Below are 461373 nucleotides of genomic sequence, written 5' to 3'. Positions count from 1 at the left end.
CTGTTTTCGGCATGGCGCAATGCGGCAAGTTCGATCGTGACCGCATCGCTTTCGACCGATGCCATCATGGGGTCAACCGCGCCGCTGGTTGATGAAATCCACACATTGCGGGGCCATCCGGGCCAGATCAATGTGGCGCGCGCCATGCGCGATTTGATGGATGGATCGGAAATCCGCGAAAGTCACCGCGAAGGCGACACCCGCGTTCAGGACCCATATTGCATCCGCTGTCAGCCACAAGTCACCGGGGCGGCGATGGATTTGCTGCGCTTTGCCGGGCAGACATTGGAAATCGAAGCCAATGCGGTGACCGATAATCCGCTGGTGCTTAAAGAAGATGGTCGGATTGTATCGGGCGGTAATTTCCATGCCGAGCCGGTTGCCTTTGCCGCCGATCAGATCGCCCTTGCAGTCGCCGAAATCGGGGCCATTGCGCAACGCCGCGTGGCTTTGATGGTTGATCCAACACTTTCGCATGATTTGCCACCATTCTTAACGCCGGAGCCGGGCCTTAATTCTGGTCTGATGATTGCCGAGGTCACAACGGCGGCCCTGATGAGTGAAAACAAACATCTTGCCAACCCGTGTTCGACCGATAGCACCCCGACCAGTGCCAATCAGGAAGACCATGTGTCGATGGCGGCCCACGGGGCGCGCCGCCTGGCACGGATGAATGCAAACCTGTCTTATATTCTGGGTGTTGAGCTGATTTGTGCGGCGCAAGGCGTTGAGTTTAGAGCCCCGCTTAAAACCAGTGCCGGGTTGCAGGATGTTTTAAACACCATCCGCACCGATATCCCGACCGTGAAGCAAGACCGTTATATGGCACCTGATCTGGCCAAGGCCGGTGAACTGGTGACCAACGGAACACTTGTTAACACTGCCGAGCTTTCGGGCTTTGTTGTCGGGCAGGAGGCATAAGTGACCGATCCAGTTGAAGTCAAACAGGGCGATAGCCCGATTGTTTTGGGTCTGCCCCATACCGGGACATACGTGCCCGATGATATTGCCGCCAAACTAAATGATCGCGGCCGGGAATTGGCCGATACCGATTGGCATATTCATACCCTGTATGATGGGGTTTTGGACGGTGCGACGACAGTGCGCGCGACATTCCATCGGTATGTCATTGATGCCAACCGCGATCCGGCGGGGGTAAGTTTATATCCCGGTCAAAACACCACAACATTGGTGCCGTTGACCGATTTTGATGGCGAAAACATCTGGGACGAAGCACCGACCGAGGATGATATCGCCGATCGCGCCAAGCGGTTCCACGCGCCCTATCACGCGGCCCTTTGGGCGGAGCTTGAACGTGTACGCGCAAAGCATGGCATTGCGATTTTGTATGATTGCCATTCCATCCGTTCCCACATCCCGTTTTTGTTCGACGGTACCCTGCCTGATTTTAATATCGGCACCAATATGGGGGCGACCTGTGATCACACGATTGAAACCCTGACCCAGGATATTTGTGCGCAGGCCGAAGGATATACATCCGTGTTGAATGGCCGTTTCAAAGGCGGCTGGACCACGCGCCATTATGGCCGCCCGGATATCAATCAGCACGCCATCCAGATGGAACTTGCCCAATCCACCTATCTTGAGGCCGAGGCAGCACCTTGGACCTATGACGCTGTGCGGGCGGCAAAGCTGCGCACGCATCTTTCTGAAATTCTTCAAACATTGGCCGCATTGGCCCCAGCGCTACGAGGTAAGTCATGACCAATCAAAGCAACAATCCACGTCATAATCAGCGCGATATTTACCCGGCAACCGGGACCGACATCACCGCGAAAAGCTGGCTGACCGAAGCACCAATGCGCATGTTGATGAATAACCTTCATCCTGATGTTGCCGAAAATCCGCATGAATTGGTGGTCTATGGCGGGATTGGCCGTGCGGCCCGCACGTGGAAAGATTTCGATCAGATCGTTGCCAGCCTTAAAGAACTGGAAGATGACCAGACGCTTTTGGTGCAGTCGGGCAAGCCGGTTGGTGTTTTCCAAACCCACAAAGATGCACCGCGCGTTTTGATTGCCAATTCCAATCTTGTGCCCCATTGGGCCAATTGGGATCACTTTAACGAACTCGATAAAAAAGGTCTGGCGATGTATGGCCAGATGACCGCTGGGTCATGGATTTATATCGGGTCACAGGGCATCGTGCAGGGCACTTACGAAACCTTTGTCGAGGCCGGGCGTCAGCATTATGACGGCGACCTTAAAGGGCGCTGGATTTTGACCGGCGGTTTGGGCGGCATGGGCGGTGCTCAGCCGTTGGCCGCTGTTATGGCCGGTGCGTGTTGCTTGGCAGTGGAATGCGATGAAACCCGTGCGGATTTCCGTCTGCGTACCCGGTATGTCGATGAGAAAACCCATTCGCTTGACGAAGCATTGGAAATGATTGATCGCTGGACCAAGGCGGGTGAAGCCAAATCGGTTGCCCTGATTGGCAATGCCGCCGATGTGTTCCCGGAATTGGTCAAGCGTGGTGTCCGCCCGGACATCGTCACCGATCAGACATCCGCCCATGATCCGGTGCATGGATATTTGCCGCAAAACTGGACGGTTGCGCAGTGGCGCGAAAAACAGGAATCCGATCCGAAATCGGTCGAGAAAGCCGCACGTGCATCGATGCGTGTTCAGGTCGAAGCCATGGTTGCCTTCCACGATGCCGGTATTCCGACCGTCGATTACGGCAACAACATCCGTCAGGTCGCGCTGGAAGAAGGGCTTGATAACGCCTTTGCGTTCCCCGGCTTTGTCCCGGCCTATATCCGCCCGCTGTTCTGCAAGGGGATTGGTCCGTTCCGTTGGGCGGCCCTTTCGGGTGATCCGGAAGACATTTACAAGACCGATCAGAAGGTCAAAGAACTGATCCCCGATGATGAACATCTGCATAACTGGCTGGATATGGCGCGTGATCGCATTTCCTTCCAGGGTTTGCCAGCACGTATTTGTTGGGTCGGTTTGGGACAGCGTCATCGTTTGGGGCTGGCCTTTAACGAGATGGTTAAAAATGGCGAGCTGAAAGCCCCGGTGGTGATTGGCCGTGACCATCTTGATAGTGGTTCGGTCGCAAGTCCGAACCGCGAAACCGAAGCCATGAAAGATGGCTCGGACGCGGTCAGTGACTGGCCGCTTTTGAATGCGTTGCTTAATACCGCATCGGGTGCGACATGGGTTTCGTTGCACCATGGTGGGGGTGTTGGCATGGGCTTTTCACAGCACTCGGGCATGGTGATTTGCTGTGATGGCTCCGACGATGCTGCGCGTCGTATTGGTCGTGTGCTTTGGAATGATCCGGCAACTGGTGTGATGCGTCACGCCGATGCGGGCTATGACATCGCACTGGATTGCGCGCGGGAAAACGGACTGAACTTGCCCGGTATTTTAAATAAATAACGAACGATCTTTACCGATCCGCGTTGGTTGTGTTTTATCACCGCGGATCGGAAAAAAGGGTTTAATCAAGGAGGCTTACAAATGAAAAGACGTGATTTCCTGACCGCTGGTGTTGCCGGTATTGGTGCCGCCGCAGCGGCTGCGACTTTCGCCACCCCGGCAATTGCACAAGACAAACGCCAGTGGAACATGGTCACCGCATGGCCGAAAAATTTGCCTGGGCCGGGCGTTGCCGCGCAGAAACTTGCGGATCGTATTACGACCCTTTCGGGTGGTCGTCTTGAGGTTAAATTGCATGCGGCGGGCGAACTTGTTCCGGGCAATGGCGTGTTTGACGCAGTCGCCGAAGGAACGGCCGACATTTACCACGCTGTTCCGGCCTATTGGGGATCAAAATCCAAAGGCATTCTGTTGTTCGGGTCGCAGCCATTTGGTCTGCGTGCGGATGAACAGGCCGGTTGGCTGGCACATGGCGGTGGTCAGGAACTGTATGACGAAATGTATGGCCAGTTTGGCCTGAAACCGTTCCTGTGTGGCAACTCTGGCCCGCAGTGGGCCGGTTGGTTCCGCAACGAGATAAAATCGGTTGATGACCTTAAGGGCCTTAAATTCCGTACCACCGGTCTGGCATCGGAAATGTGTGCCAAGCTTGGCATGGCAGTTCAGGCCATGGGCGGTCGTGACATGTTCCAGGCGTTGCAGTCTGGTGCGTTGGATGCGGGCGAGTTCATTGGTCCGTGGTCGGATAGTGCGCTTGGTTTCTATCAGGTTGCTAAAAACTACTACTGGCCGGGTGTTGGCGAGCCGTCCTCGGCTGAGGAATGCGCGGTGAATGCCAAGGCATATGACGCACTTCCTGATGACTTGAAAGCCGTGGTCAAATTTGCGTGTGACAGTCTTTATAACGAAGTCTGGACCGAGTATGAGACCAAGCATGCGATGGCATTGAAAAAACTGGTCGCCGAGCAGGACGTTAAAGTCCGCAAGCTGCCAGACGAAGTCATCACCGCCATGGGCAAAGCCGCAGGCGAAGTGATTGGCGAATTGCGCGAAAGCGACGATGCGTTGACGCGCAAAGTCACCGAAAGCTTTGTGTCTTATCGGGACCTGATCGGCGGGTACATGACCTATGCCGACAATGGTCAGATGAATGCACGCGCCAAGGTACTTGGCTTCTGATAAAGATGCAGACCGGCGCAAGGATTTAACCTTGCGCCGGTTTTTTGCTTTCGGGGGAATTTGATGCAACGCCTTGCTGACCGGCTTGATCTTGTGAACCACTGGACCGGAATGACGGTGCGCTGGTTTGCGCTGTTGATGGTTCTTTTGCAATTTGGCGTGGTTTTGCTGCGCTATGTTTTCGGGTTCAGTTTTATTGCGCTTAATGAAAGCGTTTTGTACCTGCATTCCGGGCTTTTTATGCTGGGTGCGGGTTATACGCTTTTGGTGGATCGGCATGTGCGGGTGGATATTTTCTATGCCGCGGCCAAGGACACCACCAAGGCCCGCATTGATGCATTTGGTTATGCGGTGCTGGCGATCCCGTCCATGGCAGCGTTGCTGTATTGGACATGGCCGTCGGTGGTTAATTCCGTGTCCATGATGGAAGGGGCGATTTCGGTTGGGGGTATTCCTGCCGTGTGGCTTTTGAAATCGCTGATCCCGGCATTTTGTCTTCTTTTGATTATTCAGTCTGTGGCCTGTTTGCTCCGGCAAATTATTATTTTGCGCGGCGGTGCTGAGGACAGGGGTGCGCAAAGCTAATGGAATATCTTGATTTATTGATGTTTGCCGCCCTGATGGGCTGCATCCTTTTGGGTTTCCCGGTGTCGTTTTCCATTGCCGGTGTTGCGGTGATTTTCGGCTATATCGGCTGGGTCACCGGTGCGATGAATATCGGCCTGATGGGCGCATTCGGGCAGCGCGTTTTTGGCACCCTGACCAATGACGTTCTGATCGCCATTCCGCTGTTTGTGTTGATGGGCGTTGTGCTGGAACGGTCGCGCATTGCCGAAGATTTGCTACATACCATGGGGCGGTTGTTTGGCCAGTTGCGCGGTGGGCTTGGCATTTCGGTGGTGCTGGTTGGCGCGCTTTTGGCGGCATCGACCGGCATTGTTGGCGCGACGGTGATTGCCATGGGCATGATCGCACTGCCGACCATGTTGCGCACCGGATATAACCCGAAACTGGCATCCGGGCTTGTTTGTACGGCCGGGACTTTGGGGCAGATTATTCCGCCTTCGACGCTTTTGATTATTTTGTCGGATGTGATGTCGTCGGCCTATCAGCAGGCGCAGTACGAACAGGGCAAATTCACGATTGAAACCATTTCCGTCGGCCAGATTTTTGCCGGTGCCTTGATCCCCGGCCTGACACTTGTTGGGATTTACATTCTGTATATTTTGCTCCGCGGTTATTTCCGCCCGCAAGACATGCCGCCGGTACAAAGCGACGACGGGCGGCCGGGTATGGGCGAAGTATTCCGTGCGGTGTTGCCACCGGTCTTGCTGATTATTGCGGTTTTGGGCGCGATTTTGGGCGGCATTGCCACCCCGACCGAGGCAGCATCGGTTGGCGCGATTGGCGCGATCTTGATGGCCGGTGTCCGTCAGGGAGCTAATCGGAATTTGGTTCTGTTGGGGACCTTGGCCCTGTTGATTTTGGCAATCATGGCGGGTGTTGCGCCGGTGCGGTTGCAGCGCAGTGACCTGACCGGCTTTGATTATGCGCTTGGCGTTGGTTACGTCGTGTTGTCGATTGCCGGGATTGTCTCGATCGCGGCGTGCCTTAAACAGGCATGGAAGGCGGATGTTTTAAAATCCGCACTGACATCGACGATGACGGTTACCTCGATGATTTTTGCCACCATCCTGACCGCCAGCATGTTTTCGCTGGTGTTTATCGGATTGGGCGGCGAGGACCATGTGGCGGAAATCCTTGAATCCATGCCCGGTGGCCCGACAGGGGCGCTGTTCTTCTGCATGGCGGTGATTTTCGTTCTGGGCTTCTTCCTTGATTTCGTTGAAATCACGGTGATCTTGCTGCCGCTGATTGCGCCCGGTTTGATTATGATGGGCCATGATCCGGTGTGGTTGGCGATCCTGATTGCGATCAACCTGCAAACATCGTTCTTAACCCCACCATTTGGGTTCTCGCTGTTTTACCTGCGCAGTGCGGCCCCACCCGAAATTACCACGGGCCAGATTTACAAAGGTGTGGTGCCGTTCATCGCGCTTCAGGTGTTTGGCATCTTTGTCATCTGGCTTTGGCCATCCTTGGCGAACTGGTTGCCGAGTGTGGTGTTCTGATCTGATCTTGTTTGATCTGATCCGGTGGGACTTGATCCTGTTTAAAACGCCCTCGCGATATTGCGGGGGCGTTTTGTTTTGCGCGTTATTTTGCGGCAAGGATGCCGGGTTGGTTGATCTTCATGGGGTAATGACGCGGATCGGTTCGCCCTTTTGCCATGCCAAAATGGCCTCGACCGTTTCGCCGTAAAACACATCCCACGTCTTACGCGTGACATAGCCAAGATGCGGGGTCAGCAAAAGCCCATCGCACAGGCGCAGTGGGTGGGTGGCTGGCAGGGGTTCGTGGTCATAGACGTCCAATCCGGCGCCTGCGATTTCGCCGTGATTAACCGCGTCAATCAGGGCGGCATCATCGACAATGGGCCCGCGGGACGTGTTGATGAGGAACGCCGAATTCTTCATCTGTTTGAATTCATGGGTGCTTATCATGCCGACGGTGCGATCCGACAGGCGTTGATGAATGGTGACGAAATCCGCATCGGCCAAAAGGGCGTCCTTGGTCGGCATATGTTCGACACCAAGTTCTGCGCAGCGTTCTTTGGTAAGGTTCGTACTCCAGGCGGTGACGCGCATGCCAAAGGCCTTGGCGATGGTGGCGACCTTTGCGCCCAAACGCCCCAACCCGATGATGCCAAGGGTCGATCCCGCCAAATCTTGCCCAAGGCCGATTTGCCAGCCCCCATTGCGCATCGATGTGTTTTCAGGAACGATCCCACGTGCCAGCCCCAAAATAAGGGCAAAGGTCAGTTCGGGTGTGGCAGTGGCGGGCGAATTTGTGCCGCAAACAGTGATGCCACGCGCATTGGCACAGGCGACATCAATTGCATCATTGCGTTTGCCCGTCGTGACAATGAGTTTGAGGTTGGCAAGTTGGCTCAGCAAGGATGCGGGCAAGGGGGTGCGTTCGCGCATCACGCACAGCACATCAAATGGGGTCAACCGTTCGACCAAGGCCGCTTCATCAACAAGGGTATCGTTGAAAACCGTGATATCGCCATGGGTTTGGACTGGTGACCAATCGGCAGATTGCAGGGCAAGGTTTTGGTAGTCATCAAGAATGGCGATGCGCATTTACGGGCTCCGTTTCCAAACGATATCCAATTGCGTTGTCCAGCATCGCCGATCAGTGTCTTGCGATCTATAGCAGCGTGAAAATCAGCGATGTGTTGATGCCGCCAAAGGCGAAATTGTTGCTCATCATGAATTCGGCGGACATGCTGCGCGGGGTGTCTTGAATGTAATCAAGCTCCGCACAGGTTGGGTCCGGGTTTTTCAGATTTGCGGTCGGAATGAATTTTCCTTCGCGCATCATTTCAAGGCCCAGCCATGCCTCAACCGCGCCGCACGCGCCCAGTGTATGGCCAAAATGACCCTTAAGGGTATGGATCGGGATGGCGCGATCAAAGACCGCACGGGTGGCTTTGCTTTCGGCAAGGTCGCCGTGATCGGTTGCGGTGCCATGCCCGTTGACGATATCGATATCGGCGGGGCTTAGATTGGCATCCGCAAGCGATTTGCGCAGCGCAATTTCCATTTTATCGGCTTGTGGTTGGGTAATGTGCGCGCCATCGGAATTGGATGCGAACCCAACGATTTCGCCGTAAATGGTCGCACCGCGCGCCTTGGCATGTTCGTATTCTTCAAGGATCAGCGTCCCGGCGCCTTCGCCAATGACCAATCCATCACGATCCGCGTCATAGGGGCGCGGGGTGATTTCGGGGTGATCGTTATTGTCGCTGGTTGCAAACAGGGTATCAAACACCGCGACCATGGTCGGGCAGAGTTCCTCGGCCCCGCCGGCAATCATCACATCCTGCATGCCGTATTTAATCGCCTCATAGGCATAGCCGATGCCCATGCTGCCCGATGTGCAGGCGGTGGATGTCGGGATGATGCGCCCGGAAATGCCATACAGAACGCCAATATTCACCGCCGAGGTGTGGCTCATCATCTGGATATAGCTTGTCGCGGTGATGCCGTTGCTATCGCCAGTTTGGATCAGTTTGGTAAAGCCCAAAACCGGTGGGGTGCTGCCAAATGACGACCCATAGGCAATGCCAAGACGTCCGCCTTGTAATGTTGCGGTATCTTCACGAAGCCCGGCCATTTCAAGGGCCTTGTCGGTGGCCGCAACAGACATTTGGGCAACACGGCCCATGCTGCGCAGTTGTTTGCGGCTAAATTTCCCCTTTAAGCTGAAATCTTCGACCGGGCCGGCAAGGCGGGTACGCAGATCGTATTGACCATCCCAGTCATGCATGCGCCGAATACCGGTTTCGCCCGCATACATGCGCGATGAAATGGTGGCCCAATCATCGCCAAGTGCGGTAATTCCGGCCATGCCCGTGACAACAACGCGCCGCATCATAGCATCCCCCCATTCACGCTGATGACTTGGCGGGTGATATAGGACGCGTCCGATCCACACAAAAATGCAATGGTGGCGGCAACTTCATCGGCCGTGCCATAGCGACGCATGGGGATCATTTTTTTGACCTCGTCGGCGGGCAATTCATCGGTCATCTGGGTTTCGATCACACCGGGGGCGACCGCATTTACCGTGATTTTGCGTTTGGCGAGTTCAAGTGCTAGGGACTTTACCGCGCCAATGATCCCGGCCTTGGACGCGGAATAGTTTACCTGCCCGCGATTGCCCGCGATCCCGGCGATAGAGGTCAGTGCGACAATGCGCCCGCCCTTGCGGCGCTGGATCATTGGCATGACCAGCGGCTTTATGACGTTGTAAAATCCATCTAGATTGGTGTGCAGGACTTTATCCCAATCATCATCTTCAAGCGCCGGGAAGGCCGCATCACGGGTGAGGCCGGCATTTAGCACCACCCCAAACGGCGCGCCATGTTCGGCAATGTCGGCTTCAAGGGCCGTACGGACACCGTCGCGATCCGCAATGTCAAAGGTGATCAAACGCCCAGAACGGCCAAGGGCGGTCACGTCATCAAGGACCTTTTGCGCGCCGTCGCGGTCGGAATGGTAATGAATGATCACATCATATCCGTCGCGCGCAAGGCGTCTGGCGGTGGCGGCCCCGATGCCCTTGCTGGCGCCTGTTACCAAAATGCTATCTGTCATGGCGTTGCCGTTTCTTTGTCGTTGGTTTCTTGGAACGTCGCTGTTGTGGTTTCTGCTGTTGCTGCTGTCTCTTTGCCGGCAGCGTCACCCGGTTGATAGACATTGATCTGTGCGGACACGATTAATGCGCTGTCCTCGTTATTTCCATCCGCGTTCTGGTCGCCATTCACGACGGAAACTTCGCCCTTGAAAACCCCCATTTCGCCGTCTTCAAAGATGTTTTCCACATATACATGCAACCGGCTTCCGGTTTCAAACCAGTCACGGGTCAGGGTCATTTTCCGCGTGCCCAGTAGATAGCCAATGGCCGGGGCTGTATCGGGGGCGGATTGTTTGCCGCGCCATCCGGCATAGGCCGCGACGGCTTGCGCGATATATTCAATCCCGACATAGGTCGGCACACCCCGGTCCTTTTCATAAAACATCACTGTTTTATCAATTTTGACTTCGGCCAGAAGGTGATTTGGCCCGGCATCACATACCCGATCAATCAGCAACATCGGGGCGGCATGCGGGACAAGGTCGGCGACCGCGGGCATGGCAATGTTGGTTGCGGTGTGATCCGTGTCCGCTTCGCGGCCGGTATGTGTATCAGGTGACATGGCGCGTGCTGTTTGGGTCATGATGCTGTCTGTCCTTGGCCAAATCGCTTGCCCAGAATGACGGAAACATTGCTGCCGCCAAAGGCGAAGGAATTGCTCATCATTGCGATTTGGTTTTCGGGCTGTCTGGCCGGATCGCTGCGTTGGCCATCTTGGGTGACGACATTTAACGGGGCCAAATCCGGATCAATTTCACCGTCCCAGTGATGGCGGGCAAGCGGCGCGCCGTCATCGGCGTGATGCAAGGAAAGCCACAAAATGGCGGCTTCGATGGCGGCTGCCGCGCCAAGGGTATGGCCGGTCAGTGGCTTGGTCGAGCTGACCGCGACTGACGCGCCAAATATTTGCGAAATGGCGGTGCTTTCCATGCTGTCATTTAGCTCGGTCGCGGTGCCATGCATGTTGATATAGCAAATCTGATCGGGGGTAAGATCGGCCTGATTAAGGGCGGATTTCATCGCGGCAATCGCGCCGATCCCATCAGGGTGCGGGGCGTTTGGATGATGCGCATCGGATGTTTCCCCAACCCCCATCAGGGCAATGTCGCCCGCATCACGGCGAAGGGTGAAAACAGCGCAGCCTTCGCCAATATTAATCCCGTCGCGATTTTTACTGAGCGGATTGCAAACCCCGTCCGAGACGGAATTCAGCGCGTTAAACCCGCGCACGGTGAGGCGACATAAACTATCAACACCGCCAACAATCACCGCATCACACATGCCCGCGTCCATCAAACGCCGGGCAGCAGAAAAGGCCTTGCCACTTGATGAGCAGGCGGTTGAAATCACATAAGCCGGGCCAGACGTGCCAAGGGCGGCACGCAGAAATTCGGCGGGGGATCCGATTTCCTGATGCGAATAGCGAAAATCGTCCGGCCACGCATTGGTATTTAGCATCACCTGATAATCGTTGGTGCCTTCTTCGATGCCCGATGTGCTGGTCCCAAGAATGATGGCAACGCGGTCCGGGCCAAAGGTCGTGATCATGTCGTCAATTTCAGACCGAATTTGACAAACCGCCGTCCACAGCAACCGGTTATTGCGTGTGTCATAGTCGCGCACGTTTTCGGGTAACGACAGGATGGGGCCGGTGACCGTACCCAAAATGGTGGTATCGTCGATCAGGAAATCGTCATGGGCAATCATATCCGCCGGGCGGTTGCCAAATAGGGTGCGCGATGTTTCGTCAACGCCCTGTCCAAGGGCGGACACAATGCCAAGGGCCGACAGGAATGATGGGGTTACGGACGCCATCAGTTTTCCAGTCTTTGCGATTTGATGGTCAAGCCATAGCCGAGTTTTTGATTGCGCACTGTTGCAAGACCCTGCCACGGATCGCGGATGGGGCGTTCGATCACAGCAAAGACAAAGCCATCCTTTTTGGTGCGAAGGGTGCGCTGGCCCATGGTGTCTTCGACAACCATGTCATCACTAACCGCATCGCGCACAACATCGGCAGGCCAATAGGTCATGACCATGTCGGCAAGCAGACGCGTCGGATCAAGGGCATCGGGCACCCAATCGGCCTTAACGATGGTAAGGGCATCGCGGGTCCAATCGATGGCAAGGGCACGTCGACCAAGATCATCAATCACGACAATTTTCACCGTACCTTTGTGCGCCGAAATGCGGGCAAGGAAGGTTGCGCTGGTGCGATCGGTGTTGGGCGCGCCAGTGTTTGTGTGCGCGGGTTGCCATTCTGCGGTGACCTGTTGGGTTGCCTCAAGCGTCTGATCGTCGTTCCACGGGTTTCGCGGCAGCGTGATGCTGTTGCCGGAAACCGGATCGAGAACGATCTTTTGTGATGGGCTGGTCGCAAACGGGTTGCTTACCGACAGGCCGGAAGAATCCATGCTGCACGCGGTAACGGAGAAGGCCAACATTATGGGGATCAGGATGGATCGCATAAATCGTGCAACATTTCTAAATAACGGTCGGTTTTACTTACCAGCGGATTTTCAAGGTTCCAAGCGTAGCCTGCCAAGATTGAAACAACCATACGTTTGAGTTTGTTGTCCTCGTCAGGTTGGTTGAAAATAATCGTTTGCAGACGTCCGTCATACCACGCATCGACATACGCGCGGAAGGTTTCAACCCCCTTATTTAGCGGGATGGCATAATCGGCATTCCAATCAACGGGTTGGCCGTTGCTGCGCGCGATCAGTGCCGTTGCGGCCAACTCAGCCGACTGCATGGCAATGGTCACACCCGATGAAAATACCGGATCAAGGAACCCGGCCGAATTGCCCAGCAAAACATATCCGTCGCCATGAAGGGTATCTGATTGTGCGCCGTATCCGGCAATCGTACCCAGCGGTCGGATGGGGTCGGCATCGGCAAGTAACGATCCAAGATGGGTGTCGTTAATCAACCGATCAAAGATGGTTTGATCATCCAGCCCGTCAAATTCGGGATCCTGATCGGGGTAAATGACCCCAACCGATGCCGTGCCGTCCGAAAACGGGATCAGCCAATACCAAATTTCAGATCGCACTGGGTGCACCGTAATCAGGATTTTTTCCCGGTCGTAAGACGGACCGGATATGTGATCGCGCATATGGGTGAAAACAGCACGCCGTTTGATCGATTGGCCCGGACCGTCATCTGGTTTGGCCGTGCCCAACATGCGGGGCAACACCCGGCCATAGCCACTGGCGTCGATGACGAATGTCGACCGTATTTGCCCGGTTTCGCCCGCCTCATTTTCAAAATCCAGCGTGCAGTCGCCATCGCGCAGAACCGCGTGGGTTACCTTGTGCCCAAACCGGATATCGGCCCCGGCATTTTGGGTTTCCTGTGCCAAAATCTGGTCAAACCGGCTGCGTTGAACCTGAAAGGTGGTGCCCCATCCGGTATCTTCGAAGTTTTCACGAAAATCGATGGATTGATGTTGTGCACCACGGGCAAAGACCGCCCCGTTTTTATATTGGAAACCAGCATCTTGTATCGCACCGAGCAAGCCGGCCCGTTCAAGAACGTTCATGCATTGCGGCAAAAGACTTTCGCCGATGACAAAACGCGGGAAGGTTTGTGTTTCGAGGACAATCACGCTTAACCCGGCATCGCGCAGGAATTTGGCGGCAACCGTGCCCGACGGACCTGCGCCAATAATCGCGATGTCGCAATCGTAATGGGCATCGGCGGTGCGGTTCGCGGTGTTTTGACTGTCAGGCATTTGATGATGGGGCACGTCATTACGGGGCATGGGCGTCAACTATTGTATCGGCGTTTGAAGATGATGGGCACATCACATAGGACAGGACCCAAGCGCTAAGAAGACCAATCGCCATAACCGTGCCAATGGCACTGACCACGGGAACAGAGCTGCTGGCAAGAAGGCCAAAGGCCAAAATACTACTGATCAGGGATAAAAACACCGCCAAACGGGTTTCGTCCTGTTGGCCGTGCTTTTGGCTTTCGGAAAAGAAGATCACGTAATCCGCCCCAATGGCAAAGACCAAAAACAGCGCCATGATGGTAAAGAAATTAATCGTCACCCCCATCACCGCCGCGCCAAACAGGGCCATTAACATCGCCCCCGCTGGGGTGCCCAAAACACAAATCCCCGCAACAACCCCATATCGGACGATGGCAAGAACGCCAGCAAACAGCAAGGCAATTGCAAGACCCGCCATGGCCCAACCGCGGTAATCGGCAAATTGCGCAGTGATGGTCGCGCGCGGATTAACCAAGCGCGCGGTATTGATGGGCGCAATGGCGCGGGCAACAGCATCGGCATCGGTCACCGCTGTCAGGCGGATGATGTCGGTCGTGCCATCGTGCAAATTGGCCAGTTCGGGCAAATGATCAAAGGCATTTGCATCGGCCAGCACATAGGGGGCTTTGGGATCAGGGGCGTCAAACGGGACGGGCAGAAGTGCGCGCAGTTTTTCGGCATAGGGGGCGTAAAGCTGATCGCGGATCAAAGCGCGATTTTCGTCCTGACGTTTGATCGATGGGATCATATCAGACAAACCGAATGCCGATCCGACGATGCCGGTTTCAATCAGCGGGGCGAGGGCATCTTGGACGGCCTCGCCGGTTTGAAGGCGGGCTTCGTTGTCTGGGGCATCAATGCGGATGAAGATCGGGTTGCCGCCCATCCCCATGGTTTCCCCGATCAGGCGGGCCTGCTGGGTCAGCGTATCGTTTCCCCGTCCAAGATGGCGAATATCGTCATCGGTTGGAATAAACGCCATGCACAGGCCAAACCCGATAAGAATGCAAGCTGCACAGATCACCCGCACCATTTGGGGTAATTGCACATGGCGCAAAACCCCATCAAGGTGCTGATAGATCCATGGAATAAAAGACCGGCGTTGAACCGCACGGGCGGGCAAAAGCGGCAGAAGGAAAAGCACGGTCAAATAGGCCGCAATCAACCCCGCGATGGAATAGACCGCAATTTGTGCCAGCAAGATCGTCGGACTGACCGCCAAGACCGAAAAGCCCAGAACCGATGTCAAAAGGCCAAGGCTGAGCCCCGCGCGGATTGTTTTAATCCGTGATTTTGGTGATGAACCGTCGGCGGGCAATACCAGATAATGCAGCGCATAATCGACCGAAATGCCAATCAGGCTGGCGCCAAACACCAGCGCAATCGCATGGATGCTGTCAAAAATCAGGGTGACGGCGGCAATACCAACGATCAAGCCACTGCCAACCGTCATCAATGCGCCGATCAACGGCAGCGGCGAGAAAAACACACTAAGCACCATCACAAACACCCCAAGGGTCGCGATGATGGCGATGCGCTGAACATCTGATTTTGCCGCAGTTGCCTCGGCCACGGCGAAAAAGATCTGCCCGGTTTTGGCGATGCCAAACCCGTCTGATTGATTGGCCGGGTTGGATTGGGCATTTGCAATGGCGGCGTTGATTGCATCCACCCATGCACTGTCCTTGCCCGTGTGGCGAAGGTCCGGGGAAAGGGTGATGATTATCGGGGTGTGGAAGGCATCGCTGGCCGCAGATTGGATAATCCCGGTATGGCCAAATTTACGGCCAAGGTCAGATAAAAAGCCGGGCAACAGGGAAAATGGATCAGCGCGGAGCGATTTTGCACTGATCAGTGCCGCCGGGGCATATAGGGTTTTGACCGCGTTTTGAAACACCGGTTCGCCATTGCCGTCGCGCAAAAGCGCACGGTCGCGGTCCGACAAAAGGCTTTGCGCATGCGGCAGATAGAAATCGGAAAACCGGGCAAGATTGCCGGTATCATATCCGGGCAGCGAAACCGATTTTGTGCCGGGAATATTGGCAATATCGGATGCCAATTGGCGGGTCATGGTTTCAAGCATATCTTGCTGGTCATGGGACAGCATGACGATGGCTTGATTGGCATCTTGCGCCAAAAGATCACGGACGGTTTCGATATCGGATTTTTGCCCGCCATCGCCTGATTGTTCCATCCCGATCAGCGACAGGACGTCGCCATCAATCGGGCTTTTGCCCGATGTGATTTGCCACAGGCCAAGTCCGGCCATGATCAGCAAAATCATGCCCCAAAAGCCTGCCCCAATGCCAGTGCCAATCCCCCCGCGTTCTGTCATTATGGATGCGGCCCAGAAAAGCGTTTTGCAAGATCATCTGGCATTGGCAAATCATGCCGTTCCTGATCCGTCAGGGTGATTTCATCGCGGTCGCCGGATGGTTTGTGCAACGTAACGTGGGTGACGAATTTCGCGCCCATAACGGTAATCTGGCTGATTTGTTCGGACAGGCCGTTGGTGTTTTTAGGCTTCAGCGTTATTTGCCAATCAGGGCTGTTTGCATCCGCACCGGTCTGATCAGACGCGGTTTGTTTGTCCGTGACGGTGAATTGGTTTGAAAGGGGTTCCCAATTGCCCGCAAGCACGGCGGAAATCAGTGCGATGAATTGGTGAAACTGTGCGCCGGACGCAATGGTTTCATACGTGCCGTCGTCGCGTTTACGCGCAATCCCCTGATCGGTCATGATTGTTGTATCGGGAAAGGGTTCCAGATTTTGCCAAACCAAACCTTTGCTGGGCGACAGGATAAATTCCCCGCGCGATGCCAAGGGCATCTCAAACCCGGCAAGGTGACGATCAAGTGCGAATGACCCCGTCAGATATTGCTGATCACTGATCGCGGTTGGCATCTGAATGGCGGTGGGCCGTGTGCTTTGCGCGCGCGCGATGCCAGAAACGTTTGGTAAAATGGCCGTGCCAAGGAACGCGATAATTGCCAAGGTTTTCGGCCAGCGATGGGTCATCACACCAGCGCCTCTATCTTTTGGGTCAGGACATCGGGGCTGCAAAACTGCATCTCGCCGCTGCTTTTTTCGACGGCAACCTGAATGGTGAAGCCCTTGGTCAATTTCCGGCCGGTTTTTGCATCGGTAATCAGATAATCGATTTTAAGCCGGTTTTCATATTCACGCAGGGTGGCGGTGATTTTGATTTCCTGACCAAAGGTGCAGGGACCGACATATTTCACCCGCATATCGACAATCGGCCAGACATAGCCCGACGCATCCATTTGTGGATAGTTATAGTCAATTTTATCAAGCAACGCGCAGCGGGCATTTTCAAAGAACTGCACGTAATTGCCGTGCCAGACGACATTCATTGGATCAAGGTGATAAAACTGGATCGTTTCGGTAATGGATGCACTGATCATGATGGGATGTCTTCATCATAAAGCGCCCAGTGGCGATTTTGAATGCGCGATACCAGAAGACGCAAGGTGCCTTCAAGCGGCTGGTCTTCGGCGATGAATGGAATGTCGGTTTTCAGGCTGTCGATAAAGGACGATACATCTGGACCAAGTTGCTTGGCGTGAATTTCACCAGATTTCTGACGCAGGGCAATTGCCTGACAGACCGCCAAAAGGTTGGCGGCAACAACCTGTTCGGTCAGTTGCAGCACCCGCAGGCAATCGCGCGCCGCAATCGTGCCCATGCTGACCTTGTCTTGGTTATGACATTCGGTGGAACGTGAAAAGACACTGGCGGGCATGGTTTGTTTTAATGCCTCAGCCGTCCAGGCGGACGCACCGATTTGAACCGCCTTAAGGCCGTGATTAATCGATGCGCGGTCTGGTTCTGCGCCCGAAAGGTTCGATGCCAGCCCATGGTTAAATTTGGTATCGACCAAAAGCGCCATTTGCCGATCCATCAAATCTGCCAGATTGGCGACCAGCGTTTTCATGCCATCGGCGACAAAGGCCACATGCCCGCCATAGAAATGGCCGCCATGCAAAATGGTGTTTTCGCTGACATCCAAAAGCGGATTGTCATTGGCGCTATTAAGCTCAATCTCAAGTGTTTTGCGGAAGGTGGGCATCATATCGGCCAACACGCCAATCACATGCGGCGCACAGCGCAACGAATACCGATCTTGCAGGCGGGCCGACTGATAATCAGCGCCAAGTGAGGACAAATCACTTTCGATCCATGCCGCAACTTGGGCCTGCCCCGGATGGGGTTTGGCGGCAAAAAGACGTTTGTCAAAATGGGCCGGATTACCCAGCAAGCCGATGCTGGCAAGGGCCGTGATGCGGCTGGTGAGCTTGCAGAGATAATCCGCACGCATAAAGGCCTGACACATCAGCGCGGTCATGACCGCCGTGCCATTCATAATCGCAAGGGCTTCTTTGGGGCGCAGTGTCAGCGGATTTAATCCGGCCTGTTGCAAGGCGGCCTCGGCGGATGTTTTTTCCCCGCGATACAGGACATCGCGTTCACCAATTAACACCGCCGCCACGTATGAAAGCGGGGTAAGATCGCCACTGGCACCAACTGATCCTTCTTCGGGGATCAGGGGGGTGATGTCATGGGCCAAAAGGTTGGCCAACTGATCCAGTAAATCAAAACTGACACCCGAATAGCCCGAACAAAGGGATGCCAATCGCACGGCCAAAACCGCACGCGCCTGATCCGGGGCAAGGATATCGCCCAAGCCACAGCCGTGAAAACGGCTAAGATGCAGGGGCAGTTCGCTGACCAATTCCGGCGGAACCCGGCGCGATACAGAATCGCCATATCCGGTGGTTACACCGTATATATGGCCCTGTTCGCGCAGTTCCTGATCCAGGAAGTCCGCTCCCTTTTGGATGCGGGCGCGAAAATCGCCGTCGGCGGATAGGACCGGCTGGGCACGTTGCTCAGACAGGGCAACGATATCTTCGATTGTCAGGTCATCTTCGCCAAAGATTACATTGATGCGGCTATTGGTCATCTTCGGCCTTTTTCTTTGCCCAGAAGTCATAGAAATTGAACCACTGCAGCGGTTCACGAACAACAATATTTTCCAACCACTGCGCATATTGCGCGGCATATTGGGTGATGGCCTCGGTCCTGTTGGCGCGTGGCAGGATCAGTTGATCGGTCAGTTTGTGCCAGACGATCTTAAACGTTTTTCCCGTGCGCCAAGCGGCCGACATATAGACCGGGCATTGTAACAGATAGGCAAGGATAAAGGGACCTTGCGGGAACTGTGCGTCTTCGCCAAAGAACGGCACGGAAATGGTTTTATCGCGCGCGCCAATCGCAACGCGGTCAGCGGCAATTACAATCCATTCGCCGCGTTCGACCCGTTCGCGCAACATGATCGCGGTATCGGGGCCGATATCGGTGACTTCGATCAGGTTAACCTGACTTTCCGGGGCCAGTTTTTGCAACACCCGGCCAAAGCGCGCGGCGTTTTTTTGATGCAGCAACACATTGACCCGGAAATTGCGATCGCGGCTGGCGATGGCGCGGACCAGTTCCATATTGCCAAAATGCGATACCAGCAACACGGCTGCCTGATTGCGCGGCATATAGTCAAACAGGCCCTCGGCATCTTTGGGAAGCTCAAGATCGCTTTCTTTCATTTCGCCGGACCAGGCGGCGACTTTATCAAGTGCGCTTTCGCCAAACCGCAGGAAATGACGGAAACTGTTCCAGCGGGTCGGCGCAACACCGCCGCCATGCTGTTCAGATCGTCGCAAGAAATCATGTGATGCACGCCGTGCGATACGCCCGGTCAGAAAGAAATAAAGAATAATCGGTAACATCACCACAAGGCAGACATGCCGCCCGGCAAACCGATAGACCGTGCCCAAAAAACGCATGCCAAAATAAATGCCGCGTTCGTCAATTTCGGCCCAATGATGCGATGCGTCCTCGTCTTGGGCATTTTGGTTATTTTGGTCGCGGCCCGCATTATCGCCATCTGCGGTCGTTTGGGGTTTGGCAAATTTTCCGCCGCGCAGCAGATAGCCGGGCAGGCGGGCCAGCATGCCAAACACCAGCCGGGTATGCATCCAACTGATCAGGACATTATCGGCCCACATGCGGAAGTTTGAAATATTGCCCTGCGGATAGGTGACCTTTGTGGGCACATGAAGGATCGGCACCCCGCGCCAATACAGGCGCACCATCAGTTCGGTGTCGAAATCCATTTTGTTGCCGGCACCTTCTTCGTGCCAGACCGCAAGGCTTTCTTTAACCGGATAAACCCGAAAACCGCACATGCTATCGCGGATGTCGGTCGACAGGGTTTCAATCCAGACCCAAACATGGGTGACCCAACGGCCAATTTTGCGCCCCGTTGGGATGCTTTCATCGTAAATCGGAAGGCCGGTGATCAGGGCCGATGGATTTTCACGCGCCCGATCGAGCATGTCGGACAGTCGATCAAGGTCGTGTTGACCATCGGCATCAATTTGAACCGCGTGGCTAAAGCCAGCGGCGCTGGCATATGCCATGCCTTGCATCACGGCGACACCCTTGCCCCCGTTTTCGGGCAGCCGATAACAGGTCACACCGTTTTCTGGATCATGCAGGGCTTGGACTTTTTGCTCTGTCGTGACGTTTGATCCGTCATCAATGATAATCACCGGCAAATCATGTTCACGGACACGCGCGACGACATCGCCAAGGACTTCGTGATGGTTATGGGTCGGGATCAGGGCGCAAATTTTCATCTGACTCGATCCCCATTTGGATCAGCAGAGTGATCTGGTGCCACATCCGATGCCAGTTCCGGGTTGCGAAACTTGACCGTGCCGGAGCTATGAACGCCGTTGGTCTCGGAATGATAGCGAAACTTCACCTTGGGGGTGCTGGGATCAAAATCCAGATCCAATTTCACGTCGTCATCTGGCGTGATGGGATGGCGGAATTTTAACTGGCTGACTTCGCCAACCCCCTTGGCGCAGCCAAACAGGTTTGACGCAATTTGGGCAACCCAGTGTAATTGCACCACGCCCGGAAGGATCGGCTGCCCGGGGAAATGCCCCTGAAAACAGGTCATGTCGGACCGCAAGGTTAAGCCAATCACCGCCTTGCCGCCGTCGCGGGTTTGGTGATGAATGACCGGTTCGATATCGGTCTTTTTGGCAAACAACGCACGCAACAGATGAAGCGGGCGTTTGCCCTGACTATCGGTCGGCAGTTGATCGACAAAGCGCCACCGTTGGGGCAGGGCAGCATCGTCTTCGAACTTGGCAACTTCACGCCGAAGCAACCGGCCCATACGGAACGGACCGTGTGCCTGAAGTTCGTCATTCCCTGTGTGTGTCAGAACGGCGACAACTGCCAAACGGCGATCATTTTCATCGGCCAAAAGCGCAACCGCATCGCTTACCAGATCGCTTTGGCGTAAATGCTGCTCAACCGCGCCCAGTGAAATGCGTTTGCCTTCGACCTTTACCACCCGGTCTGCTCGGCCCTTAAGGGTAAAGCAGCCGGTATCTTGATCAATCGTTGCGCGGTCTTGGGTTTGATACCAGTCATCCCCGGCAATGTGTTTGGCGCAGACGCGCAGGCAGCCGTTTTCGTTCAGATTGGTTTTAAGATCGGGCAGCGGATGCCACGGCGTATCGGCAGCGGACTGTTGACGCCACGCAATGCCACCGGTTTCCGTGCTGCCATAAATTTCGGTTGGGCAGACACCAAAAACACGGGTGGCTTCCTGTGCGGTGGCCAGATCAAGCGGCCCGCCGGATGACAGCACCATCGATGGGCGTGGCGCATCTGCCAGATCAGGATGAAGGTTTTTAAGCTGTGCCGGACTGGTGATCAGCACATCACCCGCGGCAATATCATGCAGGACCATGTCCCAAAACGGGGCGGGGTCGGCAGTGAATATTTGCTTGGTCATCACCGGCCAGATGATGCGAAAAATCAGGCCGTAAATATGTTGGTGCGATACCAACCCAACCATGCGTGCACCCGCCGGGATGATCGACTGCCACAATGGGCGCTGGATGGCGATTTCGTCTTCGATCTGGGCAAGAGTTTTGATGATCGGTTTGGGCGTGCCGCTTGAGCCAGAGGTAAAGAAGATTGCTTGGCAATCGGTACTTCTTTTGGCCACGCTGCCCTCGGTTGCGGCCGCAATGGTGGCGGGGGCATTACTGTCGCGGTTTAGCCGCGCATCAATCGCATCGTCATTCAGGTGTAGATCAAATTGCTGGTCGATTTCTTCAAGGTAACCGGGCTTATCGGTTGCCGGTAAAATGGCGGTGCTGCCGCTTTGCCATACGGCGGCAAGCGCGATCAGGAAGCGACGCGCCGACTGGCAATAAATTGCAACCCGTTGTCCGTTGCCAAGTCCGGCAGCAACATAATCAATGTCGCGCGCGATATCGCCCACGTGATAGGGCACGCCGTTTTCAAGACATAGCGGTGTGTTGGCGTTTTCATCGTCATACAGATTTTCGAAAAAAACGCTCATACCGGCTCCTGATCGGTGCGGGGATTTTGGCTTTTGACTTTTTGGTCATGGCGGGCGCGCGTCCATTTGCGCACCGGCCATTCGCCAACAAACAATATACCAACCAAAATATAGGATATCAGACCGTTATACAGCGTCCATGTTTCCAGGCTGGCATAAAGCGCGGTCCAGGCGGCAATCACCCCGTTGACGATGAAAAATCCGATCCAGACCTTGGTCAGATTACGGGTGTAGTTTTGCGCATAATCATCAAGATCGTCTTCGCGCAGGCGGGCAAACCGTTCAATGATCGGCATGCCGGAAAACAACGACACGGTAAAAATCGCCGCCAAAGTTGCCGCGACTATCACCGGGTAAAAGCGGATCGCGACGATTTCGCTGGCGATCCCTGCCGACCCGACAATGATGGCAACCAACAAGGCCATTGCGGCTTGCAGGTATTTTTTGCTGGCAACAAACAGGGCCGCGCGGACGATAATGACCGCCAGAAGCAGCAAAAGGATATAGCGCGGCGCATAGGACGACAGGCCGAAATAAACCAGAACCGGATACAGAATACCCAGCATCGCAACAACAATGGCTGTGATGCGCCTAGGAATTGACCAGGACATAGATCTTCTCGACCACGTCATCCACGGTCCGGACCGATTTAAATTCCGTGGCCGGGATTTTCTTGCCCGTAAGTTCCTGGAATTTCACAATCAGGTCGACGGCATCGATGCTATCAAGGTCAAGATCATCCATCAGATGTGCATCTGGTGTGATGTCTTCTTCTGGGACTTCAAACAAATCAACAAGATAGTTGTGCAACTGATCGTAGACTTCTTGGCGGCTGTGCATGACTAAACCTGTTTCCCCGATGCCTGAATAAAGTTTGCAAGATTGCGTACGGACGCAAAATGGGTTTTGACGTTTTCGTCTTTGGCATCAATGCGCACATCATACTTTTTCTGAAGTGCGACACCCAGTTCCAGCGCATCAATTGAATCAAGCCCCAGCCCGTCAACGAACAGGGCTTCTTCGCTGTCAATGTCGCTTACCTCGATATCTTCAAGGTTCAGCGTTTCGATGATAAAGGCTTTAAGTTCGGTTTCCAGCGAAGTCATTATTTAATCTGTCCAGAATGTAATCTTTGATGAGCCGAGTGATCGCGCGGGCCTGCTTGGCGCGCGGCAAATTCGGATCAGTTATGTCATTAAACAATAGCGGATAACCGACTTCCAACCGGTAGCAAATTTTCGACGGCGGAATGCGATACCACGGAACCCCTTTTTTCAAGGTCTCGTGATTACAATGCACAACCACGGGAATCAAGTCAGCTTGTGTTTCGATGGCAATATTAGCAACCCCGCGTTGCAATTTTCCCATTGTCTGATTGATTGGCGTGCGGGTGCCTTCGGGGAAAATCATAATGTTTGCCCCCGACCGCAGATGACGGCGGGCCTCGACGATCAGGTTTTCCGGATTGTCGTCATTGCGAATGAACCCCGCGGCACGCACAACGCCAAACAGGAACGGATTGCGAAACAGTTGGTGTTTGACGACGCACTGACAATGATTAAGCTGTGCGACAATTACCACAACATCGATCAAGGTCGGATGATTGGCGACAATCAAACATCCCTTGGCATCGCGCAGTCGCTGAATGTCCTGGGTCTCGACGTTGGCCACCCCCAAACGCCTTAGCATCCAAACAAACAGGCGAAACCCCCGGCAAATCACCAGTTGGGCATATTTTCGGCGTTTGGCCCGGTCGCGCAAAACAAGCATCATGGCCGGAAAAATCGTAATCGCCATGAACAGGCCGCCAATCCCAAACGTGCAAAACGCCAAGCCCGTCGCAAAAAGGCGCCAGTACCAGTTCAGGTTTTTGCGCGGTGTTTGCGGCGGATGTACCTGCACCCGATCCTGATTCTGGGGGGATTTAGTCATGGCGTGAAACGGTCCATGCGGTGCAGGCGCCAGAAAGTGTTACCTGTTGTTCCGTTTCCGTCGCCAGAAAGTTGGTCAGCAGTTTGACGTGATCGTAGGCGGATGTGTTTGCCGAGTTCGCATTGTTTGCAGATTCCACCGACGGGTGCGATGAAAATGCGAGGCCTTTTTTATCGCTGCTTTGGGGCTCAAACCGTGCGGCGAAGGCGGTGCCAACTTCTGGTCCGCCAACCTGCTTGGCATAGACATCGGGCAGGGGCAAATCGACATAGCACAGGATCACCGGGCTTTGCGTTGCCATCACCTGGCATAAGGTTTCGGTCAGTCCAGCAATCACGCTGTCATGGCCCGCGGCAATTGCCGTGTGGCTTTGGGTGATTGCCCAATTGATCGAGGCAACCCCGACAAAGGCATTGTGAACCGACATGCTAAAATCCGCCGGTGACAGGGCATCATTCGTTGCCACCTGATGAAGGAGCTTAACCGTGCGGTTAATGTTGCCGTGCTGCGAACAGAAAACGATATGCGGATTATCCGTCTGTTCGTCTGTTGCGGGCAAAAGGACTTTGTCGAGGGTTTCGGCGGCCGCACGGCCAAACAGATCAAGTCTGCGTCGCCATGCGGGTTTTATGCTGCGCGCCAGATCGGCCTCGACCGTGGGATGAGTGACAGCCGAATGGTGTTCGCCTGTCTGCAAGGTCAGGCTGGCCTGACCGTTGGTATCTTCCCACAAAGCCCAACGTGACAGTCGGGCGCACAGCAAAGTCATCTGGTGTCCTAGTTGGCAAGTGCCGCACGGGCCGAAACCGCGCGCAGGATATCCTGTTTAAGCGTGTTGACCCAGCGGTTGTAGTTCCGGTGGATCGTTTTACCATTATATTGAAGATTAGTACTATCGGCGTAAACGATTGAGAACTGTTTTTGATCAAAATAAATCGTAACCGTGGCGCTGTGGGTGCGCGGGGCATAGGTTGCGGTAAGGTGACCTTGACCTTCGCGCTGAACAATCCATTCGCGGCTTGTTGCTGTTTCGACGATGGTTTCTTCAATTTCGGCCAAGCTCAGTTTGGAAGCGTTGGCAGGGAACGGTTCTTTCGATACGTTTTGAACACCTGCCGCGCAAGCTGAAAGCACAGCAACAACGAGGAAAACAGAAGCAAGTTTTAAGCTACGCATTTTGATCTGCCTTGGTTAATAAAAGAAAGTTTTCTCAAATAAAGCTGGTATCGGACATCTTTGCCAAACGCAAGTTTGCCTGCCGAAATTTTGCCAACAATTAGTTGGTATTCGATGCGTGCGCGGCTTTATTAAAATAACAAAATGTATGGTGCGGCCCAAACGACTTTGGTCTCGCGATAATGGATTTTACCGATGGCCGAAAACCCCAATACAGCAAAACAAAACCTGCCAGATATGCAGCGCTTTTCTTATTCTAACGGCAAGGTCATCGGTGCTGTTTGTGTCCTGAATGATGCGCCAGTCACCCGCAAATCTGCGCGGCACGGGGCATCTGTAAAGGCGCATGAAATGCTTCGTACCTTGATGGCCGAAATTGCGGATGGCAACGAAAGCACATTGATCAAAGACGCCCAAGGACGCCCGTGGGCAGAGATTTCTGGGGGGCGCCATGGTACAAGTATCAGTCACAGCCGGAATGTCGTCGCTGTCGCGCTGGCGATTAAACCGGGGATAGAGGTTGGCGTTGATTTGGAATATTGCGACCCAACCCGGTCCATTGCCGAAATGGCGCCGCTTTTGGGGATGCCGTCTGATATATCGGTTGCGGATTTTTATGATGCCTGGTGCCGGTACGAAGCCGTCTTTAAGGCAACCGGCGAAGTTGATCCGTTAGCCCAACGCGACAAAACAGAGATACCGTCAGTCACGCTTACCCTACCCGAAAACTTTGCCAGCTGCTTGGTTGCGATAGATGGTGCTTAGCGCGAAGCATAGACCGCCTATTTGTCGGGTAAGGTGACGTTGTGCTGACCCCGAAATCGGATCGGCACGTCGGTTGTAAGGCTTAACCCGGTAACCGTCTGGCGATTGTGAGGAATTTCACAAAACTTTTAAGATTCATCGCGCGGTAGCAGCTGTGCATATCCTGGTTAGTTCTCGTCCCCGTATAAAACTCTGAAATTAAAGGGTAAATCAGAATTTATTCGTGTGAATATGCACGGAATTTTTACAGGTTTTAAGCGGGAACAGGATGAGAAACAGGGCGGCGCATCGGCAATTTTTAGTCGTAAGACTTGCGGTGACGCGAATTTGGAACATTTTTTGTTTTCTTAAGAACCATTTAGGCGTAAAGCTTTTACCTATTATTGACCAGTGGTCACTACCATCGATTGTGCAAGGAAGATGATTTTCATGTTGAAGGATCATTTTCCCCATATCAGGCACGATAAGATGTCAGGTGATCAATAGATTTCCATCACGGCAAAGACCATGGTGTTTGCCGATGTAAAGGGAACCGGTTCGATGGATCAGGAAGACGAAGCGACGTCAGGGAATACAGAGTTTTCTGAAGTAAGATTGGATCAGAATATGGACGCCAATTGTTGTTTTGCTGATATCTATGTCCGTAATGCCCCCGTTTACCTTAAGGGATTTACCGGCGAGCCCGATGGTTCGGTAAAGGCGGAACTGCGCGACAGTAACAAGGGCCTTCTTGCGTTTGATCAGGGTGTTTGTGAAATCACCGCAAGTTCCTCGTTCCTGACCGTTGCCATGTCCGCATCCGATGACGATCAGCTTGATCAAATCCGCGACTATTTCGAGCAGACCTTGCGCAATATGTCGGTGGAAAAAGCCATCGAAATCGAATGGCGCAATCAGTGACCCAAAGTCACCTGTTTGGGCAGATTTTGCTTTCTCTGTCTTACTAAGGCAGGCGGTCGATTAGCGATCCGCCCCCAAAGCGCCCCCGATAACGCGACGAAAAGCCAAAGAAAACAGGCGCAAGGACATTGGTCTTTGCGCCTGTTTTTTATGTTCCGCATGATGGATGTGGCGATAGGGGTTTTAACGGGATTTACGCCACGACAAACCGGTCGCGTGCTGCGCGCACCACACGGGTAATATGTTCGGCGACGGCGGCGACACTGCGGGTGTCTTTGGTGTCGGGATGTTGCAGCATCCAATAGTTCCGGGTGAAGCGGATTTCGGGCAGCAACCGGATCAAATCGGGAATGCCGTCCGTGGCGTAATCATGCATGATCCCAATGCCGTGCCCGTTGCGCACGGCCTCCATCTGGGCGACGACACTGCCGCATTCAAAACGCCGTTTCATCAGCTTGCCAAGGCGGGCCGCATAATCAAGTGCGCGGCTGTAAATCAGGTCTTCGATATGGGTGACAAACAGCCGGTCCGTCAGGTCCGCCTCTGTTTCGACCGCACCAAAATTGTCGATATAGCTTTGCGTGGCATAGACACTAAGCGTGTAATCAGTCAGCTTTTTGATCACCAACCGGCCCTGTTTGGGGCGATCTAATGTGATGGCAATGTCGGCTTCGCGTTGCGACAGAGAAAATGTTCGGGGCAGTGGCACAATCTGAATAACCAGATCGGCATGTTGGGCGGCAAAACCGGCAAGCTCGCTTGCTAGGAAATAGTTACCAAGCCCATCAGGAACGCCAACACGCACCGTGCCACTGATGGTTTCGGTTTGGTTGGATACCGCCGTTCCGGCACGCAAAAACGCAGATTCAGCGGCCTCAGCCGCGATCATAAGTTCCCGACCGGCCTTGGTTAAATCCGATCCGGTGGTGCGCCGTTCAATCAGCTTGGTCCCAAGATCATCTTCAAGGGCGGTTAGCTGCCGACCAACTGTCGCATGGTTTAGGCCCAGCTGACGCGCCGCGGCAAGGATTTGTCCCTGTCGGGCGACGGCAAGGAAAATGCGAAACCGGTCCCAATCCATGGGGAATGTCCTTTGTGTCGGGTGACTTTAAATTTTGCACATCGAATTTGCATAAATGATAATTGATGTGCATCTCTGTGCATACTCATAATGTCGCCACTTTGCCGATCCTAAGATCAGGCAATCCAAATTCAGGTTTATCGGGAGGAACCCCCATGTCCAACCAGCTTACCCACTATATTGGCGGCAAACGCGTTGCCGGAAAATCGGGCCGTTCGGCGGCTGTTTTTAATCCGGCCACTGGCGCACAAAGTGCCACGGTTGATCTTGCATCGAAATCCGAAGTGCGGGCAGCGGTTGAATCTGCGGCTGCTGTGCGCGACGAATGGGCCAATACCACCCCGCTTCGCCGTGCGCGTATCTTGAACAAGTTTCTTGGTATCCTTGAAGAGCGCGCCGAAGAGTTGGCCGCGGCAATTACCGCCGAGCATGGCAAGGTATTGTCCGATGCGCTGGGCGAAGTCACCCGCGGTATTGAGGTTGTTGAGTTCGCCACCGGCGCGCCGCAGCTTTTGAAAGGTGAATTCACCGAAAATGTCGGCACCAAAGTCGATAGCCATTCGGTGCGTCAGCCGTTGGGCATTGTTGCGGGCATCACCCCGTTTAACTTCCCGGCCATGGTGCCGATGTGGATGTTCCCGGTCGCCCTTGCATGTGGCAACTGCTTTATCCTTAAACCGTCCGAGCGTGATCCGTCTGCGTCGCTTCTTTTGGCTGAATGGCTGACCGAGGCAGGTCTGCCAGATGGCGTCTTTAACGTGGTTCAGGGCGACAAAGAAGCCGTCGATGCGTTGCTGTTTGACCCGGATGTCACGGCAATCAGCTTTGTCGGCTCGACCCCGATTGCGAAATACATCTATGAAACCGCGACCGCGCAGGGCAAACGTTGCCAGGCCCTTGGTGGTGCGAAAAACCACATGATCATTATGCCAGATGCCGATATGGATCAGGCGGTTGATGCCCTGATGGGGGCGGCTTACGGGTCGGCCGGCGAACGTTGCATGGCCATTTCGGTTGCTGTTCCGGTTGGCAAGGAAACCGCCGACACCCTGATTGAAAAACTGGTGCCGCGCATCAATGAACTGCATGTTGCGCCGGGCACGGATCCAAAGGCCGAAATGGGCCCGCTTGTGACCGCCGCCCATCGCGATAAAGTTCTGGGCTTGATCGACAAGGGTGTCGAAGAAGGGGCCAAACTGGTTGTTGATGGCCGTGGCATCAAACTTCAGGGCTATGAAGAAGGGTACTTTGTCGGCGGCACCCTGTTTGATGATGTGACCCCGGATATGAGCATCTACAAAGAAGAAATCTTTGGCCCGGTTCTGTCAGTTGTGCGCACCGAAGATTACGAAACCGCTGCCAACTTGGTCGACAGCCACGAATATGGCAACGGGACTGCGATCTTTACCCGTGATGGTGACACCGCGCGTGAATTTGCGGCCCGCACCCAGACCGGCATGGTTGGCATTAACGTGCCGATCCCGGTCCCGATGGCCTTCCATTCGTTTGGCGGTTGGAAAGCATCCTTGTTTGGCGATCACCACATGCACGGCCCAGAGGGTGTTCGGTTCTACACCAAACTGAAAACCATCACCTCGCGCTGGCCGACCGGTATTCGTAAGGGTGCTGAATTCGTCATGCCGACGATGAAATAAGCTTTGCGGTTTCGGCAAAAAGCAAAGGCGCGCAAGATACCTTGCGCGCCGTTTTGTTTGTCATGACGGTCCGGCGGCAAGATGACCACCCGGTTTACCAGATTAGGTCGAGGCCCTTAAGCCGACCCCAGCACTGGCGATTCCAGTAATTTTCCGGTCTCGACATCGCTAATCCCGCGGTCGGTTTGGTGTGGCCCGGCGTTGCAGGCAAGGGTGGCACCAAAAAGCGCCTTAAACACCAAATAGGGCGGCTGCCAATCAACAATGGCGTCGGTGGCTTCGCGGATGTGGGTGAATTGTTCGGCAACCTGTTCCATCGGTGCATCTGACACCAAACCACACAGCGGCAGGGGCAGGATCGCATCAAGTTTGCCGTTTGACGCCACTGCCATTCCACCACCGGCCTTAATCACCGCATTGGCGGCAATTGCCATGTCTTCGGGATTGCCGCCAAACAGGGTCAGGTTATGGCTGTCGTGCGAAACGGTGGTGCAAACCGCACCGCGCCATGTGCCCCAACCTTCAAGCAGGCCGACCCGTGGTTTGGAATCAACTTTGCCATGACGATGGGCAACCGCGATATAGGTTGTGCCTTTGGGCGGGACGACAAAGCCGTCTTTGACATCCGCCTCAACCGATCCCCATTGGGTAAAGCGCGGGCGATCAATGGTCGCAACCCGGACTTTGTCGGCATTGGTGATGTCGGCGGGAACTTTGATGCGAAAATCATCAACCGCCAAGGGCGCGATTTTCATCGTGTCAAAAAGCGGGGCCGGGTCAAGCACGACCGGGGGATGGTTCAGTTCGCCCGACGTTGCAACAACGTTGCCATTGGCAATCACAGTGCGGGCTTCAAAGTCGCTAAGGTCATTGAAAATAACGATATCAGCACGCCGACCGGTCGCCAAAAGGCCCAGATCATTGCGCCCCAACCGCATGGCGGCATTTAAGGTCGCCGCACGTAATGCCCATTCGGGTTTCATGCCATAGCGCACCAAACGGCGCACCACATCATCAAGCCCGCCTGCATGTTCCAGATCATCAGGGAAGACATCATCGGTGCACAGCGTCACCGTTTGCGGCAAAAAGCCAAGATCATTCAAGGTTTGCACAAAGCCCGGCAGCAAATGATCATGCGATCCCCGCATTTCAATGGTCAGCCCGGCGCGCAATTTAGCCATCAGGTCATCGTTGGACACCAATTCATGGTCCGATCCGATGCCCGCCGCGATAAAGGCGCTAAGATCGCGTCCCTCAAGACCGCGCGCATGGCCGCAGATCATTTTTTGTGACGTTAAACCGGCTTGGACGATGTTTGTCATGCGGGGATCGCGGTCAATGACGCCGCGCATATTCATGACTTCGGCGACGCCGTGAATGTCGGGCCATGACAATATTTCCGCCATCGCATCGCCGTCAAAATCAGCCCCGGATACTTCGTAACCGGGGGCGGCCGGCACACAAGACGGCGCAAGGGTCAGAACACGTAACGGTAAATCGCGCACCGCCTGGGTTGCCCAGCGTACCCCATCAAGCCCCAACACATTGCCAAATTCATGCGGGTCCCAAACCGTGGTGGTCACACCCCGCGGTACGACAGTTGCGGCATAGTTGGCCGGGGTGGTCATTGAGCTTTCGACATGCATGTGCGTATCGATCAAACCCGGTGTCACGAATGCACCGCGCGCATTGATCAGGGTGCGGGCGTCGCTACGGGTGGCCGGTTCATGCACACTTGCGATCATTTTGCCAATGATGCCGACATCGGCAAACCGGATTTCGCCGGTGACCATATCAACGATCTGACCGCCGACAATCAGGATATCAAACGGCGCATCGCCGCGTGCCGCGGCAACCGCGCGGCCGCGCAAGGCATCATCATCAAGATCAAGCGGTTCTGAATTTCTGTCTGTCATTTTGCGGCTTCTGCCTTTAGCGCGTCAAAGATTATGTTGCGTGCCCGATCGGCATCAACGCCCAGCCCAAATTGGCCATTGCGTTTGGCGGTGCCGGGCTCAACGCGTTCAATATGGGTTTGCCCGCGCGCGACACCGTTGCTGGTATCGACCGCAATATGGGCATCGGCAAATGTCACAACATCGCGATCAACCAGTGTTGCTGCCGCCAGCGGGTCAAAGATCGCCATGCCACTGCGTCCGCGCGATATGCCGATATTGATGTAACCCGCGGTCAAATCGGCCAGAAGTTCGGCGTTCTTGCCCCCGGCATTTCGGATGGCGTGAACATCACTGGGTACGGCCAAAACGCTGCGGCATAGATCAAGTTCAACCATCCGAATGGGAACGTTATGGGCGAGAAGTATCGCCAAGGCTTCCGGGTCGGCAAAGGCGTTATATTCCGCCAAGGCCGTATGATTGCCGCGCCCAGCAGCCCCCCCCATCCAAGTGACTTGATCGATTTTGCCTGCAAGATCAGGACGCGCGAGTACAAGGGCTGCCAAGTTGCCAAGCGGGCCCAACGCCAGGATGTGTTTGTCATCACCATCCGTGCTGGATGCGTCAAGCCACGTGCACAACGCATCAAATGCACTGTTTTCCGCGATGGGTGCACAATCGGGCAAATGTTTGCCGGAACTGAGCATCCCCTTGGGGCCAAGGATCCGTTCGGCGGTTTCAAGCCCGCCCATGACGGCATGTTCACGCCCGGTATAAATCGGGAAATCCCAGCCAAACGTCTTGGCGGCGCTGGCCGCATTGGCGCGCACGGTCGAAAGCGGGCTGTTGCCCGCAATCAACGACATGCCATCGATGGGTTTTTGGGCGTTTGTCAGAACCAGCACGGCGGCCAGATCGTCAAACCCCATATCCGTGTCGATCCACAAACCCATTACAGGCTCCCGGTGCGGGCAAGTTGGGCGGCCTTATGAACCGGAAGATCAAATTTAAGCACGGCACCAAAATCATGCGCCGGAAGCGACGCATCACATTCGGCCTTGATCTGACCAAGCGGGGTATCAAGCAGATATTCGCGTGTGCCCCCGGCAAAGGATGTGCCGCGCACGGTGCCTTCAAACGGGCCATCGCCAAGGGTGACCATGGATGGACGCCATGCAAGGCCCTTGGTCGCATCATCAATGTCGCCAGCAATCGCAACGTCGCCATTGGCGGTTTTGATGGTGTTGCCAACCCGCTCAAACACGTTTTCGAACCCAACAAAGTCGGCTACGAAATCAGATACCGGATGGTTATAGATATCTTCGGGGGTGCCGATCTGTTCGATATGCCCATCAAGCATCACAATGATGCGGTCGGCCATGGCAAGGGCTTCGACCTGATCATGGGTCACGAAAATCATCGTCACACCGCTTTCTTTTTGGACACGCTGTAATTCGGTGCGCATTTCAAGACGCAGACGCGCATCAAGGTTTGAAAGCGGTTCATCAAGCAGCAAGACCTTTGGTTCCATCACCATGGAACGCGCAAGCGACACACGCTGTTGCTGCCCACCGGAAAGTTCGGCGGGTTTGCGTGTGGCATATTGCGACAGCCCAACGGTTTTAAGGCCGTCGATCACGCGCTTGTCCAGCTCGCTTCCTTTGACGCCCATTAATTTCAGGCCAAAGGCAACGTTTTCATAAACGTTAAGATGCGGGAACAACGCATAGGATTGAAACACCAAGCCAACCGGGCGTTTGTTTGCCGGAACGCGGGTGATGTCCGTGCCATCGAGCACGATTTTCCCGGATGCGGGTTCCATCAAACCGGCAATGGCGCGCATGGTGGTGGTTTTGCCACAGCCCGACGGGCCCAAAAGCGCCACAAGTTCGCCCTTGCCGATATCAAGATCCATGTCGGGTACGGCAACGTTTTTGCCATACGACAGGGTCATTTTTTCAAGACACAGAAAACGGGAATCAGACATAGCGAGAAAATCCTAGGAAACGTTCGGCCAGAAAGACAATGCCCAGCGACATGAAAGCCAGCAGCGCCGAAAGGGCTGCGACCGACGGGTCATAGGTGATTTCCATGTAGGAAAGCATGTCGATCGGAAGGGTGCGCACACCCGGACCAGATAGAAACAGCGATACAGGCACCTGATTAAAACTGGTAACAAATCCCAGAATGAAGGCAGCCAGAATACCGCCGCGAATGTTGGGCATGACCACCCGGAAAAAGGCCCCCACGCGCGAACATCCCAAAAGCACGGCGGCTTCTTCGATGTCGGAACGAAGGTTGGTCAGGCTGGCCGATACCACGCGCACCGCATAAGGCAGGATAAGGGCGGTATGGGCCAAAAACAGCGCAAACAAGATGCCGAAATTAAACGGCACGACAAAGTATCGCAGCAATGCCAGGCCGACGATGATGCCCGGTACAATGATTGGCGAAGAAACGATTGTGCGGATGGTTTCGGCACCGGGCACTTTATAGCGCGACAGTGCGTAGCTTGCAGGGATGCCCAAAATCAGGGCGAAAATCGTCCCGCCAATGGCCAGAAACATCGACACGCCAAAACTTGCGCGGAAGCTTTCGACTTCAAAAACCTTGATCACCCAACGCAGCGACAATCCCTGTGGTGGGAAAGAAAGCGTTTCACCGGCCGACAATGACGCGGCAATGATGATGATGAACGGGCCGATCAAAAACGTTAACACCAGCAACAGGATGATCGGGGCATAGAGTTTGTTGCTCATCGCTTGTTCCTCGCAGTTGCCAGTCGTTTAAGCAAAAGGTTGGCCGCAAACGCCATAACAATCAGGATCAGCGCAATCACCGAGGCCGATACAAAATCATTGGCCATTGTCACGCGTTGATACAAAAGGGTTTCCAGCATCAGGACCTTTGACCCGCCAAGGATCGCCGGCGTGATATAGGCGGTCATGGAACCGGTGAAGACAAGCGTTCCCCCAATCACCAGACCTTCCTTGGTCAGCGGCAAGATGACCTTGGTAAATACCTGAAGCCAGTTCGCGCCCAGCACCCGGGCGGCGGGCACCGCATCGCGCGGCATGTTTTCAAGCGCACTGATCAGCGAAATGATCATCAACGGCAAGAACAGCTGCAACAGACCGATAAAGACGGCGGTTTCGGTAAACAGGAACCGGATCGGTTCGTCACTTAAGCCAACCGCAACCAGCGCCTGATTGACGATCCCGGTACGGCCCAGAATGACAATCCATGCATAGGTGCGTGCCACAGGTGAAATCATCAATGGCAAGACGATCAGACCGGTCACACGGCCTTTGCCCTTGGGCGGTAAATTCACAATGGCAAATGCCGCGGCATAGCCAATAACGGCCGATGCCGCCGTAACCATTGCGGCCAGTTTCAGGGTGCGCAGAAACACCGCCTGATTAAGCGATTGGGAAAAGAAGTCGATATAGGCTTGTATCGTCCAGCTATCAGCAGATCGGAATCCTTCGGACAGAAGGATCAGCACAGGCACCAGGAAAATGGCACCGGCAAAGATCGCGGCAGGCAGGACCAGCGCAAAGGCCTCGGCCCGGTTCTGAAACATCTCAGCAACCTTGTCGTCGATAAGTTAAGTAAAGGGTGGCGCGATGGGGCGTCGCAGTAACATCCGCCGGGGCCAACAAAACTGCCGACCCCGGCGTGTCATAAATCGGCTTATTGACCGACCTTGTTGTTCCACTGCGACAACCATTTTTCACGGTTATCAAGGGCAACTTCGGACGGGATCAGGTTAAGGTTTTCAACCGTTTCCGCACCATAGGTCAGGTTGTCTGCAACATCGTCAGACACGACAACTTCTTTGTTGGCCGGGCTATCAACAAGGTTCTGTGCCAGTTCGGTCTGAACTTCGGTCGACAACCAGAAATCCATGAACTCAAGTGCCAGATCGCGGTTTTTGCTGCCTTTGGTCAGAACCATCACGTTCATGCCACCAGACTGGCCTTCTTTTGGCGTCGCCCATTTGATCGGCATGTCCATTTTGGAAAAACCGGCCCATGCGAAACGGCCAATCGGTGCGGCCCAGATTTCTTCTTGCTGCATCAACTGAACCAGCTGCGAAGAACGGACATAGAAGGTGACGATATCGTCTTTTTTCTCGCCGACTTTGGTGATCGGGGTTTTCAGCGACGGATCTTCATCACCCAGTGCCTTGCCCAGCATATAGAGCATCAGCGGACCTTGCGTCGTGGTGACATTTGGCAGGGCAACACGGCCCGCCAAATCATCGGACAGCAAATCGGCCCAGCTATCGATGGTGACTTTGTCCGAACGATACGCGATCGAGCTTGCATAGAAGGTGTAGCCAACGCTCATGCCATCGCCATTGGGGTCTTTGGCAATGTCATAAAGCTTGTCAAAATTGCTCAGCTTGCTGGTGTCGACTTTGTCGGTCAGCCCGTTGCGTGCCGCAGAAAGCGCATCGCGCATGGAAATCACCGCCAGATCAATGACCGGGTTTTCCTTGTTGGCTTCGATTTTGGCCAGACGCTCGACCGAGTTGCCGGTTTCAACAACCAGCTCACAACCACATTTTTCTTCGAACGGCTCGTACAGATACTCTTTGAAGGCATCCTGTGCGAAACCATAAACGGAAATGGTCAGGGTCTTGTCGTCGGCTTTGGCGGCGCCAACGCTTAGCATCAGCGCGGCAGATGCCATCATCAGTTTTTTAATCGCCATTATAGAGTTTCTCCATTCGGGCTTGTGTATCGGGTGAAGCTGCCGGGCCGCTTGACGCGCGCACCATTAGCTTCATGGAAACCTTGGACGTGTCGGCTTTGACGGTTTGTTGGACCGTTGCACCGTTCTTGTGATCGATTTCGGGAGTGTCGATTTCGCCGGTGTTGGTCACCGTCGTTGTTCTTGGGCCTTCGATTTCTTTGGTCAGGGCCGCAATCGCGATTTGCGCGATGCGTGTCATATCCATATGCACCGTCGTCAGGGACGGGGTGACAACCGGGGCAAAGACCAGATCATCAAACCCGGTGACACTGACCTGTTCGGGGACTTTGATGCCGGCAGTTTGCAATTCGGTCAAAACGCGAAGCGCATGTAAATCCGACACTGCGGCAATTGCGGTCACGCCGGATGTAACGTGACCCAGCAGGCCAAGCGATGCGTCATCGCCTTGGCGGCGCAGCATCGGTTCGATCCAGATTGTTTCATGGCTAACATCATTGCCAAGGGCCGATTTCATGCCGCCAATACGGTCGTTTTGCACATTCGATGCCCGGTCATGACCGACAAACAGAAACTTACGATGGCCCAAATCCAACAGGTGCCGGGCCAATTGCGCCCCGCCTTCCCAATGGTCGGCTGAAACCGTATTGCCCGGTGTGGACGGGGTATCGACCATGGCAACCGGGCAGCTAACCGATCCGATGCGCGTGCCGCGACGTGGAATAACCACCAGCCCATCAACACCACGTTCAATCAGGCGCGCAATTGCCTGTGTCTGGGTGGTGACATCACCGCGTGAATCCGCAATCAAAACGCCATATCCGGCATCTGAGGCCGCCGATTCCATGGCTTGGGCTATTTGCGGGAAAAGCGGGTTGGAAATATCTGGCAGGACAAGGCCCAAAACATTGGATCGCCCGGTACGAAGGGCACGCCCCGCACTGCTGGGCACATAGCCAAGTTCGGCTGCTTTTGCGCGGATTTTTTCAACCAGTTCCGGGGAAACGCGGCCCTTACCTGATAGCGCATTGGACACGGTTGCCGACGACACACCAACAGCCTTGGCGATCTGGGTCATGTTCGGTCCGGTACGCGATGCAGCCAACGGGGCCTCCACCTGAAACGTGAAACAGTTTCAAATCAAATGACGTGATTAATCGTTTAATCAGTGTTCAAGTGATAATTGAACCCATCCCGGGAGTCGAGACAAAATTTCGCCAAAATTGGGGCGGGACTGGATGGAGGCAGGCGGGGTTGGCGGAGATTTTACCGCAAGAGTTTGGAAAACCGTTATAAATCTTCGCTGATATTCATCGCCAAAAAAAGCGCAGGTTGGCTGTGTCGAAAAGGTTCTTATTTAAAGTTTGGCATAACCGGATCGCCTCATCAGCGTGATCACCCGGATTAGCTTGATGGTGCAGTGCCGGTGGCGGGACCAAGTTGCGGCCCCTGAACTGTATCCTTTTCGGGAACGGTTGCAGCGCCCAGAACCTGACCGGGGATAAAGACGCGGAAAGTGGCACCTTGGCCGGGCGGGCTTTCGGCCCATATTTTGCCCTGACAATGCTCGACAACATGTTTGGCAATCGCCAATCCAAGCCCCGATCCGGATGGCTTTGGCTTATCGTCGGCATATTTCCCCCCGCGTGAGAATTTATCAAAAATGATCTCAAGCTCGTTGGGGGCGATACCATTGCCGTTATCGGTGATCGATACCAGATAACCGCCATCAATTGCCTCGCCGCGCACAGACACACTGGGATATTCCGGGTCTGAAAACTTGGCCGCATTCGACAGCAAATTGATAAAGACCTGCGTTAAGCGATCCCGGTCCACATGCAACATCACGGTTTGTTTGGCCAAATCGGTACTTAACGTCACGCCTTTACGATCCAGCAACCCTTTGACCGCCTCGACACTTTCATCAAGGACCGTGCGCGGATCAACATCAATGGCGCGCCAATCGGAATGGCCGGCTTCAAGGCGGGCCAGATCAAGATGGTCATCAATCAGGCGGGTTAAACGTTCGCTTTCGCGGACAATGATACTAAGGAAATGTTCGGCCCGTTCATGATCAAGGGTCGGGGTATCGACCAGAATTTCCGAAAACGACCGGATCGAGGTCAGCGGGGTTCTAAATTCATGGCTGACCATGGTCAGGAATTCATCCTTTAACCGGTCAAGTTCTTGCAGGCGTTCATTGGCAGCGCGCAGTTCGGCAGCAGCTTTTTCCAGCTCATTTGATTTTTGTTCAAGGCGCTGAGAATATTCAATGACGTGCGATGTTTCTTCGAGGATTTCCAGCACTTCTTCAAGGCTGACCATTTCACCCTTGGCGACCGAGGATACCATCACGCGTGCCGATGCTGCCCCAATCGACCCGGCCAAAAGCCGTTCGGTAAACGCAATCATATCGGCATTGGCTTCGCCCTTGCCGCGCCACGGCGTGTCCTTTTCCCAGCCAAATTCCCGGAACGAGTGAAAGGCCCGTTCGCGGCCCAAAAACCGTTCAACCAATTCATACAGATCATCGACCGATGCCGATGATCGCCAAATCACGGTATCCTGGCCTTTGCGCGAAAAGGCATCGACAAACAAGGTCGCCTGAATACGTTCCAGCGCGCTTGGCGATGTAAACAAGCTGATCAGGACATAGGCCGCGGTATTGAGCGACATTGACCAAATCAACGCATGGGTCAGCGGTTCAAAGTCCGACAGGCCAAACAAACTTTCAGGCCGCAGCCACGGATGCCCAAACGCGCCATTTAAGATCAAGTCAGGGTCCATCCAGCCACTATCGGCCAAGGACGGCAGTAGCAGCGTATAGCCCCAAAGCACGAAGCCGACCAAAAGCCCGACCTGTGCACCGGTTTTGGTCGCGCCCTTCCAATACAGCCCGCCAATCATGATCGGGATGAATTGGGCGGTGGCAGCAAAGGATATCAGCCCGATTTCGGCCAAGGCATCGCTGGCGCCCGCCGACCGGTAATAGGCAAACCCCATAAACACGACGGCCAAGATCGATGCCCGGCGGATGAAAATCAAAAGCCCGGTCAAATCATCGCGTTCGGTCAGACGAAGGGGGCGAATGCGCAGCAAGGCGGGGACAATCAGGTCATTACACACCATGGTCGAAAGCGCGATGGTGGCGACAATCACCATACTGGTGCTGGCCGAAAGCCCGCCGACATAGGCCAACAGGGCCAACATCGACTGGCCTTCAAATAGCGGCACGGAAATCACGAAAAAGTCCGGGTCCGACCATGCCGGAAGCGCACCGAGCCCGGCCAAGGCAATTGGCAAAACAAACAGGTTCATGCCCAGCAAATAAAGCGGAAAGGCCCAGCTTGCCGTCGGCAAATGGCGTTCATCGACATTTTCAACAATGATCACCTGAAACTGGCGCGGCAAACACAAAATAGCGGCCATGGACAGCATCATTAATGTCATCCAGCGCGCACTGCCATTTTCAGGTAATTGCAAAAGTTTGGCCGTGTCGGGGTTGTTGGTCGCCTGCGCAAATAAATGATCGATGCCATCATACATCACAAAGCAGACGAATATCCCGACCGCCAAAAGCGCAAACATTTTAACCAAGGATTCAAAGGCAATGGCGGCAACCATGCCTTCGTGATGTTCATCGGCATCAATGAAACGTGTGCCAAATAAAATGCCAAAAAGGGCCAAGCCAACCGCGGCCCAAAACCCACTATCGGCAAAGATGCTGATGGTTTCGCGCACCGGGGCGACCATACCGTTTTCCCAGCCGGTCAAAACCGTATAGCTGGTGGCAATTGCTTTAAGCTGAAGCGCAATATAGGGCGTTGTGCCAATCACCGCGATCAGGGTGACAAGCACGGAAAGCTGCGTGCTTTTGCCATAGCGCGATGAAATAAAGTCGGCAATTGATGTGATGCGATGCGCCTTGGAAATGCGCAGCATCTTACGCAGCAAGAACCACCAGCCCAGAAAAATCACCGTCGGGCCAAGATAAATCGTCAGATATTCCAACCCGTTGCGGGCGGCGGTGCCAACCGCGCCATAAAACGTCCAAGATGTGCAATAGACCGCAATCGACAGGGTATAGACCGTTGGATTGCGCACCCATGATCGTCCGTCACGCGCGCGTTTATCCCCCCACCAGGCGATGGCATACAGTAACCCGACATAGCCAAGCGATACCAAGATCACCAGTTCGGAGGACAGCATCGTGTTTACGGCCCCTCTGACTGTGCGACTTTACGCAGTGACCGGGTCAATATCGCGCACAGCGCAATCAAAACCGCCCATCCGGCAAAGAAATAAACAAACAGGATCGGCAGGCCAAAGATTTGCCCATCAAGGGAAAACACCCCGACCAAGGGCGGAATCCACATGAAAAACGCCGCCAGCACCAAAACAAAGGCCCGTTCTGTTAATCTGCGTGGGGGTGCCATGGGGGATCTCCTGCGTGTCTGGCTCTAGCATTCCGTTCGTTCAAGCAGGGCCTTTACCCGCGAAACAACGTCGCGGGTGGAAAAGGGCTTGGTCACGAAATCATCAACGCCAAGTTCCAATCCCTTGCGTCGGTCGACTTCGCGGGTTTTCGCGGTCAGCATCATGATCGGGATCGATTTTGTGCGTGGATCGGCACGCACCGCACGCACCACTTCGAACCCGTCACAGCCGGGCATCATCACATCAAGTAAAACCATGTCGGGGGTGTCGCGCGCGATCATGTTAATCGCGGTTTGGCCATCTGTGGCCACGCTCACGTCATAGCCTTCCTTGTCCATCAGAAAGCTAAGGGATTCGACAATGGTTTCCTCGTCTTCGGCAATCAGGACCTTGGGTCGCTGGTTCAAAGGACGTTCTCCCCGATTATTCGGATTTTATAAAACAATCCTAACCGGTAATTGATCGAAATATAATGCTACTTTGGGGTGGTATACTTCATCCATCTAGTTGGGCTTCGGCCGTTGCCGTATTTAGGCCGCGCCAGCGGTAATCCACCGGGCCAGCCCCCCCCCGGCGGGCAAAGCATGTGCGCGGTCGATCTTGTTGGCGCATCTTTAAAGATAAAGCCCAGATCGCCGCACACATGCTTGGTGGTCATTTCATGCCTTTAACTGGGATTATACGCCCAATTTTTTGGCGGCTCTTTGAATGGCCTGCGATGCTTTTTCGATCTTGGGGCCGCGAATGGTCAGGATGTCCTTGACGTTTTCGGGTGTCGCCGTTTCAGGTGTGCCGCCTTTGAAAGGTGGCTCTGGCGCGTATTCAAGGGTGAGCATCATTTTCTTGACCCACTCATCCCCCTTGATGCGTGCCGCGATGGTTAGCCCAAAATCCAAACCCGCTGTTGCACCGGCGCCGGTAATGATGTTGCCGTCTTCGACAACGCGCTGGCTTGTGGGGATAGCCCCAAAATACGATAGAAGGTCGCGTGTGTACCAATGCGATGTTGCGCGCTTGCCGTTCAGGAAACCGGCTGCGCCCAATACCATCGAACCGGTGCAAACAGATGTTACATATTTGGCCGATTTTGCCTGTTCGCGCAGGAAATCAAGCGTTTCATCATCTTCGACCAATGCCGTCGATCCGGTAAGTCCACCCGGTACAAACAAAACATCTGCATCGCCCGGACAGTTGGCAAAGGTATGGGTTGCACTCACCGGGACGCCCACATCCGTCGGCACGGGGTTTGTGTCCTTCCAAACAAGGCGGACGTCGCCCATGGTCAATTTGAATGCCGTCATTGGCGCGACAAGGTCCAGCAAGATCATGTTTGGGTGAACCAGCATGTTATAGGTCGGTCGCTTAGTGGGCGTCGCATCTGAGTGTTTGTGTTCCAAGGCTTTTGACGGGTCAGATGCTGATGCCGTGCCTGATGCGCTGGCATTCTGCGCAAGAAGGGCACCGCTCATGGCGGAAAGAAGGCCTATATTGAAATCTCTGCGTTTCATGATGTTTTCTTCCTAAGGGTCAAGGATGATTGGTTTTCTGTGAATGTGGTCTAGAAATTCATTGAAGCTGTCAGCAGGAAGGTGCGCGGTGCGCCGCGGCTCAGGCCCGAAATTCGCCCGGTCGATGCGCTGGACCAATAATTAAGGCCAAGGACATTTTCGATGTTTGCGCGAAGCACGACGGGCTGCCTGTCACCCCGGTTGACGGTGTAGCTTGCGCCAAGGTCAAGGCGCGTCCAGTCATCAAGCTTTTGGGTGTTGGCGGCATCGGCAAATTGCGAACCGGTGTGAATGACCCGCCCGGATAGAGAAAGGTCTTGGACAAAAGGTGTCTGCCAGTCAGCACCGACAACCGCGCGCCATTTTGGGATGCCGACAGGGTCGTTGCCATCATTTGTGCCGCCCGATGTGTTTTTGAGTTCGGCATCCATGATGCTCAGGCTGCCAAGGACACGCAGGCTGTCAAAGACACGACCATGAAGGTTGATTTCGGCGCCGCGATTGCGCTGTTCGCCATCAACAGCATAGATGTTTGTTACGGGATCGGTGATGCCGGTTGGTTGGGTGATTTCAAACAGACTGATCGACCCGCCCCAGTTTTCACGTTCCAGTTTCAGGCCCGTCTCGACTTGGGTGCTGATGGATGGGGCAAACGTTTCCCCGGCGTTGGCCGTGCCGCGCGATGCGGTCGGACCTTGTTGCAGGGCTTCGACCCGATTGGCATAAATCGACAGGTCGGACGTGGCTTTCCAGACGATGCCAAGTGCTGGGGATAACTCGGTTTTATTGTATGACGTTGTTTTGTTGCCGGTCGTGCTTGCGTAATTGCGTGACTTCATGCGTTGGCCACGTGCCCCGACTGTGACAAGCAGTCGGTCATCAAACATTCCCAACGTATCGGCAGCATTCAGGCTGGAAAAACGATGCCGCGCTGTAACCGGAAGATCCGCGACCGTAAGGGGCGCACTGGCCGATGCCGCAGAAATAGACGACGGTGCGTAAAGGTTGGAGTTTCCGGTGACCCCCAAGCTTTTAAAGCCCGAGCGCAAATCCATTGCCCAAATAGAACCGGCAACGACAAGATTGTGGCTGATCGGGCCGGTTTCAAACTGTGTCCGAACCCCTGTCTCGGCATAACGATGTCGCCCGCCTGACGGAAAAGAGTTTGCCGCGACTGTGAAGTTTCCCGATCCGTCGAGATTGGTGGGAAACGCAATGATGCCGTCGGTTTTTGTCTCGGCGTAGCCAAGCTTTGCGTAGCTGGTGATATGATCTGTGATGTCAAATTCACCCGTCAGGGTCACCGAGGTATCCTTGCTTTCGAAGTTTGCCCAGTCTTGCGACAGGTTGGTGGTTCCGTCCGGGGCGTCAGGAACGGCCGCGCCATTTGCCAATCCAAAAACCCAGTCTTGAGAGTCATATTCGGCACGCTGATAGCTTATGTCGCTGGCAAGACGCACACGTTCGCCGTCGTAATCAAGACCAAGTGCGAAGGAGCCAAGCTCCTCTTCCTGATCATCGACCGGCAATTCACCCTTACGGAAAGTGAGGTTGGTGCGAACGCCAAATTGCTCCTCCGCGCCAAAGCGTTGGCCCAGATCAAGGTGAATGGAGGGTTGCGCGGTTGATGTATAGCCAAGGCTAAGGCTTCTGGTGGGGGTATGTTCTGCGCGCTTTGGGACCGCATTAACGGTGCCGCCAATTGCGCCATTCAACGCCATGCCATTTAAAAAGGTGCTTGGCCCCTTAAGAAGTTCGATCCGTTCAAAGTTTTGCGGAACCGTGCGTTGCTTTGGCGCCATGCCGGGCATGCCATTGAAGTACATATCGTAGTTGGAATAGGCAAAGCCGCGGATCGTAAAAACATCCCGATAGCTGTTGCGCGGGAAAACCGTGTTGACCGAGGCATCATTGATCAAAACGTCACTGACGCTGCGCGCTTGCTGTTCTTCGCTGAGGCGCGCGGTAAAGCTTTTAAGGCTAAACGGGGCATCGTTGGCGGAAACGTTTCCCAGAAACCCTAATCCGCCGCCATTGGCAAGCTGCCCGCCAGCGTGTTCGCCTGTCAGTATTGTCGCGCTATTGGGATCCGACGATGCATCCGATTGGATAAGAACCGGCGGCGTGATCGTGGTTTCTTGCGGTGGTATTGTTTCCTGGGATGCAGCAGATGACGCCCCGGCGCAAATGATCAAAACGGAAAGTGCCAATTTGGATCGCACTTGGCGGTGGGGCGTTTGTTTTTGGCTATGTGGCATTGGATTTCTCATCAGACGACAACCCCGTCTACCCGTTACGGGTATTACAGAAAGGACGCGCGGGTAGGGCGGGTTGTTTCGGGGCAGCAAAACGCATGCAGTTCCCATGCACAGAACACGTACAAAGGATGCATTGATCGTTTTTGCGCGAAGGAGCCGGGCAGGTTGCGCCAGCTTTTACCTATGCCTGATGAGGAGGTCCGCGTGCGGCCGGTGCAAGAACAGCCAGTCGAAGATAGACCTGTTCAAATTTGCTGGTCAGGTCGGCCGGGGTTTCAACACGGGAAAGTTCCGCCAAAATGGCGAAAGACTGGGCAACCAATAAGCTGTTATGCGGCGCCCAATCACACATCTTTGTGTGTTTTTCGGATGATTTATGATCGTGATTATTTTGGCTGTCTTGCGTGTAGCTGCCATCTTCATTGACCTGAATCGCCAATGGGCCACTGCCAGTACAAATCACGATACGCATCTGCCCTTGATCCACGGGAACGGTCATGGTCCCGGATGGAATAAGAGACAGCAACAGGAAGGGCATAAGCAGGATGAATTGGAAAACGCGCAGGATGGGCACCGTTTGCGCCGCAGATTTGACGCGCGCAGGCACTGTCGTCTGCTGTGCGCGCATATCTTGACGCAAATTCCCCATAAGGCGTTTTTTCCCTGCTACTTTAACGCGATACTATGGGCGACCCTTCATATAAGCAAGCCTGCATCCGTCATTTCAATATTCTTTGCGCCAACAGATTGCGGTGCTGAATTGGGTTTGTTGCCGATCAAGTCAGGGTCGCATCGGCCATTTCATAGGCGCGCTGGGCGCAATTGTCGCGTGGACATTGCCGACACGATACGCCGACCGGAATGGCGGACTCAGACCGCCCCAAAGGCAACCCATCGGCATAAACCACATCATTGGCAAAGGCCGTATCACAGCCGATCATCACCGAATACACCGATTGCGGCACGCCATAGCCACCCGCACCTGTGCGCAATGCGCGCGCGACAAACAAATATTCGCTGGCATCGGGCAGGCGGACATATTGCGGGATCACCCGTTCAGGCGTCAGATAGGCTTCGTGCACTGCCCAACGGGGGCACGCCCCGCCATAACGCGGCAGCTGAAGCCCTGATGCGGAAAACCGTTTGGAAATATTGCCAGCAATATCGGTCCGGATCAGGTGGAACGGAATGCCTTCTGAACCGGTGCGGCGCAAGGTTGTCAGGCGGTGGCACACCTGTTCCCAACTGGCGGCATAGCGTTGTTGCAGCAATTCAATATCATGGCGGAATGTGCGTGCATCGGTCAAAAACTGTTCATACGGGAATAAAAGGGCGGCGGCACTGTAGGATACCAATGCCTCTGTCGCGCGCAGGCGGGCGGCGTCACTGCTGATCGATGCATTGTCCAAAACGCTGTTGATTGCGTCCATCGCCTCTATCCGGCAAATGGTGCGCGCGGCCTGAAAACGGGCAGATGTAATCGGAAGGGCACGTGACACCCGCAAGATTTTTGTGTCTGGCACCCATGCAAAGCCGCCAGTTGGGAAATCTTCGGGGGGCAGGCGTTCAACACTGATCGCGTGGCGGCTTTCAAGATAGTTGATCAAATCGGTCAAAAACAATCCGCCGTCCGGGTCAATGGCCGGGCGCATGGTGGCTGCTTGATCCTCAAGTGCGGGGAAGTAGTTGGCATTGTCATAAAGCAAATCATCAACTTCCTCGGCCGGGCTGGTGGCCGGGCGCCCGGCATCCCCGCGTTCAAGGAAGCTGAAAATTTCGGTCGCGGATTCTGCCAGTCGTTGGGATTCCCGTACCAAAGTCGCATTAAATCGCGCACGCTGTTCATTGGGCAGATCGTCGTAATCGTTGAAAATCTCGGCCACGGTTCGGATCGATGTGATCCGCGTCAGGATCGAATGGCTGGCTTCGGTCAAAAACGGATCGTGGCTTAGCCGTTCAGACAGTGCGTCAACATTATCAAGCCCGCTGCGATAGGCCCGGTACAGTGACAAAAACGCCGAAATCATCCCCGGTGCCGCGGCAATCATCGCGGCGAACTCGCGGCTTTCAATTGGTGTGGTTCGAAAAACCGGGTCGGATGCGGCTTCGCTCAGGTCCGATAAAAGGCGGCTTTCTTCGGACCCGGACAAAGTATGGGGTTGAATATCAAGCGCTTCGGCGATGCGCATCAAAAGCCCGCCGCCGATCGAGCGCCGATTATGTTCAATCAGGTTCAGGTAAGACGGCGAAATCCCGGCGGTTTTCGCCAAGGCATTTTGGGTCATTCCGATGTCTTTGCGGCGACCGCGAATGCGATGTCCGATTGGGGCCTGACGGTTCATACTAAAGTCTCATTTTTGACAAAATTTACAAATTTTCACACCGACTATCCATATATTTACAAAAAAACTGTTCTATATCAACTAGGTGTTGATTCATTTTCAACGTGACCCCATTGTTTTGTCAGGTCGTGAAAAAAACCAACCAGAAAACAGGCCTCAGATTTTTCTGAAACAAATCCCAAGACATTGGGGAGGAAAACCATGTCGGATACCAAGAAAATCCTGAATGTATCGCGTCGTACGGTCCTTAAAGGTTCTGCGGCAACCACGGGTGCGGCCATTATTGGCGGGACCTTCCCGATGCATTTCATCAAAGACGCACATGCCCAGACGTTCCGGGGTGATCCGGGCAATTCCAGCAGTGTAAAGCTTGGCTTTAACGTTCCGCAGTCGGGCCCTTATGCCGATGAAGGTGCGGATGAACTTCGTGCCTATCAACTTGCTGTTAAGCATCTGAACGGCGAGGGCGACGGTGGTATGATGAATACCATTAAGCCGCTGAACCTTAAGGGCAACGGCATTCTGGGCAAAAAGGTCGAGTTCGTAACGGGTGATACCCAGACCAAATCCGATGCGGCACGTGCATCGGCAAAACGTATGATCGAAAAAGACAATGTCGCGATGATTACCGGTGGCTCATCATCGGGCGTTGCGGTCGCGGTTCAGGGTCTTTGCCAGGAAATGGGCGTGATCTTTATGGCCGGTCTGACCCACTCGAACGATACCACGGGTAAAGACAAAAAACGGTATGGCTTCCGCCATTTCTTTAACGCCTACATGTCTGGTCAGGCGATTGCACCGGTTCTTCTTGATGAATATGGCGCAGAACGCCGTGCCTATCACCTGACAGCCGATTACACCTGGGGCTGGACGCAGGAAGAATCGATCAAAGCCGCAACCGAAAACATCGGTTGGGAAACGGTCAACACCGTCCGTACCCCGGTTGGTGCGGGTGACTTCTCGCAATATATCACCCCGGTTCTGAACTCTGGCGCGGATGTCCTGATCCTCAACCACTATGGCAAGGACATGGTCAACTCGTTGACCCAGGCCGTTCAGTTTGGTCTGCGCGATAAGCAGGTCAACGGCAAAAACTTCGAAATCGTTGTGCCGCTCTATTCACGTCTGATGGCACAGGGTGCTGGCGATGCCGCAAAAGGCATTCTGGGGACCACCAACTGGCACTGGTCGCTGCAGGACGAAGGTTCACAGGCCTTCGTGAAATCCTTCGGTCAGGAATACGGCTTCCCGCCGTCTCAGGCTGCGCACACATGCTATGTCCAGACGTTGCTGTATGCCAACGCCTGCGAAATGGCCGGTACGTTCGCACCTTGGGAAGTCATCAAGCAGCTTGAAGGTTTCGAGTTCGATGGCGCGGGCAATGGTCCGACCCTTTACCGTGCGGCCGATCACCAGTGCTTCAAAGATGTTCTGGTTGTGCGCGGTAAACAAAACCCGCAGTCCAACTTTGACCTTCTTGAAGTCGTCAAGGAAGTGCCGCGGTCACAGGTTGAGTATCCGGCCGACATGTTCGGCGGGGAACTTGGACCGTACAAGGTCTGATCCGTCCACATCATGCAAACCGGGCCGACCATTTTCGAATGGTCGGCCCATTTGCCCACCCGTTTGCCAGACCATTTGCTCACGTGCAGATCTTTTCGGTCTTTTCATTAAGTCCTTTACGAATACGCGGCGGATAACTCATGGACGCTATATTCCTTCAAATTCTCAATGGGTTGGACAAGGGCGGCGCCTATGCGCTGATTGCGCTTGGCCTGACTTTGGTGTTCGGTACGCTTGGCGTGGTGAACTTTGCCCACGGTGCCATCTTCATGATGGGCGCCTTTTGTGCGGTTACGGTCGAAAAGATCCTGACCTTGTCAGTGCGGGTCAAAGATGAGTCGGTGACCTTCTTTGATGCCTATAAGGAAACGCCTTATCTCGAAGTTTGGTTTGGCGATACCGGGGCTGCGATCATTGATTGGTCCGTGCCGCTTTCGATTATTTTGGCAATTCCGGTGATGCTGTTGATTGGCATCGTCATGGAACGCAGTCTGATCCGCTATTTTTATAAACGTCCACATGCCGATCAGATCCTTGTGACCTTTGGTCTGGCGATTGTGTTGCAGGAACTGGTTAAGGCGTTCTTTGGCGCCAATCCAATTCCGCAAGGTGCGCCGGATGTTGTTGCCGGTTCTGCGGCGATTGGGGCGGTATTTGGTCTGGGCGAAGCCGTTGTTTATCCTTGGTGGCGTTTGATTTATCTGGCGTTCTCGCTTGTGACCATCGGGCTTGTTTTCTCGTTCTTGCATTTCACCACCTATGGGATGGTTGTGCGTGCCGGGATGGCCGACCGCGAAACAGTCGAGCTTCTTGGGATTAATATCGAACGACGCTTTACGATTGTGTTTGGCATGGCCGCGGTGGTCGCGGGCCTTGCAGGCGTGATGTATACGCCGGTTCTTCCCCCGGATTACCATTTGGGGATGGATTTCCTTGTGCTGTCATTTGTCGTGGTGGTTGTCGGGGGGATGGGCTCTTTGCCCGGTGCCGTACTCGCAGGGTTCCTGCTGGGTATCTTGCAGTCCTTCTCGTCCATGACCGAGGTAAAAGATATCTTCCCGGGCATTGACCAAGTCATCATTTACCTTGTTGCCGTCGTTATTCTGCTGACCCGCCCGCGCGGTCTGATGGGTCGTCGCGGTGTGATGGAGAGCTAAAATGACACATACAAAAATCGCCTCCCCCAAGCAGGATATCCTTTACATGGCCATCTTGTCGGCTGTGGTGCTGACCATGCCGATCTGGTTGCAGCCTTTCGGGGCGGCCTATCCTGACTTGATGCAAAAATTCATGATCTTTGGCATCTTTGCCATTGGCTACAACATTCTGTTTGGCTTGACCGGGTATCTTTCCTTTGGCCATGCCGCCTTTTTGGGGGTGGGGTCCTATACCGCGGTCTGGTCGTTCAAACTTCTGTCGATGAACGTCATTCCGGCATTGATTTTCGGAACCGTTTTGTCGGGCCTGTTCGCGCTGGCCATCGGGTTTGTCTCATTGCGCCGGTCGGGGATTTATTTCTCGATCCTGACACTGGCCTTTGCGCAGATGTCTTATAACCTGGCCTATTCGGTGTTGACCCCGATCACCAATGGTGAAACCGGGTTGCAGTTAACCCAGGGCGATGCACGTGTTCTTGATCGGATGGCCGGTATTCAGGCCGATGCATCGCTTCCGACCCCGAATCTGTTTGGAATCGAAGGCATCGGTTATTCCGGGTTCTATATCTGTGCGGCCTTGATGTTGATTTCGTTCTTCATCTACTTGCGCATCTTCCGGTCCCCATTTGGCTTGAAGTTACGTGCAATCAAATCGAACCAAAACCGTATGGGCTATACCGGGTACAATACGCGCCCGTACTTGATGACCGCGTTTGTCATTTCGGGCATGTATGCCGGTTTGGCAGGGTCCCTTTTGGCGGTGACCGATCCGCTGGCCGGGGCGGAACGCATGCAATGGACCGCATCGGGCGAGGTGGTTTTGATCACCATCCTTGGCGGTGTTGGTACCTTGATTGGTCCGCTTTTGGGCGCTGGGATTATCAAGTATTTCGAAAACATCCTGTCGGCGTTTAACGATTCAGTTCTTCAAAATGCATTCTCGTTCCTGCCCGATTGGTTGGCGCACGGGCTCGCATCGGTTCTGGGGCTGTTTGTGGGCGATGGTTGGCATCTGACACTTGGTCTTGTGTTTATGCTGATCGTGATCTTCCTGCCCGGTGGCATCATGGAAGGTATCAGTCGCCTGTGGCGTCTGGTCAGTAGCAGCGCATCATCGACCGATGACAAAGAAAAAGAACAACCTTCGACGAAGGAGGCCTGATTGATGTCTGAGTACATTCTTGATGTAACCGATGTGGACAAGAATTTTGGCGGTTTGCGCGCCCTGTCTGACATCAACCTTCGGGTTAAGGAAGGCACAGTTCACGCCATTATCGGCCCGAACGGGGCGGGTAAATCGACATTGCTGAACGTGATTGTCGGGCGTCTTACCCCAAACCGCGGGCGGGTTTTGCTGGGCGATCAGGTTCTGACCGGCAAGCACCCCTACGAGATTAACCAGCTTGGGGTGGCGCGTGTTTTCCAGACACCGGAAATCTTTCCGGAATTGTCGCTTTTGCAAAATGTGATGGTCCCGGCCTTTGCCAAGCGGGACGGCGAATTCAAAATGGGCTTTTTGAAAAGTTTGTTTGCGGAAAAGGAAATCCGCGAACAGGCCGAGCACCTTTTGGAAGATGTCGGTTTGATCGAACATCAGGATCAAATCGCAAGTTCGATGTCGCGTGGGGATAAACGTCGTTTGGAATTGGCGATGTGTTTGGGTCAACATCCCAAACTGTTCCTGCTTGATGAGCCAACAGCAGGCATGTCACGCCATGACACCAACCGCACCATTGAATTGCTGCAACGGATCAAGGAACGCGGCATGACCAAGGTGATCATTGAACATGACATGCATGTGGTGTTCAGCCTAGCCGACCGCATTAGCGTTCTGGCGCAAGGGGCGATCATTTGTGAGGGTACGCCAGAAGAAGTGCGCAATGACCCACGGGTCAAAGAGGCCTATCTCGGAGGGGAAGCGGTATGAACGCAGTGCAAAGACAGGAACCGGTACGTAAAAAAGGCGGTGATCCTGCGTTTTTCTCGGTCTATGACCTGCATGCTTATTACGGCGAAAGCTATATCGTGCAAGGCGTTTCCTTTGACATTCGCGAAGGTGAAATCTTGGCCCTTTTGGGCCGTAATGGGGCCGGGAAAACATCGACCTTGCGCGCGTTGGCGCGGATGGCAGACCCGGAACTTAAACATGGTGAAATCTGGCTTGATCATAAGCCACTGCACACCATGAAAGCCTGGCAGGCCGCCCAGCTTGGCTTGCAGCTCGTGCCTGAAGATCGCCGGATCATTCCGGGCATGACGGTGCATCAGAACCTTGAACTGGCCCAAATTGCCGAGCCAATTGGTTGGTCGATTGAACGCATCTATGAGCTGTTCCCACGTCTTGGCGAACGTGCCGAACAAGAAGCCATCACCCTTTCCGGGGGCGAGCAACAAATGCTGGCGATTGGCCGTGCGTTGGCCCGCGATATCAAGATTTTGTTGCTTGATGAACCATACGAAGGTTTGGCACCGGTGATTGTCCAGGAAATTGAAAAGACGCTGCAAAACGTCAAAAAACTGGGCATCACCACGATCATTGTCGAACAAAATGCCATTGCCGCACTTAAGCTTGCGGATCGTGCGATCATTATGGATAGCGGCGAAATCGTCTTTGATGGCACCGCGCAGGCGGTTCTTGATGATGATGAACTGCGTGACCAGTATCTTGCGATCTGACATCAGTTAGGGGAGGGCGAAATACCGCCATGCGCGGTGTTTCGATGCGGAAAGGCCGTGCCTTTGGGTGCGGTCTTTTTGCGTTTGGCCTGCGGTTTTTGGCTGTTTTTGGGACTTGAGAAAGGGGTGGTAGCTTAGCCTTGCGGCCCGATTGCCACCCCTTCGAAATCCTTCAGCACATTTAACACAATCGATGTTTTGACATGCTGCACGGAATCATGGGGCAGCAGCACCTCATTGACGAAATGCGAAAGTGCGGCAAGATCGCGGGTCGCGACCTTAAGGTGGTAATCCATCTCCCCCGTTAGCGAGAATGCTTCAAGCACTTCGGGCAAATCGGCCAAAAGGCTGGCGAACCGTTTGGCGTTGTCGCGGTTATGGGTGGCAAGGGTCACCGAAATCACCACCAGCAATCCCAATCCCATTTTCTGTCGGTCGATATCGGCCCGGTAACCACGAATGACTTTGTCTTCTTCCAGCCGTGCACGTCGGCGCGAACATTGCGATGCCGACAGGCCAATACGTTCGGACAGATCATTGTTGGTCAGGCGGCCGTCCTTTTGCAGTTCGGCCAGCAATTTCAGATCAAGTTTATCAAGTTGCATGACAACCGCACCATTTTGACTGATGATGCATGATGTGTGCATTGCGTGCCCGAAATCAACCATAAATGCATGCACTTTGCGCGCAATTTGGCGCACGATTGGACCTAATAAGAAATTAAATAATTCCAGTCAGAGGAGACTTCATATGGGCCCGTTCCCACATGACGCACCGCGCGCCACGATTTCGGACCAAAACCCCGCCGGGACCGACGGATTTGAATTTGTCGAATTCGCCCACGAAGATGCGACAACGCTGGAAGCTTTGTTTGATCGCATGGGCTATTGCCCGGTTGCCAAGCACAAAACCAAAAACATCACGGTCTGGCGCCAAGGCGACATCAATTACATCCTGAATGCCGAGCCCGGCTCGCACGCGATGAAGTTCGTTGAAAAACATGGTCCGTGTGCACCGTCGATGGCATGGCGTGTGGTTGATGCCAAACATGCCTTTGATCATGCGGTGTCCAAGGGGGCCGAACCTTATCTTGGTGATGACAAAACCCTTGATGTGCCTGCGATCAACGGGATCGGTGGATCTATCATTTATTTCATCGATGCATATGGTGAAACCGGATCGGCCTATGACGCGGAATTTGACTGGCTTGGCGAACGCGATCCAAAACCAGAAGGTGTCGGGTTCTACTATCTCGACCATCTGACCCATAACGTTTATCGCGGCAATATGGACAAATGGTGGGATTTCTATCGCGATCTGTTTGGGTTTAGCCAAATCCACTTCTTTGACATTGCCGGTAAAATCACCGGGCTGGTCAGCCGGGCGATCACGTCGCCCTGTGGGAAAATCCGCATTCCGCTGAATGAATCGACCGATGATAAAAGCCAGATCGAAGAATATCTGAAAAAATACAAAGGCGAAGGCATCCAGCATATCGCGGTGGGTACTGATGGTATTTACGATGCCACGGACAAACTTGCCGCCAATGACCTTAAATTCATGCCCGGCCCGCCGGAAACCTATTACGAAAAGTCCCACGAACGTGTGCACGGCCATGACGAGCCGATTGACCGCATGAAACAGCACGGCATCCTGATTGACGGCGAAGGCGTGATTGATGGCGGGATGACCAAAATCCTGCTTCAGATTTTCTCCAAAACCGTGATCGGCCCGATCTTCTTTGAATTCATTCAGCGCAAAGGCGACGAAGGCTTTGGCGAGGGCAACTTCCGCGCCCTGTTTGAAAGCATCGAAGAAGATCAAATTCGCCGTGGTGTCCTGAAAGTCGACGCCGCCGAATAATCGGCGATGGGGGAGAAGACATAAAAAAACGGCCCGAAACAAGGTATGCTGTTTCGGGCCGTTTTCTTATTCGGTTTGATGTGGCTCTGGCTCTGGCTCTGGCTGTTTTATCAGTAGGCGCCAAACCCCAAAAGATGCGGCAGCCAAAGAATAAGCCCAGGCACAGCAACCATCAGGATCACGCGAATAACGTCGGCGGCCAAAAATGGCAGGATACCGCGTGATAACGTGGTGATGGTCATGTCCGATGATACGCCCTGAATGATAAACAGGTTCATGCCAATCGGCGGGGTGATTAGGCCGATTTCAACAACCGAAACCAACAAAACCCCAAACCACACCGGGTCATAGCCAACCCCGCTAATCACGTTAAAGGCCGGGACCACGGTCAAAAGGATCATCGACAGGCTGTCCATGAAACACCCCAGAACCACATAAAACACCAACAAACAGATCAAAACCGCCAGCGGTGAATAGCCCTGTGTCGTGATCCAATCGACCAATGTTTGGGTCAGGCCGCTTGTTTCAATAAAGAAATTAAAAAGTGCGGCACCGATCAGGATCATAAAGATCATGCCGGTCATGCCCGCCGTTTCGCGAATGCCCGACCGCAAGGTGGTCCAGTTCAGCTTTTTACGAATGGCGGCAAATAAAAGTGCCCCGCCCGCGCCAACCGCGGCGGCCTCGGTTGGGGAAAATAGCCCGGCGTAAATCCCGCCAATCACCAAAACGATCAGTAAAATCGCATCCCACATCTGAAGCAACGCCCCCCAGCGTTTCGACCACGGCACATAATCACTGACCGGGGCCAAGGACGGGTTGCGCATTACTTGGAGGCGGATCGACGCAATATAAAGAACCGTCGCCAAAAGACCGGGGATCATGGCGCCCGCAAACAGCGCGCCAATCGATTGTTCGGTCATCAGCGCATAAATCACCAACAGGATCGATGGCGGGATCAAAACGCCCAGCGTCCCGCCGGCGGCGATTGATGCCCCGGCAAGGCTTTTGGCGTATCCGCGTTTTTGCATTTCGGGTAATGCCACCCGGCCCATGGTCGCACAGGTCGCAAGCGAGGATCCGCAAATCGCGCCAAAAACCGCACTGGCGCCAACACTCGATGCCGCCAACCCGCCGGGGCGATGCCCGGAAAAGGCCGTGATGCCGCGAAACAGATTGCCCGATAATCCCGAATGGGATGCAAACACCCCCATGAAAATAAACAACGGCACAACCGACAGCCCATAAGGGAAAATGGCTTCAAACGGTAAACTTGCCATCACATAGCTTGCCGACATCCAGTCGGTCAAAATCAGTGTGCCGCCAATACCAACAACCGCCATCGCAATCGCGACCGGAACGCGCAACAGTGCCAGTACCAAGGCAACAACAAAGCCGATTAGTCCTGCCCATTCGGTGGCCATCAGATATTCTCGTTGGTTAAAAGCGTTTTTAGAAAATGCACCAGACACACCAGTGTCGATATGGCGATGCCGCTGAGCAAAAAGAACCAAAACAGGATCATCGGGATCGCAAGGTTTTGCGATACATCGCCGTAATCCCATTGTTCCATCGCCCGTCCCCAGGACAGGTACAGCAAAAAGGCCATCAATCCGGCGCATAAAAGCGGGATCAAGGTGTCGATGGTGTTGAAAATAAACCGAAGTTGGTTGGGCCCAATCAGATCAACCGTGACATGGGCGCGCGCACTAAACGCATAGGGGATGGCCCAGGATGCCGCCGCCATGACGCAAAACTGAGTCAAATCAACCGCGCCAACCATTGATTGCCCGCCGATGCGCCGCCAGACAATATCAACAATCACAATGCCAATTGCCCCGATCAGGGCGGACATGCCGACAAAGGCCAGAATATCGGTCAGGCGGTTCATAAAGCGATCAAGCTGGTGGATCGCGGCATAAAGCCGCGATCCACCCGATTTGTCAGCGCGTTGCGTCATTTGTCGTCCGCGTGATATTTGGCGTCAAATTCCGCGACCAATTCCTGTGCGCGTTTGTAAACGGCTTGGGGATCGGCAACGCCTTTTTCTTTCAGACCTTCAAGGTAATCCTTGATCATCGGCTGCACCGATTCCTGCCACTCGGCACGGGTGGCATCATCGATTGTGATGATTTCATCACCGCGTTTTTCGGCGTCGGCTTTGCCCGCGGCTTCCCATTTATCCCACCAGCCGCCAAACTTGCCGACCAGTGCATCGCCGGAAATTTCGTCAATCGCGGCCTGAACGTCTTTGGGCAGGCTGTCGTATTTTTTCTTGTTCATGACGAAATAGAACCCGGCGGTATAGGCCGCCGCATCGGTATGATATTTCAAAAGTTCATTGGCCTTAACGGCGTTGACCAAATCCCACGTCGTTACCAAACCTTCGATATTGCCCTTTTGCAGGTTTTCGTAAATTGCCGAAGGCGGCAGGCCAACCGGGGATGCGCCAAATGCTTCTAGCATTGCCGAAACCGCCGGGCTTGGCGTGCGAAGACGCAAACCTTTCAGGTCGTCAAGCGACCGCACCGGCGTATCAAGGGTGTGGATCAAGCCGCCTTCGTGGGTGAAAAGGGCAAGAACCTTAAAGTTCTCATAGTCGCTGCCAAGAAGGCCTTCTTTATACAGATTCCAAAGCGTTTCCGAACCGGAATCGGCATATTTCACCAGAAACGGCATTTCGATGATCGATGCGGACGGATAACGATCGCGCGGAATACCATTCAGGCCAACAGCCATATCCATCACACCGGCACGGACCTGATCGGCCTGACGGTCGATTTTGCCAAAGGCGGATGTGGCGTCATAAATTTTGACGTCGACTTTGCCGTTGGTTTTTTCCGAAAGCTGCGTGGCCCAGCTTTCAAGAAAATCAACCTGGAAGCCGTGACTTGGCGGCAGATAGTGGCTGACTTTTAAGGTGATATCAGCAGCCTGCGCCATTCCAGCCCCGGCAAGCATGCTTGCGCCGGTCAAAAGGCTCATCAGCGTTTTGCGTACATTCATCGCTTTCAATTTCCTCTCCCTGTTTTGGGTCGTTTTGAATTTGTTGTTGGTTTTGTTTTTTGGTTGGCAGTCACATGGGCGTGGTCTTGGTCATCGGCTTGGGCGTGGCGTCAGCATTCCGTTGGCGTTGGCATTTCCGGTCTTATGGCGTCTTGCCGGTTTGGGCTTGCCCATCCCATCCATCAAATTTGATCCAGCGCCGAATGCGATTTCCGCTTTGCATTGGAATTATGATATATATAATGAATTACGCAATATGAAATTTTCAAAGGTATTTTTTTGTCCATGCCCCGCGCAAATGACCTTTTGACCGACCCGGTTGATTTGGATGAAGCCGTTTTGCCAGATGCATCAAATGAGTCTGCTTCATCTGACGCCGCCGATACCCGTAAGGGGATCCAATCGGTCGAAGTCAGCGGTGTGATCATTTCCGCATTGTGTGATTTCAAATTCCCGGTCGCGTTAAAGGATCTGGCAGCCGCGGTGGATATGTCACCGGCCAAGGTGCATCGGTATCTGGCAAGTTTGGTACGCATCGGTTTGGCGTGGCAGGATGACCAAACCGGCCTTTATGGCCTTGGCCCTATGGCGCTTCGCATGGGGGTTTCGGCCATTGAACGTAATGACGTTGTCATGCGTGCCGGGCGGTTGCTGCGCAAACTTGCGATTGAACTTCGATCATCCGGGCATTTGGCAATTTGGGGTGAACGCGGTCCGGTCTTGATCCGCACCGAACATGGCGGCCCGCCGATCATATCGACCATGGGGCTGGGCACGGTGATGCCGCTGTTGCGGTCGGCCACCGGCCAGGCCTTTTTGGCCAGCATGCCGCGCAGTGCCATCGAACACGTTATTCACGCCGAACAGGATATCCTGCATTGGGATGATGCGACGGTGGATCAATTGATCGCCAATACCCGTGCGCGCGGTGCCGCCGTGATCGAAGGTGACATCGTCCCGGGGTTATCGGCAATCAGTGCGCCGGTTTATAACCTTGATGGGGCGGTTGCATGCTGCGTGACGTTGATGAATCCCAAGGTCGATTATTTCCAACCGGGCCATCCGGCCTTTGATGTCTTTTTACGCGAAATTTCGTACTTCACCCAAAGCTGGGGCGGTGCACCGCGTGCCGAAGACCGGGCATTGGATGCTGCCGAGGTCAGTCAGGACAGCGCAATCAAAGCCAGCTCCGTCAAAGCCACTACAGTCAAAGATCGTTAAGTTTTATCAGGAGGTCGGACAACCGGGCAAAATCATCATCGCCCAGAAATTCACGGACTTTGCGGTTATAGGCAACACCCGCCTCGCACAAAGACGTAAAGGCCGAAATACCCTGGGCGGTTAATTCAAGGCGCTGAACGCGACGGTCCTTTTCATCCTGGCGACGTTTTAACCAGCGGCGCTTTTCGATGGAAAACACAGCGCGCGACACCTTGGTTTTATGAAGCCCTGTATGGGTAACGATTTCAGTCGCGGTCAACGCGCCATATTGGCCCAACGTGGCCAAAACGCGCCATTCGGATCGGGTCATGCGGTAACGGTCGCGATAAATATCGCGAAATCCCAAACTGACCTTCTCGCTGGCGTGATGCATTAAAAACGGCAGAAAGCTTTGCAAATCGAACTGGGATTTCATGGCATAAAAAGGCCGTTTGATAGTTACAAAAACAACAGTTACGAATGTAACTATATGAAATACTGTTAGGGAAAAGGCAATGACCGATCATATCGCGACGATAAAAACCGCTAAAACCGGTGCAAATGGCGATTTGTCCTACATGCCCGGTTTTGGCAATGACTTTGAAACGGAATGTCTGCCCGGCGCCTTGCCGCAGGGGCAAAACAGCCCGCAAAAATGCCCCTATGGCCTGTATGCCGAACAACTTTCCGGGTCGCCCTTTACCGCACCGCGCGGCACCAATGAACGGTCATGGCTTTATCGGATGCGCCCCAGTGTGCGCCATAATGGCCGGTTTAAATCCCTGTCCCTGCCAGATTGGAAAACCGCACCTTGCGTAAGTGATCATAGCTTGGCCCTTGGGCAGTTGCGTTGGGACCCGGTCCCGATGCCGTCCGAACCAACCGATTTCATGACCGGCATGCACACGGTGACAACCGCCGGCGATGCGATGACGTTAAGCGGCATGGCAAGCCACGTTTATGCCTGTAACACCGATATGGTGGATGACTATTTTTTCAATGCCGACGGTGAAATGTTGATCGTGCCCGAAAGTGGCACACTGCGCATTTTTACCGAACTTGGCATCATGGATGTTGAGCCGCTTGAAATCGCCCTGATCCCGCGCGGCATGCTGTTTAAGGTGTCCATCATTAAGGCCGGGATTGATGGCGGTGCACGTGGGTATGTCTGTGAAAACTATGGTGCGAAATTCACCCTGCCCGAACGCGGGCCGATTGGTGCCAACTGCCTTGCCAATCCGCGTGATTTCAAAACACCCGTTGCCGCGTATGAAGATAAAGAAACCCCGTGCCGGATCATGATCAAATGGTGCGGCCAGTTCCACCAAACTGACATTGGCCATTCGCCACTTGATGTCGTGGCATGGCATGGCAACTACACGCCGTTTAAATATGACCTTCGGACCTTTTCGCCGGTCGGGGCCATTTTGTTTGACCATCCTGATCCGTCGATCTTTACCGTTCTGACCGCCCCATCGGGCGAGCCCGGAACAGCCAATATCGATTTTGTCATCTTCCCGCCGCGTTGGATGGTGGCCGAAAATACCTTCCGCCCGCCATGGTATCACCGCAACATCATGTCCGAATTCATGGGCCTGATTTGCGGCCAATATGACGCCAAGGAAAAGGGCTTTGTGCCCGGCGGCATGAGCTTGCACAACATGATGCTGGCCCATGGGCCCGATACGTTCGGCTTTGAAAAGGCATCCAACAGCAATCTTGGCCCGGAAAAACTCGATGGCACCATGGCGTTTATGTTCGAAACGCAATTCCCCCAGCAACTGACCAAATTTGCCGCCGAACTTGAAACCCTCCAGGACGATTATCTTGAGTGTTGGGAAGGGCTGGAACGCAAATTTGACGGCACCCCGCAAGGTCGCCCTTAAAGGGCAGCCGATAAAAAGACGACTTTCTGGACTTAACGACAAGAAAATGCCGGAGGCATAAAACCAATGAAACTTGCAACTCTTAAAAACGGGACGCGTGACGGCCAGCTTATTTTGGTGACCCGTGATCTTTCGCATTATGTTGATGCCAGCGCGATTGCACCGACCCTGCAGGCGGCCCTTGATGATTGGGCGATTGTCGCCCCGCGCCTGACAGAACTGGCTGATGAAATCGAAGCCGGATCATCGATTGCCAAACGCGAAGCCCTTGATCCCACCCAGTTGCATTCGCCTTTGCCGCGTGCGTTTCAATGGGCAGATGGCTCTGCCTATGTCAATCATGTCGAATTGGTCCGAAAGGCGCGTGGGGCGGAAATGCCCGACTCATTCTGGACCAATCCGCTGATGTATCAGGGCGGTTCGGACAATTTCCTGGGCCCACGTGATGACATCAAAATGGCCGATACGGCCTGGGGCATTGATCTGGAGGGCGAAATTGCCGTCATCACCGATGATGTGCCGATGGGGGCCAGCCTTGATCAGGCACGCGATGCCATTCGGTTGATCATGCTGGTCAATGATGTGTCGCTGCGCGGCTTGATCCCGGGCGAACTGGCCAAGGGATTTGGCTTTTTCCAGTCCAAACCATCGTCGGCCTTTTCACCCGTTGCCGTGACGCCAGACGAATTGGGCGATGCATGGGATGGCGGCAAGGTGCATTTGCCGCTGAATGTTGACCTAAATGGTGCGCCGTTTGGCCGGGCTAATGCCGGGGTCGATATGACCTTTGATTTTGCCCAACTAATCGCCCATGCCGCACGCACACGCCCCCTTGTTGCGGGCAGCATCATCGGATCGGGCACGGTTTCAAACAAACTGGATGGTGAACCGGGCAAACCGGTCGCAGAAGGCGGGGCAGGTTATTCCTGCATTGCTGAAATCCGCATGATTGAAACCATCAATAACGGCGAGGCCAAAACCCCGTTCTTGCAGTTTGGCGATAACGTTAAAATCGAAATGCTGGGCAAAGACGGCAAATCGATCTTTGGCGCAATTGATCAGACCGTCGCGGAATATAAAGGTTAAGGCAACCGATCATGGCTGAGGTCGTTTTACATGACTATTGGCGATCCTCAGCCAGTTATCGGCTGCGGATTGCCTTGCGACTTTTGGGGATTGAATATCGCACGGTGCCGGTGGATTTGCTGACACAGGGCCATAAAAACCCGGAATTCCTGAAATACAATCCGCAAGGATTGGTGCCTGCGCTTGAAATCGACGGGCTGATACTAACTCAGTCGGTGGCGATTTTGGAATATCTTGATGAAACCCGTCCGGGATATGGCCTGTTGCCGTCTGACAGCATCGGCCGGCATCGGGTGCGGGCTCTGTCGCATGTTATTGCGATGGATATTCACCCCATCTGTAACCTTGGCGTGGTGCGCAATATCATGGATATCGCCACCACCCACGGCGAAGACGCCAATGTGGCGCGGTCCGAATGGATGGCAAAATATATCGGGTCGGGCTTGGCCGGTTTCGAAGCCATGCTTGCCCAGACACCCACCGGCGATTTTTGCCATGGGGATCGGCCCGGCATGGCCGATATTTGCCTGATCCCGCAGCTCTATAACGCGGATCGTTGGGGGGTGGATACCAGTGGTTTTCACAAGATCAACGTCATTGCCGAGCGCTGCTCTGCGCTCGCGGCATTTGAAAACGCCCATCCCGATAAGTGCCCGCAATAACCGGGAAACGGTAACGTCTCATCATTTACGCGCGGTGGGGCTAAACCCCAATGGCCCTGCCGTCGCTACGCGGATCATGCGCGCCATCGACAAAGCCGTCATCGTCGATGCGGATGATCCCTGCTTGCCCGGCCAGCGCACTTTGGGCTTCGATTTCGCGCAGGATATGGCCGCGTTGGGCCAGCGCATCAAACACATCCGCCCCGGCGTCGGCTTCCAGTTTCAGACTGTCATTGGCATCTGAAAACGTCTTGCCCAATAAAAAGCGCGGCTTTGCCAGCGCTTCGGCGGGGGATAAGCCAAAATCAAACACACGGCTTAGCAACATCGCCAAGGTTTGCGGCTGTCCATCGGCCCCCTGCGTCCCGTACAGCAAATGCGGCCTGCCGTTCTTAAGCGCCAAGCCGGGGTTCAGGGTGTAAAAAGGTCGCTTGCCGGGTTTCAGTTCATTGGGGTGGCCGGGTTCGGTGCTAAAGGCGGCACCACGGTTTTGCCAGATAATGCCCGTATCGCCGGCGACAACACCGCTTCCCCAATCAAAGTAAGTACTTTGCAGCACACTGGCACAATTGCCTTGGGCATCGGTTGCAGCCAAAAATACCGTATCGCCGTGGCGAAATGGATGGGGCCAATCAAGGGCGCTGGTGGTTGAAATATCGGCCGCTGCTGCTTTTAACGTTTCGGGGCCCAGCATTTCATCGATATCATCCAGATTGAAATCCGGATCGGCAATCCGATCGCGGGCCAGAAACGCGCGTTTAATTGCCTCAACCACCAAATGGTAATGGCCCGCATCGCCTTCGGCCCATTGCTTTGCCCCCAGTTCGCGCAAAATCCCCATGGTCATCAAGGTCGCAAATCCTTGGGTCGGGGCGGGTGGGGCATAAAGGGTGACATCGCCATATTGGAGTGACGGGGCCTTAACCGTGCGGGTGCGGGTTTTGGCAAGGTCGTTTAACGTGATCGGCGATCCGGTTTGGGTCAAACCATCGACAATGCGTTGTGCCAATTCGCCTTCGTAAAATTCACGCGCCCCGTTGGCGGCGATCCTTTTTAGGCTTCTGGCAAGATCGGGCTGTTTAAACAGCTCCCCCGGTTTTGGCATCCGGCCATTGGGCGCGAAAATAGCGGCAAAGCCCGGCCATTTTTCAAATTCGTCTTTACGGAAATCAAGCCAGAAGCATTGTGAACCACTCATCGCAAAGCCGTTTTCGGCAAGATCAATCGATGGGGTCATCAGCGACGACAATGTTCGGGTGCCACCCCAATGACGGGCCGAATGATCAAGTGCGTGTTGCCACGAATCAATCGTGCAGGCGGTGGTTAATGTCGATCCCGGCCCGCGCAACGCAATCGGTGTACCCGGTGTGATGGTGTCACAGGCATTTTCGCCAGCCTGACCGATGCCCAAAAACGATTTCACCGTGCCAGTTTTGTCCGACACCATCCAAACCGCATCCCCGCCAATGCCGCAGAAATGCGGGTATGTGACCGCTAACATTGCGGCGGTGGCGACAACGGCCTCAATCGCGGTGCCGCCCTCACGCAGGACCTGTGCCCCGGCTTCGCTGGCGGCTGTGCTGGGGCTTGTCACCATGGCACGAAAAGGCGTTGTGTCGGTGGGATGTGTCATGGTGCGGTTTCTTTCGATCAATCCAGAACGGGTATCTTTGGTGGCGAAATTGTATGCAATCAATTATACAAAAGGTATTAGGCTAAGGGTCTATGGACCACGCATCCAGCCACGCAAAATCGGCATTAACATAACGGATCGGCATGAAGGCATCTAATAAGGCAAAACACCGGACGGACATGATCAGTGCGGCCCTGCGATCGGCCATTCTGGAACGGGTTTTGATGCCGGGTATGAAACTGCCCGAAGATTCGCTTGGTGAGCGTTTTGGCGTCAGCCGCACGCTTATCCGCCAATCGCTTGAACGCCTCGCCGCCGAAGGCCTGATTGAACTTCGCCGCAACAAGGGCGCGATGGTTGCCAAGCCCAGCCTTGAAGAAGCCCGCGATTTGTTTGAATTGCGTACCCAGATCGAAGACCTTGTGATCAGCCGGGTGATCAAAAACATGACGCCCGACATCATCACCGAACTTGAAGCCCACCTTGCCAAGGAAGTCGAGGCCGAACATGCGGCCGAGCCAAAATCGATCCGGCTGGCGACCGAGTTCCATATCCTGCTGGCAAAACTGGCTGGAAGCCCGGTTTTGCTGCGCTACGTCGAAGAAATCGGCTATCGCTGTGGCTTGACGCTGTCGCTGTATGCTAGGCCCCATTCCACCGATTGCGGCATTGCCGAACACCGCCAGATTATCGAGGCCTTGGCAAAAGGCGATGCCGACACCGCACGTGACCTGATGCGCCATCACTTGAATGCGGTGGCCGATCGCGCGCTTTTCACATCCGATGAAGGTGGCCCGCTTTTGTATCTTGATGCGCTTGAGCCCTACGCCAAAAAGGTCCGCGACGGCGGCGCGTAAGGTATCTGCGCTGTCCTGCCCATCATCATCAGCGAAACTTGACGCCAGAGACGCATAGCGGAATGGTTTGGGGGCGATTTGCATCGATCGGCGCATATCGCAGGGACTTACGCCTGAATGCCTTTGCGCACCAAAATGCGTTCGGCACTTTCATTCCAGACATCCATTTTGACGATCTTGCCGTCTTTGATCACGAACCGATCAACGTAACGGTTGCCGTCAAACGCGGTGCCATCGGGCCATTCGCCGTACAGCCAGCCGATGCTGTAAACCACGGTCTCGCCGTCATATTTAACAACGTCAAACTGACCGAACTTCTTTTTCACCCATTTATAGCGCGCCGCATTAAATGCGGTGGTGCCCGACGGATGATCGTATTTCTGACCATCGGTAAAGGTGATGACAACATCATCGGACATGAATGTCGCGGCCAGATCCGGATCGGGTTTCATCGACGCATCCAGAAAATCACGCACGGTTTGTGCTTCTGGCGGCAGGCTATCAAGCACGGTTTGCGCTGATGTCTCGTTCATTTCGAAATCCTCATTCACGGCATTTGATCTGCGATGAGCATAATACGTAGGCAGAAAATTTGCATGCACTAATTTTATGCAATAATTGCATGCAATCTGCGTATGCATAAGGCAATGCACAGATTTCACGCAGCTAAAAATCTCCTAACAAACTGATTTTATTGCATTGTTATTTTTGGCACGTCCCTTGCTGCGGTGCGAAGGTTCTTTGGCGCGCACTGTGAAACTGCGACGACCAACAGCAAAAGTCATATAATCAGGGAGTCTCACATGCCTATTTCCTCGCATATCCCGAAACTCACGCGCCGTGCCGCCCTTTTGGGTGCTGCGGCGGCACTGATGTTTTCCGCCGTCTTGCCCGCCCATAACGCCCGTGCCGAAGATACCGTCAAGCTTGGTCTTGTTGCTGCGCTAAGTGGTCAGTCGGCCAAATCGGGTGAGGCGATTACGCGTGGTATCATGCTTGCGATTGACAAGATCAACGCCGACGGTGGCGTTCTTGGCAAACCGATTGAACTTGTATCGCGTGATGATGAAGCCAACCCGGGAAAAGGTCTGGTTGCGGCACGTGAACTTGCGCAACGCGAAGGCGTTGCTGCGATCATTGGGGGGCTTGATACGCCTGTTTCCTTTGCCATTGTACCGTTCGTTAATCAGCAGAAAATTCCGTTCATCGGTCCGTGGGCGGCTGGCACCGGGATCACCAAAAACGGTGCGGATGAAAACTATGTCTTCCGTGTTTCGGCGGTGGATGAATATGTCGACGAAGCGATCACTGAATATCTGATTGCCAATTACGGTGCCAAAAAGCCGGGCATGATCCTGATTAACAACCCGTGGGGCGAGTCCAATGAAAAGGGTTTGCTGAAAGCGCTTGATAAACGCGGCATGGAACATGCCGGGATTGAAAAGTTTGAATCAAACGACGTTGACGTTGTCCCGCAGCTGACCCGCTTAAAAGAAAACGGTGCAGATTCCCTGTTTGTCGTGGCCAACGTTGCCCCAACCGCACAGGTGATCAAATCGCTAGATCGTATGGGGTGGGATGTGCCGATCTCATCGCATTGGGGGCCGGCCGGTGGTCGTTTCACCGAACTTGCGGGTAAATCTGGGGAAAAGGTCCATTTCATTCAGACCTATCTGTTTACTGATGCGGCCGACCCGATGTTTGTCAAGCTTCAGGAAAAGTTCCCTGAAATCAAAACGCTTGCCGATGTTACCCCGGCAACCGGCATTGCCAATGCCTATGACGCGACCCTGTTGACTGCTGCCGCGATTGAAAAGGCTGGCTCGACAGACGGTGCGGCCATTCGCCAAGCCATGTACGAGATTTCTGGCATCAAAGGCATGATCAAAACCTACGACACGCCCTTCACCCCGGACGACCAGGACGCGCTTGGTCCCGAAGATTACACCTTCGCGCATTTCGTCGACGGTCAGATTATTCCGATCAAATAATCAATCTTTTCAACCCTTGCGGCGCTTTGTGCCGCAAGGGTTTTTATCCCTTTGAACGCAGCACCCATGTGCAATCGACAAGCAGGTAACCGGCAATGACACTCTTAATCGCAGCCCTGATTACCGGCATCGGTCTAGGCAGTATGTACGGACTGGTCGCACTCGGATTTCAGATCACTTATTCGGTGTCCTCAAAAGTCAATTTCGCGCAAGGCAGCATGGTGATGCTGGGTGCCGTATTGGGGTTTGTGTTTTGTGAACAATACGGTTTTCCGGTCATTCTGGGCTATCCGCTGGCGATTCTGTGCTGTGGTGTTGCGGGTATTCTGGTCGAGTTTTTCCTTGTCCGCCCATTTGCCATTCGCAATTCCGAAGCCTGGCTAATGGCAACGGTTGCGGGCGGTATTCTGCTTGATAACGTGGTTTTGTTCACCTTTGGCAATGAGCCGCGCACGTTACCGTCAAACCTTGTCAGTGAAAGCTGGAATGTATTTGGCACCGGGGTGTATCCGCAGCAAATCCTGATCCCGATTGCCGCCATTGGTGTCGCATTGGCCTTGAACGCGCTGTTTCGTCATACTCGGCAGGGGCGAGCGCTTTTGGCTGTGGTGCAAAACCTTCAGGCCGCCAAGCTGATGGGCATTAACACCACCGTTATGGTGACCGGCTCATTTGCCATTTCATCAATGTTGGCGGGCTGTGCCGGGCTTTTGATTGCCCCGCTGTTTTCCGTACATTCGGATATGGGTACCTTGTTTGGTCTGAAGGCCTTTGCCGTCGCCATTCTGGGCGGGATGACATCGGCCTATGCGGTGATGCTGGCCGGATTTATCTATGGGCTGGTTGAGGCCGGTGTGACCACTTATCTCGGCTCGTCCTATACCTTCATTGTCGTGTTTGCCTTGGTGATCGCGGTTCTGACCATCAAACCAAGTGGCCTGTTTGGCCGTGCTGCGATCAAAAAGGTCTGATGATGAAAAGCCTTCGCAAATTCAAAAATCCCATCCCGAAATTGAACAAACCTGTTGCACTCGATTGCACGATTATTCTTGCCGTGATCGGTGGTTTGATCGGCGTTTCGATCACTGGCGGATATACCCAGTTCGTCATTGGCCTTGTCGCCATCACCACGGTTTTATGTGTGGGGCTGAATGTTCTGTATGGGCTGACTGGGCTTGTATCACTAGGGCAGGTCGGGTTCTTTGCCATTGGTGCCTATGCCAGTGTGATCCTGACATTGGCCGGGTTGAATTTCTGGTTGTCGCTGGTGGCGGCAACGCTTATTGCCGCGATTGCGGGCTGTGTGCTGGCCATATCGGCAGTTCGGATGGCCGGGCCGTTTTTGGCGATGGTGACCATTGCCTTTGCCTTTATTGTCGAACATGGCGCGATTGAATGGCGGTCTTTGACTGGTGGGCAAAATGGCCTGATGGGCTTTCCGATGCCGCAAATCGGATCTTACGTTTTTGCAGAGCGTGATCTTGTGATGCTGTGCGTGATTGTTGGCGGTATTGGCTTGCTAGCGTTCCGGCGTTTGGCCGTGAGTGGCTGGGGCATGGCGATGACCAGCATGCGCGATGCCGAAATTGCTGCAAGTTCGCTGGGCTACAATGCCTTTGCGGTCAAGGCATCGGGCTTTGCCATTGCGGCCGCTGTGGCCGGCCTGGCGGGTGCGTTGTACGCACCTCTGATGATGTTTATCGCACCTTCGAACTTCCCGATCAGCCAGTCGATCTTGTATCTGTTTGCCGTCATTTTGGGCGGTGCGGGAACGGTTCTGGGGCCGTTTGTCGGGGCGTCTGTGTCGGTTCTGTTGCCCGAACTCCTGTCTGATTTTGCCGAATACCGCTTGCTGATTTTCGGTGCTCTTTTGATTGTGGTGCTTCTGATTGCACCGCGCGGATTGGTTGGTATGGCGGAGCGCTTCATCCCGATTGCCAAACGCGGTGTGAAGGCCATTCCCCCCGCCGAGATTGAGGCGGGTCTCAAAGCATACCCAAAATCCGATGGGTTAACCGTCGATAATGTGTCGATTTCTTTTGGCGGGGTAAAGGCTGTCAACAGCGTCTCCTTTGCCGCCAAACCGGGGCAGGTAACATCGATCATTGGTCCAAACGGGGCCGGGAAAACCACCCTTTTGAACATCATCAGCGGCTTTTACAAACCAACCGAAGGGGCGGTGCGCATTGGCGATCAAGATATCGCCGGGCGTCCAACCGACTTTGCCGCACGCAGTGGCATTGCGCGCACCTATCAGGCGACCCGTCTGTTTGAAAACATGTCCGTAATCGACAATGTGATCGCGGGCCTTCCGGTCGGCCGGTTTGGCGCACCGTTTTCGGTGATTGCATCCGACAAAAACCGCAGCCACGCGGCGGGGCTGTTGGCATTTTGTGGCTACCTTGGTGATATTGATGCCCGGGCCGGTGATTTGCCGCATGTGGATCGCCGATTGGTCGAAATTGCTCGGTCACTTGCCACCAAGCCCGGCGTGTTGTTGCTCGATGAACCTGCTGCTGGCTTGATGCATGCTGATAAGGTGTCGCTGGCCAAATTATTGCGTCAGTTGGCCGATGCTGGGATCACTGTGGTGTTGGTCGAACATGACATGGAAATGGTCATGGGCATTTCCGACCATATCCTGGCGGTTGATGCGGGAACGCCGATCATTTTCGGATCGCCGCAGGCAGTTCAAAACGATCCACAGGTGATCGCGGCCTATCTTGGCGACGGCGAAATGACGGCCCGCCCGCGTCCCATCCCGTTCGAAGTCGGGGCCTCCCCGGTGATTGAAACCCTGCGACTGACAGCGGGATATGGTGCCGCACCGGTCCTACAATCGGTTGATCTGAAAGTCCAACAGGGCGAAATGGTCGCCCTGCTGGGGGCAAACGGGGCGGGTAAATCTACCTTCCTGACCGCCCTTGCCGGTCTGTTGCGCCCGGTCAAAGGCAGCATCGTTTTGAACAACGAATATATCCATACGCTGGCCCCCCATCAGATCGTGGAGCAGGGCCTGATCCTTGTTCCCGAAGGACGGCAGGTCTTCCCCGAACTGACCGTGCGCGAAAACATTGAACTTGGTGCCTATAAACAACCAAAACCGGTTAGTAAGGACGAACTCGAAGCGATCCTGAAGCGCTTCCCGCGCCTTCGTGATCGCATCAACAGCCTGGCCGGGCATTTGTCGGGTGGGGAACAGCAAATGATGGCGATTGCGCGTGGATTGGTGGCAAAGCCAAAGGCACTTTTGCTGGATGAGCCATCCCTTGGTCTGGCCCCGGCCATGACCGAAGAGCTTTATGCCATTCTGGGTGAGCTACGTGATGAAGGGGTGACGATCCTTTTGGTCGATCAGATGGCAACTATGGCGCTTTCGGTGGCCGATTACGCCTATGTCCTTGAACAGGGACAGGTCGTTGCCCAAGGAAAGGCGTCCGAACTTCGCCGTGATGAACGCCTGATTGCCGCCTATCTTGGCGGCGCCGAACAAACCACAAAAGAACCCAAAAAGGTTGCACAGTAAGATGCTTGATTATTTGGTGAGGAACGCCTGCCTGCCCGGTGAAAACACGTTGGTTGATATTGCTGTTGGCCAAGGAAAGATTATCAAGATTGCCAGGTCACTAACCGGTGATGTCCCGGTCTTTGACGCCGAAGGCCAATTGGTTAGCACCGGCTTTGTTGAAAGCCATCTGCATCTGGATAAGGCATGTATTCTTGATCGGGCCAAAAACAAAACTGGGACGCTGCAGGGTGCAATCAGCGCGGTGGCCAACGCCAAAAGTGGCTTTACCGAAGACGACATTTATGCCCGTGGCGCGCGTGTGCTTGAAAAGGCAGTTACCGAGGGCACAAATGCAGTGCGCACCCAAGTTGAAATTGATCCGGGCATTGGCTTGGCGGGCTTTAACGCGATTAAACGCCTAAAGGCGGATTACGCGTGGGCGATTGATCTGGAAATTTGTGTTTTCCCGCAAGAAGGCCTGTTTAACTATCCCGGCACCGAAGAATTGCTAAGCGAAGCCTTGGATAATGGCGCGGATTTGCTGGGCGGTTGCCCCTATATGGATACCGATCCCGAAGGACAGATTTTGCGCCTGTTTGAAATGGCGCGCGACTATGACGTCGATCTCGATTTCCATCTTGATTTTGACCTTGATGCCAGTTGGCGGCATTTGGATGCGGTTGCCAAACAGGCCATCGCCTTTGGCTGGCAAGGCCGGGTGATGATTGGCCATGTGACCAAATTATCGGTTCTGCCCAAGGCCGAGCTTGATGAAACGATTGCGATTATGCGGGATGCGGGCATTGGCTTGACCGTCTTGCCGGCAACGGATCTTTTCCTGACCGGGCGCGATCATGAACATACCGTGCCGTGCGGTGTGGCACCGGCGCATAAGCTGACCCAGCATGGGGTTTGTTGCACGATTGCGACCAATAATGTGCTGAACCCCTTTACGCCCTATGGGGATTGTTCGCTGTCGCGGATGGCAAACCTGTATGCCAATGTCAGCCAACTTTCGACCGAGGCGGAATTGGAAAACTGCTTTGCCATGGTGTCGGATGCCCCGGCAAAATTGCTTGGAAAGCCAACGAAAATTGCGGTGAATGAAGCGGCCAGTTTCATTGTGCTGCCTGCCCAAAGCCGCGCACAAGTCATCTCAGAAATCAGCCGCCCGATCTGGGGCATGAAAGATGGCCGCGTGACGTTTGAGCATCCGGTGGCGAAATTGATCCGCCCTTAAATCATTTTGGGCAATGCGGTGAGGCGTCATGTGCGCGTTGCCTTGCCCCGTGATGTTGGCGCCGGTCTTCGCAGCGTGCGGAGGCCATTGCGCCGTTGGGTTGGGCTTAGTGTCGTGCTGGCGTTGAGTAGACGACGGCGTTGTGAAGGCTGCTCCCTTACTCTGGCCCAAGCCCCAGCCCCAGCCCCAGCCCCAGCCCCAGCCCCAGTCCCAGCCCTTCACGCGCAGCGTGAACCTAAGCCTGCGCCATGACCTTCACGCCCCCTAAGCACTCGCAAACACTGCTGATGACCAACGCTGCCTGTTGCAAAGCACGTGCGGTGGCGCCTCGTTTGAATTCAGAGATCGGTCGGTGGTTTGCGGTTGGATGCTGCCAATTGCGTCGTGCAGGCCGTTGGAGGCGCTGGCATCGGCCAAAACCGGGGCTTAGGAACTGGACGGGGAGAGGATGTTGAGATCGTCTTGGGTGTCGATGTCATGCGCGGCATTTGGCAGATCGACGCCAATCACATCGTGGTCTGGGCCATTGAGGATCCTGCGCGCGCCCTGTTGTCCGGACAGGGTTTCAAGGGTTTTGAACAGATGGGCCGGGAATATCGCAGGCACACCGTATCCGCCATCATAACGGGTGGCGACAATGGTGGAGCCATCAAATTGGGAGATCAATTTTTGATAGTCCGCCGTGCAAAGGCGTACTTGATCACAGAGCGCAATCAAAACACCATCAAAAGCCCCATGACGGCCAATTTCGGCCATCCCCGTCGCAATCGAGCTTCCCATGCCTAACGCCCAGTTTTCATTGAGGATGATATTGTGGACAGGGTCAATTTCTGGGGCGATTTCATCATGAAATGCGCCCAAAACCACGAATAAACCCGATGGTGACAGGGGGCTTAGGGTATTGATGGCATGGCGCAGCATGGGTTTGCCATCAATATCAGCAAGCTGTTTGCGCCCGCCAAAACGCGCACTTTCCCCAGCGGCCAGAAGTAACACCGCCAGATGGGGGATGGGTTTGTCGATGGAATGGGTCATGCGCGTGACGATATCACATTTTAGGGTGTTTTCGACCGGTATTAAGACTGGCAGGACAATAGATGTCAAATTGGCAGGTCCCAATATCAATGCATTGCTGGGCTGGGAGCCTTTGGCTACCTTGATAAAAGAAAAGCCTGCCGGGTGGGGTGCACCGGCAGGCCTTTGATTTCATTGGCAAACAGGGGGATTGTTTGCCGGAACGGTCAACGATATCGGTTTGGGAGATGACCGTGTTGGCAGGCGAATGCCACGTCGCGGCGGGCAACGCCGATATCATCCAGAACTTCGCGGGGGGCGGATTTTAGCATTTGGGTATCGCGCGCAATTTTATAGGCATGCGCCCATTTGCGCGGCAAAAGAACGAGCCAGCGCCAGACAGAAGCGCCCGAAATCGGCGCAACGTTGGTGGTGGCGGCGAGGGGTTCGGTCGTAATATGTGCTGGCATGATGCTGGCTCGTGAGTTTGTTTTGCTAATAAGGGGACAAAGTTTCCTTTGAACCCGCAGTTAATTTACGCCCGCGAATTGTTATTTGGCGCGCAAACTTCGCAAATCCTTGCGAGATTTTCGCAAAGAATGTGCAAAAACGATTTTCTTTCGCAGGCGGCTTGGGTCATGTTTGGGGCGGGGTGCAGCATGATGATGAACCGGGAACATGAACCGTGGCGGAGCTTGATAAATTTGACTATCGCCTGCTTGAATTATTGCAGGAAAACAGCCGGTTAACCGGTGGTGCGCTTGCCGAAAAGGTCGGGCTATCCTCGGCTGCGTGCCTTCGGCGGGTGCAGCGTTTGCGCGAAACCGGGGTGATTGAACGCGATGTTGCGGTCGTTTCTCCCAAGGTGTTTGGCAAGCGGATGATGGTCATTGTGCTTCTGACCATGGAGCGTGACCGCCCGGATCGGTATATTTTGATGCGTGACGCCTTTGCCAAAATGCCAGAAGTCGTTCAATGTCATCATGTTACGGGCGCGCATGACTTTGTATTGCGCATTCAGGTCAGCGACATGGAAGAATATAGCGCCTTTGTCGAGCGCGTTTTTCATGAGCCTTATATCAAGCGCTATGAAAGTTTGGCGGTTCTGGGATCGCTGAAATAGCGACGGGTGCACGCCCGAAAATAGCCCCATACGCGGCGATTTCATTATTCATAATAAGTGAATAATGCATCCGATTATTCATTTTAGGTGAAATGCCAGATGGCGGGTGAGACGCGCGCCATGTGTCGCCGGTTTTCGCGCATTTTAATTGTATGAGGATTAAAATGCGACATGGATATGTGAGAACCGTCCGACGGGCCTGGCTGCGATAATTGTCATATCGGGAGCAGTTGCACCAGGCGGTCGGATAAATGCGCCGTCGTTAGTCAAGGCGTCGGGTTGAGTCCCGAAGGGCAGGGTAAAGGGGCACGCGCAGCATATGCACATTTGCCCGGTCACAGGGGAGGCTTTCCTTGTCGAAGGTGGCACGAAGGATCGCATCGCCCAGAACATCGATCTTTGCCCCCCAACTGGTCAGGCGATAGGCGGGCCAGCTTCCCATCGGGTGATCGTCAATGCCGACCACGGCGAGCTGATCAGGGATGGAGATACCCAGAACGCGTGCGGCGTCGATGACACCCAGCGCCATGGCATCGTTGGAGGCGAAAATTGCATCGGGCGGGTCCATGGTATTGAGCATCGCCATTGCGGCCTGAAACCCGCTGTCATGCCCATAATCCCCTTCGCCATAGCAATGGAAATGCATCCCGTATTCGGCGAGAACCGCGCTGGCGGCATCATGGCGTTCGCGGTCGGAAAAGGCGCGGTGGCGGGTGCCGATATAGCCAATTTTGCGATGACCACCCCGGATCAGAAGCCGCGTTGCCGCATCGGCACTGGTTGGGTTGTCATAGATGACGCAGCTGGTCCCGGCTTCGCCGATATAGCGGCCAAACAAGGTCAGATGGGTGCCAATGCGCGTACAGCGTTCGGCGGCCGCGGCCCCGACGGTGCCGGCAAAAACAATTGCGGCTTCGACCTGATAGGAGAGGGCTTGTAGCAATCCCTCGTCGGCCAAGCCGCCGGTGGGGATCGGCACCAGAAGAGCGCGTTTGCCCTTTTCGCCCAGCAGGCGGGTGACGACTTCGATCAATGGGGCGTCCTGTGGCGAGGTCATCGGACCGATGATCAGCGCGACAAGCCCCGATGAACCCGCGATCAGACCGCGCGCAAGGATATTGGGCAGATAGCCCAGTTCCTTGGCCGCCCCCAAAACGCGCGTGCGCACATTGTCCGAGACATAGCTGCCGGGGGTAAAGCTGCGCGATACGGCGGAGCGCGACACCCCGGCCAGATCGGCGACATCCTGCGAGGTGATCTTGCGTTTGGTGGTCATTTTCCCGGCTTTCTGCATGTTTGTGCATATTATATGAAATCGAGTGCAGGTCGGTTCAACTCTGAGCGCTACATCAGGGTATTTATTGTAAGTATTCCTTATTTTTCAGCGGTTCAACAGCATAAATCTTTTGGGATACAGCTTTCATCAATCGTTTCGATTGCTGTCATGAATGTGTCACCTGTGCAGGTTATCTTGCAATCGTGTGCAGATTGCTGCGAACCTGTTTTGACGAAAGCTGAACCATGGCCACAGACGCAATATTGTCCGTAAGGGACCTTTCGGTTGCCTATGGGCAAACCCGCATTCTTGACGGGATTTCTCTTGATCTTGAGCAGGGAGAATTTCTGGCGTTGCTGGGGCGGTCAGGGTGCGGCAAGACGACGCTTCTTCGTACGATTGGCGGTTTTATGCGCCCCGAACACGGGCAGGTGCGGATTGACGGGGTTGATGTGACCCGCCTGTCGCCCGAAGCCCGCCCGACGGCGATGGTGTTTCAGTCCTATGCCCTTTGGCCGCATATGACGGTGTTTGGCAATATTGCCTATGGGTTGAAGCTGCGCGGGGTACCAAAGCCCGAAATCACGCGCCGCATTGACGAGGTTCTTGCGCTTTTGCGTCTGGATGGGCTGGCGGATCGAAAGGTCACCGCCCTTTCGGGGGGGCAGCGCCAACGTGTCGCCCTTGGCCGTGCGCTTGCCGTGGCGCCGCGTTTGTTGCTGCTTGATGAGCCGCTTTCAAATCTGGATGCGCGCATCCGTCTCGATTTGCGCCATGAAATTCGTGATTTGCTTAAACGGTTGGGGGTTACGGCGGTCCATGTGACCCATGATCGCGAAGAAGCGATGGTGATGGCCGATCGGCTTGCGCTGATGAATGGTGGCCAGATTGTCCAGCAAGGCGCCCCGGCAGAACTTTATGATCGCCCTGCGAGCAGCTTTGTTGCTGATTTCATGGGGGCGAGCAACATCATCACCCTTGATGTCCGTCACGCGGATGATGGCCTGATTGTCGAGGGACCGGGCATCGCACCGGCGCGCATTTCAGCCGCTGCCGGTTCATGCACGGTCGGTGACAACTGTGCGCGGGCCGACATTCATTTCCGTTCCGCCCAGGCGCGGATCGAGGCGAGCGGCGCGGCGGTGGACGATGAATTGTCACTGCCCGGCGTGATCTTGCAGGCGACCTATCCCGGCGACAGTTACCGATATGCCGTTCAGGTCGGACATGACCGATTTCTGGTCGATGACATTCGTAAATTCTCGGAAGGCGAAGCGGTCAGGATTGTCCTGCCTGCTGGTGCCATTCACCTGTTTCCACATGTCGACGCACAATCTGCGGCGTAGGCACCGACGCGCATACCTTCCTTTTTCGCACTATCCGACAACCCGGAGGATTAAAGATGAAGTTCAAAACTCTTGGCTTTGCGACGACCCTTGCCATGGCGCTATCTGGCCATGCACAGGCTGAAACCATTCTGAATGTGGCGACTGCTGGTTCGGAAAATATGGTTGAATATGTCAATCAGTATCTGGCACCGAAATTTCGCGAATTGCACCCGGATGTGACCGTTCGCGTGATCGGCACCGGCCCCGGTGATGCGGGATCGAATGCGATTATGGAACGCCTGTCGGCACAGAAAGATGCCGGTGCCAGCGCGGATATCGACGTTGCCGTGGTCCATGAAAAGCCGGTTGGCAAGATGGTAACCGACGGTTTGCTGGCGAAATATGCCGCATCTGCCGATACCGCATCGCTTGTCAGTTCGGACAAGGCGAAAAATGCGCTTGGCGTTGATGTCGATGGCTATGTCATGCCGATGTTCCAGAGCCAGACGGCATGGGCCTATCATCCGGCACTGGTGTCGAACCCGCCAAAATCCTATGCGGAGCTCGGCGATTGGGTCAAAGAAAATCCGGGCGTGTTTGGCTATAACGGCATCCGCAACGGCATGTCGGGTGTCAGCTTTGTCAATGGCTGGATGTATGCCTTTACCGGCGAAGCCGACAAGATGATGAAAGGTCCGTTCGACCCGTCGCTGGTGGGCAGCGAAAAGTGGAACGCCGCCCTTGCCGACCTGAAAGAATTCAACAAGAACGTCACGTTCACGCCGGGCAATGCCGGGACGCTTGATATGCTTAATCGTGGCGAAATCGGTATCGGTCCGGTCTGGGTCGACATGTTTTATAGCTGGCAGGCGGATGGCCGTGTCAATCCGGAGATCAAGCTGATGTTGCCAGAACCGGGTATGCCGGGCCAGCCGATGCATTATGTCATCCCCGAAACCAGCAAGCAGCGCGATCTGGCGGTTGATTTTATCGAACTTGCCACCAGCCCCGCCGTTCAGGCGCACGGTATTGTCGAGCAGTTCAACTGGTATCCGGGCATTGATGCCAAATATCTGGAAAGCGAACTTTCCGCTGATGTCTGGGACAAGCTGTTTGCCGATATCACGCCCGAAGATCTGGCGACCAAAAGCCTGTCTTTCCCGCTGGTCGGTTATTTCGATGCGATCCTGACCTCCTATGAACGGGACGTCGAATAATTAACAGAGGCATCGTTTCGGTTGCCTGCGTCAGATGGCGCAGGCAACCGCATTTTATCGTACTGGTTTGATCATGAATGCCTCGCGTTTTTCCGGCTTGTTGCTTGTGGCACCGGCTGTGCTGTTTATCGCCGGATTATTTGTTTATCCGCTTTCTTATTCTTTTATCGATGCTTTTACCGTCGCGGGTGACGCGGGAACCCGGTTTTCGTTGGCAAATTTTGTGCTGGCGTTCGAGCTGTATGGCGACGACATCGTTTTTACCGTTCTGATTGTCGGTTTGTCAGCAGTTCTGATTGCCAGCGGGGCGATCCTGATTGGCGGATATATTACGCTGGGCACCAACCGGTTTTTGGTCAATGCGGTACGTATTTTGTATCGCTGGCCGCTGTTTATTCCCTTTATCGTTGCCGCCCAATGCATGCGGACCTTTTTGGCCAAGAACGGCCTGATGAACGGGGTTCTGATCGAAATGGGGATGCTGACGCCACTTGAAACCACCGGGTTTCTTGATTGGCGGGGGATTGTGATCACCTTTGTTTGGAAACAGTTGCCGTTTGTCGCCTTGTTGGTGACGGGGGCGATGGCATCGCTTGATCGGGCGGGGATCGAGGCAGCGCGCGATCTGGGTGCTGGACGGTTGCGCATCCTTTGGCAGATTGTCGTGCCCCAGGTAATGCCGACCCTGATCGTGGCACTGGTCTTGTCGATTGTCACGATGATGTCGGTTTTATCGGTGCCGGTGATGATCAGTGGCCACAGCCCGACCATGATGACAGTGCAGATGGCGTTTCGCGTTAATGCCTATCACGATTATGGCACAGCCAATGCCCTTGGCGTGATTTCCTATCTGATAACCGGACTGGTGGCGTGGATCTATCTGCGGCGTGGCGTGGCGGGCAAAGGGGGTGAAAAATAATGACACAGGCAAGTTTTTGGCAAAACCAAGCCCAAGCCCCAAAGCAGACCCTTGCGGCGCGCATCGGCGATCTTGCCGGCGGCGGGGTTGTGGGGGCGTTGGCGGTTGGATTTTGCATCCTTTTGCTGGCGATTGCGATATTCGGGCCGTTGACGAATTTGCTGCTGTGGACGGTGGCGGAGCAATGGTATTTCCCGCACACTTTCCCTGCCCGATACGGGTTTGATTTCTGGGCGCGGGTGTTTCACCCGGACGGGAATGCGTTTGTGTCGCTGCGCTATAGTTTAGTGATTGCGGTGCTGACGGTGATTTTCTGTCTATCGCTGGCGATCCCGGCGGGTTATGCGCTGGCACGGTTGGCGCTTCCGGCGCGTGCGTTGATCCTTTTGGTGTTTCTGGTGCCACAAGCCTTTCCGAACATTCCGGTGCATATCAATATCGCGCGCGTGTTTTATCAGCTTGATCTGCATGGCACGGTGGGGGCTGTGGTGCTGGTTCATACCCTGCATGGCATGGTCTATGCCGTGTGGATTGCCACGGCGGCGTTCGGCGCGGTGGACAAAACCCTTGAGGAGGCGGCGCGCGATATTGGGGCCGGTCCGATCCGAACCTTTTTTACCATCACGCTGCCATCGGCGATGCCGGGCATTATTGCCAGTGCGATTTTTGTATTTCTTGAATCGCTTGATGAATTTACCGGCACCTATTTCGTCGGTGCGCCGGAAATCACCACCTTGCCGATGCTGATGTTCCGCGCCGGTATGGAGGGCAATTATCAGGTTGCCTCGATCACTGCGCTGGTGCTGTTGGTGCCATCGGTTTTGTTCATGATTGTGGTTGAGCGGTTCTTGCGTGCTGACGTTCTTGCCGCGGTCGGAAGATAAATATATGCGCCTGACATTGATCGGCACCGGATCGGCGCACGATCCGGACTTGCCAAACGCGTCCGCACTGGTCGAGGGGGCGGACAAAACCATCCTGATTGATTGCGGATTTAGCGCGGTGCGTGGCATCAATCGCCATGTGACCGATCCTGACCGCGTCGATTTGATTGTGGTGACGCACCATCATCCGGACCATGTCTTTGGCTTTGTGCCGTTGATTGATCACTGGTCCGATAGCGGCCGGACCAAGGCGCTAAAGATTGCGACCACGCAGTGGGGTAGATCGCAGCTTGAAAGCCTGATAACGCTGGCGTTCGGACCGTTATGGCGCCCGAAATTCAACCTTGTCTGGCATGTTGTGCCCGATGAGATGCAGGTCGGGGATATCCGGATACGGTTTGCGCCAACCCTGCATAGTGTTCCCAATCATGCGATCCGGTTTGATGTTTGTGGGAAGTCGCTTGCCTATAGCGGGGATGGTGCGCCAACCGCGTCCTCGCGCGCCCTGTTTGTTGGGGCGGATTTCCTGATGCATGAATGTTATGTCGCCGATGACCGGGACGCGCCGGGGCATTGCAATTTGCCGACCTGTCTTGACGTGATGCGTGAGTGTGCGGTCGGGCGTCTTGGCCTTTATCATATCCATCCCGATCACAAGGATCCCATGAAGGCGGCCATCGCAGATCACGCGCAGGTCTGTATTCCCCAGCCGGACGAGATGTTCGACCTGTGAGAAAAACCAAAGGGGCCGGGATTGATCCCGGCCCCTTTTTTGGGGGCGCTGATAAATGCCGCCTTCGCGCACCTATGTCCCAGCATAAATTGCGGTGGTTTGCGTGATATTATGCCGGGATGGTTTTTTCCTCGGCGTTGAAGAGGTGGACGTTTTCGGAGGCGAAGATTAAGCCGACGGTGTCGCCGACTTGGGCGTCCGAGTGACCCACGACCCGCACGGTGAACAGGCCGACATCGGGGACATTGACATAGGCAAAGCTATCCGAACCGAGATGTTCCATGACATCGATCTGGCCGGAGAGGATGCCGTCGGCAGCATCACAAAGCGACATGTGTTCGGGGCGGATGCCCATTTTTGTCGCGCCCTCGGCATTGCGGGCAATGTCGGAGGTGTTGCGATTGCCAAATGTCAGGGTGGTGCCAACACCGGTGCAATCCACCACATTCATTTTCGGCGAGCTAATAAACTGTGCGACGAACAGATTGCCGGGATTGCGATAAAGATCAAGCGGGGAGCCGATCTGTTCGATCTGGCCGGCTTGCAGCACAACGATTTTGTCGGCCAAGGTCATGGCTTCGACCTGATCGTGGGTGACATAGACCATGGTCGCGCCGAGTTTGCGATGCAGGCGGGCAATTTCCAGACGCATTTCAACACGCAACGCCGCATCCAAGTTTGACAGCGGTTCATCAAACAGGAAGGCACGCGGTTCACGGACAATGGCGCGGCCAATCGCAACACGTTGGCGTTGCCCGCCCGAAAGGGCCTTTGGTTTGCGGTCGAGATAGTCTTCGAGTTTGAGGGTTGCGGCGGCCTCATCGACCTTGGCGGTGATGTCGGATTTGGGCATGCCCGCAACGGTCAGGGCAAAGCCCATATTTTCGCGCACGGATTTGTGCGGATACAGCGCGTAGGACTGAAACACCATGGACAGTTCGCGTTCGGCCGGTGGTTTGCCTGTCACGTCATCACCATCGATCAGGATTTGACCGTCAGATGCCTCGACCAGCCCGGAAATCAAGCGCAGCAAGGTCGATTTGCCGCAGCCCGACGGGCCAACGAAAATAACCAGTTCGCCCTCGTTAATTTCAAGATTGATGCCCTTGATGACTTCGACGCCAGCAAATGATTTACGGATGTCTTTTAATTCGATCTGACCCATTTTATTTGGCCTCCTGATCAATGGCGGTGGGCGTTTTTTCTGTGGATGGGCTGGTTTGTTCACCGGTTTGTTTAAACGGCAAACCGGCATTTTGGTACATCAGTAATTGGGGCATCATCCCTTGACACTCCCCGCTGTGAGGCCCTGAACAAGGAAGCGTTCAAACCATAGGAAAATTGCAAGGATCGGCACCGTGGCAATCACCGCACCGGCCATCAGGTGTTGGCGCGGAACTTCCGATGAGTTCAACGAGACAACCCCGCGTGACAGGGTGAAAATGCCCGGATCATCGAGGAACATGAAGGCAAACAGAAACTCGTTCCACGCGATCATGAAGACATAAAGCGACACCGATGCCAGGGCGGGCAGGGCAAGCGGCAGGGTGATTTTCCAGATCACGCCAAGGCGCGACAGACCATCCATCAAACCGGCTTCTTCGAGTTCGGCGGGAATGCCACGAAAATATCCCTGAAGCATGTAAAGGGCGACGGGAACCGTGGTGGCCGGATAGACAATCAAAAGCCCAATCAGCGAGTTGCGCAGGCCAAGCTGGCTAAACACCGCATAAAGCGGGATCACCAGAACGATCATCGGCACAAGGTAAATCAGCAAGATCGAGCTTGAAAGCACGGCTTGGCCGGGGAATTTCAACCGGGCGACCGCATAGGCACCCGGAATGGAAAAGGCCAGCGTCACGAGCACGGTCGAGACAGAGACAATGGTCGATGTCAGAAGGAAACTGCCGAAATTAAATTGGGTAAACAGTTCCACATAGCTGTCGACCAGACTGCCAACGCCCTGCGTGAGATCAATCGAGAGATCAAGCGGGTTCAAGAACAGGTCTTGCTGGTTTTTCAGGCTGGTCATCACCATCACGTAGAAGGGCAGGATGACAATCACGCTGAAGAAGACAAAGCCAAGCCCCTTAAGCACGCGGACAATCACAAGATCAAAGCTGTAGCGTTTGAGCATCCCCGCATGGGCGTCAATCAGGCACATCCGGTTGGCAAAGGTGATGGCCATGGCAATCAGGCCAACACCAAATGCCTGAATGGCGGAGCTTTGGGAAAAGGACAGGCTGAACGGCATGCCAAAGGACACCAGCATCATCGCAATCACCACGGCGGCAAAGGCGACAAGATAAAGCCCCGGCGTGCGTTTTTTCGGCGGGCGCGAGATGATAATCGCGGCATTTACCGCCCCGCCAAGCGCACCCGCCGAAATGATCGGCGTTGCGGCAAGACCGGTAATCAGGGTCAGTGAGATGCCGGTAATGACAATGGCAATCACGCCCCAGATCAGACCCGAAATCAGGCCAAGAAGAAGACCCGTACCGATACGCATTACGAATCCTCCCGATGGACGAATTTGAAGTAGAAGACGGCAAAGACCAGAAGCAGGATAAAGATCGCAACCGCCACGGCGGCCCCGGCCCCAAGGTTGGACAGGGCAAAGCCCTGTTCATAGACATCCACCGTGAGGGTCCGCGTGCCCGCAGCCCCGCCGGTCAAAAGGAAGATGTCGTCGAATTTGTTGAAGGTCCAAATGAAGCGCAGCAAAAACAGGGTCGATAGAATGCCCAGAAGTTGCGGCAAGGAGATATGCCAGAACTGTTGCAGCGGCGTTGCGCCATCGACCTCGGCGGCCTCGTACATGTCAGAGGAGATTGACTGCATGCGGGCCAGAATGAACAGGAACGAGAGCGGGAAATAACGCCAGGCTTCGAAGGCAATAACCGTGGCAAGGGCCAGCGGGAATTCGATGGTCAGGCCGAAAATATCAATCGGTACGGCGCGTTGGCCAAAAAAGTTGATGCCCGCGTCGGTGACATTCATGCGCTGTAAAATCGCATTGAAGGTGCCGTTAAACGGATCAAGCAAGATCACCCATGTAAAGGCAACCGCGATCACAGGTGCGACATAGGGAAACAAAAACAGGCCACGAATGATCGACCGGCCCTTAAAGGGCTTGTTCAAAATCTGTGCGGCGAACAGGCCCAAGACCAACGCGCCCAAGGTGCCAAACACGGTATAGGCGATGGTTACCCAAAGGACCGACCAAAATTCGCGGGAATCAAAGATGCGCGCGAAGTTATCAAGGGTGAATTCGTTGTTGGTCAGGATGCTGTCAGATGTGCCGGTGACGGTGGGTTCGCTGTCGCGCGGCGATACCGGGTTGGCGGCAAAATCGGCATTGGCGGTGGCGGTCAGTTCCAACCGGTTGCGTTCGCCGCCATCCAGTTTTTCCAGCCGACAGGTAACATTTGATCCATCAAGGGAACAGGCCGGGTCCATTTGGGTGATGGTGACCCCGGCGGGCAAGGTATCGGTCAGGGTGATGTCGGTAATGGCGTCCTTTTGCGATGAATTGCGCATGCGGTATTGAATGCGAAATTCTTCGCCCGCCACATCCATATCACCGCGCACCCGTTCGGACACCACCGCCGTTGGTGGGCGCAGGTCCGACAGGGTGACGGGTTTGACCGAAATCCAGAAATTGGCCAGTAACGGAAACAGGACAATGCCCATCACGATCAAAAAGGTCGGGGCCAGCATCCACAGCGCAAGTTTTGCTTCGCGCCGGGCCATGGGGCCAAGTTTTGATTTTTTACGCACCGGCCTTTGTTGCGGCGGGGCGGTGGCGGATGGGGTGTTGGTATTGTGGGACGGTGTCATCATCTTGGGTTCCGTTGTGAAAACCAGTTATCCGGGGCGGCAGGCAGAGGTCGGCGATGCCGCCCCGGATGCAAGATTGAAGGTGGGTTAGTCGACGGCAGCGATTTCTTTGTTGATCAGATCGGCGGTGGCCGATGCATCGCGTTCGCCATCGATATATTCACGGACCAGCGTGTTGATGATCTGGCTGTTGATGATGCGTGATGCCTTGGCCAACTGGCCCTCGGCGACACCCCAACGGTTTGCCGTTTCAAGCCCGGAAACGATTTCGTCGATTACAGCCGGGTCATACACCTCGGACAGGGGTTTTTTACGATCCACACCGACCGGAAGGGTTGACCATTCCTTGGTGAACTTTTTCGGATCTTCGGCGGTGCCGCGACGGACCGGGAATTTGCCCTCTGGCGCGATGGAAAGGGTGTTGGTGTATCCTTCGTCCATCGAGAATTTGACGAATTCTTCAGCCGGATCGGTATCGGCGTCATTGGTGATGCCGAAATAGTTGATGTCGCCCCATGCCGCGCCATCCGGGTTGGACGGGCCGGTCAGACGGGTGACGATGCCGGTTTTAGATGCCAGTTCGCCCGACGTCGGATCATCATTGATCGTGGGCGGGGCACTGTCGCGCAGGCCCGCCAGTTCATCAAGGATGAAGGGCGACCAAATGATCATCGCGGCCTGACCTGCGAAATATACTTCGCGCGATTGTTTCCAATAAAGATCACCGGGGGGTGATGCCTTGGCGATGGATTTATAAAATTCGAGGGCCTCGACCAGCTTGGTCTTGTCAAATCCCACCGAGCCATCCTTGGCAACCGGGGTCGCGCCATTGGCCAACAGCACATGTTCGAGTACTTGGCTCATGAAGTTGTCGTCGATTTTGGTCGCGGCGACAAAGCCATACATTTCTGGCGGATTATGCAGGGCTTTGAGGGCCTTTTGAATGTTGGCGTAGCTATTTGGCGCCTCGAGCCCGGCGGCGTCAAACAGGTCCTTGCGATAAAGCACCATCTGCGTCCAGCCATCGGACGGCACGGCGGCAACTTCGCCGTTAAAGTCGGCCATCTTTAGGGCGGCGGGGGCAAAGGTATCCTTGCCCAGATCGCGGACGACTTCGTTGTTGGCCTCGGTATCAAGGATGCCGGCCTCGGACCATGGCAGGACATATTGCAGGGTCAGGTAAATCACATCGGGCAGATCGCCCGCGGCATAGGCGGCGGTGGCACGTGTGCCCAGTTCGGATTCCGTGACCGGGATGACTTCGACGGAGGTTCCTGTTTTTTCCTCGAACGCCTTGGCCATTTCTTGCTGCTTGGCAAGGCGGTCTGGTTGTTCTTCGATGGTCCAGAATCGCAGCTGGGCACTTGCCATGCTGGTCGAAACCAGCAAGCCGGCGGCTGCGAGAGTCACTGCACGTACAAAGCGTGTTTTCATGAGATGCCTCCCTTGGCATTGGTTGCCGGCGCTGACGCCGGTTGAGCATTAGTTGCCGGCGCTGATGCCGGCTGGGCATTGGTTCCCGGCGCTGATGCCGGTGGATTGGCTGATCCGCGGATGGTCAGCGTAGCGTCCCAAAGAATCTGGGATAACGGCGATGCAGGCCCAGTGGTCGATGCTGTGGCCTGTTCGACAACAATGCGGCCAACCTCGCGGCCGACCTGATAGCTGGCCTGGCTCATGGTGGTCAGGCCGGGGTGGATGGCCTCCCCCATGGGCAGGCCATCAAAACCAATCACCGACATTTCCGACCCTACCGAAATTCCGGCATGGGCAAGGGCATGGATCGCGCCAATGGCGACCGCATCGGTGACACATAAAAGGGCGGTGGGACGATCAGGATGTTTTAAAAGCTCTGCCACGGCGGCACGGGCGGCCATTTCATCCATGATCCCGTCATGCAGATAGCCCGGGCGGATGGCGCATCCATGGGCCTTGGCCGCAGACAGGTATCCTTCGCGGCGTTGCCATGCATAATTCAGGTCCGGGTCGCCGCCCAAAAAGGCGATCTTGCGATGGCCCAAACCCACAAGGTGATCCATGGCATCGACAAAGGCCTTTTGGTTGTCGATATCGAGCCACGCATAGTCATCACACTGTTCGGTGCGGCCTTGCACGACAAAGGGAATATCGGATTTGCGCAGGTAATCAACGCGCGGATCTTGGCGCTTGGTCCGGGCGACCACGAACCCGCCAACTTTGCCTGATCGGACCAGACGGTCCATGACTTCGACTTCGTCGTGACCATCGGGGACGGCAGCCACCAGCAAATCCCAATCAGACAGGGCCAGTTCGGTGGCCAAGCCATCAAGGATTTCGGCCAAAAACGGATCAATTTGATGCCCATCGCGGGCGGGCAGGACAAAGCCGATGGTTTCGACCACACCGCGCGCCAAACGCCGGGCCGTGGTCGAGGGGCGATAGCCCAGGTCATCGGCGGCCTTGCGCACGCGGTCGATGGTTTTTGCGGCAATGTCGGGATAGTTGTTGAGCGCGCGCGAAACCGTTCCTTCGGACAGGCCAAGATGCTTGGCCAGTCTGGCAATCGTCATGGTTTCACTGCGTCTTGGCGCCCGTGGCATTTAGCCCCCAATGATTGTTTTTATCGCTTTTGCTGCGATTTGGCCGTTCCCGAAACCGCTTTCGGAAAGGGAGGTAACGCTAACCGAAAGCGGTTTCGGTTGTCAAACGTCTGAGTTTAAACGGATTATTTTGCATCGCGGTGTGAGGGATCGACCCGGCAGGCCACGGCATAGAAAGCCTAGGAACCCGTAAAGCGATCTGTGGGGGGAGAGCCCAAATGCCTGTGCGGGTAAGCGGGTGTTATATTGCAACGCACATTCGCATAGGTTGTGTGGAGGATGTGGATTTTCGGCGGATTTTGACCAAGACTCGGTTCGGGGGTGGCGCGCGGGGGGCCGTGCACGCCGCCGTGTATTTTGGTCTGAACCGATGGGGTCAGGTTGGAAGGTCGTTGAATTTCATCGGCTTGTTTTCGAATTTGCTTGCCAGTTCACGCATAAATTGTGTTCACATAGCGTATGAGCCATCACCCATCTGACGAAAATCCAAATGCCATTGCCCAGGTGAAAGTATTGTCCCTTTTGGGGGCGGTGTTGCTTGTGGGGGCAAATTCATTTGTTTTAAGCCCGATCTTGTCAGAGGTCGCCTTTAGCCTTGCGACCGAGACCTATCACGTGGCGTGGGCGATTTCGGCGTTTGGCGCGGCAACCGCGATTTCGGCTCTGACCTTGGCGGGGATGATTGACCGGATGCCGGTCGGCCGGGTGTTGGGTGGTGCGGCAATTTTGCTGGCGGTGGCACAGGTTTCAAGCGGGCTGAGCCAGCATTGGATATGGCTGTGTCTGTCGCAGGCGATGGCCGGTGTGGCGGTGGGGATTTTATTGCCCGGGTCCTATGCCACGGCAACCGCGACAGCACCCAAAGGCCGCGAAGCCGCGCGGCTTGGCGTGGTGTTGACCGGCTGGGCGTTATCGTTGGTGGTGGCGGTTCCGGCGGCAGCGTTCATTACCGAGCATTTTGGCTGGCGGATGGTTTACTTCCTGATGGCGGGATTGTCGGTCGTGGTTGCTGGGGTGTTGATGGCGTTTTTGGCCGATTTGCGCGGCGGGAAAAGCACGCGCACATCGCCGATCCGCGCGATTATGCTGCCCGGTGTTTGGCAGCTTTTGGCGGTGATGCTGGCCTTTATGACCGCGTTTTACGGAAGCTTTGCCTTTTTCGGGGTGGGGGTGCGCGCGGCCTTTGACCTGACCGCGCAAGGCAGCGGGATTTTCGTTCTGGCCTATGGGGTCGGGTTTGGGGTGATGGGGTTTGTGCTGGGCATGATTTCGCCCAAAATCACCCGGGGGTATTTGTGCCTCGTGCTGCTGGCGATTGCCACAAGCTATGGCACGTGGGGATTGACCCTGCAAAGTCAGATCACCGCGCTGGCCGGAACCGCGATGTGGGGCATGCTAAACCAGCTTGGCCTGAATGCGTTGGTGGTGTCGCTGAACCGGCAGGCATCCGAAGCACGCGGGGCGGTGATGGGGCTGAATAGTGCAGCGACCTATTCGGCGGTGTTTGCCGGACCGATGATCATGGGGCCGATTTATGACATGGCGGGCTATGCCATGGTGACCGGGGTCGGTGCGGTGTTTGTCGCGATGGCGGCCATCGTCATGTGGAAGCGTGGTTGAGCAAGACCCCCGGTATTCCGACGCACCCTGCGGACATAAAAATGGCGCTAAGCTTTAAGCTGGTGCACATTTTTTGACAGTCGCAGCCTTACTTGACTTTCCTATACTGTTTTTGCTGGAAGTTATTCAATATCTAGATCGTCAACGACCTGCTTTTGCGCTTCTGCTTCATTCACAACCATTTCCGGATTGCGGGTCATCGATCTCAATCCATCAATATGTGTATGTAAATCCGGATGGATATGGTTCCACATTGGGTCAAGAATAAAATCAACGCCCTCTCTACGAGCCAGTTTTGCTGCTGGCACGAAGTCGCTGTCTCCTGCGACCAAAACAACTTGGTCGATCAGACGCTTCTGAGAGAGTTGTGTGATATCCACACCAATCCGCATATCAACACCAGTTTGCTTGGCCGTATAGACGAAATCATGATCGGCAAGTTCGTCCCATTTACGTTTGCCCTTTATCAGATCCTGCATCACACGCGGCCGCAATGACCAATTTGCATTCTTGTCGTTCAAATGCCCCAATCTAAGGGCAACTTTTCTGCGCTTGGTCAGGTTAAGATGTAGTGCGTTTCGGAAAATCGCCTCATCTGATTTCTCAAAGTTGATTACTTTCTTTTCAATTGGCGTATGCAAACGCTTTGTTAGTGGCGGACAATCGTAAAAGAAAATGCGGTAGAGATCGGAACGCTTAGCGTTGGGGTTTTTTGGCTTAAGGTGAGAGATTGCCATTCGGAAAAGAGTCTCTGCAACCACTTCAGGGTCACGCGCATCCTTATTTGGGAAGACAACAGGGAAGCGTTTCAGAAAGAACGCCCCGTCAATCATAATTGCCATGCGCTGCATACTTCTCCCCAATGATTTTATTTTTTAAATTATAGAAAAAGACAAAAAAAACCCCTTGGGGTCGGTAGCCTGCTATTAATCCGTTCTCACGGGGGCTACGGACGGCCAAGGGGGCTATCTGTGTAAAAGGTGGTGTTGTTCCCATCTTTTGTAAACTTGTTATACAAATAAATTTAGTACTGAAGCAATACATTTTTGTATTACAAACACTGCACGTTTTTGTGAGTAGAATTTCGTTCACAGAGTGCACACACAAAACGTCTCACTTTTTCGCACGAAAATCAGGCCGCAAATTGCACGCGCATTGCGCAAATTCTGCAAATACGATTTCACTAGATATTATGTAAGGTGCGATTTGCAACCGGTTGCAAATTTGAACATCCTTGATCAGCTTAAACATGATTTTCTTCATGTAACGTACGGCGCCGGTCAAATTGACCGTGTCCGTACATCTAGTATCACGTGATACCAAGATTGTCGTTCAGGGCAAACAAGCCATTCTGTGACCCTATCATTGCAGATTAGGCTGTACGCTTACCGTAAATTTCAACTGGACATGATAAAGCCTGCGACAAGCAGGGCCATCGTCATCTGGAAATGCGGCTTAGTGATCGTTCTCGCGTTGATGCGCGAAATTCAAACATAAAAATGGCGGGCCACTTTTACGGTGGTCCGCCATTTTAGGTTTTAGATCAGCGCATAAACCGCTTAGCTGAAGTCGAGCGCGCGGTCGCCATTGGCGTCTTTGATGCGGGTCGGAAGGCCCATGCCGTTCAGAAGATTGAGGAACGGTTTGGCCGGCAATTCTTCGACGTTGGCCATTTTTTTCACATCCCATTCGCCGGTTGCGATTAGCATCGCAGCGGCGACCGGCGGCACACCGGCGGTGTAGGAAATGCCTTGGCTACCGACTTCGTTATAGGCGTCTTTGTGATCGGCGACGTTATAGATCAGGACTTCGGTTTCTTTGCCGTCTTTGGTCCCTTTGACCAGATCACCGATGCAGGTTTTGCCGGTATATTCCGGGGCAAGGGAGCTTGGATCTGGCAGGCAGGCTTTTACGACCTTCAGCGGAATGACTTCCTGGCCTTCGGCGGTTGTGACCGGCTGTTCTGACAGAAGACCGATGCTGTTGAGCACCGTGAAGACATTGACGTAATGGTCGCCAAAGCCCATCCAGAAGCGGACATTTGGCACGTCCAAATTCTGTGACAGGGAGTGGACTTCGTCATGGCCGGTCATGAAGGTCTGGCTTTCGCCGACGACGGGCATGTCCCAGATTTTCTTGATTTCGAACATCTTGTTGGACTGCCATTTGCTGTCCTGCCAAGAATAGACCGTGCCGGTAAATTCGCGGAAGTTGATTTCCGGATCGAAGTTGGTGGCGAAATATTTGCCATGGCTGCCAGCATTGATGTCGATGATATCGATCGAGTCAATTTTATCAAAGTAATCTTCGACGGCCAGTTTGGCATAGGCGTTTACAACGCCCGGATCAAAGCCGATGCCAAGAATGGCGGTAACACCCGCCTTTTCGCATTCTTCGCGGCGTTTCCATTCATAGTTGGCATACCATGGCGGGGTTTCGCAGATTTTGTCCTGTTCTTCATGGATGGCGGTATCAAGATAGGCCGCACCGGTTTTGATGCAGGCCGACATGACCGGCATATTGAGAAACGGCGATCCGACATTGATGACGATCTGGCTTCCGGTTTTTTCGATCAGGGCTGCGGTTGCATCGATATCGGTGGCATCCAGCGCATGTGCTTCAAGAACGCCCTGCTGTTTCAGGTTTTTCTTTTCATGGATGCTGTCGATGATGTCCTGGCATTTTGACACCGTGCGCGATGCGATATGAAGATCGCCAAACACGTCATTATGCTGGGCGCATTTATGGGCAACCACCTGGGCGACGCCACCGGCGCCAATGATCAGTACATTCTTTTTCATGTCGGGCCAAAACTCCCTTGTTTGAGAGGTGGGGGCAGGCAGTGCCATACCCCGGTTCGCAATGAAAACAGCCGTTTCGTTTTGAAATTACGAAAGGCTTGAAACGAAGTCAGTGAAGTCAAACTCGCGAATAACGCGCGTTGTTCCGTCCAATTCCCGGATAACGATGGACGGCATGCCGACCCCGTTAAACCAGTTCTTTTTGACCATGGTATAGCCCGCGGCATCCTGGATGCTGATGCGGTCGCCGACCTTGATTTCATGATCGAAATTAAACTCGCCAAAAACGTCACCGGCGAGGCAGGATTTGCCACAAATCATGTAAGAATGATCGCCCGTATTGGGCAGGACCTTGGCATTTTCGCGGTAAATCAAAAGGTCAAGCATGTGGGCCTCGATCGAGCTATCGACGATGGCCAAATTCTTGCCGTTAAACAGGGTATCAAGCACGGTGACCTCAAGGGTCGTGCTGTTGGTGATCGAGGCTTCGCCGGGTTCGAGATATACCTGCACACCAAATTTTTCTGAGAAGGATTTCAGCCGCGCGCAGAAGGCATCCAGCGGGTAATTTTCGCCGGTGAAGTGAATGCCGCCGCCCAAGCTGACCCATTCGACACGCGACAGAAGGGACCCGAATTTCTGTTCGATGTCGGTCAACATGCGATCAAACAGATCGAAATCATCATTTTCGCAGTTATTGTGGATCATGAAGCCGGAAATTTGGTCCATCACCGCTTCGACCTTGGTCACATCCCATTCGCCAAGACGCGAAAACGGACGGGCCGGATCGGCCAGATCAAAGCTTGAGGTGGAAACCTGTGGGTTCAGGCGCAAGCCGCGCACGATGCCGGATGCCTGGTCCTTGAACCGGGTTAGCTGGCTGATGGAATTGAAAATGATCTTGTCGGCATTGTGCACGACGTCGGCAATTTCCCCATCGGAATAGGCCACACTATAGGCGTGGGTTTCCTTGCCGAACTTTTCACGGCCCAGTTTGACTTCGTAAAGCGAGGACGACGTGGTGCCGTCCATATAGTCGGACATGAAATCAAACACCGACCAGGTGGCAAAGCATTTTAACGCCAAAAGCGCCTTGGCACCGGACTGTTCGCGCACATAGGCGATTTTTTCCATGTTGCGCAACAGCTTGGACTTATCGATCAGGTAATAGGGCGTTGCGGGCATAAGCGGCTCTCTACAACTATGTCACAAGGAACGGGGATAAAAGGACGTCGATGACAGGACCATCGTACCAATGCATGCATTTAATGATGTTTGGCGAGGGTCCGATTTTGGGCACCAAAAGGGTGCAATCATCTAATGATCGGCGAAACGCTGCGTCATCCACGAAGAGGAGACGGATAAACTATGGTCATTCATCGTTTATGTCCCCTTACCGGGTGTTGATGCCAAATGCGCGTTGTCAGGGTCGTTTGATATCAACGCGCGCGATCGTCCATATGTTCCGCGACCCAATAGCAGTGCGGGGCAGGGCGGTCAATATGGTAATCGGCCTCTATGTATGGCGATTTTGCCCTGCTTTGCATGTTGTCCTTTCATGACGATTTCAAAAGCAGCCCATCACATTGATTTTGGCCTGCAATTCCCCATCTATTAGGGCAGGTCAATGAACCAAAAAGCACGACCGAGCATCGCCAGACGCCATGGCGACATAACGCCGATTTCTATCGCAGTGTTACATTGCAGGCGTTATTTTTCAATGCGTTGGATTTTATGTGCCGGATTTTATGTGCAGGGGTTCATTGGGCCGCGCGACGTTTACGATAAGGACCAAAAGGACGGAGACATACATGGTAGCCGCACCTGTCAGTGTTGATCATCTTGCCTTTCCAACCCGCGACCTTGAAGCGACGGACGTGTTTTACAGCAAAGTCATGGGGGCGACGCTTGTCCATGCGGAAAGCGGATATAGCCCGTCTTGGAAAAGCGATTATCTGTTGATGACCTATGCCCTGACCGATGGCACCCGGTTGTCGTTCTTTGACTGGCCGGCCGATACCGGGCCGTATCCCGATGATCCGCAAATGCCTGATGATGTGTTTCACATCGGGCTGCGCTGTGAAACGACGCGCGATGTGGTGGCGTGGCAAAACCATCTGTTCCAGCATAAAGTGCTGTATCACAACGAAGATGACGGCACGTCGCGCCGCCTGTTCATGCGCGATCCCAATGGCATCCGGTTTAAAATCTTTGCCTCGGAAACAGCCAAATCCCACGACGATCACGAAGGCCGCGCACGCGAAGTGTTTAACGAATGGCGCCGCATTACCGACCGTTAGGTTGGGTACTGTCAGCTTTTTGGGCAGGGGCCGGTGCTTTGGCGAATGATCAGTTCGGTCGGGACGATGACCGGGCCCGGTTGGGCGGGTTTGTTCGGGGTTGTCGGATCAAGGCGATCAAGCAACAAGGCAATGGCGCGTTCGCCCAAGCGGCGGCGTGGTTGGCGTACGGTGGTCAGCGGCGGGTCATAGGCCGCGGCCAGATGAATATCATCAAAGCCAAACACAGACACATCTTGGGGCACGCGCAGGCCAAGTTCCTTGGCGGCGACAATCACGCCGATGGCCATGCCGTCACTGGCGCAAAACAGGCCGGTCGGGCGTGTTTTGGGATCGGCCAAAAGCGCACGGCCGGCAGCAATCCCCGAATCAATTGAGTAATCGCCGACAAAGGTCAGGGCGGGATCAATTCCGATGCCGTTTTCGGTCAGGGCCCGACGATACCCCGCCGTGCGATCCACGGTCAGGATATTATTGCCCGGCCCGGCAACATTGGCGATGCGGGTATGGCCGTGATCGATCAGATGGGTGGTGGCATCAAAGGCCGCCTGCTCGTTATCAATGATCACGGTCGGAAGACCACAGCCGGGAATGCGTTCGCAGGCAATCACCACGGGCGGGGAGGCCTTGGCCGGGGAATTGGCCAGCGGGGCCGGAAGACGCCCGTTGAGCAAGATCATGGCATCGGCCTGATTGCTGCGCAGATAGGCGGCATAGGTGGCTTCGCGGTCCGGATCGTTTTGGGTGTCGCCGATCAGAACGTTATAGCCCGCCTTGCTGGCCCCTTGTTCAATCCCAGACAGAATGGCGGAAAAGAACGGGTTTCCGATATCAGGCACCAGCAGCAAAATCATGCCCGACCGGTTCAAGCGCAGGTTGCGCGCCATGACATTGGCAGTATATCCGGTTGCGGCGATGGCCGACTGCACTTTTTCCCGCGTGGATTGGGACACCACATTGGGTTTGTGCAAGGCCCGGCTGACAGTGGCAATTGAGACCCCTGCGTGGCGGGCAACATCTTCTATCGTCGCGATTTTTTCGTGCATGCTTCTTCCTACTCTGCCGGTCACAGACTGTCCAGCAGCATTCATCCGAATGGGATGTGGTGATTTTTGGGGCCGAAAACGCGAATGTAAAGGTTTACATAAAAAATGAAAACGTTTACAGAGGAAGGAACCAAGAGATGATCGCAAAAATGCGACGCCAGGGAGGATACATAGATGTCGGATACGGCCGCACACGCGGTTAAACCCGATGCGGAGGGGCGTGTGCGCCTGTCTGGTCGGAAGATTTGCAAGTCATTTGGGTTGGCACAGGTGCTTTTCGATGTTTCCATCGATTTGCATGCGGGCGAGGTCCATGCGCTTTTGGGCGAAAATGGCGCTGGCAAATCCACCTTGGTCAAAATCCTGTCAGGATATCACCAACCGAGCAGCGGCGAGTTGATCCTGGATCAGAAGCCGGTGACGTTTGACGACAGTGAAGTCGGCGAAGCCCATGGGGTGATCCTGATCCATCAGGAACTTAATCTGGCCGAGCAACTGACCGTTGAAGAAAACATCTTTTTGGGCCGCGAGATCAAACGCGGCTGGTTCCTTGATAAAGCGGCAATGCGGGCCGAGGCCAAGAAGCTTTTGGATCAGTTGCAATGCGACATTGATCCGCGCACCCGCATTCGCGACCTTGCGGTTTCTGATCGTCAGATGGTCGAAATTGCCAAGGCGCTGTCAAAAAAGGCCGATATCCTGATTTTGGATGAGCCGACAGCGGTTCTGACTGGGCGCGAAGTTGATATCCTGTTTGATCAGATCAAACGCCTGCGCGCGCAGGGTGTCGGCATTTTGTATATTTCCCACAAGCTTGACGAAATCAAAGCGATTGCCGACCGGGTGACGGTGTTGCGCGATGGGCAACATATCGCGACCGAAACCGTGGCCGAGCTTGAAAAGGATGATATGGCGCGCCTGATGGTGGGGCGCGATATCCAACAAATGTTCCCCGACCGGCACGCCGATGACGGGGCGGAAATTGCCCTGTCGGTGCGTGACGTCAGTGTCGACGGGCTGGTGCGCGACGCCAGTTTTGATTTGCGGCGCGGCGAAGTTTTGGGCTTTGCCGGGATTGTCGGGGCCGGGCGGACCGCGTTGATGGAAGCAATCATTGGTCTTCGTGAACGCAGCAGTGGCCAGATCGAGCGCAATGGCGAGCCGGTCAAAATCACCAGCCTGCAAGATGCCAAGAAATGCGGCATTGCCTATTTGACCAAGGACCGCAAAGGCAGCGGGTTGCTGTTGAATATGGATATGCGGCCCAATCTGACCTTGTTGGCGTTGGAAAAATTCGGGCGGGTGTTTTTAAACCGCAAGGCCGAAGAAGACGCACTTGAAACCGCGATTGAGGCGTTTGATATCCGCGCGGCTGATCGCAAATCAAAGGTCGGTGATTTTTCGGGTGGTAATCAGCAAAAATTGCTGTTGGCGAAGGTCATGGAAACCGACCCGGACATCGTGATCATTGATGAGCCAACGCGCGGCATCGATATCGGCACCAAAAGCCAGATTTATCATTTCATCGGCGATCTAACCGATCGTGGAAAATCCGTCATTCTTCTGTCGTCTGAAATGCCTGAAATGCTTGGCCTGTCTGACCGTATTGCGGTGATGGCAGGGGGGCGCATTACCGGCATTCTGGTGGGGGATGGCCGCAATGAGCATGAAATCATGCGGCACGCGACAGGAATTTCAGGCAAGCAGGGAGCGTCTGTTCATGAGTAGCGTTGAGCGCAACGAAGCACCGACAAAGAAGACTTCGGGCGGCTTTAACATCGATTTTAAGGCGCTGGGGCCGTTTTTGGCACTGGTCGGGCTTTTCATCTTGGGCACGCTGATCAATGAAGCGTTCCTAAGTGGTGGCAACCTTTCGAACATTTTCACCCGCGCGGCCTTTATCGGCATCATCGCGGTTGGGGCGACCTTTGTGATTACCGCAGGGGGTATTGACCTGTCGGTCGGGTCGATGGCGGCGTTTATTTCCGGTGCGATGATTGTTGTGATGAACGGTTTGGTCGCTACATTGGGGGCCGGGGTTGAGACCGTGCTGCTGGGCATTTTGCTGAGCGTTGTTTTGGGCATTGGGGCCGGGGCGGTGAACGGCCTTGTCAGCACCAAGGGCAAGATCGAAGCATTTATCGTCACCCTTGGCACCATGGGGATTTACCGATCGCTTGTGACCTATATGGCCGATGGCGGGACCTTGTCGTTGGATTTCGATATTCGCGGGGTGTATCGCCCGGTTTATTACGGCGATGTCATGGGCATTCCGATCCCGGTTCTGGTGTTCTTTGCGGTGGCTGTTGCGGGATATGTTTTGCTGAACATGACGCCGTTTGGCCGGAAATGTTTTGCCATTGGATCGAACGAACAGGTTGCGCGCTATTCGGCGATCCATGTCGACCGGGTTAAGACCCTGACCTATGTGATTCAGGGGCTGTGTGTGTCGATTGCCACCATCATTTATGTGCCACGTTTGGGATCGGCATCGAGTTCGACCGGGGTTCTTTGGGAACTGGAAGCGATTGCGGCCGTGATCATTGGCGGCACCATGCTTAAGGGCGGTTATGGCCGCATTTGGGGCACGGTGATCGGCGCGATCATGCTGACGACGATTGGCAATATCCTGAATTTGACGGATGCGATCAGTAACTACCTGAACGGGGCTGTTCAGGGTCTGATTATCATCGTCGCGGTGTTCCTGCAGCGCGGGGACTGGCGACGCAAAAAGAGCAAATAACCGGCGATTAACGCCGGGAATGAATGTGAAAATGCATCATTTTTTTTGATCAGGAGGAAACGCAAATGAAAAGGTTTGCAAAATATCTTGGGGCGGCGTGTGCGTTGAGCCTTAGCCTTGCATCAGTGGGTGCGATGGCGCAGGAAAAAGTCAAAATCGGTGTGTCCATTCCAGCCGCCACCCATGGCTGGGCCGGTGGTTTGAACTGGCACGCGGAACAGGCGGAAAAACGCATTGAAGCAACCTATCCCAACATTGATGTGATTGTGGTGTCGGCCAATGGTGCGACCGAACAGGCCAATGATTTGGAAGATTTGGTATCGGTGCAAAACATCGATGCGTTGGTGGTGTTGCCGTTTGAATCCGATCCGCTGACGGTGCCGGTTCAGCAGGTCAAAAAGGCGGGCAAGTTTGTGACTGTGGTTGACCGTGGTCTTTCGCTGCCGGGAATTGAGGACGTTTATGTTGCCGGGAATAACCCACAGCTTGGCCGGGTGTCGGGTGAATATATCCGTGAACGCCTGAATGACGAGGGCAAGATTGTTGTCCTGCGTGGTATTCCGACCACGGTCGATACTGAACGCGTGGATGCGTTTGTTGCATCGCTTGAAGGGTCAAACATCGAAGTGCTTGATATGAAGCACGCCAACTGGAACCGAGATGATGGCTATGAAGTGATGCAGGACTTCTTGTCACGTTTCCCGGAAATCGACGCAGTTTGGGCACAGGATGATGACATCGCCCTTGGCGTGATCGAAGCGGTAAAACAGGCCGATCGGACCGATGAAATGTTCATCGTGGGTGGGGCTGGCATGAAAGACATCATCAAACGCGTGATGGATGGCGACAAACTGACGCCGATTGATGTGTTGTATCCGCCGGCAATGATCGCAACCGCGATGGAACTGACCGCGCTTAAATTCGCATCAGGTGTGCCGGTTGAAGGCCGTTACATTCTGGGTGCGACGGTTGTTACGCAAGAAAACGCCAAGAACTTCTATTTCCCAGATAGCCCGTTCTAAGGCGGCAATCACAGGGGGCCGGGTGCATAACCCCGCCCGGTCCCGCCGATCTTGATTGCACGAGATTTTCCAATTCCATTTTGCCACAGCGCTATGAGGTTATCGATGAAAACGCTCAAGGGACCGGCACTGTTTCTTGCGCAGTTCGCAGGTGACGAAGCCCCGTTTAACAGCCTGGATTCCATCGGAAAATGGGCCGCGTCCATCGGCTATAAGGGGGTTCAGATCCCAAGTTGGGACAAGCGCCTTTTTGATGTTGAACGCGCAGCCGACAGTAAAGATTACTGCGACGAGGTCAAAGGAACCCTTGCCCAACATGGCGTTGAGGTGACGGAACTTTCGACCCATCTGCAAGGCCAGCTTGTTGCCGTCCATCCGGCCTATGATGAAATGTTTGATGGCTTTGCCGTGCCAGAAGTGCGCGGCAATCCCAAAGCCCGCCAAGAATGGGCGGTGAAGCAGGTTAAGGCCGCGATCAAGGCATCGCAGAATATGGGCATTAATGCGCATGCGACATTTTCAGGTGCGCTTGCCTGGCCGTATGTTTATCCGTGGCCACAACGCCCCGCCGGGTTGGTTGAAAGTGCGTTTGATGAATTGGCATCGCGTTGGATGCCGATCCTTGATGTCGCCGACGATTGCGGTGTGGATGTGTGTTACGAAATTCATCCGGGCGAAGACCTGTTTGACGGGGCGACGTTTGAGATGTTTTTGGAACGGGTGAAAAATCACAGCCGGGCCAACATCCTGTATGATCCGAGCCACTTTGTTCTTCAGCAGCTTGATTACCTTGATTTCATCGACATTTACGCTGAGCGTATTCGCATGTTCCATGTGAAGGATGCCGAATTTAACCCGACCGGGCGGCAAGGCGTTTATTCCGGATATCAAGGATGGGCCAATCGGGCCGGTCGTTTCAGATCGCTTGGCGATGGGCAGGTTGATTTTGGCGCGATCTTTTCGAAATTGGCGGCGATTGATTTTGATGGCTGGGCGGTTTTGGAATGGGAATGTGCCCTTAAACATCCAGAAGACGGCGCACGCGAAGGGGCGGAGTTTATTAAAAACCATATCATTCGCGTGACGGAAAAGGCCTTTGACGATTTCGCCGATGGCGGCACGGACGAGGCGGCCAATCGCCGTATTCTTGGACTAAGCTAACACCCGATGATGGCGCGGTGATCGGTTTGATCGCCGCGCGTATCCCGGCAAAAAAGACATCAGGAGGCAGACATGAGCAACACAAACCCCCTTAATCGGCGTATCCGACTGGGCATGGTTGGCGGCGGACACGGGGCCTTTATTGGCGCGGTGCATCGCATTGCCGCCCGGCTTGATGATCGCTATGAACTGGTGGCGGGCGCATTGTCGTCCAAGCCCGATGTGGCGCGCGCGTCTGCCGAGGAGCTGTTTATTGCGCCAGATCGCAGCTATGACAGTTTTGACGCGATGGCAAAGCAAGAAGCCGCGCGAGATGACGGCATTGATGTCTGTGCGATTGTTACCCCCAACCATCTGCATTTCCCCGCCGCGATGGCGATGCTTGATGCCGGTATTCATGTGATTTGTGACAAGCCGCTGTGCCTGACCGTGGAGGAGGCCGAAACATTGGCCGCCAAGGTCAAGGAAACCGGACTTTTGTTCGCGCTGACCCATAATTACACCGCCTATCCAATGGTGCGCGAAGCCCGCCAGATGGTGGCCGATGGCAAGCTTGGCGATATTCGCGTGGTGCAGGTGGAATACCCGCAAGGCTGGATGGCGACACGGGTGGAAGATACCGACAACAAACAAGCCAGTTGGCGTGCCGACCCGGCCAAGGCCGGAATGGGCGGAGCATTGGGCGATATTGGCACCCATGCCCATAACCTTGCCGGGTTTGTTTCCGGCCTTGAGATTAGCGAGCTGTGTGCGGATGTCGATGCGATTGTTGAGGGCCGCAAGCTTGACGATAATGTGCAAATCTTGCTGCGCTATAACAACGGCGCGCGCGGGATGCTGTGGGCCAGTCAGGTGGCGATTGGCCATGAAAACGGCCTGAAATTGCGGGTGTATGGCGATAAAGGCGGCATTGAATGGGAACAGGAACATCCCAACCATTTGCATTTCCGCCCGCTTGATGGCCGCCCGGAACTTTTGACCCGTGGTGGCGCCGGGATTGGTGCCGAAGGTTTGCGCGGTGTGCGCGTTCCGCCGGGGCATCCGGAAGGCTACCTGGAAGGGTTTGCCAACCTTTATAGCGATTTTGCCGATCAATTGACGGCGAGCCTAAGCGGGACATCGCCAGACCCGGCAGCCCTTTTGGTGCCGGGAATTGAAGAAGGCCTGAAGGGGATGCAGTTTGTCGAGGCCGTGGTGCGGTCGGGCAAAGACGGTGCGTCTTGGGTCAAACTTTAACGCGCGGATTTCTGTTTGCGCGGTGGGCGGTGATGTCATCGCCCACATGACGGTTACATCCAAATTCAAATTTTGTTTCGTCCCAGCGAAATGAAACTTGGTCGCTGCTTTTACCGGCAGCGGCCTTTTTTTGTGATTACCCATGATTTTGGGGGGCGTATGATCCAGGGTTGAGGGGCGAATCGGTTATGTAAATCGTCAATAACGCCTTGATCGGGCTTGTTTTGGGAATGCGTTCGCCGTGGTTTTTAAATTTGGGCACAGGACGATGGGGGCGCAGACGCGCAGAAAGCCGGGGGCTGGTTTTCCACGAAGTGAAAAAGATTCGCCCCATGATTGATCGTCTATTGATGGAATTTCCGTAAAGGTGTTTGCTTGAAAAATAATAAATAAGCATACCCATCAGGGAAAAACCGGGAGCGTCCGATGCCTGCCAAGCCGAGGCTTCTAATCACGCGGAAACTGACCGATGCTGTGTTAAAGCGCGCAGCGCGCGATTATGACGTGATGATCAACGCCGAAGACCGCGTGTTTTCGACGGATGAATTGATTGCCAAATGTCAGGATTTTGACGCGGTCCTGCCGTGCCATTCCGAACATTTTACCGCCGATGTGATTGCGGCGCTTCCTGACAGATTGAAAATCATCGCCAACCATTCGGTCGGGGTCGATCACGTTGACCTGGCGGCGGCCAAAGAAGCCGGGGTGGTGGTGACCAATACCCCCGATGTGTTGTCGGACGCGACGGCGGAAATCGCCATGTTGTGTATGCTGGGTGCTGCGCGGCGCGGGGCCGAGGGTGACGCCATGGTGCGGGCCGGGAAATGGGATTTTTGGTCGCCCGCCTTCATGGTCGGGCGGCAAGTTACCGGCAAGCGATTTGGCGTTTTGGGCATGGGCCGCGTTGGGCAGGTTGCCGCCGAACGCGCCCGCGGATTTGGCATGACGGTGCATTACCATAACCGCAAACCATTGCCCGATCATTTGGCCAAGGGGGCGGTTTTCCACGATAGCATCGAAGGATTGTTTGCCAATTCAGATGTGTTGTCGCTGCATTGCCCGGCAACCAAAGACACCACCGGGATTATCAACAAAGACACATTGGCGTTATTGCCCGACCGCGCGATCCTTGTGAATACGGCGCGTGGCAACCTTGTGAAGGAAGATGATCTGGTCGCGGCGCTTGAAAGTGGGAAGCTTTTTGCCGCCGGATTGGATGTGTTTTGCGAGGAACCGGGCGGAAACCCAAAGATCAGCGGGTTAAAAAACGTATTTTTGTTGCCACATATTGGATCAGCAACCGAAGAAACGCGCGATGCCATGGGGTTCCGCGCGCTTGATAATCTGGATGCCTATTTTAACGATCGTGAACCGGGTGATCGGGTCGCGTAAAAAAGGCGGATAAACCGCCAAATATCAGGGAATTCAAAGCTTTAATAACAACAAAATGCGTGCCGGTTTTTGGTCCCGAAACGGGAAAAGCGCATGTTTGATGATCTTGAACAAAGAAGGTCAGGGGCTTTTGAAAGGCTGAGTTTACCGTTCGTGTGTCGGCAATGGTTGTCGATGTGCAGCGGTATTTCTGGGAGGAATTCATGAAGATGAAAACCAAATCTGAAGGCGTTAAGTCGAAAGAAGTGTCGCGTCGTTCGTTCCTTACCAAGGGGGCAACCGGGGTGGTTGCCGGGGGTGCGGCGGCATCGGGATTGTTTGCGGCACCGGCTGTTCATGCACAGCCCGCACCACTGGTGTTGAAAATGCAAACGTCTTGGCCGTCATCCGATATCTGGATGACCTTTGCCAAGGAATATGTCGACCGCGTTGAAGCAATGGCAGGGGGCCGGTTAAAGATCGATCTGTTGCCAGCCGGGGCGGTTGTTGCCGCGTTTCAGGTGCTTGACGGTGTGAATGACGGGGTGATTGATATTGCCCATTCGGTGCCGGTTTACTGGTATGGCAAAAACAAAGCCGCGTCACTGTTTGGCACCGGGCCGGTGTTTGGTGGGTCTGCGACCACCATGCTGAGCTGGTATTATGCCGGGGGCGGGCAAGAGTTTTACCGTGAACTGACCCAAGACGTGATGGGACTTGATATCGTTGGGCGTTTGGGCTTCCCGATGCCAGCACAGCCGTTTGGCTGGTTTAAAAAACCGGTGAACTCGGTTGCGGATATCGAAGGCCTTAAATACCGGACCGTGGGCCTTGCCGCCGATCTTTTGCAGTCGATGGGGATGTCTGTTGCCCAGCTTCCGGGGGGCGAGATTGTGCCCGCCATGGAACGTGGCGTGATTGACGCGTTTGAATTTAACAACCCGTCATCGGATATGCGTTTTGGCGCGCAGGATGTTGCGAAAAATTACTATTTGTCATCGTACCATCAGGCGTCTGAAAGCTTTGAGTTCCTGTTTAACAAGGCGCTTTTGGAAGATATCGAGCCCGATTTGCAGGCGATCTTGCTTCATAGTGTTGAAGCCGCATCGACATCAAACACCGCATTGGCGATGGATAACTATTCATCGGATTTGCAGAAATTGATGGATGAAGGTGTTGAAGTGCACCGGACGTCAAAAGACATTCTGGCGGCCCAGCTTGACGCGTGGGACAAACTGATCCCGACCCTTGAAGAAGATCCGTTCATGAAGCGGGTTCTTGATAGCCAGCGTGTATGGGTAGAGCGCGTGACCTATTACGAACTGATGAACTCGCCCGATTATCAGTTGGCATATGAACACTACTTCCCAGGCAAGTTGAAACTCTGATCAACGGCGAAGTGTTTTGATGACCCTGACCGCCCCGTGCACCCGATTTGGTGGACGGGGCGGTCAAGACGCTAACGGATAAGGTCTCATGATCGGATTTATTGAATTTGCGGACAAGCTTTCCGCCTGGTTTGGCAAGGCGTTTGGGTGGTTGATCATCCTGATGACGCTTGGCATGAGCTATGAAGTCGCATCCCGGTATTTGTTTAACGCACCGACCACATGGTCGCTTGATGTGTCGTTCATCATGTATGGCACGATGTTCATGATGGGCGGCGCTTATACGCTTTCGCGGGGTGGGCATGTGCGCGGGGATTTCCTGTATCGCCTGTGGAAGCCCAGAAACCAGGGCATGGTTGATCTGGTGCTTTATATCTTCTTCTTTTTCCCCGGTGTGATCGCCTTGATCCTTTCGGGGTGGAAATATGCCGCCCGATCATGGGGATACGGTGAAGTCAGTGTGAACAGCCCGGCGGGCGTTCCGATCTTTCAATTTAAGGCCGTGATTGTTGCGGCAGGCATTCTTCTGTTCATTCAGGGCATCGCGCAGGTGATGCGCTGCATCATGTGTATCCGCGAAGGGTATTGGCGCAATGCCGATGATGATGTCGAGGAAACCGAAGAACTTCTGATGAAGCAGGGTGTTGCCAAGAACGATTAAGGGCGACGAACCCCGATTTTCGGACCGAAACAGTGCCAGAAACAGTGATTGCCCCCGAACGGAGCTGCCAAAGTGATTGACGCACATGTCGCCCTTATGATGCTGGGCATCTTTATTATCCTCGTATTTATGGGCTTTCCGGTGGCCTTTACCCTGATGGCGTTGGGGATTGGCTTTGGATATTACGCCTATTTTGATGCTGGCCGGATGTGGCGGTCCTTTAACCGTCTGGCCGAAGACAGTGACACCCTGACATCGGCCATTACGTGGTTTGAAGGGGCGTTTAACAACCGAATATTCGATTTATTTATCAACCAAACCTATACGGTGATGTCCAACGAAGTCCTGACAGCTGTGCCGCTGTTTTTGTTCATGGGCTATATCGTTGAACGGTCCAACATCGTCAATCGGCTGTTTAGCACGCTTAATATCGCGGCGCGTAATATCCCCGGATCGCTTGGCGTTGCGGCCCTTGTGACCTGTGCGCTGTTTGCAACGGCGACCGGGATTGTGGGCGCGGTTGTGACGCTTATGGGGATGCTGGCCCTGCCGGCGATGCTTAAAGCGCGCTATAATAAAAGCTTTGCCGCCGGGATTATTTGTGCGGGCGGTACCCTTGGCATTTTGATCCCGCCATCGATCATGTTGATTGTCTATGCCGCCGCATCGGGGGTTTCGATTGTGCGGCTGTATGCCGGGGCGTTGTTGCCCGGCTTGACGCTTGTTGGGCTGTATCTTTTGTATATCGTTGGTCGGGCGATGCTTCAGCCAAAAGCCGCCCCACGCCCAACTGCCGAAGAAGTCCCGGAAGTGCCGTTGCCCCAAGTTCTTTGGATGTTGGCGACGTCGTTCTTTCCGTTGGCGTTTCTTATCCTCGCCGTTTTGGGATCGATCCTGTTTGGGTTGGCGACACCGACCGAGGCCGCATCAATTGGGGCGCTGGGCGGGATGATTTTGGCCGCGGCGTACCGGGCGTTGACGTTTGATCGGTTGCGGGAATCTGTTTACCTGACGGTGCGGACAACGGCGATGGTGTGCTGGTTGTTTGTTGGGTCTTATACGTTTTCGTCGGTATTTTCGTATTTGGGGGGCGAACATGTCATTGCCGAGTTTGTCGGTGGGCTTGACCTGACACCGCTTCAGTTCCTGTTGTTGGCGCAGCTGATTATCTTCTTGCTGGGCTGGCCTTTGGAATGGTCGGAAATCATCATTATCTTTGTGCCGATCTTCCTGCCGCTGTTGCCGCTGTTTGATATTGATCCGCTGTTCTTTGGCATCTTGGTGGCGTTGAACTTGCAGACGTCATTCTTAACCCCGCCCATGGCGATGTCGGCCTATTACCTTAAAGGCGTTGCACCCCCCGGTATCTTGTTGACCGATATCTTTAAGGGGATCATGCCGTTCCTGTTCATGGTGATTGTCAGCATGGTGTTGATGTACACGTTCCCGCAGATCGTTTTCCATCTGCCTGATGTGTTCTATGGTGCACGGTAATGAAAAAGGCTTCGGGAAAGATAACATGAGTACAATCAATCCACTGCTGACCCTTGATGTGGTTGAACTGCGCGACCGGCTGGCATCCGGGGCGGTGCGCGCGGTTGAATATGTCGAGGCGTGCCTTGCGCGGATCGAAGAGATTGAACCACAGGTCCAGGCATGGGCATGGCTTGATAGCGATTTTGCCATGGCACAGGCCCGTGCCCTTGATGCGCGGCGTCAATCCGGGGCGGCGATTGGGCCGCTTCATGGATTGCCGGTGGGGTTAAAAGACGTCATTGATACCGCGCGCATTCCGACATCAAACGGGACCCCGTTGGATGCTGGGCGCGTGCCCGAAGAAGACGCGGTTTTGGTGGCCCAGCTTAAAGCCGCCGGGGCGATCATTATGGGCAAGACGGTGTCGACCGAACTTGCCTTTATGCATCCATCAAAAACCCGAAATCCGCATAACCCAAACCACACACCGGGCGGATCATCCGCCGGATCGGCCGCCGCCGTGGCCGCGGCCATGGTGCCGCTGGCGGTGGGAACGCAAACCGGGGGATCGGTGATCCGACCGGCATCATTTTGCGGGGTGGTTGGGTTTAAGCCCAGTTTTGGCGCCATTCCGCGTACGGGGGTTTTGGCGCAAAGCCCGACCCTTGATACCATCGGGGTGTTTGCCAATTCGATTGGTGGGGCGGCGATGGTGGCTGAAAGCCTGTTTGGCTATGACGCGGGGGATCGATATACGGCACCTTGCCCAACGCCAAGATTGCTTGAAACCGCGACCAGTGACCCGTTGGTCACGCCGATGTTTGCCTTTGTCCGGCCGCCGCAATTTGATGACGTGGCCGACGAAGAAACCGTGATGGCATTTCGCGAAATCACCGGTGTTTTGGGCGAGCAATGCTTTGAAGCGCCGTTGCCCAAGGCGTTTGACGATGCCGCCGCCCTTCGGGCCAAGATCAATTTCGTTGAAATGGCCAAGCATTATTACGCCTATGAAAAGCATGGCCGTGATCAATTATCGCCCGAAATCCTTAAGGCGATTGATCAGGGCAATGACGTTAAGGCGCGTGATTACCTGGCCGCCCTTGATTGGCGGGGCTTGTTTAATGCCGGGTTGGAGGAAGTGTTTAAACGCTGCGATGCGATCATAACACCCGCCGCCCCCGGACCGGCCCCGGCGGATTTAAGCACGACGGGCAATGCCATTTTTAACGGGCTTTGGACATTTTGTGGCACGCCCGCGATCACCATTCCGATGCTGTGGTCGCAAAACGGCATGCCGATGGGCATTCAGCTTGTTGGCAAGGTGGGCAATGACGCGCGGTTGTTGCGCACAGCCAACTGGTTGAAAACGTATCTCAGCACGCAGGGAGAGCCGGATGAACAGTGATTTAATGAACCGTGCCATGGCACTTTTTGCCATCGCGTTGCTGACCGGGTTTGTCGCGATTTTGATCGTCTATGTGCCGCGATGGGATTTGGGCATCATGGGCGCGCTAACCGTGTTTTTGGCCGCGTGGGATTTCTGGCATACCGCCACGGGGCGGACCGAAAACAAACACTAAGCCAATCGGCGGCCAGCAGACCAAGCAACAGAGTTAACCCAATCGGGGCAGGGATGCATTCCTGCCCCGTTTTTTATGGTGGGTGGGGCAGGTTTGATTGGAATAGTTTTCTAAAAATCTTTTCGTTAGCGTCTCAGAGTGTTTTAATCCATGACTTTTATTGGAATTCATTTTTTATTTTATAAGTAAAATTATGAAATTGATTGTATTATTTCTCTTTCTAATCCTTTGTTATTTAGTTTTTTAATAGCAATAGGGAATCCAATTTCAAATGATCCATTTTTTTCTACTTCTAAAATGGCATTTTTCATGAATTCAGTCATTTCTTCCATTAGAGAAGCTCCATTTTTGATTGCATTTTCGGCAATTTTTTTTGCCTTTTCCTCAAACTGGTTCGTCATGCCAATTACAGCGATTTTGTTATGAGGGATGAGTTCTTTATCCACATAAACCGTGACTATACCATCCGCACCATTTTTATTTTTCATCGTGTATTTGTAAATACTTTCTTCACCTGTTATCGGGTTTCTCAATAGTAGTATAAAATCAGTCTTCATTTGTAAGATTGAGTTGCTGTCAAGTCTATATTTTTGAGCTGATTTTATTGATCTATTGATCGAATGTTTAACTATTTCTGAAATGATTTCATTAGACGTCGCTTTGTTAAGATCAGAATCGTTGAAACCAAAAAAATCTTCATCGTAGATATCGTTTGGGTTTGATTCAAAGTTTACAGACTCGCATGGCATTCTTATTTTCGGCTCTGAAATTGATTCTTTATTGTATTCGTAATCTAATTTTAAGTCAGAAAGATGGTTTGAAACGGAGTTTATGATGTGTTGCGCAACAAGCGTGCTTCCTGCAAAAGATAGCAAGCATTCATATCTAATGTAGTATTGATTGTAATCCCGAAAGTATCCGTCATTTCCTATGCTTGGGTTTTTTATTTTTATTTCTATTTCCACATTTTTTTTGAAACCAGTAACTAATGGCCTCCTGTGAGTGTAAGATGGAGTTGTTATCATACTATCGGATATTACAAAAATTCCATCTCTGTGTTTTCCAAAATTTTTTGATGATTTTCTGAATTTTTCTTCTTCTTCTTTGATTTCAACTCCGAATTCAACTTTGAATTCATTAATTGCTTCATCGAATTCAGAATGGAAGGTGTCTTCTATATAGCCGGCTATTACTAAAGTCATTTCTTGAAACCTAATTTTTTATAAAACTATCTAAGGGTATTGCTGCAGTGGTTTTGACCCGTTTGGTGACGATATAGGTGAAATAGCGGTCAATGCCGATGTCAGACACCAACAGGCGGTCGACCAAGCGTTGGTAAGCGTCAACGTCGTGACAGAGCACCTTGAGCATGTAGTCGACCCCGCCGCCAAGCGCGTAGCATTCGACGATTTCCGGGATGTCTTGCACCGCCTTTTCGAACCGTTCGAAATCAGCATGTTGGTGATGACGTAAGGTTACCTCGGTCATGACCAAGGTCGGTTTGACCAGCTTTTCAAGGTTGATATGGGCGTGATAGCCCGAAATCACCCCAAGGTCTTCGAGGCGTTTGAGCCGTTCCCAACAGGGGCTTGGCGAAAGGTTCACCGCCTCGGCCAATTTGACCTTGGTGATGCGCCCTTCGCGTTGCAGGGTTTTAAGAATTTTAAGATCGAGCTCATCAAGCTTGATCATGATCAGATAACCTTTGCAATCACAGCCAAACAATCGCCGGTCTTGATCAGACCGGGGAAATGACGGCACGAAATAATGCCATCACGTGATGCGTAATATTCGCGCGGCGTCGCACCGGTGCGTTCCACATCATAAATGCGGGCGATCAAATCGCCCTGTTTTACCATATCGCCCAGATCAACACAGGGTTCGAACAGGCCGGTGGCCTCGGACGCGACAAAGCAATCGTCGCCGGGCATATCAAGCATGGTGGTGCCATCCGGGGCCGGTTCAAGGTCGCCGCCCAGAATGCCAGCATGGATCAGAACGTTGCGCACACCGCGATCGGCAATCGCGACGCGTTCCGCCGTGGTGGAGCCGCCGCCGCCCAGTTCGGTGGTGACAAAGGTTTTGCCCGCTTCTTCGACGACGGTATCGAACATGCCAACCGCATCAAGTTCAAGCATCATCATCGAATAAGGCGCGCCAAACGCATTCATCGCCGCCACACAACGGGCTTCTTGTTCCTTGTCGGGCAGCACATGGGCGGCCGCGAACGGAATGAAATCAAGGGTCTTGCCGCCGGAATGGATATCAAGAACGATGTCGGCCTGTGGCACGAGATAGCGGAAGATATAATCGGCAATTTTCTGGGTCACGGTGCCGTCAGGCTTGCCGGGATAGGACCGGTTCATGTTGCCCGCATCAATCGGGGAGGTGCGCGATGCATTGCGAAATGCCGGGTAATTCATCGCCGGCAAAATGATCACGCGCCCGGTGATTTCCGAAGCGGTCAAGGAGCCCGCTAGTTTGAACAGGGACACCAGTCCTTCGTATTCGTCGCCGTGATTGCCGCCGGTCAAAAGGGCGGTCGGGCCTTCGCCATTGCGGATGACGGTGATGGGGATCATCACAGCCCCCCATGCGGAATCATCGCGTGAATAAGGCAGCTTTAAAAAGCCGTGATGAATACCATCCTGATCAAGCGGGATCGTCGGGCTGATGGGGGAGGCTTTTGTCATAGTGGTCGTATCCTTGATGGGCCGAAAGTTGCGACCGCAGAAAACTGGCATTTGTAATCATGCACCGGATCATTGAGCGACGAAGCAGTAAGGCATCGCGCCATCGCAGCATGTTGGCATCACAGCGACATGGTGCGCGGGGCATCCCGGATCGCCGGAGTTTTGGCATGTGCAACGCAACGTTTGGTCCGGTGCGGTTTTAAAGGATCAGACGCGGTTTGCGGGTGTGGCGTGGCCGCGTCTGATCGCTTTGATGGTGATGACCTGTCGGCTAGTTCTTGACGAACAATTGCCGTGGGTAACTGGTCAGTGTTTTGCTGCCGGTTTCCGTGATCATCATGCTTTCGGTGATTTCGATCCCCCAGTCGTCAAACCAAAGGCCCGGCATGAAGTGGAACGTCATGCCCGGTTCGAGAACGGTTTTGTCGCCGGGGCGCAGGCTCATGGTGCGTTCGCCCCAATCTGGCGGATAGGAAAGCCCGATCGGATAGCCACAGCGGCTGTCTTTTTCGATGCCGTATTTTTGCAAAACGCCAAAGAAGGCAAGGGCGACGTCTTCGCACAGGCCACCCGGTTTTGCGGCCTCAAGCCCGGCCTGAAGGCCTTCGATGATGGCACTTTCGGCATCCAGGAAACGCTGGTCAGGATCGCCGAGGAAGATCGTCCGCGACAGCGGCGCGTGGTAGCGGCGATAACATCCGGCAATTTCAAAGAATGTCCCGGAATTGCCCGGAATGGGTTTTTCATCCCATGTCAGATGCGGCGCACCGGCATCTGGACCCGATGGCAAAAGTGGCACGATGGCCGGGTAATCGCCCCCGATCCCGTCAACACCGGCAATCCCGGTACGGAAGATTTCCGCGACGAGTTCGTTTTTCTTCATGCCCGGTTCGACGACTTCGAAGATACGTTCATGCATGTTTTCAACAATGCGCGCGGCTTGGCGCATATAGAAAATTTCGGTTTCCGATTTGACCGCACGTTGCCAGTTCACAAGGGCGGTGGCATCGGAAAACTTTGCATTGGGCAAATGGGTCTGGAGCTGCAAGAAGGCCTTGGCAGAGAAATAGTAGTTATCCATTTCCACGCCAATTCTGCGCGATCCCCAACCACGATGTTCGATCACCTCAGACAGGTAATCCATCGGGTGATGGGTGGTCGATTGCACATAATAATCCGCATAAGGAATGATGCGATCATGGGTCATATAGACCGTGCGCTTTGCGCCATTGGCATCTTGGGAACGACCAAACCAAATCGGATCGTCCTCAATCGGGACAAGCACACATTGATGGACATAAAAGGACCAGCCGTCATAGCCGGTCAGCCAGGCCATGTTTGACGGATCGGTCACGATCAAAAGATCAAGACCCTTCTCCACCATGGCTTTTTTGGTTTTCTCCAGACGCTCGGCGTATTCCTCGCGTGTGAAATTTAGTTCAACCTGGCTCATCGCAGGCCTCCTGATAAAGGCGGGGTTTCAGTTTTCCTGACCCATTTTCCTTATGTTGTTAAGCAGTAATCTCGACACCGGCCGATGCTTTGTCGCAGCGGCTTCGGGCGAGGGTGGCGATTGCGGTGTCTTGGACACCAGTCCCGGTCAGGTCACAGATGGTAATCTGATCATCGGAGGTTCTGCCAGAGGCATTTTTCGCGATGACCTGTCCAAGTTCGGGGAATGTTGCGCTTTCGGACACAGTTTTGGTGTTCAGGGCGTGATGAAGTTCGCCCAAAATCCGTGTTTGTGCCTGACTGTCGCAGACATAAAGATCGGCCTGCCCAATCAGGGCAGGATCAATTTCGTTTTTATGTTCAGCGTCCGAGCCCATCGCGGTGATATGGGTGCCCGGTTTGACCCAAGCGGCCATCAGAACCGGTTCGCGTGCGGGCGTTGTGGTGACGATGATATCGGCATGTTCGGCGGCGTCTTTGCCATCGGTGGTGGCGGTGACGGGAATGCCCAGATCACGCGAGGCGGCCTTGGCGCATTCTTCGGCCTTGGCCAAATCACGCGCCCAGATGGTGGCCGATGCAATCGGGCGCACCAAGGTTAATGCTTTAAGCTGGAGGCGGGCCTGAACACCTGCGCCAAAAATCGTCGCATGTTTGGCATCCTTGCGCGCCAGATGGTTGGCGGCAACGCCACCGGCTGCGGCGGTGCGGATGTCGGTCAAAAAGCCGTTATCCAAAAGGACGGCTTCGAGCATGCCGGTTGTGGATGAAAACAGGTTCATCAACCCATTGACCGATGGCAGGCCAAGTTTGGGGTTATCAAAGAAGCCGGGGCTTATTTTGATCGCAAAACTTTCCAAGCCGGGAACATAGGCGGTTTTGACATCGACTTCGCCATTGTGGTCATCAATATCCAACCGCAGGATCGGCGGCATGCGGACATCCTTGGTCGCAAGGGCGACAAAGGCATCTTGCACACATTCAAGCGCGTCCATATCAAGGTCGATGACCTTGCGCAGATCGGTTTCGGTGAGGATTCTGATGTTTGGCATGTCGATTACTCCGCCATCAGGTCGACGTCTTCGCCGCCAACGATCCGTTTGTGCAGGGCCATATCGATGTTGCACCCGGTGGTCAGAACAACTGTGCGCCCCGGATTATCAATCAAACCAGCGCGAAGGGCGGCAATGCCAACGGCGCCTGATCCTTCGATGACTTGTTGATCGTCAATATAGGCCGCACGGATGCCATCGGCGATCTGGGCTTCGTTGACCAGAACGAAATCATCGGTCAGATCACCGCACATATTGAACGTGTATTCGTTGTTTTCACCAATACCACCCCCCAGACTGTCGGCCAGAGTTGGCAGTTCCTTGACCGCGGTTGGTTTGCCTTCTTGCAGGCTGGTGATCATCGCACAGCCGCGTTCCATGGTGATCCCGACGACGCGAATGTTGGGATTGATCGTTTTGGCGACCAAGGCCACACCGGCCAAAAGCCCGCCCCCAGACAGCGGCACCAGCAAGGTATCAACATCAGGCAGCGCTTCGATGACTTCAAGGCCAAGCGTACCTTGCCCGGCAATGATGTGGGCATGGTCAAAGGGCGGGAGCATGGTCAGGCCTTCTTCGGCGACAAGGCGGTCGACTTCATGCTGGGCTTCGTCCTGGGATTGGCCAATGATGCGGACTTCGGCCCCTTGGGCGCGGATGCCATCGACCTTGTTTTGCGGCACCAATTCGGACATGCAAATCACGGAACGTACCCCGGCATTGCGCGCGGCATAGGCAAGGGCGCGGCCATAGTTGCCGGTTGAGACACCAACAACGCCCTTGGCCTTTTGGTCGTCGCTGAGGCGCAGGACAGCATTGGCGGCACCGCGCAGCTTGAAGCTGCCGGTATATTGTTGTTGTTCGCATTTAAGCCACACCGGCGTTCCGATCCGATCCGACAGGCTGGCGGAGGGTCGAAGCGGGGTATGGATCACATGGCCCGCAATGTTTTTGCGGGCAGACAGCACATCAGCAAATGTGATGGGGTCCTTCATTGGGCCTCGATCTATCTTTACGGTTTCGGGGCGTGGTCAAACAGGGTGCCGAAACCCTTGACCGGCTTTGTATAGTTGATCAGATGCAGGGCGTGCCAGATCAGGGCCTGATTGCTGGTGATCACGGGCTTGCCCAGTTTTTGTTCGGCCTGTGCCACGATTTCGGCAGATCGGATTGCGGTGCAGGAAATAAACACTGCATCGGCATCGGGTGTATCGACCTTCATCGCGGCATCAAGAATGGTTTTGGGCGGCAGTGCGGTCATGTCCCGATCATTATCCAGCCCAAAGCCCATCAGTCGGGTGACGTCAAAACCCTTATCGATGAAACCATCCGCGACTGAGCGTGTCACAGCGGGAAGATAAGGTGTCACGATGGCAATTCTTTTCGCGCCGACGGCCTTTAGGGCCAGTTCACCGGCCAGAAGCGGGTTGGTCACACGGACACCGGGCATGCCTTGATTAATCAGGGCGGCGATTTTATCGGATCCATTGACCGAGGTGCCCGACGTGCAGCCAAAGATCGCAACATCAACCCCGTATCCCGGCAGCAATGTGCGCGCAGCACGGGGCAAATCATCAGCCATGGCACGCAGGTTTTCGACGGTGACGGGATTGGCATTTTCAATACGGGTGGTGAACAGACGCACATCACCGGGCAGGATGCCGCGCAGGTCATCCTCGCTGTTGAAATCGGTGGCAAGCGTTATCAGTCCAATGTGACCTGCCGGTCCGACAGGTTCGGAAACATAAGCAAGATCGACTGGCTCTGGCGTGACCGTTTGGGATACGGACATCATCCTGAACTCCAAGTGGCGAGGTGGTCCGGACCCTGTTTTGGTCTGGACCACCTTGGTTTCGTTTTGGTGGGGCGCACGATGACGATGTGCATCCCCTATGATCCTGATCTGGTGTGCCGCTTAGCGGAAGGCAAGCTCAGGCAGGAACAGGGCAATTTGTGGCACAAACATCAAGATGACTGCGGCCAACAACAGCATGATGATGAAGGGCGGCGTGCCTTTGATCACCTCGGCATAGGGTCGTCGGAAAATCGCAATCGCGGTAAAGATGTCACAGCCAAATGGCGGTGTGGCCGAGCCAATCGCCACCTGAAGGGTCACGAGTGTCCCCACCAGAACCGGATCAAGACCGGCGGCATTGACCAGCGGCATGAAGATCGGGGTCAGAACCAAGATGACAACGATTGGGTCGACAAACATACAGCCGACAAAGAAGGCAATACTGATCGCGGCCAGAATGACGTAAGGATTGGCACCCTCAAGCCCCAGCGCGCCAATGACATGCTGTGGGATTTGGGCAAAGGAAATCACGAACGAGAAGGTCGTGCCCGCACCAACAAGAATAAACACAACCGCAGTAATCAGGCCGGTCGAGCGCGCGATATCAAGCAATTCAGACCATTTGACCGATTTGAAAATCAGCACTTCAAGAATGATGGCATAGACAACCGCGACGGCGGCGACTTCGGTCGGGCTGACCCAACCCAGATAAATGCCGCCAACGATCAAGACCGGGAACATGATGGCAGGGCCGGCACTGACCACGGCCTTGCCGCGTTCAGACCAGCTCATGCGCGGGATGGTCGGGATGTTGTTCTTTTTGGCGTAATAGACGCAATAGGCCGAGAACATCAGCAAGATCAGAATGCCAGGGCCGATACCGGCCAGGAACAGTTCGCCGATCGAGACTTTGCCGACCACACCAAACACGATCATGCCGATTGATGGCGGGATCAAAAAGGCAATGTCACTGGCGTTAATGATCAAGGCCATGGCGAATTTATCTTCGTAGCCGGCTTTGAGCATTTTGGGACGCAGCGGGCCGCCCATGGCAACCACGGTTGCCTGTGTCGAGCCCGATACCGCGCCAAACATGGTGCAGCCAAGGGCGGTGGTGACGGCAAGGCCGCCGCGCACATGGCCCACAAAGGTCATGGCAAGGTCAATCAGCCGGTTGGCTGTATGTCCCTTGGTCACGATGTCAGCAGCAAAGATAAACATTGGCACCGCAATCAGCGCGACCGGGGAAATACCGGTGACCATTTGCTGAATGAGGATGCGTTCGGGGATGGGCATATAAAAGGCAAAGGCCACGACACTGGCCGTGGCAAGCGGGACCATCATCGGGAAGCCGAGCAACAACAGCCCAAGCATCACGATAAGGATTGTGGTTCCTAGATCCATTTTTCCGTTCTCCTTATAGGTGATGGTCTTCGGCTTCGAACGTATCTTCGACCCGATAGGACAGGTGTGTCCCCGGAACAAAGATGTTCGTCGCAGCGGCGAACACGAACTGAATGCCCGTGACGGTCAGACCGAATGGCACCCAGAGAACGGTGAAATAATATGGAATGCGAAGGGCCGGTGTCAGGCGATTAGAGGTAATCAAAGAAGACACGTAACCAACCGAATACCATGCCAACAAGAACAGAAGGCAGGCCGTGCCGGTGGTGATGATGATCATCATGATCTTGCTGGCTTTTGGCGGGAGCATATCGGTAAAGGCGGACATGCGAATGTGGCGCCCCATCCGGGCGGCTTCACTGATGCCGACAAAGGTCACAAGAATAATGAGAAATTGATTGAGTTCTTCGGAAAAGAAAATGCTCGAACTAAATACGAGGCGCATGATCACGTTGGCGACCGTATTGACCGCCATGATCACGATGCTCCAGCCCAGAAGCTGACGCTCAATCACGGATAATCCGTCATCAAGTTTCTTTAAAAAACCTAGAACCCCACCGCGTGGGGCAGGGGAATCCCCTTGAGAAGCTGACATACGACCTCCTTGATGCGCGTGCGAGACATTCTTGTAAAAACGCAATGTGCAGTGATTGGTTCCCTCCGCACGATTGTCTTCGCTTCACGCCTAAGCGATCAGAATAAAATTGCTTTGTGACGGTTCAATCACATTTTTGTCATGACACAAAAATCAATACATAACGTCGAAGGCGTGAACACCGGGCATCTGCTCCATCGTGTGGCGGATTTGCATCAAACCATGTTGCAGGGTCGGGGTATCGGCCGCCCCGCCAAGGCACAGCCGAATGGCATTGGGGCGGGGGACTTTGACGGTCATGAAGGGGTCGGAAATCGTGACAGCGACGCCGTTTTTGCGCAATTCAGACGCAAACCATTCTTCTTGCCAATGGGCCGGAATACGCACCCATGCACTAAGCGATGTGGGGTGGTGGCGGACAACCGCATCGCCAAGGATTTCGGCGACGAGGGCCTGACGTTCGCGCATCAGGGCGCGTTGGACGGTGACCGCCTGATCGACGGTGCCATCGGCAATCCAGCGTGCGCCGATCTCGGCCATCAATGGAGTCCCCATCCAGCCGGTGACGCGCAAAACGCTGCTCGCACGGATGGACAGGTGCTGCGGGACGGTTAAAAAGCCCGTGCGCAGCCCCGGCATGACGATCTTGGTCAGGCTGGAAACGTGAAAGCCGAGCTTGGGCACGAAGCTTGTGATCGGCGGCAGGTTTTGTTCGAGAAGCGGGCGATAGACATCATCCTCGATGATGTAGACGCCGTAATGTTCGGCGATTTCGGCGATTTTTTTGCGCCGTTCCAACCCCATCAGGCAATTGGTCGGGTTGGTGAAAATCGGGGTAACGACAAGGGCGCGGATCTGACGTTGATGGCATTCGCGGGCAAATGCTTCGGGCAGGATGCCTTCTTCGTCGGTTGGAAGGGCGCCCAGCTTAAACCGAAGGATGCTGGCGGTGCCGATCACGCCATGGTCGGTCAGGCTTTCGGTCAGGACAACGTCATCGGGCTGCACAATGGTGGCAAGGGCGGTAAACACACCTTGGGCCGCGCCATTGGTGATGAGGATGTTGGGGATGGTGGTGGTCACCCCCATGGTTTCAAGCCATCTGGCGCCGGTTTCGCGGTGATGTTCAAAGCCTGCGACCGGGCGGCATCCCTCCATCCAGCTATGCATGGGTTCTTCGGCCAGGCGGGCATGCATTTGGCGCGACAGATCATTATGAAAGTCGGTATAGGCGGTGCGCACAATCGACAGATCGATCAAATCAGCTTGGCGTTGATCAAGAATAAAGGACGATGCGCGGTCGGTCTGGCGGGCCTGAACAAAGGTGCCGCGCCGTCGTTCGGAGCGTAAATAGCCTTGGCGTTCGACTTCTTTGTAGGCCGCGCTGACGGTTTGAACGCTGACTTTCAGGCGATAGGCCAGTTCACGGTGGGTGGGCATCCGGACATCGTGCCGCAGGCGTCCTGCTTCGATATCGATGATAATTGCTTCGACCAGTGCCTTGTATTTAGGCCCTGTTTCGCCACTCAGATCGATTTCCGGCAACCACATTTACGTTTCCACCTGTTTGATTTTGGCAAAGCCTAACATGACAGATGGGTAAATGTGTAGACGTCAAAGTTATTATGTCCTGATACAAAACTAGCATTGACCTGATGCAGGAACATTTCAACACTTTGGGCGTTCATATTTTATGTGCCAACCAAGACGCCACCAAAAACCGGGGCTTAATGCGTAAGTCCCCGGTTACTGTGCGTACAATAAGGGAGACTTCGAAATGAGTTTTAATAAACTCCTCAAGGCGACCCTATCGGCTGCTGCTTTGTTTGCAGTTGCTGGAACCGCCGCCCATGCTGAAGAATGGAAATTTGCCCACGAGGAAAGCCCGGGCGATGTGCAGGACCTGTATGCGCAAGAATTTAAACGCCTGGTCGAAGAAAAGACCGATGGCGACGTGAACGTGACCATTTACACCTATGGTCAGCTGGGCACGGAAAACGACATCACCGAATTGACCGCTGCGGGTGCTGTTCAGTTCTCGAACGCATCGCCGGGCCATTTGGGGACGTTCGTTCCGGAAATTCAGGTCTTTGGCGTGCCTTACCTGCTGTCGCAGGATAACGAAGTTAACAAAAAAGTCCTTTCAAGCAGCCCGACGATCTATGACGATCTTGGCAAGGACTTCGTGTCCAAAGGCTTGAAACTTTTCACCATGTATCCAGAAGGCGAAATGGTCTGGACAACCAAGAAGCCAGTCGAAAAACCGGCTGATTTTGATGGTGTGAAATTCCGTGTCATGACCTCGCCGATCCTGATCGAAACCTATAAATCATTTGGTTCTGATCCGGTTGCTCTGCCGTGGGGTGAAGTTTATTCGGGTCTTCAGACCAGCGTTGTTGACGCTCAGGTGAACCCGATCTTCTTCGTTGAAAGCGCGAAATTCTACGAAGTTACCGATTATCTGGTTTATGCCGGTCAGCAGCAATACACCACCACCGTGGTTTCAAATGCTGATTTCTATGCCGGTCTTTCGGACGAGCGTAAAGAAATGCTTGCCGAGGTTAAAGCCGAGCTTGATGACTTCATCTATGATGCACAGGCCAAGGCAAACCAAGAAGCGCTTGAGCGCATCAAAGAAGCCAAGCCGGAAATCAAGGTCATTCGTTTGAATGAAGAACAGCGTGCCGCATTTAAAGAAGCTTCTAAAGGCGTTGGCGCAAGCCTCGTTGATGAAGTTGGCGGTGACACCAAAGAAGTGCTTGATTCGCTTCGTAAAGAATTTGGTACCCAGATGTAAGGGATCTTCCCACATCTTTGTTCCGATCTAACGAAAACCCCCGCAGCCCTGTGCTTGCGGGGGTTTTTGTTTGTCATCGGCAGGGTGCTGCTTGGTTTCTCACAGGGTGGTGCGGTTGCACGTCAAATGTGGGCACCGGTTTGCGGCATGTAAGCGGGTGTGTTCAGTCCATATTTGAAAGGAAATGACGATGAGTTATCTCAATCTTTCCCAAGCCTTGCGGGACTTTCTGTTCCCGGCGGTGATGATGGCATTCGTGCTGTTGGGGACGTTTATGACGTCGGCACATGCTGAAGTGTATTCCCCGAACGGTGTTCCGATGAGCCCAAGCGAATGGGGTGAAAAGTCACCGGATAAAGCGGCTGTTACCGTCAAGGAAGCCCTGAGTAATGCCGATGACCCGAAAATCGTTTCGGCAGTGTCCAAAAGTTCCCCATTCACGTTGAATCTTATTGGTTCTGATTCTGCGGGAACGATTTGGTGGTCTGAGGGGGATGGTGCTGAGATCAAGCTTAATATCATCAATGCATCGGGCAGCCAGATCGGGTCTTGCACGGTTTCATCGAGCAAGGGCAAAGACGGTAAATTTGATACCATGTGCTAGGTGATGCGCAAGTGACGCGTTGCTTGAACGCATAAAACAGGGGCCGATCATCTGACCGGCCCCTTAACGTATCGGTGTTTAAGATGCGTGACATGCGCCTGAAACCACATCGACGTGCGACGATTTTTCGGCGCAAAATTGACCTTCAATTTCACAACTTAAGCACATCGACCGTCGGACATCGTACGTTTCATTTTGAAAGGAAACATGATGCTAAGATTTGTCGCGACGTCGGTACTTTTCCTTGCTTTCGCGGTGCTTTCGGTCCCTGCATCTGCCGGGAATTACAGCAATGTCTATGTCGGCAGCGAGAATGATTACCTGCCTATTTCCAACGACCAGCTACGGCTTGCGTCGACGGATGGAGAGAAAGCCACTGTTGCGCAAACGATTGCGAACTCGAACGAGGCATCCATCCGGAATGGATTTAACGGCATAGGGAATACCGAACTTCTGGTGACCAAGTTTTGGCATCTGGGGGGGAGCATGCAGTTTGACAAGACATGGCAGCACGTCACGATCGAGATCTATAAGAATGATAGATATGTCAAAACCTGTCATGCTTATTCATTCAAAATTGCCCTGAATGGACCGTATCAGGCAACTTGTGGGCGGAAGGCAGAATAATCTGGCAATAAATCTGGCAACAGGGTTCGCACAAAAACAGAGGCCGGCGTGGGCCGGCCTCTGAGAGCATTTGGTTGGTAAAATCACCAACTGGATCTGCGATTGCTGTGTTGCTGATACCTTTTATTTGCCAGCGGCAACTTCGTCGGCAACGGCATCAACGGCCTGTTTGGCGATGTCGACGACTTTGTCGACTTCGGCTTTGGTGATCGTGAGCGGCGGTGCAAAGCCAAGGATGTCGCCATGAGGCATGGCACGGGCAATCATGCCGCGTTCAAGGCAAGCGGCCGAGATGCGCGGACCGATTTTCGCATTTGGATCAAACCGTTCTTTTTTGGTTTTGTCCGCCACGAATTCAAGTGCCGCCATCAGGCCAACGCCGCGGGCTTCGCCAACCAGCGGATGGTTGTCAAAGGTTTCGTGCATGCGCTGCTGCATGTAGCCACCGGTTTCAGCCGAATTACCCGTCAGGTTTTCACCATCGACAATATCAAGGTTGGCATTGGCAGCGGCCGCACAGACCGGATGGGCCGAGTAGGTCCAGCCATGGCCAAGCGGGCCCATTTTGTCAGAACCTTCTTCGAGTACTTTCCAAACGCGTTCGCCAACAATCACACCGGAAAGCGGCAGGTAGCCAGAGGTCACACCCTTGGCAATCGTGATCAGGTCCGGCTTGATGCCATAGTGCATCGAACCGAAATAGGACCCGGTACGGCCAAAGGCGGTGACAACTTCGTCAGCGACCAGCAGAACATCATACTTGTTCAGGACGGCCTGGATGGCTTCCCAGTAGCCTTCTGGCGGGGTGATGATGCCGCCCGTGCCCATGACCGGCTCGCCGATGAAGGCTGCAACGGTTTCCGGACCTTCGCGCAGGATCATTTTTTCAAGATCGTCGGCACAACGTTTGGCAAATTCTGCCTCGGTCTCACCGGCTTCTGCGTTCCAGTAGTGGTGCGGGCAGGTGGTGTGCAAGATCGGCGCACGCGGCAGATCAAACGCGTTGTGGAAAGCCGCAAGGCCAGTCAAGCTGCCGGTCATGATCCCGGAGCCGTGATAACCACGCCAGCGCGAGATGATTTTTTTCTTCTGCGGCAGGCCGCGGATGTTGTTGTAGTACCAGATCAGTTTGATGTTGGTTTCGTTGGCATCCGATCCGGACATGCCGTAATAGACGCGCTGCATGCCTTCGGGCGCGCTTTTGATGATGCGATCCGACAGACGAATGACCGGCTCGTTCCCGTGCCCGACATAGGTGTGGTAATAGGCCAGTTCTTTGGCCTGGGCATAGATTGCGTCGGCAATTTCGGTCCGGCCATAGCCGATATTCACACAGTAAAGACCGGCGAATGCATCAAGGCTTTCTTTGCCTTCGGTGTCATGAATGTAAATGCCCTTACCGCCATTGATGATGCGGTTCGGCGTTTCGCCGTCCGCGTGCTGGCGCATATTGGTCGACGGATGCATGAAATGCGCCCGGTCCATCGCCTGCAGGTCGGCGGTTGAGTTTTTGATAACATTCATTTTTGTTCTCCCATGTGAATGCAGTTGGTTTGGATGCGCGCGTTATTATTTAAAAGCGGCGCAGACATATTTGAGTTCGGTGAATTCTTCGAGACCGTGACGCGATCCTTCGCGGCCCAGGCCAGATTGCTTTACGCCGCCAAACGGGATCGGCGCGCCGGTGATTTTCACGCAGTTCAGCGCAACCATGCCGTATTCCAGCGCATTCGAGACCCGGTTTGCCCGGTCGTAATCGCTGGTGAACAGATAGGCGGCCAAGCCATATTCACTGTCATTGGCTTTGGCGATGACTTCTTCTTCGGTGTCAAAGGCTATGACAGGTGCCACCGGGCCAAATGTTTCTTCGCGGAAGATTTGCATGTCTTCGGTGACGTCTGCAAGCAAAGTCGGGGCATAGAACAAGCCGCCCATCTTTTTACCGCCGGTCACAACGCGTGCGCCCTTTTCACGGGCATCGGCAACATGTTCTTCGCATTTGCCAACCGCACGGTCATGCATCAGCGGACCGATTTCAACGTGTTCTTCGATGCCGTTGCCAACCCGCAAAGCCGCGATTGCCTTGGCATATTTATCAATGAAGTCAGCATAGATATTGCGGTGAACAAAGATGCGGTTGGCCGCAAGGCAATCCTGCCCACTGGTGGCGAACTTGGCATTGACCGCGTGGGCCACAGCTTCGTCGAGATCAACATCATCAAACAGAATGAACGGTGCGTGCCCGCCCAGTTCCATCGACATTTTTTTGATCGTCTGCGCACCCTGTGACAGCAACAAACGGCCAACTTCGGTGGAGCCGGTAAAGGACAGGGCACGGACATCGGTGTTGCCGCACAGTTCGCCGACGACCGGGTTCGGATCGCCGGTCACAACGTTAAACACGCCTGCTGGAATGCCCGCACGTTCGGCCAGTTCGGCCAAGGCGGTGGCGGAAAACGGGGTTTCGGTTGCCGGGCGCACAATCATGGTGCAGCCCGCCGCCAAGGCCGCAGCGGCCTTACGGGTGATCATCGCACAGGGGAAGTTCCATGGGGTCACCGCGGCGGTGACGCCAATCGGTTCGCGTTTGACCGACATGTTGCGACCGGGCAAGTGGGATGTGATGTTTTCAACATTCACGCGCTTGGCTTCTTCTGCGTAAAAATCAATGAAGCTTGCGGCGTAATCAATTTCGCCCCGGGCTTCGTTAATCGGTTTGCCTTGCTCAAGCGTCATCAGAAGGGCGAGGTCTTCTTTGTTTTCGATCAGAAGATCATGCCAGCGGCGCAGCGCGCTTGCGCGGTCTTGCGGCAGCATGCCGGCCCAGGCCGGGAAAGCTTCCTTGGCGGTTGCGATGGCTTTGCGGGTTTCAAAGACGCCCATGTTTGGCACGGTGCCGATGAAGCTGCCGTCAAACGGGTTGGTGACTTCGATGACCTGCAGGTTGTCCGCAGAACACCAGCGACCATCAATGTAAGCATGTTCGCGCAAAAGGCGCAGATCAGCGAGCTGGCTGAGCGAGATGCAACGCTGTTCTTCTGATTGTGCCGACATTGGGACCTCCTTAAAACGTGCGGACGCACATGCGCCAAGCGTGTTTATTGAACTGACAGGAAGCTATCAGTGCTTTGTCAGAGGAGGTGTCTGAACTGCGCGTCAAATGATGCGTTTTTTTTGGCCCGAGGTGGTAAAAAACGAATGTTTTTTCTGCTGGGTGCGAAAAGGCGCAGAAAATCAGTCTTCTGCGCCTTTTCGCACTTTTGACGGCGCTTTTCGATCACGGTGCGGATGATGATGACGGTAAAGAACAGCACCACCAAGCTGATTGTCATCGGAAAAGTGATCCGAATTTATTCGAGAGGTGATGGCCACTCTTGTATCAAAGTTTCCACAAATTTTCTATCCTGATGGGCATTTCGAACATCTATTTTTTCAACATTAGATGATATTTTTTTTGCTATTATTTTTTCAATTAATTTCACTCGTCTAATAACTTCTTTTTGATCTTTGAGTTTGTTGAGAGCATTTATTGTATAATTTTTTTGTGATTTTTCATCATGTATTTTGGGTTTTTCACCAAAACTTCTCTGCAGCAAGAGAGATATTATGAAGCGGAATTTCCACAAGTTCTTTTTTGCTCCTCCAGTGCAAAGCTTTTCTACTTCTTTTAGTACTCTTGCTGATAAAAGATATGGCCACATCGAATGATTGTCGATGTACATATCTTTATTGTATCTCCTTAGTAGAACGCCATAATAGTCGTTGGCATCTACAGGGTTTTCTAAAAAACAGCTTACGAAGCTGTTGGTTAAAAAAGTTAAAGTTACAATGTTTTTGGAGGTGTATGCCGAATCGGAGTATTGCCGTTTTCGTCTTTCATAAACAAGTTTATAGTCAACTGGATCGTCTATGCTAAGGAAGAATCTTTCTAGTTTTTTGTGGAAATCTGAAAGGACAACAAATGCTTCATCTTTGACTTCTGTCTGTCTGTTCGTTGCTCTAACGACTTCATTTACTAGTTCTCTGTCTTCCGCTTCAATTATTTTAACTGGTAAAGACGTATCGCTAAGTATTTTGTCTTGATTCGCAAATACAATGTGGCTTGTTTGGCATCCGTTTACTATTTGAAAATCTCCAAGTGTAAATTTTTTTCCTACTATTCTGACATCTCTTGCGACAATCGTTACGCCATTGTTTAGTGCGGCTAATCTGCTTTGATTCTCTGTCGAGAGCAATGTTTTTTCAATTTCGTCATTTACAGGGTTTCGACTTAAAAAATCGCGAACGTTTTCATTAAAAAGTGATTTGTGTAATTTTCCATCTGAATTTGATAGAAGTTTTATTAGCTCTTTGCATGGTAATACACCTAAATATGCTTGCCGGATTCCATTTATGGGAGGTAAGGCAGCGTACTCGTTTATGGTAATTTCTCTCTCTATTCTGAGGTTTACTTCTTGGTATCTCTCTTGAAGTTTGTTCGAATCAAGAAAAGTGAAACGGACATCTGAAAATAAGTTTAATGAAAGAAGCTCATCTTTGCCAGCGGACACTCGCGCTTCAATTACACGGTCTGCTTTATAGGTTCCTGCATAGCAATAATAAAGATGAAGTCGCGGTTTGAATCTCATTTTTACGCTTTTTTCAAATACGTAACTCGATAAATCCCTTTTTTCTGAAATGTGTTCATTCGTTGGCATATATTTTTCGCCAAAGAATTCTTTGATTCCTTGGATAAAACTCCCAATTTCAGCAGCGCTAATATTCCTAGATGTCTTTGATTGAACGAAGCAAAAATCTGCATCTATCTTTTGTCTACTTGATACTTCGTCAACCTGTGAGAATGTTGTGATAGGTATGTCATTTAAATATAATCCTAAAGAATCAATTCCAGAATCCAGTCCTCCACCAACAACGATGTCTTCAAGTATTGTATGTTCGGAGAAATCTCTAAACATTACACAATAGGCGGAAAAATACTCAAATATATCTGGTTCTTTTAAATCGGAAATATTAAATTCTTTTGCAAAATCTTTCAAATACGCTTTCAGAATCGGATCGTCCATTGCAATTCTCCAGTATAACTTTTGCGTGTGTCATATCATGGATGTGTATTTTGAAAATTGAAAGGAATTAATCTAATTATTCTTTTGTGGATTTATGACGTATTCCCAACTTCATTCAAAGTTTGTAGTGCGAGGAAAAGCGCGCCGTTCGCGCCGTTTTTCAATGACAGTGCGGATGATGATCACGGCAAAGAACAGCACAACGATGCCGGTGGATATCGGAAAGGCAAAGGGAATGCCGATCAGAAACATCAATCCCCCCAAGATGCTGCCGCCGACAAGGGCCAAAAACCCGCCAAGCAGAACGATGGCAAATACGGAAGCAATCAGGATAGAGGCGATTTTATTCATGAAATGGGGCGATGCGTTTGGGGACTGTAAAAGCAATAAACCGGATCAACGTGCCGATCCGGTTTATCACAAAAGTCAGTTTGCTTGCAGGCTGAATGTTTGATGGGGCAGATATCGTGCCCTAGTCATTATTCTTGCTGCTGAGCTGTTTGGTGGTTTGGTCGAGGCGGTCGGCCAGGACGCGGATCAACTGGGTGGCGACGGCTTGGTCCTGTCTGACCAGGCCAAGGAATTCAGCCTTGTCGAGTTTAAGGACTGACATTTCGTCAACCGCGCGGATGGTTGCCGAACGCGGGGCGTCGACCAGAAGGGCGATTTCGCCGATGACTTCCTTGGGGTTCACATCGCGCAATTTGACCGTTTGCATTTCCTCGGTCGTGAGCCAGATTTCACCACGGCCCGAAATCACCACATAGGCCGCATCGCCAGGATCACCCTGTTTTACAAGAACCTCGCCCTGTTTGAAGGTTAGGCGCGGGCTGGTAAAGGCAAGGAGTTTGACCACACTTGGATCAAGCCCCGCAAAGAGCGGGATGGTGCGCAGTAGCCGGACCTCTTGGTCGATATCGCCATCGGCAAGCGGTGCGTCGTCCTCGGCATCACCGACGTCTGACGAGGTGTCATCAGCGGTGTGACTGTGGCGTTTGACCAGTTTGCCGTTCGACATATGCAGCAAGGCGTCGAATTTATCATTATCCTGATCATCGCCCGCGACCCAGAGAAGACTGGTATTGTCATTTTCGCCGGTAAGGTAGTTGATGACGCTTTCGCGGGTTTCACGATCAAGCGCAGAGAGGCCTTCGTCAACCACGAGCAGATCAGGATTTTTGATCAGCGCGCGGACAAGGGCGATTTTCTGACGCAGGGTTTGTGAAACGCGGCTGCCGCCAACGCCGACCTGACTTTCAAGGCCAAGATTGACGAGTTCTTCGTAAAGGCCGCTTTCATGGGCGATTTCAAACAGAACTTCGCCAACGCGTTCTTCGGAATTTGCACGGCCATAGGCAAATCGACCAAACAGCAAGTTATCAAGAACCGGTGCCGCAGGTGCGTAGCCATCGCCATCGAAGAAATCGATCAGCGATTTCAGTTCGTCGGGCAGGTTTTCACGGAATTTTGGCCGTGCGGACAGGACCAACTGACGGAAGTCATCATCAATGACCCGCAAACGGTGACGTGCCGGGGTCAATTGCATGGCAACATCAATCAGCTGCAATTGGTCTTCTTTGCGGATGTCTTCAAACGCCACACCCTCGGTCCGTTTAAGGATGCTTTTGACTTCGGGGATTTCATCGGCCGAGACAAAGCTGTAGCGGTCAAAGAATTCATGTCCCGGGGGAAGGCCGGTAAACAGTTCGATCATCAGATCAAGCGTTTCACGGCCCATTTTGACCATGCGTTCATAAAGACCTGTATCGCGCAGAGTTTGCTGAATAAACGGATGGGACAGGAATTCAAGCCGACCAAAGGACGATTGTGACGGTGTCCCGAACAACAGGTTCACACCAACCGGTGCGTTGTCGTTGTATTTGTCGATGTCATAGGGTTCGACAAGATCGGACAATTCCCGTTCTTCGAGGATTTCCTTAAGCCGCGGGCGCACGGACAGAACCGATTCAACCAGTTCGGGATGTTGTGCAGGTTCAACACGGCGCAGCAAACCAATGCGATAGATGTCGCGGTCCAGACCGACGACCTCAAGCAGACGCATCAGTTCGGCATGCAGTTCTTCGCGCGACGAGAAGCCGGGCCCGACAAAATCAACCCATTCGGCGGACGGATCGTAGGGGATGTTGCCGGAACGCTGAACCTCGTCATACATTTCGCGGGTCAATTTCCACGGCAGGGCGGTCGGGTCGGAAATGTCGATTTCGTCAACAAACTTTGGCAATGGCATTTCAACAAGGTCGTTATAGGCCTTGGACTTGCTGGTATCGCGTGCGTCATCGCCCTTCGACTTTGCCAAGTGGATTGTGTTGGCTTTGTCGTCGGCATCCAGACTGTGTTTTTCGGCGTCACTGTCAATGTTGCTGTCACTGTCATTATCATTGTCGCCAGCCGGGGTTGTCGGCGCGTCAACAAGGATTGGGCGGTGTTTCAGGCCATAAAACAGGTTGTCTGAAATGCTGCCATTAAACAGATAGGCGTCGTTGCCGATATAGGCCAAGCGTTGCCCTACCACGGCAGCGGGAAGGCTGGTTGCGTCCGTGTCTTTGAATGAAATACGCCCGCCGGTCGGGTCGAGAATTCGGGCAAGCAAGCGCGCGACTTGTGATTTCCCGCTGTCAGAAGACCCGGTCAAAAGGGCGGAGCCCGGAAGTGGCATATTGAACGAGACGTTTTCAACAACACGCGTGCCATCATCATCAACCCAAGACAGGGCCGTGACATCCAGCGGGCCGCTTAGGCGCGGCGAGACCGGCACGATCAGTTGATGTTCAGATGCCAGATCGGGCAGTTCAAACTGTTCATAAAGCTGTTCGTATTTAATGCGCGCATCGGCAAGGCGCTGGTAATACGCCAGAAGCTCTTTCCAGGGGGCGGACATGTCTTTGTAAGCGGCAAGGGCCGCGACAAGGGCGCCGAAGCTGAGATCGCCGACAATCACCAAATAGCCGCCAATCGAATAGAAGAAGAACGGCGTGATCTGGGCGATGAAGTTGTTGAGGAACTTGATAAAGAACTTACGGAAATAGATTTCCTTACGGATTTCAAAAATCCGGCCCAGACGCTGGGTGAAGTGGGTAAGTTCGAACCCCTGCGTTTCGTTGGCGCGAATGTCGGTCGCACCCCCAACGGCCTCGCCGATATGTTCGGACATCCGGCGCACGTTTTGCACGCGTTGTTTGCCCAGCATATTGACGCGTTTTTGCAGTTTCGGGATCAAATATCCCTGTAACGGGTAAAACGCGATGGAGGCCAAGCCCATCAACGGGTCCTGGATAAAGATAAAGGCCGAAATCGTGACCAGAATACCGCCCTGATACAGCGGCAGAGAGAAAGCTTCGCCGAAGAACCCGCCAAGCGGTTCTGCCTCGGCGGTGATCATCGAGACGATTTCGCCTTGACTGGTTTTACGAAAATGCGGCAAAGGGAAACGCAAGACGCGTTCAAACAGATTGTAACGCAAACGGCGCAAAAGCCGTTCGGACATCACCCCGACATAGACATTGATGAAATACTTAAACCCGCCATTGACGAAAACAAGGGCGAGGAAAATACCAGAAAGCGCAAAGAGATATTCGATCTGGGTCAGATCAAAACCGACAATTTCATATGGCGCACCGGCCCCGCCGATCGCTTCGTTGACGATCATTTTAGGCAGGTCGAGTGAGTAGTACAGAAACGGAAATGACAGCAATGTAATTGCCGTCAAAATGATCTGTTGCAGGCTACTATAACGCCAGATATAGGCAAAAACCGATTTTGGCATTCGCGCGTCCCGTATGGTTTGGTCAGGTACTATTTGACCTGATTGCTCGCTATTTATTGTGATCGCGCGGATTATCCACCAAACGGGGGATTAGCCAAGGTCGAAACTTTGTTCCGGGTTGATGAATCCGCAAAAACCATCTGCTTTGGCGTCTGGTTTATCATAGGCCTGATAGTGGTACAGCCACATCTTGGCTTTTATCTCGTCTGGTAGGGTGACGAGTTGATCATAGTGGGCGTGAACACCAGAATGACGTGGCCCCAATTCGCAATCCTGAAAAATGATGTCGGCCTTGCGGTAATAGGGCATGTGCGCTTCGGGGTTGAAAATCGCATCGGTGGTCAGAAAAAAGCTTTTGTCTTTTGCGTGCCCAAACAGCGCATAGGACAACATGGTTTTTTCTTCGGTGACGACGTGGGGCACGGGGATCACATCAAACGATACACCGTTCCACGAAAACCCGTCTTGGGGTTTAAGCGCGGTTACATCGAAATAAGACGACAGCTTGCTGTTGCCATGATCACTGGTTTCAAGGCCACCCCGAAGCGAGTGTTCCCAAAGCGGTTCGATCAATTCTTCGGCGGTGATGAGTTCCACCCGGTGCCCGTCAAAGACAAAGTAGTTGGCAAGCGCCATCCATTCCAGACCGCCAATATGGTCTGAATGCAGGTGGCTGACATAGACCGCGTCAAAGTCATTGGGCATCAGCCCAAGTTTGCGCAGCGAATGGCGCGCATCAGAGCCGCAGTCAATCAGCAGGCGTTGTGGCAGTTCGTCACCCGACGGGATCGTTTCCAGAACCATATTGCTCTGAAAGTTGTCGGCAGCCATACAAAATGCCGACCCTGTTCCCGCAAAAGTAAGCTTCATTTTCCCCGTTCTCCCGATCTTTTGTCGAAAGACTAGAACAACATTCAAAAAATATGAATTGATTTGTTTGGTTTTTGGCCGGTTGTCGCAGATTTAATTGGGGCCTACACCGATCATCGGTTTTGCAAACAGATGCCGACAAATCAATTTGTTACGTGCCAAAAATCGGTTTGCACCACCTGAATTAGATGCGGATATGCAGCGCGATTGCGCATATCGCGCCCCTGATTAGCGCCAGTGCCCCGCTAAGCCCCAACTGCGGGCCGTATGCCACGCTTTTGCGGCGGACGACCTTTGCGCGGTCCGAACGATGGTGCGGGTATCGGTTACGGTTGGCGCGGGGATGTTTGTGGATCCGTGGTCGGGGATGGTTCGTTGTTTTGGGCGGCGTGGAGTTTCGCCATTTCCTGTCGCAGGGCGCGCAATTCATCCATGATTTCGTGATGATCAATGTGAAGTTCGCTGCGAGTCTGGTTTTCTTCGATATCCACATGGCTGGACATGGCATCGACGACAATGGCGATGAACAGGTTCAAGACAGCAAATGTGGTGATCAGAATGAACGGGACAAAGAACATCCACGCCATGGGATAGGATTCCATCACCGGGCGGACGATCCCCATCGACCAGCTTTCGAGCGTCATGATCTGGAACAGGGAATAAAGCGACGCCCCGATGGAGCCAAACCATTCAGGGAAGCCCGCACCAAACAGCTTGGTCGCCATGACGGCCGAGACGTAAAACACCAGCGACAGTAAAGTAAGCACCGATACCATGCCGGGAATGGCGCGCATCAGGGCTTCGACCACTTTGCGCATGGAAGGGACGGTCGATATCAGGCGGAAGGCCCGCAAAATACGCAGGGCCCGCAATACCGAAAGCCCCTGACCGGCGGGCAGAAGGGTAATGGCGACGATGGTGAAATCAAAAACGTTCCAGGCGCGCTTAAAGAAGGACAGCCGATAGACAAACAGTTTGAGCGCCAGTTCGACGACAAAAATGGCAACCGCAATGTGATCGAGGGCCTGCAACACGGGGCCCGCGACATCCATGATTGATTTGGATGTTTCAAGGCCAAGGATCACCGCGTTGAGCGCGATGACACCGGTGATGAAGTTTTGGAAACGGCTGGATTCAATAAACCGGCGCAGCATGAAATGGTGCCTCCCGACGGGGTCGGAATTTGGCGCAGGCGAGCCGGATAACACCGACGGCGGACAGCGCCGGATAAAACGAAAACAGGACGCAGTCATCTGGTGATGATCTGCGTCCTGAATGCGGAAATTAATTCAGGCCTTTGCGGCCCATTTCAAGGAATTTGTCGCGACGGCGGGCTTTGAGCACGCCACCTTCAACGTTATCCATGCTTTCGATCGCTTTGAAGATCGCAGCACCGACGCGTTTGCAGGCTTCGGTTGGGGAGCGCTGAGCGCCGCCAAGCGGTTCGGCGATGATTTCATCAATCACGCCAAGCTGGTGCAAATCTTGTGCGGTGAGGCGAAGGGCCTCGGCGGCGGTTTTGGCTTCGTCGCCAGAACGCCACAGGATCGATGCGCAACCTTCCGGTGAGATAACCGAATAGATCGAGTTTTCAAGCATCAGAACGTTGTTGGCAACGGCAAGTGCGATCGCACCACCCGATCCGCCTTCGCCGATGATGACCGAAACCAAGGGCACCTTGATATCAAGGCAGGCTTCGATCGAACGGGCGATGGCTTCGGACTGGCCACGGGCCTCGGCATCGGCACCCGGGAAGGCGCCAGCGGTATCGACCAGTGTGATCACCGGAATGTCGAACCGTTCAGCCATGCGCATCAGGCGGACAGCCTTGCGGTAGCCTTCTGGACGGGCAGAGCCGAAATTGTGCTTTACGCGGGTTTCGGTATCGCGGCCTTTTTCATGGCCGATCACCATCACGCTGCGGCCCTGAAGACGGGCGAGGCCACCAATGATGGCTTCGTCTTCGCCAAACAGGCGGTCACCGGCAAGCGGGGTGAAATCTTCGAAAAGATTTCTGATGTAGTCGGTGAAATGCGGCCGATCCGGGTGGCGGGCCACCTGCGTTTTCTGCCACGCGGTCAGCTTGCCATAGGTGCTTTGCAGCAGCTTGGTCAGCTTATCCTGCAGGCGCGCGACCTCGTCTGCGATATTGACTTCGTCATTACCGGTAAGGTGACGGAGTTCTTCGATCTTGCCTTCAAGTTCGGCGATCGGTTTTTCAAAATCGAGGAAGTTATGCATCAGGGCATCATATCCGACTGGGAAACAATGGGCCGGAACATAGTATATCGACCCGCTACGTCAAGCGTTGAGGGCAGGTTTATACATATTTTCCGTTTACGTAAGAATTGTGGCGTATCATCCACAAAGCATTTCAACAGTGTGCGCATGGTTCTGCCAACACGTCCAGCCTTGAGATTATTCGTCCGAATAGGGCGCGATACCTGACGTTTCGGCACCGGCGGTTTTTAGGGCGGCGGTTTAGACATCGGTGGTTTCAAGCGTGCGTGCTTTTTTTCATGGGCGTAATAGGGCACGTGGGTTTCGCCCTATGAATTATGGCGTATATTTCTCACTCTTTAGCTTTCACGGTTTGAACATTGAATTCGATGACGTCCAGTATCCAGATTTATCAGGTTGAAAACCCTGACGACGTTCCGTTTGAGCGTCTTGTCGAAATTCTTCTCGCGGCCTTTGCCTTTCAAGACGATATCGTTGATCCGCCGAGTTCGGCAAAGTCGGTATCGATATCCGAACTTCAATGGCGTTTTGCCCGCGACACATTGCTTTTGGCACGCGATCAGAACGGCTTGGTGGTCGGGCAGGTCTGGATCGAAGATGTCGGCGTGGATGCCTATCTTTATAAATTGTCAGTCGATCATGCGATCAAAGGGGCCGGGATTGGCAAGGCATTGGTCGAGGCCGCCTGTGCATTCGCCGCCAAACGGGGAAAGGCGAAAATGCGCCTTAATGTCCGCGTCGAGCTTAAGGACAATATTGCCTTTTTCAAATCACGGGCTTTCGAAATTGCCGGGGAAGGCGTTCATGATGGCTATGACCGAACGACTTTCTGGAAAATGGCACGTGATCTGAGCGTTCAATAAGGCCCGTCTTGGGGGAGTGATGGGGGCAGCGTCATCATCAGCGTCATCCAAGTCATCCGCCGGTCATCAGGCGCTTTCAGTTTCCGGCAATTCTTGTTTCGACAGGGCGTAATAGGGCACATGGGTTTCGCCCCATGCCTTAAGGGCCAAGATAATATCACGCAGGGTTTCGCCTTTGTCGGTCAGGCTGTATTCGACGCGCGGCGGGACTTCGGCATAGACTTCGCGGTGGACAAGGCCATCTGCCTCAAGCTCGCGCAATTGGCGGGTCAGCATGCGCTGGGTGACACCGGACATCAGGCGACGCAACATGTTAAAGCGTTTTGTGCCATCTAGCAGATGAAACATCACCACACCTTTCCATTTGCCACCAATGACATCAAGCGCGCCTTCGACCGGGCAGCCGGGGCTTCGATTGGTTGGGCACTTGGCCATCTGGATCCTCCTGTTCGTCGTGTCAGCCGCACAAATCCGCAATAGGATACAAAGTGATACTATGCACCAAAAGTGTGCGTACTTCTTAGTAATGTCATTATGGGGTATTAGTTGGGTATTCACAAATCAAACCTTGAACCAAAGGAATGAAAACGATGAAATCCATAGGTATCTACAAACCAGAACCGGTCGAAACGCCGGGGCTTTTCACCCAGATCGACGCAGATACACCGACCGCCACCGGCCGCGATATTTTGGTGCGGGTCAAGGGCGTTGCGGTTAATCCGGTTGATTTTAAAGTGCGCAAAGGCCGGGCCGAGGAAGGCAAGTTTACCGTTCTTGGCTGGGACGCGGCAGGCGTGGTTGAAGCGGTTGGCGAAGATGTCAGCCTGTTTCGTCCGGGCGATGAAGTTTGGTATGCGGGCGATATCACCCGGCCCGGGTCAAACAGCGAGTTTCAGCTTGTCGATGAACGCATTGTCGCGTTGAAGCCCAAATCGCTTAATTTTGCGGATGCGGCGGCCTTGCCGCTGACGACGATTACCGCATGGGAAGCGATGTTTGACCGCCTGTTGATTGATCGCACGGCGACCGATGCCAATGCGGACAAAACCATCCTGATCATTGGTGGGGCCGGGGGTGTTGGTTCCATCGCGATCCAGCTTGCCAAAAGTGCGGGACTGAACGTGATTGCGACCGCATCGCGCCCAGAAACCATCGACTGGGTGAAAAATCTGGGCTCTGATGGCGTGATTAATCACCATAAACCGTTGGCCGATGAACTGGCGGCACAAAAGATTGAAAATGTTGATTACATTTTCTGCACATCTGAAACCGACCAGTATTTTGATGTGATGACCGAAATCATCGCGCCACAGGGCCGGATCGTGACGATTACCGAGGCGTCGGAAGATCATGATGTTGATCTGCTGAAGTCGAAATCGGCCAGCTTTTCCTATGAGTTCATGTTCACCCGATCGATGTTTGAAACACCTGACATGATTGAACAGCATAAATTGCTGTCGGCAGTGGCGCAGCTTGTTGATGAAGGGGTGATCAAAAACACCGCCAATGAAAGCTTTGGCCCGTTGACGCCAGAAAGCCTTCAGAAGGCGCATGCGTTTCTTGAAAGCGGCAAGGCGATTGGCAAGATCACCTTTGACGGTTTGGGTGCATAAGGCATCACGCTTTGCGTGGTGTCGGTTGGAAGATCGCCCGGATTTAAATATGGCTGTTTAAAACAGTGCGAAAAGGCCGGTTTTGGGAATGCCCAGATCGGCCTTTTTTCGTGCGTTGGCAAAGCTGGTTCGGATGACCGCCATAAGATCAGTGTGCGGGGGCGCGGTTGGTTGCGGCCTCAGCCACGATTTTTGCGATGCGATCACGCAGCCAGCGATACAGCGGATGGGTTGTGGTGCGATCATGCCAGACCAAGGCCATATCAAATCCCGTGACAGGCAGGGGTGGTTTTAAAATTTGCACCCGGCCCGGTCGCCCCTGTGCAACGCGGCTGGGAACAAGGGCGATCATGTTGCTGCGCGCGATGATTTCCGGGACGACAAGAAACCCCGGTGCGGAGATCGCGATATGGCGCTCGCGGCCCAAAACAGCCAATGCGTCGTCCGCCGGGCCGTGAAAGCCCCCGCCTTGGGGGGAGATGATGACGTGATCAAGGGCGCAAAAGGTATCGAGATCAAGTGTGCCTTGGATGTCGGGATGGTCTGCGCGGGCGATGGCGACATAGTTTTCGGTATACAGTTTGCGCATGCGCAAACTGTCAGGTGCTGTTTCGGGGGTGGTGAGGGCAAAGCTGACCGCGCCCCCGGCCATCTGCGTATCAAGAAGACTGGTATCAATGGTTCGCCAGGCGATGATAATCCCGGGGGCCTCTGTCCGAAGGGCTTGGGCCAGCGGGATCAGGATCGAATATTGCACATAGTCACTGGCGGCGATGGCAATGGTGGCTTGAACCTTGGCCGGGTCAAAGGGGCTGCCAGCGGCGATGACCTGACGCACACCTTCGAGGGCGGCGTGCAGGGGTTCTTGAAGTTCAAGCGCGCGTTCGGTCGGGATCATGCCGCGCTGTGCCGGCAAAAGAAGCGGGTCGCCCAACAATTCCCGCAGTCGGGTTAGCCGTGTCGAGATTGCCGGTTGGCTGAGATTAAGGCGCTTGGCCGCATGGGTGACATTACGTTCGGCCAGCAAGGTATCCAAGGTGACCAGCAGATTGAAATCGAGATTGTTGATATCGGTCATATTTATACCAGCCCATAAAAACTTCGATTTCAACAATAGCAGAACGACAGCGCATCATCACGCATCAAACCTTATGACCAGAGGAAAAGGATTAGCGTTATGAGCAACGTTCTGATTGTCCATGCCCATCCAGAGGCAAAATCACTGACCAGTGCGTTAAAAGACATCGCGGTGGAAAAGCTGCGTGCGCAAGGCCACTGCGTGCAGGTTTCCGACCTGTATGCCATGGGATGGAAGGCGGTCGCCGACGAACAAGATTTCACCGATCAACGTGATCCGGACCGGCTGATTTATGTTGCGGAATCGCGCAATGCCTATGCCGAGGGCACGCAAACCCCCGATATTGCCGCCGAGCAGGAAAAGCTTCTTTGGGCGGATGCGGTGTTGCTGAGTTTTCCGCTGTGGTGGTTTGGCATGCCCGCGATCCTTAAGGGATGGTTTGACCGGGTGTTTGCATTCGGGTTTGGATACGGGGTTGGCGTGCATGGCGGGGAACGCTGGGGCGATCGGTATGGCGAGGGCACCCTTTTGGGCCGGCGCGCCATGGTGATTGTGCCGATTGGCGGGCGGGCCTTGCATTACAGTGATCGCGGGGTGAATGGCAGTTTGGACGATATTCTTTGGCCCATTCAGCATGGGGTGCTGTTTTATCCGGGCATGAGCGTCCTGCCGCCGTTTCCGGTTTATCAAAGTGACCGGATGGATGAGGCGGGCTGGAACACGGTGGTGGCGGATTTCGAAAAGCGCCTTTCGGGGCTGTTTACCGACGATCCGATCCCCTATCGCCGGCAAAATGGCGGCCATTATGACACCAATCAGCGCCTGAAACCCGGATTGGGACAGAACATGGATGGGATCGGCATGCATGTTTTGCAGCCCGGTGATCCGGACGAAAAGCCGATTGGTTCGGACTAACACCACGCGTCACTGCGGGGTGGTTTGATCTTTAAACGAAGGGCGCAATCGCCCTTCGTTTATGCGTTTCGGCCTTTAAGGATTATGCGCCGTCGCGGGCGGCGATGGCGTCGGCCTGACGGACCATGACTTCGGCCTGTTTGATCGAGGCAATGTCGATCAGGCGACCATCAAGGGCGACGGCACCGGAACCTTGCGCTTGGGCTTTTTCCATGGCTTCCAGGATGCGTTTGGCCTTGGTGATTTCTTCCTCAGACGGGGAATAGACGTCGTTGGCAAGGGCGATCTGGCTGGGGTGGATTGCCCATTTGCCTTCGCAGCCGAGCACCATGGCGCGAGCGGCCTGTGCGCGGTAGCCATCCTGATCGGAAAAATCGCCAAACGGGCCATCAATCGGGCGCAGACCATTGGCGCGCGCCGCCACCACCATGCGGGCAATGGCATAATGCCACATATCGCCCCAGTGATAATCGCGCGGTGCGTCGCCATCCTTATCGGTCAGCACCCCGTAATGCGGGTTGGGGCCGCCAATGCCGGTGGTCATTGCCTTGGTCGAGGCAGCATAATCGGCCACGCCAAAATGCAGGCTTTCATTGCGCGGGGATGCGGCGGCGATTTCGTGGATGTTTTGCATGCCAAGGGCGGTTTCAATGATCAGTTCAAACCCGATGCGTTTTTTGCGGCTTTTGGCGGCTTCGATCTGGGTGGCGAGCATATCCAAGGCATAAACATCCGCCGCCGTTCCGACCTTGGGGATCATGATCAGATCAAGCCGGTCGCCCGCCTGTTCGAGAACATCGACAACATCACGGTACATATAATGTGTATCAAGCCCGTTGATGCGCACCGACAAAACCTTGTCGCCCCAATCAACATCATTGATCGCGGCGATGATGTTTTTGCGCGCCTGTTCCTTGTCGCTTGGGGCGACGGCATCTTCCAGATCAAGGAAAATGGCATCGGCCTTTGACTTGGCGGCCTTTTCAAACAGTTCGATCTTGCTGCCGGGCACGGCCAATTCGGATCGGTTGAGGCGGGCGGGGGCCGGGGTCGGTGTGGTGAAGCTCATGGTGTCGTTTCTCCGAAACCTGTCATTTCAAGAAGGCAGCGCAGGCGATGATCAAGACCAAGACCAAGACCAAGACCAAAAGATCAAAATGATCAGGCCATAGAGGCCATAAAGGCCGTGCGATGCCGTGTTTAAATTCTTGTGGCGCTTTTTGCGTCCCGTTTTCGGGATCGTACCGTGGCCGCCGTGACAGTTCTTTTGCCTGCGATCATTGTGCGTCGCAGTAAGGTTGCATTCAACTTATGGTGCAAATGCGAAGGCTGGCAAGCATTAAAACCGGGTTGGGTATTGTGCTTTGGGTGGAGATGCGGGCTGAATAAGAAAAAGTGCAACTACATCGGACAAAGCAATAGCCCCTTAACCCTCCTGCCGGTAGATTACCTTCGATATTGCGTTTCGGTAGAGTGCCAAATGCATCCTTGCCCCATTTTCAGGTAGATCTAATCGGCCCATGCGTCGCGCATATTCCATCATTGTTTCGGCCGGATTAGCCCCGTTTTTGATCATGGGGGCGTGTTTGGTGCTGGCCCTTTCACCAAGCCTTGTGCCGGGGGAATTGGCGGGACTGGTGCGCTATGGCCCGTTTTTGTTGGCGGTCTTGGGCGGGGCGATTGCGTGGTGGTTTAACCGCGGACAGGCCGTGTTTGTCATGGCGCTGTTGTTGGTGTGTTATTGGCTTTTGGTGGGCAACGGGGCCGGGTTTTCGCCCGATGGGTTGGCGTTCTTGCGAATTGCCACTCTGTATCTGATCCCGATTAATCTGGTGTTTCTTGGCTTTACGGCCGAACGGGGTGTTTTAAATCCGCGCGGCATTGCCCGGATGCTTGTTCTGGGCTTGCAGCTTTTTGTGATGGTGATGCTGGCAGGCCAACCCGATGTCGGGTCAGCGCTTTATCAAATGCTTGATACCCGGTTCATCACCGGGGGCGGGGTGTTGGCCGAGATACCGCATCCGGCATTGATCCTGTCGGTTTTTGCGGTGGTTGTTTTGTTGATCCGTCACAAGCCGCTTGAAACCAGTTTTGCCGCCGCGATCATCGCGATCACGGTTGCGACCGTGATGGGGCCGGGTGCCATTCAGTATGGATACCTTGCCGCGACCGGGGTTGTGTTGGCCGGATTGGCGCAAGAAGCCTGGCGGATGGCGTTTGTCGATGATTTGACCGGCCTTGCCGGACGCCGCGCATTGGGCCATGCGATGGCAGAACTTGGCAGCCAATATGCGATTGCCATGCTGGATGTGGATCACTTTAAAAAGTTCAATGACACCTATGGCCATGATGTGGGCGACATCGTTTTAAGAAAGGTGGCGCGCGAATTGTCCCATGTTGGCGGCGGTGGCAAAGCGTTTCGATACGGTGGGGAAGAATTCACCGTTGTCTTTGCCGGGCGCAATGCACAAAAGGCGCAAGAGTTGCTGGATGCATTGCGCAAACGCATCGCCGAAAACAAAATCACCGTGCCTGACAAGAATAAAACCGTGTCGGTAAAGATATCGGTTGGCTTGGCCGAACGCGATGAGGACGACACCGATCCGTGGGACGTTTTAAAGCGGGCTGATAAAAAGCTTTATGAAGCCAAGCAAGCCGGGCGCAACCGCGTAGTTGCGTGACGCGGTTGGCAAAGATTTACGGTTCATCAGCGGGCCGAATGGACGACGCCCGCTGCGTGTCATTCTGCCGTTTTAAAGGGGCGGCGTTTTTCGTTTCAAAGTTCATCAAACTTAAAGACAAGCCGCATCGACCCGGCGGTATTTGCCAAGGTCGCCAAGCAGTTGCTGGCGCGTTCGGGGGTGATGGCGACGGCAAAGCGCGTGGTGTAAATGCGCGCATCCTTTTCATCGGTCGCCGATGCCGCGAGGCTGACGATATTGGCGTTATATTCGATAAAGATTTCCGACAGACGCGCAATGAGTCCCGGTTGGTCAATACCAGCACATTCAATCATGTGCGTTGCGCCCGGTGCCGAGGTTAGTTCCGGGGCGGCGGCGATTTGTTCGACGCGGATATCGGCATTTTCCAAGGTCAGTTCGCGAAGGGCGGTGGTGCATTCCGCAACCGGGCAGCTTTCGGGCAATTCACAGGTCGTTTCAAACTTTGCCGTGCCGTCGGTGATCGCAAAGGAGGTCGGGCCCAGATTGGTGCCGATGTCAAAAAGACGTCCGCAGATATCGGACACAAGGCCAACGCGGTCGGTGCAAGAAATGGTGATGCGCGCATTTGCATTCATTTGGAAAGCTCCGTCTTAACTGGGGCGACAGACTGGTTTGATCTGCTTTGAATTGAATTGCTTTTGGTCGTGCAACCATAGCATCGCGATTACGCGACCGTCAGTGATTATTGTGAATGGGTGGGGCGGTTGCGGGATTAAAACCGCATACGTCCATTGCTGCTAGGCGTCCTTGGTTTTGTCGCGCAGGGGTTTTGCCAAGCGGGCGCGTGATACGGCGTTTTCGGGGCATTGGATGCATGGGCGATGATCACAATCATATGAATGAACTGATCTGTGAGTGCGGCCCGTAAGAGGTGTGACTGCGTAATTCAGACGATGCTTTCGAACTTCACTTTTCGAATTACAGTTTCGAACTACGCGGTCCGAACCAACGACAAAGTCCAATAACACCGAAACAGGAGTTTGAGACATGAGTGCGTTCAAAAAAACAATCATCGCCGTTGCAACAGGTGCCGCATTTACCTTTGGCGCAATGTCGGCCAAAGCCGCCGATATTGTCGACACAGCCGCATCCGCCGGATCGTTCAACACACTTGTTGCCGCCGTCAAAGCCGCCGGTTTGGTTGATACCCTTAAGGGCGATGGCCCGTTTACCGTGTTTGCGCCAACAGATGCGGCGTTTGCCAAGCTGCCCGATGGGACGGTTGAAGATCTGCTTAAGCCTGAAAACAAGGACAAACTTGTTAGCATCCTGACCTATCACGTGGTGCCGGGCAAAGTGATGGCCGCCGATATTGCTGGTAAGGAAATGATGGTCGAAAGTGTTCAGGGTGACACGATTGATGTCAATGCGATGAATGGTGTGATGGTTGATGAAGCCACCGTTACCAAAGCCGATATCGAAGCGGACAACGGCGTTATCCATGTGATTGATACGGTGATCATGCCCGGCATGTAAGCCGGGCGTTAAACGTTCGAAAACTTAAGACGACGCAGCCCTGTGCTTTATTGTTCGGGGCTGTTTTCTGATTGCATGCGCAGATCATGATTTAAAGTGCAAATGCCCGCTTTTGATCCTGCCACACGCTTTATGCCCTGATTTTAGCGCCGCGATACCAGCAATCCTGACGTGAGAATGCAACAATCCGTTATGGGTGATCAGGTGGTCCTTATAACTGCTTCCCAAAGTGCGGCGGACGGGGTATGCAGCCTGATATTTGAAAGTTTGGGAACATCATGGCGCAAAAGGCCACTATATATAAAATCGAGTTGTCGGTTTCGGACATGGACCGCCATTATTACGAGACCCACAAGCTTACGGTTGCCAAGCATCCGTCTGAAACCGATGAGCGGCTGATGTTGCGTGTCGTTGCGTTCGCTTTGAATGCCCATGAGCATTTGGAATTGACCAAAGGGCTGTCGACGGACGATGAACCCGACATCTGGCAAAAGAGCCTGAGCGGTGACATCGACGTTTGGGTTGCGCTCGGGCTTCCAAGTGAAAAGGTTGTGCGCCAGTCTTGCAGCAAAGCCGGGAAGGTTATTGTCTATCCCTATGGCGGGAGGACTGCTGAAATGTGGTGGGGCAAGTTAAAGAGTGGCGCCAGCCGTTTCGATAATCTGCAGGTTATCAATTTCTCGGAGACGGACACAGCAGCATTGGCAAAGTTGGCCAGCCGCGCGATGAAGCTCCAGATCAATATCCAGAACGGCGATGTGATGGTCAGCGTTGATGACAGCGTCGTCTACGTCACACTCGATACATGGAAGAGCGCCGCATAGCTTGACGTCCCCTGATGCGATGCCAAGTCGAGGGCGCGCCAAGGTTACAGACGGCGATATCATGCCGGGCATGTAGATGTTTTGGCACCTTAAGATAACAACAGCCCCGTGCAGTATTGTACGGGGCTTTTTTTTCAACGTTTTTATAAAACGCGGTTTTACCTTCTTAAATCAGTCGATTGCGGCCCCATATAGATAAAAAGCGATGTTTTGGCGCACGCCGTTAGGTGCGTGCGCCTTTGAATTTCAGCGGGAAGGGGGGCTGAATGAACAACTTATCTTTGAGTACAAAAATTGCGGTTTTTTCTGCAATCTTTGTGGCAATTGCCGTGGGCCTTGTGATTGCCCATTCGTCAAACCGTGCGTTTGAAGCTGCACGGGAAAGCGGCATTTCAGAAATGCGTGCCGAGGTCGCGAGTGCAGCCGATGATATGTCATCGGTTATTGAGGTCGCCCTTGGTGCCAGTGAAGGCTTTGCCGATGCAGCGACAGCATTTGGCAAAACGGCAAAAGCATCGGGCGAGCCGCAAAATCGTGAATTGCTGAGCCAGATGCTGCGTGAGTCGCTTACTGATCACGCAACCTGGTTTGGGACGTGGATTTTGTCAAAGCCCAATGCCTTGGATGGTGCCGACAAGGATTGGGTCAATAAATCGGGGGGAACAGCCGCGGGGCTTTTCACACCTTATTGGGTGCGAGACGGTGAAAATGTCATTCTGGCGACGACCCCGGATATGGATGTGCGGTACGACGAGCCGTATTTTGATGTGTCATATTCAAGCCAACAGCCCGCGGTGCTGGAACCTTATTTGGAGGATTCCGCCGGGGAGGGCGTTGTCCTTATGACGTCGGCGACCGCACCGGTCATGGTGGATGGCACTGTGGTTGCGGTTTCTGGTGTTGATCTTGAGCTTGGTGCGTTGCAGGCCCGTGTGGCCGAGGAAAAGCCGTTAGGCGCCGGGAAAATATGGCTTGTGACCGAAAGCGATACGGTTGCAGCACATCCTGACAAGGACTTGCTTGCGCAGCCGGTTGAGAAAACCGGTGTCAGTAAGGAGCTTGTCGCGCAAGCATTGCAGGGCGAGTTCGTTGTGACGGATATCGGCGATGTTGAAAGCTATTTGATTGCGCTTCCGGTTAAATTTGGCAATGCATCGCAGACATGGACGATCCTTGGGGCGGTTCCAAGCGAGGCGGTTTTGGCCAGCGCAAATTCAGCGGCGCGGCAAGCTATTCTTATTGGCCTGGTGGTTCTTGGCTTTGCGATTGCGGCCGCCCTTTTGTTGGGTAAGTTCCTGGCCAAACCGATCCTTAATCTTGCGTCGGTCATGGGGAAAATGGCCGAAGGTGATTTGAATATCGATATCCCCCATGCCGGCCAAACCAATGAAATGGGCAAAATGGCCGCTGCGTTGGAAAATTTCCGCGATAAGTCGCTGCGTGCCAAGCAATTGGAAGAAGAAGCCGAAGCCGCGGAAAAACGCGCCGAGGAAGAACGCAAGCAGGCCATGAATACGGTTGCCGATAACTTTGAGGCAACGTCTGGCAAAGCGGTTGCGTCGGTGAGTTCGGCGGCCGCTGCCCTTGGCGAAATTACCGCCCGCATGGGCCAGTTGGTTGAAACGGCGCGCACGCGCATGATGGATGCGACCGGTGGTGCAGATATCGCCAGTGAAAACGTGCAAGTTGTTGCCTCGGCCGCCGAAGAGCTTTTGGCATCGATCGAGGAGATTGGTCAGCAGGTGAGTATGGCGGCAGATGTGGCGCGAGAGGCCGCACAAGAAGCCGGTGAAGCCACCACCAATATCAGTGATCTGGATGGCAAGGCCCGCCAGATTGGCGAAGTGGTGACCATCATTCAGGACATTGCAGCACAAACCAACCTGTTGGCGCTTAATGCCACGATTGAAGCAGCGCGTGCGGGCGAAGCTGGCAAGGGATTTGCGGTTGTGGCCAACGAGGTCAAGGGGCTGGCAAATCAAACAGCCAAGGCCACCGATCAAATCGCCGAGCAGGTTGCGGTCATTCAGGGATCTGTCAGTGGGGCCGTCGACACCATCAGCCGGATTGATGAAGTTGTTGGTCGGGTTGAGGGCATTTCAACCGCGATTGCATCAGCTGTTGAGCAACAAAGTGCCGCAACGCGTGAAATTGCCAGCAGTGCCGGGAAGGCGTCCGACGGGGTGAGGACATTTGCCGATAATATCGGGGAACTTGCCCAATCGGTTGAGGAAGTCGGCAATGTGTCGGGCGATGTGCAGCAGTCTGCATCGAACCTGCAAGCCGATGCCGGGTCACTTGAAGGTGCGGTTTCGACGTTCCTTGGGGTGGTGCGCAAATAATCGGGACACTGATTTTCGGCGTACTATGATCGATATGAACAGGGACGAGGCGGGGTTTTCCCGCCTCGTTTTCGTTTGGGGATGCCAAAAACGCAGATGCCAATAGTCCGGTGGCGTTTACCCGCCTAGCTGTGTTCCAGCAGGTTTTGGCGGGCATTGCTGGCCTGATGATCAAGATGTTGGCGCAATTTCATATCGAGCGCCAAGCAATCGCCCAACCGTTCAAGGTAGCGTTCTTCTTGCGGGTCATCGGCATCAATCGCCAAGCAGGATGCGAGATAAATTTCGGCACCTTGTTCTGACGTTTTCGCCAGCTTGGCGATGTGCATCGGATCGGCGGAAGATGAGAAGGCATCAAACAGAAACGCCTTTTCGTTTGGGCCAAGGTTGAGGGCCTCAATCTGTTTGGTGATACGCGATTGTTCGGTCTGGTCGATATGACCATCGGATTTGGCGGCAGAAATCATCGCCCGGATCAAGGTCAGGCGGAAATCGGCATCATCGCGGCTGCGTTCTGTTTCCGGGGCAAAGCCGCTGTTGCTGGGGACATCGTTAAGGTCGCTGTCCTGGCTGTGGTCTTGGGGCGGTGTGTTGGATTTGTAATCGCGCCATGCCTTGTATGCCAGACCCGCCACAAGGGCGGTGCCGCCATAGGCCAAAACTTTGCCGCCCATTTTGCGACCCTTTTTCGATCCAAGCACGGCTGACATTAAGCCGCCGCTCAGCGCGCCGCCGACCAAGCCGCCGCCAACACCCTGTCCGAGGCCGCCTTTTATACGATCAAGCTTGCCCGACATGTTTGACCCGGACCCGCCAGAGTTTCCTAAAACGTCGCCTAGAAGCTTTCCGATATCCATGACATCTCCTGCATTTTTGGTTTTGCCTTATGCCCGATATGTTTGAGGGGCGAAGAACGGCAAGGTGGTAACGCACGAAGATGCCGGTTTGAGCGCGCAAAGCGGCCAAGGCAGTGATGTCGTTCACATTTTTACAGGTGTAAATGCGGGGATTGGATTTGTCGTGGAGGGGCGCGCTGGGGGAGGGGCGCGTTTGGCGCAGAAAATGACAAAGGCCCGACGCGGTAACGTCGGACCTTTGAATGGTGCGCCCGGAAGGATTCGAACCTCCGGCCCTCTGATTCGTAGTCAGATACTCTATCCAGCTGAGCTACGGGCGCAGGATATTTTCAACTTGTATTCTACGCTAAATGGCGAAGGCCCGACGTGGTAACGTCGGACCTTCGAATGGCGCGCCCGGAAGGATTCGAACCTCCGGCCCTCTGATTCGTAGTCAGATACTCTATCCAGCTGAGCTACGGGCGCTTTTTTCTTAGCGTTTCCGGCAGGTTGCTCTTTAGGAACTCCCCGTCGGCGGAGCGGAACTTATGCAAACGAGCAGGTCATTGCAAGCAGTAAATTTCAAAAAAACGTATTTTTCCGGCGTTGGCGATTTTTGGCCGTGCTAGGACGTTGTTTTGCCCGGGTTTGTCCCGTTTATGGACAATATCACAAAGACTCGGCAAAAAAGGGGCAAATGCGTCTTGTTCCATAAGGGGTCGTAGACTAAGATGCATTCAATCCCGGGGGAACAGGGGCTTGTTTCGTCTCATAAAAAAGCAAGCCCAGGGAGATTTGCATATTTCTACTTAGGTAATAGATCGAAATGGCCGTTCGTAAAACCTACCTTGCCGTAATCGGCGCCGCCCTTTTGTTGGGGGGATGTTCTTTTTCTTCTGAGGCCCTTTGGCCGACACTTGCAGGATCAGAATCCGACACTGGGAATACCAGTGTTTCCGGGACTGACCCGATGGGCAGTGATGCAGTCACCGACTATGATGTTGCTGAAAGCACGCGTCCGCTGACAGGTGTTTCTCAGACCGGGACCTTTGTCGGTTCACGTGTCGAGAACATGCAGCAGGAATTGAACCGTCTGAAGTCGGCTTTGAGCCAGCACAGCAATCAATTGCAGAATTTGCGCGCCCAGACCGTCGCCCATTCGCAGGCCTATCATGGCACTGTGGCCGCGATCAGCGCCCGCCTGCAGGTTGGGACCACACCGGGTAACCCGGTTTTGGTTCAGCAGTGGAACACTGCGCAGTCAGAACTTGATCGCGTGAACGACGATATTGCCGCGCTGAACTCGCTGGCGAACAAGGTTGCAGCGGATTCTACGCTGTCGACCTTCTTGCTTGAGTCGGTTCGCTCGGCCTATCAGGTTTCGGGTGCTGTTGACGAAGACCACCGTCAGTTGGCGCTTCTGGAAGACGAAACCAACCGCACCACGGTGCTGATTGATCGTCTTTTGAACGAAATCAGTGAAAGCCTTTCGCGCCAGACATCCTATGTCAGCACGGAACGTGCGAACCTGAACGCGCTTGCGCTTGCGGTTAAGAATGGTGAAATCTTTGGGGATTCGCTTTCCAAACGTGTTTTCCAGTCGCAGGCCGCACCGGCACCAAGCAGCCAGCGCATGGCATCAACCAGCGAACGCCCGCTTGTGGTGATCCGGTTTGACTCGCCCAGCGTGAAATACGAGCAGGCCCTTTATAACGCGGTCAACCGCGTTCTGGAGCGCCGTCCGCAGGCAAGCTTTGACGTTGTTGCCGTGACCCCGAACCGGGGCACCCCGGCGCAGGTCGCGCTGAATTCCAATAAATCCAAGCGCAACGCGCAGGCAGTTCTTCGGTCCCTGACCGATATGGGCATGCCAAGTTCGCGTGTGCGTGCTTCTGATACACGAAGCGCATCGGTTTCTGCCAACGAGGTGCACGTCTTCGTGCGCTAAGTCTGCGGACCACTGGATTTTAAGAACGGCTATGGCGGGTGCTTCGATCTTTCGAGGCGCCCGCTTGTTTTTTGCGGTCCCTGTGACACATTATAATCGGACCTGATCGGACATATGACCCGATTGCGGTGATGTGTCGCACTGATCAGGCCGCGTTTAGGCAACCATAAAGAACAGTGCGATGGGTGAGCTTGTTAATCTGCGTCAGGAACGCAAACGCAAAGAGCGTGACCGAAAGGCCAAAAAAGCCGATGCCAATCGTGCGCGGCATGGTCGTTCGCGGGGTGAACGCAGCTTAACCGACGCCGAACATCAAAAGTCCGACAGGCACCTTGATGCCCATCGCATCAGCGCACCTGATGCGTCTGACGCGGCAGCGAAACGCATGTCTGACCAAGTATCCACCGATGGGGTGCAGGCGAAGACGACTTCTGCTGCCACAAGCAGCGATCAAGGCGATTCTAAAGCGACCGTCGCGGCGCCCAAGACGACGCGCAAAAGCAACGTCGTGTCGATTTTCGCCCCCAATATTCCTGACCGAAAATAATTCCCGCCTGATACCCGCCGGAATGCAGGGCCGCGTTTGTTGCGGTTTGGGCGGCTTGGTGCGTGTTGAGTGGCGGCAGTTCGCTATGCGTGGTCGCCTGTGTGCGGCATGCATGCGGGTGGCTTTGTTGTTTTGGCAGCATGCGCTTTTGTGAGCCGGTCTGACCTGTGCAGTCAAAGCTGCGCGGTTAGGCGTCTTTGATGCTTTTGATGCTTTTGATGCTTTTGGGGCGTGGCGGGAGCGCTGTGCTGTTGTGCTCGCGTTGATTGCCGCCTTGGCTTGCTCTGCCCTGCATGCGGCCCGTGAGGGGCATTTATCGGCGCTCAGTGCGTTGGGTGGGCCGAACTGTCTGTGGGAGCTGAAATTGGGGGTAGGGCATTGTTGCCCGTCTCTGTGGTGCTTGGACACGTAGTGTGTGCCAGTGCGCCAAGGCGTGGGCAGGAAGCGGGCCGATCCATCGCAAGTGCGGGCGGCCGGGCCGGCGGGTGCCGGGTGTTTAAAATAACGTACCGATATGCCGTCAGAGGCGACGGGATGATGTGCTGACGTTTATGCTGTGCATCCGCCGGTTTGTCGTCTGCGGAGCCACCGAGGTTGGCCCCTGAGGGGCGACGACGGTGCGCCGTGCGGCAATCACATCTGCACGCAATCGGCATGGGTCTTATGGTTTCGTGTGTCGCGTTTGAGCGAGATGTCAGCTCGAAAGTGTTTCGGCCTCGCGTTTGCTTTGATCCAGGGCTTCGTCCCATCCCATTAACCAGTCTTCATGTTCGCGGGAATCGGATGGATAGGGGTTTTCTGTTAAGCGATGCGCGCCAAGACCGGCGGAAAAGCCAGAGCCAAGAGCGGGATTTGGTTGATGACGTTCGCGAATGATCGGGGCGTTGGTTTCATACATCTGGCTGCGAAATGCAGGCAAAGAGCACAGAACACCGTCATCAATGCCAAGCGGATATGCCGCCATCATGGCACTGCCAAGGGTTGTGATGGTTAGGTGTTGATGGGGGCTTTGTTCAATGAGACCCGCCATTTCGAGATGGGTAATGGCGTTTTCGATGCGTCGGTGTAAATCGGGGCACTCTTCGATGGCAATCTGGTTGCCGTCATCGTCTGTGCAGAAAAGGGATAAAACGCGTTGCAGCAATAAGCTGCGGTCAAGGTTGGCTTCGGCACCGCGTAGCACCGTCAACATCAAGGCGGGATCGCCAGGCGCAACATCCATAGAACTTGCCATTTATGGGCCTCCGTTCAAATCGAAACGAATTCCCTCCCAAGCGTGCAGCTATTGATCGTCTGGGCACGGCCCTGCTGCTTATTGTTATTATAGTTTGTATATATGTTGCCAATTTGTGAAGACAAGATTGCGCTTTAGTTGAATTTTTTATCCCGACGCGCGAAAAACCCGCGTTAAACCGCGCAAAAAACATGAAAAGGCGGGCGGCTATCCAAAGCCCCATACCCATCATTTTTGTCTGTGAGGTTAGGTTTTTTGCTTTTCAGCGGGCTTTTTATCTTCGGGGTTGCGCCAGACGCGCACCCGGTTGCGCCCGCCTTCCTTGGCGGCGTACAGGGCCTGATCGGCCTTTTCAATGATCTGTTCGACCGTACGCCCCTTGGTCATCGGGGCAGCCCCGATTGATGCGGTGACGGGCAAATGCAGCGCATCGGAGGTTACGACAGGGGATGCTTCGACGACACGGCGCAAGCGTTCAAGCACGCGGGCACATTGCGTCATGTCGGCATTGGGCAGGCAGATCAGGAATTCTTCGCCGCCATAGCGATAGACCTTATCAAACGGGCGCACATGCGATTGTAGGATCCCGGCAACCGATTGCAGCACGACGTCACCGGCCTGATGACCGTGGGTGTCATTAATCGCCTTAAAGTGATCAAGGTCGACCAGTGCGATGGCGGTCGGGATGCCGGTGCGAATGGTGCGTTCACGTTCGGCATTAAGATCGCCCAGCATGGTTTGGCGATTATAGGTGCCGGTCAGCGGATCAACGTCGGAGCGCGCGGTTCGAAAGGCGCGTTCAAGACGGCGGACTTGGGCAAAAAACGATTCGGCCCGAAGCGCCATCATATCAAATTCAGCCGAATCGACGTTGCCATCAAGTTCGCGGCCTTCCAAAAGCCGTTTGGCCGATTCGTGTAATTGGTGATGGGTGGCGGCCAAGGCGTGCATGGCGGGCTGGTCGATCAAACGGTTATGGCGGTTAATCGTGTACCAAGCGCCAAAATCGCAATCGTGGTCATGATCGTGTTCAATATCATCGCCATTTGAAGGCGGCGGGGAATCGGGCAAAAGAAGTTTGCGATTCCACCGCAATAACAGGGCGAGATGTTCGCCAAGCGCCTTGTCGAGTTCGGAAAGAATGTCGCGTTCGGCATCGGCCATGCCGCCGTCAGCCACACTTTCAGGCATTTTATGGCCTGTGGTGCGGCTGTTGGCAGCGCTGGTTTTGTCGTCGGCCGAGGGCGACCTGTCATTCATTGGCTTATCCGGTGGTTGGTCCGGGACTTGTTCCGGGAAAAATTTCCGTAAAGGTTTGTTTTAGCAGCCGATCGAGTTCTTCCATAGAGATATCCACCCCAAGATCGGCCAAGCTGGTCACACCATGTTCAGCGATGCCACAGGGCACGATGCCGCCAAAATGTGACAAATCTGGGGAAACGTTGATTGCGATGCCATGAAAGGTCACCCAACGGCGCACGCGTACGCCAATGGCCGCAATTTTGTCTTCGCGGCCATCATCGCGCACCACCCAAATGCCAACGCGCCCGTCGCGACGTTCACCTTTGACGCCAAGAAGGGAAAGGGTGCGAATCACCCATTCTTCGAGGTTATGAACGTATGCACGCACGTCACGACCGCGATTTTTAAGGTCGAGCATCAGATAAACGGTGCGTTGGCCGGGGCCATGATAGGTATATTGACCGCCGCGCCCGGCTTCGTAGACAGGAAAGCGATCTGGATCGACCAGATCTTCGGCGTGGGAACTTGTCCCGGCTGTATAAAGCGGGGGATGTTCAAGAAACCAAACAAGTTCATTGGCTTCGCCGGTGTGGATGGCTTCGGCGCGCGATTGCATTTCGGCCAGGGCTTCGGGGTAGGAAACCAACTCAGAGGTGGTTCGCCACTCGGGGATTTGCACGGTGGGGGCGTTGGTTTGCATATTTCCTGACAAATAAATGAAATTAAATGAAATGAGGCCTTGATCAGGCCATACCAATTTGCTATCTCCCTTTCCGCGCCAAGGCAAGCCCACTTTCTACACCTCACGGGCTTTGCTGCAGACAATATGCGGTCGTGGCGGAATTGGTAGACGCGCAGCGTTGAGGTCGCTGTGGGCTAACCCCCGTGGAAGTTCGAGTCTTCTCGACCGCACCAAAAACGCCTCCTCTTTTTAAGAGGGGGCTTTTTTGATTCTGGATTGTTGTGTTTTGTCTTCCGTGCAAACTTACTCGCTGCGAAGATAATGCGTTATTTGACGAAGGCACCGAAGCGTTCAACGCGAAACGAAACGCGCATTTGATCCTTCTGATGTTTTCTGTTCGGTTCTGGCGTTTCGTTTTGCAGGCTTTTCTAGCGCTTTGAAGTGAAATCCTGATGATGTTTTCCAAGCACAGTTGAAAAGGTTCGGCATAATTGACCAAAGGTATTCTCAGGTTCTTTTTTGACTATGGCGCAGGCGGATGTCTTTGGGCTGGAAATGAAGAAACGCTGTCTAAGTTAGGTTCAGGGCCTGTTGATGCCGAATTTGTGGATGTGGATGGTCGGATCAAGTATGAGGCTAGTTTAATATTGCCAGAGCAAACTCGGCAGCTTATTCAGCAGCTTGATTTTGAACATTCCGGTTATCTCAATCCTTTGTACCCGCCTGATCCCAGCCTTTGGACGCAAGCGTGCTGTGATAGATTTAACCAACGCGTTGATGTGTTGTTGCGGCGGCTGCAACACCTGCTGAGCGATGATTACGACATTGTCGACGAACAAGTTCGCTATATCGAAGATCCTGAGCTTAGGGTTTATCTGGCAGATAATCCGGGACTGAACGCGGTAGATAAAGTTACTAAGCCAACCGTGTCTTGAGCCGCGGCGTGCGGTCGATTCACGTCAGGGGACTACCGCTTTATGGGCGTCGCTTCGACGCCGAGGTTGTTTTAGCATTGTTTTTCTGGGCTCTGACATTGCTGCCGAGACCGACCATCCAATGACATCTGGAAGCGCCATCCCCATCTTGAAGAATCGAGCGGCAAGCAAGGCCGGTTTTTCGGTTTAGGTGCTGGGCGGGATTTGGCTTACAATGCATGCGAACATCTCATTTGATGGATATGGCGCAGGCAGAGGTCCGATAGAGGCCTGATTTGCTGCAGTGCGTTGATTTATTGTGCAGTGCCGCGTTGCACGTGACGCAATGCAGTCCTTTGGCGGACTAAAAACTGAAGGCTTCTATCGCGGGGGAAACTGCATTAGTCTGCGTGTCCCGCTAAATGAATTATCAGGATTTAACCCAATAGGGGTTAATTAATGTAAATACCTGAGATTAAAAGGTATTATGATGGCAAACAGAAATGACAAGCTGCGCGAAGCAGCTTTGGACTATCACCGGTATCCCACCCCGGGGAAATTGTCCGTAACGGCAACCACGACCCTTGCGAACCAGCGTGATCTGGCTCTGGCCTATTCGCCCGGTGTTGCGTTCGCCTGTGAGGAAATCGTCAAAGACCCGGAAACCGCAGCGGATTACACCGCGCGTGCCAATCTGGTCGGGGTGATTTCCAACGGGACGGCTGTTCTTGGTCTGGGGCCGATTGGTCCGCTGGCGTCCAAGCCGGTGATGGAAGGCAAGGCGGTTCTGTTTAAGAAATTCGCCAATATCGATGTCTTTGACCTTGAGGTGAACGAAACCGACCCGCAGAAATTCATCGATATTGTTGCCGCTTTGGAGCCGACCTTTGGGGGTGTTAACCTTGAAGACATTAAGGCGCCGGAATGCTTCATCATTGAGGAAGCGCTGCGCAAGCGTTGCAACATTCCGATTTTCCACGATGACCAGCATGGCACGGCAATCTGCGTTGCCGCCGCGGTCCTGAATGGTTTGCGTGTTAACGGCAAAGATATCAACAAGGTCCGCCTTGTGACATCAGGTGCGGGTGCGGCCGCCTTGGCGTGTTTGAACCTGTTGGTGTCCATGGGCCTTCCCAAACACAACATCACGGTCACTGACCGGTTTGGTGTGGTGTATAAGGGCCGCAAAGAAGAAATGGACCCGTGGAAAGACGAATACGCCATTGAAACCAACGCACGCACATTAAGTGATGTGATCGAAGGGGCGGATATCTTCCTGGGTCTTTCTGCGCCAAACGTGATGGGCGAAGAAGAGCTGCGTAAGATGGGCGATGGCCCGATCATTATGGCGCTTGCCAATCCGACTCCGGAAGTTTCGCCGGAACTGGTGAAGGAAATTCGCCCCGATGCGATGATGGCGACCGGTCGGACCGATTATCCCAATCAGGTCAACAACGTTCTGTGTTTCCCGTTCTTGTTCCGTGGTGCCCTTGACGTGGGTGCGACCGAGATCAACGAAGAAATGAAAATTGCCGCGGTCAAAGCGATTGCCGATTTGGCAACCGCCGAGGTTTCGGACGTGGTTGCGACCGCCTATGGCGGGATGGAGCTTAAATTCGGGCCGGAATATCTGATCCCGAAACCATTTGATCCGCGTTTGATGATCGAAATTCCGCCGCGCGTTGCCAAGGCCGCGATGGATAGTGGCGTTGCCAAACGCCCGATCAAGGATTTCGATGCCTATCGTCAGCAGCTTGAAGGCTTTGTCTTTAGGTCTGGTTTGGTGATGAAGCCGGTCTTTGATATGGCGCGGTCGCACAAAAAACGCGTTGTTTACCCAGAGGGCGAATCGCGCCGTGTGCTTCAGGCCTGTCAGGTTCTGGTGGATGATGGCATTTGCCATCCGGTATTGATCGGGCGTCGTGAAGTGATCCTGGAACGGATTGCGGAACTTGGCCTGCGTATCGTCCCGGACGAGCAGATTGAAATTCATGATCCCGATGACAATCCGCATTTCGAACAGGATTGGCAGGACTTCCACAACATCATGGGCCGTCGCGGGATTAACCCGGAATATGCCCGTGCGATTGTGCGTACTCGTCCAACTGTGATCGCGGCCTTGATGCTGCGCCGTGGGGAAGTCGATGCGATGCTGTGTGGCTGTCAGGGCGGCTTCCTGCGTCATCTGCGCTATGTCCGCAACCTTGTGGGACTGCGCAAAGGTGTGACCGATTTTTCCACGGTCAACATGATGATCATGAAGCAGGGGACATTCTTCCTGACCGATACCTATGTGTCGGTGGACCCAACGCCAGAACATGTGGCCGAAACCGCAATTATGGCGGCAGACGTGGTCAAGCGGTTCGGGATTACGCCAAAGGCGGCATTGATTTCGCATTCCAACTTTGGCAGTCACGAAAACAAATCGGCCCGCAAAATGCGCGATGCGTTGCAGTTGATCCGAACCCAGGCGCCTGATCTTGAGATCGAAGGTGAAATGCATGCGGATGCGGCGATTTCGCAGCCAATCCGCGATCGCATTTTCCCCCATTCGATGCTTAAGGGATCGGCGAACCTTTTGGTGATGCCAACGCTTGATGCGGCCAACATTTCCTACAACATGGTGAAAATGTTGGGTGATGGTTTGCCGGTCGGCCCGATTTTGGTCGGTGCGGCGAAATCAGCACACGTGGTCAGCCCGTCAATTACCGTGCGCGGCATCGTTAATATGACAGCAATTGCTGTTGTTGATGCGGTGACCCGTACGCAGGAAGGTCAGGAAAACTGATCTTAAGAAAACCAATCTGCCATTGCGCCCCTTGACCGGGGCCGTGCGATAGCGCAGAAACAGCCGTGCCGGGATGTCGATCTTTGATAAATGTTCATGGATCACCCATCCTGGCACGGCATTTTTATTGGGTTTAGACCCTAGGTTGCAGGACGTAAAAGCAGCGCGCAAATCAGGAGGGGCAGATGACCGGTCAAGTCGAAGAACTCGACCGTCCGAAGGATGGCACATCCAGCGGCGATGAATATGTCGATCTGACACCTGAATATGCCCGTGAAGTCCTTGATGCGCTTGGCGGTGACGAGCAATCGCGCGCGTCTGAGCTGATTTCCGAACTTCACTTTGCCGATATAGCCGACCTTTTGGGGTGGGCCAGTAATGCGCAGCGTGAACAGCTTGTCGATCTGATCCGGCCTGATTTTGATCCGGAACTTTTGACCGAGCTTGATGACGAGCTGCGCGAAGACGTTATTTTGCGGCTTGGTACCGATGTGGTGGCCGAGGCGATTTCGGAACTTGATTCCGATGACGTGGTCGAAGTCATTGAAGATTTCGACGCCGAAGAACAACGCGAACTTTTGGGCGCGCTTTCCGATATTGAACGTGCGCGTGTTGAAGAAGCGCTGTCCTATCCGGAATACACCGCCGGTCGTATCATGCAGCGCGAGCTGGTGGCGATCCCCGATTACTGGTCGGTTGGGCAAACGATTGATTTCCTGCGTTCGGCGAAAAACCTGCCGGAAGATTTTTACGACATCATCATTGTTGATCCGCGCTATAGCCCTGTTGGGATTGTGCCACTGTCGCGCGTGATCCGCACCAACCGCCCGGTTCTTGTGCGCGATGTGATGGAATCGGATGAAATGCGCACGGTGGTCGTCACCGAAGAGCAGGAAAACGTCGCCCATCTGTTCCGTCAACGTGACCTTATTTCCGCACCAGTTGTTGATGATAACGGCCGACTTGTCGGTGTGATCACGGTCGATGACGTCGTCGACGTTATTGATGAAGAATACGAAGAAGACATGATGCGTCTTGCCGGTGTTGGCGAGGAGGATGACCTTTCGAGTGCGATCTTTGCCACCACGCGGTCACGCTTTACGTGGCTTTTGATCAATCTGGGCACGGCGATCATGGCATCCATGGTCATCAGCGCATTTGAAGGCACGATTGAAAAGCTGGTAGCACTTGCTGTTTTGATGCCGATTGTTGCATCGATGGGCGGCAATGCGGGCACCCAGACCCTGACCGTTGCGGTGCGTGCGATTGCCACGCGTGAGCTGACCAGTACCAACGCCTTGCGCGTGGTTGGTAAGGAAGTTGCGGTGTGTGGCCTGAACGGGTTGGCCTTTGCCATCTTGGCCGGTGGGGTGACGTGGTTATGGTTTGATGATCCGATGCTGGGCGGGGTGATCGGCGTTGCGATGATCATTAACCTGCTGTTTGCCGGTTTGTTTGGCGCACTGATCCCGCTTGGCCTTGAACGGGCGGGGATTGACCCGGCGGTATCGTCATCGGTGTTTTTGACAACCATTACCGATGTTGTTGGCTTCTTTGCCTTCCTCGGTCTGGCGGCGATTTTCCTGCTTTAAGAATATCGGTCCAAAGCCCAAAACAAAAAGAACCGCCGGTATGACCGTGCGGTTCTTTTTGTTTGTGTTGATGGATGAGGGCCGCGGAGACGCTCGATCAATTGGGTTCTGTGGCCCGGCTGCCAGCGGTGTTTTTTATCGGCAAAAGATCGGCGGTTTCGATGGCATCCACCGGGCGCGATAACAAGAAGCCCTGCATTTCATCGCAATCGGCGGCTTTTAGGATGGCGAGCTGTTCTTCTGTTTCCACACCCACGGCGACCACCTTGCGGTTTAGGCTTTTGCATAGGCGGATGGCGGGTTGCAGGATGCTGTTTTCGGCCTGTTCATCCAGCGCGAAATCAAACAGAGATTTTGCCAGCTTGATGCGTTGGACCGGGAAGCGTTTGAGGTAGCGAAGGGATGTATTGCCAGAGGCAAAATGATCCAGCGTTAAGCCAATTCCGGCCTCGGAGAAGCGATAGAACTGCCCAAGGGCCCGTTCGGGATCGCGCATGACGACGTCTTCGGAAACTTCGATTTCGATCATGGCGGGATCAATTTCATATTCGCCGGTCAGATCGATGATGTTTTTGATCAGATCGGCCTGAATGAATTGCCGGCTTGAAACATTGAGCGCAATCGGCAGCGGGGCGTAGCCCGCATCGCGCCAGGCGGCAATTTGTTTGCACGCGGTTTCAATGATCCAGCGGCCAAGCGGGGATAACAGCCCGGTACGATCGGCAACCTCGATGAAGTCCGCAGGCAGGCGGCGTTTGCCACTTTCATCGATCCAGCGCAGCAGGGCTTCGAACCCGGTCAGGCTTTGATCAGATGTGCGATAGCGCGGTTGGTATTCCAAAACGAAGCGTTTTTCATCCACGGCACGGCGCAACTGCGTTTCCATCGACAGGCGCGCATGCATGACGTTGTTCATTGTTTCAACAAAGAAGCAATAGGACGATTCAGCCGATTTCTGGGCGCGGTACATTGCCGCATCCGCATTGGCCAGCAATTGCGATGGCGCACGCGCATCATTGGGATAAAGGGCGACACCGACGCTGACATGCAATCGGATATCTTCGCCGTTCCCCGATGGGATCGGTTGGGAAATGGCTTCGACGACGCGTTCGGCGACAAGGGCGGCACCTTCGGCCTCGGAAAGGTCGGTCGCGATGATGGCAAACATATCGCCGGAAAAACGTGCGCAGGTGTCTTTTTCACGTACTGTCGCGCGCAATCGGCCAGAAATGGTGCGCAGTGTTTCATCGCCAACATCCGCCCCAAACCGGTCATTGACCGCGCGGAAATTGTCGATATCGACGACCAGAACCGAGAGCAGCTTTTCATAGCGTTTTGCGTGCGCGACCGCCTGATTAAGCCGGTCATCAAAAAGCGCATGGTTGGGCAAGCCAGTCAGCGGATCATGGGTCGCAAGATAGCGCAGACGATTGACCGACGCATTTGCCGCCGGGTTGTGATGCAAGGTGATGTCGACACAATCCGGATTGGCCAGTGACGGTTTCATTGCCAAGTTGCAGACCACGTGCACGCCTTCGGCACTGCGGACAATCCATTCGCGACGGACTTCTTCGTCACCGCGGCTGATGGCCAGCAGCATCTTTTCCTGTGCGCGGCGTGACGAGCTGCCGTCCGATTGGAATTCCGGTGCCAGATTGTAAAACCGGATAAAGCCGTAGTCTTCCTCGCGCAGGTCAAAGAATTCGGCCGTTTCGGGCGACATTGCTTTGAGGTGGCCGTCAAGTTTGGTGATCGATAAGGCCAGATCGCTGATGTCTTCACCGTCATTGATGTGGTGCATGGCGCGGCGGGCTGCTGCGCGTTGACGGTTGGCCAGCAGGAAAATCGCCACCGTAAAGATGATGGTCGCGATCGCGCCTAAAATTAAAATCAGGTTGGGATTTGTTGTGCCAAAGCCAGCCATTGCGGGATTGGCGATGACATCGATATGCCATTGGCGTCCGGCGATGTCGGCAACGGCGCTTTGTTGAAGTGTTTTGTCTTCGCCTTCGCCGCGGATTTCAAACAAGACGGTGTCATCTTCGCGGACACTGACGGTGTAATCGGCGATTTGATCGGTGTTAATGACCGATGCCAGCATGGAGCGAATGCGAAACACCCCGTTGATCACACCGACGATATGGCCATCACGGCCCAAAACCGGGCTATAGGCGGCAAATCCGCGTCCGCCTTGCAAAAGTTCAAGGGTCGGCGTGATTTGGGTGCGCCGTTGATCAAGGGCGATGTCGAGCACCGGACCCGCAACAGGATGCCGTTTTAGGTCTGCCCCCATGGCGGGGACATTTCCCTTAATCGGGGCGACATAAAGGATGATGTAATTTGGCGAGATCCAGTTGACGGCTTGAAGGGCCGGGAAGCGTGCCTGAAGGGGATTGGCAACCGAAAGATAGGCGCGTTCGTCTTCTGGCGGGCCTTCTTGCCAGTTATCGGCGAAGCTATCCAAGACACTTAAGTCGGCCTCGACGATATGTTGGACTTGCTGGGCGATGGAATTGGCGGTGATTTCGGCGGCCGAGGACAAAACAAACCGGCGGCTTTCAACAGCCGACTGCCAGACGAAATATGTTGCAGAAGCAAAGAAAACGGCAGTGAGCAGGGCCTTGAGCACGGCATCTTTTTTCACGCGCGATTGTTGTGCCGCTGCTTTGTCTTCGGTCGGTTTGTTTTCAGTTTCCATGTATTCCCCAAGAACGACGCCTTATTCGGGCGCCCCGCCCCAAGCATGTCGCCTATGTCATCTTTACCAGAATATTGCTGTTTCGTATATTCCGTGGTGTGCGCACGCCACAAGGCGTTTCAAAATAAGGTTGATGGCGTGTAAGGAAGTACGCCCGATGCTGGTGGCCGGTATCAAGCAACCTTATGTATTTAATGGTATTATATGCGCCCTATTTTAAGGGGGGTATAGGTTTATTCGCGGATGAATTTCGCCCCCGACATGCGTTTGGCGACGATTTATAAGGGGCCGGTATTGGTTGCACAGCATATTTCGCGATAGGGCACTGTTCTGCGCGGCCCAACTGGTGTATCTCAGGCGGGTGTCAGCTACCCGCATAAAATAATGCTGATCATAAAGTGACTAAGATCACCGCCGAAAGAGAGTTTATGAAACATCATCACCGCAATCCCCGCGCCCGCGGCGGACGCAAACGTCAATCAGCCCGGCGTGATCCGCTGATCGGATTTGAAGCCCCGGTCACGATTGAACAGGTCGGTGCGCGCGGCGACGGCATTGCCCATGTCAGCGCGCCAGACGGTCGATCTGTTTTGGTCTATGTCGATTGCGTTTTGCCCGGTGACGAGGTGCAGGTTGCCCTGCGGTCCAAGCGTGGTGATGGCTATGGCGCGGAAGTGATCGCGGAAATTTCGCGGGTCGCAGCGTTTAATGAACCGCGCTGCGCACATTTTAAGGACTGCGGTGGCTGTGCGCTTCAGCACATGGCAGATGACCAATATCGCGATTGGAAACGTGACAAGGCCAAGGTTGCGGTTCAACGCGCGGGCCTTGATGCGGATGAGGCCGAGCAGCTTGTTGCGCCGGTGGAAGTTTCCCCGCCGCAAAGCCGCCGCCGTGCCGGGTTTGCCGTGCATGTTGGCGCGACCGGGGTGCATGTTGGTTTTCACGGACGGTTTAGCCACACGGTTTTAAACGTTCCCGATTGTGCGGTGCTGCGCCCGGAATTGATGGCGTTTCGCGAAGCATTTGTTCGTTTCCTTGAAGCCTGTCCGCCGGATGAAGCGCGCGATATCAAAGAAGTATTTGTCAATTTGGCCGATAACGGCTTGGACGTGGTTATTCACGCGGCCAAGGACCCGGGCCTTGATATGCGCCAGGATCTGGCGGAATTTGCCGGTGACATTGACCTTGCACGCCTAAGCTGGAAAAGCGGCGATCAGCCTGATGAACCGCTTGCGGCGCGTCATACGCCGTTGGTCAAGTTCCACGGTGTTGATGTTGCCGTTCCGCCGGGGGGCTTTTTGCAGGCCACCCGCGAAGGGGAACATGCCCTTGTGACGGCGGTGACATCCGCACTTGAACGTATTGCCCCACGTCAGGTGGCTGATCTGTTTTGTGGTGTCGGGAGCTTTACCTTTGCCTTGGCATTGGCGGGCAAACGCCGGTCGGTTTTGGCGGTGGAAAGCGATCCGCGTGCGGTTGAGTTGCTGCAATATGCGGTTGGCCAATCGGGCAGCCCGATCCAGGTGGTAAAGCGCGATCTTTTCCGGCAGCCGTTGACCAGCGATGAGTTGAGCAGCCTTGATCTTGTGGTGTTTGATCCACCGCGTGCCGGGGCATTGTCGCAGGCAGAGCAGCTTGCTGTGTCGGGGCCGGAATGGATCATTGCCATGTCGTGCAATCCCGCGACCTTTAGCCGCGATATCCGCGTTTTGCGCAATGGCGGTTATGAGCTTGAGCAGGTGGTGCCGGTTGATCAGTTCCTGTGGTCGTCGCATCTTGAAATGTTTGCTTTGTTGCGCCGCAAGTAAGCGGTGCTGCGACTTTGGCGGCGGGCGTGTGTCGGGGATTTTCCGGCTTTGCGTTCGCCGGTCAAACCGCGCCGCCGTTTAGCACAACCAACACGCAAATGAGCCAAAAGGTCCCATTATGCTGCTTTGCGTGATGGGACGAAGGTGCAACGCATTTTGGCTTAATTTTTTCTAATATATGGATTATACTATCGGTTGATATTCCGCCGGGCACCAGGATGGTCAGGGTAATACGAATTCACGTCGGTTTTTGAATTCGTGTCAGCACAGCATGTAGTTGGCTTGCCGGCTTGTTTGTGCGGAAAAACAATGGAACCGTTAGGTAGTCAGCTTCCGATTTATACCAAAACTGCGCGTGCCATCGCACCGCAGAACAGGTTTGTCGTGTCTGCTGATGGCACTGGGGCGTCCACACCCAGCGGTTCAGATCGCAGCAACGATGCCGCACGTGGGGCCAATTCCGTTTTTGATGGTCTGCGCGGGGCATTGGGCAATGCCGGTGATCTTTTGTCACGGGCGTCACAAGACGTATCGCGCATTGGCGATGCGCTTGATCAGATTGACGCACTGGTCACGGTTGCCGAAGAAAACCCCGATCTTTCCAAACAGCAACGCGCGCAAATAACAGCGCAGATCAGTGATTACCTGACCGAGATTGATGACATTTCGGCCAACAGCAATTTTGAAAACAAAAACCTGCTGGCCGAGGATCAAACCATCACCCTGCAAGTGGGATCGGGCACGTCGCCCGGAAACCAGATTGATGTTGCGTTGTTTGCATCCGGATCGGACGACTTGGCATCTGGTTTGTCATCGATTGATTTGGCGGACGATGGCGGGGTTGCCAATGCGCGGTCATTGGTTGACGCGGCACAAGAAGCTGTGCGCGATCGTCAAACATCCCTTGAAGCGGATCGTGGTCGTGTGGCGATTGCACAGGATCAAAACCGCATTTCGCAGGCGGCCAGTGACAACGTGCTTCAGGCGCAACTTGCCGCGTCACAAGAAAATACCGCAACCCTGACGCAGGCGCGGATTTCGGAAAATTTGCAGGCCTATTTGGGAACGATTGCGGCCAAGCTTGAAGACCAGACCGTGACGGTGGGCGGCTTTGGCCTACCAGAACCGCAGGCCGAGCCGGAACCCAAGCCAGCTTCGCAGTCGCCACAGCCGCCTCAGCCGCCACAGCAACGCGATGATCCATATGCCTTTGATCCGTTGGCGGCAAAGGATGAGCCACAAGAACCGGTATTTGAGTTTGGTCCATCACCCGCCAATAGCAGCCCATTCGGGGGCGGTGTCGCGGGCGGCAGCCAACCGGCATTTGCCGGATATAATGCTGGCGCAAGCGGGACGTCTGTCAATACCGGTGGGGCATCCGGCGGATCATCTGGCGGATCATCCGGCGGTTCGACCAATCGGGTTTCGATTGAGGCCTGATTGATAAGGTTACGGGCGTCGTTTCCTTGAGGCAGCCTTGAAATAGCTTACGGATGACATGCCCGTACTCAGGGTCCGTTGCCTTCTGGTTTGAGCCAGCCTTTATCCTTTGACGGTTTCTTCGTCGTAAACACCCCAGAAGCCATGGCGTGGTGCCCAACCTTCAAAGTCGCCGAACTGTAATTGGCACCAGTTCACACTTGAGGGGCATTCTTCGATCTTGCCGATGACATTGGCGGAAATCAGCGCGATTTTGCGCGCGTTTTCGTCAGCAGCGGAATACAGCGTGATGGTGTCGTCTGTGACTATGACATGACGTGAGCCAACCAAAAGGCTTTGGTGTACCCAGCCTTCGCTGCCTTCCCAATCGCGGACTTTGCGCCAAGTATCAAATTCAGACACGACTTCCATCGGCATGTTGCGGCGCTGATAAATCCAGACTTTTGGGTATCTAAGGCCGGGGCCGGAGCGCAAAAAGACCTTGTCAGAACGCAGTGCGACAAAGCGCGGGATCGGTAAACCGGATTCTTGTGCGCTTGCCACGATGGGGGTGGTGAGGCTGGTTAAAATTGCCAAAGCCATCAAGCGATACAAAAATGTGCGAAAAATCCGCGGCATGTTGCTGGTATTCCCTGCTTTTTTCCACATGTCGGGCGCGTATCCCAATAAATGTGCGCGAAATAAAATTACAAAAATGACGTCAAAATCCTTGCTTTTGTACCTTTTGGCATGGCATCACTGCAATGCGGCAAGAAACAAAAGGACTCCTTTTCCCATTTTGCCCGCAAAAGAGTTAAAAGACCGCATAGGAACGGCGCATGACCAAGAAAAAACCGCTCGTTGTCGTAACCCGCAAGCTGCCGGAAGCGATTGAAACCCGCATGATGGAACTGTTTGACGCCCGTCTTAACATAGACGACGCGATCATGACCAAGCAGGAACTGATTGACGCGGTGAAAGAGGCCGATGTTCTTGTCCCGACGGTGACCGATAAAATCGATGCCGCCGTTCTTGCCCATGCGGGGCCAAACCTGCGTTTGATTGCGAATTTTGGCACGGGTGTTGATCACGTCGATCTGCAAACCGCGCGATCACGTGGCATTACGGTTACCAACACCCCCGATGTCCTGACCGAAGATACCGCCGACATGACCATGGCGCTGATCCTGTCAGTATCGCGCCGTCTGGCAGAGGGCGAACGTTTGATCCGCAAAGGCGATTGGGCCGGGTGGGGCCCGACATTAATGTTGGGTCATCGCATTTGGGGCAAGCGTCTTGGCATTGTTGGCATGGGGCGCATTGGCCGTGCACTTGCACGCCGCGCAAAGGGTTTTGGACTGTCGGTGCATTACCACAACCGACGCCGTGTGCATTCGGATATCGAAGAAGAACTTGATGCGACCTATTGGGAAAGCCTGGATCAGATGTTGGCGCATGTTGACGTTGTGTCGGTCAATTGCCCGCATACCCCGGCAACCTATCATTTGCTGTCAGCACGCCGCCTGAAACTGATGCAGCCGCATGCGATTTTGGTCAATACTGCGCGCGGTGAAATCGTCGATGAGCCAGCCTTGACCCGGATGCTTTCGGATGGCGAGATTGCTGGTGCCGGGCTTGATGTGTTTGAACATGAACCGGCGGTAAATCCAAAATTGCTGGAACTGCAAAACGCGGTTTTGTTGCCCCATATGGGGTCGGCAACCATCGAAGGCCGGGTTGATATGGGCGAAAAGGTCCTGATCAATATCAAGACATTTGTCGATGGTCATACCCCGCCCGACCGGGTCATCGAAGGGTTGCTTTAGGCCGTCGACACATTTCTGTGGCGAAAATCATAAGTAGAATTAAGAGTTTATGATTTAACTCCTCATTTGGGGATGTTGGTGCGCGTCATCTTTCTGCAAAGTTGCCCTCAGAAGGCGGATATGTACAAAGATGGAGTACTTCCATGGGATGTCATCAGACAAAAATGTCGAGCGATTCAATGATTGGGGCTTTGGATGCCTTGGACGGTCAGTCGGGTCCTGACGACCTTCTTTCGGTATCCTCGTCAATCACTGCGCGCGGTACCCTTCCTGAACTTCTGGGCGAGGCGCGGTCTGCAAATGGCCGTTGGGGAAGGCACGAAATCAGAGACATTCATGCGGACAAGGTGATCGTGGTTCTGTCTGGCTGTTTGAATATTACGGTTGGTAAGGACCATCACATCGTCCATGACGGTGAAACGATCTTGATCCCGCAAGGTGTCGCTGCGTCTTATGATGCTGCCTTTGGTGACGAAGCAAAGATGATTTTGTTGACCGTGCCAGCCTCCCTGTAAGCACGGTCATCTTGCGGTCTGTTTCTTCTTTGCTGTGACTTCCGGACTAAACTTCCGCCTTTTGCGGTCTGTCGAGATGACAGACCGCTTTTTTTATGCGCGCCTGACAAAATTGGCAGGAGATGTTGGTGTTTTTATTTGATCCGGGACGCACGGGCATTTCAATTTGGGCGTGGCTTGGCTATCAGTATGTCAAAGATATCCTGATCCGAGGAGATGACCATGGGTTTGATTTTTCCTGCTGCTGAACCGACCACCCTTCCAATCGCCAATTCCGATGATCGTTTTGCGGTAAACCGCATTTTTTGCATCGGTAAAAACTATGCCGAACATGTGCGCGAAATGGGGTCCGACCCATCGGATACGCCGCCCTGCATTTTCATGAAACCAAGCGACTGTTTGGTGGTTGGCGATGGCGATTTGCCATACCCGTCCGCGACAGATGACCTGCATTACGAGGGGGAGCTTGTCGTGGCCCTGTCGCGTGGGGGCAAGGATATGGACCGTGCGGCCGTTGAAGAAGCGATTTTCGGCTATGCCGCTGGCCTTGATATGACGCGCCGTGATGTGCAAGCAGGCCTGAAAGAACGCCGTTTACCGTGGGATATGGCCAAATCATTTGATGGCTGTGCCGCGGTTTCGCCGATCAAGCCAAAATCGGATGCTGGTAACCCGCATGCCACCAATCTGAAACTGTCAGTGAATGGTAAGGTCCGCCAGGACGATACGACGGCGAAAATGATTTGGCCGGTTGTGGATGCGCTGGTGTATCTGTCGAGCCTGATTGAGCTTAAACCCGGCGATATTTTGTTCACCGGAACCCCCGAAGGTGTCGGGCAGGTTGTGCGCGGTGATCAGATGGATGTTGTCATTGCCGATGTCGCCGAACTTTCGGTCACGTTGAAGTAATTTTACGAATTTAGGGAATCCGGGTCAGGAGCCCATCCCGACAAAGGTAAAACGGAGCCCGTTTTGAAAATTGTAAGTTGGAATATCAATTCCGTTCGTTTGCGGATTGCACAAGTGGTCAAGTTTCTTGAAGAGCAGCAGCCTGATGCGCTGTGCCTGCAAGAACTGAAATGCCCGGATGAGCATTTCCCCCACGAAGCGTTTGAGGCTGCGGGATATGTGCATCGCCATAACCATGGCATGAAAAGTTATAACGGTGTGGCGATCGTTTCACGTTTGCCGTTTGTGGAAACCGACATCAAAAATTTCGTCGGCAAAGAAGACCGTCGTCATTGCATGGCGAAGTTTGAAAACGGGGTTGAGCTGCATAACTTTTACATCCCGGCCGGCGGCGATGAGCCCGATCCGGCGATCAATGTTAAGTTTGCCCACAAGCTGTCCTTTATTGATGAAATGACCACTTGGTGGGCGGACCGCCGTGCCAGTGATCCAGACCGCAAAGCTATTCTGGTTGGCGATTTCAACATCGCCCCATCGGAAAACGATGTGTGGTCGCACAAGCAGCTTTTGCGGGTTGTCAGCCATACACCGATTGAGGTTGAAATCCTTGAGAAGTTCCGTCAGTCCGGTGACTTTATCGATGCGGTGCGCGAAGTCGTGCCAGAGCCGGAAAAACTGTTTAGCTGGTGGAGCTATCGCGCACGCGATTGGCGGGCCAGCAACAAGGGACGGCGTCTTGATCATGTTTGGATGACGCCAAATATGGCCGGAACGGTGCGCACAGCATCGGTTTATGATCTGGCCCGTGATTGGGAAAAACCATCCGACCATGCGCCTGTGGTGGTTGAATTTAAGCTGTAAATCACAGAACGATTTTCAGGTTGCGACGTGCAATGGTGGCAGCGGTTTGGGAAAGGTTTTTTGCCGATCCGCTGCCATGGCGTATAGTTTAACCACAACACCCGATCATAGGGCAGGCTCAATTGGGCAATGGCCGTGCGGCCATTTTCATTTTGAGGCTGTTGGCGCGTTTGGGTGACAAACTGGGCAGGATACGGGCAATGAAAAAGATACTGATTGCACTGACGGTGATTGTTTTGCTCGTCGTGGCAGGGCTTGTTTATGTCTATGCCAATCTTGACGGGATCGTAAAATCGACCATCGAAGAGGCGGGGACACGGGTAACGCTGGCGGATGTGACCGTTGATGGCGTTAAGATCGACACGACGCAGGATTTGGCCACGATTGATGGTCTGGTGATTGGTAACCCGGATGGTTTTAATACCGATTACGCGTTTTCGCTGGGCAATATTTCGGTGCGGCTTGATCGCACGACGCTTAGCAGCGATACCATCCGCGTGATCGAGGTGGTGATTTCAAGCCCAAGCGTGACCTATGAACTTGGCAATAACAGTTCAAATATCGCGACCATTCAGCGCAATGTGCAAAGCTTTGTCCAACGCGTTTCCGGGCCGACCGGTGCCGGGGGTGCAGATGGTTCTGATGGGGCGTCGGACGCGGATGCGCAAAATGCGTCGGGCACGAAGATCATTATTGATGATGTCTATATCCGCGATGGTGATGTCAGTGTTTCGGCCGGTTTCCTGAAAGGTGAAAAGCTTTCGGTGCGCTTGCCTGAAATTCATCTTCGCGATGTTGGAAAGCAAGAAAACGGCGCGACGCCCGCCGAAGTGGCAGGCGAAATCATCACTGCGATTAACACATCTGTCTTTAAGTCGGTTTCTAACCTGAATGTTGATGGTTTGATGCAAGGTGTCGGTGATCTTGGCAAAGGTGTCGTCGGGGCTGTTGGCGGTGTCGCAACAGGTGGCGGCGGCAAGATCAAAGATGGTGCCGATGCGCTTGGCAGTGCGGTTAAAGGGTTATTTGGCGGATCATCCAAATAATTTGATCGCGATCAGCGGTTCCAAATGACCGAAAAATACCACGCGGCCCGACAGGTTTATGACCCGTCGGGCCGTTTTTATTAGCCGGTTTGGGATGTTTGGCGCGATTTAAACAGGCACCACTTTCGGTGGAATGATGCCGATTTGTAATTAATTACTATGGTTGTGGATGCCTCGTCTTACGCCCCGCTGTTGTGCACATGCGTGATTTCGCGATTTCATTTCGGGTTTTCATCGAATTGACTTCTATAAATCGTTGATTCGCGGTAAATATATCCATGTTCCAAGTTGTTTTGGGGCACGCGATCCTTGACGATTTTTCCTTTGAAATCTGGGAAGATTAACGGGGCTTGTGTGATCGTTGGGGCAACGGGAATTGGAACACCATAAGGCCATATTAAAGTGGCCAACGGAACGTATGACGCGGTCGTGCGTTGATAACAAAATAGGTTCGGGTACCTGATTTGGGACAGATAGGAGTAATACGAATGAAAACGAAACTGCTTGCCGTGATTTCCGCTGCAGCATTCCTGAGTGCTTGCGCGAACATGAACATTCCGGGTGTCCGCGATATGGCCGATCAAGGATCGGCCTTTGATGCGGCCCTACACCAGAATTATGCCGATTTGGCCCAGGCCGAATATGACGAAGCCGATTGGAGCGATGCGCGTTACTTCACCAACCGCGCCAAAATGGCCGCAGGTGGTCTTGATAGTGGCCCGCAGATGATTGCCGAGCGTGACTTGCCAGAAAATGCCGTGCCAGAAGTTGAAGTGGCGCGCGCAGACCTTATTGCGGCCCTTGATGCCGGTGGTCGTGATCAAGCGGCATCCGCGGCGGCAAGTGCGCAGGCCGGTTTTGATTGCTGGCTTCAGGAACTGGAAGAAAACATTCAGCAAGAAGATATCGATAGCTGCCGTGCGACATTCTATCAGGCACTGGCCATCGTGAAGGCCGAGATCGGTGACCTTCCGGTCGCGACATCCATACCGATGGATATGCCCGTTCCGATGAATGTCTATTTCGGGTTTGATAGTGCCGATATCGAGGGCAAAGGCATGTCGGTTATTAATGGCATTGCAAATGCCTATGAAAAATATAACCCGGCAATGATCAGCCTGGTGGCTTATGCCGACCGTGTGGGTGATCCGGTTTATAACGACATTCTTGCCAAATCGCGTGTTGATGCGGTGGTTGCCGCACTTCGGGCCAAGGGTGTTCCGGCAAGCAAGCTTGCGATTAGCATCAGTGGTGAATCTGATGTTCCGGTTTCGACCCCAGACGGTGTTGCCGAACAGGCCAACCGTGTTGTGACTGTTACTTTCGAAGACGGCATGTAACGCCGTCCCCTACTAAAGAGGATTTCATCCATGCGTCTTTTGATCGCACTTCTTTTGCCTTGGCTGCTGTTCTTTACCATTGGGCGGCCGTTCGCCGGTATCATTTGCCTGATTTTGCAAATCACGCTGATTGGCTGGGTTCCGGCCGCGATCTGGGCTGTCTACGCGCTTAGCCAGTACAACACAGATAAAAAAATCAGCAGCGCCATGGGTGGTAACTAGGATCGACGGGTTTCTGTATTGCGGTGCGTAAGCACGGCATCAGACATTCGGATTTCCAGTCATCCGTAAATTTAAGGCAGGCCTTTGGGCCTGCCTTTTTTCGTTCTGCTGTATCGATGTTTTAATGCAGCCGGCGTCGCACACCGCCTACAAAACGCGCGATCAGGCGCGATACGATAAATCGCGTCAAAAGGAAGGTGATCGCACCCGCGGCAGCCGGCCAATACCATGCCTGTAATTCCACGCGTGTGGTTTGTTCAAACAGACCATAAACAATCGCCGACAAGGCGGCCGCAGCAATGAATGCGGTTTTGCGCCGATAGCGGGCGATAAAGCGGCCAAGCAACCACATCGATTAGTGCTGCCCACCGCCAATGTCGCGCGCAAGACGGGCGGCAAAGTCATCTGTCATGCCTGACACGTAATCAAGGATAACCAGATACAGCTCATACAGGGATGCGCCGATGGGCATGGCATCCGCACCGACCAGTTCGCGCACACGCCCCGCCCGATAGGGGATATCGGCATCTGATTTTGCGTGATGCACATCCAAGGCGGTGCGGCAGAAGGTTTCAAGCAGGGTTTCAAGATGGGCAAAGGCGCCAACCTCGATCTGGACTTTGCGGCGGTTCAGGATGATTTGCTTTTCGGAGAATGATTTGGCGGTGGTGATCAGATCGTTATAGGGACCGCTGGCGCAGGCCAGAAGATCGCCCTTCCATTCACCGGCCAAAAGGGCTTCTTCGTTGGCGACGAAGGCTGTTACCAGGGCATCAAGAACGCCGGATATGATTTTACCACGCAGGAAGGAAATTTTGCGGCTGACATTTGTTTCGCGGCGATATTCCGCCGGAAGTTCGTCGGTGATGCAGGGCAGCAGCATGTCTTCAAGAATTTTGAAGTCAACCAGTTCAAGTTCCACACCGTCTTCGATATCGATCAGCGCATAGCAAAGATCGTCTGCCGCTTCGACCAGATAGACCAACGGATGGCGACAAAAAGCCTGATCGCCGGTGCGGATAAGGCCGGTGGCCTCGGCCACTTCTTCGAGCAGGGCAAATTCCTTTTGGAAGGCGCCGAATTTCTTTTTCTGTGGGAAGGGGCTTCCCGATGCTGACCATGGATATTTCAGAAAGCTTGCCAGCGTGGCATAGGTCAGGCGCATGCCACCATCGTAAAGGCCGGTGCGTTTGTTGGTCAGAAGACGGAACCCCTGTGCGTTGCCTTCGTAGGTTGTCAGATCAGCAAACTGTTCGGGGGTGAGGGATGCCGTGAATTTTGGATCGGCTTCTTCGAACCATTGGCGAATGGCATACTCCCCCGCGTGGCCAAAGGGCGGGTTGCCGATATCGTGCGACAGGGCTGCTGCCTGCACGATGGCGGCCATGTGGTCGGGTTCGATCGCGTCCGGAAGGCTGCCTTTTTCGTGCAACTTATTGCCGACCATCAAGCCCAAAGACCGCGCAATGCAGGATACCTCAAGACTGTGGGTCAGGCGGGTATGAACATTGTCATTTTCGGGCAGGGGATGAACCTGTGTTTTGCGCTGTAGACGTCGAAACGCAGCCGAAAAGATGATCCGGTCGTAATCCTTGTGGAAATCGGACCGGCCAAAGGTCCCGACATTGGAATGATGCGATCCAAGCCGCGCAGGCGAGAGCAGTTTTTGCCAGTTCATCATCGCAGTCATTTTCTTTTGGGCCTTCCCGTGGGTTCCGGTCGGTTTCGCTGGTGGTGTCTTTATGCCCTGCTTTGGTAAATAAGCATTTTAAATTTCGGATATATCCAAAAGAAAACGGCGCATCCGAAGACGCGCCGTTTTGTAAAATCCGTCAAAAGTCGGGTTTAGGAACCCAAGCCTTTTTCCATGACGCTATCAAGGCGACGCGCGAAGGCGACCGGATCAGGAAGGGCTTCGCCTTCTAGGATGCGGGCCTGATCGAGCAGAAGCTGGGCGGCGTCATTGAGGATCGGGTCCTTGGCATCCTTGATCGCAATATCCGACAGCTTTTTGATCAGGCTGTGCTTTGGATTGATTTCAAGGATACGCGGGCTGATTTCATCAACACGGTTATGTTGCTTCATCAGTCGTTCCATACGCAGATCCATGCCGGTTTCATCGGCAATCAAACAGCAGGCCGAGCTGGTCAGGCGATCAGATTCCTGAACGTCTTTGACGCCAGTGCCAAGGGCGATTTTGATCGATGCGATCAAGGCATCCAGCGATGCGCCGGTTGCGGCATCGTCTTTTTTATCATCCTTGTCATCTTCGCTGTCGTCGGCTTTGACGTCATTCAGGTCAGCCCCGCCGCGGGTGACGGATTTGAAGTCTTTTTCTTCAAACTGACCAACCGATGGCAACCAAAATTCATCCACCGGGTCGGTCAGAAGCAGGACTTCGATGCCCTTGGCGGCAAAGCCTTCAAGCTGCGGGCTGCGTTTCAGTGCGTCGATATCTTCGCCGCTGATGTAGTAGATCGCCTTTTGGCCATCCTTCATGCGGGAAACGTAATCGGCAAGCGTGGTCCAGCCATCGTCCTTGGTCGAGCGGAATTTGGCGATCTTAAGGATACGGTCACGGTTTGACTGATCCTCATACAGGCCTTCTTTGACGACCGCGCCAAAGTTTTCCCAGAAGGTTTCAAACCCTTCGGCGTCTTTTTTGGCGGCCGTTTCAAGTTCGGACAGGATTTTCTTGGTCAGGCCGTTTTTGATTTTGGTCAGAACCGGATTGTGCTGGAGCATCTCACGCGAGACGTTGAGCGGCAGGTCCTGACTGTCGACCACGCCCGAGACAAAGCGAAGCCATGGCGGCAGAAGATCATCCGCCCCTTCGGTGATGAAGACTTTGCGGACGTAAAGCTTTAGGTGGCCTTTGCGCTGTGGCTCGTACAAATCGAACGGGCGCATGGTCGGCACGTAAAGCAGGCCGGTATATTCAATCGCACCTTCGGCACGGTAATGGATGGTTTTCCAAGGATCATCGAAGGCGTGCGAGTTGTGTTTGTAAAACTCTTTGTATTGTTCTTCGGTGATTTCCGATTTTGGACGGGTCCAAAGGGCGGAGGCTTCGTTCAGCGTCTCGTCGCCATCCGCCTTCATCAACACAACCGGAATGCCGATGTGATCGGAATAGGTTTTGACGATGTGTTTCAGGCGGTGTTCGTCGGTGAACTCTTTGAACTCGTCCGTCAGGTGTAGGGTGATCTGGGTGCCGTGGCCTTCCATTTCGGCTTCGGCGATGGTGTATTCACCTTTGCCGTCCGAGGACCATTTCCACGCCTGATCTTCGCCGGCTTTTTTACTGACGACTTCGACCGTGCCAGCGACCATAAAGGCCGAATAAAAACCAACACCAAATTGGCCGATCAAATCGACGTCTTTTGGGGCGTCGGATTTGGCAACCGCATCAAGGAATTTGGCCGTGCCGGAATTGGCAATCGTGCCGAGATTTTCGATCAGGTCTTCTTTGTTCATCCCGATCCCGTTATCGGCAATCGTCAGAACATTTCGAACATTATCGGTCAGCAGGCGGACCTTAAAATCAGCATCCCCTGCAAGCAGTTCCGGGTTGGCAATCGCTTCATAGCGCAGCTTGTCACACGCATCGGACGCGTTGGAGATCAGCTCGCGCAGGAAGATGTCCTTGTTGGAATAAAGCGAGTGGACAACGATGTCGAGCAGTCGGCTGACTTCGGCCTCGAACCGCATTTTTTCTTCCGTCATGACCTCTATTTTCTCCTGTTTTTTACTTTTTACCTGACCGTCCCCGATATTGGCGAACGGCCAGTGACCTAACGGGTTGAACTATAAGCCGTGCTTGATATGCGTCAACGCACCTTGCGGCGCAAGCCCTGTATCCTAAGTATAGATATAGACGGTTATTTACCGGGGCACGCAGACCACACACTGCGTGTTTCCAAAAATCCCAAAACCGCAAAGGTGGCGGGAAGAAACGGTGGGGTTCTACACCTCGCTAAACGTCCAAGGCTGTATAACAGGAGGCCGTGTCATGAACGTTCCAGTTCAGATCACTTATCGCGATGTTGATCAGTCCGATGCGCTTGATGAGCGTATCCACTACAAGGTCCAAAAACTCGAAGAAACCTTTGACCGCATGACCAGTTGTCATGTCATCGTGGAACGTCCGCAGGCGGCACATAAACACGGAAGTCGTTTTGCCGTTCACTTTGGCATCCATGTTCCGGGCAAAGAAATTATGGTCAAGCGCGACAGTGCCGATCACGCCCATGAAGACGTTTATATCGCATTGAAAAACAGTTTCCAGGCCGCCCGTCGGCAGCTTAAAGAACACGCAGATAAGATGCGGAACCACTAAGCAAGGTCCCTGTTAGGTGATGAATGAAGGGCGGGCGACCAATTGGTCGCCCCGCTTTGCGTTAGGGGCGCGGGATGTGCGCGATTGTTCGTTCGCCCCCAATCCATGATTACGCGCTTATGGTTTGTGGGGTGGGGGTATCCGCCATATCGCTGTTGCGTGCGCTTCGAAGGGTTTTTGCCCACCATTTTAAGTCCGCGACCATGGCATTTAGCGCATTTTCGCAGCCGGCTGCGTTATGGGGGCGACCGTTCTGATCAAAAAGGTCTGGGGCGTTGGTAAAGCTGACGACGTCGCGCATGGTCACCACATGCAGTTCGGCAAACACAAGGCGCAACTGTTCCACTGCGCGCAAGCCCCCGGACATTCCGCCATATGACACAAACGCCAGCGGTTTGCGCCGCCATTGCGGTTTGGCGGCATCGATCAGCAATTTGAGTTCGCCGGTAAAGCTGTGATTGTATTCCGGGGTGACGACGATATAGGCATCCGCCGCGGCCAATGTCTGGTGCAGGCCGGAAATGGCGGGGTGCTGATTGCCAATAAACCGCGATGGCAGATCCAATACCGCCGGATCAAGGGTGCAGACAGTTAGATCACCGTCTTTGCGAAGGATGTCCGTGGCCCAGTTCACAACCGTATCGCAAAATCGTCCTTCACGTGCGCTGCCATAAATCACGGCGAGATTAACTGCTTTTTCCACGATTTTGATTCCTTGATATTTTAACAACAGGGGGTAATTCTATAAAACCTTGACTATGGTTTAGGTCAAGCGGGAAGGTGACTTTCTGATCGTGGCAGGCAGGGATATTGGAAATGGCAGAAAACGGACCATTGCAGCGCTACTTAAGTGTGGGGGATGTGGCAAAGCGCAGTGGCATTTCGGTGTCTGCAGTGCATTTTTACGAACGCAAAGGACTGATCAGTTCGATCCGAACCGATGGCAATCAGCGCCGTTTCCATCGCGGAACTTTGCGTAAGCTTGCCATTATCAAGGTGGCGCAAAAAACCGGTATTCCCCTTGCTGAAATTGGTGCGGCCCTTGATCGATTGCCGCGCAATACGGTGCCGACAGCCAAGGATTGGGCAAAGCTGTCGTCGCGATGGCGCGATGATCTGAATGACCGGATTGATCAATTAACCCGGCTGCGTGATCAGTTGGCGTTGTGTATCGGCTGTGGGTGTTTGTCGATTTCGGACTGCCCGCTGCGAAATCCGGGTGATGAACTGGCAAAAGACGGGCCAGGGGCCATATTGCTTGAAACCAAAGACGCCGAAAAGCCCTGATAAGTTGTGGTTTCAATAACGCGCTCAGGAATGCTGACAAGTAAGCTTACGGGGGTTTTAGGGGCATCGATCTGCGTTTTGCGCATGGGGTGCGGTGGGCTGAATGCTTGACATTAACGCGGTTCAAGTGTTGAAAGGCCAGACACGTGGGGCGGCCCGGATCCTTGGGCTGTCCATTGGAAGAGTTTAATGCAGATTTCAACCCGATCCGGCCCGCGCATCATTGCGATCCTGGGCCCCACCAACACCGGCAAGACCCATCTCGCCATGGAACGGATGTTGGCGCATACAACCGGAATGATCGGGTTCCCGTTGCGGCTGTTGGCGCGTGAAAATTATGACCGCGCGGTGGCCAAGGTTGGCAAGGGTGCGGTGGCGCTGATTACCGGCGAAGAACGTATCTTGCCGAAAACGGCGCGGTATTACCTGTGCACGGTCGAAGCCATGCCGCTGGCCAAGCAGGTTGATTTCCTGGGCGTTGACGAAATTCAGATGTGTGCCGACCCGGAACGCGGGCATGTGTTTACCGACCGACTGCTGCATGCGCGCGGACGGTCCGAAACGATGTTTATGGGGGCGGAAACCATACGCCCGGTTATCCGTAAGCTGGTTGATAATGTTGAATTTGACACGCGCGCGCGCTTTTCGACGCTGACCTATAACGGTTCGAAGAAAATTCAGCGCCTGCCGGCGCAATCGGCCATCGTGACATTTTCCGCACAGGAAGTTTACGCGGTTGCCGAATTGGTGCGTCGCCAAAAAGGCGGGGCGGCGGTGGTGCTTGGTGCGCTCAGCCCGCGCACACGTAATGCCCAGGTCGAGATGTTCCAGAATGGTGAGGTCGAGCACCTGATTGCGACGGACGCAATTGGTATGGGGCTTAACCTTGATCTGGACCATGTGGCCTTTGCGGCCATGCATAAATATGACGGTAAATTTAACCGGTCCCTGTCGGCGACGGAAACGGCACAGATTGCCGGACGTGCGGGCCGACATATGAATAACGGGACGTTCGGGGTTACGGGCAACCTGACCGGTATTGATGCCGACATTATCGAGCAGATCGAGTCCCACGAGTTTGAGCCGCTGTCGAAGGTGTTTTGGCGGAATTCCCGGCTTGAATTTCGGAGCGTTGACGCGTTGCAGAAATCATTGCGTCGTCGATCAAGTGATCCGACGCTGATCCTTGCGCGTGAGCCGGTTGATGAAATTATGCTCGAACATCTGGCGCAAAACGAGGATGTCGCACGGATTGCATCGGCCCCGGATCGGGTGCAGTTGCTGTGGGAAGTCTGCCAGATTCCCGACTTTAGAAATATCCATACCGATACCCATCCAAGACTGCTAACATCTATTTATCGCTATCTGGCGAAACCCGGAAGCAGACTTCCAATCGACTGGTTGGGCGAACAAGTCTTGCGTCTGGATCGTTATGATGGTGATATCGATCAGTTGTCATCACGTTTGGCAGGTATTCGCGTCTGGACATATGTATCGCATAAACATCACTGGCTCGAAGATGCCAATCATTGGCAGGAACGAACACGCGCCATTGAGGACAAGCTGTCAGATGTGCTACATGAACGCCTGACCCAAAGGTTCGTCGATAGGCGGACCTCGGTTTTATTGAAAAGTCTCAAGGACAAGTCTGAACTCATGTCTACCATCACTGCGAATGGTGAAGTACAGGTCGAAGGTGAATTTGTCGGCCGTCTTGAAGGATTCCGTTTCATCGCTGATGAAACCGATGCTGCTTTCGAAGGCAAGGCAATTGCCAGTGCCGCACGCCGCGCGTTGACGGGCGAAATCGCCCAGCGCGTCAAACAACTTGAAACCGACGAAGATGATAAATTCTCGGTGAATGGGCAGCTCGATGTCCTTTGGAGCGGTGCGCAAGTTGGCGTGCTGAAAAAAGGTGACACGGTTCTGTCTCCTGAGATCCATGTGATCGACAGCGAGTTCTTTGACGGTCCAACACGCGAACGTATCCGCACGCGTCTTCAGAACTTCATCAATTCCCACATCGAAACGCGGCTTAAAATGCTGACCCGTCTGCGTGACTGTCAGCTTTCCGGGCCAATTCGCGGGCTTTTGTTCCAACTGAACGAAGGCCTGGGCTGTGTTCCACGTTCGGAACTTGAAAGCCTGGTCAAAGATTTGTCGGATGACGACCGCAAAGCACTTGCCAAACTTGGCGTGCGTTTGGGGGTTGAAACCGTTCATGTGCTTGATGCGCTGAAACCCGATCCGGTTGAGCTGCGTGGCATTCTTTGGGCGGTTGCACGTGAACTTGATGAATTGCCGCAACTGCCACCGGCAGGGCGCACATCGGTTCCAAATGATCGTGCCAATTCCAAAGGGTTCTATCTGGCGGCTGGTTATATGCCGGTTGGTCCGTTGGCTGCCCGTGTCGATATGCTTGAACGTTTTGCCGCGTTGCTGCGTCAGAAAGCACGTGAGAATGACGGCAAAGTCCGTCCTGATCCTGATTTGCTGTCGCTTTTGGGCTGCACGGTTGAGCAGGCCGAAGGCGTGTTTACCGCCCTTGGTTGGCGTGCCGAGGTGGTCAAGGTCAAGAAATCGACCCTTGAAGCCAAAGAAGCCGATAAAAAAGCAGCTGAACCGGCAAAAGCCGAAGCTGCTGCTGGCGATGCGGCCAAAGCCGAGGAAGCACCTGAGAAAGCTGCTGATGCGGATGGCGATGCCAAAGCTTCTGACACCGCAGTAGAATCAGCTGCACCGGCAGAAGACGCAAAAGAGAAAACCAAAGAGGCTGCGGTTGAGACCGACGCGTCTGAGGCTTCTTCGGATGCGGCAGCACCGGTTGAAACCGATGCGGATGGTGATGAGCTGGTCGAAGTTAAGTTCTTTGTCCGGGTTGATCGTCGTAAGCGTGGTGGTGGCGGTGCTGGTCGCGGTCAACGTGGCGGCCCGCGTCAGGAAGCACGCGGTGGCAAAGACGGTGCCAAAGGTAAGGGCGGCAATCGTCCTAATCGTGGAGGCCGTGGCGACCGTGGTGGTAAGCCAGGTGGACGTAATCAGTCCGCGCCAGCAAAAGAAAACAAGATCAACGAAGATTCGCCCTTTGCCAAGCTTAAGGAAATGCTTGAAGCCAAAGGCTGATAAAGCGGCATAAGATCTTTGAAACGGCGATCCTTGCGGGTCGCCGTTTTGCGTTTTGGGGCCGCGTTATGTCTTGTTCGTGTTTGTGGTGATTGGTGCCATGACGCGCAAGCGCCTGATTTTTTAAGGTGGCTTATCTTCTCTGACCTTGGAAATTTGGTATAAGAGATATCAGTTAAACGATACGTGGAATGGACCGCCGTGACGGAACTGGCAGAAAAGCTTCGGGTTGATAAATGGTTGTGGCACGCACGGTTTTATAAAACCCGCTCCTTGGCGAGTAAGGCCTGCCAGTCTGGGCATATTGTTGTGAATGGCAGTTCGATTTCAAAGGCCAGTGTCACGGTATCAGCAGGTGATCGCCTGCAATTCTTTCAAGGACCGCACCTTCGCGTGGTCGAAGTTGTTGCGCTTGGCGAACGCCGTGGACCCGCCCCCGAAGCACAGACCCTTTATACCGATCATTCACCACCCCGGATGGCAAAGAAAGAAGTGGCATCAGACATTCGTACAGCCCCGGTCGGTGCGCGCGAAGCAGGTTCTGGACGCCCGACAAAGGCAGAGCGACGCGCGCTTGATCGGTTGCGTGGCGACGGCGAAGAAGCCTAGGCTTATTTCCACCTGTTTAGAATAGTTCAATATTTTCAAGTGCTTAGATTCGCGTCTCCGCAGGAGAGTGGGCGATCTAAATCGGAGTAGTTTCCCAAAAAATGCGTTAAGTTATCTGGACGTGGGTCAGATAACTATTATATGTATTCGTATGCATATAAGGAACTTCTTGCCAGTAATACGTGAATCGGTTACTCATCCTATCTATTGGTATAGTTAGACACCTTTAGTATGGTATATAACCCGTTTTACGGAGCATCCTGCCTTCATGACACGACATGTCAGACAACATCCTGTCTTGAATATCGGGACATTGTCGCATTTGCAGACGGGACGCTTTGCCCTGTTGCTTGGCGCGTTGGTGATCAATCTGCTGTCGCTGGCATTGCCGATCACGTTGCTGCAGGTTTATGACCGGGTTTTACCATATAACTCTATCCCGACTTTAACGCTTCTGATCCTTGGCGTGTTGGGTGCGCTTGTGCTTGAGGCGATCTTGCGTCTTGGACGGGCTTATATTTCATCGCTTTCGGCGGCCAAGTTCGAACATCGCAGTGCCAAGGCCGCGGTGGGGCATTTGTTGTCGGCAAGTTTGACTGATTACGAAAAAACCGCCCCCGGCCTTCATTTGCAGCGCTTAAACAGCCTTAATATGCTGCGTGATTTCTATTCCGGGCAGGCCATTGGTGCCGTCGTTGATTTGCCGTTTATCATTCTGTTTTTGGGATTGATCGCGATCATCGGTGGGATGCTTGTGATCGTGCCGCTTGGCATTTTGCTGGCGTTTTTCATCACCGCCTTCTTCCTGGGGCGGCAGTTGCGCGGCGCGCTTGATCATCGCATTCAGTCAGATGAGCGGCGTTATAACTTTATCATCGAAACCCTGACGGGGGTTCACACCATCAAATCGATGGCGATGGAAAACCTGATGATCCGCCGCCATGAACAGCTTCAGGTGCAGTGTGCGCAGGATGATCTGGTTGCAGCGCGTTCCGCCCATGCGGCGGTAAATGCCAGCGCGACCTTTTCGATGCTGACCATGGTGCTGGTTGCGGCCGTGGGCAGTGTTCTTGTGATTGATGCAGATTTGACGGTGGGCGGACTTGCGGCCTGCACGATGTTGGCCGGACGATCCATACAACCATTACAACGCGCCATGAGCCTGTGGACCCAGTTCCAAAACATTCGTGTCGCCCGCCAGCGGTGCGAAGAACTGTTTGAAATCGAACCAGAAGACAGTGCGGACGCCCCGGAAATGCCCGTCCTTGAAGGTAAGATTGAATTGCACAATGTGTCGTTTGGTCACCCGGACGGCAAAAAGGTGTTTGATGGTCTTGATCTGGTGATTGAGCCGGGCGAGTCCGTTGCGATTACGGGTGATAACGGGACCGGGAAAACAACCCTTTTGTGGATGCTGATGGGGGCGCTTCGTCCCAATCAGGGTCAGGTTCTTTTGGATGGCAAAGACGTCACCCAATACAGTGCGGAGTCCATCCGCCGTCAGGTTGCTTATTTGCCCCAGCATGGCGTGATGTTCAAAGGCACAATCATCGAAAACATTACCGGTTTTCGCAAAGATGTCGGGATCGACCGCGTGGTGGAAATTTCCCGCCGGTTGGGACTGGATGACATCGTTATGCGCATGCCACAGGGCTATGACACAGAAGTTGGGGGGCAGGCGTCTGAAACCCTGCCGCGCGGGGTGAAACAGCGGATCGCCGTTGCCCGGGCATTGATTGATTATCCGCGTATTGTGATGTTTGACGAAGCCAATAGCTCGCTCGATATCGCGGGTGACAACATCATGACCAGTCTTTTGCTGGATCTAAAAAAGCACTGCACGCTTGTGATGGTATCCCACCGTCCGTCACTGATTGCCTTGGCGAATAAGCAGTTCCGTCTGGTCGATCAACGGTTGGTGCCGGTTCTTAAACGCACCAATCAGCGTGTTGCGCAGCCAAGTGTCGAAGACACGGCATCTGTTCCGGCTGGGGGTGCGTCATGAATATTGAAAATATGCAGTTCGCCCAGAATTATCGGATGGGGCTTGCGAGCACCGATGCGCTTTCGGATTTTGATGCTTGTCTTTGGCCGTTGTTGCAGGCGCTGGGCTGGCGCGGGTTGCCCCGTCATGTCGCTGAAGCATTGCCGCATATGGATCAAGCGCTTGACCTAACTGATTTTCGCAATGTTCTAGCGCATCTTAATTATCAATCGCGCGAAATCGATGTGGTGTTTGACGAGATCGACGAACGCCTGATGCCGTGCCTGTTCGTCCCGACAAACGGCACGGCCCTTGTTGTTATTCGCCCAGAAGGCAATGGCATTCGGGTTTATGATGGCGGCACCGATCGTGAAATGGTGATCACTGCAACGTCCTTGCCCGGCAAACTGTATCAGTTTTCGCCGGCAAACCGTCGTGATCGTTATTTCGAAGACGATAAGCGGGGTTGGTTTGGTGGGGTTGCAAACCGGTTTTCGCAGCTTGGTTATCAGTTGTTGCTGATTACCTTGATGCTCAACATCATGGCCTTGGCCACGCCGATCTTTGTCATGGGCATTTATGATCGGGTGATTGGTGCGCGGTCGATTTCCATGCTGATCCAGTTTTCAATTGGCATTGGCATCATCCTGATCATGTCGTGGGTGTTGCGCACCCTGCGCAGCCAAATCGTTAGCCACTTTGGCGCGCGGTTGGATACGCTGGTCAGTGGGGCAATTTTCGAAAGATTGCTGGCACTGCCGCCGTCCTATACCGAACGGTCGCCGGTCGGGGTGCAGATTTCGCGTATTCGTGACTTTGAAAGTGTGCGCGAATTCTTTACCGGGCCGATGGCCATGGTGATGCTGGAAATGCCATTTGTGCCGATTTTCCTGGTTGTCATGTTCTATCTTGGCGGATGGCTTGCCCTGATTCCAATTGCGTTGATTGGTGTGTTTGCCCTGATTGGGTTGGTGTCGTTTCCGATTGTTACGCGCCGGGTTTCGGAACTTGGCCGCAATGGCGCCAACCGGCAGGAATTCTTGGTCGAGACAGTCGGCAAGATGTCGGCATTGAAATACACGGCGATGGAAAATCGCTGGCTGACGCGTTTTCGCGATATTTCGGCTGATACGGCCTATGCCGGGTTCAAGGTTTCGATGGTCAATAACGTGATCAACACCTTGGCCCAAGTCCTGATGATTTCATCTGGGGCGTTTGTGTTGGCCTTTGGGGCCAACCGGGTGATGAATGCGGAAATGAGTGTCGGGGCGTTGGTGGCATCAATGATGCTGGCGTGGCGGGTTTTGGGCCCGATCAATCAGGCCTTTATTGGTATGCCGCGCCTGGCGCAGTTGCGCGGCAGTGTGCGCCAGATTAACCGGCTTATGACCATCGCACCCGAAGGTGATTTGGTGCCGCGTTCTGTTGATCAGCGGCGGTTTTCCGGGGCGGTTAGCTTTTCGCGGGTTAGCTTCCGATATAATGCCGATTCTGATCCGGCACTTGTTGGGGTGAATTTTGACATTAAACCCGGACAGGTCATTGCGGTTGTCGGGGCGAATGGTGCGGGTAAATCATCCCTGATCAAATTGGTGGCCGGGATGTATCAGCCCCAGGCGGGCGCGGTATTGATTGATGGCGCCGATATTCGCCAGATGGATCCGCAAACCCTGCGTCAGTCGATTTCCTATGTGCCGCAAGATGTTGAATTCTTCCGTGGATCAATTGCGCAAAACCTACGGCTGGCGAACCCGGTGGCATCGCATGATGAATTGCGGATGGCCTGCATGTCGGCTGGTGTGTTGCAAGAGGTCGAAAATCTGGTTGATGGCTTTTCAACCCGTATTGGGGATCAACATTCGGCACGCTTTTCCGCCAGTTTCCTGCAACGACTTGCTTTGGCGCGCGCGTTTGTGCGCGAGGCACCGATTATTTTGTTTGATGAACCGACCAACGGTCTGGATCAAAAAGCTGACCGCGCTTTTCAGCATACGATCAATCGTTTGCGCGGCGGTTCCACCATATTCCTGATTACCCATCGGCCAAGTCACCTTGATATGGCTGATCGTATTCTTGTGCTTCAGGACGGGCAGTTGCGCGGCGATGCGCCGCCCGAACGGATCAAGCAACAAGTGATAGACGGAGGCTACCTATGAGTGACGCAGCAGTTCAGAATACTGCCATCGAGCGTTTCCGTCGTTCACGACGTATGGCGCGCTATTTATCGCATGCCGTGTTGCTTGAAGAGGGCGGAATTTCGGTCTTTGTTCGATCTGCATTGGTGATGCTGTCGGTCGGGTTTATGGCTCTGATTGCCTGGGCGGCGACAACCCAGATCAAAGAAACCGCGATCACATTTGGTCAGGTCATGCCAACCGGGGCTGTGAACAAGATCCAGCATCTGGAAGGCGGGATTATTGATCAAATCATGGTGCAGGATGGCGATTTGGTCGACAAAGGTCAGGTTTTATTGCGCCTTAAGCCGGAAGCCGCGCAAGCCGAACTGTCGCAAACCGAGACGAAATTGGGGAATCTACGTCTTGAGGCGGAGCGGTATCGTGCGCTTGCCGAAGGCCGCGAACCTGATTTTTCGAAAATGATGGCGCAATATCCGGAATTGGCGGTTAATCAGCATGAAATTTACAATATCCAGACAGAGCTTGATGCCAATCAGAGCGAAATTTTGCAGGTCCAGATTCAGGAACGCAATGCCGAGCTCGCGCAGCTAAATGAGCAGGAAGCCACCCTTCGTAAGTCGCTTGATCTGCTTAATCAGGAAGTGACCATGCGTCGGTCTCTTTATGAAAAGGGCCTGAATTCCAAGGTGTTGTTCCTAAACATTCAGCGCGAACTCAACGAAGCGCAGGGCAGCCTTTCGGATGTTGCTGCCGAGAAGGCGCGCGCACGTGAAACCATTGCCGAAGCAAAATTGCGTCTGAATGAGCTTGAAAAAAGTCAACGTGAAGAAGCGATTAGCGAACTTGGCAGGCTCGGCGGTGAGATCGCGCAAACCAGTGAAGCCTTGCGTAAATTGCGCGATCGGGTGGCGCGGCTTGAAATCGTTGCGCCGACGCGTGGTTATATCAAGGGTCTGCAATTTTCGACCATTGGTGGGGTGATTGCCCCGGCGCAGGTTGTGATGGAATTGGTGCCCGCCGACGAGGTGTTGATCGCTGAAACCCGGATCTCGACCGAGGATATTGGCCATGTTCATCTTGGTCAGCCGGTCACGGTAAAAGTCAGTGCCTTTGACTTTATTCGGTATGGGGGCATACAGGGTGAATTGGTCTCTATATCAGCATCTACTTTTGTAGACGATGAAGGAAAACCTTACTATAAAGGTAAGGTCGCACTGGATCAGGATCACGTTGGTGAAGGTGCGTCTGCTCAAAAGATCATCCCGGGGATGACTGTTCAGGCCGATATTCAGACGGGCGAAAGAACCCTTTTGGAATATCTCCTAAAGCCTGTTTACGTCTCTCTTGATCAGGCGTTCTCGGAGCGTTGAGTTTTAAATTGGTCCCGCTGGAAATGACTTCACGTTCATTTCTACTGCCCGGCCGCACATTTCTCTGGTTTACGCTAGGGTTTCTATACTAATGTATAGAATGTGTGGGTTGGGTCTATCCATCTCACACGCATTGGAGATTGGATTAAAATGGCGGACGATTCTCGCGATACTGAAAACGAAGCTGGCAAAGACAATGGTGACCTCAATCAAGAGGCTGCCCAGATTGATCTTATGCGCGGTGAGGTCCCGGTTAGCGAAAGTGACGAACTGGTCGAATTGCATGATGACCAGTCCAATGTGTCCACTGTTCCGACACACGAACTAGGATCCGTCCAATACGGCAATCAAGTTTACAATCCGCAAGGCGAAGAACAGCAAGCCTTTCGTCGCCAGAATGCCTTTGCGCAGCGTGAAGAACGCAGCGACCAAGATGACGCGACGGCAAAGCAAACCGATGCCCAAAACGCGCAAGAAAACCGTGATGGCGGTATTGATACGGGTGCGAATACTTCCGATTCAAGCCTTGGCGCGCTGGGTGCGGATGATCTGTCGCTTCAATCTGATCCGACGACCCTTGATCCCGCCCAAAGTGATCTTCTGACCAACGATACAACGGGTTCTTCCGTTGGCCGCGGTGCGGTTCGAGGTGATTTCCAACAAAGCGTAAGCCCCGGTGGCGTTACGGTTGAGCAACAGCCCGTCGGCGCTGTCGATCCGGTCAGCGGCGAGGTCGCAGACCTTCAGCCTGGCGACGATGCGACGCCGGGGGACCTGGTGGATGATTCGGGCGAGGATGCAAAGGTCGCAGATACGCCCGATCTTGTGACCGGAAATGTCAGCGGCGCAGAAGACAGCGCAATATCGCTTAATATTTCGGCAGCGCTGAATGACCTTGATGGCGGCAGTGAAACGCTTTTGATCGTGATTTCCGGGGTGCCGGATGGGGCGACCCTGTCTTCTGGTATTGATAATGGCGATGGGACTTGGTCGCTATCGCCAGCCGAGCTTTCTGGGCTTACCATCACACCGCCAGAAGATTACAGCGGCAGCTTTGACCTTTCCGTTACCGCGACCAGCCGCGAAAGCAATGGCTCAACCGCCTCAAGCAGTTCGAGCATGACAGTCGATGTCACGGGCGTTGCTGATGGTGCGACCCTTGATGTTGCAAATGCGTCTGGCGCAGAAGATAGCGCGATTGCGCTTAACATCGATACCGAACTCCTTGATGGCAGTGAAACCCTGTCGATCACGATTTCTGGCGTGCCAGACGGTGCGACCTTGTCGGCAGGGACGGATAACGGCGATGGAACGTGGTCGCTCAGCTCTGATCAGCTCGACGGACTGACGATCACGCCGGCAGATAACTTCAGCGGCGAAATCGACCTGACCGTCTCGGTCACCACCACCGATGGTAATGATACTGCCGTCGTGATGGAAGAATTGACTGTTGATGTTACGGGTAAGGCCGATGCGCCGACGTTGGATGTGTCGGATGCTTCGGGTAATGAAGACACTGCAATTGCGCTCGATATTGATGCTGGGCTGACGGATAGCTCTGAGAGCTTGACGATTACGATCTCGGGTGTGCCGGATGGTGCAACACTGTCAGCGGGGACTGACAATGGCGATGGTACTTGGACTTTGTCGTCGGGCGATCTCGATGGCCTGACGATTACACCTGCTGATGATTTCAGCGGATCGTTTGATCTGGGCGTAACAGCGCAGTCGGTCGATGGCGACGACATTGCGACGACATCGGGTTCGATTACGGTTGATGTTGCTGGTGTCGCAGATGCGCCGACACTGGATGTGTCGGATGCTTCGGGCACTGAAGACAGTGCGATTGCGCTGGATATTGATGCCGGTCTGACGGATAGCTCTGAGACTCTGACGGTGACGATTTCTGGCGTTCCCGATGGCGCATCGTTGTCGGCAGGGATCGATAATGGTGACGGCACTTGGACTTTGTCGTCAGGTGATCTGGATGGCCTGACGATTACGCCGCCAGATGACTTCTCGGGTAGTTTTGATCTGGGCGTAACAGCGCAGTCAGCTGATGGCGAGGATGTTGCGACGACATCTGGTTCGATTACAGTTGATGTTGCTGGTGTTGCGGATGCTCCGACGCTGGATGTGTCGGACGCAAGTGGCAATGAAGATACAGCAATTGCGCTCGATATTGACGCAGGGCTGACGGATTCCAGCGAAGTTCTAAGTGTTACGATTTCCGACGTTCCGGATGGTGCGACTTTGTCTGCGGGTGCCGATAATGGTGACGGTACTTGGACGCTAAATTCCGATCAGCTTGATGGTTTGACAATCACACCTGCGGATGACTTCTCGGGTAGTTTTGATCTGGGCGTAACGGCGCAGTCGGCAGACGGCGAAGATGTCGCCACGACCTCTGGTTCGATTGCTGTTGATGTTTCTGGCGTTGCGGATGCGCCGACGTTGGATGTGTCGGATGCTTCGGGTTCTGAAGATAGTGCCATCGCGCTCGACATTGACGCAGGGTTGACGGATTCCAGCGAAGTTCTGAGCGTTACGATTTCCGGCGTTCCAGACGGTGCTGTGCTGTTGGCCGGGATCGATAATGGTGACGGGACGTGGACGCTAAGTTCTGATCAGCTTGATGGACTGACGATTACACCTGCCGATGACTTCTCCGGTAGTTTCGACCTAGGTGTAACGGCTCAGTCTGCGGACGGTGAGGACATCGCGACCACGTCTGGTTCGATCACGGTAGATGTTGCGAGTATCGCAGATGCGCCGACGCTTGATGTCTCGGACGCCTCTGGTTCAGAAGACAGTGCAATTGTGCTCGATATTGATGCAGGTCTGACAGATTCCAGCGAAGTTCTGAGTGTTACGATCTCTGGCGTTCCAGGCGGTGCGACTTTGTCAGCCGGAACCGATAATGGTGATGGCACATGGACTTTGAGCTCAGCCGATCTTGATGGCCTGACGATTACACCGCCAGACGACTTCTCGGGTAGTTTTGATCTGGGCGTAACCGCGCAATCGGCTGATGGCGATGATGTCGCGACGACGTCTGCTTTGATTAAGGTTGATGTGGCTGGTGTCGCTGATGCGCCGACGCTCGACGTCTCTGACTCCTCTGGTTCAGAAGACAGTGCAATTGCGCTCGATATTGACGCAGGGCTGACGGATTCCAGCGAAGTTCTGAGCGTTACGATTTCCGGCGTTCCGGATGGCGCGACCTTGTCTGCGGGCACTGATAATGGTGACGGCACTTGGACATTGTCATCGGGTGATCTCTATGGTCTGACGATTACACCTGCCGATGACTTTAGTGGTTCGTTCGATCTCGGCGTAACCGCGCAATCGGCTGATGGCGATGATGTCGCGACGACGTCAGGTTCGATCACGGTTGATGTGGCCGGTGTCGCGGATGCGCCGACGCTGGATGTATCTGACGCCTCTGGTTCAGAAGACAGTGCGATTGCACTCGACATTGATGCTGGTCTATCGGATAGCTCCGAGACTTTGACCGTCACGATCTCGGGTGTCCCGGATGGTGCGGCTTTGTCGGCCGGAACCGATAATGGTGATGGCACATGGACTTTGAGCTCAACCGATCTTGATGGTCTGACGATCACGCCAGCGGATGATTTTAGTGGTTCGTTTGATCTTGGTGTAACGGCGCAGTCGGCAGATGGTGAAGACGTCGCGACGACGTCGGGTTCGATTACGGTCGATGTTGCTGGCGTTGCTGATGCGCCGACGCTTGATATGTCGGATGCATCTGGCAATGAAGATACAGCAATTGCGCTCGATATCGACGCAGGGCTGACGGATTCCAGCGAAGTTCTGAGTGTTACGATTTCCGGCGTTCCGGATGGTGCGACTTTGTCTGCGGGTACCGATAATGGTGACGGCACTTGGACTTTGTCTTCGGGCGATCTTGAAGGTCTGACGATTACACCGGCTGATGATTTTAGTGGTTCGTTTGATCTGGGCGTGACAGCGCAGTCGGCTGATGGTGAAGATGTCGCGACGACCTCTGGTTCGATCACCGTTGATGTTGCCGGGCTTGCAGATGCGCCGACGTTGGATGTGTCGGACGCCTCAGGTTCTGAAGACAGTGCCATTGCACTCGATATTGATGCCGGCCTGACGGATAGCTCTGAGGCTTTGACGGTGACGATCAGTGGCGTTCCGGACGGTGCAGCGTTGTCTGCGGGTATCGATAATGGCGACGGGACTTGGACACTGTCATCGGGTGATCTCGATGGCTTGACGATTACACCTGCTGATGATTTCAGCGGATCGTTTGATCTGGGCGTAACTGCTCAGTCGGCAGACGGCGAAGATGTCGCGACGACCTCTGGTTCGATTACGGTTGATGTTGCGGGTGTTGCGGATGCGCCGACACTGGATGTGGCGGACGCAAGTGGCTACGAAGACCGGTCGATTGCACTCGATATCGACGCGGGACTAACGGATTCCAGTGAAACACTAATAGTGACCATCTCCGGTGTTCCAGACGGAGCAACTTTGTCTGCGGGGACGAATAACGGTGATGGGACTTGGTCGCTCGGGGCGGAAGACCTTGATGGTCTGAAAATCCGGGCACCGCATAATTTTAGTGGCTCGTTTGATCTTTCGGTAAGTGCGCAATCTGCTGACGGTTCAGATATTGCCAGCGCAAGTGGAAGTATCACCGTTGATGTCGAGGGTGTTGCTGACCGACCGCTTCTTGATGTGTCGGATGCATCTGGGAATGAAGACACGGCGATTGCGCTTGATATTGATGCTAGCCTGACAGATTCCAGTGAGGTTTTGAGCGTTACCGTAAGTGGTGTACCCGACGGTGCGACATTGTCTGCGGGGACTGACAATGGGGATGGGACTTGGACACTCGATGCCGATGACCTTGACGGTCTGACCATTACGCCACCGGAAAACTACAGCGGTTCTTTCGATCTTGGTGTTGTTGCCCAATCCACGGATGGGGATTCAACCGCGTCAACGTCCGATCCAATTCACCTCACACGCGGTCGCCCCGCTGGTAGCAGCACGATTACGGTGGATGTTGTCAGTGTTGCAGATGCGCCGACTTTGGAAACGTCCAATGCTTCTGGCAACGAAGATACTGCGATTGCCTTGGATATTGACGCAGGGCTGACGGATTCCAGCGAAGTTCTGAGCGTCACGATTTCCGGCGTTCCGGACGGGGCAACTTTGTCTGCGGGGACGAACAACGGTGATGGGACTTGGTCTCTGGGGGCTGATGACCTTGATGGTCTGACGATCACTCCTGCGGATGATTTCAGCGGATCATTTGATCTGGGCGTAACGGCGCAGTCTGCGGACGGTGACGACATCGCGACGACGTCTGGCTCGATTACGGTTGATGTTGCTGGTGTTGCGGATGCCCCGACGTTGGATATGTCGGACGCAAGTGGCTACGAAGACCGGTCTATTGCACTCGATATTGATGCCGGTCTGACGGATAGCTCTGAGGCTTTGACGGTGACGATCTCTGGCGTTCCAGACGGTGCGGCTTTGTCGGCCGGAACCGATAATGGCGATGGGACTTGGACGCTAAACTCTGATCAGCTTGATGGTTTGACGATTACACCGCCAAATGATTTCTCGGGCAGCTTTGATCTCGGTGTGACAGCGCAGTCGGCTGATGGTGAGGACGTCGCGACGATGTCCGGTTCGATTACGGTCGATGTTGCTGGGGTTGCGGATGCGCCGACGCTTGATGTCTCTGACGCCTCTGGTTCAGAAGACAGTGCAATTGCACTTGATATTGACGCGGGACTGACGGATAGCTCTGAGACTTTGACAGTGACGATTTCTGGCGTTCCAGACGGTGCGGCTTTGTCAGCTGGTACCGATAACGGTGACGGCACCTGGACCCTGAGCTCAACCGATCTTGATGGCCTGACGATTACACCTGCTGATGATTTCAGTGGATCGTTTGATCTGGGCGTAACAGCGCAGTCAGCTGATGGCGAGGATGTCTCGACGACGTCTGGCTCGATTACGGTTGATGTTGCCGGGGTTGCCGATGCGCCGACGTTGGACGTCGCGGATGCGTCTGGAAGTGAAGACACCGCGATTGCGCTCGATATTGATGCAGGGCTCGCCGATAGCTCTGAGACTTTGACGATTACGCTCTCTGGTGTACCGGATGGCGCGACGTTGTCGGCCGGAACTGATAATGGTGACGGCACTTGGACTTTGTCTTCTGATGATCTTGATGGTCTGACGATCACGCCGCCAGATGAGTTCTCCGGTAGTTTTGATCTTGGTGTTGCGGCACAGTCTGCCGATGGCGAGGATGTTGCGACGACGTCTGCTTCGATTACGGTTGATGTGGCTGGTGTCGCAGATGCGCCGACGCTTGATGTGTCGGATGCCTCGGGTTCAGAAGACACTGCCATTGCGCTCGATATTGATGCTGGGCTGACGGATAGCTCTGAGACTCTGACGGTTACAATCTCTGGTGTTCCCGATGGGGCATCGTTGTCGGCCGGAACTGATAATGGTGACGGCACATGGACTTTGTCGTCGGGCGATCTTGATGGTCTGACGATCACGCCAGCAGATGACTTCTCGGGCAGCTTTGATCTGGGTGTAACCGCGCAGTCGGCTGATGGCGAGGATGTTGCGACGACGTCGGGTTCGATTACGGTTGATGTGGCTGGTATCGCTGATGCGCCGACGCTTGATGTGTCGGATGCCTCAGGTTCAGAAGACAGTGCGATTGCGCTCGATATTGACGCCGGTCTCACGGATAGCTCTGAAACACTGACGGTCACAATCTCTGGGGTTCCGGATGGTGCAACGTTGTCTGCTGGGAGTGATAATGGTGACAGGACTTGGACGCTTAGCTCCGAGCAGTTGGACGGTCTGAAGGTTACGCCGCCTGAGGATTATAGCGGGTCGTTTGATCTTGGCGTATCTGCGCAGTCGACCGATGGAAGTGATATAGCCAGTGTTGGTGACACCATAACGGTGAACGTTGCGGCGGTTGCTGATGCGCCGTCTTTGCGGGTGTCGATTGGTGAGGGCACCTCCATTGGCGGAGCTGGGGGCACTGGCGGGACTGGTGACAGCGGGACTGATGGTGGCGGTGACGGCGGCAGCAGCGGTGCTGGAGGCGGTTCGGACGACAATGATTTTGTCGATAACGGTCAGCAGAATCATCATGGCACCAGCGCTGACGACAATTATGTGGTCGGTCGCGATCTGCGTATGAACGAGAATTTCACCCTTGGCGGCGGTGATGATCGTATCGTTATTGAAGGCGATACCAGCCAAGGCAACAATATCCGTCTGGGCGGCGGCGATGACAGTGTCACCATCAGTGGGGATATTGGCGGATCATCTGCTGTCGGTGGCGGAGCGGGCAATGACGTTCTTTATCTTGGTAAGGACGCGTCATCTTATCGGTTCCAGAACTTCACCAACAACAACGGCATGATCAACACACAGATCATTGACCTTGATACCGGCCAGACCTTGACCGTCAATCAGGTTGAGGCGATCTCGTTCGCGGATGGGACGGTTGTTGGCAATGCCGATCTGGTGGAGGCACCTTCTGAACCGGGAAGTGGTGATGGTAATAGCGGCGGTGCAGAAACTGGCGCCATGTCCTATCCAATTACGATTGAAGCATCGCTTAATGACGTTGATGGATCGGAAACACTCGGCATCACCATAAGCGGCGTGCCCGACGGGGCGTCTTTGAGTGCTGGAACAGATAATGGCGATGGCACCTGGACGTTGGCGCCAGATGATCTGAACGGTTTGACCCTGACCACGCCGGATGATTTTGCCGGAACGATTAACCTGAATGTCACGGCAACCGCAACCGACGGCGCCGATACCAATTCGGTTTCGCAAACCGGCACCATCACGGTCGAGGATCGTGCAAATGCCCCGACCCTTGATGTTTCGGATGTCAGCGGTACGGAAGATACTGCAATTGCGCTTGATATCGATGCCGGGCTGACGGACAGCAGCGAGACATTGTCCGTTACCATAAGCGGTGTGCCCGATGGTGCCACACTGTCGGCAGGGACCGATAATGGTGATGGAACTTGGACCTTGTCGTCGGGCGATCTTGACGGTCTGACAATTACGCCAGCCGATGACTTTAGCGGGTCGTTTGATCTGAGTATTACGGCGACCTCGGCCATTGAAGGCGATAGTGCAAGTGTTGCCGACGTCATTACCGTCGATGTTGCCGGGGAAGCGGATGCACCGGTATTGGATGTTTCTGATGCGTCGGGGACAGAAGATAGCGCGATTGGACTTGTGATTGATGCGGGGTTAAGCGATTCCAGCGAAGTTTTGAGTATCACGATTTCGGGCGTTCCCGATGGGGCGACCTTGTCGGCAGGGACCGATAATGGCGATGGCACTTGGACGTTGGCATCGGGCGATCTGGACGGTCTGACGATCACACCAGCCGATGATTTTAGTGGATCGTTTGATCTGAATGTGACGGCAACATCGACCGATGGGGCTGATAGCACCAGTGTAGCCGATACGATCACCGTGGATGTTGGCGGTGTGGCCGATACGCCGACGCTGGATGTGTCGGATGCATCGGGCGATGAAGACAGCAATATCGCCCTTGATGTTGATGCCAGTGCCAGCGACGTGTCGGAAGTTCTGTCGATCACCATCAGCGGTGTGCCAGACGGCGCAACACTGTCGACCGGCACGGATAACGGCGACGGAACGTGGACGCTGTCGCCCGGTGATCTTGAGGGGCTGAGCATTCAGCCGACCGATGATTACAGTGGTTCGTTTGATTTGAATGTTACGGTTACTTCGAGCGATGGTTCGGATACCGCGAGTGTGAGCGATACCATCACGGTCGATGTTGCGGGTGTTGCCGATGCCCCGACCTTGGATGTGTCGGATGCCAGCGGTGATCAAGGCAATAGTGTCGCCCTTGATATTGATGCGGCCCTGACCGATAGCAGTGAAACACTAAGTGTCATCATCAGTGGCGTGCCCGATGGCGCGACACTTTCGGCGGGAACCAGCAATGGGGATGGCACATGGACATTGTCGCCAGCCCAATTAGTCGGCCTGACGATTGCGGCGGGCAGTGATTATTCCGGTACGTTTGAACTTACCGTTTCTGCACAATCACGTGACGGGGATGACACGGCCACGACGGCGGCGATTTTGGACGTCACCATCGAAAAGGATGTCGATCCCAACGAATTCCGTTGGGGGACCTGGCGTGATGAAAGTTTCGAAACCGGTTCTGGCAACGATATTGTTGCTGGTGGTGGCGGTGACGATGTCTTTGCCACCCATGCCGGTGATGACACGATCTGGGCCGGAAGTGGTGATGACTTTATCAATGCCGGTGCCGGGGATGACATCGCGCATGCTGGCGAAGGTGACAATACCATCTATGCCGGGTCAGGCGATGATTACGTCACGGCGGGTAGTGGTGATGACAGCATCTATGCCAGTGACGGCGACAACATCATCTATGCCAACGAAGGTGAAAACCACATCGAAACCGGGGCGGGGAATGACACCCTGTTTGCCGGGAGCGGTGATGACACGATCCTTGGTGGCGAGGGCGATAACTATGTCAGCTCCGGCCAAGGTGAAAATTACGTCGCAACCGGATCGGGCAATGACAGCATCCTGACGGGGAGCGGCGATGACACGATCTTTGGCGGTGATGGCGATAACTATGTCAACGCGGGCGAGGGCGAAAACACAATCGTAACCGGGACCGGCAGCGACACCATCAGTACCGGTTTTGACGATGATAAGATTTTTGCTGGCGACGGGGACAATACGGTCGATGCAAGCGGTGGGAATAACATCATCGAAACAGGAAGTGGTGATGACATCATCAACGCCGCAGGCGGCAATGACACCGTATTTTCCGGTGCGGGCGATGACCTGATTGATGTCGGTGATGGCCGCAACAAAGTCTGGGGCGAGGGGGGTGATGATTCCATTCACGGGACCTGGGGCAATGACAGCTTCTTTGGCGGGGATGGTAACGACATTCTGGAGGCCGATGGCGGCAACAACTATTTCGATGGTGGGACTGGTGACGACACCCTTGCCACTGGATGGGGCAGAGACACCCTTTATGGCGGCACTGGCGACGATACGCTGAGTGGCGGCGGGGGTGATGACAAGCTGTTTGGTGACGAAGGCAATGATACCCTTATCGGCGGTTCCGGCAGAGACACCCTGATGGGGGGCGATGGTAATGATTTGCTGCTTGGTGGGGATGATAATGACACCCTGATGGGCGGGATCGGTGATGACACGCTGTATGGTGGCGGCGGGTCCGATATGTTCATCTTTAATATGGGGGATGGCAGCGATCATGTGGATGGCGGAGCCAACGGATGGACCACCGATACGATCGAGTTACATGGTGCCGGTGGCGGTAAACTCGATTCGAGTGACTGGACCTTGGTTTTGGATGATGGCGACGTTACCGATTCGAAAAAACACCATCTGGAACTTTCTTCCGATTCGTCGGGAACTATCGTCTTTTCGGACGGTTCGGAGTTGACATTTTCCAACGTCGAACGTATCGAATGGTGACGAATTCGCATTTCGGGTGCCGTCGGGTCAAAAACCCGGCGGCATTGCCGGTTCTCTGGGGGCTTTACCCTGTCACGAGTTGACAGCCTGCGTGTGAAGTCCTATACAGCGGACCTCGAATTTTATCGGATTACCTTATTAGAACGGAGTAAGTGCAGTGAAGCGCACCTACCAGCCTAGCAATCTCGTACGGAAACGCCGTCATGGCTTCCGTTCCCGCAGCGCGACCGTCGGTGGCCGCCGTGTGCTTACCGCACGCCGCGCCAAGGGCCGCAAGCGTCTGTCGGCCTAATGTTGTGACCATTTCGGTGGAACGCCTTAAAAAGCGTACGGAATTCCTCCGTGTTGCGGGCAGCCGCCGAAAATGGGTTACACAGGGATTGATCCTGCAGGGCGCACCACGCCCGGGGATCAGCCCGGATACAGAATACGCCAGTGAAGACGCACTCGCACGAGTCGGCTTTACTGTCACCAAAAAGGTGGGAAAGGCCGTCGTCCGCAATCGCGTTCGGCGGCGTTTGCGTGCTGTAGCAGAGCAATTAATGGCCGAACTCGCATTACCCGGTTGGGATTATGTGGTGATTGGTCGGAACCAAACCATTGATCGGCCTTTTGATAAGCTGGTTGATGATATGCGGTTTGCTTTGCGCCGAGTCCCTGATGCCAAACCTTCCCCTGCTGATACACGACGGCCCCGCAAGGGACGTGGTGCAAAACAGTCCGGTGGATCGACTCCGGCAAAAGGGTCCGCGAAATGACCTCTTCGACTCCAGCACCTGGCCCCTTTGCGCGTCTTCTTCAAATCGCAGTTCGCGGTTACCAGCTCTTTTTATCGCCTTATATCGGGTGGTCTTGCCGTTATCAGCCGACATGTTCGGCTTTCATGATGGAAGCATTGGCCCGTCATGGGGCAATAAAAGGCGGCTGGATGGGATTTAAACGGATAATGCGTTGCCATCCATGGGGTGGTCATGGTTATGATCCGGTGCCCGGATGTGGCTGCGAACAAAACAAAGCGTCGTCGGATGGTGAAAACCGATCCCCGGCGCTTTCGTCATGTAAATAGAATAATCGGTCGGTTGATGCTGGCTGAGAAAAGCGGAAAGAAGCGATGAACGAACAACGTAACCTATGGGTCGCAATTGCATCGGCAGTTGTGATTCTCATCGGTTGGCAATTCTTCTTTGCGCCTGAACCTGATACCCAGGTTCGTGAGGCGCAGGTTCGCGAACAGCTTGATGCAAGTGGTACCAATCCGCCGCAGGCATCTTCCAACACACCGACTGCACCAGGGGGACAGCCTGCTGTTCCGGCAGTGGTTAAGCGCGAAGATGCCCTGGCGAAATCGCCGCGTATTGCCATTCACACCCCGCGTGTCGAAGGCTCGATTCGCCTTGTTGGTGGTGTGATTGATGATATCCAGCTCCAAGATTATCATGAGACCGAAGAGCCTGACAGCCCGCTGATCCATGTTCTGAACCCGACCGGCAGCAAAGATGCCTATTTCGCGGAGTTCGGCTGGGTTGGTAACAACAAGAACACGGTTGTTCCCAACAGCGACACGCGTTGGACCGCAAGCAGCGATAAGTTGTCGGTTGATAAGCCGATTACGCTGACGTGGGACAACGGCCAAGGCCTGACCTTCAAGCGCGAAATTGCCATCGATGAGAACTACTTGTTCACGGTTAATCAGTCGGTGGTCAATAACAGCGGTAGCGAAGTTACCCTGCATCCGTATGGTTTGATTTCGCGTAAGAACAAGCCGCAAACGGCTGGTTTCTATATCCTGCACGAAGGTCCGCTTGGCGTGATCGACGGCACTCTGACCGAAATCAACTATGATGATCTGGTTGATGATGGTCCGGTCGAAAAGAAAACCACCGGCGGCTGGATCGGTATTACCGACAAATATTGGCTGGTTGCGTTGGCACCGTCATCGGACGAAGTGATGACCACGCGCTTTAGCCATCATGTCGCTGACAATGCCGATAAATATCAGACCGACTATCTTGGTGCTGGCCGCACCATTGCCAATGGCAGCGAAGGCAAAGCGGAAACCCGTTTGTTTGCCGGCGCAAAAGAAGTTGGTCTTCTTGATACCTACGCAGAAGATTACGGCATCACCAACTTCGATCTCGCGATTGACTTTGGTTGGTTCTACTTCCTGACCAAACCGTTCTTCCTGTTCCTGCAGTGGCTGAACCACTTGGTTGGCAACTTCGGCGTTTCGATCCTGATCTTTACGGTTCTGGTGAAGGCCGTGATGTTCCCGCTGGCGAACAAATCGTACAAATCCATGAGTGCGATGAAAAAGCTGCAGCCGCAAATCACGGCAATGCGTGAACAGTTCAAGGATGATCGCCAACGTCAGCAGCAGGAAATGATGGCGCTTTATAAGCGTGAGAAAATCAATCCTGCTTCGGGTTGCTTGCCGATCGTCGTTCAGATCCCTGTGTTCTTTGCGCTGTATAAAGTGCTGTTCGTGAACATTGAAATGCGTCACGCGCCGTTCTTTGGCTGGATCCAGGATTTGTCTGCGCCCGATCCAACGTCATTGTTCAACCTGTTTGGTTTGATCCCGTGGGATCCGCCGCACATGCTGATGATTGGTGTTTGGCCGTTGATCATGGGTCTTACCATGTTCCTGCAGCAGAAACTGAACCCGGCACCAGCCGATCCGACCCAGGCAAAGATCATGATGTTCTTGCCCCTGATCTTTACCTTTATGCTGGCAAGTTTCCCGGCGGGTCTTGTGATCTATTGGGCTTGGAACAACACGCTGTCGATCATTCAGCAGCGCTACATCATGTATAAGATGGGGGTTTAATCCCCCCATCTACCCTTTTTGGGTTTATCTTCCCTTCGGGGAGCATCCCCGCGCGACGGGGAAGGAATGACGATGACTGAAGAAAAACTACCGTCGGAAACTGCAATTCCGACTTATGAGTCCTCACAAATCGAAGCCGGGCGGAAACTTTTTTCCCGCCCGGTTACGTTTGTTCTTGGTGTTGCCCAGCTTGAGCAACTGCCGCCAGAAGGCAAAACGGAAATCTGTTTTGCGGGACGGTCCAATGTTGGTAAATCCAGCCTGATCAATGCTGTGACGGGGCGCAAAGACATTGCGCGGACGTCCAACACACCGGGCCGGACACAACAGCTGAACTATTTTGACCTTGATGGTGCTTGCCATATCGTTGATTTGCCGGGCTATGGCTTTGCCCAGGCGCCAAAAGACGTGGTTGAGACGTGGCAGAACCTGATTAAGCAGTATTTGCGCGGGCGTGTGACATTGCGCCGCGTATTTGTTTTGATCGATTCACGACACGGCTTTATGAAGGCCGATCTTGAAATGATGAAGATGCTTGATGAAAGTGCCGTGCCATATCAGGTTGTGCTGACCAAGGCAGACAAGTTAAAAAAGGGGCAGCTCGAAAAACGCATTAAAGAAGTGGTCAAAGCACTGGTGAAGCATCCAGCGGCCTTGCCGAAAATCTTTGCGACATCGAGTGAAAAAAATACCGGTTTGGCTGAATTGCGTGCCGAGATTTCGTCGCTGCTGTAAATTCGCCAGCCTAAGGCGTTAATATGGGGAAGAATGATGAACGAAGAAGTCCGTTCTGAAGAAGATCAATCGGAATCCAGTGCTTACCGGACTTTGGCGCGCGCCAAGGTGCTTTCCGAGGCTCTTCCCTTTATGCGACGCTTTAACGGGCAGACAATCGTGATCAAGTATGGCGGACATGCCATGGGTGATCCGGAACTTGCGCGCTTGTTCGCACAGGATGTTGTGTTGCTAAAGCAGGTCGGCATGAACCCGATTGTGGTACATGGCGGTGGCCCCCAGATCGGCCAGATGCTTAAACAGCTTAACATTCAGTCGGAATTTATTGACGGCCTGCGTGTGACCGATCAGCAAACCATCGACGTTGTCGAAATGGTTCTGGCGGGCAAGATCAACAAGGAAATCGTATCAAACATCAATACCGCTGGCGGTGTTGCTGTTGGGTTGTGCGGCAAGGACGCCAATCTGATTACTGCGCGCAAACTGACGCGCACCAAACGTGATCCTGAAAGCAATATTGAAAAAGTGCTCGATCTTGGCTTTGTCGGTGAGCCGGTCAAAGTTGATCCGCATGTGCTTGATTGCTTTATCAGTACCGACATTATCCCGGTGATTTCGCCGATTGGTGTTGGCGAAGACGGTCAGACATATAACATCAATGCCGACACGGCCGCCGGTGCGATTGCCAAGGCAGTTGGGGCGACCCGTCTTTATATGCTGACCGATGTTAAAGGCATCCTCGATGGCGACAAGAACCTTGTTCGTGACGCCACGATCGACAGTATCAAAGCAATGATTGCCGATGGCACCATTCAGGGCGGGATGATTCCGAAAACCGAAACCTGCATGGATGCTGTGCAGAACGGGGTTGAGGCATCTGTGATTGTTGATGGACGTGCGCCGCATGCGGTTCTTTTGGAACTGTTTACCGAACGTGGTGCCGGTACGATGATCCGCTCAGATAAAGAGATCTGAGAAAAATCCACCACCTTTGTATAGTTTTTATGCTGCAAAATGCCGCGCCGTGGTATTAATCAGTACAGCTTGATGACGCCTGTGATGGGAAACCGTCACAGGCCATTTAGTGTCGTGATTAACGAGATACGGAGCCGCCGTTGTGTCGACGACGCATGACCATATTGCCCAGTATTGGGAATACGCCGACGCGACGCTAAAAGCTTTGCGTGACCGGGGTTTGCGCCCCACGCCGGAGCTTTATCATGTGTGGTTTATTTACTATGCCGATGACAATCCGGAAATCCTGCGCGTCATAAATGCGGTGAAGGCGGGGGGAGAGGAGCTCGACGAAGAGACTCTTCTGCAGCTTTATTACCGGTATATCTTTGACCGACAGGCCGCCGATTTTCTTCAGCGTGGCATGGAAGACTTTTTCCACTTGATTGAAAACAGCGACGATTGCCTGACAACGGCGCGTGCAGATATGCGCAATTACGGCGAGTTGCTGGATCAGTCGTTGGAAACCCTTTCTGATCACGCGCATGTCAGTCCGGTTCTGTCTGAGCTTGCGACCCAGACCAAGGGCATGAAAACAACGATTGATACCCTGCATCAGCGTCTTGATGGGTATCTTAAACGTGTTGTTTTGCTTCAGCGCGAACTCGATGAAACCCGGGAGCGGTCCTATACCGACGGTCTGACCCGTGTATCGAACCGAATGCATTTCGAAGAACAGCTTTTCAAGCTTGCCGCAGACTATGACAGCAGCGAAACACCCGACCCGTTTTGCGTCATGATGGTCGATCTTGATCAGTTTAAAGCCGTGAATGACCAGTTTGGTCATCGTATCGGCGACGAAATTCTGGTTCTGATCGCATCCATGCTGAAGGCCAATATCAAGGGCCGGGATATTGTGGCGCGGTATGGCGGGGATGAGTTTGCAATTTTGCTTAATCATACCTCGTTGGATGACGCGATGCATATCGCCGAGGATATGCGCAAAAGGATCGCCGCGTGTGAGATCAAGGCAAAGCATTCCGGCACTTCTTATGGCCATATGACCGTTTCAGTCGGGGCGGCGCAATATGTTGCCAATGAAGGCGGTGCCAAACTGATCGATCGAGCCGATAATGCGCTTTACCGTGCAAAAAAAGATGGCCGCAACCGGCACTTTGCCGCCGAATAGGCGTTATTTCTGAGCTAATCAGCCCAATTAAGGTCGTGCGATTTGTAAGGCTTATCGGGTTTGCTGTATCCGCTTGCGGCCTTAGGGCTTCATGTGGCGTGCAAATACCCGTGCCAATGCCTTTTGAAATACGGCCACACTGTTGCGTCGTGGGGCGCCAGCAAGTTCGATTGTCGCCAATTCGACTTCGATGGTGGGGGTGATGGGGCGGCAGACCAGCCCCTCTGTGGCAAAATCGCGTGCGGTCAATTCATCGACAATCGTGTAGCGCCCTGTGGTTTTGGCCAAGCCAACCGCAAAGACAAGCGAATGGGCGGAAATCGTTCGTTTCGGCGTTACGCCATGGCGGCTGATTGTTTCGTAAAACTTCTGTCCCAACGGGGCCTTTGGGTTTGGCAGAATGCATTCGAATTGCCCAAGCATATCAAGATTAATCTCGCGTTCTTTGGCCAGCGGGTGACCGTTGGGGATGGCGGCAACCAAACGACATTTGCCAAAGCTTTGCTGACGTAAATCTGGGCTGGGCGGCAACAGGCCACCAACCGCCACATCGGTTGTCCCGGATCGAAGGGCGAGCAACTGGGCAATGGCGCCGCCACCTTCAAGCGCGATATCAAGGCTGGGTAGCTTGTTATAAAGTTCGCCAACCGCATCTGGGATGATCGACATGGAAAGGGTCATGATCGACATGATGCGCAGGGATTCATCCGCACCGCGACGGATCGAATCAACGGTTTGATCAACTTGCGCGACCCGTTCGAACAGCTTTCCGGTTTCAGCATAAAGACGTTGGGCTTCCCATGTTGGTTCGATGCGCCCGGCATTGTTGGTAAACAGCTTAATGCCAAGTTCATCTTCGAAAATGGCAAGATGTTTACTGATGGTGGGTTGGGCCAGGTTAATTTTCCGCGCGGCGGAACTGATGTTTGAAAGTTCAAACACCGTTCGAAAAATCTGTAAGCGATGAAGGTTTATACCCTGCAACGAAGCCCCCGTTTTCCTGTTTTGCCATTCTAGCCGGTTTGAGAATCGGCCAGACAGCGCCCCTAAATCCCAATGTGATCTGCTTATAATTTAGTCGTTTGACTTTTTTTTATTCATATCAAACACGTTTCTCTTTCAATTACCTTGGCGTCTATTGCACGGCGGTATTGAAACGCAGCTGAATAGCAGGGATATTTGTAAAACCAAAGATGTTTTAAGTCAGAATAAGTGTTGATTATCAATGACACCTATAGCTCAAAGCTATAGTTTAAATAAAATTATGTCATTGAAATAATTTGATCAAAGGTCATCCTTTTACAAAAGGAGACCCCGATGATCGCATTGCCCGCCATATTCCTTATTGCTGCCCTCGTCTCGGGCAGTGCAATTGCCTATTTCGTTGGAAGCGCAACGGTGATTGCGTTCTTCACAGAAGACCATGGTCGCTATCTTGCTGCTCTTCCGCAGCGTGTGATGGGCCAGCTTGACGTTTTTGCGTTTCTGGCAATGCCGCTTTTTATTCTGACCGGCGAGTTGATGAACCGGGGCGGGGTGACTGATGCCCTGATCCGGTTTTCGATGTCGATGTTGGGGCGGTTTAAAGGCGGGCTTGGTCACGTCAATATTTTGACATCGGTGTTCTTTGCCGGTGTGTCGGGATCGGCAACCGCGGATGCCGCGGCCCTTGGCAATACGTTGGTCCCGGTGATGGAAAAGCAGGGCTATACGCGCGATTACGCCGCGGCGGTGACAGCCGCGTCTTCGATCATTGGGCCGATCATTCCACCGTCCATTATTCTTATTTTCTATGGGGCGTTGTTAAACACCTCGGTTGTAGCGTTGTTTGCCGCTGGTATTGTGCCGGGACTGTTATTGGCCGGGGTATTGATGGGCGTGAATGCCATCATGGCCCATCGTCACAACCATCCGGGCGGCAAAGGTTCGGATATCCCGCCATTCTTCTCGTCCATGTTTGCGGCTCTTCCCGCACTTTGCCTGCCTGCGATCATTTTAAGCGGCATTTTGTTTGGCTTTATGACCCCGGCCGAGGCCGCAGGGGTGGCCGCCTTGGCCGCACTTTTGGTGGGGATCTTTTATCGTCGCTTGGCCCTGCGCGATGTGTTTGAGGCGATCAATCGCACCGTCATTTTGTCGGGCGCGGTATTCGTCATTCTGGTTGCGATTGCGACCTTTGGCTATCTGACCTCGATCGAGCAAGTCCCGCAAAAGATGGTCGCGCTGATTGGTGATCTTGGACTGGGCGTGACCGGTTATATGGTTTTGCTCAACATCATCTTTCTTTTGGCCGGGATGATTATGGATGTGAAGGCCGCGGTTGCGTTGCTTGGCCCACTGCTTATTCCGCCGGCAATCCAGCTTGGTGTTGATCCGACCCATATGGGCATCCTGGTTGGGTTTAACCTGACGGTTGGCCTTTTGACGCCGCCGCTAGGTGGGGTGCTTCTTGTCCTTTCGACGGTTGTGAATATCGGATACTGGCGCCTGATGCGCGCCGTTTTGCCCTTCCTTTTGGTGGAACTCGTTCTGCTTGGGGTTTTGATCTACGTGCCTGCGGTGAGCTTGGCGTTGCCGCGGTATCTTGGCCTAATCAATTGAGAATAAATCAGGGAAAAATTATCGTGAAAAAATTCAAGGCACTTTGCTGTGCTGCTGTTGGCAGCTTGGTCTTATCCATCAATGCCTATGCGGCGGAACCGGTCGTCATTGCATTTGCCGGTCAGGAAAATCTTCAGACCGATGCTGAATATGTTTTCATTAATGCCTTTTCAGAAAGCCTGAAAAAACATGGCATTGAGACGTCCATTCATCCGTCAAACAGCATGGGTAAGGAAGCGGATCGTTTTGATCAGGTTTCCCAAGGTCTGATTAACGTCAATATCGGTAATGTCGGATCGTTGTTTAAGGCGTCTGAATTTTCACGAACCTTGTTTTTGCCGTTCCTGTTTTCCGTTGATCAGCAATTTGATGATGTCATCGCCAAATCCGGCGCATTAGACAAAGTCAACGAAGAAGCATCTGTTTTGGGTCTTCGGGTTGCCGGGTTCGCGATGCGCGGTGGCACGCTTGGTCTGTTTAACATTTCCCATCCTGTTACCACGATTGATGACGTCAAATCCCTGCGCCTGCGCGCGCAAAATGGCGATCAGGTAAAGGTGTTTGAATCCTGGGGCGCAAAGGCAACGATCGTTAGCTGGTCCGAAACGCCAGCAGCCCTTCAGACCGGCGTTGCCGAAGGCCACTTGAACCCGCCATCAACCGTTGTTGCCGCCGGTCAGGTGGATCTTTTGAGCTACTTCACGCCGCTTGATGCGGGTCCAGTTCCGAAAGTCGTTTTCCTGTCAGAAGATTGGTACGCGTCGCTTGATGACGAAACAAAGGGCTTTGTCGATCAGGCCGTGCGCGACGGTGTTGAAGAAAACCGTAAGTGGGCGAACAAACAGATCCCGACGTTTGAGAAAATGATTGTCGATGGTGGCATCGAAATTACCCCGCTTAAAGCCGGCGAACGCGAGAAGTTTGTGGCGGCGACCAAATCCGTTTGGGCCGATGCAGCCGCACCTGAAAACATCGCCTTCATTGAAGAATACATGAAGTAAATCGGTCTTTGTCATCGTCGCAGGAAATAATTCAATGAAATCAATCGCCGATATCTTGTGCCTGATCAGCGACAAACTGGATGGTATCTTGCGCGTGACAGCCGGCTTTTTCGTCTGTGTGATGGTGGGGGCGATTTGCCTGCAGGTTGCTGCACGTTATGGCTTTGCCTCCCCACCTGCATGGACCGAGGAAGTGGCACGTTATGCGATGGTCTGGGTCGGGCTCTTGGGGGCGAGTGTCGCCTTTAAGGCCAAGTTTGACCCGGCATTGTTCCACATACCCGACAGGGCTGGACGGGGTGTTCGGCTTGTCGCGGGAACCGTGCGTGCCGCCAGTGTTTTGATCTTTTTGGCACCGGTACTTTGGTATTGTTTCTATGGGCCGGGCATGAACACCGCACGTTCGTTTCTGGCACGTAGCCTTGTGACCAAGGCGGAAACTTTTGACATGCCAACCATCTTCGTTGCCGTCACGGTGCCGATTTTTATCTGTGCGATATTTATCCACGGTTTGGCACAGATATCAGCCTTTCTTACCCACAAAAATACCTCCAGCGATAAGGACTGACATGTCTGCGATTAATGCTGATAGCATTGCAGCCGAAACAGAGTTTCTGTCTCGGTTGGTTGCGATCCGTCACGATATTCACGAGCATCCCGAAACCGCGTTTGAAGAAGAAAGAACGTCGGATCTGGTTGCGGCGTTTCTTGAAAACCTTGGTCTTCCGGTGCATCGCGGCCTTGCGGGGACCGGCGTTGTTGCCACGGTTAAGGGACGCCATGAAGGCAATCGCAAAATTGGATTGCGCGCCGATATGGATGCCTTGTTTATCGAGGAACAGACAGGCCTGCCTTACGCGTCAAAAGTACCCGGTAAAATGCATGCGTGCGGTCATGATGGGCACACCACCATGTTACTGGGGGCAGCGGAGAAACTTGCCCAAAACCCGGACTTTGCAGGAACGGTTTATTTGATCTTCCAGCCCGCCGAAGAAGGGCAGGGTGGTGCGCGCGTCATGATCAATGATGGCTTGTTTGAGCTGTTTGAATGTGACGCGGTGTATGGCGTTCACAATGGTCCGTGTGAGCCGCTTGGCATGGTGAAAACCCGCCCGGGTGCAATGATGCCAGCGGGTGATACATGGGAAGTCACCTTCTGCGGGACGGGCGGACATGGCGCGATGCCCCATACGGCGACCGACCCAACGGTTGCGGCGGGCGATTTTATTGCCAGCCTGTCAAACATCATTTCGCGCAATATCCCATCGAATGATCAGGCCGTGATCAGTGTTGGTCATATGCAGGCCGGTGCCTTTGACAGCCCAAACATCATTCCGTCCAGCGTTTTGGTCCGTGGCACGGCACGCAGCTTTAAGCCGCAATATCGGGATGTTTTGGAAAAGCGGATTGGTGAATTGGCCGCCGGTATGGCGACAGCCCACGGGGTTGAAGCACAATACAAATTCATTCGTCGCTATCCGCCGTTGGTTAACCACGCAAGTGAAACCGACCTTGCCGTGCGCGCCGCAAAACAGGCTGTTGGTGACAAGCTTGTTGATGGCGAATGCGATGCGGTTGGTGGTAGCGAAGATTTTTCCTTCATGCTTGAAAAAGTGCCGGGTGCCTATGTGATGATTGGCAATGGCGACGGCCCCGATTCCCATTTCGTGCATACGCCCAAATTTGATTTTAGCGATGATCTGATCCCGTACGGCGTCGCATATTGGTTAAATGTGGTCGAGGCCGAATTGGGGCAGACCGCCAACGGGTAATGCCATCTACCGCCAAATTGGTTCTATTGGCGGTATTTTGGGTTTCGGTTCCAATTTTGGTGACAGCACCGCGCAGATACCCGTCGTGATGGTTGATGTTTCGCGGGTTTGCGATGTTCGTGCATGCGTGCCATGAGTAGGGCGGGCCTTGCATTGAATGGTTCAAAAGCGTATGTAACCAGCGCCCGGTAAGGTCATGTGACTTTGCCGGGCGTTCCGTGCTTTTGCATCATATGGGATGCATCGGCGGAATATTTCCCGAACCTGAGATTGATCGCAAAATGTCGAGCATCAAAGAACCGCGTGTTGTTACATTTGGTTGTCGCCTGAACACCTATGAATCCGAGGTGATGCGCGACCATGCCAAAAATGCAGGCCTTGATGATGCGATCATTATCAATACCTGTGCGGTCACGACCGAGGCCGAACGTCAGGCGCGGCAAAGCATTCGCCGCCTGCGTCGTGAAAACCCGGATGCCAAAATTTTCGTGACCGGCTGCGCGGTTCAAGTCAATCCTGAGAAATTTTCCAAGATGGGCGAAATCGACCGTATTTTTGGCAACGATGCCAAAATGAAGGCCGAAACATTCATGCTGCCCGATCATGAACGTGTTGTCGTGAATGACATCATGTCGGTCGAAGAAACGGCAAGCCATCTTGTGTCGGGCTTTGAGGGCCGGGCGCGTGCGTTTGTGCAGGTTCAAAATGGCTGCGATCATCGTTGCACGTTTTGCATTATCCCGTTTGGTCGCGGTAATTCGCGCAGTGTGCCGATGGGCGAAATCGTCAGTCAGGTACGTGAACTTGTCGCCAACGGATATGGCGAAGTTGTTCTGACCGGGGTGGATATCACGTCCTATGGTCATGACTTGCCGGGCAAGCCGACCTTGGGCCAGATGTCGCGTCGGTTGTTGGCGCAGGTGCCAGAACTGCCGCGTTTGCGTATTTCATCAATTGATCCGGTCGAAGTTGACGAAGATCTGTTTCGTTTGATCGAAACCGAACCGCGCCTGATGCCGCATATGCATATCAGCTTGCAGGCGGGCGATGACATGGTTCTGAAACGCATGAAGCGCCGCCATTTGCGCCAGGACGTTGTCGATTTCTGTCAAAAAGTGCGAGATCTGCGGCCTGATGTTACATTCGGGGCGGATATCATCGCCGGTTTCCCGACGGAAACCGACGAGATGGCGGAAAATACCCTGCGTCTTGTGGATGAATGCGGGCTGATTTACCTGCATGTATTTCCCTATTCATCGCGACCGGGCACACCGGCGGCCAAAATGCCGCAAGTGCGCAAGGAAATCCGCAAGGACCGCGCGGCGGCTTTGCGCGCAGCCGGGGACATTCAGCTTAATGCATTTTTGAAATCACGCATCGGCATGATCGAGAATGTATTGGTTGAAAAGGAAAATACCGGCCATACGGAGCATTTTGCTCCCGTTATCCTCGATCGCGTGATAGAAGCAGGCACAATAGCCAAGGCCAAAGTCATTGGTCTTGAAGATGGAAAACTGATAGCGGAGCTTGCGGGATGAGTGAAGAGGGGAAGACAAGCTGGTTTGCCCGGTTGAAAAACGGGCTGAAACGCTCCTCCTCAAAGCTGACGACCGGGATTGCCGATATCTTCACCAAGCGCCGTCTTGATGATGAAGCGCTTGAAGAATTCGAAGATCTTCTGATTACGTCAGATCTGGGTGTTACAACCGCAGCCAAATTAAGCGCGGAACTTTCCAAAACCCGGTTCGACAAAGAAGTCGATTCTGCTGAAATCCAACAATTCATTGCCGACGAAGTCGCCAAAATTCTCGAGCCAATTGCCAAACCCTTGGTGATTGACCCGGACAAAAAGCCGCATGTGGTTTTGGTGGTCGGGGTGAATGGCTCTGGCAAGACGACAACGATTGGCAAGCTTGCCAAGACCTATAAAGATCAGGGCTTGAAAGTCATGATGGCGGCGGGCGATACGTTCCGTGCCGCGGCTGTTGATCAGCTTAAGGTCTGGGGCGAGCGGACCGATTGCCCGGTTGTTTGGCGCGATACGGGGGCGGATGCCGCCGGACTTGCATTTGATGCGATTGATCAAGCAAAACGCGAAGGTTATGACGTTCTGTTGATTGATACCGCCGGTCGCCTGCAAAATAAGGCGCACCTGATGGATGAGCTTAAAAAGGTCGTCCGGGTGATCACCAAGCGCGATGAAACGGCCCCGCATGATACAATCTTGGTGCTTGATGCCACGACGGGGCAAAACGCCCATTCTCAGGTCGAAACTTTTTCCCAGGCGACAAATGTCAGTGGGTTGATTGTCACCAAGCTTGATGGCACCGCCAAGGGCGGTGTTGTTGTTGCCTTGGCAGAAAAGTTTGGCAAACCGGTCCATGCGATTGGTGTCGGCGAGGCCGCCGAAGATTTACGCCCGTTCGAAGCCAAGTCCTTTGCCCGCAGCTTGGCGGGTCTTGAAGACTAGGCCGGTTTCGCGCATTTGATGCCCGTAAGCGACACAGAAATACAGAAGCGACTTCGTTACGAACGAAGTCGCTTCTTTGCATTAGATCTGGGCGTAGCCCCCATCAACGAATACTTCACTGCCCGTCATGAAGCTGCTGTCATCCGAGGCAAGAAAAGCGGCGACCGCGGCAACTTCGGCAGGATTTCCCATGCGTTCAAGTGCGGTGCCGTTGCCAAGGCTTTCAATGATCTCGGGGGTTAGCAGTTCGTCAATCTTGTCGGTTTGCGTCGGGCCGGGGCTTAGGACATTCACGCGAATAGACGTTCCGCGCAGGTCCTGCGCCCAGCTCCGTACGAGGTTGCGAACGGCTGCCTTGGATGCGCTGTAAATGCTCATCGCGGGTGTTCCCATGACCCCGGTGGTTGAGCCGGTCAGAATGACTGAGCTGCCTGACGTTAGAAGTGGCAGGGCCTTTTGGACGGTAAAGACGGTGCCTTTGACGTTGATGTCGAAGGCGTAATCAAAGTGTTTAGAGGTAATTTCGCCAAGTGGGGCGAGTTCCCCGACACCGGCATTGGCAAAGAGGACATCCAGCGTTTCACGCTCTGTGCGGATAGTCTCAAACACGCGATCGAGATCTTCTGGGTTCGTGATGTCTGCTTGAAGTCCCCGAACCGAGGCACCGATTTCTGCAACAGCAGCTTCGATGACGTCCTTGCGACGGCCTGAAATATAGACAAATGCGCCTTCGTTAACGAAACGTTTGGCCGCTGCGAGGCCAATGCCGCTGGCACCGCCCGTGATGAGGGCTGTCTTTCCTGTAAGCTTAGTCATCTTTCTGGTCTCCGAAATGAGGGTTGACCAAAACGATATTGATGAGCATACTTTTTAACAAGTATGCACCTTTTAGTAAGTAACATGGCAAACAGCAAAGAAATCGAAATCCAACCGTTCATTTGTGGCCTTGATGCTGCCTTGCGTGTGATCGGTGGAAAGTGGAAGCCATTGATTTTGTTCTTTTTGGCGAAGGAGCCAAGACGATATGGCGAACTGAAACGCTGTGTTCGTGGCGTTAGCGACAAAATGCTGATCCAGCACCTTAAGGAGTTGGAAGTCGATGGCGTTGTCCTGCGCACCGATTATCAGGAAATTCCCCCACGCGTACTGTATGAGCTTTCACCATTCGGTTTTAGCTTGGCAGATGCACTGGGTTCGCTTTGCCGTTGGGGTGAAGAGAATGAGGATGTTATCGCGAAAAACCTGAAGGCTAAATCTGACGCCTGAACCCTTGGTACGGAGCCAAGCTTGATCCCGCTTGGTGGATGCGACTCGCGTTCGTGATGACGCGATTAAAAAAAGGCAGCCAATGGGGCTGCCTTTTGTTTGGGTGTTTGATGATCTTCGCGCAGTTCTGATCAGATCAATTTGGCAAAGATGTTACCAAGATGCCCGATTTCGTCGTTGAGCGTGCGCATCGGCGTTTGCAGCTCGTCGGGCAGGGTTGGCAAATCAAGATCGTCGATTTCTGCCAGCAGGTTCTCACAACGCGTTTTAAGGCCATTGGCAAGCCGTGTATCGGCGTTATCAAGCAACCAGCCCATCACCCTGTCACGTAGCTCTTCCAGGCTGTGAAGGTCCGGATCGGGCGATGTGGTCGGCAGGCCATAGGGACGAAGGGTCAGTTCAAACTGCCGCGATATATCGCGTAGGTGCCGCGCGCCATCGTGGCAGGCTGCTTTGAGGGTCTCGTCTTTGGCAACGGGGACAATCGCGCCCAGACGGATCGCCAAATCCTGTGTGTCACACGCAATATCATTGACCAATGCGCGCTGGGGAATGTCTGCCTGACCTTCTTTGGAGGCATTGTCCGAGACCAGATCAAAAAAGGTGTTAGGGGCAAAAACCGGCAGGACTGCAGGGTGAAGCGTGAAGTCGGCCGGAAGTTTGCTGATGATTTCACCATCGGCCAAGATCGGCGCGCCATCATTGCCCGTAATGCTGATTTTGTTGCATTGCATGGTCATGGCGTAATTGCTGTCATTGACCGAGCCAAACAGAAGTTCGGCGGCAATATCCATTCCGCTTAGGGTGTCGACCGTGTCCCGGATGGCAAAGACGTGCAGGCTGCCGTCGTCGGGGCGGGTGTTTTCACTGGGGCGCAGGCCACCGCCAAAATACCGACCGTTGGTGACGGTCAATTGACGCAGCGTAAGTTTCTGGGGTTCTTCATCGCCGCAGCTGACCGAAAGTTCCATCGGCGTCATTTCCTGCCAGCTTTTCCAGTTCGCCACCGCATAGCTGATCGCGCCAAACGTCCGCTTTAATTCCGGGTCGATGCGATGGCGCGCATCGGCGGGGACACCGATACTGGCGGCATTCACAAAGGTCTGATCATTGACCTGGCCGATATCAAGCATCGTGATCTGTCCGTGGATGGCCGCGCGCGCGGCGGTCAGTGGCTCGTCCGGGAGAGTCAGGGTGCGGGCAAAATCATTGGCCGTGCCCAAGGGCAAAGGCAACAGGACGACTTTGTTTTCAATGACCGTATCAAGAACCGCGTTCATGGTGCCGTCACCGCCGCCAACGACAACGATGTCGCCGGGGTTGGTTTCATTGGCAATGCAGTCGCAGATTTTCTTTGGATCGTCGCACAAGGTCAGATCCGTTTGATATCCGGCATCTTCAAAGACGTCGCGCAAGGCTTGCGCACCGTTTTCGCGCCAAGCCTCAGGCAATTTTGAGTTGGTTAGCAGCAGAATTACTTTACCGGTTAGATCCGAATTTTTCACCGAGGCTCACCTTTGATACAAAGAAAATGACCGGCGCCCGATAAGGCGCCGGTCATAGTGTAGCAAGTTTATGAAATTGTTGCGCGTAACATCCACGCGGCTTCTTCATGAACACCGATACGCTCGGTCAGAAGGTCGGCGGTTTTGACATCCTCGACCTCGTCTGCGGCGGCAACACCTTCGCGCATGAGCCGGGCCATTTTTTCATGGTCTTCTACCAGATCCTTGACCATTTCATGGGCCGGCAGCAGTTTTTTCTGATCGTCGATCACGGAATTTTCAATCATTTCCGAAATCCCGATCGGGGCTGCAAAACCGATTGCGCGGATGCGCTCTGCCATATCATCGACGGCGGTGTTTAGGTCTTCATAGTGCTCTTCGGTCATTTTATGGAGCGAATAGAAGGCCGGGCCAACAACGTTCCAATGAACACCACGGGTTTTTGCATATAGAACGTGCGAGGAGCCAACAATCCGGGTCAGCATCTTGGCGAGCTTTTTACGATCCGTGCGATCAACACCGGCATCAACCGGAAATTCCTTGGCGACAGTTTCCATACTTTCGTGGGCCATCTCAAAACTCCTTTGGTTTTTCGAGCGTCCTTATTTTAATCGACACGCGCACACATGCGCTGCGTCGCGAGGGATGTTGGTAAAACGCGATGATTTTTGAAAAGTTCCGCGAAATAATTCCGACTTAATTGGAACATTCTTTTGGCGCATCCGTTTAATACCGTAAGCAGTGCGCAAGTAAATGCGCTGCGTAATATGAATTTGGAGGTTGTGATGTTTAGCAAGACTGCACTGTTGGTTGGTACGATGATGATGTCTGCCGTTGTTGCGAGCCCTGTATATGCCGGCTCGACAAAAAGCGACGATCAGTCAAACACGATGGCAACCGACGAAGCGATTAAATCGGATGCGAAAGATATGGGCGATAAAATTGCCGCCCAGTATGAAGACGCCAAGGACTTCACCTATGAGCAGAAAGAAGAGTTTCTTGCCTGGGTTGATGAACAGTCCGATGAGCTTGGCAATAGCTATGACGAAGCTTCAGAAAACGTGAAGCAGAATAGCGAAGAAGCTTACGAGGAAATGGCTGCTGCATGGAATGATGCAACAGACGAACTCGGCGATGCTGTCGACGATGCACAGGATGCATCAGCCGACACTTGGGAAGATGTAAAGAAGAATACGGTAGCTGCGCTTGAAAAAGCGAAAAAGACTATCTCGGACAGTGAGTCTGCCGAATAAGACGTCACAACCTGAACTCGGTGGCATGACTGTCCGAGATAAGCAGCCCGCCCTCGTGGCGGGCTGTATTTTTTTCAGGCTATCGCATGTGTCGCACATGCCCGGTTCGATGCACGTGCTTAATTAAATGCGATCATCACGTTTTGATCGCGTTTAAGATGCGAAATTAATGGCGAGATAAATGGCAGGCAAAGAAACAAAGCAATCATCATCGAAAGTGATGCATTTCGTAAAAGTCTGGCGCGACCGTCTTGCCAAACTTGCAGAGGGACGCAAAGGACTATGGGGAATTACTGTGGCGTCCTTTATGGAAACCACCATTGTCCCAATTCCGATTGAAATCCTGATTGCACCGGTTATGGCGGCGTCGCGTACGCGCGGTTTTATTGTGGCGACAGTAACTTTGGCCGGAAGCGTTGCTGGTGCGGTGGCCTTATATGCGCTGGCGTATCTTTTGTTTGATAGTTTTGCGCAGCCGTTAATTGACATGGCCGGGGGCCAGGCGCAATTCGAGCAATTGCAAAACCAGTTTGAAGATGGCGGTTTCTGGGTGGTGTTTGCCATTAGTGTTGCACCCGTTCCAATGCAAATTGCCGCCTTGGCGGCCGGGGCGGCGGCCTATCCGTTGTGGCTGTTTTTCGTCGCCATCGGTATATCGCGGGCGCTTCGATATTACGGATTGTGGTTATTGGTGCTTGGGTTCGGTGCCGGGGTTGCGCGAATCTTTGAGGGGCGAAAGCCCAAATCAGTCGAAAAATAGACTGATTAAATCGCCCAATAGAAAAAGGCCCGGCAATTTGCCGGGCCATTTTTTTGATTAGAGCAAATTTTTTACTCTGCTTCGATGCGGAAATCAGACGTTGTTTTGCCGTCTGTTTCCGGTTCGTCGATCTCATCGTTGATCAATCCGCGACGAATCAGTTCGCGAATTGCAGCAGCACGCGTTGGCATCCGGTGCTTAAAACGCCAGTCATCGATGAGCGTCAATTCCCCATCATCAAGCATGATCTGTAGTTTTTCGGTTCTTTTCGAGGCTGGCACGAAGTGGTTCCTGTCATTGTCAGGGGAGGAAGATTCCGCCTGAAGCCATTGATTATCAACGCGTTCACAAATTTTGGAGTAACTTACGTTACTTCGGTTTCTTCTATAACACAACCATATTGATCAGTTGTCGTAGGTAGAGTCACGTACGTAAGTAATGTAAAGTAATTATGTGAAGTTATATATGTCATATGAGCCGGTTAATTATGATGCGTTAAGTATGTTAATTGATGTTCTTGTGTACATGCCGCAACTTCACTGTATTGCCTAAGTGAACTATACGATTTTACTTTATTTATTATTTTGGTTTGTTACCGTTGGGACATCAAACAAGGAGGTTGTGATGTCTAACCAAGTTATGAATGAAATCGAAGATCATGTTCCCGCCCTGCGCCGCCATGCATACCGTTTGGCTGGCAGCAACGACCGGGCACAAGATCTCGTGCAAGACACTCTGTTAAAAGCCATCAGCAAAAAAGATCAGTTCGAAGAAGGCACAAGCCTCAAAGCTTGGCTGCACCGGATCCTTTTCAATACTTTCATTTCAGGCAAGCGTCGTGAAAAGACGCGTGGCCCGCAGGTCGACTGGGATGATCTGGGTGACGTATACGGTCACGGCAGCAATCAAATGGCACGTCTGCAGCTTCGCGATGCCGACCGTATCCTTGGCGAATTGCCAGAACAGGAACGTCAGGCAATCATGCTGACGGCGATTGACGAAATTTCTTATCAAGAAGCGGCCGATCAGATGTCTGTCGAGATCGGTACCGTGAAATCACGGGTTGGCCGAGCACGCCGCAAACTGCGCGAATCGGTTGGCCGTATTGAAGCACGCGAACATGCGTCGCGTTATGTATCGGAGGCTGCGTAAAATGTGCTCTGTTCTTGCGGTATATGGCGAGGATGACATCCTCGCCTATGTTCGCGGGACACTTGATGACAAAGAAGAAAAACAAGAAATTGAAAGTCTTGTTGAAAGTGACCTACGAGCAGCTGGTGTGGTGGAAAATATCGATCCAAGCGATCTAGGTGACAATGGGACATTTGATCTCTCGGCTTATCGTCGCCTAAAAAGGTTGCGCGAAATCGCAATAAAGGAAGGCGACTGCTTTTGAGAGACGCTTATTTTAAATGGACGAATTTATAAAATTATATTGACTTTATTGACCAATGGTCAGATATTGACCGCACATCGAGGTTGACCGTCTTTTCCCTCAACGTCTAAGGCACCTCCTCGAAATTGCCGAAACCGTTCGCCGGTTTCGGCACTTTTTTTGTCTTCATTGAAATTCTATGACCTTTCGAACATCGCGCGTTGCGTCGATTTGATCGCCGTTATCTGCAGCGCCTCGAAACTGTCATTTGGAATTATTGAAAATAATCACGACATATATCCCATAACCTTCTGCAACCGATTGTAATCTTTGCGATCGCGCAAGACATGCATTGTATCGTGATGGCGGGTTATGTGCCTTGATGAGCGGTTTGGCGAAAGTTTTCGGTTGTCAAAGGACGGGCGGGCGGTGATAAATCTCTCGCTCCAAGGGCTTTTGTTTATGGCTATTGCATTCAAAATCATGCAAAGGCAAAACAATAGAACCAAACAACAATAACAAAAAGGAGCATCCATTATGGTTTCTGAAGTTCACGGGTCGGTTCGCGACCTATTTGAATTTACCGATGCTGAAAAAGCACTTGAGCGCATTAAAGAAATCTATGCGAACGGTGCGAAAACCGTGCAGGCGGCTTTTGACCGCTTTGCCGAAGGTCAGCAATCTTCCCCCGTTCGTGCCTATTACCCGTATCTTGGCATCGAAGTGACGCCGGAAAAGCTGCATGTTGAAGGCACGCTTTCATTTGGCGCACCCCGCGATCCGGGTGTGTATGGTACGACTCTGACCCGTCCGGACGTGTTTGAGGAATATTACCGCGAACAGATCGAGCTTTTACTGAAAAACCACGACGTGCCGGTTGTGGTGGGCGTATCGGATCGTCCTATTCCGTTGCCATTCCTGGTCGAAACCGCGACCGATAGCATCGGGCCGACGGATATTCGTCAGTTGCAGATGATTTTCGATATGCCCGATTTGGCGCGGACCGATGATGATATCGCAAACGGCGTTCATTACGGTGTGACAAGCGGACCGAAACCGCTGTCGCTGTTTTCCGGCGAACGGGTAGATTATTCGCTGGCCCGCTTGCGCCATTACACCGCAACCGCCCCGGAGCATTTCCAAAAGTTCGTGCTGTTTACCAATTATCAGCGCTACGTTGACGAATTCATCGAATTCGCCAAAGAACAACTTGATGATCCAAGCAGCCCCTATATCGCCTTTGTTGAACCGGGCCCCAAAGTCCATGTCAGCAAAAATGCCCCCAAAGGCTGGGTCGAAAGTGGCGAAGCCAGCACGCAGCTGCCGCAAATGCCATCTTATCACCTGGTCCGCGAAGACGGGCTTGGTGTGACCTTGGTCAATATCGGGGTGGGTCCGTCCAACGCCAAAACGGCGACGGACCACATTGCGGTATTACGCCCGCATTGCTGGTTGATGCTGGGCCACTGTGCCGGTTTGCGACGTAGTCAGCTTTTGGGCGATTACGTTCTGGCACATGGTTATGTCCGTGATGACCATGTCCTTGATTCTGACTTACCCCTATGGGTGCCCGTCCCGCCGATTGCTGAGGTGCAAGTCGCACTTGCCGACTCGGTAACCAAAATCACCGGCCTCAAAGGCCGCGAGATGAAGGCGCGTATGCGCACTGGTACGGTCGCCACGACCGATAACCGGAACTGGGAATTGCGTTATAGCGAACTGTTCGTCCGCCTTAACCAATCGCGTGCCATTGCGGTGGATATGGAAAGCGCGACCATTGCCGCCAACGGGTTCCGGTTCCGCGTGCCATACGGCACGTTGCTGTGTGTTTCGGATAAACCCGTCCATGGGGAGCTTAAACTGCCGGGTATGGCAAACACGTTCTATCGTCAACGTATCGGTCAGCATCTTCAAGTCGGGCTGGATACGATTGATACCCTGCGCGAAGACGTCAATCAGCTCCACTCGCGCAAATTACGCTCGCTTGATGAGCCTGCCTTCCGCTAAACGCGCAAAGTATTACGTAACATCCAAAACCCCTGTTGTTCGGAAAACCCGGGCAGCAGGGGTTTTGTTATGGTTTGATGACGATTGCCGGTTGGGCGGCTTTTGACTTTTCCGCATTGGCGCCGGTGCGTATGGTCTGGGCATATCTTATGCCAAATCAAATTCACGCGATTGGACCGGTCATGTCGCACAAGACATCAACAGTGACACCAAAGGCATCAAATGATGCGCCAGGGACGGGCGTGCCGTCGGATGGTGTCAGCTTTGGGCAGATTTTCCTGATCTTCCTGCGGCTTGGTTTGACCAGTTTTGGGGGGCCGGTTGCCCATATCAGTTATTTCCGCGAAGAATTCGTACGCCGTCGTCAATGGCTAAGCGATGCGCGCTATGCCGATTTGGTTGCGCTGTGTCAGTTTGTGCCCGGGCCGGCCAGCTCGCAAGTTGGCATGGGGATTGGCATGGCGCTGGGGGGCGTGCGCGGGTCGCTTGTTGCGTGGCTTGGTTTCACGATGCCGTCGGCGATTGTCTTGGCAATTCTGGGGATGGCGTTTGTCCATGTCGATTTGGCGGCGATGGATGATGTCATTCGGGGCTTGAAACTTGTTGCGGTCGGGGTTGTTGCCCACGCCCTTGTGGGGATGGCCCGAACGCTGTGCCCGGATGTGCGGCGTGCGGTGTTGGCCATTGGGGCGGCTATCATCATGATCGTCAGTGACACCCTGTTGGCCCAGTTTGGCGTTATCCTTGGCGGGATGATCGTGGGGTTTGTTTTACTGCGTGGTGTTGTGCCGTCCGATCCTCATGATACGCCGAAAGCCCATTCGGCCAAGGGGGCTGTCTTGGCCCTTGGTGTGTTCTTTGCCCTATTGGCCGTTTTCCCGATGATTGCGCAGTTCGACCCAACCGGGCTTTTTGCGGTGATTGACGGATTTTATCGCAGTGGGGCGCTGGTGTTTGGCGGCGGGCACGTTGTGTTACCTTTGCTGGAAACTGCTGTGGTCGCGCCGGGTTGGGTCGATCCGGAAACCTTTCTGGCGGGGTATGGCGCAACTCAGGCGGTGCCTGGCCCGATTTTTACCTTTGCCGCCTATTTGGGGGCCGTTTTGCATACCGGTTCTGGCGTTGGGAATGCCGGTTGGTGGATCAGTTCCCTGACGGCCTGCGTTACCTTGGTCGCGATCTTTTTGCCGGCATGGCTTTTGGTGATTGGATTGCTGCCGTTCTGGGACCGTGTGCGCCACGTAAACGCCATGCGGGCCGGACTGCTTGGCGTGAATGCGGCGGTGGTCGGTTTGCTGGCAGCGGTTCTTTATGACCCAATCTGGACCGGCGCCATTCACAATGTGGTCGATGTGATCTTTGTGGCAGTGGCCTTTGCGGTGCTGCAATGGCGTTTAGTGCCGGTGTGGGCCTTGGTCGGTATTGGGGCGGCGGGTGGTTATGTTGTCGGCTTGCTTTGATTGCAAGGCGCTTTAAATCGCAGGGGCCCGCTAACCAGATTACCGAGCCGCTGGGGAACCCTGATCTTGATTGTCACCTTCATCGTCGCGACCATCTTCATTGCCGGTTTGTTTAGCGGCATTTGGATCAATGGTCGGGAAAAGCTGGCTTAGATTTGCGATAAACCCGCGCAGATCAAATGCATCGCGATCACGCGTCAGTCCAAGGCGCACGACAACTAATTCTTTGGAGGGAATGACGCTGATGGATTGACCGTCATGGCCCAGTGCGAAAAAGGCGTCCTTTGGAACCTGCGGCGTTTTGTTGTTCGCGTCGTCATTATCGCCCCCGGGCAGGTCGCGCCACCAATGTGCGCCATAGATGCCATTGGGGTCGGCTGGGGCGGGGCTGATGGAATAGTCGACCCAACCTTTGGGCAAAATGCGTTCACCGTCCCAAACGCCGTCTTGCAAGAAAAGTTGCCCAATCTTGGCCCAATCGCGTGCGGTGGCATGCATGAAGGTTGAGGCAATAAAATACCCGTCTTGATCGGTTTCAATCACCGCACTGTTAATGCCAAGGGGGCGGAACAAAAGATCCGTCGGACGTTTTTGATAAATGCCGCGTGTGCCGCTCTGGTTTAGGATCGCTGCTGACAGAATGTTGGTGGCACCCGAACTATAAGAAAACTCAGTGCCTGGCGGATCGATCAAGGGTTTGGCAACGGCAAAACCGGCGGCCGCGGGTTCGACAAACAGCATTTGCACAACATCGGACAGCGGATTTGCATAATTTTCATCAAATTCAAGGCCGCTTCGCATGCGCAGAAGGTTGTCATAGGTGATCGCAGCGCGGGGATCGTTGCCATTGGACTGCCATGCATTGATCGGGACCGGATCATTCATGTCACCGATCATGCCTTTAAGCTGCATGCTTCCTAAAAGCGCATTAAACACGCTTTTGGTTAAAGACCAGCCAGGAAGGCGCGTTTTGGCCGTAATGCCCTCGTCATAGCGTTCGGCAATGACCTTGCCCTGATGCAGGATCACAACGGCACGTGTGCGGCGTGTCGGTTTGGGGCCGGGTTCATCCATTACATCGAACAAAAGCGCGTTTAGCGCACGGCGTTCGACGTCTTTGGGCAACGGGCCGGTCATAAGCGGTTTGGCATCAACCGGTGTGATTAGGGGCGTGTTGCTGCGAAGCTGGGTGATTTGGTCGGCATCATCGGCCAAGACACATCCAAGAACCGGACGATAAATCGCTAAGCGCGTGCGAAATCCAAATACATGCGCACTGACCGTCTTATTGCGCAGATCAATATTGGTGGTAATCAACGACAAAAGCGCATTGTTGTCGGCAAGAACATCTTCGTCGCGCGCCCGGCTGGACGGCAGACCATCGACAAAGATTGCGGAACACATGATTTTGGCAGTGTAACCCGCACCAACTGGGGCAAGCCAAATGAAAAAAGCCGAAATGACAACAATGCCAAGCAATATCACACCGATAAAGATGGCCTTGATCCGTATCATTCCGTTTTCCCCGTTAAGCGCATCGCGGTACTTCCGACCACTTCAAGGTCAAAGGGTCGCTTGCTTCGCCGGGTAGGTCAAGTGATCGTAACGTATAGGTCACATTACGGGGCCACAGGTTTGTCCTTGGATTTTCCGGCCGAAACCAAAAAGCCGACCATATAAAACCCGGCAAGTACGCACGCGGCGCCAAACCATCCATTGTAATCAATCATGACGCCGGTGATTGGCGGCACGATGACGACAAAAATCTCGGCAAATTGGGCCAGCATCCCTTGCAGGGCCGGCATGGAAAGCCCGCCTTTGGCAATGCCGGGCAAAAGCGCAAAGCATGTACCGGCAACAGCCCCCTGCGATATGTTGAAGGTGATCAAAACCGCGATGCTAAGCGCGAAATTTGTGCTTAGGAAAAGCGCGGCAATTGACACCGCCAAGATTGGTAAAAACACCATCAGGATCGTGCGCCCGACAATACCCCGGCCAAGGGCCGTTCCCGCACCGACACTGCCGATGATGTTTCCGATAATCGCACTGCCGCCGATAATGCCTGCTGCCGGGGCAATGCCGATATGAAGGTTATCAACCAGCATGGCGGGCATAAACGCCAATGCCGCCGAGGTTGCCCCGCCAAAGGCAGAAAATGTCAGGGAAACTTTTAACGCCGCGCGGGACTTTAAAACCCCCATCACCCCAATCAGCATTGATTTGCGTGTCGTGCTGGGGATGGGTGGTGTCATGGCAAAGACAAGTGGTACCAATATCGCCACGGGAACGGTGCAGGCAACCACCGCCATGCGCCAATCAAGCCATACGGCCATCGCCGCACTGATCCAGTTGCCCAAGGCAATCCCGACGGGCACAAACGTACCCCAGATGCTCATGGCCATGGCGACAAGTTTTGGGTTCTCAAACCCGGCCATCCAGCTGGGCGCGCCGACCACGATCAACAGATATCCGATGCTGGTGACCAACCGCCCGACATAAAGCATGACCGCGATATCAGCGGTGGCAAAGATGGTTGCGCCAACGATCATCAGACCGCCACCCAGAACCAGCGATTTGCGCAAACCAGCACGTGCGGCCCAAACACCCGTCGGAATGGCGGTCAACGCCCCAGCCGCCGTGATCAGCGATGCCACAAGACCAAATTCCGCCTGACTTAATCCAAAACCGGCACGCAAATCCGGTGCGATTGGCCCGATCAGGCCGACTTGCATGGACGCGGTTAATCCAAGTCCATACAAAATAAAAATCGCAAAGATCGGTGGCATGTCGGCGTTTCCGTTTGGGGCGTTTCAGATGGTTTGGTGTACGGGCGGTGGTTTGTTCTTTGCGGTAGGTGCAAAATGCAAAAGCCGATTTCAGATGTACTGAAACCGGCCCGAAATATCCACGTATGAAATATACGCGATCAGATGTTTTGTGGTGCCTGATCAAATCCGGTGGTTAGGCGCACGGCAGTTCCATCGGACAGGAAAAACCGTTCCCATAAAATAAAACGATCGACAATGCGCAAAGGCGCGCCATCGCGCTGTGTGTTTCCAAATCCCAAATGATCGGTTTGGTCTTCGTGCCAGCCAATGCCATGCAGGCTTTTTTCCGCATCGGCAATTTCGGCGGTGGCAAACCGCCATAACGAAGTTCCCATCAGATCGGAAACGTCGCGTTGCCATTCGATTTCGCGTGGATGTGAAACACAGAGCAATCGATGCGATCTGTCTTCGATCAGATGAACGCGCTGGGCAGAATGAGTGACAAGCCGTTTGATCGCCTGATCAAGCCGGAAATTACGTTTGCGCGCCATCATTTGATGGAGCAGATCAAGCTGAAGCGGGGCAGGGCGTTGTACACCCTTTTCCCAGCGCGACACGGTTGCCTGTGTGACGCCCAAAATATCGCCAAGCCGTGATTGCTTGATGTCGCTTTGGCGTCGCCAAAGGCGCAACCGTTGGCCAAATTCCGCGTCCGGGGCAACTGGGGGTAGGGCTTCCATCACAATGAACCACCATCTGAACCAAGCATCGAGATCACGTGATCTTATGCCAGAACACTACCACAGATCACGAACCTATATAGCGACGAGCAATCAAAGCGCGATATTCAATGCTCGGACCAAGACCAGGTGATCAGCTGATCAGGCGTTATAGCGGCCGATGTCGATCTGGCATTTGCCGTATTTACGGCTGTCACACAGCGTAAATACGGCAAGCGTGATTTCCGGATCGCGTGGATCGCGTTCGGCGATGATCAATGTATTGCCATTAATCCATCCGGCATCGGCAAGGGCCGTGATGCTGGTTTCAAGCAATTGCTTGCCATAGGGCGGATCAAGGAAAATCATGCTGGCCGGTGCAGCGGCGCGCGGCGGTTTGGTAGCGTCGGCACGTTGAACACGTGCCTGATCGTCCATCTTCAAGCTGGCGATATTTTGTTCGATCACGGCCAAGGCGCTGCGGTCGGTATCAAACAAAACAGCCTTTTGCGCCCCGCGTGAAATTGCTTCAAGCCCCAAGGCGCCTGATCCGGCATAGGCATCAAGCACCACACCGTCAAACAACGGATGGAAATCATCCTCATACCAGCGTGATGCGTGTGACAGCATGCTAAAAAGCGCTTCACGCACACGATCAAGGGTCGGACGCGTATCGCGCCCGGCTGGTGGGGTTATGATCCGCCCACGATGACTGCCACCTACAATCCGCATTGTTGATTAGTCCTTCTTGCCGCGTGGTCGATTGCCTGCGGGCTTACGGCCCGGGGTGCTTGGTTTGCCGCCGGTACGACCGGTTGGTTTCCCGCCCGGCTTGCCGCGACCACCGGCAAAGTCAGCACCATCGCGCCGCCCGGTATCGCGGGATTGCGCGCGTGCGCCATCACGGCTGTTACCACCACGTGCGCCGTCGCGACCTGTATCGCGTCCGGTGTTGCCACGTGAACCACCATCACGGCTTCTGGTGTCGTCACCACGACCGCCGCCATCACGCGCACCTGCACCACCACGTGGGCCTGTGCTGCGCGCACCGCCATCGCGGTTTGCATTGCCACGGTTTCCACCGTCTCTGCCACCGTCGCGGCCAAAGCTTTCACGGCCACCGTCGCGTCCGCTATCGCGGCCACCATCACGACCACGGCTATCTCTGGAATCGGAACCGGCGAACTTACCGCGACCCGGTTTGTCGGATCCTGTTGCCCCGCCAGACGCATAACGACCGCGCCCCTTGTTGGTTGGGCGGCCTGAACTGCGATCATCACGGTCATCGCGTTCTGGGCGTGCGTTAGTTGCCGCTGGTTTTCCACGGCCACCGGGACGAGGGGCAGCACCGATACGCGGTTTGTCTAAACGGGCGGAGCCGCTGCGATTATCTACGCGTGCGCTACGTGCGTCCTCATTGCCGCGACCACGTGCGTTACCGCCATCGCGATCGGTGTCCTGACGGTCGCTGTCGGAACGATCCGATGGACGGCCATAGGAACGACCAGCCCCCGGACGGCCCGGATTTGGACGGCCTGAACGGCTGTCGCGTTGTTCGTCATCTTGGGCATTTGGGTTTTGCCCCGGTCCGCCTTGCGGGCGTTTACGCTGCGCGGGTTGGCCAAAGACCGTGCGCGGGGCTTTGGGGCGTGACGTCCCGCCGCGTGCCACGGATTTCTTTTCCGAAACCTTGCTGTAATCGCCTTTAAAGAACGCAGAAAGCTGTTCTTTCATCACCTTGCCGGTGATTTCTTCGCAGTCACCCGGTGCAAGGCCGCCCAATTGAAACGGACCATAAGACACACGCATCAAACGCGTTACCGGCCAACCAAGATGTTCCATCACGCGGCGGATTTCACGGTTTTTACCTTCGCGCAGCGTTACGGTCATCCAAGCGTTGGTATCTTTTTGAACGTCGACTTCGGCGTGGATCGATCCGTAATGGACCCCATCAACCGTCACGCCGTCTTCAAGTTGTTTCAGCTTGGATTCTTCGATGCGGCCATGCACGCGCACACGATACCGGCGCGCCCAACCAGTTGCCGGCAGTTCCAGATAACGGGCCAATTCGCCGTCATTGGTCAGCAACAGCAAACCTTCTGAGTTCAAATCAAGACGGCCAACCGAAATCACGCGCGGCACATAGCTTGGCAGATGTTCAAAGACCGTATCGCGGCCTTGTTCATCGCGGTGGCTGGTGACCAGCCCGCGTTTCTTAAACAGACGCCAAAGACGCGGCTTTTCCTTTTCCGGAAGCGGTTTGCCATTGACGTAAATCTCGTCGGCATCGGTGACGGTCACAGCCGGTGTATCAAGCACCTTGCCATTTAATTTCACCAGACCTTCTTCGATCATGCGCTCTGCATCGCGGCGCGAACAGACACCGGACCGCGCAATGCGTTTGGCAATGCGTTCGGATTTGGTGTCGTCGTTATTTTCTTCTGGGGTCGGGGTCTGGTCGCTCATGTGCGGGCCTCGGAAATCAGGGCGTCGAAAATCTTCGCATCGCCCGAACTGATATGAAATTCGGGATGCCACTGGACCCCGAGACAATAACGGTATTTTGGATGTTCAATGCCTTCGATCACGCCGTCAGGGGCGACCGAATTAATGATCACATCCGGGCCAACCCCATCAACCGCCTGATGGTGGGCGGAATTGACCGAAAGTGTTTTGACATCGCCAACGATTTTGGCAAGCAACGTGCCCGGTTCTACCGTCACATCGTGGCCCGCTTCATCGCGTGGGTTTGGTTGTTCGTGCGCCAGGCAGTTTTCGACGCTGTCGGGGATATGCTGAATAAGCGACCCACCCAGGATCACGTTTAACAATTGCTGCCCGCCACAAATGCCCAAAACCGGCATGTCACGTTTCAGCGCCCCATCGGCCATGGCCCATTCAAATTTAGTGCGCCGGTCTTTGGTGACAACCGTATCATGGACTTCGTCCGCACCAAACAGGGCGGGCGAAACATCAAATGCGCCGCCGGTCACGACCAGCCCGTCAATCAGATCAAGAAGGTCAGGCACCAGATCAACTTCGTGGGGCAGGGGCATGGGAATACCGCCAGCTGCTGTTACCGCACCCGCATAGTTTTCACGCAGCGCATACCACGGGAATTTGGAATAACCGCCTGCTTCTTCTGAATCGAGGGTAATACCAATGATCGGCTTGCGCATGGTCATAACGACGGGCCCTGCTTCTGGTGACAGATATACTAAATGAATTCTGGCGGAACCTACCCTTGCTGTCGCCTTAGGGCAACGTCAATTCACGCCGATGGTCTATGCGTTCGGTGCAAAGGGCAAAGAAATCGTGATTAGTATCGTTACTTGACCGATCCGATGGCAGGCCGCACTGTTGAATTTAACGCTGCCGCCCTATGAAATCGGTCGGAAAATCGTTTAAAACAAACGCCGTTCGGGTCGGCCTTGTTCCATGCCACGGCACGGATTAAGAACGGATCAAACACAGACCAAACAGATTGCCCCAATGCGCGCATCACCTGGATGAAAAAATCATGAGCACAGACAGCTTTATGCAAATGGCCCTTGAAGAAGCCCGGGCGGCGGCAAAGCGGGGCGAGGTGCCCGTGGGGGCGGTTTTGGTCGATGCCGACACTGGCGAGGTTTTGGCCCGTGCAGGCAACCTGACCGAAGAACTCAATGACCCAACGGCGCATGCCGAAATTCTTGTCATTCGGGCGGCGGCCGCTGCCAAGGCCGAGCCGCGACTGCCCAATTGCGATCTTTATGTCACGCTTGAACCGTGCCCAATGTGCGCGACGGCCATTTCGTTTGCCCGTCTGCGGCGTGTGTATTTTGGTGCCTATGACCCCAAAGGCGGCGGCGTTGATCACGGACCGCGCGTTTTTGAAAGCTCAAGCTGTCATCATCGCCCCGAAGTTTACGGCGGCATCGGCGAGATTGAAGCCAGTAAACTGCTCAAAGATTTTTTCGGATCACTGAGATAGATCAGGTCATACCCCGAATGGATAGGCTACAGCTTGCTGAGCCTAAAATGAATTCTCATTTCGGGTGACACTTGATTGACAGAGGATACGAAGATGTCTGTCCAAACGACGGTTGGCGAGCCAGCGAAAAAACCGACATCGAATAGACCCGCCTGGTTTAAGCCGGGCCTGATCTGTGCGATTGCAGCCTTGATCATCATCATGTTGCTGCCCACACCCGAAGGATTGCCCGTAGCTGGTCAACGGATGCTGGCGATTTTTGCCTTTGCTGTGATCATCTGGATCACAGAAGCACTTGATTATGCGGTAAGTGCGATTGTGATCGGGGCGTTGATTGCGATCACTTTAGGGCTTTCGCCTGATGTTGCGAACCCCGATGCGGTCTTGGGTACACGTAAAGGCCTGGCAACGACGATGGCCGGGTTTAGCAGTTCCGGGCTGGCCCTTGTGGCGGCGGCGTTATTGCTTTCGGCGGCCATGACGATTACGGGGCTTGATCGTCGAATTGCGATGTTTGTCTTGTCAAAGGTCGGCACGAAAACAAGCCACGTTGTCATCGGCTCAATCGTTGTGGCGACACTTCTGGCCTTTCTTGTGCCCAGTGCGACGGCACGTGCGGCGGCCGTGATCCCGATTATGGTCGGTATTATCTCGACCTTTGGGGCCGGTAAGCAAAGTCGTTTTTCAGGCCTGCTGATCCTAACGACAGTTCAGGCGGTCAGTATCTGGAATGTCGGCATTAAAACTGCGGCGGCGCAAAACATGGTTGCCGTTGGCTTCTTGCAACGCGCGTTTGGCATCGATATTACGTGGCTTGATTGGTTTATCGCGGCAGCACCGTTTTCGCTTGTGATGTCAATCGGGCTGTATTTCATCATGATGTATATGATGCCACCCGAACACGAAACCATCCCTGGCGGGAAGGAAAGTGTTGAAAAGGCGCTTAAAGAAATCGGCCCGATGACTTGGCGCGAAAAAAGGTTGCTGTGTGTCTCTTTGGTGCTGGTGTTCTGCTGGGCGACAGAGGGCGTTCTGCATTCCTTTGACAGCCCAACATTGACAGTGATTGCCGTCGCACTGTTGTTTGCGCCGGGCATTGGCGTGATGAAATGGAAAGAAGCCAACGCAAGCTATCCGTGGGGAACCATTGTTCTTTTCGGCATTGGTATCAGCTTGGGAACTGCTTTGTTGGCAACCGGTGCAGCACCATGGCTTGCCAAGTTTGTTGTGGTTCAATTTGGCTTGGACGGGCTTGGTCCGTTTGCAATATTTGCCATTCTCGCACTGTTTTTGATTATCGTGCATCTTGGTTTTGCCAGTGCAACCGCCCTTGCATCGGCAATGATCCCGATTGTGATCGCGGTGATGGGGCAGGTCGATGCGCAGGGCATGAATGCCTTTGGCATGACGATCCTTTTGCAGTTCGTCGTTAGCTTTGGCTTTATCTTGCCGGTCAATTCCCCACAAGGGATGGTCGCGCACGGTACTGGCACCTTTGAGGTACGTGATTTCATCCGCACCGGGATTGCCTTGACGGTGATGGCGTATCTTTTGTCATTGCTGTTTGCGGCAACCTATTGGAAATGGATCGGAATGATCTAGGCCAAGCTGGCATATCAACGAAAAAGCCCATCGGCGAACCGATGGGCTTTTTTTATGACTGCTGATCCTAGTTGGCGTTGCCGTCAAAAGGATACATCAATGTCGATGTTGCTTAGGCCGGTTGCGATACCAGCCTATCAAGATCCGCACGGCTTGGTGCCGATGCCGCTGCCCCATATTGGGTGGTGGCAAGCGCGCCCGCACCCGATGCAAAGCGAAGGGCGTCTTCGGTATCCATGCCTTCGCTCAGTGCGACGGCCAAGGCGCCGCAGAAGCAATCACCCGCGGCAACCGCGTCAATGGCGTTCACCTTAAACGGAAGCATATATCCGACAGTGCCATTCTTGGTCGCGTAGTAAAGGCCGTTGGCCCCCATTTTAACCACCGCAAGCGACGGTCCCATCGCAACAAGTGCGTGGGCGGCGCGAAGCGCAGATTCTTTGTCGACCGGACGAATCCCTGTTAGGGCTTCTGCCTCGGTTTCGTTGGGGGTGACGACGTCTGCTGCGGCCAAAACCGCATCAATCGGTGCGTCTGGAACCGGTGCCGGATCAAGGATCACGGTGGCACCGCGTTGCTTGGCGGCCTGCATTGCCGCAAGGGTTGCTTTGATCGGTGTTTCGAACTGAAATACCGCCACTTTGCACCCGTCAAACACTGCGGCATCCGGTCCGTCATCCGCCCATGCCATATTGGCCCCGCCAACCACCGTAATGGTGTTTTGCGATTCCTTGTCGACATGGATCAACGCATTGCCACTTGCCGCTTCATCAAAGGTTTTGATGTCGGACATATCCACGCCATAGCCCGAAAGCTCGGCACGGATGGTGTCGGCAAAGGCATCTTTGCCAAGGGCCGTCACAAACCGGACTTTGTCGGTGCTGAGTTTGGTGGCAGCGACAGCCTGATTAGCGCCTTTGCCGCCGAGGCCGGAAATCTGACGCAGCGCATGCAAAGTCTCCCCCGCGCGGGGGAGACTGTTTACATAGACCGTAAAATCGAGATTAACCGATCCAAAAACGGTGATCGACATTAGTTGGCTCCAAGAGCAGCGATCTTAGCGCGGAAGTATTCGGTACCTTGGACAACGCGATCCATCACATCGTCCAAAGCCCAGAAACGTTCGCGGATATCAAAATCGATCACACGGCAATTATCGGATTTAAGGGTGCCGATACGCTGGTGATACTGTTTTGCCAGCTTCGGATAGCCCATCGGTTCGGTCGCAGCGGAAAGAACCAGGAAGACAGCCAGTTCTTCGGCCAGTTCCATGTTGTCTTTGCCGTGATCTTTGATCCAACGATACAGATCCGGGTGGATGTTGTTAAACACACCACAGAAGCCGGTTGAGCCCGCCTGAAGCGCTTTCCAAGCAATCGCCGCATTGGCATTGTTGATGCCAAACGGGGTGCCCTTCGTCAGTTCAATCCGGCGTTTAACCGTCTCAAGATCGCAAGAAACGTCTTTGAGCAGGCTGAAACGACCGGTCTGGGCGCAATATGAAATTTCATCATCGGTCAGAAGACGGCGATACGGTGCTGGGCATTCATACATGCCAAGCTGCATGTCTGCTGGCAGGTGATCAAGAATCGCATCAAGGTTGGCACGCAGAACGTCGCTTCCTTCGTCTGCCTTGGCAAGACGGTTGGAAACAAGAACAATTCCATCAACACCGGTATCGACCAATGCACCAAGTTCAGCTTTCTGATCGTCCAGGGCGTCTGAAACGTGACCTGATGCAACGACCGGAACGCGACCGGCAACTTTTTCGGCGGTGAATTTCGCAAGATCAACGCGTTCCTGAAGCGACAGGAACTGCATTTCCGACGACTGGCAGACGGCAAACAGTGATTCTGCGCCATTGGCCAGATACCATTCGATCAGTTTTTCGTAGTCTTCCCAATCGATGTTGCCGTTCGTGTCGAACGGGGTCAGCATGACGGGAATGATACCGTGGGCGATTTTACTCATGTTCTATTACTCCTGACCGGCAGCAAGTGTTTCAGGATTGACGACATACGGTGTCAATTCAGATGGATTTCCATTCAGCCATGCCAGAATGTTCGCAACGCAACGGCCTGTTACGCGCTCTTCTGCCATTTTGTCCATGCCTGAGACATGCGGGCTAAGGATAACGTTGGCGAAACCACGAAGCGCACTGCCCGCTGGCAGCGGTTCGGTTTCAAACACATCAAGACCCGCACCAGCGATCTGACCGCTTTCAAGTGCACGGACCAAGGCGGCTTCGTCAATCAGCGGGCCACGTGACGTGTTGATCACGATGACGCTGTTTTTCATTTTGGCGAACGCTTCGTCATTCAGGATATGACGGGTTTCTGGCGTTGACGGCGCATGCACCGAAATCAGGTCAGATTCGGCAAGAACGGTTTCAAGCGAAACGGAAATGACGTTGGCTTCTTTGGCTTGTTCTTCGGTCAGGAACGGATCAAAGACCATGACTTTCATGCCCTGACCGTTCAGACGGCGTGCCATCGCACCACCGATACGACCCAAACCGATCAAACCAGCGGTCCGGCCCCAAAGACCAGGATGGAAACCATCAAAGGTCCAGTTGCCTTCTTTGACCATGGCATCACGGCGGCCAATGCCACATGCCAGCGACAAAGCCATGGCGTGTGCATATTCGGCGACGCTTTCATGGTTCTGGCCAAATGCCATTGCCAACGGAATACCCGCAGCAGTCGCCGCAGGAACGTTTACCTTGTCATAACCGACGCCCCAGCGCGCGATGATTTTAAGGTCGCTGGCCGATGCGATCACATCGGGGGTATAGGGTTCGCCGCCGGCGATGGTGGCAACCACGTCTTTTGACAAAAGCTCTTTGAGGCGCTGTTCATCTGGCAGACGGCCGGTTTCGTTTACTTCGACAACATAGCCAGCCTCACGAAGCGGATCGAAAAGGCTGCATTGATTGGTGAATTGCTCGGTCAGAACGAGCACTTTATTTGCTGTCATGTGTTGTTACTCGACAAGATTGGGAAGGAAGGTCACGAGATCCGGCCAGAAGATCAGCAGTGCAATGGCTGCAAACTGCGCGATCAGGAATGGGAGAATCGCGATAAACATGCGGTTGATTTTGATGTTGCCTATTTGTGCGGCGACAAACAGACAGACGCCAACCGGCGGGGTCATCAGGCTTAAGGTCCCCGAAAGCAGGAAGACGATTGCAAACTGCATTTCGTCGATGCCAAGGCTGCGCGCAATCGGCAGGAAAATCGGCGCAAGCAGCAGAACCTGAACACCCGGTTCAAGGAAGAAGCCAGCAATCGTCAGAACCGCTAAAACAAAGAACAAGAACACCGTCGGATTATCGGCAAACAAGCCGGTCAATTCGCGGATACCACTTGTGGCGCCCGTCACGGTCAGCACATAGGACAGGACCGATGCACCCGCGACGACAAGATACAGGCTTGAAGTCGTCCGAATGGAGGTTTTAAGCGCACCAAACACATCCTTGTTTGACAGGCTACGTAGGATGAAGCGCGCCAGAACGAACGCATAAACGCAGGCAATGCCACCGGCTTCGGTCGCGGTAAAGGCGCCTGAAAGGGTACCTGTTACGATAAAGACCGGGATTGAAAACACCAGAAGGCTTTCGATCACCAAAGAGCCCAATGGTTTTTTGACCGCTTCGATTTCGCCTTTTGGCAGGCCCTTGGTCGCGCCGACGATAAAGACAACAACCGCACATGCAAAACCAAGAAGAAGGCCCGGAATGATCCCGGCGATAAACAGCTTGATGATCGAAACCTGTGCGACAGATGCATAAACGATCATGATGACGGACGGCGGAATAATCGGCCCGATCATCGAACTTGCGACCGTGACCGCGGCGGAAAATTCGCGGGTGTAACCCTGTTTGGGCATGCCGTTGATAAAGATCTTACCAAGGGCTGCGGTATCGGCGATGGCGGTTCCCGAGATGCCTGCAAAGAATACCGATGCCAAAATGTTGGCATAGGCAGCACCACCACGCAGCCAACGGGTGGTTTTGGCCGCAAAGGTGATCAGGGTTTCGGTGATCCCACCACGGTTCATCAGTTCGCCCGCAAAGATATAAAATGGTGCCGCGAGGAGCGAAAAGTTATCAAGCGAACTGAAAAAGCGGTTCGGGATCAGAACCATTGGGAAGTTGGCAAACCATGCGGACGCCGCACCGGTCAAACCCAAAGAAACGGCAATTGGTACACTGGCAAGAACCAGCCCAAAGAACATGGCAAATACAGCTACGGGACTCATTCTTCTTCCTCCCCTCTGTTGGGGGCTGGGGGATCGAAGTAGGCGGCAATCGCCTGAATTGCGATCATCAGATAACCGACAACAACCGACGCATAGGGGATCCACATCGGGATGCGGATTGACGGCGACACTTGGCCGGTATCAAGCAAAAATGGAAAGCCAACCGCGACCACAACGCCGGAAAGCGCAAGTGTTGCAATAAGCGATATGTTGGCCGAAATTCTTAAGAATATCGGGTGCTGGAACAAATCGATCGCCATTTGTTCGCCGTGCCGGAACGTTGCCCCAGCGGCAAGATAGACCGCCCAAACGATGCCATAACGCATGGCTTCTTCGCTCCATCCAACGGGGGATGAAAAGATATAGCGGGCGACAACGGCGGTCAGATTGACGACGATGATCAAGCCAAGAATGACTGCGGCCAGCCATTCGGTGGCATCCGCCAACCTGCGAGACCAGCGCAGAAATACGTTCTGCTGGCGCGCCGGTGTGGTTGCTGTCATGGTTTTAATTCCCGGGAATGATAAGGTTCCGCCACCCCCGGGTGGGAGTGGCGGCTTATTCGCAGAAAGCGCGTGTACTCAGACTTAGTACAGCTTGCCTTCGGTTTCTTTGACTTCAGCAATGAAGTTCTGCACGAACTCAGCGCCAAGTTCTTCGGACAAGAAGTCGATAACCGGCTGCTGAGACGCATCACGCAGCGCCTGCTTTTCTTCGGGGGAGTTGACGTAAACTTCAACGCCCATATCGCGAATGCGCTGGGTATCGGTCAGGTAGCCCTGGCCTTTGCCCGCAAGCATGATCGAGTCGTACAACTGAACCCCATCCAAGACCGCCGCACGGCTCTGTTCATCCAGACCATCAAGGAAGGACGGATTTACATAGGTGAACACGGCCGAGAAGATGTGCTCATCAAGTGACATGTACTTGATCACTTCGGCCCAACCACCGTTGATCACGGTTGAAGGCGGGTTTTCACCACCGTCAACAACGCCCTGACGGATGGCCATCGCACTTTCCGGGAACGGAATCGGCGTAGGTGCCGCGCCGAGGCTTTCCATCAAGGAAATCATCACCGGGCTTTCCATCGAACGCAGTTTCAGACCTTCAAGGTCTTTTGGCATTTTGATCGGGTGCTTGTTATTGACGAAGTTACGGAAACCATCCGCAGCAAAGCCAACAATACGCAGACCAGAGGTTTCTTCGACGTCTTTGACGAAGTCATCCATAATCGGGGCTTCGTTCATGAAAGTCATCGCTGAACGGGTCGAGCGGAACAGGTACGGAACCGACAAAACCTGAACTTTTGGGTAGAAGGATGCCAAGGCGCCATCCGTGGTGGCCGTCATCTGGAAGATGTTGTTACGGACATTTTCCAGAAGTTCGCGGTCACCGCCGACTCCACCATGAAGAAGCTGCACGTCGACTTCACCGTTTGAGTGAAATTCAACATACTGCTTGAACGCCTTCATGGCGCGGGTTTCGGGGTTGTCTGCCTCAGGCAGGGTGGTGGCAAAACGCAGGGTTTCAGCGTGTGCTGCACTGACTGCGATGAGACTCAGCGCAAGGGCGCCAAAAGTCTTGAATACTGTTTTCATATTTCCTCCCATTGATGTTAGTTTTGCAATTAATGCATCACTAACGTGCAATCAAAATACAGCTAACATGTCAGTTTATTGTTAGCAAGAAAGCATCACATAAAACCAGGGAGAGGGCGGGTTTGACTGAAAAAATGAATATTGTTCAAGACGATAGCAGCAAACCAAAAAGGAATTCAGGGGAGCTTCTGCGACGTCTGGCGTATGAACGAATTGAAAAATTTCTCAATATTGGCAGACTCCGTCCCGGCCAAGTCGTCTCGCAGCGCGAACTTGTCGTCATGACCGACACCACCCTTGGTGCCGTCCGCGAGGCCGTCTCAAGATTAGAGGCCGAAGGGCTTTTGCAAACGCTGCCGCAGCGGGGCCTGATGGTTCCCAGCCTTGATATTTCGTTTGTGCGCGATGCCTATCAATTGCGCCGCATGATTGAGATTGAGGCCCTGCGCAATGCCAAAGACAATATCCCGGCATCCCAGCGCCAAGCCTGGGTTGACTGGCATAAGGATTTTCGGTCGCGGATCGGCCGAAACCCGGGCGAGGATATGGCAGGCGAGATGCAGGCATATGACTGGCAGATGCATGACGATATTGTTGGGTCGATGCATAATGCGTTGATCAACAACGTTTACCGTGTGGCCGCGATTAAAACCCGAATGGTGGTTCAGTCCCTTATCCGCGTGACCCCTTATAATGCGGACCGCGTTGTGGATGAACATATGGCGTTTTTAGAACCGCTGCTTGATGGCGATATCCAAGCGGCCTGTGACGCGCTTGGCCGCCACATTGATAATTCGCTTAATCTGGCGCTGGGCCGTGCGGTTTAAAAAAACAAACCCGCATTTCCATCATTGGGAATGCGGGTTTGCTGTTGGGTCTTAAGATTGAAACGACTGATTAGTTCTGCGTTTGGCCTTGCAGTGCGGGCAAATGCTGGAACATCCAGGTTTCGCTTAGCGGTGCGTCACCGCGTTTCAAATACATCCGCAAATCAACCGGGTCTGTGCCAGCTGCCTTAAGGTCAAAGGCCGCACGCCACGTCCGGGTATCCATGATCGGTTCGATCTTGGTGCGGACAATCTCGCCGCGTGATGTTGAAACGATGACTTCCGGGAACTCGCCATATTCAAGGGTGCCCAAAACATCGCCTTCAAATTCGACCGAAAACTTGATCTCGTCCTTCGGGCGGTTGGTCCCCGGTTCCCCACCGCGGCCCATCCGGGTTGCGGTGGCTTTGGCAAGGTCGGTCACCGGATATGGGTTTTCGGCCTGCCAATACAGGCGGTATTTAAACTCATAACTGTTGCCGGCCTTGGCCGGTTCTTCGGGGACCCAGAACGATGCGATATTGTCGTGGATTTCATCATCGGTCGGGATTTCGATCAGCTGGACAGCACCATTTTTCCAATCGCCTTGCGGTTCAACCCACAGGCTGGGGCGGCGGTGATAACGCACGCCGTCCAGATAATGGGTAACATTGCGATCACGCTGCATCAGGCCAAATCCGCGCGGGTTATTGTCGCCAAAGGCCGATGCACGAATGACTTCGGGGTTGTTCAGCTGGCGCCAGATGCGCTCGCCGCCACCGGTCCAAAGTTCCAGCCCATCGGAATCATGAACTTCCGGGCGCCAGTCAAAGCGGAATGATTTGTTTTGTTCGGAATACCAGAACATGCTGGTCAGCGGTGCAACGCCAAGACGTTCGATGTCTTTGCGGATAAACAGGTGCTTTTCGATATCCATCGTCACACCCTTGCCGCGATACAGCAGGAATTTATACGCACCCGTGATGCTTGGCCCATCGAGAAGGGCATAGATCGTAACCGGGTCTTCGGCTGATTTGGCCGGTTCGATATAAAATTCGCGGAAATCTGGGAATTCTTCTGGCTTAGAAGTTGCGGTGTTGACCGCAATCCCACGGGCAGACAGGCCATATTGGCCTTCATCCCCGATGGCGCGGAAATAGGACGCGCCAAGAAACGCCGCCCAGTCCTGGGTTTTCCAGTCATCCCGATCCAGATTTTCATGCAGGCGGAACCCGGCAAAGCCACTATTGTCGGGCAGTTTCCGCGCAATGCTGTCTTCGGGCATGTCAAAGTAATCTGGGCGATAGACAACTTCGCGGGCTGCATCGCCTTCGAGCAAATACATGTGTACCGGTTTTGCGAAATACATGCCCAGATGGAAAAAGGTCATCGGATAGGTGCCCGATCCATCGGCAAACGGCGCGTGATCGCGCTTGTAATGCAGCTTGCCGTGGGTGTCGTAATCAATCCGGCCAACAATTGATGGGTCCGGGGCAATAGGGGCGACATATTCGTTGCCTGCCATGGTGCGCGCACGGTCAATTAAGGCCGCAAAATCAAACTTTTGCGCATCGCCCAGTTCAAGCGCGTCATTGGCGGCCATTGCCGCACCAAACATCGACATCCCCGGAAGGATGACACCAGCAGCGGCCACGGATTTCAAAAAACGTCTGCGTTCCAAAGAAGTCGTCATTCACCAAGTCCCGATTATGAAATGTGCCGGAATACTACCAGACAGTGTGGAGTTAATCGGGATGAATGATGGCAAATTCAAGGTGCTACATATCCTGTCCCGAAAATCTCGGGGACATCCATACGCCTTCACTTGGTGGAACGGAATGGAAATAATGCGATGACAGGATCAAACGAAAACACCGGACCGGCAAAGGGCCGGTCCGGTGCGGTTTGCGTCAGAATCCAACCCGACAATCGGTGCGGGTTTGGGGCAGGTTTGGCGGGGGACGTTTGCCGGATTAGAAAGCTGACGCGGTCGGGCGGACTATGACTTCGTTCACATCAACATCAGCAGGTTGATCAATCGCATAAAGCACGGCACGCGCAATCGCATCCGGGCTTAAGGCAAGTTTGCGGAACTCGGTCAAAAGCGCTTTGCTGGTTTCATCACTAATGTCGTGGCCTAGTTCGGTTTCGACCACGCCGGGCGAAATCGTGGTGACGCGGACATTGGTGCTTTCTTGACGCAGGCCTTCGGAAATTGCCCAAACGGCATGTTTGGTGGCGCAGTAAACGGCTCCGCTTGGGACGACCACATGGGCACCAATCGATGCGGTGTTAATAACGTGGCCGCTGCCTTGTTCGCCGAAAATCGGCAACACGGCTGCAATGCCATTTAGAACACCACGAATGTTGACGTTGATCATATTGTCCCATTCGTCGATTTTAAGCTCCGACATTGGGGCAAGCGGCATGACACCGGCATTATTATAGAGCACATCAACGCGACCAAACATGTTTTTGGCGTGATAGACAAGGGCTTCGACACTTTCGGCATCGGTGACATCGACCGCGCGGGCCATGGCAGTACCGCCGGCGGCTTCGATCTCGGTTGCGATGGTATCAAGGCGTTCTGTGCGCCGGGCACCCAAAACAACATTCGCACCATTTTTGGCCAGAAGCCGTGCGGTTGCCTCACCAATGCCGCTGCTGGCACCTGTGATAATAACGGTTTTGTTTTCGGCGTGATTAATCGGGTTCGTCATGACAACCTCCGTGTGTTTGTGTCATGGCGCTTACTGTGTCCGTCCCGACCCGTTTGTTGAATACACAGAACTCGGCATAGATTGCCTAATCCTCCAATTTGGGCATGTCGTCCTTTGCAGTGGGGATTTGTCATGTATAGTGAACCCAAGTCAAACAAAGGGTTTTGGTGATGGATAACTATCAACGGCTAAGTCAGTTGATTGACAAATACTGTGATCCGGATGGGGCGGTGCGCACAACGGTTGAACCGGTTTCGATATATCGGTCACCCGCACCCAGCCTTAAGGTGCCAACAATTTATAAGCCTTGCCTGTGTCTGATTGTATCGGGCGCAAAGGAAGTCACGCTTGGTCAAGACGTCTATCGCTATGCGCCCGGGCAGTTGCTTGTGGCGTCGGTGGATTTGCCCATCGTCGGGCACGTGATCAATGCGACGAAGGAAGCGCCGTATCGCAGTTTGTCGATTGATCTGGATGGCCAAATACTTAGCGATCTGGTCACGCATATGGACCTTAATATTGCAGGCGATGGTGACAGTTGCCGGGGACTATTTGTTGAAAACACGACGCAAGGATTGGTTGATGCGGTCCTGCGCGTGGTCGAATTGATTGATCAACCCGACGAAATTCCGGTGATGTTGCCGCTTTTGATGCGCGAAGTGCATTACAGATTGCTGCGCACCGGGCAGGGGGGGGTGATTGCCCGCCTTGTCATGGGCGGCAGTAACATGCAGCGCATTTCAGCCGTCTTGCGGCTGCTGAAAGATAATTTCGACAAGCCACTTCGGGTCGAGGACCTTGCCCGGCATGCGAATATGAGCCCATCTTCCTTCCATCACCATTTTAAGGAAGTAACGGCCATGACCCCGTTGCAATATCAAAAACGATTGCGGCTGACGACCGCGCGGCAAATCATGCTGGCCGAAATGAAGGATGCATCTACTGCCGCCTATCAAGTTGGCTATGAAAGCACATCACAGTTTAGCCGCGAATATGCGCGCATGTTTGGCGCCCCGCCCATGCGGGATGTGGCGGCAATCTTGGGTCAGGCACCTTTGGGGGCTGTCATTGCGCCGTAACGGGTTTTGACGCGGGGTAACATCTTTATAACGTTTTATAATGTCGTTTAGCGTGTTGCGCGTGGATGCTGCGTTCGCGTGCGTTCTGCTATTTTCTTGACGGGTGCGGGGGACTATGTGACATCCTTTTCCCGTCGGTATCCGAAAAGGATAAAGGGAATTCGATGCAGGCGTGTTTGATCATGCGCCCGTTAACCGAAGCTGCCCCCGCAACTGTAGGCGGTGAGCCTTTTTCTAATCAATGCCACTGGGGTTTCCCGGGAAGGCCAGAAAAAGCAATGACCCGCGAGCCAGGAGACCTGCCGACATCAAGACGACTGACCGGGCGGGGTGCCTCGGGGAATGTCGGCATGTGTCGCGTGGTCTCTTTTGGGCTTTGTTTAAAAGTCCCAATCCCTTGCGAACCGTCGGTTTTCTCACCTCCCTGTTCTGGTCTGTTGACGATATCGGATTATTCGTTATGTTATAACATAACATTTAATCGGATGATGAGTCTGGCGCATGCTTTGGCAGGCGTCTGATATATCCGCGAAAGGACAGAACATTGATCTCATTGATCAAACGGAACACATTTGCACTGACGGTCGGGGTGATTACCGCAGGCGCAATTTCTTGTTCCACGCCCGCACAGGCCACTGACTACCCCCTCCAGATGGAAAATTGCGGCAACAGCCTGACATTTGATGCGGCCCCGGATCGGGTTGTTTCGATTGGGCAAAGTTCAACAGAAATCCTGTATCTTTTGGGACTGGCCGATAAGGTCGTTGGCACGGCGGTTTGGCTGGGCCCGGTTCTTAATGAATTTAAGGATGTGAACGCCAATATTCCGCGTCTGGCAGACGACGATCCCAGTTTTGAAAGTGTGGTCGGGACAAAGCCACAACTGGTGACGACGCAATTCCAATGGCATGTCGGCCCCAAGGGCGCGGTTGGCACCATCGCGCAATTTAACGAGTTTTCCATTCCGGTCTATACATCCCCGGCTGATTGCAAGGGCAAGGACAACAGCACCGGCGGTGATGGCACGCGCAGTGACGCCTTTTCGATGGCGATGATTTATCAGGAAATCGGCGATCTTGCGAAAATCTTTGACGTCGAGGCACGCGGTGACGCGCTGATTGCCGACCTTAAAGCGCGCGAAAAAGCCGCCCGTGAAAAGGTTGCCGGAATTGCCGATGGTGATGTATCGGCCGTGATCTGGTTTTCCAGTGCCGAACTTGATATCGATCCCTATGTCGCGGGCAAAAAAGGGGCGCCGGGATATATCATGTCGATCCTTGGCGTTGAAAACGTGATCACCAGCAACGAAGAATGGCCAACCGTTGGATGGGAAACCGTCGCACGTGCCAATCCCGATATTATTGTGATTGGCAAAATGGACCGTCGACGTTATCAGGCCGATGATTGGGAACTGAAACTGGATTTCCTGAAAAACGATCCGGTCACACGTCAGATGAAGGCCGTGAAACAAGGACATATCGTTGTGATGGATGCGCAGGCCATGAACCCGACCATTCGTACGATTGACGGGATTGAAACCCTTGCCGATGCCGTTGAAAAATTCGGGATGGTTCGTCAGTGAGTTTTTCTTTGCCGCCCTTAGGTTTGCCTAATCAATGACAGCGCTAACAGTCAATTATCGCAACCCGTTACGCCTGATCACTGCCAGCAGTGCCGCCTTGGTTTTGCTGCTCGTTGTGATCGGTGTTGCGGCGTCGATGGGCGAAACCGCCATTCCGGTGGCGACCGTTTTTAAGGCGGTCGCCAACCATGTTTGGCATGCGGGCTATGACGTGGATGCGATTGATGCGGGGATCATTTGGAATTACCGCATCAGTCGCGCTATTGTGGCTGCAAGTTGCGGGGCATCGCTGGCGGTGGCCGGTGTTGTCTTGCAGGCTTTGCTGCGCAATGCCTTGGCCGATCCCTATTTGCTGGGGATCTCGGCGGGGGCGTCAACCGGCGCGGTCAGTGTGGCGTTGCTGGGTTTTGGCGCCGGTATGTTTGGCGTATCGGTCGGTGCGTTTATTGGCGCCCTTGTCGCCTTTGCCTTTGTCGCAATCTTGGCCTTTCCGGCCGGGCGCGGTGCGGGGGCGATTATTCTGGCTGGTGTTGCCGGATCGCAGCTTTTTAATGCCTTAACATCCTTCATCGTGACCAAAACCGCGACCGCAAACGAAGCACGCGGGATTATGTTCTGGCTTTTGGGCAATCTTAGTGGTGTGCGCTGGTCGGATGTCAGCTTGGCCTTGCCGGTGGCATTGATTGGTGTTGTCATTTGCTTGGCCCATGCGCGGTCGCTTGATGCCTTTACATTCGGGCGGGATTCGGCGGCCTCTGTCGGTGTGCCGGTGCGCCGCGTTTATGTGATTTTGATTGCCTGTGCGGCATCGATGACGGCGGTGATGGTCAGTATTGTTGGCTCCATCGGGTTTGTGGGGCTGGTTATTCCCCATGCCGCCCGGTTCTTTGTCGGCACACGGCATGGCTATTTGCTCCCGCTGTCGGCGGTGATTGGGGCGATCTTTCTGGTGATGGCCGATGTGGTATCGCGCATTATTCTGGAAGGCCAGGTTCTACCGATTGGTGTGATTACAGCCCTTATTGGCGCGCCGGCCTTTGCGCTGATCCTGTGTCATGGAAGGGTTTTGCGATGAGCCTTGAATTGCGCAATGTCGACTGGCAGGCCGGATTTAAAAAGATCATCACCGATATCTCGCTTAAGGTCGAACCGGGCGAGTTTCTGGGCCTGATTGGTCCGAACGGGTCGGGCAAAACCACATTAATGTCGGTTTTAGGTGGACTTAAACGGCCATCGCGCGGTGATGCCACGTTGGACGGGCAGGCGTTAAAGCAAATCGGGCGGCGCAACCTTGCACGCCGGATCGGCTTTGTCGAACAACAGGCCACCACCATTGACCGGATCACCGTGGCCGAGGCGGTGTCATTAGGGCGGACACCGTATTTAAGTTTGCTGTCGCGCTGGTCGGAACGTGATGATGCGGTTGTGCGCGATGCGCTTGATGCGGTGGATATGCGCGCCATGTCTGACCGGGTGTGGCAGACCCTTTCGGGTGGGGAAAAGCAGCGCGTCCATATCGCACGTGCCTTGGCACAAGAACCAGAATATCTGCTGCTGGATGAGCCGACGAACCATCTTGATATCCGTCATCAATTGGGTTTGATGGAATTGGTGCGCACCTTGCCGGTTACCGTCGTTGCGGCCTTGCATGATTTGAACCATGCAGCCCTGTTTTGTGATCGCATTGCCATCGTTGATCACGGCAAAATTTATGCGATTGGTGCGCCGGGTGACATCATCACATCGGAAAATCTGCGCGATGTGTTTGGCATTTCGGCCACGGTTGAACCCGATGACCTTCACCCGGGGCGCTGCATGATCCGCTATCACGCAGGGTCATCGATACCCAAACTGAACTCAGGGACCGATACCCCAACCGCCAAGTTGGCAGAGGACGTAAAAAAAGGCCGGGTTGCGTAAACCCGGCCTTGGTCTTTGTGTTACGCGTTTTGCGTTATTTCTGTTCGCGGGCAACCGCACGCCAGCCGATATCCCGGCGGCAGAACCCATCCGCCCAATCAATCGCATCAACCGCCTGATAGGCGCGCTTTTGCGTTTCGGTAACGGTCGCACCACGTGCGGTCACGCCCAAAACGCGCCCCCCAGATGCAGTCAGTTTATCGCCATCCATCTTGGTTCCAGCATGCAGGACTTTGACTTTGTCCATGGCATCGGCGTCCGCGACGTTTTTGATCTCCGTGCCTTTTTGATACGATCCCGGATATCCGTTGGCGGCCATCACAATGACCATGGCGGTTTCCTCATACCATTCAGGCTTGACCGTATTAAGCGTGCCACTGGCCGCACCATCAAGGATATCAAGCACGTCTGATTTCAGGCGGGTCATCAGAACCTGACATTCCGGGTCGCCAAACCGAATGTTGTATTCGATCAGTTTCGGGTTGCCAGCGTCGTCAATCATAAGCCCGGCAAACAAAACGCCCTTAAACGGGTGTCCTTCGTTGGCCATGCCTTCGACGGTTGGAACAATGATCTGCTCCATCACTTTTGCTTCGACGTCCGCGGTGAATACCGGTGCAGGGGAATAAGCCCCCATTCCGCCCGTGTTCGGGCCAGTGTCGCCTTCGCCAACGGCCTTGTGGTCCTGTGCGGCGACCAATGGGATGACGTTTTTGCCATCGCAGACCGCAAAGAACGATGCTTCTTCGCCGACCAGGAATTCTTCGATGACGATTTCCGCACCGGCATTGCCGAACTTGCCGCCGACCATGCATTCGTCAATCGCATCAAGGGCTTCGTCAATTGTCTGACAAATAATCACGCCCTTGCCCGCGGCCAAACCATCGGTTTTGACCACAATCGGCGCACCATGTTTTTTGACAAACGCCTTGGCATCATCCGGGGTGGTGAAACGGCCATAGGCCGCGGTCGGCACACCGAACTTCGCGACCATGTCCTTCATAAAGCCTTTGGAGCCTTCAAGCTGGGCGGCGGCCTTTGAACAACCAAACGATTTGATGCCCGCACCATCAAGCGCGTCAACAAGGCCTGCAACCAGCGGGGCTTCGGGACCGACGACAACCAGATCAACGCCATTATCCTTGGCAAAGGTCACCAGACCGTCGATATCGCCATCGGAAATCGCAACGCATTCAGCCGAATCGGCGATGCCAGCATTGCCCGGTGCGCACCAGAGTTTGGAGATACGCGGGCTGCGCGCAATGGCCCAACACAGGGCATGTTCGCGTCCACCGCCGCCAACGACCAGAACCTTCATGACTTTATCCTTCGACTTGTCCGATTGCTTGATGGTCCATGCGTGATGAACTAGGCTAGTCGCTTGTCCATCCCGCTTAACAAATTATGCGGGCTTTTAGCATAAAGTGCCCCTGATGACGCAAGATTTGTTCGACCCTTTTGCCCCAGTTCCCGAAACGCCCGCGAAAACGGGAAATGCACCCGAATTTTCGGTCTCTGACCTGTCCAATGCGTTAAAGCGGACCGTCGAAGATGCCTTTTCGTTTGTGCGTGTGCGCGGTGAAATTTCCGGTTTCAAACGTGCCAGCAGCGGCCACATGTATTTGGCGCTGAAAGACGACAAGGCGGTGATTGATGGCGTGTGCTGGCGCGGGCAGGCCGCCAAACTTGGCCTGGTGCCCGAAGACGGCATGGAAGTCATCGTTACCGGACGCCTGACCACGTTCCCCGGCCGGTCGAAATATCAGATCGTGATCGAGACGATGGAAGTCGCGGGCGAAGGCGCGCTTTTAAAGCTTCTTGAAGAACGCAAAAAGAAACTGGCTGGCGAAGGCCTGTTTGACGCAGATCGCAAAAAGCCGATCCCGTTTTTGCCCGATGTGATTGGCATTGTGACATCGCCCACGGGTGCGGTGATCCGCGATATTATGCACCGTCTGCGGGATCGTTTCCCGCGTCGGGTTTTATTGTGGCCTGTGATTGTGCAGGGCAAAGGTTCGGCCGAACAGGTGGCCGAGGCCGTACGCGGCTTTAACGATCTTTTGCCCTATGGCCATATTCCGCGCCCCGACGTTCTGATTGTCGCGCGTGGGGGCGGATCGCTTGAAGATTTGTGGTCCTTTAACGAGGAAATCGTTGCCCGTGCGGTGGCCGATTCTGACATTCCGGTGATTTCGGCGGTTGGCCATGAAACCGATACCACCCTGATTGATTTTGTGTCTGATTTGCGCGCACCCACCCCGACCGGGGCGGCGGAAAAGGCCGTGCCCGTGCGCGTGGACTTGCTCGGACAGGTGGATGAAAACGGACTGCGTTTGTCCCAAGCCGTCCGGCGTTTGGGGATGGAAAAGAAAACCGCGCTTGAAAGTTTGGCACGTGGTTTGGGTGATCCCAAAAGGATGCTCGAAGAACGCAGTCAGACACTTGATAACTGGGCGGATCGTTTGCCACGTGCCGCGGTTAGCGTTGCCCAGCAGGCCCGCGCGCGTTTGAACGAAACCAGCGCACGGTTGGTCAGTCCGCGTGAACAGCTTTCGGAAAAACGCGGCCGGTTGGAAAATGCCGCTGTGCGCTTGGACGGGGCCATGAAATCCGCCCTTCAAACGCAAAAATCGCGTCTTGATCGCGCATCGGCAGGATTGCGCCCAACGGATGCCAAACGTGATGTCGATCGGGCGCGCAAACAGATCATTGATCTTGGTGCGCGGATGGGGGCGGCGGTGAAAAACACCCTTCATCGCGAAGCCGAAGGATTGGCACGCTATGACCGCTTGCTGGAAAGTTATTCCTATCGCAACGTGCTGAAACGCGGCTTTGCCGTGGTGCGCGATGGGGCAGGGCACTTGGTGGAAAAATCGGCAGATATCATCACAGGCCAAGGATATGATCTTGAACTTGGCGATGGGGTTACCCGCGTGACAGCCGGAACGGCAGCAACGTCTGCTGCCTCAGCGCCGTCTGCACCAGCAGCGCCCGAAACGTCACAGGACGCATCGTCTGGCAATGTTGCGGATGAGGCGACGGAACACGGCGCAAAGTCCCCACAAAGCGCTGCCACATCAAAGCCAGAAACGCCCGCCAAACCAAAGGCACCCAAAAAGAAAAACCCACACCCCAAAGATGATGACCGGCAAGGGAGCCTTCTATAATGCGCTTGGCAATTACGACTTTTATTGCGGCAACGGGCCTTATGGCCGCAAGCCTGACGGCGACTAGTGCCAAAGCGGATGAGCCGATCCTGGACGGGCAATTCGTCCAGGGCGGGATTGTGTTTGGTCATGCCAATGCCGGCGATCAGGTTTTGCTGGATGGCACTGCAATTGACACCATCGCGCCCGATGGTCGGTTTGTTCTTGGCTTTGCGCGCGATTACGAAGGCCCGGCGAAACTGACGATTAAGCACACCGATGGGCAAGTCGAAGATTTCACCTATCCGATCAAAGACCGCGAATTTAACATTCAGCGGATCGATGGCCTGCCCAAGAAAATGGTCACACCCGATCCCAACGTCATGAGCCGGATCAAGGATGATTCCCGTCAGGCCCGCGAAGCACGCACCGAACGGTTTAATGAAAAGTTCCTTGAAAGTGGCTTTATCTGGCCGGTCTTGGGGCCGATCAGTGGTGTCTATGGATCGCAACGCATCTTAAACGGCGAACCACGATCCCCGCATTGGGGCGTTGATATCGCGGTGCCGGTGGGTACCCCGGTTGTGGCACCCGCAGACGGGATTGTGACATTGGCCCATCCCGATATGTATTTTTCCGGCGCGACCCTGTTTGTGGATCATGGACTTGGCATGGTGTCGGCCTTTTTGCATCTGTCAGAAATCGACGTCAAAGTCGGCGATGTGGTCAAACAGGGCGATGTGATTGCCAAGGTCGGATCATCAGGCCGCGCAACAGGACCGCATTTGGATTGGCGGGTGAATGTTGGCGCGCAGCGGGTTGACGCGCAATTGTTGGTCCCACCAATGGCCGACGCGCAAAAGGCCGCAAACGCCAAAAATTAACGGGAAACACATGCCATGAAAACGCACGGGGCCGTCGCCGCAGGACATGAAGTCACCGCACAGGCGGCTGCCCGTGTGTTGGATGACGGTGGCAATGCCTTTGACGCGGTGATTGCCGCGATGTGGGCAGCCTGTGTGGCGGAACCGGTTTTGGCATCCCTTGGCGGCGGTGGTTTCGTGATGGCCCGGCCAGCGGGGGAACCGCCGCGGCTTTATGATTTCTTTGTTGAAACGCCGCTTGATAAACGTGGCCGCGAAGAACTGGAATTTGAAAGCCGCATGGCCACCTTTGCCGGTGGCGTGACCCAGGAATTCCACGGCGGATATGGATCGGCGGCGACACCTGGCGTTGTCGCCGGATTGTTTCGTCTGCATGCGGATTTGGCAGGCTTGCCAATGGCGCAATTGGCCGAACCCGCAATTGCGGCGGCGCGCGATGGCATCGAACTAAACGCCTTTCAGCGGTATGTGATGGGCATTGTCGAACCGCTATTGGGCTTTTCGCAAGAAAGCCGGGCGATTTTTGGCAAGGCTGGTCATGAACACCAAGCCGAATTTTCCCTGATTGATGAAGGCACACTTCACAAGCAACCTGATCTTGCCAGTGCCATCGATTATTTGGCGCAAACCGGCGCAGATGGGTTTTATCGCGGCGATCTTGGCCGGGCGTTGGTCGACGCATCGACCACTTGTGGCGGGTATCTGACCGATGCCGATTTGGCGTCCTACCGTGTGTTGGTGCGTGATCCGCTTTTGGTCGCAGGGCGCAACGGACGATTTGTTCTTAATCCACCCCCGGCATCGGGCGGGGTTTTGGTTGGGTTTGGCCTGAAACTGGCACGTCAGATGGGGTTGGGGTCGTTCGGATCAGCACGCTATCTTGAGGCCGTTTCACGTATCTTGCACGCCACCGGGCTTGTGCGTGGTGAATATGGTGCATCGCCTGCCATTTTGTCCGATGAATTGTGCGAACGGTATCAGTCGCTGATTGGCGAACGCCCGCTTAGTCAGCGGGGCACGACCCATATTTCAGTCGTTGATCAGCATGGAAACCTTGCCGCCGCGACGCTTTCAAACGGGTCGTCGTCTGGGCGTGTGGTGCCCAAAACCGGCATCATGATGAACAACATGCTGGGCGAGGCTGATCTTTCGACAGAAGGATTTCATAATTGGCCCTGTGGGGTTCGCATGACATCGATGATGACCCCCGCGCTTTATCTTGGCGCGGACGGATCGTCCGTGGCATTGGGGTCGGGCGGATCAAGCCGCATTCGATCAACCATGCTGCAAGTCATGCTAAATATCGATGCCTTTGACATGACGCTGCATGGGGCGGTTTCTGCGCCCAGATTGCATGTCGAAGATGATTTACTGTCGGTGGAGCCGGGCTTTGATACCGCCCTTCTTGATAGTTTAAGCCTTGAAAATCAGCAGCGATGGGATACCGAGGACATGTTCTTTGGCGGTGTTCATGCCGCAAAGGTCAGTGCCGATGGCAATACATTTTCGGCTGTCGGTGATGCCCGGCGCAACGGCCATCACATCATCATTGGATCAGAACCAAGCTAAGCTGCTTGAAGCTCCGTCCCATCAAAAGATCACGTTTGCGGCGGTGTCCAGTCGACGGCCTTAACATCAAGAATCGGCGCGGCATCGATCTTTTCCGCATCCATCATAAAGGCCACGCGTTGCATTGATGTCAGAAGCTGGGTCTTTTCCCAATTGGGTAGGGCTTCGAATTGGGCAATAAATTCTTCGTGCAACATGGTCGGTGCAGTTGACAAGATTTCGCGCCCGGCATCGGTCAGAACCGTATTAACCACGCGCTTGTCGGTGGTGCTGCGGCGGCGTTCGGCAAGGTTGCGTTGCTCAAGCCGGTTAAGGATGGTGGTTACCGTCGCCTGACTAAGCGACACGTGGCTGGAAATGCGTTTGACCGTGACGTTTTGCAGCTCGTCAATGGCGCGCAACACCATGACTTGCGGAACGGTCAGACCACAGGCCTTCATCATCCGCTTGGAATGCAAATCCGTCGCCCGAATGATCTGACGCAGGGCGACAAGAATGTCCTGCCAGTATGCTTCGGTCATGCTGTTTCCTTCTGTACCGCCGTCAAGGCGTTCTTTTCAAAGTCCGGGGCTAAATGTTTGGCCGATCCGCTGATCAAAGGCCTCTGATCGGGTAACGGGCTTTGGCCGAATGTTCAAGATTATTTTGTGTCATGACAAAGTTCAGCGGCGCGAAATATGCGTAAATTCGGGTGAAAACGCGAAATCCAGTCGTGATTCCCAGTTTAACGGAAACGACGAATAACCGCGAAGATCACGGCAAAGATCCCGATCAGGATGATGGCAACGGCGGCAATCAGCATGGCCTGTTTGGTGCGCAGGTCTCTGGTTTGTTTACGCTCGACATAGACAATTACGTTACGGCGCAATTGATCCATTTCCGGTGTGATGTCAAAACCGCTGCGATAGAGTTTCGCACCGGCACCTGCCAGAAGATCATTGGTTTTGTTCATCTTTTCAATGAACAGGGCAAATCGTTCTTCGGTGTCGGCCAAATCACCCATCGGGTCGTCGTCGCGGTCATTGCTTCTGGCGATGGTAATGGTGGTCTGGGTCAGGTCTTGGCCTTCGTCCTCGATGCACTCAGACAGGCTTTTGCGTGGCGCGCCGGGTGTACATTCCAAGGGGCGATTGCCGTACTCTTCAATTGCTTTGCGCAAATGTTCTTTAAGCTGCTGATCAAGCTCGGCAATGTTAAGGCGGATTTCGCGGGCTGTTTCTTTGATCTTTTCGGTTTCGTGATCCAGCGCCATGCCCGGCCACGAAAGAAACGCCGATCCCGCGAGTATCAGGCAAATAATCATCATTATGCGGGGCAAGACAAACGGGCTCCTGAGGACAGAGGAACATGGTCGAATGGCGACTATGCCCAACGGGCGTTCTCATTCCGTTAATGATGTGGCGGGTTTTTTCGTGTTTTCAATAGATAGGGTTCTGGAATGGCTGATTAGTTCGGCCAGCGCTTATGCGGCCAAAGCCACTGTGCCGGGCGTTCGCGGATCCAACCTTCCAAGGTGGCGTTCACTTCGGTCATGATGTTGGCGATATCCGCATGGCGATCACCTGTTTTCGCGATCTCAAGAGCTGGATAAAACGTTAAGCGGAAATTGGCACCCTTTAGGCGCTCAATCCGAAACGGGACAACCGGGGCATCATATTTTAAGGCAAACTGTGCCAGTGCCGGGGCGGTCATAGCATCACGACCAAAGAACGGCACGGCGATGCCGTTGCTCATTTTCTGATCGACCAGCATGCAGGCATGGCCGTTATTTTTCATCCATCCGGTCAGTTTGCGCGCCCCGTCGGGGCCCTTTTTCACCAACTCGCCGCGCAGGGCTTTGCGCGCGCGCATAAATAAATTATCGACCCACGGATTATCTGGCGCGCGGTAAACCGTCATCATGTCAATCTCAAGGATGGTTGAGATTGACATACCAACTTCCCAGTTGCCGATATGACCAGAAAAGAACAGTCCGGGCTTGCCGGTATTTCGTGTCGCTAGGCCGTGTTCAATGCCGACAATTTCAATGCGATTTTCATCGTACAATTTATGCAGATGGGGAATTTCCCCCACCGACCGGCCAAGGTTTTCCCACATGTCGGCAATGATTTCTTCGATTTCATCGCTGGATTTTTCTGGGAAGGCCCGGGTCAAATTGTTGCGGGCTTTTTTGGTTTGGCCAAGCTTTGGCCCGACTGTGCGCATCAGGCACCCAGCAGCGTTGGACGCCGTATCAATCGGCATAACCGCAAAGAGCCAATACATAAGATGCGCCCCCAACCCCTGAAGCGGGTGGGACAGGTATTTTTGGCGCATTTTGTATAGTTTGCTGTTCTTATCCATCGGCAAGCACGGTCTTCACAATCTGGATGAGTTGATCTGGTGCATCAAACACCAAACGGATGTTAAGACTGCTTATGCCGTCGCGGCTATGACTTGGCAAGCGCATCAAGTCTTTTTGCGTCGTCACAAGGGCAGCACCAAGTGTCTGGGCCCGCATGCGAAGATGCGTTAATTCTTGGGCACTAAACGGATGATGATCGGCGAAATCACGGGTTTCGACAATTTGCGCACCGCTTTGTTGCAGGCTGTTATAAAATTTTGCGGGCCGCCCAATCCCGGCAAAGGCCAGAACACGTTTGTTGGCAAAATCGGCGGCGTTCTGCGGCTCGATATGGGCGCGCAGGACTGGGATGGAGGCGCGAAGGTTTTCCATGAATTTCGGGGTTTCGTCGCCAATCAGGATAATGGCGCGGATTTTCTCAAGCCCGGATTCCAAGGATTCCCGCATCGGCCCCGCGGGCATGACACGGCCATTGCCAATGCCATAATGGCTATCGATGACAGCAAAACTGCAATCCTTGATCACGGATGGATTTTGCAAGCCATCATCAAGGATGATGGCGTCCGCACCGTCGGCGCGCGCCATTTCCGCGCCCAAAAAGCGTTCGCGTGAAATCCAGACCGGGCCATGTTCGGCCAGCAAAAGCGGCTCATCCCCGACTTGGTCCGCGCGATCTGAATTGGCATCAACCCGGTGCGGCCCGATAATGGATCCGCCATATCCACGGCTGACGAAATGCGGTGTGCGGCCAAGTGCGGTTAAAAGGTTAAAAAGGGTCACCGCAGTTGGCGTTTTGCCCGCACCACCAACCGTAAAATTCCCCACGCAAAACACCGGGCATCCCGGATGACGTGCCGGGGTGGTGAGGCCGCGAATACCAGCCCCCGCCCGCCACAAAAGGGAAAGGGGGCTAAGTGCCCGGGCGGTCAAGCCGTCTTTTTGCCAAAACTGCGGATCACGCATGAGGTGCCCCGATTTTTGATGTGCTGTCGACCAGGGGTGCTATGGCATCAAGGGTGCGGTCAAGGACTTCTGCCTTGGAACTGGCATAGGCCAATCCAGCCGCGGCAACCTTTTGTGCGGACGTCGCGTCGTGTAAAAAACCACCCACTTGCCGTGTCAGGTCATCGACGTCATGGGCAGTGCGGCATGCGCCAGCGGCCTGCATTTCATCAACGATGACGGTAAAATTGCTCATATCCGGGCCATGCAGGATGGCACATCCCAACCGCGCGGGCTCCAGCGGGTTTTGTCCGCCCCCCGAACACAATGATTTACCAATAAAGCAAACCGGCGCAATTCGATAAAACAGTCCAAGCTCGCCCATTGTATCGGCAAGATAGACATCGGTTTGCCCCGTGATCGCATGGCCCTGACTGCGGCGCGAGACGTTTAATCCCTGCGCGGTTAACTCGGCTTGGATGGCGTCGGCGCGAACAGGGTGGCGTGGTACGATAATGGTCAACAAATCCGGGTTTTGGGCCACCAAGTTCTTATGAACTTGTCCCGCGATGCGTTCTTCGCCGTCAAATGTGCTGGATGCCAGCCACACCGGGCGCTTGCCGATCTGATCGCGCAGCTTGGTAAGGTCTTCGTCATCGGCCGGAAGTGGCGGGGCGGCAAATTTCAGGTTACCAGCCGTTGACACATTCGTCGCGCCAAGGGCCGCGAACCGTTTGGTTTCGTCTTCACCTTGCGTCAGGATCAGATCAAAGGCGGCAATAACCGGGCGGATAAAGGATGGAAAGCGCGAATAGCCCTTAAAGCTTTTTTCGGAAATGCGGCCATTGACCAGTACCAAACGCGTGCCGGCCTTTTTCGCCTTGGTCAGGATGTTGGGCCACAGGTCGCTTTCAAGCCACAAAGCAAGATCGGGCTTCCAATGATGCAAAAACCGCGCAACACACACTTGCCGATCAATCGGGATGAATTGATGAATAACCCCTTGTGGCAAGCGTTCATGCATCAAGGCCGCCGACGTAACCGTGCCGGTGGTGACCAGGATCGATACATCGCTATAGCGACGGCGAATTTCATCAATGATGGGAAGGGCTGATAAAGATTCACCAACACTGGCCCCATGGATCCAGACAAGCTTTCCCTTTGGGCGCGGGGAGCTTGGATGGCCAAATCGCTCCCCAATTCGGCCCGCATCTTCTTTTCCGTTGTTTTTGCGACGGTTAAGATAAAGATGCAAAGCTGGGCCCAAAAGCCGTGTCGCCGCGCGATAGGCGTAAAACAGGCTCATTTGCCAGTTTCCCCTGCCGCAATCGCAGATCGTTTTTGCTTTGGCAGCTCATCCGGGCTTGCTGGGGGGATGGCATCAAGCCCCAATGATAAGTCGGTCTGTTGGGTGAGTTCGGTTAAGGCGTTTTCAAGCTCGACCCTCTTGGCTTCTATGCCCGCATCATCAAGTTTGCGGTCCACATAAATCGGATCGCCCCAATGAAACACACCGCGCGAAAAGGGCAATGGCAAAACAAATCTGTCCCAACTGCGCAGGACCTTGCGGTTGGACGCCGAATAGGTCAGTGGGAAAATGGGCACATTGGCCATGCGGGCGGCCTGAACAATGCCGTCTGACGCGCGCATACGCGGCCCGCGCGGCCCATCGGGTGTCATGCCAACAACTTCCCCGGATTTCAGGGCTTTTATGATTTGGCGCAGTGCGGCGGCACCGCCTTTGCCCTTGCCGGTCGATCCGGCAATGGTTTTGGTGCCGAAATAGCCAACCGTCCGCGAAATGATTTCGCCATCGCGGTGCGATGAAATCAGCATGTTAAACGGGCGATTTCCCGCGACCGAAATCCATGTATAGGGCATCATCAGCAGGCGCTGATGCCAGAAGGCAACAATAAACGGTTTGCCCTCGGTCAGGTAGTGCGCCGGAAGGTCGCCGCCTTGGGTGCGCCAACGTCCCGTCGAATGAATAAACCGCACATAGTTTGCCGCAAGCCAGCACAAAGTGCTGCGCGTGGTTTCGCTTTTAATGATCCGTTTATACCACTGCACGCCGATAAATCCCGAAATTACCCGGATCAGTTTCCGTTTTCTTCTGAGAATTGCAGATTATAGAGGTTCGCGTAAGCCCCTCCAAGTGCCAGCAATTCATCATGTTTACCCTGTTCGGTCACACGCCCGTTATTGATTACACAGATTTTATCCGCATCAACAATGGTCGACAAACGGTGCGCAATCACAAGGGTCGTACGTCCCTTCATCAATTCGGTCAGCGCACTTTGAATGTGGCGTTCTGATTCCGTATCAAGGGCGGATGTCGCCTCGTCAAGCAGCAGGATGGGCGCGTTTTTCAACATGGCACGCGCAATCGCGATACGCTGGCGTTGCCCCCCTGAAAGCTTCACCCCATGTTCCCCGACAATGGTGTCATAACCATCTTCCAGCTGACCGATGAAATCATGAGCCGCGGCATTGCGTGCTGCTTCTTCGATTTCGGCATCCGTCGCACCGGCCCGGCCATAGGCGATATTGGCGCGCACAGTATCGTCAAACAGGGTGATTTCCTGACTGACAAGGGCTGTTGCGCGGCGCAGGCTTTCAAGGGTGACATTTCGGATATCCTGACCATCAATCGAAATTGATCCGTTATCGATGTCATAAAAACGTGGGATCAGGTTCAGGATGGTTGATTTACCGGCCCCGGATGGCCCGACAAGTGCAACGGTTTCACCTGCTTTGATATCAAGGTCAATGTCACGAAGGGCAGTGATTTCCGGGTTATAGGCGAACGAAACATTGTTAAATGTGATGTTGCCACCCGACATCGACAACTCGGTTGCATCCGGCGCGTCTTTGATTTCCGGTTCAAGGTCCATGACCATAAACACACGCTGAGATGCGGCAAGGCCGGCCTGCAAATTCATATTGATGTTGGCCAAGCGTTTTACCGGCTCGTAAGCCAGCAAAAGGGCGGTGATAAACGAAAAGAAGCTGCCCGGATCGCTCGCTCCATCGATCACACGGCTACCGCCATAAATAATGATCGTCGTGATTGCCGCACCGCCCAGCGTTTCCATGATGGGGGACGACCGTGCACTGACTTTTTGTGACTTGAAGCTCAGTTGGAAAACGGTTTCGACCAGTTTTTCCATGCGCGAGCATTCATATGGCTCCATGCCATAGGCCTTGACGTGGCGCACACCCTGAAAGGTTTGCTCCAGAAGGGTGGCAAATTCACCGATCTGTTGTTGGGTGTTGGCTGAAACCTTACGCATGCGCTTGCCAAGGCGCGCAATCGGCAAAATCGCGGCAGGGAAGACCGTGAATGCGATGATCGCCAGTTGCCAGTCCTGATAAAACATCACACTGATCAGAACAACTGCGGTCAAAAGGTCCTTACCAAAGCCCGTCAGTGCGACGGAGACGGCCGCGCGCATTGACGTAATATCACTGGTGAAGCGCGTGATCAGTTTGCCGGTGTTTGTGCTGTGGAAAAAGCCGATATCAAGACGGATAACATGTTCATAAAGCTTGTTTTGGATATCGGCCAGAATGCGTCCGCCGACATAGCTCATCAAAACCGATTGGCCGTAATTGGCAAAGCCCTTAAGCGCAAAGGATGCAAGAACAGCCACGCCAACCGGGATCAGCATTTCTTCGTTTTGTTTAACGAACACCTCGTTAATGACCGGATCCATCAAATAGGCATAGCCGCCAGTTGCCGCCGCCATGAGGGCCATACAAATCAAGGCAAGAACAATTTTGCCGAAATAGGGCGCTACTGCATCTTTCACAATGCGCTTGACCATTGGCCAAGTGCGCCAGTGTTCAGCAGTCGGGTCCATCGGATTATTGCGCAATGACTTCTTCCTGGTCGTTCAGGCCATTTCCAAGTTGTATCAAGCTGATACTATCGATAAGGATACGGCTTTAAAGTGTGTTTGAATGATATGCGCCGTTGCTAGCATGCCCAGACAGGTGCGGCAAGCCGCAGCGCACATGAGACAGATACAAAATTGACCTGCCGGTCAGCAGGTCGGGCGAAACGACATATAAGATAAAAAAATGAACGAGCAACTGCACGCACTTGTCGAACATACAATGGCGCAAGGTGTCGGAGCACGCGTTTTCGCGCTGCGCTGGCAGAACCGGCGTATCTGGATCAAGCAAGCGGTCGCGCCAAAACAAAAAGGCTGGCATCGTCTGCAACGTTTTTTCGCCACCGTCACAGGCCTTGCAATGCTGCGCCCAACTGTCTCGCCGGGGGGCAAAGCCGGCCTTGCCAGCGAAGCAAACATTCTGCGCAAACTGTCCGATAAGGGGATTTTGGTTCCCGATCTGGTGGAAGAGACCGAAGATTGGATTGCCATCGGCGATAATGGCGCGATCTTGCAAACCCGGATCGAAGAACATCTTCGCCAAGGTGATACAGATGCAATTGAAGAACTGATTACATCCGGGGCCCAAGGTCTTGCCGGATTGCACCGCGCGGGTGTCGCGCACGGCGCGCCCTTGTTGCGTAATTTGACCATCCGCGATGATGGTCAAATCGGGTTTATCGATTTCGAAGAAGACCCCAATGCGCGCATGCCGATTTACGATGCACAGGCGCGCGATGTGTTGCTGTTTATCTTTTCGATCCAGCGCGGGTTTAAGAAACGCCCCGAACTGTTGCATTCTGGCTGGAACGCCTATGTCACCGCGGTTGGGTTTGACGCACCGCAGCTTAAGCCCCTTCGCAAAGTGGTTGGGGTGCTGTTGCCAGTTTATTTGATTTTGCGGCCGTTTCGGCGTTGGTTGGGCACGGATGCGCTTAATGGGCTTTTGGCCTATCGCACACTGCGCCAAACTCTTAAGCACGATACACGCCGTTAATTTGATCCACGTCCGTCAATAGTTAAAGCAGTTCGAACCAGCGCGTTACTGCGCTGGTTGACCAAGGGGGGCATTGCTGGGCGCGTGGCTTTCGTTATCGGTATGGGCTGATGCAGGCCCACGCGCCGCATCTTCGACAGACATGCGGACGGCTTCTACTCCATCAAATCCGCCGGAAAACGGTGCAAGGTTATGCAGGAACTGGCTGGCGGAATTGTGCCAGCTATAGCTTTCGGCCAAGGCCCGCGCATCTTTTGGATCAAGCTCAAGTGCGGCGAGGGCTGCTTTGCCAAGGTCGGCATCAATCGCACCGGCCTTTGTGCCGCGTACGATGTCGGCGGGCCCTTGAACCGGGAAGACTGCAACCGGGGTGCCCGATGCCAATGCTTCAAGGATGACAAGGCCAAATGTGTCAGTCTTGCTGGGAAAGACAAAAACATCCGCCGCCGCAAAGGCATGAGCCAAGTCTTGGCCAACCTTTTTGCCCAGAAACTGCGCGTTGGGGTATTTCTGGCGCAGTTCGTTTAATTGCGGTCCATCGCCGACAACAAATTTTGTGCCGGGCAAATCAAGGTCCAGAAAATGGCCGATATTCTTTTCTACCGCGACCCGACCGACAAACAGCCAATGGGGTTTGGGGAGGTCGCCAAAGCTGGCATCTGCCTGTGGCCGGAAAAGGTCAAGGTCCACCCCGCGTGACCAGATATGCAGATTATCAAACCCCCAATCTGATAATTCCTGACGCAGGCTTTCGGTGGCGACCATCACGGATTGTGATTTGCCGTGAAACCGGCGCATGCCGCGATAGGAGATCGATAACGGCAACCGCATCCGGGCATGAATATATTCCGGGAAACGCGTGTGATAGGCGGTCGAAAAAGGAAGACCGTGTTTAAGACAATAAGCGCGTGCGGCTTGCCCCAATGGTCCCTCGGTCGAGATATGGATTGCAACTGGTTGCAGGGCCTGGATCATCTCGGCCATTTTGCGTTTGGCAAACAGGGCCAAGCGGATTTCAGGATAGGTCGGACAGGGAATGGTTTTAAACTGATCGGGCGAGATAACATGAACGTCATGCCCCATCGCGCCCAACTCGCCCCGTACGGTTTCAAGGGTACGGACAACACCGTTCACCTGTGGATACCAGGCGTCGGTTACGATCAGTATTTTCATGCAGTCTTTCCAATCGGTGCATCGTCACTTTTTTTGGATGTGTGCGATGCGGATTTGCCCGAAGCATGGGCGATACGGAACATGGAAATCAGTTTGCCAAGACCAACCGACGGTGCACTGGCGGCATCACGACCCGCTGTTGAATGGGTCATGGCCATTTGGCGCATTTCGGCCCAATGGATCAGTTCAAGTTTGCCGTCTTTGTCTTCGACAAGGGCGGTGCAACTTTCAACCCAGTCCCCGTCATTGCAATAAAGCACATCGCCAATCATGCGTTTTTCCGCATGGTGAATATGTCCGCATACCACCCCGTCCACCTTGCGTTTGGCGGCCGCGTGGGCAACGGCATTTTCAAAATTACAGATGAATTGAACCGCGTTTTTCACCCGGTTTTTCAGATAGGCCGAAAGCGACCAGTATCCATAGCCAAACCGGCGGCGAATTCCGTTGTAATAGCGGTTGAGCGTGATGGCGAAGTTATAGGCCGTATCCCCCAGATAGGCCAACCAACGCGCATATTTGACAACCCCGTCAAATTCATCGCCATGGATTACCAAAAGCCGTTTGCCGTCGGCTGTTTCGTGGATGTCGTTCATTTTGACTTCGACATGGCCAAATGTCATATCGACAAATTCACGGGCAAATTCATCATGGTTGCCTGGCACAAAGATTACTTTTGCGCCATTCTTGGCCTTGTCCATGATTGTGGTTATAACGGCGTGGTGACTTTCGGGCCAATGCCAGCTTTTCTTAAGGCGCCAGCCATCGATAATGTCGCCCACCAGATAATAGGTATCTGCCGTCACTTCATTGAGGAAATCCAAAAGAAGGTCTGCCTGACATCCACGTGTGCCCAAGTGAACATCCGATATCCAGACCGTGCGGTAATGCGGTTGCAGCGTCATCGCTGTCATTTCCGCCCCTCCGTATCCTGCCAAAAGGATGGCTGGAACCCGGCCTTTAAAGACGCCGGATACTGTCCCCAACCAGTATCCGTTTATAATAAAACCCGTGAATATATAACCCGTTCACATAAAATTCGCGGTTCTGTCAAACAACTGTTACATGTTTTGCTTCATATCCTAGCAAGTTCTTTGCTTCTATTTCGGTTTTATTGCGGAAGACGAACCTGAATGTCCCAGCCCGAAGTGACCATCATTTTCAATCCGCGCGCAGGTGGGAATAAACAACGGTTTTTGTCGGAAATTCTGCAACATGCCGGGGTAAAGGTTGAATTGCTGCAAACCACCCATCCCGGCCATGCCCGTGAATTGGCGCGAAAGGTACGTGCACATAAACGGTTATTTGTTGCCGGTGGTGATGGGTCGCTCAACGAAGCATTGAACGGGTTGCTCGATGCCCAGATTGATGGGCATGACGTGCCCCCGATTGGCATCATTCCATTGGGAACGGCCAATGTACTTGCCGTTGAAGTCGGGCTTAGCCTGCGGGCCAAGGTAATTGCGGATTATATCAACAATCCCGGCATGGTTTGGGTGCGACCGGGCGTTGTAAATGGCCGTGCGTTTTTCCTGATGGTCGGGATGGGCGCGGATGCCGATACGGTAGATAACGTGTCCTTGCGGTTAAAGCGCCTGATCGGCAAGGGCGCATACGTTCTTGAAGGATTGCGCAGCATCTTTTTCCCGCGTCACCGTGACTTTGAAGTATGCATTGGTCGGGAAAATTACCGCGCCTCTGGTGTCATCGTTACCCATGCCAAGCATTATGGCGGCGCGTTTGTGATCTCAGATGATGCGTCCCTGACGTCAAACCAGCTTGATGTTTTGATGATGCCGGGCAACGGCATTTGGGCCTTGGCGCGCTATGGCCTGGCTTTGACGCTACACCGCTTGCACAAACAAAGTGATGTGTCGCTGGTGCGCACCGAACGTCTGACGATCAAAAGCCATTGCGGGCCTGCGCCGATCCAAATTGATGGCGAAAATGCTGGAAAGCTGCCCTGTGAAATCAGTTTGTCGCCCTATCCGGTGCGCTTGATGGTGCCAACCCTTTATGCCAATCAACATAATGGCCCGGGCGATGCTTTAACATCGCCCAATACCCCGATTTTGCAAATCACCTCAGACAAATAGGTCTTATCCCATTGGAAGGACCCGTGCTGCGATGTCGATAAGCGCGGTCAATGTTGATCCTGTTCGCGTGAAGGGACGGGATGATTTTTGGCTGTTTCCTGCGGGTCCTATCCCTTTACATGCTGATCCTACCCAAAGGGGTAGCCTAGATTGTAAAACCTTTTCAAGCACCCATTTGAGTTGAAGGACGCGCTTTTTAGTCTTTTTGTTTCAACCCGTAATGCCAAAAGTTGGTCGGGTAAACAGGGGATCAGAAAAGGGCGAAAGGCGTCGTCTGTGATGTTGAAAAGCATTGCCGTCAGCAAGGGAGAAGTTCAATGGCGTCGAGTGCTTTGGTGCCGATTGCGCAGGGTGGGGTGTTTGCGGATATGCGTGTACGTACAAAAATTCTATGCGGCTTTTCCGTGGTTTTGCTGGTTTTGATCGGGGCACTTGCCTTTGCCTATGTCAGCTTTGTTTCGGTAAGCCACGATGTCGAAGAATATGCGGTCTATGTGGAAGAAGCGTCGGCGATCTCCGAGATTGAGGCGCGCTTTCTAAAGTTTAGTTCTCACGCACGTGAATTTGCCAATACGGCCAATCAAGCCGATGCAAAGCAGGTTTTCCTGATTGCAGAGGAACTGGCACCGATGCTCGAGCACGCACGTGAAATGTTCGTTAGCGAAGACCGCCGTGCGCGAATTGATCATATCGCGGCGTCGCTTGATGCTTATTTGGCCAATTTCACCAAGGCAAAGCAACTGAGCGACGAATACCACAGCTTGATCCTTGAGGAGCTTGAACCAAGCGGCATCAAAATCCTGTCTGATCTAAACCAATTGGCGGCCTATGCCGGAAGAACCGGTGATTTTGAAACCTATCAAATCGTGTCAGATGCCCGCGAGCATGCCCTGCTTGCGCGTTTGTATGCCAACATCTTGATCGGTCGCCAGGATGATAGCTTTGGCGAAAAGTCCGCCGATGAGTTTCGCAAACTAGAAGCCGCCTTAACCGCACTTGATCAAAAACTGGTGTCACCAGACGGCAAGCAAGTTCTCGCCGATGCGGTTACGATACTGCGCGACTATCGCACTGTGTTTGAAAAAATCCGCGCGGATGAGCTTCTGATCGAAGAAAACGTCAATGGCGCGATGCGCGAAGAAAGTGCGCAGATCGTTGCCGATGCAGAAGACCTTAAACAGGAACTTTCTGCGGTGGAAAAAAGCATCTTTCAAGACGTCCTCGCCAAAGTCAGTCTGGCAGAAAAAGAAATCCTGATTGCGTCGCTTGCCGGGGTGGTTTTGGGCATTGCAATAGCATGGATACTTGGTGATCGCCTGTCAAAGCCGATCATTGCGATTGCGGGCGTGATGCGCAAATTGGCCGATCATGATCTAACCGTGACAGTACCGGGGCAGGGGCGCGGCGATGAAATCGGCACGATGGCTGCCGCCGTTCAAGTGTTTAAGGCAAGTGCGATCCGTAATGACGAACTCGAAGCACAAGCCCGCGAACAAGAAGCCCGCGCCAAAGATGCCCAGCGGGTCTTCATGAACCAAACAGCCGACAGTTTCACCAACAGTGTCGGTGGTATCATCGAAGCCGTTGCCGCCGCGGCAGTTGAATTGCAGGCAACCGCAAATGCCATGTCGCAAATTGCTCGAAACGCGTCCGAGCAAACCACGGCAGTTGCCTCCGCCACCGAGCAAGCAAGTGGCAACGTCCATTCTGTTGCCTCTGCCACCGAAGAACTCAATGCCGCGATTGAGGAAATAAACCGTCAGGTCGTATTTTCAAGTGAAGTTGCCAAAAAGGCGGTTGAGCAGGCGCATGAAGCCTTTACCAGCATGACAGAGCTTGTCGACGCGTCGAATGATATCGAGGAAGTCTTGCAACTGATCACTGATATTTCCAATCAAACCAACATGCTTGCCCTAAACGCGACCATTGAGGCGCAGCGTGCGGGGGCATCTGGTGCTGGATTTGCCGTGGTCGCGAACGAGGTCAAAACCCTTGCTTCGCAAACGGCCAAGGCAACCGATGAAATCCGGCGTCAGGTGGCCGGTGTGCAAAGCCGCACGGGCAATGCATCTAATCAGATCGAACAAATCAGCAAAACCATTTCCGAAATGGAAGGTATCGTTGCAACCATTTCATCGGCTGTTGAAGAGCAATCTGCGGCCACCCGTGAAATTGCCGCCAATATCGAACAGGCCGCCACCGGCACGACGGTTGTTAGTTCGAACATCGTCACCGTGTCAGAAGCGGTCAATGAGGCCGGAACGGCATCGGGTGATGTGCTAACGGCGGTTGATATGTTGTCGCAGAACTTCGATACCCTTAAAGGGGCAACTGATACCTTCGTTACCAAAATCCGTGCCGCCTAAACAACACGTCTAGCATAGATACAAAAAACGCCCGGTTCCAATTGGACCGGGCGTTTTTCGTTATCTCATGTCTTTAAGCGGGCGTTTTACTGACCGGCCAACGTCATGCCATCAATGCGCAGTGTTGGGGCGTTGGTGCCGTATTTAAAGGTCAAATCGCTTGCCGGGACGACTGTTTTAAACATGTCTTTCAGGTTCCCGGCGACGGTGATTTCCGATACCGGATAGACCAATTCACCGTCTTCGATCCAATAGCCCGATGCACCGCGCGAATAATCGCCGGTAACACCGTTCACACTGCTGCCGATCATTTCGGTGATATAAAGACCCTGCTTGATATCCTTGATCATGTCGGCCGGTGAAATCGTGCCCGGTTCCATATAAAGGTTGGTGGTCGATGGGCTCGGAAGGCTGCCAGCCCCGCGCGATGCGTTACCGGTTGATTTCAGGCCAAGCTGGCGGGCGGACCGCAAATCCATGATCCAGGTTTTCAACACACCATTTTCAATCAGGTGACGTTTCTGATTGGCGACACCTTCGGCGTCAAACGGTTTGGACCGAAGGCCACGTTTGCGGTGCGGATCATCCACAATGTTGATATGCGGCGCGAAAATTTCGTTGCCCATGGCATCAAGAAGGAAGCTGGTACCGCGCGCAATGCCCGCTCCATTGATCGCACCCGACAAATGCCCAACGATGGACGCCGAAACGCGTGGGTCCAAAATGACGGGCACATGTGCGCTTTTGACTTTGCGCGGGTTCAGGCGGCGCAAGGTCTTTTCGGCGGCCTTTTTGCCAATATCGACCGGATCGCGAAGATCGGTCGAAAACACTGCACTGTCATAATCGTAATCGCGTTCCATCGCCGTGCCGGTCCCGGCCAGAACCGATACTGAAATGTGGCTTCCTGACCCGGCATAGGAATTGATGAAACCGTTGGTCGCGGCCAGCGTAATTTGATGGCGGCCCCAACCGGCTTCTGACCCTTCGGAATTGGTGATGCCTTCAACCGATCTTGCGGCTTCTTCACAGGCGGTCGCCCATTCGATCATTTTGTCCTGATCAACTTCGCCCGGCTCGCACAGCTCAAGCGCGTCAACGTCAAACGTTTCGGCAAGTTCGGATGGGTCGGCAATACCGCAATACGGATCTTCGGGCGCGTTTTTTGCCATGGCAACGGCGCGTTCGACCAATTCGTTCAGGGCGGCATCGCTGGTGTCAGAGGATGAAACAACGGCTTGTTTCTTGCCAATCAAAACCCGCAGGCCAAGATCGGCCCCCTCGGAACGTTCAAGCTTTTCCATTTTGCCCAGCCGTTGCGCCACCGAAAGCGACGTTCCTTCGACATAAACGGCGTCTGCATCATCAGCACCGGCTTTCTTTGCGCGGGCCAGAATATCGGTGATGCGATCAAGTGTCATGTCGGTCTTGGGCATGGAAGCTCCCTTACTTCGGAATGTGATGGGTACTTTATAGGGTGCGTAGACGCATTCGCAAAGGGGCGAAACAAAAACAGATTTCTGGTTTGCTTCAATTGCTTTGCTGTACCAAAGGTGGCGCGGTAAAGATGGATCGGCAAGGGCATATCTTTTGGCGACTTTTATCGCTATTTGGTGTTGGGTTGTTCAAACGCCCGATCACTGGGACGGCTCCTTACAGGCAAACGGAAAAAATATGCGCAAACATGCAATGTTGACGGGTTTTGTTTTTGCTTTCGCTTTGGCGGGGGCAATGGATGTATCGGGTATATCTGGGGTGTGGGGCGCATCGGGTGGCGTTGCGCATGCCGATGAAACGCCAACGTCTGACGGGGTTTTGCCCGAAAAAGGTGCCACAGAAGGCGGGGCGAAGGCTGATCCGGTAACCCCCAACCAACTCTATTACGAAATGCGTATGCAGGGTGGGCAATATGCCCAAAATTACCGGCATCAAATGCTGACGGGTGATTTTACCTGTGACGATGCGGTGGATCGGATTGCCGGCTGGGTTGACCTTGATAGTCCGGAAGGTCCGCGATTTGCGATGTTGTTTGTCACCAATGACGGCGGCACACTGCAAAGCGAAATCCATTATCTTCCGTTTGAAAGCTCCGAACAGGTTGCACTTTGCATTTACGATGAAACCGCGCCGCCGCTGATGAGCTGGCAGGAAAACAGCACCGAATTCATGTCCCAAGTGATTGGCGACGATGAACTCTGCAAGTTCGCCATTCGGGTTGATGATTTCATGTGCGATGCGCCGCAGTTCTTTTATTCCAAAGAAGCCGCAGAAAATGGCGACCACTGGCGATTTTTCCGAAATTAATATTATAGGGTTCATTTGCAGAATATGCGCATAGATCATGCGCATAAAAGGTTCAGTGTGATGACAGTCTCCGCGACAAAGCCACAGAGAAAGCCAACCACTATCAGTCTTGATGTTGCGCTTTTGACCGAAGCAAAGGTATTGGGGATCAATATTTCCCGAACGGCGGAGCAGGGGTTAAGGCAAGAAGTTGCGAAACGTCGCGCCGAACTTTGGAAGTAGGAAAACCAAGCTGCAATTGATGCAAGCAAGACCTGCGTCGAGCAGCACGGTGTTCCACTGGCATCGCATCGGAAATTCTGATGGCGCGGGGGGATATCTTTCGGTTTGAAGAAGGATACGTTGTCGATGTGCAGGCCGAACTTTTGTCAGACTTTCGATCCCGCGTCGTGGTTCCCTTAAAATCGACTTCTCAATTTCCCCTTCCTGCCGACAGGCTTAATCCGGTGATTAAAATTGGTGGGGATGATTGGGTGCGGTTGCCGCAGTTTATCGCGACGCTCAGCACATCAGAATTGGGGGAGAAAGCTGGTGAATTTGAAGATGCCTTCAAACTCACCAACGCATTGAATATGGTTTTTCACGGGATTTAATCCCGTAATTGGAGGGGCCTTAGTCTTTCCAGATTTTCTTGCCTGATCCGGGCAAGCCGTATCGGTCCCATTTTTCGTCCACACGGTTGATGATGTCATCTTCCATGTAGATTTTTTCGCCCCATTCCCGGTTTGTTTCGCCCGGGAACTTGTTGGTGGCATCAAGGCCAAGCTTGCCGCCAAGACCACTGACCGGAGATGCGAAATCAAGATAATCAATCGGGGTGTCGGTCACCGTGGTGATGTCGCGCACCGGATCCATCCGGGTTGAGATCGCCCACATGACGTCTTTCCAATCGCGCACATCAATGTCGTCATCCACGACGATGACGAATTTGGTGTACATGAATTGCCGAAGGAATGACCAAACGCCCATCATCACGCGCTTGGCATGACCAGCATAGGCTTTCTTCATCGACACCACCGCAATGCGGTAGCTGCATCCTTCTGGCGGCAACCAAAAATCAACGATTTCGGTAAATTGCTGCTGCAAGATCGGGACAAACACATCATTTAGCGCTTCGCCCAGAACCGACGGCTCATCTGGCGGACGGCCGGTAAAGGTCGACAGATAAATCGGGTCTTTGCGCATGGTAATCGCGGTGATGTTAAATACCGGGAACTCATCGACCGAGTTGTAATAGCCGGTATGATCGCCATACGGCCCTTCGGGCGCTGATTCATCAAGTGAAACATAGCCTTCAAGCACGATTTCGGCGGTGGCAGGCACCTTAAGCGGCACGGTCTTACAATCGACCAGCTCGACCTTTTGCCCGCGCAAAAGCCCGGCAAACTGATATTCTGACAGGGTATCAGGCACCGGGGTCACAGCGGCCAAAATGGTGCCCGGATCAGCCCCCAAAACAACCGCGACCGGCAGCGGATCGGGTTTTTCCTTTTTCCAGCGTGCGTATTGTTGCGCCCCGCCGCGATGTTTTAGCCAGCGCATAATGGTTTTGTTTTTACCCAGCACCTGCATGCGATAGATGCCAAGGTTAAACACATCGCGCTTGTCGCCGCCGTTTTTGCCCGCGGACGGGCCTTGGGTTACGACCAAGGGCCATGTGATCAGCGGGGCCGGTTCACCCGGCCAGCACGACTGAATGGGGATTTTTGACAGATCGACATCATCACCCGTCATGACGATTTCCTGACAGGGTGCCTTGGAAACCGTTTTTGGTTTCATCGCCATCACGGTTTTGGCCAGCGGCAGCATTGAAAACGCTTCTTTCAGGCTGCCAGGTGGTTCTGGCTGTTTTAAGAAGGCAAGCGTTTCGCCAACTTCGCGCAATTCTTCGGGCTTGCGGTTCATGCCCTCTGCCACGCGGTCCACGGTGCCAAACAAATTGACCAGAACCGGCATGTCATATTTTTTGCCGTCATCCCCGACAACATTTTCAAACAAGACCGCCGGGCCCCCTTCGGCAAGAAGGCGGGTCTGGATTTCGGTCATTTCAAGGTTGGGGGAAACCGGTTCAGTGACACGAACAAGACGGCCGGATTTTTCCAGCACATCCATGAAGTCACGAAGGGATTGATAGGGCATGGCACCTGTCATCTGCTAAGCTTTGAATTCGTGTTGTCTTCATACGCGTTGCTGCGAGATCGGACAACCTTGCTGTTGGCAAAGAAGAGTTTGCAACTTTGTAATCGCATCCCCAAATACAGTCGGAATGCTGCGTTGCAAGGTTATACGAAACTTTGCGGTTTTGGTTGACGCATCATTTGGGTATACAAGGGCAAGGAATTGAGTCGCGTGACCCACAACACGCGGCATGGAAAATCACCAAAAGCATGAAGGACGCACAGATGGCCAAATATTGGGTTATCGGGGGCACCTATCAGGATACCGGTTTTGATCAGCCAATTGGCGAAGAAACCAAAGTTGGTCCGTTTGGCAGCTTCGAAGACGCAGAAAAGCACTGGTCGAAAATGGCTTGGCAGTCGGTTGACGACGCCAATTCGCGTTATCGCGTTGAACGGCTCGAAGAATATTGGGTCGTTGGCGGCGAATACGAAACCACCGATTTTGAAACCCCGGTAGGCGGCGAAGAAGAACGCCACGGTCCGTATGCAACCTTTGAGGATGCAGAAAAAGCGTGGTCGAAACTGGCTTGGCAGCATGTCGATAACTGCAATTGCCGTTATCGCGTTGTCGAAGGTTAATCGCGACCCAAACGATCTTAGATCTGAGTACTAAGAAGACTATGTTTTCGATTTCCGATGCGCAGAAAATCACGGATACCGTGTTGCGCCAACAGGTCGAACAGCATCCACGCGCGCAGGAAATCCTGCGCGCGTTTCTGTATCCCTATGATGCGCCCGATCATGATTTTTTGTTTGTAAATGGTGCGGTTCACCAAACCGGCACCGATGACATTCAAACGTTAATCGCGGGTCGTACTCCGGTTCTGGCTGTTGGGTCCAATCGCGCACCGGTGCAATTGGCGCGCAAATTTGCCCCGCCCAATCATCAGGACCCCGTGCCGGTCACGTTTGGCTGGATGGCGGGGCATGATATTGTCTATTCCGCACACATCACCGGGTATGGCGCACTGCCCGCCACCTTGGCCCCGTCGCCGGGCACAACGGTCCGGGTTGCGGTCACCTGGCTAACCCCGACCCAGCTTAGCCACATGCACAGCACGGAATCCGTGCCAGATCACTACAATTACAGTCAGATCGATGGGGCGTTAATCACCCTTGATTGCGGTGTGACGCCAGATCGGGTTGGCAGCTATCAATCGGTGGCGGGCCATTGTTTTGACCGCGAAGAAACCTTTGCCTTGATTGATATTGCCGGGCGCAATCGGCGTTTCCCCGCCAAAAGCCAATGGGACATGTTATGCCATGTTGCTAGGCGATCGGGCCATGCGCCAAGTCCCAGCCTGATTTTGCAATTGATCGACGATCCCCAACTTCGCCAAAAAATCATGTCACACTATTTAAAGCGGTAAGAGAAATCACCAAGTTGCAAAGGGTGTTTGCCGTTAGCGCCCTGGTGCCGCTTACGCCCAAACACAGCCCCCTGTTTTAGGGAGGTCGCGGTCATCTTGTTGCGTTCGTATCCCTGCGCATTGGTTTGACGGCAGACCTTCTTTGTCTGTTTGGAGACTGCAATGTTTGGTGTAGGTCGTGATGATACGCATATCGTTGATGCAATCCAAAAGTCACAAGGCACAATCGAATTCACACTTGATGGCAAAATCATCACGGCGAACGAGAACTTTTTGGCGTTGATGGGCTATGAGCTTAGCGAGGTCAAAGGCAAGCATCACAGCATGTTCGTTGCCAAGGATTACGTCGAAAGTTCTGAATATGCGGAATTTTGGCAACGCCTAGGTGCAGGGGAATTTTTCACCGCCGAGTTTCACCGGGTTGGCAAGGGCGGCAAGGATGTGTGGATTCAGGCAACCTATTGCCCGGTCCTGAACCGTAACGGCAAACCGTACAAAGTGTTCAAATTCGCCAGCGATATTACCGCTGATAAACGCCAAAAGGCCGATTATGCCGGGCAAATCGCCGCGATCGGAAAATCCCAGGCGGTGATTGAGTTTGATATGGATGGCACCATCCTGTCGGCCAACCAGAATTTCCTTGATGCGGTGGGCTATCAGCTTGATGAAATTGTCGGCAAACATCACCGCATATTTGTCGGGCGCGAATATGCCAACAGTGCTGAATATGAACAGTTTTGGAAAACGCTGCGTGCTGGCAACTACACCACCGGCGAATATCAGCGCTTTGGTAAGAACAACAAGGAAGTCTGGATTCAGGCCAGTTACAATCCGATCATGGATCTAAATGGTCGGCCGTTTAAAGTGGTGAAATACGCCGCCGACATCACGCAGGATAAATTGCGTGCCGCCGATTATGCCGGGCAAATCGCCGCGATCGGAAAATCTCAGGCGGTGATTGAGTTTGACATGGATGGCACCATCATTGATGCCAATGAAAATTTCCTAAACGCCATGGGCTATACGCTTGCCGATTTGAAGGGCAACAATCACAGTATGTGCGTTATGCCCGAATATGCCCAAAGCGATGAATATGCCGCATTCTGGGCCGCACTTCGACGCGGGGAATATCAAACCGGCGAATTTAAACGCATGGGCCGGGGCGGCAAGGAAGTTTGGATCAGTGCCAGTTATAACCCGGTATTTGACATGAACGGGCGCCCGTTCAAGGTGGTGAAATATGCAACCGATGTCACCAAACAGGTGATGACCCGTCACACCGCCGAAGAACTTGCCGAAGGATCAACAGCCAGTGCAGAAGCCGTGGCAAGTGCCTCTGAGGAAATGTTGGCCGCGATCCAGGAAATCAGCGAAAGCATGCACCGATCACAAATAGCGGTGAATGATATCGTCGCCAAATCCGAAATGGCCGATGGTATCCGTGACGAGTTGGAAACGACGTCCGAGGCCATGACTGGCGTTGTTCAAATCATTCGCGAACTGGCCGATCAGGTCAATCTGTTGGCGCTTAATGCCACAATCGAAGCCGCCCGTGCGGGGGATGCCGGTAAAGGGTTTGCCGTGGTTGCGGGCGAGGTCAAAAGCCTTGCTACCCAAACTGCCAAGGCAACCGATCAAATCGAAACACAGATCAATTCGATGCTGGGCATTACCCAGCGCGTCGTTGAGTCCACCCGACAAATTTCAGAATCAGCGAACTCGGTCAGTGACTATGTCAACACGGTTGCATCTGCCGTCGAGGAACAGACAGGTGTCACCAACGACATTTCCAAAAACATTCAGTTCGTGTTTAACGGCATTGGCGAACTTAATCGCTGTGTGAAAAGCATCGCGGGCTAATCCGGGTTTTGATTACGCCAAATTTTCCCGGTCGGGCAAAAGCTGCCAGATGCGGGTAAATTTGGTGTCGGTATCCTCGACCGCGACATCGACCGGAACGTCATAAGTTTCCAGCTCGTCAATATTGTGGGTCGGGGCGTATGTCCGGCCCGGATCAGCCAAAATAACCCGGGTGCCTAGGCGTGCTTCGGCCATCAGCCATTGCAGTACGGCATTTGCCATATCTTGCTGATAACAAACATCGCCAGCAAAAATCACATCCCACCGTTTTTCCGGTGCGCTGGTGCCGACAAAGTTTTCGGTCGTGGTGGGAAATTCAACGTCGTTATGCTTGGCATTCAGGCGCGTTGCCGTAATCGCCACTGGATCAATATCATTGGCCAAAATATCGGCCGCACCGGCCATCACACAGGCAATCGCCTGCATGCCGCCGCCACAGGCAAAATCAAGAACCCGTTTGCCACGCACCATTTCCGGATGATCCAGTATATAGCGCGTAATGGCCTGTCCGCCGGGCCATGCAAAGGCCCAATAGGGTGGGGGAATATCAAGCACGCCCAAAATATCTTCCGTCGCCTGCCAAAGCGGGGTGATGTGGGTTGCCAGATACATCTCAATCTCAGGGGCCAGCGGCACACGTGCGGGCACAGTAAAGGTTTCGATCAGATCGGCAAATTGCGGATCGTCGACCTCGGGTACCAAGGCGTCGGCAAAGACGTTTTCGGTCATGGTTTTGCTGCTCTGGTCTTGAGTGATCTGGTTTTCTCGGCTTTGGGCTTAGGTGCGGTGGCGGTCATCATCGCCCGGGAGTATCGGCTTTGCGGTGTCGGGGCAAGCGGTTCTTTACGATCCGTTTTCCGCATCACGCTCGCCCAGATAGATAATAACATCGCGTGCCTTGGCCTTGGGGATTTCGGAGCCGATGAAAAGCTGATTACCACGCACAAGGGCCAAGACCGGCGGGGCTTTTTCATGATGGCCAATGAAATCTTCCCAGCCAAAGGTATCTGTTAACCGGGTATGGCGCACCTGTGCACCGCTGCGATAGGCATAACGGATATCATCGGTGGTCAGCGGTTCGGAACAAAACGGCAAACCGCCCAAGGTTTGGCTGGCACTGTGGCGACCGCGATCTTCGGGGGATCGGTGAATACCGGTTTGAAATACTGCACGACGGCCAAATTCGGGGGCAAAGTCGGTACAGACAAGCGTGTTATAGGCGTCATTATCCGTGGTGGCGATCAGTTTGCCCAACGCGGACGTATCCAGATGATGCTCAAACACCTCTGACAGCACCTCGCCATAAAAAGTGGTCAGCCCGGCTTCGCGGGCCGGACGCAGGCTGTGCCAACGTGAATCCGTAATCACGACCGGAATATCCAGCTCATCCAGACGGGTGGCCAGATCAATCGTCCATTGTTGGGCGCCAACAATCAAAACACCGGGCGGACCATTAACCGCAAGGTCAAGATAGCGCGCCATCGGACGGATCGAAAATCCGTGCAACACAACCGTTGAAAACACCATGGCAAAGGCAAGCGGGATCAAAAGTGCGCCGTCGCTATATCCAAGATTTACAAGTTCGGTGCCAAAAAGGCCGCAAATCGCCACGGCGACAATGCCGCGTGGGGCAATCCAGCCCACCAAAATCCGTTCGCGCCAATCAATCTTGGAAAAGGCCAACGCCCCGATGATCGACGCCGGGCGCACCACAAACAGCATCGCCAAAACAAACAGGCCATGCCCCCAGGTCAGCTCTTCAACCATCGACCATTTCAAGGTCGCGGTCAGAATGATGAACACGCTTGAAACCAAAATAACCGTCAGGGTTTCTTTAAACCGGCGGATTTCATCAATCGCCATCAAATGCGCATTGCCGATCACAAGACCAAGTACCGTGACCGCCAAAAGACCGGTTTCTTCCTGAACGATGTTGGCCCCGGCAAAGCAGGTCAAAAGCACGCCTAAAACCAGCGGCGCTTTTAAAAATTCCGGGATCCAACCCCGGTGGAATACCTGAACGGTGCAAAAGCCCACCACAAGGCCAATCGCCATGGCAACAATAATGGTCAGGGCCAAATGCCCGATGGCGGTGCTGAGGTCATTTCCGCGATGCAGGGCGACAATGATCTCATAGGCCAGAACCGCAAACAGCGCGCCAATCGGATCATTAACAATCCCTTCCCATTTCAAAAGCGTGCTGGGATGTTTGGCCATGCGGGCATGGCGCAAAAGCGGGGCAATCACCGTTGGACCGGTGACAATCATGATGCCGCCAAAAAGGGCCGCGACCGGCCATGACAATTCGGCCAGATAATGGGCTGCGACACCGCCCATCAACCAGGCCAAAAGCGGGGCGATTGTTGTCAGGCGCAAGATGCCGCTGACACTGTGGCGCAATTCCCGGAAATCCAGCGCCAAGCCGCCTTCAAACAGGATCACAGCAACGGCAACCGCGACAAGCGGCTGCAACAACGGTCCAAAATCGGCCACCGGATCAATCCAGCCGGTGCCCGGCCCCAAGGCCAGTCCAAGCGCGGACAGCAACACAATGGCGGGCACACCGGCGCGCCATGCCATCCATTGGGCACCAACCCCGGCAAGGATCAGCCCGGCAATCATCAAGGCCAGCGGTGCGGTCATAAACAGGCCCTTATACGTAAATTAAAATGTACGAAATGTGTTCAAACAGGATGACAAACAGCACGATGCCAACCAGCGGAATGTCAAACAGATGGGGTTCCGTTTTGAAAATCCCAGACCTGATTTATCCAATGTCTGTTTTAAAATATCATGCAATCGCAATCAGGTGTGACAACACAATTGCGGCCAACACCAGCAATCCGTAATCACGGTTGGATTTAAACCGTTTCAAACAGTTCGCCGCATCATCAAGTTTCACCGTCGCGACCTGCCAGCCAAGATGAATACCGGCAAGACCCAGCAAGACAAAATACGACCAATGCAAATCGGCCAACGTCCCGGCAACGCCCAGCAACAGGGTGGTTGCCATATAAAACCCTTTTGCCCATTTCGGCGTCGCATCGCCAAGACGCAGCGCAAGTGATTTCAGGCCGATTTTGGCATCGTCATCTTTGTCCTGATGGGCATAAATCGTGTCATAGCCCAGTGTCCAAAAGAACCCGGCGGCATACACAGCAATTGCGGCTGGCTCGACCGTGCCGGTCACCGCGGCCCAACCAACAAGCGCGCCCCAGTTAAACGCTAGGCCAAGGCACGCCTGCGGCCAATAGGTGATGCGTTTCATAAACGGGTAGGTGATCACAATTGGCATGGCACACAGGCCGACAATGATCGCCTCGATGCGAAACTGCACCAAAACCGCAAGGCCGAGTAACAATATCGCGGCAAGAAACACCAATGCCTGCCAGACTTTTACCTGCCCACTTGGAAGCGGGCGGGTGATGGTGCGTTCGACCTTGCCATCAAAATTACGATCCGCCAGATCATTGATCACACAACCGGCCCCGCGCATGATGAGCGCGCCAATCGCAAACAGCGTCATCATAATGACGATCTGTTTTGCCCCAATGCCCGGCGTAATGCCCCCCGCCATCGCGGTCGACCACCAACACGGCAACAGTAAAAGCCACGTGCCAATCGGCCGATCCAGACGCAACAGCTTTAAATACGGCCGTGCGGGTTCGGGCACAAAACGGTCAATCCAGCCGTCTTGGGGCATATCGTTCTTGCCAGTCTGTATTGGTTGGTTGACCTGTGTCATAATCGACCTATGTAACGCCTAACGAATTCGAACCCGGCCATTTTTTGGCTTTGGGCTATGTTTGAGGATATCCATGACAGCAGACGCCGCCCGTGCGCGCCAACGCCTTTTCGTTTCCGATCCTATCACGCCCGGATCCGAGATCGAACTTTCCCCTGAACAGTCTCATTACCTTGAACATGTGATGCGGCTCAAGCCCGGAACGCCTGTAAAGATATTTAATGGTCTAGATGGCGAGTGGCTCGCAACCATTAATGCATTGCGTAAAAAGAAGGGAAGTGTTGCGGTTGAACGGCAATTGCGCCCGCAAGGAACCGAAGTCGGACCGACCCTTGTTTTCGCCCCGATCAAAAAGCAGCGTCTGGATTTTCTGATCGAAAAGGCTGTCGAAATGGGGGTCGGGCGGCTTCAGCCCGTCATTACCCAGCACGGCATTACCGATAAGGTGCGCCTTGATCGGTTGCAGTCACAGGTGATCGAAGCCGCCGAGCAGTGCGAACGCCTGACCGTGCCAGAAATATTTGAACCCGTCCGTCTGCTGGATTGGGTGGCGAAGTGCCCGGAAAACAACCATTTGCTGTTTTGTGACGAAACCGGATCAGGGTCACCAATTGGTGAAGTGTTAAGTCAGCTCTTGGCAAAGGGCGCTGGCTCGGTTATCGACAATGTCAATGTTATTAACCATGCACTCGTGATTGGACCTGAAGGCGGCTTTAGCGCCGACGAACTTGAAAATATCCGTAAACAGCCTTTTGCCACCCCTGTTAGTCTCGGACCGCGCATTTTGCGGGCCGAAACGGCGGCAATTGCTGCGTTAACTGTATTTCAGGATCGTATCGGCGACTGGTCGAACCAGCCCGTCACGAGAGATTAGGGGAAGCCCTTATGACTGTCAGCGCCTCCACTGGCGATAGCCCGGTAATCGAAAGCCGGCGCCAGCTTGTCGAATGGTTCGAGTCCGGCTGTACGCCAAAAAGCGACTGGGCCATCGGCACCGAACACGAAAAATTCGCCTTCACCCGCGATGATCTTCGCCCCATCCCTTACGAAGGCGAACGTGGGGTTAAAACCCTGCTGAATGCCCTTGCCGAACATTATGACTGGGAACCAGTCATTGAAAACGGCAATGTCATTGCGCTGACCAAGGACAAATGCTCTGTCTCGCTCGAACCGGGTGGGCAGATTGAATTGTCGGGTGCGCCGCTTAAAAATATTCACCAGACCTGTGGTGAAGTACACACCCACCTGCATCAGGTGCGCCAGATTTGTGATGACCTTGGCATCGATATGCTTGGTGTCGGGCATAACCCGAAATGGGAACGCAAAGACATCCCGTGGATGCCAAAAGGCCGCTACGCGATCATGGGCGATTATATGCCAAAGGTCGGTAATCTTGGCCTTGATATGATGCTGCGGACCTCAACCATTCAGGTCAACCTGGACTATTCGTCCGAGGCCGACATGGTCAAAAAATTCCGCGCGTCTTTGGCCTTGCAGCCGGTCGCAACGGCCCTGTTTGCCGCGTCGCCGTTCATTGATGGCAAACCAAGCGGCTTCTTGTCGGCACGCTCGAACGTTTGGACCGATACCGATCCGGATCGCTGTGGCATGCTGCCATTTGTGTTCGAAGACGGTTTTGGCTTTGAACGCTATGTTGATTATATGCTCGATGTGCCGATGTATTTTGTCTATCGCGATGGCAAATACATCAATGCTGCGGGTAAGTCGTTCCGTGATTTCATGGCTGGCAAACTTGATGTGTTGCCCGGTGAACGTCCGACCATGAATGACTGGTCAGATCATATGACCACCGCCTTCCCGGAAGTCCGCCTTAAGAAGTTTCTTGAAATGCGCGGTGCCGATGGTGGCCCGTGGAAACGCATTTGCGCGTTGCCGGCCCTTTGGGTTGGCTTGCTGTATGATGATGCCGCATTGGATGCCGCCTGGAATTTGGTCAGCGATCTGAGCAACGAAGAACGCGAAGCGCTGCGTAACGATGTGCCGCGCACCGCCCTTGCCACCAAGTTTAAAAACGGCACGGTGCAGGATCTTGCCAAGGACGTTCTGGCAATTTCCAAGCAGGGCCTGAAAAACCGGGGTCGCATGGATGGCTATGGCGATGATGAAAGCCACTTCCTTGATAGCCTCGAAGACGTCGCCGAAAGCGGTCGTACCTTGGCCGAGGAATTCTTGGATAAGTATGAAACCGAGTGGAATGGCTCGGTCGATCCGCTGTTCAAGGAATATGCTTACTAAGCCTGCGCAATTGCGCGATCCAGATGACTTCAAATGCATAAAAGGCGGTGAATTTCTTCACCGCCTTTTATTTTGAATTAGTGTGCAGCCCGACCAAGTCGGGCTTGGGCGGCAAACCAGTCAGTGACTGCAGCGACCTGATCAGACTGCATCCCAAGGCCAAGCTTGGTCCGGCGCCACAAAACATCGTCTGCGGTGCGGGCCCATTCATGCGCCATCAGGTAGGACAATTCAACTTCATACAGGTTTGGCGCAACCTGTTGTCCTAATTGTGATGTTTCCGAGGCACCCCCGATAATTTGATAAAGGGCCGTGCCATAGCACCGGGAGAGCCGATGCAAAAGCGGTTCGGGCATCCAAGGAAACTGCGCCTTGGCCGTCGCCAGGAAACGGTCAAAGTCCGCGTCTGGCATATCCCCACCCGGAAGGATCGCATCCGCCGTCCAATCGGGGGCAAAATTGCCAAGTACGGGGCAAAGCTTTTGCATCGCATGTTCCGCAAGGCGGCGATATGTCGTGATCTTGCCGCCATAGATCGACAGGATCGGCGGGACATCGTTATGTTCCCCGGTATCAAGATCAAAGACATAATCACGGGTCACCGCCGATGCATTGTCGTTCTTGTCATCATAAAGCGGCCGCACCCCGGAATAATCCCAAACGATATCGTCGCGCGTGACCGGCTTGGCCAAATAGCCATTCACCAAATCAAGCATATAGTCGATTTCATCGCTGTTGATTTTAACCATCGCCGGATCCCCGTCATAGGGGACATCGGTGGTGCCTATCAGGGTGTAGTCACGCTGATAGGGGATGGCAAAGGCAATGCGCCCATCGCTATTTTGAAAAATATAGCAATGGTCGTGATCATGAATGCGCGGCACAACAATGTGGCTGCCCTTGACCAACCGCAAGCCTGCGGCCTTATCACCAAGGCCCGCATGATCAACGATGTTTGTGACCCACGGGCCCGCGGCATTGACCACAGATCGCGCATGGATAACCTCGGTCGATCCATCTTCTGGCGATAATGTTGCCTGCCAATGATCGGCATTGCGCATAAGGCTTTCACACCGGGTACGGGTGCGAATATCCGCGCCATGTGCCTGTGCATCTTGGGCATTCAGCACGACCAAGCGTGCGTCATCGACCCAGCAATCGGAATAGGAAAATCCGCTGTGAAAGGCACTGTTTAACGGATCGCCTTCGGCGGTGCCGTTTAATGATACCGCACGTGACCCCGACAGGCGTTTGCGTTTGGCCAGATGGTCATACAAAAACAAACCCGCGCGCAGCATCCATTTGGGACGTAACCCGCGGTGGTGCGGCAAAACAAATGTTAGTGGCCAGATGATATGCGGGGCCGCGGATAACAGAACTTCGCGTTCCTGAAGCGCTTCACGCACCAATCGGAATTCGTAATGTTCAAGATATCGAAGGCCGCCATGGATAAGTTTGGTCGAGGAAGAAGACGTAGCCGAGGCAAGATCGCGCTGTTCGACCAACAGAACAGACAGCCCGCGACCGGCGGCATCACGGGCGATACCCGCCCCATTGATGCCGCCGCCTACGACCAGAAGGTCGTACGTTTTCGTCACGTTAGATCACCTTTTTACGCAGGTAAGCTGAAATCGCCTCGCCAATGATCACAAGGCCGATAATCGCCAGCAGGATCGTTGCAACGGTCTGCCACGCAAAGGTATCAATCGCGCCTTGAAGGATGATGCCAATTCCCCCGGCACCAACCAGACCCAGAACCGTACTTTCGCGCAGGTTAATGTCCCAACGCAGGATCGACACGGCAAAGAAGGTCGGCATGACTTGCGGAATAACCCCGTAAACCAGGATTTTGAACCGCGATGCACCAACCGCCTCAAGGGCTTCAATCGGGGCACGGTCAATTTCCTCAATCGCTTCGCCCAGCAATTTGCCAAGGAAGCCAAGTGATCGAAACACGATTGCCAGAATACCGGCCAAAACACCCGGTCCGAACACCGCCACAAACAGCAATGCCCAGATGATGGTGTTAACCGAACGCGACGAGACCAAAATAAACCGGCCAAGCCATAGGGTATAGCGGTTCGGCGTGGTGTTCTGTGCGGAAATCAGGGCAATCGGCAAGGACATGAAAACGGCAAAGAATGTCGCAATCGTTGCGATATTGATCGTTTCCAAAAGGGTCCAGGCAATTTCTTTCCATCCCTCAAGGGACGGTGGGAACATACGCCCAAACAAATCGCCCATCTGTTGTGGGGCATCCCACAACCACGGCCAGATGATATTGATCGTCGATAAAGACCAGATAACCGCCAGCGCAACAAGTGCTGTCGCGCCAAACCGCATCCAGCGTTGCTTGCTGCTATAACGGGACCATTCGCGGTGGGCGATGGCGTCAGGACCGGAATTTTGTGTGGTGGCTACCATAGGTTCCTCCTGATCCGGCCGCTGATGGCTTCACTGACAAGGATAACGCCAATGATGCACAGCGTAATCGCCAGTGCGAAGTCATAGTCATACCGCCCAAAGGCATTCAGCAACGTCGATCCAATCCCGCCGGCACCGACGATGCCAACAATGGCGGATGCACGCAGATTGCTATCAAGTTGATAGATCGAAAGGCCGATCTGACGGGGCATGATTTGCGGGATCACGGCATACAGCATGGTGACAAATGTGCCCCCACCAACTGATTTGATCGCCTCGACCTGACCCCAATCAATTTCTTCGATCCGCTCGGCCAGCATTTTGGCAACAAACCCGATCGAATAGATCGTCAGGGTCAAAATACCCGCAAGCGGCCCAAACCCGACGGCCTTCACAAACAGGATGGCAACAATGACCGGATGGAATGACCGCGCGACAATGATCACGCCACGCCCGATGGTATAAAGCCATTTAGGCGCAACATTTGAGGCGGATGCAAAGGCAATCGGAACGCTTAGTGCCAGCCCCAAAAGGGTGGCGACAATCGCGATCTTGATGCTTTCCATAAAGCCATCAAACAGCAACTCACCCCGCAGGAAGCTGGGCGGGAATGCGCCCTTAAAAATGCGGATAGCGCGTGGGATGCCTTGTTGAATACGATCCCAATCAAATGGCAGGCTGGTTAAGGCCCACCAGACATAGGCCGCAATCCCGATAATCAGCGCCCAACGGATCGCCGGATTGGCGATAAAGGGCGGCTTTTTCCAGGTGCGACCGGTTTTTTCAACGGTCGTGTTCATTTTGCCGCAACCTCACGCAAATGGGTGCTGCTTTCGGCCCCGCCGCGTTCTTCGGCTGGGACACCGGCATAAATTTCGTCCATCGCGTCATTGTTCAGATCGACGGGTTCGCCATCGAAAATGATGCGGCCAAACCGCATGCCAACAATACGCTGGGTATATTCCTTGGCCTCGTTAACGTTGTGGATGTTGATCAGAACCGGCAGATGCAGCTCAGACGCCAGTGCGCGCAGCAGTTCCATGATCTGTTTGGATGTTTTCGGGTCAAGGGATGCGGTCGGCTCATCGGCCAGCAGGATTTCTGGCTCCTGCATCAAGGCGCGCACAACCCCGACACGCTGGCGTTCCCCGCCGGAAAGTTCATCGGCACGTTTGTTGGCGTAATGGGCAATGCCCACACGTTCCATCAAATGAAATGCCCGGTCGATGTCTTCTTGTGGGTATTTGCGCGTCATCGCGCGCCACGCCGGAAGATAGCCAAGACGCCCGGATTGAACGTTTTCCATGACGGTCAGGCGATCAATCAGGTTGAACCCCTGAAACACCATGCCAATGCGGCGCCGTGCCAGACGCAGTGCCTTGCCTTCAAGGCTGGTCAGTTCGGTGCCATTAAGTTCGATGGACCCCGAAGACGGTTCGACCAATCGGTTGATACAGCGCAGCAAGGTACTTTTGCCCGCCCCCGAAGCGCCAATAATGGAAACGACACTTTCGCCCGGTACTTCAAGGTTCAGGTTCTTGAGAACCGCCTTGTCGTTGCCATAGCGCTTTACGAGTTCTTTGATACGCAGCATTGCGTTACCCCGGATATAAATGGGCCATCACAGGGCCCGAAATCATCGGGCCCCGCTTGGTCGTCAAGATGGGAATGGTGTGGATTACTTCAGGTTGTCCGGGGTGTATTTGACACCGTTGGCGGCCTGAATTTCACGAATAACAGCCCAGTCATCCTGATAGGTAACCGGAATGAATTTCGAGACACCTTTAAACTCTTCACCAAGGGCCGTGCCCTTCATATCAAAGGTAAAGAACGCTTCTTTGATTTTCTCAACCAATTCAGGTTTGAGGTTATAGGCGTAGTTAAACGACGTGGTCGGGAAAGGCTTGCTTTCGTAGATGACCTTAACTTCGCTCGGATCATAAAGATCGCGCTGCGCCATACGGTCAACAACCTCGGATGCGACCGGGGCCGCGTCATAGTCACCGGCAACAACGCCCAGGATCGACTGATCGTGCGACCCGGAATAGACAACTTCGTAATCTTCGTCCGGCACAACGCCCTGACCCGGAAGAAGGGCACGCGGTGCAAGGTTGCCCGAGTTTGACGTCGGCGACGTATGGGCAACGCGTTTGCCTTTCAGATCGGCAACCGTATTAATCCCGCTGTCGGTCCGGGTATAAAGCTGAAGCGTATAGCCAAAACGACCATCATCTCCGCCCATCAGTGCAAACGGAACCGCACCGGCAAGGTTCACTGCAAACGGGGTCGGCCCGGTCGAGAAACCTGCAACATGCAGACGGCCCGAACGCATGGCTTCAACTTCGGCGGAGTTTGACTGAACCGCAAAGAAATGAACGTCTTTGCCGGTCACTTCTTCAAGATGTTTAAGGAACGGGTCCCAGATATCGGCATAGACCGCCGGGTCTTCGACCGGGGTATAGGCAAAAACAAGTGTATCGGGATCAACCAGCTGATCTTCGGCCGGGGCATCGGCAACAAGGTCACCGTTCATGTCGCAATAGATCTGGTCAAGATCGCCGCGCGCAATGCAATCGTCAGCGGCCTTTGCTGGGGCGGATGCCATGCCAACCATGCCGATTGCTGCCAGCAGGCTGGTAAACTTCAATGTTTCAATTTTTTTCGAATGCGAAAACACGATCCTTAGACCTTTCTTCCCTGTGAAAGCCGGGTTTTCCCGGCGATTTTGTGGTTTTGTGGTTTTGTTATTGTTGGTTTTGCCAACATTATGAATTTGAAAAAGTTTGGAAATCAACACAAAACTGTAACAAAAGGTTTCGGCTCCTCTTGGTAAAATAGCGGTCATCTTAGGGATTGTGCCGTTAATCAGGCCAGTATTTGCCGGGGACACCGCTTTGCGGATTGGAAAAAAACAACGACAGCAAAGCATCCTGCAGGAATTAAACCTTCATCCCCATGTGAGAGTTGCCACATTGGCCGAGCGATTCGATGTCGCAACCGAGACGATCCGACGTGATCTTGATGCCCTAAGTGCAAATGGTCTGATTACGCGTGAATTTGGCGGTGCATCGGCCCGCCCGATGGATGGGCAGCCCAACCTGGCAGATCGTCAATCAAGTGCGGTGCCGGGGGTAAACGATATCGGTCGGTTGGCGGCGGATTTGGTTCACCCCGGCGATGTCGTGATGATTGATGCGGGATCGACCGTCGCACAGCTTGGCCCGTATCTTGGCCTAAATGGCGTTATCTTGGGCGGCATCCGGCGCACATTGATCACAAATTGCTATGCGGTGGTGCAGGGCATGGGCGATGTGTCTGACCGCGATGATGTGGTGATGTGTCCGGGGCAATTTGATCCGCGTGAAAATGCGGTCTATGGCAGTGATACCATCGATTTCCTGCGTCGGTTTCATGCAAACATCGCCTTTATCGGTGCATCGGGTATTGCGTCCGATGGATTTAGTGACGCCAACCGGCGTGCGGTTGCGGTCAAACGTGCGATGATGGAACGGGCGGATGCAACATGGTTGATGGTCGATCACAGCAAGTTTGATCACTGCGCGCTGGAAAGCATCGCACCGCTTGATGCGCTGACCGGGATCATCACCGATCTTCTTCCGCCCGCAAACTTCATATCCCAGCTGCGCGATGCGGGCATAAAGCTGATGACGGCGCAGGGTCAATAACCGAAACAGCTCATTTATTTTGCGATTTAATATCAATCGCATTTGCGCTCGTGCGGTTTTCGAACCATATTCCTTCGCAGAAACACTTCATTGCTTGCCGCGCCGGGTGCCCCATCCCGGTCAGTTTGCTTTCTGACACGGAGGAATTCTATTGTGACCAAACAGCCAGATACCCGTACCGAAAATGATACCATGGGCCCGATTGAAGTCCCCGCAGACCGGTATTGGGGCGCGCAAACACAACGTTCCACCCAGAATTTCCGCATTGGCGGGGACCGGATGCCAGATGCGCTAATTAAGGCGTTTGGTATTCAAAAACTGGCGGCCGCGCGTGCGAACCTCGCCCTTGGTAATCTCGATGCGGATTTGGCGGAGGCCATTGAAACCGCGGCGGGCGAAGTTGCCGATGGTAAGTTGCTTGATCATTTTCCGTTGGTGGTATGGCAAACCGGGTCGGGTACCCAAACCAACATGAACACCAACGAAGTGATCGCTAACCGTGCGTGTGAAATTCTTGGCAAACCGATGGGGCGGCGTGATCCTGTCCATCCCAATGATCACGTCAATCGCGGCCAGTCGTCCAATGACAGTTTCCCGACCGCCATGCATATCGCCGCCGTGGTCGAAATCGAAGAAAAACTCAAACCTGCCTTAAACCATCTTCGCAGTACCCTCGATGCCAAGGTCAAAGCATTCGAAGACACGGTTAAAATCGGCCGCACGCACATGCAGGACGCCGTCCCCCTAACCTTGGGGCAGGAATTTTCCGGCTATGCCATGCAAATTGAACTGGGGCTGGACCGGATTGACGATGCGCTTAAGCGTCTGCGCAAACTGGCCCAGGGTGGAACGGCGCTGGGGACGGGGTTGAATGCACCATCGGGCTTTGATGTCGAATTTGCCAAACAGGCGTCTAAAATCACCGGCCTTACGTTCGAAACTGCTGAAAACAAATTCGAAGCCCTGGCTGCACATGATGCCTGCGTTGAAATGTCGGGCGTGATGAACGTTCTTGCCGCATCGCTGATGAAAATCGGCAACGATATTCGCCTGCTGGGTTCGGGGCCGCGGTGTGGCTTGGGCGAATTGGTCTTGCCCGCGAATGAACCCGGATCATCGATCATGCCGGGCAAGGTTAACCCAACCCAGGCAGAGGCCCTTACGATGGTCTGCGCACAGGTGATGGGCAATCATGTTGCCGTTACCGTTGGAGGATCAAACGGGCACCTTGATCTAAACGTGTTTAAGCCGGTGATTATTTATAACCTGCTGCAATCAATCCGCCTGATTGCCGATGCCTCGGTCAGCTTCGCCGATAATTGCATTGCCGGTCTAGAGGCCGATCAGGAAAAGATCGATCATTATGTCGAACAAAGCTTGATGCTGGTCACCGCCTTGGCCCCGCATATTGGCTATGACAATGCCGCCGCGGTCGCCAAAAAGGCCCACAAAGATCGCTCCAGCCTAAAAGAAGCCACCGTCGCACTTGGCTTCCTAGATGGGGACAAGTTTGATGAATTGGTCAATGCGCGCGATATGATCTAGGCGCATTTTTCCATACCCCAAATGATAAAAGGCCGGGCTGACACATTCAGCCCGGCCTTTTGCATGCGTGGGTTTAGGGACAATAGGCCGCGTTTAACATCGCGGGGACAATGCGATTATGAAACGGCGTGATCGTCGCAAGATACGCACGGCCAAACATGTTGTGACGTTTCACCGCCGTGGTGGCCTTGATTTTGGTTTGGTTGGTTGCGGTTTCTTCGATTTCAATGATCAGGCGGAAATCAAGATGCCGGTCGTCCAAGCCCAGAACAATCGATGTATCGCTGCGCGAAATCACTGGGAAAATTCCGATAATATCGGCATTGTCCGGATCGTTGATGCCCGATTTCAACCCGAAAGGCCGCATGACCAGATCGCGAAACTGCATCAAGCGCACGACCCATCCGGGACGCGATTCCATAATCTTGCGGGCGGCGATGTCCGGCGTGATCCCGGTTTGGGATGTGGTGATCGTAAAACTGTCCGCCCAGTCGGTACCCGGCAAGGCAGGGTGGGGCAGTTTGACAGAGCTTGTCGTCGCTCCAATTTTAACGATCAAGTATCAGAATAAGAACGTTATTCTTAAGGCGGGGCAATGATCAATGTCATTGCAGCGACGCCTCAAATCGGGCATATCACGTTTATGGATACAACCAAACGCCCATATCGCCGTTTTGGCTTTTCTGTTGCCCGTGTTGTTCAAACATGGGCCATGGCGGTTGTCATCCTGCTTGCGGGAATCACCCAATCGGGCTTTGTCCCCGCCCTTTTAAACGGGCAGTTTGACGGCATTTCTGGCGCGCAGGCCACACCGGGCAGCAACGTTATTCTGATCTGTACTGGGACGGGTATTAAGGCCGTCTCGCTTGATGGCGGCACTGACACGCCTGATATACCCGCACAATCTGCGGGGCATGGGTTCTGTTCGCTTTGCGCGACCCACCATGGGGCGGTGGTCGATATTGATGCGCCTTATGTGGCGCCTGTTTCCGTTCCCCATAATGTCGATTATGCCCATGCGGTGGGTGTTGCGGCGGGGCATGACATTCCGCGCATTCGTCATTCGCGCGCACCGCCATCTTTCATCTGATTTCCGATCTGACTTCCAACTGACTATCGAAATCACGGCGGTGCCAGTGCACGCCGTTAACAGGATGAAATGTTATGAAAAAATTGTTTGCCGTTTTTGCCACCATCGCATCGCTTTTCGTTGCCACCAGCGCCTTTGCTGCGGATATCGAAGTGAAAGACGCCTGGACCAAGGCCTCCATCGGACAGGTCCGCAACGGTGCGGCGTTCTTTAAAGTCGAAAACCACGGTGATGCGGATCGCATCGTTGGCGTGCGCAGCGACCTTGCCGACAAAACCGAACTTCACACCCACATCATGAAAGACAACGTGATGAAAATGCGCGAAGTCGAAGGCGGTGTTGAAGTGCCGATGCATGGCAATGTCATGTTCAAACCGGGCAGCTACCACGTCATGCTGATCGGCCTGAAAAAGCCGCTTGAAGAAGGCGAAATGGTCAATGTGACGCTGGAGTTCGAAAAAGCTGGTGACGTGCCGGTCATGATCCATGTGCTTGATCCGAAGTCCAAAGGTCCGGCTGGCATGGGCGATATGGATCACGGCAACATGGACCATGGTAAAATGGATCATGGCGACATGGACCACAGCAAGATGGCCAACTAAGCGGTTTATATCGCAGGCAGCCATCTTGTGGATGGCGTCTTGAAATTGCTTTGGACTATTCGGGGGAAGGTTTGCGCCTTCCCCCTTTTTTCGTCATGATGATGGATATAAACGCCGTAATCACAGGGAAGCCCGCCATGTCAGATGCCATCAAGATTGACGACCTGATCGAAAAACTTGGCCTGCAACCCCATCCCGAAGGCGGCTACTACGCTGAAACATTCCGCGCATTTGAAACCTGCAATCCGGGCAACCGGTATCTGGGGGTGCGCAGTACTGGTACGGCGATTTATTATTTGCTGACCCCTGATACCTTTTCGGGCATGCACATCCTGACCAGTGACGAGATTTTCCACCATTATCTTGGCGACCCGGTGGAGCAATTGCAGCTGTTTGAAGACGGCACACACAAGCATGTCGAAATCGGCAAGGACCTGCTGGCGGGGCAAACACCGCAAATGATTGTCCCCAAAAATGTCTGGCAGGGCGCACGCCTGAAACCGGGCGGAAAGTTTGCCCTTTTGGGCTGCACGGTGGCGCCGGGCTTTGACTTTGCTGATTTTTCGATGGGCACGCGCGCAGCATTGACCGCCAAATGGCCCGCCGCGTCCGATATGATTGCAGCATTGACCCGCGATTAAGGTCGGGGGTGTCATGAGCGCATGGACTACAAATGAAAACGGGCTGCCCAAGCAGGCAGCCCGTTTTGAATACTTGTTTTAAGGGCGGTTTACGCGCCGCCGCCAAACACGCTTGTCAGACTGACCACAAACATAATCAGCGTGATAATCGCAAAGATGTATGCCCAGTAGCGCACCTTGATGAAGAAGATGCTGTCGCCGCGCTTAAGCACGACGGTTTGGCCGGTTTTTTCATCCAGCAATTCGCGTCCCTTGTCGGTACGTTCCAACAAGTGTGCGGTCAAAAATACCGCCAGCGTCGCGCCAAGCATGACCACGGGGGTCAACATTACCCGGGGAACGAACTGTTCAACCAGTTCAAAAATGAACATGGCAATCAGCGCACCAATAAATGCGGCAAAGGGCGCCAAAATGCCCCATCCTCGCCAGATAAGAAACATGTAATCCTCTGCGTTTGTTTTATTTTTAAGCTCGTTGCACAGGATATATGGCCCAAGATGCAGCCTAAGAAAACACTAAAATGCATCCGACAGGGCAGACCTCATATGCAAGAAAATAGGAGCTTTCCTGTGTGCCTTGTCGGCAAAGGCCTGACAAAAAGGGCGACCGGTTTTGCAGGGCATTGGGCAGACCTGCGGGCAGGTTGAGCGCGGAGAGTGACTGGTCGCGTAATGCGTTGGCTTGGCCGCGTCACTTGGTCTTTGCTTATCGTGGCGGAGTTATTGCGCGCCACAATTCCTCGTGGGAACGCAAATATGGTTCTGAAATGCGCAGGGGCGCAGCTTTTTACAGCGCGCCCCTTTGCTCCCTTGTCTCCCCGGAAACCTTTTGGGTTTCCGGGTGATCACCTGTTGTCAGGCGATTTCTTCGACCCGATGACACGCCACTTCGCGGCCTTCGAACATGCGCAGTTCCGGGCGAACTTTTGCACATTCCTCGGTCGCGAATGGGCAGCGTTTATGAAACGCACAGCCCGAAGGCGGATTGATCGGCGACGGCAGCTCACCCGTAAGGGGTTCTGACTTCACACGATGTGTCGGGTCGATCTTTGGGGCCGATGCCAAAAGTGCCCGCGTATACGGGTGCAATGGCTTGGCAAAGATTTCCTCGGTCGGGCCTTTTTCCGCGACGCGCCCGAGATACATCACCATGACGTCATCTGCAATATGGCGCACGACCGAAAGATCGTGCGAGATGAAGACATAGGCGACATTCATCTCTTCTTGCAGGTCCATCATCAGGTTAAGGACCTGTGCCTGAACCGAAACGTCAAGGGCCGAAACCGGTTCATCCGCTACGATGACTTTCGGTTCCAAGATCAGCGCACGCGCAATTGAAATACGCTGGCGCTGACCACCGGAAAACATATGCGGATAACGGTTATAAAACTCAGGACGCAGGCCAACTTTGGCCATGGTGTCACGCACGCGTTCTTCGCGTTCCTTGCGGCCAAGGTGATCCATGTTCAGCAGCACAGGCTCGCCCAGGATCTGACCGACTTTTTTGCGCGGATTCAGCGACCCATACGGGTTCTGGAAAATCATCTGAACCGTGCGGCGGAACATCTTGGCGTCTTTGTCTGAAAGATCACCAACCGCATCGCCATTGATTTTAAGCTGACCGGCACTTGGCTTTTCAATCAGGGTCAATTGACGGCCAAGTGTCGATTTACCACAGCCTGATTCCCCAACAACCGCCAAGGTTTTCTTGCTTTCAAGCGTAAAGGAAACACCATCAAGCGCCTTAACCGTCGCGTTGGGTTTACCCAGCCCACGATTAACTTCGTAGTGACGTACAAGGTCATCGGATTCCAGCAATGGAACGCCGGGTTTGCTATCGAGAAAGCTCATTATACGGTCTCCCCGACATTCTGGCTGTTTGTTTGGCCTGTTGGCAGCCCTTGGTCATCAAGCGGATAGAAACACCGCACGTCACGCCCGTTAAAGTCGGTGACCTCTGGCTGCGACGCGACGCAGTGATCATTGGCATAACGGCACCGCGGGGCCAGCAAGCAGCCCTTGGGACGGTCATACTGCCCCGGAACCACCCCGGGAATGGTGCTCAGCCGGTCACGACCGACCGAACGTTCCGGCAATGCTTCAAGCAACGCCTGCGTATAAGGATGGCGTGGTGCGGTAAAGATGCTGTCGGCCGGGCCACTTTCAAACAGCTGACCGGCATACATGACCTGAATGCGGTTGGCGGCCTCGGACACCAGTGCCAAATCGTGGGTGATCAACAAAAGCCCCATGTCACTGTCTTCCTGCAATTTCAAAAGCAGGTCGATGATCTGGGCCTGAATGGTCACATCCAACGCGGTGGTCGGCTCATCGGCAATCAAAAGACGCGGCTGACAGGCAATCGCCATTGCAATCACAACACGCTGGCTCATCCCACCCGAAAGCTGATGAGGATAGGCCGTCATACGCGACTTCGGATCGGGAATACCCACCTGATTAATAAGATCAAGGGTGCGTTCACGCCGTTGCTTTTTGCTGCCCCCTTCATGGACCTTAAGGGCCTCCATGATTTGGGCTTCGACCGTAAAGCACGGATTAAGGGCCGACATCGGATCCTGAAAAATCATGGCGATGTCTTTGCCGGTAATCGCACGACGCTTGCTCGGCGCCATCGTCAACAGGTCCTGACCATCAAAGGTCAGGCTGTCGGCGGTGACGCGCCCGGGGAAATCAATCAACCCCATGATCGCAAGCGATGAAACGGATTTACCAGAACCCGATTCACCAACGATGCCAAGAACTTCGCCGCGATCGACCGAGTAACTGACGGAATCAACAGCACGAAACGGCTTATCTTCGGAGCCGAACTCGACTGTTAGGTTTTTAACTTCGAGAAGAGCCATGACTTACCGCTTCATTTTGGGATCAAGGGCATCGCGCAAACCATCACCCATCAGGTTAAAGGCAAGCACGGTGACGAGGATGCAAAGACCGGGGAAGGTGATTACCCACCAGGCAGAGCCAACAAATTCGCGGGCTTCGGCCAGCATCGTTCCCCATTCAGGCAGCGGCGGCTGTGCACCAAGGCCAAGGAAGCCAAGGGCCGCAGCATCGAGAATGGCGCTGGAAATACCAAGAGTACCCTGAACAATCAGCGGCGCCATGCAGTTTGGCAGGATGTTGATGAACATCTGGCGCATATGACCCGCACCGGCGATCTGCGATGCAATGACATATTCTTTGTTAAGCTCAGTCACCACGGATGCGCGCGACAAACGCACATAGTGGGGAAGCTGCACAATCGCGATCGCCAGCATGGCGTTTTCAAGCCCCGGGCCGAGGATCGCGACAATCGCCATCGCCATGATCAGGCTCGGCAGGGCCAGCATGGTATCCATCAGGCGCATGATGCCAACTTCGATCCAACCGCGGAAATACCCGGCCGTAACGCCCAGCATGATGCCTGCGATCATTGATGCGATCACAACGAATACACCAATGGAAACCGAAAGCTGCGCGCCATGGATCAGGCGCGACAAAATATCGCGGCCGACCGCATCGGTGCCAAGGATATACCGGGGATCGGCCCCATCCATCCAGATCGGCGGTTTCAAGAATGCCGTACGGTCCTGCAGGATCGGATCGTATGGTGAAATCACGTCCGCAAAGGCGGCAACAAACAGGATGATCGCAATGACGATCAACCCGACATATGCGCCGCGGTTTTTACGGAAATAGTTCCATGTTTCCATGAACGGGCTTGGTGGCTTGCCCATGGTTTCGTCGATTGCATCTTCCGGCGCGGTTGACGGTGTGTTTTGACTTGTCATTTCCCGTGCCCCTTAACGTTTGTACCGGATGCGGGGATTGATCACCCCATACATCAGATCAACAAGCAGGTTTACGCCCATCACCACAAAGGCAATCATCAAAATGCCGCCTTGAATGGTGGGGTAATCGCGTCGGTTCAGTGCCTCGACAATCCATTTGCCAATGCCCGGCCATGAGAAAATGGTCTCGGTCAGGATCGCACCGGCAAACAGCACACCGACCTGAAGGCCGATGACCGTAATCACCGGGATCAATGCATTGCGAAGTGCATGGACCATGATCACCCGCATGGGGGAAAGTCCCTTGGCACGTGCGACGCGGATATATTCTTCGCCCAAAACCTCCAGCATTGAAGACCGCGTCATGCGCGCAATCACCGCCATCGGGATCGTCCCCAATGCAATGGTTGGCAGGATAAGGTGGCTTAGCGCACTGATGAAAGCGCCTTTTTCATCGCTCATCAACGTATCGATCAACATGAAGCCGGTGGTGGGTTCGATATAATAAAAGACCGACAAACGTCCCGATACCGGGGTCCAGCCAAGGGTCGTCGAAAAGAACATGATCAGCAAAAGCGCCCACCAGAAGATCGGCATCGAATAGCCGGTCAACGAGACGCTCATGGTTAAGTGATCAAGCCACTTTCCCCTATATATGGCGGCAATAACCCCAAGAGGCAGACCGATTATGACGGCAAATAATATCCCCATCACGCTCAGTTCAATGGTGGCGGGGAACAGTGTTGCGAACTCTTCGATTACCGGACGTTTCGTGACGAAGGATTTACCCAAATCGCCCTGCAAAACGCCGCCAAGATAATTGAAGTACTGAACAACAAGCGGCTGATCAAAGCCGTATTCTTTTTGAAGTTCAGCATAACGTTCCGGATCAACACCGCGCTCGCCGGCCATCATCTGGATCGGGTCGCTCGGGATCAGGTGGATCATTAGAAACACCAGAATGGTAACGCCAAAGAATGTCGGGATGACGTCACCCAAACGGCGCATAAAGAAACCTAGCATGCCATCGGGCCTTTATTATATCCAACCACGTTAAACGTGCGGCCGGACGTCTCTCTCTGTTTTGCGGAATTGCAAAGAGGCCCGGAAAACCGGGCCTCTTCGGCAAGGTGTTGAATAGTCTTAATCTTCGAGGTCAACGCCATAGAAGATGTGACCACCGAACGGATCGATCTTGTAGTCGACAACTTCTTTACGCAGCGGTTCGAAAACGACCGAGTGTGCGATGGTTGCCCAAGGTGCTTCACGTTTGAAGACAACCTGTGCTTCTTCGTACAGACGGGTACGCTCAAGAACGTCCGAAGTGGTTTTTGCCTGCTGGATCAGGTTGTTGAACTCTTCGTCACACCACTGTGCACGGTTCGAGCTGCCAACGGCATCACAGCCAAGCAAAACGGCCAGGAAGTTATCGGGGTCGCCGTTATCGCCGGTCCAACCGAGCATGAAGGTACCCTGTTCACCTTTTTTGGTGCGCTCAAGGTATTCGCCCCATTCGTAGGATACGATTTCAGCGTCAACACCGACTTTCGCCCAGTCAGCCTGAATAAGCTCGGCCATACGGCGGGCATTCGGGTTGTACGGACGCTGAACCGGCATGGCCCAGATATCGGTTTTGAACCCATCCGGGTAACCAGCTTCTGCCAACATGGCTTTGGCGGCTTCCGGATCGTACTTATCATCAACGATGTCGTTGTTGTACGACCAGATCGTTGGCGGGATCGGGTTTTTCGCAGGCGAACCAGCACCCTGATACACACCTTCGATGATGGCGTCTTTGTTGATTGCCATGTTCAGTGCTTTACGCACTTTCGCATCGGTGAACGGTTCTTTCTGGGTGTTATAACCCAGATAACCAACGTTCAGACCTTCCTGGCTCATCAGGTTGATGTCAGCATCTGCTTCCATCGCGGTCAGATCGGCCGGGTTCGGATACGGCATGACATGGCATTCGCCAGCTTTAAGCTTCTGATAACGCACGGTGCTATCAGGCGTAATGGCAAAGATCAGGTTGTCGATTGCCGCTTTGCCTTTCCAGTATTCTGGGAACGCTTTGTAACGGATAACCGCATCTTTTTGATACTGAACCATCTGGAACGGACCGGTGCCGACCGGGTTAAGGTCAACCGTTTCTGGCGTACCAGCTTCCATCATTTTGTCAGCATATTCAGCCGACAGAACAGATGCGAAATCCATCGCCATGTTGGCAATGAACGGAGCTTCTGGACGGTTCAGAACAAATTTGACGGTGTAATCATCAACTTTGACAATGTCCTTGATCAGATCAGGCATCGACATTGAGTTGAAGTATTCGTAAGACCCGCCTGACACACCATGATAGGGATGGTTTTTATCCCACTGGCGTTTGAACGTGAAAATCACGTCATCCGCATTGAAATCACGGGTCGGGGTGAAATCTTTGGTGGTGTGGAACTTAACGCCTTCACGCAGTTTGAAGGTATATTCCAGACCGTCTGCCGATACATCCCAGCTGGTTGCCAGACCTGGAATGATCGTCGTGGTGCCGCGTTTGAATTCGACAAGACGATTGAAGACGTTTCTGGAGCTCGCATCAAAGGTCGTACCCGAGGTGTAAAGCGACGGGTTAAAGCCTTCTGGGCTTCCTTCCGAGCAATAAACCAAGGTTTTTGCCGAAGCGGCGGTCGGAGCAGCGAGTGCCGTGGCTGCAAGCAGGCCTGCACCAAGCGCCACTTTGACGAAATTCGCTTTCATTAAATGCCTCCCTCAAGGCTGGTCCGCACACAATGACCCAAGCAACATGATCTTCTTGAAAGTCATGCTTGCTGGCTTGCGCATTGGAACGGACGGGGTTACCCGATCCAACAAAACTTTATGTTGGCAATCGACGAGGGAAAATAATCAGGGTTTCTAGGTATCGTCAACGCTTCCTGCGTGGTTTTACGTATAGGCGTCTCGTCCCAAGATTGATGAATTTATGTCAAGTGTCTGTTATTTTTATGAAAATCACCCTCACATTCAGGTATGGGAGGGGTGCATTTTTTTCAGGGCTCGGGCAGGGAAAACGAATATTGTGTCGGGAATATGCTGTTTTGAGCATTTAGTATCCCCTTGAATTTTAATGATTCGTTTCAATATTTCCCCGCCCGAAAAGCCAAAATCAATCTAGGCGTTCATTAAGGCCTTGGATTTGCGCGATGTCGGTATTCCATGCCGCGACAAAGCGATAAACGTTCGCGCCAAGCGACGGCCATGGATGGAATTGAACGCCTGCCGCACGCAATTTATCGGCAACGCCAAGGTCAAGATTGACGAACAATTCATTGCCCTCTGCTGGGTGGGCAAGGTGTGCGCCATGCTGGCACAAAAGATCGGCAAGAACCGTCGCGGCTTCGTTGGCATGCCCGGCATTTTTCAGCCACACATCGTTTTGCACATAGGCCAAAAGTTGCGTCGCCAAATAGCGATGCTTGGAATGCAGATGCCCGCTGCGTTTGCGTGCCTGTTCGATGCGGGTTTTAAGGGCCGGATCAAACAGAACAATCGCGTCCACGGCCATCGCGCCATTTTTGGTCGCGCCAAAGCTAAGGATATCAACGCCTGCTTTCCAGGTGATGTCGGCTGGCGTGCAGCCCAAATGCGCAACCGCATTGGCAAACCGCGCGCCGTCCATAAACAGTTTCAGGTCGTGTTTGCGGCAAACCTCGGCAATCGCGTTGACTTCCTCAACGGAATAAACCGTGCCCAGTTCGGTTGCTTGGGTAATCGCTACACATTCCGGGGCGACCGAATGAATGCCGCGATTGGCTTGCTCTGCGACAAACTGATTAAGCTCATCGGCCTCAAGCTTTGCCGTCGGCCCCTCCATTGGCAAAAGCTTGGCACCGCCGGTGAAAAAGGCAACGCCTGTGCTTTCATCTTCATTGATATGCGCTTCGTGATGGCACACAACGCCGCCATAGGGCGATACAAGTGCTGACAGGCTAATGCAGTTGGCTGCTGTTCCGGTTGCTACTGGAATAACCGCAACATCGGTTTCGAACAGCTTGGAAAATGCCGCATCAAGTTGCGTGCTGATATCATCTCCGCCATAGGCCGGCGCGCTGCTTTTGCCCTCATTGGCCAAGGCTTCAAGGATTTCGGGGCAAAAGGGTGACACATTGTCAGACGCAAAATTCATCGGATCTCTCGCATGGATTTGGGGCAAAAAGCAGGTGCGAAGCACATGCTTAACAGGGCAACGTTTATCACACGCAACCGCCGACAAAGGCAATGGCGGACAGAAACGTCGCGTCAAACAGCGCCATCTCAGAGGAATGGTTTAGGACGGAAAGGCAGGATTAGAATAGGGTGGCCTAACCGCCGATGGTTTTGGCCAAGCCACGAATTTGATCGACCGGGCTATTCCACGCGCAAACAAACCGATAGGCATCCGGGCCGATTGATGCCCATGGGCGAAACACCAGTCCCGCATCGCGAAGCTTCTGGGCAAGCGTATCGGGCATATGCATAAACAGCTCATTGCCTTGGGGCGGAAAGGCCGCCCGCGAACCAAGTGTTTGCAGGCTTTCCATTAAGGCAAAGGCCGCTTGATTGGCGTGGCGTGCATTGCGCAGCCAAAGGTCATCTTGCACATAGGCCAAAAGCTGTGCGGCAAGGTAGCGATGCTTGGAAAAAAGATGCCCGCCGCGCTTGCGGCTTTTCTCGGTGTGACGACGTAATTTGGGATCGAACAGGATAATCGCATCCACCGCCAAGGCGCCGTTTTTCGTCGCCCCGAAACTCAAAACATCGACCCCGGCCTTCCACGTGATGTCGGCGGGGTGACAGTCAAGGGCGGCAACCGCATTGGCAAACCGCGCCCCATCCATAAACAGCCGCATGTTATGCTTTTGACACACATCGCCAATCGCGCGCACTTCATCAACGCTGTAAACCGTGCCAAATTCCGTCGATTGGGTGATGGCAACACATTCAGGGTCGACCGAATGCATGCCGTTGGGGCTGTGGGCAGTTAAAAACGTATCAAGTGTTTCGGCCTCGATCTTGGCCGACGGGCCATCAATCCCCATAAGCTTCGCCCCGCCGCCATAAAAGGCAACGCCGGTCGATTCCGTCATGTTGATATGGGCGTGATGGTGGCAAACAACCCCGCCAAACGGCGATACCAACCCCGAAAGCCCGACCAGATTGGCCGCCGTGCCAGTCGCCACCGGCACCACGACAACGTCAGTGCCAAAAAGCTTGGAAAACGCCGCATCAAGTTTCTGACTTTGATCATCCGCACCATAGGGCAGGGCCGAACTTTCACTTTCCGCAGCAATCGCCGCAAGGATTTCCGGACAGATCGGTGAAACATTATCAGACGAGAAATTCATCACGGTCTCTTTGGTGCTTATGATGCGTTGAGGCGTTGATAGATCGATGTTGTCGGCGCCTAATAGATTTGACTGATGACAGACTGTTGGGATTTCATCTGCTTTGCAAGCTACTTTCATGCATTGGCGCGGGCAAAGAAATCGGGCGCACAGTTTAAACCATGCGCCCGCTCAAAACGAAAATCACTGATATCCCGCTTGGGTTACGTGGACGGCTTATACCGCCGTCCCGCCAACTGTTAGGCCATCGATGCGAAGGGTTGGCTGACCAACACCGACTGGAACGCCTTGTCCGTCCTTGCCGCACGTGCCAATGCCGTTATCAAGTTTCATGTCGTTACCAACCATTGAAACCTTGGTCAGGCTGTCAGGGCCATTCCCGATCAGGGTCGCCCCCTTGACCGGGGCACCAAGTTTGCCGTCTTCGATCAAATAGGCTTCTGATGCGGAAAACACGAATTTGCCCGATGTGATGTCAACCTGACCACCGCCAAAGTTCACCGCATAAATCCCGTTCTTAACCGAAGCCAGAATTTCTGCCGGGTCTTTATCCCCGCCATGCATATAGGTGTTGGTCATGCGCGGCATCGGGGCATGGGCATAAGATTGGCGGCGGCCATTACCGGTGGATTTCACCCCGGTTAAACGCGCGTTCAATCGGTCCTGCATAAAGCCCTTAAGGATACCATCCTCAATCAAAACCGTTTGCTGGGTCGGGGTGCCTTCGTCATCAATCGAAAGCGACCCACGGCGATCATGGATCGTCCCGTCATCAACAACCGTGACACCCGGCGATGCAATGCGCTGGCCCAAAAGCCCGGCAAAGGCCGATGTGCCCTTACGGTTAAAGTCACCTTCAAGCCCGTGACCAATCGCTTCGTGCAGCAAAATACCTGGCCAGCCCGGGCCAAGCACCACGGTCATTTCACCGGCCGGTGCCGCAACGGAATCAAGGTTCACAACCGCTTGGCGCAATGCTTCGTCGACGGCTGATTTCCAGGTTTTTTCATCAAAGAACCCGTCATAGCCAATTCGCCCGCCTTCGCCGTGCGATCCGGTTTCCATGCGGTCGCCCTGTTTGACAACGACCGAAACATTAAACCGAACCAACGGGCGAATGTCGCCAATGCGCTGCCCACCCGAACGCCAGATTTGCACCGCCTGCCAGTTACCGGAAATTGATGCGGAAACCTGCGAAACGCGGGGATCACGCGACCGGGCATAGGCATCAATTTGCGCCAAAAGATCAACTTTGGCTTCAAACGTGGTTTCGCCCAGCGGGTTCACATCGGAATAAAGCGAAATGTTGGTGCCAATCGATCCAAGATCGACCTTGCCAGACCGCCCTTGTCCAACCGCTTTAACGGTTTCGGCCGCACGCGCGACTGCATCGTTGGACAGTTCGTTTGAATGGGAAAATGCGGTGGCTTCGTCGGCAACCGCACGCAGGCCAAATCCCTGTGCGGTATCAAAATTGGCACTGCGCAGACGCCCGTCGTCCCAAACCAGGCTTTCCGACTGGCGGTATTCCAAAAACAGTTCCCCGTCTTCTGCAGCGCCAAGCGCGTCATTGACCTGATTTTCAAGCCGTTCGCGATCAAGATCACCATTGGCGAAAAACAGATTGTCGGTGGTGCGAAGATCGGTCATGAAACCTCCTTGGGGCCGTCGATACGTTGGCCGGGCAAATGATTTTCCCCATATTATAAAAGCATCTGTGACAGTATTTACCCTTATGCATTCTGGGGTTTCTGCCACCTTTGACTTTCGTCTATACAGGGTATGTCGGGTTACGGTTTGAAACACGTTCCAAAACCGTCATCCGAGTGTTTTATATAGACCGCAATGGCCAATTATGAAAGCCCTTGGAAGTGTTTGTCATGCTCCCCAGTGCGTTATCCGATAAATGAAATTTATGTGGTTCTGTAGGCGAAGGGATGAGCGCCAAATAAAACTGTTCTGTTCGACGACATCGATCATCCGACTAGAAAAAATTTCAGGAAAGTCAAACCATGAACAATGTTATTAAGTTTATATTTTTTATGGGGCTTTTTATCTCAACTACCGCCCACGCAGGGAAAGTCGTTTTGGTTGAAGAGAACCATGCTGATATCAGCAGAGACGGAATTACGTATGTATTGGATACGTATATCGTTTTGTTTAGCCAGCCTTATTTAATTGTGATTGAGCGAGAAGACGGTCAGCCCATGGACCTAGAAGTCGCCGAAGATATCGCAGTTGAGTACATAAAACCCCGAGGATGCACCCAACCACTCAAGAGGCTTCCAGAGTTGGATGGTCGCAATGAGGATAATACCAAAATCCTTATTGGCGTTGCCTGCTAGCAGGCAAGACTAAGTAAGTTTTGGTAATTACTTTGTGGTTTTGAGTTAAGCACTAAAGGTGTTTTTCTTAGTCAATTTAGGTTTCTGATGCCTTCGACGTTCTTCTGCACATATGTTTGTTCGGGCGGAGGATATCCTCAAGGCCCGAATGGTTTATATAGACCGCAATGGCCAATTATGAAAGCCCGTGGCAATGTTTGTTGAACATCCCCAGCGCGTCGCACTGCATAATGAAATTCACGCCCGCCCATTTGGCGGGGTTTCAAGCCCGGCGCGGTGCTCCTGCATTGCCTTTCACGCGGGCGAAGACTTGGATCAGGACGTGCGCGATCACTTTCTGTCTTTTTGTCACCGCTACAGCCTGACACCCCCGGCTTCAGACCAAAAATATTACGAAGCCACCTGTGACGGGTTCACCGTTATTTGGGAACGCCACGCGGAATTTACCGTCTATGTTTTCAAACGATCCGCGGAATTTGATGACCCGTTCAAAGACCCGGTGATTAATTTGATCCCGCAAGACTGGCTGTCTGAAACGCCGGGGCAGTTAATTGTCGGTTTGCACATTGCGGTCGAAAAAACCGGACGCAACGAAGAAGAAATTTCGCGCCTGTTTGATCATAACGGCCTGACCGGCAGCCGTGTTTTGGGCGGAACCGCCAAAGTCTGGACCGACTTTCGCCTGCATGGCGATGGCTTTGGCCGTATCCTGATCCGTGATCAGGGGATGGAACAACTACAAACCGGGCGACTGGTGCAGCGGCTTAAAGAAATTGAAGTTTATCGCATGATGGCGCTTTTGGCCTTTCCGCTGGCCCATGACGCAACGCCCAAGGTATCTGAAATTGACACGCGCCTGTCGGAAATTACCGCCGAAATGGCCAGCAAAACCCAAAATAACGACGAAGAAACCCTGTCCAAACTGACCGACCTTGCCGCCCAAACCGAAGAAATGGCCGCATCGCTGAATTATCGGTTCAGTGCCGCACGCGCCTATTACCGGATTGTGCAGGCCCGCCTGATTGAACTTCGCGAAGAACGGGTCGAGGGCCTGCAAACCATCACCGAATTTATGGAACGTCGATTGGCCCCGGCCATGCGCACCTGTCAAAATATCGGTGATCGATTAGAAGTTTTGTCAAAACGCGTGGCGCGCGCCAACAACCTGCTGCGTACGCGCGTTGATATTTTGCTAGAGGCGCAAAACCGCGACCTTCTGGCCAGCATGGACCGCCGGGTGAAATTGCAACTGCGCTTGCAACAAACTGTCGAAGGCTTGTCTGTGGCCGCGATCACCTATTACGCGGTCGGGCTTTTGGGATATTTGTTCAAGGCCCTAAAGGACGCTGGCCTGCCGATCCATGATCGGATGGCAACCGGGATCGCCGTGCCGGTGGTGCTGGCGGCAATCTGGATATCGATGCGCCGGATCAAAAAGGCGCTGCATCGCGAAGATGCCTGACCCTGCAAGGTCATCATTCATTAAAAAAGGGCAGCTATACGCTGCCCTTTTTTGTTGCGGTGTGAATATTCAAAGCATCATGAAACGTGGCGAAGCTTATACGCCGCATAGGTTGTCATGCCGACCAGAAGCACCGCACCGGCTTGATGGGCCACCCCAAGCGGCAACCAGATCACCGACAATAAGGTTGAAATGCCAAGGGCGACTTGAAGGCAGGCCGCCGCCAACACCAGATGCGTTGCAAAGCGCTGATCGGGCGACAGGTCCCATTTTCCGGCCCGCCACCAGAACACCAGCACCAAGACAAAGGTCAGCTTTGCAAGCCAGCGATGATCCCACTGCACGGTCATGTGATCTTCAAACGGCGCCAGCCATGTTGGGTCAAAGACATAAAGCCCATCGGGGATCAGTTGCCCATCCATCAGCGGGAAGGTGTTAAAGGCATACCCGGCGTCAAGGCCGGCAACAAAGCCACCCGAAAGGGCGGTAAATACGATCAGACATAGCAATTGCATTGCGCGTTTTGATCCGTTGGTTTTGGTACTGCGCGGGGCATATTGGTTAAATCCAACCCACAACAGGGCAATGAAAATCACCAGTGCCAAGCCAAAATGCGCCGTCAGGCGGTATTGGCTGACATCGGGGCGGTCGACCAGACCGCTCATCACCATGTACCAGCCCATCAACCCCTGCAAACCGCCAAGGATGAACAATCCCCACAATTTCCATTTGGTCGCGCCATCAATCGATTTTTTGGCCAGAAACCACACAAACGGAATGAAAAAGGCGACGCCGATTAACCGGCCCCAAAGCCTGTGAATAAATTCCAGCCAGAAGATGTTTTTAAAATCATCAACCGACATCCAGGCATTCACTTTTTGGAACTCTGGATACTGGCTGTATTTGGCATAAAGGGTGGCCCAATCCGCATCGGTCAAAGGCGGGATAATCCCGGTAAAGGGGCGCCAATCAACAATCGAAAGACCCGACTCGGTCAGCCGTGTCAGGCCACCAATCACCACCATGATAAACACCATCGCCGCACAGCAAAACAGCCAGATCGCGACATTCTTATGCGCAACACTGGGCATGCCGGGGATTTGCGCCGCCGTATCTGACAGGGGGGTGGACGTACCGCTTTGCATGGATGGTTCTCTCGTCAAGTTATGTCGGTGGCGCAATCGGGTGGTCTGCTGCGCATGTCTTTAGCCCGTGTTTAACCCGTCTTTAGCGCGTGGTCCTTGGGGCGCAAGACGCGATTTCGCCCAATATAGGGCGAATTGCCGCAAAATGCATGCACAGCGATACGATTATTTTATCGCTTCTAGATCACCAATAAATCAGTTCTGTTTGCGTAAATTAAACACTTAAAAAAATGTTGTATAATTATAAAACACATAAAAAATGTATTGAATTTATGCGCTACCACACTCATTGTTATGGACAACAAGTAGAAAACCATATTGAGGATCGACGATGTTTCCCATCAATCTGGACCTGTCGCGGCTTTCGGTCGCTTTGGTCGGCAACGATCAGCCCACGCTGAACCGGTTGCACCAGCTTGACGGTGATGGGGCGCGCTACGTCACTGTCTATTCAGATAACCCAATACCCGAACTGGCCCAACAGGCCGGGGATCGGCTGAAACCGTATTTGCCAAATTCAACCGACATCAACGCGGCCTCCATCCTGTTTATCGTCGGGATTGAACATGACAAGGCCGCCGAACTGGCCGCCATGGCCAAGGCGGTTGGCACGATTGCCAATGTCGAAGACGTCAAAGAATATTGCGACTTTTTCTCTCCCGCACGGGTGCAACGCGGTGATCTTATGATCACGGTTTCAACCAACGGGCATAGCCCGCGGCTTGCCGGACGTATTCGGCGTGCGATTGAAAAATGGTTGGTCCCCGGCTGGGATCAGCGCCTGCGCGAGTTGTCCCATCAGCGCGAAAAATGGAAGGCCGACGGGGCCGATATGCCAACCTTGTTGCGCAAAACCGATGAATACATCGATCAACGGGGGTGGCTGCCATGAGTATCATGCGCGAAGAAGACATCGTCACCGGCGGCTCCATGTCAGTTGACGAGGCCGCGGACCGCACCGCCCGGTTGCTGGATAAATACGGCCATCTTCAGGGTGTGTCGCTGATCGAACCGATGGTGCACGAAGAATTCAACGGCAAGATCACCATGACCTCATCCTTTGGTACAGAGGCAGCCGCCTTGCTGGCCTTGGTGGCGGAGGTGGACGCCAATCTGCCGATCATTTTTCTTGATACCCGCAAATTGTTTGGCGAAACCCACACATACCGCGAACAATTGGTCGATCAGCTTGGCCTGACCAACATCCGCATCATGCGCCCGGACGAGCAAAAGCTTAAAGCCGACGATCCCGACGGGATGTTGTTTGCTTCTGACGTCGCGAAATGCTGCTATTTGCGCAAGGTTGAACCGCTTCAACGCGCACTAGAAGGCTATGACGCATGGTTGACCGGGCGTAAGCGTTTCCATGGCGGCGAACGGGACGTGTTGTCCGCCATCGAGCAGGCAGGCACGCGGATCAAGATCAATCCGCTGGCGGGCTACAAACGCGAAGATATCGACGATATTTTCGAACATCGCGCCTTGCCACGCCATCCGCTTCAGGCTGATGGGTTCCTGTCCATTGGCTGCATGCCCTGTACCGATCGGGTCGATCCGGGCACAACCGATGTCCGCGCCGGACGTTGGGCCGGGCAGGACAAAACCGAATGCGGCATTCACTACATCATTTGATAGTGGAATATATCCAATAAAAAACCCGGCCTGATGTGGCCGGGTTTTTTGCGTTTATATTGTAATGCCCTGAAGCTTCCGAAACAGCGTGACCGCATAGCGATCCGTCATGCCGGAAATGTAATCCATCACCCGCATCAGGCGGCTATAAAGGTTCGGCGCATCTGAAATCTTGCCCGATAGCAGCTTATCAATTCGATCCGCCTGCGGCGGCAGGCGCTTGCCGTGGTTGATATGTTCGTCAATATCAATCGCCGCGCGGACAAAGCTATTGAGCAGGCCATTAATCACCTCAAACCCGGCCATCTCAATCGGCAGGACATGCGGCGCGTTATAGATTTTCTCGACCGCAAGTTTCTTGCAGGCCTTGGCATCGGCGCCAAGCGGGGTATTGGCCAGCAAGTCGCCTTCGAGCGTGCCGGTCAAAAGCGCATCTTCATTGGCGATAAACGCATCCACCGCGGCCTTAACCAGATTGCCAATGGCTTTACCGCGCAAGAACCCGATCCGGTCATCTTCTGATTTTTCCGCATACCAAGCTTCCGCGCGCAAATCGTTCCAGCGCTGATCTGCATCGCCATCATATTTATCCGGGTGGCGGGCAATCGGGGCCAAGGCGCGTTCAACCTCGTCAAATGTCACACAGCCCAATTCCCAGCCATCTTCCAAATCAACCACGGAATAGCAAATGTCATCGGCCGCCTCGACCAGATACACCAGCGGATGGCGCCGCCACGCCCCATCAAACCCGTCAAGCGGGCTAAGACCGCACACCTTGGCAATTGCAAAGGCGATGTCACGTTCAGATTGGTAATAGCCCGGCTTTTTAAGCCCGGTATATTCGCGCCGACGGCTATCGGGGACGGACGTGCTGCGCGGATATTTGATGAAACTGCCAAGCGTGCCATAGGTCAGGTTCAACCCACCGTCAAACCGCTTCATTTCAAGCTGGCTGATAATCCGAAGGCCCTGCGCATTGCCTTCGAAATGGCGCAGGTCTTCAAGTTCCGGCCCCGAAAGACGCGATGTCAGTTCATCCTTGGCAAGGCGCGATGTGGTGAACCATTCATTGATCGCATCTTCGCCGGAATGCCCGAAGGGTGGGTTGCCAATATCGTGTGCCAGGCACGCGGCTTGCACCATATAGCCGATATCGGCGACCGTGGTGTCGCTGTCTTTGGGCAGGTGTTTGACGATATGCGCCCCCGCCATAAGACCAAGCGACTGTCCAACCGACCCAACTTCGATCGTGTGGGTCAGGCGGGTATGGACATGGTCATTTTCCGATAACGGATGGACCTGCGTTTTATTTTGCAACCGCCGGAACGAGGATGAAAAAATGATGCGATCGACATCGATCTGAAACGGGCTGCGGCCATCGGGTGTGGGAAAGGGCGCGCCATCCGGGGTGCGGATTTTGCCATCTTTAAATTCCAGCCGATGCGATGAAAGAAGATCTTCCCAGCGCATTTTTGCATCTGGTGCCTGCGGCGCCAATGTCATGGCGGTGCTACCCCTGTCCGTGTCGTTATGTTTTCCCTGATCGGGGACTTTAACGGTCCAAGGAGTCGGGTGCAATCAGACAAAGCCGATTGCACCCGTTTATTGCGTCAAAACGGTAATTCTGAACCCGTGTTGGGCTTAGCCAAACAACCAGCTGCGCGGATTATCAATCGGGCGTCCCGCAAGGGCGCGCAAAAGTCCAATGACGTTGCGGCCAACAAACCATGCGGTGGTAAATAGGACCATCAGGCTCACAACTGCCCAGCCGATAAGGGGGATCCAGCCGATGACAAAGCTAAAGAACCCGACAATGATCGTGTAAAGGATGCTGATCCAAAACGTTCTGATCAGGAATGTGTAATGGCTGTTGGTCCAGTGATTGTCATCTTCGCGGGCGATATAAGCCACAATCAGGGCAATCAACCCGGTCGCAAACGCTGTGAATAACGTTGCAATCATCAAGCCATAGCAGACAAGGGCGGTATTCCCGCCACGCTCATCCACAAAGCTTGGGCTGTTATCAAAAGACGCATCGTGAGCGTGCATATGATCACTCATAAAGGTAATCCTGTATCGTTTCGGCAATCCCCATTGCGTCTGCATAAGATATAGCAAAAAACTTTTGAAATGCCATGGTTGGTTGGCATGATTTTGAAGTCGCGTTTGGTCACATGTTTTGATTTTGCGGGGATTGCCGGACTTATGGCCCGTGGTCACGGGAATTTTACGGCAACAATCCCTGATTATCCCTCGACTCTTGGGATTATCTGCCTACATTTGGCGCCATGTCACGAATAGATCGAAAATAAGGATTTCCGCATGTCGGACTATGATTTTGACTTGTTTGTTATTGGTGCCGGATCGGGCGGTGTGCGCGCGGCACGTGTGGCGTCTGGCTATGGGGCCAAGGTCGCCATCGCCGAGGAAAGCCGCGTTGGCGGCACCTGCGTCATTCGCGGGTGTGTCCCCAAAAAGCTGCTGGTCTACGGCGCACATTTTGCCGAGGATTTCGAAGATGCCGCGTCCTATGGCTGGACCCTGCCGGGCGAGGCCAGCTTTAGCTGGAAGACATTGATTGCCAATAAGGACAAGGAAATTGACCGTCTGAATGGCATTTATAAAAAGCTTCTGGCCGGATCGAACATCGAACTGTTCGAAAGCCGTGCGGTCCTCAAAGACGCCCACACCATCAAAGTCGGTGACAAAGAAGTCACCGCCGACCGCATCCTGATTGCGGTGGGGGGCACGCCAACGTTGCCTGATATTCCGGGCATCGAACACGCGATTTCGTCAAATGAGGCCTTCCACCTTGAAGACCTGCCAGAACGCATTGCGGTGGTCGGCGGCGGCTATATCGCGGTGGAATTTGCCGGCATCTTTGCCGGGCTTGGCTCAAAGGTCACGCAATATTACCGTGGTGATCAAATCCTGCGCGGGTTTGATCACGATGTCCGCGACCATCTGGCCGAGGAAATCGTTAAAAAGGGCATCGACCTTAAACTGCACAGCAACGTCACCGCGATTGAAAAGAACGATGACGGATCGCTGTCTCTGACATTAACCGGGGGCGGACATCAAACCGTTGATGCCATCATGTTCGCCACCGGCCGGCAGCCCAAAACCCATGGCATGGGGCTTGAACAAGTCGGTGTCGAGCTTAAAGACAACAGTGCGATCATCACCAATCAAGGGCTGCAAACCAGCGTGCCCAACATTTATGCCGTTGGCGATGTCCGCGATCATATCCAACTGACCCCGGTCGCGATCAAAGAAGGCATGGCCTTTGCCGATACCGTCTTTGGCGGTAAGCCATGGTCGATGGGCTATGAAGCCATCCCGACTGCGGTGTTTAGCCAACCACCTGTCGGCACTGTCGGCCTGTCCGAAGAAGAAGCGCGCGCCAAGGGCGGCGACGTGCTGATTTACAAATCCACGTTTAAGCCAATGCGCCACACCCTTTCGGGGCGCGATGAAAAAACGCTGATGAAGCTGATTGTCGATAAAACCACCGATGTCGTGCTTGGCGCACACATGGTTGGCCCGGATGCCGCAGAAATCATTCAGGGTATCGGCATCGCGGTCCGTATGGGCGCGACCAAAGCCCAGTTTGACCAGACCGTTGCCGTGCATCCATCGGCGGCTGAGGAATTCGTCACCATGCGGTTCCCGGTCGAAAGTTAAGACCGGCGAAAATTCGATATTTCGCAAGTAATCATCGGGCGGTTCCGTGTGGGGCCGCCCGTTTTTATTTGCACCTTTGGGCGCGACTTACCTTTTAAATGCCGTTATTGTGCGGTGGTTTAGGGATCATATTCCCCGCAAATCAAAAAAATGACAGAGGTTGCGATGCGTTGCGCGAAATGGCTGCTTGGCCTGTTGATGGTATTGGTTACACTCCCCGCCTTGGCGCAAGAGCCGGTGACATATGCCGCAAGTTTTGATTGTGCCAATGCTTCGCGCCCGATTGAAAACGCCATCTGTCAAAATGCTGACATCGCCAAGCTTGATCTTGAAATGGCCAAGGTCTACGGCGCCGCGACCGAGTTTTCGACCCAACAAGCACAGATCAAAAGCGATCAGCGCGACTGGCTGCGCGGCTTAAATGATGCCTGCGCACCGGGCATTGGGAATGATCCAAGTGCGCTTGATCCGAAAACCCATGACTGCATTTCCGCCCGCTATCAGGCACGCATCGCATCGCTTCGCACGTTCCTGACCGGGGATATGTTCCTTCAAGACGTCACCATCACCGATGAAAATGCCCTGACCGAAGTTTGTTTTGAGCTGGATCACCCCATTCGCGCCGATCAGGACCTTGATCTTCGATCCTATGTCGATGTCAGCCCGAAACGTGATTATTCGGTCAATGTGAATGACGGAAAACTGTGCGTTCTTGGCCTGCCGCATTCGCAAACCACCATCGTTACCCTGCGCAAGGGGCTTAAGGGCGATTACGGGTTTGAACTGGGCCGTGACATCGAAGAAACGGTCAAAATGGGCGCACGCAAAGCCGAAATCACGCTGGGCACAAAAAGCTATATCCTGCCAAAAAGCGACATGCCGGTTTTGCCAATCACCACGGTCAATCAGGATCGGGTGGATCTGAAATTCTATCGCATTGTCGAACGCAATATCGTCGCCACCGTGACCCGCGGTCTTTTGGTGCGCGAACTTGATAACTGGGACATGCGCCAGATCGACGAAAGCATTGGCGCCGAAGTTTGGTCGGGTTCGCTTGATATCCGCAATCAGCAGGACAAAGAAGTCGTCACCCAAATTCCGCTGCGTGACATGGTTTCGGCGTTTAAGCCGGGGCTGTATGTTTTGGTGGCAAGCGACCCGGATGACGAAGATACCTGGAACAACCAACCCACCCAATGGATGGTGGTTACCGATCTTGGCCTTTCGGCCTATGGCGGGGAAAACGGCCTGTCCGTGCAGGTCCGGTCCCTTAAATCGGCCAAGCCGGTGGACGATGTCACGGTAAAGCTGGTCGCGCGCAACAATGAAATCCTGGGCGAAGCCACAAGCCGTTCTGACGGCTGGGCGGATTTTTCCGGCGCGTTGCTGAATGGCAAAGGCGGCAAGCAGGCTGTTTACCTGACCGCCGAAACCGAGGACGGCGATTTTTCGTTTATCTCCCTGACCCAGCCGCCACTTGAACTGTCGGATCATGGTGTTGCGGGCAAACCTGCGCCCAAGCCGCTGCAAACATATTTGTATTCGGAACGCGGCATTTATCGTCCGGGCGAAAGTGTCAAACTGGGCTATTTGCTCCGCAATGATAAGGCCGTGGTCAGCACCATTTTGCCCGTCACCATCGTGATGTATCAACCCGACGGCAAGGAAGCCTTTAAAACTGTCGATACCCCCGACAATCTTGGCGGGGGGCGTGTGGATATTCCGGTGTCGTCGGCGGCGGCAACCGGCAAATGGCGCATTGCCGCCTATAGCGATCCCAAGGCACCCCCCATCGGCGAACTTGAAGTCCAGGTCGAAGAATTCGTGCCCGAACGCCTCGAAGTCACCGCCCATCTGACCGCCCCTTATATGGCGTTTGGCGCGGCGATGCCGGTTGACGTTCAAACCGATTATCTGTTTGGCGCACCCGGATCTGGCCTGATGGCCAGTGGGGATGCGTTCTTAACGGTGGATCACAAACCGTTTGAGGATCACGAAAATTACTATTTCGGTCTTCAGGACGACACCGCCAAAATCCGCCAGCCGTTTGACGCGGTCAAAAGCGATACCAACGGGGCTGCGGTTCTAAAAGTCCCGGCCTTTGACGAAATTGATGTGTCATCGCCGCTTTCGGTGCGGCTCAATATCGAAGTCGCCGATATTGATGGCCGCCCAAGCCGCACCACCGCCACCCTGCCACTGCGCAGCAGCGACAGTTTTGTTGGCATCCGTGCGCAGTTTGATGGCGAAACCCTTTCATATGGGCAGGCGGCCAAATTTGATGCGTTGGTGGTTGATGCCAATGGCGATCCGCTGGTCGATCATCCCTTGCAGGTCGAATGGATCCGCGAAGACCGCGATTACAACTGGTTCTATCAAGACGGCCGCTGGGAAGCCAGTTACGACAAATATGACATCCCCGTCGCCCATCAATCTGTTCAAACCGGTGCCGACGGCACAGTGACCTTTGAACGTGGCTTTGACCAATGGGGCTATTACCGTGCGGTCGTCCGTGATCCGCAAACCGGCAGTGCCGCCGATAGCACCTTCCACGTTGGCTGGTGGTCGAATGGCCAATCACCAGATCGCCCAGATAAGCTGGGCCTGAGTGTTAAGGCTGATGACGTCAAACCGGGCGATGACATCGAAGGATTTGTTCAGGCCCCGTTTGAAGGCCGCCTTCAAGTCACCATTGCGCACAAAAACATTCTTTGGCGCAAAGAGTTCGATCTGTCGGGCGATGGCACCGCCTTTAGCATCCCGGTAAAGGAAGAATGGGGCAGTGGTGCCTATGTTCTGGCAACCGCATATCGTCCGGGGCTGGATAAGGATCAACATGGTTCGTTCCGTGCCGTCGGGGCGAAATGGGTCTCGTTCGATAAAAACAGCCATCAGATCAAAGTTGACTTTGATCTGCCAAAAGAAGCCCTGCCTTCCAGCAAAATAAGCGTTCCGGTCACCCTGACGGGCGAGGCGGTCGGCAACGAAGACATTCGCCTGAATGTCTTTGCCGTTGACGAGGGCATCTTGCGCCTGACCGGCTATAAGGCGCCGCGTCCTGACCTTGATCTTTTAGCGCAGCAACAGCTTCAACTTGCCTATCATGATCTCTATGGCCATCTGATCGCCCCGCAAAAGGGCGACGCCGGAACCCTGCGTTCTGGTGGTGATGAAGCCGAACTGGGCAACAAAGGATCACTGAGCGCACGGGTGTTTAAATCCGTCGCCCTTGCCAGCGATACCGTTGATGTCGATAAAAATGGCAAGGCCGTTGTCACTTTCGATCTGCCTGATTTTAACGGCAAACTGCGCTTCTTTGCGGTCGCCTATAGCAAATCTGCCACGGGTGGCGGGGCGGACAATATGCTTGTGCGTTCCCCGGTCGTTGCTGAATTGCTGCCGACCCGCTTCTTGGCACCCGGCGATGTGGCCGATATTCCCATTCGCCTGCGCAATCTAAGCGGCCCGGCGGGGGATTACCGCGCGTCGCTTTCGGTCAGTGATGAATTCACCGTCGCACAGCCGGTCTGGACCGGCACGCTCGGCCAAGGCGATCAGATCGAAACACGGTTTAACCTAACGGCCCAAAAGGTGGGCACTGGTAAACTGACCCTTGATATCACCGGGCCGGATGGCTACGCGCAACAGCGCCAATGGGATATGCAAGTACGCCCGGCCCAGCCGTGGGAAACCCATCCCGGTCAAACCGAATTGATCAGTGGTGACACACTTGATGTCACATCTGCTGATCTTGGCGTCTTCTTGCCAGAAACGGCCAAGATGAACCTGACCCTGTCATCGCTGCCTGAAATCAATGTTGCGACCTTGATCGCGGCACTGGATCGCTATCCGTATGGCTGCCTTGAACAAACCACCAGCCGGGTCTTCCCGATGCTGTCCTTTGCTGATGCCAAATCACGTTGGCAGGACGTGGAATTCGAAGAAGCCAGCCTTGATGACAAAGTCAATAACGGCATCGCCCGCTTGCTGGCCAAGCAACGCAACGATGGCAGCTTTGGCATGTGGGACCGCGATAGCGACGCGGAACCGTGGCTGACCGCCTATGCCATGGACTTCCTGACTTCGGCACGTGCCCATGATTACACGGTGATTGACGCACGGTTTAACGCATCCCTTGATTGGATGCAGAACATCGTCCGCCAAGAACGTTACGCGCCCGAATCCCGCGCTTACATGTTGCTGGTTTTGGCACGCAATGATCGTTATTCGCTGTCGAACCTGAAATACGAAGCCAATCGCCTGCTGGGCGATGACATCGGGTCTTTGGCCCGGGCACAGGTCAGTGCCGCCTTGCTGACCCACGGTGCGGACGCGCCGACACTTACGATGGCCGACCTGACCAAGGACCTTGGCACCGACCGTCGCCATTATCATAGTTACGGTACCGCATTGCGTGATCTGTCGGCAATTCTGACCCTGCCCAAAGGCATCTTTGCCAGCGAACAGGATCGTCTTTCCTTGATGACCACGGTGACCGAGCAATCCGAACAGGCCCGCTATACCAGCACGCAGGAAAAGGCATGGCTGGTTCAGGCCGCGACTGAAATCACCGCCGATGTCAAAGGCGGCGATGACCAGTCGATCTCGGTAAATCTGAACGGGCAGGATATGCAACCGGCCCACAGCTACCACATGGTGCTGACACCTGATCTTGTGCGTGATGGATACAGCATCAAAAACGTTGGCGATGGCCCGCTCTTTGCCAAATGGGCAAGTACCGGTATTCCGGCAGAACCGCTTAAGGCGGTGGCAAATGGTCTGACGATTGACCGTACCTATTATGATCTGAACGGCAATCGCGTAACCTTGGACAACGTCCAAACCGGGGATCGGTTGATTGTTGTTCTGACCGGCAAAAGCAAAACCGAATTGTCCCACCGGGCTTTGGTTGTTGATTTGCTGCCCGCCGGGTTTGAAATTGAAAGCAACGCACACTTTGCCGAGCTAGATGAAAAACTCAAACTCGGCCCCAATGACCTGACGCGGACCCAATTCCGTGCCGAACGCGATGATCGCTTTGTTGCCGCGATCAACCTTGGCGAAGGCGGGTATGGCGCCTACGAAGACCCGACATTCCGGTTGTCTTACGTGGTGCGTGCGGTCACACCGGGCACCTATGAACTGCCAGCCCCCTATATCGAAGATATGTATAAACCGGAATTCTTCGCACGTGGGGCCACGTCCAGCCTTGTGGTCACCTCGGCAAGTGCATCTGGTAAGTAACTTGGCAAACAGCCTGCAACGCAGGGGGTAACGCATGCCCGGTCGGGTAAAAAAATGGGTCTTTGGAACGGCGGGTGTTTGTGCGCTCGCCGTTGCGGGCCTGTTTGTGCTTGATTGGGCGGTCCCACCCAACCTGTCACGGCTGGGGGATCTTTCGGTCGTGGTGGAGGGCGAAAATGATCAGCCCTTGCGGGTGTTTGGCACCAATGATGGTTTGTTGCGCCTTGAAACAAACGCGGCAGAGGTCGATCCAAAATATCTGCGCTTTTTGATGGGCTACGAAGATCAACGCTTTGAAAGCCATTTTGGCGTTGATCCGTTGGCACTTCTGCGCGCATTGGGGCAATGGGCCGCATCCGGGCATATTGTATCGGGTGGGTCGACCTTAACCATGCAGGTTGCCCGTTTGCTCGAACCGCGTGACAGAACGCTGGTCTCCAAGGGCATCGAAATCCTGCGCGCCATACAGCTCGAACGGCATTTTTCGAAATCCGAAATCTTGGATATGTATGTGACACTGGCCCCGTTTGGCGGACGGCTCGAAGGTGTCAGAAGTGCCAGTCTTGCTTATTTCGGCAAGGAACCGGGCCATCTTACAATTGCCGAGGCCGCCTTGCTGACCGTGTTGCCGCAATCGCCCAGCCAAATGCGCCCGGATCGCTTTCCGGATCACGCGCGCGCAGCACGGGCCAAGGTTCTTGATCGTTTGCGTCAAAACGATCTGATCACGGTGCACGAATACTCCGAGGCCCTTGGCGAACCTGTGCCACACCTCCAATACGCCATGCCAATGCTTGCCCCGCATCTTAGCGAACAGTTGGTGGCATCGCACCCCGATCAAACCCGCATCAAAACCACGATCAATCCGCGCTTGCAGGCGGACCTGCAAAAGCTTGTTGAATTTAACGTCAGTACCGCATCGCCGGAATTGTCGGTCGCGATCATGGTGGTGGAAAACAAGACCCGCCATGTTGTCGCCCATTTGGGATCGCGCGATTATCTTGATGTTGTCAGCCACGGTTTTGTCGATATGACCCGCGCGGTCAGATCGCCCGGATCGACCTTAAAGCCCTTTATCTATGCCCTGTCATTTGATGATCGGCAAACCCATCCGCAAACCATGATCTGGGATCGGTCGATCATAAATAGTGGCTATGCCCCGTCCAATTTTGATCATCAGGAATACGGCCAGATCAGTGTTGCCGACGCCCTGCGCTATAGCCTCAACATCCCGGCGGTAAAGGTGCTTGAACGCTATGGCCCGATCCGGTTTAGCCAAACCATGCACCGCAATGGTCTTGATTTGCGTTTGCCCTCAGATACCGCAGTCCCCAACCTTGCCATTGCGCTGGGCGGCGTTGGGGTGCGTCTTGATGATATGATGGGAATTTACCGCGCCTTGGCATCGGACCGCCGCAACTGCGCGCTTCGCTATCTGCGCGAAAACGTCGATCCCGCAACTGACGATTTGTGGCAGGGGGATGATGCCAATCAGACTGGCACGAATACCAGCGCCAATGCAGACCTAACCCCATCCTGCCAAACGCACCCCGAATTGGTCTCGCGCCAAACTCAGTCATGGATCACCGGCATTTTGCAAAAAACGCCGCGTCCACGGGGCTATCAGGTGACTGTCGATGATCACCGCATGCCCATCGCGTTTAAAACCGGCACCTCTTATGGCTACCGCGATGGCTGGGCGTTTGGCTATGCCGGGGATTACACCGTGGGCGTTTGGGTCGGCAAGGCATCTGGCCAACCGGTCCCTAATCAAACGGGCCTTCGCAACGCTGCCCCGATCCTGTTTTCCGTGTTTGAAAAACTCCCGCGCCAACGCATCTCAAACCAGCAACAAGTCGCCTTTGACGCGTGGAAACAGCCGGCATCGGACCTTTTAAAAAGCTTCTCGTCGCAAAAGCCGGGCGACATTAAACTGGCCGTCAATGGCTTGAATATCGTGTCCCCCGCCGATGACGCGGTGTTTTTGCTGCGCGATTTGAAACAACGCGGATTGCCACTGCGCGCCCGAAACGGGCTGCGCCCGCTGAGATGGATCGTCAATGGTGTGCCGATTGACTCAGACCCATGGAAACGCAACGTCACATGGATGCCAGATGGTCCGGGCTTTTACGACATCACCGTGCTCGACCGCGATGGTGCCTCCCAAAACCGACGCATCACCATCCGCGCAGAATCCTTTTCGAACTAGGTTGGCTTTGCAAGGATCGGCGATTTTTCCGCTGCTGCGGTCTCAAAACGCCAACGGTGCGTTATCAACCACTTCCTTCATGACGAAAAATGTCCGTGTTTGCCGCACCCCCGGAAGCGCGATCAGTTGATCCCCGTGCAGGTGATTAAAGTCGGCCATGTCGCCGACCCGGATTTTAAGGAAATAATCAAAATCCCCGGCCACCAGATGGCAATCAAGGATAAAGGGCAATGCCCGGCAGGCATCCTCAAACGCGGCAAAGCTTTCGCGTGTCGACCGATCCAGCACCACGCCCACCATCACCAGCGCGCCGCGATCAACCTTTTCCGGGGCGATTTGTGCCCGCACGTTTTTGACATAGCCATCTTCGAATAAGCGCTGTGTTCGGCGGTGGCAGGTGGCCGCACTGACATTGACCCGTTTGGCGATTTCCGCGTTGCCCATGCGGCCATCTTGCTGCAACAGGCGCAAAATCTTGTAGTCAATCTTATCAAGTTCTGATGCCATGAATGAATCTTCCGCTTGAATGACCAATTTCAAAACAATAAGTACATCTATCGAAGATTGAAAGAGATCGGGTCAAAGTATTGGTTGAAATTCGAGAGCACCTTTCATCGCACCTCCGCTAGCCTGATCGCAGTTTCAATGCATTTTCAGGGAGTGCGCAATGAACCTTAAGAAATTTGAAAAATACAAACTGACCTTCGGTCCGACCCCAATTGAAAAACTGCCACGCCTGTCCGAGCATCTCGGCGGCGATGTCGAACTTTATGCCAAGCGCGAAGACTGTAACTCCGGGCTGGCATTTGGCGGCAACAAAGTCCGTAAAATGGAATACATCATTCCTGACGCGATCAAATCAGGCGCGGATACGCTGGTGACCATTGGCGGCGTGCAGTCAAACCACACCCGTCAGGTTGCGGCGATTGCGGCCAAAATCGGCATGAAATGCCGCTTGGTTCAGGAAAGCTGGGTGCCGTTTAACGATGCGGTGTATGACCGTGTCGGGAATATCCTCATGAGCCGTGTGATGGGTGCTGAGATTGAGCTGGTTGACGAAGGTTTCGACATCGGCATTCGCGAAAGCTGGGAAGCCGCCCTTAAAGACGTCAAAGCCAAAGGCGGGGTGCCTTATCCGGTTCCGGCGGGGGCGTCTGTCCATAAATATGGCGGTCTTGGCTTTGTTGGCTTTGCCGAGGAAGTCCGCGCCCAAGAGGCGGAGCTTGGCTTTAAATTTGATTATGTCGTGGTTTGCACCGTGACCGGTTCGACCCATGCCGGGATGGCCGTTGGCTTTGCCGCGGATGGCCGTGCCGACAAAGTAATTGGCATCGATGCCTCTGCAACCCCGGAACAAACCCGCGCGCAGGTCTTGGCGATTGCTGAAAAAACCGCTGATCTGGTTGAACTTGAAGGCGGCATTTCCGACAAGGACATTACCCTGATCGAAGATTACGCCTATCCGGCTTATGGTGTGCCATCTGATGAAACCAACGAGGCCATCCGTCTTTGCGGTCGCCTTGAAGGCATGATGACCGATCCGGTTTACGAGGGTAAATCGATGCAGGGCATGATTGATCTGGTCAAAAAGGGCTATTTCCCGAAAGGCTCCAAAGTCCTTTACGCCCATCTTGGTGGTGTACCGGCAATCAATGCGTACAGCTATCTCTATCGCAACGGCTAATTGCCGGGTGTGTTAAGCTAAAAACGAAAGAAGCCGGTACCATTTTATTTGGTACCGGCTTCTTTTTGTTATCGCCCGGTAATGCCCGGGAAGATGATCAGGATTGCCACGGCCAAAATCTGCAAACAGATGAATGGCAGCAGGGCCTTGAAAATATCGCCCAAGGATATGTCGGGCGGTGCCACCGATTTAAGGTAAAAGGCCGCTGGTCCAAATGGTGGGGACAGGAAGCTGACCTGCATATTCATGGCAAACAGCACCCCGAACCAAACCGGATCAAAGCCAAGCTGTTTCACAATCGGCACAAAGATCGGCATGGTCAAAAGCGCAATGCCCACCCAATCAAGGAACATGCCCAGCACGAACAGGATCAGCATCATGAACAGGATGATGGTGGTTGGATCGTCTGAAATGCCGGTGATCAGGCCCGACACGAACTTGATCCCACCCATCAGGTTGAACACCCCGACAATCGCCGATGCGCCAATCCCGATCCAAACAATCATGCCACAGGTCGACAGGGTCTGAAGGGTGGCTGCTTTAAGCATTGGCAATGAAAACTCGCCGCGCAAAACGGTCGACAGGATCACGCCAGCAACCCCAACAGCTGATGCCTCGGTCACGGATGCAATGCCGCCATAGATCGACCCCAGCACACACAGCACCACCAAAATCGGCAGGAACAGCCCCTTAAGCAGGCGCATTTTCTCAGCCGTTGGGATGGCTTCTGTTTGCGGGGGCGGGGCAATGTTTTTGCCGGTATAGGATCGGAATAAAACATAGGCGACGTAAAAGCCCGCCAGCATAAAGCCCGGAATAAAGGCCGATGTGAACAAATCACCGATCGATACGTTCGCGGTCAGGCCATAAATGATCAAAACGATCGATGGCGGCACCATGGTGCCCAGCGACCCACCGGCACAAACCACCCCGATGGCCAGGTTCTTGTCATAGCCCTGGCGCAACATTTGCGGCAAGGCAATCAGGCCGAGTAAGACAATCTCGCCACCGATGATGCCGCTCATGGCGGCCAGGATCACCGCGACAAAGATCGTCTGAACCGCAACCCCACCTTTAAGACGCCCGCCAAACAGGCGCATGGCATCAAACAGGTCGCGCGCAATGCCCGATCTGTCCAAAATCGCCGCCATCAGCACGAACATCGGCACCGAGACAAAGACAAAGGACGACACAAACGAATAGACCCGGCTTGTGATCAGCGGCACGGCCATCGGGCCAAACCAGCCCAAGGTGAAAATAAGCGCGATCAAAAGCGTGACAAACGCAAGCGGCATGCCGGTCATCAGGAAAACAAGCAGCATGACGAACATGGCCAGCGTGCCATATTCGATGCCCATGGATTGCAACTCAAACATCGGGATTTATCCTGTTGCACTTTGCCGACCCATGATCGGGGCAAAGCGACCTATCAGAAGACATAAATAATATAATATTACTTATTGTGATTTTACGGGATTTCACAGCCATGATCATCGGCATCCTATGCGCCTGATTTTGTCTGCACATTATCGTGTTTTCCACGTGCATAATTGATCGTCAAAACGATGAATTGAACCGTCAGCACGATCAAAATCGCCATCAAAAAGATCTTAAGCATGCCGGGGTATGGCGCATTAAACGCGCTGCCCGTCGTTTCCAGATGGATGCTGCCATCCGGCTTGATCGCGGCGCGTTTGACCATCAACCATGCGGCCCATGTGAAAAAGCCTGATGCCAACGCACAGATAATCGAAATGCAGATATCAAGGGCTCGGCGCAGCTTGGGCCCGGCAATGTCATAAATGATCACAACCCGGATATGCCGGTTACGCGATGCGCAATAAAGCCCGCCAAACACAAACCCGACAGCCGATAAAAACGTTGTGGTTTCATGGGCCCAAAGGGTCGGGCTGTTAAACACGTGACGCATGACGATTTCAAAAATCAGCACCGCCATCGCCACCAAAAATCCAAGGGCAAAAACCGAACTGATCTTGTCGACCGCCCGGCCCAAAAGGCCAGCAACAGCGGGGACTTCTTCGGGTTGCTCAACAAGAATGTCGGGATCAACGGCGGGCGGGATTTCTTTGTGTGTCGGGTCTGTCGGGCTGGTCGCCATAGTCAGCATCCTTACAATGCGAGGCAAAAGGGCACATCAGGTCGGTTGGACGCATCTGCACTTAAGGCGCGTATTCGTTACACATCTGGCACAGCATGGCATACGTGTAACGCGCGGTTTTTAAGCAATCTGGTGAATACAATCCGGTAACAGAGGGAGGGCTTTCATCACCAGATATCGTCTCTTATATCGGGTGCGACCGGATTGTATTCAGGTCGTTACCGGCGGGCCGAAAGGGCACGGCACCGCCGATAAACACCGGTAAACCGGTTGGCATTCAGATGCTTACATCATGCCCTGTTCGGTCAGATATTTGACCAGCGTGTCGTAAACGCGCTGGGCATTTTCTGAACGTTCGGCCACGGTTTCCCACTGGCTGGTTGCGATTTTACGGAATTTCGCACGCTCTTCTGCCGACCAGTTATGGATGGTAACACCACCTTCTTCGCGGGCTTTGGCAACGGCTTCCATGTCTTTCATCGCCAGACGCGCATCCATGTCATAGGCCAGATCGCGGACAGACATTTCAAGGATGGCTTTGATGTCGTCGGGCATGGAATCCCATTTGGTTTTGTTAATCGACACTTCGAGCATCGGCATAGAGTGGAAGCCTGGATAAACCGGATGTTTTGCCACATCATGCAGGCCCATCGCCTGGTTGGTGGAAAACACGGTCGCATCGGCCGCATCGATCACTTTTTTATCAAGCGATGTGAAAACTTCCGACTGCGGAATGTTCACAGGTGATGCACCCGCCGCGGCAAATACCTGCTGAACCATGCCTTCTGGGGCACGCATTTTCAGGCCTTTAAGATCGGAAACCCCATCAAGCGGAACGGATGATACAAACGCTTCAAGGCCCGGGGTGACAGCACCGATGAAGTGCAGGCCATAAGGTTCGACCAAGCTGTTCATCAGTTCTTTGCCGCCGCCATATTCGACGAAGCGCAGCATTTCGGACGGGGCCGACCATGCGCCAACCGGGTTGGCAATCAGGCCAAATGCCGCGTCTTTACCGGTGAAGTAGCTGGTGTCGGTGATGTGGCCGTCGAGAATGCCTGCTGCGATGGCATCTTGGGTTTCGGCGTGTTCAACGATCGAGTTGACCGGCATCATTTCAATTTCGACGCGGCCGTTGGTCATGGTTTTGACCTTTTCGGCCCAGTCTTGTTCCAGGGCAAAGTTCGGCACACCAGATGCGTCACTTGACTGGAATTTAAGGCTGTATTCCTGGGCGGTCGCTGCAAACGGTGCGGCGGCAACCAGGCCGGCGATGACGGTAGCCCCTAAGAGCGATTTAAGTGTCTTGGTCATATGTCTTCTCCCTGACATTCCGGTTTTCCGGTGGTGTTCTCATTAGCAAAGGAAGCACTGTTTGTTTCACGGGCCAGCAAGCTGTTTATGGCCGTGGAAACAACAGTATCGATCGGGGCATCTATCGAAACAGTCACGCAGTTCTCGTCCGGCCCCGGCGGTTCAAGGTCTGCAAGCTGACTGTCAAGCAAGCCGGATGGCATGAAATGCCCGACCCGACGGTTCAGTCGGGACAAGATCACATCACGTGTGCCATCCAGAAAAACAAACGTCACCGGGTCTAAATCCCGGCGCAACGCATCGCGATATCTGCGTTTAAGCGCAGAACAGGCAATAAAGATCGTCTGAGGTGTGTGGTCAGATGTATCGCCATTGGCGACCTGGGCCACTTTGTTTCGTGCGGCATCCCCAACAGCGGCAAGCCACGGCCAGCGCATGTCGTCATTTAAGGGACGACCACTTCGCATCTGTTCGACATTTTCAATTGGGTGGTGGTCGTCTGCGTCCAGCCAGTGGCTTTGGGTCGCATCTGCACAGCGTCGGGCAATTTCGGTTTTACCCGATCCCGATACCCCCATGACAACGACAAATTTTGCCCGTTGATTCATTCCGATATTTCCACCCTGTCGTTCTTTTCAGGACTTTTATAAGCTTGAAGTTGCCCTGTTATTGACGATGTTAGCGCTAACATAATGTTAGCGCTAACATCGAGTCAACAGCCTTATTTACAAGGGACTTGTCGATTGCCAAAAGACGTAATAAACGTAAGGGTATGAGGAAACGCAAAGGGGCCGGACGGCCGACTATTGCTGATGTTGCCAATAAGGCTGGTGTCAGCACCATCACGGTTTCACGCGCTTTGCGCGATCCGGCCAAGGTGTCTGATCACCTGCGCCGCAAGATCAATAATGCGGTGCGTAAACTGAATTATGTGCCCCATTCTCATGCCAGTGCGCTGGCGTCTCGTCGGTCCAATATTATTGGGGTGATTGTGCCATCCCTGACCAACAACGTGTTCGCCGAAAGTCTGCGCGCGATCTATGACGGGTTTGGTCAAGGCGCGTTTCAAATCCAATTGGGTAATTCACGCTATGTCGCGGATGAAGAAGAACGACTGGTGCGGGCCTTTTTGGGGCAACGCCCGTCGGCGATGATTGTGGCCGGTACCGATCAGACTGATGTGACCCGTGATCTTTTGGAAAATGCCGAATGCCCGGTGGTCCAAATCATGGATATGGGCGATGATCCGATTGATATGATGGTCGGTTTTTCGCATTTCGAAGGCGGCAGGGCCGCCGGTCGTCATTTGGTGCAGCAGGGTTATAAGCGCATCGGGTTCTTGGGGGCGCGTATGGACCCAAGGTCACACCGCCGACTTGCCGGGTTTAAAGAGGCGGTTCAATCGGGCGGGCGGTATGATCCCGACCTGATCATGACGACAACTGTATCTTCAAGTGTTTCACTGGGGGCGGAGCTGATCGGGCAGTTGCGTAAACGTCGTCCTGATTTGGATGCCGTTTTTTGCAACAATGATGACATGGCACTGGGGGCACTGTTTGGCTGTCAGAAAGCAGGGCTTTCGATCCCCGAGGATATCGGGATCATCGGGTTTAACGACCTGGAAATGATGGCCGCCGCCCATCCATCCTTAACGTCGATCCGAACCGATCGTTATGGGATCGGGACGCACACGGTAGAGATGATCCGGTCCGTGCTGGACGGTAAAATGCCTGATCAAAAAATAGTTGATCTTGGATTTGAATTGCAGGTCCGTCAAAGCACGTCACGCACTGCCAAAGCTTAGTTTGATTATGTGTCGGACTTTGAAAAGCGTTCGGCAAGGTCATGAAGGATGTCGCGAGGACCCGCGATTTTGATATGCGTACCCGCACTGTCAAATTGCCGATCAAGCACCGTAATGCCGTCTTGCGAGCAGGCTTGTTCAAGAGGGCCCGCATCAGAAAAGCCAGCGAATAAGTCGGCTTCGCCTTGCGGGATGTAGTCGATGATTTCGGCCGCATCACATGCCGCATGCGCCGCAGCACTATAGGCCCGTACAAGACCGCCAGTGCCAAGCTTTGTGCCGCCGAAATAGCGGGTCACAATCACCGCGACATTAATCAGATCGCGGCCCTGTAAAACCTTAAGACACGGGACGCCAGATGTGCCCGATGGTTCGCCGTCATCCTTGCCATGTTCAATCAGTTGTTCTTCGTCATTGAGGTAACGATAGGCGTTGACGTGATGGTTGGCCTTGGGGTGAAGGGCACGCAATTCATCAATCCGCTTGGCCAGATCGTCGTGAAAAACGAGTTCGGCCAGAAAACGCGATTTCTTTTCTTCGGTTTCGGCAAAAGCGGGGCGGGTGATGGTTTTCATGGTTGTGTTGATAGCAAACTCCACGCCATACCGCCAGATGGCGGATGCTTTTGATGAGATTGACTTGTGACGCGTCGCGCTGCTGGGATGGGGGCGTGCTTAGAACGTGGCGTATTTGGCGATCAGGATAATGCCAAACAGGATCAACATGATCAGCACAACCTTGCGGAAGGTCTGGGCGTCCATGCGGTCGCGGACAATGCCGCCAAGTTTGGTGCCAAGAAAGACGGGCACTAACCCGGCCAGTGAAATCCAGACGGAATCAAGGGTCATTAGCCCCAAGCGTGAGAGGCCAAAGGCCATCACGATACTTGATAAACTAAACGATATGTTGATCGCCTGAATGAAGCGTTTGGGATCAAGGCGGACCGACAGCAAAAATGGCAAGACCGGCATGACTTGTGACCCGGTGATGCCATTGACCAAGCCGGTGGCAAAGCCTGAAATCGGCGCGATGATCCGTGCGGCCTTGTCCGACATAGGGCGGCCCGGACGCAAAAGCGTGAAGACCCCGTAATTCATCAAGACCAGCCCCAAAACCGCCCCGGCCATCAAGCCATCAACCATTTCAAGCACGGCCAGACCGATCAACAGGCCGGGAATGGTCATCAGGAACATCGGCCAGAACCGGTTGACGGTTTCGCGAAAATGGCCCGCCTGCGCCATGATGATCGAATTGCTGACAAGGGATGGAATAATCACAAGCGGCATGGCGGCCTTTAAGCCAAGGCCAAGGGCCAGAATTGGCAATGCCGATGTCGAAAAGCCCAAGCCCGTCGCCCCCTTAACAAAGGCAGCAACAAAATAGGCAAGCGCAATAATTGCAATTGTTTCAATGGACATCGGCGTTCCGAATGTGATGGCGCGCGCAGTGTGCGCACAATTCAAAGGATGTGCAAGACATCCGAATGTGTGCTTGGATATCGCGATTAAAAAATCACACGTTTTGGCAGGGGGGTGATATGGGCCGTGATGAAAAACATGTGGCGGATAACCTGACAGGGGGCTGCCAATGTGGTGGCGTTCGCTATGCCCTGCGCGGTGCGCCGATCAAGACCTATGTGTGCCATTGTCGGGAATGTCAGATGCAATCAGCATCGGCATTTGGGATATCGGTTCTGGTCAGGCCCCACGATGTTGAGCTCGTGAAAGGAAAGCCAAAAATATGGGCGCGCCCGACAGAGGGCGGTGCGCCCATGCCGTGTTATTTTTGCGGTGAGTGCGGATCGCGCTTTTTCCACGGGGATTTAAACGGGGATGCGCCCGTCAGTGTAAAGGGTGGCTCATTCGATACACCGGTTAATTTGCAAGGGGCGATGCATATCTGGACCAAGCGCAAGCTGGTAGGTGTGGTCATTCCCGATGACGCGGTGTCCTTTGCCGGCGACCCCGATTGTTGATTTTAACGATGGGGGCATCTGGCGTAGCCTGTTGAAATGGTTTGCGAATGGATTCGCGACCGTGCGTCGTCACAGACGGCGCCAACCATGTACCATGATCCGGAAAAGTCGGTAATTCAGGGTGGAATTTTGCGCGTTATTTGCTGGGATTGGCAAAAATTTGCGGGTTTTTATCGATCTTAGGCCTAGAAGGGGTGGAAATGCGTTTGCAAAACCCGTATCAAGTTTGACCCAGTTGTATGACGGGCTTGTATAACAGGCGTATATGATAGGGTTGTAAGGGCGGAAAGCTGCCCGTGAAGGCGATATGTGTTATAATGGCGGCATGACAATGAGCATGCCGGATTGAGAGGAAGCAAATGAGCAAGAGCTGGAGCATTGATAGCTGGCGTAACCTGCCTGTAAAGCAGATGCCAACATATCCAGATGCAGAGGCCCTCAAGGCCGTAGAACAAGAGCTCGGCAGCTATCCTCCTTTGGTATTTGCTGGCGAAGCGCGCGCGTTGAAAGAGAAGCTTGGTGAAGTTGCAGAAGGCAAGGCCTTCTTGCTTCAGGGGGGCGATTGCGCCGAAAGCTTTAAGGAATTTCATCCCAACAACATCCGCGACACCTTTAAGGTGATGTTGCAGATGGCGGTTGTGTTGACCTATGGCGCAGCGTGCCCGGTGGTGAAGGTTGGCCGTATGGCTGGTCAGTTTGCCAAGCCGCGTTCGGCAGATACCGAAACCATCAATGGCGTTGAGCTGCCAAGCTACCGTGGTGACAACATCAACGGTATCGAGTTCACGTCAGAAGCACGTATTCCAGACCCGCAGCGCCAAATCCGTGCGTACAACCAGTCTGCATCGACGCTGAACCTGCTGCGCGCCTTTGCGCAGGGGGGCTTTGCCGATCTGAGCAAGATCCACCGTTGGAACCTGTCCTTTGTTGATGGCAGCCCGGCGGGCGAACGTTATAGCAAAATGACCAGCCAGATTGATGAAGCGGTGGCGTTCATGCAGGCGTGTGGCATTACGGCGGACACCGCACCGCAGATGCGCGAAACCGATTTCTATACGTCGCACGAGGCACTTTTGCTGGGCTATGAGCAGGCATTGACCCGTCAGGACAGCTTGACAGGCGATTACTATGACTGTTCGGCGCATATGCTTTGGATTGGGGACCGTACCCGTAAAGCCGATGAGGCGCATGTTGAATTCTTGCGCGGGGTAAACAACCCGATTGGCATGAAATGCGGCCCGACCATGGACCCGGATGATCTGATCCGTTTGATCGACATTCTGAACCCGAAAAACGAAGCAGGTCGTTTGACCCTAATCGCACGTATGGGGGCTGATAAGGTCAATGATCATTTGCCGGCCCTGGTTAAGCGCGTCAAAGAGGAAGGCCGCAAAGTTGTGTGGTCATGCGATCCGATGCATGGCAACACGATCAAGGCGACCAACGGGTATAAAACCCGTCCGTTCGATGCGATCCTGTCGGAAGTTAAATCGTTCTTCGACGTTCACAAAGCCGAGGGCACCCATGCCGGTGGCGTTCATTTTGAAATGACCGGTACGGACGTGACAGAGTGCATCGGTGGTGCACGCGAAGTTACGGAAGATACCCTTTCAGATCGTTATCACACCCACTGTGATCCGCGCCTTAATGGCGGACAGGCATTGGAATTGGCGTTCTTGATCGCGGAAATGATCAAACAGGAACGCGATGACGCGCGCGAGCTGATGGCGGCATCAGCCTAAGCGGCCCACACAAAATAGATTTTTAAATCGGAAGGCGTCCGGGAAACCGGGCGCCTTTTTTATGGTATTCTAAAAAACGCCCGAATGAGGCCGTGCGCAGGAGATTGGTCGTCGGGGGTTGTCCAAGTGATGGTTCGTTCACATTTACGATATCTGGCGTTGGAAAGCCTTGACACCCGTAGGGTTATTTATCTATGAGGCGCGATCATTCCGCATGAAAAACGATAAATCTGCCCTTGGTGAGCAAAATTGATTCATTTTGCCTCTACCAAAGGGGTGCGGATATTCTTAAGTATAGACAAACGCAGGCGAATACCTTTGGAATTTGAGAGATTAAAGGTCGTAAACGAATATGACGGATGAAGCGGATTTTGCTGCTTGGCAGAAAAAGGTTGAGGGAACCAACATTTCCTCCGCAACGCTTTTGGCGACCGATTATCTTAATCACTTCAACGAAATCGTGATGCTGCTTGAGATGGTCCCCGACATGCCCGACATGATCGAGGACTGCAAGGAATGGGCACCCAAAAGTTATCAGGATCATTTCCGCGAAAGCGCCTTTTCCGATCGGGAATTGGCGATCGAGGCCTATGATCATGTGCCAACCCGTTTTCGCAAGCCGTTTGAAGAAACCATCCATCACCTCAATACGATTGTGGCGCACGCCAACAGTCAGCTTGATTCCATCATTGCCGAGGGCAATGAAGATCAGTTGCGCGAAACGGCCAATATGGTCACCCGATCGCTGCAACGGTTTATGGATGTGGCAAGTGGGATCATTCACGGATCGGCCAAAACCATGAGCCAGGACGAAATCGACGCTGCCTTAGCACTTTAGGCAGTTGGTCTTCGCCCAATATGGCGGCCGATAAAACAAACCCGGAGCAATTATATTGCCCCGGGTTTTTTGATGCGTCTTTGGATCTGTGACGAAGATGTTAGTGGGTCATTCCAGCCAGTTCTTCATCCAAGCGCTTGATGTCTGATTGCAGTAACGGCAAGACGTCCTTGCGGGCCTCAGCAACGATTGTTTTCATCTTTGCCATGGCTTTGCGGGCATAACCGTTGGCGTTTTGCTGCATGAACAAAACCGTCATCTGGGCTTCGATGTCGCCATAGAAACGGCGGACACCGGTCAGAACTTTTGGGTTTACCTCAAGCGTGCGATCAGAATAGCGCATGGTTTGCCAAACCATATCGTCAAGTTTGTGGGCTTCGCGCGGGACCAGTTTTTGCGCGTGCCACGTCATCGGTGCCTTGGGGTAATCGGCAATCCAAGTTTCGACTTTTTCGATATTGTCAGTGAACTCGGCTTCAAGCGATTTTTCCAGATTGCTGACATCAGACATGGACTGGTAGCGGTCGAAATCAACAGCGATCTGAAAACCGGCAAAGCTTGCAAAATACACACCAGCGATGGTCGATGCCAAAATGATGGTTTGCGTCAGCCAGAATTCGACGTTCGGGCGGCCTTTTACGTTAAGAAAGCGGAAGGGAGTAAGTAATCCACGCATGGGTGTCAGTCTTTCGTGGTTGTGAGGCTAAATTTACGGCCTTCCTCAAGCGCGCTTGCCGGAATTTCGCCGGTACGCACAAGGAAGTTTTCGAAGGCTTCTTGCAATTCGATGGGCTGTCCCATCGGCAGGTTTTGTTCACGGGCCATTTTATAGAGCCGATCAACCCGGTCCTGCGGATGCGGGTGGGTTGCCAGATAATCCATGACACTGTGACCACCTTGCATTTGGCCAAGCTTTTCGAAGGTCGTTGCGACTTCGCCAACATGGCCATATTTCGCCATCAGGATTTTGAGGCTCCATTTATCGGCATCAAGTTCCTGACTGCGCGAATAGTCGAGGTCGGACAGCATTTTCGGCCAGCCTGCAACCCATGTGGTCAAGACGGCATCGGCCTGGAACATCATGGCAGACAGAGCAACACCGACAACTTCGCGCCCCAATCCTTCGAGATGGTCACGGCCGTTATAGTGGCCGATTTCATGACCGAGGATCGACAGAAGTTCATTTTCGCTTTCGACCAGATCGATCATGCCTGAATGAACAAGCATCAATCCGCCCGGAAGGGCGGCAGCGTTTGGTGTTTCATCAGGAACGATGATGACATCAAAATCATAGGCTGCTGCCGGTCCTAATGCTTCTTTGGGGACCGAATTGATCAGATCGACGAGATAATTTTCGGCCAAGCTGCGTTCATCGGCGGTGCGGTGCCCGTTGATCAGTTCAGGTTCCAGCTGCGACCAGATGGCAATTTCGTCTTCGACCGAGATTTCGTGGCTGGCCCATTCGACCATCATGCCGCTGGCGGCATAGATGACCCAGCAAATCAGCAGAAACGCGGTGCTTGCCGACAAAAATTCGACCAGCAGGTTGCGGTGGCTGATGTTTACGCCTTCGTCGGGAAGGGCAGCAGGGGCACCGCCAGATGGGCGATGATCGGTATAAAGGGCGGTGCCAGACACAACCATTTCGATCATGCCACGGCGAAGCTGTGCGGATTCAAACCGAACGCCGATAATGTGGCTGGCGCCTTTGGCGTTGGTGCGCATGCGCAAAAGCACTTCGCGTTTGGCACGCGTGACCGATGCTTCGTGCGCGCTCAGACGACCGCCCACAAAAATCCGCAAGCGTGCAAGCAGATTGCGAAAACGGTCTTCGGCAATGACGACTTTGCCGGTGACAAGGGCCGAATCATAAAGGGTGATATCGCCGGGAATGTTGCTTCCTGAATCAAGAACCTGCTGGGGCAGAAGCGCTTCGTCACGTTTAAGCGCGCGTTCATGTGCCGCATCGGCCAACCGGCCGGTAAGATAGGCAATTCCGATCAGGGCGGTTAGCAAGATCCCGGGAAGAATGACTTCTTCCATTTTTGGAAATCCTAACCGTTATTTCAGGCGAACAGCGGTGCCGTAAGCAAAGATTTCAGCCGCCTTATAGGCCACTTGGGATGTGGCGAAATGCACATCGACAACCGCATCTGCCTCAAGCTTTTTGGCCTGTTCGAGCATCCGGCTGGTGGCTTCGCTTTGGGCGTCTTCGAGCAGGCGGGTATAAGAGCGAACTTCGCCCCCAAACAGATTTTTAAACGCCGCAAAAATATCGAAAATGAAATTACGGCTGCGCACGGAGCTGCCAAAAACAATGCCAATGTTCTCTGATGTTTCGCGCCCAGGGATCGAAGAAACGGTGACGGCGGGCATTGGGGCCGTGGTGTTTTTGGTGGGGGTCATGTGTTTGCTCGTCTTTGAAATTTTAATTTTTTGTCTGCGGTTGTTTAACAGCGTGCGCAATAGAGCGATTTTTTGCCCATTTTGCAAGTCATTATCAATTTTGCAGAGCTGATATGCAGGCATGATTTTCACGACCAAAATACTTTAACTTGGGACGGACGCGGCGTAGATTTTATGCGCCGTGCACCGATGAGACAGGCAATATTCGTTATTCGGTAATTGACAGTGCGCGGGGGGGCTCTTATTCCAACATCATGACAAATATGCTTGCCATTGCGATTGCCCAACTGAACCCGATTGTCGGCGATGTAACCGGAAACCGGGACAAGGTTGTGGCGGCCTGGGAATCTGCGGCCGATCAGGGTGCGGATATCGTTTTGTATTCTGAACTGGTGCTGTCGGGCTATCCGCCAGAAGACCTGGTGATGAAGCCTGCCTTTATGCGTCACTTACGCGATGCGGTGGATGCGATTTGCGTCCACACCGCAAAACGTGCTGATGGTCCGGCGTTGCTGTTGACCACGCCGTGGGACATTGATGGTCATCGTTATAATGCGGTGTTGCTGATTGATCAGGGCAAGATCGTGACGGTGCGCGCCAAGCATGATTTGCCAAACTATGGCGTGTTTGATGAAAAACGTGTCTTTGCGGCGGGGCCGTTGCCCCAGCCGGTTTCTTTCCGGGGTGTCACCCTGGGACTTCCGATTTGCGAAGATGTCTGGACGCCACATGTGGTCGCCCATCTTGCCAATGCGGGTGCGGAAATCTTCCTTGTGCCCAATGGATCGCCGTTTGAGGCCGACAAGGGTGGATTGCGCCGTGCGTTGATTTCTGATCGGGTGCGCGAAAGTAAGGCGCCGATGATTTATTGCAACGAAGTTGGCGGTCAGGACGAACTTGTTTTTGATGGTGGGTCGTTCGGCCTGAATGGGGATGGATCGCTTGGCGTCGCGTTGCCGTGCTTTGACGCGGCTGTTGTCACATCAAATTGGGTAAAGGGCGATGACGGTGTGTGGGCGTGTGCCGATGATGCGCCCAAGGCGGACCATCCCGATGGGCTCGATGCGATTTATCAGACCCTTGTTTTGGGCCTGCGCGATTATGTGAACAAAAACGGCTTTCCGGGCGTTGTGATTGGCATGTCGGGCGGTATCGATAGTGCCCTTTCGGCGGCGGTTGCCGTTGATGCGCTGGGGGCTGATCGGGTGCGTTTGGTGATGATGCCATCGCCTTATACCTCGGTTGATAGTCTTGAGGATGCGCAGCTCTGTGCGGATATGCTGGGATGTGGTATTGAAAGCATTAATATCGGTCCGGCGATGGGCGCGTTTGACCAAATGCTGGGCGCGGCATTTGCCGGGCGCGATCCCGATATTACCGAAGAAAATATTCAGGCCCGTTCGCGCGGGATGATTCTGATGGCGATTTCAAACAAATTTGGCCACATGGTGCTGACAACCGGCAATAAGTCGGAAATGTCGGTCGGCTATGCGACGCTGTATGGCGACATGTGCGGTGGCTATTCTGTTTTGAAGGACCTTTACAAGACGACTGTGTTTGATCTGTGCCGGTGGCGCAACGACCATATGCCTGCTGGCGCGATGGGCCCGGATGGCATGGTGATCCCCGATCGGATCATTACCAAGCCGCCATCCGCCGAATTGCGGCCAGATCAAAAAGACGAAGACAGCCTGCCGCCTTATGATGTTCTTGATGATATATTACATCAGATGATCGAAGGTGAGCGGTCTGTTCGCGATATCGTGGATAGTGGTCATGACGAGGCGACGGTGCGCCGGGTTTGGCGGTTGCTGGACCGGGCGGAATATAAACGCCGTCAAGCCCCGCCAGGGGTCAAAATTACCCCGCGCGCGTTTGGCCGTGACAGACGCTATCCGATTACCAATGGTTTCACGAACCTGGTTACCTAGGGTCTTGACCCTCTTTAATGTGAACTGAAAAGTTTGAAATGACAAAAACTGTCCTGCGATTTGCACCCAGCCCGACCGGGCTTCTTCATGTCGGGAATGCCCGTGTTGCCCTGATGAACTGGCTTTATGCCCGGAAATCTGGCGGCGAATTTATCCTGCGTTTTGATGACACCGATCCGGTTCGTTCCAAGGACGAATATGTCGATGCCATCCGCGAAGATCTGACATGGCTCGGCATTGATTGGGATCGCGAAGAACGCCAATCGTTGCGTCAGGATAAATATGACGCCGCGATTGACGATCTGAAAAAACGTGAATTGCTGTATCCGTGCTACGAAACGGAAGGCGAGCTTAACTGGAAACGTAAAGCCGCCCGCCAGCGTCATCAGGCGTTCATCTATGACCGTAAGGCGTTGACGCTGACCGCTGATGAAATCGCCGCCCTTGAGGCCGAAGGACGCAAGCCCCATTGGCGCTTTATCCTGACCGACGGGATGGTCGAATGGGATGATTTGACGCGCGGCGTTTGCTCGTTCGATACCGAACATGTGTCGGACCCGGTTTTGATCCGTGAAGATGGGTCCTTGCTGTATATGCTGGGGTCGGTTGTGGATGACCTTGAAATGGGTGTGACCCATATCATCCGCGGCGAAGACCACGTGACCAACACCGTGTCGCAGATTTTGCTGTATCTTGCCCTTGGGGGTAAGCCGGGTGCGCTTGAATTTGCGCATATGCCGCTTTTGGCGGGGCCGGGTGGGTCGCAGCTTTCGAAACGTTTGGGCAGCTTGTCGTTGCGTGAACTGCGCAATGACGGGTTTGAGGTCGAGGCGCTTGTTGGTCTGTTGACCGGTCTTGGCGCGTCGGAAAAAATCGAACCGGCAAGCCTTTCGGAAGTGCTTGAGAAATTCGATCTGGATCATTATGGCCGCTCGACGCCGAAATTTGATCCGGCCGAACTTGCCAGCCTGAATGAAAAAGTCATTCACGAAATGTCGTTCGAGGCCGCCCAGCCGAAACTGGCAGCAGCCGGCATGGCCGATGCCGACGAGATGTTCTGGAACGCGGTGCGCGGCAACTGCTGGCGTGTGTCAGAAGCACTTGAATGGTGGGATGTGATCCACAAACCTGTGATCCCTGAAATCGATGACGAAGATGTTGATTTCTTGAAACAGGCGGCGGATTTGCTGCCAGAAGGTGATCTTGACGCGACCAGTTGGAAAACCTGGACCACGGTGGTGAAAGACGCCACCGGACGCAAGGGCAAGCAATTGTTCATGCCGCTTCGCAAGGCGTTGACCGCACGGGAACATGGTCCGGAAATGTCGACCATGCTGGTGCTGATTGGCGGGGATAAAGCGCGTAACCGGCTGTGTGGTACGGCGGTCTAAGCAGGTCTGCTTTGATCGCCCGAAGATGTATGTCGTTAGCGACGCAACACCACAGCCAAACGGACATTTAGAATGAACAATACCCTTCGTATCTTTGATACGCTGACCCGCGAAAAGCAGGTTTTTGAACCGATTGATCCCAGCAACGTGCGTTTGTACGTCTGCGGGCCGACGGTGTATGACTACGCCCATGTCGGAAATGCGCGGCCTGTTGTCGTCTTTGATACGCTGGTGCGGGTTCTGCGCCATATTTATCCCAAGGTGACTTATGTCCGGAACGTCACCGACGTTGATGACAAAATCAACGCACGCGCCAAAGACAGCGGCGAGACAATTTCGGACATCACCAAGCGCACCCATCAGGCATATCTTGATGACATGGGTGCGTTGAACGCGGCTAAGCCCGATATTGAACCGCGTGCGACCGACCATATTGCCGATATGATCGCCATGTGCGAAAGCCTGATCGAGCAAGGCTTTGCCTATGCCGCCGAAGGGCATGTTCTGTTTTCGGTCGAAAAGTTTGACGATTACGGCAAGCTGTCGCGCCGTGATCGCAAGGAAATGATTGCCGGTGCCCGGGTTGAAGTCGCGCCGTACAAAAAAGACCCGGCTGATTTCGTGCTGTGGAAGCCGTCCGAAGACGACATTCCCGGCTGGGAAAGCCCATGGGGCCGTGGGCGTCCGGGGTGGCATATTGAATGCTCGGCCATGTCGACGCGCTATTTGGGCGAGAATTTCGACATTCATGGCGGCGGTTCGGACCTTGTCTTTCCGCACCATGAAAACGAATTGGCGCAAAGCTGCTGTGCCAATCAGGGGTCAAGCTATGCCAAATATTGGATGCATAACGGCCACCTGATGGTTGAAGGCGAAAAAATGTCCAAGTCGTTGGGCAATTTCGTCACCGTGCATGACTTGCTGGAAAGCTGGCCGGGTGAGGCAATCCGCCTTGCGATGATGGGCACCCATTATCACCAGCCGATCAACTGGACCGAGGAAAACCTGCGTCAGGCGAAAGAATCGCTTGATCGGTTCTATACCGCCCTTCGTCAAAGTGCGGATGTGACCCCGGTCGATATGCCAGTACCGCGCGCGTTTTTGGATGCGTTGTGTGATGACCTGAATACGCCGTTGGCGATTTCGGAATTCCACAATTTGGTCACCCGGTTCAATAAGGCGGAAAAGAAATATGACCGCGCCGAAGCCAAAGGCGAAATTATCGCCGCGGCCAAGTTGCTGGGTATTTTGCAGGCCGATCCGGAAGCATGGTTTACCGGCAGTGCCGGCGAAGACGAAGCCGCCGAGATCGATGATCTGATCGCACAGCGCGCAGATGCCAAGAAAAACAAGGATTTCGCAACAGCTGACAAGATCCGTAATGATCTTTTGGCACGCGGTATCCTGCTGGAAGATTTCAAAGACGGGACGAGCTGGAAACGCGTTTAAGCGTTCTGGTTTATCCATCTGATACGCAAAAGGCCGCAGCACATGCTGCGGCCTTTTGAAGTTTTAGGGATTGGGCCGGTGCGGTGTGGCGTTACGCGGCCACAGCATCAAGTTCGTCGAAACATTCCTGTGCTGCGTTCAGGCCGTTAATCGCCGCGGGCAGACCGCCATAGACCGCCATTTGCCAAATCGCTTCGACAATTTCGGTGCGCGATGCCCCCGCGGCTAAGCTGTGTTGGATGTTGATCTTAAGCTGCGGGGCGGTATGACCGCCAAGCACAGTCAGGGCCGCTATCGTGCACAGTTGGCGGGTTTTAACATCAAGTCCCGGCCGGGCGTAATGACGGCCATAGCCCCATTCAACCAGACTTTCGGCAAAGCCGGGGATCAGGCTGTCATATTTTTCGGCCAGCTGGCCTTCAAGTGGTGGGTTAAGCGCCGCAACAATGTCGCGGCCAGCATCAAGGGCAGATTTTTGGTTGGTCATTTTCGGGATCCATTTTTTGCGGTGGCAACCTGATCGTAAATGGCGATTTTGTCGTCGAGCACACCGAGCGTTTCGGTCAAACTGGCAATATGATTGGCCAGTTCTTCGCGATATGTAGAAAGTAATGCGCGGCGTGCGGTGATGGTTTGGTCGCCTTCGGCGCGCATTTTGGCGTAAAGCACCCGGTCGCGGATCGGCATGCCGAAATCCTTTAGCCGGCCCAGAAATTCAAGCCAGACTAAAATATCGCGGTCATAGGACCGTCTGCCGCCAGGGTCGCGATCGGGCTGTGGCAGCAGGCCAATTTTTTCGTAATAGCGCAGGGTGTGGACGGCAAAACCGCTTTTTTCGGCCACTTCGCCAATCATCATGATTGCCACCTTTGTGAGAGCATCGTTCAAAGTTTGCCCATGCTACTTGTTAGAGTGCACTTTAGGTCAAGCGCTATTTATCGGGCGGTGACATCAAGCGTAAGAACATTGCCTTGGTATAGAATATGCATCCTAGGTTGTATTAAATTTACGGTTCGGCAGAATTCTGCCCAATTCTTGTGGATGATGGGTAAGCACGCAGTAAAATGGGGTGGACCATGTCTGATATTGATCGTCGAACATTTTTAAAATCGGCCTGCGCATTCAGTGCGTTAGGCGTGGTTACAATGCTTGGCGGGGCTGGTCCGCTTTGGGCGCAAACCATAGCTGGGCAAAAACAACCCGATGTGATGCGCAAGGTTATTCCATCCACCGGCGAAGAAATCCCCGCCATTGGGTTGGGCAGTTGGATCACCTTTAATGTCGGCAATGACCCGCATTTGCGCGATCAATGTGCAGATGTCATGTCCGCCTTTTTTGCCGCGGGCGGGCGCATGATCGACAGTTCGCCGATGTATGGTTCATCCCAAGAAGTGATTGGCTATGGCCTTGATAAGCTTGGTGCGCGCGATAAGGTGTTTTCAACCGATAAAATCTGGACATCCGGGGATGGGCTGGAACAGCTGGCCGAGACGGAAGCACGCTGGCACGTCAAAAAATTCGATCTTTTACAGGTGCATAATTTGGTGGGGATTAATGAAAACCTGCCGCTTTTATTCAAGCTAAAAGATGAAGGATTGCTGCGGTATGTCGGGATCACGACATCGCATGGGCGGCGTACCGAAGATGTTATGGCGGTGATGGAAAACGAACGGCTTGATTTTGTTCAGGTGACCTATAACCCGATTGATCGCGACGTCGAAGAATACCTGTTGCCCCTGGCATATGATCGCGGGATTGCGGTGATTGTGAACCGCCCGTTTCAAGGGGGTAGTTTGCTTCAAAAACTGGAAGGGAAAGCATTGCCGGAATTTGCCGCCGAATTGAAAGCGGAAAGCTGGGCGCAGTTGATTTTGAAATATCTGATTGCCCATCCTGCGGTGACGTGCCCGATCCCGGCGACCACAAAACCGGCACATGCCGCCGAAAATATGCGCGCGGCGAGCGGGCCGTTGCCCGATGATAAAATGCGCGAACAGATCGCGGCTGTAATCGGGGTGCTGATATGAGTGAGTGGTGGAGTTATGGTCTTGCCGATTTTCTGTTGTTTTCACCCCGGGTGTATTTCCGCCTGTTTGAAACCTTAAACACCACATGGTGGTTGGCGGTTGCGGCGGCCTTTGTTGCCGGGTTGGTGGCGTGTGGCTTGGTCATGCGTCCGGGCTTTCGCGGCAATCGGGTCATTCTCGTATTACTGTCGCTGATTTGGGTGTGGGTGAGTTACGGCTTTCTTTGGAAATATTACCAACCAATCAATTGGGCGGTGCCCTATGTGTTGCCCGGCTTTGTGATTGAGGCACTGCTGCTGGCGTTATTTGCCGCGCGTCCCTTGCCGTTGCGATTTGGCTGGCGAGGCGATTTTTCATCAATGGTCGGGGCCGGTTTTTTGGCGTTTGCCTTTGTGATTTATCCGTTTGTCGGGTTGATAGAAGGGCGCGAGCTTTTGCAGGCAGAAATTTTTGGCAGTGCGGCCGATCCCACCGCCCTTGGCACACTTGGTTTCGTGTTGATGGCGCGCGGGACGTGGCGGTGGCTTTTGGTGCCTGTGCCGCTTATTTGGTGCTTGATTGCCAGTGCCACGCTTTGGGTTATGGACCAACAGATTGCCGTCTTGCCGCTGATTGCGGTGTGGCTGACGGTGTTTTCCTGCTGGCTTGATCTTAAAAACGGGGTGACAACGCGCAAAATCACCGAGGCCGAATTGGCAGAGCCCGCCGACTGATCCGTAAGAGTAGCCTACATTTTATCAGTTGATCAAATCATCCATGGCAAGCATGGTGGACGAAATTCCACGCGGTTGGTCGCAACACCGCCGTGCGGATTGGCAATCCGTTATGCGTGAGAGGTCATTCGATGATTCAGGTCTTGTCCAGTGTCTGGGCGTTATTGCTCGGCGTTGTTTTGATTATGCTGGGCAATGGCATGCATGCCACACTGATTGGTGTGCGTGGCGGGATCGAGGGATTCTCTTCCGTGGCCTTGGCGGTCGTGACGTCGGCCTATTTTGTCGGTTTCTTATCCGGGGCGCGTATTACCCCGATCATGATCCGGCGGGTAGGGCATGTGCGCGTTTTTGCCGCCCTTGGCAGTTTCATGTCTGCCGCGCTGATTGCCTTTCCGCTTTTGACAGAACCTTGGGCGTGGACGCCCCTTCGTGTGTTGGTCGGTTTTTGCATGTCGGGCATTTATGTGACATCGGAAAGCTGGCTTAATGATGCGTCGACCAATGAAACACGCGGCAAGGTTCTTTCGGCCTATATGATTGCGCAGACGCTGGGTATTATTGGCGCGCAGGGACTTTTGACCTTGGGCGATGCCAGTACATCGGTTCTGTTTATCGGCGCATCGATTTTGGTGTCGGTTTCTTTTGCGCCGATCTTGTTGTCGGTTGCGACTGTCCCGGTGACTGAGGCCGCCCGCCCGATGCCGATGCGCGAATTGTTTAACAATGCACCGCTCAGTACCGTTGGGATCTTTATTTTGGGCAGTGTTTACGCCACCCAATCAGGCATGGGGGCGGTGTTTGGCACCAAGATCGGGTTAAGCACCGCACAGATTGCTTTGTTTGTCGGGATGCTGTTTGCCGGGGCATTGTTGTTTCAATATCCGATTGGATGGCTTTCGGATCGTATGGATCGCCGCAAACTGATTTTCGGATCGGCCGCGGTTGGTGCGCTGTTTTGTGTGCTGGGCTGGGCGTCGGAAGACAGTTTGTGGTTTTTGATGGGGGCAGCATTCTGTGCCGGTGGGGTGACCACCCCGCTTTATGCCCTGTTTTTGGCCTATACCAATGATTTCCTGACGCTTGAAGAAATGCCTGCTGCATCTGGTGCGCTGGTTTTGACGTTCGGGGTTGGTGCGATTTTGGGCCCGCTGGCGTCAGGTTGGGCAATGCAGCATTTCGGACCTTTTGCCTTTTGGTTGGTGCTTTGCGTCATGTTTGGCGCGATCGCCGTTTATTCGCTCTATCGCATGACGCGACGTGAAGCGATTCCTGCGGATGAGACGGAAAGCTATGTCAGCGTCTTGCCGACGACCTCGGCCATGGCGGTGGAAACAGCCGGTGTTTGGGCCGCTGAGCAGGCCGAGGCTGAAGCTGAAGCCGAAGCGGAGGCTGCTGCGGAAGCAGAGGCAGAGCAAGAAGAAGCCGATCAGGCAGAGATGGATAAGAAGGCACAGGACACCAATCAGTCGTGATGCTGTCTCTGGGCTCTTAATTATCTTGTTAGCACCTAAAGGGTGTTTAACGGATTGCGTTATCGATTAAACAACAGGCGCAGACCGACTGTTGCGAAGAAAACGCCAAGGATGCCGTTGATCCATCCAGCAGCCCGTCTGTAAATCGAGATTGCCGGTGCGGTGGAAAAGGCGGTGGCGTAAATCAGATGCATTGTGGTTGAGATCGTCCCGCAGCCCAAAACAATCGCCGCCCCAACCCACATCGGGGCATCCGGGGCAAAGCCAATGGAAATGATCGCGATCCAAGTCAGAATGGCCTTTGGGTTGGTAAGATGAAGTGCCAAGCCGCGCACATAGTACCCTTTGCGCGAGATCGGATCGCTTGGCGGGACGTCATCATTGGCACTGACCGGGGCTGGTTTGCGAAAGGCAGTGCGAAATGCCTTATAGGACATCCACAATAAGTAAAGCCCACCAAAGATGCGAATGACGGTCATGGCATCGGCATAGGCCGCCAGCACAGCCGAAAGTCCGGTCAGGGTCAAAAGGCCGATGGAAAACGATCCCGTATCAATCCTCAAGGCAAAACTTTGGCCCGCCAATCGCCCGCGATCAAGCGACACACCCATAAGCCCCAAAAGGGCGGGGCCGGGGCTGATGAGGCCAACAAGAAGGGCAAGGTATGACAGCAAAATACCGGGTAAATACTGGCTGATGTCAGCAAGATCGGGCATGTGGCTTCCTGTTGGCGATGGGGCGCAGTCGTTTTAGACTATGCCCGTGGGTGCTGTGATCGTTTTGAGCCTATCGTTTGACAGATATTTGCGGATGGACGGGGTGCAGCGGGAATAGCTGACTATTTCCCGTGAGGCGACGTCTATTTGGCTTCAAAAAGGCCGCGTGATCAAACACGAAAAAGCCCCGGTAATTTACCGGGGCTTTTTTTACATGGGCGTGCCATGTGCAGCAAAGTTGCGCGACTTAATTGTCAGCCAATTCTTCTGCCAGATCGTCGGCAAGGATTTCATCACCCTGACGGGCGATTTCGCTCAGTGCCTGTTCGAAGACTTCGGGCGGATGGCCGCCGGAAATGGCGAATTTGCCATTGACCACATAGGTCGGGACCGAACTGATGCCGGCATTACCAAATTCTTCTTCTTCGGCACGGACTTCCTTGGCGAATTCATCACCCGACAGGACTTCCATCGCGCGATCAGGCGACAGGCCGACTTCCTCGGCTGCACGTTTCAGAACGCCATGGTCGCCCGGATTTTCGCCACCTTGGAAATAGGCCGCGAACAGGACGAGCATCAATGCAGTTTGTTGACCTTTTTCGCCTTCTTTGCCGGCCCAATACAGCAGGCGGTGGGCGTCAAAGGTGTTGTAGATGCGGCTGTCGGAACTGAAATGGATCGGAAAATCGACATTTTCACCCATCATGGTGATGCGCGCGCGGTTATCCGCACTTTGATCCGGGGTTAAGCCATATTTTTCCGCGATATGCTCAGAAAGGTCTTGTCCCTCTGGTCCCATATTCGGGTTCAGCTCATAAGGGTGCCAGCGCACGGTGACGTCGATTTGACCGTCTAGCCGGGCTACGGCTTCTTCGAGGTTTTTATAGCCGATAATGCACCATGGGCAGACCACGTCCGAAACAATGTCGATCTGCATAGGGATGGTGTCAGTCATGAAAATGCCTTGCGTTATGAAATCGTGTGACATCCCCTGACATAATCGCTGTGGCTATAAACGCAAGAACAGATCGTCAATTACCAAGGATAAAGCCGCCACGGGCACGTGGGAGGGCGTAAGGCCAGTCTCAAAATGGGATGATCAGACGGGAGGTTGCGGGCGCGCAGTTGTGGGTTTAATGCGCGTTTTCACTGGGCTGACGGCGGGCGTGGTCAACCATGTATTCGGCAAAGGTTTCCAGAATCGGGCAGGACCAATTCGCACGGGTTTTTTCGCCGTCCCGTTCCCATTCGCCATACCATCGTTGGTCGATGTCGCGAAAAATCCTGTAATCAGCGAACCGATCAGACGCCGTCCAGCTGTTTGTTCCCGATCGTTGCCAGGTCAACCCGGCAAGCATCATCATGTCGATGCTCGTGGTTGCTTTGATCGCCATGGCTTTTATCCTTTGATCGCACGTCGTTTTCATTATAGGTGGAGCGGTAAACGCACGATTTACAATGTATAGTAGAGTTAAGCATTGATTAATCGAAGGGGCAACAGCCCAAGGGGACAGGTTCGCTATCCTAAAGAATAAGGGTTTTACGGAAAAAGGGTGGGGAAGCGCCCGATAAATGTGATTTGCGTAATGCTGTTGCGCTATGGGGACTTTTACGGCAATTTGCCTGTCCGTTTTGGGTCGCCCTGACGGAGCCGTCTTCCTTTTGGTCGATGGCTTTGGATTTCGATAAGAATACCGATCAATTGGAATGAATATGTCAGACAAGCGCGTCTATCTTTATGACAGTACCTTGCGCGATGGGCAGCAGACCCAAGGCGTGGATTTTTCGGCCGCGGACAAAACCGCGATTGCCAAGGCACTGGACGAATTGTCGATTGACTATATTGAAGGCGGATGGCCCGGTGCCAACCCGACCGATGACGCGTTTTTTGCCAATCCACCAAAACTGAAAAATTCAAAGCTGACGGCGTTTGGCATGACCCGCCGTGCGGGGCGCTCGGCATCCAACGATCCGGGCCTTGCGAGCCTTGCGCAGAATGCGCCGATTGTTTGCATGGTCGGCAAAAGCTGGGATTTTCAGGTGACCGAGGCGCTTGGCATCTCGCTTGAAGAAAACCTGGCGATGATTGCGGATTCCATTGCGCATCTGAAAAGCAAAGTGTCGGAAGTGATGTTCGATGCCGAGCATTTCTTTGATGGCTATAAAGCCAATCGCGATTATGCGCTGTCGGCGATTAAGGCGGCGCATGAGGCGGGTGCACGTTGGGTTGTTTTGTGTGACACCAATGGCGGGACGCTGCCCGACGAAATTTTTGACATCGTTACGGATGTCTGCAGCCAGATCCCCGGAAGCCATGTCGGCATTCATTGCCATAATGACACGGAAAATGCGGTGGCCAATTCTCTGGCGGCGGTCCGCGCCGGTGCGCGCCAAGTGCAGGGCACGCTAAACGGCCTTGGCGAACGTTGCGGCAATGCCAATCTGATTTCGATCATTCCGACATTGATGCTTAAAATGGGCTTTGATGTTGGTGTTTCAAAAGATCAACTGACCCAGTTGCGCCGCATTTCGCATATTCTTGACGAACGGCTGAACCGTGAGCCGCTGCGTCAGGCGGCCTATGTCGGGGACAGTGCCTTTGCCCATAAGGGCGGTTTGCATGTGTCGGCGGTCGAAAAGAACCCGGCCTGTTACGAGCATGTTACCCCCGAACTGGTGGGAAATGAGCGCCATATTCTGGTGTCGGATCAGGCAGGACGTTCAAACATTTTGGCCCGGTTCCGCGAAATCGGGGTCGAAGTCGATCCGAAATCCGATGCGGTCGGCAAACTGGTTGAAAATGTTAAGCAGCGTGAATTTGATGGTTATGCCTATGACGGGGCAGAGGCCAGCTTTGAACTGTTGGCCCGCAAAGCCATGGGCGAGCTTGACCGTTATTTCCGTGTGACATCGTTCCGTGTGATCGATGAGCGTCGCTGGGGCGATGCACAGGATGAGCGGGTCATCACCATGTCCGAGGCAACGGTGAAGGTTGTGGTCGGCGAAGATCAGTTCATGTCGGTTGCCGAGGGTAACGGCCCGGTCAACGCCCTTGATGCCGCGTTGCGCAAGGTTCTTTTGACGGTGCCGGAATACCGCGAAGCGGTCGAGCAGATCGAATTGATCGATTATAAGGTGCGGATTATAACGCGCGGCGATGGCACGCGTGCGGTGACCCGGGTCATGATCGAAAGCCGTGACTCAGAAGGCAATAACTGGGCCACGGTGGGGGTTTCGACCAACATTATCGAGGCGTCCTATAACGCGCTTCGCGATTCAATCACCTATAAACTGTTTAAGTCCGGCGTGCGCAGCCAGCACGGCTAAGCCACACGGGGCAAACAGGACCAAAGACAGTTACCATGAATTAAACGGTCGGGCGCATAGGCGGCCCGGCCGTTTTGTTTTTGGTGCGGCGGGGCGGATAGTAAAGGAGGCTGGCGCAGCCGGTTGGCTTTTGCTAAAGAAACGCCAATATTGACCGGATATGCGTTTTTGCGCAGGCCTTCCTTTATCTAAGACCGGAGAATTCACGCGATGAGCGACGCCTCAGGTGCCGCGATGCCCAGTGGCGGCATCCCCGAAACAGCTGGCATTGCCAACCCGCCCGCGATCATTTTGATTGAACCGCAGCTTGGCGATAATATTGGCAAGGCGGCCCGTGCGATGCTGAATTGCGGGTTGGTCGACCTGCGGCTGGTGCGCCCGCGTGATGGCTGGCCCAACGAGCGCGCAACTGCCAATGCATCGGGTGCGGACATTGTCATTGATAATGCCAAGGTCTTTGAGCGCGACGAAGATGCGATTGCCGATTTGAACCGGGTTTATGTCACAACAGCGCGTACCCGCGATGCGATCAAGCCGGTCTTTACCCCGCGTGGGCTGGCCCCGGAATTGCGCACTGTTGTCGGCAAAGGTGAGAAGGTTGGGGTCCTGTTCGGCCCGGAACGCACGGGGGTGCGTAATGAGCATATCGCCATGGCCGATGCGGTTGTGACCGTGCCGTTAAATCCCGGCTTTACGTCGCTTAACCTCGCACAGGCTGTTTTGCTGATTGGTTATGAATGGTGGCAGGCCGGGGTTGAGGTGCCTGACTATCAGTTGATGATGGCTGACACGTTCCCCGCGACCAAGCAAGATATGGAACGCCTGTTTGAGCATCTTGAACACGAACTTGATGAATCGGGTTTCTTCCGAGTGGCTGAAAAGCGCCCTGGTATGGCGCGCAATATCCGCAATATCTTTAACCGGTCGAACCTGACCCATCAGGAAGTCCAGACACTTCGCGGCATGATCGTTGCGATGCGCGGTGGAAAGCACAAGCCGGAAAGCTAAGAACTCGGCGGGGCTTGCTTAGTCCGATGCCGTATAAAATTGATGTGTTGCAGTGGTTTGGGTGCCGTATGTGCCGCGTGCGGGGCAGTATGGTTCGGCAAGTACGTGGGGATGGCCTGCCAATCGTCCAAAGAGCGGCAGAAATGCAGGGCTTCTATGCCACGACGGGGCGGTGATTAGTGTTTGACTCTTGGTCAATCATCTCTATATTGCGCCTCACTTCCGAGAAAGCGGGTCGAAAAAGGTGTTTTCGTCCCCGTTCCGCATATCCGGCGATTACGCATCGTGGATGTCTGGAAACTATCGGGACAATAAAGTGATCTTAAAAAAGAGAGTTATCAAATGTCGAAACGTATTGCTGCAAAGCATAAGATTGACCGCCGCCTTGGTGTGAACCTTTGGGGCCGTGCAAAATCGCCGCTGAACAAGCGCGAATATGCACCGGGCATGCACGGCGCGACCCGCCGTAAGAAACCGACCGATTTCGGTATCCAGCTGTTCGCTAAACAGCAGCTCAAAGGTTACTACGGTTCTATCTCTGAGAAACAGTTCCTGCGTTACTTCAAAGAAGCAGCGCGTCGTCCGGGCGATACCTCTGAGCATCTGGTTGGTATTCTTGAGCAGCGCCTTGACGCGATCATCTACCGCATGAAATTCGTTCCGACCGTGTTCGCTGCACGTCAGTTCGTTAACCACGGCCACATTCTTGTCAATGGCAAGAAAGTAACCATCCCGTCCTACCTTGTTAAAGAAGGTGACGTTGTCGAAGTGAAACCTGCTTCGCGCGAAATCCCGATGGTTATGGAAGCTGCGACCCTGAACGAGCGCGACATTCCGGAATACCTCGACGTTGATGCGAAAGCCTTCAAAGGCACCTTCGTTCGCGTACCGAAATTTGCAGAAATTCCGTACCCGGTTCAGATGCAGCCGAACCTGGTCATCGAATTCTACTCGCGTTAATCCGCTTTCGGATTTCGCGACGAACCGATACGAAGACGCCCGCTGGAAACAGCGGGCGTTTTTGTTTTTGGATTCTGTTTGATGGTGTCAGCAGGTGAGGCAAGCGGGCAGTGGTTGGATTACCACCGGCGTGCCTATACAGCGCTTTGAGCACGATTGTGTGGCGGAGGGTGAACGGCAACGACCCCGCACGTGGGCACAAAAAAAACGCGCTGGCAGGAACCCTGCGCAGCGCGTTTTTATTTGGCTTGGCGATCGCGCCTTAGGCGGCGACGGCAACGCCTTTGTCTTTAAGGTGCTGGGCCAGTTCGCCCGATGCAAACATTTCACGGACGATGTCACAGCCGCCGAGGAACTCGCCCTTGACGTAAAGCTGCGGGATGGTCGGCCAGTTAGAAAAGTCTTTGATGCCCTGGCGGATTGCCGGGTCGACCAGAACGTTGATGTCTTTGAACGGAACACCCAGTTCGGCCATGACCTGAACCACAGCAGCAGAGAAGCCACACTGCGGGAACATCGCGGTACCCTTCATGAACACGACAACATCGTTATCGTTGATGTCCTTTTGGATGCGTTCGAAAACCGGATTGTCGGTCATAATGATTGTCCTTGGCGTTGGGCGGCGATCAAAAGGCCGCGGGAATTTCAGTTAAACTGTTTGGCCGAAGATATGGCTGGAACCTGCGGTTCTGTCAACTCTTGCGGCGATTTTGACGCGCACGGAGCAGGTTATCCCAAGTGTAAACGCCCAGTCCGAGCCAGACCAGCGTATATGTCACCATATGTGCGGTGGTAAACGTCTCGCCAAAGATCAGAACCGCGACAATGAATTGCAGGGTCGGGTTCAGATACTGCATCAGACCAAGGGCGGAAAACTTCATGTTGCGGGCGGCATAAGCAAACATCACAAGTGGCACTGTGGTGAAGATGCCAAGACCGATCAACATCATGTCTTGGGTCATTCCGATGGTGCCAAAGGCTGAATTGCCGTTGCTATCAAGCCAGAAAATATAGCCAAGCGACATCGGCGCAAGCATCGCGCATTCAACAAAAAGACCGGCAATCGGATCAGCGGGGACGAATTTGCGGATCACGCCATAAAAGGCAAACAGGCTCGACAGGCTAAGCGCAATCCACGGCAAATGCCCGTAAAACACCAACAGGTTCGCAACACCGACGGCACAAATTGCCACCGAGATCATCTGAATACGGTTAAGCTTTTCAGCAAAGAACACCCGGCCCAACAACAGCATGACCAACGGCATGATGTAATAGCCAAGGCTGGCTTCAAGCGCGTTGCCGCTGTTCACAGCCCAAATATAAACCAGCCAGTTGCCCGCAACCAACAGACTGCTTAGAAACAGAAAGCCAAGGGTTTTGACCGAAGAAATCAGCTTCCAAAGTTCTTTGCGCCGCCCAAAGGCAAACACCAAAATCAATGTTAAAACTGCCGACCAAATGATCCGATGGGCCAAGATTTCAGCTGGGCCGGCAAACGAGATCAATTTGAAATAGATCCCAAAGGTGCCCCAAATAGTGAAGGCACCAAGCCCAGCAAGGGGGCCTGCGCCGATCAATGCCGGTTTTTGTGTCGATGACATGGTTATTGCGCCGTCAGTGATTAATGGGGCTGTTTCCGGCGGGCAAAGAAAGGGCGGGCCGGGATGGGCACGGTAAGGTGGTCGGTTTTGAAATGCGCGGGCGCCGAAGGTGGTTCGACGCCCGTTCGCAGGCCTGCACATAAACACCAGATATTCGGTCACGGAACTTATGGATGAAGTCCTGTGGTGATGCCGCTTGATGGTGGCCTAGCGTTGCGGCCTAAGGACGGTGGCGGGGCATATGCCGAATGTTGGTGGTGGTCTTGGTGTTGGTCGTGGTTTTGTCAGAAATCGTGTTTAGTCGGGCGCCGAGGTTTGCAGGGCGAGGGCATGCAGATCGCCGCCCATTTTGCCCTTAAGTGCGGAATAGACCATCTGATGCTGGATCACGCGGGTTTTGCCGCGGAACTGCTCGGACACCACAATTGCTGCATAATGATCGCCATCGCCGCGCAAATCTTCGATGCGAACCTGTGCATCGGGCAGCGCTTCCTTGATCATGCTTTCGATTTCATAGGCTTCCATGGCCATGGCGTTTCTTCCTTATGATAGATCGAACGACCCGTCGGCCCGTTCGATGGGAACTGTTTCATTTGGTATATGTTGTTGCCCCCGGGGCTGTCAATTTCTGTGGGGGTGTTCTATGGCACAGTGTGGTGTCAGGTGACATCCGGGGAAGTTCTGTGGTTCGGGCAATACGCGTGCTTGTCTTGGCGGGGATAATTGGCTACATAGCAAACAGGGTTGCGCACACCCGCCGTCCGCAAGGCGTATGCCTTTGGTAAAGTGTTGCAGATGAAAACTATCGGACCCGTTTCCAGATCAGGCAACGGACCGGCAATGCGGACGCCCGGCCTCCTGTATGGAGACGATGAATGACTTCAAATACCCTTAAACTCAACCGTGCCGACATTGAAACGGACGCGGCTGAGCAGTTTAAGACCCAGGCAAAGCGCTTACGCAAAGCCTTGGCGGCGCGTGACGTTGAGATTTCGCACGCCGGTTCGCTGGAGCTTTTGGCGCAAAGTCATGGATTTCGCGACTGGAACACCGCCGTTGCGATGGCTCGGCGTAATATCCCCACCCATGTTTCTGACCTTGGCATCGGCAAACGCTTTGCCGGATCGTATCTGGGCCATGCAGTGACCGGCCAAATCCGTAGTGTGACGGCAACGCCGGTGGGCGGTGTCTTTCGCGTTGAGGTGCATCTTGACCAAGCTGTCGATGTGGTCGAATCAAAACGCTTTAGCGGCTATCGCCAGCGGATTGCATCGCGCATTAACGAGCATTGCGAACCGGTTCTAAGCAACGGTACATCCGGGCCGGGGCTTTCGATTGATCTGCTGCTGCGCGATCAACCCGACGCGTGAGCACGTTTTTCAAAGACATAAATGACCAAACCCTCCGGCAGCTTCCAAAAGTTGCCGGAGCCTATGTCTTGGTGATTGAACTGAGCGCGGATCTCATACTTCGAAACATACGCTTTGCAGGAACCGTCCTTGCCAAAGGAACCTATTTGTATTGCGGTTCAGCCAACGGACCGGGCGGCATTGCTGCACGTGTTAAGCGCCATTGCAAACATGATAAAAAGCCCCACTGGCATGTCGATGAACTGACATCAAGCGGAGCTGGTCGGGTTGTTTCGGTGCTGGTGGTGCCGTGTGGCGATGAGTGCGGCTTACGACATAGGATTGAAGGCGCAGCGCACTGTGCGGTGACAATCCCGGTGCCCGGGTTTGGCAGCAGTGATTGTCTTAACTGCGCATCTCATTTGCTCCGCATTGCGGCGGACAATGATGTGGAATGGCTTTTCCAGAACTTAGATCAGGCGATTTAGCCGCCCGTCATGCTCATATGTCGACCAACCGCAGGCTTCTGGCCTTTGCGATCGATGACGAAGTCGTGGCCTTTGGGTTTTAGGACCATGGCCGCGTCGAGCATTTGATCAAGGGCGCGCGGATCGCCGGTGCGAAGGGCTGCGCGCAGATCAACGTGGTCTTCTTGGCCAAGGCACATGTAAAGCGTACCCGTACAGGTCACGCGCACGCGGTTGCACCCTTCGCAGAAGTTATGGGTCAGCGGGGTGATGAAGCCCAGACGTCCGCCGGTTTCGGCGACGGTGGTATAGCGCGCCGGTCCTGGGGTGACGTATTCGGACGGGATCAGGGTGTATTCTTGTTCCAGCCGTTCACGCACCGCCGTGAGCGGCAAATACTGATCGGTGCGGTCGCCGTCAATGTCGCCAAGCGGCATGGTTTCGATCAGGCAGAGATCAAATCCTTCTTTGCCGCACCACGCGACAAGGCGTGACATTTCGTCTTCGTTGAAGTTACGAAGTGCGACGGTGTTGATTTTAATCTGAATGCCCGCCTGTTTGGCGGCTTCTAAGCCCGCGAGAACTTGTTCAAGGCGGCCGCGGCGGGTGATCTCGGTAAATTTCTGTGAATCGAGGCTGTCGAGCGAAATGTTAAGGCGTTTCACACCGAGGCGGGCCAAATCATCGGCATAGGTTGCCAACTGGCTGCCATTGGTGGTCATGGTCAGCTCGTCCAGCGCGCCGGATTTAAGATGGCGCGACAGGTTGGAAATCAAATCCATGATGCCCCGACGCACCAACGGTTCGCCACCCGTCAGGCGCAATTTGCGCACACCACGATTGATAAAGGCCGTGCAGAGCTGATCGAGTTCTTCGAGCGACAGCACATCGGACTTTGGTAGGAACGTCATGTTTTCCGCCATGCAATAGGTGCAGCGGAAATCGCAGCGATCAGTTACCGAAACGCGCAAATAGGAAACATGGCGGCCATATTTATCGATCAGTGGCGTTGTCATGACGTGGGGCTTATCACTGTTCGTTTGGTTGAAAGATACACTTCATTACCGCGACTGTCGCATAACAGACCGGGCTTTGACCAGTGGGTTTAAAATGTGCGCGATCACCTTTGCGTCAAGTGGCAGGCACGGAAAGTTTGGATAAGAAAAACCGCGCCCGATTGTGATCGAACGCGGTTTGCTATCTTTTAGCCTGAAACCGCCAGAAAACACCGGCCAGACTTGATGTCAGAAAGACTTAGTCCGCGCTTTTGAGTGCGGCATAGTCTTCATCAATTGATTTAATCACAGCGCGCAGGGTTTCGACATCATCCCGGCCAAGCTTTGCCACCAGTTCGGCGGCTTGTTCGGGCACGGAAAGTGTTTTGCGCACATCATTAAACAGCGCATGCAGCAGCAAAATGCAGTGGGTTTCGGTGAATTTCCACTTTTTGTCAGATGACGGAAGATTGTCGTTCACCAGCTGGATCAGCCATTTTTTGCGGTGTTCGTAATCTTCGAAATGCAGGGCCATACGCGCAAAGACCAGATTGATGCGCGACGCAACGGCAGGTTCTTTTGCCAGATGGTCCCAATATTCGGTGGGATCGCGCAGTTCATCGTCTTTGTTGGCGTGGGCATCGATGATCGCGTGAATTTCACGGTCGATTTCCTGAAGCATGTCCATGCCGACCATCATGCGGATGACCTTAAAGAATGGCTGCAGGATTTTGCGTGACAGCGCGCCGTCTTCGACTTCGCCAGCTTGGCCGCCTTCAAGAAGGAATTCAAACCGGCTGACCATCAGGCGGCCGAACGGATCGTGACGGACGGCGGCTTTTTCGCGGGCCTTGATCGAATCCATGTCGCTTTCAAGGATGGCCCATGCGGTGTCGAACAGGGTTTCCTTGTCGCGCAGGCCATCGACGGTCTTTAAAATCTGTTCTTCGGTCAGAACACCGCCATTATCGCGGGCCTGATGGACCAGCGCCTGGGCAAAATGTTCCAATACGGAAAATGCCGCGACGTTGTGACGCTGCTTGAAAGTGTCACGTGGTGGTTTGTTGACTGCAATCATTAAGCTGTCCAGACCTCGGTTATGACGGTTGCGCGATCAATGGTTCATCTATCTTGCCAGATAAAACCGATTTAATACGCTAAATTTTTAAACAAATTGGCATCCGCTTACATTCAGCTAAGCACGAGCAATTCATATGCCAAGGGTTTGCGATCATTATCGTTTAAGTGCGCGACCCGAAAAAATGGCACTTCGCCGATGGCGTTGGTGGGGTTCTATTCGTAATCGATCGCGGATTCGACGATTTCCAAAACCACGTGGCGCGGGCGAATTATCTGGCGACCGGCTTCTTCAAAGTTAACGGCAATACGATCCCCATCGACGGCCTGAATACGGCCAAGCCCCCAATCAGGTTGGGTCGGATGGCGAACAATGGTGCCCGGTGTCAGCAAAAAATCCATGGGGTGCCCTGTTTGTCATGTTGATGGTTTCTATATAGGCGTTTCGCATCAAAGTCACAAACCCAACCGTCGCGCAAATGCCGATTGGTGCGGAAGCTGCGGCCCTGTGCGGCGTATCGAGTTTGGCGTCATGGTTATTAGAAGCCAGAGCTGCAGTGCGGATGTCGGGCGCGGCGGCAAAAAATGCCGGGTGGTTTGGCGGTGCGGGTGAGGTGCGTTGTTATGGTTTAAAAGCGCGTTGGCTGGGGCAAGGTCAGGCGTTTAAACGGTAAATTTCGTGTCTGCTAAATAAGGTCTTAACATATCAGAGGCAATCTTGGCGCTGGGTAGCCAGAGGTTTGTTTGCCGAAATTGCCAACGCCGTATTCGGGGGTGTTGGCGATGATGGCGCCAAAACTGGCTATGAAGACGGTCAATGTGTTTGGGGACACATTGCATCGATATATCAAACACAAAAAAATACGTTGGAGTACTGCCGTAATGGACCAGGACATCGCCCTTGAAATGACACTGATCGAACTGATCAGTTCGCGTATTTGTCATGACCTTGTGGGGCCGGTCGGTGCGGTAAATGCCGGGGCGGAGCTGATGGGCGAAGAAGGTGTCGCCGATGACGAGGCGCTGGCCCTGATGCGCAAAAGCGGACTTGAAGCCGCACGCCGTTTGCAACTGTTTCGCTTGGCCTTTGGCCGGGCGGGCAACAGTGTTGATACGGCATCCATGCGCGATGCTGCCCGCCAAGCTTATGCGGCGGAAGGAAAGGTTGAACTTCAATGGGATGCACTTACATTTGATCCATCGCATGGACGAGTCGTACTGAACATGGTGATGATGGCACGTGAGGCATTGCCGTTCGGCGGGACCATTTCCGTTGCGCACGACTCCGACGGTAAAACAACGGTAAGCGCGCACGGAAAACGTGCGGCATTGCGTCCGGAAGTGATGAATGTTCTGGAAAATGATGTTTCTGCGGATGTTCTTGATCCGCGCACGGTGCACGGATTTTTCGTTAAGAATCTAGCCAAACGGACAGGTGGGGCGCTTTCGGTCTTGCAACAGGATGGAAATATTGCATTGATCTATGTGTAAAAAATTGCCGTCCGGGTCTGGTAATAGCGTACGGTAGGTTCTACGTAAGTAACCGATGTGATTTATTTTAATTGCTACATTGGGCATTAATGGGAGTTCCGGTTCCGGCAAGTGTTTGATTGCTGGAGTTTTGGAGGGGGTATATGGACGATCTTTTAAGTGAATTTCTGACCGAAACTTCGGAGAGCCTTTCGACGCTTGACGTCGAACTGGTGAAGTTGGAACAGAACCCGAATGATCCTGATATTTTGTCGAACATTTTCCGTTTGGTGCACACCATCAAAGGGACATGTGGATTTCTTGGTCTGCCGCGACTGGAAGCAGTGGCGCACGCAGGTGAGAATGTCTTGGGCAAGATCCGTGATGGGGAACTCGTTGTTACACCCGATGCGGTGACATTGGTCCTTGAGTCGATCGATACGATTAAGTACCTGCTGGGCGAGCTTGAGCAAAATGAAGCAGAGCCAGACGGCAACGATGCCGATCTGATTGCGCGCTTGAACCATTTTGCCGACACCGGCAACATCATGGGGGCAGAAGCTGCCCCGGCCCCTGCGGCGGCTGAACCTGCCGCGGAAGAAGCGCCTGCCGAAGAAGCAGCAGAAATGACCGACGACGAACGTTTGCAGGCCATTTTTGATGCTACGGAAGTCGATGAGGACGTTGGGGCGCCTGCCGCACCTGAAACACCGGCGCCTGCCGCCGCACCGCCAGCAGCAGCGAAATCGCAGGCCGTAGCACCGGCCAAAGCCGCCAAAGCAGAATCCGCCAAGGCCGAAGCGCCGCGCGGTGAAGCCAAGGAAAGCTCGGTTGCTGCGCAGACGATTCGTGTGAACGTCGAATTGCTTGAAAACCTTATGACCTTGGTTTCCGAGCTTGTCCTGACCCGTAACCAGCTTTTGCAGATGGTTCGTGGCAAGGATGACAGCGAATTTACCGTGCCGTTGCAGCGCCTGTCGCACATCACGACCGACCTTCAGGAAGGCGTGATGAAGACCCGTATGCAGCCAATCGGAAATGCATGGGCCAAGTTGCCGCGTATTGTTCGCGACCTTGCCCTTGAGATGAACAAGAAAATCGATCTGCAGATGATCGGTGCCGATACGGAACTTGACCGTCAGGTGCTTGAGCTCATTAAAGATCCGCTGACCCACATGGTGCGTAACTCCGCCGACCATGGTTTGGAAGATATTCCGGGCCGTCGCGAAGCTGGCAAACCAGAAACCGGTACGGTGACGCTGAACGCGTATCACGAAGGTGGTCACATCATCATCGAGATTTCCGATGATGGTCGTGGTTTGAACCTTGAACGCATTAAAGCCAAAGCCATCGCCAACGGTCTTGCGACCGAAAGCGAACTGGAAGGCATGGGCGACCAGCAGATCCAGCAGTTCATTTTCAAAGCTGGTTTCTCGACCGCGGAAAAAGTGACGTCGGTTTCCGGTCGTGGTGTGGGTATGGACGTGGTTCGTACCAACATCGAAAAAATCGGTGGTACGGTTGAACTGAAATCGGTCGAGGGCCGTGGTTCGACCTTTATCATTAAAATCCCGCTGACCTTGGCCATCGTTTCGGCTCTGATCGTTGAAAGTGGTGCCGAGCGTTTTGCCATTCCGCAGATCAGCGTTCTGGAACTTGTTCGTGCGTCGAACAATTCCGAGCATTCGATTGAACGCATTCACGACACCCCGGTCTTGCGCTTGCGCAATCGTCTTCTGCCGCTTGTCACGCTTAAGAAAATTCTTGGGCTTGATAATACCGAAGAAGCCGATGACGGTGTCGATGAAGAAGCATTCATCGTTGTCGCCCAGGTCGGGACCTACTCGTTTGGTATTATTGTCGACCGCGTCTTTGACACCGAGGAAATCGTGGTCAAGCCGGTTGCACCGATCCTGCGTGACCTGTCGCTGTTCTCGGGCAACACGATCCTTGGTGACGGTAGCGTCATTATGATCCTTGATCCGAACGGCATTGCCACCCGCACCGGCGAAATCACCGTTGGGGATTCGCAGGGTGTCGAAGGCAAAGCAAAATCCGATGCATCTGACCGTGAAACCACCTCGATGCTGGTCTTCCGGGCAGGCGGCACCGAAGTGCGTGCCGTGCCGCTGGCACTGGTTGCACGACTTGAGGAAATCGATGTCGAGAACATCGAATATTCCAACGGTCGTCCGCTGGTTCAGTACCGTGGCAAACTGATGCCTCTTGTCTTTATCGATGGTGGTTACCAGATGAAGGCAGAGGGACGTCAAGCAACGCTTGTCTTCCAGGATCGCGAACGGACCATGGGTCTTGTTGTCGATGAAATCGTTGATATCGTTGATGATGTTCTGAATGTTGAACTGACAGCAGATCAGGACGGTTTGGTTGGCTCGGCCGTGATTGACGGTAAGGCAACTGACCTGATTGATGCTGGTTACTACCTTGAGCTGGCGTTTAGCGATTGGTTCGGCAACGAGGAAACCGGCGGCGAGAAGAAACGTGTTCTTCTGATCGATGACAGCCCGTTCTTCCGTAACTTGTTGACGCCGATGCTGTCGGTTGCTGGTTTCCGTGTGGTTGCACTGGAAAATGCCGAACAGGCGATGGAATTGAAAAACCGTGGTGAGGTCTTTGACGCGATCATCAGTGACATCGAAATGCCGGGTATGAACGGATTTGAGTTTGCTGAAGCGTTGCAGAATGATGAACTTTGGGGCGAAATACCGATCATTGCCCTGTCGTCGCACACCAAGGACGAAGATTTCGAGCGCGGTCGCCAGGTTGGCTTCAGCGATTATGTTGCCAAATTTGACCGCGATGCACTTGTCTCGACTTTGATCCAGACACTGAGCACCATTTAATCGGGAGATCGAAATATGAGTGACAATAAGGCACTTGTCCCGAGCCATGAACGTGGGGCAGCTCTTGATCTTCGCGGTGACACACAGGATTTTGTCACCGCGTATATCGGCAAACAGCTTTTTGGGATTCCGGTTCTGACGGTTCAGGATGTACTGGGACCCCAGCGTATTACACGCATTCCGCTTGCGCCGCCTGAAGTCGCCGGTTCTTTGAACCTGCGCGGGCGTATTGTGACGGCGATTGACGTTCGCAAGCGGCTGGGACTGCGTGAAAAAGAAGACGAAGATCCGGGCATGAGCATCGTTGTCGATCAAGGCGGCGAGCTTTACAGCCTGATGGTGGATCAAGTCGGAGAAGTCTTGAGCGTCCCGAGAAAGGCGTTTGAACAGAACCCGGCAACCCTTGATTCCCGCTGGCGCGAATTTTCCGATGGAATTTTCCGCCTCGATAAAAAACTTTTGGTTATTCTTGATGTGACTCGCTTGCTTGATTTCAACGCAGCCGTAAAACAGGCTGGTTGATCATGAAGGTCGTACCGGGCGCCTAATGCGGCCGGTACGATGCCGTTCTTGGCTTAACGACCTAGAAACACGAGAAGGAAGTCGATGAAGAGTTGTCTCGTCGTCGATGATTCAAAAGTCATCCGAATGGTCGCGCGCCGCATCCTCGAAGAGATGAGTTTCGAGGTTGTCGAAGCAGTTGATGGTCAAGAGGCTCTTGAAAAGTGCCTCGAAGATATGCCCGACGCGGTGCTTCTTGATTGGAACATGCCCATAAAAAGTGGGATTGATTTCTTGCGTGAGCTTCGCGCTTCGCCGGGCGGTGATGAACCGGTCGTCGTATTCTGTACGACGGAAAACGACCTGGAGCATATTCAGGAAGCCATCACAGCCGGTGCGAATGAATACATCATGAAGCCGTTCGACAGTGAGATTATTCAGGCAAAGTTTGAACAGGTTGGTCTGATTTAGATCCCCTTTTAAATGTTGCCGGCTCGGCAGCCTGTTTTTGATCTCCTGGTTCTAGCGGGGATGTTGCTACGTGCAAGAATTGCCTAACCATTCGCCTTATAAAGTCCTGATTGTTGATGACTCCGCCATTGTACGCGGGCTGGTAACACGCATGATGAACGAGGACGACGAAATCACCGTCGTCGCATCGGTCGTTAATGGTGAAGAAGCCCTTGCTGTGATGGAAGAGGGTAATGGCATTGAGGTTGTCGTTCTCGATATCGAGATGCCCGTCATGGACGGGTTGACGGCCTTGCCAAAACTGTTGGAAATCGATCCAACGGTGCGCGTGATCATGGCATCGACCCTGACCAAGCGAAACGCCGATATCAGTTTTCAGGCGATGACCCTTGGCGCGGTGGATTACATTCCCAAACCAAGCTCGTCCAAAGACCTGAATGTTGGTGAAGGGTTCCGTGCAGAGCTTATTGATAAGGTGAAAGCCTGGGCCGAACAGCGTCGTAAGATGCTTGAGGTCGAAGAAGCGCATGCCGTCGAACGTGAGGCCGCGGACGCAGCCGAGGCAGAAATGCCGACTGCCGATGAAGCATCACCGGCATCCGATGCCGAGCCACAGGACGCAGCGCCAGAAGACGGTGCGCATGCCGAGGCATCTGAGGCAGAAAACTCAGCCAAATCTTCTGATGATCATGAGAAAGGTCAAGCACCTTTCCGGGCGCAAATGTCGCTTGAGCATCAGCAAATGCAAAAGGCTGGCCGTATTCAGCGTAAACGCTTTACCGCTGAGCTGCGCCCGCGTCCGATGCAACAACACCCACGTCCGCCGCAGATGCAAATGCGCCCGATGCCACACGCACCGCAGGCAGCACCAGCAGCGCGTTCCGCCGATGCGGCACCGCGTGCGACGTCGGCACCGGTAAATCCGCGTGTCCCTGGCGCGCCGCGTGATCCGGGTGGTCTTATTCGTGATGCGGCCATTGCGGTGGGTGATCGTGCCAGCAAGGCAAGTGTTGCCAAGGCGGCGACAGCCGCCAAGCCAGCGGCGTCATCCAGCAGCAAGGCGGCACCAGCCCCAGCAAAGGCAAAGGCGCCAGCAGCGCGCCCAGTGGCACCTGCACCGAAAAAAGCACGTGCCCGGCCAGCCGCACGCGGATCGGCTGCACCAGCACCCGCGCGTGCGCGGTCGGGGGGATCGGCCTTTACGCTGTTGCCGGAAAAACGTTTAAATGTCGAAGCAATTGCGATTGGTAGCTCGACGGGTGGACCGCAGGCTTTGTTTGAGGTTCTGCGTGGTTTGGCCGGTGTGCGTCAGCCGATTTTTATCACGCAGCACATGCCCGCCACCTTTACGACAATTTTAGCTGAGCATATTACGCGCCTGACTGGTCTTAAGTGCCAGGAAGGTCAAAATGGCATGCAAATTGTTGGCGGGCAGGTTTACCTTGCGCCCGGTGATTACCACATGACAATTGAAGGGCGCGGTGCTTCGCGTCAAATCAAGTTGAATCAAAATCCGCCTGAAAATTTCTGCCGACCGTCTGTTGATCCGATGCTGCGTAGCATTGTTCAAAGTTACGGTGGAAATGTTCTCACCGCGATACTGACCGGAATGGGTCAGGATGGTATGCTAGGCGGGCGTGAAGTTGTCGGAGCCGGGGGTATGGTCGTGGCGCAAGACGAACAAAGCAGTGTTGTATGGGGAATGCCAGGTGCGGCTGCGCATGCCGGTATCTGTTCTGCTGTCCTGCCAGTTGGTGGAATTGCTGCCTATATCAAAAAATTTGCGGGGGGGCGTTAACCCACAATGATGAAGCCGGAAGACTTCGATTTCGTAAGCAGACTGATAAAGTCAAAGTCCGGGCTCGTTCTGAGCGAGGACAAGACTTATCTGCTCGAAAGCCGGCTGATGCCGATCGCGCGCAAGCGCGGCCTGAAAGATTTGGGTGAGCTGATTAGCGCCATGCGTGGCGGGGATCGTCAGCTGGTCGAAGATGTCGTCGATGCAATGACGACCAATGAAAGCTTCTTTTTCCGCGATACCAAACCGTTTGATCAGTTCCGTCATGTCGTGTTGCCCCACATGATCAAGGCGCGTGCGTCCAAACGCCACTTGCGCATTTGGTGTGCGGCGGCGTCTTCGGGCCAAGAACCTTATTCGCTGGCGATGATCCTTGATGAATTCAAAAGCCAGCTTTCGGGATGGCGCATTGAAATCATTGGTACGGATATCTCGCGTGAGATTTTGACAAAGGCCCGTGCGGGGCTCTATTCCCAATTCGAAGTCCAAAGGGGCCTTCCGATTAACCTTCTGGTGAAATATTTCCAAAAGCAGGAAGACCAGTGGCAGATTTCGGCCGATATTCGATCAAAGGTCCAGTACAAGGAATTCAACCTTTTGGACGATTTCCGTCCGCTGGGTCAGTTTGACATTGTCTATTGCCGTAACGTGCTGATTTACTTTGATCAGCCGACCAAAAGCGATGTGTTGTCCCGCATTTCGGCCTTGATGCCAGATGATGGTTTCCTGTTCCTTGGTGGGGCGGAAACGGTGTTGGGCATTTCGGACAAATTTAAACCGCTGGCACGTCAGCGCGGTATCTATCAGTTGAACCGCCCGGGTGCACCCGAAGTTGATCTGGCCGCGCTTGAAAAGGCGCAGGCTGGCGGCACGGCGGCAGCATCAAGTGGGGCTGCTGCGGGTGGATTGACCTTCCAAAAGCCAAAACACATGCAAACTGGGGCTGGAACGACAGCAGGATCCGCTGCGCGTCCGACAACCCCAGGCGCGACCACGCCCGGTTCGACTGCGGCGCGTCCGTTTGGGACGACGGGGACGAGCGGTACAACCGGTTCAACTGCACGTCCTGGCGTAACGCCGCCGCGTCCCGGTACGACAGGGACAACCGGCACCACGGGCACGACTGGCACAGGTAGCTCGTTTAGTCGACCAGCAGGATCGACCGGCACCGGGTCGACTACACGCCCGGGCACGACGGGAACTGGCACGACTGGTACAACTGGCTCAACCTATCGTCGGCCGCTTGGTACTGGGTCCACAGGAACGGGTTCCGGTGGTACGACACCAACGCGTCCTTCAACGGGGACTGGAAATACCAGTGGGACAAGTGGCACGACACGCCCGTCTTCCACTTTTGACCGTTCCCGTTTCGGGAAACCCGAAGACAAAAAGTAAGTGAGATAAGACCGTTCGGTTCGGGATTTCTGTTTGGTGCAGTTATCGCGGCTTAGCTTTGGGCAGCCCAACACATCAAATCGCTCTCGTAGATACAAAAACGCCCCGGTGCAGAGCCGGGGCGTTTTTTGGATCGTGCGGGCATCTTTTTAAAATTCCCGAAACACCAAGGTTTAGGGGGCTGGCAAAAGACTAGGCCGCAGCGCTATTGGTGTCAGGATCGCGCAGCACATAGCCCCGGCCCCAAACCGTATGAATGTAGTTGTCGCCCTTGGTCGCAGACTGGATTTTCTTGCGCAGTTTGCAGACAAAAACGTCAATGATCTTAAGTTCCGGCTCGTCCATGCCACCATACAGGTGGTTGAGGAACATTTCCTTGGTCAGTGTCGTGCCTTTACGCAGCGACAGCAATTCAAGGATGCCATATTCCTTGCCAGTCAAATGCAAGGGTGAACCGTCCACATCGACGGTGCGCGCATCAAGGTTCACATTCAGTTTGCCGGTCGAAATCATCGATTGGGCATGACCGCGTGAGCGACGGACGATCGCTTGAATACGGGCCAGAAGCTCAACCTTGTCGAAAGGCTTGGTAAGATAATCGTCTGCACCGAACCCAAGGCCTTTGACCTTGTCTTCGGTTTCTGTCAGCCCCGAAAGAATAAGGACCGGGGTGTCAACGCGTGCATCGCGTAAACGTCTGAGGACCTCGTAGCCGTCTATATCGGGCAACATAAGGTCCAACAGAATAATATCGTAATCATAAAGTTTACCGATCTCGAGGCCATCTTCGCCAAGATCAGTTGTATCGATCACCATACCTTCAGATTTGAGCATCAGCTCAATGCTATCCGAATAGGTATTGTCATCCTCAACCAGCAGCACCCGCATGTCTCTGCTCCGTTACCGTGTTCCGCAATAAGTCCGTGTCTATCCGCTTTTTCGATAACCGCCCCAACGATTTTCGACCGGAATTTTTTTCCCATTCCGTTAACGATACGTTGCTTTGCGACTCGTGGCAAGAAGCCGAGTCGCATATCGTTAACTTTTTTTTGTGTCACAGTTCTGTTGCACGCCGAATGTGAGTTTTTCCAACGGTTTGCGGCATTAATAAACTGGGGGACAAAAATCATTATTTTTTGCGTTTTTGCCAAATACACAGCTTTTTAACGCCAAATGTGCAAATATATTTAAGTCGACGCGAAGCGATTTGCCACCCTGCGGTTGTTGGGGTGGGGATCAATATCGGGTCCTGTTTCATCTGACGTGCGGTAATTAGAAAAGTCCCTGACGTGTTTAAAATCGGTCGCAACATCATCTCAGAACTTCGTGGCATTCCCGAATATCGGACAGTGGGGCGTGTGACCGCGGTTTTGGGCCTCTTGGTCGAAATCGGCGGGGTCGAAGGTGCGCTTTCGGTTGGGGATCGATGCAAGGTCAAACGTCGGGACGGAAAGCCGGTGGTGTGCGAAGTCGTTGGTTTTCGCAATGAACGCGCGCTTTTGATGCCGTTTGGCATTTTGGATGGCATCGGGATTGGCTGTGACGTGGAGCTGGCTGATACCCAACCACAAGTGTACCCAGATGAAAGCTGGCTGGGCCGGGTGGTAAATGCCTTTGGTCAGCCGGTTGACGGCAAAGGACCATTAAGCGAAGGGCATCAGGCCTATCCCATTCGCAATATGCCGCCATCAGCCCATTCGCGCCAACGGGTGGCGGGCAAGATTGATCTTGGTGTACGGGCGATGAATACGTTTTTGACCGTCTGTCGCGGTCAACGTATGGGCATTTTCGCGGGGTCCGGTGTTGGTAAATCGAGCATGCTCTCGATGATGACGCGCCACACCACATCAGATGTTTCCGTGGTCGGGTTGATCGGGGAACGTGGTCGCGAAGCACGCGAATTTATCGAAGATGATTTGGGCGAAGAAGGCCTGAAGCGGTCTGTGGTTGTGGTCGCAACATCGGACGAGCCGCCTTTGATGCGCCGCCAAGCAGCCTATATGACCATGGCGATTTCGGAATATTTCCGCGATGTCGGGCGCGATGTGCTGTGCATGATGGATTCCGTGACCCGTTTTGCCATGGCCCAGCGCGAAATCAGCCTTTCGGTGGGGGAGCCACCAGCATCCAAGGGCTATACGCCGACCGTGTTTGCCGAATTGCCGCGTTTGTTGGAACGGGCCGGTCCCGGTGGGCCGGGGCAGGGATCAATTACGGGGCTGTTTACGGTTTTGGTTGATGGTGATGACCATAACGAACCGATTTCCGATGCCGTGCGTGGTATTTTGGATGGGCACGTGGTGCTGGATCGTTCCATTGCGGAGCAAGGGCGATACCCGGCGATTAATATCCTGCGCAGTGTGTCGCGTACGATGCCCGGCTGTAATACCGAGGCCGAAAATCAGATTGTAACGCGTGCAAGGCAATTGTTGGCGACCTACGAAGACATGGCGGAGCTGATCCGGTTGGGGGCGTATCGTCAGGGGACGGATGCCAAGGTCGATGAAGCGATCCACTACTTTCCGCTGATCGAGGAATTCTTAAAACAGCGTAAAACCGAATGCATGCGCCTAAATGAAGGGTATGTCGATCTGGCCCAGCGTCTGGATATGTTGCCGGCCCAAAATGACCAAGGTGTTGCGAATGCCCAAATGGCCAATCAGCCGATGGCGGGCAATGGCGCGCAGGCCGGGGCGCCAAACATGAATGGCCGACCGCAAGTAAGTAGCCGTTCTAATAATGCCGACGGTCGTGATTTAAACGCGGAAAAACGCGCCTTGGGGCGTAATGGTGGCCTGTGATTTCTGGTCGTATCGGCTTTGTGGCATGGGATAGGTAGTTTCCGATGGCAAAAGACTTCAAAACGCTGGTTCGCATGCGCAAATGGGCGCTTGATGAAAAGCGCCGGGAACTTGGCGAGATGCTTAGCGTGCTTGAAAATTTGTTTGGCGAAAAAGAAGCCCTTGAGCAGGCCGTGATTAACGAGCAAAAGGTCGCCGCCGAAAATCCCGGAATGATTGGCTTTGCCTATGCCGGGTTTGCCAGTGCCGTCGTTGCCGAACGCGCGGCATTAGAGGAACGCATTGCCGAACAAGAAAGCAAAATCGATGCGTTTCGCGATGAAGTTGCAGACGCGTTTAAGGCGATGAAAACAGCCGAGATTGCCGAGCGCAACCGCGTCGAGGCCGAACGCGCCGAAGAAGATCGCAAAGAACAAGAAGAACTTGACGAAATCGGCATGCGCTCGGCCACGCGTGATGACGGGCTTATTTAACAGCGACGTTATCTGTTGAAGATTTCGGACGTTCGGCAATCAGCTTTTCGATGAATGCGGCGATGTTGTTTTTCGCAGCCCCCTCATTTGCAAGGCGCAGTCGCTGGATTGCAAATGGTGAATCGCCAAAGGTTGCCGTGTGCTCAGCCGGAACTTCCTGATCAAAGATGGCTTTGTTCGTTTGGCTATCGATCACTTCGTAACGCACACGCGTACGCACCGTGAAGTTAAGTCCAAATATCGGCTGATCGACTTCCAAAAGGGTCGCGCGCAGTTTGTAGGGCGCACCATCTTTTAGTTCCGACAGGATACCCGCATTCTCAAGCGATTTGATCAGTGCTTTTTCAAAGGCCTGGCTGCTGATTTCCGAGGTCCATAACGGGTTGGTATCTTCGCCGCCATCGACACGCGCAACAGTGACATTCTGATGATACGCGGTCGTTTGCACGGTTGTCGTATCAACCGCGTCTGTCACGACCATGTTTTGGAATTCTGCAGGCGATGCGCAGGCGGTCAATATCGCCAAGCCAAAGACGGCGGCGAGCTTTTTCATTACGGAATTCATATAACGGTTCCCCAATATCAGATCGTCGATTTCCCCTGCTGCATCCAAAAGGATGCAGCATTTAGGAGAAGACGATAAAGAGGATACCCGTTCAAGATGTTTTTTAGCGTCGCGGTTGAATTTTAGTTAGGCCGCGATATCGACACCGGTTTCGATGCCTGTTGCTTTGCGCAAATCATCGGGGGTAATGGAAAACACGGTTTTAGGCGTGCCAGCGGCAAGCCAAATGGTTTTCTTTTTAAGCAGTTTTTCATCTAGCAGCGTTTCAACCGGGTTGGCATGGCCAAAGGGCGGGACACCGCCAATGGCATAGCCTGTCATATCACGGACTTCTTGCGCGGTTGCCTTGCGGATTGAAAAGCCGATTAATCCGGCAACGCGGGCTTCGTCGACTGTGTCGGCACCGTTCATGATGATCAAAACCGGGCGCCCAGGTTCGGTGACGAACAGCAGCGATTTGCCAATGTCACTGATGTCACAGCCAATGGCCGCAGCGGCGTCGGCAGCGGTATGTGTACCTTCGGGAAAGGCAAAGACTTGCGTATCGGTAAGAGCATGCCGCTCAAACGCACTTTGAAGACATTGAGGGGGAGAAACCTTATCCATTACGACACCTCTTTTTCTTTTACGCTTTGTTTTTGTTTCCGCTTTTGATTGAGCAAGTTTAGCGTCTCAACCGATAAGCTAAAGGCCATTGCAAAGTAAATATAGCCTTTGGGGATATGAATAGAAACACCATCAAGTAACAGGACAAACCCGACCAAAATAAGAAAAGATAATGCCAGCATTTTGACCGAGGGGTGTTTTTCAACAAATTCGCCAATGGTCTTAGCCGCAAGCAGCATCACCAACACAGACAATACCACTGCGATCATCATGATCGAAACGTGTTCAACTAGACCCACAGCAGTGATCACACTGTCGAGCGAGAAAATAATATCAAGCAACATGATCTGCACGATGGTCATGGCGAAGCTCGACATCAATTTACCCGGCCCCTGTTCGTCGGGTGTGTCGATGGTATGATGGATTTCCTTGGATGCCTTGGCGATCAGGAACAACCCGCCAAAGATCAGGATCAGGTCGCGTCCGCTGATATCTTTGCCAAAGGCGGAAAACAGCGGCGCGGTCAGTTCCATCACCCAAACGATGCCCAGCAAAAGACCAAGCCGCATTGCCATCGCGCCCAGAAGACCAATCCGGCGTGCACTGGCCTGTTGGTTTTGCGGAAGTTTGGAAACAATGACCGACAGAAAAACAATGTTGTCGATCCCAAGAACAATTTCGAGTGCGGTCAGAGTGGCAAGACCCATCCACATGTGAGGATCACTGATCCATTCAAACATGATTTACGTTTCCAAACAGGGTTTCATGATAGTTTTTCGTTACGCGTCGTAAAACGCGTTTTGGTGCGGTATTTCGATGCGATACGATGCGTTATAAGGTGTAAGGCACAGGTATCTAACGCAAGCGTGAATTGATTTTGACGCAAGAGTGTTGAAAAAGTGACTGCAATAACAACAATTTTCGTCCCAATGCGCGGTGGCGATAGATTGACCGGTTTACATGTAAAAGGATTATCCAGGATGCGTTCAAAAATGCGCCGTTTCGTTTCGGCGGTTGCCGTGGCAGCCGGACTTGCCACAACGTCCATCGCTGTTCCGGCCTTTGCCGATCCTGCGCCCGATGTTGGAAACTGGCAATCGGTTCTGGATCAGGCACGCGGCCAAACGGTTTATTGGCACGCCTGGGGCGGGGAACCACGCATTAATGAATATATCGATTGGGCTGGTGGGCAGCTTCTTGAGCGCTATGGCGTCAATGTTGTTCAAGTCAAACTGACCGATACAGCCGATGCCGTCAGCAAGGTCTTGTCCGAAAAGACCGCTGGTGTCGATGATGGTGGCGCGGTCGATATGATCTGGATTAACGGTGAAAACTTCGCCGCGATGAAGCGAAATAACCTGCTGTTTGGTCCGTGGGTTGAGGACGCACCGAATTTTGACTATGTCGACGTCAAAGGCAAACCAACGGTGGTGAATGATTTTACCGTTCCGACGGTTGGTCTTGAAGCCCCATGGGGGATGGCGCAGGTCAGTTTTTATTACGACACGGCAAAGCTTGATAGTGTGCCAAAATCAGCGCAGGCATTGCTTGAATGGCTGGCAAAACATCCGGGTCGATTTACCTATCCCCAGCCGCCAAACTATATGGGATCGACCTTTTTAAAGCAGATTTTGACCGAGTTGGTCGATGATCCCAAAGTTCTGCAGCAACCCGCCGATGAAGTGGATGCCAAAAAGGTTCTCGCGCCGCTTTGGGGCTATCTTGATGATTTGCAGCCGCTGTTGTGGCGCAATGGTCAGGCCTATCCGCAAAACGGTGCGGCGATGCGGACACTTTTGGCCGATAACGCGGTCGATATTGCCTTTTCGTTTAGCTCCGGCGAGGTTTCATCGGCCATTGATGCGTTTGAGCTTCCCGATACCGTGCGATCCTATGTGTTTGACCACGGCACGTTGGGCAATACCAACTTTGTCGCCATTCCCTATAATGCGTCTGCAAAGGCCGGTGCGATGGTTCTGGCCAATTTCCTGATGTCACCAGAAGCACAATTGCGCAAACAAGACCCAAAATATTGGGGGTCTGATACGGTTCTTGCGATGGATAAGCTGCCAAGCGATATGCAAAAGGCCTTTGCCGATCTTGATCTGGGCGTTGCATCGCTGTCACCGTCAGAGCGCGGCACGGTATTGCCCGAGCCCCATCCAAGCTGGATGAGCTTGGTCGAAGAGCAGTGGCAGAAACGCTATGGCGTTGCCCAGTAATCGCGGATGCTTCGGCTTTTCCCGATCCTGACACTTGTTTTTATGGTCGGCCCGGTGACTGCCGGGCTGATCGGAACGTTTTTGCCGTCCTTTGGCATTTTACCGGCCCTTGGCGGGGACGGTGCCAGTCTTGATCCTTGGCGGGCTTTGCTGGCCCAGCCGGGGCTTTGGCAATCGGTTCGGTTGTCGTTGTTTAATGGCCTTGCGGCAACAGCGATTTCTGTTGCGATTGTGATGCTGTTTTGTGCCGCGTGGCAAGGAACGCGCATTTTTCGCGCTGTGCAGCGCCTATTGTCACCAATTCTATCGGTCCCACATGCAACAGCCGCGTTTGGTTTGGCGTTCCTGATTGCGCCATCGGGCTGGATGGCGCGTTTAGTGGCACCATTTATGGGATGGGACCGACCGCCAGAATTGGCGATCCTTCATGATCCCTTGGGGATCGCGATGGTCATCGGGCTTGTGACCAAGGAAATTCCGTTTCTGTTTTTAATGACGTTGGCAGCCTTGCCGCAAGCCGATACGGAGCGGACTGCACAGGTCACGGCAAGCCTTGGCTATGGTCGAATTACCGGTTGGTTCAAGGCGACCTTGCCACGCATTTATCCGCAAATTCGCCTGCCGGTTTTGGCGGTTCTGGCCTATTCAACATCAGTTGTTGATGTGGCCATTATCTTGGGCCCGACAACGCCCGCCCCATTGGCCGTGCGCATTTTGGGATGGTTGTCGGACCCGGATTTGGCCAAACGTTTTATGGCGTCAAGCGGTGCGGTTTTGCAATTGGCCCTCGTTTTGATTGCGATGGCGGTGTGGCTTAGCGCAGAAAAGATCATCGGTGTTCTCGGGCGTCGTGCAATGGTCGATGGTCGGCGCCTTGCCCATGATGGTTGGTTACGTCACGTCGGCGCGGGGCTGGCGATCATTGCGGTTGGGGCGGTGATCCTTGGTTTGGTGGTGCTGTTTATGTGGAGCATCGCCGGGTTTTGGGCATTCCCCGATATTTTGCCGCGCAATTTCAGCCTGCGTCTTTGGGGGCGGGAGTTCGGTGCGCTAGGTGACAGCCTTTTGGTGACACTGATGATCGGTGTGCCGAGTGTTTTGATTGCGGTGGCACTGGTTTTGGGATGCCTCGAAAACGAAGTGCGGCGGGGATTGCGGCGGCATAAAGCGGTAATGTGGCTAATTTACCTGCCGCTGTTGGTGCCACAAATTAGTTTCATGTTTGGGCTGCAGGTGTTTTTCACCCTTATCGGCTTGGAACGCACTTTAACCTCGGTGGTTCTGGTGCACCTTGTGTTTGTGCTGCCCTATGTGTTTTTGTCGCTGTCTGATCCGTTTCGTGCCCTTGATCCGCGCTATGGGCAAACCGCACTTTGTCTTGGCGCGTCGCCGACCCGGGTGTTTTGGCAAGTACGATTGCCGTTGCTGACCCGTGCTGTTCTGACCGCGATGGCGGTTGGTCTTGCGGTGACGGTCGGGCAATACTTACCAACCCTTTTGATTGGGGCAGGGCGGTTTGCAACCGTCACGACCGAGGCCGTGGCACTGGCGGCGGGTGGGGACCGCCGGATGATCGGGATTTATGGGCTATTGCAGATGTTGTTGCCCTTTGCCGGGTTTGCCTTTGCCTTGCTGATCCCGGCCGTGGTGTTTGCCAAGCGTCGTGGTATGGGCGGTATGGGTGACAGGGGCGGGAATAACGCGACATGAAGGACAGCATGACCACATCACAAACGCCAGAAGCATCAAAGTCGCAACACGCACAGCACGCACAGCACGCACAGCACGGACAAGACGGGCTTGAGCTTTGTGATATTGCCATTCGATTGGGTGATCGGGTGTTGGTTGATCTTGATCTTGTGATCGCACCGGGCGAGATCGTGACCCTGATGGGGCCAAGTGGTTCGGGTAAATCAAGCTTGCTGGGGCATATATGCGGCACATTGCCTGCCGCCTTTGACGTTCAGGGCGCTGTGCGCCTGAATGGTCGCGTCTTGGATGGTTTGGCGCCACAGGACCGGCATGTGGGCATTTTGTTTCAGGATGATTTGCTGTTTCCGCATTTGTCGGTTGGCGGCAATTTGGCCTTTGCCTTGCCTGCATCGATCAAGGGCCGGGCCGAACGTAAGGCCCGGATTGACAATGCCCTTGAAAGTGCCGGGTTGGCCGAATTTGCCGACCGCGACCCGGCGACCTTATCAGGGGGGCAGCGCGCACGGGTGGCCTTGATGCGGGTGTTGTTATCCCAACCGGGTGCCTTGTTGCTTGATGAGCCGTTTTCAAAACTTGATAGTGATCTGCGCGATCAGATCAAATCTTTTGTGTTTGATCTTGCACGGCAAAATCATCTGCCGACTTTGATGGTTACCCACGACCCAGAAGATGCTCAGGCCGCACATGGCAGGGTGATTTCGCTTGATTAAGCACAGCCTTTCGTGCGCTTAAATTGCTGGTAAATCGGGTCGTTTGGCCCTATAGCATCATTACCGCAAAGAATTGTCTTGGGCGTGATGCATTCCATCAAGTGGCCCACGCGGCACGGAGAATGTCGTGCATGTTTCCTGAAGAAATGTATGCAATCGTCCCAAACGCATTGGACACAGCAACCTGTGAACGTTTGATCGCAGGGTTTGCCGATGAAATGGATGAAGGCGGCCTTGTGCAAGGTCAATCTGCCAGCCATATTCGTCGTTCCAAAATCACCTGGTTTAACGAAGAACAAGAGCCGGAAGTTTCGCGTCGGATCATTGATCTGGTCGCAGAGGTAAACCGGAATGTGTTTGACTTTTCCCTGACCGATTTTGCCGAAGATGCGCAGATTGCATGCTATTCTGGGGATCGCCGCGGTCATTATGACTGGCACAGCGATACTGGGGCATCTGAAGTTGCCAAGCGTCGCAAGTTAACCCTTGTGATCCAGCTGTCTGAACCTGACGATTATGAAGGTGGGTTGTTGCAGCTTAACCCGTCGGGCAATGTGATTGATGCACCGATGACACGCGGGACGGCGATTTTCTTTCCGAGTTTTGTTTTGCATCGGGTCGCACCGACCACGGCGGGTCTTCGATATTCACTGACCCAATGGGTGCACGGTAACCCGTTTCGCTAGGGCGTCTAAGACCCAAGGTTCAGCAACCTTAATAGCGTTCCAGCCGATCCAAAAGACGCGGGTTGCCCCATTTGGGCTGGCGGTCTTCAAGGGCGGTCTCATGGTGGAAGATTTGATCGTTATCGGCTGTTTGTTTGCTGAGGCGCAAACTGATCCAGCGCGGCACGAGTTCGTTGTTGAAATCATCCATCAATAGAACGGCGGCACTTTCAAAATTTTCAAACGGTATATTGGAAATTTCGGTGTAATAGTCGGCCAGCGCACCGGTTTTCAGGATCAAACGATCAGGCACATAGCGTAGTGTCATCCGGGCCGGAAAGACGTTTTGCGTCCCGGTCAGGTTGCTTTGCAGTGTCACGACATAATCAATCTGCGGGCCTGGATTGGGTTCGGTCAGGATCAGGTTGCGCCGCTGGAAGATTTCAAGCATGTCTTGGTAACCGTTGTTGTGCCACGATGAACGCATAGAATACGTGTTGCCATGCATTGGTAAAAGGCTTCATTTCAAAGGGGCTGTGTGGGGCGGTGATTATGCCTCGATCCCGTGATGGGAATTGGGGCCATCGTCATCCGGGATGGGATCAATTTCGACAAAGCGTGAGCCATCCTGAAACACCATATTCCCCTTATAGCCAGAGATTTGCAGCGCATCGCGGAAAATGCCACGGATATCGTCACGGTTTTCGGGCTTTAATGGATTTTCGGTACGGATGATCAGGTCAAACTTGTTGTCTTCGCCTTTGACCAGCCCATCAAGTTGGGTGTGGCCCACCTCGCTAAAGGAAAGGTCGAGCAAAAAGCGGGTGCCTGGATCTTCCTTTTCGCCATTTTCATTTTCCTGATTGCCGTGACGCCAGCCCAATTGCAGCTGTTCGATTTTGTCGCCCATATTAAATGGCATCGCCATCACGCGCCAACCATCGGGACGTTCATCCGCCGCCATGCCCCGCAGATGACCAAAGTCACCATCAAGGCGTTTAAGCCCGCCCGGCCCATCCGCATCGCCAAGGCCCGCCAGGCTGTTGGCGGCACGATCCCCGATCCAGCCACGTAAGCTGCCATTTGGGCCGGTCATCGCGGCAAAGAAGAACATCATCGTCGCGGTCAGTTTCGGCCCCGGCTGCGGCAGATTATTCATTAGCGACATTGCCGCACCGGGATCATGTTGCTGCAAGGTGCTCAGCGCTTGTTGCAAGCTGCCCCAATCGCGCGAAAGGGCGGCATTTTGCCCGCGTGCGATCAAGTCAGCCTCGCTCATGGGCATGGACGTTGCCACCCGGCCCGTGCCCGCCGCATCAACGCCAAATGAAAGCGTGGCACCCGTTGGTGCCGGTGTGGGCAATTTGATGCCGACAATGCCAGCCGATGTGCGCAAGGCGGTAAAGCCGTTGGGCAGCATTTTGGCTTCGGCGCTGTTGGGGGGCAGGACGGTACCGGTCAAAAGCAGTGTGGGCGCGGATTGTCCGCCGCCTTGCAGGATGGCGGCTTGATTGGGCGCTGTGGTCAATGTGGCGGTTGCGGTGGCCGCACTAGCCGTTCCCGCCGTTCCGGCGGCCGCAGTGGCACCGGACGCGGTATTTAAGGCCTGTGCTGCCTGTTGGGCAGTGACCGTGCCCTGACCCAAGAAGATCACCTGTGTCTGGCTGCCAGCCGGAAGCTGCGTTCCGTTGGGCATGGTCAGGGCCGATGTGGTGACAGCCGAAAATGTCTGGCCGGGTGTCAGGCTGCTGCCGGTGATGTTGCCCGCGGCAATGGCCGTTCCGGGGCCACTTGCACCGGGGGTCAGCGTTTGGGGCAACAGTTGCAGGCGCAGGCCATCGGTCGGGTTTGCCGTGGTGCCGGTGGTCGCCGCCTGATTACCACTGGGAATGCGGGCCCAGATCAGATCCCCTAAATTGGCAGGAAGCGGGGTCGGGAGTTTAAGCGTGACCTGCCCCAAGGCCGTGGCAAGGGTTACTTGGTTTCCCGACTGCGATCGTATTGCGGCTTGAAGAAGGGCTTCGACCGGCAGTTTTGCCAGGGCAGCGGCCGCTTGTTGCGACGTTGCGTTGGTGACGGTGCCGGTTACTTGTGCCGGGGTTGCGGGCTGCCCGCCTTGGCCGGTGGTGCCTGCCGACGCCTGTCCGCCGACACTGGGTCCTGGCGATATGGCTTGCGGCGGCAGGGTCATGGCAAATTATTCCTCAAGCAGGGATTGGGCGATGGCCTCTATATCGCGGGCGGCATCACAATTTGGATGGCGCATCAAAAGCGGTGTTTGGTTGCGAATGCATTCTGACACCTTCGGATCGGCACGTACAACACCCAGCAAAGGCGGCGAGATTTTCAAGAAGCCTTCGCATGCTTTTAGCAGCTTATTATAGATCGCCTGACCTTCTTTGGTGTCCTTGGCCATATTAACCACAACCCGAATGTCGGTTTTCGGGCGGGCCATATGTGTGATTTTGATAAAGGCATAGGCATCCGTCAACGAAGTTGGGTCGCCATTGGTGATGACAATAACCGTGTTGGCAAGGCCAGTCATTTGGCGCACGCCCTGATCAACACCTGCACCAAGATCAATCAGGACCTTGTCATAGGATTTCCCGGTCTGGATCAGATCATCGGACAGGGCTTGCAGGCGGGTAGCCGGAAGATTGGCAAGGCTGCCCGAACCGCTGCGCCCGGCAATGATGTCAAAACCGCCGTCTGGGAATTTGGTTACCGCATCTTTCAGGCCAATACGACCGGAAATAACACCGCCCAGATCGTGCTTTGGCATCAGGCCAAGCTGAATATCAATATTGGCAAGGCCAAGATCGCCATCAAACAGCAATGCCTTTTGGCCTTCGAGAACCATGGCATGGGTCAGGGTAATGGAAAACCATGTCTTGCCCACGCCGCCTTTGCCAGATGCGACGGCAAGAACATTGCGGCCTCTGGTGCGCGGGGCAGATTTTGGAGTGGCATCGGACTTGGTCGTCATTTCATGACCTCGGAGAAGCTCGGTTTCGCGGTGTTGGCGCGATGGGACGGTATGAGAAGTTTGGCCAGGGCAAGGGGACTAAGCGCTGTCAGACCGTCTGCAACCTGTGGCGTCATACTTACATTACAAAGAGAAAGATTTCCTGAATCCGCCCCATATAGCGCACCGCCAAGGCGGGCAGCAACATCAAGGCGTGATATCATTATACGGGTCGCACCGCCATCGGCAAAGGCATTGGCGATATCCGCAGACTCATCGGCATCAATTCCCGCCGGGTTAACCAAAATGGTTTCGCTGGGAATGGATGATAAGAAATCACAAAGCGTGCCAATATCACTTTCGAGATACGGATTGCAGCTTGCCGTATCAATCAGGATCATGTCGGCATCGCGAATTTCGGCAAATCGCGCTTTGAGTTCCTCGGCCGATTTGGCCTGAACCAGATCAATATTCAAAATCCGCGTGAATGCCGATAATTGGGCAACGCCACCGGCCCGCTTATAATCGGTCGTGATCACGGCAACTTTGCGTTTTTTCATCACGGCCCGGGCGGCGGTTTTGGCAACGGCCAAGGTTTTTCCCGATCCCGGTGGGCCGACAAAGGCCAGTGCGCGCGGCGTATTTTTTTCAGGCAGCGGCGAGAAATCAAAAATTTCGTCAAGGGCGCCGGCCAACAATTGCTGGGCTGATGCTGCCGCGGTTTCGCGCGCCATCAGATCGACAAGGCGGATACGCAACCGTTCAGGAAAGTTATGCCGGGTTAACGCATCGGTCGCGACATCAAGCTGTTCTTGCAGGGCCGGGGTAGGTGCACCGTCATCGCCAGCATCGAAATCAGGATCATGATCGAGTGCTGCCGTCAGGCGCACACCACTTCCGGGGATATCTTGGGTCGATACAATGATGGCATCAGAGCCCATATGCTCTTTCACCAGCGCCATGGCTTCTGTCATGGTGGGGGCTGTAAATGTCTTAAGACGCATTCAAACCCTCCTGACTGGCTGAGCCCGAAAACGGGCGTGTGATCACGATACACATCATTAAATCTGCCCCAGGGTTTTAAGTTGTGCCTTGGGGTGAATTTCGTTTTGCGACATAACCACCGTGCTTGGGCGGAAACGTTCAACGATGGACCGCACATAGGGACGAATGCCCGGGCTGGTCAGAAGAACCGGTGATTCCCCCATCATACCCAACCGTTCAAATGTGGTACGGACTTTGTTGATGAATTCTTGAAGCTGGCTTGGCGGAATGGAAAGCTGTTTTTCCTCGCCCGAGCCAACCAGACTTTCAGCAAAAATCTGTTCCCATTGCGGGGACATGGTCACCAGCGGAATGACGCCTTCGTGGTTGGTGTTCACATCGGAAAGCTGGCGCGCCAAACGGGACCGCACATGTTCGGTCATGAAGGTTGGGTTGCGGGTAAAGGCGGTTGCCTCGGCCACACCTTCGAGAATGGTCGGCAGATCGCGAATGGAAATGCGCTCGGTCAGAAGGTTTTGCAAGACACGCTGAACACCGCCAACGGAAACCAGGCTTGGTACGATGTCTTCGACCAGTTTTTTCTGATCCTCGTCGAGTTCGTCGAGCAGTTTCTGGGTTTCGGCATAGGACAGAAGTTCGGGCATGTGGTCCTTGATCACTTCGGTAATGTGCGTCGTGATCACGGTTTGCGGATCCACCACCGTATAGCCACGGAACATGGCTTCTTCTTTCATGCCCTGTTCGATCCACATGGCCGGCAGGTTAAAGGTCGGCTCCATGGTTTTTTCGCCCGACAGGGTAATTTCCTCGCCGCGCGGGTCCATGACCAACAACATGTTCGGACGCAAGTCACCGCGGCCTGCTTCAATTTCCTTAACCCGCAGCACATAGGTATTGGCGGGTAGTTGCATATTGTCCTGAATACGCACAGACGGCATGACAAAGCCCATGTCGCCGGCCAACTGACGGCGGAGGGCCTTAATCTGATCGGTCAGTTTCTGACCGCGTTCGGTGCTGATGAGCGATAGCAAGCCATAGCCCAATTCAAGCCGCACGTAATCCATGCGCAGCGAATTGGCGATGGGTTCTTCGGGCGGTGGTGCGGCGGCATCGGCGGCAGCCTGCGTTTCCTGTGCCATTGCACGGTTGGCGGTGTCTTTTTGTTTCTTACCCATGTAATAGGCAAGATAGCCCAACCCAATGGCAAGCCCCAAGAACCAGACCATTGGAATGCCGGGCAAAAGCGACATGCCGCCCATCAAGGCCGCGGCAACACCGATTGCGGCGGGGTAGTTACTGATTTGGCCAAAGACGGCCTTTTCCGTCGCCCCGTCAAGACCACCCTTGGTCACCAAAAGACCCGCAGCGGTGGAAACAATCAGAGCCGGGATTTGCGATACCAGACCATCGCCAACCGTCAGGATGGTGTAGGTTTCGGTCGCCTCGCCAAGGGACAAGCCCATTTGGGCGGTACCGATAATGATCCCACCGATTACGTTAATGAACGTAATCAGAATACCGGCGACCGCATCACCGCGTACGAATTTGGATGCACCATCCATCGACCCAAAGAACGAACTTTCGTCTTCAAGTTCTTTACGGCGTGCTTTTGCCTGTTCTTCGTTGATCAGGCCAGATGACAGATCGGCATCGATCGCCATTTGCTTGCCGGGCATGGCATCAAGGGTGAAACGGGCGGCGACTTCGGCGATACGCCCGGAACCCTTGGTGATCACGACAAAGTTAATGATCACCAGAATGGCAAACACAATGATCCCGATCACGAAGTTCCCGGAAATCAGGAAACTACCGAACGCCTCAATCACGGCACCGGCGGCATGGGTGCCTTCGTGCCCGTGGCCTAAAATCAGGCGGGTTGTCGCGATGTTAAGGGCAAGTCGCAACGACGTTGCGACCAGAAGGATCATCGGAAAGGAGTTAAATTCAAGCGGCTTTTGGATAAACAGCGAGGTCATCAGGATCAGCACGGAAAAGCTGATCGAAAGGGCCAACATGAAATCAAGCAGCCAAGGCGGCATCGGGAACATCATGACCACAAGGATCATGATGAAACCAAGCGCCATTGCGATATCACCACGCTTAAGCGCAGAGGAAACACGCGCCTGAAGGCCAGCCATGCTCACGCCGCCAGCACCGCCGCCGGGGCCGTCAGACCCGCCTGATCCAGTCGGTGTGATATCTTGACCTTCGGCCATTGTGTTTGCTGGTTATCCTGTTGGTTACGCGTATTTTGTGACGGTTGTTTCAGTGTTGTATATGGGAACGAGGCGGGGCGTTGTCACGATCCGTCGTTGCCATCACCAGGTGCCGGGACCGCAAGCCCGTCATCGGTATATTGCCGCAATTTGTTGCGCAATGTCCGAATGGAAATCCCCAGAATGTTTGCCGCATGGGTACGGTTGCCAAAGCAATGCTTTAACGTATCAATGATCAGATCACGTTCGACGTCCGCGACCGTACGCCCAACCAGAAACGCCGTGCCCGAACCGTTATCGGTTGTGCTGTTTGCATCACCGGCTTCGTCAGCAGAATGGTCATCCGACGCGGGGGCAGCCGGTTCTGGCGATGATGGTGCTGGTTGCGGGGCAGGTGTAGGGGCAGGCGCACTTGGCTGATAGGCCGAGGACGCCGCACCATAGGCCGCATTCGCACTGGCATAGGCGGAATTCGCCCGCGCGGCAGAGGGGGCCGCTGGTGCAGGTGCCGCTGGAGCTGGTTGCTGTGCCGCCGCGGGGGCTGGCTCATGCGGGGTGCCGCCGGTCAACAGGATGGCTTCGGGGCCGATTTCATCGGGACCTGCGACAAGAACAGCGCGGTGCATGGTGTTTTCTAGTTCACGCACATTGCCGCGCCAGTGGTGCGACAGCAAACGTGTTATCGCCAGCGGGCTGATCGGCCGAATTGGCACTTCGTTGGCTTCGGAATATTTTTTGACAAAGAATTCCGCCAAAATCGGAATGTCGTCGGGGCGTTCGCGCAAAGACGGAATGTCCAGATTGACCACGTTTAAACGGAAATACAAATCTTCGCGGAAATTGCCAGCGTTGACTTCGGCCTCAAGATTGCGGTTTGAGGTTGCCAGAATACGGACATCAACCTTAACCGGGCTTTTGCCGCCCAGACGATCAATTTCCTTTTCCTGAATGGCACGCAGCAGTTTTGCCTGCAGACGGACATCCATTTCGCTGATTTCATCAAGCAAAAGGGTGCCACCATTGGCTTCTTCAAATTTACCAATCCGACGGGCCTGCGCGCCGGTAAAGGCACCTTTTTCATGGCCAAACAGCTCAGATTCCAGAAGGTTGTCCGGGATGGCTGCACAGTTGACTGCAATAAAGGGTTTGTCTGCACGGTTGGACTTGCGATGCACAAAGCGCGAGATGATTTCTTTACCGGTCCCGCTTTCGCCGGTGATCAGGATGGAGGCCGAGCTTTTGGCAACTTGTGTCGCCAGTCGCAGGGTTTCGGCCATCTTGGCATCACGATGGATCAGGGCGTGGCTTTCTTCGGTCACGGCCTCGAAAATGGCGGCGATCAGGTCGGCCTCAGGCGGCAGGGGGATAAATTCCTGCGCGCCAGCTTTGATGGCGTTGACCGCTCCATTGACATCGTTGCCAATGCCGCATGCGACGACGGGAACACTGATGCGTTCTTGGGTCATGGCCGAAATAAGCGATGCCACATCAAGGGTGATATCGGCCATGACAACATCAATGCGGTTGCCAGCCCGCAGGATATTTAGCGCGGTCGTAACGCTTTCGGCCAATTGCACCGAAGCGCCGCGCGCCATTGCGATCTTGCTGGCTGCGCCGATTTGTCCGCCCAATCCACCAACGATCAGTACCTGCATAGTCTCATCTCTTTCCGATCATTTTCGATTGGCCGCGAAAGCCGCTTTGATAAAGAGAAGTTCGGGGCCGAAAATTCCAAGTTATTGATCAATCGAAATAGCTTACACGTTTTGACGGCGGCAGGATCGAATTGATTAGCATTTCAAGACGACGTGGGTTTTCCTGACGACCAATGGAAACCGCCCCTACCATGTAAACCGAATTCAGAAGCTCTTCGTCGTTCGAGTTACGTTCAAGTTTACCAGCAAGTGGCATAAACACCATGTTGGCCAGAACCGCGCCATAGAACGTTGTCAAAAGTGCCACCGCCATTGAAGGCCCGATAGAAGACGGATCATCCAAGTTACCAAGCATCTGCACCAGGCCGATCAGCGTCCCGATCAGTCCCATTGCCGGGGCAACATCGCCTGCTTTACGCAAGATGTTTGCACCTTTTTGGTGGCGTCCGATGGTGGCGTTCATATCTTTGCGCATGATCGCTTCGACTTCTTCGGACGGGGTGCCATCGACAACAAGCGACAAGCCCTTCCACAGGTATTCTTCGCTTTGAAGGCTATCGAGATGCCCTTGCAGGGACAAAACGCCGCCTTTTCGGGCGATTTCGGCCAGTTGCAAAATCTGTAACGCGGCATCAGCCGGATTGCGCGATTTGTGGAAAATCGTCCGCATCAGGATTTTGCCTGAGCCCAAAAACTCGCCAAGGGCAAAGCTCACGGCCGTAATCGCGGCCGTCCCCCCGATCACAATCAGAACAGACGGGATATCGATAAAGGCACCAGGCGAGCCGCCAAATATGATTGCCGCAATGACAAGCGCGAAGCCAATGACCAGTCCCCCGACTGTCGCAATGTCAAATGACGTCTTCGTCCCCCCTTCGGCCATAGTCGCGTATCCCTTCCTGCGTTAGCTTTTCTCAGACTTAATAATTTCCGTCATGGTCACGCCAAGACGGTCTTCAACAACTACCACTTCGCCGCGCGCGACCAAACGGTTGTTTACATATATATCAATAGCTTCACCAACTTTACGGTCAAGCTCTACGACAGCACCGCGACCAAGTTTCAGCAGTTGACTGACTTGCATGGTTGCTTTTCCAAGCACAGCAGAGACCTGAACGGGAATATCATACACCGCTTCGAGGTCCTTGGACGTCTTCATCTGTTCGCTGCCACTTTGGGCAGCTGCAAGAAGTTCCGTACCTTCGCCGTCGAAATCGTTGTCGCTGTCTTCGAGATCGGAGAGTTCAATATCGTCGTCTTCAGCCATCATTAGTCTCCTGCATCTTTTGGCGGTTGCTTCTCAGCATCCGGGTCATCTGCTTGGGGCGGATTTGGCGTCGAACCATGGTCACGGTTTTCATCCTGCCCAGCAGATGTGCCCGGTGTTGGGCGGACAGAGTGCGGGTCGGTCGGTTCAGTTGCGTCGGGACTTTGGACCTGCGCGGTGCCGTTGTCGCCGTTATCTATCTTGTTTGCCGCATCCTCATTTACGTTCTGCGTCTCGCCGTCTTGGGCGACGTCGGAGGCATCCTCAAATTCGCTGTCTGATTCCTGTGCCGTATGCCCGGATGTTGGTGCCGATGTTTTCGCATCATCGACAGGCATTTCAGACGCTAGATCAGACGTTTGCATCACATCGTCAGGTGATGTTTGCACATTCTGCGGATCGGTGCCATTGCCTTCTTTTACGTGATCTTCGGACGGCGCGGAAGGTGTGGTTTGGTTGTCTGTGTCCGAGGTAACATTTTGCGCGGTATCTGCGCTTTCCTGTCCCTTTTGTGCTTCGAGGCCGGTTGCCGCGCCATGATCGCTTTCAATTGGTTCGTCGGCATCTGAAGACGCCGGTGCGCTTTCGGCGGCTGGCGCTTCGTCCGGCCGCCGGGTTTGCTGAACGTCGGGATCGCCCATATCGCTTTGGGGTAGGTCATATTCCTCGCGATGGAGGTCGAGCGCACCATCAACGATGGCGTTCACTTCTGACCAGACACGGCCACTGTCACGAACTGCAGTACCATCACCCCAAGAAACCATGCAATCGCCGCGCGCAACTTCCGGCTCGCCAATGACGATCACATTGCCAGAAAAACCACGTGATTCGGCAATTTGCTGTGCGCTTTCGGAAATTTTCTGCTCAAGCTCGGGATGGACTTTGACGATGACTTTTGGGGCCTCAAACAAGTTGGCCAAGCATTGGCGCACGATGTCTTCGATTTCGGTCAGTTCGTATTTTTTCGACCAGGCAGGGGCCAGTTTGCGGATAACGCCCAAAGCAACATGGATGGCATCCTCGTTGATCTGTGCGTTCGCACGCTTTTGCTGCTCATCAATCTGCGAGAGCTTTTCCCCAATAACCGCTTGGCAGTCTGCGGCTGCTTTTTCCAGTGATGTCAGGATTTCCTGACGGCCTTGTTCCAAGCCTTGGGCGTGGCCTTCTGCCAATGCCTGCTCGCGCGCAGCATTTTCGGCGTCGGCGACCATTTGGGCGGCTTGCTCTTCGGTGTAGATCGCAGGTGGCGGCGGAGGAGGAGCTTCCTCTTCCTCTTTTTTCTTCTTTTTGCCCACGTCGTAATGTTCGTCATCTGCTCCCGATGAGCGAATGACATTGTCTGCATCATCAAAACTTAGGGCAAATGTGAACTTTTCAATCGCCGTCATATCGAACCGCTAAACCGCCTTGAGCAACATGAAGGTGGGCAGCCAAAAGCTGCCGGTGAGACTGTAACTGACTGGATCATTAGTTTTCCTGATACAGCCAGTTGCGAATGATCGCGAGTGCTTCCTCAGGATGTTTGTCGACAATCTCACCAATTTTCTTAACCGAAGACGCTTTCACACGGCCTTCAACCATGGAAAGATTGATCAATTCTTCGCCGTCTTCCATGCCAGGCGCCATCGGCACAGGCGCAGGTCCTTCAAGGGCCGGGGTGCCGTCGGCTGTCATTTCGTCAGAAAGCAACTGACGCTGTGCCATGTCCGCCGCACTTGGAAGTGTTTCGAACGCACGTGTAAGGAGCGGGCGAACCACCAGAAGGATGACCAGGATTGCGACAATCGCCAATACCAGCATCTCGGCGATACGGAAGATTTCAGCCTTATCCAGTCCAAGGAAGGTTTCGATATCTTCGTCGGCAAACAGATCGGTGGTATCGGCAAATTGCATATTCACCACTTCGACCTGATCGCTACGTTGCGGATCATAGCCGATTGCACTGCGCACAAGGGCGGCAATTTTCTCAAGATCCTCTGGCGAGCGTTCCTGATAAACCCGTTCACCATTTTCATCGGTGGTGTAGGTGCCGTCGACAAGAACCGCCACGGTTATGCGCGAAATTTCGCCAATTTCCTTCACCTGTGTGGTGGTGGTTTTGGAAATTTCGTAATTGACGGTTTCTTCGGATCGGGTTTCCTGACTTTGGGTGCCCGCACCGGCCCCAGCGCCAAGGTTCGGATCAGGAAGATTGTTTTGCAGGGTTACCGGATCATTGCCTTCTGTCTCGGAATTGGTTGAATTTTCGTCAATCGTCTGGCTGGAGCGGACAACCCGCTCATCGGGGTTGAAGCGTTCATCGGCCGTTGTGACCTTGTTGAAATTCATCTCAACCGAAACTTCGGCACGCACTTCGCCATATCCCAACGAGCGTGACAGAAGATCTTCGATGGTGTTGCGCAGACGGCTTTCGTTGCGAATGCGCATTTCGTCGGCCGATTGGGTCAGGAAGGTCGTTGATTGCTGTTCACCATCGCCGCGCGCAAGAAGGCGACCGCGTTCATCAATGATAGATACTTTGCCGGGATCCAGCTGCGGGACAGCAGCAGCAACGAGGTGCTGAATGGCAACGACTTGTTCGGGTTTAAGCTCACCACCGGCCATCTTAACCGCGATAGACGCGCTTGCCTGCTGGGTTTCGCGTGAGAACATCTGACGCTTTGGCAGAACCAAGTGAACTCGGGCGTGTTGGATCGACTGGATCGATGCGATGGTTCTTGCCAGTTCGCCTTCCAGGGCGCGGACGTGGTTGATATTCTGTTCGAAACTGGTGGCGCCAAAACCATCGGCATTGTCAAAAACTTCGTAACCGACCGAACCCCCGGCGGGCAGGCCGTTTTCCGCCATGCTCAGACGCATACGGTTGACCTGGTCGGCGGGGACGAGAATTTCGGTGCCGTTATTCAGAAGCTTATAGCTGACCTGCTGATCTTCGAGGCGATTGACGATCTGACTGGCATCGGCAGGATCAAGGTCGCGGTAGAGCAGTTCCATGTTCGGTGTCGAAACACGCATGATCAGGAATGTAAAGAAGACAAGCAGCAACACCCCGACGCCACAAATGGCCATCAGGCGTGTTGGTCCCAACGTTTTTAGCGTTTGTAACAAGCCGCCCACTTTCGACTGCCTCGCACTTTAAATTTTCACTGTCCCCGGCACTGATCACTTCACACAGAAAAAGACCAGTATCAACAACCAATAGTTCTCCATGTTGAAGAACAGGTTAACACACGGCAATTTTTGCCGGGTCAAATGATTCAAATTTCTCAGTGATTTGAATCATTTGTCTGTTTAATCGCCGCGATTGCCTGCCCTTTATGTAGGGAGTCTTATGCCAAAAAAGAAGCCCGGCAAATTTGCCGGGCAACTTTGCGAAACAAAGCTGTAATTAAGGACATACGTGATGTCCTGAATTTAGATCAATTACCGTTTAATCCGGATCAGCTCATCAAGCATTTCGTCCGTCGTGGTGATCGTTTTGGTGTTTGCGGAATAGGAACGCTGAGTCACGATCATGTTGGTGAACTCTTCGGCCAGATCAACGTTGGAAGATTCAACCGCTGACGCAACCACGTTACCGGCACCGTTTAGACCAGGCTCGCGCAGAAGGTAGTCACCAGATTCTCGGGTTTGCCGGAATACGTTACCGGTATAGTTCTGCATTTCGTCTGGTGCCTCAAAGGTTGCAATTGCCAGTTTGTATACTGGACGCTTCACGCCATTTGCGTATTCAACTTCAAGGAAGCCTTCTTCGGTGAAGGAATAGTTCACCATGCTGCCCGCTTGCGCGCCATCCTGGTTGATGAACTTTGTTGTGTATTCCACAAAGTTGCCATTGCCATCGGTGCCAGCGGCAAATTGCGTGATCCCATCGCCGAAACCAGGGGTTCCGAAATCAAGAGAAATTTCGCTTTGGTTCGAACCGTTTGTCCAGTTTGCAGTAACACTCGAATTGGTAAGGTCGTTACCGGCATTGTCGGTATATGTTGCAAGAGTTCCATCCCCGTTAAAGGTCATGATCCCAGATTGGATCAGGCCGTTTGGATGAGAAGCCGCATCGAGTTCGTTGGTGCCTGTGCCGCCAATAAGTTCAAAGCCCCATCGGTTCTGGCCAAGTTTAACAACCTGCAATTGCACGGTATGTGACGACCCCAATGAATCAAATATCGTGATAGGCATGCTGTTATCTTCAGCAGTTGCACCAGATGCCAAGCTGCCGCCGGTGTAGGTCGGTGCTAAGGTACCGGGTACTGTCCCAAAGCCGAGACTAGCAAGTGCACCGCCCGGAGCAACATCGGCAATAACGACGTCCTGATCGGCAAACGAGCTTGTAAGGGTTAGCGTGTCATTGGTTCCGGTAACCGTCGTTGAGGCAGAAACGCCTGTGACAGCACTGATTTTTGCGGCAAGGCCTTCAAGCGTATCACCTGTGTTAATGGTGATTGTGCTTGTCGTGCCGTTATGTGTAATGGTGAATTGATCGCCGTTGTTGATACCAGCCAATGTCGTCAAGTCAGTGGTATCATAATCAATACCGACAGTTGTCGACGTATCGGTTGCCGCAGGTGTTGGCGTTTCATCGCTATTAAGGATGGCGCCGAATTCAATACGGGTGGTTGCGGCAGCGGCAGTCAAAATGCGGTTGATGTCAAGGACCTGAAGGTCAGTTGTTGCCGAGCTGTTTGCGCTGGTAATATTGTTATTGCGGTCCAATAGGTTCCCGTCGCGGTCAGTTGCCCAGCCTTGGACATAATAACCAGCAGTGTTGCGCAAATATCCATCATCATCGGGTTTGAAGTCACCCGCACGTGTAAAGAACAACTCATCCTCAGAGCCGGGGGTAACGTTGTCGCGGACAACAAAGAAACCATCGCCCGAGATTGCAGCGGATGTCGATGAAGCCGTTGATTGCAGCAAACCTTGTTTGCTGATCATTGCTTTTGGATGGAAGCGCACGCCACCGGGGGTATAGTTGGTGGCGGTTGCGGATTCAGTCACAAGGGTCGAGAAGCGACCGACTGTGCTTTTATACCCGATAGTGTTGAGGTTCGAGATGTTATCCGAGATGACGCCCAGGTTCTTAGACTGCGCATTCAGGCCGGAAACACCGGAAATCATTGCACCAAAAAGGCTCATTTTTCGTCTCCTGTGATGACAGGGTGTTAATTAAAATCCGGATGAATGCCCTAGGCGGCTTCTTCCTGCTCGCTCGTTTCGGAACCGTCACCGGTTCCAGTATCCGTATCCGTATCCGTATCCGTATCAGGATCTGTATTATCCTGCGGTGGTTCCACGGGCGTGCCGTTTTCACCCAATTTGACGTTGGTCAGGGTCGAGAACGGTACAGCGACGTCACCGATACGCAGATAAATATCGTTGTCGGTAATATCGACACTGTCGACAGTACCAATAATGCCAATCGCGACAGCAGCTGGTTTCCCGCGATCATCAGTGAAGTCTTTGCCATCGATCGTCTTGGGTTTGACAACGAGGGTATAGGCACCTTCTGGCTGGACCTCGCCACTGTTGTTTTTGCCATCCCAAGTGAATGTTTGCAGGCCGGAGATGTCGGTGAACTCCGAAGAGAATACCGTATCGCCGTTTTGATCTTGAATTTGCAATTCAAGGCGCGGGACCTCGGGTGACACATTGTATTTGTAGGTCAGTTCACCACCTTCTTCGAGCCAGTTGGTATCTCCGACGGCTTCAATCTGTGCGCCGACATAGGACAGCGCAGAAAGCTGACGCTGCTGACCTTGCATTGCGATCAGGTCTTCGAGGTTCTTATTGCTCTGAATGCCTTGCTCAACCTGGGCGAACTGACTCAGCTGGTCGGTGAATTTATCACTTTCCATCGGCGAGGTCGGGTCCTGGTTCTTGAGCTGCGTTGTCAGCAGAGTCAGGAACGTATCGAAGTTTGCCGACAGCTGGCTGGCTGATCTGCTTGAGGCGGCATTGTTGTTGCTGCCAGCAACTCCAACATTTCCTAAGGATGAAATGGCCATGGGCTTATCCCTCTACCTTTCCTATATCCGGATATCGACAAGGCCATTGGGATTAATCCCATAGCCAATGCCAACATGTTCGGCGAGTTCGGCTCCGCTCAAAACATCGCCATCATCTGGGCTGCTGCCCTGATTGGCGGCCATCTGAGATCGACCATTGCCATCCTGACTTTGGCCACCTTCATTCCTGTGCTCGAAGGTGAAGCTTTGACTGTCTGCATTAAGACCCGCATCTTTGAGCGCTTGCTGTAAAGCACGGGAATCCTGACGCAGCATATCGAGCGTTTCCCGGGTATCGGCCTGAATAACACCTTGAACACGGCCGTCATGGCCGATTTCAAGTTTGACATCGACGCGCCCAAGATGTTCAGGGCGAAGTTGAACCGAAATTTTGTCAACGCCTTCGCTTGCCGCGTTTCGGATCGAAACGGCCACTTGTTGCTGAACCTGCTGTGCAGGGGCGTGACGTGCGGTCTGGGCCGTTTGTCCGTTTGCGCTTGTCTGATTAAGACTGCTTGCGGTTTGGGTTTGAACATTCACCGCCTGTGCAGAGCCATCAGCACTTGTTGTTGCGCTCACTGCAGCATTGCTGTTCGGGCCGACACCGGCTTGTGGTTGCGCCGGGGTGTTCTGTGCCTGGGCGCCGGCTGCGGCAGCCATTGCTTGCTGTGCTGCTTGTGCCGGATTAGCATTCGCTGACTGTTGCGCTGCATTGGCTGAGTTGCCCGTTGCGGAATTGTTGGTGTTGGCGTTGGCGTTCGTGCCAGCGGCGTTTGCCGGCGTATCGCTTTTGGCTTTGCCGTCGTTGCTCATGGAATCAACTAAGCGCGACATGAACTTGTCCGACGCGAAATCTTCTGCGGTGTTATCAGCGGCGTTGGCGCCATTTAGCGCCATTTTAGCCGAGGTGCTTGCCACCGGCTGCGACAGGGCGGTGGAGCTCATCAAGCCATCGGTGGTGCCATCGGCTGCCCCGCCATTCGCTGCCATACCTGCGACAGGTTGACCATTGTTGGCCGTTCCTGGAGCCTTAGCCGCTGCACCCGTTGCAGCTGCTTGTGCCTGTGCCTTTGCGGTCGCAAGTGCAAGTGCTTCTGGTGAACCTGGAGCCGGCGCGGCCTGAGCTACCTGATTTGGCGCGACAGCATTTGTATCTTGATTGTCAGCGTCGGCGACAGTTGTGCTTGTGTCACCGTCTTCGGTCGCAGCGGTTGCTGGCTCCGCAGGCGTTTCTTCGGTTGGTGCTGTTTTATTGTCTGTTACGTCGCGGTCATCACTAGCCTGCGCGTTCTGATCAGAAGGCTGATCATCGCTGCTTTCGGCAGTGACGTCTTTGTGCGGTTCCGTTTTCTCGTCGCGAACATCGGCATGGCTATCATTGTCCAACTGACGTGGGGTTTCATCGCGACGATCATTGCGTGCGCTGTAATCATGAGAATCAGGCGCGTTGCTTTTGGCGGCGGCCTTTTGGTCCGCACGGTTTTCTTCCCAGTTTCTCTGGGCAGATTTTGCCGCGCTATATTTGATCTGTGAGTTACGTTCAGACCAATTGTCTGTGATTGAATTCATCACGTCGCCAAAGCCAGAGCCCGCACTTTCCTGCGCATTAGCGCCCGGTACGGAGACGGTTGGCATAATGCTGTTTGTAATAGCAGAGCTGTTCATCACTTTGGTCCTCATCGAAACAGTGACAGAACAATTGCAATCGGCGGGCCAGTTTTAAGGGTTAACAAATCCTATAGATTTTCAAGGCCTTAGGGTGGATGGATGCGCGGGGTAAAATGTGCCCAGCAGCTCAGTCGACGTCACGCGGCAAAAATTCCCGAGTAAGCGGGCAGGGAAGGTCAGCTGTGGAAGGTTCGGGCGCTGGAAATTTGACCTTTCGTCCGTGCTGCGTGAAGTCAGTTGCACAGTACTAATGAAGCATTCTTGGGGACGCGCCGTAGACACAATAAAAAAAGCCTCCGAAAATATCGGAGGCTTTTGAAGATAATGTTGGTAGATGAAATAAGCGCAGGCTTTAGGCTGAGATCGACAGTCCAGATTTAGCTGGCGCAGACCGCGATTGATCCGTTGTCGTCGATTGGGTCATCGTCGGTGCAGGGCGTTGTTGCTGAACAGACATGACTGCTTGGCGAAGCTCGCCTTCGCTTTTTTCTGCCAGAGTTGCCCACGAATCACGAATTGGCTTAAGAAGCTTGATGACTTCTTGCGCGGCGTCCGGGTCGTTATGACGATCAACATCCATCAGTCGGATGAGGCAGTGGCTAAACAGGCGCTCAAGAGTCGCCGCAATCTCACCGCCTTGATCCATGTCCAGAGTATTGGACAGATGTGCGATCAACTCTTGTGCGTTGGAGTTGGCGTCGCAACGGGCCTGAATATCTTTGCGCTCAATCGCGTTTTGGGCTTCTTGAAGGCGCGATAAAACTTTCTCGTACAGCATAAACACCATCTTGGCCGGTGAAGCTGTGTTTACTTGCTGCTGCTTGTAAGTATGGGCGGCGTGTTCGTTCATGAGACACTCCTTAGTCTATAGCGCATCGCACTAGTGTGCAGGTATGGCGGTCAAAAGTGAACTACTTTTCTTTACCAGCAGCCATCAATTCATCGAGAGAACTCTGAATATTCTTCATTTTCGCAAGGGCGGATTCCATCGCGATGAACTTATCCATAAGAACTTCCCGTTGACGTGCAAGGCTATCATCGATCTTTTCGATCTTGTCTGCATAGGATTTGTTCTTGGTTTCAAGTTCAGAGATGGCCTGCGTTAAAGTGCCTTCCTCGCTATCAAGGATGGACTCAATTTCAAAATGGAATTGCGCACCAATGCCAAGACTGGTTGTTACTTTGGCGGTGTCAGAGTTGTTGCCATCGCCACTGTAGAACATACGCAAGCCATCTGCCGTTGTGATCGAGTTGCCCTCAACTGTCGCAGTCAGACCTGATTCAATAAGGTTACCTTGCGTGTCGTAATAATCATACGTTACGCCATTGATCTCACCTGCGGCGGCATCAATGTTAAACTCGTACGTACCTGCTTTGGACTGTTTGCTGAAGTTGGTCATCGTCAAGTCGCCATTGTCCGAGTTTCCTCGGAACATAAACAGTTCCATCACTTCGTTTGGATTGTTCAGCAGCGCCTTGTTCAGGGCCGTTTCGTCAAGTTCCAAAGTATTATTAAGTAGGGGATCTGAAGCAGTTTTGGCGTAGTCAACAAAATCGACCCCAATTTCGGCCAAGATAATATAGTCGTCTTTCCCTGCGCGATCCGTCACACCTTGGGCGACAGAGCCAACGATCTGTTGCAGCGTCGATTCAATTGTTTTGACGGCAGAGTTTCCAAGAAGAATCGCATCTTCTGATTTTTTGCCGGTTGTTGGATCAACAAACGTTTTTTCGTTAATAAACGTCTGGACAGCGTTAAAGGCGTCGACGAAATCCAGGATCGCTGTTTTCGCTTGATTAAGGTCTTGTTCAACGCCGATTGTCACAGTTGTTCCAGGATCCGCGTCGTAAAGGCTAATCGATAGACCTTCGATCAGATCAGAAAACTCATTTGATCCACGCGTAACGGTGATGCCGTCAAGCTTGATCTGTGCATCAACGCCTTCGTCAATTACGTTAGTCGCGTTAATCGTCGTTGGGTCGGTAAGAACACCAAGGTTTTGAAGAAACGAACCACTATCATCACTAAACGACATGCGATTTTCGACGCCTTCCTCCATCGATGAGAAAATAATCGTACTTTCAGTGGCTGATACTTTGACAACAGACGCCTGAACGCCGGTGTTACCTTTGACGTTATTGATTTTGTTGCGGATATCTTCAAGCGTATCGCCAGCATTCACCGTAATGCTGGCGCTGCCAGCGCCGCCATTGATGGTAAATTCGCCTGTGCCGGCAAGCGCCGTGATGTCGCCACTTGCGGCGACAGCTTGTGTGTTGCTTGAAAGCTTATGGTTCGAGGCAATTTGATCAATCTGGAATGCGTAGCTACCCGTGTCCGCCGCGTTGGAAGCCGCAACGCCAATCAGTGAGGATGCATCGGTGCCATCAGAGGACGCAAAGATCTGCTTTGACTCGAATATGTTTTTCGAATTGTCAAAACTTGTGGCACCATAAAGGTTTGCCATCGTCTCTTTTAGCGTACTGAAAAGTGTCTTCAATTCTTTAAGGGCAGCAAGCTTGTCGTCATTCCCTTCGATACGCTTTGCAAGTGTATCGGCTGGAATGCGCCGGGCAGCGATCATCTGGTCGACGGTGTCGACGAAATCGATGTTGGAGGAGCCGCCAGAAAGCTGGATGCGACCGTTTTCGCCAACATATATATTGTTTAAGTTTAAGCTGCTCATTGGTTTAGCTCCCTGGGCGCTCTCATCGGGCTGTCGCGATCACACTTGCGGTTTCATCAATTACTTGATTTTACTACAAGCAATAAGCGTGCCGATTGGGGCCCAATCGCCTCTTTAAATTTCTGTGTCGACAACGCTGCCAAGATATTCACGCATCTGGGAAAACAGTTGCTGCAGTTCCTTGGACGGCAGTTCGCGGAGAACTTCGCCACTTGCGCGGTCGGTTATTTTCGCAACGACGCGACCTGTGTCTTGGTTGAAATTAAGTTCAACCCGTGCATCGTTGTCCGCAATTTCCGGAATATCGAGATTGGCAAGGGCTTGCTGCAGCTTTGCCGCGGGGCCGGTGTCAATTTTCTGCGAAACAGCGGGCATCAAATCTGCTTGGTCGCTGGCGTTGCTCGTGGGCTTAGAGAGGGCCGGAGAAGAAAGCTTGGCACTCTGAGCTGGCGCGCTGCCAGACGTAAATGTGTTAACAACTTCCATTTGACCCTCCTATTCGATCTTTGGGTAAAAGATAACACGAAAGCCGGGAAAAGGTGACCCTTAACCCGATTGGTTTAGCCGTATTGCGGCAATAGACACAGTGTGTTCTGCTGCCGGTGTTTTAGGTGATGGAATATCGGAATTTGAGCGGGCGCCCAAGGCCTCGGAAGGCGCAACGTCGCACATGGCTGAAAGTGATCGCCCACGCAAGCGTTGAGCCATTTCACCTGCATTCACAAAGATATTACATGCAGCATTTTCTGCGCAACTGTATATTCTATTAAGAGCCATAACGTGTCTCCTACTTGGATCGCTCAGAACGGCTTCGTGCCATTCGAAGGGCTGGATCATCTACCAGCAGATCTTCAAAGTTCTTCTTGATCTCTAAAGATACTTTTACTTGCTATTAAACTATATCTTAATTAAGTATTTGTCTAGCTTTTTTTGATGGTTAACACCAGTATTTTATACTAATGGTTGATGTTGGCTGCTGTTGAGCAGGCTGCATTATACGCGTTGCCTAGTGCTCGAATTTGGTGGCGTAATTTGCGCATCCAAAAATAGCAAATATCGACGCATATTCAATTTAAGCTTAGAGTTCGATAGTCCGGTTCAAGGGTGTTTTGTCTTCGATAAATTTCGAGATATGTATTCGAAATCTTCTGGTACCCGAACCGGATTTTGCCCGACTGTCGCCCATTGGATAAAACAAGATTGCATCTTGGTAACTTGCATCACCCGTCTTCTTTCAATGTCCGTTTAGACCTAAGAAGGGCGGTTTAGTTGCTAAAGTATCCTGATGAAGGGGCTTTTTAGTTCAAAAAAATTGATCTGCGCCGATGGGGCGAGCAGAAAATGCCGACTGTAAGGTCGATTTAACGAGCGACATTATATCGCAAGTCAATCTTAAGCGGCGGTAGGTGCTGTCATCTGTTTCTTGGCGAAAAAAAATAGCCAAGATAAAAAAAAGGATGAGGGCAGAGCCCTCATCCCAAGGCGGTTAATGGCTCTATTACTGCAGCAGACGCAGAAGGTTCTGCGGCATCTGGTTGGCTTGGGCGAGCATGGCAACGCCCGACTGAACCAGAATCTGTTTGGAAGTAAATTTGGTCATTTCGGCCGCGACATCCAGGTCGAGCAGAACTGAACGAGCGGACTCGTTGTTTTCAATCGAGGAGGCAAGGTTTTTGCTTGCAAAATCAAGACGGTTCTGGCCAACACCGACCGCGGAGCGCGCCGTCTGAAGTTGGTCAATTGCGTCGCTGACGACACCGATCGCAGCACTTGCGTTTGCTGCTGTCGCGAAGCTGGCAATATCAGAGAGGTTGGAGCCTGTGCCCGACCCCAAAGTGGTCGACTTAGTGACCGTCAGGTTGAAGGTCAAGTCATCCTGTGCCGGAGTATTGCCCGAGCCAATTTTGAAGGTCAGGGACGCTGCGGCACCTGTTTCAGCTGCGATCGTCAGAGTGGCTGCGTCCGTGCCGCTGTCAACGCCAGCTGTTGCGGTGGCTGTGAAGTTAGAGTTCAGCGTAACGCTGACGCCCAATTGCCCAAAGGACAGGGTGTCGGTCTGCGAACCCGTGATTTCTTTGGCGCCACCGGCGAGATACTCGGTAACATCAACAGACTGAGACAAGCCGGTTACGGCGTTTGCCATTGTCATGATGGTCTTACCGCCAGCCGTTGCGATATCGAGGGTAACTGTGTTGGTGTCTGCGACCCCGGTTGCATCAGATGCGATATCAAAGGCGACAAAACCAGAGTCAGCACCGATATCCGCTGCTGCGTTACCAGCACCAAATACGGTTGGGTTTACGCCAAGAACATCGCGCCCTGACAGCAACTGAATGCCGTTAAATTTGGTCGAGTCCGCAACGCGGTCAAGTTCCGAGCGAAGGGTGTCAAATTCACTAAAGGCGAAGCCACGTTCAACAGACGACAAGTTTTCAGAAGAAGCCTGCACAGCAAGCGTTTTCATCCGAACCATGATGTCATCAATAGTTGCCATCCCACCGTCGGCAATCTGCAGCATTGAGTTGGCCTGACCAACGTTCACGGTCGCCATTTTAAGCGACTGAACTTCGGAGTTCAGACGTGCACCAATTGCCATCGATGCGGCATCATCACGTGCGGAAACAACGCGAGTACCTGACGACAGTTTAGACAGCGAACGGGTCGCCATTTCGTCAGAGTTGCTGAGGTTACGGTGTGCAACGTTTGCTGCGTAGTTGGAAATGATATTAAGAGCCATGATGTATCTCCTACTTGGATAGCTCGCTGTGGCACATGCCACCAAAAATCGGCAATCAAACCGAAACTGCTTTTGCAAGGTCTAACTGACCAAGCGGTTCAAAGCATGTGGCGAACTATACTCAAGTATGCATTTCTTGTCGAGTCTAATTTTAAGTTGTTCTAATGTATTGAAAATAAAAGACATTTATGGTTGATTTTGGGTGTGTTTTTGATGGAAATGCGCGTGAAGGTTTTATAATTCATGGTTAAATTGATGTAATCGGGGAATCGATTCGTTTCCAACAAAGAGGACGAGGCGTGACCTGCTGAAAAACATGTACGATAGGATAGGTTGTTGTTTTTCAAGCATAATCGCGTTTCAGGGCGTTACGGTGGCGTTGATGATGCTTTTTAATTGTGGTTTTGGGCGCCAATATATTCTGTTGATTGCGTGGAAGGGTGATTCGGGTTTGGGGAAAGTTGTTTCAGGCGCGCAAAAACATCAGGCGCTGCTGCATTTGACAGTGACGAGAATAATCAGGCTCTGAGTTCGGGGATGGCTGGTCGCGCAATGCGGTAAATGTTGCAAATTGCGCAATATCTGGGGTGCCAGGGGGCGGCAATATCTGCCCGAAGATATTTGCCGAATGTGCTGATTGTTTTTGGAGGGGGGAGATAAAAGGGCGGCTGCCCGTCTTAACGCCAATGCTTTCGGAGGGGCGCATGAATGATGTAGCGCTCCGATTTTTCTTTGTAACTAATTGGCTGTGTTGAATCAAAAAATCCCCACCAATGGCGGGGATCTTTTTTGAGGGGCGAAGAATGGCACGGTTCGATGGGTTTTCTAACTCTGCCCTTCAAGGCGTGCATTCTTGACCATTTATGTCCGGGTAATAAAACGAATATGGGATGAGGATACATCCTCATCCCAATTCGATTAGATCTATTACTGCAGCAGACGCAGAAGGTTCTGCGGCATCTGGTTAGCTTGGGCGAGCATCGCGACGCCCGACTGAACCAGAATCTGCTTGGAGCTAAAGCTGGTCATTTCGGCTGCAACGTCCAAATCAAGCAATGTAGAACGAGCTGATTCGTTGTTTTCAATTGACGATGCAAGGTTTTTACTTGCGAAATCAAGACGGTTCTGGCCAACACCGACCGCCGAGCGTGCTGTTTGCAGCTGGCTAATCGCGTCGCCAACGACCTCAATTGCGGCACTTGCCGTAGCCGCGTCATCAAAGTTGGTGATGTCGGAGATTTTTTGGCCTCCGGCCGTGCCCAGCGTCGTAGATTTCGTGATGGTCAGTTGGAACTTCAGGTCGTCCTGAGTGGCATCATTGCCGGAGCCAATTTTAAAGGTCAGCTCTGGTGCTGCGCCGGCGTCAGCACCGATCGTCAGTGTTGCTGCGTCTGTGCCACTGTCGATGCCTGCGCCTACGGTCGTTGTTGAAAAGTTCGCGTTCAACGTAACCGTGATGCCCAATTGTCCAAAGGACAACTTGTCTGTCTGAGTTCCTGTGAGTGCTTTATCACCGCCAGCGGCGAATTCCGTCACGTCTATCGATTGTGATAGCCCCGTGTTGGAGTTTGTCAATGTCATCACAGTTGTGGTGCCGGTGGTGGTAACATCGACGGTCACTTCATCGGCAGCTTTAACACCATTTGCATCGGATGCGATGTCAAATGACACAAAACCGGCTGCCGCACCAATATCGGCTGCACCAGCAGAAAATACAGTCGGATCAATGCCGAGAACATCTTTGCCGGCCAAAAGCTGAATACCGTTGAATTTGGTCGAGTCAGCAACACGGTCAAGTTCGTCGCGAAGGGTGTCAAATTCGCTGTAGGCGAAGCCACGTTCGACAGATGACAGGTTTTGGGACGAAGCCTGTACCGAAAGCGTTTTCATTCGGACCAGGATGTCATCAATGGTCGCCATGCCACCATCGGCAATTTGGAGCATTGAGTTTGCCTGGCCAACGTTCACGGTCGCCATTTTAAGTGACTGAACTTCGGAATTCAAACGTGCACCAATTGCCATCGATGCCGCATCGTCACGCGCAGAAACAACGCGGGTACCTGAAGATAGTTTTGACAAGGAGCGCGTTGCAGCCTCGTCAGAAGCGCTCAGGTTACGGTGTGCCACATTGGCGGCATAGTTGGAAATAATATTAAGACCCATTTTAGTTCTCCTACATGGATAGGTCACAGCAGCTATGTGAGCTGCGAAGGACTGGCATCTTTGCCAGATCGGCTCGTTTAAGACCTAACTGGTCAAAATAAGGAGCCGCTTACAATTGCAATCTAAGCTTGTGATTGTGGGTTTGTCTAGAAGGGAGTTCGAAAAAATTGTCTTTTTTAAACAAATGATTAGGAATCACGATGCTCACGTTAAAGTTTATTATTAAAAATAAACCTTGAGTTGATTTTTTTAGGGGGTACGCGCCTTGATTGAGTGATATGCGGAGTAACGTCTTAAGCCGAGAACTTCCTTTTTCTCAAAAAAAACAGTCGATTCGTTGCCGGATATTGGCGGGATTGCGATGCGATAAGGGGGGCTGTCATGTTCATTCCGCAGAGTTGATCGCGGGGAGCCGTGTGTCGCTTGGGAAGCTTTTTCTGACAAATGCGGTTCAGCTTTTCGTGTGACTATAGATTGCGGTCGTCAGACAGTGCCAAATGCCAATTTTTCCGCACGTTTAATTGTCTTGTCAGATATGATGGCAATCGGAAACCGGCAAATATCAAGCGCCGCGGAACCTCGTCATGCATGGCGACAGAGAGTTTTGATCCGGACCGATTTGGCGCTTCTTCAAGTCAAGGTCAGGCACCTTCGTTTTGATCAATGAAAAACCCCCTGCTTGACGAAAAGCAGGGGGTTCGTTTGTGTTTGGGGTCGTGCGATCCCAAAGTATATTCCTTTTGCTATCCTCTTAAGCGGGGCTGGCTTAGCCCTGCAGAAGACGCAGAAGGTTCTGTGGCATCTGGTTGGCCTGGGCGAGCATTGCGACACCCGATTGCACCAAAATCTGCTTCGAGGTGAATTGGGTCATCTCGGAGGCAACATCCAAGTCAAGAAGAACCGAACGCGCGGATTCGTTATTTTCAATCGATGATGCAAGGTTTTTTGACGCAAAGTCCAGACGGTTCTGCCCAACACCGACGGCTGAGCGTGCGGTCTGTAGCATGTCAATCGCGTCGGAAACGACCTCAATTGCCGCACTGGCGTCTCCGGCCGTGGCAAAGCTTGCAACGTCAGATAGCTTGTTGCCCCCAGGTGTACCTAATGTGGTGGACGTGGTGACGGTCAGATCGAACTGCAGATCATCTTGGGCTGGGTTGTTACCCGATCCAACTTTAAAGGTCAGGGAAGCCGCAGCGCCGGTCTCTTCAGCGATCGTCAGAGTGGCTGCATCTGTGCCGCTGTCAATTCCAGCTGTTGCGGTGGCTGTGAAGTTAGAGTTCAGTGTGACGCTGATGCCCAACTGTCCAAAGGACAGGGTATCGGTCTGCGAACCCGTGATTACTTTAGCGCCACCAGCAAGGTAATCTGAAACGTCAATCGACTGCGAGAGGCCGGTTGCGGCGTTTGCCATTGTCATGATGGTCTTGCCGCCAGCCGTTGCGATATCGAGGGTAACTGTGTTGGTGTCTGCGACTCCGGTTGCATCAGATGCGATATCGAAGGTGACAAAACCAGAATCTGCACCGAGATCAGCGGCAGCGTTACCAGCGCCAAAAACACCCGGGTTTACGCCAAGAATGGTCTGGCCGGATAAAAGCTGAACACCGTTAAATTTTGTCGAAGCGGCAACGCGGTCAAGTTCTTCACGGAGCGTTGAAAACTCGTCAAAGGCAAAGCCACGTTCGACAACCGACAGGTTTTGTGATGATGCCTGAACCGCAAGTGTTTTCATCCGAACCAGCATATCGTCAATTGTTGCCATGCCGCCATCGGCAATCTGCAACATTGAGTTGGCCTGACCAACGTTGACGGTGGCAGTTTTAAGAGCCTGAACTTCGGAATTCAAACGCGCACCAATCGCCATCGAGGCCGCATCATCACGTGCGGAAACAACGCGGGTACCTGATGATAATTTCGACAGCGACCGGGTCGCCATTTGGTCTGAATTCGTCAGGTTGCGATGGGCAACATTTGCTGCGTAGTTGGAAATGATGTTAAGAGCCATCGTACTCCTCCTGTAAGGAACTCGTGAATGGCTCAAGCCATTCTATGTCTTCGGCGTTATTGCCATGTTATCTTTCAAAGCAACAAGCGTGCCAACTTTGCTAGGCAAATTTTACAGGTCGTGTTGCACGGAATATTGGTCATTCGTCATGATATGCTGCCAGGCTACTTGGCGGGTGGTGTCGATCAGGATCGGTGCGCGAAGATTGGTCGACATCGCGATGCCGTTGCCTTCTGGGGCGTTGCGGATTGTAACGACCAGTAAAATCGCCATGTCATCGCGCGCAATCGCAAGGCTTTTGAGTGCGAGATCAAGGTCTTTGTCGGTATATACAGCGCTGTCCTCATTGTAGGGGGCTACAATGAATGACAAATTTGCATCGGTCAGGCTTTGGTAAAGCTTGAACTGGTCAAGCGAGGCATTCGGAATATTGGCCAAGCCAAAGACATGATGTTCTGGGAAGCCAAGAAGGCCAACGGGCATATAAATGCCTTTGTCCCAGTTGAACTCGATGTCGCCAAACCGTGTTTCCACGATAACGGATTCAGGGGTCTCATTCTCGGCGACGGTTTCGTTGTCCATGCCTGTCATTCTCCGGCAGTCAAAAGGTTTTGTCTGAAAGTGGCGCGTGCAGCGTTTAAGAAGGCCAGACGTTTAGCGGGATAATCCATTGGGTTGAATTATTACCGCAAATAGTTTGCCAATGATAATTCAGAAGCACGTGAAATCGAGATGAAGCTTGCCTGCAAGGCTGTCTCATATTGACTAAGCTCCGCCAGTGTCATGGGGACATCAACGGTTTCAATGTCGGAAATTGCCTGTGCTGCGAATACTTTGAAATCTTCGTGGCGTGCTTCGAAGCGTTCGATATTTGCGATATCCAGACCGATCTTGCCTTGAACATTTGGAAGATCGTTGATTGCATCCTTGATGAAGCCCAGTGCAGCGTTAAGCGCATCGCGATCTTCGGTTCCGGCCGCGATTCCAAGGCCCTGAATCAGTTTTTGAAACGCAGGGTTATCACCGAGAACGCCATAATTCACGCTGTAATCTTCATCGACGCGGGCCTCAAGAACCTGCTGATCGCCTTCATAGTATCCGGCATCTTCACGCGGATTAGGGATCTTTTCCATGCCGAGGGTCTGAAGGAAATCACCACCACCTGTTTCTGTAATCGTAATGGTGCCATTGCCAACGTTTTCGATGTTCAGGCGTGGATCACCTTCGCCGCCCAAGCCACGCAGGGATGCAATTGCACCATTGGTGGTGACGCTGTTGATTGCGTCCATGACGTCGCCGATGTCATCGGTTGTGGCATCGTAATTCACCGTTGTAGTCACGCTATTGCCATCAATGTCGGTGCTGGTGATCTGAAGCTGGCCTGTATTGATGCCGAGGCTGGCAAGCGTCGTTGTATCCGTGAGGATGTTATCGGTATCACTCATGTAGTTGTCTGGCGCGTACATCTTATCAAGATTTACCGCCGCATCTTCGGAGCGACCGCCCGCAAACAGATACCGTCCATCAAGGGTGGTATTGAGCAAATTGGCAATCTGTTCCATTGCCTGACGCGATTGCGCTTTAATATTAACGTCATCGCCTTGATCGGCCGATGTTGCCTGAATCAAAAGCGATTTCATGTTCGACCCGATGGTAATCATGCTGTCGACAGCAGTTTCCATGCTTTGAAGTCGCAGTTTTGACTGTGTGGTATTGCGCAAATATTGTTCTGAACGCGTATATTCGCCTTCGAGATTAAGCAGGCGCTGCGTGCTATCGGCAATGCCCGCATAGCTGCGCGACTTGTAACCACTTGACGCCTGATTCCGAAGATCAGTCACGCTCGATGCGTTTCGAAGTGCAAGATCCGAAAGCAACGTATGGTTCGTATATGTTGCGACGCGACTTACCATGAAAGCCTCACTTTTCTATGCCCAAGTTTAAACCGTATTGAGCAATGCATCAAACATTTCATCAACCGAGCTAATCACTTTGGCTGATGCTGAATAGGCGCGTTGGAAGATAATCAGATCTGACATTTCTTCATCAAGGTTCACACCCGCTTCGTTTTGGATGCGTGTGCTTAGGTCTGTGACCAGGTTCGACTGAAATTCATATCCGCTTTCCGCAACGGAGGCCTTTGTTGCCGCGGTTGCGACAATGCCTGCGGCGAAGTCTGTAAGCGATGTGCGCTCGCTAGAAAGTCCACCGGCAGCTTCGAACTTAATATCATCGCGTTCAAAAGTACGGCTGATCCGTTGTGCTGCCGCGTTGTCACCTTCGTGAACGCCAAAATTAATGCCCAGTCCAAGTGTCTCTGTCAGACTATCGGCATTAGGTGTGCCGCTATCGGTGAAATAGAACGGGTCACCGTCGGCATCTTTGATGCTGAGCTTATATCCACCCAACTGACTGTCAAAAACGACAGAGGCCGTGATGTTATTATCGGTCAGTGTCGCATTGTTGTTAATCGCGTTAGCGATATCATCAAGAGATGTTGTGCTGTCATAATCGATGTTAACATTCGTGAAGTCACCCTTGACCGTGAGAGTATAGTTAAGGGGCGGTGGTACGGTCGGGCCGAGATTAGGGATTGGCGCCGTGTTGTCGACAACCGCATTCGAGGTTGCATAGGTATCGGCATTCATTTCACCGCGGACAATGCGCGATGGGTCATTCTTGATGGCAGCTGATACGTCCATATTGCCTGCCAATGTCGGTTGATCTTCTGTCATGCCGATTTTTTCGCTCAGCGTGCCAGAATCCTGAATCGTCATGTTGGCGGTATAGTCCAGAACAAGACGATAGCGGTTGCCATCTTCGACAATAAACGCAGCTTCTTCGGCCGCAGCAGCCGTCATGCCGGCTGCCTGAAGGGCGGCGCGGATATTGTCGCGGACATCTTCAAGCGTATCGGTCGCTGTATAGTTCACCGTGATACCGGCCGCCAGAACACCAGACCCGGCAGAGATCGTGAGCGAATTGGCGGTTGCCCCAATTGCGGTATTTGCGCTGCCAAGCGCGGCCGATGTCATGTTGTCGGAACGCTTAACCGTGGCAATAAAGTCATTCAGACCAAAGTAATGGGAGAACCCTTGTTCTTTGCCATCGCTTGTGGTGATTTTCCCATCCATTTCGTTGATCGAGACGCGACTGCCGTCTTGGCCTTCGATGACCAGCTTATCGTCAACAATCGATGCTGTCAGATACGAACCAGCGTCTGAACTATTGATTGCATCAACCATGCCCTGCACGGTGGGCGGGGTCGTTGGCATGGCGATATCAGCCCAGCTGTCGGTCGCGATAAGTTGTCCGTCTTCGTCAAGGGCAGCGATACGAAACGCGCCCGTTGCCGTCAATGGATCGCTATCGGCAACTTTGCGATTGCCCGACAGGTTGGCCGGGGGCGGGAATGCTGTGCCCTTGTTGTGTTCTTCGTTAATCGCATCGCGCAACTCGCCGGCGAGTTCGTTGATCTGGTCGTTCAACGCCGGAAGTTCCGAATCCCGCATTTCGAACAAGCCCTTTAAGGTGCCTGACCGCAGCGTATCGGTAACATCCGCACCGTTTAACGACAAGCCAGTACCGCGGGTGCCAGGCGCAAAGCCCGAAGTGGGGGTAAAGGAAAGAGGATTGGGGGTGCGATCAAGAAGCGTGTTCGACCCTTTGGCGGAATAAATGACAATCGATCCGTCATTCCGGCTGAAGGTTGTGATGTCAATGATCTTGGCCAGTTCATTGAGCTTCTGGTCGCGCTGATCTTCAAGCTCTGTCGTGGGCTGATCAAGATTTTTCAGGCGAACGATGCTGGTATTCAGATCCGAGATTTCACTGAGAAGCGTATTTGCGTTTCCCACTTCGTCAGCAATCTGGTCGTCAATGTCATCGCGCATGTCTTGTAGTTGGCTTGAAAGCTTTTCAAAAGATTCCATAACCTGAATGGCGCTTTCGATGGCTTCGATGCGCGGCGAATTCTGATCGGGTGTAACGCCTAACTGCTCAAACGCGTTTGCTAGATCGTTGATACGCTGACTGATGGCGGAGCTTGACTGCGGCGTGCCAAACAGGGTTTGCACGCGCTGGAAAAACTCGTATCGAACTTCTTCGCGGCCCGCCTTTCCAAGATCACCGCGCATTTCACGAATCAGTCCCTCGTTCACATTGCGATAAATCTCGCTAACTTGCGAACCTGCCCCCTGACCATCAAGGACGAGGGTTTCCTGACTTGCGATCTTTCTGGAATAGCCCGGCGTGTTAACGTTCGAGATGTTCGAAGACGTAACCGCAATACGGGACTGAGCCGTATTAAGACCAGAGATTGCTGAGTTAAGAGCTTGGGTTAGGGACATGATCTTTGACCTTTAACCTTAAAGCGTTTCATTGACGCTGAAAGAACTGCTGTTCTTGTTCATGGTGCGGCCATATCCGCCAAGCGACGCCTTGCTGGTTTGTGCCGCGCGGGTATAGGTCGTGCAATCGTCTTTGGATTTCTCATTCACTGCGCGAACGATGGCCTGGACCATGCGTTCGTTCGTCGCCTTGGCCGCTTGTAGGACGGTTATGTTGCGTCGGGCGGTTTCGTGAAAATCAGCCTGAAGGTCGCGCAGTTCGGCGCGCTCTTCTTCGGGCAGTTCACGCAATTCTTCGCCACGTGCGCGCAACTTCACGACAATCTGTTCGTACTGCATCGACAGGGCAGATTTTTCCGACAGGAAATGCTCATATTCGTCGCGCGGAATGGTCCGAAGCTCCGTGCTTTCGCGCTCCAGTAGAGACATCAGGTCGTAAGTGACGCTTTTAAGTTCTGCAACCAAATCTTGAGTGGTCATTTTTGCCCCTCCTGGATCTTAAGAATTTCACGTGTGACAGCATCTGCAATTCCGATGCCACCTGCGCGGTTCATTTGTTTTGCGTATTCTTCGACCAGCATGGATCGCATCATTGTTTCCCCATGACCGCCGCCAAACATTTCGTTGGTTTCGATGCCTGCAAACATATGATTGAGCATCTGTCCCAGAAACATCGATTCAAATTCATTGCCAGCCTTAACCGCTTCTTCCTTGGTCTTGATGTGACCATTGGTAAGTGCGTTTACGCGGGCGGTGGCATTGTTCTGTGCACCATATTGTGCACTTGCTTGTGCTTGCGCCATCAAGGCGGTGGAGCTGTCGGCCATCATCACATCACCTCGATTTCAGCTTGAAGCGCGCCAGATGTTTTGATCGCCTGAAGAATGGTGATCATGTCGCGCGGCCCAACACCAAGGCTGTTGAGGCCATTGACCAGTTCCTGCAGGCTGACACCGCTGCTCAGGACACCAAGCTGATTATCTTCGCCTTCGTCGACTTCAATGTTGGTGCGGTCGACAACCTCGGTATTCCCGCCTTGCGAGAATGGGGAAGGTTGGGAAACTTGCGGGGTTTCCGTTACCCGGATGGTCAAATTGCCTTGTGCAATTGCAACCCGGTTAATGCGGACATTTTCACCCATCACAATCGTGCCGGTATTTTCGTCAATCACCACGCGTGCAATCTGATCGGGTTCGACGCGCAGCTGTTCGATATCGGTCAAAAGGGCGACGACATTCTGGTTGTAGCTGTCAGGGATCGTTAAGCGCACAGTACCCGGATCGCTGGCACGTGCCGCAACCTGGCCAAGATAGGCATTGATTGCATCGGAAATCCGGCGTGCGGTGGTGAAATCTGGATTGCGCAGTACAACGGACATGTCCTGCATGGAATTCAGGTTGAAATCGATTTCGCGTTCGACGATGCCGCCATTGGCGATACGTGCCGAAGTTGGCACACCTTTGACAACTGTCGCGGCATTGCCGCCAGCCGAGAAACCGCCAACTGCAAGGTTCCCTTGCGCAACGGCATAAACTTCGCCATCGGCACCAACCATTGGAGTAACAAGCAATGTGCCACCCTGAAGGCTTTTGGCGGTGCCGATTGCGCTGATATTGACATCAATGCGCGAACCTTGGCGTGAAAATGGCGGCAGGGTCGCTGTGACCATCACAGCAGCAATGTTGTCTGATTCCAGATCTTCAATCTGATCGCGGACGTTGATCCCAAGACGTTCGAGCATCGCGACCATGCTTTGGCGGGTAAATTCTGCATCGCCAAGGTCATCGCCCGTGCCATTCAAGCCAACCACAAGACCATAACCAACGAGCATGTTGTCACGAACGCCTTCGAAATCGGCGATATCCTTGATACGTGACTGCGCATGCGCCGGAGCAGGGGCCATCTGCGTCAGGGCGAGCATACCCATTGCGACGGCGATCATCGCTTTGTGTGCTATTTTGCCAAGACCTGTGATCATACTCTATTATTCCGCTTTGACTTGGGATGCCGCGACATCCGACAAATGGTGCGATGGATCATGTTCACCGCGTTTGTCAGGTGTTCTGCGAAAATCATGCCAACTGCCGCTTTGTGCGGGCTTTTGACACGCGCTATCGCCTTTGGGGTGTTTAACTGGCGCAAAAGACGAGTGTTTCTGGATATGGGAACGAAAACGCCCACGTCACCAAAACCACCCGGCATTTTTTTCCCGTTGCGCGCTTCTCCTGATTGAGGGAGACTCTGTCTGTTATACGGTTAGCGCGCATTGTGGCGCTCGGCTTGATGGTGGCGGGATTTGCCCGCTTTTTATTCCGGGGCCATAACGTGTTAGTCGTCCGATCTTAGCACAGACAAGACAGGCACAGATCATGAAGGTTAGCGGTTCCAAGGCTGCTGGTACGAGCGGAACGTCGCGTAAGAAAGCGTCGGGTGCTTCGGGCGGTGGTAGCGGTTTTGCAGATGCCATTCGCTCATTGGATTCAAGTGGCGATAGTGGTGCGGCAGGCGGCGTTCATAGTGCAAGTGGTGTAAGTGCCCTTGATGCACTTTTGGCACTTCAGCAAAGTGGTGATGCGCTGGATTCACCACGTAAAACGGCCGTGCTTCGCGCCAAAAGTGTTCTTGAGCAGCTTGAAGCTGTGCGCGACGGGCTGCTCAGTGGCACCTTGTCCGGACCCCGTTTGAAGCAGCTGGTCGGGTTGCTTGATCAGCAGCGCGAAGATATCAACGATCCCGAACTTTCGGCTGTTCTGGATGAAATTGACCTTCGGGCACGGGTCGAGTTGGCAAAATTAGAGGTTTCCGGGGTGATGTAGTCTTTTCCTTTTTGGTAGAATTGGCCAGAAAGCTAAGGATTTCTGCCGTTTGCAGGGCTAATTGACATTTATTTGTTCAACCTGCTTGCACGGGCAGTGTGTGGCCTCTATATTGCCGCGCGATCTAGGAGTCCTGTATAGAGGGCGTACATGACGATTACTTTATCTCCCGACTATCGTCCTGCTGAGGACGAAGAGTTCATGAACCCGCGCCAGCGGGAGTATTTCCGCCAGAAACTGCTGACCTGGCGGGCTGAACTTCTGCACGAATCATCAGAAACATTAGCGAACCTGCAAGATGGCGGGCTTCAAGAGGCTGATCTCAGCGACCGTGCGTCTGCTGAAACCGATCGATCACTTGAACTTCGTACACGAGACAGGGCGCGCAAGCTGATTTCAAAAATTGATGCCGCGTTGCGTCGAATTGAAGATGGTTCCTATGGTTACTGCGAAGAAACCGACGAACCAATCAGCTTGAAACGACTTGAAGCTCGTCCGATTGCGACCCTGAGCATCGAAGCCCAGGAACGCCACGAACGGATGGAGCGCACACGTCGCGACGATTGATCGCGCCGGGTGTTAAAAAATACAGGATCGTTTAAATAGCGGTTCATGCCATGCAACGACGTGGCCTTGTGGGAGATATTGGTTAGGGATAACCAAGATTTAAAAGCCCGGCTGTTAACAGCCGGGCTTTTCTCGTTTGGGGGCCATCCCACTGCGTTGCCCAACATCTAAATTCGATCTGTAAACGCAGCATGATGACTTCACAAAAAAGACCACCCGAAGGTGGCCTTTGATGGTGATGATACGGTTTGCTGGAACCCGAAACGGAGCAGACCGCAGATCAGCATTCGTTGCTTAGAACGGTAGAATAATATCCATGACTTCGCTGCCATAGCGCGGCTGCTGGACATCAGAAATTGTGCCGCGTCCGCCATAGGAAATGCGGGCTTCGGCAATCTTGTCGTAGCCGACTTCGTTCGCAGAACTGATATCAGCTGCACGGATCACGCCAGCGATCTGCACTTCGCGGACTTCACTGTTGACCCGAATTTCCTGACGGCCGTGAATGACATAGTTCCCGTTGGGCAGAACCTGAATAACAATGGCTGCAACGCGAAGGTTAATCGCTTCGTTTCGGTCCAGTGATCCTGCGCCGCGGTTTGATGTCGCGCTGTTCATATCGAACATCGAGGATGGATTGATGGTTTCAGGCAGTACTTTGGTGAATTCCGATTCAAGCCCGAACAGGTTTGGCACAGCAAGATCTTCGCTGTTGGTGCGCGACCGTGTTGTCGTATTCGCCAATGCGGCACTGTCAGCCATATCGACGACCACGGTCAGAATGTCACCAACCTGATTGGCACGCTGATCTTTAAAGAACGAACGGGCACCAGAACGCCACAATGAATTTGGATTGCTTTCAGCAATCTGCGGCGCAGGCATCGGCAAGCTGACCGGGCGATAGGATTCAGCCTGGGTCGGGTTGTCGATGGCAGAGAGTTTTGGCGGTGCGCCCACTTCGGAAAGACGTTTCATCGCGTTGCAGCCTGAAAGCAGGGCTGTCGCGCTGATCATTCCGGTGACAAGGGCGATACGTCGCCATGATACGTGTGAATGTTTGCCTAGCATTTAGTCCTCCTGGGTTCCTGACAAATACTACGCAAGCAGCGTGCCAGTTAGCAGGGGCGCCGGGAGGGAATTTGATGTCCGGCTGAGGGTGAAATATAGCGTGCTGAAATCACGCGACGTTTTCGCAACTTCGACTTTGCAGCGCGGTTTTTACGATACGATCGAGATACTCAGATGTGCCTACTGCGACATGGCGGGCAGGGCACGAACATCGTTTTCGCCGACAACTTCGACCTGAACCGTCTTGTTGCTCGATTGATTGACGACACGGATCACGTCCCCTTTTGATCCATTTTCCAGTGCCTTGCCGCGGGCAGTGAGTGACATGTTCGCCGTGACCAGACGAATAATGACCAACGCCCCACGTCGCACAAGGATCGGACTGGTAAGATCGCGGAACATCAGTGGTTCATTGGGATTGGTCGGGCGAATGACTTCTTTGCCAATCACATCGTTGATGTCGCGAATGGCACCAGAGGGTACGCGTTCTGTACGGAAATCCCGGTATTCGACTTGGTCGGGACGAATAATGCTGCCGCGTGAAATGGGTTCAACCAGAACCGGTACACTGGAAAGCGGGTAATATTTGCCGCTAATGCGGTAGGTGCGCTTTTGTGCCGTTTGCGCGCCTGTGGTGACACTGGCGACAAATCGGTTTGTACGGCTGTTAATATCCAAGCCCGTGATATCAATTCTTTTCTGCGCATCTACCGGCAGATGAATTTGGAAATTCTCACTTGAAAGATCCACGGCAAAGGGCCGCTGAACGCCGTGTTGCGTTAGGGCGTCTTGGACGGCTTCTTGGATTTCTTCCATGGTGATGACTTGGCTTGCGCGCGTAATCGTCACCTGATCGGCGGTCGTGCGTGGGCGCCAGCTGATGCTGTTGCGTTGGGCAATGCCATAAAGCCAGCGATAATCAAGCACCACCTGTTTGCCAGGTTGCGGTGCATGGGCCACCGCAATGTCTTCGGCTGTTGGGTCAATGCCAGAAAAAATATCCCCAAGCGTAATATATTGCCCGTCCACAAGCGCATCGGGTTTGAGCAATATATTTTCTTCAACCTGTTGCCCGTTGCGCGATACACGATCTTGCGGTTTTTGGAAATTTTGCGCAAGTGCGTCCGAAGCACCCGGTCCAAGGCCAAGTCCCAGCATAAGGCCGAGAACAAGCCCCAGAATAAGGCGCGGATGCGTCATCGCAGACGGCAGGGATATTTTCTGTGTCTTCATGAGCCTACTATATCACGGATCTGTATATAGGGCGTAAACGCAGTTTGCGCAGACGCACGTGCGGTCAAACCGTGGTCTGCGCAATTATCTTGTCGTTACGCGTGCTCAGTCAATCTGCAAAATTAACGCAGGTTGCTAACAGCACTCATCATTTCGTCCGTGGTTGAGATGGATTTGGAATTCATCTCATATGCACGCTGTGCTTTGATCAGATTGGTAACCTCTTGAACCACGTTGACGTTCGATGCTTCAAGATAGCCTTGCATGACGGTGCCATAGCCAACATCGCCCGGTGCGCCAACATTGGCCTGACCGGATGCTTCGGTTTCAAGGAATAAGTTGTCGCCCAGCGCATTCAGACCCGGTGGGTTGATGAAGGTGGCAAGCTGAATTTGGCCAAGGTTCTGAAGGGCAATCTGACCATCAATCTCGGCAAAAACTTCACCATTGGTGTTGATGGTCACAGATTTGGCGTTGTTCGGAACGGTAATGCCCGGCTGAATGGCGTAGCCATCCTTGGTGACAAGTGCGCCGTTGGCATCAAGTTTAAAGGTACCATCGCGCGAATAGGCAGTTTCGCCACTGGGCAGATCAACTTGGAAATATCCACGGCCCTGAATGGCGACATCCAGCTCGTTTTCCGTAAGGCTTAACGAGCCTTGGCCCATGTAACGACCGATGGCAGCGGTTTTTACACCAAGGCCGACCTGAACGCCGACAGGAACAATCGTGCCTGTATCAGATGACGGCGAGCCTGCACGGCGCATGTCCTGATAAAGCAAATCCTGAAACTCTGCCCGCTGGCGTTTATAGCCAGTGGTCGTCATGTTGGCGATGTTGTGCGAGGTAACATCCACGTTCGTGGATTGGGCCTGCATTCCCAAAGCACCAATATCAAGTGACCGCATTTCTCGTCTCCTTCGTCTGCGCAAAGTTTGCGCCGAAATTCTTCACTGATGTGTTCGCAAAGCCCTTAGGCGCGAATATCACCAAGTTTGCTAATCATGTTGCGCATCCGCTCATTCTCGCTTTCGAGCGAGCGGGTAACCGACTGATAGGTCCGAAGAACATCAATCATCTGAGTCATCGCCCCAATTGAATTGACGTTTGATTTTTCCAGTGCGCCCTGAACAATGCCGGGATTTTCGACAAGCTGCATGGCTGCGTTATTTGGATTGCCGTCTGGGTCATTTGGCGGACGATACAGCGTATTACCGACCACCTGCATTTCCTGAACATTGTCGATGGTGACGACCTGAAGTTTACCAACCGGCCCAATGTCCGTTGATACTGAACCATCGCCTTTGATTTCAATCTGGCCGTCTGCCTCGTTGAAAAACAGTGGCTGTCCTGCATCGCTGAGAACCGGATAACCTTCGGGGGTAATTAATTGCCCGCCGGGATCCAGGCTAAAATTGCCGGCACGGGTATATTGAACACCTGCCGGGGTTTCGACGGCGAAAAACATGTCTGGCTGACTTAACGCAACGTCAAGCGGGCTGTTGGTGTGTTCAATGCTGCCGACCGTGGTGTTGCTGTATTGCGCAATGTCCTGAACTAGCGAAATTTGGCGCTCACCGCGGAACGGTGCGTCCTTATTCTTTGCTTCCCAGTCAGTGAACATCATACGCTGTTCTTTGAACCCGGTCGTATTCATGTTCGCCAGGTTCTGCGAAATGTTGTTCATCATGCTGCGGAGCGTCTTTTGCCGCGACAGAGCGATATATGAAACGTTTTCCATGGTCGACTTCCCATTTGGGGCAGGTAGGCCGGTTAAGGCCGTGAATTTCCCCAAGTCAAATGCGAAAGGCGTGCCAGAATGATTAGCTGTTTGTTTTTAAGGGGAAAATTTGACATTCGGCATTTGTTGCCGGGTGTTGAAACGGGGCGTTTTGCTTGGTCTTGGCAGAATGTGCCGCTCGTGACGGGGAATAGAAAAAGTTTTCCGGGGATTGGGTGATGGAAAGCATGACGAGTGGCCCCAAATCATAGGCAGGCTTTGCTTTTTAAAGGCGACCAAATGCTGATGCATGATTTTGCTGGCATTGCAGGCCCAAAGCGTGCGGCAGAGCTATGTGGAAAGATCAATCGTATCAGGGGGCATATTTTGATCATTGATCTGGAATGACTTGTTTCTTAAAGAGAAACGGATTTTTAACATGATAGCGTTATGGCTTTTAATCCGGCACAGTGTTTGCTGGATGGAAAGTCAGAAATCCAGAACGCAGGAAGTTGCGAAACAATGGGCGAAGAATCCGACGACGTAGAAATGGATGGCGGTGGCGGCGGTCGCAGCAAGAAGATGCTGATCGTTGTCGTTCTGATTGTGCTGCTTTTACTGGGTGGTGCGGCGGCAGCCTATTTCACCGGGATGCTTCAGCCGGTGATAGATATGTTGACCGGTGGCGATAGTGCGCCGACCGAAGAAGTGGTCACAGAGCAATCGATTGAAGATTCTGCCGGGGTTCCCCAGAATGTCGGCTTTGTTGATCTGCCAGAAATTCTGGTCAATCTGAACGCGGGGAGCGGAAAGCAAAGTTATTTGAAAATCCGCGTCAGTCTTGAAGTGGCCGATCAGTCCATGCTGCCACAAGTCGAAGAAATGATGCCGCGCATTGTCGATAACTTTCAGGTTTACCTTCGCGAACTGCGCCCAGAAGACCTGTCAGGGTCTGAAGGCATGTTCCGATTGCGTGAAGAATTGCTGATCCGGGTGAGTGCTGCGGCCAAGCCGGCGAAAATTAACGACGTTCTGTTCAAGGAAATGCTGGTACAGTAAACTTGTAACAGCCCGAATGCCTAAATCAGGAACCAATTGCTGATGGCTGATGAAGACGAAGATGATGATGCACTCGCCGCCGAATGGGAAGCCATGGCCGGGGGCGATGACGCGGGTGAAGACGACGGCGGCGAGGATATGGCCGCCGAATGGGAGTCTATGCTCGGCGACGATGATGGGGATGAGGAGTCCGACGACGAACCTGCCATGAGCAGCGGCCCGTCCGCGCGTGTTCTTAACCAGGACGAAATTGACAGTCTGCTTGGTTTTGATGACGGCTCGGGTGCGGGGGATCAATCGGGCATTCAAGCCATCATCAATTCATCGATGGTTGCCTATGAACGTCTGCCGATGCTTGAGGTTGTCTTTGACCGCCTCGTACGCATGATGTCGACATCGCTTCGTAACTTTACGTCTGACAACGTCGAAGTCTCGCTTGATAACATCCTGTCACTGCGGTTCGGGGATTACCTGAACTCGATCCCGCTTCCGGCGATGCTGGGTGTTTTCAAGGCTGAAGAATGGGACAACTACGGTCTTTTGACGGTGGACTCGGCCCTGATTTATTCCATCGTTGACGTGTTGCTCGGTGGGCGCCGTGGTACGGCGGCGATGCGTATTGAAGGTCGACCTTATACAACGATTGAACGCAACCTTGTCGAACGTATGATCCATGTGGTCTTGGGTGATCTTTCCGCGGCATTTGATCCGCTGAGCCCGGTGACCTTCCGGTTTGAACGTTTGGAAACAAACCCGCGTTTTGCAACAATCGCCCGTCACGCCAATGCGGCCATCGTTGCCAAGTTGCGCATCGATATGGAAGATCGTGGCGGACGGCTGGAACTTTTGATCCCGTATGCGACGCTGGAGCCGGTTCGTGAACTTCTGCTTCAGATGTTCATGGGCGAAAAGTTTGGCCGTGACTCGATCTGGGAAAACCACCTCGCAAACGAGCTGTGGCAAACCCATATCAACCTTTTGGCGGTGCTTGACGAACAGGTGATGTCGCTGGGCGATGTGCTTAATCTTGAGGTTGGGAACCGTTTGGTTCTTAATACAGGTCCAACATCCCCGGTTGAGGTGCGTTGTGGCGACGTGCCCCTGTTTAAGGGTATGATGGGGCGTAAAGGTGACCGTATCGCCATTCAGGTGCGCGACCGTGCGCGCATAGATGAGGAAGATTAAGTAATGGACTTCGCGTTCTATACGGATCTGGTGATGATTGTATTGTTGATTGTGACAATCATCTACGCAGTGATCCTGAACCGAAAACTTGCGGCTTTTCGGCGTAGCCGCGAGGACATGCAAAACTTCCTGTCGGCATTTAATGCCGCGAATGAACGTGCGGAAAGCTCGATCAAATCGCTTAAGCTGATGGCCGAGGATTCCGGTGAACGGTTGCGCGAAGACATTGAAAAGGCCCAAGCACTGAACGAAGACCTGACCTTTATGGTCGATCGTGGCGAAAGTATTGCCAATCGGTTGGAAAAAGCGGCAAGTGATGCAAATTCCGGTCGCCGGGGTGGAAATGGCGGCGTGATTTCCAACGCATCCTCAAGTACAGGCGGCTCAAATGCGCCCGGCTCGGGGGGCGCCCAGCGCAAAAGCAATATGACGGCATCGGGCAATGACCGTGACGATATCATCGATGATCGCAACGATGTGGGTGTGGAAACACGGGCCGAAGAATTGGCTGCGCGCATGGTGCGCGACATGGAGCGCGGCGGTCTGAGTGACCATAACGATCAAGACAGCGTATTGCGTGCAAGCAAGCCAAATGACACCTATGGCGACGCGGGTGGGATGTCTGGTGCTGGTTCTGCAGGCGGCTTTACTGGCGGTGGATCGGATAGTCGTTCGGCGTCGTCAGATGGCTATGATCAAGACGAAGATGCAGGCCGATCAGAGGCAGAGCGTGAATTGCTCGCTGCCCTGCGTTCGGTTCGATAGAAAACACAATAAAACACCATTTAGTTTGGTGTGGATGGTCTTGTTATTGTGACATTAGGTTTTATCTAAAGGGTGTTGGCTCATTCTTTGAGGATAAACATAAAACAAGCGTGAAGGAGCATGGGCACTTCGTGCCAAATTGCTTAGGTGAATGAATGTCTGGTGTGCGTGTTCTGCCGTTGGTCGTCCTTGTTGGCCTTCTGGTATTGACAATGCGGGTGGTTAACCTGTTTTCGGGAAGTTCGGATGAAGCCGAGCTTGCCCAACGCAGTGGTGTGAGCGTTGTGCAATTCGCGCAGGCGCAGGCGCCTGCCGCAGAAGAGGCCGCAACCCCGCCTGAAACCACCGACGCCGGCGATCCGGGGTTGGATAACCCGGCTGGTTTGACAATGGAAGGTGAACCGATGGAGGGCGCGGACGTGCCGCCGACCCTTGGGGGAGATCCGACATTATTTACCCAGGAAGAAATTGACCTTCTGCAGAACCTTTCGGTCCGTCGTGGGGAACTTGACCGTAAGGAACAGCGCCTTGATGAGCGTGAAAGCCTGCTTGCCGCAGCCGAAGCACGCATTGATGCCAAGATCGAAGAAATGAAATCTTTGAAAGAGGCGATCGATGGACTCGTCAAGACCAAGGAAGAGCAAGAAGACGATCGGATCAAAAAACTGATCAGCGTTTATGAAAAAATGAAGCCGAAAGATGCAGCACGCATCTGGAACGATCTTGATATGAATATCTTGTTGCAGGTTGCTTTGGGCATGCGCGAGGCAAATACCGCAGCCGTGTTGTCGCAGATGACACCGGACCGTGCGCGTGCCTTGACGGCAGAGCTGGCCTACAAACAGGACATCAATATGTTGCCGATACAATAAGCGGGGACGTGCTTTAAACTAAGTGTATTTCATATTTATCAAATATTGGAATGCAGAATTATTCGAGTATAGTCAACGTGATGGCGCAAGCTGGTAATGGTCAAAAACCTTGATTAACCATTATTAAATATGTACATCACGATTATTAGGGGCCTTGCCAAATATGCACAGTTCTGTGCGGTAGGGGTAAGATCAGATAGCTGATGGAGTTGTGAATGGCCGTCGATCCGAATATGCCGATCCTGATTGTGGATGATTACAAAACGATGTTGCGTATCATCCGTAACCTTCTGCGGCAGCTCAACTTTACGAATATCGAAGAAGCGACCGATGGTAGCATGGCGCTTCGTAAGCTGCGTGAAGCACCGTTCAGTCTCGTGATTTCCGACTGGAACATGGAGCCGATGACTGGTTTGCAGCTTCTTAAAGAAGTGCGCGCGGATGCGAAATTGAAGGATCTTCCCTTCATCATGATTACTGCTGAAGCCAAAACCGAAAACGTTGTTATGGCGAAAAAAGCAGGTGTATCCAATTACATCGTTAAACCGTTCAACGCTGAGACGTTGAAGGGCAAAATGAAGACTGTCATTGGTGATTTCTGATCAGGGGCGCGGGACATTTGTCCCGCGATACCGTTATGTCGAATACGTCGAAGGACGAAATTAGGCAGCTGCTCAATGATCTTCACAAGCGTCTTGAAGGCGATGATCTGAAGATCGAACAACTGTCGGAACTGATGGATCAGCTTTCACGCTTTGTGGGTGATCAGCCGACCGGGGATCAGAAGCGCCTGTTTGGCGAACTAGACGAGCTTTCAGGCATCATCCGAAAGATGAAGTCAGAAATCGCGTCACTTCGTCCTGACGACATCAAGGCTGAATACATTCCCAACGCAACAGATGAACTTGATGCGATTGTGAATGCTACAGCTGGTGCGACCCATGAAATCCTTGATGCCATGGACGCCCTCGAAGAATTTGCCACGACCTTGCCGCCCGAACAGGCAACAATCGTCACCGATGCGACGATGCGTGTCTACGAAGCCTGTAATTTCCAGGACATCACCGGGCAGCGCACGACCAAGGTCATTAAGGCCTTGAAAGCCATTGAAGAACGCGTTGAAGGACTGGTGACGGCATTTGGGGACGAGATCGCCAAATACGCAGCCGCCAATCCAAAAGCCAAGAAGAAAGAGCCGGAAGGCGAAGAATCCCTTCTGAATGGCCCGCAGCTTGAGGGCAAAGGTGTATCGCAGGCTGACATCGACGCGATGTTCAATTAAGTGGCGTTGATATGGCGGAGATAGAGGACGACGGACCAACACCACCAACTCCGCCTGCTAATGGTGCGGTGGCGCTGTTTCTCGCACTCTATCTGTTGCTGTTGGCCTTCTTTATTCTGCTGAATACCATTTCGACCTTTGAAGAGGTCAAAACGCGCGAAGTGCAGGAAAGTCTTTCGTCTGCCTTTGCGTCTATTTTGCCGCCAACAACCAGTCTGCAAACCGTGACCTCGATCGAAGGTCCGGCTGTTGCGGCTGAGGATATGCAAGAAAAGTTGGGACAACTTTTCCAAACCGCAATCAAAGTGGTGCGGGTTGAGGTCATCCAGCCGGGCAAGCTGATGGAAGTCATCATGCATGTTGATCAGCTGTTTGATCCTAATTCCATTCTCATTCGTGAACGTCAGTCCGATTTCATGGCGCAACTGGCATCGGTCTTGTCCGATGATCAGGGATATGCATCCTATGAGCTGGAAATGGTGATGGGCAGTGACATCGGATCCAAGGGCACTATTGAAGTCGAAAACAACCTTCAAATTGCGCGTGCTGGATCGTTCGCCCGCGAACTGATTGCCACCGGCGCGCCGCAGGACCGGCTTTTTGTCGGGATTGATCCCGGTGCCGACCCGCTGATTGTCACGTTCCGGTTTTATTGGAATTTCGGCCCAAAAGAACCGCCGCAACCGATCGAGCGCGCAAGTGATACCGCTGGCGGTGCGTCGGATGGGACAACTGGCGGGCAAAATGCAAATTCCGGCACCTTCGCCCCGCCGCGCATGGTCACGCCACTTCCCGGTACCAACCAGCCCATCGTTACGCAGCCAATTCCGCTTGGCCCGCAAGCCGGGGGAGGTAACTGATGGCGGAAGAAGAGTTTAAAAAAGACAAGGGCCCAAGTGGCCCACCGGTCTGGATGCTTAGCCTGGCCGATCTGATTTCGTTGCTGCTGACGTTCTTTGTGATGCTGTTTGCAATGTCCAAGGTCAAAGTTGACCGATGGGATGAGGTGGTTGATTCCCTGTCGCAATCAATCAAACCATCGCCAAAAGAAGACAATGACGAGCCGTCTGCAAGTCTGAACATCCCACGGGTGTATCGTAAGCCGGCGATGAACCTTGATTATCTGAGCGCCGTTATTGATGACGCCATTGATGACAACCCGGTTTTGGGCGATGCGCGCATGTCGCGTGATGCCAATAAGCTGGTGATTTCGCTTCCGGGTGATCTTTTGTTCGTGACAGGCAGTTCTGACATGACCCCAAAAGCCCGTCAGGCGCTTTTTGTTCTGGGCGGTGTTTTGGGGAATATCGGCAACCGTATTGGCGTTCAGGGCCATACAGACCCCAGACCGCTGAGTGGTCGAGGCGTTTATGCGTCGAACTGGGAATTGTCGCTGGCACGTGCGGCGGCGGTTGCGAACGAATTAAAGCGATCCGGTTACACAGATTACATAAATATTTACGGATTTGCTGCATCAAGATACGACCAGCTTCCTGAAAAGATGGATGAAGACCAGCGCTTTGCGATGGCGCGTCGGGTCGATATCGTCATCGAACCTCATGGCGGAAGCGGGATCGGAGGCACGTAAGGTATGGCAAATCTTGCTGTGCGCGTCCTGCTGGCGGTTGGAATTACGGCCGCCACGGCAATTCTGTTGCCGGTAAGCAGTATGCGCCCTGCAATAGCCCAGGCGGTTGATCCAGTGATCATCCGTTCCGGGATGCATAACGGCTATGGACGAATTGTTCTGCAATGGAGCAAGCCGGTCAACTACACCGCTGAAATCATCGGTGATCAGCTTGTTGTGCGATTTGATAGCCCCCTTGTTGCTTCTATGCGCGGGGTTCTTGCCCCGATTTCCGATTATGTGTCCGATGGCTTTTTTGACCCGGATGGCCGCACTGTAGCGTTTGTCCTGCGCGATGATTACGAAGTGCGGGCCTTTAATGTCGGCAGTAACGTTGTCCTGGATATCCTAGATAAGCCAAAGCCGCAGGAGCAACTGCCAACGCCAGCGACAAACCCAGCACCGCAGCAACCGAAACCGCAACAACCATCCGCGTCCCCGCAAATCACGCCGGCACCAACGACCCCGGTTGAGGCCGAGAATGTCGAAGATCAGACCCCGGCTGCCCGGAAACTCGAAGTTCGGGTGGGCCGCCATCCGACATTCTATCGGTTGGTTTTTGATTGGCCCAATCGGACTGACTATGAGCTAAGCGGGGCGCAAGGATCGCAAAACGTTGCCTTTGGATCGCCAGCACAGATCGATGCAACAGCGATTTCGCGCCGCCTGCCAGAAGGGGTGCGGATTCGCCAATCGGCGACCAATCCGCTGGATGTTGTGATCGAAACAACGCCGCCGCGGTCATTGCGTCATTTCCGATCAGGAAACAAAATCGTGGTCGATGTGATGGGTGCACAGCGCGCCCCGTCCGGTGCCCCGGACGAACGCCGCACGGCAAGCAACGAACCGTCCCCAACCGCGCCAGAAGCACCGCCTGCACCGGCCGCACCAACGACCACAGAAGCCGATGGCGCATCTGAGGCGCCAACGACATCTGCACCTCCTACTGCGGGCTCAGCGACCAATGACGATGGCTCTGCCACCGCCGCGGATGAAAACCCAAATGCCACGGGCGCAACAGATCCATCATCCCCCGAAGGATTGGCAGCCGACGCCGTGGCGGCAGGTGAAACCAACACGGAAGGTGCGCCCGTCGCCCAGCAACGCGAAAGCATCGGCGGCCTAAAGGTGACAGTGGATCAAAACGCGTCCGAGATGTCGTTGAACTTCCCGTTTGGTCAACCGGGTGGGGCGGCAATCTGGTCACGTGCCGGATTCTTGTGGATGGTGTTTGATGTTCGCGCCAATCTTGAGCTGGATGCCGTGCGCCAAGAAGCCGCCCAGATTGTTGGCGTGATCGAGCAGATCGATAGTCCGTATGCCACCGTGGTGCGCATGACCATTCCAGAGGGGGTCGGTCTTTATACCAATCAGAACGATGCGGGCGATTGGCGGGTGACAATGCAGCAAGGTGTTCTGCAGCCCGTCGAAAAGCTTGGTCCGACCATTGAGCTTGATGAGCAAACCCGCGCGCGTCTTGTTGTGCCGCTTGATGAAATTGGCCCAACCATTCCGGTCGAAGACCCGGAAGTGGGCGATACGCTGCGCGTTGTGACCACCGCCGAACGCGGGTATGGCATCGAAAATGCCCTGAATTATCCAGAATTCGAAGTCCTGCCATCGGTGCAGGGCGTCGTTGTCGCCCCGATGAATGAAACCGTGCAGGTGACCAACCGCGATGATGGCCGTGCGGTGATCGTGACGGCCGAAGATGGGCTTAACATCTCGCCCGAAGGGGCGCGGTTGTTGGCATCGGCAACCGGGGTCCGTGCGGCGACGGGCGATGGCCGCGAAGGATTGATTTTCGAACTGGATAAATGGCGCCGCGGTGGTTTGGGGAACTATAACAAGGCCATTGCCGAATTGCGCGGTGCCATCGCGGAAAGTGGCGACGAACATCGCAACAAAGCGCGCATTGCGTTGGCGGAATATTACATGGCTAACGGACTGGGGCCTGAGGCAAATGCGGTCATGTCCGTGATCGAAAAAGCCGATCCGCTAATGGCGCAAAAAGTCCAGTTCCGGGCATTAAAGGCCGCGGTGAAGTTCCTGAACCGTGACTACGCCGAAGCGGAAAGACTGCTTGAAGATGACCGGTTAAAGAAAATCCCGGAAATGCAGTTGTGGCGTGCGGTAACACTTGCCGCGCAGGGGCGCCCCAATCAGGGCGCGCGCGATTTGCTTGATAGCGTTCACATCCTTGATTTCTATCCGCCGGAACTTTTGGCGCGGATTGGGCCACTTGCGACCGAGCAGGCGCTGTTGGTTGGCAATCCGGATGCGGGGATGGATCTGATTGAGAAAATGCTGGTGACCAATGGGTTGTCAGAAAGCAAAATCATGGATGTCCAATACCTCAAAGGTATCTTCGAAGAAGAAGCCGGCGAACTGGATCAAGCGGTCACGACGTGGGATCAGGTGGCGGAAGGTGAAAACCGCAAAGCACGTGCCCATGCGATTTTCGACCGCACAGAGCTTTTGATGCGTCTTGAGCGCCTGACAATTCCTGATGCGATTGATCAGCTTCAAAAATTGCGCTTTGCCTGGCGCGGTGATGCGTTTGAAATGGCCTTGCTTAAGCGTATCGGTGAATTGCAGCTTGAAAACAAAGATTTCCGCGATGGGCTAAATACCTTACGCCAGGCTGCGATCTTCTTCCCGAATATGCCGGTTGCCAAGGAAGCAACCGACATGATGCACAAGACGTTCGAAAACTTGTATTTGGGCGATGAAATCAACGATATCTCTGCCATTAAGGCCGTGGCGCTGTATGACGAGTTCCGGGAACTGACCCCGGCGGGCGATAAGGGCGATGAGCTGATCCGCCGTCTTGCCGATCGCATGGTCGGTGTCGAGTTGTTTGACCGCGCGGAAGAGCTGCTTGAGCATCAGGTCGACTTCCGCCTGAGCGGTGTTGATAAATCCCGCGTCGGGGCACGGCTGGCACTGGTGTATTTGCTTGATAACAAGCCAGAGCAAACCATCAACGTGATCGACAAGACCGAAGAGCCCGGCATTTCTGATGAGCTTGCGACCCAGCGCCGCCATCTTAAGGCACGTGCGCTTCTTGATACCGATCGCGGGGCAGAGGCCATGGCATCGCTGGAAGGTGATTTCACCAAAGACGCGGAACTTCTGCGCATTGATTATTATCGTCAAACCCGTGACTTCATGTCGGCGGCAGACACGTTCCAGCGTTTGGTCGGAGACGATGAAGGGAATGTGGTCGACGGGTTCCCCGATGAACGTGCGCGCTATGTCTTGAATTGGGCGGTTAACCTTGCGATGGCGGGACAAGAACGCACGCTTAATATGCTTAAACGTCGCTATGGCGTGGTGATGGCACAAAGCCCCTATGCCGAGGCCTTTAGCCTGATTACATCCTCGCCGACCCAAGGATTGATTGATTATCGCACCTTGGCCGATAAGGTCGATCAGGTCGAAGACTTCAAAGGCTTCCTCGCCAATTATCGCGATCAGTTGGAAAAATCTCAGCTTAGTGCTATAAATTAAAGCTGGAATAATGGTGTGAGCCGCGCACGAAGCGAAAAACGTGCGTTTTGGGGGCTTTCCATTGATTTTTTAGGTATTGCGAGAGACTGGTAGCGATGGATCGTGCTTTAAAGATGGTCTATTACGACGAGGCAAAGGTGGAAAAAGACATCTTTGCGCAGCTTTTGCTTGCCCAAAAACACTTCCAAGGGATCGGAATGCCGCGTGACGAAAGCGCGACTCGACGTATCCTTGATCAAATCCACCGTCAAAGCCGTGCCTGCGCTGCGATCTGCTATGGCTATATGCGTAGCAAGGGGATCGGCGTTTCCGAGGATCTTGGCGAAGGCCAGCAGTGGTACCGCGAAGCGGCCTACTGGTTTAACGAAGAAGCATCTTCTGGTGAGTCAAACTCCGCCAATAACCTTGGATATCTGTATGCCAAGGGTCTTGGCGTTGAGGAAAATCCCCAAACCGCTGCCCATTGGTTCGAAGAAGCTATTGAAGCAGGTTCTGTCGCCGCACTTTACAATCTTGGTGTGTGCTACCTGAACGGTTGGGGCGTGCCCCAGGATGATGAAACCGCGATTGAATACCTTAATCGTGCAAGCGATTTAAACGATCCATCTGCCGCCAGTGTTCTTGCCTATCTGTATCTAGAAGGGCGCGGCGTTGATCGTGACCCGGCCAAGTCGTTTGAATTTAACATGCGCGCCGCACGTGCGGGCAATGTCGAAGCGGCATCTGCCCTTGGCTACGCGCTTGGCGTGGGGCTTGGTGCGGAACGCAACGTGGCGGAAAGCATTAGTTGGTTTGAAATGGCCGCAAGCGAGGGCGATACCTACGCGCAGGCCAACCTTGCGATGTATTTCTGCCATTCCTCGGACCTTAAGCTGTTTAACCGTGGCTGGACGATGTTAAGCCACGCGGTAGATCAGGGCGATGTATCAGCCAAGTATCAGATGACACAAATTCTGATTTTCGGTGTGCCGCACCGTGAGCCCGACTACGCCGCCGCACTTGATATCGCAATGGATTTGGCCGAACTGGGGCATCCGGGTGGGTATCACCTGATTGGGGTGATGTATGAGCACGGCCTTGGCGTGCCGGTCGATATGGGCCGCTCAGCCACGTGGTTTGAACGTGCCGCCCGCAAAGGCTCCGCCAACGGTCAGGCAGGTCTTGGTCGCCTATATGCCATCGGCAACGGGGTAGAGCAGGACAATGTCCTTGCCTATTACTGGCTGCGCATGTCCGCCCCCGCACAAGGCAGTCAGGCCCACCGCGAAATGGAAGCTGTCTTTGCCCGCATGAGCGAAAAAGAACGCCGCGCGGCCGAGAAATATGTCGCCGACCATCCGGGGCCAAAACGCGGTGGTTTTGGTCTTAAACCGCTGGAAAACTCGGTCTTCAAACAAGATAACCACGGTACACACCGGGCATAGTTGCGCGCATAGTGGCGCGCCCAATATGGTGTTGATCAGTTTGCCGTGAAACAAGTTTAAAACAAAAGCCGCCTGCATGTGCATGGCGGCTTTTGTTTTGGATAGGGCTCTAGTTGGTCGAGAGTTTTCGGCGCTTTTGGGGGCTACCCCCCGAAACTTTCCACCAATGATCCGGATATCAGATACCAGCCATCGACCATCACAAAGAAGATCAGTTTGAATGGCAGCGAAATGATCACCGGGGGCAACATCATCATCCCCATCGACATCAGGATACTGGCCACCACCATGTCGATGATCAAAAACGGAATAAACAGCAAAAAGCCGATTTCGAACGCCCGGCGCAACTCGCTGATCATAAAGGCCGGGATCAGGGCGCGCAGCGGAATGGTTTCAGGTGTTGTGACTTCGACATTTGCCAGATTCACAAACAGCTCAAGGTCGCGGTCACGAACTTGGGTCATCATGAAATCATGAACCGGGCGAACGGACCGTTCGAACCCTTCGAACTCGTCAATATTGCCGTTTATCATCGGTTGCAGGCCTTCGTCCCACACCCGTTCAAGGGTCGGCATCATGATGAACAGGGTCAGGAACATCGCCAGACTGATCAACACCTGATTGGGCGGCGATTGCTGAATGCCAAGGGCAGTTCGCAGCAGGCTGAGCACCACGATAATACGGGTAAAAGACGTCACCATCATCAGGATGGCGGGTGCGATGCTTAGAACCGTGATCAGGCCGATCAACTGGATCAAACGCCCCGATGACGTCACCCCGGGACCTTCGCCCAGATCAAAATTAAATGTCTGAGCATGAACGGTGTCGCCACCAATCAAAATGGCAAGCAATGGCAATAAAGACCAAATCGCACATTGGGTTAACCAGCGTGGCGCACGCCAACCTTTCGGCTTTGGTGCCGCATATTGGGCGCTGGCGTTACTTTGGTCGATCGGGGCTGTCATGCGCGGTCATTCCTGTCGGTCTCGTCTACGGTCTTAACGCTGGAATGGGATATATCGGTATGCGTCGCCCCGGTTTCAGCCGTTGACGTGACGTCCTGATCAAGAAGATCGGAAAAATGTGTGCCGATATTGCGTTCAACAACCGTATCGCCGTTTTGTCCCAGCAAGATTAGATGTTCCGTGTCATCACGCTTAAGAAGAACCAGACGGCGCTTCGTATCGACCGGAAGCACTTCGACAATCGAAAGCCGCCGTTTGCTACCGCGTCGATTGGTGTTGCGCGCCCCGGGAATAAATCGCCGTGCAAGCAGGGCAAACAAGCCGATGATCCCCAGCACAAATACCAAGGCGGCAACAAAGCGAAAATAAGCGCTTATTTCCATCAGGCACTTTTCCCCATGATCGACCTGCTATTGTTCAAAACGAACGTCTTCCCCTTAAGGGCCCTGCTTCTGTGTAGCGCGACCATACGGGCGGCACAAGATGCCAAACCGGTGTTCGCGCCAGCAAGACTTTTGAAATCAGCTATTTATGCGCAAATAACCAAACGCCTTAGCGGGTTTTGGCTGCATTGGCATAGGCGTTTGTCGCCTGTGCGGTATTGCTGATGCCGCGCAATTGGCGCTGAATGTTGGCGTATTCTTGGGCCATATCGGTTTCGAACTTGGCCAATTCGTCGGTCAGGGCCGCAAGCAATGGGGTCACATCGTTGCGCTGTTCCGCGTTCATCGACTGGGCCTGCGCACACAGATCGGCAACCTTGGTTTCAAGTGCCGCAAGCTCAACAACCTTGCCATCTTCAAGATAACGCTGGCTCGTCCGGATCAGTGACAAAACCCGTTGAAGGTCTTTTTTGAACTGATCGGGTTTGAAATGTTCAGGGCTCATGATTTGCCTTCCCCGTTTCGGTCACCTGAATGTGCAGCTGCGATCTCGTCTTTCGGTTCGCTTTGGCTGCGCGATGGATCGCCGTAAATACGGTTGATCCGGTATATATAGTTCAAAATCTCGGCAACGGCTGCGAAAGCTTCCAGCGGGATTTCGCTTTCGACTTCAACCGCCATCAATATTTCCGTCAGGTCGGTGTCTTTACGCACCCGTATGCCGTTGGCAAAGGCGACTTGCAAGATCTGTTCCGCAACGCTGCCTTCGCCCTTTGCACTGAGGATCGGGGCATTATCGCGACCATGTGCATACCGAAGCGCAATGGCCTTTTGATCCCCCGTCTCGGGTGCGGAAAATTTTTCCGTCCGGGGGGCTGGCGCATCGGTGATGTCAAATGTGGGTTTCTTCCCGGTCATGCCGCCTTTTACCCCAGGATGCGTGTGCCTGACTTGCAAATATAAGGGTCGACCATAGACCGATGATCGTCAACAAATCGTTGTCGATCCTAAACATCGTCAAAGATTGGAAACGCGCAACGTGTAATGCGGCGGGGCAGGCGGGGGCATGTATCTAACCTGCCGCATTGCCGTCGGCTTTGCCGCGAACTGGCCGACTATTATGCTGGATCAAAAATGCGCTAAAGCCACACCTTTGGCGGCAATGCTCGGCATCAGCAGGGTAAAATCAGCTGTCGTCGGATTCTTTGGCGGAATTGGCATCTTTTTCTTCGGCGGGTTTTGCCGATGAACTGGATTGTCCAAGATGACGAATAAGATCTTCGCTCACCGCTGCTGAACGGTTTTCGTCCTGAATACGATCATAAAGTTCACGGCGCAAAACCTGAACGTCTTCAGGGAACGTGAAGCCGAGCTTTACGGTCTTGCCACGGACCTCAACGACAGTGACCTCGATATTGTCGTTAATGACAACGGAGTCGCCGACTTTTCGTGTGAGATAGAGCATACAGTGTCCCGGTTTCGATAGATGACAAACGTCATCGGCCAATTCGGTGACAATATGCATGCTTTCATTCGCGCGGTCTAGTACCCGGCGTCATTTGTCTGAAATGTCGGCAAAATCAAAGATGTTTTCGGCGTTGGCACGCTTCATGCATTTCATTGTTCAAGTTTATTGGGCACGGCAAAAATCGTCACTTTGATCAAACCGGCCCGGCAAGATCGACCACGTTAACTTCGGCTTTACCCGCGCAACCAATACTGAGCGCTGCGCAGACAAGGAGCAGGAAATGGATATCGGCAAACTTGGCATGTTCGCCAACCTGAAAGAAAAGATGGACTGGCTGACGCAACGCCAGGAAGTCGTTGCGCAGAATATCGCCAACTCCGATACGCCAAATTACCGTCCTGATGACCTGAAAAAATTTGATCCGAAAAACATTGGTCGCGACCGCCAATTCATTCTGGCCATGAACACCACCACACCGGGACACAGCCAGGGCCTGCATAAGCCGCAGAACTTTAAAGACGAAGAAGTACGTAAAAACTACGAAGTTGCACCGGGCAAAAACGCCGTCATTCTTGAAGAACAGATGATCAAGATGAACGAAACCCAGGTCGACTATCAAACGATGACGCGTTTGTACTCTAAGCATAAATCGATGTTCATTTCGGCACTCGGCCGCATCTAACCTGATCGTAGAGAGTTAAAATCATGGAACTTTACAAAGCTTTTAAAATCTCTGCTGCTGGTATGCGCGCCCAGGGCACCCGCCTTCGAGTTGCAGCTGAAAACGTTGCCAACGCCGACAGCTTGCCGACCGATCCGGGCAAAGATCCCTATCGCCGTAAATTGCTGACCTTTAAGAATGTCATGGACCGCGAAGTCGGTGTCGAGATGGTTAAGGTCAATAAGGTCGTGCCTGATCGCTCTGATTTTGGTATGAAGTATGAACCAAGCCATCCAGCGGCCAACGATCAGGGCTATGTAAAGACCCCGAACGTCCAGACGCTGGTGGAAATGATGGATATGCGCGAAGCACAGCGGTCCTACGAGGCGAACCTCAATGTGATCCAGTCATCGCGCAGCATGTTGCTTAAGACCCTTGATATCTTGCAGTAAGCATTCAATATCTTGGGGATGTGCCAATTAAGGATCGAAACCGATGGTCTCTAGCTTCAACGATGCCATTTCTGCCTACCGCAATGCGGCTGCGGGCAAGACCGAAACGGTCGCCGAACGCGTTACCGGCACCGGCAATGTTGTCGATCCGGGGGCAAGTTTTGCCGACATGGTCCGTGGGGCGGCACATGATGCCCGTGATACCATGGTCAACAGCGAAGAAATGACCCAAAAAGCCATCACCGGCGATGCCGAATTGCACGAAGTCGTCACGGCTGTGTCTGCTGCCGAAGTGACCCTGCGAACTGTGGTTTCGGTGCGTGACAAAGCGGTCGAGGCCTATCAAAGCATCCTGAACATGCCGGTCTGATTTTGCCCATGACCACCGGATAAACGAAGCCGCACGAAACACCGTGCGGTTTTTTGTTTTTAAAGAACCATTTGTTCGCGCAGGAAACCATGGCAATCGGGAGGCCAAATCCTGTATGAAGGAAAAGCGGGCGGCACGATCGCCAGAAAAAGACGACAAGGCGGAAAGACCAGATGGATCAAGCGGAAATCATGGATGTGGCCTATGACGCAGTTTGGACGCTGCTAAAGGTGACGACGCCACTGATGTTGATCGCGCTTGGGGTCGGTTTGATCATCGCGCTGTTTCAGGCGCTGACACAGATTCAGGAAATGACCCTGACGTTTGTTCCGAAAATCCTTGTCATCTTTATCGCCCTGCTTGTGCTGTTGCCGTGGATGATGACGGAAATGGTCGAATTTATGGGCCGAATGGTCGATCATTTCATTGGTTTGCCCAATTAGCGACGGTTCATCGGCACTTCTTTCTTTGTCTAATCCGTGACGCACCCCGTCAAAACGCATTGCCTAACCGGCCCGTTTCGTAACCCAAAACCCCAAAGGCAAGATGGATCTTCAGGAGTTTCTTACTCTTAACGTCTATGTGGTCCTGATGAGTTTCGCCAGGGTCTCGGCTGCCTTTATGTATATGCCGGGTATTGGGGCGAAAAGCGTGCCCGCACGTGCGCGGCTTTTGTTCGCCTTTTGGGTGGCGGTGGTGATTTCACCGCTTGCCGGTCCGCTCTTCCCGCCGCAGCCGGCGGATGCTGCGTCTTTGCTGTTGGCGCTTGGGTATGAAATCACGGTCGGGCTGTTCTTTGCCTTGTTCGCGCAAGTTATGCTGGCGGGGCTGCAAACGGCAGGCGGGATTATTGCCTATCTGTCGTCCATGGCGAACGCTTTTTCAGCCGATCCGTTATCGGGCGCGCAAAGTGCGGTGACAGGCAACTTGTTGCTTCAAATCGGGATCGTGTTGTTGTTTGCCACCGGAATGGATCATTTGATGATCCAGGCTTTGTTTGAAAGTTACTCGTTATTTCCGCCAGGTGGTGTCTTGCCCGTCGGTGATATGAGTGAATTTTTCGCCCATGCAATCAGTGGCAGTTTCATGATTGCGGCACAAATATCCGCACCGTTCCTGATCGTTGCGCTGGTCTTGCAAATCGCACTCGGATTGCTAAATAAATTGATGCCGCAACTTCCGGTTTTCTTTGTGGCGATGCCGGTTCAAATTGGCTTGGCACTGCTTTTATTGACGCTTGCGCTGCCATCCATGATGATGGTGTTCTTGGAATATTACGAAAACGGACTTGAGGCATTTATCAATCCGTAGGCCACGTCATCCCGATTGTCGGGTGATGCTTTGACCGTGAACGAGTAGCCAATGGCAGAAGAAGACGACAGCCAAAAGACAGAAGACCCCACAAGTAAAAAGCTTGAAGACGCGCGAAAAAAGGGTCAGGTGCCGGTTTCCAAGGAAGTCGGTAACTTTATGCTGTTGTTTGGCGGTGGTCTGGTCATGACGATGCTGGGCCCGACCATGGCTGAGGAAGTGCGCGACCTGTCATTTGCATTTATTGAGCATCCCCATCTTATGGATGTCAGCCGGGCTGGTTTCCCGCTGCTGTTTAAGGATGTGATGATTGGCATGTTGTGGGTGCTGGGCATCCCGTTCGTGCTGTTGGTGTTTTTTGCCGCTGCGGGTCATTTGGTGCAAAACGGGATTGTGGTTGCGATTGATCGCATCGAACCAAAGCCTGAAAAACTTAATCCGCTTAAGGGGCTTAAAAACCAGTTTTCAATGAAAACGATGGTTGAGTTCGTCAAAAACATTTCCAAGCTTGTGCTGGTTGGGGTGATTTTGGCGCTCGTGATCATGCCAGAACTGGTCGATGTCGAGCTATACCCCCAAATCCCGTTGGCCTTAACGCTTGAGCGCCTTTACGACATGATTGTGATCTTGTTGATCGCAACGATTTCTCTGACGGCTGTGATTGCCGGGTTGGACTTTGCCTATCAACGGTACGAGTTCAACAAACAGATGAAAATGTCGAAACAGGAAATCAAAGACGAATACAAACAGACCGAAGGTAGCCCGGAAATCAAGGCGAAGGTCCGCCAGATCCGGATGGAACGCGCACAGCAGCGCATGATGTCAAACGTGCCGACCGCCGATGTGGTGATCACCAACCCGACGCACTTTGCGGTCGCCCTTAAATACGACATTGACTCGATGGCCGCCCCGATGTGCGTTGCCAAGGGGCAAGACAATATTGCCCTTAAAATCCGTGAAGTTGCCGAGGAAAATGGCGTGACGGTGATGGAAAACCCGCCAGTTGCACGTGCCTTGTTTGCCACGGTTGAAGTTGATCAAGAAGTCCCGCCCGAGCACTACAAAGCCGTGGCCGAAATTATCTCGTTCGTCTTCCGCCAAAAGGGCAAGAAGCTTGGCTAAAGCGCAGGCATCGCGCTGCGGGCGGCTTTGGTGCGATACCGAACACTTTGTTTTTAAAAAATAAAAATCCCTGCACTATGGAATTGCCAAGCCTTAAGGCTCATATCAATTTACCTGCAGGTAAAAATCCGTATATATTTCTAATACTATCGTATTGGTTTTGCGGGCTGTCAGCTCGCTTTCTTTCAGCTGGCGCTATTGCGTTACAAGCTTGGGACGACTTTCATGAGAATTAGAATTGCTGGCCAGATTGCGTTATCAAACGCAATTATTGTGTTGATGCTGATCGGTGTCGCAATCGGCATCGGGATGTTAAATTCAAAGGGAAGCGAAGCAACCCACGAAGCAACCGTTCTTGGTGTGGTTGTGAGCAAAGACGTTCCCCAATTGATCAACACAATTGCCGGCGCACGCTATAATGTGGTTCAGGTTCAGCAGTGGCTGACCGATATTTCTGCTACGCGCGGTCTTGATGGGCTCAATGACGGTTTTGACGAAGCAGAAGTTGCGGCGACCGATTTCACTGAAAACCTTGAAAAAGCCAAGGCCATTGCGCAAAAACTCGGTCAAGACGACCTGTATGCGTCGCTAAATAAAGTCGAAGAAGCCTTCCCGGCCTATTATGCCGCCGGGAAAGAAATGGCCCAAAGCTATATTGATGGTGGCCCGGCGGCAGGCAACAAGATGATGGCCAACTTCGATGGTGCTGCGGCAAATATGTCAGAGGCGCTCGAGACCGCAGTTGAAAAAGCCGAAAGTTACAGCCTGTCGATCGAGGATCTTTTGGTCGAAAAGCTCAGTGAGCTGGACGCGAACGTTCAGTCGGTTTTCTGGCTGACGAACTCTGTCACGCTGGCATCTATTTTGATCTGTGGTTTGATCGCGCTTGTCATGCATCGACGCATCGCAAAGCCGGTTGCCAGCAGTGTGTCGCTTTTGCGGACCTTGGCCGATGGTCATTATGATGTCGATATTCGGAAAACCAACCGCAAGGATGAGATCGGCGACCTCGTCCGTGTGATGGGGGTGTTCCGCGAAACCGGTTTGAACAATGTTAAAATGCGCGAACAAGTCGAACTTGAACGCGTTCAGTCGGAAAAAGAACGTCAAAAATCCCTGATGAAAATGGCCGAAAAGGTTGAGTCTGAAACACGACGGGTGGTCGATGTGATTTCTGGCCAAACCGGTGAACTTGCCCAAGCTGCCAAACGCATGTCTGGTTCGGCTGATCTTGTTCAAGAGAACTCTGAAACCGTTGCAGCGGCCTCGGCACAGGCCCTTTCCACCGTCGAAGCTGTTGCTGGGGCAGGTGAAGAACTGAATTCTTCATTGGGTGAAATTAACGGCCAAATTTCCCGTGCCAACCGGGTCAGCCAAGATGCGGTAACCGCAAGTCAGTCGACAGAACAAACAATATCGCAGCTTGCCGACAGTGTGCGCGGGATCGGCGAAGTGGTTGAGCTGATTTCAGGCATCGCCGAACAAACCAACCTGTTGGCCCTGAACGCCACGATTGAGGCCGCACGTGCTGGCGAGGCGGGCAAAGGGTTTGCCGTTGTTGCCCAGGAAGTCAAAAACCTGGCGACACAGACCAGCCGCTCGACCGAGGAAATTACCCGCCAAATCAGCGAAATTCAGTCTGTTACCGATACCGCGGTTGAGGCGGTGGCAAGCATTTCTGAACGCATCCACGAAATGGACGAAGTTTCAACTGCCATTGCCGCCGCGGTCGAAGAACAAAGTGCTGCGACCGCTGAAATTGCGCGCAACGTCAACGAGACGGCACAAGCATCGCGCGAAGTCTCCAGCCGGATCAACGAGGTTTCAAAAGAAGCGTCGGAGACCGGTAAAATGGCCGTCGATGTCGGTGTTTTGTCAGACAAAGTTGCCGTGGCAGTTCGTGATTTGCGCGCCGTTCTGGTCGAAGTTGTCCGTACTTCAACGTCTGATGTTGATCGCCGCAGTTCGCCGCGTCATGACGCGTCGCGTGACATTAATATGCGTTACAACGGCAGTGCTGAACGGGCGAAGATTGAAAACATCTCAGAAGGTGGGGCATTGCTTTCAACCGATGTGGATATGGTTGTCGGCAGTAAGGTTGATCTCGATTTGCATTCGGGTGGGGCCTCAACCCGTGCCACCGTGCGGAACGTCACAGATGGCAAAGTCAGCGTCGAATTTGATAGTACAAAACTGACGGACACCGATATCAAACGGCTTTCTGACAATGTCTAAAATTCGGTCTCAGCGCGCACTATTGCAAAAACCGACCTGAACCCAAATTTATCAAAAGGGCAGGGCTCGATAAGGAGCCTTGCCCTTTGTTGTAAAGAACAAAACTTGTCGGTAGCCAGTCGGGCGATAAGAAGCTAAAAGTGTAGGCTATATTGTTAAGTTATTGTCGTTAAAGGCGGTCGTGTGCTGTTTCGGGGGCTCATCCTTGCTGTAAGTGTTGCATTCGTTGCGTTTGTCTATGTCCTGCTGCAGGTCATGGCAAAGGCGGGGGTGGATGCACGCCTGATGTGGATCATCGGGTCAATGGTAACCGGCGTGGCAATTGTTGCGGTCGGGGCTTTGTCCTTGTCTGCGAAATGGCGCAATGGCGGGCATGATGAACTGGCACCTTTAATCAACGGACTTGCCAAATCGGATATCGGTGTGGCGTTGATCGATGCCTATGGCCGAACGATTTATGCCAATCCAGCCTTTTCACGCAAATTGTCGATTGAACCGGGATCGGACATGCTGTCCGCGCTTGAAGCGCGCCTTTCCTATCTCGATATCGGCAGTTCCGATTTGGCCGACCTTCGCACCCGTGCCATGCGCGGCGAAGGTGGGGAGATGTATGTCGATCTGTCACGCTGCGCGAAGTTTACCGAGGCGGATGACGATAATACCGCCGACAGCGAAAACGCTGAAAATACCGATGACGGCAACGGACCTTCCGCGACCGCACGTGGCGCATGCCTGCGCATTGCGGTTACGGCGGGGAATGCCCGGTCCGGGCAGATGTTATGGACCGTTGATGGTGTTGATCCGTCGGTTATGGCCGGTGGCGGTGCATCAGTCCTCATTCCGTCGCACACAGGCGAAGAAACCCTGCAGATTGCTGCCCGGCCGGGTCCGGAAATTTCGGCAATGGCGCCGACCAATGCCGGTGCTGGCGGATTTGAACATGCCGATCAAATGATTGAACGGTTGCCGGTCGGGGTCTGTGGTCTGGATGAAGAAGGCCGCATTTTGTTCCTGAACAGGCGTTTGGCAAGCTGGCTTGGCGGGGAGCCGGAAGATTTCAACAGTGGATCGCTTGAACTGGCGGATCTGATTGTTGGCGATGGCATCAATGGCGAAGTCAAACTTAAGGTCAAAGGCGGCGAGCCGATCCGTTGCTTTGTCACCCATTCGATCAATGCACCGGGTACGGGCCCTGTGCGCAGCCAGGCGGTAATCTTCCCTGATCCGATGCCGGCCCATGAATGGGAACATGCCTTGGCGGAAACGGAACGCCGGGTACGTTGGTTCTTTGATGAAAGTCCGCTTTCAATCGTGCTTGCCGATATGTCGGGCACTGTGACCGATGCCAACCGGGCCTTTATTGATACCGCTGGCCAGCGCCATGAAAAAGTTGTCGGTCGTTCGATCCTTGAACTGATCCTGCCCGAAGACCGCGACGAAGTTGCCCGCTATTTGTCCAAGGCCGTGATGGGCATGGGCAAAGGTGGTCAGATCGAAGCCCGTCTTGCGGGCGCACGCGGCGTTGCTGCCCAGATTTATCTGCAACGGGTTGCCGGTCGCTCGGGCGAGGCCGGGGCGCTTTTGCTCAATTTCCTTGATACGACCGAGCAAAAGAACCTTGAAGAACAATTTGCCCAGTCGCAAAAAATGCAGGCGGTCGGGCAGCTTGCCGGTGGGGTTGCGCACGATTTCAACAACCTTCTGACCGCGATGATTGGCTTTTGTGATCTGTTGTTGTCGCGCCATGGGCCGGGCGATCCGAGCTTTGCCGATATCATGCAGATCAAACAAAATGCCAACCGTGCTGCCAATCTTGTCCGGCAGCTGTTGGCGTTTTCACGTCGTCAAACCCTACAGCCAAAAATCATCAATATCACCGATGCCCTGGCAGAAATGTCGAACTTGCTGCGTCGTCTGATTGGTGAAAAAATTGATCTGAAGGTCAGCCATGGCCGCGATATCGGCTTGGTCAAGGTCGATCCGGGGCAGCTTGATCAGGTGATCATTAACCTTGTCGTGAATGCCCGCGATGCAATGGCCGCCGAAGGCGGGGTTCTGACGGTTCAGACCAGTACCGAAATCATCGACGAGCCTAAAACGACAGACACAGAAATTATTCCGCCGGGTGACTATATCGGCATCAAGGTGTCTGATAACGGCATTGGCATTCCCAAAGATAACCTTACCCGCATTTTTGAACCCTTCTTCTCGACCAAGCAGCGCGGCGAGGGCACGGGGCTTGGGCTTTCGACCGTTTACGGCATCGTAAAACAGACCGGCGGCTTTATCGCAGTCGACAGTGAAGAAGGCAAAGGGACGACCTTTACCATCTATCTGCCGCGCTACGAGGCGACCGAGGAAGAACTAGCCGAAACGCAGGCGGTGGCCGACGAAGCCCCATCGCGTGATTTGACCGGCACGGGCGCAATCCTTTTGGTTGAAGACGAGGACGCGGTTCGGACCTTTGGCGCACGTGCATTGCGCAGCAAGGGCTATGACGTGCTTGAGGCCAATAACGGTGAAAACGCGCTTGAAGTGCTCAATAAAACCGACAAGACGATTGATCTGGTGATTTCGGATGTGGTTATGCCCGGCATTGATGGCCCGACCTTGGTCCGCATGCTGCGTGAAAAGAAACCGGAACTTAAAGTGATCTTTATTTCCGGCTATGCCGAAGACACCTACCGCGACGAGCTTGACGAAGAAAACGGCATGCATTTCCTGCCCAAACCATTCTCCCTCAAAGATCTTGCGACCAAGGTCAAAGAAGTTCTCTAGGCTTCAGGATTTAGAAGGTGTGAGCCGTCGAGCAGTGTCGCCTTCGTATCCTTTCTCATCGGCTAGCCTGCAAGAGGGGCAGAGAGGATACCTTGCACGAAGCGATGTTTCGGCGGGCGTGTAAAACCGTCCTTGCAGCGCCATTATTTCGGTGCGGCGCGCGGCTGTAATTGTTGCTATTTACCCGCCAGTCTCGCTGTGGCGGCGTTTAACCCGCCAAGTAAAAGACCGACCCGCCATATAGCCCCAAAATCGCGACACTTTCCCAGCCGATATTGCCCATACCGCGCCGTTCGCGGTTGAGCATGCCGAACAACTGCGCGTCAAACATATTGCCGCCGTTTGAAGTCTACGGCGTTTCAATATTGCGGATTCAGCGTCGTAGATGAAAGCCGGTGTCCGGTTGAGGATCATCTGGTGGCGCTTCTGTGTCTAACTCGGCGCAAAATTTCCTTAGATACTCTCGTAGAGATAATGCCGCTGCTTGCGGGATTGAAAACTGGTCTCGCGCATTTAAGCGAGAAATTACGATTGGATAGTTGTTTCTATAAATACGTCAAAAAGTCGAATCCGAATAGCTTGATGCCATTAAAAGTAATTAAAATAAATACCGCAACACCTTAAAAGTGCATTGGTTTGCGTGTTGGTTCACGGCTTCAACAGCGTTTTCGATAGGTGAAAGCCGCGGGTATTTTGCCCCTATTTGTTGGTATTCAGCGCAAATACATTTATTAGAATATTGAATATTTGTTGATTTAAAACAAAGCACTAACAGCTGGCATCGTGTGCAATCCTCGCCAGGAGATGCCCCTGTTCATACGGCTCGAAGGTGTGAAGTCGTCGAAAGTTTTCTGCATTTCAAGAGCGACCAAGCACCATCTGAGCCATCGTCCAATCCTGACACTTTCTGACAAATGGATAGTACCTGTTGACCGCAATCTGATTTTTCATGACAAGGGTATAGTTTTGTGCTCTGCCATAACTATTAAGAAGTATTCTAAATAAAAATCTGGGAAATAATAGGGTTTTGTCCGTGGCTATTTTTTCAATACTTATCGCGCATTAGATTTACTTATTTTTGTAGGTAAAGAACTTGGTTTATGAGCGGGTGATTTTTTTGGTTGCGTAAAAAATTTGTCCAATATCTGACCGAAGGGCATTTGTATGTCTGGTCGAAGTTTTCGGAATAGAAAATGATGTCTGATCTCTTTGTTGTTTCGATGGTTTTTGGTACGCGCCCAGAAGCGATAAAAATGGCGCCCCTTGCGGCTAAGCTCCGAGAAAATAGTAATATAAAATTACACATTTGCTCGACCGGACAGCATCGGGAAATGTTGACGCAGGTATTAGATGCCTTCGATTTGCAGGCAGATGAAGACCTTGACGTGATGACCAGTGGTCAGACTTTGAACGGGCTTTCGCAGCTGTTGCTCACGCGCCTTGATCGTAGCTTTGAGCAGACAAAACCAGACATTGTTTTGGTTCATGGTGACACCACAACCAGCTTTATGGCGGCATTTGCAGCATTTAATCGCCGTATTCCCGTCGCCCACGTAGAGGCTGGTCTGCGCACCGGCAACATACATTCCCCGTGGCCCGAAGAAGCCAACCGTGCGCTCACGGCTGTTCTTGCAAATTTGCATTTCGCCCCGACCGAGCGGGATCGGAACAATCTTCTGGAGGAAGGCGTCGACCCAAGTCAGATCGAAGTCACCGGTAATACCGTGATTGATGCCTTGTTGTTGATGCGCGACAAATTAACCCGAAGTGGGTGGACGCCTGATGTCGCAAGCCCCCTTGGACCGTTGAACAATGATCGCCGGGTTGTGTTGATCACAGGTCATCGTAGGGAAAGCTTTGGCGATGGGTTCCACCGTATTTGTACTGCAATCGCTGACCTTGCTGACCGTAATCCCGATGTGATGTTTGTCTATCCGGTGCATCTTAATCCGGTGGTGCAAGAGGCCGTATATGGCGTTCTTGATGATAAACCGAATGTCTTGCTTGTGCCGCCTCAGGGGTATCTTGAATTTGTGTGGCTGATGAACCGCGCGTCGATCATCTTGACCGATTCCGGCGGTGTCCAGGAAGAAGCCCCGGCGCTTGGTCGCCCTGTTCTTGTGTTGCGCGATGTGACCGAGCGTCCCTCTGGTGCTGACAGTGCCAGCATGATGGTTGGCACGGATCATGCCAAAATCGTTTCAGCGGTTCAAAAGCTTCTCGACGATCCGGATTACTACCGTGAAAAAAGCCAAACACGCAGCCCGTTTGGCGACGGACACGCCAGTGAACGCATTGAAAAGCGTCTTAATGCTTGGCTTGCCCGCGATCGTAGAAGTGTTGCTTAACCATGACGTACGAAGCTGTCGACTTTCTTGTGCATGTTTTATATGCGCTAAAATACATCGTTGTGGTTGTTGCGTTTCTGGTTTTGGTGCTGGGGCTCGATGATCTGTTTATCGATGTGATTTATTGGACGCGGACCATTGTTCGCGGCTTTAAGATTTTTCGACACACTGCGCGCGCCGACGAAGAGCGACTTTACACAGTTGCCGAAAAGCCATTGGCCATCATGGTCCCGGCTTGGCAAGAAGTTGGCGTGGTCGGCGAAATGGCCCGGCTTGCAGCAAGTACGATCGATTACGAAAACTATCAGATTTTTGTTGGAACGTATCCAAACGACCCGGACACTCAGCGCGACGTGGATGCTGTTTGCCAGCAATATCCAAACGTTCACAAGGTGGTATGTGTCCGCCCCGGCCCGACAAGTAAGGCCGACTGTCTAAACAATGTCATCGACGCGATTTTATCGTTTGAGGGGCAGGCGGGGATCGAGTTTCAGGGCTTTATCCTTCATGACGCCGAAGATGTTATTTCCCCGTTGGAGTTGCGTCTTTTTAACTATTTGCTGCCGCAAAAAGACATGATCCAAATCCCGGTTTATCCCTATCCGCCAAAATGGTGGGAATTCACAGCCGGGCATTACTCCGATGAGTTTGCCGAAAACCACGGCAAAGACGTTGTCGTACGCGAAGCCCTTGCAGGTCAGGTGCCCAGTGCCGGTGTGGGCACCTGTTTTGGCCGCCGTGCAATCTCGGCTCTGCTTGATGATGGGGATGGCATCGCCTTTGACGTCAGTAGTTTGACCGAAGACTACGACATTGGCTTTCGCCTAAAGCAAAAGGGCATGGTCTGCATTTTTGCGCGTTTTTCAGTGAAAAATTCTGAAAATGCGCTGCCTGTGTCTTGGATCCCGGGAATGGACCGACGCTTTACTCAATGCATTTGCGTGCGTGAGCATTTTCCGCGTTCCTTTGTGCATGCGGTTAAGCAAAAGTCGCGTTGGATTACCGGGATTGTCTTTCAGGGAACCCGAAATATCGGTTGGACGCGCAGTCTGATCCTTAATTATTTTTTATGGCGTGATCGCCGCGGACTTTTGACCAACGTGTTGGGATTGGCAGTTAATTTCCTGATGATGGTCAGCTTGGTGATGGCCGGGATTTTGATCTTGTTTCCAGATTCCTGGCGCTTTTTATCTATCATTGGCGACAGCGATACCATTCGGACGTTGTTGATTTGTAATGGTTTATTGCTGACCAACCGGTTGGTTCAGCGCGCGTGGTTCGTGACCCGCTTTTACGGGGTTTTTCAAGGCCTTTTGTCGTTGCCGCGTGTGTTTTGGAGCAACATCGTCAATTTTTGCGCCAACGTCCGGGCGGTCCGTCTTGTGCTGAGCTTTGGGGACTCCCGTCGTGTGGCTTGGGACAAAACGTCACATGAATTTCCCATTGTTGGTGACGCCCGGCGTGTGCCGCTTGGTGAGTATATCGTCAAACGCGGTTGGGCAACCGAGCAGCAGGTACAAGATGCCCTAACCAGCCCGCACCGTCGGCGCTTGGGACATGAGTTAATGATGCGCGGTGTGATCAACAGCACTCAGCTTGTGCAAGCATTAGCAGAGCAAAATCGTGTGGACTGGATGGATTTCAATCCGTTCAACCTTCAGGCCGAAACGGTCGCACAGTTTCCGTCTTATTTGGCTCTGCGCTACGCCGTGCTTCCGATCAAGGAGGATGGCAAAACCCTGATTATCGCGTCGGAAACGCCGATCAGTCAGGTCTCTCTTGGGGCGATGAGCCGTAAACTTAAACGAAAGCTCGAATGCCGGCTTGCCCCGCATGGGCGGGTGACCCTTGGCCTGCGTCATTGGTATGGCGGGCGGCATATGAATGAGGAAAACCGTCTTGTCATGGATGTCTTGAGTACGCGAACAGATAATGCCGATCTGTTGGAGGAGATTTGCCAGCATCAGGTCATGCTTGGTGATTTACTCCGGTTGCATGGCGTTGTTTCCGTGCCGTTAATGAACCAAGCCCTCATTGATTTTGATCCGAAAAAAGAAGCTCTCGGAGAGTACCTTGTTGGCCGCGGCATTATTGATCATGAGACCTTGGAACGTGTTCTGAAAGATCAGCGGAACGAGCAGCAGAAATCCTATATGATCGCGCGGGAGGCCGCGTGATGACCAATGTTCGGCTTTGGGCGGTAGTTGGATTGATTTTTGGCTGCGCTATTGCGCTGCCCCTCACGGTGGTTGCGTTGCGGGCGCATGAATTGGACGACTTTGAGCATTACCAAAGTTATCCCTTTATGAATCGTGCTTACGACGCAGCCAAACGCGAAGACTGGGAACAAGTTCGAAAGCTGATGACGCATTTGCTAGATCAGGTTCCCAACAATGACGAGGCGCGTGCGCTTTTGATCAATGCGCTGTCCGAGCAAAAGGACTTTGAAGCTGCGCTGACGGTTGCACAGGAATATCCGGAACCTGACGTGCGTAAGAAGGCTGTCTTGGATATCCAACTTCGCTGGATTTACGACGCCCCGCCGTCATCCGTTATGATTTCCAAATGGCTTGAAAAGGCACCTTCGGAACGCGAACATATCGCCATTTGGCAGTCCTTTGTCGCGCGGATGGACGGGGATGAATATTATCAAGAAAACCTGTTCGACTGGTTGGGATTGGTTCAGGCGAAGGGCGATGAACTTGCGTTGCGCCGTGCGCGGGCAAATATGGCCGAACGTCTTGAAAAATGGGATGCGGTTATTGACGAACTGGCCCCCCTTGCGCAGGACAACCAGTTGTCGGCAGATGATTGGCCGCGCCTTGCCAACGCGTATGTTGAAAAGCTTGATGGTGCAGCACTTTCCGCCTTGTTGAAAACGGCGCCAAATGCCGATGGTGCTATTACCGCCAGGATGAACCTGATCGAGCGCGCGATCGGAAATAAGCAATTTGATTTGGCAAAGGCCTGGCTTCGTCCGCTTGTGGATGATGATGTTTCCAATCACAAGGCGTTACGCCGCCTGTGGGAGCTTGCGCGCCAGACCGAAGATGCCGATTTGGTGTATCAAACGTCGCAGGAACTCGGTCGTCCGTGCCTGGAAACGGCAGAATGGTTGGTCGGACGCAAGAACGGGCTGGTTCATGCCCTCCTGCAAAGCTGTGACGCGTCGGAAAATCCGCGTTCTTGGCTTGTCCTTGCCCAGCGTGCTGGGGCATGGGATTTGATGAAGACAGTTTCATTGCAAGGGACTTGGGACGAACGCCGCTCAGACATTCTTGTTCGACACTTTCTAAAAACGGGCCAAACGAATGAAGCTATGGCGTGGCTTAAAAAGCGCCAGAAAAATCCTGCGACATTGCGACACCTCGCACAGCTACACCAAAACTTGGGCGATATAACCCTTGCGGCTCAGAATTGGTATGCGTTGTTTGATCTAACCGGCAGTTATTCTGCGTTGGATCAGGCAACCTATCTTGACGTTCAAAATGGCAGTACATCCTCAGCCATGTACCGCTTGGAACATGCCTATCAAGATGCCAAAGGTGACCTGCCTCATGATTTGATCGAACGGCTGGCCCTTTTATATCAGCAAAACCTTTCCGATACGGATCTACCCAAAGCTTCGGTTCTGCTGGACCGGGTTGACGGTAAACTTCGCGCAGAACTTTTGTCACGTTTGTCGCTCAGCGGTCATTGCGATTTGGTTCGCGATTTCACTGATAAGCATACGGTGACCCAAGCTGTAAGCTACCGCGCCTTAGGCCAATGCAGCATGAAGAAAACCCCTGGTGTTGCAGTTGTCTATTTCCGTGAGGCTGTTAAGCGTGGTGACAATGGCAGCGTTCTTCCATTGGCCTATGCCTATGATGCCTCGGGCGCTTATGGCCCGGCGATGGAGATTTGGAACAGTCAACCTGTTGAACAGCTTGGCAATAATGCTGCTTTGACCGCGGCGCATTCGGCGATGAACGATGGGCACTTTGACCGTGCCGAAGCGTTTTGGGCGCAGGTTGAACCCGACACAGCTGCCGGATGGGCATTGGGGGCATCCATTGCTGCCGCGCGCCAAATGCCTGATGTTGCGATGGCCCGCCAAAGGGAAGCTTTGACCTTTGCGCCGGGGGCCGAGGATTACTACGCTGCCGCTGCCGTCGCTCTTTCCGCTGACGATACCGCACAAAGTACAGAATGGCTTCAGTCGGCATTTGATCTGTCCGATGAAAACCCCAGATTCCGTGCCGACCTCGGGATGCGTCTTGCTGGCGATGCGGATCCTGACCGCAGGCTCCAAGCAGTTCCCTATGTCGAACAGGCCGTTAATGACTACCCCGAAGATTATCGGCTACATGAAACGCTGGCCAATCTTTACAACGAGCAGGGGCGGTCGGCCGACTCACGCGCCAGTCTGCGCGCCGCAATCGATCTTGAACAATATCCGATCCTTAATGAACCAAATGTTGAATCCGTCGAAGCGCGCCGATATCGCCAACGCCGTTCCCACGAAGCATTGTCGCGGCGTGATACGGTAACGGTGGCATCCACTTGGTCACCTGCGGGTGTTTCGGCAAACGCAATTCCAGGCAAAGAAAGCTTCGAACGCAAAGCCCAGTCGCAAAACATGCAGACATTCCTGTGGGACCATGCATTGGGCGAAGAACCCGTCGAAGCAGGAAAAAGCCTGTCTGTGTATGGGCGTGCCGTTCTTGGGGCCGACGACCGAAACAAATATGCCAGCAATTTCGGGGCTGGGGCCGGCCTGCGCTATAAGCCGCTTGGCGATTACAACCTTAATCTTTATGGCGAATTATATGTGCAAAGTCGCCTGTCAGATGATCGGTCCTTACCGTTCAAAAAGGCAGTCAATCCGGTTGAATTGTTTGAGCGCGGAGGCGATTTTGCAAATGACGGGAACGTAACCGGCGATTTCCTGTTGCGCGCAACGGCGTCGTTTTTTGATCAAGGCGAATATCGCAACGACTGGCGTGTAGATGAAGATTCCTGGAACGAGCGCTTCCTTTATCTGGATGCTGCTTGGTGGACCCATAGCCATTCTTATCAATGGCTATCGCGCTATCAGCAGGGGCACACCTTTAAATTGCCGTTCGAAAGTGCGCAGACCCTGATGCCCTATGGCTTTACCGAGTTTTCCACCCAAAAAACCAATGGTGACTGGCGGCAAGATCTGCGGGCCGGGGCCGGGATACGTTGGCAGATGTGGTTAGACGACGATACCTACAATGCCTATCGCAGTCATATCAGTGCCCGCATTGAATATCAGCAGGGTCTTGGTGGCAACCTGTATGCCAAAGCCAATGGTGTGTTCGTCGGGCTGGAGTTCGGATTTTAATGTTTAGGTTTATGCCTGTCGCAGCATTTTTCCTGGCTGCGGTATTGCTGCCAGTGTGCCAAGCCTCAGCTGCGCAATACATGTTTTTTCAGCCATCGGTTTCGGACAAAAAGATCACACCGGAAAAGTGGCGTGATATTTGGCGCGACAGCAAAGATAACGGCATCAATAGCGTCATTGTTCAATGGACGCGCTATGGCGACATCGATTTTGGCGGAAAGGATGGTTGGCTGGTAAATGCGCTGCGTGATGCCAACGCGGCGGGCCTTGATTTGGTTATGGGGCTTTATATGGATCCGGCCTATTACCGGCGATTATCTGAAATCGATGCAGCGGCCTATGACGCGTATCTTCAGTACGCATTGGGACAATCGTTAAAGCAGGCCGAGGTTATTAACGCGCGATGGAACTTGCCGATTGCGGGATGGTATGTGCCGCTCGAACTTGATGATTGGAACTATAGCCAAGCATCTCAGCGCACGAGGGCCAAGGACCTTTTGGTTGGATTATCCGATCGTCTGGACGCGCCGGTGCATGTCAGTACCTATGCGGGTGGAAAGGTTGCCAGTCAGGTCTATGGCGACTGGATAGACGCACTCAGCGAAAAAGGACTGCATGTGTGGGCGCAAGATGGCGCAGGAACTGGCACGTTGCCCGACCTCGTCCGCCAAAGCTATTTGGATGCTATTCCCTGCAGTGCCGGTGTCGTTCTTGAAGCATTTACGCAAACAAGCGGTGCTGGGGATGATTTTAAAGCCGTACCGGTCGATGATTTTGCCGCTTTAAAACGACCCAATCAGTGCCACGAATTGGCGTTTTTTGAGTTGCGATATTTACCATGGGGGAGGGATCTTTTGTCCAAACATCTTAACGTCAGTCAAGCGCCGACGTCATAGGATGCTGCCCGCTACTCGCGAAGGCGGGCAGGCTATCTAGCCCGCTAAATAAAAGACCGACCCGCCATACAGTCCCAGAATCGCGACACTTTCCCAGCCGATATTGCCCATACCGCGCCGTTCGCGGTTGAGCATGCCGAGCAACAAAACCCCGGTCATGAGGATAACAAGGGCGATGGTAAACAGATGCTGATCACTAAAGGCGGCGTAAATTGATCCATCGCGATAGGCGAAGTCGGATGCCGCAAGAAACAGCACGTCAAAGGCATTACCGCCGATAATATCGCCAACCGCCAAATTGACGGCCCCCATGCGTACCGCGGCAATTGCCGAAACAAATTCCGGAAATGATGTTGATATCGCGGTCAGGAAGGTGCCAACGGCGGTTTCGCTCATGCCGGTTTTATCAACGATGGCAAGGCCCGCTTGGCCGATGATATGTCCGGCAACCGCCGTGACAGCCGCAAAAATAAGAAACTCGGTCCACAGGCGCAGGCTGCTTTCAGGATGAATATCATCTTCGTGTTCTTTGGCGTCTTCTTGGGTCAGGTCGGTTTTTTTCGGGCGCCACATCGGTTCTTGGCGGATTTCTGACAGCAACGACAACCCAAAGCCATAAATCACAAACAGCAGGATCGATACCGGGTGAATGTGGAAAATCATCCATTGCGGTCCGGCATAACCGATAATGGGAATAACCAACATACTGACCAACAACGTCGCTTGGGCAAGGCCCGTCGCACTGGCCGCGGCATGTTCAAGATTGCCTTTGCGATAGAAAAAATCTGCAATTGCCAGAAACGTTGTCTGTGCTGCAATCCCGCCAAGGGCATTGCCAATCGCAAGATCAGTATGACCTTGCCATGCGGTGGTGACCGATAAAACACTGCCCGGAAGGCTGGTCGCCATCCCGACAAACAACGCACCCGCAATGATTTGGCCCATACCGGTGCGTTCTGCCAATTTGACGGCAACACTGGCAAGCCGCGTTCCGGCAAAACCAATGATCAGTGTACAGACGGCAAAAATCGCTGCGATCACGCCAAGTGATAGTTCGGCAAGGTCAAAGGGCATCAGGTGACTTTCTGAATTCGCAAGGGTTCTTGTGTGTAACTATCCCCAAGGCCGCTTGTTCCGTGAACGCTGCGTTTTGGTCCTGAGATGCATCTTATGGTTGGATCATATGCCCCGAAACGTCATTGCGAATATGGACGAAAATCAAACATACCGCTGTGAAACCAACTTTTTGTGCGCCGCGGGAAAAAGAACGCGCGGGTTGCTGTATAATATAGCCAAATCAGTTGGGACCGATTATTGTGACGTTATAACGGGCCATAAAAAATAAGGTCCGATTGTCCTAAGGTGCACGTAAGATGTGCCAAACGGGCAAATTGGTTGGTACGGCAAACATCCCGCGAGGGGACAATAAAAAAAACGAATTGCCGTGAGGGTTAAAAAGTGCGTGATCCAAAGAACAGGTTCGTTCGATCCTGTTGTGTTGCCGTGATTTTATTGCTGGCACTTTTCCTGTCGTTTCAGCTGTTGCCAACTGCGCATGCCAAAGAAACATGTTTGCGTATTGCGATGCCCAAAGTTTATCTCGATCACCGTGGGGCAGATGCCTATCGCCATGCGATGGCACAGGCGGGGCTCTGTGTTGAGCCGATTGCATTGCCCGCGACCCGATCCATCGAAGGCATTCGCACTGGAACGGTGGATGGTATTTTGGTCGCACGCGATAACCTGCCCGATTTGTGCGGTGTCTCGGTTGTGCGGGGTGATGTCACCTTTGCGAATATGAAGGGGCTTTTGGTGGTACGTGACGGGGCGATTTCCGGTGTTGATGATCTTAAAGATCAGCTGCTTGGTGTCGCGTTGGGCCAAACCTGGTCCACAGACCTGATGGGCACGTATGCCAATCTTATCAAGGTTCCCGGTGGCCCGGAAATGATGCACAAAATGCTGTTTGCCGGGCGTCTTGATGCGATTTTGATTGATGCATATTCACTGCGCGTTTTGGGCGGTGCACTTGACGCGTACAAGATAATACCGGTCGCTGATTTGGCACTATATAGCTGGCTGCGCGGTGAATTCGCGCATTATCTGCCCCAGTTTGATCAGGGTACAGTCAACTATCGCAAAGTCTTGGCAGACCTTTAAATCCGGTCTGTCGCATGCTTCGGGATGTCTGCATTTATATCCGGTGCATCCACTTCAACAGTCTCTTGATGGTCCGCTTTCCATCACGGGCTTATCTGGTCTGCCAAAAGACCGCTTAAAAAGCATCTTCACCTGAAAAATAATCATGAAGCATGGCGTCACGTGCCATGAAACCCGGCGGTATCGACGGGCGTCGGCTATCATGGGTTGGTTTTGCAAACGCAATCGTTTGATCCCCGCGCGTAGCCCACCCAACAAACCAGCCCCAAGGTTGAACGTTCGCTTAAAAACGCCGAGGAACGCTAATGCTTGGAGGGGGATATTGTGTCGATTTGTGCGAGGATTGCGATTGCCAAAGCATCCAAAACCGGGCTTAAGTTGTGACCTAAAATAAGGTGCGGTTGACCGAAGCGTTACCACCTGCTTGACCGCAAAAGCACCTCAAAAAAAACAAATCTGGAAACGCGCCCTATGGTTCCCTTCTTTGGCGAAGCTGCTGCTTTTAGCGCTGCCCTATGCTGGGCAACGTCGAGCATGATTTTTTCGAATATCGGCGGCAAAGTCGGCGCGCAGACGGTTAATCGCGGGCGTTTGATCTGTTCGATTTTCTGCCTGACCATTCTGCATTGGGTGATGGAAGGCCAACCATGGCCAAATGCGGTCACGTGGGAACAGCTCGGATGGTTGTCGCTGTCGTCTATTCTGGGCCTTGTGATCGGCGATGCCATGCTGTTTCAGGCATTTGTGATGCTCGGTGCCCGATTGTCGATGCTGTTAATGTCGACGGTGCCGATCATGGGCGCGGTTTTGGCGTGGGTTCTGTTTGACGAAATCCTCATACCAATTGAAATCACTGGTATCGCCTGTGGGGTGGGTGGGGTTTTGTTGGTGATTTTGGGTAAAAAAGGCCGACCGGTTGGGCTTGCCGGGCGCAATTATGTTGTCGGGGTTTTGTTTGGACTTGGGGGCGCGATTGGCCAGGTCAGCAATTTGATTACTGCCAAATACGCCTTGATTGATGGTTATTCCGCCCTTTCGGCGACATGGATCAGAACGCTGGTGGCAGTGATCGCCATGTGGGGGATTGCCATCCTGTTGGGGCGGGTACGGCGCACCGTTACCGCCTGTATGGCGCCAGATGTCGGTAAATGGCTGTTTCTTGGGGCGTTTATCGGCCCGGCGGTTGGGGTGTGGCTTTCGATGTTGGCAGTGCAAAATGCCAATGTCGGGATCGCATCAACCTTAATGGCGCTGCCGCCGGTGATCTTGATTGTCTATGAAGGATTGATTTTGCGGCGTCCGGTCGGCTGGCAGGCGGCCTTTGGGACCTGCCTTGCCTTTGCCGGTGTCGCACTTTTGTTTATGCACTGATCTTCGCGTCTGAATGGCCCTGCGCTTATGCGCATCACGGGGGCAACGCGATTGGCCTTTGTGGGTTATTTCGTGCTGGCCCGTGCGCGGCGGCGCGACCACAAAAACATGCCGCCAAACAGATTGACCAAAAGGCTCATGCCAAACAGCGCCCCGGCCCAGATCGGTAAATCAAGCAGGGCGGACGTGCCTTGTAAGGACGCGTGTGATTCTTTGGGGGCGGTTGTGGTTTCGTCTGCTGTGCCGTTCTTATCAACGCTTGGCAGATGATAGGTCAGATTAACAACATGCCCCATGCCATCGGCAACGTGGATTTTCCAACCGTTTGACGCGGTATCTGCCATCGACTTGGTCAGGCTGTCGCGGTCAACGCCAAAGGCAAAATTCCCGGTGCGGTCCGTGCGACCCTTTTGCCAGGTTTTACCGTTTGGCCCGGTGACGACGACCTCGGCAAAGGCCATTGCGGTACCGTCGGTATAGCCAAAGCGATATTGATTCGTATGACTATTGTCGATCACCTGCCAGCCCGCGCCATGGGCGTGGGCGGTTGATGGCCCGGCAAATGCCAAGGCCATCAACACCATCACAATGATTGGCAGCAGTTTTTGTCCTGCGCCCATCGATTTATTTCGCGACATCAAAGGTCAGGGTCGCGCGCAGGTTATGGGCACGAACGCCTTCTTCTTCGTCGGCAACGTCGGTGGCAACGCGGACAATCCAGGTGCCCGGCGCGCTGATGCGCACTTTGGCAATGCCGCTGCCGCGTTCATCGGTCAGGGTTTCGGTCGCATAGGCCCAGGATGACGGGGTGTCGGTGAACCCGGCATAGGTGGCAAGTACCGACGTCGTCAACGGTTGCCCATCAAGCAAGATCTGGAAGGTCGCATCATCGCCAATCGCGGTTTCGCGCGGATCGGAAAGTGGGACGATTTCAAGCTGGTCGCCAATCGGCGCGGTGATAAAGGCATCGGCTTTGTCGCCTGACGCCGCACCGACCAGGTCCTTGGCGAATTTTTCATAACGAACGGCTGCGACGGCATCGGGATGTTCATCCGCGCCACCTTCCTGCCAGCCATCCGGAGTCTGGGACCAAATCACCGGAAGACGATGTGCCGAAAGCCATGCGGCCGTTTCTGGCGCATCAAATGTACCGATCTGGTTGGGCGCATCGGCATTTACATCGAAATCAAGGTCGGTTTTCTGATCGGCGGTGATCAAAGTCGCTGCAAGATGTTTGGCGGCTTCTGCTTCTTCTGCTTTGCCGAAAACGTGGCTCGAATCCATAACGTAGGTCATGGTTTCGCCTGCTTTTGCGTCACTTGGGCTGGTCATAAGGGTGAATTCGTGGGCGCTCACCGCGCCGCTGAACAAGCAGCCAATCGCACCAATCATGACACTGGTTGCGAACTTTGATTGAAACATCTGCTATCCTTTGGGAAATTAGGGCTATAAGAAAGAATGTGTGAACTTTTCAAATTTGTTCATACAAGTCAAGCTGATGATTCTGAAAGGGAATTGAAATGACCCGCGTGACCGTATCGATCGAAGATGACCTGATGGACGCCTTTGATACCTTTCTTAATCAGCGCGGCTATACCAACCGGTCCGAAGGGTTCCGTGATCTGATTCGTGAAAAGCTGCAACAGACCAAGCTTGCCGAGGACGAAAATGGCGTTGGCATCGCGGTATTAAATTATGTCTATGACCACGAAGAACGCATGCTGGCATCGCGTTTGATGAACGCCCAGCACGAACATCACGATCTGACGGTATCGACGGTCCATTTCCACATTGACCATGATACCTGCCTTGAAAGCGTGACGTTGCGCGGAAACCTTGCTGATATCCGGGCCTTTGCCGATAAAATTCTGGCCCAGCCCGGTGTGCGTCATGGGGAACTTTATTCCGTGCCGGGTGAATTGCATGTCGAATCCCATCACCACGGCGACGACCATCATGGCCACGCCCATAAACACGAACATCTGAAAATCACCACGTAATTTCCCGTTTCTTGCGGTCTTACAACGCTCTACGCCATTCGAACCTCGCCATCGGCCGGGTGGAACGTGCCAAGTTGATTTCCAAATGAGAACAAACTTGCAACATTTAAAAATATGTGCGAGTGTTCTTATTATGTTCTCAAGCGTTCTGCTGGCAGTCACAGGGAATTCAATCTGTTAGGGCAGCAGGCATTTTAAGCGGTGGCGTTCCGCACTTAGGTCCGGGGAACCGCCTGCGTTGCATCCTACCCGGCCCTGTGGAATAAGAGAGTTCGAGCAATGATTCAGACCGCGCTGCATTTGGTGGATAAGGATACTATGGATAAGCAGAAGGCACTTGAAGCCGCCCTTGGGCAGATTGAACGGGCATTTGGCAAGGGCTCGATTATGAAGCTCGGCCAGCGTGATAGCGCCGTTGATATTTCGGCGATTTCAACCGGATCGCTGGGCCTTGATATCGGGCTTGGCATTGGCGGCCTGCCGCGTGGCCGTATTGTTGAAATTTACGGCCCGGAAAGTTCAGGTAAAACCACATTGGCCCTGCACACCATCGCCGAAGCCCAGAAGTTGGGCGGCACCTGTGCGTTTGTCGATGCGGAACACGCGCTTGATCCGGGATACGCCCGCAAGCTGGGTGTGAATACTGACGAACTGCTGATTTCTCAGCCAGATGCCGGTGAACAGGCCCTTGAAATCGCTGATACGCTTGTGCGTTCTGGTGCGATTGATGTTCTGGTCGTCGATTCGGTTGCCGCCCTTGTGCCGCGCGCCGAACTTGAAGGCGAAATGGGCGATACCCACGTTGGCCTGCAGGCCCGCCTGATGAGCCAAGCATTGCGCAAGCTGACCAGTTCGGTTTCGCGGTCCAACTGTATGGTTATCTTCATCAACCAGATCCGTATGAAGATCGGTGTGATGTTCGGTAGCCCGGAAACCACGACCGGTGGTAACGCACTTAAATTCTATGCGTCGGTTCGTCTTGATATTCGCCGTATCGGTCAGATCAAAGACCGCGACGAAGTGGTCGGCAACCAGACCCGTGTCAAAGTTGTTAAAAACAAAATGGCACCGCCGTTCAAACAGATCGAATTCGACATCATGTATGGCGAAGGCATCTCCAAGATGGGCGAAATCCTTGATCTTGGCGTGAAGGCCGGCATTGTCGAAAAATCTGGTTCGTGGTTCTCGTACAACTCGACCCGTATTGGACAGGGCCGTGAAAACGCCAAGAACTTCCTGCGTGAAAACGTGGAAATGACCAAGGAAATCGAAACCAGCATTCGCGAAAGTGCCGGTCTGATTGCCGAGGCAATGACCAACATGAAAGAAGACGATCCGTCAAACGACGATTGATCGAGCTTCATCAGATGATGAAAAACGGGTGTGCCTTGGGCATGCCCGTTTTTTTATGTCTGGCCCAAATCTAAACGGAAATCTACTTGGCCCGTGCCATGTGGCTATCGGCGCCGTTTAAGGTTTTAAGCCTAATCGTCCAGTCGCCCAGTCGGCGGATGTTTATCCAGCCGTTTCCATGGCTGTTGCCGCGTGGCTTTTCCATTTGCCGGGATTGATCCCCGTGATGCGCAGAAATTCGCGATTGAAGTTGGATTTGGTGTTAAAGCCACTTTCCAGCATGGCGCTGGTCACGTTTTGCCCTGCTTCGAGTAACTGGCAGGCATGGACAATGCGGCGCTGATTGATAAAGCGCGATACGTTTTCCCCGGTTGCCTGATTGATTGCTGTCGATACATGTTTCAGCGGATAGCCCAACCGACGAGCAAGGCGCGACAGCGTAAGGTCAGGATCAAGATAGAGTTTCTCGCGCGTCAAAAGACTTTCAAGCTGTTCCATGATTTGGGCAACTGGAACGTCATCTTGGATTTTGGCGGCGGCGCTATAGTGCTGAGGTGACGTATCCTCGTTTTCGCCAACCGGCTCTGCCGCGATATCGGGCGACAGGGACATAAACCCGATCATCAAAAGTGCGAGGGATGAAAACATGCTTAGGATCAAGCCCGGCGCGCCGCGATAGCCATAGGCAAGCGCAATCGAGATTAAAACATCGCTGATTGCCGAGGCGATTAAAGCCAGAGCAATGAACCGCCAAATCAGGGCTGGAATATGCCCGGATGCCAGTCGAGTATTGGCAAGGTCATCATCCTGACGGCGCAGCACAATCAAAATAGCCACCGCGTAGCCGACAAATATTGCGACCAGAACAGCATCAATCAGGGCAGGGAGCATAATGACGGTTGCTGTCATTACGATCGGGGAGAGGATATGGGCCCAGTCGCGGGCGCGTCGCTGTCCGCGGATGCCACTATCGACAAACGCAACCCACGCCAAGGCCGGGATTACGGATGCGGTGACCGGCGGCAATAGCCGCAACTCGGTCAGGCCATAATATTGCACCAGCGACACCATGACACTTTGGCAGGCACAGGCCAAAAGCACGGCGGCCAATAAGCGCGGCGTATTGCCAAACAGGGCTGCGCGCAAAAACAAAAAGCCCAGCACCAGCGCAGCAACCATCGGAAGGGGTAAAACGATCATGTGTGCCCAATTAACGCTTGGTCGAACATGTCCCAAAACCGGTTTTGGGTGTCCTAAAACCGGTTAAAGGACGCCAAAGCCCCCAAACAGAAGCAATTTCAATTCAGCAAACATTAAAACACGGATTGAAATCATGAAACATGTAACTTCTGCGATGGTTCTGGCCTTGGGCCTTTTTGCCACCTTCACTTCTGCCGTTGCCGAACCCGCCAGTGATCTTGCCGGGTATGACCGGTTTGATGTGCGCGCCGCCCACCGTTCCATGCCGGTTGCGGCGTCCATCTGGTATCCGGCGGGCACCCATATATATCGCGCGCCGGTCGGCCAAAGCATGATCTGGAAAAGTACAGATGCCTATATCGGGGCGGCGATTGCGCCGGGAAAGCATCCACTTATTTTGCTGTCGCATGGATCGGGCGGTAATATGGATGCCATCGGTTGGTTGTCATCGCAATTGGCGTTACGCGGTGCGATGGTTCTGGCGGTCAATCATCCCGGCACCACCAGCGGGGATTCATCGCCGCGTCGGACAATGTATCTTGGACAGCGTGCCAAGGATATCACTGCCGCCCTTGATCAGGTTCTCGCCAATCCTGAATTCGCGCCTTATATCGACACGCGCGATATTTCCGCCATCGGGTTTTCGCTGGGCGGGACGACTGTCCTTAATCTTGCCGGGGTCCGGATTGACCCGGCGGCGTATCGTGACTACTGCGCCACGTACCAAAACAGCGCGCAGGATTGCGACTTCTATCAAAAGGGCGGGGTCGATTTTGATAATCTGCCGCGCGATTTTCACGACACAAACGCTGATCCCCGGATTTCCAAAACCGTTGCGATTGAGCCGGGCATGACCGATGCGGTTGATGCGCAAAGTTTGGCCGATGTGACCAATCCGGTGCTGTTTATTCGCCTTGGCAAAGAGCATGGCTGGCGGGCAGCGGACGTTAGCGAAACAGGCAGCAATATTGTGGCACGGGTGAAAAATGCATCATTGGCGGTGTTTGCCCCGGCCTATCACCTGACGTTTCTCGGTGAATGCCTGCCCGGTGCAGCCAAACTTCTAAAAGAAATGAAAGACGATCCGGTTTGTTCGGACCCGGCGGGGGCGGACCGTGCGCGGATCCATGATCAGATTGTCGATAAGGTCGCTGATTTTCTTGCGCTGGGCCAAAGAAAATAGGGGGAATGAAGAGGGAATAATTTTTGGCGTAAAACAACCCTGCCTTGCATAAGCCGCTTTTGAGGGGGATGGTTGTGTTTGCGCGATGTTGTTGCCTTAAGATTGTGATTTCAGGGGGCGTATGACGGCGATGGACGAGCCGGTGCAAAGCCTGATTTCAAAAAAATACAAGCGCAGATCAACTTTTTTTATACCGTTAAGTCATTGAAGAAAGACGAATTTTTGAAGTTTTTAGTAATTTTAATCAACTTCAAGGATGAGTAGCGGGAACAACTTTCCACCTACGCCGTTTGACTTAATGTGAACTCAATCACGGTATAAAAATAATACGAACACAGGAGCAAACAAGATGTCAGATATTCTGAAAAAGATTTTCGCAGTTGCAATGATTTCAGGGATGGGCCTTGGTCTTGCTGCCTGTGAAACTGCAGAAGGCTTCGGCCGCGATGTTGAAGATGCTGGTGAAGCAATTCAAAGCGAAGCTGATTAATAGATACCAATTAAAAATTGAACACTCATCTATTCTTCGTCGCGCTTGTTGATTGATGCCAATTGATCTCCTCCCCTCCATTGGGTCGATCAACGCGTGACACGGAAAACGGAGTATAAGTAATGATAGGTTGGGCAATCTTTTGTCTCGTTCTTGCCCTGATCGCCGCCGTTTTGGGCTTTGGCGGTCTGGCCGGAACGTTTGTAGGAATTGCAAAGATACTGTTCTTTGTCTTTATCGTGCTTTTCCTTGTTTCACTTCTGGTCAACGCGTTGCGTGGACGCGGACCACCCGTTTAATCGGGATAATAAGACACGAGCAAACCAAGACGGGCGTGCCAAGGCGCGCCCGTTTTGCTGTGTGATCACCGAACTTTTAAAAATCTCGACGAAATCCCGCGCCCGCCTACTGGTCACGACACACGACATCGCCACGCGCGAAGTAAATAGTTGCCAGCGCAGATGTCCCTCGACAAGATAGCCATCTGATTTTTGCCGCTTTTGGCATTTTAAATCGCCGTATAAGCATTTCAGACGGACGCCCCGCGCGTCACAATCAACATGTCGTTAAAGGCAGGAGCACAAAAACGATGTCGACCATTATGAAACGCCTGTTGGCATTGACCATGATTGCTGGTTTGGGCTTTTCACTTGCCGCTTGCGAGACCGCAGCAGGATTTGGCCGTGACGTTGAAAAGCTTGGCGAACAAATTCAGGAAGGTGTCGAGAAGTAAGCGCGTCTCGACACAGTCGCGGAATTTTCCACACCGAATGCGCCCGCAACATCAGCTCTGAAACCCATTGAAAGCACCCATTTGAAGGATCCGTTCGGCAAATGGGTTTTATCTGATTTCTTTCCGTCATCCCGCAGTGTTTGACCGTGATGAAATCTGACCGAAATCATAACGCCGTTACAACGTTCGAAACCAATCGTTTGGTGTTGGCACCAGCACGGTTGGGCGATGTTGCGCGGTTATATGGTTTTTTGGGCAATCACGATGCAATGCGATTTACCCATGTGGACCAAACCTTTGCCGCCTGTCGTAAACGGGTTCTGGTGCATGAATGGTTCCGCCGTCGCGATGGCTTCGCGCCCTGGGTCATTCGCGCAAAGGAAAACCAGTCCATTATTGGCTGGGGTGGTCTTTACACCGATCCGTTTGATCCGGGGTGGGGGCCAGAAGTGGGGTACTATTTCCATCCCGATGCCTGGGGACAGGGATTTGGTACCGAGCTTCTGACAGCATCGCTTGATTTGGCGGCGCATCATTACCGATTGCCAGAGCTTACAGCCTTTGTGCATCCCGATAATCTTGCATCACGACGATTGCTTGAAAAATCGGGCTTTGGGGTGCGTGATTTTATCCCCAAAATGAACCGATATCGCCTTAAACGCGTCTTTTAGTCGCTTAGCACTTCCCCCGACTGGACAGCGCAGGGCCGAGCCGCTAAATAGGGCAGTCCTGCCCGTGCTGTGCGCGGGTGTGTTTGTTCCGCGTTTTCCGGGTTGGAGAGATATGCAGACCGTTAATGATATCCGCACCACGTTTCTGGAGTTCTTCCGCAAGAACGGCCACGAAGTCGTTCCCTCCAGCCCGCTGGTGCCGCGCAATGACCCCACCTTGATGTTTACCAACGCCGGGATGGTTCAGTTCAAGAACGTTTTCACCGGCCAGGAACCGCGCGATTACAGCCGCGCGACCACGTCGCAGAAATGCGTACGTGCCGGGGGCAAGCATAACGACCTTGAAAATGTCGGTCATACCGCGCGCCATCACACCTTTTTTGAAATGCTCGGCAACTTTTCGTTTGGCGATTATTTCAAGGAAAACGCGATTGAATTCGCCTGGAACCTGATCACCAAGGAATATGGCCTTCCGGCAGAGAAACTGTTGGTCACCGTCTATCACACCGATGACGAGGCGCATGCCCTTTGGAAAAAGATTGCGGGCCTGTCTGATGACCGCATCATTCGCATTCCGACCTCTGATAACTTCTGGTCGATGGGCGATACCGGTCCTTGTGGTCCGTGTTCGGAAATCTTCTTTGACCATGGCGATCACATCTGGGGCGGCCCTCCCGGCAGTCCTGAAGAAGACGGCGACCGTTTCATTGAAATCTGGAACCTCGTCTTCATGCAGTATGAACAGATGGCCAATGGGGATCGTCTTGATCTGCCAAAACCATCCATTGATACGGGTATGGGGCTTGAACGTGTTGCCGCGGTTTTGCAGGGCAAGCACGACAACTATGACATCGACTTGATGCGTGCGCTGATCGAAGCATCGGCTGATTTCACCAATACCGATCCGGATGGCCCGCATAATGTGTCGCACCGTGTGGTTGCCGACCATTTGCGTTCGACCAGCTTCCTGATTGCTGACGGCGTTTTGCCGTCCAATGCCGGTCGCGGGAACGTTCTGCGTCGTATCATGCGCCGCGCAATGCGCCATCTGCACATGATCGGCACGCAAGATCCGGTGATGTATGAACTGGTTCCGTCGCTGGTCCGCAAAATGGGCGGTGCCTTCCCGGAACTGGTCCGCGCACAGGCCCTGATCGAAGAAACGCTTAAGCTTGAAGAGCAGGGCTTTAAAACCATGCTTGATCGCGGGCTTAAGATGCTTGATGACGCGACCGATGGCATGGACGAAGGGGCCATCCTTTCGGGTGACGTTGCCTTTAAGCTTTATGACACCTATGGCTTCCCGCTTGATCTGACGGCTGATGCGCTTAAACCGCGTAAAATCGGCATCGATGAAGACGGCTTTAGTGCTGCCATGGAAGAACAAAAAGCCAAAGCCCGCGCCGCATGGTCTGGCTCCGGTGAGGCCGCGACCGAAGAAGTCTGGTTCGATATTCAGGACCGTGACGGCGCGACCGAGTTTTTGGGCTATGAGACCGAAACCGCCGAAGGTGTTGTTACTGCCCTGATCAAAGACGGTGCCGAAGTTAAAACCGCGACCAAGGGCGATGAAATTGCACTGGTTGCCAATCAGACGACCTTCTTTGGCGAATCTGGTGGTCAGCAGGGCGATGCCGGCGTGATCAAAACCGAAGGCGGTGCCGTGGTTGAGATCAGCGCGACGCAGAAAAAGCTTGGCACCTTGCATGTCCATATCGGCAAAGTGGTTGAGGGCGAGGTTAAAGTTGGTGATGCGGCTGAATTCCGCGTCGATCATACCCGCCGTTCATCGCTGCGTGCCAACCACTCTGCAACGCACTTGTTGCACGCCGTAATGCGCAAGCATCTTGGCGATCACGTCACCCAAAAGGGGTCTTTGGTGGCCCCGGATCGCTTGCGTTTTGACGTGTCACATCCAAAACCGGTTACCGCCGAACAGGCTGCCGTGATCGAAGCTGATGTAAACCGCCTGATCCGCGAAAACAGCGAAGTTACCACCCGTTTGATGACGCCAGATGAGGCGATTGAACTTGGTGCCATGGCGCTGTTTGGTGAAAAATACGGCGATGAAGTCCGTGTTGTATCGATGGGCCTGCCAGAGGCCAACGAACATGCCTATTCGCTTGAACTTTGCGGTGGAACGCATGTGAACCGCACCGGTGATATCGGGATGTTTAAAATCGTTTCGGAAGGGGCGGTTTCAAGTGGTGTACGCCGGATCGAAGCCCTGACGGGGGCCGATGCCGCGGACTATATGGCCGCACGTGAAAACGTTTTGGGGACGGTTGCTGCCGACCTTAAAGCCAGCCCAGAAGACGTTCCGGCCCGTGTCAAAGCATTGCAGGAAGAACGTCGTCGTTTGGAGCGCGAAGTTTCGGACCTGCGTAAAAAGCTTGCCACGGCGGGCTCGGGTGCTGCATCTGGCGGGGATGCGTTTAAAGACGTCAACGGCGTTAAAATGGCGCTGCGTGCCCTTGACGGTATTCCGGCCAAGGAACTTAAAGGTATGGTCGATGAGCTTCGCGATCAGATGGGATCAGGCATTGTTGCCTTGGTTTCAAATGATGGCGGCAAAGCATCCATCGTGGTTGGCCTGACCGAGGATTTGAAAGGCACCTATAGTGCTGTTGATCTGGTGCGCATCGGTGTTGAAAAACTCGGCGGTAAAGGCGGCGGCGGGCGCCCGGATATGGCACAGGGTGGCGGTTCTGACCCATCCCAAGCCGACGCCGCACTGGCCGCAATCGAAGCCCATATCGCAGGCTAAGCGATCATTACAGTCAAAAGTCTGACGATTTAAAGGGTCCCGAATGGGGCCCTTTTTCTTTGTCTGATGATTGGTCGCGGGCTGATCGTTTAAATGACTGGCGGGTTAGTCGCGGCAAATTGCGTGAGTTCATCAAGGAACACGCGCTGGCGCATGGGCATGAAGTCGCTTTCATGCCAGACAGCATAGAAGTCACGCTGATCGGTTTCCCATTCTGTCAAAAGCGGCACAAGCTTGCCGGTCTTTAAATGGTCGGCCACCGTGCTGTGCGGGATCAGGCCGATCCCATGCCCGTCGATGATCATGCGGGTAGCGAGTTCCATGTCATCGACGCTAAAGCGTCCTGAAACGCCAAGGGTTTCCATAGCACCACTTTGAGGGTGGCGAAAACGCCAAGTGCTGAGCGGGCGGGCGACGATCAGATCGTGATCGTTTAATTGATCGGGCGCGGTGGGTGCGTCGTTGCGCGACAGATAGGCAGGTGCGCTACACAGAACCAGCCAAGTGCCGGTCAAGCGTTTGACCATCAGGGATTGTTGGGTTTGCTTGCCGACCCGGATGGCGACATCAAACGGTGCCTCTTGTTGATCAAGGGTTCTGTTCGATAGCGTTAGGTGCAAATCAATGCGGGGATAACGCGTCATAAAACCGGACAAAAATCGGTCAAGCCACTGCACTGCAAGATTGACCGGCATCCCAACCCGCAGGAGCCCAACGCACTGACTTTGGCGTTGATCAATTTCATGAAGCTGTGTGCTGAGCTCAAGCAACATTGGTTTTAGGCGATCATAATATTCGCGTCCCGCTTCGGTCAGGGCAAAGCCCTTACCGCCGCGTTGAAGCAGCTTGCATCCAAGGGCCGTTTCGAGTTTTTGCAAACGCCGACTAAGTGTTGCAACCGGCATGCGCAGGGCCGTCGATCCACGGCGCAAACTGCCAGCCTCGACCAGTTGGGCAAAAATCGCCAGATCATCCAGATGATGAACATGTTCCATTTATGAGAATCTATCTTTCAGAAATTTGGTCTATTTCCAAAAACAAGAATAAGCGATGTTTGCGCCCGATGACAGATCAAACATGAGGATACAAATGTTTCCCCCGCGCATGCACCGCTTCGTTTTTGCCTTTTTTATGTCGCTTTGGCTTTGCTTTTTGATGACGGCCCTCGTCACGATGATCAATACCGGCATGGATACAAACTATCTGCTGCGATGGGCCAATGCCTTCATCGTGGCCTGGCCGATTGGCTTTTGTCTGGTGGTGCTCAGCGCCGGAAAAGTCGGCAAGATTACCGCGCGCCTGGTGCGTCAGCCCGGCTGATAGCCAAAATATCGCAATTTAAAAAGGGTCCCATTTGGGACCCTTTTTGTTTGTCTTTAAGGATGGTTGGCTGCTTACGAACCCGTCGTTTCGTCATCCGGTTTTGATGGTTCCGGTCGCTTGCGCAACACGCGGTCAACTGCTTGCTGGACGGTGGCGCAGTCCGTGGTTTCGGGGATGTCGCGTTTGGCGGTGTTGGCGATTAGGGTGGCGTGATGGCACAGCACATCGCGTTGCTTGGCATCGTGTGTCAAACTGATCAGGCTTTCAAGCACCTCGGCCATGGGCAACAGCACATCGGGCTTGGTGCAGGCGGCTTGTCGGATTTGGTTGAACGAGGCTTCAAGCATCCCGCCAAAATCATTGATCTGGCTGCAAATACGGGTATGGCCATCATCGTCCTTCCAAACCCCGACCGGATAGTGGAACGGCATGGCTTTGGGCAGGGCGCGGCCCAGCTGATAGACAACCGCAATGGCGGTGAACGGGTCATTGATCCCCGGTGACAAGGCACGCAGGGCAATTTCCACCAATTGGCGCAGGGCAAATTCAACATCCAGCATTTCGGTGCGCTGATTGCCGATCATGATGTAGTTCTTAATCGCGTCTTGGCATTCGTTCAGCGGTTTGGGTTCTTGGTCCTGGTTTTGGGTCGGTTTGATTTCGCCAATGAAATCGCCCTTAATTACGTGCTGCCCGGCATGAACAATCAGCGATACCGTAATGCCGTGTTTGGTCGCCTCATTGCGGATTGCTTCGTAATCGAGCCCCTGCACATAGCCAGATGTTTTGGCAATGATCGCGTGATCATCGTCGATTTCCGAACTGTCGGGCAGGGTGCAGTGATCCTTTGACGCTGTATCAATCGGGGATTTTAGCGTTTCAAGGGCCGATGAAATGGTCTTTTCAAGGTTGCTTCCGACCTTATAAATCACCTGATCGGCAACGATGGACCGGCCCAGATTGTGCACAAAAAAGATCAGCACAAACAGACAAATCACAAACAGCCCGATGCCTGTCATGGTCAGGATTTGCGGGACTTGCACATTTTTCGATGTGCCCCCCATAATCACCAGTGCGCCAATTAAAAACAGGATCGACCCGACAAAACAGCCAATCGAATTTTGGGTTTTCGGATCGCCCATAAAATTGCGAATGGTTCTGGGGCCAAGTGACCCAGCCGCCAAGGTCAAAACAACCATCGTGATCGACAGCGCAAAGGTTATCATCGTCACAAGCGCGCCAAGCAGGGTCGAGATCAGATCCTTGGCAGTGTCGATGGTGCTAAATCGGGGCCAGAATTCCGGCAGGGTTCCGATCAGGTCGCTGCCCGGAATACGGGTCGATAACAGGGCGAACGCCACGCCGAGAATTGCATAAAGCAATGGGGTGAACCACAAGCTGTGGGTCAGAAATTCCCATATCCGGATGAAGCGTTGAAACATGAAAGTTCGCCCAGTTCTGGTTGCGACAGTCAAAAAGCACTGCGCGTGATCAATGATATGCTGACGTCACAAAAGCACGAATGTGAGTTGCAACAAAGGTTAAACGCCTGATCACAAATTGAGTTCCCGTTTTGGGGGATTATATACAGGGTCCTTTGGGACGCAAAATCCCCACCAAAACCATGAATTGATTTCAAAGACCGGACAACACCACAGAGGTGCCGCGTTTGATGGTTTGGCAGGTGCATACGCTCGGTGATGAAACCCACCTATGCGAAAACGACGATTGTCTGCATTTAAAAAATGAACCAAATTCGATTTTACGTCAAAAATGGTTTCATCAACGAAAAATTGGTCTGGCATGGTTGCGCAAAACCGCATGGAAAAACGCCAACAGCGCGAAGAACTGATCCTTGAAAATGCGGCAGGTCTGATTGCGAAGGTCGGTTTTTTCGAACTGAAAATGTCCGATCTGGCAAAGCTTTGCGCCATTTCGGTTGGCACCCTGTATGGCCATTTCGCCAGCAAGGAAGACCTTTTGATTGGTCTTGCCGTGATGGCCGGGGCCAAGCGGGCAGAAAAATTTGATACCGCGCGCCATCACGATGGCAGTGCGATTGAAAAATACATCATAGCCAATTTGCTCGACCTTTGGTTTTCCATTGAGCATCCGCAATTGTTTGAGGCCGAATATCTGGCATTGGCACCATCGATTTGGACGCGCGCCACACCGGCCCGCCATCAGGCCCAGCTTGATCAAATCGGCGCTGTGACCGAGATGTTCCAGACCTTCCTGACCCAAGGCGCGGGTGAACTTGGTATCGCATCGGATATCACCAGCCGCACGCGCAACCTGAACCTTGGCAGTTGGGGGCTGGGATACGGGATCAATGTGTTGGTTCTATCCGAAATTACCGATCGCCATTACGGCCATCAATTGCGCGAAAACGCGATCAATATCCTGTGCGATGCGCTAGCCGATCTTTTGATTGGGGCGGGCTGGCAGGTTGACGATGCTAGGCAAAAGGTCCGCGCCCTTGCTGAGCGCTACGTAGCCTTGCCCCGTTCGTCAGGTTAGACGACCAGACCCGCAAAATCACGCAGCCCCGATCCCTTTCAATTGACGAAATTGCATCACCTTCACGCCCCACGGAGTACCCCATGTCGCAGGAAAACAAGGCAATGTCGGCCGTCTTTTTGACGGTACTGTTTGGGTTTGCCGGTTTTAGTTTGCCCTATCCTGTCTTTGGTCCGATGTTTTTAAAGCCCGAACTGGGCTTTCTTGATCCATCCGTACCAGAACAATACCGCACCATATTGTTGGGCGTGGCAATGGCGCTGTATCCGATCGGGCAGTTTGTCGGTGCCCCTTGGTTGGGGCGGATGTCTGATAAGGTCGGGCGTAAACCTGTTTTGCTGGCATCCCTTTTGGGGGCGGCCAGTGGCTATATCGTCGTCGCGGTCGGGGTTTCCACGGCCAACCTGCCGATGGTGTTGATTGGGCGGTTTGTATCGGGCCTGTGCGAAGGCAATATGGCGATTGCCCAGTCGATTGCATCGGATATCAGCACCCCCAAAAGCAAGGTGCGCAATTTCGGTTTGCTGACCGTCGCGATCAATGTCGGCTGGATCATTGGCCCCTTAATGGGCGGATTTTTCTCAGACCCGACGATCCATCCGGCATTTAATGTGTCTTGGCCGTTCTTTTTTGCCGCGGGTATGTATGGCTTTAACCTGTTGGTGGTTGCGGTGATTTTGCGTATCCCGGAATATGCCCGCCGCCGTGGACGGATGCCCGAAGATGGCCCGCAAACCGACCGCACAGTGTGGCAAACCCTGACCGATCCATCATTGATGCCGGCCTTTGTCGTGTCGTTCTTTAGTTACTTTGCGATCTTTTTGTTCTTCTGCTTCTTTGGGGTCTATCTGGTTCAAAACCATGACGTCACCAGCAGCTTCCTTGGCATGTGCTCGGCGATCATTTCCATTCCGCTGATTTTGGCGGGCCTGACGGTTGACCGCGCCCAGCGTCCGATTGGCTTGCGCGGGGTGGCAACCATTGGGCACATGTTGCTTGGCATCGGGTTGCTGACCTTTGTCCTGCCTGATGGGCTGGTTTGGATTTTTGTGCCGATGTGTATTGCGGCATTTGGCATTGCCTGGTGTGAAGTCACCACCAGCCTGTTTATTTCCAACGGGGCCGGCGCGCATGAGCAGGGGCAGGCGCTTGGTATCTACCGATCGGTGCATGTCTTGGCTGAGGCCGCCGCCGTTTTGGCGGGCGGGGTGCTGGCCGGGCTTCATACCAACGCCCCATTCATGGTCGGCTGTGTTGCGGCCTTTATCTGTGTGGCAGGGATTTTGGGTTGGGTTAAAACCCGGTCGGTGATCCCGGCACGCGATGCGGCCCCAGATGTGGCATCAGATGCGGCACCTGAAACAGCCCCGGCGTCTTAATCTTAGTCTTAATATTCGCCCAAAATCACATAAGGATGCGTCCACATCTGCGGCGCATCCTTATGATGGTCTTATCATCGGCGAATGAGTACGATTTAATAAGCGATCTTTGCCAACGCTGCCCGCGCGGTCAGGGCCTCCGCCTCGGGGCTTTCTTTGCGCTTTTCATCGGGCAGCTTGGCCAACGCATCGGCAAGGGCGCGGATTTCGTCAAGCCCGTCCATATCTGAGCAAACTTCCGTGACGCGGTCCCAAATCGCCTGATGATCCATGCCGCCCATCACGGTCAGCGCAATGGCACGGTTAAGGGTTGCCTCGGGATGTTCGGGGATTTGGGCAAGGATCTTTTCATAGGTTTCAAACGCTGTCATCGGATGCCCGTCGCGCAGATCAATCACCGCAAGATCGTTGGCCGCGGTCATCGACCGTGGATCGATCCGCAATAATTGCTCGATCGCGCGGCGTTCGCCTTCGCGGTCTTCATTGACGCGGTAACATTCCGCCATCAGACGGTGGATGTCTTCTGATCCCGGATTATGATGTGCCGCGGTTTGCAGGCTTGATAGTGCATCATCGGGATGATCAAGTTCCAGCAAGGCCTGTGCGCGCAGGGTCAAAAAATGTGGGTCGGTTGGTTTGTTGCGTAAAATGATATCAACATGGTTCAGAGCCCCACGCGCATCACCCTTTTGCAGTAAGGCGCGTGCAATGTGATGCAGGCAGTCTTCATGGCCTTCATCAGATTGCAGCACCGTACGATATTCGCCAAGTGCTTCGGTGATCGAACCTTTTTCATGCAGGGCACGGGCCAAGCCAAACCGGGCTTCAAGGTTATCCGCATCTTCGCCAAGCGCTTGTCGCAGCATATTGATTGCGGCGTCAAATTGTCGCCTTTTCAGGGCCGAAAGCCCCATTTCTGAAAAGGACATCGCGTTCATTTGTGGTCTCCCAATCCTTCTAGGGTTTTGTTGGTAAACCCTTAATTTTATCGATTAACGATGGGATTATAGGGACCCATTCCATCATTACCAGCCCTATATGATGCTCCTTATGATGTTGGTATTGCCAAGCCAGATTACACGTCAAATTTACCCCCAAAATCAAAAAGGCCCCGGACAAGTGACAATGCGGGGGCCCATTCAGGTCAGTGTTAATAGCAAGCCTATTTTAGGAAGGCTTTTGTAATCTTTGGTTCGTTTTCCTTGGACCAGGAAACCACGGTTTCAAGATTGGTTTTCCATCCCTCGGTGCCAAACGGGTGGTCATAGACGAACTTTTCCGATGGTGTGAAACCGGGGATGACATCACCAACCGGCTGGCGATAGTTAAAGCCATATTGCGCAATCAGAAGCTTGTTGCGGCGTGACATCCGATAGTTGGTGAACAACATCGTCGCCGGTTTTGAAACGTTGTGTTTTTTGAAATAAGCATCAGCTTGTTGAATGAAATCTTCTGAATTCTCGGTCACGTTTAGGGACCAGTCTTCGATGAAGAAGCACTGCTGAAGACCGCCTTGCTGGTTGGCCTGCTGTTCAAAATAAAGCGTTTGTTGTTCGGGGTCGCAATAACTCGACGCGTGGAAATAAAAGCGCATCGGAACATCAAGCGCGGCTGAATACATCACAAAACCATCAAGGGTTTTATTTTCATCAATCTTGGCGAGTGCGACATTGCCAAATGTTTGAGAATATTTGTTCTTTTCGGTGGATTTTCCAACCACGGTCCAGTCGCCCGGCGGCAAAAGAATGTCACCACCCTTCGTGGGGATCGACCCGCTATAGACCGTACCGATCTCGTTTTGCGCGTCAAATGAGTCAGACGTCGTAACACATGCAGACAAGGCTGCTGCTGCTGCAAATGCAATTAGTTTTTTGATCATGTGTGTCCCTTCCCTCATGTCGGTGCTTATTCTAAGTACCGGAAAGGAAAGGGTAAACTATCCGAAGTTGGGGTGAGGATTATACAAACAGGCGCCAGACTGTTTCCGGCGCCTGTTTGTATGCCGTCATCAGGGCTTATGCAGCATTTTGATTTCCATGAAATCTTCAAGGCCAAACAGCCCGCCTTCGCGGCCGATGCCCGATTGTTTGTAGCCGCCAAACGGGCTTCCGGCACGTGGGAAGGCACCGTTGATGCGGATCATGCCAGCGCGTAGCTTGCGTGCAACGCGGTCGGCCTTGGCATCGTCGGGTGTTTGGATATACGCCGCCAGGCCATATGGCGTGTCATTGGCGATTTCGATGGCGTCTTCTTCAGTGTCAAACGGGATCATGACCACGACGGGGCCAAAGATTTCTTCACGCGCGACGCGCATGTCGTTGTTCACATCATAGAAAATCGTTGGCTTGGTAAAGTATCCCTTGTTGATGCCATCGGGTTTGCCAACCCCACCAACCAGCACTTTCGCGCCTTCGTCGATGCCCGCCTGAATAAGGGTTTGAACCCGGTCATATTGAATGTGGCTGACCAGCGGGCCGATGTGATCGCCTTCCGCCGTTGGATCGCCAACAGATGCGGCGTCGCCAACCCGCTTGGCCACCTTGACCGCGTCGTCATAGATCGATCGCTGTACCAGCATGCGGGTCGGCGCGTCACAGGTTTGACCGGAATTGTTAAACACGTCCGAAACACTAAACGCGATGCGGTCTTCGATATCGACATCTTCAAAGACAATGTTGGGTGATTTCCCGCCCAGTTCCAGTGTCACGCGTTTGATGGTTTCAGACGCGTCCTTTGTGATCGCCTTGCCTGCACGGGTTGATCCGGTAAAGGACATCATCGAAATGTCAGGATGGCGCGACATCGCCGCCCCGGCCACGGGGCCTGCCCCCTGAACAAGGTTAAAGGAGCCTTTGGGGAAGCCTGCCTCGTCGATCATTTCGGCATAAAGTACGGCATTAAGCGGGGTGAATTCGGATGGTTTCAACACACAGGTACAGCCGGTCGCCAAGGCCGGGATAACTTTTAGCACGATCTGGTTGATCGGCCAGTTCCACGGCGTAATCAGGCCGCAAACCCCAATCGGTTCGCGCAAAAGCGTTTCCCCGTTATGCAGGGTTTCTTCGGTTTTAAGGTCCCGCAATACCGCAATGAAATCTTCAAGATGGCCCACACCGGCATCAGCTTGCTGTTCGCGCGACATCGTGATCGGCGCGCCCAGTTCGGATGTGATGGTTTGCGCGACCTCGTCATAGCGGCGCTTATAAATCGCCAAAAGGCGTTCGAGCATACCCAGCCGTTCATCAACCGTGGTCTGGCTATAGGTGACAAAGGCGCGCTTGGCGGCCGCCACGGCAAGGTTGACATCGTCTTCGTTGGCCAGTGGGATTTGCGCGATGACAGCTTCGGTGGCCGGATTGATGACATCCATTTTCTCGGTCGAGATTGGATCACCCCATGTGCCGTCGATATAGAATTTACCTGCGTTTTGCATCGGAAGCCTTCCTGATTATCTGCCAGATGATTTGAATTTCGCGGCCGGTGTTTTTTCACCCGGCATTTTTTTATGTTCAGGTCCGTTTCCTCTGCCGGTTTATCCGCGGCGTGACCCGTTGGGTAAACCATAACGCCGTTCTTTGATCTTGTGACCTGATCTTATGAACCAGCATAGCTTGTCATGATAAATGTCTGCGATCAAAGGTCCATCAAAGAATGGTGTCGAATACGTGGGCGGTGCGTTTTGAGAAGTGCCGCTTGCTGCTTTCCAATCGGCTGACCGACTGCGTGCGCATTGTCACAGACCGCGCATTGATATTAGGATACGCAGGCAAGAATAAGCGCCGATAAACGGGCGGAAAAACCAAATAAAAAACGCAAAGAACACGGGAACAGGCAACCATGCAGGAAACCGGACAAAGTGCCGATGACATGTTCGGCATGTTTTCGCATGACGACCAGAATTCTGATATCGGCGAGCTTAGGCTGGCGGATGGCGATCTGTTTGAATTGCCCGGGGCCAAAGGCCGGTTGGAGCGGATCGATTTTGGCAATGGCACCTTTTTGCACCGTGCGGAATTGAACGTTTATGAAGATTCGCGGTTTGATGTGCAAAACGCCTTACCACCCGGCTGGTTTTCCGGATCGATCAATCTGATGGGGTGTTTGGATTTCAAATGTCCCGAGGGTATACATCGCAGAATGTCACCAGAAACTGGTTTTGCCATGCGGGTGGACCGGCTGGGGACCCGTTATTTCCTGCCAAAAAGGTCAGTTGATCCGCCATATGGGCGTGACAATTGAACTTGATGCCTTATATCGCCGTTTCGGTGACACCGTCCCCGATCAGCTTGGTCCGTTTTTGTCCGATGCCACGGATGTGGTTGAAATTCGCCCTTTGCCGATCACCAACAAGATCCGCCGCATCGTCAGTGCCACGTTTTCCCAGCAGATGACCGGGGTGGGACGCAAATTAAAACTTGAAGGTCTATCGACCCTGTTCCTGACCGAAGTGATTGATGCCTAATTGCGAGCGTAATCAGGAAAGGGAAAATACCCCCAAGCCAACAGTGCTTGAGCAAACCGTGCTTGCGGATACCATCGCCCGGGTCACGGCCCAAATGGCATCGCCGCTTTCGGTACCTCAGTTGGCTGATGATGCCGGACTGACCGAAAGCCGCTTAAACAACCTGTTTAAATGCGAGACGGGAAATACCTGTGGCGAGTTCATCCGATCTGAACGGATGACCCGTGCGCGGGAGTTGCTGACATCTGGCGACGGAACCGTCAAACAAGTGGCGGCGGCTGTTGGATTTAACCATGTCAGCAACTTTTCGCGGTCTTACCGCGAATGGTATGGCGAGAGCCCGGCACAAGCGCTTAAGCGCAACGGCACATAGGCGATGGCTTGCTGTGCCCTTGCTCAATTCGTTATGACGGCCTAGGTTAACGCAAACGTCAACCTCTATTGCAGGGCAAAAATGAAGTTTCAGGGTACGGAAAATTACGTCGCGACAGACGATTTGATGGTGGCGGTGAATGCCGCCATCACGTTGCAAAGACCGCTTTTGGTTAAGGGTGAACCGGGCACCGGCAAAACGGTTTTGGCCGAGGAAATTGCAAAGTCGCTCGGCAAAAAGCTGATCACCTGGTCGATCAAATCCACCACCCGCGCCCAGCAGGGACTTTATGAATATGACGCGGTGTCGCGCCTGCGCGATAGCCAGTTGGGCGATGAACGCGTGCACAACATTGCCAATTACATCGTAAAGGGCAAACTGTGGGAAGCATTTGAATCCGATGGCGAGGCGCCGGTTCTTTTGATTGATGAAATCGATAAGGCCGATATCGAATTTCCCAATGATTTGCTGCAAGAACTCGACCGGATGGAGTTCTTTGTCTACGAGACCCAAGAAACCATCAAGGCGACCAACCGCCCGATTGTCATCATCACGTCTAATAATGAAAAAGAACTGCCCGACGCATTCCTGCGCCGCTGTTTCTTCCACTATATCCGCTTCCCCGATGCCGACACGATGAACCAGATCATTGAGGTGCATTATCCCGGCATCCAAAAACGCCTGGTGGCAGAGGCCCTTAACCTGTTTTACGACATGCGTGATGTGTCGGGTTTGAAAAAGAAACCCTCAACATCGGAATTGCTTGATTGGTTGAAATTGCTGATGGCCGAAGACTTGCCACCCGAAGCCCTGCGCGCCAAGGACAGCAAAACCGCGGTCCCGCCGATGCATGGCGCGTTACTCAAGAACGAGCAAGACGTCCATCTGTTTGAACGCCTTGCCTTCATGGCCCGGCGCGAAGGGCGCTAAGTAAAGCCCCGAGTGAAGTCCGGTGACGCGGCCTTAATAGGTCGGGAAGGTTGCCCTCATGGCGATTTCCTCGGCCCGGATGCGACGCCACAGGATAAAGCCGTAAATCGGCAGGCCAATGATCAGCGTGCCCCATGCCTGAAGGGCGATGGCAAACCCGACAAGTTCGGGCAGGATGTTCAGGAAGTAGTTTGGATGCTTGCAAATTTTATAAAGAATGCTGGTGCGGACTTCGTGATGCGGCGAAATGAACAGTTTGACTGTCCAGAGTTCGCGCAAGGTCGCGATCACGCCAATCAGGACCAAAATCGACGCCGCCCAAATCGCCATTCCGATATAGGTCACCATGCTTGCCGGGGCCGCGCGATAGAACCCTTCGCCGATGCAGGCAATGTAAAACAGAATATGGGCAATCGTCAGGATTTTGGTGGTTTGGCTGTCATGTTCCACCGCACCAGCCGTACGCAATCGTGCTTCATTGCGTTTGGAAACGGCAACGGTGACCAGTCGGGCAATGACAGCAACGCTGACAAAGGCATAGATAATTTCGGGCATCTTGTTCTGGCTCTGTGGTTTGTTTTTTATGATGCCCTTATTTGGGCGTGGTCAAATTTTGGCGGACATTGCCCGAATGCACCAACGCTGTCTAGTGCCGGTTTGCGCAAGGTTAGGGAACAAAACACGATGGTTTTTTCTGAAAACCTTTACATTGCCAATAGCGGGGGCGTGTGATGTTCACCGGCTTTTTCTATAAGCTGAAAGAAAACCGCGTTCCGGTCTCGTTACGGGAATACCTGACATTGCTTGAGGCCGTCGAAAAGGGCTTGGCGGGCTATTCGGTTGAGGATTTCTATTATCTGGCGCGCGCAAGTCTGGTGAAGGACGAGCGTAACCTTGATAAGTTCGACCGCGTCTTTTCTGCGCATTTTAAAGGCGTGATTGATCTGGCCGAGGGCATGGACGAAGTCGCCGAGGCCGACATCCCCGAAGAATGGCTGCGCAAACTGGCCGAAAAATTCCTGACCGACGCAGAAAAGGCCGAGATCGAGGGCCTTGGCGGCTGGGACAAGCTGATGGAGACGTTAAAGCAACGGCTGGAAGAGCAAAAAGGCCGTCACCAAGGGGGCAATAAATGGATCGGCACGGCCGGAACATCGCCGTTTGGGGCTTATGGCTATAACCCCGAAGGGGTTCGTATCGGGCAAGATAAATCGCGTCATCGCCGGGCGGTAAAGGTTTGGGACAAGCGCGAATTTAAGAACCTGGATGACAGTATCGAAATCGGCACCCGCAATATCAAGGTGGCGCTTCGTCGATTGCGCAAATGGGCGCGCACCGGGGCCGCCGATGAGCTTGATTTACCCGGCACCATCACATCAACCGCGCGCCACGGCTGGCTTGATGTGCAAATGCGCCCGGAACGCCATAACGCGGTCAAGGTCCTGATGCTGTTTGATATTGGCGGATCGATGGATGACCATATTCGGGTCTGCGAAGAATTGTTTTCCGCGGTCAAAACCGAATTCAAGCATCTGGAATATTATTACTTCCACAATTGCCCCTATGAAGGTTTGTGGAAGGATAATGCGCGCCGCCGATCTGATCAGGTTTCAACGTGGGATGTGATCAATACTTATGGTGCGGATTATAAATTGGTGATTGTCGGCGATGCCACCATGAGCCCCTATGAAATCACCTATCCCGGTGGGGCGGTGGAATATTGGAATGCCGAAGCCGGTGCGGTGTGGATGCAAAGGTTGCTCGATCATTTCGAACATGCCGCATGGATCAATCCGCAGGCTGAAAATTGGTGGCGTCATCACCAATCCATCCAAATCATGCATCAATTGATGGGCGGGCGGATGTTCCCGTTAACCCTTGATGGGCTGGATCGCATGACCGTCGAACTTAATCGCTAGGCCGATTTTCCGTTCGCGTCTGCGCGCCCGTCTTGACCAAAAGGGCAACGAATTCATCGATATTGATCGGTTTTCCCAAATGCGCATTCATCCCCGCCGCCAGACATTCATCCCGGTCGGCGTGGGATGCATTGGCGGTCATCGCAACGATTGGTAATTCCGACTTTGTTTTGAATTTGCGGATTTCACGGGTTGCCTGGATGCCGTCCATGCCGGGCATCTGAACGTCCATAACCACGAAATCATAATGCCGGTCCGGGGCGAGGGCTTTTTCAATCCCCTCAAGGCCATTTACGGCAAAGTCGACTTTTGCACTTTCGTTTTGCAGCAAGCCTTTTGCCACTTCGCGATTAAGCAGATTATCCTCGACCACCAATATATTCATGCCTTCCAGCCGGGTGGATTTTGACGTCGGGCCGGTATCGTCAATCGTGTTTTGGATATTGGTTTCGCCTTCCAGTGCGGATTTAAGTTTTTGCGGAACGAAAGGTTTATGCAGGCTGCGCAGGTTTAAGTTTGCCGCGGTTTGGGCCAGCTTGCTTTGGCGGCGCGACAGCGAAACAATCTTGGTCTGGTCGGCATCCATCGATGACAGGGTATCGGCAAGCTTGTGTATGTCGTCATCAGAAAGCCCGTATTCATCAATGACAACCGTTGCCGATGAACGCATTCCGCTGTCATGACCGGGGCCAGTGGAAAGTGCGGCAATCAATTCATCGGATGAGGCGGCACATACGGCGTCATAGCCCATGTTTTGCAATGACGTTTGGTGAACGGACGTGGACCGCGCTGTTGATGCCAAAAGATATACTCGCTTGTTTTGCGCGCTATGAGCCGCGATTGGCGACGTCTTTTTTGATCCCGGCGGCAGGTCGAAATCAAGCTCGAACGAGAAAACGCTGCCCTGACCAAGCGTGCTTTTCACATCAATCTTCCCGCCAAGCTCGGCAATGATGCTGTCACTGATCGCCAATCCAAGGCCGGTGCCACCAAATTGACGCGTGGTAGAGGCTTCTGCCTGTGTAAAGCCGGTAAACAGGCGGGATAATTGTTCGTCCGAAATCCCAATGCCGGTATCTTCAATCGCAAAACGGATGCGTTTTGGCGCGTCACTTTGTGTGTCCACGCAACGAACGGAAATGCAGACATAGCCGCTTGATGTGAATTTCAACGCGTTGCCCGCAAGGTTGGTCAAAACCTGTTGCAGTTTCAGACTGTCGCTAATGACTGATGTTGGAAGGTCGGGGCCGATATCGAAAAACAGATCAATGCCGTCATTATGATCATTGCCATAAAGGACGTTCCCCAACTCATCGAGCAGTTCGATCAGGTTGAACTCATGCATGTCGAGTTCAAGTTTCCCGGCCTCGATTTTTGAATAATCCAGAATGTCATTCAGGATCCGAAGCAGCGCCTTGGCCGAACTTTGGGCTTTGATCAGAAAGTCGTTCTGGGTTTCGGTCAGCTCTGTCTGCTGGGTTAATTGCAACATGCCAAGGATGGCATTCATCGGGGTGCGGATTTCGTGGCTCATATTGGCAAGGAAGTTTGACTTCGCGCGATTGGCGCGATCCGCACTTTCCTTGGCCTGTTGCAGTATTTCTTCACGTTGGATTTGGTCGGTAATGTCGCGGTTAAAGCCGGTCACGCGAATAGCCCGACCATTTTCGGTGCGTTCGACTTCGGCACCGGTCTGGATCACCCGTCGTTCGCCCGCGGGTGTGAAAATGTGGAAGTTGATGTCAAAATCGCCATGTCCATCAACCATCGACATCAGGCGCTGTTGAACACCTTCAACTTCGTCCGGGTCCAGTCTGGAACGCCAATCTTCAAATGTGGTTTCCCGTTCTTTCATCGATGCCGGGTAACCATAGATTTCGAACATATGTTCGTTCCAATGAAGCTTGTTGGTCTCTATATCCCAGGACCAAACCCCCATTTCCGCCACTTGGGCGGCCATTTCAAGCTGGTTACGCACAGATTCCAGTTGGCGGCGGAATTTGTATTGCGATGTCACATCAATCGACACACACAAGAATCCCCCGTGGGTACCATCGTCATTTTGAATTTTGGAAATCACCGCCGACGCATTGAATTCTGAGGCGTCCTTTCGGATATGTGTCCAATCCTTCGTGGTCGCATGCCCCATAAGGGGTTTGTAAAACAGGGCCTGTTGATTTGGAACCTGTTCGCCAACCTGTTGGGAAAGTTGGGATGCATAGGCATTCAATTCAGATGGCATGAACAGCTGCAAAAGATTGATGTGATCGACAGCTTCGTCTTGGGAGTAGCCAAACAGATGCTCTGCCCCGGTGTTGAAAACCGTAATCACACCGTTTTCATCTGTGGCGATGATGGCAACGTCCGACGCAGACCGCAAAATATTCATCAGCAACGAATTGACTTCGGTAAGCTCGGCCGTGC

Annotated in this window: 406 protein-coding genes, 3 tRNA genes, 1 pseudogene and 1 riboswitch (2 of these 411 cut by a window edge); of the genes and pseudogenes, 199 read left to right on the top strand and 211 right to left on the bottom strand. The window is 53.6% G+C overall.

The window, feature by feature from the left end:
- The 6 genes from hutH to HCZ99_RS08935 all read left to right on the top strand — a co-directional run.
- Positions 1-921, top strand: partial view of a histidine ammonia-lyase gene (gene hutH, locus HCZ99_RS08960; protein WP_167446580.1) — the 3' portion only. Its footprint begins 657 nt before the window's first position; 921 of the gene's 1578 nt are visible here — the last part of the coding sequence; the start codon falls outside the window, past its left edge; it ends in the stop codon at positions 919-921.
- Positions 922-1725, top strand: a complete 804-nt coding sequence (gene hutG / locus HCZ99_RS08955; RefSeq protein WP_167446579.1) for an N-formylglutamate deformylase — start codon at positions 922-924, stop codon at positions 1723-1725. It begins immediately after the preceding gene.
- Positions 1722-3407: a urocanate hydratase gene (hutU, locus tag HCZ99_RS08950; protein WP_167446578.1), complete on the top strand. Its 1686-nt coding sequence runs from the start codon at positions 1722-1724 to the stop codon at positions 3405-3407. The genes hutG and hutU overlap by 4 nt, the downstream gene beginning before the upstream one ends.
- An 81-nt stretch (positions 3408-3488) precedes the next feature.
- A complete protein-coding gene (locus tag HCZ99_RS08945; RefSeq protein ID WP_167446577.1) occupies positions 3489-4586 on the top strand; it encodes a TRAP transporter substrate-binding protein in 1098 nt (365 codons plus the stop codon).
- 63 nt (positions 4587-4649) lie between these two features.
- Positions 4650-5171, top strand: a complete 522-nt coding sequence (locus HCZ99_RS08940; protein WP_167446576.1) for a TRAP transporter small permease subunit — start codon at positions 4650-4652, stop codon at positions 5169-5171.
- Positions 5171-6718 carry a TRAP transporter large permease gene (locus tag HCZ99_RS08935; RefSeq protein ID WP_167446575.1) on the top strand — a complete coding sequence of 516 codons (1548 nt, stop codon included), beginning with the start codon at positions 5171-5173 and terminating at the stop codon, positions 6716-6718. Before HCZ99_RS08940 ends, HCZ99_RS08935 begins: the two co-directional genes overlap by 1 nt.
- A gap of 120 nt (positions 6719-6838) precedes the next feature.
- Here HCZ99_RS08935 and HCZ99_RS08930 read toward each other — a convergent pair whose 3' ends face one another.
- From HCZ99_RS08930 to HCZ99_RS08840, 19 genes are all read right to left on the bottom strand, one after another.
- Entirely contained in the window at positions 6839-7792 is a 954-nt protein-coding gene (locus tag HCZ99_RS08930; protein ID WP_167446574.1) for a D-2-hydroxyacid dehydrogenase family protein, read from the bottom strand.
- A gap of 67 nt (positions 7793-7859) precedes the next feature.
- Positions 7860-9089, bottom strand: coding sequence for a beta-ketoacyl-ACP synthase (locus HCZ99_RS08925; RefSeq protein ID WP_217701480.1), 1230 nt, complete (start codon positions 9087-9089; stop codon positions 7860-7862).
- The gene (gene fabG, locus HCZ99_RS08920) at positions 9086-9811 is read right to left on the bottom strand and encodes a 3-oxoacyl-ACP reductase FabG (RefSeq protein WP_167446573.1); all 726 of its coding nucleotides are present in this window, start codon (positions 9809-9811) and stop codon (positions 9086-9088) included. The genes HCZ99_RS08925 and fabG overlap by 4 nt, the downstream gene beginning before the upstream one ends.
- A complete protein-coding gene (locus tag HCZ99_RS08915; RefSeq protein WP_167446572.1) occupies positions 9808-10434 on the bottom strand; it encodes an ApeP family dehydratase in 627 nt (208 codons plus the stop codon). Before HCZ99_RS08915 ends, fabG begins: the two co-directional genes overlap by 4 nt.
- Positions 10431-11666, bottom strand: a complete 1236-nt coding sequence (locus HCZ99_RS08910; protein ID WP_167446571.1) for a beta-ketoacyl-[acyl-carrier-protein] synthase family protein — start codon at positions 11664-11666, stop codon at positions 10431-10433. The genes HCZ99_RS08915 and HCZ99_RS08910 overlap by 4 nt, the downstream gene beginning before the upstream one ends.
- A complete protein-coding gene (locus HCZ99_RS08905) occupies positions 11666-12265 on the bottom strand; it encodes a DUF3261 domain-containing protein (RefSeq protein WP_167446570.1) in 600 nt (199 codons plus the stop codon). Before HCZ99_RS08905 ends, HCZ99_RS08910 begins: the two co-directional genes overlap by 1 nt.
- A 38-nt stretch (positions 12266-12303) precedes the next feature.
- A complete protein-coding gene (locus HCZ99_RS08900) occupies positions 12304-13617 on the bottom strand; it encodes an NAD(P)/FAD-dependent oxidoreductase (protein WP_217701479.1) in 1314 nt (437 codons plus the stop codon).
- Positions 13607-15964 (bottom strand): MMPL family transporter, encoded by a 2358-nt coding sequence (locus tag HCZ99_RS08895; RefSeq protein WP_167446569.1) that lies wholly within the window; start codon positions 15962-15964, stop codon positions 13607-13609. The genes HCZ99_RS08900 and HCZ99_RS08895 overlap by 11 nt, the downstream gene beginning before the upstream one ends.
- Positions 15964-16647 carry a LolA family protein gene (locus HCZ99_RS08890; RefSeq protein ID WP_167446568.1) on the bottom strand — a complete coding sequence of 228 codons (684 nt, stop codon included), beginning with the start codon at positions 16645-16647 and terminating at the stop codon, positions 15964-15966. The genes HCZ99_RS08895 and HCZ99_RS08890 overlap by 1 nt, the downstream gene beginning before the upstream one ends.
- The gene (locus HCZ99_RS08885; RefSeq protein ID WP_167446567.1) at positions 16647-17054 is read right to left on the bottom strand and encodes an acyl-CoA thioesterase; all 408 of its coding nucleotides are present in this window, start codon (positions 17052-17054) and stop codon (positions 16647-16649) included. The genes HCZ99_RS08890 and HCZ99_RS08885 overlap by 1 nt, the downstream gene beginning before the upstream one ends.
- Positions 17051-18613, bottom strand: a complete 1563-nt coding sequence (locus HCZ99_RS08880; protein WP_167446566.1) for an HAL/PAL/TAL family ammonia-lyase — start codon at positions 18611-18613, stop codon at positions 17051-17053. The genes HCZ99_RS08885 and HCZ99_RS08880 overlap by 4 nt, the downstream gene beginning before the upstream one ends.
- Positions 18603-20345, bottom strand: coding sequence for a glycosyltransferase family 2 protein (locus tag HCZ99_RS08875; RefSeq protein WP_167446565.1), 1743 nt, complete (start codon positions 20343-20345; stop codon positions 18603-18605). The genes HCZ99_RS08880 and HCZ99_RS08875 overlap by 11 nt, the downstream gene beginning before the upstream one ends.
- A complete protein-coding gene (locus HCZ99_RS08870) occupies positions 20342-22099 on the bottom strand; it encodes an AMP-binding protein (RefSeq protein ID WP_167446564.1) in 1758 nt (585 codons plus the stop codon). Before HCZ99_RS08870 ends, HCZ99_RS08875 begins: the two co-directional genes overlap by 4 nt.
- A complete protein-coding gene (locus HCZ99_RS08865) occupies positions 22096-22710 on the bottom strand; it encodes a hypothetical protein (RefSeq protein ID WP_167446563.1) in 615 nt (204 codons plus the stop codon). Before HCZ99_RS08865 ends, HCZ99_RS08870 begins: the two co-directional genes overlap by 4 nt.
- Positions 22691-22939 carry an acyl carrier protein gene (locus HCZ99_RS08860; protein WP_167446562.1) on the bottom strand — a complete coding sequence of 83 codons (249 nt, stop codon included), beginning with the start codon at positions 22937-22939 and terminating at the stop codon, positions 22691-22693. Before HCZ99_RS08860 ends, HCZ99_RS08865 begins: the two co-directional genes overlap by 20 nt.
- Before the next feature lie 2 nt (positions 22940-22941).
- On the bottom strand, positions 22942-23205 hold the full coding sequence (locus tag HCZ99_RS08855; RefSeq protein WP_167446561.1) for a phosphopantetheine-binding protein: 264 nt from the start codon (positions 23203-23205) through the stop codon (positions 22942-22944).
- Positions 23180-24031, bottom strand: coding sequence for a lysophospholipid acyltransferase family protein (locus HCZ99_RS08850; RefSeq protein WP_167446560.1), 852 nt, complete (start codon positions 24029-24031; stop codon positions 23180-23182). The genes HCZ99_RS08855 and HCZ99_RS08850 overlap by 26 nt, the downstream gene beginning before the upstream one ends.
- On the bottom strand, positions 24024-24800 hold the full coding sequence (locus tag HCZ99_RS08845) for a beta-ketoacyl synthase chain length factor (protein WP_167446559.1): 777 nt from the start codon (positions 24798-24800) through the stop codon (positions 24024-24026). The genes HCZ99_RS08850 and HCZ99_RS08845 overlap by 8 nt, the downstream gene beginning before the upstream one ends.
- Positions 24801-24808: 8 nt before the next feature.
- Entirely contained in the window at positions 24809-25207 is a 399-nt protein-coding gene (locus HCZ99_RS08840; RefSeq protein ID WP_167446558.1) for a hypothetical protein, read from the bottom strand.
- Positions 25208-25402: 195 nt separating this feature from the next.
- On the opposite strand from HCZ99_RS08840, the gene HCZ99_RS08835 reads away from it, so the two are divergent.
- Both HCZ99_RS08835 and HCZ99_RS08830 read left to right on the top strand, forming a co-directional pair.
- Positions 25403-25972: a 4'-phosphopantetheinyl transferase family protein gene (locus HCZ99_RS08835; protein WP_167446557.1), complete on the top strand. Its 570-nt coding sequence runs from the start codon at positions 25403-25405 to the stop codon at positions 25970-25972.
- Positions 25973-26479: 507 nt separating this feature from the next.
- On the top strand, positions 26480-26872 hold the full coding sequence (locus HCZ99_RS08830) for a DUF2218 domain-containing protein (RefSeq protein WP_167446556.1): 393 nt from the start codon (positions 26480-26482) through the stop codon (positions 26870-26872).
- A 193-nt stretch (positions 26873-27065) separates the two neighbouring features.
- Here the strand turns inward: HCZ99_RS08830 and HCZ99_RS08825 are convergent, their stop codons facing one another.
- On the bottom strand, positions 27066-27953 hold the full coding sequence (locus HCZ99_RS08825; protein WP_167446555.1) for a LysR family transcriptional regulator: 888 nt from the start codon (positions 27951-27953) through the stop codon (positions 27066-27068).
- Between the two features lie 155 nt (positions 27954-28108).
- On the opposite strand from HCZ99_RS08825, the gene HCZ99_RS08820 reads away from it, so the two are divergent.
- Positions 28109-29608, top strand: coding sequence for a CoA-acylating methylmalonate-semialdehyde dehydrogenase (locus HCZ99_RS08820; protein ID WP_167446554.1), 1500 nt, complete (start codon positions 28109-28111; stop codon positions 29606-29608).
- 116 nt (positions 29609-29724) lie between these two features.
- Here HCZ99_RS08820 and HCZ99_RS08815 read toward each other — a convergent pair whose 3' ends face one another.
- The 14 genes from HCZ99_RS08815 to HCZ99_RS08750 all read right to left on the bottom strand — a co-directional run bounded on the left by HCZ99_RS08815 (position 29725) and on the right by HCZ99_RS08750 (position 46767).
- The gene (locus HCZ99_RS08815; protein ID WP_167446553.1) at positions 29725-31524 is read right to left on the bottom strand and encodes an adenine deaminase; all 1800 of its coding nucleotides are present in this window, start codon (positions 31522-31524) and stop codon (positions 29725-29727) included.
- A complete protein-coding gene (locus HCZ99_RS08810; RefSeq protein ID WP_167446552.1) occupies positions 31521-32456 on the bottom strand; it encodes a nucleoside hydrolase in 936 nt (311 codons plus the stop codon). Before HCZ99_RS08810 ends, HCZ99_RS08815 begins: the two co-directional genes overlap by 4 nt.
- Positions 32456-33490, bottom strand: a complete 1035-nt coding sequence (locus HCZ99_RS08805; protein ID WP_167446551.1) for an ABC transporter ATP-binding protein — start codon at positions 33488-33490, stop codon at positions 32456-32458. The genes HCZ99_RS08810 and HCZ99_RS08805 overlap by 1 nt, the downstream gene beginning before the upstream one ends.
- On the bottom strand, positions 33483-34262 hold the full coding sequence (locus tag HCZ99_RS08800) for an ABC transporter permease (protein ID WP_167446550.1): 780 nt from the start codon (positions 34260-34262) through the stop codon (positions 33483-33485). The genes HCZ99_RS08805 and HCZ99_RS08800 overlap by 8 nt, the downstream gene beginning before the upstream one ends.
- Positions 34259-35086 carry an ABC transporter permease gene (locus tag HCZ99_RS08795; RefSeq protein ID WP_167446549.1) on the bottom strand — a complete coding sequence of 276 codons (828 nt, stop codon included), beginning with the start codon at positions 35084-35086 and terminating at the stop codon, positions 34259-34261. The genes HCZ99_RS08800 and HCZ99_RS08795 overlap by 4 nt, the downstream gene beginning before the upstream one ends.
- Before the next feature lie 110 nt (positions 35087-35196).
- On the bottom strand, positions 35197-36222 hold the full coding sequence (locus HCZ99_RS08790; RefSeq protein ID WP_175581442.1) for an ABC transporter substrate-binding protein: 1026 nt from the start codon (positions 36220-36222) through the stop codon (positions 35197-35199).
- On the bottom strand, positions 36212-37327 hold the full coding sequence (locus HCZ99_RS08785) for a LacI family DNA-binding transcriptional regulator (RefSeq protein ID WP_217701478.1): 1116 nt from the start codon (positions 37325-37327) through the stop codon (positions 36212-36214). Before HCZ99_RS08785 ends, HCZ99_RS08790 begins: the two co-directional genes overlap by 11 nt.
- Before the next feature lie 299 nt (positions 37328-37626).
- On the bottom strand, positions 37627-40431 hold the full coding sequence (locus HCZ99_RS08780) for a sensor histidine kinase (RefSeq protein WP_167446548.1): 2805 nt from the start codon (positions 40429-40431) through the stop codon (positions 37627-37629).
- A 5-nt stretch (positions 40432-40436) separates the two neighbouring features.
- Entirely contained in the window at positions 40437-40658 is a 222-nt protein-coding gene (locus HCZ99_RS08775) for a hypothetical protein (protein WP_167446547.1), read from the bottom strand.
- 24 nt (positions 40659-40682) lie between these two features.
- The gene (locus HCZ99_RS08770) at positions 40683-41066 is read right to left on the bottom strand and encodes a response regulator transcription factor (protein ID WP_167446546.1); all 384 of its coding nucleotides are present in this window, start codon (positions 41064-41066) and stop codon (positions 40683-40685) included.
- 270 nt (positions 41067-41336) lie between these two features.
- Positions 41337-42167, bottom strand: a complete 831-nt coding sequence (locus tag HCZ99_RS08765) for a DJ-1/PfpI family protein (protein WP_167446545.1) — start codon at positions 42165-42167, stop codon at positions 41337-41339.
- A 50-nt stretch (positions 42168-42217) separates the two neighbouring features.
- Positions 42218-44425 (bottom strand): TonB-dependent receptor, encoded by a 2208-nt coding sequence (locus HCZ99_RS08760; protein WP_167446544.1) that lies wholly within the window; start codon positions 44423-44425, stop codon positions 42218-42220.
- A 181-nt stretch (positions 44426-44606) separates the two neighbouring features.
- Positions 44607-45074, bottom strand: a complete 468-nt coding sequence (locus HCZ99_RS08755; protein WP_167446543.1) for a DUF2946 family protein — start codon at positions 45072-45074, stop codon at positions 44607-44609.
- Positions 45075-45201: 127 nt separating this feature from the next.
- A complete protein-coding gene (locus HCZ99_RS08750) occupies positions 45202-46767 on the bottom strand; it encodes a helix-turn-helix domain-containing protein (protein WP_167446542.1) in 1566 nt (521 codons plus the stop codon).
- Positions 46768-46968: 201 nt separating this feature from the next.
- On the opposite strand from HCZ99_RS08750, the gene HCZ99_RS08745 reads away from it, so the two are divergent.
- From HCZ99_RS08745 to HCZ99_RS08725, 5 genes are all read left to right on the top strand, one after another.
- Positions 46969-48330, top strand: a complete 1362-nt coding sequence (locus HCZ99_RS08745) for an ABC transporter substrate-binding protein (protein WP_167446541.1) — start codon at positions 46969-46971, stop codon at positions 48328-48330.
- Positions 48331-48470: 140 nt separating this feature from the next.
- On the top strand, positions 48471-49487 hold the full coding sequence (locus tag HCZ99_RS08740) for a branched-chain amino acid ABC transporter permease (protein WP_167446540.1): 1017 nt from the start codon (positions 48471-48473) through the stop codon (positions 49485-49487).
- 1 nt (position 49488) lies between these two features.
- Positions 49489-50649 (top strand): branched-chain amino acid ABC transporter permease, encoded by a 1161-nt coding sequence (locus HCZ99_RS08735; protein ID WP_167446539.1) that lies wholly within the window; start codon positions 49489-49491, stop codon positions 50647-50649.
- Positions 50650-50652: 3 nt separating this feature from the next.
- On the top strand, positions 50653-51414 hold the full coding sequence (locus HCZ99_RS08730) for an ABC transporter ATP-binding protein (protein ID WP_167446538.1): 762 nt from the start codon (positions 50653-50655) through the stop codon (positions 51412-51414).
- Positions 51411-52163: an ABC transporter ATP-binding protein gene (locus tag HCZ99_RS08725; protein ID WP_167446537.1), complete on the top strand. Its 753-nt coding sequence runs from the start codon at positions 51411-51413 to the stop codon at positions 52161-52163. The genes HCZ99_RS08730 and HCZ99_RS08725 overlap by 4 nt, the downstream gene beginning before the upstream one ends.
- Before the next feature lie 134 nt (positions 52164-52297).
- Here the strand turns inward: HCZ99_RS08725 and HCZ99_RS08720 are convergent, their stop codons facing one another.
- Positions 52298-52768, bottom strand: coding sequence for an Lrp/AsnC family transcriptional regulator (locus HCZ99_RS08720; protein WP_175581441.1), 471 nt, complete (start codon positions 52766-52768; stop codon positions 52298-52300).
- Positions 52769-52913: 145 nt separating this feature from the next.
- Here HCZ99_RS08720 and hppD point away from each other — a divergent pair, with 145 nt between their 5' ends.
- Positions 52914-54026: a 4-hydroxyphenylpyruvate dioxygenase gene (gene hppD / locus HCZ99_RS08715; RefSeq protein WP_167446535.1), complete on the top strand. Its 1113-nt coding sequence runs from the start codon at positions 52914-52916 to the stop codon at positions 54024-54026.
- A gap of 110 nt (positions 54027-54136) precedes the next feature.
- On the opposite strand, the gene HCZ99_RS08710 is transcribed toward hppD, so the two are convergent.
- Genes HCZ99_RS08710 through HCZ99_RS08700 form a run of 3 tightly spaced genes read right to left on the bottom strand, consistent with a single transcriptional unit; the run spans position 54137 to position 57032 of the window.
- Positions 54137-55450, bottom strand: coding sequence for a TRAP transporter large permease (locus HCZ99_RS08710; RefSeq protein WP_167446534.1), 1314 nt, complete (start codon positions 55448-55450; stop codon positions 54137-54139).
- Positions 55450-55986 (bottom strand): TRAP transporter small permease, encoded by a 537-nt coding sequence (locus tag HCZ99_RS08705; protein WP_167446533.1) that lies wholly within the window; start codon positions 55984-55986, stop codon positions 55450-55452. The genes HCZ99_RS08710 and HCZ99_RS08705 overlap by 1 nt, the downstream gene beginning before the upstream one ends.
- Complete coding sequence (locus HCZ99_RS08700) at positions 55983-57032, bottom strand: TRAP transporter substrate-binding protein (RefSeq protein ID WP_254869529.1); 1050 nt, start codon at positions 57030-57032, stop codon at positions 55983-55985. The genes HCZ99_RS08705 and HCZ99_RS08700 overlap by 4 nt, the downstream gene beginning before the upstream one ends.
- Before the next feature lie 285 nt (positions 57033-57317).
- Here HCZ99_RS08700 and HCZ99_RS08695 point away from each other — a divergent pair, with 285 nt between their 5' ends.
- A complete protein-coding gene (locus HCZ99_RS08695; RefSeq protein ID WP_254869528.1) occupies positions 57318-58253 on the top strand; it encodes an IclR family transcriptional regulator in 936 nt (311 codons plus the stop codon).
- Here the strand turns inward: HCZ99_RS08695 and HCZ99_RS08690 are convergent.
- Positions 58240-58668, bottom strand: coding sequence for a MarR family winged helix-turn-helix transcriptional regulator (locus HCZ99_RS08690; RefSeq protein WP_167446531.1), 429 nt, complete (start codon positions 58666-58668; stop codon positions 58240-58242). The two genes, HCZ99_RS08695 and HCZ99_RS08690, sit on opposite strands and share 14 nt — an antisense overlap.
- A gap of 79 nt (positions 58669-58747) precedes the next feature.
- Here HCZ99_RS08690 and hmgA point away from each other — a divergent pair, with 79 nt between their 5' ends.
- From hmgA to maiA, 3 genes are all read left to right on the top strand, one after another.
- A complete protein-coding gene (gene hmgA / locus HCZ99_RS08685; RefSeq protein ID WP_167446530.1) occupies positions 58748-60118 on the top strand; it encodes a homogentisate 1,2-dioxygenase in 1371 nt (456 codons plus the stop codon).
- 66 nt (positions 60119-60184) lie between these two features.
- Positions 60185-61204, top strand: a complete 1020-nt coding sequence (locus HCZ99_RS08680) for a fumarylacetoacetate hydrolase family protein (RefSeq protein WP_167446529.1) — start codon at positions 60185-60187, stop codon at positions 61202-61204.
- Between the two features lie 11 nt (positions 61205-61215).
- A complete protein-coding gene (maiA, locus tag HCZ99_RS08675) occupies positions 61216-61866 on the top strand; it encodes a maleylacetoacetate isomerase (RefSeq protein ID WP_167446528.1) in 651 nt (216 codons plus the stop codon).
- 40 nt (positions 61867-61906) lie between these two features.
- Here maiA and HCZ99_RS08670 read toward each other — a convergent pair whose 3' ends face one another.
- Positions 61907-63499: a gamma-glutamyltransferase family protein gene (locus HCZ99_RS08670; protein ID WP_217701477.1), complete on the bottom strand. Its 1593-nt coding sequence runs from the start codon at positions 63497-63499 to the stop codon at positions 61907-61909.
- Between the two features lie 143 nt (positions 63500-63642).
- On the opposite strand from HCZ99_RS08670, the gene HCZ99_RS08665 reads away from it, so the two are divergent.
- Positions 63643-64356, top strand: a complete 714-nt coding sequence (locus HCZ99_RS08665) for a GntR family transcriptional regulator (protein WP_167446527.1) — start codon at positions 63643-63645, stop codon at positions 64354-64356.
- Positions 64357-64463: 107 nt separating this feature from the next.
- Here the strand turns inward: HCZ99_RS08665 and HCZ99_RS08660 are convergent, their stop codons facing one another.
- Positions 64464-64889, bottom strand: a complete 426-nt coding sequence (locus HCZ99_RS08660; RefSeq protein WP_167446526.1) for a nuclear transport factor 2 family protein — start codon at positions 64887-64889, stop codon at positions 64464-64466.
- A 270-nt stretch (positions 64890-65159) separates the two neighbouring features.
- On the opposite strand from HCZ99_RS08660, the gene HCZ99_RS08655 reads away from it, so the two are divergent.
- From HCZ99_RS08655 to HCZ99_RS08640, 4 genes are all read left to right on the top strand, one after another.
- On the top strand, positions 65160-66347 hold the full coding sequence (locus HCZ99_RS08655) for an ABC transporter substrate-binding protein (protein WP_175581440.1): 1188 nt from the start codon (positions 65160-65162) through the stop codon (positions 66345-66347).
- 95 nt (positions 66348-66442) lie between these two features.
- Positions 66443-67318: a branched-chain amino acid ABC transporter permease gene (locus HCZ99_RS08650; protein WP_167446525.1), complete on the top strand. Its 876-nt coding sequence runs from the start codon at positions 66443-66445 to the stop codon at positions 67316-67318.
- The gene (locus HCZ99_RS08645; protein WP_167446524.1) at positions 67318-69873 is read left to right on the top strand and encodes a branched-chain amino acid ABC transporter ATP-binding protein/permease; all 2556 of its coding nucleotides are present in this window, start codon (positions 67318-67320) and stop codon (positions 69871-69873) included. Before HCZ99_RS08650 ends, HCZ99_RS08645 begins: the two co-directional genes overlap by 1 nt.
- 1 nt (position 69874) lies before the next feature.
- Positions 69875-71095 carry an amidohydrolase family protein gene (locus HCZ99_RS08640; protein WP_167446523.1) on the top strand — a complete coding sequence of 407 codons (1221 nt, stop codon included), beginning with the start codon at positions 69875-69877 and terminating at the stop codon, positions 71093-71095.
- 426 nt (positions 71096-71521) lie between these two features.
- Here HCZ99_RS08640 and HCZ99_RS08635 read toward each other — a convergent pair whose 3' ends face one another.
- Both HCZ99_RS08635 and HCZ99_RS08630 read right to left on the bottom strand, forming a co-directional pair.
- A complete protein-coding gene (locus HCZ99_RS08635) occupies positions 71522-72199 on the bottom strand; it encodes a nucleotidyltransferase family protein (RefSeq protein ID WP_254869527.1) in 678 nt (225 codons plus the stop codon).
- Between the two features lie 137 nt (positions 72200-72336).
- Positions 72337-72579: a hypothetical protein gene (locus tag HCZ99_RS08630; protein ID WP_167446522.1), complete on the bottom strand. Its 243-nt coding sequence runs from the start codon at positions 72577-72579 to the stop codon at positions 72337-72339.
- 215 nt (positions 72580-72794) lie between these two features.
- Between HCZ99_RS08630 and HCZ99_RS20895 the strand changes: the two genes are divergently transcribed.
- A complete protein-coding gene (locus tag HCZ99_RS20895) occupies positions 72795-73232 on the top strand; it encodes an Lrp/AsnC family transcriptional regulator (protein WP_167446521.1) in 438 nt (145 codons plus the stop codon).
- A 262-nt stretch (positions 73233-73494) separates the two neighbouring features.
- On the opposite strand, the gene HCZ99_RS08620 is transcribed toward HCZ99_RS20895, so the two are convergent.
- Entirely contained in the window at positions 73495-74508 is a 1014-nt protein-coding gene (locus tag HCZ99_RS08620) for a LacI family DNA-binding transcriptional regulator (RefSeq protein WP_167446520.1), read from the bottom strand.
- A gap of 245 nt (positions 74509-74753) precedes the next feature.
- On the opposite strand from HCZ99_RS08620, the gene HCZ99_RS08615 reads away from it, so the two are divergent.
- Genes HCZ99_RS08615 through HCZ99_RS08595 form a run of 5 tightly spaced genes read left to right on the top strand, consistent with a single transcriptional unit; the run spans position 74754 to position 79589 of the window.
- Positions 74754-75854: an ABC transporter ATP-binding protein gene (locus HCZ99_RS08615; RefSeq protein ID WP_167446519.1), complete on the top strand. Its 1101-nt coding sequence runs from the start codon at positions 74754-74756 to the stop codon at positions 75852-75854.
- Positions 75855-75910: 56 nt separating this feature from the next.
- Positions 75911-77053 carry an extracellular solute-binding protein gene (locus HCZ99_RS08610; protein ID WP_175581439.1) on the top strand — a complete coding sequence of 381 codons (1143 nt, stop codon included), beginning with the start codon at positions 75911-75913 and terminating at the stop codon, positions 77051-77053.
- A gap of 34 nt (positions 77054-77087) precedes the next feature.
- Positions 77088-77972 (top strand): ABC transporter permease, encoded by an 885-nt coding sequence (locus HCZ99_RS08605; protein ID WP_217701476.1) that lies wholly within the window; start codon positions 77088-77090, stop codon positions 77970-77972.
- Positions 77972-78856 carry an ABC transporter permease gene (locus tag HCZ99_RS08600; protein WP_167446518.1) on the top strand — a complete coding sequence of 295 codons (885 nt, stop codon included), beginning with the start codon at positions 77972-77974 and terminating at the stop codon, positions 78854-78856. The genes HCZ99_RS08605 and HCZ99_RS08600 overlap by 1 nt, the downstream gene beginning before the upstream one ends.
- 4 nt (positions 78857-78860) lie before the next feature.
- Positions 78861-79589, top strand: coding sequence for an MBL fold metallo-hydrolase (locus tag HCZ99_RS08595; RefSeq protein WP_167446517.1), 729 nt, complete (start codon positions 78861-78863; stop codon positions 79587-79589).
- Positions 79590-79698: 109 nt separating this feature from the next.
- Here HCZ99_RS08595 and HCZ99_RS08590 read toward each other — a convergent pair whose 3' ends face one another.
- From HCZ99_RS08590 to HCZ99_RS08570, 5 genes are all read right to left on the bottom strand, one after another.
- Positions 79699-80754, bottom strand: coding sequence for an ABC transporter ATP-binding protein (locus HCZ99_RS08590; RefSeq protein WP_167446516.1), 1056 nt, complete (start codon positions 80752-80754; stop codon positions 79699-79701).
- Positions 80755-80868: 114 nt separating this feature from the next.
- Entirely contained in the window at positions 80869-82098 is a 1230-nt protein-coding gene (locus tag HCZ99_RS08585) for a carbohydrate ABC transporter permease (RefSeq protein WP_167446515.1), read from the bottom strand.
- Positions 82098-83432, bottom strand: a complete 1335-nt coding sequence (locus HCZ99_RS08580; protein ID WP_254869526.1) for a sugar ABC transporter permease — start codon at positions 83430-83432, stop codon at positions 82098-82100. The genes HCZ99_RS08585 and HCZ99_RS08580 overlap by 1 nt, the downstream gene beginning before the upstream one ends.
- 84 nt (positions 83433-83516) lie before the next feature.
- Complete coding sequence (locus tag HCZ99_RS08575; RefSeq protein WP_167446514.1) at positions 83517-84863, bottom strand: ABC transporter substrate-binding protein; 1347 nt, start codon at positions 84861-84863, stop codon at positions 83517-83519.
- Positions 84860-85978: a substrate-binding domain-containing protein gene (locus tag HCZ99_RS08570; RefSeq protein ID WP_167446513.1), complete on the bottom strand. Its 1119-nt coding sequence runs from the start codon at positions 85976-85978 to the stop codon at positions 84860-84862. The genes HCZ99_RS08575 and HCZ99_RS08570 overlap by 4 nt, the downstream gene beginning before the upstream one ends.
- A gap of 489 nt (positions 85979-86467) precedes the next feature.
- On the opposite strand from HCZ99_RS08570, the gene HCZ99_RS08565 reads away from it, so the two are divergent.
- Positions 86468-87628, top strand: coding sequence for an MFS transporter (locus HCZ99_RS08565; protein ID WP_167446512.1), 1161 nt, complete (start codon positions 86468-86470; stop codon positions 87626-87628).
- A gap of 122 nt (positions 87629-87750) precedes the next feature.
- On the opposite strand, the gene HCZ99_RS08560 is transcribed toward HCZ99_RS08565, so the two are convergent.
- From HCZ99_RS08560 to nspC, 3 genes are all read right to left on the bottom strand, one after another.
- On the bottom strand, positions 87751-88479 hold the full coding sequence (locus tag HCZ99_RS08560) for an NYN domain-containing protein (protein ID WP_167446511.1): 729 nt from the start codon (positions 88477-88479) through the stop codon (positions 87751-87753).
- A 708-nt stretch (positions 88480-89187) separates the two neighbouring features.
- A complete protein-coding gene (locus HCZ99_RS08555) occupies positions 89188-90429 on the bottom strand; it encodes a saccharopine dehydrogenase family protein (RefSeq protein WP_167446510.1) in 1242 nt (413 codons plus the stop codon).
- An 87-nt stretch (positions 90430-90516) separates the two neighbouring features.
- A complete protein-coding gene (gene nspC, locus HCZ99_RS08550; RefSeq protein ID WP_167446509.1) occupies positions 90517-91614 on the bottom strand; it encodes a carboxynorspermidine decarboxylase in 1098 nt (365 codons plus the stop codon).
- Between the two features lie 626 nt (positions 91615-92240).
- On the opposite strand from nspC, the gene HCZ99_RS08545 reads away from it, so the two are divergent.
- Positions 92241-92729 carry a VOC family protein gene (locus HCZ99_RS08545; RefSeq protein WP_167446508.1) on the top strand — a complete coding sequence of 163 codons (489 nt, stop codon included), beginning with the start codon at positions 92241-92243 and terminating at the stop codon, positions 92727-92729.
- A gap of 11 nt (positions 92730-92740) precedes the next feature.
- Here the strand turns inward: HCZ99_RS08545 and HCZ99_RS08540 are convergent, their stop codons facing one another.
- Complete coding sequence (locus HCZ99_RS08540) at positions 92741-93775, bottom strand: LacI family DNA-binding transcriptional regulator (protein ID WP_167446507.1); 1035 nt, start codon at positions 93773-93775, stop codon at positions 92741-92743.
- 174 nt (positions 93776-93949) lie between these two features.
- Between HCZ99_RS08540 and HCZ99_RS08535 the strand changes: the two genes are divergently transcribed.
- From HCZ99_RS08535 to HCZ99_RS08485, 11 genes are all read left to right on the top strand, one after another.
- On the top strand, positions 93950-95503 hold the full coding sequence (locus tag HCZ99_RS08535; protein WP_167446506.1) for a sugar ABC transporter ATP-binding protein: 1554 nt from the start codon (positions 93950-93952) through the stop codon (positions 95501-95503).
- A complete protein-coding gene (locus tag HCZ99_RS08530) occupies positions 95496-96518 on the top strand; it encodes an ABC transporter permease (RefSeq protein WP_167446505.1) in 1023 nt (340 codons plus the stop codon). Before HCZ99_RS08535 ends, HCZ99_RS08530 begins: the two co-directional genes overlap by 8 nt.
- 65 nt (positions 96519-96583) lie before the next feature.
- Positions 96584-97540 (top strand): ABC transporter substrate-binding protein, encoded by a 957-nt coding sequence (locus tag HCZ99_RS08525; RefSeq protein WP_167446504.1) that lies wholly within the window; start codon positions 96584-96586, stop codon positions 97538-97540.
- 105 nt (positions 97541-97645) lie between these two features.
- A complete protein-coding gene (locus HCZ99_RS08520) occupies positions 97646-98701 on the top strand; it encodes a sugar phosphate isomerase/epimerase family protein (protein ID WP_167446503.1) in 1056 nt (351 codons plus the stop codon).
- 72 nt (positions 98702-98773) lie between these two features.
- Entirely contained in the window at positions 98774-99937 is a 1164-nt protein-coding gene (locus HCZ99_RS08515; protein ID WP_167446502.1) for a Gfo/Idh/MocA family protein, read from the top strand.
- 426 nt (positions 99938-100363) lie between these two features.
- Entirely contained in the window at positions 100364-101329 is a 966-nt protein-coding gene (locus HCZ99_RS08510) for a 2-hydroxyacid dehydrogenase (protein WP_167446501.1), read from the top strand.
- Positions 101330-101532: 203 nt separating this feature from the next.
- A complete protein-coding gene (locus tag HCZ99_RS08505) occupies positions 101533-102696 on the top strand; it encodes a TRAP transporter substrate-binding protein (RefSeq protein ID WP_217701475.1) in 1164 nt (387 codons plus the stop codon).
- Positions 102697-102784: 88 nt separating this feature from the next.
- Complete coding sequence (locus HCZ99_RS08500; protein ID WP_167446500.1) at positions 102785-103357, top strand: TRAP transporter small permease subunit; 573 nt, start codon at positions 102785-102787, stop codon at positions 103355-103357.
- 72 nt (positions 103358-103429) lie between these two features.
- Positions 103430-104851, top strand: coding sequence for a TRAP transporter large permease (locus tag HCZ99_RS08495; protein WP_167446499.1), 1422 nt, complete (start codon positions 103430-103432; stop codon positions 104849-104851).
- A gap of 25 nt (positions 104852-104876) precedes the next feature.
- Positions 104877-106238, top strand: coding sequence for an amidase (locus HCZ99_RS08490; RefSeq protein WP_167446498.1), 1362 nt, complete (start codon positions 104877-104879; stop codon positions 106236-106238).
- The gene (locus HCZ99_RS08485) at positions 106228-106413 is read left to right on the top strand and encodes a hypothetical protein (RefSeq protein WP_167446497.1); all 186 of its coding nucleotides are present in this window, start codon (positions 106228-106230) and stop codon (positions 106411-106413) included. The genes HCZ99_RS08490 and HCZ99_RS08485 overlap by 11 nt, the downstream gene beginning before the upstream one ends.
- A 191-nt stretch (positions 106414-106604) precedes the next feature.
- Here the strand turns inward: HCZ99_RS08485 and HCZ99_RS08480 are convergent, their stop codons facing one another.
- From HCZ99_RS08480 to HCZ99_RS08435, 10 genes are all read right to left on the bottom strand, one after another.
- The gene (locus HCZ99_RS08480) at positions 106605-107615 is read right to left on the bottom strand and encodes a hypothetical protein (protein ID WP_167446496.1); all 1011 of its coding nucleotides are present in this window, start codon (positions 107613-107615) and stop codon (positions 106605-106607) included.
- 10 nt (positions 107616-107625) lie between these two features.
- The gene (locus HCZ99_RS08475; protein ID WP_167446495.1) at positions 107626-108105 is read right to left on the bottom strand and encodes an Lrp/AsnC family transcriptional regulator; all 480 of its coding nucleotides are present in this window, start codon (positions 108103-108105) and stop codon (positions 107626-107628) included.
- Positions 108106-108107: 2 nt separating this feature from the next.
- Complete coding sequence (gene doeB / locus HCZ99_RS08470) at positions 108108-109106, bottom strand: N(2)-acetyl-L-2,4-diaminobutanoate deacetylase DoeB (protein ID WP_167446494.1); 999 nt, start codon at positions 109104-109106, stop codon at positions 108108-108110.
- Positions 109107-109377: 271 nt separating this feature from the next.
- Positions 109378-110559, bottom strand: a complete 1182-nt coding sequence (gene doeA / locus HCZ99_RS08465; RefSeq protein ID WP_167446493.1) for an ectoine hydrolase DoeA — start codon at positions 110557-110559, stop codon at positions 109378-109380.
- A 58-nt stretch (positions 110560-110617) separates the two neighbouring features.
- The gene (eutC, locus tag HCZ99_RS08460; RefSeq protein ID WP_167446492.1) at positions 110618-111610 is read right to left on the bottom strand and encodes an ectoine utilization protein EutC; all 993 of its coding nucleotides are present in this window, start codon (positions 111608-111610) and stop codon (positions 110618-110620) included.
- 5 nt (positions 111611-111615) lie between these two features.
- Positions 111616-112605 (bottom strand): hydroxyectoine utilization dehydratase EutB, encoded by a 990-nt coding sequence (gene eutB, locus HCZ99_RS08455; protein WP_167446491.1) that lies wholly within the window; start codon positions 112603-112605, stop codon positions 111616-111618.
- Between the two features lie 17 nt (positions 112606-112622).
- Positions 112623-113405 carry a maleate cis-trans isomerase family protein gene (locus tag HCZ99_RS08450; protein WP_167446490.1) on the bottom strand — a complete coding sequence of 261 codons (783 nt, stop codon included), beginning with the start codon at positions 113403-113405 and terminating at the stop codon, positions 112623-112625.
- Positions 113406-113525: 120 nt separating this feature from the next.
- Complete coding sequence (locus HCZ99_RS08445) at positions 113526-114809, bottom strand: TRAP transporter large permease (protein ID WP_167446489.1); 1284 nt, start codon at positions 114807-114809, stop codon at positions 113526-113528.
- Positions 114810-114822: 13 nt separating this feature from the next.
- Positions 114823-115404, bottom strand: coding sequence for a TRAP transporter small permease (locus tag HCZ99_RS08440; protein ID WP_254869524.1), 582 nt, complete (start codon positions 115402-115404; stop codon positions 114823-114825).
- 153 nt (positions 115405-115557) lie between these two features.
- On the bottom strand, positions 115558-116955 hold the full coding sequence (locus HCZ99_RS08435; RefSeq protein ID WP_167446488.1) for a PLP-dependent aminotransferase family protein: 1398 nt from the start codon (positions 116953-116955) through the stop codon (positions 115558-115560).
- 226 nt (positions 116956-117181) lie between these two features.
- On the opposite strand from HCZ99_RS08435, the gene HCZ99_RS08430 reads away from it, so the two are divergent.
- The 3 genes from HCZ99_RS08430 (at position 117182) to HCZ99_RS08420 (ending at position 119432) form a co-directional block, all read left to right on the top strand.
- Positions 117182-118201: a TRAP transporter substrate-binding protein gene (locus tag HCZ99_RS08430; protein ID WP_167446487.1), complete on the top strand. Its 1020-nt coding sequence runs from the start codon at positions 117182-117184 to the stop codon at positions 118199-118201.
- A 190-nt stretch (positions 118202-118391) separates the two neighbouring features.
- Entirely contained in the window at positions 118392-118805 is a 414-nt protein-coding gene (locus tag HCZ99_RS08425) for a hypothetical protein (RefSeq protein ID WP_167446486.1), read from the top strand.
- Between the two features lie 210 nt (positions 118806-119015).
- On the top strand, positions 119016-119432 hold the full coding sequence (locus HCZ99_RS08420; RefSeq protein WP_167446485.1) for a hypothetical protein: 417 nt from the start codon (positions 119016-119018) through the stop codon (positions 119430-119432).
- A gap of 123 nt (positions 119433-119555) precedes the next feature.
- Here the strand turns inward: HCZ99_RS08420 and HCZ99_RS08415 are convergent, their stop codons facing one another.
- The 9 genes from HCZ99_RS08415 to HCZ99_RS08370 all read right to left on the bottom strand — a co-directional run bounded on the left by HCZ99_RS08415 (position 119556) and on the right by HCZ99_RS08370 (position 131390).
- Positions 119556-120956, bottom strand: a complete 1401-nt coding sequence (locus HCZ99_RS08415; RefSeq protein WP_167446484.1) for an aspartate aminotransferase family protein — start codon at positions 120954-120956, stop codon at positions 119556-119558.
- A 45-nt stretch (positions 120957-121001) separates the two neighbouring features.
- Complete coding sequence (locus HCZ99_RS08410) at positions 121002-122486, bottom strand: NAD-dependent succinate-semialdehyde dehydrogenase (protein WP_167446483.1); 1485 nt, start codon at positions 122484-122486, stop codon at positions 121002-121004.
- A 77-nt stretch (positions 122487-122563) separates the two neighbouring features.
- Entirely contained in the window at positions 122564-122764 is a 201-nt protein-coding gene (locus tag HCZ99_RS08405; RefSeq protein WP_167446482.1) for a hypothetical protein, read from the bottom strand.
- 18 nt (positions 122765-122782) lie between these two features.
- Complete coding sequence (locus tag HCZ99_RS08400) at positions 122783-124495, bottom strand: AIPR family protein (protein ID WP_167446481.1); 1713 nt, start codon at positions 124493-124495, stop codon at positions 122783-122785.
- Between the two features lie 111 nt (positions 124496-124606).
- Entirely contained in the window at positions 124607-124846 is a 240-nt protein-coding gene (locus tag HCZ99_RS08395) for a hypothetical protein (protein ID WP_167446480.1), read from the bottom strand.
- A gap of 121 nt (positions 124847-124967) precedes the next feature.
- The gene (locus HCZ99_RS20680; RefSeq protein WP_254869523.1) at positions 124968-128279 is read right to left on the bottom strand and encodes an ABC transporter transmembrane domain-containing protein; all 3312 of its coding nucleotides are present in this window, start codon (positions 128277-128279) and stop codon (positions 124968-124970) included.
- 90 nt (positions 128280-128369) lie between these two features.
- Entirely contained in the window at positions 128370-129149 is a 780-nt protein-coding gene (locus HCZ99_RS08380; protein ID WP_254869522.1) for an MBL fold metallo-hydrolase, read from the bottom strand.
- Between the two features lie 326 nt (positions 129150-129475).
- Positions 129476-130303 carry an ion transporter gene (locus HCZ99_RS08375; protein WP_167446479.1) on the bottom strand — a complete coding sequence of 276 codons (828 nt, stop codon included), beginning with the start codon at positions 130301-130303 and terminating at the stop codon, positions 129476-129478.
- A 130-nt stretch (positions 130304-130433) separates the two neighbouring features.
- The gene (locus HCZ99_RS08370; RefSeq protein WP_167446478.1) at positions 130434-131390 is read right to left on the bottom strand and encodes an acetyl-CoA carboxylase carboxyltransferase subunit alpha; all 957 of its coding nucleotides are present in this window, start codon (positions 131388-131390) and stop codon (positions 130434-130436) included.
- Between the two features lie 368 nt (positions 131391-131758).
- Between HCZ99_RS08370 and HCZ99_RS08365 the strand changes: the two genes are divergently transcribed.
- Positions 131759-132253 carry a GNAT family N-acetyltransferase gene (locus HCZ99_RS08365; protein WP_167446477.1) on the top strand — a complete coding sequence of 165 codons (495 nt, stop codon included), beginning with the start codon at positions 131759-131761 and terminating at the stop codon, positions 132251-132253.
- A gap of 66 nt (positions 132254-132319) precedes the next feature.
- Here HCZ99_RS08365 and HCZ99_RS08360 read toward each other — a convergent pair whose 3' ends face one another.
- Positions 132320-132688 (bottom strand): winged helix-turn-helix transcriptional regulator, encoded by a 369-nt coding sequence (locus HCZ99_RS08360; protein WP_167446476.1) that lies wholly within the window; start codon positions 132686-132688, stop codon positions 132320-132322.
- A 155-nt stretch (positions 132689-132843) separates the two neighbouring features.
- Here HCZ99_RS08360 and HCZ99_RS08355 point away from each other — a divergent pair, with 155 nt between their 5' ends.
- Positions 132844-133866 carry a zinc-binding alcohol dehydrogenase family protein gene (locus tag HCZ99_RS08355; RefSeq protein ID WP_167446475.1) on the top strand — a complete coding sequence of 341 codons (1023 nt, stop codon included), beginning with the start codon at positions 132844-132846 and terminating at the stop codon, positions 133864-133866.
- 148 nt (positions 133867-134014) lie between these two features.
- On the opposite strand, the gene HCZ99_RS08350 is transcribed toward HCZ99_RS08355, so the two are convergent.
- Positions 134015-134944, bottom strand: coding sequence for a LysR family transcriptional regulator (locus HCZ99_RS08350; protein ID WP_167446474.1), 930 nt, complete (start codon positions 134942-134944; stop codon positions 134015-134017).
- A gap of 99 nt (positions 134945-135043) precedes the next feature.
- Here HCZ99_RS08350 and HCZ99_RS08345 point away from each other — a divergent pair, with 99 nt between their 5' ends.
- Positions 135044-135859 (top strand): NAD(P)H-dependent oxidoreductase, encoded by an 816-nt coding sequence (locus HCZ99_RS08345; RefSeq protein WP_167446473.1) that lies wholly within the window; start codon positions 135044-135046, stop codon positions 135857-135859.
- 82 nt (positions 135860-135941) lie between these two features.
- On the opposite strand, the gene HCZ99_RS08340 is transcribed toward HCZ99_RS08345, so the two are convergent.
- Positions 135942-136928 carry an HpcH/HpaI aldolase/citrate lyase family protein gene (locus HCZ99_RS08340; RefSeq protein WP_167446472.1) on the bottom strand — a complete coding sequence of 329 codons (987 nt, stop codon included), beginning with the start codon at positions 136926-136928 and terminating at the stop codon, positions 135942-135944.
- Positions 136929-137379: 451 nt separating this feature from the next.
- Here HCZ99_RS08340 and HCZ99_RS08335 point away from each other — a divergent pair, with 451 nt between their 5' ends.
- The gene (locus tag HCZ99_RS08335) at positions 137380-138540 is read left to right on the top strand and encodes a GGDEF domain-containing protein (RefSeq protein ID WP_167446471.1); all 1161 of its coding nucleotides are present in this window, start codon (positions 137380-137382) and stop codon (positions 138538-138540) included.
- Positions 138541-138635: 95 nt separating this feature from the next.
- Here HCZ99_RS08335 and HCZ99_RS08330 read toward each other — a convergent pair whose 3' ends face one another.
- On the bottom strand, positions 138636-139157 hold the full coding sequence (locus HCZ99_RS08330) for a glycine cleavage system protein R (protein ID WP_167446470.1): 522 nt from the start codon (positions 139155-139157) through the stop codon (positions 138636-138638).
- A 412-nt stretch (positions 139158-139569) separates the two neighbouring features.
- On the opposite strand from HCZ99_RS08330, the gene HCZ99_RS08325 reads away from it, so the two are divergent.
- From HCZ99_RS08325 to HCZ99_RS08315, 3 genes are all read left to right on the top strand, one after another.
- A complete protein-coding gene (locus tag HCZ99_RS08325; protein ID WP_167446469.1) occupies positions 139570-140058 on the top strand; it encodes a fasciclin domain-containing protein in 489 nt (162 codons plus the stop codon).
- Positions 140059-140336: 278 nt separating this feature from the next.
- Positions 140337-140882, top strand: coding sequence for a YaeQ family protein (locus tag HCZ99_RS08320; protein ID WP_167446468.1), 546 nt, complete (start codon positions 140337-140339; stop codon positions 140880-140882).
- A gap of 266 nt (positions 140883-141148) precedes the next feature.
- A complete protein-coding gene (locus tag HCZ99_RS08315; protein ID WP_167446467.1) occupies positions 141149-143224 on the top strand; it encodes a methyl-accepting chemotaxis protein in 2076 nt (691 codons plus the stop codon).
- Between the two features lie 125 nt (positions 143225-143349).
- Here HCZ99_RS08315 and HCZ99_RS08310 read toward each other — a convergent pair whose 3' ends face one another.
- The 3 genes from HCZ99_RS08310 to HCZ99_RS08300 form a co-directional block, all read right to left on the bottom strand.
- Positions 143350-144081 (bottom strand): tellurite resistance TerB family protein, encoded by a 732-nt coding sequence (locus tag HCZ99_RS08310; protein WP_167446466.1) that lies wholly within the window; start codon positions 144079-144081, stop codon positions 143350-143352.
- Positions 144082-144324: 243 nt separating this feature from the next.
- Positions 144325-144401 (bottom strand) — tRNA-Arg (locus HCZ99_RS08305).
- Positions 144402-144469: 68 nt separating this feature from the next.
- Positions 144470-144546: transfer RNA gene (locus tag HCZ99_RS08300), tRNA-Arg, on the bottom strand.
- Positions 144547-144886: 340 nt separating this feature from the next.
- Here HCZ99_RS08300 and HCZ99_RS08295 point away from each other — a divergent pair.
- Positions 144887-146008, top strand: a complete 1122-nt coding sequence (locus tag HCZ99_RS08295; RefSeq protein WP_167446465.1) for a hypothetical protein — start codon at positions 144887-144889, stop codon at positions 146006-146008.
- Positions 146009-146189: 181 nt separating this feature from the next.
- Complete coding sequence (locus HCZ99_RS08290) at positions 146190-146555, top strand: DUF4169 family protein (RefSeq protein WP_167446464.1); 366 nt, start codon at positions 146190-146192, stop codon at positions 146553-146555.
- Positions 146556-147249: 694 nt separating this feature from the next.
- Here HCZ99_RS08290 and HCZ99_RS08285 read toward each other — a convergent pair.
- The 3 genes from HCZ99_RS08285 to lipB all read right to left on the bottom strand — a co-directional run bounded on the left by HCZ99_RS08285 (position 147250) and on the right by lipB (position 149731).
- Positions 147250-147789 carry a hypothetical protein gene (locus HCZ99_RS08285; RefSeq protein ID WP_167446463.1) on the bottom strand — a complete coding sequence of 180 codons (540 nt, stop codon included), beginning with the start codon at positions 147787-147789 and terminating at the stop codon, positions 147250-147252.
- A gap of 246 nt (positions 147790-148035) precedes the next feature.
- Positions 148036-149049, bottom strand: a complete 1014-nt coding sequence (locus HCZ99_RS08280) for a diguanylate cyclase (protein WP_254869521.1) — start codon at positions 149047-149049, stop codon at positions 148036-148038.
- Between the two features lie 4 nt (positions 149050-149053).
- On the bottom strand, positions 149054-149731 hold the full coding sequence (gene lipB / locus HCZ99_RS08275; protein ID WP_167446462.1) for a lipoyl(octanoyl) transferase LipB: 678 nt from the start codon (positions 149729-149731) through the stop codon (positions 149054-149056).
- 128 nt (positions 149732-149859) lie between these two features.
- Here lipB and HCZ99_RS08270 point away from each other — a divergent pair.
- The 4 genes from HCZ99_RS08270 (at position 149860) to mgtE (ending at position 155007) form a co-directional block, all read left to right on the top strand.
- Positions 149860-149946 (top strand) — tRNA-Leu (locus HCZ99_RS08270).
- Positions 149947-150204: 258 nt separating this feature from the next.
- Positions 150205-150648 carry a hypothetical protein gene (locus HCZ99_RS08265; protein WP_167446461.1) on the top strand — a complete coding sequence of 148 codons (444 nt, stop codon included), beginning with the start codon at positions 150205-150207 and terminating at the stop codon, positions 150646-150648.
- A gap of 469 nt (positions 150649-151117) precedes the next feature.
- On the top strand, positions 151118-153415 hold the full coding sequence (locus HCZ99_RS08260; RefSeq protein WP_167446460.1) for an NADP-dependent malic enzyme: 2298 nt from the start codon (positions 151118-151120) through the stop codon (positions 153413-153415).
- Between the two features lie 185 nt (positions 153416-153600).
- Positions 153601-155007, top strand: coding sequence for a magnesium transporter (gene mgtE, locus HCZ99_RS08255; protein ID WP_167446459.1), 1407 nt, complete (start codon positions 153601-153603; stop codon positions 155005-155007).
- 97 nt (positions 155008-155104) lie between these two features.
- Here the strand turns inward: mgtE and HCZ99_RS08250 are convergent, their stop codons facing one another.
- The gene (locus HCZ99_RS08250; protein ID WP_167446458.1) at positions 155105-157705 is read right to left on the bottom strand and encodes a bifunctional diguanylate cyclase/phosphodiesterase; all 2601 of its coding nucleotides are present in this window, start codon (positions 157703-157705) and stop codon (positions 155105-155107) included.
- A 428-nt stretch (positions 157706-158133) separates the two neighbouring features.
- Between HCZ99_RS08250 and HCZ99_RS08245 the strand changes: the two genes are divergently transcribed.
- Both HCZ99_RS08245 and HCZ99_RS08240 read left to right on the top strand, forming a co-directional pair.
- Complete coding sequence (locus HCZ99_RS08245; RefSeq protein WP_167446457.1) at positions 158134-159516, top strand: class I SAM-dependent RNA methyltransferase; 1383 nt, start codon at positions 158134-158136, stop codon at positions 159514-159516.
- A 309-nt stretch (positions 159517-159825) separates the two neighbouring features.
- Positions 159826-160956, top strand: a complete 1131-nt coding sequence (locus HCZ99_RS08240; RefSeq protein WP_167446456.1) for a hypothetical protein — start codon at positions 159826-159828, stop codon at positions 160954-160956.
- A gap of 102 nt (positions 160957-161058) precedes the next feature.
- Here the strand turns inward: HCZ99_RS08240 and HCZ99_RS08235 are convergent, their stop codons facing one another.
- A complete protein-coding gene (locus HCZ99_RS08235; RefSeq protein WP_167446455.1) occupies positions 161059-161574 on the bottom strand; it encodes an SH3 domain-containing protein in 516 nt (171 codons plus the stop codon).
- A gap of 200 nt (positions 161575-161774) precedes the next feature.
- Between HCZ99_RS08235 and HCZ99_RS08230 the strand changes: the two genes are divergently transcribed.
- The 7 genes from HCZ99_RS08230 to HCZ99_RS08200 all read left to right on the top strand — a co-directional run bounded on the left by HCZ99_RS08230 (position 161775) and on the right by HCZ99_RS08200 (position 167654).
- Positions 161775-162761: a 2-hydroxyacid dehydrogenase gene (locus HCZ99_RS08230; RefSeq protein ID WP_167446454.1), complete on the top strand. Its 987-nt coding sequence runs from the start codon at positions 161775-161777 to the stop codon at positions 162759-162761.
- 164 nt (positions 162762-162925) lie between these two features.
- Positions 162926-163276, top strand: coding sequence for a cupin domain-containing protein (locus HCZ99_RS08225; RefSeq protein WP_167446453.1), 351 nt, complete (start codon positions 162926-162928; stop codon positions 163274-163276).
- A 222-nt stretch (positions 163277-163498) separates the two neighbouring features.
- On the top strand, positions 163499-164185 hold the full coding sequence (locus tag HCZ99_RS08220) for a fumarylacetoacetate hydrolase family protein (RefSeq protein WP_175581438.1): 687 nt from the start codon (positions 163499-163501) through the stop codon (positions 164183-164185).
- 63 nt (positions 164186-164248) lie between these two features.
- Positions 164249-165046, top strand: coding sequence for an exodeoxyribonuclease III (gene xth, locus HCZ99_RS08215; protein ID WP_167446451.1), 798 nt, complete (start codon positions 164249-164251; stop codon positions 165044-165046).
- A gap of 200 nt (positions 165047-165246) precedes the next feature.
- A complete protein-coding gene (locus tag HCZ99_RS08210) occupies positions 165247-166092 on the top strand; it encodes a hypothetical protein (RefSeq protein WP_167446450.1) in 846 nt (281 codons plus the stop codon).
- Between the two features lie 488 nt (positions 166093-166580).
- A complete protein-coding gene (locus HCZ99_RS08205) occupies positions 166581-167432 on the top strand; it encodes an OmpA family protein (protein WP_167446449.1) in 852 nt (283 codons plus the stop codon).
- A 30-nt stretch (positions 167433-167462) separates the two neighbouring features.
- On the top strand, positions 167463-167654 hold the full coding sequence (locus HCZ99_RS08200; RefSeq protein WP_167446448.1) for a YqaE/Pmp3 family membrane protein: 192 nt from the start codon (positions 167463-167465) through the stop codon (positions 167652-167654).
- A gap of 121 nt (positions 167655-167775) precedes the next feature.
- Here HCZ99_RS08200 and HCZ99_RS08195 read toward each other — a convergent pair whose 3' ends face one another.
- The 3 genes from HCZ99_RS08195 to htpG form a co-directional block, all read right to left on the bottom strand.
- The gene (locus HCZ99_RS08195) at positions 167776-168006 is read right to left on the bottom strand and encodes a hypothetical protein (RefSeq protein ID WP_167446447.1); all 231 of its coding nucleotides are present in this window, start codon (positions 168004-168006) and stop codon (positions 167776-167778) included.
- A 3-nt stretch (positions 168007-168009) separates the two neighbouring features.
- On the bottom strand, positions 168010-169344 hold the full coding sequence (locus HCZ99_RS08190; RefSeq protein WP_254869520.1) for a deoxyguanosinetriphosphate triphosphohydrolase: 1335 nt from the start codon (positions 169342-169344) through the stop codon (positions 168010-168012).
- Positions 169345-169499: 155 nt separating this feature from the next.
- Positions 169500-171380, bottom strand: a complete 1881-nt coding sequence (gene htpG / locus HCZ99_RS08185; protein WP_167446446.1) for a molecular chaperone HtpG — start codon at positions 171378-171380, stop codon at positions 169500-169502.
- Positions 171381-171666: 286 nt separating this feature from the next.
- On the opposite strand from htpG, the gene HCZ99_RS08180 reads away from it, so the two are divergent.
- Positions 171667-171993, top strand: coding sequence for an HPF/RaiA family ribosome-associated protein (locus HCZ99_RS08180; protein ID WP_167446445.1), 327 nt, complete (start codon positions 171667-171669; stop codon positions 171991-171993).
- 109 nt (positions 171994-172102) lie between these two features.
- Here HCZ99_RS08180 and HCZ99_RS08175 read toward each other — a convergent pair whose 3' ends face one another.
- Complete coding sequence (locus HCZ99_RS08175; RefSeq protein ID WP_167446444.1) at positions 172103-172696, bottom strand: NADPH-dependent FMN reductase; 594 nt, start codon at positions 172694-172696, stop codon at positions 172103-172105.
- 113 nt (positions 172697-172809) lie between these two features.
- On the opposite strand from HCZ99_RS08175, the gene soxR reads away from it, so the two are divergent.
- The 14 genes from soxR (at position 172810) to HCZ99_RS20890 (ending at position 198799) form a co-directional block, all read left to right on the top strand.
- Positions 172810-173280, top strand: coding sequence for a redox-sensitive transcriptional activator SoxR (gene soxR / locus HCZ99_RS08170; RefSeq protein ID WP_167446443.1), 471 nt, complete (start codon positions 172810-172812; stop codon positions 173278-173280).
- Positions 173281-173469: 189 nt separating this feature from the next.
- Positions 173470-176403, top strand: a complete 2934-nt coding sequence (locus HCZ99_RS08165) for a helicase-related protein (RefSeq protein WP_167446442.1) — start codon at positions 173470-173472, stop codon at positions 176401-176403.
- Positions 176404-176604: 201 nt separating this feature from the next.
- A complete protein-coding gene (locus tag HCZ99_RS08160) occupies positions 176605-177012 on the top strand; it encodes an RNA-binding S4 domain-containing protein (RefSeq protein ID WP_167446441.1) in 408 nt (135 codons plus the stop codon).
- Between the two features lie 268 nt (positions 177013-177280).
- Entirely contained in the window at positions 177281-179017 is a 1737-nt protein-coding gene (locus HCZ99_RS08155) for a peptidase domain-containing ABC transporter (protein ID WP_254869519.1), read from the top strand.
- Positions 179014-181152, top strand: a complete 2139-nt coding sequence (locus HCZ99_RS08150) for a peptidase domain-containing ABC transporter (RefSeq protein WP_167446440.1) — start codon at positions 179014-179016, stop codon at positions 181150-181152. Before HCZ99_RS08155 ends, HCZ99_RS08150 begins: the two co-directional genes overlap by 4 nt.
- Positions 181149-182504: an HlyD family type I secretion periplasmic adaptor subunit gene (locus HCZ99_RS08145; RefSeq protein WP_167446439.1), complete on the top strand. Its 1356-nt coding sequence runs from the start codon at positions 181149-181151 to the stop codon at positions 182502-182504. The genes HCZ99_RS08150 and HCZ99_RS08145 overlap by 4 nt, the downstream gene beginning before the upstream one ends.
- A gap of 150 nt (positions 182505-182654) precedes the next feature.
- Positions 182655-193094, top strand: a complete 10440-nt coding sequence (locus HCZ99_RS08140) for a calcium-binding protein (RefSeq protein WP_167446438.1) — start codon at positions 182655-182657, stop codon at positions 193092-193094.
- Between the two features lie 157 nt (positions 193095-193251).
- Positions 193252-193386, top strand: a complete 135-nt coding sequence (gene rpmH / locus HCZ99_RS20675) for a 50S ribosomal protein L34 (protein WP_033369208.1) — start codon at positions 193252-193254, stop codon at positions 193384-193386.
- Complete coding sequence (gene rnpA / locus HCZ99_RS08130; protein WP_368484249.1) at positions 193328-193852, top strand: ribonuclease P protein component; 525 nt, start codon at positions 193328-193330, stop codon at positions 193850-193852. Before rpmH ends, rnpA begins: the two co-directional genes overlap by 59 nt.
- Positions 193849-194160 (top strand): membrane protein insertion efficiency factor YidD, encoded by a 312-nt coding sequence (gene yidD / locus HCZ99_RS08125; protein WP_167446436.1) that lies wholly within the window; start codon positions 193849-193851, stop codon positions 194158-194160. The genes rnpA and yidD overlap by 4 nt, the downstream gene beginning before the upstream one ends.
- Positions 194161-194205: 45 nt before the next feature.
- The gene (yidC, locus tag HCZ99_RS08120; protein WP_167446435.1) at positions 194206-195921 is read left to right on the top strand and encodes a membrane protein insertase YidC; all 1716 of its coding nucleotides are present in this window, start codon (positions 194206-194208) and stop codon (positions 195919-195921) included.
- 72 nt (positions 195922-195993) lie between these two features.
- Positions 195994-196656 carry a ribosome biogenesis GTP-binding protein YihA/YsxC gene (gene yihA, locus HCZ99_RS08115; RefSeq protein WP_167446434.1) on the top strand — a complete coding sequence of 221 codons (663 nt, stop codon included), beginning with the start codon at positions 195994-195996 and terminating at the stop codon, positions 196654-196656.
- Between the two features lie 36 nt (positions 196657-196692).
- A complete protein-coding gene (argB, locus tag HCZ99_RS08110) occupies positions 196693-197631 on the top strand; it encodes an acetylglutamate kinase (RefSeq protein WP_167446433.1) in 939 nt (312 codons plus the stop codon).
- Positions 197632-197773: 142 nt separating this feature from the next.
- Entirely contained in the window at positions 197774-198799 is a 1026-nt protein-coding gene (locus HCZ99_RS20890) for a GGDEF domain-containing protein (RefSeq protein WP_167446432.1), read from the top strand.
- A gap of 81 nt (positions 198800-198880) precedes the next feature.
- Here HCZ99_RS20890 and HCZ99_RS08100 read toward each other — a convergent pair whose 3' ends face one another.
- Positions 198881-199783: a LysR family transcriptional regulator gene (locus HCZ99_RS08100; RefSeq protein ID WP_254869518.1), complete on the bottom strand. Its 903-nt coding sequence runs from the start codon at positions 199781-199783 to the stop codon at positions 198881-198883.
- A gap of 333 nt (positions 199784-200116) precedes the next feature.
- Here HCZ99_RS08100 and HCZ99_RS08095 point away from each other — a divergent pair, with 333 nt between their 5' ends.
- The 6 genes from HCZ99_RS08095 (at position 200117) to ftsY (ending at position 206643) form a co-directional block, all read left to right on the top strand.
- Positions 200117-201400, top strand: coding sequence for a TRAP transporter large permease (locus HCZ99_RS08095; RefSeq protein ID WP_167446430.1), 1284 nt, complete (start codon positions 200117-200119; stop codon positions 201398-201400).
- Positions 201401-201423: 23 nt separating this feature from the next.
- Positions 201424-202401 carry a TRAP transporter substrate-binding protein gene (locus tag HCZ99_RS08090; protein WP_217701474.1) on the top strand — a complete coding sequence of 326 codons (978 nt, stop codon included), beginning with the start codon at positions 201424-201426 and terminating at the stop codon, positions 202399-202401.
- 34 nt (positions 202402-202435) lie between these two features.
- Positions 202436-202969: a TRAP transporter small permease gene (locus HCZ99_RS08085; RefSeq protein WP_167446429.1), complete on the top strand. Its 534-nt coding sequence runs from the start codon at positions 202436-202438 to the stop codon at positions 202967-202969.
- 1 nt (position 202970) lies between these two features.
- On the top strand, positions 202971-204173 hold the full coding sequence (locus HCZ99_RS08080) for a M20 aminoacylase family protein (protein ID WP_167446428.1): 1203 nt from the start codon (positions 202971-202973) through the stop codon (positions 204171-204173).
- 281 nt (positions 204174-204454) lie between these two features.
- Positions 204455-205711 carry a tRNA (N(6)-L-threonylcarbamoyladenosine(37)-C(2))-methylthiotransferase MtaB gene (gene mtaB / locus HCZ99_RS08075; RefSeq protein WP_167446427.1) on the top strand — a complete coding sequence of 419 codons (1257 nt, stop codon included), beginning with the start codon at positions 204455-204457 and terminating at the stop codon, positions 205709-205711.
- Positions 205708-206643, top strand: coding sequence for a signal recognition particle-docking protein FtsY (gene ftsY, locus HCZ99_RS08070; RefSeq protein WP_167446426.1), 936 nt, complete (start codon positions 205708-205710; stop codon positions 206641-206643). The genes mtaB and ftsY overlap by 4 nt, the downstream gene beginning before the upstream one ends.
- Before the next feature lie 81 nt (positions 206644-206724).
- Here ftsY and HCZ99_RS08065 read toward each other — a convergent pair whose 3' ends face one another.
- Positions 206725-207459 carry an SDR family NAD(P)-dependent oxidoreductase gene (locus HCZ99_RS08065; protein ID WP_167446425.1) on the bottom strand — a complete coding sequence of 245 codons (735 nt, stop codon included), beginning with the start codon at positions 207457-207459 and terminating at the stop codon, positions 206725-206727.
- Between the two features lie 84 nt (positions 207460-207543).
- Between HCZ99_RS08065 and HCZ99_RS08060 the strand changes: the two genes are divergently transcribed.
- Positions 207544-207909, top strand: a complete 366-nt coding sequence (locus HCZ99_RS08060; protein ID WP_217701473.1) for a winged helix-turn-helix transcriptional regulator — start codon at positions 207544-207546, stop codon at positions 207907-207909.
- A gap of 131 nt (positions 207910-208040) precedes the next feature.
- On the opposite strand, the gene HCZ99_RS08055 is transcribed toward HCZ99_RS08060, so the two are convergent.
- Positions 208041-209414: a diacylglycerol/lipid kinase family protein gene (locus HCZ99_RS08055; protein ID WP_167446423.1), complete on the bottom strand. Its 1374-nt coding sequence runs from the start codon at positions 209412-209414 to the stop codon at positions 208041-208043.
- A 68-nt stretch (positions 209415-209482) separates the two neighbouring features.
- Positions 209483-209986: a Dps family protein gene (locus HCZ99_RS08050; RefSeq protein WP_167446422.1), complete on the bottom strand. Its 504-nt coding sequence runs from the start codon at positions 209984-209986 to the stop codon at positions 209483-209485.
- Between the two features lie 213 nt (positions 209987-210199).
- On the opposite strand from HCZ99_RS08050, the gene HCZ99_RS08045 reads away from it, so the two are divergent.
- Positions 210200-210667, top strand: a complete 468-nt coding sequence (locus HCZ99_RS08045) for a hypothetical protein (protein ID WP_167446421.1) — start codon at positions 210200-210202, stop codon at positions 210665-210667.
- Positions 210668-210848: 181 nt separating this feature from the next.
- Positions 210849-211427 (top strand): YqaA family protein, encoded by a 579-nt coding sequence (locus HCZ99_RS08040; RefSeq protein ID WP_167446420.1) that lies wholly within the window; start codon positions 210849-210851, stop codon positions 211425-211427.
- A gap of 71 nt (positions 211428-211498) precedes the next feature.
- Here HCZ99_RS08040 and HCZ99_RS08035 read toward each other — a convergent pair whose 3' ends face one another.
- Positions 211499-211708 (bottom strand): hypothetical protein, encoded by a 210-nt coding sequence (locus tag HCZ99_RS08035; RefSeq protein WP_167446002.1) that lies wholly within the window; start codon positions 211706-211708, stop codon positions 211499-211501.
- Between the two features lie 343 nt (positions 211709-212051).
- Between HCZ99_RS08035 and HCZ99_RS08030 the strand changes: the two genes are divergently transcribed.
- The 4 genes from HCZ99_RS08030 to chrA all read left to right on the top strand — a co-directional run bounded on the left by HCZ99_RS08030 (position 212052) and on the right by chrA (position 216269).
- Positions 212052-212579 (top strand): sigma-70 family RNA polymerase sigma factor, encoded by a 528-nt coding sequence (locus tag HCZ99_RS08030; RefSeq protein WP_167446419.1) that lies wholly within the window; start codon positions 212052-212054, stop codon positions 212577-212579.
- A gap of 1 nt (position 212580) precedes the next feature.
- A complete protein-coding gene (locus tag HCZ99_RS08025) occupies positions 212581-212823 on the top strand; it encodes a hypothetical protein (protein ID WP_167446418.1) in 243 nt (80 codons plus the stop codon).
- Between the two features lie 516 nt (positions 212824-213339).
- Positions 213340-214809 carry an AMP nucleosidase gene (locus HCZ99_RS08020; RefSeq protein WP_167446417.1) on the top strand — a complete coding sequence of 490 codons (1470 nt, stop codon included), beginning with the start codon at positions 213340-213342 and terminating at the stop codon, positions 214807-214809.
- Between the two features lie 77 nt (positions 214810-214886).
- Positions 214887-216269: a chromate efflux transporter gene (chrA, locus tag HCZ99_RS08015; RefSeq protein ID WP_254869517.1), complete on the top strand. Its 1383-nt coding sequence runs from the start codon at positions 214887-214889 to the stop codon at positions 216267-216269.
- A gap of 39 nt (positions 216270-216308) precedes the next feature.
- Here the strand turns inward: chrA and HCZ99_RS08010 are convergent, their stop codons facing one another.
- From HCZ99_RS08010 to HCZ99_RS07985, 6 genes are all read right to left on the bottom strand, one after another.
- Positions 216309-217784, bottom strand: coding sequence for a serine hydrolase domain-containing protein (locus HCZ99_RS08010; protein ID WP_167446416.1), 1476 nt, complete (start codon positions 217782-217784; stop codon positions 216309-216311).
- Between the two features lie 104 nt (positions 217785-217888).
- Positions 217889-219055, bottom strand: a complete 1167-nt coding sequence (locus HCZ99_RS08005) for an MFS transporter (RefSeq protein ID WP_167446415.1) — start codon at positions 219053-219055, stop codon at positions 217889-217891.
- Positions 219056-219195: 140 nt separating this feature from the next.
- Entirely contained in the window at positions 219196-219777 is a 582-nt protein-coding gene (locus HCZ99_RS08000) for a helix-turn-helix domain-containing protein (protein WP_167446414.1), read from the bottom strand.
- A gap of 141 nt (positions 219778-219918) precedes the next feature.
- The gene (gene rsmD, locus HCZ99_RS07995; protein WP_167446413.1) at positions 219919-220488 is read right to left on the bottom strand and encodes a 16S rRNA (guanine(966)-N(2))-methyltransferase RsmD; all 570 of its coding nucleotides are present in this window, start codon (positions 220486-220488) and stop codon (positions 219919-219921) included.
- A gap of 6 nt (positions 220489-220494) precedes the next feature.
- Positions 220495-222222, bottom strand: coding sequence for a pseudouridine synthase (locus HCZ99_RS20885; RefSeq protein WP_167446412.1), 1728 nt, complete (start codon positions 222220-222222; stop codon positions 220495-220497).
- On the bottom strand, positions 222219-222941 hold the full coding sequence (locus HCZ99_RS07985; protein ID WP_167446411.1) for a gamma-glutamyl-gamma-aminobutyrate hydrolase family protein: 723 nt from the start codon (positions 222939-222941) through the stop codon (positions 222219-222221). The genes HCZ99_RS20885 and HCZ99_RS07985 overlap by 4 nt, the downstream gene beginning before the upstream one ends.
- A 335-nt stretch (positions 222942-223276) precedes the next feature.
- Here HCZ99_RS07985 and HCZ99_RS07980 point away from each other — a divergent pair, with 335 nt between their 5' ends.
- Both HCZ99_RS07980 and HCZ99_RS07975 read left to right on the top strand, forming a co-directional pair.
- Positions 223277-223729, top strand: coding sequence for a nucleoside deaminase (locus HCZ99_RS07980; protein WP_167446410.1), 453 nt, complete (start codon positions 223277-223279; stop codon positions 223727-223729).
- A 93-nt stretch (positions 223730-223822) separates the two neighbouring features.
- Positions 223823-225331 carry a DASS family sodium-coupled anion symporter gene (locus tag HCZ99_RS07975; RefSeq protein ID WP_167446409.1) on the top strand — a complete coding sequence of 503 codons (1509 nt, stop codon included), beginning with the start codon at positions 223823-223825 and terminating at the stop codon, positions 225329-225331.
- A 112-nt stretch (positions 225332-225443) separates the two neighbouring features.
- Here HCZ99_RS07975 and HCZ99_RS07970 read toward each other — a convergent pair whose 3' ends face one another.
- The 6 genes from HCZ99_RS07970 to HCZ99_RS07945 all read right to left on the bottom strand — a co-directional run bounded on the left by HCZ99_RS07970 (position 225444) and on the right by HCZ99_RS07945 (position 231189).
- Entirely contained in the window at positions 225444-226364 is a 921-nt protein-coding gene (locus HCZ99_RS07970; protein WP_167446408.1) for a ribokinase, read from the bottom strand.
- Positions 226364-227302 carry a dihydrodipicolinate synthase family protein gene (locus HCZ99_RS07965; protein WP_167446407.1) on the bottom strand — a complete coding sequence of 313 codons (939 nt, stop codon included), beginning with the start codon at positions 227300-227302 and terminating at the stop codon, positions 226364-226366. The genes HCZ99_RS07970 and HCZ99_RS07965 overlap by 1 nt, the downstream gene beginning before the upstream one ends.
- A gap of 6 nt (positions 227303-227308) precedes the next feature.
- Positions 227309-228307: a phosphoglycerate dehydrogenase gene (locus HCZ99_RS07960; protein WP_167446406.1), complete on the bottom strand. Its 999-nt coding sequence runs from the start codon at positions 228305-228307 to the stop codon at positions 227309-227311.
- Between the two features lie 6 nt (positions 228308-228313).
- Complete coding sequence (locus HCZ99_RS07955; protein WP_167446405.1) at positions 228314-229591, bottom strand: TRAP transporter large permease; 1278 nt, start codon at positions 229589-229591, stop codon at positions 228314-228316.
- On the bottom strand, positions 229588-230094 hold the full coding sequence (locus tag HCZ99_RS07950) for a TRAP transporter small permease (RefSeq protein WP_167446404.1): 507 nt from the start codon (positions 230092-230094) through the stop codon (positions 229588-229590). Before HCZ99_RS07950 ends, HCZ99_RS07955 begins: the two co-directional genes overlap by 4 nt.
- An 84-nt stretch (positions 230095-230178) precedes the next feature.
- The gene (locus tag HCZ99_RS07945) at positions 230179-231189 is read right to left on the bottom strand and encodes a TRAP transporter substrate-binding protein (RefSeq protein WP_167446403.1); all 1011 of its coding nucleotides are present in this window, start codon (positions 231187-231189) and stop codon (positions 230179-230181) included.
- Positions 231190-231323: 134 nt separating this feature from the next.
- Here HCZ99_RS07945 and HCZ99_RS07940 point away from each other — a divergent pair, with 134 nt between their 5' ends.
- Entirely contained in the window at positions 231324-232016 is a 693-nt protein-coding gene (locus HCZ99_RS07940) for a GntR family transcriptional regulator (RefSeq protein WP_167446810.1), read from the top strand.
- Between the two features lie 70 nt (positions 232017-232086).
- Here the strand turns inward: HCZ99_RS07940 and HCZ99_RS07935 are convergent, their stop codons facing one another.
- Both HCZ99_RS07935 and HCZ99_RS07930 read right to left on the bottom strand, forming a co-directional pair.
- Positions 232087-233688, bottom strand: coding sequence for a glucan biosynthesis protein (locus HCZ99_RS07935; RefSeq protein ID WP_167446402.1), 1602 nt, complete (start codon positions 233686-233688; stop codon positions 232087-232089).
- A gap of 280 nt (positions 233689-233968) precedes the next feature.
- The gene (locus tag HCZ99_RS07930; RefSeq protein ID WP_175581435.1) at positions 233969-234715 is read right to left on the bottom strand and encodes an SDR family oxidoreductase; all 747 of its coding nucleotides are present in this window, start codon (positions 234713-234715) and stop codon (positions 233969-233971) included.
- A gap of 170 nt (positions 234716-234885) precedes the next feature.
- Here HCZ99_RS07930 and HCZ99_RS07925 point away from each other — a divergent pair, with 170 nt between their 5' ends.
- From HCZ99_RS07925 to HCZ99_RS07910, 4 genes are all read left to right on the top strand, one after another.
- On the top strand, positions 234886-235794 hold the full coding sequence (locus HCZ99_RS07925) for an AraC family transcriptional regulator (RefSeq protein WP_167446401.1): 909 nt from the start codon (positions 234886-234888) through the stop codon (positions 235792-235794).
- Positions 235795-235912: 118 nt separating this feature from the next.
- Positions 235913-236115: riboswitch (cobalamin riboswitch) on the top strand.
- A gap of 223 nt (positions 236116-236338) precedes the next feature.
- On the top strand, positions 236339-237376 hold the full coding sequence (locus HCZ99_RS07920; RefSeq protein WP_254869516.1) for an ABC transporter substrate-binding protein: 1038 nt from the start codon (positions 236339-236341) through the stop codon (positions 237374-237376).
- Between the two features lie 34 nt (positions 237377-237410).
- A complete protein-coding gene (locus HCZ99_RS07915; protein WP_167446400.1) occupies positions 237411-238451 on the top strand; it encodes a FecCD family ABC transporter permease in 1041 nt (346 codons plus the stop codon).
- Positions 238448-239296 carry an ABC transporter ATP-binding protein gene (locus tag HCZ99_RS07910; protein ID WP_167446399.1) on the top strand — a complete coding sequence of 283 codons (849 nt, stop codon included), beginning with the start codon at positions 238448-238450 and terminating at the stop codon, positions 239294-239296. The genes HCZ99_RS07915 and HCZ99_RS07910 overlap by 4 nt, the downstream gene beginning before the upstream one ends.
- Before the next feature lie 34 nt (positions 239297-239330).
- Here HCZ99_RS07910 and purD read toward each other — a convergent pair whose 3' ends face one another.
- Positions 239331-240614, bottom strand: a complete 1284-nt coding sequence (purD, locus tag HCZ99_RS07905; protein ID WP_167446398.1) for a phosphoribosylamine--glycine ligase — start codon at positions 240612-240614, stop codon at positions 239331-239333.
- A 115-nt stretch (positions 240615-240729) separates the two neighbouring features.
- Here purD and xseA point away from each other — a divergent pair, with 115 nt between their 5' ends.
- From xseA to HCZ99_RS07890, 3 genes are read left to right on the top strand one after another with little or no spacing between them, the layout of a single operon-like run.
- Entirely contained in the window at positions 240730-242463 is a 1734-nt protein-coding gene (xseA, locus tag HCZ99_RS07900) for an exodeoxyribonuclease VII large subunit (protein WP_167446397.1), read from the top strand.
- Positions 242463-243326 (top strand): M23 family metallopeptidase, encoded by an 864-nt coding sequence (locus HCZ99_RS07895; RefSeq protein WP_167446396.1) that lies wholly within the window; start codon positions 242463-242465, stop codon positions 243324-243326. The genes xseA and HCZ99_RS07895 overlap by 1 nt, the downstream gene beginning before the upstream one ends.
- A gap of 15 nt (positions 243327-243341) precedes the next feature.
- Entirely contained in the window at positions 243342-244895 is a 1554-nt protein-coding gene (locus HCZ99_RS07890) for a gamma-glutamyltransferase family protein (RefSeq protein ID WP_167446395.1), read from the top strand.
- 29 nt (positions 244896-244924) lie between these two features.
- On the opposite strand, the gene HCZ99_RS07885 is transcribed toward HCZ99_RS07890, so the two are convergent.
- The 7 genes from HCZ99_RS07885 to HCZ99_RS07855 form a co-directional block, all read right to left on the bottom strand.
- The gene (locus HCZ99_RS07885) at positions 244925-245416 is read right to left on the bottom strand and encodes a MarR family winged helix-turn-helix transcriptional regulator (RefSeq protein ID WP_167446394.1); all 492 of its coding nucleotides are present in this window, start codon (positions 245414-245416) and stop codon (positions 244925-244927) included.
- A gap of 203 nt (positions 245417-245619) precedes the next feature.
- Entirely contained in the window at positions 245620-246213 is a 594-nt protein-coding gene (locus tag HCZ99_RS07880; RefSeq protein WP_167446393.1) for a hypothetical protein, read from the bottom strand.
- A gap of 128 nt (positions 246214-246341) precedes the next feature.
- On the bottom strand, positions 246342-247211 hold the full coding sequence (locus HCZ99_RS07875; RefSeq protein WP_303047835.1) for an LpxL/LpxP family acyltransferase: 870 nt from the start codon (positions 247209-247211) through the stop codon (positions 246342-246344).
- A gap of 19 nt (positions 247212-247230) precedes the next feature.
- Entirely contained in the window at positions 247231-248202 is a 972-nt protein-coding gene (gene lpxK / locus HCZ99_RS07870) for a tetraacyldisaccharide 4'-kinase (protein ID WP_167446391.1), read from the bottom strand.
- Complete coding sequence (locus HCZ99_RS07865; RefSeq protein ID WP_167446390.1) at positions 248195-249487, bottom strand: 3-deoxy-D-manno-octulosonic acid transferase; 1293 nt, start codon at positions 249485-249487, stop codon at positions 248195-248197. Before HCZ99_RS07865 ends, lpxK begins: the two co-directional genes overlap by 8 nt.
- Positions 249484-250251: a lysophospholipid acyltransferase family protein gene (locus tag HCZ99_RS07860; protein ID WP_167446389.1), complete on the bottom strand. Its 768-nt coding sequence runs from the start codon at positions 250249-250251 to the stop codon at positions 249484-249486. Before HCZ99_RS07860 ends, HCZ99_RS07865 begins: the two co-directional genes overlap by 4 nt.
- Positions 250252-250277: 26 nt before the next feature.
- Positions 250278-252008, bottom strand: a complete 1731-nt coding sequence (locus HCZ99_RS07855; RefSeq protein ID WP_175581457.1) for an ABC transporter ATP-binding protein — start codon at positions 252006-252008, stop codon at positions 250278-250280.
- Positions 252009-252264: 256 nt separating this feature from the next.
- Here HCZ99_RS07855 and HCZ99_RS07850 point away from each other — a divergent pair, with 256 nt between their 5' ends.
- Positions 252265-253074: a hypothetical protein gene (locus HCZ99_RS07850; RefSeq protein ID WP_167446388.1), complete on the top strand. Its 810-nt coding sequence runs from the start codon at positions 252265-252267 to the stop codon at positions 253072-253074.
- A gap of 45 nt (positions 253075-253119) precedes the next feature.
- On the opposite strand, the gene HCZ99_RS07845 is transcribed toward HCZ99_RS07850, so the two are convergent.
- On the bottom strand, positions 253120-254247 hold the full coding sequence (locus HCZ99_RS07845; protein ID WP_167446387.1) for a glycosyltransferase family 4 protein: 1128 nt from the start codon (positions 254245-254247) through the stop codon (positions 253120-253122).
- Positions 254244-255161, bottom strand: coding sequence for a UDP-2,3-diacylglucosamine diphosphatase (locus HCZ99_RS07840; RefSeq protein WP_167446386.1), 918 nt, complete (start codon positions 255159-255161; stop codon positions 254244-254246). Before HCZ99_RS07840 ends, HCZ99_RS07845 begins: the two co-directional genes overlap by 4 nt.
- Positions 255162-255380: 219 nt before the next feature.
- Here HCZ99_RS07840 and HCZ99_RS07835 point away from each other — a divergent pair, with 219 nt between their 5' ends.
- Positions 255381-256343, top strand: a complete 963-nt coding sequence (locus tag HCZ99_RS07835) for a diacylglycerol/lipid kinase family protein (RefSeq protein ID WP_167446385.1) — start codon at positions 255381-255383, stop codon at positions 256341-256343.
- A 317-nt stretch (positions 256344-256660) separates the two neighbouring features.
- The gene (locus tag HCZ99_RS07830; RefSeq protein WP_167446384.1) at positions 256661-258709 is read left to right on the top strand and encodes a methyl-accepting chemotaxis protein; all 2049 of its coding nucleotides are present in this window, start codon (positions 256661-256663) and stop codon (positions 258707-258709) included.
- Between the two features lie 86 nt (positions 258710-258795).
- On the opposite strand, the gene HCZ99_RS07825 is transcribed toward HCZ99_RS07830, so the two are convergent.
- On the bottom strand, positions 258796-260145 hold the full coding sequence (locus HCZ99_RS07825) for a TldD/PmbA family protein (RefSeq protein WP_167446383.1): 1350 nt from the start codon (positions 260143-260145) through the stop codon (positions 258796-258798).
- A 295-nt stretch (positions 260146-260440) separates the two neighbouring features.
- Here HCZ99_RS07825 and HCZ99_RS07820 point away from each other — a divergent pair, with 295 nt between their 5' ends.
- The 3 genes and pseudogenes from HCZ99_RS07820 (at position 260441) to HCZ99_RS07810 (ending at position 261606) form a co-directional block, all read left to right on the top strand.
- Positions 260441-261013, top strand: coding sequence for a hypothetical protein (locus HCZ99_RS07820; protein ID WP_175581434.1), 573 nt, complete (start codon positions 260441-260443; stop codon positions 261011-261013).
- 24 nt (positions 261014-261037) lie between these two features.
- Positions 261038-261316: pseudogene (locus HCZ99_RS07815) on the top strand (type II toxin-antitoxin system CcdA family antitoxin).
- Positions 261316-261606 carry a CcdB family protein gene (locus tag HCZ99_RS07810; RefSeq protein ID WP_167446382.1) on the top strand — a complete coding sequence of 97 codons (291 nt, stop codon included), beginning with the start codon at positions 261316-261318 and terminating at the stop codon, positions 261604-261606. The pseudogene HCZ99_RS07815 and the gene HCZ99_RS07810 overlap by 1 nt, the downstream one beginning before the upstream one ends.
- Positions 261607-261625: 19 nt before the next feature.
- Here HCZ99_RS07810 and HCZ99_RS07805 read toward each other — a convergent pair whose 3' ends face one another.
- Positions 261626-263152 carry a UbiD family decarboxylase gene (locus HCZ99_RS07805; RefSeq protein WP_167446381.1) on the bottom strand — a complete coding sequence of 509 codons (1527 nt, stop codon included), beginning with the start codon at positions 263150-263152 and terminating at the stop codon, positions 261626-261628.
- A gap of 248 nt (positions 263153-263400) precedes the next feature.
- Here HCZ99_RS07805 and HCZ99_RS07800 point away from each other — a divergent pair, with 248 nt between their 5' ends.
- From HCZ99_RS07800 to HCZ99_RS07790, 3 genes are all read left to right on the top strand, one after another.
- Positions 263401-263772 carry a DUF4170 domain-containing protein gene (locus HCZ99_RS07800; RefSeq protein ID WP_254869513.1) on the top strand — a complete coding sequence of 124 codons (372 nt, stop codon included), beginning with the start codon at positions 263401-263403 and terminating at the stop codon, positions 263770-263772.
- Positions 263773-263813: 41 nt separating this feature from the next.
- A complete protein-coding gene (locus HCZ99_RS07795; protein WP_167446380.1) occupies positions 263814-264563 on the top strand; it encodes a hypothetical protein in 750 nt (249 codons plus the stop codon).
- A gap of 162 nt (positions 264564-264725) precedes the next feature.
- Entirely contained in the window at positions 264726-266423 is a 1698-nt protein-coding gene (locus HCZ99_RS07790) for a methyl-accepting chemotaxis protein (protein ID WP_167446379.1), read from the top strand.
- 12 nt (positions 266424-266435) lie between these two features.
- Here the strand turns inward: HCZ99_RS07790 and HCZ99_RS07785 are convergent, their stop codons facing one another.
- The 3 genes from HCZ99_RS07785 to ubiA form a co-directional block, all read right to left on the bottom strand.
- Entirely contained in the window at positions 266436-267152 is a 717-nt protein-coding gene (locus HCZ99_RS07785) for a class I SAM-dependent methyltransferase (RefSeq protein WP_167446378.1), read from the bottom strand.
- A gap of 114 nt (positions 267153-267266) precedes the next feature.
- Positions 267267-269066 (bottom strand): cation:proton antiporter, encoded by a 1800-nt coding sequence (locus HCZ99_RS07780; protein WP_167446377.1) that lies wholly within the window; start codon positions 269064-269066, stop codon positions 267267-267269.
- A gap of 148 nt (positions 269067-269214) precedes the next feature.
- Complete coding sequence (gene ubiA, locus HCZ99_RS07775) at positions 269215-270168, bottom strand: 4-hydroxybenzoate octaprenyltransferase (RefSeq protein WP_167446376.1); 954 nt, start codon at positions 270166-270168, stop codon at positions 269215-269217.
- 73 nt (positions 270169-270241) lie between these two features.
- On the opposite strand from ubiA, the gene HCZ99_RS07770 reads away from it, so the two are divergent.
- Positions 270242-271042: a 16S rRNA (uracil(1498)-N(3))-methyltransferase gene (locus HCZ99_RS07770; protein ID WP_167446375.1), complete on the top strand. Its 801-nt coding sequence runs from the start codon at positions 270242-270244 to the stop codon at positions 271040-271042.
- An 11-nt stretch (positions 271043-271053) separates the two neighbouring features.
- Positions 271054-272424, top strand: a complete 1371-nt coding sequence (locus HCZ99_RS07765; protein ID WP_167446374.1) for a glutamate--cysteine ligase — start codon at positions 271054-271056, stop codon at positions 272422-272424.
- A 77-nt stretch (positions 272425-272501) separates the two neighbouring features.
- Here the strand turns inward: HCZ99_RS07765 and glpD are convergent, their stop codons facing one another.
- From glpD to phnD, 5 genes are all read right to left on the bottom strand, one after another.
- Entirely contained in the window at positions 272502-274022 is a 1521-nt protein-coding gene (gene glpD, locus HCZ99_RS07760; protein ID WP_167446373.1) for a glycerol-3-phosphate dehydrogenase, read from the bottom strand.
- Position 274023: 1 nt separating this feature from the next.
- Entirely contained in the window at positions 274024-274848 is an 825-nt protein-coding gene (gene phnE / locus HCZ99_RS07755; RefSeq protein WP_167446372.1) for a phosphonate ABC transporter, permease protein PhnE, read from the bottom strand.
- Positions 274842-275648 carry a phosphonate ABC transporter, permease protein PhnE gene (gene phnE, locus HCZ99_RS07750; protein ID WP_167446371.1) on the bottom strand — a complete coding sequence of 269 codons (807 nt, stop codon included), beginning with the start codon at positions 275646-275648 and terminating at the stop codon, positions 274842-274844. The genes phnE (HCZ99_RS07755) and phnE (HCZ99_RS07750) overlap by 7 nt, the downstream gene beginning before the upstream one ends.
- Positions 275645-276442, bottom strand: coding sequence for a phosphonate ABC transporter ATP-binding protein (gene phnC / locus HCZ99_RS07745; RefSeq protein WP_167446370.1), 798 nt, complete (start codon positions 276440-276442; stop codon positions 275645-275647). The genes phnE (HCZ99_RS07750) and phnC overlap by 4 nt, the downstream gene beginning before the upstream one ends.
- A gap of 84 nt (positions 276443-276526) precedes the next feature.
- Positions 276527-277495, bottom strand: a complete 969-nt coding sequence (gene phnD, locus HCZ99_RS07740) for a phosphate/phosphite/phosphonate ABC transporter substrate-binding protein (protein ID WP_217701471.1) — start codon at positions 277493-277495, stop codon at positions 276527-276529.
- Positions 277496-277703: 208 nt separating this feature from the next.
- Between phnD and HCZ99_RS07735 the strand changes: the two genes are divergently transcribed.
- Positions 277704-278534 carry a DeoR/GlpR family DNA-binding transcription regulator gene (locus HCZ99_RS07735; RefSeq protein WP_368484242.1) on the top strand — a complete coding sequence of 277 codons (831 nt, stop codon included), beginning with the start codon at positions 277704-277706 and terminating at the stop codon, positions 278532-278534.
- Positions 278535-278687: 153 nt separating this feature from the next.
- Positions 278688-280079, top strand: coding sequence for a class II fumarate hydratase (gene fumC / locus HCZ99_RS07730; protein WP_368484241.1), 1392 nt, complete (start codon positions 278688-278690; stop codon positions 280077-280079).
- Positions 280080-280152: 73 nt separating this feature from the next.
- Here fumC and HCZ99_RS07725 read toward each other — a convergent pair whose 3' ends face one another.
- On the bottom strand, positions 280153-280638 hold the full coding sequence (locus HCZ99_RS07725) for a DUF2867 domain-containing protein (RefSeq protein WP_167446368.1): 486 nt from the start codon (positions 280636-280638) through the stop codon (positions 280153-280155).
- A gap of 36 nt (positions 280639-280674) precedes the next feature.
- Between HCZ99_RS07725 and HCZ99_RS07720 the strand changes: the two genes are divergently transcribed.
- From HCZ99_RS07720 to HCZ99_RS07710, 3 genes are all read left to right on the top strand, one after another.
- Positions 280675-281169 carry a DUF2946 family protein gene (locus HCZ99_RS07720; protein WP_167446367.1) on the top strand — a complete coding sequence of 165 codons (495 nt, stop codon included), beginning with the start codon at positions 280675-280677 and terminating at the stop codon, positions 281167-281169.
- Positions 281170-281243: 74 nt separating this feature from the next.
- A complete protein-coding gene (locus tag HCZ99_RS07715) occupies positions 281244-281771 on the top strand; it encodes a copper chaperone PCu(A)C (RefSeq protein ID WP_167446366.1) in 528 nt (175 codons plus the stop codon).
- A gap of 137 nt (positions 281772-281908) precedes the next feature.
- Positions 281909-282412 (top strand): cupin domain-containing protein, encoded by a 504-nt coding sequence (locus HCZ99_RS07710; RefSeq protein WP_167446365.1) that lies wholly within the window; start codon positions 281909-281911, stop codon positions 282410-282412.
- A gap of 89 nt (positions 282413-282501) precedes the next feature.
- Here the strand turns inward: HCZ99_RS07710 and HCZ99_RS07705 are convergent, their stop codons facing one another.
- The 9 genes from HCZ99_RS07705 to tldD all read right to left on the bottom strand — a co-directional run bounded on the left by HCZ99_RS07705 (position 282502) and on the right by tldD (position 293227).
- On the bottom strand, positions 282502-282852 hold the full coding sequence (locus HCZ99_RS07705; protein ID WP_167446364.1) for a hypothetical protein: 351 nt from the start codon (positions 282850-282852) through the stop codon (positions 282502-282504).
- Positions 282853-283266: 414 nt separating this feature from the next.
- The gene (locus tag HCZ99_RS07700; protein ID WP_167446363.1) at positions 283267-284262 is read right to left on the bottom strand and encodes a peptide ABC transporter ATP-binding protein; all 996 of its coding nucleotides are present in this window, start codon (positions 284260-284262) and stop codon (positions 283267-283269) included.
- Entirely contained in the window at positions 284262-285275 is a 1014-nt protein-coding gene (gene dppD, locus HCZ99_RS07695; RefSeq protein WP_167446362.1) for a dipeptide ABC transporter ATP-binding protein, read from the bottom strand. The genes HCZ99_RS07700 and dppD overlap by 1 nt, the downstream gene beginning before the upstream one ends.
- Before the next feature lie 3 nt (positions 285276-285278).
- Entirely contained in the window at positions 285279-286202 is a 924-nt protein-coding gene (locus HCZ99_RS07690; RefSeq protein WP_167446361.1) for an ABC transporter permease subunit, read from the bottom strand.
- Between the two features lie 12 nt (positions 286203-286214).
- Positions 286215-287225 carry an ABC transporter permease subunit gene (locus HCZ99_RS07685; RefSeq protein ID WP_167446360.1) on the bottom strand — a complete coding sequence of 337 codons (1011 nt, stop codon included), beginning with the start codon at positions 287223-287225 and terminating at the stop codon, positions 286215-286217.
- A 120-nt stretch (positions 287226-287345) separates the two neighbouring features.
- Complete coding sequence (locus tag HCZ99_RS07680) at positions 287346-288953, bottom strand: ABC transporter substrate-binding protein (RefSeq protein ID WP_167446359.1); 1608 nt, start codon at positions 288951-288953, stop codon at positions 287346-287348.
- A gap of 406 nt (positions 288954-289359) precedes the next feature.
- Positions 289360-290379: a threonine aldolase family protein gene (locus tag HCZ99_RS07675; protein WP_167446358.1), complete on the bottom strand. Its 1020-nt coding sequence runs from the start codon at positions 290377-290379 to the stop codon at positions 289360-289362.
- Between the two features lie 175 nt (positions 290380-290554).
- The gene (locus HCZ99_RS07670) at positions 290555-291577 is read right to left on the bottom strand and encodes a threonine aldolase family protein (protein ID WP_167446357.1); all 1023 of its coding nucleotides are present in this window, start codon (positions 291575-291577) and stop codon (positions 290555-290557) included.
- Between the two features lie 216 nt (positions 291578-291793).
- On the bottom strand, positions 291794-293227 hold the full coding sequence (gene tldD / locus HCZ99_RS07665) for a metalloprotease TldD (protein WP_167446356.1): 1434 nt from the start codon (positions 293225-293227) through the stop codon (positions 291794-291796).
- Between the two features lie 362 nt (positions 293228-293589).
- On the opposite strand from tldD, the gene HCZ99_RS07660 reads away from it, so the two are divergent.
- Together HCZ99_RS07660 and HCZ99_RS07655 are read left to right on the top strand one after the other, a co-directional pair.
- The gene (locus HCZ99_RS07660; RefSeq protein ID WP_167446355.1) at positions 293590-293922 is read left to right on the top strand and encodes a hypothetical protein; all 333 of its coding nucleotides are present in this window, start codon (positions 293590-293592) and stop codon (positions 293920-293922) included.
- Between the two features lie 193 nt (positions 293923-294115).
- Entirely contained in the window at positions 294116-295384 is a 1269-nt protein-coding gene (locus tag HCZ99_RS07655; protein WP_167446803.1) for a DUF3422 family protein, read from the top strand.
- Between the two features lie 77 nt (positions 295385-295461).
- Here HCZ99_RS07655 and HCZ99_RS07650 read toward each other — a convergent pair whose 3' ends face one another.
- The gene (locus tag HCZ99_RS07650) at positions 295462-296529 is read right to left on the bottom strand and encodes a COX15/CtaA family protein (protein WP_254869510.1); all 1068 of its coding nucleotides are present in this window, start codon (positions 296527-296529) and stop codon (positions 295462-295464) included.
- A gap of 331 nt (positions 296530-296860) precedes the next feature.
- On the opposite strand from HCZ99_RS07650, the gene HCZ99_RS07645 reads away from it, so the two are divergent.
- Together HCZ99_RS07645 and HCZ99_RS07640 are read left to right on the top strand one after the other, a co-directional pair.
- Positions 296861-297421 carry a precorrin-2 dehydrogenase/sirohydrochlorin ferrochelatase family protein gene (locus tag HCZ99_RS07645; protein ID WP_167446354.1) on the top strand — a complete coding sequence of 187 codons (561 nt, stop codon included), beginning with the start codon at positions 296861-296863 and terminating at the stop codon, positions 297419-297421.
- On the top strand, positions 297418-298161 hold the full coding sequence (locus HCZ99_RS07640; RefSeq protein WP_167446353.1) for a phosphoadenylyl-sulfate reductase: 744 nt from the start codon (positions 297418-297420) through the stop codon (positions 298159-298161). The genes HCZ99_RS07645 and HCZ99_RS07640 overlap by 4 nt, the downstream gene beginning before the upstream one ends.
- Positions 298162-298215: 54 nt before the next feature.
- Here HCZ99_RS07640 and HCZ99_RS07635 read toward each other — a convergent pair whose 3' ends face one another.
- Both HCZ99_RS07635 and HCZ99_RS07630 read right to left on the bottom strand, forming a co-directional pair.
- Positions 298216-299664 carry a deoxyguanosinetriphosphate triphosphohydrolase gene (locus tag HCZ99_RS07635; RefSeq protein ID WP_254869509.1) on the bottom strand — a complete coding sequence of 483 codons (1449 nt, stop codon included), beginning with the start codon at positions 299662-299664 and terminating at the stop codon, positions 298216-298218.
- 138 nt (positions 299665-299802) lie between these two features.
- Positions 299803-300222 carry a DUF4870 family protein gene (locus HCZ99_RS07630; RefSeq protein WP_167446352.1) on the bottom strand — a complete coding sequence of 140 codons (420 nt, stop codon included), beginning with the start codon at positions 300220-300222 and terminating at the stop codon, positions 299803-299805.
- Positions 300223-300483: 261 nt separating this feature from the next.
- Between HCZ99_RS07630 and gor the strand changes: the two genes are divergently transcribed.
- From gor to pbpC, 3 genes are all read left to right on the top strand, one after another.
- Positions 300484-301845 (top strand): glutathione-disulfide reductase, encoded by a 1362-nt coding sequence (gor, locus tag HCZ99_RS07625; protein ID WP_167446351.1) that lies wholly within the window; start codon positions 300484-300486, stop codon positions 301843-301845.
- 165 nt (positions 301846-302010) lie between these two features.
- Positions 302011-307089 (top strand): MG2 domain-containing protein, encoded by a 5079-nt coding sequence (locus HCZ99_RS07620; protein WP_167446350.1) that lies wholly within the window; start codon positions 302011-302013, stop codon positions 307087-307089.
- A gap of 34 nt (positions 307090-307123) precedes the next feature.
- On the top strand, positions 307124-309298 hold the full coding sequence (gene pbpC / locus HCZ99_RS07615) for a penicillin-binding protein 1C (RefSeq protein WP_167446349.1): 2175 nt from the start codon (positions 307124-307126) through the stop codon (positions 309296-309298).
- 42 nt (positions 309299-309340) lie between these two features.
- Here the strand turns inward: pbpC and HCZ99_RS07610 are convergent, their stop codons facing one another.
- Positions 309341-309805, bottom strand: a complete 465-nt coding sequence (locus tag HCZ99_RS07610) for an Lrp/AsnC family transcriptional regulator (RefSeq protein ID WP_167446348.1) — start codon at positions 309803-309805, stop codon at positions 309341-309343.
- 160 nt (positions 309806-309965) lie between these two features.
- Here HCZ99_RS07610 and HCZ99_RS07605 point away from each other — a divergent pair, with 160 nt between their 5' ends.
- Positions 309966-310982, top strand: coding sequence for a 1-aminocyclopropane-1-carboxylate deaminase (locus HCZ99_RS07605; RefSeq protein ID WP_167446347.1), 1017 nt, complete (start codon positions 309966-309968; stop codon positions 310980-310982).
- 68 nt (positions 310983-311050) lie between these two features.
- On the opposite strand, the gene HCZ99_RS07600 is transcribed toward HCZ99_RS07605, so the two are convergent.
- From HCZ99_RS07600 to HCZ99_RS07585, 4 genes are all read right to left on the bottom strand, one after another.
- A complete protein-coding gene (locus HCZ99_RS07600; protein ID WP_167446346.1) occupies positions 311051-312358 on the bottom strand; it encodes a TRAP transporter large permease in 1308 nt (435 codons plus the stop codon).
- 125 nt (positions 312359-312483) lie between these two features.
- Positions 312484-313101 carry a TRAP transporter small permease subunit gene (locus tag HCZ99_RS07595; protein ID WP_167446345.1) on the bottom strand — a complete coding sequence of 206 codons (618 nt, stop codon included), beginning with the start codon at positions 313099-313101 and terminating at the stop codon, positions 312484-312486.
- A 285-nt stretch (positions 313102-313386) separates the two neighbouring features.
- Positions 313387-314415: a TRAP transporter substrate-binding protein gene (locus HCZ99_RS07590; RefSeq protein ID WP_167446344.1), complete on the bottom strand. Its 1029-nt coding sequence runs from the start codon at positions 314413-314415 to the stop codon at positions 313387-313389.
- Positions 314412-315023, bottom strand: a complete 612-nt coding sequence (locus tag HCZ99_RS07585) for a gluconokinase (RefSeq protein ID WP_167446343.1) — start codon at positions 315021-315023, stop codon at positions 314412-314414. The genes HCZ99_RS07590 and HCZ99_RS07585 overlap by 4 nt, the downstream gene beginning before the upstream one ends.
- A 164-nt stretch (positions 315024-315187) precedes the next feature.
- On the opposite strand from HCZ99_RS07585, the gene HCZ99_RS07580 reads away from it, so the two are divergent.
- On the top strand, positions 315188-316219 hold the full coding sequence (locus HCZ99_RS07580; RefSeq protein ID WP_167446342.1) for a LacI family DNA-binding transcriptional regulator: 1032 nt from the start codon (positions 315188-315190) through the stop codon (positions 316217-316219).
- Positions 316220-316224: 5 nt separating this feature from the next.
- Here the strand turns inward: HCZ99_RS07580 and HCZ99_RS07575 are convergent, their stop codons facing one another.
- On the bottom strand, positions 316225-316818 hold the full coding sequence (locus HCZ99_RS07575; RefSeq protein ID WP_368484240.1) for a YigZ family protein: 594 nt from the start codon (positions 316816-316818) through the stop codon (positions 316225-316227).
- A gap of 75 nt (positions 316819-316893) precedes the next feature.
- On the bottom strand, positions 316894-317637 hold the full coding sequence (locus tag HCZ99_RS07570) for a sulfite exporter TauE/SafE family protein (RefSeq protein WP_167446341.1): 744 nt from the start codon (positions 317635-317637) through the stop codon (positions 316894-316896).
- A gap of 119 nt (positions 317638-317756) precedes the next feature.
- Between HCZ99_RS07570 and HCZ99_RS07565 the strand changes: the two genes are divergently transcribed.
- From HCZ99_RS07565 to HCZ99_RS07555, 3 genes are all read left to right on the top strand, one after another.
- Positions 317757-318194, top strand: coding sequence for a GFA family protein (locus HCZ99_RS07565; RefSeq protein ID WP_167446340.1), 438 nt, complete (start codon positions 317757-317759; stop codon positions 318192-318194).
- Between the two features lie 359 nt (positions 318195-318553).
- Complete coding sequence (locus tag HCZ99_RS07560; RefSeq protein ID WP_167446339.1) at positions 318554-319936, top strand: class II 3-deoxy-7-phosphoheptulonate synthase; 1383 nt, start codon at positions 318554-318556, stop codon at positions 319934-319936.
- Positions 319937-320288: 352 nt separating this feature from the next.
- Entirely contained in the window at positions 320289-320774 is a 486-nt protein-coding gene (locus HCZ99_RS07555) for a hypothetical protein (RefSeq protein WP_167446338.1), read from the top strand.
- A 100-nt stretch (positions 320775-320874) separates the two neighbouring features.
- On the opposite strand, the gene HCZ99_RS07550 is transcribed toward HCZ99_RS07555, so the two are convergent.
- From HCZ99_RS07550 to HCZ99_RS07540, 3 genes are read right to left on the bottom strand one after another with little or no spacing between them, the layout of a single operon-like run.
- A complete protein-coding gene (locus tag HCZ99_RS07550; RefSeq protein WP_167446337.1) occupies positions 320875-321450 on the bottom strand; it encodes a hypothetical protein in 576 nt (191 codons plus the stop codon).
- Between the two features lie 5 nt (positions 321451-321455).
- Positions 321456-322817 carry a M48 family metallopeptidase gene (locus HCZ99_RS07545; protein ID WP_167446336.1) on the bottom strand — a complete coding sequence of 454 codons (1362 nt, stop codon included), beginning with the start codon at positions 322815-322817 and terminating at the stop codon, positions 321456-321458.
- Between the two features lie 18 nt (positions 322818-322835).
- On the bottom strand, positions 322836-323180 hold the full coding sequence (locus HCZ99_RS07540; protein WP_167446335.1) for a YbjQ family protein: 345 nt from the start codon (positions 323178-323180) through the stop codon (positions 322836-322838).
- Between the two features lie 254 nt (positions 323181-323434).
- Between HCZ99_RS07540 and HCZ99_RS07535 the strand changes: the two genes are divergently transcribed.
- The 3 genes from HCZ99_RS07535 to cysS all read left to right on the top strand — a co-directional run bounded on the left by HCZ99_RS07535 (position 323435) and on the right by cysS (position 327951).
- Positions 323435-325111 (top strand): NAD+ synthase, encoded by a 1677-nt coding sequence (locus tag HCZ99_RS07535; protein WP_167446334.1) that lies wholly within the window; start codon positions 323435-323437, stop codon positions 325109-325111.
- Between the two features lie 38 nt (positions 325112-325149).
- Complete coding sequence (gltX, locus tag HCZ99_RS07530) at positions 325150-326502, top strand: glutamate--tRNA ligase (RefSeq protein WP_167446333.1); 1353 nt, start codon at positions 325150-325152, stop codon at positions 326500-326502.
- A gap of 72 nt (positions 326503-326574) precedes the next feature.
- Positions 326575-327951: a cysteine--tRNA ligase gene (cysS, locus tag HCZ99_RS07525; RefSeq protein ID WP_167446332.1), complete on the top strand. Its 1377-nt coding sequence runs from the start codon at positions 326575-326577 to the stop codon at positions 327949-327951.
- A 91-nt stretch (positions 327952-328042) separates the two neighbouring features.
- Here cysS and HCZ99_RS07520 read toward each other — a convergent pair whose 3' ends face one another.
- A complete protein-coding gene (locus HCZ99_RS07520) occupies positions 328043-328438 on the bottom strand; it encodes a carboxymuconolactone decarboxylase family protein (protein ID WP_167446331.1) in 396 nt (131 codons plus the stop codon).
- A complete protein-coding gene (locus HCZ99_RS07515) occupies positions 328435-328809 on the bottom strand; it encodes a MerR family transcriptional regulator (protein ID WP_167446330.1) in 375 nt (124 codons plus the stop codon). The genes HCZ99_RS07520 and HCZ99_RS07515 overlap by 4 nt, the downstream gene beginning before the upstream one ends.
- 218 nt (positions 328810-329027) lie before the next feature.
- Between HCZ99_RS07515 and HCZ99_RS07510 the strand changes: the two genes are divergently transcribed.
- The 3 genes from HCZ99_RS07510 to HCZ99_RS07500 all read left to right on the top strand — a co-directional run bounded on the left by HCZ99_RS07510 (position 329028) and on the right by HCZ99_RS07500 (position 332166).
- The gene (locus HCZ99_RS07510; protein ID WP_167446329.1) at positions 329028-329978 is read left to right on the top strand and encodes an aldo/keto reductase; all 951 of its coding nucleotides are present in this window, start codon (positions 329028-329030) and stop codon (positions 329976-329978) included.
- The gene (locus HCZ99_RS07505) at positions 329975-330691 is read left to right on the top strand and encodes a DUF6064 family protein (RefSeq protein ID WP_167446328.1); all 717 of its coding nucleotides are present in this window, start codon (positions 329975-329977) and stop codon (positions 330689-330691) included. Before HCZ99_RS07510 ends, HCZ99_RS07505 begins: the two co-directional genes overlap by 4 nt.
- A gap of 131 nt (positions 330692-330822) precedes the next feature.
- Positions 330823-332166, top strand: a complete 1344-nt coding sequence (locus tag HCZ99_RS07500) for an MFS transporter (RefSeq protein WP_167446327.1) — start codon at positions 330823-330825, stop codon at positions 332164-332166.
- Between the two features lie 59 nt (positions 332167-332225).
- Here HCZ99_RS07500 and HCZ99_RS07495 read toward each other — a convergent pair whose 3' ends face one another.
- The 3 genes from HCZ99_RS07495 to HCZ99_RS07485 all read right to left on the bottom strand — a co-directional run bounded on the left by HCZ99_RS07495 (position 332226) and on the right by HCZ99_RS07485 (position 334276).
- Positions 332226-332882, bottom strand: coding sequence for a LysE family translocator (locus tag HCZ99_RS07495; RefSeq protein WP_167446326.1), 657 nt, complete (start codon positions 332880-332882; stop codon positions 332226-332228).
- Between the two features lie 247 nt (positions 332883-333129).
- Positions 333130-333837: a DsbA family oxidoreductase gene (locus HCZ99_RS07490; protein ID WP_167446325.1), complete on the bottom strand. Its 708-nt coding sequence runs from the start codon at positions 333835-333837 to the stop codon at positions 333130-333132.
- A gap of 178 nt (positions 333838-334015) precedes the next feature.
- Positions 334016-334276: a hypothetical protein gene (locus HCZ99_RS07485; protein WP_167446324.1), complete on the bottom strand. Its 261-nt coding sequence runs from the start codon at positions 334274-334276 to the stop codon at positions 334016-334018.
- Positions 334277-334595: 319 nt separating this feature from the next.
- Between HCZ99_RS07485 and cimA the strand changes: the two genes are divergently transcribed.
- The 3 genes from cimA (at position 334596) to rpsD (ending at position 338177) form a co-directional block, all read left to right on the top strand.
- Positions 334596-336209 (top strand): citramalate synthase, encoded by a 1614-nt coding sequence (gene cimA / locus HCZ99_RS07480; RefSeq protein WP_167446323.1) that lies wholly within the window; start codon positions 334596-334598, stop codon positions 336207-336209.
- A gap of 210 nt (positions 336210-336419) precedes the next feature.
- Positions 336420-337217, top strand: a complete 798-nt coding sequence (locus tag HCZ99_RS07475) for an RNA methyltransferase (protein ID WP_167446322.1) — start codon at positions 336420-336422, stop codon at positions 337215-337217.
- A 342-nt stretch (positions 337218-337559) separates the two neighbouring features.
- Positions 337560-338177, top strand: coding sequence for a 30S ribosomal protein S4 (rpsD, locus tag HCZ99_RS07470; RefSeq protein WP_167446321.1), 618 nt, complete (start codon positions 337560-337562; stop codon positions 338175-338177).
- Positions 338178-338439: 262 nt separating this feature from the next.
- Here rpsD and grxD read toward each other — a convergent pair whose 3' ends face one another.
- The 3 genes from grxD to HCZ99_RS07455 form a co-directional block, all read right to left on the bottom strand.
- A complete protein-coding gene (grxD, locus tag HCZ99_RS07465; RefSeq protein WP_167446320.1) occupies positions 338440-338775 on the bottom strand; it encodes a Grx4 family monothiol glutaredoxin in 336 nt (111 codons plus the stop codon).
- 94 nt (positions 338776-338869) lie between these two features.
- On the bottom strand, positions 338870-339778 hold the full coding sequence (gene rarD, locus HCZ99_RS07460) for an EamA family transporter RarD (protein ID WP_167446319.1): 909 nt from the start codon (positions 339776-339778) through the stop codon (positions 338870-338872).
- Between the two features lie 297 nt (positions 339779-340075).
- Positions 340076-340309, bottom strand: a complete 234-nt coding sequence (locus HCZ99_RS07455) for a BolA family protein (RefSeq protein ID WP_101301983.1) — start codon at positions 340307-340309, stop codon at positions 340076-340078.
- Between the two features lie 344 nt (positions 340310-340653).
- Here HCZ99_RS07455 and HCZ99_RS07450 point away from each other — a divergent pair, with 344 nt between their 5' ends.
- Positions 340654-341148, top strand: a complete 495-nt coding sequence (locus tag HCZ99_RS07450; protein ID WP_167446318.1) for a glyoxalase superfamily protein — start codon at positions 340654-340656, stop codon at positions 341146-341148.
- Entirely contained in the window at positions 341145-341615 is a 471-nt protein-coding gene (locus HCZ99_RS07445) for a GIY-YIG nuclease family protein (protein WP_368484239.1), read from the top strand. The genes HCZ99_RS07450 and HCZ99_RS07445 overlap by 4 nt, the downstream gene beginning before the upstream one ends.
- Here the strand turns inward: HCZ99_RS07445 and moaA are convergent.
- The 3 genes from moaA to HCZ99_RS07430 form a co-directional block, all read right to left on the bottom strand.
- Positions 341612-342610, bottom strand: a complete 999-nt coding sequence (moaA, locus tag HCZ99_RS07440) for a GTP 3',8-cyclase MoaA (protein ID WP_167446317.1) — start codon at positions 342608-342610, stop codon at positions 341612-341614. The genes HCZ99_RS07445 and moaA overlap by 4 nt on opposite strands.
- 238 nt (positions 342611-342848) lie before the next feature.
- Positions 342849-343667, bottom strand: coding sequence for a hypothetical protein (locus HCZ99_RS07435; RefSeq protein WP_167446316.1), 819 nt, complete (start codon positions 343665-343667; stop codon positions 342849-342851).
- A gap of 215 nt (positions 343668-343882) precedes the next feature.
- On the bottom strand, positions 343883-344068 hold the full coding sequence (locus tag HCZ99_RS07430; RefSeq protein ID WP_167446315.1) for a DUF3553 domain-containing protein: 186 nt from the start codon (positions 344066-344068) through the stop codon (positions 343883-343885).
- A 480-nt stretch (positions 344069-344548) separates the two neighbouring features.
- Here HCZ99_RS07430 and HCZ99_RS07425 point away from each other — a divergent pair, with 480 nt between their 5' ends.
- The 6 genes from HCZ99_RS07425 (at position 344549) to HCZ99_RS20880 (ending at position 352165) form a co-directional block, all read left to right on the top strand.
- On the top strand, positions 344549-345157 hold the full coding sequence (locus tag HCZ99_RS07425; protein ID WP_167446314.1) for a histidine phosphotransferase family protein: 609 nt from the start codon (positions 344549-344551) through the stop codon (positions 345155-345157).
- A 143-nt stretch (positions 345158-345300) separates the two neighbouring features.
- Complete coding sequence (locus tag HCZ99_RS07420) at positions 345301-348000, top strand: hybrid sensor histidine kinase/response regulator (protein WP_167446313.1); 2700 nt, start codon at positions 345301-345303, stop codon at positions 347998-348000.
- Between the two features lie 15 nt (positions 348001-348015).
- On the top strand, positions 348016-348522 hold the full coding sequence (locus tag HCZ99_RS07415) for a chemotaxis protein CheW (protein WP_167446312.1): 507 nt from the start codon (positions 348016-348018) through the stop codon (positions 348520-348522).
- Between the two features lie 84 nt (positions 348523-348606).
- Entirely contained in the window at positions 348607-348972 is a 366-nt protein-coding gene (locus HCZ99_RS07410) for a response regulator (protein ID WP_101301992.1), read from the top strand.
- A 70-nt stretch (positions 348973-349042) separates the two neighbouring features.
- Positions 349043-350770 (top strand): chemotaxis protein CheB, encoded by a 1728-nt coding sequence (locus HCZ99_RS07405; protein ID WP_167446311.1) that lies wholly within the window; start codon positions 349043-349045, stop codon positions 350768-350770.
- A 6-nt stretch (positions 350771-350776) separates the two neighbouring features.
- A complete protein-coding gene (locus HCZ99_RS20880) occupies positions 350777-352165 on the top strand; it encodes a CheR family methyltransferase (RefSeq protein ID WP_167446310.1) in 1389 nt (462 codons plus the stop codon).
- 192 nt (positions 352166-352357) lie between these two features.
- On the opposite strand, the gene ctrA is transcribed toward HCZ99_RS20880, so the two are convergent.
- Entirely contained in the window at positions 352358-353053 is a 696-nt protein-coding gene (ctrA, locus tag HCZ99_RS07395; protein ID WP_167446309.1) for a response regulator transcription factor CtrA, read from the bottom strand.
- Between the two features lie 401 nt (positions 353054-353454).
- Between ctrA and fliI the strand changes: the two genes are divergently transcribed.
- Together fliI and HCZ99_RS07385 are read left to right on the top strand one after the other, a co-directional pair.
- A complete protein-coding gene (gene fliI / locus HCZ99_RS07390; protein WP_167446308.1) occupies positions 353455-354966 on the top strand; it encodes a flagellar protein export ATPase FliI in 1512 nt (503 codons plus the stop codon).
- A 44-nt stretch (positions 354967-355010) separates the two neighbouring features.
- Positions 355011-355439, top strand: a complete 429-nt coding sequence (locus HCZ99_RS07385) for a flagellar FliJ family protein (protein WP_167446307.1) — start codon at positions 355011-355013, stop codon at positions 355437-355439.
- Here HCZ99_RS07385 and HCZ99_RS07380 read toward each other — a convergent pair.
- The 3 genes from HCZ99_RS07380 to HCZ99_RS07370 form a co-directional block, all read right to left on the bottom strand.
- Positions 355432-356004, bottom strand: coding sequence for a hypothetical protein (locus HCZ99_RS07380; RefSeq protein ID WP_217701470.1), 573 nt, complete (start codon positions 356002-356004; stop codon positions 355432-355434). The genes HCZ99_RS07385 and HCZ99_RS07380 overlap by 8 nt on opposite strands.
- Before the next feature lie 126 nt (positions 356005-356130).
- Complete coding sequence (locus HCZ99_RS07375) at positions 356131-356610, bottom strand: YbaK/EbsC family protein (protein ID WP_167446306.1); 480 nt, start codon at positions 356608-356610, stop codon at positions 356131-356133.
- Complete coding sequence (locus HCZ99_RS07370; RefSeq protein WP_167446305.1) at positions 356610-357350, bottom strand: TerC family protein; 741 nt, start codon at positions 357348-357350, stop codon at positions 356610-356612. Before HCZ99_RS07370 ends, HCZ99_RS07375 begins: the two co-directional genes overlap by 1 nt.
- Positions 357351-357602: 252 nt before the next feature.
- On the opposite strand from HCZ99_RS07370, the gene HCZ99_RS07365 reads away from it, so the two are divergent.
- The 4 genes from HCZ99_RS07365 to HCZ99_RS07350 all read left to right on the top strand — a co-directional run bounded on the left by HCZ99_RS07365 (position 357603) and on the right by HCZ99_RS07350 (position 361941).
- A complete protein-coding gene (locus tag HCZ99_RS07365) occupies positions 357603-358832 on the top strand; it encodes an ABC transporter substrate-binding protein (RefSeq protein WP_254869508.1) in 1230 nt (409 codons plus the stop codon).
- A gap of 6 nt (positions 358833-358838) precedes the next feature.
- Positions 358839-360542: an ABC transporter permease gene (locus tag HCZ99_RS07360; RefSeq protein WP_167446303.1), complete on the top strand. Its 1704-nt coding sequence runs from the start codon at positions 358839-358841 to the stop codon at positions 360540-360542.
- An 8-nt stretch (positions 360543-360550) separates the two neighbouring features.
- Positions 360551-361255, top strand: coding sequence for an ATP-binding cassette domain-containing protein (locus tag HCZ99_RS07355; RefSeq protein ID WP_167446302.1), 705 nt, complete (start codon positions 360551-360553; stop codon positions 361253-361255).
- Between the two features lie 131 nt (positions 361256-361386).
- Positions 361387-361941: a prolyl hydroxylase family protein gene (locus HCZ99_RS07350; RefSeq protein ID WP_167446301.1), complete on the top strand. Its 555-nt coding sequence runs from the start codon at positions 361387-361389 to the stop codon at positions 361939-361941.
- A 28-nt stretch (positions 361942-361969) separates the two neighbouring features.
- Here HCZ99_RS07350 and HCZ99_RS07345 read toward each other — a convergent pair whose 3' ends face one another.
- From HCZ99_RS07345 to HCZ99_RS07225, 25 genes are all read right to left on the bottom strand, one after another.
- Complete coding sequence (locus HCZ99_RS07345) at positions 361970-362371, bottom strand: hypothetical protein (RefSeq protein WP_167446300.1); 402 nt, start codon at positions 362369-362371, stop codon at positions 361970-361972.
- 99 nt (positions 362372-362470) lie between these two features.
- Positions 362471-364111 (bottom strand): hypothetical protein, encoded by a 1641-nt coding sequence (locus HCZ99_RS07340; protein WP_167446299.1) that lies wholly within the window; start codon positions 364109-364111, stop codon positions 362471-362473.
- 6 nt (positions 364112-364117) lie between these two features.
- Positions 364118-364906 (bottom strand): MinD/ParA family protein, encoded by a 789-nt coding sequence (locus tag HCZ99_RS07335; protein WP_167446298.1) that lies wholly within the window; start codon positions 364904-364906, stop codon positions 364118-364120.
- Positions 364903-365889, bottom strand: a complete 987-nt coding sequence (locus HCZ99_RS07330) for a GTP-binding protein (protein ID WP_167446297.1) — start codon at positions 365887-365889, stop codon at positions 364903-364905. The genes HCZ99_RS07335 and HCZ99_RS07330 overlap by 4 nt, the downstream gene beginning before the upstream one ends.
- A gap of 57 nt (positions 365890-365946) precedes the next feature.
- Complete coding sequence (gene flhA, locus HCZ99_RS07325; RefSeq protein WP_175581432.1) at positions 365947-368106, bottom strand: flagellar biosynthesis protein FlhA; 2160 nt, start codon at positions 368104-368106, stop codon at positions 365947-365949.
- Between the two features lie 83 nt (positions 368107-368189).
- Complete coding sequence (locus tag HCZ99_RS07320) at positions 368190-369761, bottom strand: sigma-54-dependent transcriptional regulator (RefSeq protein WP_167446296.1); 1572 nt, start codon at positions 369759-369761, stop codon at positions 368190-368192.
- Positions 369762-369849: 88 nt separating this feature from the next.
- Entirely contained in the window at positions 369850-370644 is a 795-nt protein-coding gene (locus tag HCZ99_RS07315) for a motility protein A (protein WP_167446295.1), read from the bottom strand.
- A 21-nt stretch (positions 370645-370665) separates the two neighbouring features.
- Entirely contained in the window at positions 370666-371028 is a 363-nt protein-coding gene (fliN, locus tag HCZ99_RS07310; protein ID WP_167446294.1) for a flagellar motor switch protein FliN, read from the bottom strand.
- 2 nt (positions 371029-371030) lie between these two features.
- A complete protein-coding gene (locus tag HCZ99_RS07305; RefSeq protein ID WP_167446293.1) occupies positions 371031-372416 on the bottom strand; it encodes a FliH/SctL family protein in 1386 nt (461 codons plus the stop codon).
- A gap of 79 nt (positions 372417-372495) precedes the next feature.
- On the bottom strand, positions 372496-374097 hold the full coding sequence (gene fliF, locus HCZ99_RS07300) for a flagellar basal-body MS-ring/collar protein FliF (RefSeq protein ID WP_217701469.1): 1602 nt from the start codon (positions 374095-374097) through the stop codon (positions 372496-372498).
- A gap of 354 nt (positions 374098-374451) precedes the next feature.
- Complete coding sequence (locus HCZ99_RS07295; RefSeq protein WP_167446291.1) at positions 374452-376164, bottom strand: flagellar hook protein FlgE; 1713 nt, start codon at positions 376162-376164, stop codon at positions 374452-374454.
- Between the two features lie 50 nt (positions 376165-376214).
- Entirely contained in the window at positions 376215-377033 is an 819-nt protein-coding gene (locus tag HCZ99_RS07290) for a flagellar hook assembly protein FlgD (protein ID WP_167446290.1), read from the bottom strand.
- Positions 377034-377054: 21 nt separating this feature from the next.
- Entirely contained in the window at positions 377055-378698 is a 1644-nt protein-coding gene (locus HCZ99_RS07285; protein ID WP_167446289.1) for a flagellar hook-length control protein FliK, read from the bottom strand.
- Between the two features lie 355 nt (positions 378699-379053).
- Positions 379054-379551 (bottom strand): flagellar export chaperone FliS, encoded by a 498-nt coding sequence (gene fliS, locus HCZ99_RS07280; RefSeq protein WP_167446288.1) that lies wholly within the window; start codon positions 379549-379551, stop codon positions 379054-379056.
- Between the two features lie 61 nt (positions 379552-379612).
- Positions 379613-381388, bottom strand: a complete 1776-nt coding sequence (fliD, locus tag HCZ99_RS07275; RefSeq protein ID WP_167446287.1) for a flagellar filament capping protein FliD — start codon at positions 381386-381388, stop codon at positions 379613-379615.
- Positions 381389-381502: 114 nt separating this feature from the next.
- Positions 381503-381874, bottom strand: coding sequence for a flagellar protein FlaG (locus tag HCZ99_RS07270; protein WP_167446286.1), 372 nt, complete (start codon positions 381872-381874; stop codon positions 381503-381505).
- 1012 nt (positions 381875-382886) lie between these two features.
- Positions 382887-384125 carry a flagellin N-terminal helical domain-containing protein gene (locus HCZ99_RS07265; RefSeq protein WP_167446285.1) on the bottom strand — a complete coding sequence of 413 codons (1239 nt, stop codon included), beginning with the start codon at positions 384123-384125 and terminating at the stop codon, positions 382887-382889.
- A 927-nt stretch (positions 384126-385052) separates the two neighbouring features.
- Complete coding sequence (locus tag HCZ99_RS07260; protein WP_167446284.1) at positions 385053-386288, bottom strand: flagellin N-terminal helical domain-containing protein; 1236 nt, start codon at positions 386286-386288, stop codon at positions 385053-385055.
- Positions 386289-387054: 766 nt separating this feature from the next.
- Positions 387055-388296, bottom strand: coding sequence for a flagellin N-terminal helical domain-containing protein (locus tag HCZ99_RS07255; RefSeq protein WP_167446283.1), 1242 nt, complete (start codon positions 388294-388296; stop codon positions 387055-387057).
- Positions 388297-388407: 111 nt separating this feature from the next.
- Positions 388408-388878 carry a flagellar assembly protein FliW gene (gene fliW / locus HCZ99_RS07250; protein ID WP_167446282.1) on the bottom strand — a complete coding sequence of 157 codons (471 nt, stop codon included), beginning with the start codon at positions 388876-388878 and terminating at the stop codon, positions 388408-388410.
- A 101-nt stretch (positions 388879-388979) separates the two neighbouring features.
- Entirely contained in the window at positions 388980-390209 is a 1230-nt protein-coding gene (locus tag HCZ99_RS07245; protein WP_254869507.1) for a flagellin N-terminal helical domain-containing protein, read from the bottom strand.
- A 27-nt stretch (positions 390210-390236) separates the two neighbouring features.
- Positions 390237-392645, bottom strand: coding sequence for a flagellar hook-associated protein FlgK (gene flgK / locus HCZ99_RS07240; protein WP_167446280.1), 2409 nt, complete (start codon positions 392643-392645; stop codon positions 390237-390239).
- A gap of 18 nt (positions 392646-392663) precedes the next feature.
- Positions 392664-393125 carry a hypothetical protein gene (locus HCZ99_RS07235; RefSeq protein ID WP_167446279.1) on the bottom strand — a complete coding sequence of 154 codons (462 nt, stop codon included), beginning with the start codon at positions 393123-393125 and terminating at the stop codon, positions 392664-392666.
- On the bottom strand, positions 393122-393472 hold the full coding sequence (locus HCZ99_RS07230) for a rod-binding protein (RefSeq protein ID WP_254869506.1): 351 nt from the start codon (positions 393470-393472) through the stop codon (positions 393122-393124). The genes HCZ99_RS07235 and HCZ99_RS07230 overlap by 4 nt, the downstream gene beginning before the upstream one ends.
- Before the next feature lie 2 nt (positions 393473-393474).
- Positions 393475-394623, bottom strand: coding sequence for a flagellar basal body P-ring protein FlgI (locus tag HCZ99_RS07225; RefSeq protein ID WP_167446277.1), 1149 nt, complete (start codon positions 394621-394623; stop codon positions 393475-393477).
- 391 nt (positions 394624-395014) lie between these two features.
- On the opposite strand from HCZ99_RS07225, the gene HCZ99_RS07220 reads away from it, so the two are divergent.
- Both HCZ99_RS07220 and dksA read left to right on the top strand, forming a co-directional pair.
- Complete coding sequence (locus HCZ99_RS07220; protein WP_167446276.1) at positions 395015-395461, top strand: flagellar assembly protein FliX; 447 nt, start codon at positions 395015-395017, stop codon at positions 395459-395461.
- Between the two features lie 150 nt (positions 395462-395611).
- Positions 395612-396028, top strand: coding sequence for an RNA polymerase-binding protein DksA (gene dksA, locus HCZ99_RS07215; protein ID WP_167446275.1), 417 nt, complete (start codon positions 395612-395614; stop codon positions 396026-396028).
- A gap of 294 nt (positions 396029-396322) precedes the next feature.
- On the opposite strand, the gene flgH is transcribed toward dksA, so the two are convergent.
- The 4 genes from flgH to HCZ99_RS07195 all read right to left on the bottom strand — a co-directional run bounded on the left by flgH (position 396323) and on the right by HCZ99_RS07195 (position 400070).
- Positions 396323-397096 carry a flagellar basal body L-ring protein FlgH gene (gene flgH / locus HCZ99_RS07210; protein ID WP_167446274.1) on the bottom strand — a complete coding sequence of 258 codons (774 nt, stop codon included), beginning with the start codon at positions 397094-397096 and terminating at the stop codon, positions 396323-396325.
- Between the two features lie 180 nt (positions 397097-397276).
- Complete coding sequence (flgA, locus tag HCZ99_RS07205) at positions 397277-398329, bottom strand: flagellar basal body P-ring formation chaperone FlgA (RefSeq protein ID WP_254869505.1); 1053 nt, start codon at positions 398327-398329, stop codon at positions 397277-397279.
- Between the two features lie 122 nt (positions 398330-398451).
- Entirely contained in the window at positions 398452-399237 is a 786-nt protein-coding gene (gene flgG / locus HCZ99_RS07200; RefSeq protein WP_167446273.1) for a flagellar basal-body rod protein FlgG, read from the bottom strand.
- A gap of 65 nt (positions 399238-399302) precedes the next feature.
- The gene (locus tag HCZ99_RS07195; RefSeq protein ID WP_167446272.1) at positions 399303-400070 is read right to left on the bottom strand and encodes a flagellar hook-basal body complex protein; all 768 of its coding nucleotides are present in this window, start codon (positions 400068-400070) and stop codon (positions 399303-399305) included.
- Positions 400071-400571: 501 nt separating this feature from the next.
- Here HCZ99_RS07195 and HCZ99_RS07190 point away from each other — a divergent pair.
- From HCZ99_RS07190 to HCZ99_RS07145, 10 genes are all read left to right on the top strand, one after another.
- Entirely contained in the window at positions 400572-401108 is a 537-nt protein-coding gene (locus HCZ99_RS07190) for a flagellar basal body-associated FliL family protein (RefSeq protein ID WP_167446271.1), read from the top strand.
- 42 nt (positions 401109-401150) lie between these two features.
- Positions 401151-402293, top strand: coding sequence for a flagellar motor switch protein FliM (gene fliM / locus HCZ99_RS07185; protein WP_167446270.1), 1143 nt, complete (start codon positions 401151-401153; stop codon positions 402291-402293).
- Positions 402294-402296: 3 nt separating this feature from the next.
- Positions 402297-403058: a DUF6468 domain-containing protein gene (locus tag HCZ99_RS07180; RefSeq protein ID WP_167446269.1), complete on the top strand. Its 762-nt coding sequence runs from the start codon at positions 402297-402299 to the stop codon at positions 403056-403058.
- Between the two features lie 155 nt (positions 403059-403213).
- A complete protein-coding gene (locus HCZ99_RS07175; RefSeq protein WP_167446268.1) occupies positions 403214-403930 on the top strand; it encodes a MotE family protein in 717 nt (238 codons plus the stop codon).
- A gap of 215 nt (positions 403931-404145) precedes the next feature.
- Entirely contained in the window at positions 404146-404532 is a 387-nt protein-coding gene (locus HCZ99_RS07170) for a response regulator (RefSeq protein ID WP_114098493.1), read from the top strand.
- Positions 404533-404567: 35 nt separating this feature from the next.
- A complete protein-coding gene (locus tag HCZ99_RS07165; protein ID WP_167446267.1) occupies positions 404568-405212 on the top strand; it encodes a protein phosphatase CheZ in 645 nt (214 codons plus the stop codon).
- 11 nt (positions 405213-405223) lie between these two features.
- Positions 405224-406072, top strand: a complete 849-nt coding sequence (locus HCZ99_RS07160) for a flagellar motor protein MotB (protein ID WP_254869504.1) — start codon at positions 405224-405226, stop codon at positions 406070-406072.
- A complete protein-coding gene (locus tag HCZ99_RS07155) occupies positions 406072-406800 on the top strand; it encodes an OmpA/MotB family protein (protein WP_167446266.1) in 729 nt (242 codons plus the stop codon). The genes HCZ99_RS07160 and HCZ99_RS07155 overlap by 1 nt, the downstream gene beginning before the upstream one ends.
- A 3-nt stretch (positions 406801-406803) precedes the next feature.
- The gene (locus tag HCZ99_RS07150) at positions 406804-410352 is read left to right on the top strand and encodes a tetratricopeptide repeat protein (RefSeq protein WP_167446265.1); all 3549 of its coding nucleotides are present in this window, start codon (positions 406804-406806) and stop codon (positions 410350-410352) included.
- Positions 410353-410447: 95 nt separating this feature from the next.
- Entirely contained in the window at positions 410448-411776 is a 1329-nt protein-coding gene (locus HCZ99_RS07145) for an SEL1-like repeat protein (RefSeq protein ID WP_167446264.1), read from the top strand.
- Between the two features lie 143 nt (positions 411777-411919).
- Here HCZ99_RS07145 and fliP read toward each other — a convergent pair whose 3' ends face one another.
- The 5 genes from fliP to csrA all read right to left on the bottom strand — a co-directional run bounded on the left by fliP (position 411920) and on the right by csrA (position 414589).
- Positions 411920-412741 carry a flagellar type III secretion system pore protein FliP gene (gene fliP / locus HCZ99_RS07140; RefSeq protein ID WP_167446263.1) on the bottom strand — a complete coding sequence of 274 codons (822 nt, stop codon included), beginning with the start codon at positions 412739-412741 and terminating at the stop codon, positions 411920-411922.
- A complete protein-coding gene (locus tag HCZ99_RS07135; RefSeq protein WP_167446262.1) occupies positions 412738-413124 on the bottom strand; it encodes a FliO/MopB family protein in 387 nt (128 codons plus the stop codon). The genes fliP and HCZ99_RS07135 overlap by 4 nt, the downstream gene beginning before the upstream one ends.
- Positions 413125-413293: 169 nt before the next feature.
- Positions 413294-413629, bottom strand: a complete 336-nt coding sequence (locus HCZ99_RS07130) for a hypothetical protein (protein ID WP_167446261.1) — start codon at positions 413627-413629, stop codon at positions 413294-413296.
- Entirely contained in the window at positions 413626-414042 is a 417-nt protein-coding gene (locus HCZ99_RS07125) for an EscU/YscU/HrcU family type III secretion system export apparatus switch protein (protein ID WP_167446260.1), read from the bottom strand. The genes HCZ99_RS07130 and HCZ99_RS07125 overlap by 4 nt, the downstream gene beginning before the upstream one ends.
- A gap of 268 nt (positions 414043-414310) precedes the next feature.
- Positions 414311-414589, bottom strand: coding sequence for a carbon storage regulator CsrA (gene csrA, locus HCZ99_RS07120; RefSeq protein WP_167446259.1), 279 nt, complete (start codon positions 414587-414589; stop codon positions 414311-414313).
- A 283-nt stretch (positions 414590-414872) separates the two neighbouring features.
- Between csrA and HCZ99_RS07115 the strand changes: the two genes are divergently transcribed.
- The 8 genes from HCZ99_RS07115 (at position 414873) to HCZ99_RS07080 (ending at position 423521) form a co-directional block, all read left to right on the top strand.
- Complete coding sequence (locus HCZ99_RS07115) at positions 414873-415274, top strand: flagellar basal body protein (protein WP_167446258.1); 402 nt, start codon at positions 414873-414875, stop codon at positions 415272-415274.
- Between the two features lie 23 nt (positions 415275-415297).
- Positions 415298-415705, top strand: a complete 408-nt coding sequence (flgC, locus tag HCZ99_RS07110; protein WP_167446257.1) for a flagellar basal body rod protein FlgC — start codon at positions 415298-415300, stop codon at positions 415703-415705.
- A 43-nt stretch (positions 415706-415748) separates the two neighbouring features.
- A complete protein-coding gene (gene fliE, locus HCZ99_RS07105; protein ID WP_167446256.1) occupies positions 415749-416075 on the top strand; it encodes a flagellar hook-basal body complex protein FliE in 327 nt (108 codons plus the stop codon).
- A gap of 173 nt (positions 416076-416248) precedes the next feature.
- Positions 416249-416518 (top strand): flagellar biosynthesis protein FliQ, encoded by a 270-nt coding sequence (gene fliQ, locus HCZ99_RS07100; protein ID WP_063087530.1) that lies wholly within the window; start codon positions 416249-416251, stop codon positions 416516-416518.
- Between the two features lie 148 nt (positions 416519-416666).
- Positions 416667-417386: a flagellar biosynthetic protein FliR gene (locus HCZ99_RS07095; RefSeq protein WP_254869502.1), complete on the top strand. Its 720-nt coding sequence runs from the start codon at positions 416667-416669 to the stop codon at positions 417384-417386.
- A 51-nt stretch (positions 417387-417437) separates the two neighbouring features.
- Positions 417438-418508: a flagellar biosynthesis protein FlhB gene (gene flhB, locus HCZ99_RS07090; protein WP_167446254.1), complete on the top strand. Its 1071-nt coding sequence runs from the start codon at positions 417438-417440 to the stop codon at positions 418506-418508.
- 225 nt (positions 418509-418733) lie between these two features.
- Entirely contained in the window at positions 418734-420743 is a 2010-nt protein-coding gene (locus tag HCZ99_RS07085) for a methyl-accepting chemotaxis protein (RefSeq protein WP_167446253.1), read from the top strand.
- Between the two features lie 183 nt (positions 420744-420926).
- Complete coding sequence (locus HCZ99_RS07080) at positions 420927-423521, top strand: hybrid sensor histidine kinase/response regulator (RefSeq protein WP_167446252.1); 2595 nt, start codon at positions 420927-420929, stop codon at positions 423519-423521.
- Between the two features lie 208 nt (positions 423522-423729).
- Here the strand turns inward: HCZ99_RS07080 and HCZ99_RS20810 are convergent, their stop codons facing one another.
- Positions 423730-423852 (bottom strand): hypothetical protein, encoded by a 123-nt coding sequence (locus HCZ99_RS20810; RefSeq protein WP_303047828.1) that lies wholly within the window; start codon positions 423850-423852, stop codon positions 423730-423732.
- Between the two features lie 862 nt (positions 423853-424714).
- Between HCZ99_RS20810 and wecB the strand changes: the two genes are divergently transcribed.
- The 4 genes from wecB (at position 424715) to HCZ99_RS07055 (ending at position 432115) form a co-directional block, all read left to right on the top strand.
- A complete protein-coding gene (wecB, locus tag HCZ99_RS07070; protein ID WP_368484238.1) occupies positions 424715-425869 on the top strand; it encodes a non-hydrolyzing UDP-N-acetylglucosamine 2-epimerase in 1155 nt (384 codons plus the stop codon).
- A 2-nt stretch (positions 425870-425871) separates the two neighbouring features.
- The gene (locus HCZ99_RS07065) at positions 425872-428046 is read left to right on the top strand and encodes a glycosyl transferase family protein (protein WP_167446251.1); all 2175 of its coding nucleotides are present in this window, start codon (positions 425872-425874) and stop codon (positions 428044-428046) included.
- 128 nt (positions 428047-428174) lie between these two features.
- A complete protein-coding gene (locus HCZ99_RS07060) occupies positions 428175-431219 on the top strand; it encodes an NfrA family protein (RefSeq protein ID WP_167446250.1) in 3045 nt (1014 codons plus the stop codon).
- Positions 431220-431299: 80 nt separating this feature from the next.
- Positions 431300-432115: a DUF4434 domain-containing protein gene (locus tag HCZ99_RS07055; protein ID WP_167446249.1), complete on the top strand. Its 816-nt coding sequence runs from the start codon at positions 431300-431302 to the stop codon at positions 432113-432115.
- Positions 432116-432151: 36 nt separating this feature from the next.
- Here the strand turns inward: HCZ99_RS07055 and HCZ99_RS07050 are convergent, their stop codons facing one another.
- A complete protein-coding gene (locus HCZ99_RS07050) occupies positions 432152-433189 on the bottom strand; it encodes a sodium:calcium antiporter (RefSeq protein WP_167446248.1) in 1038 nt (345 codons plus the stop codon).
- Positions 433190-433573: 384 nt separating this feature from the next.
- Between HCZ99_RS07050 and HCZ99_RS07045 the strand changes: the two genes are divergently transcribed.
- Together HCZ99_RS07045 and HCZ99_RS07040 are read left to right on the top strand one after the other, a co-directional pair.
- Positions 433574-434275, top strand: a complete 702-nt coding sequence (locus HCZ99_RS07045) for a hypothetical protein (RefSeq protein ID WP_167446247.1) — start codon at positions 433574-433576, stop codon at positions 434273-434275.
- Between the two features lie 471 nt (positions 434276-434746).
- A complete protein-coding gene (locus tag HCZ99_RS07040; RefSeq protein WP_167446246.1) occupies positions 434747-435646 on the top strand; it encodes a DMT family transporter in 900 nt (299 codons plus the stop codon).
- Positions 435647-435711: 65 nt separating this feature from the next.
- Here HCZ99_RS07040 and HCZ99_RS07035 read toward each other — a convergent pair whose 3' ends face one another.
- Together HCZ99_RS07035 and HCZ99_RS07030 are read right to left on the bottom strand one after the other, a co-directional pair.
- Positions 435712-436266, bottom strand: coding sequence for a hypothetical protein (locus tag HCZ99_RS07035; protein WP_167446245.1), 555 nt, complete (start codon positions 436264-436266; stop codon positions 435712-435714).
- A gap of 4 nt (positions 436267-436270) precedes the next feature.
- On the bottom strand, positions 436271-437068 hold the full coding sequence (locus HCZ99_RS07030) for a DUF4198 domain-containing protein (protein WP_167446244.1): 798 nt from the start codon (positions 437066-437068) through the stop codon (positions 436271-436273).
- 98 nt (positions 437069-437166) lie between these two features.
- On the opposite strand from HCZ99_RS07030, the gene nikR reads away from it, so the two are divergent.
- Together nikR and recA are read left to right on the top strand one after the other, a co-directional pair.
- Entirely contained in the window at positions 437167-437646 is a 480-nt protein-coding gene (gene nikR / locus HCZ99_RS07025; protein ID WP_167446243.1) for a nickel-responsive transcriptional regulator NikR, read from the top strand.
- Positions 437647-437925: 279 nt separating this feature from the next.
- Positions 437926-438999 (top strand): recombinase RecA, encoded by a 1074-nt coding sequence (recA, locus tag HCZ99_RS07020; protein WP_167446242.1) that lies wholly within the window; start codon positions 437926-437928, stop codon positions 438997-438999.
- Positions 439000-439161: 162 nt separating this feature from the next.
- Here the strand turns inward: recA and HCZ99_RS07015 are convergent, their stop codons facing one another.
- Positions 439162-440199: a helix-turn-helix domain-containing protein gene (locus HCZ99_RS07015; RefSeq protein WP_167446241.1), complete on the bottom strand. Its 1038-nt coding sequence runs from the start codon at positions 440197-440199 to the stop codon at positions 439162-439164.
- A gap of 133 nt (positions 440200-440332) precedes the next feature.
- On the opposite strand from HCZ99_RS07015, the gene HCZ99_RS07010 reads away from it, so the two are divergent.
- From HCZ99_RS07010 to alaS, 6 genes are all read left to right on the top strand, one after another.
- Positions 440333-441382, top strand: a complete 1050-nt coding sequence (locus tag HCZ99_RS07010; RefSeq protein WP_167446240.1) for an alpha/beta hydrolase family protein — start codon at positions 440333-440335, stop codon at positions 441380-441382.
- 349 nt (positions 441383-441731) lie between these two features.
- Positions 441732-441872 (top strand): entericidin A/B family lipoprotein, encoded by a 141-nt coding sequence (locus tag HCZ99_RS07005; RefSeq protein ID WP_175581431.1) that lies wholly within the window; start codon positions 441732-441734, stop codon positions 441870-441872.
- A 122-nt stretch (positions 441873-441994) separates the two neighbouring features.
- Positions 441995-442171, top strand: coding sequence for a DUF1328 domain-containing protein (locus tag HCZ99_RS07000; RefSeq protein WP_167446239.1), 177 nt, complete (start codon positions 441995-441997; stop codon positions 442169-442171).
- A gap of 290 nt (positions 442172-442461) precedes the next feature.
- Positions 442462-442605, top strand: coding sequence for an entericidin (locus HCZ99_RS06995; RefSeq protein ID WP_167446238.1), 144 nt, complete (start codon positions 442462-442464; stop codon positions 442603-442605).
- Positions 442606-442754: 149 nt separating this feature from the next.
- Entirely contained in the window at positions 442755-443276 is a 522-nt protein-coding gene (locus HCZ99_RS06990; RefSeq protein ID WP_167446237.1) for a GNAT family N-acetyltransferase, read from the top strand.
- 112 nt (positions 443277-443388) lie between these two features.
- Complete coding sequence (gene alaS, locus HCZ99_RS06985; RefSeq protein WP_167446236.1) at positions 443389-446043, top strand: alanine--tRNA ligase; 2655 nt, start codon at positions 443389-443391, stop codon at positions 446041-446043.
- 89 nt (positions 446044-446132) lie between these two features.
- On the opposite strand, the gene HCZ99_RS06980 is transcribed toward alaS, so the two are convergent.
- Positions 446133-447038 (bottom strand): LysR family transcriptional regulator, encoded by a 906-nt coding sequence (locus HCZ99_RS06980; RefSeq protein WP_167446235.1) that lies wholly within the window; start codon positions 447036-447038, stop codon positions 446133-446135.
- 55 nt (positions 447039-447093) lie between these two features.
- Between HCZ99_RS06980 and HCZ99_RS06975 the strand changes: the two genes are divergently transcribed.
- On the top strand, positions 447094-447363 hold the full coding sequence (locus tag HCZ99_RS06975; protein WP_167446234.1) for a DUF2798 domain-containing protein: 270 nt from the start codon (positions 447094-447096) through the stop codon (positions 447361-447363).
- Between the two features lie 74 nt (positions 447364-447437).
- On the opposite strand, the gene HCZ99_RS06970 is transcribed toward HCZ99_RS06975, so the two are convergent.
- Positions 447438-448808 carry a DUF2254 domain-containing protein gene (locus tag HCZ99_RS06970; protein ID WP_167446233.1) on the bottom strand — a complete coding sequence of 457 codons (1371 nt, stop codon included), beginning with the start codon at positions 448806-448808 and terminating at the stop codon, positions 447438-447440.
- 379 nt (positions 448809-449187) lie between these two features.
- On the opposite strand from HCZ99_RS06970, the gene HCZ99_RS06965 reads away from it, so the two are divergent.
- Positions 449188-449886: a TetR/AcrR family transcriptional regulator gene (locus HCZ99_RS06965; protein ID WP_167446232.1), complete on the top strand. Its 699-nt coding sequence runs from the start codon at positions 449188-449190 to the stop codon at positions 449884-449886.
- An 83-nt stretch (positions 449887-449969) separates the two neighbouring features.
- Complete coding sequence (locus HCZ99_RS06960; protein ID WP_167446231.1) at positions 449970-451265, top strand: MFS transporter; 1296 nt, start codon at positions 449970-449972, stop codon at positions 451263-451265.
- Between the two features lie 95 nt (positions 451266-451360).
- Here the strand turns inward: HCZ99_RS06960 and HCZ99_RS06955 are convergent, their stop codons facing one another.
- The 3 genes from HCZ99_RS06955 to HCZ99_RS06945 all read right to left on the bottom strand — a co-directional run bounded on the left by HCZ99_RS06955 (position 451361) and on the right by HCZ99_RS06945 (position 454698).
- A complete protein-coding gene (locus HCZ99_RS06955; RefSeq protein WP_167446230.1) occupies positions 451361-452203 on the bottom strand; it encodes a tetratricopeptide repeat protein in 843 nt (280 codons plus the stop codon).
- Positions 452204-452427: 224 nt separating this feature from the next.
- Positions 452428-453144: a hypothetical protein gene (locus tag HCZ99_RS06950; RefSeq protein ID WP_167446229.1), complete on the bottom strand. Its 717-nt coding sequence runs from the start codon at positions 453142-453144 to the stop codon at positions 452428-452430.
- A 129-nt stretch (positions 453145-453273) separates the two neighbouring features.
- Positions 453274-454698 carry an aldehyde dehydrogenase family protein gene (locus HCZ99_RS06945; protein WP_167446228.1) on the bottom strand — a complete coding sequence of 475 codons (1425 nt, stop codon included), beginning with the start codon at positions 454696-454698 and terminating at the stop codon, positions 453274-453276.
- A 404-nt stretch (positions 454699-455102) separates the two neighbouring features.
- On the opposite strand from HCZ99_RS06945, the gene HCZ99_RS06940 reads away from it, so the two are divergent.
- The 4 genes from HCZ99_RS06940 (at position 455103) to HCZ99_RS06925 (ending at position 457030) form a co-directional block, all read left to right on the top strand.
- A complete protein-coding gene (locus HCZ99_RS06940) occupies positions 455103-455504 on the top strand; it encodes a hypothetical protein (protein ID WP_167446227.1) in 402 nt (133 codons plus the stop codon).
- Positions 455488-455727, top strand: a complete 240-nt coding sequence (locus HCZ99_RS06935) for a hypothetical protein (protein WP_167446226.1) — start codon at positions 455488-455490, stop codon at positions 455725-455727. Before HCZ99_RS06940 ends, HCZ99_RS06935 begins: the two co-directional genes overlap by 17 nt.
- The gene (locus HCZ99_RS06930; protein WP_167446225.1) at positions 455720-456100 is read left to right on the top strand and encodes a helix-turn-helix domain-containing protein; all 381 of its coding nucleotides are present in this window, start codon (positions 455720-455722) and stop codon (positions 456098-456100) included. Before HCZ99_RS06935 ends, HCZ99_RS06930 begins: the two co-directional genes overlap by 8 nt.
- An 81-nt stretch (positions 456101-456181) precedes the next feature.
- On the top strand, positions 456182-457030 hold the full coding sequence (locus HCZ99_RS06925; RefSeq protein ID WP_167446224.1) for an AAA family ATPase: 849 nt from the start codon (positions 456182-456184) through the stop codon (positions 457028-457030).
- A gap of 33 nt (positions 457031-457063) precedes the next feature.
- Here HCZ99_RS06925 and HCZ99_RS06920 read toward each other — a convergent pair whose 3' ends face one another.
- Entirely contained in the window at positions 457064-457585 is a 522-nt protein-coding gene (locus HCZ99_RS06920) for an isoprenylcysteine carboxylmethyltransferase family protein (protein ID WP_167446223.1), read from the bottom strand.
- A gap of 176 nt (positions 457586-457761) precedes the next feature.
- Here HCZ99_RS06920 and HCZ99_RS06915 point away from each other — a divergent pair, with 176 nt between their 5' ends.
- Positions 457762-458949: a vWA domain-containing protein gene (locus tag HCZ99_RS06915; RefSeq protein ID WP_167446222.1), complete on the top strand. Its 1188-nt coding sequence runs from the start codon at positions 457762-457764 to the stop codon at positions 458947-458949.
- Here the strand turns inward: HCZ99_RS06915 and HCZ99_RS06910 are convergent.
- Positions 458939-461373: the 3' portion of a PAS domain-containing hybrid sensor histidine kinase/response regulator gene (locus HCZ99_RS06910; protein WP_167446221.1), read on the bottom strand. 1453 nt of this gene lie beyond the right edge of the window; 2435 of the gene's 3888 nt are visible here — the last part of the coding sequence; the start codon falls outside the window, past its right edge; its stop codon occupies positions 458939-458941. The genes HCZ99_RS06915 and HCZ99_RS06910 overlap by 11 nt on opposite strands.

The organism is Thalassospira lucentensis, assembly GCF_011806425.1.
Lineage (GTDB): Bacteria > Pseudomonadota > Alphaproteobacteria > Rhodospirillales > Thalassospiraceae > Thalassospira > Thalassospira lucentensis_B.
This window is presented reverse-complemented; position numbering and strand designations above follow the sequence as displayed.

Coding starts and splice junctions, on each gene's coding strand:
- hutU (WP_167446578.1), top strand. CDS start 1,722: ATGACCAATCAAAGCAACAATCCACGTCATAATCAGCGCGATATTTAC.
- HCZ99_RS08945 (WP_167446577.1), top strand. CDS start 3,489: ATGAAAAGACGTGATTTCCTGACCGCTGGTGTTGCCGGTATTGGTGCC.
- HCZ99_RS08940 (WP_167446576.1), top strand. CDS start 4,650: ATGCAACGCCTTGCTGACCGGCTTGATCTTGTGAACCACTGGACCGGA.
- HCZ99_RS08935 (WP_167446575.1), top strand. CDS start 5,171: ATGGAATATCTTGATTTATTGATGTTTGCCGCCCTGATGGGCTGCATC.
- HCZ99_RS08930 (WP_167446574.1), bottom strand. CDS start 7,792: ATGCGCATCGCCATTCTTGATGACTACCAAAACCTTGCCCTGCAATCT.
- HCZ99_RS08925 (WP_217701480.1), bottom strand. CDS start 9,089: ATGATGCGGCGCGTTGTTGTCACGGGCATGGCCGGAATTACCGCACTT.
- fabG (WP_167446573.1), bottom strand. CDS start 9,811: ATGACAGATAGCATTTTGGTAACAGGCGCCAGCAAGGGCATCGGGGCC.
- HCZ99_RS08915 (WP_167446572.1), bottom strand. CDS start 10,434: ATGACCCAAACAGCACGCGCCATGTCACCTGATACACATACCGGCCGC.
- HCZ99_RS08910 (WP_167446571.1), bottom strand. CDS start 11,666: ATGGCGTCCGTAACCCCATCATTCCTGTCGGCCCTTGGCATTGTGTCC.
- HCZ99_RS08905 (WP_167446570.1), bottom strand. CDS start 12,265: ATGGATTCTTCCGGCCTGTCGGTAAGCAACCCGTTTGCGACCAGCCCA.
- HCZ99_RS08900 (WP_217701479.1), bottom strand. CDS start 13,617: ATGCCCCGTAATGACGTGCCCCATCATCAAATGCCTGACAGTCAAAAC.
- HCZ99_RS08895 (WP_167446569.1), bottom strand. CDS start 15,964: ATGACAGAACGCGGGGGGATTGGCACTGGCATTGGGGCAGGCTTTTGG.
- HCZ99_RS08890 (WP_167446568.1), bottom strand. CDS start 16,647: ATGACCCATCGCTGGCCGAAAACCTTGGCAATTATCGCGTTCCTTGGC.
- HCZ99_RS08885 (WP_167446567.1), bottom strand. CDS start 17,054: ATGATCAGTGCATCCATTACCGAAACGATCCAGTTTTATCACCTTGAT.
- HCZ99_RS08880 (WP_167446566.1), bottom strand. CDS start 18,613: ATGACCAATAGCCGCATCAATGTAATCTTTGGCGAAGATGACCTGACA.
- HCZ99_RS08875 (WP_167446565.1), bottom strand. CDS start 20,345: ATGAAAATTTGCGCCCTGATCCCGACCCATAACCATCACGAAGTCCTT.
- HCZ99_RS08870 (WP_167446564.1), bottom strand. CDS start 22,099: ATGAGCGTTTTTTTCGAAAATCTGTATGACGATGAAAACGCCAACACA.
- HCZ99_RS08865 (WP_167446563.1), bottom strand. CDS start 22,710: ATGTCCTGGTCAATTCCTAGGCGCATCACAGCCATTGTTGTTGCGATG.
- HCZ99_RS08860 (WP_167446562.1), bottom strand. CDS start 22,939: ATGCACAGCCGCCAAGAAGTCTACGATCAGTTGCACAACTATCTTGTT.
- HCZ99_RS08855 (WP_167446561.1), bottom strand. CDS start 23,205: ATGACTTCGCTGGAAACCGAACTTAAAGCCTTTATCATCGAAACGCTG.
- HCZ99_RS08850 (WP_167446560.1), bottom strand. CDS start 24,031: ATGACTAAATCCCCCCAGAATCAGGATCGGGTGCAGGTACATCCGCCG.
- HCZ99_RS08845 (WP_167446559.1), bottom strand. CDS start 24,800: ATGACTTTGCTGTGCGCCCGACTGTCACGTTGGGCTTTGTGGGAAGAT.
- HCZ99_RS08840 (WP_167446558.1), bottom strand. CDS start 25,207: ATGCGTAGCTTAAAACTTGCTTCTGTTTTCCTCGTTGTTGCTGTGCTT.
- HCZ99_RS08835 (WP_167446557.1), top strand. CDS start 25,403: ATGGCCGAAAACCCCAATACAGCAAAACAAAACCTGCCAGATATGCAG.
- HCZ99_RS08830 (WP_167446556.1), top strand. CDS start 26,480: ATGGTGTTTGCCGATGTAAAGGGAACCGGTTCGATGGATCAGGAAGAC.
- HCZ99_RS08825 (WP_167446555.1), bottom strand. CDS start 27,953: ATGGATTGGGACCGGTTTCGCATTTTCCTTGCCGTCGCCCGACAGGGA.
- HCZ99_RS08820 (WP_167446554.1), top strand. CDS start 28,109: ATGTCCAACCAGCTTACCCACTATATTGGCGGCAAACGCGTTGCCGGA.
- HCZ99_RS08815 (WP_167446553.1), bottom strand. CDS start 31,524: ATGACAGACAGAAATTCAGAACCGCTTGATCTTGATGATGATGCCTTG.
- HCZ99_RS08810 (WP_167446552.1), bottom strand. CDS start 32,456: ATGGGTTTGTGGATCGACACGGATATGGGGTTTGACGATCTGGCCGCC.
- HCZ99_RS08805 (WP_167446551.1), bottom strand. CDS start 33,490: ATGTCTGATTCCCGTTTTCTGTGTCTTGAAAAAATGACCCTGTCGTAT.
- HCZ99_RS08800 (WP_167446550.1), bottom strand. CDS start 34,262: ATGAGCAACAAACTCTATGCCCCGATCATCCTGTTGCTGGTGTTAACG.
- HCZ99_RS08795 (WP_167446549.1), bottom strand. CDS start 35,086: ATGTTTCAGAACCGGGCCGAGGCCTTTGCGCTGGTCCTGCCTGCCGCG.
- HCZ99_RS08790 (WP_175581442.1), bottom strand. CDS start 36,222: ATGGCGATTAAAAAACTGATGATGGCATCTGCCGCGCTGATGCTAAGC.
- HCZ99_RS08780 (WP_167446548.1), bottom strand. CDS start 40,431: ATGCTGTCCTCCGAACTGGTGATCTTGGTATCGCTTGGCTATGTCGGG.
- HCZ99_RS08775 (WP_167446547.1), bottom strand. CDS start 40,658: ATGGCACCCCCACGCAGATTAACAGAACGGGCCTTTGTTTTGGTGCTG.
- HCZ99_RS08765 (WP_167446545.1), bottom strand. CDS start 42,167: ATGAAACGCAGAGATTTCAATATAGGCCTTCTTTCCGCCATGAGCGGT.
- HCZ99_RS08760 (WP_167446544.1), bottom strand. CDS start 44,425: ATGCCACATAGCCAAAAACAAACGCCCCACCGCCAAGTGCGATCCAAA.
- HCZ99_RS08755 (WP_167446543.1), bottom strand. CDS start 45,074: ATGGGGAATTTGCGTCAAGATATGCGCGCACAGCAGACGACAGTGCCT.
- HCZ99_RS08750 (WP_167446542.1), bottom strand. CDS start 46,767: ATGAACCGTCAGGCCCCAATCGGACATCGCATTCGCGGTCGCCGCAAA.
- HCZ99_RS08745 (WP_167446541.1), top strand. CDS start 46,969: ATGTCGGATACCAAGAAAATCCTGAATGTATCGCGTCGTACGGTCCTT.
- HCZ99_RS08740 (WP_167446540.1), top strand. CDS start 48,471: ATGGACGCTATATTCCTTCAAATTCTCAATGGGTTGGACAAGGGCGGC.
- HCZ99_RS08735 (WP_167446539.1), top strand. CDS start 49,489: ATGACACATACAAAAATCGCCTCCCCCAAGCAGGATATCCTTTACATG.
- HCZ99_RS08730 (WP_167446538.1), top strand. CDS start 50,653: ATGTCTGAGTACATTCTTGATGTAACCGATGTGGACAAGAATTTTGGC.
- HCZ99_RS08725 (WP_167446537.1), top strand. CDS start 51,411: ATGAACGCAGTGCAAAGACAGGAACCGGTACGTAAAAAAGGCGGTGAT.
- HCZ99_RS08720 (WP_175581441.1), bottom strand. CDS start 52,768: ATGCAACTTGATAAACTTGATCTGAAATTGCTGGCCGAACTGCAAAAG.
- hppD (WP_167446535.1), top strand. CDS start 52,914: ATGGGCCCGTTCCCACATGACGCACCGCGCGCCACGATTTCGGACCAA.
- HCZ99_RS08710 (WP_167446534.1), bottom strand. CDS start 55,450: ATGGCCACCGAATGGGCAGGACTAATCGGCTTTGTTGTTGCCTTGGTA.
- HCZ99_RS08705 (WP_167446533.1), bottom strand. CDS start 55,986: ATGACGCAACGCGCTGACAAATCGGGTGGATCGCGGCTTTATGCCGCG.
- HCZ99_RS08700 (WP_254869529.1), bottom strand. CDS start 57,032: ATGAATGTACGCAAAACGCTGATGAGCCTTTTGACCGGCGCAAGCATG.
- HCZ99_RS08695 (WP_254869528.1), top strand. CDS start 57,318: ATGCCCCGCGCAAATGACCTTTTGACCGACCCGGTTGATTTGGATGAA.
- HCZ99_RS08690 (WP_167446531.1), bottom strand. CDS start 58,668: ATGAAATCCCAGTTCGATTTGCAAAGCTTTCTGCCGTTTTTAATGCAT.
- hmgA (WP_167446530.1), top strand. CDS start 58,748: ATGACCGATCATATCGCGACGATAAAAACCGCTAAAACCGGTGCAAAT.
- HCZ99_RS08680 (WP_167446529.1), top strand. CDS start 60,185: ATGAAACTTGCAACTCTTAAAAACGGGACGCGTGACGGCCAGCTTATT.
- maiA (WP_167446528.1), top strand. CDS start 61,216: ATGGCTGAGGTCGTTTTACATGACTATTGGCGATCCTCAGCCAGTTAT.
- HCZ99_RS08670 (WP_217701477.1), bottom strand. CDS start 63,499: ATGACACATCCCACCGACACAACGCCTTTTCGTGCCATGGTGACAAGC.
- HCZ99_RS08665 (WP_167446527.1), top strand. CDS start 63,643: ATGAAGGCATCTAATAAGGCAAAACACCGGACGGACATGATCAGTGCG.
- HCZ99_RS08660 (WP_167446526.1), bottom strand. CDS start 64,889: ATGAACGAGACATCAGCGCAAACCGTGCTTGATAGCCTGCCGCCAGAA.
- HCZ99_RS08655 (WP_175581440.1), top strand. CDS start 65,160: ATGCCTATTTCCTCGCATATCCCGAAACTCACGCGCCGTGCCGCCCTT.
- HCZ99_RS08650 (WP_167446525.1), top strand. CDS start 66,443: ATGACACTCTTAATCGCAGCCCTGATTACCGGCATCGGTCTAGGCAGT.
- HCZ99_RS08645 (WP_167446524.1), top strand. CDS start 67,318: ATGATGAAAAGCCTTCGCAAATTCAAAAATCCCATCCCGAAATTGAAC.
- HCZ99_RS08640 (WP_167446523.1), top strand. CDS start 69,875: ATGCTTGATTATTTGGTGAGGAACGCCTGCCTGCCCGGTGAAAACACG.
- HCZ99_RS08630 (WP_167446522.1), bottom strand. CDS start 72,579: ATGCCAGCACATATTACGACCGAACCCCTCGCCGCCACCACCAACGTT.
- HCZ99_RS08620 (WP_167446520.1), bottom strand. CDS start 74,508: ATGACCACCAAACGCAAGATCACCTCGCAGGATGTCGCCGATCTGGCC.
- HCZ99_RS08615 (WP_167446519.1), top strand. CDS start 74,754: ATGGCCACAGACGCAATATTGTCCGTAAGGGACCTTTCGGTTGCCTAT.
- HCZ99_RS08610 (WP_175581439.1), top strand. CDS start 75,911: ATGAAGTTCAAAACTCTTGGCTTTGCGACGACCCTTGCCATGGCGCTA.
- HCZ99_RS08605 (WP_217701476.1), top strand. CDS start 77,088: ATGGCGCAGGCAACCGCATTTTATCGTACTGGTTTGATCATGAATGCC.
- HCZ99_RS08600 (WP_167446518.1), top strand. CDS start 77,972: ATGACACAGGCAAGTTTTTGGCAAAACCAAGCCCAAGCCCCAAAGCAG.
- HCZ99_RS08595 (WP_167446517.1), top strand. CDS start 78,861: ATGCGCCTGACATTGATCGGCACCGGATCGGCGCACGATCCGGACTTG.
- HCZ99_RS08590 (WP_167446516.1), bottom strand. CDS start 80,754: ATGGGTCAGATCGAATTAAAAGACATCCGTAAATCATTTGCTGGCGTC.
- HCZ99_RS08585 (WP_167446515.1), bottom strand. CDS start 82,098: ATGCGTATCGGTACGGGTCTTCTTCTTGGCCTGATTTCGGGTCTGATC.
- HCZ99_RS08580 (WP_254869526.1), bottom strand. CDS start 83,432: ATGATGACACCGTCCCACAATACCAACACCCCATCCGCCACCGCCCCG.
- HCZ99_RS08575 (WP_167446514.1), bottom strand. CDS start 84,863: ATGAAAACACGCTTTGTACGTGCAGTGACTCTCGCAGCCGCCGGCTTG.
- HCZ99_RS08570 (WP_167446513.1), bottom strand. CDS start 85,978: ATGACGATTGCCAGACTGGCCAAGCATCTTGGCCTGTCCGAAGGAACG.
- HCZ99_RS08565 (WP_167446512.1), top strand. CDS start 86,468: ATGAGCCATCACCCATCTGACGAAAATCCAAATGCCATTGCCCAGGTG.
- HCZ99_RS08560 (WP_167446511.1), bottom strand. CDS start 88,479: ATGCAGCGCATGGCAATTATGATTGACGGGGCGTTCTTTCTGAAACGC.
- HCZ99_RS08555 (WP_167446510.1), bottom strand. CDS start 90,429: ATGAAAAAGAATGTACTGATCATTGGCGCCGGTGGCGTCGCCCAGGTG.
- nspC (WP_167446509.1), bottom strand. CDS start 91,614: ATGCCCGCAACGCCCTATTACCTGATCGATAAGTCCAAGCTGTTGCGC.
- HCZ99_RS08545 (WP_167446508.1), top strand. CDS start 92,241: ATGGTAGCCGCACCTGTCAGTGTTGATCATCTTGCCTTTCCAACCCGC.
- HCZ99_RS08540 (WP_167446507.1), bottom strand. CDS start 93,775: ATGCACGAAAAAATCGCGACGATAGAAGATGTTGCCCGCCACGCAGGG.
- HCZ99_RS08535 (WP_167446506.1), top strand. CDS start 93,950: ATGTCGGATACGGCCGCACACGCGGTTAAACCCGATGCGGAGGGGCGT.
- HCZ99_RS08530 (WP_167446505.1), top strand. CDS start 95,496: ATGAGTAGCGTTGAGCGCAACGAAGCACCGACAAAGAAGACTTCGGGC.
- HCZ99_RS08525 (WP_167446504.1), top strand. CDS start 96,584: ATGAAAAGGTTTGCAAAATATCTTGGGGCGGCGTGTGCGTTGAGCCTT.
- HCZ99_RS08520 (WP_167446503.1), top strand. CDS start 97,646: ATGAAAACGCTCAAGGGACCGGCACTGTTTCTTGCGCAGTTCGCAGGT.
- HCZ99_RS08515 (WP_167446502.1), top strand. CDS start 98,774: ATGAGCAACACAAACCCCCTTAATCGGCGTATCCGACTGGGCATGGTT.
- HCZ99_RS08510 (WP_167446501.1), top strand. CDS start 100,364: ATGCCTGCCAAGCCGAGGCTTCTAATCACGCGGAAACTGACCGATGCT.
- HCZ99_RS08505 (WP_217701475.1), top strand. CDS start 101,533: ATGAAGATGAAAACCAAATCTGAAGGCGTTAAGTCGAAAGAAGTGTCG.
- HCZ99_RS08500 (WP_167446500.1), top strand. CDS start 102,785: ATGATCGGATTTATTGAATTTGCGGACAAGCTTTCCGCCTGGTTTGGC.
- HCZ99_RS08490 (WP_167446498.1), top strand. CDS start 104,877: ATGAGTACAATCAATCCACTGCTGACCCTTGATGTGGTTGAACTGCGC.
- HCZ99_RS08485 (WP_167446497.1), top strand. CDS start 106,228: ATGAACAGTGATTTAATGAACCGTGCCATGGCACTTTTTGCCATCGCG.
- HCZ99_RS08480 (WP_167446496.1), bottom strand. CDS start 107,615: ATGACTTTAGTAATAGCCGGCTATATAGAAGACACCTTCCATTCTGAA.
- HCZ99_RS08475 (WP_167446495.1), bottom strand. CDS start 108,105: ATGATCAAGCTTGATGAGCTCGATCTTAAAATTCTTAAAACCCTGCAA.
- doeB (WP_167446494.1), bottom strand. CDS start 109,106: ATGACAAAAGCCTCCCCCATCAGCCCGACGATCCCGCTTGATCAGGAT.
- doeA (WP_167446493.1), bottom strand. CDS start 110,559: ATGAGCCAGGTTGAACTAAATTTCACACGCGAGGAATACGCCGAGCGT.
- eutC (WP_167446492.1), bottom strand. CDS start 111,610: ATGCCAAACATCAGAATCCTCACCGAAACCGATCTGCGCAAGGTCATC.
- eutB (WP_167446491.1), bottom strand. CDS start 112,605: ATGAAGGACCCCATCACATTTGCTGATGTGCTGTCTGCCCGCAAAAAC.
- HCZ99_RS08450 (WP_167446490.1), bottom strand. CDS start 113,405: ATGATGTCCGTATCCCAAACGGTCACGCCAGAGCCAGTCGATCTTGCT.
- HCZ99_RS08445 (WP_167446489.1), bottom strand. CDS start 114,809: ATGGATCTAGGAACCACAATCCTTATCGTGATGCTTGGGCTGTTGTTG.
- HCZ99_RS08440 (WP_254869524.1), bottom strand. CDS start 115,404: ATGTCAGCTTCTCAAGGGGATTCCCCTGCCCCACGCGGTGGGGTTCTA.
- HCZ99_RS08435 (WP_167446488.1), bottom strand. CDS start 116,955: ATGTGGTTGCCGGAAATCGATCTGAGTGGCGAAACAGGGCCTAAATAC.
- HCZ99_RS08430 (WP_167446487.1), top strand. CDS start 117,182: ATGAGTTTTAATAAACTCCTCAAGGCGACCCTATCGGCTGCTGCTTTG.
- HCZ99_RS08425 (WP_167446486.1), top strand. CDS start 118,392: ATGAGTTATCTCAATCTTTCCCAAGCCTTGCGGGACTTTCTGTTCCCG.
- HCZ99_RS08420 (WP_167446485.1), top strand. CDS start 119,016: ATGCTAAGATTTGTCGCGACGTCGGTACTTTTCCTTGCTTTCGCGGTG.
- HCZ99_RS08415 (WP_167446484.1), bottom strand. CDS start 120,956: ATGAATGTTATCAAAAACTCAACCGCCGACCTGCAGGCGATGGACCGG.
- HCZ99_RS08410 (WP_167446483.1), bottom strand. CDS start 122,486: ATGTCGGCACAATCAGAAGAACAGCGTTGCATCTCGCTCAGCCAGCTC.
- HCZ99_RS08405 (WP_167446482.1), bottom strand. CDS start 122,764: ATGACAATCAGCTTGGTGGTGCTGTTCTTTACCGTCATCATCATCCGC.
- HCZ99_RS08400 (WP_167446481.1), bottom strand. CDS start 124,495: ATGGACGATCCGATTCTGAAAGCGTATTTGAAAGATTTTGCAAAAGAA.
- HCZ99_RS08395 (WP_167446480.1), bottom strand. CDS start 124,846: ATGAATAAAATCGCCTCTATCCTGATTGCTTCCGTATTTGCCATCGTT.
- HCZ99_RS20680 (WP_254869523.1), bottom strand. CDS start 128,279: ATGCCAAAATCGGTTTTTGCCTATATCTGGCGTTATAGTAGCCTGCAA.
- HCZ99_RS08380 (WP_254869522.1), bottom strand. CDS start 129,149: ATGAAGCTTACTTTTGCGGGAACAGGGTCGGCATTTTGTATGGCTGCC.
- HCZ99_RS08375 (WP_167446479.1), bottom strand. CDS start 130,303: ATGCTGCGCCGGTTTATTGAATCCAGCCGTTTCCAAAACTTCATCACC.
- HCZ99_RS08370 (WP_167446478.1), bottom strand. CDS start 131,390: ATGCATAACTTCCTCGATTTTGAAAAACCGATCGCCGAACTTGAAGGC.
- HCZ99_RS08365 (WP_167446477.1), top strand. CDS start 131,759: ATGACGTCCAGTATCCAGATTTATCAGGTTGAAAACCCTGACGACGTT.
- HCZ99_RS08360 (WP_167446476.1), bottom strand. CDS start 132,688: ATGGCCAAGTGCCCAACCAATCGAAGCCCCGGCTGCCCGGTCGAAGGC.
- HCZ99_RS08355 (WP_167446475.1), top strand. CDS start 132,844: ATGAAATCCATAGGTATCTACAAACCAGAACCGGTCGAAACGCCGGGG.
- HCZ99_RS08350 (WP_167446474.1), bottom strand. CDS start 134,944: ATGACCGATATCAACAATCTCGATTTCAATCTGCTGGTCACCTTGGAT.
- HCZ99_RS08345 (WP_167446473.1), top strand. CDS start 135,044: ATGAGCAACGTTCTGATTGTCCATGCCCATCCAGAGGCAAAATCACTG.
- HCZ99_RS08340 (WP_167446472.1), bottom strand. CDS start 136,928: ATGAGCTTCACCACACCGACCCCGGCCCCCGCCCGCCTCAACCGATCC.
- HCZ99_RS08335 (WP_167446471.1), top strand. CDS start 137,380: ATGCGTCGCGCATATTCCATCATTGTTTCGGCCGGATTAGCCCCGTTT.
- HCZ99_RS08330 (WP_167446470.1), bottom strand. CDS start 139,157: ATGAATGCAAATGCGCGCATCACCATTTCTTGCACCGACCGCGTTGGC.
- HCZ99_RS08325 (WP_167446469.1), top strand. CDS start 139,570: ATGAGTGCGTTCAAAAAAACAATCATCGCCGTTGCAACAGGTGCCGCA.
- HCZ99_RS08320 (WP_167446468.1), top strand. CDS start 140,337: ATGGCGCAAAAGGCCACTATATATAAAATCGAGTTGTCGGTTTCGGAC.
- HCZ99_RS08315 (WP_167446467.1), top strand. CDS start 141,149: ATGAACAACTTATCTTTGAGTACAAAAATTGCGGTTTTTTCTGCAATC.
- HCZ99_RS08310 (WP_167446466.1), bottom strand. CDS start 144,081: ATGGATATCGGAAAGCTTCTAGGCGACGTTTTAGGAAACTCTGGCGGG.
- HCZ99_RS08295 (WP_167446465.1), top strand. CDS start 144,887: ATGGCCGTTCGTAAAACCTACCTTGCCGTAATCGGCGCCGCCCTTTTG.
- HCZ99_RS08290 (WP_167446464.1), top strand. CDS start 146,190: ATGGGTGAGCTTGTTAATCTGCGTCAGGAACGCAAACGCAAAGAGCGT.
- HCZ99_RS08285 (WP_167446463.1), bottom strand. CDS start 147,789: ATGGCAAGTTCTATGGATGTTGCGCCTGGCGATCCCGCCTTGATGTTG.
- HCZ99_RS08280 (WP_254869521.1), bottom strand. CDS start 149,049: ATGAATGACAGGTCGCCCTCGGCCGACGACAAAACCAGCGCTGCCAAC.
- lipB (WP_167446462.1), bottom strand. CDS start 149,731: ATGCAAACCAACGCCCCCACCGTGCAAATCCCCGAGTGGCGAACCACC.
- HCZ99_RS08260 (WP_167446460.1), top strand. CDS start 151,118: ATGGCAAACAGAAATGACAAGCTGCGCGAAGCAGCTTTGGACTATCAC.
- mgtE (WP_167446459.1), top strand. CDS start 153,601: ATGACCGGTCAAGTCGAAGAACTCGACCGTCCGAAGGATGGCACATCC.
- HCZ99_RS08250 (WP_167446458.1), bottom strand. CDS start 157,705: ATGGAAACTGAAAACAAACCGACCGAAGACAAAGCAGCGGCACAACAA.
- HCZ99_RS08245 (WP_167446457.1), top strand. CDS start 158,134: ATGAAACATCATCACCGCAATCCCCGCGCCCGCGGCGGACGCAAACGT.
- HCZ99_RS08240 (WP_167446456.1), top strand. CDS start 159,826: ATGGAACCGTTAGGTAGTCAGCTTCCGATTTATACCAAAACTGCGCGT.
- HCZ99_RS08235 (WP_167446455.1), bottom strand. CDS start 161,574: ATGCCGCGGATTTTTCGCACATTTTTGTATCGCTTGATGGCTTTGGCA.
- HCZ99_RS08230 (WP_167446454.1), top strand. CDS start 161,775: ATGACCAAGAAAAAACCGCTCGTTGTCGTAACCCGCAAGCTGCCGGAA.
- HCZ99_RS08225 (WP_167446453.1), top strand. CDS start 162,926: ATGTCGAGCGATTCAATGATTGGGGCTTTGGATGCCTTGGACGGTCAG.
- HCZ99_RS08220 (WP_175581438.1), top strand. CDS start 163,499: ATGGGTTTGATTTTTCCTGCTGCTGAACCGACCACCCTTCCAATCGCC.
- HCZ99_RS08210 (WP_167446450.1), top strand. CDS start 165,247: ATGAAAAAGATACTGATTGCACTGACGGTGATTGTTTTGCTCGTCGTG.
- HCZ99_RS08205 (WP_167446449.1), top strand. CDS start 166,581: ATGAAAACGAAACTGCTTGCCGTGATTTCCGCTGCAGCATTCCTGAGT.
- HCZ99_RS08200 (WP_167446448.1), top strand. CDS start 167,463: ATGCGTCTTTTGATCGCACTTCTTTTGCCTTGGCTGCTGTTCTTTACC.
- HCZ99_RS08195 (WP_167446447.1), bottom strand. CDS start 168,006: ATGTGGTTGCTTGGCCGCTTTATCGCCCGCTATCGGCGCAAAACCGCA.
- HCZ99_RS08190 (WP_254869520.1), bottom strand. CDS start 169,344: ATGACTGCGATGATGAACTGGCAAAAACTGCTCTCGCCTGCGCGGCTT.
- htpG (WP_167446446.1), bottom strand. CDS start 171,380: ATGACGGAAGAAAAAATGCGGTTCGAGGCCGAAGTCAGCCGACTGCTC.
- HCZ99_RS08180 (WP_167446445.1), top strand. CDS start 171,667: ATGAACGTTCCAGTTCAGATCACTTATCGCGATGTTGATCAGTCCGAT.
- soxR (WP_167446443.1), top strand. CDS start 172,810: ATGGCAGAAAACGGACCATTGCAGCGCTACTTAAGTGTGGGGGATGTG.
- HCZ99_RS08165 (WP_167446442.1), top strand. CDS start 173,470: ATGCAGATTTCAACCCGATCCGGCCCGCGCATCATTGCGATCCTGGGC.
- HCZ99_RS08155 (WP_254869519.1), top strand. CDS start 177,281: ATGACACGACATGTCAGACAACATCCTGTCTTGAATATCGGGACATTG.
- HCZ99_RS08150 (WP_167446440.1), top strand. CDS start 179,014: ATGAATATTGAAAATATGCAGTTCGCCCAGAATTATCGGATGGGGCTT.
- HCZ99_RS08145 (WP_167446439.1), top strand. CDS start 181,149: ATGAGTGACGCAGCAGTTCAGAATACTGCCATCGAGCGTTTCCGTCGT.
- HCZ99_RS08140 (WP_167446438.1), top strand. CDS start 182,655: ATGGCGGACGATTCTCGCGATACTGAAAACGAAGCTGGCAAAGACAAT.
- yidD (WP_167446436.1), top strand. CDS start 193,849: ATGACCTCTTCGACTCCAGCACCTGGCCCCTTTGCGCGTCTTCTTCAA.
- yidC (WP_167446435.1), top strand. CDS start 194,206: ATGAACGAACAACGTAACCTATGGGTCGCAATTGCATCGGCAGTTGTG.
- yihA (WP_167446434.1), top strand. CDS start 195,994: ATGACTGAAGAAAAACTACCGTCGGAAACTGCAATTCCGACTTATGAG.
- argB (WP_167446433.1), top strand. CDS start 196,693: ATGAACGAAGAAGTCCGTTCTGAAGAAGATCAATCGGAATCCAGTGCT.
- HCZ99_RS08095 (WP_167446430.1), top strand. CDS start 200,117: ATGATCGCATTGCCCGCCATATTCCTTATTGCTGCCCTCGTCTCGGGC.
- HCZ99_RS08085 (WP_167446429.1), top strand. CDS start 202,436: ATGAAATCAATCGCCGATATCTTGTGCCTGATCAGCGACAAACTGGAT.
- HCZ99_RS08080 (WP_167446428.1), top strand. CDS start 202,971: ATGTCTGCGATTAATGCTGATAGCATTGCAGCCGAAACAGAGTTTCTG.
- mtaB (WP_167446427.1), top strand. CDS start 204,455: ATGTCGAGCATCAAAGAACCGCGTGTTGTTACATTTGGTTGTCGCCTG.
- ftsY (WP_167446426.1), top strand. CDS start 205,708: ATGAGTGAAGAGGGGAAGACAAGCTGGTTTGCCCGGTTGAAAAACGGG.
- HCZ99_RS08065 (WP_167446425.1), bottom strand. CDS start 207,459: ATGACTAAGCTTACAGGAAAGACAGCCCTCATCACGGGCGGTGCCAGC.
- HCZ99_RS08060 (WP_217701473.1), top strand. CDS start 207,544: ATGGCAAACAGCAAAGAAATCGAAATCCAACCGTTCATTTGTGGCCTT.
- HCZ99_RS08050 (WP_167446422.1), bottom strand. CDS start 209,986: ATGGCCCACGAAAGTATGGAAACTGTCGCCAAGGAATTTCCGGTTGAT.
- HCZ99_RS08045 (WP_167446421.1), top strand. CDS start 210,200: ATGTTTAGCAAGACTGCACTGTTGGTTGGTACGATGATGATGTCTGCC.
- HCZ99_RS08040 (WP_167446420.1), top strand. CDS start 210,849: ATGGCAGGCAAAGAAACAAAGCAATCATCATCGAAAGTGATGCATTTC.
- HCZ99_RS08030 (WP_167446419.1), top strand. CDS start 212,052: ATGTCTAACCAAGTTATGAATGAAATCGAAGATCATGTTCCCGCCCTG.
- HCZ99_RS08025 (WP_167446418.1), top strand. CDS start 212,581: ATGTGCTCTGTTCTTGCGGTATATGGCGAGGATGACATCCTCGCCTAT.
- HCZ99_RS08020 (WP_167446417.1), top strand. CDS start 213,340: ATGGTTTCTGAAGTTCACGGGTCGGTTCGCGACCTATTTGAATTTACC.
- chrA (WP_254869517.1), top strand. CDS start 214,887: ATGACGATTGCCGGTTGGGCGGCTTTTGACTTTTCCGCATTGGCGCCG.
- HCZ99_RS08010 (WP_167446416.1), bottom strand. CDS start 217,784: ATGATACGGATCAAGGCCATCTTTATCGGTGTGATATTGCTTGGCATT.
- HCZ99_RS08005 (WP_167446415.1), bottom strand. CDS start 219,055: ATGCCACCGATCTTTGCGATTTTTATTTTGTATGGACTTGGATTAACC.
- HCZ99_RS08000 (WP_167446414.1), bottom strand. CDS start 219,777: ATGGAAGCCCTACCCCCAGTTGCCCCGGACGCGGAATTTGGCCAACGG.
- rsmD (WP_167446413.1), bottom strand. CDS start 220,488: ATGCGGATTGTAGGTGGCAGTCATCGTGGGCGGATCATAACCCCACCA.
- HCZ99_RS20885 (WP_167446412.1), bottom strand. CDS start 222,222: ATGAGCGACCAGACCCCGACCCCAGAAGAAAATAACGACGACACCAAA.
- HCZ99_RS07985 (WP_167446411.1), bottom strand. CDS start 222,941: ATGACCATGCGCAAGCCGATCATTGGTATTACCCTCGATTCAGAAGAA.
- HCZ99_RS07980 (WP_167446410.1), top strand. CDS start 223,277: ATGAGCACAGACAGCTTTATGCAAATGGCCCTTGAAGAAGCCCGGGCG.
- HCZ99_RS07975 (WP_167446409.1), top strand. CDS start 223,823: ATGTCTGTCCAAACGACGGTTGGCGAGCCAGCGAAAAAACCGACATCG.
- HCZ99_RS07970 (WP_167446408.1), bottom strand. CDS start 226,364: ATGTCGATCACCGTTTTTGGATCGGTTAATCTCGATTTTACGGTCTAT.
- HCZ99_RS07965 (WP_167446407.1), bottom strand. CDS start 227,302: ATGAGTAAAATCGCCCACGGTATCATTCCCGTCATGCTGACCCCGTTC.
- HCZ99_RS07960 (WP_167446406.1), bottom strand. CDS start 228,307: ATGACAGCAAATAAAGTGCTCGTTCTGACCGAGCAATTCACCAATCAA.
- HCZ99_RS07955 (WP_167446405.1), bottom strand. CDS start 229,591: ATGAGTCCCGTAGCTGTATTTGCCATGTTCTTTGGGCTGGTTCTTGCC.
- HCZ99_RS07950 (WP_167446404.1), bottom strand. CDS start 230,094: ATGACAGCAACCACACCGGCGCGCCAGCAGAACGTATTTCTGCGCTGG.
- HCZ99_RS07945 (WP_167446403.1), bottom strand. CDS start 231,189: ATGAAAACAGTATTCAAGACTTTTGGCGCCCTTGCGCTGAGTCTCATC.
- HCZ99_RS07940 (WP_167446810.1), top strand. CDS start 231,324: ATGAATATTGTTCAAGACGATAGCAGCAAACCAAAAAGGAATTCAGGG.
- HCZ99_RS07935 (WP_167446402.1), bottom strand. CDS start 233,688: ATGACGACTTCTTTGGAACGCAGACGTTTTTTGAAATCCGTGGCCGCT.
- HCZ99_RS07930 (WP_175581435.1), bottom strand. CDS start 234,715: ATGACGAACCCGATTAATCACGCCGAAAACAAAACCGTTATTATCACA.
- HCZ99_RS07925 (WP_167446401.1), top strand. CDS start 234,886: ATGGATAACTATCAACGGCTAAGTCAGTTGATTGACAAATACTGTGAT.
- HCZ99_RS07915 (WP_167446400.1), top strand. CDS start 237,411: ATGACAGCGCTAACAGTCAATTATCGCAACCCGTTACGCCTGATCACT.
- HCZ99_RS07910 (WP_167446399.1), top strand. CDS start 238,448: ATGAGCCTTGAATTGCGCAATGTCGACTGGCAGGCCGGATTTAAAAAG.
- purD (WP_167446398.1), bottom strand. CDS start 240,614: ATGAAGGTTCTGGTCGTTGGCGGCGGTGGACGCGAACATGCCCTGTGT.
- xseA (WP_167446397.1), top strand. CDS start 240,730: ATGACGCAAGATTTGTTCGACCCTTTTGCCCCAGTTCCCGAAACGCCC.
- HCZ99_RS07895 (WP_167446396.1), top strand. CDS start 242,463: ATGCGCTTGGCAATTACGACTTTTATTGCGGCAACGGGCCTTATGGCC.
- HCZ99_RS07890 (WP_167446395.1), top strand. CDS start 243,342: ATGAAAACGCACGGGGCCGTCGCCGCAGGACATGAAGTCACCGCACAG.
- HCZ99_RS07885 (WP_167446394.1), bottom strand. CDS start 245,416: ATGACCGAAGCATACTGGCAGGACATTCTTGTCGCCCTGCGTCAGATC.
- HCZ99_RS07875 (WP_303047835.1), bottom strand. CDS start 247,211: ATGCGCCAAAAATACCTGTCCCACCCGCTTCAGGGGTTGGGGGCGCAT.
- lpxK (WP_167446391.1), bottom strand. CDS start 248,202: ATGCGTGATCCGCAGTTTTGGCAAAAAGACGGCTTGACCGCCCGGGCA.
- HCZ99_RS07865 (WP_167446390.1), bottom strand. CDS start 249,487: ATGAGCCTGTTTTACGCCTATCGCGCGGCGACACGGCTTTTGGGCCCA.
- HCZ99_RS07855 (WP_175581457.1), bottom strand. CDS start 252,008: ATGGTCAAGCGCATTGTGAAAGATGCAGTAGCGCCCTATTTCGGCAAA.
- HCZ99_RS07850 (WP_167446388.1), top strand. CDS start 252,265: ATGAACGAGCAACTGCACGCACTTGTCGAACATACAATGGCGCAAGGT.
- HCZ99_RS07845 (WP_167446387.1), bottom strand. CDS start 254,247: ATGAAAATACTGATCGTAACCGACGCCTGGTATCCACAGGTGAACGGT.
- HCZ99_RS07840 (WP_167446386.1), bottom strand. CDS start 255,161: ATGACAGCGATGACGCTGCAACCGCATTACCGCACGGTCTGGATATCG.
- HCZ99_RS07835 (WP_167446385.1), top strand. CDS start 255,381: ATGTCCCAGCCCGAAGTGACCATCATTTTCAATCCGCGCGCAGGTGGG.
- HCZ99_RS07830 (WP_167446384.1), top strand. CDS start 256,661: ATGGCGTCGAGTGCTTTGGTGCCGATTGCGCAGGGTGGGGTGTTTGCG.
- HCZ99_RS07825 (WP_167446383.1), bottom strand. CDS start 260,145: ATGCCCAAGACCGACATGACACTTGATCGCATCACCGATATTCTGGCC.
- HCZ99_RS07820 (WP_175581434.1), top strand. CDS start 260,441: ATGGATGTATCGGGTATATCTGGGGTGTGGGGCGCATCGGGTGGCGTT.
- HCZ99_RS07810 (WP_167446382.1), top strand. CDS start 261,316: ATGGCGCGGGGGGATATCTTTCGGTTTGAAGAAGGATACGTTGTCGAT.
- HCZ99_RS07805 (WP_167446381.1), bottom strand. CDS start 263,152: ATGCCCTATCAATCCCTTCGTGACTTCATGGATGTGCTGGAAAAATCC.
- HCZ99_RS07800 (WP_254869513.1), top strand. CDS start 263,401: ATGAAGGACGCACAGATGGCCAAATATTGGGTTATCGGGGGCACCTAT.
- HCZ99_RS07795 (WP_167446380.1), top strand. CDS start 263,814: ATGTTTTCGATTTCCGATGCGCAGAAAATCACGGATACCGTGTTGCGC.
- HCZ99_RS07790 (WP_167446379.1), top strand. CDS start 264,726: ATGTTTGGTGTAGGTCGTGATGATACGCATATCGTTGATGCAATCCAA.
- HCZ99_RS07785 (WP_167446378.1), bottom strand. CDS start 267,152: ATGACCGAAAACGTCTTTGCCGACGCCTTGGTACCCGAGGTCGACGAT.
- HCZ99_RS07780 (WP_167446377.1), bottom strand. CDS start 269,066: ATGACCGCACCGCTGGCCTTGATGATTGCCGGGCTGATCCTTGCCGGG.
- ubiA (WP_167446376.1), bottom strand. CDS start 270,168: ATGACACAGGTCAACCAACCAATACAGACTGGCAAGAACGATATGCCC.
- HCZ99_RS07770 (WP_167446375.1), top strand. CDS start 270,242: ATGACAGCAGACGCCGCCCGTGCGCGCCAACGCCTTTTCGTTTCCGAT.
- HCZ99_RS07765 (WP_167446374.1), top strand. CDS start 271,054: ATGACTGTCAGCGCCTCCACTGGCGATAGCCCGGTAATCGAAAGCCGG.
- phnE (WP_167446372.1), bottom strand. CDS start 274,848: ATGGTAGCCACCACACAAAATTCCGGTCCTGACGCCATCGCCCACCGC.
- phnE (WP_167446371.1), bottom strand. CDS start 275,648: ATGAACACGACCGTTGAAAAAACCGGTCGCACCTGGAAAAAGCCGCCC.
- phnC (WP_167446370.1), bottom strand. CDS start 276,442: ATGCTGCGTATCAAAGAACTCGTAAAGCGCTATGGCAACGACAAGGCG.
- HCZ99_RS07720 (WP_167446367.1), top strand. CDS start 280,675: ATGATCAATGTCATTGCAGCGACGCCTCAAATCGGGCATATCACGTTT.
- HCZ99_RS07715 (WP_167446366.1), top strand. CDS start 281,244: ATGAAAAAATTGTTTGCCGTTTTTGCCACCATCGCATCGCTTTTCGTT.
- HCZ99_RS07710 (WP_167446365.1), top strand. CDS start 281,909: ATGTCAGATGCCATCAAGATTGACGACCTGATCGAAAAACTTGGCCTG.
- HCZ99_RS07705 (WP_167446364.1), bottom strand. CDS start 282,852: ATGTTTCTTATCTGGCGAGGATGGGGCATTTTGGCGCCCTTTGCCGCA.
- HCZ99_RS07700 (WP_167446363.1), bottom strand. CDS start 284,262: ATGAGCTTTCTCGATAGCAAACCCGGCGTTCCATTGCTGGAATCCGAT.
- dppD (WP_167446362.1), bottom strand. CDS start 285,275: ATGGCTCTTCTCGAAGTTAAAAACCTAACAGTCGAGTTCGGCTCCGAA.
- HCZ99_RS07690 (WP_167446361.1), bottom strand. CDS start 286,202: ATGACAAGTCAAAACACACCGTCAACCGCGCCGGAAGATGCAATCGAC.
- HCZ99_RS07685 (WP_167446360.1), bottom strand. CDS start 287,225: ATGCTAGGTTTCTTTATGCGCCGTTTGGGTGACGTCATCCCGACATTC.
- HCZ99_RS07680 (WP_167446359.1), bottom strand. CDS start 288,953: ATGAAAGCGAATTTCGTCAAAGTGGCGCTTGGTGCAGGCCTGCTTGCA.
- HCZ99_RS07675 (WP_167446358.1), bottom strand. CDS start 290,379: ATGAATTTTGCGTCTGACAATGTGTCACCCTTTTGCCCCGAAATCCTT.
- HCZ99_RS07670 (WP_167446357.1), bottom strand. CDS start 291,577: ATGAATTTCTCGTCTGATAATGTTTCACCGATCTGTCCGGAAATCCTT.
- tldD (WP_167446356.1), bottom strand. CDS start 293,227: ATGACCGATCTTCGCACCACCGACAATCTGTTTTTCGCCAATGGTGAT.
- HCZ99_RS07660 (WP_167446355.1), top strand. CDS start 293,590: ATGAACAATGTTATTAAGTTTATATTTTTTATGGGGCTTTTTATCTCA.
- HCZ99_RS07655 (WP_167446803.1), top strand. CDS start 294,116: ATGTTTGTTGAACATCCCCAGCGCGTCGCACTGCATAATGAAATTCAC.
- HCZ99_RS07650 (WP_254869510.1), bottom strand. CDS start 296,529: ATGCAAAGCGGTACGTCCACCCCCCTGTCAGATACGGCGGCGCAAATC.
- HCZ99_RS07645 (WP_167446354.1), top strand. CDS start 296,861: ATGTTTCCCATCAATCTGGACCTGTCGCGGCTTTCGGTCGCTTTGGTC.
- HCZ99_RS07640 (WP_167446353.1), top strand. CDS start 297,418: ATGAGTATCATGCGCGAAGAAGACATCGTCACCGGCGGCTCCATGTCA.
- HCZ99_RS07635 (WP_254869509.1), bottom strand. CDS start 299,664: ATGACATTGGCGCCGCAGGCACCAGATGCAAAAATGCGCTGGGAAGAT.
- HCZ99_RS07630 (WP_167446352.1), bottom strand. CDS start 300,222: ATGAGTGATCATATGCACGCTCACGATGCGTCTTTTGATAACAGCCCA.
- gor (WP_167446351.1), top strand. CDS start 300,484: ATGTCGGACTATGATTTTGACTTGTTTGTTATTGGTGCCGGATCGGGC.
- HCZ99_RS07620 (WP_167446350.1), top strand. CDS start 302,011: ATGCGTTGCGCGAAATGGCTGCTTGGCCTGTTGATGGTATTGGTTACA.
- pbpC (WP_167446349.1), top strand. CDS start 307,124: ATGCCCGGTCGGGTAAAAAAATGGGTCTTTGGAACGGCGGGTGTTTGT.
- HCZ99_RS07610 (WP_167446348.1), bottom strand. CDS start 309,805: ATGGCATCAGAACTTGATAAGATTGACTACAAGATTTTGCGCCTGTTG.
- HCZ99_RS07605 (WP_167446347.1), top strand. CDS start 309,966: ATGAACCTTAAGAAATTTGAAAAATACAAACTGACCTTCGGTCCGACC.
- HCZ99_RS07600 (WP_167446346.1), bottom strand. CDS start 312,358: ATGTTTGAGTTGCAATCCATGGGCATCGAATATGGCACGCTGGCCATG.
- HCZ99_RS07595 (WP_167446345.1), bottom strand. CDS start 313,101: ATGGCGACCAGCCCGACAGACCCGACACACAAAGAAATCCCGCCCGCC.
- HCZ99_RS07590 (WP_167446344.1), bottom strand. CDS start 314,415: ATGACCAAGACACTTAAATCGCTCTTAGGGGCTACCGTCATCGCCGGC.
- HCZ99_RS07585 (WP_167446343.1), bottom strand. CDS start 315,023: ATGAATCAACGGGCAAAATTTGTCGTTGTCATGGGGGTATCGGGATCG.
- HCZ99_RS07580 (WP_167446342.1), top strand. CDS start 315,188: ATGAGGAAACGCAAAGGGGCCGGACGGCCGACTATTGCTGATGTTGCC.
- HCZ99_RS07570 (WP_167446341.1), bottom strand. CDS start 317,637: ATGTCCATTGAAACAATTGCAATTATTGCGCTTGCCTATTTTGTTGCT.
- HCZ99_RS07565 (WP_167446340.1), top strand. CDS start 317,757: ATGGGCCGTGATGAAAAACATGTGGCGGATAACCTGACAGGGGGCTGC.
- HCZ99_RS07560 (WP_167446339.1), top strand. CDS start 318,554: ATGAGCAAGAGCTGGAGCATTGATAGCTGGCGTAACCTGCCTGTAAAG.
- HCZ99_RS07555 (WP_167446338.1), top strand. CDS start 320,289: ATGACGGATGAAGCGGATTTTGCTGCTTGGCAGAAAAAGGTTGAGGGA.
- HCZ99_RS07550 (WP_167446337.1), bottom strand. CDS start 321,450: ATGCGTGGATTACTTACTCCCTTCCGCTTTCTTAACGTAAAAGGCCGC.
- HCZ99_RS07545 (WP_167446336.1), bottom strand. CDS start 322,817: ATGGAAGAAGTCATTCTTCCCGGGATCTTGCTAACCGCCCTGATCGGA.
- HCZ99_RS07540 (WP_167446335.1), bottom strand. CDS start 323,180: ATGACCCCCACCAAAAACACCACGGCCCCAATGCCCGCCGTCACCGTT.
- HCZ99_RS07535 (WP_167446334.1), top strand. CDS start 323,435: ATGACAAATATGCTTGCCATTGCGATTGCCCAACTGAACCCGATTGTC.
- gltX (WP_167446333.1), top strand. CDS start 325,150: ATGACAAAAACTGTCCTGCGATTTGCACCCAGCCCGACCGGGCTTCTT.
- cysS (WP_167446332.1), top strand. CDS start 326,575: ATGAACAATACCCTTCGTATCTTTGATACGCTGACCCGCGAAAAGCAG.
- HCZ99_RS07520 (WP_167446331.1), bottom strand. CDS start 328,438: ATGACCAACCAAAAATCTGCCCTTGATGCTGGCCGCGACATTGTTGCG.
- HCZ99_RS07515 (WP_167446330.1), bottom strand. CDS start 328,809: ATGATGATTGGCGAAGTGGCCGAAAAAAGCGGTTTTGCCGTCCACACC.
- HCZ99_RS07510 (WP_167446329.1), top strand. CDS start 329,028: ATGTCTGATATTGATCGTCGAACATTTTTAAAATCGGCCTGCGCATTC.
- HCZ99_RS07505 (WP_167446328.1), top strand. CDS start 329,975: ATGAGTGAGTGGTGGAGTTATGGTCTTGCCGATTTTCTGTTGTTTTCA.
- HCZ99_RS07500 (WP_167446327.1), top strand. CDS start 330,823: ATGATTCAGGTCTTGTCCAGTGTCTGGGCGTTATTGCTCGGCGTTGTT.
- HCZ99_RS07495 (WP_167446326.1), bottom strand. CDS start 332,882: ATGCCCGATCTTGCTGACATCAGCCAGTATTTACCCGGTATTTTGCTG.
- HCZ99_RS07490 (WP_167446325.1), bottom strand. CDS start 333,837: ATGACTGACACCATCCCTATGCAGATCGACATTGTTTCGGACGTGGTC.
- HCZ99_RS07485 (WP_167446324.1), bottom strand. CDS start 334,276: ATGGCGATCAAAGCAACCACGAGCATCGACATGATGATGCTTGCCGGG.
- cimA (WP_167446323.1), top strand. CDS start 334,596: ATGTCAGACAAGCGCGTCTATCTTTATGACAGTACCTTGCGCGATGGG.
- HCZ99_RS07475 (WP_167446322.1), top strand. CDS start 336,420: ATGAGCGACGCCTCAGGTGCCGCGATGCCCAGTGGCGGCATCCCCGAA.
- rpsD (WP_167446321.1), top strand. CDS start 337,560: ATGTCGAAACGTATTGCTGCAAAGCATAAGATTGACCGCCGCCTTGGT.
- grxD (WP_167446320.1), bottom strand. CDS start 338,775: ATGACCGACAATCCGGTTTTCGAACGCATCCAAAAGGACATCAACGAT.
- rarD (WP_167446319.1), bottom strand. CDS start 339,778: ATGTCATCGACACAAAAACCGGCATTGATCGGCGCAGGCCCCCTTGCT.
- HCZ99_RS07455 (WP_101301983.1), bottom strand. CDS start 340,309: ATGGCCATGGAAGCCTATGAAATCGAAAGCATGATCAAGGAAGCGCTG.
- HCZ99_RS07450 (WP_167446318.1), top strand. CDS start 340,654: ATGACTTCAAATACCCTTAAACTCAACCGTGCCGACATTGAAACGGAC.
- moaA (WP_167446317.1), bottom strand. CDS start 342,610: ATGACAACGCCACTGATCGATAAATATGGCCGCCATGTTTCCTATTTG.
- HCZ99_RS07435 (WP_167446316.1), bottom strand. CDS start 343,667: ATGATTGCAGTCAACAAACCACCACGTGACACTTTCAAGCAGCGTCAC.
- HCZ99_RS07430 (WP_167446315.1), bottom strand. CDS start 344,068: ATGGATTTTTTGCTGACACCGGGCACCATTGTTCGCCATCCGACCCAA.
- HCZ99_RS07425 (WP_167446314.1), top strand. CDS start 344,549: ATGGACCAGGACATCGCCCTTGAAATGACACTGATCGAACTGATCAGT.
- HCZ99_RS07420 (WP_167446313.1), top strand. CDS start 345,301: ATGGACGATCTTTTAAGTGAATTTCTGACCGAAACTTCGGAGAGCCTT.
- HCZ99_RS07415 (WP_167446312.1), top strand. CDS start 348,016: ATGAGTGACAATAAGGCACTTGTCCCGAGCCATGAACGTGGGGCAGCT.
- HCZ99_RS07410 (WP_101301992.1), top strand. CDS start 348,607: ATGAAGAGTTGTCTCGTCGTCGATGATTCAAAAGTCATCCGAATGGTC.
- HCZ99_RS20880 (WP_167446310.1), top strand. CDS start 350,777: ATGATGAAGCCGGAAGACTTCGATTTCGTAAGCAGACTGATAAAGTCA.
- ctrA (WP_167446309.1), bottom strand. CDS start 353,053: ATGCGGGTGCTGCTGGTTGAGGATGACAATACCTATTCGGATAGCATT.
- HCZ99_RS07385 (WP_167446307.1), top strand. CDS start 355,011: ATGGCAAAAGACTTCAAAACGCTGGTTCGCATGCGCAAATGGGCGCTT.
- HCZ99_RS07380 (WP_217701470.1), bottom strand. CDS start 356,004: ATGAATTCCGTAATGAAAAAGCTCGCCGCCGTCTTTGGCTTGGCGATA.
- HCZ99_RS07375 (WP_167446306.1), bottom strand. CDS start 356,610: ATGGATAAGGTTTCTCCCCCTCAATGTCTTCAAAGTGCGTTTGAGCGG.
- HCZ99_RS07370 (WP_167446305.1), bottom strand. CDS start 357,350: ATGTTTGAATGGATCAGTGATCCTCACATGTGGATGGGTCTTGCCACT.
- HCZ99_RS07365 (WP_254869508.1), top strand. CDS start 357,603: ATGCGCCGTTTCGTTTCGGCGGTTGCCGTGGCAGCCGGACTTGCCACA.
- HCZ99_RS07360 (WP_167446303.1), top strand. CDS start 358,839: ATGCTTCGGCTTTTCCCGATCCTGACACTTGTTTTTATGGTCGGCCCG.
- HCZ99_RS07355 (WP_167446302.1), top strand. CDS start 360,551: ATGACCACATCACAAACGCCAGAAGCATCAAAGTCGCAACACGCACAG.
- HCZ99_RS07350 (WP_167446301.1), top strand. CDS start 361,387: ATGTTTCCTGAAGAAATGTATGCAATCGTCCCAAACGCATTGGACACA.
- HCZ99_RS07345 (WP_167446300.1), bottom strand. CDS start 362,371: ATGCTTGAAATCTTCCAGCGGCGCAACCTGATCCTGACCGAACCCAAT.
- HCZ99_RS07340 (WP_167446299.1), bottom strand. CDS start 364,111: ATGACCCTGCCGCCGCAAGCCATATCGCCAGGACCCAGTGTCGGCGGA.
- HCZ99_RS07335 (WP_167446298.1), bottom strand. CDS start 364,906: ATGACGACCAAGTCCGATGCCACTCCAAAATCTGCCCCGCGCACCAGA.
- HCZ99_RS07330 (WP_167446297.1), bottom strand. CDS start 365,889: ATGCGTCTTAAGACATTTACAGCCCCCACCATGACAGAAGCCATGGCG.
- flhA (WP_175581432.1), bottom strand. CDS start 368,106: ATGGCCGAAGGTCAAGATATCACACCGACTGGATCAGGCGGGTCTGAC.
- HCZ99_RS07320 (WP_167446296.1), bottom strand. CDS start 369,761: ATGCAGGTACTGATCGTTGGTGGATTGGGCGGACAAATCGGCGCAGCC.
- HCZ99_RS07315 (WP_167446295.1), bottom strand. CDS start 370,644: ATGGCCGAAGGGGGGACGAAGACGTCATTTGACATTGCGACAGTCGGG.
- fliN (WP_167446294.1), bottom strand. CDS start 371,028: ATGGCTGAAGACGACGATATTGAACTCTCCGATCTCGAAGACAGCGAC.
- HCZ99_RS07305 (WP_167446293.1), bottom strand. CDS start 372,416: ATGACGGCGATTGAAAAGTTCACATTTGCCCTAAGTTTTGATGATGCA.
- fliF (WP_217701469.1), bottom strand. CDS start 374,097: ATGGCCATTTGTGGCGTCGGGGTGTTGCTGCTTGTCTTCTTTACATTC.
- HCZ99_RS07295 (WP_167446291.1), bottom strand. CDS start 376,164: ATGAGCCTTTTTGGTGCAATGATTTCCGGTGTTTCCGGCCTGAATGCG.
- HCZ99_RS07290 (WP_167446290.1), bottom strand. CDS start 377,033: ATGGCCATTTCATCCTTAGGAAATGTTGGAGTTGCTGGCAGCAACAAC.
- HCZ99_RS07285 (WP_167446289.1), bottom strand. CDS start 378,698: ATGAACAGCTCTGCTATTACAAACAGCATTATGCCAACCGTCTCCGTA.
- fliS (WP_167446288.1), bottom strand. CDS start 379,551: ATGAACGAACACGCCGCCCATACTTACAAGCAGCAGCAAGTAAACACA.
- fliD (WP_167446287.1), bottom strand. CDS start 381,388: ATGAGCAGCTTAAACTTAAACAATATATATGTTGGCGAAAACGGTCGC.
- HCZ99_RS07270 (WP_167446286.1), bottom strand. CDS start 381,874: ATGGAAGTTGTTAACACATTTACGTCTGGCAGCGCGCCAGCTCAGAGT.
- HCZ99_RS07265 (WP_167446285.1), bottom strand. CDS start 384,125: ATGGCTCTTAATATCATTTCCAACTACGCAGCAAACGTTGCACACCGT.
- HCZ99_RS07260 (WP_167446284.1), bottom strand. CDS start 386,288: ATGGGTCTTAATATTATTTCCAACTATGCCGCCAATGTGGCACACCGT.
- HCZ99_RS07255 (WP_167446283.1), bottom strand. CDS start 388,296: ATGGCTCTTAACATCATTTCCAACTACGCAGCAAATGTTGCCCATCGC.
- fliW (WP_167446282.1), bottom strand. CDS start 388,878: ATGGACAACGAAACCGTCGCCGAGAATGAGACCCCTGAATCCGTTATC.
- HCZ99_RS07245 (WP_254869507.1), bottom strand. CDS start 390,209: ATGGTAAGTCGCGTCGCAACATATACGAACCATACGTTGCTTTCGGAT.
- flgK (WP_167446280.1), bottom strand. CDS start 392,645: ATGTCCCTAACCCAAGCTCTTAACTCAGCAATCTCTGGTCTTAATACG.
- HCZ99_RS07235 (WP_167446279.1), bottom strand. CDS start 393,125: ATGACCACTCAAGATTTGGTTGCAGAACTTAAAAGCGTCACTTACGAC.
- HCZ99_RS07230 (WP_254869506.1), bottom strand. CDS start 393,472: ATGGCCGACAGCTCCACCGCCTTGATGGCGCAAGCACAAGCAAGTGCA.
- HCZ99_RS07225 (WP_167446277.1), bottom strand. CDS start 394,623: ATGATCACAGGTCTTGGCAAAATAGCACACAAAGCGATGATCGCCGTC.
- HCZ99_RS07220 (WP_167446276.1), top strand. CDS start 395,015: ATGAAGGTTAGCGGTTCCAAGGCTGCTGGTACGAGCGGAACGTCGCGT.
- dksA (WP_167446275.1), top strand. CDS start 395,612: ATGACGATTACTTTATCTCCCGACTATCGTCCTGCTGAGGACGAAGAG.
- flgH (WP_167446274.1), bottom strand. CDS start 397,096: ATGCTAGGCAAACATTCACACGTATCATGGCGACGTATCGCCCTTGTC.
- flgA (WP_254869505.1), bottom strand. CDS start 398,329: ATGAAGACACAGAAAATATCCCTGCCGTCTGCGATGACGCATCCGCGC.
- flgG (WP_167446273.1), bottom strand. CDS start 399,237: ATGCGGTCACTTGATATTGGTGCTTTGGGAATGCAGGCCCAATCCACG.
- HCZ99_RS07195 (WP_167446272.1), bottom strand. CDS start 400,070: ATGGAAAACGTTTCATATATCGCTCTGTCGCGGCAAAAGACGCTCCGC.
- HCZ99_RS07190 (WP_167446271.1), top strand. CDS start 400,572: ATGGGCGAAGAATCCGACGACGTAGAAATGGATGGCGGTGGCGGCGGT.
- fliM (WP_167446270.1), top strand. CDS start 401,151: ATGGCTGATGAAGACGAAGATGATGATGCACTCGCCGCCGAATGGGAA.
- HCZ99_RS07180 (WP_167446269.1), top strand. CDS start 402,297: ATGGACTTCGCGTTCTATACGGATCTGGTGATGATTGTATTGTTGATT.
- HCZ99_RS07175 (WP_167446268.1), top strand. CDS start 403,214: ATGTCTGGTGTGCGTGTTCTGCCGTTGGTCGTCCTTGTTGGCCTTCTG.
- HCZ99_RS07170 (WP_114098493.1), top strand. CDS start 404,146: ATGGCCGTCGATCCGAATATGCCGATCCTGATTGTGGATGATTACAAA.
- HCZ99_RS07165 (WP_167446267.1), top strand. CDS start 404,568: ATGTCGAATACGTCGAAGGACGAAATTAGGCAGCTGCTCAATGATCTT.
- HCZ99_RS07160 (WP_254869504.1), top strand. CDS start 405,224: ATGGCGGAGATAGAGGACGACGGACCAACACCACCAACTCCGCCTGCT.
- HCZ99_RS07155 (WP_167446266.1), top strand. CDS start 406,072: ATGGCGGAAGAAGAGTTTAAAAAAGACAAGGGCCCAAGTGGCCCACCG.
- HCZ99_RS07150 (WP_167446265.1), top strand. CDS start 406,804: ATGGCAAATCTTGCTGTGCGCGTCCTGCTGGCGGTTGGAATTACGGCC.
- HCZ99_RS07145 (WP_167446264.1), top strand. CDS start 410,448: ATGGATCGTGCTTTAAAGATGGTCTATTACGACGAGGCAAAGGTGGAA.
- fliP (WP_167446263.1), bottom strand. CDS start 412,741: ATGACAGCCCCGATCGACCAAAGTAACGCCAGCGCCCAATATGCGGCA.
- HCZ99_RS07135 (WP_167446262.1), bottom strand. CDS start 413,124: ATGGAAATAAGCGCTTATTTTCGCTTTGTTGCCGCCTTGGTATTTGTG.
- HCZ99_RS07130 (WP_167446261.1), bottom strand. CDS start 413,629: ATGAGCCCTGAACATTTCAAACCCGATCAGTTCAAAAAAGACCTTCAA.
- HCZ99_RS07125 (WP_167446260.1), bottom strand. CDS start 414,042: ATGACCGGGAAGAAACCCACATTTGACATCACCGATGCGCCAGCCCCC.
- csrA (WP_167446259.1), bottom strand. CDS start 414,589: ATGCTCTATCTCACACGAAAAGTCGGCGACTCCGTTGTCATTAACGAC.
- HCZ99_RS07115 (WP_167446258.1), top strand. CDS start 414,873: ATGGATATCGGCAAACTTGGCATGTTCGCCAACCTGAAAGAAAAGATG.
- flgC (WP_167446257.1), top strand. CDS start 415,298: ATGGAACTTTACAAAGCTTTTAAAATCTCTGCTGCTGGTATGCGCGCC.
- fliE (WP_167446256.1), top strand. CDS start 415,749: ATGGTCTCTAGCTTCAACGATGCCATTTCTGCCTACCGCAATGCGGCT.
- fliQ (WP_063087530.1), top strand. CDS start 416,249: ATGGATCAAGCGGAAATCATGGATGTGGCCTATGACGCAGTTTGGACG.
- HCZ99_RS07095 (WP_254869502.1), top strand. CDS start 416,667: ATGAGTTTCGCCAGGGTCTCGGCTGCCTTTATGTATATGCCGGGTATT.
- flhB (WP_167446254.1), top strand. CDS start 417,438: ATGGCAGAAGAAGACGACAGCCAAAAGACAGAAGACCCCACAAGTAAA.
- HCZ99_RS07085 (WP_167446253.1), top strand. CDS start 418,734: ATGAGAATTAGAATTGCTGGCCAGATTGCGTTATCAAACGCAATTATT.
- HCZ99_RS20810 (WP_303047828.1), bottom strand. CDS start 423,852: ATGTTTGACGCGCAGTTGTTCGGCATGCTCAACCGCGAACGGCGCGGT.
- wecB (WP_368484238.1), top strand. CDS start 424,715: ATGATGTCTGATCTCTTTGTTGTTTCGATGGTTTTTGGTACGCGCCCA.
- HCZ99_RS07065 (WP_167446251.1), top strand. CDS start 425,872: ATGACGTACGAAGCTGTCGACTTTCTTGTGCATGTTTTATATGCGCTA.
- HCZ99_RS07060 (WP_167446250.1), top strand. CDS start 428,175: ATGAATCGTGCTTACGACGCAGCCAAACGCGAAGACTGGGAACAAGTT.
- HCZ99_RS07055 (WP_167446249.1), top strand. CDS start 431,300: ATGTTTTTTCAGCCATCGGTTTCGGACAAAAAGATCACACCGGAAAAG.
- HCZ99_RS07050 (WP_167446248.1), bottom strand. CDS start 433,189: ATGCCCTTTGACCTTGCCGAACTATCACTTGGCGTGATCGCAGCGATT.
- HCZ99_RS07040 (WP_167446246.1), top strand. CDS start 434,747: ATGGTTCCCTTCTTTGGCGAAGCTGCTGCTTTTAGCGCTGCCCTATGC.
- HCZ99_RS07035 (WP_167446245.1), bottom strand. CDS start 436,266: ATGGGCGCAGGACAAAAACTGCTGCCAATCATTGTGATGGTGTTGATG.
- HCZ99_RS07030 (WP_167446244.1), bottom strand. CDS start 437,068: ATGTTTCAATCAAAGTTCGCAACCAGTGTCATGATTGGTGCGATTGGC.
- nikR (WP_167446243.1), top strand. CDS start 437,167: ATGACCCGCGTGACCGTATCGATCGAAGATGACCTGATGGACGCCTTT.
- recA (WP_167446242.1), top strand. CDS start 437,926: ATGATTCAGACCGCGCTGCATTTGGTGGATAAGGATACTATGGATAAG.
- HCZ99_RS07015 (WP_167446241.1), bottom strand. CDS start 440,199: ATGATCGTTTTACCCCTTCCGATGGTTGCTGCGCTGGTGCTGGGCTTT.
- HCZ99_RS07010 (WP_167446240.1), top strand. CDS start 440,333: ATGAAACATGTAACTTCTGCGATGGTTCTGGCCTTGGGCCTTTTTGCC.
- HCZ99_RS07005 (WP_175581431.1), top strand. CDS start 441,732: ATGTCAGATATTCTGAAAAAGATTTTCGCAGTTGCAATGATTTCAGGG.
- HCZ99_RS07000 (WP_167446239.1), top strand. CDS start 441,995: ATGATAGGTTGGGCAATCTTTTGTCTCGTTCTTGCCCTGATCGCCGCC.
- HCZ99_RS06995 (WP_167446238.1), top strand. CDS start 442,462: ATGTCGACCATTATGAAACGCCTGTTGGCATTGACCATGATTGCTGGT.
- HCZ99_RS06990 (WP_167446237.1), top strand. CDS start 442,755: ATGAAATCTGACCGAAATCATAACGCCGTTACAACGTTCGAAACCAAT.
- alaS (WP_167446236.1), top strand. CDS start 443,389: ATGCAGACCGTTAATGATATCCGCACCACGTTTCTGGAGTTCTTCCGC.
- HCZ99_RS06980 (WP_167446235.1), bottom strand. CDS start 447,038: ATGGAACATGTTCATCATCTGGATGATCTGGCGATTTTTGCCCAACTG.
- HCZ99_RS06975 (WP_167446234.1), top strand. CDS start 447,094: ATGTTTGCGCCCGATGACAGATCAAACATGAGGATACAAATGTTTCCC.
- HCZ99_RS06970 (WP_167446233.1), bottom strand. CDS start 448,808: ATGTTTCAACGCTTCATCCGGATATGGGAATTTCTGACCCACAGCTTG.
- HCZ99_RS06965 (WP_167446232.1), top strand. CDS start 449,188: ATGGAAAAACGCCAACAGCGCGAAGAACTGATCCTTGAAAATGCGGCA.
- HCZ99_RS06960 (WP_167446231.1), top strand. CDS start 449,970: ATGTCGCAGGAAAACAAGGCAATGTCGGCCGTCTTTTTGACGGTACTG.
- HCZ99_RS06955 (WP_167446230.1), bottom strand. CDS start 452,203: ATGAACGCGATGTCCTTTTCAGAAATGGGGCTTTCGGCCCTGAAAAGG.
- HCZ99_RS06950 (WP_167446229.1), bottom strand. CDS start 453,144: ATGATCAAAAAACTAATTGCATTTGCAGCAGCAGCAGCCTTGTCTGCA.
- HCZ99_RS06945 (WP_167446228.1), bottom strand. CDS start 454,698: ATGCAAAACGCAGGTAAATTCTATATCGACGGCACATGGGGTGATCCA.
- HCZ99_RS06940 (WP_167446227.1), top strand. CDS start 455,103: ATGCAGGAAACCGGACAAAGTGCCGATGACATGTTCGGCATGTTTTCG.
- HCZ99_RS06935 (WP_167446226.1), top strand. CDS start 455,488: ATGGGCGTGACAATTGAACTTGATGCCTTATATCGCCGTTTCGGTGAC.
- HCZ99_RS06930 (WP_167446225.1), top strand. CDS start 455,720: ATGCCTAATTGCGAGCGTAATCAGGAAAGGGAAAATACCCCCAAGCCA.
- HCZ99_RS06925 (WP_167446224.1), top strand. CDS start 456,182: ATGAAGTTTCAGGGTACGGAAAATTACGTCGCGACAGACGATTTGATG.
- HCZ99_RS06920 (WP_167446223.1), bottom strand. CDS start 457,585: ATGCCCGAAATTATCTATGCCTTTGTCAGCGTTGCTGTCATTGCCCGA.
- HCZ99_RS06915 (WP_167446222.1), top strand. CDS start 457,762: ATGTTCACCGGCTTTTTCTATAAGCTGAAAGAAAACCGCGTTCCGGTC.